Annotated in this window: 374 protein-coding genes, 1 tRNA gene, 3 rRNA genes, 18 pseudogenes and 3 riboswitches (1 of these 399 cut by a window edge); of the genes and pseudogenes, 258 read left to right on the top strand and 138 right to left on the bottom strand. The window is 71.0% G+C overall.

Going from position 1 to position 461,373, the window contains the following annotated elements; translation table 11 throughout:
• A protein-coding gene (locus KQY30_RS26725; protein WP_217309036.1) for a hypothetical protein crosses the window boundary here: on the bottom strand, nt 1-325 show its 5' portion. The gene continues 77 nt to the left of window position 1, outside the view; the window shows 325 of its 402 coding nt (coding positions 1-325); the start codon lies at nt 323-325; the stop codon falls past the left edge of the window.
• 195 nt (nt 326-520) lie between these two features.
• Here KQY30_RS26725 and KQY30_RS26730 point away from each other — a divergent pair, with 195 nt between their 5' ends.
• From KQY30_RS26730 to KQY30_RS26755, 6 genes are all read left to right on the top strand, one after another.
• Nucleotides 521-1,141 (top strand): heme-copper oxidase subunit III, encoded by a 621-nt coding sequence (locus KQY30_RS26730; RefSeq protein WP_046505280.1) that lies wholly within the window; start codon nt 521-523, stop codon nt 1,139-1,141.
• 71 nt (nt 1,142-1,212) lie between these two features.
• Nucleotides 1,213-2,022, top strand: coding sequence for a c-type cytochrome (locus KQY30_RS26735; protein WP_217309037.1), 810 nt, complete (start codon nt 1,213-1,215; stop codon nt 2,020-2,022).
• The gene (locus tag KQY30_RS26740) at nt 2,019-3,065 is read left to right on the top strand and encodes a ubiquinol-cytochrome c reductase iron-sulfur subunit (protein WP_217309038.1); all 1,047 of its coding nucleotides are present in this window, start codon (nt 2,019-2,021) and stop codon (nt 3,063-3,065) included. The genes KQY30_RS26735 and KQY30_RS26740 overlap by 4 nt, the downstream gene beginning before the upstream one ends.
• Nucleotides 3,062-4,732 (top strand): ubiquinol-cytochrome c reductase cytochrome b subunit, encoded by a 1,671-nt coding sequence (locus KQY30_RS26745; protein WP_217309039.1) that lies wholly within the window; start codon nt 3,062-3,064, stop codon nt 4,730-4,732. The genes KQY30_RS26740 and KQY30_RS26745 overlap by 4 nt, the downstream gene beginning before the upstream one ends.
• Before the next feature lie 221 nt (nt 4,733-4,953).
• Complete coding sequence (gene trpD / locus KQY30_RS26750) at nt 4,954-6,024, top strand: anthranilate phosphoribosyltransferase (protein ID WP_217309040.1); 1,071 nt, start codon at nt 4,954-4,956, stop codon at nt 6,022-6,024.
• 223 nt (nt 6,025-6,247) lie between these two features.
• Nucleotides 6,248-6,365: riboswitch (SAM riboswitch) on the top strand.
• Between the two features lie 33 nt (nt 6,366-6,398).
• On the top strand, nt 6,399-7,787 hold the full coding sequence (locus KQY30_RS26755; RefSeq protein WP_217309041.1) for an aminotransferase class V-fold PLP-dependent enzyme: 1,389 nt from the start codon (nt 6,399-6,401) through the stop codon (nt 7,785-7,787).
• Nucleotides 7,788-7,845: 58 nt separating this feature from the next.
• Here KQY30_RS26755 and KQY30_RS26760 read toward each other — a convergent pair whose 3' ends face one another.
• Together KQY30_RS26760 and KQY30_RS26765 are read right to left on the bottom strand one after the other, a co-directional pair.
• Nucleotides 7,846-8,127, bottom strand: a complete 282-nt coding sequence (locus KQY30_RS26760; protein ID WP_046505295.1) for an Lrp/AsnC family transcriptional regulator — start codon at nt 8,125-8,127, stop codon at nt 7,846-7,848.
• Complete coding sequence (locus KQY30_RS26765; protein ID WP_254407336.1) at nt 8,124-8,834, bottom strand: rhomboid family intramembrane serine protease; 711 nt, start codon at nt 8,832-8,834, stop codon at nt 8,124-8,126. The genes KQY30_RS26760 and KQY30_RS26765 overlap by 4 nt, the downstream gene beginning before the upstream one ends.
• Before the next feature lie 185 nt (nt 8,835-9,019).
• On the opposite strand from KQY30_RS26765, the gene KQY30_RS26770 reads away from it, so the two are divergent.
• From KQY30_RS26770 to KQY30_RS26790, 5 genes are all read left to right on the top strand, one after another.
• On the top strand, nt 9,020-9,262 hold the full coding sequence (locus KQY30_RS26770) for a hypothetical protein (RefSeq protein ID WP_217309042.1): 243 nt from the start codon (nt 9,020-9,022) through the stop codon (nt 9,260-9,262).
• Nucleotides 9,263-9,295: 33 nt separating this feature from the next.
• Nucleotides 9,296-10,660, top strand: coding sequence for an NYN domain-containing protein (locus KQY30_RS26775; protein ID WP_217311343.1), 1,365 nt, complete (start codon nt 9,296-9,298; stop codon nt 10,658-10,660).
• A gap of 319 nt (nt 10,661-10,979) precedes the next feature.
• Entirely contained in the window at nt 10,980-12,002 is a 1,023-nt protein-coding gene (locus KQY30_RS26780) for a C40 family peptidase (RefSeq protein WP_217309043.1), read from the top strand.
• 266 nt (nt 12,003-12,268) lie between these two features.
• Entirely contained in the window at nt 12,269-13,306 is a 1,038-nt protein-coding gene (locus KQY30_RS26785) for a C40 family peptidase (protein WP_217309044.1), read from the top strand.
• A 111-nt stretch (nt 13,307-13,417) separates the two neighbouring features.
• On the top strand, nt 13,418-14,668 hold the full coding sequence (locus KQY30_RS26790; RefSeq protein WP_217309045.1) for a hypothetical protein: 1,251 nt from the start codon (nt 13,418-13,420) through the stop codon (nt 14,666-14,668).
• Here KQY30_RS26790 and KQY30_RS26795 read toward each other — a convergent pair.
• Nucleotides 14,625-15,887: a glycosyltransferase family 87 protein gene (locus KQY30_RS26795; protein WP_217309046.1), complete on the bottom strand. Its 1,263-nt coding sequence runs from the start codon at nt 15,885-15,887 to the stop codon at nt 14,625-14,627. The two genes, KQY30_RS26790 and KQY30_RS26795, sit on opposite strands and share 44 nt — an antisense overlap.
• A 170-nt stretch (nt 15,888-16,057) precedes the next feature.
• Here KQY30_RS26795 and KQY30_RS26800 point away from each other — a divergent pair, with 170 nt between their 5' ends.
• Complete coding sequence (locus tag KQY30_RS26800; protein ID WP_217309047.1) at nt 16,058-17,212, top strand: glycosyltransferase family 4 protein; 1,155 nt, start codon at nt 16,058-16,060, stop codon at nt 17,210-17,212.
• A 233-nt stretch (nt 17,213-17,445) separates the two neighbouring features.
• Here KQY30_RS26800 and KQY30_RS26805 read toward each other — a convergent pair whose 3' ends face one another.
• Nucleotides 17,446-19,242: a long-chain fatty acid--CoA ligase gene (locus KQY30_RS26805; protein WP_217309048.1), complete on the bottom strand. Its 1,797-nt coding sequence runs from the start codon at nt 19,240-19,242 to the stop codon at nt 17,446-17,448.
• A gap of 241 nt (nt 19,243-19,483) precedes the next feature.
• Between KQY30_RS26805 and KQY30_RS26810 the strand changes: the two genes are divergently transcribed.
• From KQY30_RS26810 to KQY30_RS26835, 6 genes are all read left to right on the top strand, one after another.
• Entirely contained in the window at nt 19,484-20,251 is a 768-nt protein-coding gene (locus KQY30_RS26810; protein WP_217311344.1) for a metallophosphoesterase, read from the top strand.
• Between the two features lie 56 nt (nt 20,252-20,307).
• Nucleotides 20,308-20,757, top strand: a complete 450-nt coding sequence (locus KQY30_RS26815; RefSeq protein ID WP_046507592.1) for an SRPBCC family protein — start codon at nt 20,308-20,310, stop codon at nt 20,755-20,757.
• Nucleotides 20,758-20,761: 4 nt separating this feature from the next.
• Nucleotides 20,762-21,970 (top strand): ArsA family ATPase, encoded by a 1,209-nt coding sequence (locus tag KQY30_RS26820; RefSeq protein WP_217309049.1) that lies wholly within the window; start codon nt 20,762-20,764, stop codon nt 21,968-21,970.
• A gap of 168 nt (nt 21,971-22,138) precedes the next feature.
• Nucleotides 22,139-22,639, top strand: coding sequence for a DUF5304 domain-containing protein (locus KQY30_RS26825; RefSeq protein WP_217309050.1), 501 nt, complete (start codon nt 22,139-22,141; stop codon nt 22,637-22,639).
• Between the two features lie 65 nt (nt 22,640-22,704).
• Complete coding sequence (locus tag KQY30_RS26830; RefSeq protein WP_217309051.1) at nt 22,705-23,646, top strand: ROK family glucokinase; 942 nt, start codon at nt 22,705-22,707, stop codon at nt 23,644-23,646.
• A 179-nt stretch (nt 23,647-23,825) separates the two neighbouring features.
• Nucleotides 23,826-24,581, top strand: a complete 756-nt coding sequence (locus KQY30_RS26835; protein ID WP_217309052.1) for an endonuclease/exonuclease/phosphatase family protein — start codon at nt 23,826-23,828, stop codon at nt 24,579-24,581.
• Between the two features lie 222 nt (nt 24,582-24,803).
• Here the strand turns inward: KQY30_RS26835 and KQY30_RS26840 are convergent, their stop codons facing one another.
• Nucleotides 24,804-25,421: a hypothetical protein gene (locus tag KQY30_RS26840; RefSeq protein WP_217309053.1), complete on the bottom strand. Its 618-nt coding sequence runs from the start codon at nt 25,419-25,421 to the stop codon at nt 24,804-24,806.
• Nucleotides 25,414-26,196, bottom strand: coding sequence for a carboxylesterase (locus tag KQY30_RS26845; RefSeq protein WP_217309054.1), 783 nt, complete (start codon nt 26,194-26,196; stop codon nt 25,414-25,416). The genes KQY30_RS26840 and KQY30_RS26845 overlap by 8 nt, the downstream gene beginning before the upstream one ends.
• A 192-nt stretch (nt 26,197-26,388) precedes the next feature.
• Between KQY30_RS26845 and KQY30_RS26850 the strand changes: the two genes are divergently transcribed.
• The 4 genes from KQY30_RS26850 (at nt 26,389) to KQY30_RS26865 (ending at nt 30,505) form a co-directional block, all read left to right on the top strand.
• Nucleotides 26,389-27,102: a 1-acyl-sn-glycerol-3-phosphate acyltransferase gene (locus KQY30_RS26850; RefSeq protein WP_217309055.1), complete on the top strand. Its 714-nt coding sequence runs from the start codon at nt 26,389-26,391 to the stop codon at nt 27,100-27,102.
• 161 nt (nt 27,103-27,263) lie between these two features.
• On the top strand, nt 27,264-28,517 hold the full coding sequence (locus KQY30_RS26855) for a MacS family sensor histidine kinase (RefSeq protein ID WP_217309056.1): 1,254 nt from the start codon (nt 27,264-27,266) through the stop codon (nt 28,515-28,517).
• Nucleotides 28,518-28,648: 131 nt separating this feature from the next.
• A complete protein-coding gene (locus KQY30_RS26860) occupies nt 28,649-29,293 on the top strand; it encodes a response regulator transcription factor (RefSeq protein ID WP_217311345.1) in 645 nt (214 codons plus the stop codon).
• A 183-nt stretch (nt 29,294-29,476) separates the two neighbouring features.
• Nucleotides 29,477-30,505 (top strand): 6-phosphofructokinase, encoded by a 1,029-nt coding sequence (locus tag KQY30_RS26865; RefSeq protein WP_046504948.1) that lies wholly within the window; start codon nt 29,477-29,479, stop codon nt 30,503-30,505.
• 143 nt (nt 30,506-30,648) lie between these two features.
• Here the strand turns inward: KQY30_RS26865 and KQY30_RS26870 are convergent, their stop codons facing one another.
• Nucleotides 30,649-32,541 carry an anthranilate synthase family protein gene (locus KQY30_RS26870; protein ID WP_217309057.1) on the bottom strand — a complete coding sequence of 631 codons (1,893 nt, stop codon included), beginning with the start codon at nt 32,539-32,541 and terminating at the stop codon, nt 30,649-30,651.
• 368 nt (nt 32,542-32,909) lie between these two features.
• Here KQY30_RS26870 and KQY30_RS26875 point away from each other — a divergent pair, with 368 nt between their 5' ends.
• Both KQY30_RS26875 and KQY30_RS26880 read left to right on the top strand, forming a co-directional pair.
• Nucleotides 32,910-34,262, top strand: coding sequence for a class II 3-deoxy-7-phosphoheptulonate synthase (locus KQY30_RS26875; protein WP_217309058.1), 1,353 nt, complete (start codon nt 32,910-32,912; stop codon nt 34,260-34,262).
• A 169-nt stretch (nt 34,263-34,431) separates the two neighbouring features.
• Nucleotides 34,432-34,695, top strand: coding sequence for a bacterioferritin-associated ferredoxin (locus KQY30_RS26880; RefSeq protein WP_217309059.1), 264 nt, complete (start codon nt 34,432-34,434; stop codon nt 34,693-34,695).
• Between the two features lie 33 nt (nt 34,696-34,728).
• Here KQY30_RS26880 and bfr read toward each other — a convergent pair whose 3' ends face one another.
• On the bottom strand, nt 34,729-35,208 hold the full coding sequence (gene bfr, locus KQY30_RS26885) for a bacterioferritin (protein ID WP_217309060.1): 480 nt from the start codon (nt 35,206-35,208) through the stop codon (nt 34,729-34,731).
• Nucleotides 35,209-35,331: 123 nt separating this feature from the next.
• On the opposite strand from bfr, the gene KQY30_RS26890 reads away from it, so the two are divergent.
• Entirely contained in the window at nt 35,332-35,964 is a 633-nt protein-coding gene (locus KQY30_RS26890) for a sulfite oxidase-like oxidoreductase (RefSeq protein ID WP_217309061.1), read from the top strand.
• A 59-nt stretch (nt 35,965-36,023) separates the two neighbouring features.
• Here KQY30_RS26890 and KQY30_RS26895 read toward each other — a convergent pair whose 3' ends face one another.
• The 5 genes from KQY30_RS26895 to thiO form a co-directional block, all read right to left on the bottom strand.
• Complete coding sequence (locus KQY30_RS26895) at nt 36,024-36,878, bottom strand: deoxyribonuclease IV (protein WP_217309062.1); 855 nt, start codon at nt 36,876-36,878, stop codon at nt 36,024-36,026.
• A 6-nt stretch (nt 36,879-36,884) separates the two neighbouring features.
• The gene (pknB, locus tag KQY30_RS26900) at nt 36,885-38,780 is read right to left on the bottom strand and encodes a Stk1 family PASTA domain-containing Ser/Thr kinase (RefSeq protein ID WP_217309063.1); all 1,896 of its coding nucleotides are present in this window, start codon (nt 38,778-38,780) and stop codon (nt 36,885-36,887) included.
• Nucleotides 38,781-38,974: 194 nt separating this feature from the next.
• On the bottom strand, nt 38,975-39,772 hold the full coding sequence (locus KQY30_RS26905) for a thiazole synthase (protein ID WP_217309064.1): 798 nt from the start codon (nt 39,770-39,772) through the stop codon (nt 38,975-38,977).
• A 6-nt stretch (nt 39,773-39,778) separates the two neighbouring features.
• Nucleotides 39,779-39,997, bottom strand: a complete 219-nt coding sequence (gene thiS, locus KQY30_RS26910; RefSeq protein WP_217309065.1) for a sulfur carrier protein ThiS — start codon at nt 39,995-39,997, stop codon at nt 39,779-39,781.
• Nucleotides 39,994-41,220, bottom strand: coding sequence for a glycine oxidase ThiO (gene thiO / locus KQY30_RS26915; RefSeq protein WP_217309066.1), 1,227 nt, complete (start codon nt 41,218-41,220; stop codon nt 39,994-39,996). Before thiO ends, thiS begins: the two co-directional genes overlap by 4 nt.
• Nucleotides 41,218-41,331, bottom strand: a riboswitch (TPP riboswitch). It overlaps the preceding gene by 3 nt.
• 260 nt (nt 41,332-41,591) lie before the next feature.
• Here thiO and KQY30_RS26920 point away from each other — a divergent pair.
• The 5 genes and pseudogenes from KQY30_RS26920 (at nt 41,592) to KQY30_RS26940 (ending at nt 46,085) form a co-directional block, all read left to right on the top strand.
• Nucleotides 41,592-42,754 (top strand): annotated as a pseudogene (locus KQY30_RS26920) (NAD(P)/FAD-dependent oxidoreductase).
• Between the two features lie 158 nt (nt 42,755-42,912).
• Complete coding sequence (locus KQY30_RS26925) at nt 42,913-43,278, top strand: Rv2175c family DNA-binding protein (protein ID WP_046504918.1); 366 nt, start codon at nt 42,913-42,915, stop codon at nt 43,276-43,278.
• A gap of 97 nt (nt 43,279-43,375) precedes the next feature.
• Nucleotides 43,376-44,023, top strand: coding sequence for a thiamine phosphate synthase (gene thiE / locus KQY30_RS26930; RefSeq protein ID WP_217309067.1), 648 nt, complete (start codon nt 43,376-43,378; stop codon nt 44,021-44,023).
• 76 nt (nt 44,024-44,099) lie between these two features.
• Nucleotides 44,100-45,017: a methylenetetrahydrofolate reductase [NAD(P)H] gene (gene metF, locus KQY30_RS26935; protein WP_217309068.1), complete on the top strand. Its 918-nt coding sequence runs from the start codon at nt 44,100-44,102 to the stop codon at nt 45,015-45,017.
• 51 nt (nt 45,018-45,068) lie between these two features.
• Nucleotides 45,069-46,085 (top strand): hypothetical protein, encoded by a 1,017-nt coding sequence (locus tag KQY30_RS26940; protein ID WP_217309069.1) that lies wholly within the window; start codon nt 45,069-45,071, stop codon nt 46,083-46,085.
• 98 nt (nt 46,086-46,183) lie between these two features.
• Here the strand turns inward: KQY30_RS26940 and KQY30_RS26945 are convergent, their stop codons facing one another.
• Together KQY30_RS26945 and KQY30_RS26950 are read right to left on the bottom strand one after the other, a co-directional pair.
• Entirely contained in the window at nt 46,184-47,692 is a 1,509-nt protein-coding gene (locus KQY30_RS26945; protein WP_217309070.1) for an NAD(P)/FAD-dependent oxidoreductase, read from the bottom strand.
• Nucleotides 47,693-47,723: 31 nt separating this feature from the next.
• Nucleotides 47,724-48,341: a DUF4126 domain-containing protein gene (locus KQY30_RS26950; protein ID WP_217309071.1), complete on the bottom strand. Its 618-nt coding sequence runs from the start codon at nt 48,339-48,341 to the stop codon at nt 47,724-47,726.
• Nucleotides 48,342-48,904: 563 nt separating this feature from the next.
• Between KQY30_RS26950 and KQY30_RS26955 the strand changes: the two genes are divergently transcribed.
• From KQY30_RS26955 to KQY30_RS26965, 3 genes are all read left to right on the top strand, one after another.
• Nucleotides 48,905-49,444, top strand: a complete 540-nt coding sequence (locus KQY30_RS26955; protein WP_217309072.1) for an SAV_6107 family HEPN domain-containing protein — start codon at nt 48,905-48,907, stop codon at nt 49,442-49,444.
• A gap of 94 nt (nt 49,445-49,538) precedes the next feature.
• Entirely contained in the window at nt 49,539-50,324 is a 786-nt protein-coding gene (locus KQY30_RS26960) for a bifunctional 2-polyprenyl-6-hydroxyphenol methylase/3-demethylubiquinol 3-O-methyltransferase UbiG (RefSeq protein ID WP_217309073.1), read from the top strand.
• 286 nt (nt 50,325-50,610) lie between these two features.
• Nucleotides 50,611-51,006 carry a DUF3040 domain-containing protein gene (locus KQY30_RS26965; protein WP_046506299.1) on the top strand — a complete coding sequence of 132 codons (396 nt, stop codon included), beginning with the start codon at nt 50,611-50,613 and terminating at the stop codon, nt 51,004-51,006.
• A 139-nt stretch (nt 51,007-51,145) separates the two neighbouring features.
• On the opposite strand, the gene KQY30_RS26970 is transcribed toward KQY30_RS26965, so the two are convergent.
• The 4 genes from KQY30_RS26970 to KQY30_RS26985 form a co-directional block, all read right to left on the bottom strand.
• The gene (locus tag KQY30_RS26970; RefSeq protein ID WP_217309074.1) at nt 51,146-53,560 is read right to left on the bottom strand and encodes a DUF3488 and transglutaminase-like domain-containing protein; all 2,415 of its coding nucleotides are present in this window, start codon (nt 53,558-53,560) and stop codon (nt 51,146-51,148) included.
• The gene (locus KQY30_RS26975; RefSeq protein WP_217309075.1) at nt 53,557-54,912 is read right to left on the bottom strand and encodes a DUF58 domain-containing protein; all 1,356 of its coding nucleotides are present in this window, start codon (nt 54,910-54,912) and stop codon (nt 53,557-53,559) included. The genes KQY30_RS26970 and KQY30_RS26975 overlap by 4 nt, the downstream gene beginning before the upstream one ends.
• A complete protein-coding gene (locus tag KQY30_RS26980; RefSeq protein WP_217309076.1) occupies nt 54,912-55,991 on the bottom strand; it encodes a MoxR family ATPase in 1,080 nt (359 codons plus the stop codon). The genes KQY30_RS26975 and KQY30_RS26980 overlap by 1 nt, the downstream gene beginning before the upstream one ends.
• Before the next feature lie 198 nt (nt 55,992-56,189).
• Nucleotides 56,190-56,753, bottom strand: a complete 564-nt coding sequence (locus tag KQY30_RS26985; protein WP_254407337.1) for a carbonic anhydrase — start codon at nt 56,751-56,753, stop codon at nt 56,190-56,192.
• Between the two features lie 473 nt (nt 56,754-57,226).
• Here KQY30_RS26985 and rsmH point away from each other — a divergent pair, with 473 nt between their 5' ends.
• From rsmH to KQY30_RS27065, 16 genes are all read left to right on the top strand, one after another.
• Nucleotides 57,227-58,183 carry a 16S rRNA (cytosine(1402)-N(4))-methyltransferase RsmH gene (gene rsmH, locus KQY30_RS26990; RefSeq protein WP_217309077.1) on the top strand — a complete coding sequence of 319 codons (957 nt, stop codon included), beginning with the start codon at nt 57,227-57,229 and terminating at the stop codon, nt 58,181-58,183.
• Complete coding sequence (locus KQY30_RS26995) at nt 58,180-58,833, top strand: septum formation initiator family protein (RefSeq protein WP_217309078.1); 654 nt, start codon at nt 58,180-58,182, stop codon at nt 58,831-58,833. The genes rsmH and KQY30_RS26995 overlap by 4 nt, the downstream gene beginning before the upstream one ends.
• A gap of 4 nt (nt 58,834-58,837) precedes the next feature.
• A complete protein-coding gene (locus KQY30_RS27000; RefSeq protein ID WP_217309079.1) occupies nt 58,838-60,844 on the top strand; it encodes a penicillin-binding protein 2 in 2,007 nt (668 codons plus the stop codon).
• 119 nt (nt 60,845-60,963) lie between these two features.
• Complete coding sequence (locus KQY30_RS27005; protein ID WP_254407338.1) at nt 60,964-62,625, top strand: UDP-N-acetylmuramoyl-L-alanyl-D-glutamate--2,6-diaminopimelate ligase; 1,662 nt, start codon at nt 60,964-60,966, stop codon at nt 62,623-62,625.
• 4 nt (nt 62,626-62,629) lie between these two features.
• Nucleotides 62,630-64,060 (top strand): UDP-N-acetylmuramoyl-tripeptide--D-alanyl-D-alanine ligase, encoded by a 1,431-nt coding sequence (gene murF, locus KQY30_RS27010; RefSeq protein WP_217309081.1) that lies wholly within the window; start codon nt 62,630-62,632, stop codon nt 64,058-64,060.
• Nucleotides 64,057-65,127, top strand: coding sequence for a phospho-N-acetylmuramoyl-pentapeptide-transferase (gene mraY / locus KQY30_RS27015; protein ID WP_046507973.1), 1,071 nt, complete (start codon nt 64,057-64,059; stop codon nt 65,125-65,127). The genes murF and mraY overlap by 4 nt, the downstream gene beginning before the upstream one ends.
• Nucleotides 65,109-66,533: a UDP-N-acetylmuramoyl-L-alanine--D-glutamate ligase gene (gene murD / locus KQY30_RS27020; protein WP_217311347.1), complete on the top strand. Its 1,425-nt coding sequence runs from the start codon at nt 65,109-65,111 to the stop codon at nt 66,531-66,533. The genes mraY and murD overlap by 19 nt, the downstream gene beginning before the upstream one ends.
• 454 nt (nt 66,534-66,987) lie before the next feature.
• Complete coding sequence (gene ftsW / locus KQY30_RS27025) at nt 66,988-68,286, top strand: putative lipid II flippase FtsW (protein ID WP_254407339.1); 1,299 nt, start codon at nt 66,988-66,990, stop codon at nt 68,284-68,286.
• A gap of 6 nt (nt 68,287-68,292) precedes the next feature.
• Complete coding sequence (gene murG, locus KQY30_RS27030; protein ID WP_217309082.1) at nt 68,293-69,387, top strand: undecaprenyldiphospho-muramoylpentapeptide beta-N-acetylglucosaminyltransferase; 1,095 nt, start codon at nt 68,293-68,295, stop codon at nt 69,385-69,387.
• Between the two features lie 14 nt (nt 69,388-69,401).
• On the top strand, nt 69,402-70,211 hold the full coding sequence (locus KQY30_RS27035; RefSeq protein WP_217309083.1) for a cell division protein FtsQ/DivIB: 810 nt from the start codon (nt 69,402-69,404) through the stop codon (nt 70,209-70,211).
• A 276-nt stretch (nt 70,212-70,487) separates the two neighbouring features.
• Entirely contained in the window at nt 70,488-71,696 is a 1,209-nt protein-coding gene (ftsZ, locus tag KQY30_RS27040; protein ID WP_217309084.1) for a cell division protein FtsZ, read from the top strand.
• Nucleotides 71,693-72,421, top strand: a complete 729-nt coding sequence (gene pgeF, locus KQY30_RS27045; protein ID WP_254407340.1) for a peptidoglycan editing factor PgeF — start codon at nt 71,693-71,695, stop codon at nt 72,419-72,421. The genes ftsZ and pgeF overlap by 4 nt, the downstream gene beginning before the upstream one ends.
• 6 nt (nt 72,422-72,427) lie before the next feature.
• A complete protein-coding gene (locus KQY30_RS27050) occupies nt 72,428-73,147 on the top strand; it encodes a YggS family pyridoxal phosphate-dependent enzyme (protein WP_217309085.1) in 720 nt (239 codons plus the stop codon).
• A gap of 124 nt (nt 73,148-73,271) precedes the next feature.
• Nucleotides 73,272-73,910 (top strand): cell division protein SepF, encoded by a 639-nt coding sequence (locus KQY30_RS27055; protein ID WP_046507965.1) that lies wholly within the window; start codon nt 73,272-73,274, stop codon nt 73,908-73,910.
• Nucleotides 73,911-74,002: 92 nt separating this feature from the next.
• Nucleotides 74,003-74,299, top strand: coding sequence for a YggT family protein (locus KQY30_RS27060; RefSeq protein ID WP_046507963.1), 297 nt, complete (start codon nt 74,003-74,005; stop codon nt 74,297-74,299).
• Nucleotides 74,300-74,348: 49 nt separating this feature from the next.
• Nucleotides 74,349-75,551, top strand: a complete 1,203-nt coding sequence (locus KQY30_RS27065) for a DivIVA domain-containing protein (protein ID WP_217309086.1) — start codon at nt 74,349-74,351, stop codon at nt 75,549-75,551.
• A 714-nt stretch (nt 75,552-76,265) separates the two neighbouring features.
• Here KQY30_RS27065 and ileS read toward each other — a convergent pair.
• Nucleotides 76,266-79,414: pseudogene (gene ileS, locus KQY30_RS27070) on the bottom strand (isoleucine--tRNA ligase).
• Nucleotides 79,415-79,988: 574 nt separating this feature from the next.
• Between ileS and KQY30_RS27075 the strand changes: the two are divergent.
• The 5 genes from KQY30_RS27075 (at nt 79,989) to KQY30_RS27095 (ending at nt 85,120) form a co-directional block, all read left to right on the top strand.
• Complete coding sequence (locus KQY30_RS27075; RefSeq protein WP_217309087.1) at nt 79,989-81,044, top strand: TraR/DksA C4-type zinc finger protein; 1,056 nt, start codon at nt 79,989-79,991, stop codon at nt 81,042-81,044.
• 59 nt (nt 81,045-81,103) lie between these two features.
• Nucleotides 81,104-81,766: a signal peptidase II gene (gene lspA, locus KQY30_RS27080; protein WP_217309088.1), complete on the top strand. Its 663-nt coding sequence runs from the start codon at nt 81,104-81,106 to the stop codon at nt 81,764-81,766.
• Nucleotides 81,767-81,904: 138 nt separating this feature from the next.
• Nucleotides 81,905-82,846, top strand: a complete 942-nt coding sequence (locus KQY30_RS27085) for an RluA family pseudouridine synthase (RefSeq protein ID WP_217309089.1) — start codon at nt 81,905-81,907, stop codon at nt 82,844-82,846.
• The gene (locus KQY30_RS27090) at nt 82,843-83,310 is read left to right on the top strand and encodes a GNAT family N-acetyltransferase (protein WP_217309090.1); all 468 of its coding nucleotides are present in this window, start codon (nt 82,843-82,845) and stop codon (nt 83,308-83,310) included. The genes KQY30_RS27085 and KQY30_RS27090 overlap by 4 nt, the downstream gene beginning before the upstream one ends.
• A gap of 223 nt (nt 83,311-83,533) precedes the next feature.
• A complete protein-coding gene (locus KQY30_RS27095) occupies nt 83,534-85,120 on the top strand; it encodes a Na+/H+ antiporter (protein WP_217309091.1) in 1,587 nt (528 codons plus the stop codon).
• Nucleotides 85,121-85,133: 13 nt separating this feature from the next.
• Here KQY30_RS27095 and KQY30_RS27100 read toward each other — a convergent pair whose 3' ends face one another.
• Entirely contained in the window at nt 85,134-86,273 is a 1,140-nt protein-coding gene (locus tag KQY30_RS27100; RefSeq protein ID WP_217309092.1) for a mechanosensitive ion channel family protein, read from the bottom strand.
• 47 nt (nt 86,274-86,320) lie between these two features.
• Between KQY30_RS27100 and KQY30_RS27105 the strand changes: the two genes are divergently transcribed.
• Complete coding sequence (locus KQY30_RS27105) at nt 86,321-86,890, top strand: dienelactone hydrolase family protein (RefSeq protein ID WP_046496004.1); 570 nt, start codon at nt 86,321-86,323, stop codon at nt 86,888-86,890.
• A gap of 117 nt (nt 86,891-87,007) precedes the next feature.
• On the opposite strand, the gene KQY30_RS27110 is transcribed toward KQY30_RS27105, so the two are convergent.
• From KQY30_RS27110 to KQY30_RS27125, 4 genes are all read right to left on the bottom strand, one after another.
• On the bottom strand, nt 87,008-88,657 hold the full coding sequence (locus KQY30_RS27110) for an alkaline phosphatase (protein ID WP_217309093.1): 1,650 nt from the start codon (nt 88,655-88,657) through the stop codon (nt 87,008-87,010).
• Nucleotides 88,658-88,831: 174 nt separating this feature from the next.
• Nucleotides 88,832-89,647: a DsbA family protein gene (locus tag KQY30_RS27115; protein WP_217309094.1), complete on the bottom strand. Its 816-nt coding sequence runs from the start codon at nt 89,645-89,647 to the stop codon at nt 88,832-88,834.
• Between the two features lie 78 nt (nt 89,648-89,725).
• The gene (locus tag KQY30_RS27120) at nt 89,726-90,415 is read right to left on the bottom strand and encodes a hypothetical protein (RefSeq protein ID WP_217309095.1); all 690 of its coding nucleotides are present in this window, start codon (nt 90,413-90,415) and stop codon (nt 89,726-89,728) included.
• A gap of 140 nt (nt 90,416-90,555) precedes the next feature.
• On the bottom strand, nt 90,556-91,890 hold the full coding sequence (locus KQY30_RS27125; protein WP_217309096.1) for a DUF2252 domain-containing protein: 1,335 nt from the start codon (nt 91,888-91,890) through the stop codon (nt 90,556-90,558).
• Nucleotides 91,891-92,149: 259 nt separating this feature from the next.
• On the opposite strand from KQY30_RS27125, the gene dnaE reads away from it, so the two are divergent.
• On the top strand, nt 92,150-95,689 hold the full coding sequence (gene dnaE, locus KQY30_RS27130) for a DNA polymerase III subunit alpha (RefSeq protein WP_217309097.1): 3,540 nt from the start codon (nt 92,150-92,152) through the stop codon (nt 95,687-95,689).
• A 154-nt stretch (nt 95,690-95,843) separates the two neighbouring features.
• On the opposite strand, the gene KQY30_RS27135 is transcribed toward dnaE, so the two are convergent.
• Nucleotides 95,844-96,032, bottom strand: a complete 189-nt coding sequence (locus KQY30_RS27135) for a hypothetical protein (RefSeq protein ID WP_217309098.1) — start codon at nt 96,030-96,032, stop codon at nt 95,844-95,846.
• 260 nt (nt 96,033-96,292) lie between these two features.
• Between KQY30_RS27135 and KQY30_RS27140 the strand changes: the two genes are divergently transcribed.
• The 4 genes from KQY30_RS27140 to KQY30_RS27155 all read left to right on the top strand — a co-directional run bounded on the left by KQY30_RS27140 (nt 96,293) and on the right by KQY30_RS27155 (nt 100,391).
• Complete coding sequence (locus tag KQY30_RS27140) at nt 96,293-97,660, top strand: NYN domain-containing protein (protein ID WP_217309099.1); 1,368 nt, start codon at nt 96,293-96,295, stop codon at nt 97,658-97,660.
• A gap of 164 nt (nt 97,661-97,824) precedes the next feature.
• A complete protein-coding gene (locus tag KQY30_RS27145; protein ID WP_217309100.1) occupies nt 97,825-98,841 on the top strand; it encodes an ABC transporter ATP-binding protein in 1,017 nt (338 codons plus the stop codon).
• Nucleotides 98,842-98,881: 40 nt separating this feature from the next.
• Nucleotides 98,882-99,718 carry an ABC transporter permease gene (locus tag KQY30_RS27150; protein ID WP_217309101.1) on the top strand — a complete coding sequence of 279 codons (837 nt, stop codon included), beginning with the start codon at nt 98,882-98,884 and terminating at the stop codon, nt 99,716-99,718.
• A 34-nt stretch (nt 99,719-99,752) separates the two neighbouring features.
• Nucleotides 99,753-100,391, top strand: a complete 639-nt coding sequence (locus KQY30_RS27155) for a DUF2567 domain-containing protein (RefSeq protein ID WP_217309102.1) — start codon at nt 99,753-99,755, stop codon at nt 100,389-100,391.
• A 259-nt stretch (nt 100,392-100,650) separates the two neighbouring features.
• Here the strand turns inward: KQY30_RS27155 and ybaK are convergent, their stop codons facing one another.
• The 4 genes from ybaK to KQY30_RS27175 all read right to left on the bottom strand — a co-directional run bounded on the left by ybaK (nt 100,651) and on the right by KQY30_RS27175 (nt 104,928).
• The gene (gene ybaK, locus KQY30_RS27160; RefSeq protein ID WP_217309103.1) at nt 100,651-101,154 is read right to left on the bottom strand and encodes a Cys-tRNA(Pro) deacylase; all 504 of its coding nucleotides are present in this window, start codon (nt 101,152-101,154) and stop codon (nt 100,651-100,653) included.
• Nucleotides 101,155-101,209: 55 nt separating this feature from the next.
• Nucleotides 101,210-101,950, bottom strand: a complete 741-nt coding sequence (locus KQY30_RS27165) for an LON peptidase substrate-binding domain-containing protein (protein WP_217309104.1) — start codon at nt 101,948-101,950, stop codon at nt 101,210-101,212.
• Nucleotides 101,951-101,955: 5 nt separating this feature from the next.
• Nucleotides 101,956-102,984 carry a hypothetical protein gene (locus KQY30_RS27170; RefSeq protein WP_217309105.1) on the bottom strand — a complete coding sequence of 343 codons (1,029 nt, stop codon included), beginning with the start codon at nt 102,982-102,984 and terminating at the stop codon, nt 101,956-101,958.
• Nucleotides 102,985-103,326: 342 nt separating this feature from the next.
• Nucleotides 103,327-104,928: an oxidoreductase gene (locus KQY30_RS27175; RefSeq protein WP_217309106.1), complete on the bottom strand. Its 1,602-nt coding sequence runs from the start codon at nt 104,926-104,928 to the stop codon at nt 103,327-103,329.
• A 209-nt stretch (nt 104,929-105,137) separates the two neighbouring features.
• Here KQY30_RS27175 and hisD point away from each other — a divergent pair, with 209 nt between their 5' ends.
• The 9 genes from hisD (at nt 105,138) to KQY30_RS27220 (ending at nt 112,231) form a co-directional block, all read left to right on the top strand.
• A complete protein-coding gene (gene hisD, locus KQY30_RS27180) occupies nt 105,138-106,469 on the top strand; it encodes a histidinol dehydrogenase (protein WP_217309107.1) in 1,332 nt (443 codons plus the stop codon).
• Entirely contained in the window at nt 106,466-107,605 is a 1,140-nt protein-coding gene (locus KQY30_RS27185; protein ID WP_217309108.1) for a histidinol-phosphate transaminase, read from the top strand. Before hisD ends, KQY30_RS27185 begins: the two co-directional genes overlap by 4 nt.
• Entirely contained in the window at nt 107,602-108,195 is a 594-nt protein-coding gene (gene hisB / locus KQY30_RS27190; protein ID WP_217309109.1) for an imidazoleglycerol-phosphate dehydratase HisB, read from the top strand. Before KQY30_RS27185 ends, hisB begins: the two co-directional genes overlap by 4 nt.
• Nucleotides 108,192-108,359 (top strand): hypothetical protein, encoded by a 168-nt coding sequence (locus KQY30_RS27195; RefSeq protein ID WP_046500898.1) that lies wholly within the window; start codon nt 108,192-108,194, stop codon nt 108,357-108,359. Before hisB ends, KQY30_RS27195 begins: the two co-directional genes overlap by 4 nt.
• On the top strand, nt 108,356-109,000 hold the full coding sequence (gene hisH, locus KQY30_RS27200) for an imidazole glycerol phosphate synthase subunit HisH (RefSeq protein ID WP_217309110.1): 645 nt from the start codon (nt 108,356-108,358) through the stop codon (nt 108,998-109,000). Before KQY30_RS27195 ends, hisH begins: the two co-directional genes overlap by 4 nt.
• Before the next feature lie 18 nt (nt 109,001-109,018).
• Entirely contained in the window at nt 109,019-109,753 is a 735-nt protein-coding gene (gene priA / locus KQY30_RS27205) for a bifunctional 1-(5-phosphoribosyl)-5-((5-phosphoribosylamino)methylideneamino)imidazole-4-carboxamide isomerase/phosphoribosylanthranilate isomerase PriA (RefSeq protein WP_046500909.1), read from the top strand.
• On the top strand, nt 109,750-110,199 hold the full coding sequence (locus KQY30_RS27210) for a RidA family protein (RefSeq protein ID WP_217309111.1): 450 nt from the start codon (nt 109,750-109,752) through the stop codon (nt 110,197-110,199). Before priA ends, KQY30_RS27210 begins: the two co-directional genes overlap by 4 nt.
• Entirely contained in the window at nt 110,196-110,951 is a 756-nt protein-coding gene (hisF, locus tag KQY30_RS27215) for an imidazole glycerol phosphate synthase subunit HisF (RefSeq protein ID WP_217309112.1), read from the top strand. Before KQY30_RS27210 ends, hisF begins: the two co-directional genes overlap by 4 nt.
• 398 nt (nt 110,952-111,349) lie before the next feature.
• Nucleotides 111,350-112,231: an alpha/beta hydrolase gene (locus tag KQY30_RS27220; RefSeq protein ID WP_254407699.1), complete on the top strand. Its 882-nt coding sequence runs from the start codon at nt 111,350-111,352 to the stop codon at nt 112,229-112,231.
• Nucleotides 112,232-112,326: 95 nt separating this feature from the next.
• Here KQY30_RS27220 and KQY30_RS27225 read toward each other — a convergent pair whose 3' ends face one another.
• Nucleotides 112,327-112,959, bottom strand: a complete 633-nt coding sequence (locus KQY30_RS27225; protein ID WP_046500892.1) for a TIGR03085 family metal-binding protein — start codon at nt 112,957-112,959, stop codon at nt 112,327-112,329.
• Between the two features lie 83 nt (nt 112,960-113,042).
• Here KQY30_RS27225 and hisI point away from each other — a divergent pair, with 83 nt between their 5' ends.
• The 11 genes and pseudogenes from hisI (at nt 113,043) to lgt (ending at nt 122,382) form a co-directional block, all read left to right on the top strand.
• Nucleotides 113,043-113,417, top strand: a complete 375-nt coding sequence (gene hisI, locus KQY30_RS27230; RefSeq protein WP_217309114.1) for a phosphoribosyl-AMP cyclohydrolase — start codon at nt 113,043-113,045, stop codon at nt 113,415-113,417.
• A 69-nt stretch (nt 113,418-113,486) separates the two neighbouring features.
• Complete coding sequence (locus tag KQY30_RS27235; RefSeq protein WP_217309115.1) at nt 113,487-114,989, top strand: anthranilate synthase component I; 1,503 nt, start codon at nt 113,487-113,489, stop codon at nt 114,987-114,989.
• Between the two features lie 14 nt (nt 114,990-115,003).
• Nucleotides 115,004-115,672 (top strand): TIGR02234 family membrane protein, encoded by a 669-nt coding sequence (locus KQY30_RS27240; protein ID WP_217309116.1) that lies wholly within the window; start codon nt 115,004-115,006, stop codon nt 115,670-115,672.
• A 179-nt stretch (nt 115,673-115,851) separates the two neighbouring features.
• Nucleotides 115,852-116,085: pseudogene (locus KQY30_RS27245) on the top strand (HGxxPAAW family protein); the annotation flags it as partial.
• Between the two features lie 193 nt (nt 116,086-116,278).
• Nucleotides 116,279-116,740, top strand: coding sequence for a DUF2752 domain-containing protein (locus KQY30_RS27250; protein ID WP_217311350.1), 462 nt, complete (start codon nt 116,279-116,281; stop codon nt 116,738-116,740).
• Nucleotides 116,741-116,867: 127 nt separating this feature from the next.
• A complete protein-coding gene (trpC, locus tag KQY30_RS27255) occupies nt 116,868-117,677 on the top strand; it encodes an indole-3-glycerol phosphate synthase TrpC (protein ID WP_217309117.1) in 810 nt (269 codons plus the stop codon).
• Nucleotides 117,678-117,684: 7 nt separating this feature from the next.
• Nucleotides 117,685-117,861, top strand: coding sequence for a tryptophan biosynthesis modulator TrpM (gene trpM / locus KQY30_RS37490; protein ID WP_367997441.1), 177 nt, complete (start codon nt 117,685-117,687; stop codon nt 117,859-117,861).
• Between the two features lie 475 nt (nt 117,862-118,336).
• Nucleotides 118,337-119,572, top strand: a complete 1,236-nt coding sequence (gene trpB / locus KQY30_RS27260) for a tryptophan synthase subunit beta (protein ID WP_217309118.1) — start codon at nt 118,337-118,339, stop codon at nt 119,570-119,572.
• Nucleotides 119,569-120,381: a tryptophan synthase subunit alpha gene (gene trpA / locus KQY30_RS27265; RefSeq protein WP_217309119.1), complete on the top strand. Its 813-nt coding sequence runs from the start codon at nt 119,569-119,571 to the stop codon at nt 120,379-120,381. Before trpB ends, trpA begins: the two co-directional genes overlap by 4 nt.
• A gap of 76 nt (nt 120,382-120,457) precedes the next feature.
• Nucleotides 120,458-121,327 carry a thioredoxin domain-containing protein gene (locus KQY30_RS27270; RefSeq protein ID WP_217309120.1) on the top strand — a complete coding sequence of 290 codons (870 nt, stop codon included), beginning with the start codon at nt 120,458-120,460 and terminating at the stop codon, nt 121,325-121,327.
• Between the two features lie 125 nt (nt 121,328-121,452).
• Nucleotides 121,453-122,382 (top strand): prolipoprotein diacylglyceryl transferase, encoded by a 930-nt coding sequence (gene lgt / locus KQY30_RS27275; RefSeq protein WP_217309121.1) that lies wholly within the window; start codon nt 121,453-121,455, stop codon nt 122,380-122,382.
• Between the two features lie 99 nt (nt 122,383-122,481).
• Here the strand turns inward: lgt and KQY30_RS27280 are convergent, their stop codons facing one another.
• The 7 genes and pseudogenes from KQY30_RS27280 to KQY30_RS27310 all read right to left on the bottom strand — a co-directional run bounded on the left by KQY30_RS27280 (nt 122,482) and on the right by KQY30_RS27310 (nt 130,670).
• The gene (locus tag KQY30_RS27280) at nt 122,482-123,285 is read right to left on the bottom strand and encodes a CoA ester lyase (RefSeq protein WP_217309122.1); all 804 of its coding nucleotides are present in this window, start codon (nt 123,283-123,285) and stop codon (nt 122,482-122,484) included.
• Nucleotides 123,282-124,508 carry a CaiB/BaiF CoA-transferase family protein gene (locus KQY30_RS27285; RefSeq protein ID WP_217311351.1) on the bottom strand — a complete coding sequence of 409 codons (1,227 nt, stop codon included), beginning with the start codon at nt 124,506-124,508 and terminating at the stop codon, nt 123,282-123,284. The genes KQY30_RS27280 and KQY30_RS27285 overlap by 4 nt, the downstream gene beginning before the upstream one ends.
• 18 nt (nt 124,509-124,526) lie before the next feature.
• Nucleotides 124,527-125,408 (bottom strand): ribokinase, encoded by an 882-nt coding sequence (gene rbsK / locus KQY30_RS27290; protein WP_217309123.1) that lies wholly within the window; start codon nt 125,406-125,408, stop codon nt 124,527-124,529.
• Nucleotides 125,405-126,921 (bottom strand): annotated as a pseudogene (locus KQY30_RS27295) (ADP-ribosylglycohydrolase family protein). The gene rbsK and the pseudogene KQY30_RS27295 overlap by 4 nt, the downstream one beginning before the upstream one ends.
• A 182-nt stretch (nt 126,922-127,103) precedes the next feature.
• Nucleotides 127,104-128,225, bottom strand: a pseudogene (locus KQY30_RS27300) (ADP-ribosylglycohydrolase family protein); the annotation flags it as partial.
• Nucleotides 128,206-129,639 carry an ADP-ribosylglycohydrolase family protein gene (locus KQY30_RS27305; protein WP_254407342.1) on the bottom strand — a complete coding sequence of 478 codons (1,434 nt, stop codon included), beginning with the start codon at nt 129,637-129,639 and terminating at the stop codon, nt 128,206-128,208. The gene KQY30_RS27305 and the pseudogene KQY30_RS27300, both read right to left, overlap by 20 nt.
• Nucleotides 129,636-130,670, bottom strand: a complete 1,035-nt coding sequence (locus KQY30_RS27310) for an ADP-ribosylglycohydrolase family protein (protein WP_254407343.1) — start codon at nt 130,668-130,670, stop codon at nt 129,636-129,638. Before KQY30_RS27310 ends, KQY30_RS27305 begins: the two co-directional genes overlap by 4 nt.
• A gap of 242 nt (nt 130,671-130,912) precedes the next feature.
• Between KQY30_RS27310 and KQY30_RS27315 the strand changes: the two genes are divergently transcribed.
• The 9 genes from KQY30_RS27315 to KQY30_RS27355 all read left to right on the top strand — a co-directional run bounded on the left by KQY30_RS27315 (nt 130,913) and on the right by KQY30_RS27355 (nt 142,817).
• Nucleotides 130,913-131,641: a VIT1/CCC1 transporter family protein gene (locus tag KQY30_RS27315; RefSeq protein WP_217309125.1), complete on the top strand. Its 729-nt coding sequence runs from the start codon at nt 130,913-130,915 to the stop codon at nt 131,639-131,641.
• Between the two features lie 445 nt (nt 131,642-132,086).
• Nucleotides 132,087-136,646, top strand: a complete 4,560-nt coding sequence (gene gltB, locus KQY30_RS27320; RefSeq protein WP_217309126.1) for a glutamate synthase large subunit — start codon at nt 132,087-132,089, stop codon at nt 136,644-136,646.
• Complete coding sequence (locus KQY30_RS27325) at nt 136,639-138,099, top strand: glutamate synthase subunit beta (protein ID WP_217309127.1); 1,461 nt, start codon at nt 136,639-136,641, stop codon at nt 138,097-138,099. The genes gltB and KQY30_RS27325 overlap by 8 nt, the downstream gene beginning before the upstream one ends.
• A gap of 259 nt (nt 138,100-138,358) precedes the next feature.
• Nucleotides 138,359-139,087: a VWA domain-containing protein gene (locus KQY30_RS27330; protein WP_217309128.1), complete on the top strand. Its 729-nt coding sequence runs from the start codon at nt 138,359-138,361 to the stop codon at nt 139,085-139,087.
• A 121-nt stretch (nt 139,088-139,208) separates the two neighbouring features.
• Nucleotides 139,209-139,688, top strand: a complete 480-nt coding sequence (locus KQY30_RS27335; RefSeq protein ID WP_217309129.1) for a pyridoxamine 5'-phosphate oxidase family protein — start codon at nt 139,209-139,211, stop codon at nt 139,686-139,688.
• 164 nt (nt 139,689-139,852) lie between these two features.
• Entirely contained in the window at nt 139,853-140,056 is a 204-nt protein-coding gene (locus tag KQY30_RS27340) for a cold-shock protein (RefSeq protein ID WP_015607926.1), read from the top strand.
• Nucleotides 140,057-140,145: 89 nt separating this feature from the next.
• Nucleotides 140,146-141,690 (top strand): DEAD/DEAH box helicase, encoded by a 1,545-nt coding sequence (locus KQY30_RS27345; protein ID WP_217309130.1) that lies wholly within the window; start codon nt 140,146-140,148, stop codon nt 141,688-141,690.
• 317 nt (nt 141,691-142,007) lie between these two features.
• Nucleotides 142,008-142,400: a ribonuclease domain-containing protein gene (locus KQY30_RS27350; RefSeq protein ID WP_217309131.1), complete on the top strand. Its 393-nt coding sequence runs from the start codon at nt 142,008-142,010 to the stop codon at nt 142,398-142,400.
• Nucleotides 142,401-142,430: 30 nt separating this feature from the next.
• The gene (locus KQY30_RS27355) at nt 142,431-142,817 is read left to right on the top strand and encodes a barstar family protein (RefSeq protein WP_046500970.1); all 387 of its coding nucleotides are present in this window, start codon (nt 142,431-142,433) and stop codon (nt 142,815-142,817) included.
• A 40-nt stretch (nt 142,818-142,857) separates the two neighbouring features.
• Here KQY30_RS27355 and KQY30_RS27360 read toward each other — a convergent pair whose 3' ends face one another.
• The 3 genes and pseudogenes from KQY30_RS27360 to KQY30_RS27365 form a co-directional block, all read right to left on the bottom strand.
• Nucleotides 142,858-143,880 (bottom strand): HEAT repeat domain-containing protein, encoded by a 1,023-nt coding sequence (locus tag KQY30_RS27360; protein ID WP_367997442.1) that lies wholly within the window; start codon nt 143,878-143,880, stop codon nt 142,858-142,860.
• A 76-nt stretch (nt 143,881-143,956) separates the two neighbouring features.
• A pseudogene (locus KQY30_RS37495) lies at nt 143,957-144,358 on the bottom strand (ankyrin repeat domain-containing protein); the annotation flags it as partial.
• Between the two features lie 41 nt (nt 144,359-144,399).
• Nucleotides 144,400-145,305 carry a hypothetical protein gene (locus KQY30_RS27365; RefSeq protein WP_217309132.1) on the bottom strand — a complete coding sequence of 302 codons (906 nt, stop codon included), beginning with the start codon at nt 145,303-145,305 and terminating at the stop codon, nt 144,400-144,402.
• Between the two features lie 345 nt (nt 145,306-145,650).
• Here KQY30_RS27365 and KQY30_RS27370 point away from each other — a divergent pair, with 345 nt between their 5' ends.
• The 4 genes from KQY30_RS27370 to KQY30_RS27385 all read left to right on the top strand — a co-directional run bounded on the left by KQY30_RS27370 (nt 145,651) and on the right by KQY30_RS27385 (nt 151,359).
• Nucleotides 145,651-146,460: a trypsin-like serine protease gene (locus KQY30_RS27370; protein ID WP_217309133.1), complete on the top strand. Its 810-nt coding sequence runs from the start codon at nt 145,651-145,653 to the stop codon at nt 146,458-146,460.
• A 237-nt stretch (nt 146,461-146,697) separates the two neighbouring features.
• On the top strand, nt 146,698-147,093 hold the full coding sequence (locus KQY30_RS27375; RefSeq protein ID WP_217309134.1) for a chorismate mutase: 396 nt from the start codon (nt 146,698-146,700) through the stop codon (nt 147,091-147,093).
• Between the two features lie 120 nt (nt 147,094-147,213).
• On the top strand, nt 147,214-149,733 hold the full coding sequence (pepN, locus tag KQY30_RS27380; RefSeq protein ID WP_217309135.1) for an aminopeptidase N: 2,520 nt from the start codon (nt 147,214-147,216) through the stop codon (nt 149,731-149,733).
• Nucleotides 149,734-149,949: 216 nt separating this feature from the next.
• Nucleotides 149,950-151,359 carry a lysine N(6)-hydroxylase/L-ornithine N(5)-oxygenase family protein gene (locus tag KQY30_RS27385; RefSeq protein ID WP_217309136.1) on the top strand — a complete coding sequence of 470 codons (1,410 nt, stop codon included), beginning with the start codon at nt 149,950-149,952 and terminating at the stop codon, nt 151,357-151,359.
• 10 nt (nt 151,360-151,369) lie between these two features.
• Here the strand turns inward: KQY30_RS27385 and KQY30_RS27390 are convergent, their stop codons facing one another.
• Nucleotides 151,370-153,163, bottom strand: a complete 1,794-nt coding sequence (locus KQY30_RS27390) for a bifunctional UDP-sugar hydrolase/5'-nucleotidase (protein ID WP_217309137.1) — start codon at nt 153,161-153,163, stop codon at nt 151,370-151,372.
• Nucleotides 153,164-153,379: 216 nt separating this feature from the next.
• On the opposite strand from KQY30_RS27390, the gene KQY30_RS27395 reads away from it, so the two are divergent.
• Complete coding sequence (locus tag KQY30_RS27395) at nt 153,380-154,129, top strand: SIMPL domain-containing protein (protein WP_217309138.1); 750 nt, start codon at nt 153,380-153,382, stop codon at nt 154,127-154,129.
• Between the two features lie 151 nt (nt 154,130-154,280).
• Entirely contained in the window at nt 154,281-155,717 is a 1,437-nt protein-coding gene (gene pyk / locus KQY30_RS27400) for a pyruvate kinase (protein WP_217309139.1), read from the top strand.
• A 17-nt stretch (nt 155,718-155,734) separates the two neighbouring features.
• On the opposite strand, the pseudogene KQY30_RS36730 reads toward pyk, so the two are convergent.
• Both KQY30_RS36730 and KQY30_RS27405 read right to left on the bottom strand, forming a co-directional pair.
• Nucleotides 155,735-156,386, bottom strand: a pseudogene (locus tag KQY30_RS36730) (transcriptional regulator); the annotation flags it as partial.
• 109 nt (nt 156,387-156,495) lie between these two features.
• Nucleotides 156,496-156,568: transfer RNA gene (locus KQY30_RS27405), tRNA-Leu, on the bottom strand.
• 99 nt (nt 156,569-156,667) lie between these two features.
• Here KQY30_RS27405 and KQY30_RS27410 point away from each other — a divergent pair.
• Nucleotides 156,668-157,336: an ANTAR domain-containing response regulator gene (locus KQY30_RS27410; protein WP_217309140.1), complete on the top strand. Its 669-nt coding sequence runs from the start codon at nt 156,668-156,670 to the stop codon at nt 157,334-157,336.
• 118 nt (nt 157,337-157,454) lie between these two features.
• Here KQY30_RS27410 and KQY30_RS37500 read toward each other — a convergent pair.
• The 8 genes and pseudogenes from KQY30_RS37500 to KQY30_RS27450 form a co-directional block, all read right to left on the bottom strand.
• A pseudogene (locus tag KQY30_RS37500) lies at nt 157,455-158,172 on the bottom strand (ABC transporter ATP-binding protein).
• On the bottom strand, nt 158,169-159,053 hold the full coding sequence (locus KQY30_RS27420; RefSeq protein ID WP_217311354.1) for an ABC transporter ATP-binding protein: 885 nt from the start codon (nt 159,051-159,053) through the stop codon (nt 158,169-158,171). Before KQY30_RS27420 ends, KQY30_RS37500 begins: the two are co-directional and overlap by 4 nt.
• Nucleotides 159,054-159,058: 5 nt before the next feature.
• Entirely contained in the window at nt 159,059-160,849 is a 1,791-nt protein-coding gene (locus tag KQY30_RS27425; RefSeq protein ID WP_254407345.1) for a branched-chain amino acid ABC transporter permease, read from the bottom strand.
• Between the two features lie 5 nt (nt 160,850-160,854).
• Nucleotides 160,855-161,784, bottom strand: a complete 930-nt coding sequence (locus tag KQY30_RS27430; protein WP_217309142.1) for a branched-chain amino acid ABC transporter permease — start codon at nt 161,782-161,784, stop codon at nt 160,855-160,857.
• 121 nt (nt 161,785-161,905) lie between these two features.
• Complete coding sequence (locus KQY30_RS27435) at nt 161,906-163,144, bottom strand: branched-chain amino acid ABC transporter substrate-binding protein (RefSeq protein ID WP_217309143.1); 1,239 nt, start codon at nt 163,142-163,144, stop codon at nt 161,906-161,908.
• 267 nt (nt 163,145-163,411) lie between these two features.
• Nucleotides 163,412-163,981 (bottom strand): Tat pathway signal sequence domain protein, encoded by a 570-nt coding sequence (locus tag KQY30_RS27440; protein ID WP_217309144.1) that lies wholly within the window; start codon nt 163,979-163,981, stop codon nt 163,412-163,414.
• 291 nt (nt 163,982-164,272) lie between these two features.
• On the bottom strand, nt 164,273-164,749 hold the full coding sequence (locus tag KQY30_RS27445; protein ID WP_217309145.1) for a PaaI family thioesterase: 477 nt from the start codon (nt 164,747-164,749) through the stop codon (nt 164,273-164,275).
• 193 nt (nt 164,750-164,942) lie between these two features.
• Nucleotides 164,943-167,258, bottom strand: a complete 2,316-nt coding sequence (locus KQY30_RS27450) for an FdhF/YdeP family oxidoreductase (RefSeq protein ID WP_217309146.1) — start codon at nt 167,256-167,258, stop codon at nt 164,943-164,945.
• Between the two features lie 155 nt (nt 167,259-167,413).
• Here KQY30_RS27450 and polA point away from each other — a divergent pair, with 155 nt between their 5' ends.
• Nucleotides 167,414-170,122 (top strand): DNA polymerase I, encoded by a 2,709-nt coding sequence (gene polA, locus KQY30_RS27455; RefSeq protein ID WP_217309147.1) that lies wholly within the window; start codon nt 167,414-167,416, stop codon nt 170,120-170,122.
• A gap of 298 nt (nt 170,123-170,420) precedes the next feature.
• Entirely contained in the window at nt 170,421-172,103 is a 1,683-nt protein-coding gene (locus KQY30_RS27460; protein ID WP_217309148.1) for a lytic murein transglycosylase, read from the top strand.
• Between the two features lie 95 nt (nt 172,104-172,198).
• Here KQY30_RS27460 and hrpB read toward each other — a convergent pair whose 3' ends face one another.
• Both hrpB and KQY30_RS27470 read right to left on the bottom strand, forming a co-directional pair.
• Nucleotides 172,199-174,784 carry an ATP-dependent helicase HrpB gene (gene hrpB / locus KQY30_RS27465; protein ID WP_217309149.1) on the bottom strand — a complete coding sequence of 862 codons (2,586 nt, stop codon included), beginning with the start codon at nt 174,782-174,784 and terminating at the stop codon, nt 172,199-172,201.
• 136 nt (nt 174,785-174,920) lie between these two features.
• Nucleotides 174,921-175,814 carry a class I SAM-dependent methyltransferase gene (locus KQY30_RS27470; RefSeq protein ID WP_254407346.1) on the bottom strand — a complete coding sequence of 298 codons (894 nt, stop codon included), beginning with the start codon at nt 175,812-175,814 and terminating at the stop codon, nt 174,921-174,923.
• Nucleotides 175,815-176,165: 351 nt separating this feature from the next.
• On the opposite strand from KQY30_RS27470, the gene rpsA reads away from it, so the two are divergent.
• The gene (gene rpsA, locus KQY30_RS27475; RefSeq protein WP_046504555.1) at nt 176,166-177,671 is read left to right on the top strand and encodes a 30S ribosomal protein S1; all 1,506 of its coding nucleotides are present in this window, start codon (nt 176,166-176,168) and stop codon (nt 177,669-177,671) included.
• Between the two features lie 171 nt (nt 177,672-177,842).
• Here the strand turns inward: rpsA and KQY30_RS27480 are convergent, their stop codons facing one another.
• The gene (locus tag KQY30_RS27480) at nt 177,843-178,817 is read right to left on the bottom strand and encodes a right-handed parallel beta-helix repeat-containing protein (protein ID WP_217309150.1); all 975 of its coding nucleotides are present in this window, start codon (nt 178,815-178,817) and stop codon (nt 177,843-177,845) included.
• A gap of 332 nt (nt 178,818-179,149) precedes the next feature.
• On the opposite strand from KQY30_RS27480, the gene KQY30_RS27485 reads away from it, so the two are divergent.
• The 4 genes from KQY30_RS27485 (at nt 179,150) to KQY30_RS27500 (ending at nt 183,102) form a co-directional block, all read left to right on the top strand.
• Nucleotides 179,150-180,673 (top strand): flavin monoamine oxidase family protein, encoded by a 1,524-nt coding sequence (locus KQY30_RS27485; protein ID WP_217311356.1) that lies wholly within the window; start codon nt 179,150-179,152, stop codon nt 180,671-180,673.
• A gap of 85 nt (nt 180,674-180,758) precedes the next feature.
• Nucleotides 180,759-181,703 carry a PAC2 family protein gene (locus KQY30_RS27490; RefSeq protein WP_046504563.1) on the top strand — a complete coding sequence of 315 codons (945 nt, stop codon included), beginning with the start codon at nt 180,759-180,761 and terminating at the stop codon, nt 181,701-181,703.
• A gap of 290 nt (nt 181,704-181,993) precedes the next feature.
• Nucleotides 181,994-182,599, top strand: a complete 606-nt coding sequence (gene coaE / locus KQY30_RS27495) for a dephospho-CoA kinase (protein ID WP_217309151.1) — start codon at nt 181,994-181,996, stop codon at nt 182,597-182,599.
• A 116-nt stretch (nt 182,600-182,715) separates the two neighbouring features.
• Entirely contained in the window at nt 182,716-183,102 is a 387-nt protein-coding gene (locus KQY30_RS27500; RefSeq protein WP_217309152.1) for a tetratricopeptide repeat protein, read from the top strand.
• A 259-nt stretch (nt 183,103-183,361) separates the two neighbouring features.
• Here KQY30_RS27500 and KQY30_RS27505 read toward each other — a convergent pair.
• Together KQY30_RS27505 and KQY30_RS27510 are read right to left on the bottom strand one after the other, a co-directional pair.
• Nucleotides 183,362-183,613: pseudogene (locus KQY30_RS27505) on the bottom strand (DUF6343 family protein); the annotation flags it as partial.
• A 136-nt stretch (nt 183,614-183,749) separates the two neighbouring features.
• The gene (locus tag KQY30_RS27510) at nt 183,750-184,091 is read right to left on the bottom strand and encodes a hypothetical protein (protein WP_217309153.1); all 342 of its coding nucleotides are present in this window, start codon (nt 184,089-184,091) and stop codon (nt 183,750-183,752) included.
• Between the two features lie 213 nt (nt 184,092-184,304).
• Here KQY30_RS27510 and KQY30_RS36745 point away from each other — a divergent pair, with 213 nt between their 5' ends.
• The 5 genes from KQY30_RS36745 to KQY30_RS27535 all read left to right on the top strand — a co-directional run bounded on the left by KQY30_RS36745 (nt 184,305) and on the right by KQY30_RS27535 (nt 192,522).
• Complete coding sequence (locus KQY30_RS36745) at nt 184,305-185,480, top strand: slipin family protein (RefSeq protein WP_254407347.1); 1,176 nt, start codon at nt 184,305-184,307, stop codon at nt 185,478-185,480.
• Between the two features lie 215 nt (nt 185,481-185,695).
• Entirely contained in the window at nt 185,696-188,590 is a 2,895-nt protein-coding gene (locus KQY30_RS27520) for a DEAD/DEAH box helicase (protein WP_217311357.1), read from the top strand.
• A complete protein-coding gene (locus KQY30_RS27525; RefSeq protein ID WP_217309154.1) occupies nt 188,587-189,915 on the top strand; it encodes an SWIM zinc finger family protein in 1,329 nt (442 codons plus the stop codon). The genes KQY30_RS27520 and KQY30_RS27525 overlap by 4 nt, the downstream gene beginning before the upstream one ends.
• Nucleotides 189,916-189,962: 47 nt before the next feature.
• Entirely contained in the window at nt 189,963-190,391 is a 429-nt protein-coding gene (locus KQY30_RS27530; protein WP_217309155.1) for a hypothetical protein, read from the top strand.
• A 4-nt stretch (nt 190,392-190,395) separates the two neighbouring features.
• Entirely contained in the window at nt 190,396-192,522 is a 2,127-nt protein-coding gene (locus tag KQY30_RS27535; RefSeq protein WP_217309156.1) for a tetratricopeptide repeat protein, read from the top strand.
• Here the strand turns inward: KQY30_RS27535 and KQY30_RS27540 are convergent.
• The gene (locus KQY30_RS27540; RefSeq protein ID WP_254407348.1) at nt 192,517-194,283 is read right to left on the bottom strand and encodes a translation initiation factor 2; all 1,767 of its coding nucleotides are present in this window, start codon (nt 194,281-194,283) and stop codon (nt 192,517-192,519) included. The genes KQY30_RS27535 and KQY30_RS27540 overlap by 6 nt on opposite strands.
• Nucleotides 194,284-194,434: 151 nt before the next feature.
• The gene (locus KQY30_RS27545; protein WP_217309157.1) at nt 194,435-195,583 is read right to left on the bottom strand and encodes a S1 family peptidase; all 1,149 of its coding nucleotides are present in this window, start codon (nt 195,581-195,583) and stop codon (nt 194,435-194,437) included.
• Nucleotides 195,584-195,894: 311 nt separating this feature from the next.
• On the opposite strand from KQY30_RS27545, the gene KQY30_RS27550 reads away from it, so the two are divergent.
• Complete coding sequence (locus tag KQY30_RS27550; RefSeq protein WP_254407703.1) at nt 195,895-197,103, top strand: cytochrome P450; 1,209 nt, start codon at nt 195,895-195,897, stop codon at nt 197,101-197,103.
• Nucleotides 197,104-197,228: 125 nt separating this feature from the next.
• A complete protein-coding gene (locus tag KQY30_RS27555) occupies nt 197,229-197,960 on the top strand; it encodes a hypothetical protein (RefSeq protein WP_217309159.1) in 732 nt (243 codons plus the stop codon).
• 552 nt (nt 197,961-198,512) lie between these two features.
• On the opposite strand, the gene KQY30_RS27560 is transcribed toward KQY30_RS27555, so the two are convergent.
• Complete coding sequence (locus KQY30_RS27560) at nt 198,513-199,724, bottom strand: pyridoxal phosphate-dependent aminotransferase (RefSeq protein ID WP_217309160.1); 1,212 nt, start codon at nt 199,722-199,724, stop codon at nt 198,513-198,515.
• Between the two features lie 98 nt (nt 199,725-199,822).
• On the opposite strand from KQY30_RS27560, the gene KQY30_RS27565 reads away from it, so the two are divergent.
• From KQY30_RS27565 to KQY30_RS27580, 4 genes are all read left to right on the top strand, one after another.
• Nucleotides 199,823-200,479 (top strand): helix-turn-helix domain-containing protein, encoded by a 657-nt coding sequence (locus KQY30_RS27565; RefSeq protein WP_217309161.1) that lies wholly within the window; start codon nt 199,823-199,825, stop codon nt 200,477-200,479.
• 138 nt (nt 200,480-200,617) lie between these two features.
• Entirely contained in the window at nt 200,618-201,142 is a 525-nt protein-coding gene (locus KQY30_RS27570; protein WP_217309162.1) for a PAS domain-containing protein, read from the top strand.
• The gene (locus KQY30_RS27575; protein WP_217309163.1) at nt 201,085-203,202 is read left to right on the top strand and encodes a SpoIIE family protein phosphatase; all 2,118 of its coding nucleotides are present in this window, start codon (nt 201,085-201,087) and stop codon (nt 203,200-203,202) included. Before KQY30_RS27570 ends, KQY30_RS27575 begins: the two co-directional genes overlap by 58 nt.
• A 166-nt stretch (nt 203,203-203,368) precedes the next feature.
• Nucleotides 203,369-204,007, top strand: a complete 639-nt coding sequence (locus tag KQY30_RS27580; RefSeq protein WP_217309164.1) for a uridine kinase — start codon at nt 203,369-203,371, stop codon at nt 204,005-204,007.
• Nucleotides 204,008-204,140: 133 nt separating this feature from the next.
• On the opposite strand, the gene KQY30_RS27585 is transcribed toward KQY30_RS27580, so the two are convergent.
• The 5 genes from KQY30_RS27585 to KQY30_RS27605 form a co-directional block, all read right to left on the bottom strand.
• Entirely contained in the window at nt 204,141-205,070 is a 930-nt protein-coding gene (locus KQY30_RS27585; RefSeq protein WP_254407349.1) for a carbohydrate kinase family protein, read from the bottom strand.
• Nucleotides 205,067-205,987 carry a pseudouridine-5'-phosphate glycosidase gene (locus tag KQY30_RS27590; RefSeq protein ID WP_217309165.1) on the bottom strand — a complete coding sequence of 307 codons (921 nt, stop codon included), beginning with the start codon at nt 205,985-205,987 and terminating at the stop codon, nt 205,067-205,069. The genes KQY30_RS27585 and KQY30_RS27590 overlap by 4 nt, the downstream gene beginning before the upstream one ends.
• A 207-nt stretch (nt 205,988-206,194) precedes the next feature.
• Complete coding sequence (gene fdhA, locus KQY30_RS27595; RefSeq protein WP_217309166.1) at nt 206,195-207,424, bottom strand: formaldehyde dehydrogenase, glutathione-independent; 1,230 nt, start codon at nt 207,422-207,424, stop codon at nt 206,195-206,197.
• Between the two features lie 268 nt (nt 207,425-207,692).
• A complete protein-coding gene (locus KQY30_RS27600) occupies nt 207,693-208,238 on the bottom strand; it encodes a methylated-DNA--[protein]-cysteine S-methyltransferase (protein ID WP_217309167.1) in 546 nt (181 codons plus the stop codon).
• Between the two features lie 81 nt (nt 208,239-208,319).
• Entirely contained in the window at nt 208,320-209,228 is a 909-nt protein-coding gene (locus KQY30_RS27605) for a glycerophosphodiester phosphodiesterase family protein (protein ID WP_254407350.1), read from the bottom strand.
• A gap of 303 nt (nt 209,229-209,531) precedes the next feature.
• On the opposite strand from KQY30_RS27605, the gene KQY30_RS27610 reads away from it, so the two are divergent.
• The 5 genes from KQY30_RS27610 to KQY30_RS27630 all read left to right on the top strand — a co-directional run bounded on the left by KQY30_RS27610 (nt 209,532) and on the right by KQY30_RS27630 (nt 216,888).
• A complete protein-coding gene (locus KQY30_RS27610) occupies nt 209,532-210,437 on the top strand; it encodes an MHYT domain-containing protein (RefSeq protein ID WP_217309168.1) in 906 nt (301 codons plus the stop codon).
• A gap of 72 nt (nt 210,438-210,509) precedes the next feature.
• Complete coding sequence (gene uvrB / locus KQY30_RS27615) at nt 210,510-212,648, top strand: excinuclease ABC subunit UvrB (protein ID WP_217309169.1); 2,139 nt, start codon at nt 210,510-210,512, stop codon at nt 212,646-212,648.
• A 182-nt stretch (nt 212,649-212,830) separates the two neighbouring features.
• Nucleotides 212,831-213,397: a TerD family protein gene (locus KQY30_RS27620; RefSeq protein ID WP_217311361.1), complete on the top strand. Its 567-nt coding sequence runs from the start codon at nt 212,831-212,833 to the stop codon at nt 213,395-213,397.
• A 176-nt stretch (nt 213,398-213,573) separates the two neighbouring features.
• Nucleotides 213,574-215,598, top strand: coding sequence for a TerD family protein (locus KQY30_RS27625; protein WP_217309170.1), 2,025 nt, complete (start codon nt 213,574-213,576; stop codon nt 215,596-215,598).
• A gap of 222 nt (nt 215,599-215,820) precedes the next feature.
• A complete protein-coding gene (locus tag KQY30_RS27630) occupies nt 215,821-216,888 on the top strand; it encodes a TerC family protein (protein ID WP_254407351.1) in 1,068 nt (355 codons plus the stop codon).
• Here the strand turns inward: KQY30_RS27630 and KQY30_RS27635 are convergent.
• From KQY30_RS27635 to KQY30_RS27645, 3 genes are all read right to left on the bottom strand, one after another.
• Nucleotides 216,878-217,933, bottom strand: a complete 1,056-nt coding sequence (locus KQY30_RS27635) for a S66 peptidase family protein (RefSeq protein WP_217309171.1) — start codon at nt 217,931-217,933, stop codon at nt 216,878-216,880. The genes KQY30_RS27630 and KQY30_RS27635 overlap by 11 nt on opposite strands.
• Before the next feature lie 88 nt (nt 217,934-218,021).
• Nucleotides 218,022-218,675, bottom strand: a complete 654-nt coding sequence (locus tag KQY30_RS27640) for an MBL fold metallo-hydrolase (RefSeq protein WP_217309172.1) — start codon at nt 218,673-218,675, stop codon at nt 218,022-218,024.
• Between the two features lie 10 nt (nt 218,676-218,685).
• On the bottom strand, nt 218,686-219,372 hold the full coding sequence (locus tag KQY30_RS27645; protein WP_217309173.1) for a maleylpyruvate isomerase family mycothiol-dependent enzyme: 687 nt from the start codon (nt 219,370-219,372) through the stop codon (nt 218,686-218,688).
• Between the two features lie 228 nt (nt 219,373-219,600).
• Between KQY30_RS27645 and uvrA the strand changes: the two genes are divergently transcribed.
• From uvrA to KQY30_RS27720, 15 genes are all read left to right on the top strand, one after another.
• On the top strand, nt 219,601-222,546 hold the full coding sequence (uvrA, locus tag KQY30_RS27650; protein WP_217309174.1) for an excinuclease ABC subunit UvrA: 2,946 nt from the start codon (nt 219,601-219,603) through the stop codon (nt 222,544-222,546).
• 212 nt (nt 222,547-222,758) lie between these two features.
• Nucleotides 222,759-223,187, top strand: a complete 429-nt coding sequence (locus KQY30_RS27655; RefSeq protein ID WP_046495589.1) for a Rieske (2Fe-2S) protein — start codon at nt 222,759-222,761, stop codon at nt 223,185-223,187.
• A gap of 392 nt (nt 223,188-223,579) precedes the next feature.
• Nucleotides 223,580-225,658, top strand: coding sequence for an excinuclease ABC subunit UvrC (gene uvrC, locus KQY30_RS27660; protein WP_217309175.1), 2,079 nt, complete (start codon nt 223,580-223,582; stop codon nt 225,656-225,658).
• Nucleotides 225,655-226,593 (top strand): RNase adapter RapZ, encoded by a 939-nt coding sequence (gene rapZ, locus KQY30_RS27665; protein ID WP_217309176.1) that lies wholly within the window; start codon nt 225,655-225,657, stop codon nt 226,591-226,593. The genes uvrC and rapZ overlap by 4 nt, the downstream gene beginning before the upstream one ends.
• A gap of 26 nt (nt 226,594-226,619) precedes the next feature.
• Complete coding sequence (gene yvcK, locus KQY30_RS27670; RefSeq protein ID WP_254407704.1) at nt 226,620-227,624, top strand: uridine diphosphate-N-acetylglucosamine-binding protein YvcK; 1,005 nt, start codon at nt 226,620-226,622, stop codon at nt 227,622-227,624.
• A complete protein-coding gene (gene whiA / locus KQY30_RS27675; RefSeq protein WP_046495602.1) occupies nt 227,615-228,604 on the top strand; it encodes a DNA-binding protein WhiA in 990 nt (329 codons plus the stop codon). Before yvcK ends, whiA begins: the two co-directional genes overlap by 10 nt.
• Nucleotides 228,605-228,772: 168 nt before the next feature.
• A complete protein-coding gene (locus KQY30_RS27680) occupies nt 228,773-231,724 on the top strand; it encodes a M14 family metallopeptidase (protein WP_217309178.1) in 2,952 nt (983 codons plus the stop codon).
• 181 nt (nt 231,725-231,905) lie between these two features.
• A complete protein-coding gene (gene gap, locus KQY30_RS27685) occupies nt 231,906-232,910 on the top strand; it encodes a type I glyceraldehyde-3-phosphate dehydrogenase (RefSeq protein ID WP_046495607.1) in 1,005 nt (334 codons plus the stop codon).
• A 149-nt stretch (nt 232,911-233,059) separates the two neighbouring features.
• On the top strand, nt 233,060-234,280 hold the full coding sequence (pgk, locus tag KQY30_RS27690) for a phosphoglycerate kinase (protein WP_217309179.1): 1,221 nt from the start codon (nt 233,060-233,062) through the stop codon (nt 234,278-234,280).
• Nucleotides 234,281-234,287: 7 nt separating this feature from the next.
• Complete coding sequence (gene tpiA, locus KQY30_RS27695; RefSeq protein ID WP_217309180.1) at nt 234,288-235,064, top strand: triose-phosphate isomerase; 777 nt, start codon at nt 234,288-234,290, stop codon at nt 235,062-235,064.
• Between the two features lie 203 nt (nt 235,065-235,267).
• A complete protein-coding gene (gene secG / locus KQY30_RS27700) occupies nt 235,268-235,498 on the top strand; it encodes a preprotein translocase subunit SecG (RefSeq protein WP_046495616.1) in 231 nt (76 codons plus the stop codon).
• Nucleotides 235,499-235,672: 174 nt separating this feature from the next.
• Nucleotides 235,673-236,008 carry an RNA polymerase-binding protein RbpA gene (locus tag KQY30_RS27705; protein WP_003976875.1) on the top strand — a complete coding sequence of 112 codons (336 nt, stop codon included), beginning with the start codon at nt 235,673-235,675 and terminating at the stop codon, nt 236,006-236,008.
• A 197-nt stretch (nt 236,009-236,205) separates the two neighbouring features.
• Nucleotides 236,206-237,858, top strand: a complete 1,653-nt coding sequence (gene pgi / locus KQY30_RS27710; protein ID WP_217311362.1) for a glucose-6-phosphate isomerase — start codon at nt 236,206-236,208, stop codon at nt 237,856-237,858.
• A 4-nt stretch (nt 237,859-237,862) separates the two neighbouring features.
• Nucleotides 237,863-238,363, top strand: a complete 501-nt coding sequence (locus tag KQY30_RS27715) for a PH domain-containing protein (RefSeq protein ID WP_217309181.1) — start codon at nt 237,863-237,865, stop codon at nt 238,361-238,363.
• On the top strand, nt 238,360-240,018 hold the full coding sequence (locus KQY30_RS27720; protein ID WP_217309182.1) for a PH domain-containing protein: 1,659 nt from the start codon (nt 238,360-238,362) through the stop codon (nt 240,016-240,018). Before KQY30_RS27715 ends, KQY30_RS27720 begins: the two co-directional genes overlap by 4 nt.
• Nucleotides 240,019-240,073: 55 nt before the next feature.
• Here the strand turns inward: KQY30_RS27720 and pgl are convergent, their stop codons facing one another.
• The 5 genes from pgl to tkt are packed head-to-tail and all read right to left on the bottom strand — an operon-like array spanning nt 240,074 to nt 246,641.
• Nucleotides 240,074-240,856, bottom strand: a complete 783-nt coding sequence (gene pgl / locus KQY30_RS27725) for a 6-phosphogluconolactonase (protein ID WP_217309183.1) — start codon at nt 240,854-240,856, stop codon at nt 240,074-240,076.
• Nucleotides 240,853-241,878, bottom strand: a complete 1,026-nt coding sequence (gene opcA / locus KQY30_RS27730) for a glucose-6-phosphate dehydrogenase assembly protein OpcA (protein ID WP_217309184.1) — start codon at nt 241,876-241,878, stop codon at nt 240,853-240,855. The genes pgl and opcA overlap by 4 nt, the downstream gene beginning before the upstream one ends.
• Nucleotides 241,875-243,407 carry a glucose-6-phosphate dehydrogenase gene (gene zwf, locus KQY30_RS27735; RefSeq protein WP_217309185.1) on the bottom strand — a complete coding sequence of 511 codons (1,533 nt, stop codon included), beginning with the start codon at nt 243,405-243,407 and terminating at the stop codon, nt 241,875-241,877. The genes opcA and zwf overlap by 4 nt, the downstream gene beginning before the upstream one ends.
• A gap of 5 nt (nt 243,408-243,412) precedes the next feature.
• Complete coding sequence (tal, locus tag KQY30_RS27740) at nt 243,413-244,531, bottom strand: transaldolase (RefSeq protein ID WP_217309186.1); 1,119 nt, start codon at nt 244,529-244,531, stop codon at nt 243,413-243,415.
• A gap of 34 nt (nt 244,532-244,565) precedes the next feature.
• The gene (tkt, locus tag KQY30_RS27745) at nt 244,566-246,641 is read right to left on the bottom strand and encodes a transketolase (protein ID WP_217309187.1); all 2,076 of its coding nucleotides are present in this window, start codon (nt 246,639-246,641) and stop codon (nt 244,566-244,568) included.
• A gap of 340 nt (nt 246,642-246,981) precedes the next feature.
• On the opposite strand from tkt, the gene KQY30_RS27750 reads away from it, so the two are divergent.
• The 3 genes from KQY30_RS27750 to KQY30_RS27760 all read left to right on the top strand — a co-directional run bounded on the left by KQY30_RS27750 (nt 246,982) and on the right by KQY30_RS27760 (nt 249,674).
• Entirely contained in the window at nt 246,982-247,929 is a 948-nt protein-coding gene (locus KQY30_RS27750) for a heme o synthase (protein WP_217309188.1), read from the top strand.
• Between the two features lie 101 nt (nt 247,930-248,030).
• Nucleotides 248,031-248,408: a hypothetical protein gene (locus KQY30_RS27755; RefSeq protein ID WP_217309189.1), complete on the top strand. Its 378-nt coding sequence runs from the start codon at nt 248,031-248,033 to the stop codon at nt 248,406-248,408.
• Between the two features lie 153 nt (nt 248,409-248,561).
• Nucleotides 248,562-249,674 carry an amidohydrolase gene (locus KQY30_RS27760; protein WP_217309190.1) on the top strand — a complete coding sequence of 371 codons (1,113 nt, stop codon included), beginning with the start codon at nt 248,562-248,564 and terminating at the stop codon, nt 249,672-249,674.
• A 115-nt stretch (nt 249,675-249,789) separates the two neighbouring features.
• On the opposite strand, the gene KQY30_RS27765 is transcribed toward KQY30_RS27760, so the two are convergent.
• The 3 genes from KQY30_RS27765 to KQY30_RS27775 form a co-directional block, all read right to left on the bottom strand.
• Nucleotides 249,790-250,764, bottom strand: coding sequence for a heme A synthase (locus KQY30_RS27765; protein ID WP_217309191.1), 975 nt, complete (start codon nt 250,762-250,764; stop codon nt 249,790-249,792).
• 159 nt (nt 250,765-250,923) lie between these two features.
• On the bottom strand, nt 250,924-251,781 hold the full coding sequence (locus KQY30_RS27770) for an ABC transporter permease (RefSeq protein ID WP_217309192.1): 858 nt from the start codon (nt 251,779-251,781) through the stop codon (nt 250,924-250,926).
• On the bottom strand, nt 251,778-252,755 hold the full coding sequence (locus KQY30_RS27775; protein WP_079022947.1) for an ABC transporter ATP-binding protein: 978 nt from the start codon (nt 252,753-252,755) through the stop codon (nt 251,778-251,780). The genes KQY30_RS27770 and KQY30_RS27775 overlap by 4 nt, the downstream gene beginning before the upstream one ends.
• 248 nt (nt 252,756-253,003) lie before the next feature.
• On the opposite strand from KQY30_RS27775, the gene KQY30_RS27780 reads away from it, so the two are divergent.
• The 8 genes and pseudogenes from KQY30_RS27780 to KQY30_RS27815 all read left to right on the top strand — a co-directional run bounded on the left by KQY30_RS27780 (nt 253,004) and on the right by KQY30_RS27815 (nt 259,729).
• Nucleotides 253,004-253,789, top strand: a complete 786-nt coding sequence (locus KQY30_RS27780; protein ID WP_217309193.1) for a metalloregulator ArsR/SmtB family transcription factor — start codon at nt 253,004-253,006, stop codon at nt 253,787-253,789.
• Nucleotides 253,786-255,207 (top strand): Fe-S cluster assembly protein SufB, encoded by a 1,422-nt coding sequence (sufB, locus tag KQY30_RS27785; protein ID WP_046495654.1) that lies wholly within the window; start codon nt 253,786-253,788, stop codon nt 255,205-255,207. The genes KQY30_RS27780 and sufB overlap by 4 nt, the downstream gene beginning before the upstream one ends.
• A 114-nt stretch (nt 255,208-255,321) precedes the next feature.
• Nucleotides 255,322-256,499, top strand: a pseudogene (gene sufD, locus KQY30_RS27790) (Fe-S cluster assembly protein SufD).
• On the top strand, nt 256,499-256,816 hold the full coding sequence (locus tag KQY30_RS27795; protein WP_217309194.1) for a bifunctional 3-phenylpropionate/cinnamic acid dioxygenase ferredoxin subunit: 318 nt from the start codon (nt 256,499-256,501) through the stop codon (nt 256,814-256,816). Before sufD ends, KQY30_RS27795 begins: the two are co-directional and overlap by 1 nt.
• Before the next feature lie 7 nt (nt 256,817-256,823).
• Complete coding sequence (sufC, locus tag KQY30_RS27800; RefSeq protein WP_217309195.1) at nt 256,824-257,588, top strand: Fe-S cluster assembly ATPase SufC; 765 nt, start codon at nt 256,824-256,826, stop codon at nt 257,586-257,588.
• A 53-nt stretch (nt 257,589-257,641) separates the two neighbouring features.
• Nucleotides 257,642-258,877 carry a cysteine desulfurase gene (locus KQY30_RS27805; protein WP_217311363.1) on the top strand — a complete coding sequence of 412 codons (1,236 nt, stop codon included), beginning with the start codon at nt 257,642-257,644 and terminating at the stop codon, nt 258,875-258,877.
• Between the two features lie 52 nt (nt 258,878-258,929).
• Entirely contained in the window at nt 258,930-259,394 is a 465-nt protein-coding gene (gene sufU / locus KQY30_RS27810) for a Fe-S cluster assembly sulfur transfer protein SufU (protein WP_046495664.1), read from the top strand.
• Nucleotides 259,391-259,729, top strand: a complete 339-nt coding sequence (locus tag KQY30_RS27815; protein WP_046495667.1) for a metal-sulfur cluster assembly factor — start codon at nt 259,391-259,393, stop codon at nt 259,727-259,729. The genes sufU and KQY30_RS27815 overlap by 4 nt, the downstream gene beginning before the upstream one ends.
• A 96-nt stretch (nt 259,730-259,825) precedes the next feature.
• Here the strand turns inward: KQY30_RS27815 and KQY30_RS27820 are convergent, their stop codons facing one another.
• On the bottom strand, nt 259,826-261,157 hold the full coding sequence (locus KQY30_RS27820; RefSeq protein WP_254407352.1) for a hypothetical protein: 1,332 nt from the start codon (nt 261,155-261,157) through the stop codon (nt 259,826-259,828).
• A 129-nt stretch (nt 261,158-261,286) separates the two neighbouring features.
• Here KQY30_RS27820 and KQY30_RS27825 point away from each other — a divergent pair, with 129 nt between their 5' ends.
• The 4 genes from KQY30_RS27825 to dapD all read left to right on the top strand — a co-directional run bounded on the left by KQY30_RS27825 (nt 261,287) and on the right by dapD (nt 263,842).
• A complete protein-coding gene (locus KQY30_RS27825) occupies nt 261,287-261,607 on the top strand; it encodes a multidrug efflux SMR transporter (RefSeq protein ID WP_217309196.1) in 321 nt (106 codons plus the stop codon).
• Nucleotides 261,607-262,143 carry a TetR/AcrR family transcriptional regulator gene (locus KQY30_RS27830; RefSeq protein WP_217309197.1) on the top strand — a complete coding sequence of 179 codons (537 nt, stop codon included), beginning with the start codon at nt 261,607-261,609 and terminating at the stop codon, nt 262,141-262,143. Before KQY30_RS27825 ends, KQY30_RS27830 begins: the two co-directional genes overlap by 1 nt.
• A 47-nt stretch (nt 262,144-262,190) precedes the next feature.
• Nucleotides 262,191-262,409, top strand: a complete 219-nt coding sequence (locus tag KQY30_RS27835; protein WP_217309198.1) for a hypothetical protein — start codon at nt 262,191-262,193, stop codon at nt 262,407-262,409.
• Nucleotides 262,410-262,834: 425 nt separating this feature from the next.
• Nucleotides 262,835-263,842: a 2,3,4,5-tetrahydropyridine-2,6-dicarboxylate N-succinyltransferase gene (gene dapD, locus KQY30_RS27840; RefSeq protein ID WP_217309199.1), complete on the top strand. Its 1,008-nt coding sequence runs from the start codon at nt 262,835-262,837 to the stop codon at nt 263,840-263,842.
• Between the two features lie 55 nt (nt 263,843-263,897).
• Here the strand turns inward: dapD and dapA are convergent, their stop codons facing one another.
• Nucleotides 263,898-264,812, bottom strand: a complete 915-nt coding sequence (dapA, locus tag KQY30_RS27845; protein WP_217309200.1) for a 4-hydroxy-tetrahydrodipicolinate synthase — start codon at nt 264,810-264,812, stop codon at nt 263,898-263,900.
• Nucleotides 264,813-264,980: 168 nt separating this feature from the next.
• Here dapA and KQY30_RS37215 point away from each other — a divergent pair, with 168 nt between their 5' ends.
• The 4 genes from KQY30_RS37215 (at nt 264,981) to KQY30_RS27865 (ending at nt 269,247) form a co-directional block, all read left to right on the top strand.
• Complete coding sequence (locus KQY30_RS37215) at nt 264,981-265,631, top strand: DUF4232 domain-containing protein (protein WP_302185343.1); 651 nt, start codon at nt 264,981-264,983, stop codon at nt 265,629-265,631.
• 347 nt (nt 265,632-265,978) lie between these two features.
• A complete protein-coding gene (locus KQY30_RS27855) occupies nt 265,979-266,599 on the top strand; it encodes an SMI1/KNR4 family protein (RefSeq protein ID WP_254407706.1) in 621 nt (206 codons plus the stop codon).
• 170 nt (nt 266,600-266,769) lie between these two features.
• Nucleotides 266,770-267,471, top strand: a complete 702-nt coding sequence (locus KQY30_RS27860; protein ID WP_217309203.1) for an antibiotic biosynthesis monooxygenase — start codon at nt 266,770-266,772, stop codon at nt 267,469-267,471.
• Between the two features lie 279 nt (nt 267,472-267,750).
• A complete protein-coding gene (locus KQY30_RS27865; RefSeq protein ID WP_217309204.1) occupies nt 267,751-269,247 on the top strand; it encodes a hypothetical protein in 1,497 nt (498 codons plus the stop codon).
• Nucleotides 269,248-269,364: 117 nt separating this feature from the next.
• Here KQY30_RS27865 and KQY30_RS27870 read toward each other — a convergent pair whose 3' ends face one another.
• Nucleotides 269,365-270,129, bottom strand: a complete 765-nt coding sequence (locus KQY30_RS27870) for an SDR family NAD(P)-dependent oxidoreductase (protein ID WP_217309205.1) — start codon at nt 270,127-270,129, stop codon at nt 269,365-269,367.
• Between the two features lie 103 nt (nt 270,130-270,232).
• Between KQY30_RS27870 and KQY30_RS27875 the strand changes: the two genes are divergently transcribed.
• Nucleotides 270,233-271,651 carry an alkaline phosphatase PhoX gene (locus KQY30_RS27875; protein WP_217309206.1) on the top strand — a complete coding sequence of 473 codons (1,419 nt, stop codon included), beginning with the start codon at nt 270,233-270,235 and terminating at the stop codon, nt 271,649-271,651.
• Between the two features lie 100 nt (nt 271,652-271,751).
• A complete protein-coding gene (locus tag KQY30_RS27880) occupies nt 271,752-271,979 on the top strand; it encodes a hypothetical protein (protein WP_046495701.1) in 228 nt (75 codons plus the stop codon).
• A gap of 135 nt (nt 271,980-272,114) precedes the next feature.
• Here KQY30_RS27880 and KQY30_RS27885 read toward each other — a convergent pair whose 3' ends face one another.
• Nucleotides 272,115-273,311, bottom strand: coding sequence for a TerD family protein (locus KQY30_RS27885; protein WP_217309207.1), 1,197 nt, complete (start codon nt 273,309-273,311; stop codon nt 272,115-272,117).
• A gap of 115 nt (nt 273,312-273,426) precedes the next feature.
• Nucleotides 273,427-274,236 carry an NAD(P)-dependent oxidoreductase gene (locus KQY30_RS27890; RefSeq protein ID WP_217309208.1) on the bottom strand — a complete coding sequence of 270 codons (810 nt, stop codon included), beginning with the start codon at nt 274,234-274,236 and terminating at the stop codon, nt 273,427-273,429.
• 273 nt (nt 274,237-274,509) lie between these two features.
• Between KQY30_RS27890 and KQY30_RS27895 the strand changes: the two genes are divergently transcribed.
• Together KQY30_RS27895 and KQY30_RS27900 are read left to right on the top strand one after the other, a co-directional pair.
• On the top strand, nt 274,510-275,511 hold the full coding sequence (locus KQY30_RS27895; RefSeq protein WP_217309209.1) for a 5-dehydro-4-deoxyglucarate dehydratase: 1,002 nt from the start codon (nt 274,510-274,512) through the stop codon (nt 275,509-275,511).
• Nucleotides 275,508-276,683: a hypothetical protein gene (locus tag KQY30_RS27900; RefSeq protein WP_217309210.1), complete on the top strand. Its 1,176-nt coding sequence runs from the start codon at nt 275,508-275,510 to the stop codon at nt 276,681-276,683. The genes KQY30_RS27895 and KQY30_RS27900 overlap by 4 nt, the downstream gene beginning before the upstream one ends.
• Nucleotide 276,684: 1 nt before the next feature.
• Here KQY30_RS27900 and KQY30_RS27905 read toward each other — a convergent pair whose 3' ends face one another.
• Nucleotides 276,685-277,908 carry an MFS transporter gene (locus KQY30_RS27905; RefSeq protein WP_217309211.1) on the bottom strand — a complete coding sequence of 408 codons (1,224 nt, stop codon included), beginning with the start codon at nt 277,906-277,908 and terminating at the stop codon, nt 276,685-276,687.
• Between the two features lie 230 nt (nt 277,909-278,138).
• Between KQY30_RS27905 and KQY30_RS27910 the strand changes: the two genes are divergently transcribed.
• The 3 genes from KQY30_RS27910 (at nt 278,139) to KQY30_RS27920 (ending at nt 281,732) form a co-directional block, all read left to right on the top strand.
• A complete protein-coding gene (locus KQY30_RS27910) occupies nt 278,139-279,611 on the top strand; it encodes an NCS2 family permease (RefSeq protein WP_217309212.1) in 1,473 nt (490 codons plus the stop codon).
• Between the two features lie 187 nt (nt 279,612-279,798).
• Complete coding sequence (locus KQY30_RS27915; RefSeq protein ID WP_217309213.1) at nt 279,799-280,119, top strand: hypothetical protein; 321 nt, start codon at nt 279,799-279,801, stop codon at nt 280,117-280,119.
• Complete coding sequence (locus KQY30_RS27920) at nt 280,116-281,732, top strand: amidase (protein WP_217309214.1); 1,617 nt, start codon at nt 280,116-280,118, stop codon at nt 281,730-281,732. The genes KQY30_RS27915 and KQY30_RS27920 overlap by 4 nt, the downstream gene beginning before the upstream one ends.
• 156 nt (nt 281,733-281,888) lie before the next feature.
• Here the strand turns inward: KQY30_RS27920 and KQY30_RS27925 are convergent, their stop codons facing one another.
• From KQY30_RS27925 to KQY30_RS27935, 3 genes are all read right to left on the bottom strand, one after another.
• Entirely contained in the window at nt 281,889-283,337 is a 1,449-nt protein-coding gene (locus KQY30_RS27925; RefSeq protein WP_217309215.1) for a penicillin-binding transpeptidase domain-containing protein, read from the bottom strand.
• A gap of 76 nt (nt 283,338-283,413) precedes the next feature.
• Complete coding sequence (locus tag KQY30_RS27930; RefSeq protein WP_217309216.1) at nt 283,414-283,959, bottom strand: GNAT family N-acetyltransferase; 546 nt, start codon at nt 283,957-283,959, stop codon at nt 283,414-283,416.
• Entirely contained in the window at nt 283,959-284,729 is a 771-nt protein-coding gene (locus KQY30_RS27935; protein ID WP_217309217.1) for an IclR family transcriptional regulator, read from the bottom strand. Before KQY30_RS27935 ends, KQY30_RS27930 begins: the two co-directional genes overlap by 1 nt.
• Nucleotides 284,730-284,876: 147 nt before the next feature.
• On the opposite strand from KQY30_RS27935, the gene KQY30_RS27940 reads away from it, so the two are divergent.
• From KQY30_RS27940 to KQY30_RS27960, 5 genes and pseudogenes are all read left to right on the top strand, one after another.
• A complete protein-coding gene (locus KQY30_RS27940) occupies nt 284,877-286,421 on the top strand; it encodes an aldehyde dehydrogenase (NADP(+)) (protein ID WP_217309218.1) in 1,545 nt (514 codons plus the stop codon).
• Nucleotides 286,422-286,596: 175 nt separating this feature from the next.
• Nucleotides 286,597-287,198 (top strand): annotated as a pseudogene (locus KQY30_RS27945) (DUF1349 domain-containing protein).
• Between the two features lie 250 nt (nt 287,199-287,448).
• The gene (locus tag KQY30_RS37220) at nt 287,449-288,018 is read left to right on the top strand and encodes a CU044_2847 family protein (RefSeq protein WP_217309219.1); all 570 of its coding nucleotides are present in this window, start codon (nt 287,449-287,451) and stop codon (nt 288,016-288,018) included.
• Nucleotides 288,019-288,035: 17 nt separating this feature from the next.
• A complete protein-coding gene (locus KQY30_RS27955; protein WP_217309220.1) occupies nt 288,036-292,880 on the top strand; it encodes a hypothetical protein in 4,845 nt (1,614 codons plus the stop codon).
• A gap of 111 nt (nt 292,881-292,991) precedes the next feature.
• Complete coding sequence (locus KQY30_RS27960) at nt 292,992-294,266, top strand: MFS transporter (RefSeq protein ID WP_217309221.1); 1,275 nt, start codon at nt 292,992-292,994, stop codon at nt 294,264-294,266.
• Between the two features lie 21 nt (nt 294,267-294,287).
• Here the strand turns inward: KQY30_RS27960 and KQY30_RS27965 are convergent, their stop codons facing one another.
• Nucleotides 294,288-295,163 (bottom strand): alpha/beta fold hydrolase, encoded by an 876-nt coding sequence (locus KQY30_RS27965; protein WP_217309222.1) that lies wholly within the window; start codon nt 295,161-295,163, stop codon nt 294,288-294,290.
• An 80-nt stretch (nt 295,164-295,243) separates the two neighbouring features.
• Here KQY30_RS27965 and KQY30_RS27970 point away from each other — a divergent pair, with 80 nt between their 5' ends.
• The 4 genes from KQY30_RS27970 (at nt 295,244) to KQY30_RS27985 (ending at nt 299,047) form a co-directional block, all read left to right on the top strand.
• Nucleotides 295,244-296,068, top strand: a complete 825-nt coding sequence (locus KQY30_RS27970; RefSeq protein ID WP_217309223.1) for a TetR/AcrR family transcriptional regulator C-terminal domain-containing protein — start codon at nt 295,244-295,246, stop codon at nt 296,066-296,068.
• A 94-nt stretch (nt 296,069-296,162) separates the two neighbouring features.
• Nucleotides 296,163-296,903: a DsbA family oxidoreductase gene (locus tag KQY30_RS27975; protein ID WP_217309224.1), complete on the top strand. Its 741-nt coding sequence runs from the start codon at nt 296,163-296,165 to the stop codon at nt 296,901-296,903.
• 69 nt (nt 296,904-296,972) lie between these two features.
• Nucleotides 296,973-298,019: an aminotransferase class V-fold PLP-dependent enzyme gene (locus tag KQY30_RS27980; RefSeq protein WP_217309225.1), complete on the top strand. Its 1,047-nt coding sequence runs from the start codon at nt 296,973-296,975 to the stop codon at nt 298,017-298,019.
• A 107-nt stretch (nt 298,020-298,126) separates the two neighbouring features.
• Entirely contained in the window at nt 298,127-299,047 is a 921-nt protein-coding gene (locus tag KQY30_RS27985; protein ID WP_217311365.1) for an oxidoreductase, read from the top strand.
• A gap of 82 nt (nt 299,048-299,129) precedes the next feature.
• On the opposite strand, the gene KQY30_RS27990 is transcribed toward KQY30_RS27985, so the two are convergent.
• Nucleotides 299,130-299,681 (bottom strand): MarR family winged helix-turn-helix transcriptional regulator, encoded by a 552-nt coding sequence (locus tag KQY30_RS27990; RefSeq protein WP_217311366.1) that lies wholly within the window; start codon nt 299,679-299,681, stop codon nt 299,130-299,132.
• Nucleotides 299,682-299,840: 159 nt separating this feature from the next.
• Here KQY30_RS27990 and KQY30_RS27995 point away from each other — a divergent pair, with 159 nt between their 5' ends.
• On the top strand, nt 299,841-300,905 hold the full coding sequence (locus tag KQY30_RS27995) for an alkene reductase (RefSeq protein WP_217309226.1): 1,065 nt from the start codon (nt 299,841-299,843) through the stop codon (nt 300,903-300,905).
• A gap of 166 nt (nt 300,906-301,071) precedes the next feature.
• On the opposite strand, the gene thpD is transcribed toward KQY30_RS27995, so the two are convergent.
• The 5 genes and pseudogenes from thpD to ectA form a co-directional block, all read right to left on the bottom strand.
• Complete coding sequence (thpD, locus tag KQY30_RS28000; RefSeq protein ID WP_217309227.1) at nt 301,072-301,983, bottom strand: ectoine hydroxylase; 912 nt, start codon at nt 301,981-301,983, stop codon at nt 301,072-301,074.
• A 2-nt stretch (nt 301,984-301,985) separates the two neighbouring features.
• Complete coding sequence (locus KQY30_RS28005; protein WP_046508043.1) at nt 301,986-302,414, bottom strand: ectoine synthase; 429 nt, start codon at nt 302,412-302,414, stop codon at nt 301,986-301,988.
• Nucleotides 302,415-302,484: 70 nt separating this feature from the next.
• Nucleotides 302,485-302,703: pseudogene (locus KQY30_RS37505) on the bottom strand (aminotransferase class III-fold pyridoxal phosphate-dependent enzyme); the annotation flags it as partial.
• A gap of 105 nt (nt 302,704-302,808) precedes the next feature.
• Nucleotides 302,809-304,101 (bottom strand): annotated as a pseudogene (ectB, locus tag KQY30_RS28015) (diaminobutyrate--2-oxoglutarate transaminase); the annotation flags it as partial.
• A gap of 107 nt (nt 304,102-304,208) precedes the next feature.
• Nucleotides 304,209-304,751 (bottom strand): annotated as a pseudogene (gene ectA / locus KQY30_RS28020) (diaminobutyrate acetyltransferase); the annotation flags it as partial.
• 449 nt (nt 304,752-305,200) lie between these two features.
• On the opposite strand from ectA, the gene KQY30_RS28025 reads away from it, so the two are divergent.
• Nucleotides 305,201-306,304 (top strand): amidohydrolase family protein, encoded by a 1,104-nt coding sequence (locus KQY30_RS28025; RefSeq protein ID WP_217309229.1) that lies wholly within the window; start codon nt 305,201-305,203, stop codon nt 306,302-306,304.
• 307 nt (nt 306,305-306,611) lie between these two features.
• On the top strand, nt 306,612-307,580 hold the full coding sequence (locus KQY30_RS28030; RefSeq protein ID WP_217309230.1) for an SCO1860 family LAETG-anchored protein: 969 nt from the start codon (nt 306,612-306,614) through the stop codon (nt 307,578-307,580).
• A 104-nt stretch (nt 307,581-307,684) separates the two neighbouring features.
• On the opposite strand, the gene cobC is transcribed toward KQY30_RS28030, so the two are convergent.
• Entirely contained in the window at nt 307,685-308,755 is a 1,071-nt protein-coding gene (cobC, locus tag KQY30_RS28035; protein ID WP_217309231.1) for an Rv2231c family pyridoxal phosphate-dependent protein CobC, read from the bottom strand.
• Nucleotides 308,756-309,180: 425 nt separating this feature from the next.
• Nucleotides 309,181-309,543: pseudogene (locus KQY30_RS36755) on the bottom strand (cobalamin biosynthesis protein); the annotation flags it as partial.
• A gap of 123 nt (nt 309,544-309,666) precedes the next feature.
• Between KQY30_RS36755 and KQY30_RS28045 the strand changes: the two are divergent.
• Entirely contained in the window at nt 309,667-310,584 is a 918-nt protein-coding gene (locus tag KQY30_RS28045; protein WP_217309233.1) for a ZIP family metal transporter, read from the top strand.
• 65 nt (nt 310,585-310,649) lie between these two features.
• Here KQY30_RS28045 and KQY30_RS28050 read toward each other — a convergent pair whose 3' ends face one another.
• The 7 genes from KQY30_RS28050 to KQY30_RS28080 form a co-directional block, all read right to left on the bottom strand.
• Nucleotides 310,650-312,062: a cobyrinate a,c-diamide synthase gene (locus KQY30_RS28050; protein WP_217309234.1), complete on the bottom strand. Its 1,413-nt coding sequence runs from the start codon at nt 312,060-312,062 to the stop codon at nt 310,650-310,652.
• Nucleotides 312,056-312,655, bottom strand: a complete 600-nt coding sequence (gene cobO / locus KQY30_RS28055) for a cob(I)yrinic acid a,c-diamide adenosyltransferase (RefSeq protein WP_217309235.1) — start codon at nt 312,653-312,655, stop codon at nt 312,056-312,058. The genes KQY30_RS28050 and cobO overlap by 7 nt, the downstream gene beginning before the upstream one ends.
• Nucleotides 312,655-314,946 (bottom strand): magnesium chelatase subunit D family protein, encoded by a 2,292-nt coding sequence (locus tag KQY30_RS28060; protein ID WP_217309236.1) that lies wholly within the window; start codon nt 314,944-314,946, stop codon nt 312,655-312,657. The genes cobO and KQY30_RS28060 overlap by 1 nt, the downstream gene beginning before the upstream one ends.
• A gap of 79 nt (nt 314,947-315,025) precedes the next feature.
• Complete coding sequence (locus KQY30_RS28065; RefSeq protein ID WP_217309237.1) at nt 315,026-316,654, bottom strand: cobyric acid synthase; 1,629 nt, start codon at nt 316,652-316,654, stop codon at nt 315,026-315,028.
• Complete coding sequence (locus tag KQY30_RS28070) at nt 316,651-317,745, bottom strand: cobalamin biosynthesis protein (protein WP_254407355.1); 1,095 nt, start codon at nt 317,743-317,745, stop codon at nt 316,651-316,653. The genes KQY30_RS28065 and KQY30_RS28070 overlap by 4 nt, the downstream gene beginning before the upstream one ends.
• Nucleotides 317,746-317,777: 32 nt before the next feature.
• A riboswitch (cobalamin riboswitch) is annotated at nt 317,778-317,920 on the bottom strand.
• Between the two features lie 120 nt (nt 317,921-318,040).
• On the bottom strand, nt 318,041-318,277 hold the full coding sequence (locus KQY30_RS28075) for a hypothetical protein (protein ID WP_217309238.1): 237 nt from the start codon (nt 318,275-318,277) through the stop codon (nt 318,041-318,043).
• Nucleotides 318,278-318,320: 43 nt separating this feature from the next.
• Nucleotides 318,321-319,550 carry an inorganic phosphate transporter gene (locus KQY30_RS28080; protein WP_217309239.1) on the bottom strand — a complete coding sequence of 410 codons (1,230 nt, stop codon included), beginning with the start codon at nt 319,548-319,550 and terminating at the stop codon, nt 318,321-318,323.
• Between the two features lie 180 nt (nt 319,551-319,730).
• Between KQY30_RS28080 and KQY30_RS28085 the strand changes: the two genes are divergently transcribed.
• The 7 genes from KQY30_RS28085 (at nt 319,731) to KQY30_RS28115 (ending at nt 327,709) form a co-directional block, all read left to right on the top strand.
• On the top strand, nt 319,731-320,393 hold the full coding sequence (locus KQY30_RS28085) for a class II aldolase/adducin family protein (protein WP_217309240.1): 663 nt from the start codon (nt 319,731-319,733) through the stop codon (nt 320,391-320,393).
• A gap of 159 nt (nt 320,394-320,552) precedes the next feature.
• On the top strand, nt 320,553-321,680 hold the full coding sequence (locus KQY30_RS28090) for an alpha/beta hydrolase (RefSeq protein ID WP_217309241.1): 1,128 nt from the start codon (nt 320,553-320,555) through the stop codon (nt 321,678-321,680).
• Nucleotides 321,681-321,902: 222 nt separating this feature from the next.
• Complete coding sequence (locus KQY30_RS28095; protein WP_254407356.1) at nt 321,903-323,207, top strand: hypothetical protein; 1,305 nt, start codon at nt 321,903-321,905, stop codon at nt 323,205-323,207.
• A 331-nt stretch (nt 323,208-323,538) separates the two neighbouring features.
• A complete protein-coding gene (locus KQY30_RS28100; RefSeq protein WP_254407357.1) occupies nt 323,539-324,399 on the top strand; it encodes a hypothetical protein in 861 nt (286 codons plus the stop codon).
• Between the two features lie 97 nt (nt 324,400-324,496).
• Nucleotides 324,497-326,095, top strand: a complete 1,599-nt coding sequence (locus KQY30_RS28105; protein ID WP_217309243.1) for an ABC-F family ATP-binding cassette domain-containing protein — start codon at nt 324,497-324,499, stop codon at nt 326,093-326,095.
• Between the two features lie 458 nt (nt 326,096-326,553).
• Nucleotides 326,554-326,775 carry a helix-turn-helix domain-containing protein gene (locus tag KQY30_RS28110; protein WP_046508694.1) on the top strand — a complete coding sequence of 74 codons (222 nt, stop codon included), beginning with the start codon at nt 326,554-326,556 and terminating at the stop codon, nt 326,773-326,775.
• 130 nt (nt 326,776-326,905) lie between these two features.
• Nucleotides 326,906-327,709, top strand: a complete 804-nt coding sequence (locus KQY30_RS28115; protein WP_217309244.1) for an enoyl-CoA hydratase/isomerase family protein — start codon at nt 326,906-326,908, stop codon at nt 327,707-327,709.
• A gap of 88 nt (nt 327,710-327,797) precedes the next feature.
• On the opposite strand, the gene KQY30_RS28120 is transcribed toward KQY30_RS28115, so the two are convergent.
• The 3 genes from KQY30_RS28120 to KQY30_RS28130 all read right to left on the bottom strand — a co-directional run bounded on the left by KQY30_RS28120 (nt 327,798) and on the right by KQY30_RS28130 (nt 330,674).
• Nucleotides 327,798-328,607, bottom strand: coding sequence for a family 1 encapsulin nanocompartment shell protein (locus KQY30_RS28120; protein ID WP_217309245.1), 810 nt, complete (start codon nt 328,605-328,607; stop codon nt 327,798-327,800).
• Entirely contained in the window at nt 328,588-329,667 is a 1,080-nt protein-coding gene (locus KQY30_RS28125) for a Dyp-type peroxidase (protein WP_217309246.1), read from the bottom strand. The genes KQY30_RS28120 and KQY30_RS28125 overlap by 20 nt, the downstream gene beginning before the upstream one ends.
• Nucleotides 329,668-329,834: 167 nt before the next feature.
• Nucleotides 329,835-330,674 carry a nucleopolyhedrovirus P10 family protein gene (locus KQY30_RS28130; RefSeq protein WP_217309247.1) on the bottom strand — a complete coding sequence of 280 codons (840 nt, stop codon included), beginning with the start codon at nt 330,672-330,674 and terminating at the stop codon, nt 329,835-329,837.
• A gap of 95 nt (nt 330,675-330,769) precedes the next feature.
• On the opposite strand from KQY30_RS28130, the gene KQY30_RS28135 reads away from it, so the two are divergent.
• The 6 genes from KQY30_RS28135 to KQY30_RS28160 all read left to right on the top strand — a co-directional run bounded on the left by KQY30_RS28135 (nt 330,770) and on the right by KQY30_RS28160 (nt 333,921).
• Nucleotides 330,770-331,261: an Asp23/Gls24 family envelope stress response protein gene (locus KQY30_RS28135; RefSeq protein ID WP_046508700.1), complete on the top strand. Its 492-nt coding sequence runs from the start codon at nt 330,770-330,772 to the stop codon at nt 331,259-331,261.
• Between the two features lie 87 nt (nt 331,262-331,348).
• Nucleotides 331,349-331,540, top strand: a complete 192-nt coding sequence (locus KQY30_RS28140; RefSeq protein WP_217309248.1) for a hypothetical protein — start codon at nt 331,349-331,351, stop codon at nt 331,538-331,540.
• Between the two features lie 41 nt (nt 331,541-331,581).
• A complete protein-coding gene (locus tag KQY30_RS28145; RefSeq protein ID WP_217311369.1) occupies nt 331,582-331,950 on the top strand; it encodes an Asp23/Gls24 family envelope stress response protein in 369 nt (122 codons plus the stop codon).
• Complete coding sequence (locus KQY30_RS28150) at nt 331,947-332,666, top strand: DUF6286 domain-containing protein (RefSeq protein WP_254407358.1); 720 nt, start codon at nt 331,947-331,949, stop codon at nt 332,664-332,666. Before KQY30_RS28145 ends, KQY30_RS28150 begins: the two co-directional genes overlap by 4 nt.
• A gap of 4 nt (nt 332,667-332,670) precedes the next feature.
• Nucleotides 332,671-333,249, top strand: a complete 579-nt coding sequence (gene amaP, locus KQY30_RS28155) for an alkaline shock response membrane anchor protein AmaP (RefSeq protein ID WP_217309249.1) — start codon at nt 332,671-332,673, stop codon at nt 333,247-333,249.
• 141 nt (nt 333,250-333,390) lie between these two features.
• On the top strand, nt 333,391-333,921 hold the full coding sequence (locus KQY30_RS28160) for a hypothetical protein (RefSeq protein ID WP_217309250.1): 531 nt from the start codon (nt 333,391-333,393) through the stop codon (nt 333,919-333,921).
• Between the two features lie 304 nt (nt 333,922-334,225).
• On the opposite strand, the gene KQY30_RS28165 is transcribed toward KQY30_RS28160, so the two are convergent.
• The 5 genes and pseudogenes from KQY30_RS28165 to KQY30_RS28185 form a co-directional block, all read right to left on the bottom strand.
• Nucleotides 334,226-334,981 (bottom strand): SDR family oxidoreductase, encoded by a 756-nt coding sequence (locus tag KQY30_RS28165; protein WP_217309251.1) that lies wholly within the window; start codon nt 334,979-334,981, stop codon nt 334,226-334,228.
• A 4-nt stretch (nt 334,982-334,985) separates the two neighbouring features.
• Nucleotides 334,986-336,806: a glycoside hydrolase family 15 protein gene (locus KQY30_RS28170; RefSeq protein ID WP_217309252.1), complete on the bottom strand. Its 1,821-nt coding sequence runs from the start codon at nt 336,804-336,806 to the stop codon at nt 334,986-334,988.
• A gap of 189 nt (nt 336,807-336,995) precedes the next feature.
• Nucleotides 336,996-337,801 (bottom strand): annotated as a pseudogene (locus KQY30_RS28175) (SURF1 family protein).
• Between the two features lie 118 nt (nt 337,802-337,919).
• On the bottom strand, nt 337,920-338,960 hold the full coding sequence (locus KQY30_RS28180) for a DEDDh family exonuclease (protein WP_217309253.1): 1,041 nt from the start codon (nt 338,958-338,960) through the stop codon (nt 337,920-337,922).
• Between the two features lie 117 nt (nt 338,961-339,077).
• On the bottom strand, nt 339,078-342,149 hold the full coding sequence (locus KQY30_RS28185) for an NACHT domain-containing NTPase (protein WP_367997446.1): 3,072 nt from the start codon (nt 342,147-342,149) through the stop codon (nt 339,078-339,080).
• A 127-nt stretch (nt 342,150-342,276) separates the two neighbouring features.
• Here KQY30_RS28185 and KQY30_RS28190 point away from each other — a divergent pair, with 127 nt between their 5' ends.
• Nucleotides 342,277-343,176 carry a sterol desaturase family protein gene (locus KQY30_RS28190; RefSeq protein ID WP_217309255.1) on the top strand — a complete coding sequence of 300 codons (900 nt, stop codon included), beginning with the start codon at nt 342,277-342,279 and terminating at the stop codon, nt 343,174-343,176.
• Nucleotides 343,177-343,197: 21 nt separating this feature from the next.
• Here KQY30_RS28190 and KQY30_RS28195 read toward each other — a convergent pair whose 3' ends face one another.
• The gene (locus tag KQY30_RS28195) at nt 343,198-344,769 is read right to left on the bottom strand and encodes a S8 family serine peptidase (RefSeq protein WP_217309256.1); all 1,572 of its coding nucleotides are present in this window, start codon (nt 344,767-344,769) and stop codon (nt 343,198-343,200) included.
• A 307-nt stretch (nt 344,770-345,076) separates the two neighbouring features.
• Here KQY30_RS28195 and KQY30_RS28200 point away from each other — a divergent pair, with 307 nt between their 5' ends.
• From KQY30_RS28200 to moaA, 3 genes are all read left to right on the top strand, one after another.
• Nucleotides 345,077-345,472, top strand: coding sequence for a DUF485 domain-containing protein (locus KQY30_RS28200; RefSeq protein WP_217309257.1), 396 nt, complete (start codon nt 345,077-345,079; stop codon nt 345,470-345,472).
• Between the two features lie 8 nt (nt 345,473-345,480).
• Complete coding sequence (locus KQY30_RS28205) at nt 345,481-347,121, top strand: cation acetate symporter (protein ID WP_217311371.1); 1,641 nt, start codon at nt 345,481-345,483, stop codon at nt 347,119-347,121.
• A 263-nt stretch (nt 347,122-347,384) separates the two neighbouring features.
• Complete coding sequence (gene moaA / locus KQY30_RS28210) at nt 347,385-348,374, top strand: GTP 3',8-cyclase MoaA (RefSeq protein ID WP_217309258.1); 990 nt, start codon at nt 347,385-347,387, stop codon at nt 348,372-348,374.
• Between the two features lie 20 nt (nt 348,375-348,394).
• Here moaA and KQY30_RS28215 read toward each other — a convergent pair whose 3' ends face one another.
• On the bottom strand, nt 348,395-348,640 hold the full coding sequence (locus KQY30_RS28215) for a hypothetical protein (protein WP_217309259.1): 246 nt from the start codon (nt 348,638-348,640) through the stop codon (nt 348,395-348,397).
• A gap of 209 nt (nt 348,641-348,849) precedes the next feature.
• Entirely contained in the window at nt 348,850-349,218 is a 369-nt protein-coding gene (locus tag KQY30_RS28220) for a DUF3099 domain-containing protein (protein ID WP_217309260.1), read from the bottom strand.
• A gap of 318 nt (nt 349,219-349,536) precedes the next feature.
• On the opposite strand from KQY30_RS28220, the gene KQY30_RS28225 reads away from it, so the two are divergent.
• Complete coding sequence (locus KQY30_RS28225) at nt 349,537-349,827, top strand: GlsB/YeaQ/YmgE family stress response membrane protein (protein WP_217309261.1); 291 nt, start codon at nt 349,537-349,539, stop codon at nt 349,825-349,827.
• Between the two features lie 190 nt (nt 349,828-350,017).
• Here the strand turns inward: KQY30_RS28225 and tyrS are convergent, their stop codons facing one another.
• From tyrS to KQY30_RS28240, 3 genes are all read right to left on the bottom strand, one after another.
• Nucleotides 350,018-351,286, bottom strand: a complete 1,269-nt coding sequence (gene tyrS, locus KQY30_RS28230) for a tyrosine--tRNA ligase (protein ID WP_217309262.1) — start codon at nt 351,284-351,286, stop codon at nt 350,018-350,020.
• A gap of 106 nt (nt 351,287-351,392) precedes the next feature.
• Nucleotides 351,393-352,799 (bottom strand): metallopeptidase TldD-related protein, encoded by a 1,407-nt coding sequence (locus KQY30_RS28235; protein ID WP_217309263.1) that lies wholly within the window; start codon nt 352,797-352,799, stop codon nt 351,393-351,395.
• Entirely contained in the window at nt 352,796-354,319 is a 1,524-nt protein-coding gene (locus KQY30_RS28240; protein ID WP_217309264.1) for a TldD/PmbA family protein, read from the bottom strand. The genes KQY30_RS28235 and KQY30_RS28240 overlap by 4 nt, the downstream gene beginning before the upstream one ends.
• Before the next feature lie 230 nt (nt 354,320-354,549).
• Between KQY30_RS28240 and KQY30_RS28245 the strand changes: the two genes are divergently transcribed.
• The 5 genes from KQY30_RS28245 (at nt 354,550) to KQY30_RS28265 (ending at nt 359,239) form a co-directional block, all read left to right on the top strand.
• Nucleotides 354,550-356,622: a translation factor GTPase family protein gene (locus KQY30_RS28245; RefSeq protein WP_217309265.1), complete on the top strand. Its 2,073-nt coding sequence runs from the start codon at nt 354,550-354,552 to the stop codon at nt 356,620-356,622.
• Between the two features lie 111 nt (nt 356,623-356,733).
• Nucleotides 356,734-356,892, top strand: coding sequence for a hypothetical protein (locus KQY30_RS28250; RefSeq protein WP_217309266.1), 159 nt, complete (start codon nt 356,734-356,736; stop codon nt 356,890-356,892).
• Nucleotides 356,893-357,035: 143 nt separating this feature from the next.
• Complete coding sequence (fabG, locus tag KQY30_RS28255) at nt 357,036-357,755, top strand: 3-oxoacyl-[acyl-carrier-protein] reductase (protein ID WP_046503952.1); 720 nt, start codon at nt 357,036-357,038, stop codon at nt 357,753-357,755.
• A 4-nt stretch (nt 357,756-357,759) separates the two neighbouring features.
• A complete protein-coding gene (gene fabI / locus KQY30_RS28260; RefSeq protein WP_217309267.1) occupies nt 357,760-358,533 on the top strand; it encodes an enoyl-ACP reductase FabI in 774 nt (257 codons plus the stop codon).
• A 217-nt stretch (nt 358,534-358,750) separates the two neighbouring features.
• A complete protein-coding gene (locus KQY30_RS28265) occupies nt 358,751-359,239 on the top strand; it encodes a hypothetical protein (RefSeq protein WP_217309268.1) in 489 nt (162 codons plus the stop codon).
• A gap of 132 nt (nt 359,240-359,371) precedes the next feature.
• Here the strand turns inward: KQY30_RS28265 and KQY30_RS28270 are convergent, their stop codons facing one another.
• Complete coding sequence (locus KQY30_RS28270; RefSeq protein ID WP_217309269.1) at nt 359,372-360,046, bottom strand: FadR/GntR family transcriptional regulator; 675 nt, start codon at nt 360,044-360,046, stop codon at nt 359,372-359,374.
• Between the two features lie 165 nt (nt 360,047-360,211).
• Here KQY30_RS28270 and KQY30_RS28275 point away from each other — a divergent pair, with 165 nt between their 5' ends.
• From KQY30_RS28275 to KQY30_RS28285, 4 genes are all read left to right on the top strand, one after another.
• The gene (locus KQY30_RS28275) at nt 360,212-361,549 is read left to right on the top strand and encodes an MFS transporter (protein ID WP_217311372.1); all 1,338 of its coding nucleotides are present in this window, start codon (nt 360,212-360,214) and stop codon (nt 361,547-361,549) included.
• A 4-nt stretch (nt 361,550-361,553) separates the two neighbouring features.
• Complete coding sequence (locus KQY30_RS36760) at nt 361,554-361,670, top strand: SGM_5486 family transporter-associated protein (RefSeq protein WP_254407359.1); 117 nt, start codon at nt 361,554-361,556, stop codon at nt 361,668-361,670.
• A gap of 195 nt (nt 361,671-361,865) precedes the next feature.
• Nucleotides 361,866-362,072, top strand: coding sequence for a hypothetical protein (locus KQY30_RS28280; protein WP_217309270.1), 207 nt, complete (start codon nt 361,866-361,868; stop codon nt 362,070-362,072).
• Between the two features lie 91 nt (nt 362,073-362,163).
• Nucleotides 362,164-362,682, top strand: a complete 519-nt coding sequence (locus KQY30_RS28285) for a histidine phosphatase family protein (protein ID WP_046507865.1) — start codon at nt 362,164-362,166, stop codon at nt 362,680-362,682.
• A 191-nt stretch (nt 362,683-362,873) separates the two neighbouring features.
• On the opposite strand, the gene serB is transcribed toward KQY30_RS28285, so the two are convergent.
• Nucleotides 362,874-364,091 (bottom strand): phosphoserine phosphatase SerB, encoded by a 1,218-nt coding sequence (gene serB / locus KQY30_RS28290; RefSeq protein WP_046507863.1) that lies wholly within the window; start codon nt 364,089-364,091, stop codon nt 362,874-362,876.
• Nucleotides 364,092-364,235: 144 nt separating this feature from the next.
• Nucleotides 364,236-365,873, bottom strand: coding sequence for a streptophobe family protein (locus tag KQY30_RS28295; protein ID WP_217309271.1), 1,638 nt, complete (start codon nt 365,871-365,873; stop codon nt 364,236-364,238).
• Nucleotides 365,874-366,136: 263 nt separating this feature from the next.
• Between KQY30_RS28295 and KQY30_RS28300 the strand changes: the two are divergent.
• Nucleotides 366,137-368,759: pseudogene (locus KQY30_RS28300) on the top strand (FHA domain-containing protein).
• Between the two features lie 176 nt (nt 368,760-368,935).
• Here the strand turns inward: KQY30_RS28300 and KQY30_RS28305 are convergent.
• From KQY30_RS28305 to KQY30_RS28315, 3 genes are all read right to left on the bottom strand, one after another.
• Nucleotides 368,936-369,535 (bottom strand): transglycosylase SLT domain-containing protein, encoded by a 600-nt coding sequence (locus KQY30_RS28305; protein WP_217309272.1) that lies wholly within the window; start codon nt 369,533-369,535, stop codon nt 368,936-368,938.
• A gap of 274 nt (nt 369,536-369,809) precedes the next feature.
• On the bottom strand, nt 369,810-370,988 hold the full coding sequence (locus KQY30_RS28310; protein WP_217309273.1) for an S-adenosylmethionine:tRNA ribosyltransferase-isomerase: 1,179 nt from the start codon (nt 370,986-370,988) through the stop codon (nt 369,810-369,812).
• Nucleotides 370,985-371,680, bottom strand: a complete 696-nt coding sequence (locus tag KQY30_RS28315) for an SDR family oxidoreductase (protein WP_217309274.1) — start codon at nt 371,678-371,680, stop codon at nt 370,985-370,987. The genes KQY30_RS28310 and KQY30_RS28315 overlap by 4 nt, the downstream gene beginning before the upstream one ends.
• 228 nt (nt 371,681-371,908) lie before the next feature.
• Between KQY30_RS28315 and KQY30_RS28320 the strand changes: the two genes are divergently transcribed.
• From KQY30_RS28320 to KQY30_RS28330, 3 genes are all read left to right on the top strand, one after another.
• Nucleotides 371,909-373,066, top strand: coding sequence for a GAF domain-containing sensor histidine kinase (locus KQY30_RS28320; RefSeq protein ID WP_217309275.1), 1,158 nt, complete (start codon nt 371,909-371,911; stop codon nt 373,064-373,066).
• Between the two features lie 67 nt (nt 373,067-373,133).
• Nucleotides 373,134-373,784: a response regulator transcription factor gene (locus KQY30_RS28325; RefSeq protein WP_302185372.1), complete on the top strand. Its 651-nt coding sequence runs from the start codon at nt 373,134-373,136 to the stop codon at nt 373,782-373,784.
• 155 nt (nt 373,785-373,939) lie between these two features.
• A complete protein-coding gene (locus KQY30_RS28330) occupies nt 373,940-374,188 on the top strand; it encodes a chaplin (protein ID WP_217309276.1) in 249 nt (82 codons plus the stop codon).
• Between the two features lie 90 nt (nt 374,189-374,278).
• On the opposite strand, the gene KQY30_RS28335 is transcribed toward KQY30_RS28330, so the two are convergent.
• Nucleotides 374,279-375,088: a hypothetical protein gene (locus tag KQY30_RS28335; RefSeq protein ID WP_217309277.1), complete on the bottom strand. Its 810-nt coding sequence runs from the start codon at nt 375,086-375,088 to the stop codon at nt 374,279-374,281.
• 127 nt (nt 375,089-375,215) lie between these two features.
• Here KQY30_RS28335 and KQY30_RS28340 point away from each other — a divergent pair, with 127 nt between their 5' ends.
• From KQY30_RS28340 to KQY30_RS28355, 4 genes are all read left to right on the top strand, one after another.
• Nucleotides 375,216-376,007, top strand: coding sequence for an ABC transporter ATP-binding protein (locus tag KQY30_RS28340; RefSeq protein WP_217309278.1), 792 nt, complete (start codon nt 375,216-375,218; stop codon nt 376,005-376,007).
• 50 nt (nt 376,008-376,057) lie between these two features.
• Nucleotides 376,058-376,486: an NfeD family protein gene (locus KQY30_RS28345; protein WP_046501832.1), complete on the top strand. Its 429-nt coding sequence runs from the start codon at nt 376,058-376,060 to the stop codon at nt 376,484-376,486.
• A gap of 90 nt (nt 376,487-376,576) precedes the next feature.
• Complete coding sequence (locus KQY30_RS28350) at nt 376,577-377,512, top strand: SPFH domain-containing protein (RefSeq protein WP_217309280.1); 936 nt, start codon at nt 376,577-376,579, stop codon at nt 377,510-377,512.
• Between the two features lie 61 nt (nt 377,513-377,573).
• Nucleotides 377,574-378,350, top strand: a complete 777-nt coding sequence (locus KQY30_RS28355) for a sulfite exporter TauE/SafE family protein (protein ID WP_217309282.1) — start codon at nt 377,574-377,576, stop codon at nt 378,348-378,350.
• 114 nt (nt 378,351-378,464) lie between these two features.
• Here KQY30_RS28355 and KQY30_RS28360 read toward each other — a convergent pair whose 3' ends face one another.
• The 3 genes from KQY30_RS28360 to KQY30_RS28370 all read right to left on the bottom strand — a co-directional run bounded on the left by KQY30_RS28360 (nt 378,465) and on the right by KQY30_RS28370 (nt 380,524).
• Nucleotides 378,465-378,977 carry an HNH endonuclease gene (locus KQY30_RS28360; protein ID WP_217309283.1) on the bottom strand — a complete coding sequence of 171 codons (513 nt, stop codon included), beginning with the start codon at nt 378,975-378,977 and terminating at the stop codon, nt 378,465-378,467.
• 143 nt (nt 378,978-379,120) lie between these two features.
• Nucleotides 379,121-379,660, bottom strand: coding sequence for a YbhB/YbcL family Raf kinase inhibitor-like protein (locus KQY30_RS28365; protein ID WP_217309284.1), 540 nt, complete (start codon nt 379,658-379,660; stop codon nt 379,121-379,123).
• An 81-nt stretch (nt 379,661-379,741) separates the two neighbouring features.
• A complete protein-coding gene (locus tag KQY30_RS28370) occupies nt 379,742-380,524 on the bottom strand; it encodes a sporulation protein (RefSeq protein WP_217309285.1) in 783 nt (260 codons plus the stop codon).
• 92 nt (nt 380,525-380,616) lie between these two features.
• Between KQY30_RS28370 and KQY30_RS28375 the strand changes: the two genes are divergently transcribed.
• The 5 genes from KQY30_RS28375 (at nt 380,617) to KQY30_RS28395 (ending at nt 388,811) form a co-directional block, all read left to right on the top strand.
• Nucleotides 380,617-381,237 (top strand): DNA-3-methyladenine glycosylase, encoded by a 621-nt coding sequence (locus KQY30_RS28375; RefSeq protein WP_254407360.1) that lies wholly within the window; start codon nt 380,617-380,619, stop codon nt 381,235-381,237.
• A gap of 443 nt (nt 381,238-381,680) precedes the next feature.
• Nucleotides 381,681-383,206: ribosomal RNA gene (locus tag KQY30_RS28380) — 16S ribosomal RNA — on the top strand.
• A gap of 305 nt (nt 383,207-383,511) precedes the next feature.
• A 23S ribosomal RNA gene (locus KQY30_RS28385) occupies nt 383,512-386,629 on the top strand.
• A 133-nt stretch (nt 386,630-386,762) separates the two neighbouring features.
• Nucleotides 386,763-386,878 (top strand): 5S ribosomal RNA (gene rrf, locus KQY30_RS28390).
• The 16S, 23S and 5S rRNA genes sit together here, the layout of an rRNA operon.
• 1,141 nt (nt 386,879-388,019) lie before the next feature.
• Nucleotides 388,020-388,811, top strand: coding sequence for a tetratricopeptide repeat protein (locus tag KQY30_RS28395; protein ID WP_217311373.1), 792 nt, complete (start codon nt 388,020-388,022; stop codon nt 388,809-388,811).
• A gap of 98 nt (nt 388,812-388,909) precedes the next feature.
• Here the strand turns inward: KQY30_RS28395 and KQY30_RS28400 are convergent, their stop codons facing one another.
• Nucleotides 388,910-390,214 (bottom strand): DUF1015 family protein, encoded by a 1,305-nt coding sequence (locus tag KQY30_RS28400; RefSeq protein WP_217309287.1) that lies wholly within the window; start codon nt 390,212-390,214, stop codon nt 388,910-388,912.
• 100 nt (nt 390,215-390,314) lie between these two features.
• On the opposite strand from KQY30_RS28400, the gene KQY30_RS28405 reads away from it, so the two are divergent.
• Together KQY30_RS28405 and KQY30_RS28410 are read left to right on the top strand one after the other, a co-directional pair.
• On the top strand, nt 390,315-391,343 hold the full coding sequence (locus tag KQY30_RS28405) for an HAD hydrolase-like protein (protein ID WP_217309288.1): 1,029 nt from the start codon (nt 390,315-390,317) through the stop codon (nt 391,341-391,343).
• 251 nt (nt 391,344-391,594) lie between these two features.
• On the top strand, nt 391,595-392,476 hold the full coding sequence (locus tag KQY30_RS28410) for an ABC transporter ATP-binding protein (protein ID WP_217309289.1): 882 nt from the start codon (nt 391,595-391,597) through the stop codon (nt 392,474-392,476).
• Here KQY30_RS28410 and KQY30_RS28415 read toward each other — a convergent pair.
• Entirely contained in the window at nt 392,424-392,771 is a 348-nt protein-coding gene (locus tag KQY30_RS28415; RefSeq protein WP_217309291.1) for a sterol-binding protein, read from the bottom strand. The genes KQY30_RS28410 and KQY30_RS28415 overlap by 53 nt on opposite strands.
• 54 nt (nt 392,772-392,825) lie before the next feature.
• Here KQY30_RS28415 and KQY30_RS28420 point away from each other — a divergent pair, with 54 nt between their 5' ends.
• From KQY30_RS28420 to KQY30_RS28440, 5 genes are all read left to right on the top strand, one after another.
• Nucleotides 392,826-393,110: a hypothetical protein gene (locus KQY30_RS28420; RefSeq protein WP_217311374.1), complete on the top strand. Its 285-nt coding sequence runs from the start codon at nt 392,826-392,828 to the stop codon at nt 393,108-393,110.
• 36 nt (nt 393,111-393,146) lie between these two features.
• Entirely contained in the window at nt 393,147-393,962 is an 816-nt protein-coding gene (locus KQY30_RS28425; RefSeq protein ID WP_217309293.1) for a TlyA family RNA methyltransferase, read from the top strand.
• A gap of 17 nt (nt 393,963-393,979) precedes the next feature.
• Nucleotides 393,980-394,969, top strand: coding sequence for an NAD kinase (locus tag KQY30_RS28430; RefSeq protein ID WP_254407361.1), 990 nt, complete (start codon nt 393,980-393,982; stop codon nt 394,967-394,969).
• Between the two features lie 62 nt (nt 394,970-395,031).
• Nucleotides 395,032-396,780 (top strand): DNA repair protein RecN, encoded by a 1,749-nt coding sequence (gene recN, locus KQY30_RS28435; RefSeq protein WP_217309294.1) that lies wholly within the window; start codon nt 395,032-395,034, stop codon nt 396,778-396,780.
• Between the two features lie 368 nt (nt 396,781-397,148).
• Complete coding sequence (locus tag KQY30_RS28440; protein ID WP_254407362.1) at nt 397,149-398,234, top strand: glycosyltransferase family 4 protein; 1,086 nt, start codon at nt 397,149-397,151, stop codon at nt 398,232-398,234.
• 29 nt (nt 398,235-398,263) lie between these two features.
• On the opposite strand, the gene KQY30_RS28445 is transcribed toward KQY30_RS28440, so the two are convergent.
• Nucleotides 398,264-399,892: a PucR family transcriptional regulator gene (locus tag KQY30_RS28445; RefSeq protein WP_217309296.1), complete on the bottom strand. Its 1,629-nt coding sequence runs from the start codon at nt 399,890-399,892 to the stop codon at nt 398,264-398,266.
• 194 nt (nt 399,893-400,086) lie between these two features.
• A complete protein-coding gene (locus KQY30_RS28450; RefSeq protein WP_217311376.1) occupies nt 400,087-401,895 on the bottom strand; it encodes a glycoside hydrolase family 15 protein in 1,809 nt (602 codons plus the stop codon).
• Between the two features lie 439 nt (nt 401,896-402,334).
• Here KQY30_RS28450 and KQY30_RS28455 point away from each other — a divergent pair, with 439 nt between their 5' ends.
• The 14 genes and pseudogenes from KQY30_RS28455 (at nt 402,335) to KQY30_RS28520 (ending at nt 419,314) form a co-directional block, all read left to right on the top strand.
• Nucleotides 402,335-404,029: a CTP synthase gene (locus KQY30_RS28455; RefSeq protein ID WP_217309298.1), complete on the top strand. Its 1,695-nt coding sequence runs from the start codon at nt 402,335-402,337 to the stop codon at nt 404,027-404,029.
• A 144-nt stretch (nt 404,030-404,173) separates the two neighbouring features.
• Complete coding sequence (locus KQY30_RS28460) at nt 404,174-404,800, top strand: NUDIX hydrolase (RefSeq protein ID WP_217309300.1); 627 nt, start codon at nt 404,174-404,176, stop codon at nt 404,798-404,800.
• A gap of 1,035 nt (nt 404,801-405,835) precedes the next feature.
• Entirely contained in the window at nt 405,836-407,902 is a 2,067-nt protein-coding gene (locus KQY30_RS28465; RefSeq protein WP_217311377.1) for an NB-ARC domain-containing protein, read from the top strand.
• Nucleotides 407,903-408,045: 143 nt separating this feature from the next.
• Nucleotides 408,046-409,161 (top strand): alanine dehydrogenase, encoded by a 1,116-nt coding sequence (ald, locus tag KQY30_RS28470; protein WP_217309302.1) that lies wholly within the window; start codon nt 408,046-408,048, stop codon nt 409,159-409,161.
• Nucleotides 409,162-409,542: 381 nt separating this feature from the next.
• On the top strand, nt 409,543-410,664 hold the full coding sequence (locus KQY30_RS28475) for a ParA family protein (protein ID WP_046505419.1): 1,122 nt from the start codon (nt 409,543-409,545) through the stop codon (nt 410,662-410,664).
• Entirely contained in the window at nt 410,661-411,260 is a 600-nt protein-coding gene (locus tag KQY30_RS28480; protein ID WP_217309304.1) for a hypothetical protein, read from the top strand. The genes KQY30_RS28475 and KQY30_RS28480 overlap by 4 nt, the downstream gene beginning before the upstream one ends.
• Nucleotides 411,261-411,309: 49 nt before the next feature.
• The gene (locus tag KQY30_RS28485; protein WP_217309306.1) at nt 411,310-412,611 is read left to right on the top strand and encodes a ScpA family protein; all 1,302 of its coding nucleotides are present in this window, start codon (nt 411,310-411,312) and stop codon (nt 412,609-412,611) included.
• Nucleotides 412,608-413,249: an SMC-Scp complex subunit ScpB gene (gene scpB, locus KQY30_RS28490; protein ID WP_217309307.1), complete on the top strand. Its 642-nt coding sequence runs from the start codon at nt 412,608-412,610 to the stop codon at nt 413,247-413,249. The genes KQY30_RS28485 and scpB overlap by 4 nt, the downstream gene beginning before the upstream one ends.
• Nucleotides 413,249-414,676, top strand: coding sequence for a pseudouridine synthase (locus tag KQY30_RS28495; protein ID WP_217309309.1), 1,428 nt, complete (start codon nt 413,249-413,251; stop codon nt 414,674-414,676). The genes scpB and KQY30_RS28495 overlap by 1 nt, the downstream gene beginning before the upstream one ends.
• 117 nt (nt 414,677-414,793) lie before the next feature.
• The gene (gene pnuC / locus KQY30_RS28500; RefSeq protein WP_217309311.1) at nt 414,794-415,447 is read left to right on the top strand and encodes a nicotinamide riboside transporter PnuC; all 654 of its coding nucleotides are present in this window, start codon (nt 414,794-414,796) and stop codon (nt 415,445-415,447) included.
• Nucleotides 415,444-416,550, top strand: a complete 1,107-nt coding sequence (locus tag KQY30_RS28505) for an AAA family ATPase (RefSeq protein WP_217309313.1) — start codon at nt 415,444-415,446, stop codon at nt 416,548-416,550. The genes pnuC and KQY30_RS28505 overlap by 4 nt, the downstream gene beginning before the upstream one ends.
• 212 nt (nt 416,551-416,762) lie before the next feature.
• Nucleotides 416,763-417,499, top strand: a pseudogene (locus tag KQY30_RS28510) (NUDIX domain-containing protein).
• The gene (locus tag KQY30_RS28515) at nt 417,496-418,518 is read left to right on the top strand and encodes an ADP-ribosylglycohydrolase family protein (RefSeq protein ID WP_217309314.1); all 1,023 of its coding nucleotides are present in this window, start codon (nt 417,496-417,498) and stop codon (nt 418,516-418,518) included. The pseudogene KQY30_RS28510 and the gene KQY30_RS28515 overlap by 4 nt, the downstream one beginning before the upstream one ends.
• A 4-nt stretch (nt 418,519-418,522) precedes the next feature.
• Nucleotides 418,523-419,314, top strand: a complete 792-nt coding sequence (locus KQY30_RS28520) for a nucleotidyltransferase domain-containing protein (protein ID WP_217309315.1) — start codon at nt 418,523-418,525, stop codon at nt 419,312-419,314.
• Here the strand turns inward: KQY30_RS28520 and KQY30_RS28525 are convergent.
• Complete coding sequence (locus tag KQY30_RS28525) at nt 419,234-420,001, bottom strand: nucleotidyltransferase domain-containing protein (RefSeq protein WP_217309316.1); 768 nt, start codon at nt 419,999-420,001, stop codon at nt 419,234-419,236. The genes KQY30_RS28520 and KQY30_RS28525 overlap by 81 nt on opposite strands.
• A gap of 123 nt (nt 420,002-420,124) precedes the next feature.
• Between KQY30_RS28525 and aroH the strand changes: the two genes are divergently transcribed.
• The 5 genes from aroH to der all read left to right on the top strand — a co-directional run bounded on the left by aroH (nt 420,125) and on the right by der (nt 424,759).
• Nucleotides 420,125-420,487 (top strand): chorismate mutase, encoded by a 363-nt coding sequence (aroH, locus tag KQY30_RS28530; protein WP_217309317.1) that lies wholly within the window; start codon nt 420,125-420,127, stop codon nt 420,485-420,487.
• A gap of 79 nt (nt 420,488-420,566) precedes the next feature.
• Entirely contained in the window at nt 420,567-421,652 is a 1,086-nt protein-coding gene (locus tag KQY30_RS28535) for a prephenate dehydrogenase (protein WP_217309318.1), read from the top strand.
• Between the two features lie 131 nt (nt 421,653-421,783).
• Complete coding sequence (cmk, locus tag KQY30_RS28540; RefSeq protein ID WP_217309319.1) at nt 421,784-422,497, top strand: (d)CMP kinase; 714 nt, start codon at nt 421,784-421,786, stop codon at nt 422,495-422,497.
• Nucleotides 422,494-423,171 (top strand): 1-acyl-sn-glycerol-3-phosphate acyltransferase, encoded by a 678-nt coding sequence (locus tag KQY30_RS28545; RefSeq protein WP_217309320.1) that lies wholly within the window; start codon nt 422,494-422,496, stop codon nt 423,169-423,171. Before cmk ends, KQY30_RS28545 begins: the two co-directional genes overlap by 4 nt.
• Before the next feature lie 127 nt (nt 423,172-423,298).
• Entirely contained in the window at nt 423,299-424,759 is a 1,461-nt protein-coding gene (der, locus tag KQY30_RS28550) for a ribosome biogenesis GTPase Der (protein WP_217309321.1), read from the top strand.
• A gap of 127 nt (nt 424,760-424,886) precedes the next feature.
• Here the strand turns inward: der and KQY30_RS28555 are convergent, their stop codons facing one another.
• Nucleotides 424,887-425,315 carry a hypothetical protein gene (locus KQY30_RS28555; protein ID WP_367997447.1) on the bottom strand — a complete coding sequence of 143 codons (429 nt, stop codon included), beginning with the start codon at nt 425,313-425,315 and terminating at the stop codon, nt 424,887-424,889.
• Nucleotides 425,312-426,097, bottom strand: a complete 786-nt coding sequence (locus KQY30_RS28560; RefSeq protein WP_217309322.1) for a hypothetical protein — start codon at nt 426,095-426,097, stop codon at nt 425,312-425,314. The genes KQY30_RS28555 and KQY30_RS28560 overlap by 4 nt, the downstream gene beginning before the upstream one ends.
• A 502-nt stretch (nt 426,098-426,599) precedes the next feature.
• Here KQY30_RS28560 and KQY30_RS28565 point away from each other — a divergent pair.
• Together KQY30_RS28565 and KQY30_RS28570 are read left to right on the top strand one after the other, a co-directional pair.
• On the top strand, nt 426,600-427,442 hold the full coding sequence (locus KQY30_RS28565; protein ID WP_217311379.1) for a hypothetical protein: 843 nt from the start codon (nt 426,600-426,602) through the stop codon (nt 427,440-427,442).
• A 327-nt stretch (nt 427,443-427,769) separates the two neighbouring features.
• Nucleotides 427,770-427,985 (top strand): I78 family peptidase inhibitor, encoded by a 216-nt coding sequence (locus tag KQY30_RS28570; protein WP_046505447.1) that lies wholly within the window; start codon nt 427,770-427,772, stop codon nt 427,983-427,985.
• Nucleotides 427,986-428,183: 198 nt separating this feature from the next.
• On the opposite strand, the gene KQY30_RS28575 is transcribed toward KQY30_RS28570, so the two are convergent.
• A complete protein-coding gene (locus KQY30_RS28575) occupies nt 428,184-429,167 on the bottom strand; it encodes a phosphatase PAP2 family protein (RefSeq protein WP_217309324.1) in 984 nt (327 codons plus the stop codon).
• Between the two features lie 426 nt (nt 429,168-429,593).
• On the opposite strand from KQY30_RS28575, the gene KQY30_RS28580 reads away from it, so the two are divergent.
• Together KQY30_RS28580 and KQY30_RS28585 are read left to right on the top strand one after the other, a co-directional pair.
• Nucleotides 429,594-431,306 carry an MFS transporter gene (locus tag KQY30_RS28580; protein WP_217309326.1) on the top strand — a complete coding sequence of 571 codons (1,713 nt, stop codon included), beginning with the start codon at nt 429,594-429,596 and terminating at the stop codon, nt 431,304-431,306.
• 206 nt (nt 431,307-431,512) lie between these two features.
• Nucleotides 431,513-432,727: an acyl-CoA dehydrogenase family protein gene (locus KQY30_RS28585; RefSeq protein WP_217309327.1), complete on the top strand. Its 1,215-nt coding sequence runs from the start codon at nt 431,513-431,515 to the stop codon at nt 432,725-432,727.
• A 44-nt stretch (nt 432,728-432,771) separates the two neighbouring features.
• Here KQY30_RS28585 and KQY30_RS28590 read toward each other — a convergent pair whose 3' ends face one another.
• Nucleotides 432,772-433,206, bottom strand: a complete 435-nt coding sequence (locus KQY30_RS28590) for a cell division protein SepF (RefSeq protein ID WP_046505457.1) — start codon at nt 433,204-433,206, stop codon at nt 432,772-432,774.
• Nucleotides 433,207-433,484: 278 nt separating this feature from the next.
• On the opposite strand from KQY30_RS28590, the gene KQY30_RS28595 reads away from it, so the two are divergent.
• The 6 genes from KQY30_RS28595 to KQY30_RS28625 all read left to right on the top strand — a co-directional run bounded on the left by KQY30_RS28595 (nt 433,485) and on the right by KQY30_RS28625 (nt 441,970).
• Nucleotides 433,485-434,780: a DUF5685 family protein gene (locus tag KQY30_RS28595; protein ID WP_217309328.1), complete on the top strand. Its 1,296-nt coding sequence runs from the start codon at nt 433,485-433,487 to the stop codon at nt 434,778-434,780.
• 419 nt (nt 434,781-435,199) lie between these two features.
• Nucleotides 435,200-437,440 carry an FAD/NAD(P)-binding domain-containing protein gene (locus KQY30_RS28605; protein WP_254407363.1) on the top strand — a complete coding sequence of 747 codons (2,241 nt, stop codon included), beginning with the start codon at nt 435,200-435,202 and terminating at the stop codon, nt 437,438-437,440.
• 8 nt (nt 437,441-437,448) lie between these two features.
• Complete coding sequence (locus tag KQY30_RS28610) at nt 437,449-438,522, top strand: LLM class flavin-dependent oxidoreductase (RefSeq protein ID WP_217309329.1); 1,074 nt, start codon at nt 437,449-437,451, stop codon at nt 438,520-438,522.
• 203 nt (nt 438,523-438,725) lie between these two features.
• Complete coding sequence (locus KQY30_RS28615) at nt 438,726-440,024, top strand: NtaA/DmoA family FMN-dependent monooxygenase (protein ID WP_217311380.1); 1,299 nt, start codon at nt 438,726-438,728, stop codon at nt 440,022-440,024.
• Between the two features lie 364 nt (nt 440,025-440,388).
• Nucleotides 440,389-441,306 (top strand): S1 family peptidase, encoded by a 918-nt coding sequence (locus KQY30_RS28620; protein WP_217309330.1) that lies wholly within the window; start codon nt 440,389-440,391, stop codon nt 441,304-441,306.
• A 184-nt stretch (nt 441,307-441,490) separates the two neighbouring features.
• On the top strand, nt 441,491-441,970 hold the full coding sequence (locus KQY30_RS28625) for a hypothetical protein (RefSeq protein WP_217309332.1): 480 nt from the start codon (nt 441,491-441,493) through the stop codon (nt 441,968-441,970).
• 56 nt (nt 441,971-442,026) lie between these two features.
• Here KQY30_RS28625 and KQY30_RS28630 read toward each other — a convergent pair whose 3' ends face one another.
• The gene (locus tag KQY30_RS28630) at nt 442,027-442,953 is read right to left on the bottom strand and encodes a DUF4231 domain-containing protein (RefSeq protein WP_217309334.1); all 927 of its coding nucleotides are present in this window, start codon (nt 442,951-442,953) and stop codon (nt 442,027-442,029) included.
• A 230-nt stretch (nt 442,954-443,183) separates the two neighbouring features.
• On the opposite strand from KQY30_RS28630, the gene KQY30_RS28635 reads away from it, so the two are divergent.
• From KQY30_RS28635 to fxsT, 5 genes are all read left to right on the top strand, one after another.
• Nucleotides 443,184-443,348: an FXSXX-COOH protein gene (locus KQY30_RS28635; RefSeq protein ID WP_106409647.1), complete on the top strand. Its 165-nt coding sequence runs from the start codon at nt 443,184-443,186 to the stop codon at nt 443,346-443,348.
• A gap of 73 nt (nt 443,349-443,421) precedes the next feature.
• Nucleotides 443,422-445,665 carry a radical SAM/SPASM protein FxsB, inactivated metallohydrolase extension form gene (gene fxsB / locus KQY30_RS28640; RefSeq protein ID WP_217309336.1) on the top strand — a complete coding sequence of 748 codons (2,244 nt, stop codon included), beginning with the start codon at nt 443,422-443,424 and terminating at the stop codon, nt 445,663-445,665.
• Nucleotides 445,658-446,434 (top strand): aminoglycoside N(3)-acetyltransferase, encoded by a 777-nt coding sequence (locus KQY30_RS28645; protein WP_217309337.1) that lies wholly within the window; start codon nt 445,658-445,660, stop codon nt 446,432-446,434. The genes fxsB and KQY30_RS28645 overlap by 8 nt, the downstream gene beginning before the upstream one ends.
• An 89-nt stretch (nt 446,435-446,523) precedes the next feature.
• Nucleotides 446,524-447,882, top strand: coding sequence for an FxsC protein (fsxC, locus tag KQY30_RS28650; protein ID WP_217309338.1), 1,359 nt, complete (start codon nt 446,524-446,526; stop codon nt 447,880-447,882).
• The gene (fxsT, locus tag KQY30_RS28655; protein ID WP_217309339.1) at nt 447,866-451,798 is read left to right on the top strand and encodes an FxSxx-COOH system tetratricopeptide repeat protein; all 3,933 of its coding nucleotides are present in this window, start codon (nt 447,866-447,868) and stop codon (nt 451,796-451,798) included. The genes fsxC and fxsT overlap by 17 nt, the downstream gene beginning before the upstream one ends.
• 21 nt (nt 451,799-451,819) lie before the next feature.
• Here fxsT and KQY30_RS28660 read toward each other — a convergent pair whose 3' ends face one another.
• Entirely contained in the window at nt 451,820-452,701 is an 882-nt protein-coding gene (locus KQY30_RS28660; RefSeq protein WP_217309340.1) for an alpha/beta fold hydrolase, read from the bottom strand.
• Nucleotides 452,702-453,088: 387 nt separating this feature from the next.
• Here KQY30_RS28660 and KQY30_RS28665 point away from each other — a divergent pair, with 387 nt between their 5' ends.
• From KQY30_RS28665 to KQY30_RS28680, 4 genes are all read left to right on the top strand, one after another.
• Complete coding sequence (locus KQY30_RS28665; RefSeq protein WP_217309341.1) at nt 453,089-454,171, top strand: S1 family peptidase; 1,083 nt, start codon at nt 453,089-453,091, stop codon at nt 454,169-454,171.
• A gap of 221 nt (nt 454,172-454,392) precedes the next feature.
• The gene (locus KQY30_RS28670) at nt 454,393-457,926 is read left to right on the top strand and encodes a DNA polymerase III subunit alpha (RefSeq protein ID WP_217309342.1); all 3,534 of its coding nucleotides are present in this window, start codon (nt 454,393-454,395) and stop codon (nt 457,924-457,926) included.
• Nucleotides 457,923-458,900, top strand: a complete 978-nt coding sequence (locus KQY30_RS28675) for a hypothetical protein (RefSeq protein ID WP_217309343.1) — start codon at nt 457,923-457,925, stop codon at nt 458,898-458,900. Before KQY30_RS28670 ends, KQY30_RS28675 begins: the two co-directional genes overlap by 4 nt.
• A 175-nt stretch (nt 458,901-459,075) precedes the next feature.
• A complete protein-coding gene (locus KQY30_RS28680) occupies nt 459,076-459,975 on the top strand; it encodes a triacylglycerol lipase (RefSeq protein WP_217309344.1) in 900 nt (299 codons plus the stop codon).
• Nucleotides 459,976-460,062: 87 nt separating this feature from the next.
• Here KQY30_RS28680 and KQY30_RS28685 read toward each other — a convergent pair whose 3' ends face one another.
• Nucleotides 460,063-461,172 carry a lytic polysaccharide monooxygenase gene (locus KQY30_RS28685; protein WP_217309346.1) on the bottom strand — a complete coding sequence of 370 codons (1,110 nt, stop codon included), beginning with the start codon at nt 461,170-461,172 and terminating at the stop codon, nt 460,063-460,065.
• Between the last annotated feature and the right edge of the window lie 201 nt (nt 461,173-461,373).

Here is a 461,373-nt window from a genome sequence, read left to right on the forward strand (position 1 = left end):
TCACCGCGGCGTCCGCACGGCTCCAGGTGGCCAGCCAGGCGTCCTGCGGGCGCCCCATGAGCAGCAGCACGGGCGGGCAGTGGAAGATCTCGTCCTTGATCTGCCGGCACACGCCCATACCGCCCGCCGGAACCGTCTCGCCGTCCAGCACACAGACGTCGATTCCGCCCCTGTCGAGCTGTTCGAGCACCGCGGGCAGGGTCGCGCACTCCACGAATTCGACAGGCGGTACATCGGCGGCCGGCCGGCGTCCCGCTGCCAGCCTGACCTGCTCGCGGGTGTTCGCGTCGTCGCTGTAGACCAGCACCGTGGCGGTCGGCTGCATTGTTCCTCCGTGACATCAGTGTCTGCGAGGGCTTCAGGGCTCCATTGCCATGAACCGATGCGCGGATGCTACTCCGTCGGACAGCGACTCAGCACGGGTACGGACAGCCTTCGCCGACCCGTTCGAGCTGGGCACACGTCCACGGACACACCGAACGGCACCCCCGGAGTCAGCGCGGGATAAGCGACCGACATAATGTCGGTCGTGGCGACAGCAACGACAGTAGAAACCGGGCACGCGCACCCGTCGGTCAACCGGCCGAACCTCACCAGCGTCGGAACGATCATTTGGCTGAGTTCCGAGCTGATGTTCTTCGCGGCCCTCTTCGCGATGTACTTCACCCTGCGATCGGTGATGGGCGCGGCGCACTGGAAAGAGATGGCGTCGCACCTGAACATCCCGTTCTCCGCGACGAACACCACGATCCTGGTGCTCTCCTCCCTCACCTGCCAGCTCGGCGTCTTCGCCGCGGAGCGGGGCGATGTGAAGAAGCTCCGCTCCTGGTTCGTGGTCACGTTCGTGATGGGCGCGATCTTCATCGGCGGTCAGGTCTTCGAGTACACCGAGCTTCTGAAGAAGGACGGCCTCTCGCTGTCCTCCGACCCGTACGGCTCGGTGTTCTACCTGACGACGGGCTTCCACGGTCTGCATGTGACGGGAGGTCTCATCGCGTTCCTGCTGGTCCTGGGCAGGACCTACGCGGCCAAGAGGTTCACCCACGAGCAAGCGACCGCCGCCATCGTCGTGTCCTATTACTGGCACTTCGTCGATGTCGTCTGGATCGGCCTTTTCGCCACCATCTACTTGATCAAGTAGCCGGGCACCGCGCCCGGAGCGCACACAATCCAGCAACACCGACGCAGAAGATCCTGACACCGGGGTAATCCGTGAAAAAGCTCTCCGCACGACGACGCCATCCGCTGGCGGCGGTCGTCGTCCTACTCCTCGCGCTGGCGGCCACCGGGGGGCTGTACGCCGCGTTCGCGCCCGCGGGCAAGGCACAGGCTGACGAGACCGCCCAGTCCCTCGCCATCGAGGAGGGCAAGAAGCTCTACACCGTCGGCTGCGCAAGCTGCCACGGAACCGGCGGTCAGGGCAGCAGCGACGGCCCGCCCCTGGTCGGCGTCGGCGCCGCGGCCGTGGACTTCCAGGTCGGCACCGGCCGGATGCCCGCGCAGCAGCCCGGCGCACAGGTACCGAAGAAGAAGGTCATCTACTCGCAGGCGGAGATCGACCAGCTCGCCGCGTATGTCGCCTCCCTCGGTGCCGGACCCGGCATCCCGACCAAGGAGCAGTACAGCCCCGCGGGCGCGGACATCGCCAAGGGCGGCGACCTGTTCCGTACCAACTGCACCCAGTGCCACAACTTCACCGGCGAGGGCGGCGCCCTCACACACGGCAAGACGGCACCGAGTCTTGCGGGCGCGAGTCCGAAGCACATCTACGAGGCCATGCAGACCGGCCCGCAGAACATGCCTTCGTTCCCCGACTCGACGATGCCGGAGCAGCAGAAGAAGGACATCATCGCGTACATCCAGACGGTGAACGGCGAGAAGGCCGAGAGCCCCGGCGGTCTGAAGCTGGGCGGCCTCGGCCCTGTCAGCGAAGGTCTGTTCGGCTGGATCTTCGGTCTGGGTGTCCTGATCGCAGCCGCCGTCTGGGTCGCGGCCCACACCGCTAAGGCCAAGAAGTCATGAGTAGCCAAGAAGAGTTTCCCGAAGAGAACCTGCCGAGCGAGCGGGGCGGCGCGGTGGAGCACGGGCGCGATCCGTTCGCCGACCCCGGTCTGCCGGCCCACCGGCCGCGGATGCAGGACATCGACGAGCGCGCGGCCAAGCGGTCCGAGCGCACGGTCGCCATGCTGTTCACGCTGTCGATGGTGGCGACCGTCGCGTTCATCGCCTCGTTCGTGGCCTTCCCGGTCAGCAAGATCGTCTATGTCTGGCCGCTGGGCCATGTCAGCATCCTGCACCTCGCCCTGGGCCTGACCCTGGGTGTGGCGCTGTTCTGCATCGGCGCCGGCGCCGTCCACTGGGCCCGTACGCTGATGTCGGACGTCGAGACCGCGGACGAGCGGCACCCCATCGAGGCGTCGCCCGAGGTCAAGGCCAAGGTCCTCAAGGACTTCGCGGCCGGTGCCGAGGAGTCGGCCTTCGGCCGCCGCAAGCTGATCCGCAACACGATGTTCGGCGCGATGGCGCTGGTGCCGCTTGCCGGTGTGGTGCTTCTGCGTGATCTGGGCCCGCTGCCCGAGAAGAAGCTCCGCTCCACGCTGTGGGCCAAGGGCAAGCAGCTCATCAACATGAACACCAACCAGCCGCTGCGCCCCGAGGACGTCGTCGTCGGCTCCCTCACCTTCGCCATGCCCGAGGGCCTGGACGAGCACAGCGAGGACTTCCAGAAGCAGATCGCCAAGGCGGCCCTGATGATCGTCAGGATCCAGCCGGACGAGATCAAGGACAAGCGCGAACTCGACTGGTCGCACCAGGGGATCGTGGCGTTCTCGAAGATCTGCACCCATGTCGGCTGCCCGATCAGCCTGTACGAGCAGCAGACGCACCACGTGCTCTGCCCGTGCCACCAGTCCACCTTCGACCTCTCCGACGGCGCCCGCGTCATCTTCGGTCCGGCCGGTCACGCCCTTCCGCAGCTCAGGATCGGTGTGAACGCCGAGGGCAACCTCGAAGCGCTCGGCGACTTCGACGAGCCCGTCGGTCCTGCTTTCTGGGAGCGCGGATGAGTACCAGCACTGCTTCTTCGGACGACAAGAACCGCAGGGCGCCCGCCGGTGAGCGGGTCGCCGACTGGGCGGACGGCCGGCTGGGGATCTACTCCCTGGCCAAGGCCAACATGCGGAAGATCTTCCCGGACCACTGGTCCTTCATGCTCGGTGAGATCTCCCTCTACAGCTTCATCATCATCATCCTCACCGGTGTGTATCTGACGCTGTTCTTCCACCCCTCGATGAACGAGGTGGTGTACCACGGCAGTTACGTACCGCTCCAGGGTGTGCGGATGTCCGAGGCGTACGCCTCGACGGTGGATATCAGCTTCGATGTCCGCGGCGGTCTGCTGATCCGGCAGATCCACCACTGGGCCGCGCTGATCTTCCTCGCGGCCATGCTGGTGCACATGATGCGCGTCTTCTTCACGGGCGCGTTCCGCAAGCCGCGTGAGATCAACTGGCTGTTCGGCTTCCTGCTGTTCGTGCTGGGCATGTTCACCGGGTTCACCGGCTACTCGCTCCCGGACGACCTGCTCTCCGGTACCGGTGTGCGCTTCATGCAGGGCGCGATCCTGTCGGTGCCGGTGGTCGGGACGTATCTCTCGATGTTCCTGTTCGGCGGGGAGTTCCCCGGCGGCGACTTCGTGGCCCGGTTCTACTCGGTCCACATCCTGCTGCTGCCCGGCATCATGCTGGGGCTGGTCGTGGCCCATCTGATCCTGGTCTTCTACCACAAGCACACCCAGTTCGCGGGTCCCGGACGTACGAACACGAACGTCGTGGGCATGCCGCTGCTGCCGGTCTACATGGCCAAGGCCGGAGGCTTCTTCTTCCTGGTCTTCGGTCTGATCGCGATCGTCTCGGCCATCGCCACGATCAACCCGATCTGGGCGCTCGGTCCGTACCGGCCCGACCAGGTGTCCACCGGAGCCCAGCCCGACTGGTACATGGGCTTCTCCGAAGGTCTTATCCGTGTGATGCCGGGGTGGGAGATCAACTTCCTGGGGCACACGCTTGTCCTGGGTGTGTTCATCCCGCTGGTGATCTTCCCGCTGGTGCTGGTCGCGATCGCGGTCTACCCGTTCATCGAGGGCTGGGTCACCCGTGACCCCCGCGAGCACCACATCCTGGACCGGCCACGCAACGCACCGACCCGTACGGCCTTCGGTGTGGCCTGGCTGACCTGGTACTTCATCCTGCTCGTCGGTGGCGGTAACGACCTCTGGGCGACGCACTTCCATCTGTCGATCAACGCGATCACCTGGTTCGTCCGGGTCGCCTTCTTCGTCGGACCGGTCGTCGCCTTCGTCGTCACCAAGCGGATCTGTCTGGGTCTCCAGCGGCGCGACGCCGAGAAGGTGCTGCACGGACGCGAGTCCGGGATCATCAAGCGGCTGCCGCACGGTGAGTTCATCGAGGTGCACACCCCGCTGGACCAGGCCGATCTGCACCGGCTGACCGCGCACGACCAGCACAAGCCGGCCGAGCTCGGCCCGCCGGTCGACGAGAACGGTGTACGGCGCAAGGTCGGCCCTGCCGAGAAGCTCCGGGTGAAGCTCAGCAAGGGCTACTACGGCGAGGGCAGCCAGATCCCCAAGCCGACCGCCGAGGAGTACAACGAGATCGCGGCCGCGCACGGCCACGGGCACGAGGAGATCACCACGGGTCACGGCAACCACTGATCCGGCCGTAGCAGGTCGCCACCACCGAGGGCCCCGGCCCGGTTCCCCCACGAGGGAACCGGCCGGGGCCCTCGGCGTGTGCGCGCCGGCGGGGCGTACGGGGCGTGCCCGGACCCGTCCGTACTCCGGTCACTCGTGCCTGCGGCCGGGGCTCCGCCGATACGCTTACGGCGGGCCCCGTACGGCCCGTACCCATCCCCGGGCACCCACCAGGAGCGAGCATGAGCGCTGTGACCCCCGTCGGAGGCGACACCGTGGCGGACCGCACCTGGCCCGGCGTGCTGAACCCGCTGCTGCGCGGCGAGAACCTGAGCCTCCAGGACACGGCGTGGGCCATGGACCGCATCATGAGCGGCGAGGCGACCGACGCGCAGATCGCCGGGTTCGCGGTGGCGCTGCGGGCGAAGGGCGAGACGGTGGAGGAGGTCTCGGGCCTCGTACGCACCATGTACGCGCACGCCAACACCATCGAGGTGCCCGGCCGTACGGTCGACATCGTCGGTACGGGCGGGGATCTCGCCAAGACCGTCAACATCTCCACGATGGCGGCGATCGTGGTGGCGGGCACGGGTGCCAAGGTCGTCAAGCACGGCAATCGCGCGGCCTCGTCCGCGAGCGGGGCCTCGGACGTCCTGGAGAAGCTCGGCGTCAATCTGGAGCTGACCCCGCAGCGGGTCGTGGAGGTCGCCGAGGAAGCGGGGATCACCTTCTGCTTCGCGGTGAAGTTCCACCCGGCGCTGCGGTACGCGGCCAAGGCCCGCAAGGAACTCGGCGCCCAGACCACCTTCAATGTGCTGGGCCCGCTGACCAATCCGGCGCGGGTCGGGTCGCAGGCGGTGGGCGTCGCGGATCCGCGGATGGCGCCGATCGTGGCGGGGGTGCTCGCCGATCGTGGCAACTCGTCGCTGGTCTTCCGCGGTGACGACGGCTTGGACGAGCTGACCACCACGGCGACGTCCCGGGTGTGGGTGGTACGGGACGGCAAGGTCACCGAGGACTCCTTCGACCCGCGCGATGTGGGCCTGGACCTGGTGCCGATCGAGGCGCTGCGGGGCGCCGACGCCTCGTACAACGCGGATGTGGCGCGCCGGTTGCTGGCGGGCGAGACGGGCCCGGTGCGTGACGCGGTCCTGCTGAACGCGGCGGCGGCGCTGGTGGCGCTGGACCCGACGGACGACGGGCTGGCGGCGCAACTGGGGGCGGGAATGGCGAGGGCGGCGGAAGCGGTGGACTCGGGCGCGGCGCGGCGGACGCTGGAGCGGTGGGTGACGGCGAGCAACGCGGGCGCCTGAGCGGCGGGCGGCGGCCCGTTCGTCCCTCAATCGCCGGACGGGCTGCTGTGTTGTGTCCTCAATCGCCGGACGGGCTTGTTTTGCTGGGCGGTACCAGTTGCGCACCCGGGTGCGGGCAAATCCAGCCCGTCCGGCGATTGAGGACGGGGCCGCTTGCCCGGTGCTTTCCGGATCGCGGACGTCGGCGCGGTCGGCGTGGGCGTTGTGGCATACTCCTCGACCAGGTCATGAGTGACAGCGATTACGGCCCCGGCTCGCTGTCCGGCAACCCTCCGTCCGTGGCGGGGTGCCCCGGGTGAAGACCAGGCCGTGGGCAGCGAGGTCCGCGGCAAGCGCGGACCCTTTGGGGTCCTGGTCCCCAAGGGAGCCGTTTCGTGAGCCCGAACGCCGTCAGCACGACCGCCGCCGCCCCCCTTCCCGTGCTCGGGCGCGATGTCACCGTTCCCCTGGTCACCGGTGGCGAAGTCACCTACGCCGCGCTCGACTACGCGGCCAGCGCCCCCGCGCTCCAGCGGGTCTGGGACGATGTCGCCGCGTACGCCCCGTACTACGGCAGTGTCCACCGCGGCGCGGGGTATCTCTCACAGCTCTCCACCGACCTGTTCGAGAACAGCCGCCGCACCGTCGCGGAGTTCCTCGGCTGCCGCCCCGACGACCAGGTCGTCTTCACCCGCTCGACCACCGACTCGCTGAATCTGCTCGCGGCCGTACTCCCCGCCGGCTGCGAGGTGTTCGTCTTCGAGACCGAGCACCACGCCTCCCTGCTGCCCTGGCGGGACGCCCGCGCCGGGGACGCCAGGATCAGCTATCTCAACGCCCCCCGCACCCCCGGCGAGGCCGTCGCCACCCTGGACCGGGCGCTGGCGCGGCGGGACTCCGAGCGTCCGGCGCTGGTCTGTGTCACCGGCGCCTCCAATGTCACCGGTGAGCTGTGGCCCGTACGGGAACTGGCCGCCGCCGCGCACGCCCATGGCGCCCGGATCGTCCTCGACGCCGCACAGCTCGCCCCGCACCACCGTGTGGACATCGCCGCGCTGGACGTCGACTGGGTCGCCTTCTCGGGACACAAGCTGTACGCGCCGTTCGGCTCCGGGGTCCTCGCGGGCCGCGCCGACTGGCTGCGGGACTCCGAGCCGTATCTCGCGGGCGGCGGCGCCAGCCGTACGGTGGCGCGCAGGGCCGACGGCGGGGTCGACGTCGAGTGGCACACCACGGCCGCCCGGCACGAGGCCGGTTCGCCGAACGTGATCGGGGCGTACGCGATCGCCTCCGCCTGCAAGGCGCTCACGGAGGCGGGCTTCGACACCCTCGTCGCGCGTGAGCAGCGGCTCGTCGACCGGGTGCGCTCGGGTCTCGCCGAGGTGCCCGAGGTCAGGGTGCTCTCGCTGTTCGGGGACGACGCCCCGCGCGTGGGCGTCCTGTCGTTCGTGGTCGAGGGCTGGAACAGCTCGCACTTCGCCGCCGCGCTCTCCGCGGAGTACGGCATCGGCGTACGGGACGGGCTGTTCTGTGCCCACCCGCTGGTGCGGACCCTGCTGGGGACGGATCCGCAGGACCCGGGGGAGTGCGGCGCCCCGGAGGCGGAGCCGGGCGAGCGCTCGCTCAACGCGATCCGGGTCAGCTTCGGTGCCGGGACCCCGGACGAGCATGTGGACCGCTTCGTCCGTGCCGTACGGGAGCTGGTGAGCGACGGGGCGCGCTGGAACTACCGTACGGAGGACGGCCGTTGCGTCCCCGACCGGACCGGCGCGCCGACGGCGTGACCGTACGGGCGCACAAGCCGCACAAGCCCCAGCCGTTGGGCCGGAGCGCCGGACAGGGCTAGGCGTCGAGGCCGATCGCGAACGCCGCTTCCAGGTCGTGCTGCGAGTACGTACGGAACGCCACATGCGTGTCCGTGGCCTCGACGCCCTCGATCTTGCTGATCCGGCCGGGGATCACATCCGCCAGATCGTCGTGCCTGGCCACCCGCACCATGGCGATCAGGTCGTACGTACCGGTGACCGAGAAGACCTCGCTGACGCTGTCCAGCGCGGCGATGGCCTCCGCGATCTCGGGGATCCGGTCCACGCTGGTCTTGATGAGCACGATCGCGGTGATCACGGCTGACGTTCTCCCTCGGTGGCCGCGGTGTGGTCTCCCACTGTATCGGTACGCCAGTACCGCACCCAGGTGTAGAGGAAGCCCTCGCCGAAGCCCACCAGGTGTGTCAGATAGGCGACCCCCGGCCCGGAACCGGCACCCCGTGCCGCCAGCCACTGGAGCGCGAACCAGAAGATCAGCACGATCCAGGCGGGGAAGCGCAGCGGCAGGAAGAACAGGAACGGGAAGAGACTGGTGACCCGGGCCTTCGGGAAGAGGAAGAGGAAGGCGCCGAGCACCCCCGAGATCGCTCCCGAGGCGCCCACCAGGGTCTGGTCCGAGGCCGCGTTGGCAAGTGCGTACGCGAGCAGCGCGAGACAGCCGACGCCGACGTAGAAGAGCAGGAAGTGGATGCGGCCCATCCGCTCCTCGGCCATCGCGCCGAAGACGAACAGGAACAGCATGTTGCCGAGCAGATGCAGCCAGCTACCGTGCACGAAGAGCGCGGTCAGTGGACTGAGCAGGGCCCGTGGCGAGGCGCTGAGCAGTTCGACGGGGACGACACCCCACTGTTCGAAATAGGCGCTCTGGGCGGCGAGCCGCGCTTCTCCCGTTCCGTACACGGGATTGAAGCCCGAGGCCGGGCTGAACAGGAAAGCCAGACAGCAGAGCCCGATCAGTGTGTAGGTCACCACCGGTCCGCCGGCCGTCGTCCGCCACGTATTCACTGACAGAGCATGGCGTACCCGGACCGACCGGTACAGAGCGCCTCGCCGCTCCCTGGGGTGCCCCCGAGGCCGTAGGGTTGCAGGGAGTACATCCGCTGTTCGACGGCGCACCACGGACGACGGCGCGAGGGGCAGCGGGACCGGACGACCGCGACGAACGGAACGATGTGGAAGAGGGCGCACTGATGACGACGGTTCCCCGGCCGACGGCGGCCACCCGGTGGCGCTGCACCCTGTGCGGCAATCTCACGCGCTTCGACGTGACCCGGTCGTCCAGGGCCGTGGAGTACGTCCATCTGGACCTGGCGGGGGAACCGACGGTCGAGGAGCGCGAGGTGGTCAGTGAGACCATCGAGTCGGTGCGGTGCCGGTGGTGCAACGCGGTGGATCAGATCGAACTGGTGGACAGGCCGGGCGCCGGTTCCTGAGGGAGCCGCCCGAAAGGGTATGGGGTGACGGATGTGGAGCAGGGCGCAAGCGGTGCGGAGCCGGCCGGCGCGGCCGGCGGTGACGCCGCGGAGGCCCTCGACCGCCCGCTCCCGGACGGGGTACGGCGCAGGGTCATCGCGCTGGTGTCGGACGCCTTCGGCGGTCTGACCCTCACCGAACTCCCCACGCAGTTGCGGCAGTACGCGCGGTTCACCCCGAACCGGCGGGCGAGGTTCGCGGGCAACGCGATGGCGGCGGCCCTGGAGAGCGATCCGCTGTTCCGGCAGCGGATCGGCGAGCGCATCAGCCAGTCCCAGCCGGAGCTGGCCGGGGCGCTGGAGTCGGGATCGCCGCCCGCCGCCGCGGATCCCGTGGACGTCGCGGCGGCCGCGTATGTGCTCAGGCCCCCCGGATGGGTGAAGTTGGTGGCCGCGGCGGGCGAGGAGGCCCAGCGTGCGGACGCCGAGCGCGCCGACGAGGAGGCCCGGCGCGAGCTGGAGCGGCTGCGCGAGGAACTCGCCGTCGCGCGGGCGTCGACGAAGAGCGAGACCGAGCGGCTGCGTACGGAGCTGGAGGCGGTCCGCAAGGAAGCCGAGGCGCTCCATCGCAAACTGCGCAGCTCCCAGAGCGATGTGAAGCGGGGCGAGGCCGCGCTGCGCCGTATCCAGGCGGAGACCGAGACGGTCAGGGCCGAGGCCGCCGCGCAGGTGTCGGCCGCCGAGAGTGAGACCCGCCGGGTCAAGGCGCGGCTCGCCGAGGCGGAGGCGTCGGTCGAGTCGAGCCGCAGGGCCGCCCGTGAGGGGCGCTCGGCGGAGGACATGCGGCTGCGGCTGCTGCTGGACACCGTGCTGGAGTCGGCGCAGGGGCTGCGGCGCGAGCTGGCGCTGCCGCCCGCCACCGGGCGTCCCGCGGACGCGGTGGACGCGGTGGAGCCGGGCCGTATGTCGCCGAAGGACGTGGCGGCCCGAGCGCTGTCCGAGACCGATCCGGCGCTGCTCGATCAACTGCTGGCGCTGCCGCAGTCACATCTGATCGTGGACGGCTACAACGTCACCAAGACCGGCTATCCGACCATGCCGTTGGAGAAGCAGCGGCTGCGGCTGCTGGGCGGTCTTGCCATGCTCGCGGCACAGTCGGGCGCGGAGACGACCTGTGTCTTCGACGGCGCGGAGCTGGCGGCTCCGGTGCTGCTGGCGCCGCCGCGCGGGGTGCGGGTGCTGTTCTCCAAACCGGGGGTGACCGCGGACGAGTTGATCCGCCAGCTCGTCAGGGCGGAGCCGCCGGGACGGCCGGTGGTGGTGGTCTCCACCGACCGCGAGGTCGCCGACGGAGTGGCGCGGGCGGGGGCCAGGCCGGTCGCGTCCGCCTTGTTGCTGAAGCGGCTTTCGCGCGTCTAGTCAACGTGTGGGGCTTGTGCCCGAATTGGTCATATGTTCATGGGGCGCAGCGTCAAATGTCCATCACTGTCTGTGGACTGTCTGTAAATTATGCGCGTCGTGATGGAGATTTTCCTCGTGAGGATTTGAACTGATCACAAGAAGGTCACTATGGTCAGGCGTCGAACCTTCGCGCGGTTGATCACCCACCCGGGGTGGCAGCGAAGGAACCGCCGATTTCATGCAGTTCAGCCCAGTTGGCAGGGGTGTGGAACGTATGGAGCCGGGGCCTGTGTCCCCGAGGCCCGGTAGGCGGCTGAGGAAGAAGGAGCTCGCCTCCGTGGCGTCCCACCGTCGTCCCAAGCAGCCGAGCCGCGCCCGTGTGACCGTGCTCACCGCGACCGCTGCCGCCGCTGTCGCTCTGACCGCCCAGGCCGCCCAGGCCGCTCCGCAGCCGAGCAAGAGCGACGTCAAGGAGAAGGTCGACAAGCTCTACGAGGACGCGGAGAAGGCCACCGAGAAGTACAACGGGGCCAAGGAGGCGCAGGGCAAGCTCGAAAAGCAGGTCGACGCCCTCCAGGACAAGGTCGCCCGCGGCCAGGACGAGCTGAACGACCTGCGCGACGCCCTCGGTTCGATGGCCAGCGCCCAGTACCGCACCGGAGGCATCGACCCCTCCGTACAGCTCTTCCTCTCCTCCGACCCGGACAGCTACCTGGAGGGGGCGTCCACGCTCGACCAGGTCAGCGCCAAGCAGGCCGACTCGCTCCAGCAGATCCAGGAGAAGCAGCGGTCCCTCGCGCAGCAGCGCAAGGAGGCCCAGGCCAAGGTCCAGGACCTCGCCGAGACCCGCAAGGAGCTCGGCTCGAAGAAGGCCGAGGTCCAGGAGAAGCTCGCCGCCGCGCAGAAGCTCCTCAACACGCTCACCGAGCAGGAGCGCGCCTCGCTCGCCGCCGAGGAATCCCGCTCCAGCCGCGCCACCTCCCGCGCGGACCTGGGCAATTCGGTGCCCGCCTCGGGGTACGCCTCGGCCGCGTTCGCCGCCGCGCAGGGCAAGATCGGCACGCCGTACGTCTACGGCGCCTCCGGCCCCAGCTCCTTCGACTGCTCCGGGCTGACCTCCTGGGCGTACGCGCAGGCCGGGGTCGCCATACCCCGGACCTCCGAGGCCCAGGCCAACGCCGGTACGCGCCTCGGAATGAGTCAGCTCCAGCAGGGCGACCTCGTCATCTTCTACGGCGACCTGCACCACGTCGGCTTCTACGCCGGCAACGGCCAGGTGCTGCACGCGCCGAAGCCGGGTGCGAGCGTCCGGTACGAGTCGATCAACAACATGCCGTTCCAGTTCGGCGTCCGTATCTGAGCCGCCACCGCGTCCGACGCGCCACTGCCCTCGCCGGCGTCCGCGACGCCGCCCGTTCGGGCGAATTCCGGTGCGCTCCGCTGACACCACGCCCCGCCGATGACCTGTGGTCTACGGCGGGGCGCCGCTTTGTGTGCCCGGGGCGGTCGTTGGCCGCTCCGTAGCCGTACGGCTACTCTCTGCTCCCGCGGCTCCGGCCAGTGGTCCGCCCGCCGGGCGGCCGGGGGCCGCGTCAGTGCGTACAGCGGAAGGAAGTGCGGCTTCCTGTGGTGTCCCATCGCCGTCCCTCACAGTCCGGTCCCGGCTCCGCCTCGCGCGGCGGCGCGGCGGTGGCCCTGACCGCCGCCGTGGCCACGGCGGCCGTGGCGCTCGGAGCGGCCCCCGTGGGCGCCGACCCGGGGCAGACGCCCGAGGAGGTACGGGCCACGGTCGACCGGCTCTACGAACAGGCCGAGAAGGCGACCGAGCTGTACAACAGGGCGACCGAACGGGTGGACCGGCTGCGGGCGTTGGTGGACCGGGCCCGGGACAGCGCGGCGCGCGGCCAGGAACAGGTCAACCGGATGCGCGGGGCGCTCGGTTCGGTCGCCGGCGCGCAGTACCGCTCCGGCGGGCTCGATCCGGCGCTCGCCCTGCTGCTCTCCTCCGACCCCGACAGCTATCTCGACAAGGCTTCCTTACTGGAACGGGTCGGCGCCCGCCAGTCCGGTGCCCTGACCGAACTCAAGCGCGCCCAGCGGAGACTGGGACAGGTACGGACGGAAGCCGCCCACGATCTCGTCGAACTGGAGCGCAGTAGGGCCGTCGTCGCCCGGCACAAGCACACCGTCGAGGGCAAACTCGCGCAGGCGCGGCGGCTGTTGAACTCCCTGCCCGCCGCCGACCGGGAGTCCTACGCCCGCGCGTCCCGCTCCGGCCGCGACGGACTGCCCGTGCTCTCCGGCGCGGGAGCGGCCTCGGGGCGTGCCTCCGCGGCGTTCCTCGCGGCGCAGCGGGCCGTGGGCCGGCCGTATGTCTGGGGCGCCAACGGGCCTTCCGGCTTCGACTGTTCGGGCCTGACCCAGTGGTCGTACGCGCAGGCCGGGGTCGGTCTGCCCCGCACCTCCCAGGCGCAGCGGTACGCGGGCCGCCAGGTCTCCCTCTCCGAGGCGCGCCCCGGCGATCTGGTGGCGTACCGCGACGACGCCAGCCATATCGCGATGTACGCGGGCAACGGCCAGGTGATCCACGCCCCGTACCCGGGCGCGGCGGTGCGCTACGACCCGGTGGGCATGATGCCGGTCTCGTCGGTCACCCGGGTGTGACGCGCGCCCGGGCGCGGGCCGGGCGCCCGGGTGTGACGGGCCCCGGGGCTGACGGGCGCCCGGGTGCGACGGGCGTCCGGCCCGCGCCCGGCACCTCGTACCATCGGCGCTGTGGCGGGTCGGGTGGCGTGGGGCGCGGTGGGGCGGTGGGCGGCCGTCGTCCTGCTCGTGGTGTCCGGCTGGGGATGTACGGCGCCGGCCAAGGGGGCCGACCGTGCCGCCCGGGAGACGGCCCGGGAGATCGCCGCCACCCTGGACCGCCGGGCCGCGGCCGTCATGCACCGGGACGAGCGGGCCTATCTCGCGGTCGTCGACCCCTCCGCGACCGCGCTGCGGGCAGCCGCCCGGCGGGAGTTCGGGAATCTCGCCGAGGTGCCGCTCGGGTCCTGGACGTACCGGCTCACCGATGTCGAGCGCTCCGGCGACCGCGCCACCGTCCGCGCCGAACTGCGCCATCGGATCGCGGGCTACGACAGCGCGCCGGTCGCCGAGCCGCGCACGCTGGAGCTGCGGGAGCGCGCGGGGCGGTGGTACGTGACCGCCGACCTGCCGGGCGAGGGGAGCGGCGCCCAGCAGCTCTGGGAGCAGGGCCGGGTACGGGCCGTACGCGGCGCGCACAGCCTCGTCCTCGGGGTCGGCCAGGACGACGCCCGGCTGCGGGCGGTCGCGGACGCCGCCGACGCGGCCGTGCCCGCCGTCGCGGACGCCTGGCCGGACGGCTGGGCCCGCCGGGAGGTGCTGCTCGTCCCGGCCTCGTCCGAGGCCATGGCGAGGCTGCTGGGCGCCTCCACGGACGGCTACCGGGACATCGCAGCGGTCACCACGGGCATCTCCGCCGACGGCAGCGGCACCCCGGGCGCCTCGCCCGCCGACCGGATCGTCGTCAATCCCACGGCGTACGACACCCTCGGCACCTTCGGACAGCATGTCGTCCTCACCCACGAGACCACCCACGTGGCGACCCGGGCCGCCACCTCCGCCGCCACCCCGCTCTGGCTCTCCGAGGGCTTCGCGGACTGGGTCGCCTACCGGGGAACGGACCGTACGGCCGAGCGGATCGCCCCCGAACTCCAGCGCGCCGTACGCGCCGGCGACACCCCTGCCGCCCTGCCCTCCGACGAGGACTTCGCCTTCGGCGCCGGAGCGGACCGGCTGGCCCGGGCGTACGAGAGCGGCTGGCTGGCCTGCGAGCTGATCGCCGGGCGCTGGGGCGAGCGGAAGCTGACCGGCTTCTACCGCGCGGTCGGCGCCCACGCCGGGCGTGACGGCGCGGTCGAGGACGCCCTGCACACGGTCCTTGCCACGACCCCGGAGGACTTCACCGCGCGCTGGCGCGACTACCTTCGGCAGCGGCTGGGCTGACCGCTTCCCCGTCCGCCCGCGCTCCCGGCCGGGGTACGGTCCCGCGCCACAGCCGCCGGCAGGCGATCAGGCTCGCGGCGACCAGCAGCCCGTTCCGTACGAACAGCAGCGTCACGCCCACCGGATCGCCCGCCACCACATGTGAGAACAGCAGCGGGAATTCGAGCAGGGTCACCGCCGTCGCGGCCAGCACCAGCCACGCGGGCAGCGCCATCCGGGAGGAGCGCGGCACCAGACAGACCGCGGCCAGCCCGACCAGCCAGAGCATGTACTGCGGGCTGATCACCCGGCTCGTGGTCGTGAACAGCAGCACCGCCGCGAAGGCCGCCTCGCCGGGGGTGCCGGGACCGTACGCGCGCGCCCGCAGCCGCCAGACGAGCAGCCAGCAGAGAGCGAGCGCGGTCAGCGCCATCGCGGCCGTGCTGACCAGCCCCACATACGGCCCGACGAACTCCACGGAGCCGTAGTTGAGCAGCACCTGGCCGTCCCATCCATGGTGCCGTGCCAACTGGAACACCAGGGCGCCCAGCGACTCGATCTCGGTGCCCCGGTCCCGCTGGAAGGTCAGAAACGCCAGCGCGCCCGGCATCGCCACACAGCAGGCCACCACCAGCGCGGTTCCGGTGACGGCCGCCGAGGTCCAGGCACGGCGGGTGGCACGGCCGTGCGGGGTGCCCATCAGCAGCAGCACCGGCCAGACCTTCAGCAGCGCCCCGAACCCGGCCAGCGCGCCCATCGTGCGCGGTCTGCGCGCCCCCGCGAGCAGCGCGGCGACACCCACCGCCGTCACCATCAGGTCGTAGCGCGCGTACGACGTCGGCCCCAGCAGCGGCACCCCCGCCACCCACAGCCACGCCCCCCGGGGCGACCGGTCCGCACCCCGGGCGGCCCGCAGCAGCAGCGCCAGGACGGCCGCGTCGCAGAGGAAGGACAGCACGAAGAAGGCGGCGGAATAGCCCAGGAACGGCAGGGCGGCGGGGGAGAGGATCGCGAGGGCCGCGGCGGGCGGGTACTGCCAGGTGACATCGTCCAGCGGATACGTGCCGGTCTTCAGCACCTCGTACCAGCCGTGGTAGATCACCGACACATCGCCGGTGACATCGGGCCCCGGCACGGTGAACACCTTGAAGACGGAGAGCAGCAGAACGGCCCTGGTGAGGGACCACACCACAACAAGGGCGGTGACCGGGAGCCGCCGTGTGCCGCGCGTGCCCGCCATGACCACCCCGTCCGGTTGCCGGCTCTTCCGGCCGTCGCTGCCGATGCCCGTTGCCGCTGTTTCATGACGTTTTCTGCCCGATCGTCGGAGTCATGATGCCGGGCGGGGCCGTGGCCGATCCATGAGGCGGGGCCGTTGCGGGCGGGCGGTGGCGAGTACTGTCGGCGGCGATGCACAAGACACTGATCGTGACCAACGACTTTCCGCCGCGGCCCGGGGGCATCCAGGCGTTCCTGCACAACATGGCGCTCCGGCTGGACCCGGAGCGGCTCGTCGTCTACGCGTCGACGTGGAAGCGCGGCCGGGAGGGCGCGGAGGCGACCGCGGCGTTCGACGCCGAGCAGCCGTTCACGGTCGTACGGGACCGTACGACCATGCTCCTGCCGACCCCGCGTGTGACCCGGCGGGCGGCCGGCCTGCTGCGGGAGCACGGCTGCGAGTCCGTCTGGTTCGGCGCGGCGGCGCCACTCGGGCTGATGGCCCCGGCGCTGCGGAAGGCCGGCGCGCGGCGCCTGGTCGCCACGACGCACGGGCACGAGGCGGGCTGGGCGCAGCTTCCCGGTGCGCGGGGGCTGCTGCGGCGGATCGGCGAGTCCACGGACACGCTCACGTATCTCGGCGAGTACACCCGCTCGCGGATCGCGGGCGCGCTCTCCGCCGAGGCGGCCGCGCGGATGACACGGCTGGCGCCCGGTGTCGACGAGAAGACCTTCCACCCGGACTCCGGCGGCGCCGCGGTACGGGAGCGGCTCGGGCTCGCGGACCGGCCCGTCGTGGTCTGTGTCTCCCGGCTGGTGCCGCGCAAGGGGCAGGACACGCTGATCCGCGCGCTGCCGGCGATCCTGACGCGGGTGCCGGACGCGGTGCTGCTGATCGTGGGCGGCGGACCGTACGAGGGGGAGCTGCGCAAACTGGCGGCGGAGACGGGGGTCGCCGGGTCCGTGCGCTTCACGGGCGCGGTCCCGTGGGCCGACCTGCCCGCCCACTTCGGCGCGGGCGACGTCTTCGCGATGCCCTGCCGCACCCGGCGCGGCGGCCTCGACGTGGAGGGCCTGGGCATCGTCTACCTGGAGGCCTCGGCGACGGGCCTCCCGGTCGTCGCGGGCGACTCCGGCGGCGCGCCGGACGCGGTCCTGGACGGCGAGACGGGCTGGGTGGTCCGCGGAGCCCCGCCGGAACTGGCGGCGGAGGAGTCGGCGGACCGGATCGCCACGCTGCTGGAGGACGAGGGTCTGCGCCGGCGGATGGGAGAGCGGGGCCGGACCTGGGTGGAACAGACTTGGCGCTGGGACGACCTGGCCTCGGACCTGAGAAAGCTGCTGTAGGCGGCGCCAAATCAAGCCCGTCCGGCGCTTGAGGACGGAACGGGTGCCTCCGGTGCCGGGCGCGCAAATCCAGCCGGTCCGGCGGCGAATCAAGCCCGTCCGGCGCTTGAGGACAGAAGCGGTGACCCCGGCGCCGGGTGGGCAAAATCAGCCCGTCCGGCGTTTGAGGACACAGCACAGCCAGCCCGTCCGGCGATTGAGGACACGGCCCGGCAGCGCGTCCGCCGCCCGCCTCAGCGCTGGTAAATCGCCTCGATCTCGTCCGCGAAGTCCTTCGCCACCGCGTTCCGCTTCAGCTTCATCGACGGCGTGATGTGCCCCGCGTCCTCCGTGAACTGCGTCGTCAGGATGCGGAACTTCCGTACCGACTCCGCCTTCGACACCGCCGCGTTCCCCTCGTCCACCGCCCGCTGGACCTCCGCCAGCAGTTCCGGGTCCAGCCGGAGCGTGGCCGCCGTGGCGCCCGTCGGCTTGTTGTGGTCCCGCGCCCAGCGCGCCAGGAACTCCTCGTCCAGCGTGATCAGCGCGCCCACGAAGGGCCGGCCGTCGCCGACGACCATGCATTCGGAGATGAGCGCGTGCGCGCGGATACGGTCTTCGATGACCGCCGGGGCGACGTTCTTGCCGCCCGCGGTGACCAGGATCTCCTTCTTGCGGCCCGTGATCGTGAGGTAGCCGTCCTCGTCCAGCGTGCCGATGTCACCGGTGTGGAACCAGCCGTCGGCCAGTGCCTCGGCCGTGGCCGCCTCGTTGTTCCAGTACCCCGTGAAGAGGTGCTCGCCGTGGAGGAGGACCTCGCCGTCGTCGGCGATACGGATCACCGAGCCCGGCAGGGGCTGGCCGACCGTGCCGATCTTCTGCCGGTCCCAGGGGTTGAAGGCGGTCGCCGCGCAGGACTCGGTGAGCCCGTACCCCTCCAGGACCGTGAAGCCGATGCCCCGGAAGAAGTGGCCCAGCCGCTCGCCGAGCGGCGCGCCGCCGGAGATCGCGTACTCCCCGCGCCCGCCGAGCACCGCGCGTAGCTTCCCGTAAACAAGCCGGTCGAAGACCCAGTGCCGGACCCGCAGACCGAGGGACGGACCGCGCGAAGTGGACAGCGCCTTGCTGAACGCGATCGCCGTCCGCGCCGCCCGGTCGAAGATCCGGCCCTTGCCGGCCGCCTGCGCGGTGGCGCGCGCCGAGTTGTAGACCTTCTCGAAGACCCGCGGCACGCCCAGGATCAGCGTCGGCCGGAACGAGGCCAGCTCCTCAGGCAGGTTCTTGATGTCCGGTACGCAGCCGAGCTTGATCGGCGCCATCACCGCCGCCACCTCGACCAGCCGCCCGAAGACATGCGCGGCCGGCAGGAACAGCAGCACCGAGCACTCGCCCGTACGGAACAGCGGCTTCAGCCGCTCCACCGCGTTGCCGCACTCCGCGAAGAAGCTGCGGTGCGTCAGCACACACCCCTTGGGGCGGCCGGTGGTGCCCGAGGTGTAGACGATCGTCGCCGGATCGTCGGCCTTGGCCGTCGCCGCCCGCTCGTCGACCACCGAGTCGGGAACGTCCGCGCCCGCCTCGGTCAGCTCCCGTACACCGTCCCGGTCGATCTCCCAGACGTCCCGCAGATCGGGCAGCGAGTGCCGGACCGAGTCCACCGCCGCGCCGTGTGCGTCGTTCTCCACGATCACCGCGACCGCGCCCGAGTCACCGAGGATCCACTGCACCTGCTCGGCCGAACTCGTCTCGTACACCGGTACGGTGACCGCGCCCGCGCTCCAGATCGCGAAGTCGAGCAGCACCCACTCGAAGCGGGTACGCGACATCAGCGCGACCCGGTCGCCGGGCCGGATGCCCGTGGCGATCAGGCCCTTGGCCACGGCCCGCACCTCGGCCAGGAACTGGATGGCCGTGACATCGGTCCACTCGCCGGCCACCTTGCGGCCGAGGACCGCCACATCGGGGTGCTGAGCGGCATTGCGGCGGATGAGATCCGTCAGATTGCCGTCCGCGGGGACCTCGTACAGGGCCGGAAGGCTGAACTCGCGCAAGACTGCTGCTCCTCATCGGGCGCCGACGCCACGTGGCGAGCACGACTGGACTGCCCGGACGTTACCCACCGGTACTGACTCGCGCATAGGGGGTCCCGGCCAGATGTTCCCTGCGTCACACGTAAAAAGACGGTACTGCGCGCACAGTAGTCCACGCATCTGACACCACGGAAGGAACTGCAGGTCCGGCCCCCTCTATCGGGTGGGGGAAGGCCGTTCTAGGGTGATCGCCATGCCAGGTATGCGAGTCAATGTGATCAGTGATGTGCATGGGAACACCCAGGGTCTGCTGACCGCCGGCGAAGGCGCCGATGCCCTGATCTGCCTCGGTGACCTGGTGCTCTTCCTGGACTACGCGGACCATTCGCGCGGTATCTTCCCTGATCTCTTCGGTGTCGGGAACGCCGACCGGATCGTCGAGCTGCGCACCGCCCGCCGCTTCGACGAGGCCCGTGACCTGGGCAGGAAGCTGTGGGACGGGCTCGCCCTCGACCCCGCGGAGGCCATCGAGGGCGCGGTGCGCCGCCAGTACGCCGAGATGTTCGCCGCCTTCCCCACCCCGACGTACGCCACCTACGGCAATGTCGACATACCGGCACTCTGGCCCGAGTACGCGCGCGAGGGCACCACCGTCCTCGACGGGGAACGGGTCGAACTGGGCGGCCGCGTCTTCGGATTCGTCGGCGGCGGACTGCGCACCCCCATGCGCACCCCGTACGAGATCTCCGACGAGGAGTACGCGGCCAAGGTCGAGGCGCTCGGCGAGGTCGACGTCCTCTGCTCGCACATCCCGCCCGACCTGCCGGAGCTGACGTACGACATCGTCCCCCGCCGGTTCGAACGCGGCAGCCGCGCCCTGCTGGACGCCATCCGGCGCACCAGGCCGCGCTACGCCCTCTTCGGCCATGTCCACCAGCCGCTCGCCCGCCGGATGCGCGTCGGCTCCACGGAGTGTGTGAATGTCGGTCACTTCGCCGCGACGGGACGCCCGTGGGCCCTGGAATGGTGACCCGCGCACTCGCGATAGCCTGCACACCGCGTATCCAGTACCGGAGGAGCACGGCGATGGCGGAACACACCAGTTCGAGCATCACGATCGAGGCGGCACCGGCCGATGTCATGGGCGTGATCGCCGACTTCACCCGCTATCCGGAGTGGACGGGCGAGGTGAAGGAGGCCGAGGTGCTGGCCACCGACGGGCACGGCCGTGCCCAGCAGGTCCGGCTCGTGCTGGACGCCGGAGCCATCAAGGACGACCACACCCTCGCCTACACCTGGACCGGCGGGAACGAGGTGAGCTGGACCCTGGTGAAGTCCCAGATGCTGCGCGCCCTCGACGGCTCGTACCACCTGGCGTCCCTCGGCGGCGGCGCCCGTACCGAAGTCACCTACCGGCTGACCGTCGACGTCAAGATCCCCATGCTCGGCATGATCAAGCGCAAGGCGGAGAAGGTCATCATCGACCGCGCGCTCGCGGGCCTCAAGAAGCGCGTCGAATCCGCCCCCGGAGCCTGATCCGGTGCGTACGGTCCTGGTCACCGGTCCCGGCGGGGCAGGCCGTACGACCATCGCCGCGGCGACCGCCCTGGCCGCCGCCCGGCGCGGCGGGCGCGTCCTGCTGCTCTCCGCCGACCCGCTCGACACCCTGCTCGGCATACCGGTGGGCTCCCGGCCCACCGGCGCGGGCGGCGGCCTGTGGGCCGCCCGTATCGACTCCGGCGAGCACTTCCGTGACGAACTGCTCGCCTTCCAGGAGAAGGCCGCCACCGCCCTCGATCTGCTCGGCGCCCGGCGGCTGGCCGGCGAGGAACTCACCGAACTGCCCGGCAGCGACCGGTTCGCGCTCCTGCACGCGGTACGCGAGGCCGCCGCCGGCGACTGGGACGTCCTGGTCGTCGATCTCCCGCCGCTGCGGGACGCGCTGGCCGTCCTCGCCCTGCCCGAGCAGCTCCGCCGCTATCTGCGCCGGCTGCTGCCCCACGAACGGCAGGCCGCCCGCGCGCTGCGCCCGATGATGGCCCAGCTCGCCGGCGTACCGATGCCCGCGCAGTGGCTGTACGAGACGGCCGCGCGGCGGGACGCGGAACTGGCGGCCGTCCAGGCGGTGATCCAGGACCCGGCGACGACCGTACGGCTGGTCGCGGAGCCGGGGCCGGCCGCGGCGGAGGCCCTGAGGGTCGCGCGCACCGGGCTCGCGCTGTACGGACTGCGGGCCGACGCCCTCGTACCGAACCGGATCCTGCCCGCCGAGGCGGCCGGACCCTGGCTCGCGACACTGGTCGCGCAGCAGCGCAAGTACCTGGACGAGTGGTACGAGGAGTGGGCGCCCGGGGCGGCGCTGTGCCCGGTGGGGCACCTGGGCCGGGACCCGTACGGCCCGGACGACCTCACCCGCCTCGGCACGGGCGCCGCGGCCTTCGAGGGCTTCGCGGATCTGGCAACCGGGCTCGACGGACCGGGCGAGGGCGCCGGTGAGTGGCCCGTCGAGGACCGGCTCGCCGAGGACGGGCTGCTCGTCTGGTGCGTACCCCTGCCAGGAGCGGTCAAGAGCGAGCTGTCCCTGATCCGCCGGGACGACGAACTCCTGCTCACCGTCGGACCGTTCCGCCGAATCGTGCCCTTGCCGTCCGCGCTGCGCCGCTGCACGGTGACGGGCGCGGCCCTGACGGACGGCGTGCTCCGGGCGAGATTCTCCCCGGACCCGGCCCTGTGGCCCCGTACGCCCTGAACGTCCCCCGTACGCCCTGAGCGTCCCCCGGCGAGCAGGTCGTGTTTCCCGCCCGCGTGCGAACGGCGGAGACAGGACCCGCTCGCCGGGTGTTCGGGTACCGTCGAAGGTACGAATCCCTTCCGCTGCCCACGGCGGAAGGCCTCTGCCCCTGACGCAGGAGTCTCCATGAGCGATGCCACCGAGCGCCCCGCCACCGACTCGGACGCCTGGGCCGCGGCATGCGCCGAGGATCTGGAGGCGGAGCGGGCGCGCCGCCGCGCGGAATACGGACCGCCGCCCGTCTCCGCCGCCGAGGAGCTGCGCAAGCTGGTCGACGCGGTCGCCGACAAGGTCTCCTCGCTGCCGGGCCCCCTCTTCGGTGTCGCCGCGCAGGGCGCCGTCCAGCAGTTCATCAGCCAGGCCAAGGCCGTCGTCGAGCCGGTCATCGAGCGGAACCCGGGTGTCTTCGGCCATCTCGCCGCCGCGGGCAACGAACTCCTCGCCGCCTACCGGTCCGCCGTCGAGACCGAGGAGGGCCGCTGGACCCGGGACTCCTCCTCGGCGCCGTCCTCCGGAGCCCCCTCGCCGCTCGGCAAGGACGCCCCCTACGACACGAAGAAGTCCGACGACCCCACGGACCCCAGGGACGAAGGACCTGGTCCGAGCGGCCACATCGACCTGGACTGACTGCCCGGAGCCCGCCCTCGGGTACGGTTGACCACAGCGGGGCTCGACCGAAAACTGAGGGACACATGGGACTCACCATCGGCGTCGACATCGGCGGCACGAAGATCGCGGCCGGCGTGGTCGACGAAGAGGGCACCATCCTGGAGACGCACAAGGTGCCCACGCCGCCGACCGCCGAGGGCATCGTGGACGCGATCTGCGCCGCCGTCTCGGGTGCCGGCCGAGGACATCAGATCGAGGCGGTCGGCATCGGGGCCGCCGGGTACGTCGACGACAAGCGCGCCACCGTCCTGTTCGCGCCCAACATCAACTGGCGCCACGAACCGCTCAAGGACAAGGTCGAGCAGCGGGTCGGGCTGCCGGTCGTCGTGGAGAACGACGCCAACGCGGCGGCCTGGGGCGAGTACCGGTTCGGGGCCGGGCAGGGCCACGACGACGTCATCTGCATCACGCTCGGCACAGGGCTCGGCGGCGGCATCATCATCGGCAACAAGCTGCGCCGCGGACGCTTCGGCGTGGCCGCGGAGTTCGGGCACATCCGGGTGGTGCCGGACGGTCTGCTGTGCGGCTGCGGAAGCCAGGGCTGCTGGGAGCAGTACGCGTCGGGGCGCGCCCTCGTCCGGTACGCCAGGCAGCGCGCCAACGCGACGCCGGAGAACGCGCGGATCCTGCTCGGCCTCGGCACCGGCTCCCCGGACGGCATCGAGGGCCGGCACATCAGCGCCGCCGCCCGTGCCGGTGACCCGGTGGCCATCGACTCCTTCCGGGAGCTGGCGCGTTGGGCGGGCGCCGGGCTCGCCGATCTGGCCTCGCTCTTCGACCCGTCGGCGTTCATCGTCGGCGGCGGTGTCTCGGACGAGGGCGAGCTGGTCCTCGACCCGATCCGCAAGTCCTTCAGGCGCTGGCTGATCGGTGGCGAGTGGCGCCCGCACGCGCAGGTCCTGGCGGCCCAACTGGGCGGCGAGGCGGGCCTGGTGGGCGCCGCGGACCTGGCCCGCCAGGGCTGACCCCGCCGGATCCGCCGCGCGCCGGACGGGGCCGGGTGTGCCGCGTTTCCGGTCGTCGGACGGGCCGACTGCGCTCTGTCCTCAGTCGCCGGACGGGCTCATCAGCCCGTCCGGCGACCGAGGGCGAACCGGCGGCCGGGCGGATCCGGTGAACCGGTGCGGTCACGTATCGTGAGGGGATGGCGATGCCCCCGTTGCCCGACTCCCTTACCGAGCCGGATGGTTCGGCTGTGATCCGGGTGCTCAGTTACAACATCCGCTCCATGCGCGACGACCGCGAGGCGCTGGCCCGGGTCATCCGGGCCTGCGCTCCCGATCTGGTCTTCATCCAGGAAGCGCCCCGGTTCTTCCGCTGGCGCAAACGGGCCGCCTGGCTGGCCGCGCGGACCGATCTCGTCGTCCTCAGCGGCGGCGCCACCGCCTCCGGACCGCTGTTGCTCTGTTCCCTGCGCGCCACCGTCGAGCGGACCGAGGACATCCTGCTGCCGCTCACCCCGGGTCTGCACCGGCGCGGCTTCGCCACCGCGGTGGTACGTATCGGCCGGGCCCGTCTCGGCGTGCTGAGCTGTCATCTCAGCCTGCGGCCCGACGAGCGGTACGCACAGGCCGAGATGCTGCTCGACCGCCTCAAGGCCATGGACGTACCGCACGCGATCGCGGCCGGAGACCTCAACGACCGCCCCGACGGCCGGAGTTTCCGGCTGCTGGCCGGGGAACTCCAGGACTGCTGGGCGGCGAAGCCCTGGGGCGACGAATACACCTCGACCCCGGACCACCCCCACCAGCGCATCGACGCGGTCTTCGCCACCGGGGGTGTGGAGGTCCTGGGCTGCGGGGTGCCCCGGGGGCTGCCAGGAGTCACCGAGGCCGATCTGAGGGCGGCGACGGACCATCTTCCGGTGCTGGCCGCCCTCCGCGTACCGGCATCGTCCTAGGGGGTGTCTCGCCGATCTTGCCGGGCTCGCGGGGCCCGGCACGCACGCTCGCGGCGTTGTCGTCAGTCGCCTACGCTCCGCGTGGGCTCCCTCCTCCGCCTTGCGATCGCACGCACCGGACCCCGCTCACCGATCCGGCCTGATCGACAAGACACCCCCTAGCCCGCCCCGTCCCGCCCCCGCCCTCCCCGTACCCCTGCGACCGCCCCTGATCCCGGCCGCTCAGACGACCGCGCCGCGGCCCGGGTCGTCGTCCTCGTCGTCGCCCTGCTGCATCCGCGCCACCAGCGTGGCGAAGCCGCCCAGGAAGCCGCCCACGCAGATCGTCGTCAGCCACCAGGTCATGTCCCACTGGAGCAGCACGGCGATCAGCATCAGCACCGGTCCGCCGACCACCGCGAGCCAGGCGAACTTGGCCGTCACATCGGCCTCGGGCAGCGGCGGCGGCTCGGGCGGTACGAAATGCCCCTCGTCGCCCTCGTCGAAGTCCTCCTCCCGCGGCTCCTGCACCGAGTAGTCGCGCGGACCCCCGCCGCCGACCCCGGGCGCGAAGACGACCGAGCCGCCCAGCACGGGCTCCCCGTCGTCCGTGCCCTTTATGTCCTCGGCGTCCTTCTCGGGCGCGGCCCCCGGGGGCGGGCCCGCTGACTCCGGCTCGGATCCGGACCCCTGCCCCGAGCTGTTCTTCTCGCTCTCCAGCAGGGCCAGATCGTCCACCGATTTGAACGGCTTCGCGCCCGGCGGATCCGCCGGCTCCTCCCCGTACCCCGCGACGATCGCCGCCCAGGCCGCGTCCTCGTCGATCGGCTGCGGCTCCCGGTCCGCGTCATGCTCAGCCACCGCTGGTGCTCCCCTTCTGGCGGACGACACTCGGAGCGAGGCGGCCGATGAACGCGAGACTCTCCTCGAAAATCCGCTCCGCGTCATGGTCCAACGTCGCTACGTGGTAGCTCTGTTCCAGCAGGACCTCACGAACATCCCGCGACGAGACCCGGCTCAGGATCCTGGCTGAGTCCTCCGGCGGTACGACATGGTCCTGCGGGCTGCGCAGCAGCAACAGCGGCTGGGTCACCTGGGGCAGCGCCCCGTCCACCAGACGGAAGAAATTCCGCACGGAGTACGCCGCGTGCAGCGGCACCCGGTCGTACCCCAGCTCCGTGGCCCCCTCCTTGGCGATGTCGCCCGCGAGCCCCTTGACCGTCGGCACCAAGTGGCGCAGGACCGGCAGGAGATGGGAGGCCGCGCCATGCGTCGCGATCCCGGGGTTGACCACCATGACCCCGCTGACCGAGGGGCCGTGCTTCGCGGCGAGACGCAGCGCCAGCGTCGCGCCCATCGAGAGCCCGCCGACAAAGACCTGGCGGCTGCGCTCCAGCAGCTCCCGCAGCGCCCGGTCCACCTCCGCGTACCAGTCCTGCCAGCCGGTGAGCTGCATGTCCTGCCAGCGGGTGCCATGGCCGGGGAGCAGCGGCAGGGACACGGTGAGCCCGTGCCCGGCGAGATGCTCGGCCCAGGGGCGCAACGACTGCGGGGAACCGGTGAATCCGTGACAGAGAAGGACGCCGACCTCGCCGCCCTCATGGCGGTACGGCTCGGCTCCTGGAAGGACCGGCACCGGGGTCTCCTGTTCGTGAGGTTCGGAAGGTGTACTTCACCGTACGCGACCGGACCGACACCGACCAGATCCGTCCGGCCCCTGTGGAAAACAGCCGGACGGGACCGGGTACGAGCCGGGCAGGAGCGGAAGGGCGGCGCCCGCCCGCCACGCGTTAAGGTCTGTCCGACAGCGCGACAGGAGGCATTCGAGTTGATCTACGGTGCGATGAAGTTCTCCATCGGAGGGTCGCTGAAGCTCGCCTTCAGGCCCTGGGTGGAGGGCCTCGGGAACATTCCTGCCGAGGGTCCCGCGATCCTCGCGAGCAACCATCTCTCCTTCTCCGACTCGTTCTTCCTGCCGGCCGTCCTCGACCGCAAGGTCACCTTCATCGCGAAAGCCGAGTACTTCACCTCGCCCGGTATCAAGGGCCGGCTCACCGCCGCCTTCTTCAAGGGCGTCGGCCAGCTTCCGGTGGACCGCTCGGGCGCGCGCGGCGCGGGCGAGGCCGCGATCCAGAGCGGGATCAAGGTGCTTGAGCGCGGTGAACTCTTCGGTATCTACCCGGAGGGCACCCGCTCGCCCGACGGCCGCCTCTACCGCGGCAAGCCCGGCGGACTGGCGCGGGTGGCGCTCGCGACCGGCGCGCCCGTGATCCCCGTCGCCATGATCGACACCGAGAAGATCCAGCCGCCCGGCCAGGTCGTGCCCAAGCTGATGCGGCCCGGGATAAGGATCGGCAAGCCGCTGGACTTCAGCCGGTACCAGGGCCTGGAGGGCGACCGTTTCATCCTGCGCTCGCTGACCGACGAGGTCATGTACGAGATCATGAAGCTCTCGGGCCAGGAGTACGTGGACATCTACGCGACGGCGGCCAAGCGCCAACTCGCCGAACGGGCAAAGGCGGCGGGCACCGGCGGCGAGTGATCCGCGAGGGGCGGATCCACCAGGGGGAAGGTTCACAGGGGGAGAGGGCCATCGACCGTCGGCACGGGTTCGCGGCGCACTGGAAGCAGGGCTTCGCGGGACCCTGGAAGCGCGGCCTCGTCGCGCGCTGGAGACGCGCCGCGCCGCGCGGGGAACGGCGTATGTCGGTCGAGCAGCCGCTCTGGCGGGCGCTGTCCTTCTACCGGCCCCTCACGATGGTCTACGCGATCCTCATCTTCGTCCTCGACCCCGACCGCTTCGAACGCCCCTGGATCGCCCAGGGATTCCTCGCCTTCCTGGCCGTCTGGACCCTCGCCACGCTCCCGCGGGTCGCGAACGCCGAGAACTGCACCAAGCGCTTCCTGGTCGCCGATCTCACCGTCGCGCTCACCGGCATCCTGCTCACCCCGCTCGCCGACACGGACGCCCAGCAGATCGACGGGCCCACCCTGCCGTCGATATGGACCGCGGGCTCGGTCCTCGCCTTCGCGATCAAGGGCGGCTGGCGCTGGGCCGGCGTCGCGTCCTCGTTCGTCGCCGCGGCCAACCTGGTGGAGCGCGGCCACCCCAGCCGGGACACCCTCCACAATGTGCTGCTCGTCTGGGTCGCCTCCATCGCCATCGGCTATGTCGTCGAGGTCGCCCGCGCCTCCGAACGCACCCTCGCGCGCGCCCTGAAGATCGAGGCCGCGACCCGGGAACGGGAGCGGCTGGCCCGCGACATCCATGACAGCGTGCTCCAGGTGCTGGCCATGGTGCAGCGGCGCGGTACGGCGCTGGGCGGCGAGGCCGCCGAACTGGGCCGGCTGGCCGGCGAGCAGGAGATCGCCCTGCGCACCCTGGTCTCCAGCGGACTCGTCACCGCGGTCCGCGCTCCTGAGGACGCCTCCGAATCCACCTCCGGGGTTACCGCGCCGGGTACGGCCGTACGTACGGAAGGGCGCGACGGCGGGCCGGACGGCGATCAGGGACCGGACGGCGACGAGCAGGGACCGTGCGATCTGCGCTCGCTGCTCGCCCCGTACACCGGACCGAAGGTCACCTTCGCCGAGCCCGGCGCCCCCGTACTGCTGGCACCGGCGGCGGCCAGGGAGCTGACGGCCGCTGTCGGCGCCGCCCTGGACAATGTCCGCAGACACGCGGGCGCCGATGCCCGCGCCTGGATCCTGGTCGAGGACTGGCCGGAGGAAGTGATCGTGACCGTCAGGGACGACGGCCCCGGCATTCCGGACGGACGGCTCGCCCAGGCCGAGGGGGAGGGGCGCCTCGGTGTCGCCCTGTCGATCCGGGGCCGGCTGCGCGAGCTGGGAGGCACGGCCGAGCTGGTCTCGGTGCCGGGCCAGGGCACGGAAGTCGAGCTGAAGGTTCCACGGGCACCGCGGGCACCACAGGTACGGGGGAAGGCGGAACGATGAGCGAGCCGAACGCAGACCGCACGGCAGAGGCAGCGGCCTTGAAACGCATGGAGAGCACCACCAGTACGACCAGCACGGACAGAACGGATAGCACGGGCAGCTCGGACAGCGCTGACGGGCCGATCAGGGTGATGGTCGTCGACGACCACCCCATGTGGCGGGACGCGGTCGCCCGCGATCTGGAAGCGGCCGGTTTCGCGGTCGTCGCCACCGCCGGGGACGGCCCGCAGGCGGTGCGCCGGGCACGGGCGACCACACCCCGGGTGCTTGTCCTCGACCTCAATCTGCCCGGGATGCCGGGCGTCCAGGTCTGCAAGGAACTGGTCGGCTCCACCCCGGGGCTCCGGGTGCTGGTCCTCTCCGCCAGCGGCGAGCACGCCGATGTGCTGGAGGCGGTGAAGTCCGGCGCCACCGGCTATCTGCTCAAGTCGGCCAGTACGGAAGAGCTGACCGACGCCGTGCGCCGCACCGCCGAGGGCGACCCGGTCTTCACCCCCGGCCTCGCGGGCCTGGTGCTCGGCGAGTACCGGAGGCTCGCCTCCGAACCCGTGCCCGCCGCCGCGGACGAGCCCAAGGCGCCCCGGCTGACCGACCGGGAGACCGAGGTCCTGCGGCTGGTCGCCAAGGGACTCTCGTACAAGCAGATCGCGGAGCGCCTGGTCATCTCCCACCGGACGGTGCAGAACCACGTGCAGAACACCCTTGGAAAGCTACAATTGCATAACAGGGTGGAACTGGTCCGTTACGCGATCGAACGCGGCCTCGACGACGCCTGAGACCTCACGACGCCCGAACCGGCCCGGGACACACCGGAACCGGCCGTCCCGGCGGATCCGGTGAAACCACCTCGGTCCGGCCTCTGGTGCAACGTGACGCCTCCCGCGCACCATGCCGAAGTGACCTGAGTCACCCCGCCTGTGGCCCGGGTACCCCACCGACGGCGAAGGGAAGTGCTTTCCATGCGAGTCGGAGTACTGACCGGGGGCGGCGACTGCCCCGGGCTGAACGCGGTCATCCGCGGGATCGTACGCAAGGGCGTCCAGGAGTACGGGTACGAGTTCACCGGGTTCAGGGACGGCTGGCGCGGCCCGCTGGACGACGACACCGTACGGCTCGACATCCCCGCGGTGCGGGGCATCCTGCCACGCGGCGGCACCATCCTCGGCTCCTCCCGCACCAATCCGCTCAAGGCGGAGGACGGGGTCCGCCGGATCCGGGAGACCCTCGCGGCGCACGGGGTCGACGCGCTGATCGTGATCGGCGGCGAGGACACGCTGGGGGTGGCGGCGCGACTGTACGACGAGTTCGGCATCCCGTGCGTCGGCGTGCCGAAGACCATCGACAACGATCTGTCCGCCACGGATTACACCTTCGGGTTCGACACCGCGGTCGGTATCGCCACCGAGGCGATCGACCGGCTGCACACCACCGCCGAATCCCATATGCGCGTGCTGGTCTGCGAGGTGATGGGTCGTCACGCGGGCTGGATAGCGCTCCACTCCGGGCTGGCCGGCGGCGCGAACGTGATATTGATCCCCGAGCGGCGCTTCGATGTCGAGCAGGTGTGCGCCTGGGTGACCTCGCGGTTCAAGGCGTCGTACGCGCCGATCGTGGTCGTCGCGGAGGGCGCGATGCCGAAGGACGGCGATCTGGTCCTGAAGGACGGCACGCTGGACTCGTTCGGGCATGTCCGGCTGTCGGGCGTCGGCGAGTGGCTGGCCAAGGAGATCGAGCGGCGTACGGGCAAGGAGGCCAGGACGACGGTCCTGGGCCATGTCCAGCGCGGCGGCACCCCGAGCGCCTTCGACCGCTGGCTGGCGACCCGCTTCGGCCTGCACGCGATCGACGCGGTGCGGGACGGGGACTTCGGGAAGATGGTGGCGCTGCGGGGGACGGACATCGTCCGGGTGCCGATCGCCGAGGCGACGGCCCAGCTCAAGACGGTGCAGCCGGAACTGTACGAAGAGGTGAGCGTGTTCTTCGGCTAGGCCCTGTCCGGCGCCGGGCCCGCCCGGCTGGCCGGTTCGTCCTCAATCGCCGGACGGGCTTGATACGGCTGGACGGCGCCGTGCTGCGGGGCCGCAGGCCGGAAAATCAGCCCGTCCGGCGATTGAGGACGGCCTCGCGGGGCCTACGCGCGTACCGCGACCCCCGTCAGCAGCGCCGTCACGATCCGCGGGCCGTTCAGGGTCAGCACCGATTCCGGATGGAACTGGACCGAGGCGAAGCCCGGGCCCCGCAGGGCGTGGACCTCCGTGCCGTCGTGGCTGACCTCCACGCCGTCCGCCGCCAGTGCCGCCACGGCGGCCGCGTCGCAGCGGGCCGTGAAGCTGCTGTAGAAGCCCACCGTCTCCTCGTGGCCGAACAGGTCGATCCTGGTCTGGGCGCCCTGGTACGGGACCCGTTTGCGTACGATCTCCAGGCCCAGTTCCGCCGCGATCAGCTCATGGCCGAGGCACACGCCGAGCAGCCCGTGCCGCCGGCGCCCGCTCAGCAGTCCGGCCGTGAGGGAGCGCAGCAGCCGCATCTTCGGGTCGGCCGGGTCCCCGGGGTCGCCGGGGCCGGGGCCCAGGACCACCGGGCCCTCGTGCCCGAGTGCCGTCTCGCGCAGGCCCGGCTCGTCGTACCGCCGTACCGTCACCTCCAGGCCGGCGGACCGCAGCAGATGCGCCAGCATCGCCGTGAACGTGTCCTCGCCGTCCACGACCAGGGCATGCCCGCTGAGAACCGTGGAATCAGCGGAATCAGCGGGATCGGTCCGCATCCGCAGCCAGAACGGCGCCAGGTCCGCCCGCCGCGCGTCCAGCGCCGCCCGTACCCGCGGGTCGTCGGCGAGGCGCGGGCGCTCGGACATGTCGTGCGGCCGGCCGGGCCGTACGCCCAGCGCCGCCAGCACGCCCGCCACCTTGGCGTGTGTCTCGGCCACCTCGCTCTCCGGCCGTGAGTGGCGTACGAGCGTCGCACCCACCGGCACCCGCAGCCCGCCGTCGCGGCCGATGTCCGCGGTACGGATCAGAATGGGCGAGTCGAGCGTCTGCGTGCCGCCCGCGTCCCGCCCGATCAGCGCGAGCGCGCCGCCGTAGTAGCCGCGCCCGCCGGCCTCATGGCGTTCGATGACCCGGCAGGCGTTCTGCACGGGCGAGCCGGTGACCGTCGCGGCGAACATCGTCTCCCTGAGCACCTCGCGCACATCGAGCGAGGACCGCCCCCGCAACTCGTACTCCGTGTGCGCGAGATGGGCCATCTCCTTGAGCCGGGGGCCGATCACCACCCCGCCCCGGTCGCCGACCGTGCACATCATCTTCAGCTCCTCGTCGACGACCATGGACAGCTCGTCGGTCTCCTTGCGGTCGCCCAGGAAGTCCAGCAGCGCTTCCGGGGCCGGCCCGCCGGGCGGATAGCGGAAGGTCCCGCTGATCGGGTTCATGACCACCGTCCCGCCGCTCATCCGGACATGGACCTCGGGGCTCGCCCCGACGAGCGTGCGCTCCCCGGTGTGGACGACGAAGGTCCAGTACGCGCCCCGCTCACCGGCGAGCAGCCGCCGGAACAGGGCGAGGGCGTCGGCCCGGGAGAAGCCGGGGATCCGGCCCTCGAAAGTGCGCCGGATGACGAAGTTGGCCCCTTCGCCCCGGCCGATCTCGTCCTCGATGACCCGCCGTACGGTCTCCCCGTACCGCTCGTCGTCGAGATCGAACGCGCCGTCCTCGACCCGTACCGCATGGGCCGGCAGCCGGTCGAGCACCTCGGCGAGCGGCAGTTCGTACGACTCGTCCGCCACCAGCACGGACAGTGGCGTCCCGTCGTCCCGGACGTCGAAGCCGCGCTCCCTGATCTGCCGGAAGGGCACCAGGGCGAGCGCGGGGGTGTCGCCGGAGGGGAGATCGGCGAGCCGGGCGGCCTCGCGCACCGGGCCGATCAGCAGCTCCACGGTGTCCTGGGCCCGGCCGGGAGTGCGGCGGCGCAGCAGGGCGAAGGGCGGACAGTCGTCGTGGGTGAGGCGGTCGAGCGGATTCTCGGGCATCTGCGGTGTTCCTTCCGGAGAGGGAGAGGAGGAACGGCCGCTTTCTCCCCGGTCCGCCAGGGGCCCGGAAAAGACTGAAGGCCGCCCCTCGGGCGGCCTTCGCGATTCGTGCTGCGCGCTGAATCAGTGGGCCGCCGGACGAGCGGTCCACCACCAGGTCTGATGCGAAAGCGCGAGCATGGCAGGCACCTTAGCGCATGGAACACGGGAGCCCGAACGTATGGGCCTCGCGTATGGGACTTGAACGCACGGGGACGGACGAGTCCGCGCGCACAGGGCGGCTGAGCAGGGCGGGGAGGACAAAGGTTCACGTTCCATACTGTGAGAGCCGCCGGTACCGCGCCGCGCGACCACGTAATCTTGGGCGCGTGACAGTGAGCGCTGAGAACTCCGCGACCTACGAGCCGTCCTGGCGAGACCTGCCCGCAGCCCAGCAGCCGGAGTATCCGGACCGGGACGCCCTGCGTGGGGTCGTGGCGGAGCTGGAGGGCTATCCGCCGCTCGTCTTCGCGGGCGAGTGCGACCAGCTCCGTGCCAGGCTCGGGGCTGTCGCCAAGGGCGAGGCGTTCCTGCTCCAGGGCGGCGACTGCGCCGAGGCGTTCGACGCGGTCTCCGCGGACCAGATCCGTAACAAGCTGAAGACGCTCCTCCAGATGGGCGCGGTCCTCACCTACGCGGCGGCCGTGCCCGTGGTGAAGGTCGGCCGGATCGCCGGGCAGTACTCGAAGCCGCGTTCCAAGAGCACCGAAACCCGCGACGGCGTGACGCTGCCGTCCTACCGGGGCGACTCGGTCAACGGCTTCGACTTCAACGAGAAGGCCCGGATCCCGGACCCCGAGCGGCTGAAGCGGATGTACCACGCGTCCGCCGCGACCCTCAATCTGGTCCGCGCCTTCACCACCGGCGGCTACGCCGATCTGCGCCAGGTGCACGCCTGGAACCAGGACTTCGTGAAGTCGTCCCCCTCGGGCCAGCGGTACGAGCAGCTCGCCCGCGAGATCGACAACGCGCTGAACTTCATGAAGGCGGCTGGCACCGACCCGGCCGAGTTCCGCACGGTCGAGTTCTACTCCTCGCACGAGGCGCTGCTGCTGGACTACGAGTCGGCGCTGACCCGGGTCGACTCCCGTACCGGCGGGCTGTACGACGTATCGGGCCATATGGTGTGGATCGGTGAGCGCACCCGCCAACTGGACGGCGCGCACATCGAGTTCGCGTCGCGGATCAGGAACCCGATCGGGATCAAGCTCGGTCCGTCCACCACGGTCGACGAGGCGCTCACGTACATCGACCGGCTCGACCCCGAGCGCGAGCCCGGCCGGCTGACCTTCGTCGTCCGGATGGGCGCGGACAAGGTCAGGGACAAGCTGCCCGCGCTGGTCGAGAAGGTCACGGCGTCCGGGGCCACGGTGGCGTGGGTCACCGACCCGATGCACGGCAACACCTTCGAGGCGGCCTCGGGCCACAAGACGCGGCGCTTCGACGATGTGCTGGACGAGGTCAAGGGCTTCTTCGAGGTCCACAAGGGCCTGGGCACCCACCCGGGCGGTATCCATGTCGAGCTGACCGGTGACGATGTCACCGAGTGCGTGGGCGGCGGCGACGAGATTTTCGTCGATGATCTGCACCAGCGGTACGAGACGGCCTGCGACCCGCGGCTCAACCGCAGCCAGTCGCTTGACCTGGCGTTCCTGGTCGCCGAGATGTACCGCGACCAGTAGGAGCGGTCGGCCGGAAGCGGCTTTTGCGTGGTGGGGCGCGGATCGATGTGATCCGCGCCCCACCGGCGCTTTCCGGCCTTCTGCCGGCCGGAAATGGAAGGTAAGGTCAGGCTGGCCTCACCAACTGGAGGGGCGGCCCGATCGACCGTTCCGCCGGGAGGTGAACCGCGTGTACGTCTGCTCCTGCTTCGGCATCACCGAGACGGAGGTGAGGGCGCACGCGGATGCGGGGGCGTGCACACCGCGCCGGATCGCGTCGGTCAGCAAGGCCGGCACCGACTGCGGCTCATGCGTGCGCCGTATCCAGTCGATCCTCGGCCGGGGCGCCGGCTGCCCGCGCCGGGAACTGCTGGGCGGGCCCGCCGAGGCCCCCGCGGGCCTGGTGGACGAGGCCCTGGTCGTGCCCGAGACGGTCCTGACCGAGGCCGCCTAGACCGGACGACCGGCGAAGTCCTGGCTTTCCGGCCTAGCTGTCCGGCTGTTCGATGACCTGGGCGATGTACAGCGCCTCGCCCAGCTTTCCGACCAAGTCTAGCTGCGTGTCGAGATAGTCGATGTGGTCCTCCTCGTCCGCGAGGATCGACTCGAAGATCCGCTTGGACGTGTGGTCCGACGCGGCCCGCATCACCGCGATCCCGCGTTTGAGCCGGTCGATCGCCTCCACCTCCACCTCGCGGTCGGCCTGGAACATCTCCGTCACCGTCTGCCCCACCCGCACATGGAAGAGCCGCTGGTAGTTGGGCAGGCCCTCCAGAAAGAGAATCCGGTCGGTCAGCAGCTCCGCGTGCCGCATCTCGTCGAACGACTCGGCCCTGGTGTGGGCGGCGAGCTTCGTCCAGCCGAAGTGCTCCTGCATCTTCGCGTGCAGGAAGTACTGGTTGATCGCGGTCAGCTCGGCCGTGAGCTGCTCGTTGAGGAATTCGATGACCTCGGGGTCGCCCTGCATCGCGGGGACTCCTTCCGGACGAGTGCCAATGGCGAGTGCCAATAAATACATGCTTATCAGCAATTGCCGGAATCGGTCCGACCTGGTCATGACCACCCTCCCCCGTCTGTCACCATGGAGGGCATGGGTCAGCCGGAGAGCCGGGAGTATCGAGAGCCGGATCAGGCCCGGCTGCCACCGGGGCAGCGCCTCCAGCGCGGCTGGCCGGTGACCCACTACGGACCCGTACCGAAGTTCAGACCGGACCGCTGGGAACTCAGGGTCTTCGGCGCCACCGCGGACGGCGACAAGCACTGCTGGAACCACGAGGAGTTCTCGGCGCTGCCGTTCTCCACCGTCGTCGCCGATCTGCACTGTGTGACGAAGTTCAGCATGGTGGGCGCCGAATGGGGCGGGGTCCCGGCCCGTACGATCCTGGACCTGGCACCACCCGGGCCCGCCGTCACGCATGTGATGGTCTGGGCCGAGTACGGCTTCAGTTCGAATCTGCGGCTCGCGGACTTCGCCTCGGACCGTACGATCTTCGCCACCCACAAGGACGGCGAACTGCTCACCGCCGAGCACGGCTTTCCGGTGCGGCTGGTCGTACCGCATCTGTACGCCTGGAAGGGGCCCAAGTGGGTCCGGGGCGTGGAGTACATGACCGCCGACCGCCGGGGCTTCTGGGAGGAGCGCGGCTATCACAATGTCGGCGACCCCTGGGCCGAGCAGCGCTACTCGTACCAGGAACTGCCGGGGGAGGGCCCGGAGCTGTAGGACACGAGCCGTGCCGTGCCGGCTGTAACGTGCTGGCCCTTCGCGGCCGGCCTCCGTGGTCAGCCGTCGCGCAGTTTCTTCAGCAGCCGGATGTCCGCCGCCTGCCCCTCCTTGCCGCCGGGCGTCTCGATCACCAGCGGTACGTTCTCGGTCGCCGGATGCGAGAACAGCTCGCGGAAGGGCTCCTCGCCGATCTGCCCGGCCCCGATGTTCACATGCCGGTCCTTGTGCGCGCCGACCACGTCCTTGGAGTCATTGGCGTGGATCAGCTTGATCCGGCCCTCGCCGACCGTACCCACCAGCAGATCCAGCGTCTGCCGCATCCCGTACGGGCCCGCCAGATCGTGCCCGGCGGCGAACACATGGCAGGTGTCCAGGCATATGCCCAGTTTCGGATGGGAGTCGAGCGCCTCGAAGTACGGGCCGAAGTCCCAGGTCCGCGAGCAGAGCGAGAAACCCTGTCCGGCCGTCGACTCCAGCAGCAGATACGGGTCGTCGTCATGGGTCAGCTCGTCGAGGAGCGGCAGCATCCGCTCCCGTACCTGCGCGAGCGCCACCTCGCGGGTACGGCCGCCGGTCGCCGAGCCCGTGTGCACCACGACGCCCCGCGCACCGATCGCCCGGCCCCTGCGCAGGCTGTGCCGCAGGGACAGCACCGACTGCTCGGCGGTCGCCGGGGTGTGCGAGCCGAAGTTGATCAGATACGGGGCGTGCACATACGCCGAGATCCCGCCGGCCTCGCACTCCGCGCGGAACCGTTCGTCCTGCGCGGGATTCCCGGTGGGCGTCGCCCAGCCACGTGGATTGGCGACGAAGACCTGGACGGTCTCGGCGTCAAGATCGCGCGCGTACGCCAGACCCGTCGTCGCGAGGCCGCCGGCCACGGGGACATGGCCGCCGACAGGGTTGCGCATGGAGTTCTAGAGCCCCTTGGTCGTGATCGTGATGGTGCTGTTCTCGGGCGCCTCGTCACCCGCGTCGACCGACTGCTCGGCCACGGTGTCGTCCAGGAACGGGAAGCCGCGGTCGACCTCGACCACGAAGCCGGCCGCCTCCAGCAGACTCTTGGCCTTGTCGGTCGTCTCGCCGACGACATCCGGTACGGGGATCATCCGAGGGCCCTTCGAGACCGTCAGCGTGACGGTGTCGCCACGGGCGAGCTGTGAGCCCTCCGCGGCGGACTGCCGGGCGACCGAGCCCTCGTCCTCGGGGGAACTCACCCGTACGGCGGCGATCCGGACCCTGAGGCCCGCCTCCTCCAGTTCGGCGGTGGCGTCGTCCACGGACTCCCCGGTGACATCGGGCATGTCGACCGGGCTGCCCTTGCTGACCACGAGGGCGACCCCGGAATCGGGGCGTACGGATGTCCCGGCCTCCGGCGCCGAACTCAGCACGGAGCCCTGGGCGGTCTGTTCGTCGAACTCCCGGCTGACCACCCCGGCGGCCAGTCCGGCCTTGGTCAGCGCGCGCCGCGCCTGGGCGAGCGGCATGCCCGTCAGATCCGGGACGCGGACGGTCTCCGGGCCGCGCGAGACGACGAGGGTCACCGGGCCGTCGCCGCGGATCCGGGCGAGGGGCGCGGGATCGCTGCGCATGACGGTGCCGCGGTCGAAGGTGTCGCTGAAGTCCTTGGTGACCCTGGCTTCGAGCCCGGCGTCGGCGAGCCGCCGCTTGGCCTCCTGCTCGGTCTGGCCGAGGAGCGAGGGGACGCGGGTGAACTGGCCGGAGTTGATGTACCAGACACCGGTCCCGACCCCCAGCACCAGCAGTACGGCGACGACGGCCGCGACGACCCCTCGGCGGGGAGCGCGCCACGACCATGCCCGGCCGGGCCGGTCCGGGCGGCCGGGCGGAGGCATCTCCAGTCGGCTGGTGCGGTGCACGGCGGGGCGCGGGATCACGGCCGTACGGTGGTTCGCCCCGGCCTCTTCCTGGGCCCTGGCCCCGGGCGGCACGGCATCGAGCTGCGCGTCATCGAGCGTGGCGCGGGCCTCGCGGGTCCTGGCGAGCAGGGCGACCGCGTCGTGCGGGCGCAGGTCCGGGTTGCGGGCGGTGGCCGCCGCGACCAGCTCGTCCAGCTCGACGGCGAGCCCGGGAACGGCGGCCGACGGCGCGGGAACGTCCTCGTTCAGATGCCGGTAGAGCACCTGCGCGGGGGTGTCCCCGGCGTGCGGCTTGGCGCCGGTCAGCATCTCGTGGAGGACGACCCCGCAGGCGTACACGTCGACCCGGGGGTCGGAGGTGCCGTACTCGATCTGCTCGGGCGCGAGATACGACACGGTGCCGAGGACGGTGCCGGTCGTGTTGGTGACATCGCCCACGGCCCGTACGAGACCGAAGTCGGCGACCTTGACCCGGCCGTCGTCCCCTATCAGCACGTTCTCCGGCTTCATGTCCCGGTGGACGAACCCGGCGCGGTGCGCGGCCCCGAGCGCGGCGAGCACCGGCTCCAGGATGTCCAGCGCGGCCCGTGGCTGGAGCGCGCCCCGCTCGCGCAGTACGTCACGGAGCGTGCACCCCGCGACGTACTCCATCGCCAGATAGACATACGCCCCCTGCGCGCCCTGGTCGTACACCGCGACCACATTGGGATGCGCCAGCCGCGCCACGGACTTGGCCTCCCGGATGAACCGTTCCACGAACGTCACGTCGGCGGCGAGGGCGGGGTGCATGACCTTGAGCGCGAGCACCCGGTCGAGACGGGTGTCAACGGCCCGGTAGACGGTGGCCATGCCGCCGACGGCGATACGGGCGTCCACGCGGTAACGCCCGTCGAGCACCTGCCCGACGATGGGGTCGTGAAGGGTCGTATCCACCCCTTGAGTCTACGAGTCACGTCTGCGCGGGCGGGCCTGGCGGTGCGAAGAGCACACCCGGCGCCGGGGAACTTTCCAGCCCGTCCGGCGTTTGAGGACGGAACCGGCGACCCCGTGCCGGGGGCGCAAAATAAGCCCGTCCGGCGATTGAGGACGAACCGGCGGCGGACGGACCCGCACGCAAAGCGCACTCGCTACGAGAACGCCGGCCGCTCCGGATCCCACGTCGGCATGCCCTCCGCCGGGGACGACGCGTGGGCGAAGTGGCGGCGGGGGATCCGGCCCGCGCGGTACGCCAGGCGCCCCGCCTCCACCCCGTGCCGCATCGCCTCCGCCATCAGCACCGGCTCCCGCGCCCGCGTCACCGCCGACGCCAGCATCACCGCCGCGCACCCCAGCTCCATCGCCAGCGCCGCGTCCGACGCCGTACCCGCCCCCGCGTCCAGGATCACCGGCACCCCCGCCCGCTCCACGATCAGCTCGAAGTTGTGCGGGTTGCGGATCCCGAGCCCGGAACCGATCGGCGACCCCAGCGGCATGATCGCCGCGCAGCCCACGTCCTCCAGCTTTCTGGCGAGCACGGGATCGTCGTTCGTATAGGGCAGCACCGTGAACCCGTCGTCGACCAGCGTCTCCGCCGCGTCCAGCAGCTCGACCGGATCCGGCAGCAGCGTCCGCTCGTCCGCGACCACCTCCAGCTTGATCCAGTCCGTACCGAGCGCCTCACGCGCCAGCCGCGCCGTGAGCACCGCCTCCCCCGCCGTGAAACACCCCGCCGTGTTGGGCAGGGCGCGGATCCCGAGCGAGCCGAGTACGGACAGGACGGACCCCTGGACCGTGGGATCGAGGCGCCGCATCGCCACGGTGGTGAGTTCGGTGCCGGAGGCGACCAGGCACCGTTCCAGCACGCCGAGGCTCGGCGCCCCGCCCGTCCCCATGATCAGCCGGGATCCCAGCACGGTGGAGCCGATGGTGAACCGGTCGTCCGCCATCCCCGCTCAGCCCCCCTGGACCGCGGTGAGGACTTCCACCCGGTCGCCCTCGCCGAGCACCGTCCCGGCCCAGCGGCCCCGTGGTACCACCGTCTCGTTGACGGCGGCCGCGACACCCGAGGGCGCGGAGGTGAGCGTGGCCACCAGGACGTCGAGCGTGGTGCCCGTGGCGAGGTCGTGCGCCTCGCCGTTCACGGAGACGGACACACGGACGGAGATGCTCATACGGTCAGCTCCCGTGGTACGGAGGTGAGGTCCTGCGGTACGGAGGTGAAGCGGCGCGGGGTGAACGGCCGGGCCAGTTCGGGGAGTTCGCCGGTGGTCAGCGCCTCCGCCAGCACATCGCCGGTGACCGGCGTGAGCAGCACCCCGTTGCGGTAGTGGCCGGTCGCGAGATGCAGTCCCGGCAGCGCGGTCGGCCCCAGCAGCGGCGCGTTGTCCGGTGAGCCGGGGCGCAGCCCGGCGAGGGTCTCGGTGAGCGGCAGCTCGGTGATGCCGGGGACGAGCTCATGCGCGTCGCGCAGCAATTCGTACACCCCGCCCGCGGTCACCGTCGTGTCCCAGCCCTGCTCCTCGCTGGTGGCGCCGATCACCAGCTCGCCGTTCTCACGCGGCACCAGATAGACATGGCTGCCGCGCACCACCGCCCGTACCGACCTGGTCAGGAACGGCGTGTACGCCCGTGGCACGGTCAGCCGCAGCACCTGGCCCTTGACGGGCCGTACCGGCGGCCGGATCTCGTGCGGTACGCCCTCCAGCCGCCCGCTCAGACTGCCGGCGGCCAGCACCACCTGGTCCGCGCCCAGTACGCGCCCGTCGGCCAGTACCGCGCCGGCGGCCCGGTCCCGTACGACCGAGAGCCGTTGGGCCGACGCCCGGTGGAACACCACCCCGGCCCGCTCGCACGCCGTGACCAGCGCCGCGGCCAGCCGGCGGGGATCGATCTGATGGTCGCCGTCCACCCGCAGGCCGCCGCGCACGCCCGGCGCGAGCATCGGTTCGAGGCGCCGGCACTCGCGCCCCGTGAGCCACTCGGAGGCCAGCCCCGAGCGGCGCTGGAGGTCGTGCAGTTCGCGCAGCTCGGCGCGGTCGTCGGTGTCGAGGGCGACGGCGAGCGTGCCGCTGGCGCGGTAGCCGGTCTCCTGGCTGCCGGCCTCCTCCAGCTCGGCCACGAAGTCCGGATAGCGCTCCGCGGAGGCCATGTTGAGCCGGAGCAGGACCTGCTCGCCATGGTGGAGTTCGGTGACGGCGGCGAGCATGCCCGCCGCGACCCGCGCGGCGCCGCCGCCCGGACGGGGGTCGGCGACGGCGGTGCTCAGCCCGCGCTGAGCGGCCCGCCAGGCCGTGACCAGGCCGATGATTCCGCCGCCGACGACCAGGACGTCGGAACCGCTCCCCGTTCCCCGATGAGGCGACTGCGGATGGGATGACGGATGGGGTGACTGCATGGGCGTCCAGCCCCTCCCTTCGCCGGCATGACCCGGATCAGGTTCGTACGGTCGGAGGCCGCTCCAGCCTCCCTCTCAGTCCGGTGCGTCCGGACTCCCGCGAGGTAGTGTCACCGGCCAGACTAACGCGCGGCCCGCCGTGCGGTAAGGCCGCGCCGAGGGCCCGGGGTCCCGTCTGCCACATGGCGTCGTCCGCCCGCAGCACGGGGACCAGGCGGGATGTGGCGGACAGGGCCTGGTTCCGTCCGGGTACGCCCGGCGGTTGACCGGCTGCATATGGTGATCGGGTGAGCGAGCAGCAGAGGCAGCGGGAACTCCCGGCACAGCGGGCGGATCGGGCGCGGCCGGGCGTCGTCATCGTCGGCGCGGGGATGGCGGGGGTGCAGACCGCCGTGGCCCTGCGCGAGAAGGGGTACGAGGGGACGGTCACCCTGATCGGCGCCGAGCGCCACCCGCCGTACGACCGGCCGCCGCTCTCCAAGGCGGTGCTGCTGGGCACGGCGGACAGCCCGGCGTACGACATCGACTTCGCTGCGCTCGCCGTCGAGCTGAGACTCGGGGTTGAGGTGACCGGACTGCGCCCCGCCGCGCGGGAGGTCGACACCGGGGCCGGGCCCGTACCGTACGACCTGCTGGTCATCGCCACCGGCGCCGAGCCGGTCGCCCTGCCGGGCACCGCGGGCATGCCCGGTGTCCATCTGCTGCGCACCCTGGACGACGCCGAGGCGCTGCGGCCCGTTCTGGACCGGGGGCCGGGACCGTGGTCGTCGGCGCGGGGTGGATCGGCGCGGAGTTCACCACGGCGGCCCGCGCGGCCGGGTGTGCCGTGACGGTCGTGGAGGCGGCGGACCGGCCGCTGCCCGGCGCCCTGCCGGCCGAGGTCGCGGCGCCCATGGCGGACTGGTACGCGGAGAGCGGCGCCGAACTGCTCACGGGCGCCCGGGTCGCCGCCGTCGAGCCGGGCACCGTGGTCCTCGCGGACGGCAGGCGGCTCTCGGCCGAGGCCGTGGTGGTGGGCATAGGCGCGCGGCCCACGACCGACTGGCTGTCGGGCTCCGGAATCGCGCTGGGCCCGGACGGGGCGGTCGTCGCCGACGAGCGGCTCGCGACCTCGCTGCCCGGTGTGTACGCGGTCGGCGACTGCGCCTCCTTCCCCTCCGCCCGCTACGGCGAGCGGCTGCTGGTCCACCACTGGGACAACGCGCTCCAGGGGCCGCGTACGGTCGCCGCCCAGGCCGTCGGCGAGAGCGAGCAGATCTACGATCCGGTGCCGTACTTCTGGTCGGAGCAGTTCGGCCGGTTCGTCCAGTACGCGGGGCATCACGCGGCGGCGGACACCCTGGTCTGGCGCGGCGGTCCCGCGGAGGCCGCCTGGTCGGTGGTGTGGCTGCGGGACGGGGTGCTGGTGGCGCTGCTCGCGGTGGGCAGGCCCCGCGATCTGGCGCAGGGGCGCAAGCTGATCGAGGCGGGCACCCGGCTGGACCCGGCGCTCGCCGCCGACCCGTCCGTACCACTGCGGAAGGCGGCGCTCTGAGACGCTGCCGTCCGGGGCCGCGCGGGCCGTCGTGCCGTGGCCCGGGCGGGGCCGGAGCGGTTCGTGCCGTGGGCCCGGCGCGGGGGGCGGTTCGTGCGGGCTGCCCCGGCCGGAGCCGGTTCGTGGCGTCTGTCAGTCCGGGATGGCACGCTTGTCGTGTGACCGAGATTGACGCAAAGATCGATGCTCTCGTCCCCGCCTGGCTCCACCTGCCCGACATCGCGGAAGCGCTCGATGTCGAGGTGACGCGTGTGCGGCAGTTGGTGAAGGAAGGCCAGCTCATCGCCGTACGCCGGGGCGAGAACAAGACGCTCCAGGTGCCTGCCGCCTTCGTCGACGGCAACAAGGTCGTCAAGGGCCTCGCCGGGACCCTGACGCTCCTGAGGGACGACGGCTTCACCGACGAAGAGATGCTCGAATGGCTCTTCACCCCCGACCCGACCCTGCCGGGCACGCCCGCCCAGGCGCTCGGGGAGAATCGCGGCACGGAGGTGAAGCGCCGGGCCCAGGCGCTCGCCGTCTGATCGACCCATCATCACTCGCGGTGTGCGGCGGCGCCCCGGCGGCCGTCCCACGGTCCCGGCGCCTCCGCACACCGCCGACCCGACGGGGGGAATTCCCATGCCCGAGGCCCGCGCGTCGCTCTCCGACGCCCGGCTGTATCTCTGCACGGACGCCCGCAAGAGGCAGGGGGACCTCCCGGAGTTCCTCGACGCCGTGCTGGCGTCCGGCGTGGACATCGTGCAGCTCAGGGACAAGGGCATGGAGGCGGCCGAGGAGCTGGACCACCTCCAGGTCTTCGCAGACGCCTGCCGCCGCCATGGCGTACTGCTCGCCGTCAACGACCGCGCGGATGTGGCGCATGCCATCGGCTCCGACGTGCTGCATCTCGGACAGGGCGATCTGCCCGTCCCCGCCGCCCGCGCGATCCTCGGCGACGCCCCGCTGATCGGCCGCTCCACGCATGCCGAGGCCGAGGCGGACGCCGCCGCCGTCGAGCCCGGTGTGGACTACTTCTGTACGGGACCGTGCTGGCCCACCCCGACCAAGCCGGGCCGCCACGCGCCGGGACTCGGTCTCGTACGGCACACGGCGGCACTGGGCACGGACCGGCCGTGGTTCGCGATCGGCGGTATCGACGCGGGCAATCTCGACCAGGTGCTGGACGCGGGTGCTCGCCGTGTCGTGGTCGTACGGGCCATCACCGAGGCCGACGACCCGGCCGCGGCGACGGCGTCCCTGGCCAAGCGCGTACGGGAGCGGGTCTGACGACAATCAGTTCTCAATCCGGGCAAATGACCCCCGCCCGGTTGGGTGACCGCCGCACCCTCGATAACCTGCCCGTATGGCCTCCGGCACCGCTTCGACCAGATCGGATCACGCACTGACCGTGCGTGATCTGCTCGCGACCGGCAAGACATCGTTCTCTTTCGAGTTCTGGGCGCCCAAGACCGAGAAGGGCGAACGGAATCTCTGGAACGCGTTGCGCCGGGTCGAGGCGGTGGCACCGAGCTTTGTCTCGGTGACCTATGGCGCGGGCGGCTCGACCCGGGACGGCACGGTCAGGGCCACGGAACGGATCGCCTCCGACACCACACTCACCCCGGTCGCGCATCTCACGGCCGTCGGCCAGTCCGTCGCCGAACTGCGCAATATGGTCGGCCAGTACGCCGATGCCGGGATCCGCAACATCCTTGCCGTACGGGGCGATCCGCCCGGTGATCCCATGGGGGAGTGGGTCAAACACCCGCAAGGTGTGCGGTATGCCGCCGAACTGGTCAGGCTCATCAAGGAGTCCGGCGACTTCTGTGTCGGGGTGGCCGCCTTCCCCGAGATGCATCCGCGCTCCTCCGACTGGGACACCGACATCCGGCACTTCGTGGACAAGTGCCACGCCGGAGCCGATTACGCGATCACTCAGATGTTCTTCGAAGCGGACGGATATCTGAGGCTTCGTGACCGGGTCGGTGCCGCTGGTTGCGCGACCCCGATCATTCCGGAGATCATGCCGGTCACCAGCGTGGGAATGCTGGAGCGGCTGCCGAAGCTCAGCACCGCGGCCTTCCCGGCCGGACTGAAAGAGCGGATCCTCTCCGTCAAGGACGATCCCGCCGCTGTACGCTCCATTGGCATCGAGTTCGCAACGGAGTTCTGCGCGCGACTGCTCTCCGAGGGTGTTCCCGGCTTGCACTTCATCACCCTCAACAACTCCACCGCAACGCTCGAAATCTACGAGAATCTCGGACTGCACGAGCAGTCGTGACCGGTCGTACCCGCCCTGTCCCGGGCGGGTGGCCGAAGGAGAGGGGCGGGCATGGGCTGGACGGTCCTCTACATCGCATTCGGCATCGTGGCCCTGTGGCTGCTGGGCGAGGTGCTGCTCCAGTACAAGGCGCGACTGCGATGGCGGCTGCTCGCCTTCTTCGGATTCATGGGCGTGGTCCTCGGTGTCCTGATGCCCTCCGTCTTCGTGATCGCCCTGGGTGCGGTCGCGTTCGCGGTCGGTCAGACCTATGTGACGCTCTCGTTCCGCCGCGGCTTCTCCACCGGCTGGGCGATAGGCGGCAGTCCGGGGGCCAGCCGCCGCCGGAAGGACAACGGCCGGGCGGACGCCGACCGCGACCCGTCCCTGGAAGTCACGGAGCTGGAGTACGAACCGGTGGAGGCGGCCGACGTGCCGGAGCCTCCGGTGCCGGTGGCCGCGGCCATGGACACCACCGCGGTCTACGAGCCGGAGCCGCTGCCCGACGACACCGGGCAGTACGGCGTCTACAACGACTACAACGGGTACGACACCACCGCCCACGATCCGAGCGGCCAGGGCCGGCCTCAGCAGCAGCCCGACCCGAACGGCTGGGGCGGCGGTTACGACGCCTACCCCGGCTATCAGCAGCAGCCGGCCGACCAGGGCGACTACGCGGCACAGGGCGGTTACCCGGCGCACGACGCCTACCAGGGCCAGGACGCCTACCAGCCGGGCCACTCCGGCGAGCACACCTACGCGAGCCAGGACCCCTACGCCGGCCAGGACGCCTACGCGCAGCAGCAGTACGCCGATCCGTACACGGGCCAGCAGCAATACCCCGGCTACTCCGACCCGTATGCCGCCGACCCGGCCAACGGCGGCCAGCAGTACGGCTCGTACGACAGCTTCGGCGGCCAGCAGCAGTACACCGACCCCTACAGCGGCCAGCAGTACGCCGCGGAGACCCCGCCGGGCGGCGTCTGGGTCCCGCAGCAGCGCGAGCCCGGCCAGGCCCCGCCGATGCCGGAGGACCAGCCCCACCAGCCGGGCTACGACCCCAACTACGGCGAGCAGTACCGCTACTGAGGGGCAGTATCGCTACTGACGAGCAGTGCTGCTGACGGTCCATCAGATCTCTTGGCCCTGCACCTGCTTCACACCGCCCCCTCCCCGGCGCACACGCCTCACTGCGAGCCCCGGAAGTCCGGCCCCTCCACGATCAGTCCGGCCACCAGTGCCCCCGACATCCCCGCATGGGCCGGCCCGCCGCCCGGATGCGCCCAGCCGCCCGCCAGATACAGCCCGGACAGCTCTGTGGTGTTCGCGGGGCGCAGCATCCGGCCGCCCGCCCCGGCCAGCGCGGGCGCCGGCACCGAGCCGCCGTCCGCGCCCGTCTCCGCCGCGGTCTCGGCGGGTGTCCGTATCCAGCGCCGTACCAGCCGCTCCGCGATGCCCGGCACGGCGGCCTCCGCCGCGTCCACCAGCGCATCCGCGTACCGCTCGCGCAGCGCCCCGTCCGCCCAGTCGACCGGGCCGTGCGGGGCGACCGTCGCGGTGACCGTGACCGCCTCATGGTCCTCGTCGGGCCGCGTCCCCGGGTCGTCCGGCCGCAGAACCGTGACCGTGGGCCGCTGCGCGGTCCGGCCCGCGAAGACCTCGGCCGCCTCCGCGCTGCCGTCCGGGGAGTGCACCACCGTCCGGTGCACGGCGTCCGCGTCCCGCGCGCCGCGCAGCGCCAGCAGCACGCTGAACCGGCCGGGCATCACGCCGCCGTCCGGCTCCCGGGACCGTATCCCGCCGTCCCCCCACAACTCGCGCTCCACCAGCCGCTCCGGCGCGATGCCCGCCACGACCCGGTCGGCCGCCACGACCGTGCCGTCGGCCAGCTCGATGCCGGTCGCCACGCCGTCCTTCTCGGCGATCCGGGTCACTTCCGCCCCGAAGACGAACTCCACCCGCCGCGCCAGGCACCGTTCGTACACCGCGCGGGCCAACTCCCGCATCCCGCCCCGCACATACCAGCTTCCGAATGTCTGCTCCAGATACGGGAGCAGGGCCGCGCTCGCCGGGGTGTGGCGCGGATCGAGCCCGTACGACAGGGCATAGCCGTCCAGCAGCGCGGCCAGCCGGGGATCGGCCAGCTCCCAGGCGCCGATCTCCGCGACCGTGGCGGCCCGGCGCGCCCCGCGCAGCAGCCTCCGCTGTCGCACCGCCGGATACGGATCGCGCCCGAGCACCTGCCAGTCGTCCCACAGCGGTTCTTCGAGCAGAGGCCGGCGCGAGCGGTCCCAGGCGTCCCTGGCCCGCCCCAGGAACTCCCCCCACCGGGCACCGGCCCCCGCGCCCAGCGCCGCGTCCAGGGCGGAGACCACCCCTGCCCGCGACGCGTTCGGCAGCCGCGCATCCGTACCGTCGGCGAAGACATGCCGGCTCGCCGGATCGACCTGGCCGAGCCGGACGCATCGCTCCAGCGGCTCCTTGCCGGTCTTGACGAACAGATCGCGGTAGACCGCGGGAAGGTGCAGCAGACCGGGGCCGGTGTCGAAGACGAACCCGTCCGCCTCGAACCGGCCCAGCGACCCGCCATACGTCGCCGAGCGTTCGTACACCGCCACCCGGTGTCCCGCGACGGCCAGCCGGGCAGCCGCCGCCATGGCGCCCATCCCGGCGCCGATCACCACAATCCGTGCCATGTCAGGGACCTTAGCCGGGGCCACTGACAATTCAGCCGGGCGGTGCCGGAATCCCGCCTCCGGCCAGGCGTTTCTCCGCCCGGCGCTGTGCCCGGCGGCGCAGGAAACGGCGGATCCTCGCGGCGAGGAAGGCCACGGTCGCGATGCCCAGCACCAGCAGCGTGCCCGCGATCACGGCGGCGGCGACCGGATGGAAGACCGCGAAGGTGATGATCCCGGCCACCCCCAGATCCTCGGCCGTGCTCACGGCGATATTGCTGAACGGCTCGGGGGAGGTGTTCACCGCCATCCTGGTGCCCGCCTTCACAAGATGGCTGAGCAGTGCCGTCGAGCCCCCGACCGCGCCGGCCGCGATCTCCGGCAGTGAGCCGCTCTGGCCGGCCAGCAGCGCGCCGACCACCGCGCCGGAGAGCGGTCTGACGACCGTGTGCACGGCGTCCCAGACGGAGTCGACGTACGGGATCTTGTCCGCGACCGTGTCGCAGAGGAAGAGCACCGCCGCCGCGATCAGCACATCGGTGCGCTGCAACGACTCGGGCACCTCGTCGGTCAGCCCGGTCGCGCCGAAGACCCCGAACAGCAGGACCACCGCGTAGGCGTTGATACCGCTGGCCCAGCCACTGGTGAAGATCAGGGGGAGTACGGACACGGACGCGATCGTATCCAGCGCGGGCCCGGCGCGGTGTGGGCGTGGGCCGGAGTACGGAGGACTGAGTACGCGTACTCAGCAAGGGAGTTGAGTAGCCGCGCGGATGTGGCGTCACCTGCGCGGACGGGAGAGTGGGGAGCACGGAAGGGGCGCGGCGCCGGCACCGCCGACACGGGGCGGCGGAACGGCGCGGCTCCCCCGACGGAACGGGGGCGTACGACGGAGGGCCCGGGACCACGGGGGATCACGGGGATTCGGGCTCTCCGGTTCATGTATCGGGGGCAGGGGGAATCGGGTGCCGACGGGCACCAGCACGTGGCAGGACGGAAGTCCGGTGCGGCTCAACAGGACCGAGCCGCACCGGACTTTTCCGTGCCCTGCCTTCCGCGCTGCCCGCGCGCCGTACCAGCGGTTGTGCGCCGGCGAGTCAGTCCAGTCGGTCCGGAAACTGTTCCGAACTCACGAGCGAAGCAAAATCGCAGGTCAGAGCCGATTGTCAGTGGTGCCCTTCAAGATGGACACATACGGCCACAGCGCCGTCACACGACGACAGGAGGTTCGTCATGGCCAGCTCCTACGCCGGTGCCGCGCGCCGGCCTCGTACAGACGGCCCTGCCCCCTCACTGACCGGACCGCCCACCGATGTCCATCCCGTGCGCCGCCGGGCCTCGGCGCCGCCGGCGGCCCTCGATCTGCTCGCCCAGGCCCGTACAGGACTCGACGAGGCCGCCACGCTGGACACTCCGAACGAGCGCTATGCCACCGCCCATCTCGCGGCTCTGCGGACCGCCGCCGCGGTGCTCGCGGCCCGTGGCCGCCCCGAGACCACCCCGCGCGGGCGCCGCCGGATAAGGAGCGCCTGGGACGTTCTGCCCGAGATCGCCCCCGAGCTGACCGAGTGGAGTGCGCTCTTCGCCTCGGGCGCCCAGCGCAGGGCGCGCGCCGAGGCGGGCATCCGGGGCGCGGCGAGCAGCCGTGACGCCGACGATCTGCTGCGCGACACCGCCCTGTTCCTGCGCCTGGTGGAGCGGCTGCTGGTGCTGGAGCCGATGCTGCCCCGGCCGGGGGCCGAGGGGCCGCGGCAGGGGGGCGCCGCTGGATGAGCCGGGGGGACGGCCGAGGCAATAGGGTGGGCGGAGCCCGCACCGTTCCACGCCCCGCCGCCCGCGGCGGCACCGCGCCGAGGAGTCAACTGCCGTGTCGGACCGTTCCCCTGTCACCGGTGGGGAGACGCCATCGCGCCCCCGCGGCTCCCTCCGAACCGCCGTGGTCTGGGAAGTCCTGAAGGACGCTCTCGAACGCCGGGCCAAGGTGGCGGGGACCGACGTCCTGGACGTGCTCGACACCGGCGGGGGTACGGGCAGCTTCGCGGTGCCCGTCGCCCGTCTGGGGCATCGGGTCACCGTGGTCGACCCCAGCCCGAACGCGCTCTTCGCGCTGGAGCGCCGGGCGGCCGAGGCGGGCGTGGCCGAGCGCGTCCGTGGGGTGCAGGGCGACATCCACGGGCTCTTCGACGTGGTGGAGCGCGGCGGCTTTGACGCGGTCCTGTGCCATGGCGTCCTGGAGTACGTGGACGACCCGGCGCAGGACGTAAGGAACGCGGTGGACGCGCTCCGCCCGGACGGCGCCCTCAGCCTGCTCGCGGCGGGCCTGGGCGGCGCCGTACTGGCCCGGGCGCTCGCCGGGCACTTCAACGAGGCCAGGCAGGCGCTCACCGACCCGGAGGGACGCTGGGGCGAGGGCGACCCGGTGCCCCGGCGCTTCACCGCCGGGCAACTGACGGACCTGGCGGCGGGCGCCGGTCTGCGGATCGGGGCCGTGCACGGCGTACGGGTCTTCGCGGACCTGGTCCCGGGCAGCCTGGTGGACACCGAGCCCGGGGCCCTGGAGGCCCTACTGAAGCTGGAAGCGGCCGCCGCCGAACTGCCCGCCTTCCACGCGGTGGCCACCCAGCTCCATGTCCTCGGCGAGAAGCGGGACTGAGTCCGGCGGGGGCCGCACGGTGATCGCCGGGCTGATCAGCGGCGCAGCCGTACATGGAGTGCGCCACAGGCCCCCCGGTGGGGCGCCGGGCGCCGTATGATCGATGTACACCATCCGGCATGACGGATCGGTGGTTGGGGAATCAACGCCTCAACAACCGAGCCGACATGTCGGCCCAGAATGGCGAAATGGCGTTGAGGGCGGGTTTCACGGGGGCGATTCCCTGCCTATCCTTGAAGGAGCCGCATAGCGGTCGCCCCCCGCGACCGACGACTAGGAGGACTCCGTGCCGCTCTCGGAGCACGAGCAGCGAATGCTCGAGCAAATGGAGCGAGCGCTGTACGCCGAAGATCCCAAGTTCGCGACAGCGCTTGAGGGAAGCGGGCTGCGTACGTACACCCGGCGACGGGTCTACCAGGCAGTGGCAGGCTTCCTGGTGGGTATCGCGCTCCTCATGGCCGGAATGGTCGCCCAGCAGATCTGGATCAGCGTGGTGGGATTCCTCGTCATGCTGGGCTGTGCGGTCCTGGCGGTCACAGGGTGGCGCAAGGCGCCCAAGCCGGGTGAGCAGCCGACATCGGGCACGGCCCCGGCAGCCCAGCGACAACCGAGACAGCGTCGCTCGATGATGAACCGGATCGAGCAGCGGTGGCAGCGCCGCCGTGACGAACAGGGCCAGTGAGTCCCCGCGGTTCCTGGATTTGACCGTACGGCTGAGGGGCGAACGCGCAAGGCGTTCGCCCCTCAGCCGTTCCCGGATCAGTCCTCCCGGATCAGTCCTTCCCGGGGCCAGCCGTTCCCGGGCGCGAGCGGGAGGCGCGTCAGCGGGTGAGGGCCGGTCCCGGGGTGTCCGTACGGGGGCGGCGCCTGCCCCAGCGGGCCGTGACCGCCCTCCAGCGAGCCGAAGCGGCCCAGACCACTCGTACGGACGAGCGCGGCACCAGCAGTGCCCGCAGCCGGGTCCAGCGGCTCACCGGGGCGCGCAGCCCCGCGCGGATCAGCCGGGCGTCCTCGGCCAGCCCCGTACCCGGCCGGGGCTCCCGCGCGTACAGCACCTGCTCCACGGAGCCCGCCACCCGGTGCACCGCCTCGGCCGCCGCGCCGTCCAGCCTGCCCAGCCGTACCAGCCGGGCCGCCGTCCTGCGCGGTGTCTGCGCATCGTCCGGCGGGATACCGAGGTCCCAGGCCGTATCGGTTATCTCCTGCCAGACGGCGAGCGTCCGCGCCCGGGCGTCGGCCTCCGTACGGCCCCGGGAGCCCAGCCGTCTCGCCCGCGCGTCGGTCCGCAACAGCAGGGGCAACAGGGTCAGCGCGATCAGCCCCGCCAGCAGCACCACGGCCCGGCCGATCACCAGCAGGCCGCCCCACAGGCCGCCCGAGTCCGCGGGCGGCGCCGCGGCGCCCGGCGCGATCGTGGCGCACTCGGCCGCAGGCGTCGCCTGTGCCTGGCAGCTCTCGGAGGCGGACGGTGCGACCGACGGCGCGGCCGAGGTGCTGGCCTCGGGGCGGCTCGGGTCGCTCTCGTCGCTGGTGGGGGCGTCCGGGCGGGTGTAGTCGGGGGCGGTGCCCCGGCTCGGGGTCGGCTCGAAGCGGGTCCAGCCGACCCCCTCGAAATACAGCTCCGGCCAGGCGTGCGCGTCACGCAGCCCGACGGACATACTGCCGTCCGACTGCGGGGAGCCCGGGGTGAAGCCCACCGCCACCCGCGCCGGTATGCCCAGCGTGCGGGCCATGGCGGCCATCGTGAACGAGAAGTGGACGCAGAAGCCTTCCCTGTTCTTCAGGAAGCGCGTGATCGCGGTGACACCGGTGCCCGAGTCGACCTGGGTGTCATAGGTGAAGCCGCCGTCCAGCGCGAACCAGTCCTGGAGCCTGACGGCCCTCTCGTAGTCGTTGGCCGCCCCCTCGGTGACCTCCAGGGCGGTCGTTTTGACCACGGCCGGCAGGAAGGACGGGACCTCGGTGTACTCGCGGCGCAGGGCTCCCGGGGCCTCGGGCGCGGAGGCGAGCTGCTCCGCGGTCGGATTCACCATGAGGCTGCTGACCTGGTATTGGGCGCCGCGTGTGGACTGCCCCCGGTCGCCCACCAGCGTCCGGCCCTCCGGTTCGAAGCGCCAGTCGCCGTCGATCTTCACCCTGCTTGCCGGATAGGGCATCGGCAGATAGTTCTGCTGGTACCAGCCCGCGGTCGAGATCGTGGTGGTGATCTCGCGGGTGCTGACCGCCTGGCTGAGGCCCGGCGGGTCGGGCAGCCGGTCCGGTACGTCCTCGACCTTGCGCTGCGAGAATTTCCAGGCCGTCCCGTCGAACCGGTCCAGCGCCATGATCCGCAGATACATGTTCTGGGTGTTGGGCGCGTTGGTCTTGTAGGTCAGGGCCTCGCGGTCCGCGGGCTGGTTGAGATTGTCCTGGAGCGAGACCAGCGGATTCACCGCGGAGATGGTGCCCCCTCCGCCCAGCCCCGAGCCGTTCCCGCTGCCCGCGTTCGCCAGCAGTCCGCCGTCCAGGGTGGGCAGGGCCGCCGGGACCGCCAGGGCGATCCCCAGCGCGACCACCCCGATCCTGCGGCCGGTACGGACCGGGGCGGGTGCACGGCCCGCCGCCTCCAGACCGGCCGCGAACCGGCCCTGCGCGCGCGAGGCACCGCCGAACACCCGGCCCCACTGCGACAGCCGGTCCCGCCCCTCGGCCAGGAGCAGCAGCAGATAGCCGGAGGCCGCGAGCAGGAACCACAGCCAGCCGCCCTCGCCGCCGGAGAGCCCCGCCGCGACCGAGTACAGCGCGAGCAGCGGCAGCCCCGCCGGGGCCGCGCTGCGGAAGGTCACCGCGAGGGCGTCCACCGCCAGCCCGATCACCACGACACCGCCAACCAGCATCAGCCTGATGCCGTCGGTCGCCGGCGCCGGTATCGCGTACCGCCCGACATCCTCGCCACCCTCCGCCAGAAGCCGCCCGAACTCCTGGAAGACCCCCGGGGAGGGCAGGAAGCCGAGCAGCGCCCGGTCCGACGCGAAGACCACCGTGAGCATCAGCAGCGCCGCGGCGGCCTGGAGCGCCACGGTCAGCGTCCGCGCCAGCGGCGCCCGCCTGGCCAGCGCGCCCACCCCGCTCAACAGCGCCACCATGATCGCGGCGTGCAGCAGCCAGGTGGCCGGCCGGACCAGCGGCACCAGCGCGCCCGCCGCCATCAGCGTGGCGGCGAAGGCGCACAGCGCCAGCCTTCCACGACCGCTCATGCCCATCCTCCGGAGAAGCTTGTCGTACCGCCCGGGACGACCGATTCCGAGCGCTGTCGCGCCGCCTGCCGCCACAGCTCGGGCAGTGCCGCGCCCGAGGGCACGACCAGCGCCGTCCAGCCCGCCTCGCGGAGCTGCCGCAGCCGCTCCTCGACCTGGCTGTCGGCCCCGAGGCCGGGCGCCCAGCCCGTACTGTCGAGCACAAAGGCGACGGCTGTACCGCTGCGCTGCCGCATCCGGGCCGCCACCGCGGTCTGTTCCTCGTCGAGATCGCCGAAGAACGCCACCAGCAGCCCCTCGCCGCCGCGCAGGACCTCGTACGCGCCCGAGAGGCCCGTCCCCTCGGAGTGGTCGACGACCGCGAGGGTGTCCATCAGCAGCCCGGCCGATTCGGCCGCGCCCTGGGTCGCCCCGGCATAGCCGTCCGCGCCGTCGCCCGGTACCGAGTCGCCCGTGTCCGTCAACAGCCTTACCGCGAAGCCCTGTTCCAGCAGATGCACCAGCGCGGAGGCCGCGCCCGACACCGCCCACTCGAAGGCCGAGTCGGGCCCCGCCCCTTCATAGGCGATCCGTCTGGTGTCCAGCAGTACGGTGCACCGCGCCCGCTGCGGCTGTTCCTCGCGGCGCACCATCAACTCGCCGTACCGCGCGGTGGAGCGCCAGTGCACCCGGCGCAGATCGTCGCCGTGGCGGTAGCCGCGGGGGATCACATCGTCCTCGCCGGCCAGCGCCTGCGAGCGCTGCCGCCCGTCGCCGTACCCCGAGGACTCGCCCATGAGCCGCACCGGCGGCAGCGGTTCGGTGCGCGGGACGACCGTCAGGGTGTCGAACGCGCTGAACGAGCGCGTCAGTTCGCACATGCCGAAGGGGTCGCTCAGCCGGAGCTGGAGCGGCCCCAGCGGATACCGGCCGCGCAGATCCGAACGCACCCGGTAGGACACCTCGCGCCGGCCGCCCGGCTCCACCCGGTCCAGCACGAACCGGGGCCGCGGGCCCAGCACATACGGCACATGGTCCTGGAGCATCAGCAGCCCGGTGGGCATCCGCGTGACGTTGTCCATCCGGAGCTGCACCCGCGCCTCGGAGCCCGCGGGGACCCGGGAGGGCGACAGCCGACGACTGCCCGCCACCCGGTACCGGGTGTGGTAGAGGACGGCCACACAGATCAGCGGCAGCGCGGCCAGCAGGAACCCGACCCGCAGCAGATCCGACTGGCCCAGGACGAAGGCGCAGACCGCCGCGGCGATACCGGCGGCCAGGAACGACCGGCCGCGTGTGGTCAGTCCGGCCAGAGCGGGCCGCAGTCCGCCCCGGTCCTCGCCGTCCGCCGCGGCCGGCCCCCCGGATGCCATCACAGCCGCCGTACGCCGGCCTGCCGGCCGTAGAGCGGCCCGCCGGGTCCACCGACCCCGCCGCCGGGACCACCGGGCATGCCCGCCACCTGACGGCCCTGGCTGTGCCCGCCGTCCCCGGTCGGCACCGGGGTGCGCTGGAGGATCTCCAGCACGACCTGCTCGGCCGTACGGCGGTTCAACTGGGCCTGGGCCGTGGGCAGCAGCCGGTGCGCCAGCACCGCGACCGCCAGCGCCTGGACATCGTCCGGCAGCGCGTAGTCCCGGCCGCTCAGCGCCGCCGCGGCCTTCGCCGCGCGCAGCAGATGGAGCGTGGCGCGCGGTGAGGCGCCCAGTCTGATGTCCGCGTGGTTGCGCGTCGCGCCCACCAGGTCCACCGCGTACCGCCGTACGGAATCGGCGACATGCACCGTACGCACCGCGTCTATCAGCTTCACGATGTCATGCGCGTGCGCCACCGGCTGGAGGTCGTCCAGCGGGGAGACCCCGCCGTGCACGTCCAGCATCTGCAACTCGGCCTCCGCGCTGGGATAGCCGATCGACACCCGGGCCATGAAACGGTCCCGCTGCGCCTCGGGCAGCGGATACGTGCCTTCCATCTCCACCGGGTTCTGGGTGGCCACCACCATGAAGGGGCTGGGCAGTTCGTAACTCTGCCCGTCGATGGTGACCTGGCGCTCCTCCATGGACTCCAGCAGTGCCGACTGGGTCTTGGGCGAAGCGCGGTTGATCTCGTCGCCGATCACGATCTGGGCGAAGATCGCGCCCGGTTTGAACTCGAAGTCCCGCCGCTGCTGGTCGAAGATGGACACCCCGGTGATGTCCGACGGCAGCAGGTCGGGAGTGAACTGAATACGCCGCACCGAACAGTCGATGGACCGTGCCAGCGCTTTGGCCAGCATCGTCTTGCCCACGCCGGGGACATCTTCGATCAGAAGATGCCCCTCGGCGAGGAGCACGGTCAGCGAAAGCCGTACGACCTCTGGCTTGCCCTCGATCACACCCTCCACCGATGTGCGGACACGCTCCGCTGTGGTGGTCAGATCAGTGAGGCTCGCTCGATCGTCATAGGTCGTCACCCGGCCCTCCTCGGCCCTTTCCACGGGCCGATGCTCATCGGACGGCCCGGCCCACCCCGAAACACGGACACCGTCCGCGGAAAGTTCCGGAACGCTGTCACAGACGCATTCTTGTTGCCGTTACCGCTTCGTGTCACTCGCCTGTGGATAAGTGGGAGGGATTTGTCGGCTTTGCCGTCCAAGTTGTGCCGGTGGCCGTCAGGCGGCCGGGTCGATCTCCCTCAACAGGCCCGTCTTCACGTCGAAGACAAAGCCCCGGATGTCGTCCCTGTGCAGCAGGAAGGGCGATGTCCTGATGCGCTGCATCGACTGCCGTACGTCCTGGTCGACGTCGCGGAACGACTCCACGGCCCAGGAGGGGCGCTGGCCGACCTCCATCTCCAGTTCGTGCCGGAAGTCCTCGGTGAGGCTCTCCAGGCCGCAGCCGGTGTGGTGGATCAGCACCACGCTGCGGGTGCCGAGCGCGCGCTGGCTGATGGTGAGGGAGCGTACGACGTCGTCGGTGACGACGCCGCCGGCGTTGCGGATGGTGTGACAGTCGCCCAGGGAGAGGCCGAGGGCGTCGTGCAGGTCGAGTCGGGCGTCCATGCAGGCGACCACGGCCACGCGCAGGACGGGCCGTGCGTCCATCCCCGGGTCCGTGAAACCGGCGGCGTACAGGTGGTTCGCGTCTACGAGGCGGTCCGTGACCGTCCCGCCGGTACGTGCCGCACCGGCGGGAGCCACGAAGGGCTCGGTGGGCAGGTGTGCGGAAGTCGACATACCTATGACGGTAATGGCCCGGTGCCAGTTCGGCCCGGTGTGAGAATGGACAAAGAACGTCAACTTGGCTTGGTGTGAGCTAACCCACAAGAGTGAGTGTGGCGATGTCGAACGGGTGAATTGTTCCGTTTATGGTCTTGTGGCGAGCGATTCTGGCGACGCGCTGGCCGGTTGATTGACCGGGAACCGCACCTGGCGGTGGACTAAAGTGGCGCGAAGATCCCGGGCACGCCCCGGACACATTCCGAATTCCCCGCGAGTGCGGCGTACGTGCGGCTCGGCCTCCTCCCGCTCGACGGTCGGCCGACGCCCTTCCCGGCGCCGGCGGACCTCCCCTTCTGAGCGGGCGGGGACCCGGCGGTACGTATGGCCGCGCCGGACCTGAGAGGGCGCATGAGCGAGCGCAGCCAGCGAGTCACGGAAGGCCGCGCGCCCGCGGAACGTACCGGCCGCGGCCCCCGGGAGGGGCGGGTATGAACCAGCTCCGGCACGTCCCCGTGATGCTCCAGCGGTGCCTCGACCTGCTGGCCCCCGCCCTCGCGGAGCCCGGCGCGGTCGTCGTGGACTGCACCCTCGGCCTCGGCGGCCACAGCGAGGCCCTGCTCACCGCCTTCCCCGCCGTCCGGCTGATCGCCCTCGACCGCGACCAGGAGGCGCTGCGGCTCTCCGCCGAGCGGCTCGCCCCGTACGCCGACCGCGCCACCCTCGTGCACGCCGTCTACGACGAGCTGCCCGAGGTCCTCGACCGGCTGGGCACCCCCCGAGTCCAAGGCGTCCTCTTCGACCTCGGTGTCTCCTCGATGCAGCTCGACGAGGCGGAGCGCGGCTTCGCGTACGCCCAGGACGCCCCGCTCGACATGCGCATGGACCAGTCGGCCGGAGTCAGCGCCGCCGAGGTCCTCAACACGTATCCGCCCGGCGAACTGGTACGGATCCTGCGCGCGTACGGCGAGGAGAAACAGGCCAGGAGGATCGTCTCCGCGATCGTCAGGGAGCGCGAGAAGGAGCCCTTCACCCGCAGCGCCCGGCTCGTCGAGCTGATCCGCGACGCCCTGCCCCAGGCCGCCAAACGCACCGGCGGCAACCCCGCCAAACGCACCTTCCAGGCCCTGCGCATCGAGGTCAACGGCGAACTGGCCGTCCTGGAAGGGGCGATCCCGGCGGCCGTGGCGAGCCTCGCCGTCGGCGGCCGTATCGCGGTCCTCTCGTACCACTCGCTGGAGGACCGTCTCGTCAAACAGGTCTTCGCGGCCGGCGCCGCGGGCACCGCGCCGCCCGGCCTGCCCGTCGTACCCGAGCAGTACCAGCCCCGGCTCGAACTGCTCACCCGCGGCGCCGAACTGCCCACGGAGGAAGAGGTCGCGGAGAACCGGCGCGCGGCTCCGGCCCGGCTGCGGGGAGCGCGGCGGATCCGGGAGGACGTTCGGTGAGCGGACCGGCCAAGCACCTCCGGGGACGGGCGGCACGGCTCGCCGAACTGATGCCGTCCGGGGCCAGTTCGGCGGCCCGCACCCCCTTCGTCCTGCTGGTCGTCGTGCTCCTCGGCGGCGGACTGATCATCCTGCTGCTGCTGAACTCCTCGCTCAACGAAGGGTCGTTCCGGCTCAGCGAACTCAAGAAGCGCACCACCGACCTCACCGACGAACAGCAGGCGCTCCAGCGGGACGTGGACGCCCATCTGGCGCCGAACGCCCTGGAGCGGCGGGCCCGCGAGCTGGGCATGGTGCCCGGCGGCAGTCCCGCCTTCCTCAATCCCGACGGGACGGTACGGGGAGTGCCCGCCGCGGCGGACAGTCCGGTGCCCGCGCAGCCCTCCGGCCGGCTCTCCGTACCGCCGTACGGGATGGACACGATGGAGGAGACACCGCCGGCCGCTCCGGAACCGGTGCCCGTCCCCTCGTCGCCGGTCCCGGCCGTGCCCCAGGTCCCCTCCCCGGCCGCTCCCGCCCTTCCCGCGCCCTCGGCACCTGCCCCGTCCGGCGGGTCCATGGCAGTGCCGTCCCCGTACGCCCCCGCGGCCCCGCGCGAGGTCTCCGTACAGCTCTCCGGAACACCGGTCCCGACGATCTCCGGCAGGTGACGCAGTGCCCCCCAAGGACCCACCGCCGCCGCGCCGCCGGGTGCCGAAGCCCGCGCGCTCCGGAAGCGGCGGCCCGCAGCGGGCCTCCTCGCGCCCGGCCTCCCGCCCGACGTCCCGTCCGGCCTCCCGCCCCGTCGCCCGCCGCCCGCGCTCCGGGGCCGCCGCGCCGCAGCGGATCCGGCTGGGCAGTCCCCGCCCCCGGCTGCGCCTGGTCAGCCTCGCCCTGACCCTGATCATGCTGGTGTTCGTCGTCCGGCTGCTCCAGGTGCAGGCCGTCGACGCCGGCGCGTACGCCGCCAAGGCGGAGAAGAGCCGCTATCTCAGCCACCGCATCGACGCGGAGCGCGGCGAGATCACCGACCGCTCCGGGATCGCCCTCGCCACCAGCGTCGACGCGTACGACATCACCGCCGACCCGCTGATGTTCACCCCCGACTTCAGCAAGATCCAGGACGCCCCCGAGAAGGCGGCCGCACTGCTCGCCCCCATTCTCGGAGCCGAGACCGGCACGCTCGTCAAGAAGCTCAGGACCCCCAAATCCCGCTACACGGTCCTCGCCCGCCGCCAGACCCCCCAGGTCTGGAACCAGATCAGGGACCTCAAGAGCGTCTTCGCAGAAAAGGCCGGCAAGGAGGAGGCCCCGGGCGGCGGCCAGGCCGTCAGCGTCCTGGCCGGGGTCTTCCAGGAGGCCAGCAGCAAGCGCGTGTACCCGAACGGCGATCTCGCCGCCGGGATACTGGGATACGTCAACGCCGCGGGCCATGGCGCCGGCGGCGTCGAGTCCATGCTCGACAAGGAGCTGGCGGGCGAGGACGGAGAAGTCACCTTCGCCCAGTCCGGCGGCCGCCGCGTCCCCACGGCCAGCTCCCGGGAGAAGCCCGCGGTGCCCGGCTCCGACATCGAGCTGACCATCGACCGGGACATCCAGTGGGCCGCCCAGCAGGCCATCACCGAGCAGGTGCGGGCCTCCAAGGCGGACCGCGGCTATGTGATGGTCCAGGACACCAGGACCGGCGAGGTGCTCGCCATGGCCAACGCCCCCGGCTTTGACCCCAACGACCTCTCCGAGGCCGACACCGCGGCCATGGGCAACGCCGCCCTCCAGGACGTGTACGAGCCCGGCTCCACCAGCAAGGTCATGTCCATGGCCGCCGTACTGGAGGAGAAGGTCGCCACCCCCGGCACCCATGTCGTCGTCCCCAACCGGCTGCACCGCGGCGATCGGCTCTTCAAGGACGACATCGACCACCCGACCTGGTACCTGACACTCAACGGCGTCCTCGCCAAGTCGTCGAACATCGGCTCCATCCTGGCCACCGGCCAGCTCGGCAAGACCCAGGCCGAGGCCAACAAGGTCCTCTACTCGTATCTGACCAAGTTCGGCATCGGCCGCCCCACCGGCCTGGACTACCCCGGCGAGACCCGGGGCATCCTTGCCAAGCCCGAGGACTGGTCCACCTCGCAGCAGTACACGATCCCCTTCGGCCAGGGCCTCTCCCTCAACGCCATGCAGGCCGCCTCGGTCTACTCGACCATCGCCAACGGCGGCGTACGCATCGAGCCCACCCTCGTACGCGGTACGACAGGGCCCGACGGCCGGTTCACCCCGGCCCCCGCGCCCAAGAAGACCCGGGTCGTCAGCGAGGAGACCGCGAAGACCGTCGCGACCATGCTGGAGTCGGTGGTGGGCGACGAGGAGGGTACGGGCACGAAGGCCCGTATCCCCGGCTACCGGGTCGCGGGCAAGACCGGTACGGCCAACCGGGTCGACCCGGAGCTGGGCCGCTACAAGGGCTACACCGCCTCCTTCGCGGGCTTCGCGCCCGCCGACAAACCGCGGATCACGGTCTACTGCGCCATCCAGAACCCGACGAAGGGCAGCTACTTCGGCGGCCAGATCTGCGGACCCATCTACAAAAAGGTCATGGAGTTCGCTCTCAAGACCCTGCAGGTCGAACCGACCGGCAGTAAACCCGCCAGGCTGCCGGTGACCTTCAAACCCGGCGAGTGACCCCAGGGAAAGCGCCAGTGACAACGATCACCCCCGATTCGGGGAACCACCCGGAACGCGCCGCGCAGGAGCCGCTCTCACTTGGCCCGCGGCCCGCGGAGCCGGGTACGCTCACCGCCGTGCCACAAGCTGATCAGTACCGAACCACTCCCGAGGACGCCCCGGCCGGGCGGCCGGGGACGCCCCGCCCGGAACGCGTCCGCCCGACCTCCCTCGCGGAGCTGGCAGCCCGGCTGGGCACCGAGGCGCCGGGGGGCTCCGGGGAAGCGACCGGCATCACCCACGACTCGCGGGCGGTACGCCCCGGAGACGTGTACGCGGCCCTGCCCGGCGCCCGCTTCCACGGCGCCGACTTCGCCGCCCAGGCCGCCGACCTCGGCGCCACCGTCATCCTGACCGACCCGGCGGGCGCCGAGCGGGCCGGAGCCACCGGACTGCCCGTCCTGGTCGTCCCCGACCCCCGCGGCAGCATGGGCGAGCTGGCCGCCGAGATCTACGGCCACCCCGGTCCCGATCTGCTCCAGATCGGTATCACCGGCACCTCGGGCAAGACCACCACCGCGTATCTCGTCGAGGGCGGACTCCGCGGCGCGGGCCACCGTACGGGCCTGATCGGCACGGTGGAGACCCGGATCGGCGACGAGCGCGTCAAGTCGGAGCGTACGACCCCCGAGGCCACCGATCTCCAGGCCCTCTTCGCGGTCATGCGCGAGCGCGGTGTCGACTCGGTCGCCATGGAGGTCTCCAGCCACGCCCTGGTGCTCGGCCGGGTCGACGGCTGTGTCTTCGACGTCGCGGTCTTCAACAACCTCAGCCCGGAGCACATGGAGTTCCACTCCGGCATGGAGGACTACTTCCAGGCGAAGGCGCGCCTGTTCACCCCCGAGCGCAGCCGGACCGGTGTCGTGAACTTCGACGATCCGTACGGCCGCAGGCTCGTGGCCGAGGCGGGCGTGCCCGTCACCACCTTCTCCGCCGAGGGCCACCCCGACGCCGACTGGCGTGCCGAGGACGTCGAGGTCGGCTCGCACGGCTCCACCTTCACCGTGGTCGGCCCGCACGGCGAGCGCGTGCGGGCCGAGGCGCCGCTGCCCGGGCCGTTCAATGTCGCCAACACCCTCGCCGCGATCGTCACCCTGGCCGTCGCCGGGATCGACCCGCGCACCGCCGCCGACGGCATCGCCGCCGTCCCCGGGGTGCCGGGCCGGCTGGAGCGGGTGGACGCGGGCCAGCCGTATCTCGCCGTCGTCGACTACGCGCACAAGACGGACGCCGTCGAATCGGTCCTGCGCTCCCTGCGCAAGGTCACCAAGGGCAAGGTGCACATCGTCCTGGGCTGCGGCGGCGACCGCGACGAGACCAAACGCGGGCCCATGGGCGCCGCCGCCGCCCGGCTCGCCGACACCGCCGTACTGACCTCCGACAACCCCCGCTCCGAGGACCCGCTCGCGATCCTCGCCGCGATGCTCGCGGGCGCCGCCGAGGTGCCCGTGCACGAGCGCGGCGACGTCCTCGTCGACGCCGACCGCGCCTCCGCGATCGCCGCCGCCGTCTCCCGCGCCCGCCCCGACGACACCGTCCTGGTGGCCGGCAAGGGCCATGAGCAGGGCCAGGACATCGCCGGGGTGGTACGGGCCTTCGACGACCGCCAGGTCCTGCGCGAGGCCATCGAGCGCTCCCTGCGCCACGAGCCGGGGAACGAGCCCTGTCCCGGCCCCCACGGCGAGCCGCGCCCTGAGCACCGCCACGAGCACCGCCACAAGAACAACAGTCAGGGATGACCCAGTGATCGCCCTCTCCCTCGCCGAGATCGCCGCCATCGTCGGCGGGCAGCCGCACGACATACCGGATCAGTCCGCCCGGGTCACCGGGCCCGTTGTCATCGACTCCCGCTCGGTCGTACCGGGCGGGCTCTTCGCCGCTTTCGCGGGCGAGCGCGTCGACGGCCACGACTACGCGGAGCGCGCCGTCGCCGCGGGCGCGGTGGCCGTTCTGGCCACCCGCCCCGTCGGGGTGCCCGCCCTCGTCGTCGACGATGTCGTCCAGGCTCTCGGCGCCCTCGCCCGCGCCGTCGTCGAACGCCTCGGCGCCACCGCCGTCGCCCTCACCGGCTCCGCGGGCAAGACCAGCACCAAGGACCTGATCGCCCAGCTCCTCCAGCGGCTCGGACCCACCATCTGGCCCGAAGGGAACCTCAACAACGAGATCGGCCTGCCGCTGACCGCCCTGCGGGCCCTTGAGGACACCCGCTACCTCGTTCTCGAAATGGGCGCGCGCTATGTCGGCGACATCCGCTACCTCACCGGACTCGTCCCGCCCAGGATCGGCCTCGTACTGAACGTGGGCACCGCCCACATCGGCGAGTTCGGCAGCCGGGAGCGGATCGCCGAGGCCAAGGGCGAGATGGTCGAGGCCCTGCCGTCCGCCGCCGAGGGCGGAGTGGCCGTACTGAACGCCGACGACCCGCTCGTCCGCGCCATGAGCACCCGCACCAAGGCCCGCGTCGTGCTGTTCGGAGAGGCGGGCGAAGCAGACGTACGGGCAGAGAACGTCCGCCTCACCCCCACCGGACAGCCCGCTTTCCTGCTTCGGACACCCTCCGGGTGCAGCGACGTGACACTGCGGCTGTACGGTGAGCACCACGTGTCGAACGCGCTCGCCGCGGCCGCCGTCGCCCATGAGTTGGGCATGTCCGTCGATGAGATCGCCGAGGCGCTCTCCGAGGCGGAAACCCTCTCCCGCTGGCGTATGGAGGTCACCGAGCGCGCGGACGGCGTGACGATCGTCAACGACGCCTACAACGCGAATCCCGAATCCATGAGAGCGGCGCTCCGTGCGCTGGTCGCCATGGGCGGTACCTCACGGGCCGCGGGGGGCCGTACGTGGGCGGTGCTCGGCCCGATGGCCGAGCTGGGGGACGACTCGCTCGCCGAGCACGACGCGGTCGGACGGCTCGCCGTCCGGCTCAACGTCAGCAAGCTCGTGGCAGTCGGGGGCAGGGAAGCGTCCTGGCTGCAATTGGGCGCTTACAACGAGGGTTCGTGGGGTGAGGAGTCGGTGCACGTGTCCGACGCGCGGGCGGCGGTCGACCTGTTGCGCAGTGAGCTGCGTCCGGGAGACGTCGTGCTGGTGAAGGCTTCCAGGTCGGCCGGTCTTGAACGGGTCGCCCTGGCACTGCTCGAAAGCGCCAGCGAGGGCGAGGTCGCCGGCCGATGAGGCAGATCCTCTTCGCGGGAGTCATCGGGCTCTTCCTGACCCTGATCGGCACACCGCTGCTGATCAAGCTCCTGGCCCGCAAGGGATACGGGCAGTTCATCCGGGACGACGGCCCGCGCACGCATGGCAGCAAGAAGGGCACGCCCACCATGGGCGGGATCTCCTTCATCATCGCCACCCTGATCGCCTACGCCCTGGCGAAGGTGATCACCGGCGAGGACCCGACCTTCTCGGGCGTGCTGGTCCTCTTCCTGATGGCGGGCATGGGTCTCGTCGGGTTCCTCGACGACTACATCAAGATCGTGAAGCAGCGTTCGCTGGGTCTGCGGGCCAAGGCGAAGATGGCGGGCCAGCTCATCGTCGGTATCGCGTTCGCGGTGCTGTCGCTCCAGTTCGCCGACTACCGCGGCAACACCCCGGCCTCCACCCGGCTGTCGTTCATCATGGACTTCGGCTGGTCGATCGGCCCGGTGCTGTTCGTGGTCTGGGCGCTGTTCATGATTCTCGCGATGTCCAACGGCGTGAACCTGACCGACGGTCTGGACGGTCTCGCCACCGGCGCCTCGGTGATGGTCTTCGGCGCGTACACCTTCATCGGGCTCTGGCAGTTCCAGGAGTCCTGTGCCAACGCGCAGACCCTGACCAATCCCAACGCCTGTTTCGAGGTACGGGATCCGCTCGATCTCGCGGTCGTCGCCTCGGCCCTGATGGGCTCCTGCTTCGGCTTCCTGTGGTGGAACACCTCACCCGCCAAGATCTTCATGGGGGACACCGGCTCGCTCGCGCTGGGCGGCGCGCTCGCGGGTCTCGCGATCTGCTCCCGTACGGAGTTCCTGATCGCCCTGCTCGGCGGCCTGTTCGTGATGATCACCATGTCGGTGGTCATCCAGGTCGGCTCCTTCAAGATGACCGGCAAGCGCGTCTTCCGGATGGCACCCCTCCAGCACCACTTCGAACTCAAGGGGTGGTCCGAAGTCCTTGTCGTGGTGCGTTTCTGGATCATCCAGGGCATGTGTGTGATCGTGGGTCTGGGGCTCTTCTACGCGGGCTGGGCGGCCGAGAAGTGAACTGGCAGGGCAAGCGGGTCACCGTCGCGGGTCTCGGGGTCTCCGGGATCCCGGCGGCCCGGGTGCTGCACGGCCTCGGCGCGGAGGTCACCGTCGTCAACGACGGGGACGACGAACGCAGCCGCGCCCAGGCCGCCGAGCTGGACGGGCTGGGGATCACGGTGCGCCTCGGCGACGGGGCGACCCTCCCCGAGGGCACCGAGCTGATCGTCACCGCCCCCGGCTGGCGGCCGGACAAGCCACTCTTCGCCGCGGCGGCCAGGGCCGGAGTGGACGTCTGGGGCGATGTGGAGCTGGCCTGGCGGCTGCGCGGCCCGGACGCCGCGCCCTGGCTCGCGGTCACCGGCACCAACGGCAAGACCAGCACCGTCAGGATGCTCGCCTCGATCCTGACGGCGGCGGGGCTCCGTACGGCCGCCGTCGGCAATATCGGGGTCTCGCTGCTGGACGCCGTCACCGGCGCGGAGGAGTACGACGTACTCGCCGTCGAACTGTCCAGCTACCAGCTCCACTGGGCACCCAGCCTGCGCGCCCACTCGGCGGCCGTTCTCAATGTCGCCCCCGACCATCTCGACTGGCACGGCTCGATGGAGGCGTACGCCACCGACAAGGGCCGTATCTACGAGGGCAACACCGTCGCCTGTGTCTACAACGCGGCCGACCCGTGCACCGAGGAACTGGTACGGGCGGCCGATGTCGAGGAGGGCTGCCGCGCGATCGGCTTCACCCTCGGTACCCCGGGACCGTCCCAACTCGGCGTCGTGGACGGCATTCTGGTTGACCGGGCCTTTGTCGAGAACCGCCGCGAGCGGGCCCAGGAACTCGCCCAGGTCTCCGATGTGAACCCGCCCGCCCCGCACAACATCGCCAACGCCCTCGCCGCGGCGGCCCTGGCGCGTGCCTTCGGTGTCGCACCCGCCGCCGTACGCGACGGACTGCGCTCCTTCCGCCCCGATCCGCACCGGATCGAACTGGTCGCGGAGGTCGCGGGCATCACGTACGTCGACGACTCCAAGGCCACCAACACCCATGCCGCGGAAGCCTCCCTGGCGGCCTACGACCCGATCGTCTGGATCGCCGGCGGCCTCGCCAAGGGCGCCGTCTTCGACGACCTGGTCACGGCGTCGGCGAAGCGGCTGCGCGGGGTCGTCCTGATCGGCGCCGACCGCGCGCTGATCGGGGAAGCCCTCGCGCGACACGCCCCCGAAGTCCCGGTCGTGGACCTCGACCGGACCGACACTGGGGCGATGTCGGCGGCGGTCCGCGAAGCGGCACGGCTCGCACAGCCGGGGGACACGGTACTGATGGCCCCGGCCTGCGCCTCGATGGACATGTTCGTCAACTACAACAAGCGAGGCGAGGCGTTCGCGGACGCGGTGCACGCACTCGCCGCCGAGCACGCCTGACCGGCCCGGCCCTCGTGCCGGGCCGTCCCTGGGGACCGCGCGACACCGGCGGTGACGCCGCGGGCCCCGACCCCGGCAGCCGCGCCAGGCACGACTGGAGGGGACAGCGACGATGCCGGCCGACGACACCGCGGACCGAAGGCCCGTCCGCCGGAGCTTGACGGGCCTGCGCCGCAGCGGCGGACCCGGGCCGGGCGGACCGTATCCCGCCGTGGGTCCCGAGCCGCCCGGTGGCCCGTACGAGGACGGCACCCGGCACCGTCCGCCCCGGCCCGCAGGACAGCCTCCGGGGCCCCGGCCCTTACACCACCGCTGGGGCTTCGCGGGCGCTCCCGCGCTGCTGGGCCCCACCGCCAGCGGCGGAGCCGCCAGGAGTCCGGGAGCGGCCCGCCCGGGGCCCCTGTCCGGCCTCGGGCGCGGTCTGGCGGCGCGCGGCAGGGTGGCGGGAGCGTCCGTGGGCCGCGCCCCCGCGGCCCGCGGGGGAGCCGGCGGGACCGGTACACCGCGTCCGCCGAGGGGCGGCGGTCCGAGGCATCTGTACGAGCGGGCGCGCCGCGCCTGGGACCGGCCGCTCACCGCGTACTACCTGATCCTGGGCAGCGGGCTGCTGATCACCCTGCTCGGCCTGGTGATGGTGTACTCCGCGTCGATGATTTACGCGCTCCAGCTCTCGCTGCCGTCGACGTACTTCTTCCGCAAGCAGTTCCTCGCGGTCGTCCTCGGCACCGGACTGCTGCTGCTCGCCTCCCGGATGCCGGGAAAACTCCACCGGGCGCTGTCCTATCCGCTGCTGGTCGGCACCGTCTTCCTGATGGTGCTCGTGCAGGTCCCCGGGATAGGGCGGGCCGTCAAGGGCAACCAGAACTGGATCTATCTGGGCGGCCCGTTCCAGCTCCAGCCCAGCGAGTTCGCCAAGCTCGCGCTGATCCTGTGGGGCGCCGACCTGCTCGCCCGCAAACAGGACAAGAGACTGCTGTCCCAGTGGAAGCATCTGCTGGTGCCGCTCGTGCCCGTCGCGTTCATGCTGCTCGGACTGATCATGCTGGGCGGCGACATGGGCACGGCGATCATCCTGACCGCCATCCTCTTCGGTCTGCTCTGGCTCGCGGGCGCTCCCACCAGGCTTTTCGCCGGGGTGTTCGCGATCACGGGGCTGGTCGCCTTCGTACTGATCAAGACCAGCGAGAACCGGCTCTCCCGGTTCGCGTGCATCGGCGCGACCGATCTCGGCCCGGAGGGCGAGTGCTGGCAGGCGGTCCACGGAATCTACGCCCTCGCCTCCGGCGGATGGTTCGGATCCGGCCTCGGCGCGAGTGTGGAAAAATGGGGCCAACTGCCCGAACCGCACACCGACTTCATTTTCGCCATCACTGGGGAGGAACTGGGGCTGGCGGGGACGCTGTCGGTGCTCGCCCTCTTCGCGGCTCTAGGCTATGCGGGTATCCGCGTGGCCGGACGCACGGAGGATCCCTTCGTGAGGTACGCCGCGGGAGGTGTGACCACCTGGATCGCGGCGCAGGCCGTGGTCAACATCGGTGCGGTGCTCGGTCTGCTGCCGATCGCCGGAGTCCCGCTCCCGCTGTTCTCCTACGGAGGGTCGGCCCTGCTGCCGACCATGTTCGCCGTCGGGCTGCTGATCGCGTTCGCGCGAGAGGATCCCGCCGCGAAAGCGGCCCTGGCCATGCGACGGCCCGGGGTCAGATGGAAGACGATGAGACGGCGCGTCAAGAAGCGTCCGTCCGGAGAGCGGTGAATTTCGGTGCATGTCGTACTCGCCGGTGGGGGGACCGCCGGCCACATCGAGCCCGCGCTCGCCCTCGCGGACGCCCTGCGCAGGCAGGACCCCACCGTGGGGATCACGGCCCTCGGCACGGAGCGCGGCCTGGAGACCAGGCTCGTCCCCGAGCGGGGGTACGAGCTGGGGCTCATCCCCGCCGTACCGCTGCCGCGCAAGCCCACCCCGGAGCTGATCACCGTCCCCGGGCGGCTGCGCGGCACCATCAAGGCGGCCGAGCAGATCCTGGAGCGCACCAAGGCCGACTGCGTCGTGGGCTTCGGCGGCTATGTGGCCCTGCCCGGCTATCTCGCGGCCAAACGGCTCGGGGTGCCGATCATCGTCCACGAGGCCAACGCGAGGCCCGGACTGGCCAACAAGATCGGTTCGCGGTACGCGGCAGGGGTGGCCGTCTCCACCCCGGACAGCAAGCTTCGGGGCGCCCGGTACATCGGTATCCCGCTGCGCCGTACCATCGCCGTTCTGGACCGGGCGCGGGCGCGCCCCGAGGCGCGCGCGGCCTTCGGGCTCGACCCCAATTTGCCGACGCTGCTGGTCTCCGGCGGCTCGCAGGGCGCACGTCGGCTCAATGAGGTGATCCAGCAGATCGCCCCCGTGCTTCAGCGCTCCGGTATTCAGATCCTGCACGCGGTCGGTCCCAAGAACGAACTGCCGCGGGTGGACAACATGCCCGGAATGCCGCCCTATATCCCGGTACCGTATGTGGACCGGATGGATCTCGCCTATGCCGCGGCCGACATGATGCTCTGCCGCGCGGGCGCGATGACCGTCGCCGAACTCTCCGCCGTCGGGCTGCCCGCCGCGTATGTCCCGTTGCCGATCGGCAACGGCGAACAGCGGCTCAACGCCCAGCCCGTGGTGAAGGCCGGCGGCGGACTGCTGGTCGACGACGCCGAACTCACGCCGGAGTGGGTGCAGGGCCAGGTCCTCCCGGTGCTCGCCGATCCGCACCGGCTGTACGAGATGTCCCGTGCGGCAGCCGAGTTCGGCCGCAGGGACGCGGATGAGCTGCTGGTCGGCATGGTGTACGAGGCGATCGCCAAGCAACGTCAGGCATAGGGAGGCAGGGGAGCGTGGCCGGACCGACGACCGCCGAGCGCGGCGCACGACCGAGGTCGGAGTCCGGCCGCCCTCCCCAGGGCTCCCGGGCCCGCGGGCTCCGGCTGCCGGGCCGGAGGCTGATGATCGTACTGATTCTGTCGAGTCTGCTGATCGCGGGCTCCACCTGGGCGCTGTACGGCTCGGACTGGCTGCGGGTCGAGCGGGTGAGCACCTCGGGCACCGATGTGCTCACCCGTAAGGAAGTGGTCGCCGCCGCTGCCGTACCGGTCGGATCGCCGCTGATTTCCGTCGACACGGACGCGATCGGGGCCCGGCTCCGGCAGCGGCTGCCCCGTATCGACTCGGTCGAGGTGACCCGTTCATGGCCGCACGGAATCAGTCTGAAAGTGATCGAGCGAAAGCCCGTCCTGCTTATCGAAAAGGGCGCAAAGTTCATCGAAGTGGACGAGGACGGCGTTCGTTTCGCCGAGGTGGAGAAGGCGCCCCGCGGCGTCCCCCGACTCGAACTCGAATTGACGGTGGATCAGGCCGCGGATCAGGCCGGGGCGCCCCAGCGCTTCAGCACCGGCCGGCTGGTGCTCGAAGCGGTACGGGTCAGAAGTGAACTCCCCAGGAAAGTGGCCGCGGACACCGGAGTCATCCGGGTCCGTTCGTACGACTCGATCTCCTTGGAGCTGACCGGCGGCCGTACGGTGATGTGGGGAAGCGGCGAGGACGGAGCGGCCAAGGCGCGTGCGCTCACCGCTCTGATGAAAGCGGCTCCCCGGTCCGGGTACTTCGATGTGAGTGCTCCCACCGCGCCCGCCGTGGCAGGGAGTTGACGGACATATGCGCTGGCCAGCACCCTGGTTGGTCAGCGCTATGGGTGATCACATAGGGTGAAAAGAAAAACGGGAGGTTCGGCGTGTTCGTTGAACGTGCGCCACTTGTCGACTTAGTGTCCTGTTCGGAAGAGTCCAGGAAGCGGACACACTGGTAACCCTGAACTTCAACATCAGGGTTTGGGTCGGCGTTTCGGACCGTCCCATCGGCATCAGTCGTCGCGGCGCCACATCGGCGGAGCGGCGACACGTAACTCGAGGCGAGAGGCCTTCGACGTGGCAGCACCGCAGAACTACCTCGCAGTCATCAAGGTCATCGGTGTCGGCGGCGGTGGTGTCAATGCCATCAACCGAATGATCGAGGTCGGTCTCAAGGGTGTCGAGTTCATCGCGATCAACACGGACGCGCAAGCCCTGTTGATGAGCGACGCCGACGTCAAGCTCGACGTCGGCCGGGAACTCACCCGCGGCCTCGGGGCCGGAGCCAACCCGGCAGTCGGCCGCAAGGCGGCAGAGGACCACCGTGAGGAGATCGAGGAGGTCCTCAAGGGGGCCGACATGGTCTTCGTCACCGCCGGGGAGGGCGGCGGCACCGGTACGGGCGGCGCGCCCGTCGTGGCCAATATCGCCCGCTCCCTGGGCGCCCTCACGATCGGCGTGGTCACCCGCCCGTTCACCTTCGAGGGCCGCCGCCGCGCCAACCAGGCCGAGGACGGCATCGCCGAACTCCGCGAAGAGGTCGACACCCTCATCGTCATCCCGAACGACCGGCTGCTGTCGATCTCGGACCGCCAGGTCAGCGTGCTGGACGCGTTCAAGTCCGCCGACCAGGTCCTGCTCTCGGGTGTCCAGGGCATCACCGACCTCATCACCACTCCCGGTCTGATCAACCTCGACTTCGCCGATGTCAAGTCCGTGATGTCCGAGGCCGGCTCGGCGCTGATGGGTATCGGCTCGGCCCGCGGCGACGACCGCGCGGTGGCCGCCGCCGAGATGGCGATCTCCTCGCCGCTGCTGGAAGCCTCCATCGACGGCGCCCGCGGCGTCCTGCTGTCCATCTCCGGCGGCTCGGACCTCGGTCTCTTCGAGATCAACGAGGCGGCGCAGCTCGTGAGCGAGGCGGCGCACCCCGAGGCCAACATCATCTTCGGCGCGGTCATCGACGACGCCCTGGGCGACGAGGTACGGGTCACCGTCATCGCGGCCGGCTTCGACGGCGGACAGCCCCCGGCCCGGCGCGAGACCGTGCTCGGCGCGGCGGGCAAGCGCGACGAGCAGCCGGTCCCGTCCCGGCAGGACACCGGCAGGTCCGGCGGCGGACTCGGCACCGTACCGCCGCGCGAGGACCGTACCCCCAAGCCGGACCCCTCCCCCGCGGTCAGTGAGAAGCTCTCGCCGATGCACCCGCCGCACGTACCCCCGGCCCGTCCGTACCAGCAGGACAGTCAGGCCGAAGAGCTGGACGTCCCGGACTTCTTGAAGTGATACGGCAGCACGAAACCCTGAGCGGCGCGCACTTCGCCTTCACCGACCGGTGGGGCGGGGTGAGCGCCGCTCCGTATGATCGGCTCAATCTCGGCGGCGCGGTCGGCGACGACCCCGGAGCGGTACGGACCAATCGCGAACTCGCCGCGAAGTCCCTTGCGCTCGACCCCGCGCGGGTCGTCTGGATGAACCAGGTGCACGGCCGCGATGTGGCGGTCGTCGAAGGACCGTGGGGGGACGGGGAGATCCCCGCCGTCGACGCGGTCGTCACCGTACGGCGCGGGCTGGCACTCGCCGTACTCACCGCGGACTGCGTCCCCGTACTGCTGGCCGATCCGGCCGCCGGGATCGTGGCCGCCGCCCACGCGGGCCGCCCCGGCATGATCGCCGGAATCGTACCGGCCGCCGTCGAGGCCATGATCGCGCTGGGCGCGGAACCGGCCAGAATCACCGCTCGTACCGGACCGGCCGTCTGCGGACGCTGTTACGAGGTGCCGGCGGCGATGCGGGACGAGGTCGCCGCCGTCGTACCGGAAGCCTGGTCCGAGACGAGCTGGTCGACCCCGGCCGTCGATGTCACCGCCGGAGTGCACGCGCAGCTCGCGGCCCTGGGGGTAGCGGACCGGCAGCACTGCGGGATCTGCACACTGGAGTCGGACGACCACTACTCGTACCGCCGCGACCGCACGACCGGGCGGCTCGCCGGCTATGTCTGGCTGGACTGAGAGCGCATGAACGACCGCAGGAGCGAACTCGCGGCGAATCTCGCCATGGTGGAGGAACGTATCGTCGCCGCCTGCGCGGCGGCGGGCCGCAAGCGCGAGGAAGTGACCCTGATCGTGGTCACCAAGACCTACCCGGCGAGTGATGTACGACTGCTCCATGAACTCGGCGTACGGCATGTGGCCGAGAACCGTGATCAGGACGCCGCTCCCAAGGCGGCGGCTTGCTCGGATTTGTCGCTTACGTGGCATTTCGTGGGTCAGTTGCAGACGAACAAGGTTCGTTCTGTCGTCAGTTATGCCGATGTCGTACAGTCCGTCGACCGGATCAGACTGGTTTCCGCGCTCTCCGCCGCGGCGGTGCGCGCGGGGCGCGAGCCGGTCTGTCTGATCCAGGTCGCGCTCGACGCGGAGTCGGGCGAGCGGGGTGCGAGAGGGGGTGTGGCGCCCGGCGGAATCGAGGAGTTGGCGACGGCGGTGGCGGAGGCGCCGGGACTGCGGCTCGGCGGTCTGATGACCGTGGCGCCGCTGGCCGGTCCGTACGCGGGCCGTCAACGGGCGGCGTTCGAGCGGCTGCTGGAATTGTCATCCCGCCTGCGCGCGGACCATCCTGCTGCGAACATGGTCTCGGCAGGGATGAGCGCGGACCTCGAGGATGCCGTGAAGGCCGGAGCGACACTTGTTCGCGTCGGTACGGCGGTACTCGGAGTCCGACCCCGGCTCGGGTAACGTCGCGAAGCAAGTCGGACCACAGCAGAAAATATGGTCATTTCCGCCGAAAGGCGGGCAGGCCTAGTGGATCGCGGGCACTTGGTGACGAGGCCGATCCACCACAGAGCGGAGGACTCAGAGCATGGCCGGCGCGATGCGCAAGATGGCGGTCTACCTCGGCCTCGTGGAGGACGATGGGTACGACGGCCGGGGTTTTGACCCCGACGACGATTTCGAACCCGAGCCGGAGCCCGAGCGGGACCACCGGCGCCACCAGCCCGTGCACCAGCAGGAGCGCGAGCGGGAACGGGAGCGCGAGGAGCCGGTACGGGTGATCCCGCCGCCGCCCGCGCAGCGCGACCGGGAGCGCGAACCGGTGTCGCTGGGGGCGGAAAACGGACGTCCGGCACGAATCGCCCCCGTGGCATCCATCACACCTGAACGTCCCAGTCTGGAGAAGAACGCACCGGTGATCATGCCCAAGGTCGTGTCCGAGCGGGAGCCGTACCGCATCACCACACTGCACCCGCGGACCTACAACGAGGCCCGTACCATCGGGGAACACTTCCGCGAGGGCACTCCGGTGATCATGAATCTCACGGAGATGGACGACACCGATGCGAAGCGACTTGTCGACTTTGCCGCGGGACTCGTCTTCGGTCTCCATGGCAGCATTGAGCGGGTGACGCAGAAGGTGTTCCTGCTGTCTCCTGCTAACGTCGATGTCACGGCGGAGGACAAGGCCCGCATCGCAGAGGGCGGGTTCTTCAACCAGAGCTAGGAACAGAGCACCGGGAACGACCCGGTCGAGCGGCGGGAACGGCCCGGCGCACGACCGGACCAGAGTGAGCCAGGGGAGAGGGAAGCAGCGGGATGGGCGTCGCACTACAGGTGGTCTACATCGCGCTGATGTGCTTCCTCATCGTGCTTATTTTCCGGTTGGTCATGGACTACGTCTTCCAGTTCGCCCGCTCATGGCAGCCCGGCAAGGCGATGGTGGTCGTTCTGGAGGCCACCTACACTGTCACCGATCCACCGCTCAAGCTTCTTCGGCGGTTCATCCCGCCGTTGCGTCTCGGGGGCGTGGCACTCGACCTGTCCTTCTTCGTTCTGATGATCATCGTCTACATCCTGATCTCGCTTGTGAGCACTCTTGCGAGGGGAATGTGAACGATACGGTCTTGCCGACTGCCGACGACTACGTAGAGGTGAAGAAGAGATGCCATTGACCCCTGAGGACGTGCGGAACAAGCAGTTCACGACCGTCCGCCTCCGAGAGGGCTACGACGAGGACGAGGTCGATGCCTTTCTCGACGAGGTCGAGGCCGAACTGACCCGCCTGCTCCGCGAGAACGAGGATCTGCGCGCGAAGCTGGCCGCGGCGACGCGTGCCGCCGCGCAGAACCAACAGCAGCAGGGCATGCGCAAGCCTCCGGAACAGCAGGACCGGCCCGGTGCTCCTGTCCCCGCCGCCATATCCGGACCGCCGGTCCAGCAGCAGCCGCCGCAGATGGGTCCGCCCCAGTTGCCCGGTGGCGCACCGCAGCTTCCCGCGGGTCCGAGCGGCCACGGCCACGGTCCTCAGGGTCATGACCCGCGCGCCCAGCAGCACGGCCCCGGCCCGATGCAGGGCGGCCCCATGCAGCAGGGCGGTCCGATGGGTCAGGGTGGTCCGATGGGTCAGGGCGGTCCGATGCAGGGTGGTCCCATGGGCGGACCGCCGATGGGTCAGGGCGGTCCCATGCAGGGTGGCCCCATGGGCGGACCGATGGGCGGTCCCATGGGCGGCCACGGCCCGCAGATGCAGCAGCCCGGCCAGGGGCCCGGCGGCGACAGTGCCGCGCGAGTGCTCTCGCTGGCGCAGCAGACCGCGGACCAGGCGATCGCGGAGGCGCGTTCCGAGGCGAACAAGATCGTCGGTGAGGCGCGCAGCCGGGCCGAGGGTCTGGAGCGCGACGCGCGCGCCAAGGCGGACGCGCTGGAGCGGGACGCGCAGGAGAAGCACCGTGTCGCGATGGGGTCGCTGGAGTCGGCGCGCGCGACGCTGGAGCGCAAGGTCGAGGACCTGCGGGGCTTTGAGCGCGAGTACCGGACGCGGCTGAAGTCGTACCTGGAGAGCCAGCTCCGTCAGCTCGAGACCCAGGCGGACGACTCGCTGGCGCCGCCGCGGACGCCGGCGACGGCTTCGCTGCCGCCGTCCCCCTCGATGGCTCCGGCGGGCGCCGGGGCGATGGGGCACGGTATGGGCGGTGGGCCTTCCATGGGCCACGGTGGTCCGTCGGGCCCGTCGTACGGTGGGCAGCAGCAGATGTCCCCGGCGATGACACAGCCGATGGCGCCGGTGCGGCCGCAGGCGCCGCAGCCGATGCAGCAGGCGCCGTCGCCGATGCGGGGGTTTCTGATCGATGAGGACGACAACTGACGCGAGCGCGCGCGGGTAGCGCGCGGCAGTCGGCAGTCTGAAGGGCCGGGCCCGGGGGTGACCCCCGGGCCCGGCCCTTTGCCGTCACGGCACGACGCGGCCCGGGACGCGGGCGGGGGCTGGGCGCTGGGTGCGGTTGTGCGGGGCCGGGGGCTCTGGGCGGCTGGGGCTGGGTGTGGTTGTGCCGGGGCTGGGTCTGGAGGTGGGGCCGCTGCGCGGGGCTGTCCCCTACCCGCCCCTTCCCGAAACCGGGGGCAAGCCCCCGGACCCCCTTCCCGGCGACCGGGAGCCGATGCGCCAGCTTCGCGGCGCGGGGGTGTGCCGGGTCCGGGGCCCGGGCTGCGCGGGGCATCTCCTGCCCGCGCCTTCCCGGAATCGGGGGGCAGGCCCCCGGGCCTCGGACGGCCGATGCGCCGGCTTCGCGGCGCGGGTGGACATGTGGGGGCGGGGCCCCGAACCTTCAAGCGCGCCGGCTCCGCAGCGGCGGGGGACCGGCCCGGGGATGCGCCAGCTTCGCGGCGGGGGCGGTTGTGCCGAGTTGGGGGCCCAGGCTGCGCGGGACCGTTCCCTGCCCGCCGCTTCCCGAAATCGGGGGCAGGCCTCCGGACCCCCGGCCAGGGATCGATGCGCCAGCTTCGCGGCGGGGTGCGGGCCCGTTTGGGGTTCAGAGGGAGGGGCGGGGTAGGGGGAGAACCCCTTCCCGCCCCTCGGTCGTTAGGACTTGCGGAGGTGGAAGGTCAGGGACAGGGGCGGGTCCGTGAACGCCGGGCCGTAGGTGGGGTCCGGGGGGACTGGGTGAAGGTGGTGGCCAGGACCTCGTCCGCGATCAGTGGGGCGTGTTCCGTCAGTGCCTCCGTCGTCGCGGGCGACGTGCTCGTCCAGCGGACGTCGATCCGGTCCGCCACATCCAGGCCGCTGTTCTTGCGCGCCTCCTGGATCAGGCGGATCGCGTCCCGCGCCAGCCCCGCGAGCCGCAGCTCCGGGGTGATCTCCAGGTCGAGCGCGACCGTCGCGCCCGCGTCGGAGGCCACCGACCAACCCTCCCGGGGCGTCTCCGTGATGATGACCTCCTCCGCGGAGAGGGTCACCAGCTCGCCGTCCACCGTCACCGCCGCCCCGCCCTCGCGCAGCGCGAGCGACAGCTCCGCGGCGTCCGCCTCCGCGACCGCCTTCGCCACCGCCTGGACGCCCTTGCCGAAACGCTTGCCCAGCGCTCGGAAGTTCGCCTTCGCCGTGGTGTCCACCAGCGAGCCGCCCACCTCGGCGAGCGTCGCCAGTGAGGAGACGTTCAGCTCGTCGGTGATCTGGGCCCGCAGCTCGGGGGAGAGCGCCTCGAACCCGGTCGCCGCGATCAGCGCGCGCGACAGCGGCTGCCGGGTCTTCACTCCCGACTCCGCCCGCGTCGCCCGGCCCAGCTCCACCAGCCTCCGTACCAGTGTCATCTGCTGCGAGAGCGCCGGGTCGACCGCCGTGAGGTCGGGCTCCGGCCAGGTCGCGAGATGCACCGACTCGACCGCGTCCGGTGTCACCGGCACCACCATGTCCTGCCAGACCCGCTCCGTGATGAACGGCGTCAGCGGCGCCATCAGCCGCGTGACCGTCTCCACCACGTCGTGCAGCGTGCGCAGCGCCGCCTTGTCGCCCTGCCAGAAGCGGCGGCGCGAGCGGCGGACGTACCAGTTGGACAGGTCGTCCACGAACGCCGAGAGCAGCTTGCCGGTGCGCTGCGTGTCGTACGTCTCCATCGCCTGTGTCGTCCGGTCGACCAGCGTGTGCAGCTCACCGAGGAGCCAGCGGTCCAGCAGCGGCCGGTCGGCCGGCGCCGGGTCGGCCGCGCTGGGCGCCCAGCCGGACGTACGGGCGTACAGGGCCTGGAAGGCCACCGTGTTCCAGTACGTCAGCAGCGTCTTGCGGACGACCTCCTGGATCGTGCCGTGCCCGACGCGCCGCGCCGCCCAGGGGGAGCCGCCGGCCGCCATGAACCAGCGGACCGCGTCCGCGCCGTGCTGGTCCATCAGCGGGATCGGCTGGAGGATGTTGCCCAGGTGCTTGGACATCTTCCGGCCGTCCTCGGCGAGGATGTGGCCGAGGCAGACCACGTTCTCGTACGACGACTTGTCGAACACCAGGGTGCCGACGGCCATCAGCGTGTAGAACCAGCCGCGGGTCTGGTCGATCGCCTCCGAGATGAACTGCGCCGGGTAGCGCTTCTCGAAGAGGTCCTTGTTCTTGTACGGGTAGCCCCACTGCGCGAACGGCATCGAACCCGAGTCGTACCAGGCGTCGATGACCTCCGGGACCCGGACCGCCTCCAGCGAGCAGCCCTCGGCGGGGCAGGTGAAGGTGACCGCGTCGATGAAGGGGCGGTGCGGGTCCAGGGCGGACTGGTCGGTGCCCGTCAGCTCCGTCAGCTCCGCGCGCGAGCCCACACAGGTCAGATGGTTCTCCTCGCAGCGCCAGATGGGCAGCGGGGTGCCCCAGTAGCGGTTGCGGGAGAGGGCCCAGTCGACGTTGTTGTCGAGCCAGTCGCCGTACCGGCCGTGCTTGACGGAGTCCGGGAACCAGTTGGTCTTCTCGTTCTCGTCGAGCAGCCGGTCCTTGACCGCGGTCGTACGGATGTACCAGGACGGCTGCGCGTAGTAGAGGAGCGCGGTGTGGCAGCGCCAGCAGTGCGGGTAGCTGTGCTCGTACGGGACGTGCCGGAACAGCAGCCCGCGCTCGCGCAGGTCCTCGGTCAGCGCTTCGTCCGCCTTCTTGAAGAAGACACCGCCGATCAGCGGGACGTCCTCCTCGAAGGTGCCGTCCGGGCGGACCGGGTTGACGACGGGCAGGCCGTACGCGCGGCTGACCTTGAGGTCGTCCTCGCCGAAGGCCGGGGACTGGTGGACCAGGCCCGTACCGTCCTCCGTGGTGACGTACTCGGCGTTGACGACATAGTGCGCCTCGGTGCCTTCGGGGAAGCCGATCAGCGTGAAGGGACGGTCGTACGTCCAGAACTCCATCTCACGGCCGGTGAAGGACTCGCCGGTGGCCTCCCAGCCCTCGCCCAGCGCCTTCTCCAGCAGCGGCCGGGCCACGACGAGCTTCTCCTCGCCGTCGGTCGCGACGACGTACTCGACCTCGGGGTGCGCGGCCACGGCGGTGTTCGAGACGAGGGTCCACGGTGTGGTCGTCCACACCAGCAGCGACGCCTGGCCCGCGAGCGGTCCCGAGGTGAGCGGGAAGCGGACATAGACCGAGGGGTCGACGACCGTCTCGTACCCCTGCGCCAGCTCGTGGTCGGAGAGACCGGTCTGGTCGCGCGGGCACCAGGGCGCGACGCGGTAGTCCTGGACCAGCAGGCCCTTGCCGAAGATCTCCTTCAGCGACCACCAGACGGAGTCGATGTACTCCGGGTCCATGGTGCGGTACGCGTCGTCCAGGTCGACCCAGTACCCCATGCGGGTCGTCAGCTCGGCGAAGGCGTCGGTGTGCCGGGTCACGGACGCGCGGCACCGGTCGTTGAACGCCGCGATGCCGTACGCCTCGATGTCCTTCTTGCCGTCGAAGCCCAGCTCCTTCTCGACCGCCAGCTCCACGGGCAGGCCGTGGCAGTCCCAGCCGGCCTTGCGGGCGACGTGGTATCCGCGCATGGTGCGGAAGCGCGGGAAGACGTCCTTGAAGACACGGGCCTCGATGTGGTGTGCGCCGGGCATGCCGTTCGCGGTGGGCGGGCCCTCGTAGAACACCCACTCCGGGCGGCCCTCGGACCGTTCCAGGCTCTTGTCGAAGATCTTGCTCTCACGCCAGAAATCGAGCACGGCGTGCTCCAGCGCGGGCAGGTCGACCTGGGCGGGCACCTGGCGGTACTGGGGCGGGGTCACTGGTGTCATGGGGCGCTTCCTCCGGCGGAACTGCGACTTCTCCGTCGGAGGGACGAGAGACTCGCTCCCGCGGTACCACCCTCCTTGGCCCCGGGCGCGCACCGCCCGCGGCCCCCTCATTGGGGTCGCGCTGCCGGTTCTACTCACCCAGGTCGGACATGGACCTGGGCTTTCTTCCGGCGGCTCCGGGGTGATCCTTCACTTCGCGCTCTGCCCCCGGGCTCGCACCGTCCCCGGGTCGCTCATGGCCGCGTACGACGCTACTCGTCCCCATCCACGCCTTTCGCTGGGCCCAGTGTACGGGGCGGTGGCGGGCGGGGCCGACCGGTTTTCGGCAGGAGTGCCGTACGGCCGAACGTATGACCCGAATGGTGATACCGGCCTTTTTACGGTTCGTGGCAGGCCGGCGGCGGATTACCGGGCGGGGAGCTGGGCACAACGGATGCAGGCTCGTCTTGTCATGTCGGGGGAGGGGCCGAACCGGCGGCGTGCCCCGTTGCCGCGGGGCTGGTGTCGATTTATCGTCCCAGCACGATTCGCGAGCAAGATCACAATGTGCGAAGGGGCCGCGGCCATGGTGGCGAAGAAGACCGCCGCGAAGAAGTCGTCCGCGGCGCGACCCACTGCCAAGGGCGCCGCCAGGACCACGGCGAGGAGCGCGGCGCAGTCCTCGGCGGCGAAGAAGGCGCCGGTGAAGCAGACCACCCCGAAGAAGACCTCGATGAACCAGGCCACCACGAACAAGGCCACCACCAAGAGGGCCGCGGCCGCCAAGAAGGCACCGGCCAAGAAGACGGCCGCGAAGAAAGCGCCGGCAAAGAAGGCACCCGCCAAGAAGGCCGCCGCGAAGAAGACACCGGCCGAACCGGCACCGGCGAAGCGGGCGCCGGCCGGGAAAACAGCGGCAAAGAAGGCGTCGGCCGGGAAAGCGGCGGCCACGAAGGAACCGGCCAAGGAAGTGCCGAAGAAGGCACCGGCGAAGAAGGCACCGGTCAGGAAGGCCGCCGCTGAGAAGACGGTCGCGAAGAAGGCAGCGAAAAAGGCGCCCGAGAGCAGGGCACCTGCGAAGAAGGCCGCGTCCGCGGCCGAGGGGGCGGCCAAGGCCGCGGAACAGACGGGAGCCAAAACGGTGGGAGCGAAGAAGACTGCGGGCGGCAGGAGCACAGCGGCCGGCGAGCCCGCCACGGCGGCCGCGACAGCGGTCCCCACGGCGCGCGCCGCCGCGACACGCCCCGAGGAACTGCCCGTACGGCCCGGCGAGGACCCGTGGACCGCGGAGGAGGCCGACGCGGCCCGGGACGAGCTGGAGGGCGAGGTCGCCCGGCTGACCGCCGAGATCACCTCGTCGGAGACCGCGCTGGTCGGGCTGATGCGGGACTCCGGGGACGGCGCCGGGGACGACGACGCGGACACCGGCACCAAGAACATCACGCGCGAGCACGAGATGGCGCTCGCCGCCAACGCCCGCGAGATGCTGGAGCAGACCGAGCGGGCGCTCCAGCGGCTCGACTCCGGTACGTACGGGCTCTGCGAGATCTGCGGCAACCCCATCGGCAAGGCCAGGATGCAGGCGTTCCCGCGCGCCACGCTGTGCGTGGAGGACAAGCAAAGGCAGGAACGTCGAGGCTGAAGGCGTACGGGTGTGCCGTACGCTCGTCCTCAGTCAGGCGTCTAGGTTGAGGGACTCAGGTGGCAGAGGCGGAGCGCGTTATCGGTACACCGGATGGTCCGGATGTTGACGACGAGACCGCGGCTCCCGCGGAGGGGACCGCGGCCCGGCCGTCCGGGTCCGCCGCGGGGCAGGCCGAGTCCGGTGCCGGGCAGGCCGAGCGGGCGGAGCCGGCCGACCAGCCCGGCCGGCCGAAGGGCAGGCGCAGGATCGCCGCGCTCTTCACCGTCGCACTCCTCGCGTATCTGCTGGACCTCGGTACCAAGATGCTCGTGGTGGCCAAGCTGGAGCACCACGAGCCGATCGAGGTCATCGGAGATCTGCTGAAGTTCGAGGCCATCAGGAACCCCGGCGCCGCCTTCGGCGTCGGCGAGGCCTTCACGGTGATCTTCACGATCATCGCGGCCACCGTGATCGTGGTGATCGCCCGGCTGGCGCGCAAGCTCTACAGCCTGCCCTGGGCGATCGCGCTCGGGCTGCTGCTCGGCGGGGCGCTGGGCAATCTCACCGACCGGATCTTCCGCTCGCCCGGGGTCTTCCAGGGCGCGGTCGTGGACTTCATCGCCCCGGCGCACTTCGCGGTCTTCAATCTCGCCGACTCGGCGATCGTCTGCGGCGGCATTCTCATCGTGCTGCTGTCGTTCCGGGGCCTCGATCCCGACGGGACCGTCCACAAGGACTGACCGGGACCGTCCGCCGGCGCTGACCGGGACCGACCGCCCGCATCGGCTGTCCACAGGCGCTGAGCGGGACCGGCCGGCCCCGCCCCGGTTGTCCACAGGCGGGACCGGCCACCGGGCCCGACAGGGCATACTCGACGAGTGAGCTTTCCCGAGATCAGAACGCTGCCCGTACCCGACGGCCTGGAGGGCGAGCGGGTCGACGCCGCCATAGCCCGCATGTTCGGGTTCTCCCGTACGAAGGCCGCGGAGCTGGCCGCCACCGGCAAGGTCCAGGTCGACGGCTCCGTCGTCGGGAAGTCCGAGCGGGTCAACGGCGGCGCCTGGCTCGAAGTGGAGATGCCCCCGGCGGCGGCGCCCCTGGAGATCGTGGCCGAGCCCGTCGAGGGGATGGAGATCGTCCATGACGACGACGACATCGTGGTGATCGTCAAGCCGGTCGGGGTGGCCGCGCACCCGAGCCCCGGCTGGACGGGTACGACGGTCATCGGCGGCCTCGCTGCGGCCGGGTACCGGATCTCGACCTCCGGGGCGGCCGAGCGGCAGGGCATCGTGCACCGGCTCGATGTCGGGACCTCGGGGCTGATGGTCGTGGCCAAGTCGGAGCGCGCGTACACCCTGCTCAAGGGGCAGTTCCGGGACCGGGTCGTCGACAAGCGGTACCACGCGCTGGTGCAGGGGCATCCGGACCCGATGAGCGGGACCATCGACGCTCCGATCGGGCGGCATCCGCAGCACGACTACAAGTGGGCGGTGACCGCGGAGGGCAAGCCGTCGGTCACGCACTACGACCTGATCGAGGCGTTCCGGTCGGCCTCGCTGCTGGACATCAAGCTGGAGACGGGCCGTACGCACCAGATCCGGGTGCACATGTCGGCCCACCGGCACCCCTGCGTGGGCGATCTGACCTATGGGGCCGATCCGACGCTGGCGAAGCGGCTGGGGCTGACCCGCCAGTGGCTGCACGCGGTGCGGCTGGGCTTCGAGCACCCGGCGGACGGGCAGTGGGTCGAGTTCTCCAGTACGTATCCCGAGGATCTGCAGCGGGCGCTGGACCGGGTCAGGGTGGAGAGCAACGGATGACCGGGGGCTTCACGATCCGGGTTGCGAACGGTCCGGCGGACATCGAGGCGTGCTTCGCGGTCCGCAAGGAGGTCTTCGTCGTCGAGCAGCGGGTCGCCGAGGACATCGAGTACGACGGGCGGGACGAGCAGGCGCTCCAGGTGCTGGCCGTCCGCGAGGACGGGACGCCGTTGGGCACCGGGCGGCTGCTGTACGGCCCGGGTGCCGCCGACCGTACCGGCGGGGATCCGGCCGTGGGTTCGCTGGGGCGGCTCGCGGTCACCGCGGCGGCCCGGGGCAGGGGCGTCGGCGCCGCGCTGGTGCGGGCCATCGAGGACGCGGCCCGGGAGCTGGGCCTCGCGGTGGTGGATCTGCACGCGCAGTCGCATGCGCTGGGGTTCTACGAGCGGCTCGGGTACGAGGCGTACGGACCCGAGTTCATGGACGCGGGCATACCGCACCGCTCGATGCGCCGCGCCATTTAGGTCCTGTCCGGCGGAGGGTCTCCGACGGGTCTTCGCGGGCCCGCGACGTCTGGCACGGCGCCGCGGGCCCGCGAAGATCCGCCGGACACGGCCCAGGGGCTGCCGTGGGTCCGGGCCGGCCGGTCCGGGGGCTGCCGGTCCGGTCCTGGTCGCCGACGGCCTTCGTCGAGGCCGCTGTTGAGATTCCTGACCGCCGAGGCTTGTGAGCACAGGAGGGCGCATCGTGGACCAACTGGCCCTGCTGCTCGTGCTGTTGCTCGGCGCGGTGGTCACGGTGCCGCTGGGGGAGCGGCTCCGGCTGCCCGCGCCGGTGCTGATGACCCTGCTGGGGATCGTGCTGGCGCTGCTGCCCTTCGTGCCGAACGTCCAGGTGCCCCCGGACTTCATCCTGCCGCTGCTGCTGCCGCCCCTGCTCTACGCCGCCGTACAGCGCACGTCCTGGCGGCAGTTCGCCGCCAACAAGCGCCCCATCTTCCTGCTCGCGGTCGCGCTGGTCTTCGTCACGACGGCGGCGGTCGCGGCGGTCGCCCACTCCATCGTGCCCGGTCTCCCCATCGCCGCGGCGGTCGCGCTCGGCGCGCTGGTGGCGCCGCCCGACCCGGTCGCGGCGACCGCCGTCGCCGGTTCGCTCGGACTGCCCCGGCGGCTGGTCTCGATCCTGGAGGGCGAGGGCCTCTTCAACGATGTCACCGCGATCGTGCTCTACCACGTGGCGATCGCGGCGGCCGTCAGCGGCACCTTCTCCTGGCCGGGCGCGGCCGGGTCGTTCGTGCTCTCCGCCGTGGTGGCCGTGGCGGTGGGACTCGCGCTGGGCTGGATCTCGAACAAGCTGATGTCGGTGCTCGGGGACGCGACTCTGCAGGTCGGGCTCACCCTCCTGGTGCCGTTCGTGAGCTATGTGCTGGCCGAGGAGCTGCTCGGCTCGGGCGTCCTCGCCGTCCTCACCACCGCGCTGTTCCTCGCCGAGCACACCGCCGACGCGGACGATGTGATGGGGCGGCTCGCCGGCAACTCGTTCTGGCAGATCGTCGATGTCCTGGTGACCGGCGTCGCCTTCGGACTCATCGGGCTGGAGCTCCACAACGCCTTCGGCGCCACCGGGCTCGGGGTGGGCCGGATGCTCGGCTGGGGCGCGGTGGTCGTGGGAGTCGTCGTCGGCGTACGGCTGCTGTGGCTGCTGCCCGCCACCTGGCTGGCCAAGCGGATGCACAAGCTCCGCGACTACGACGAGGACATCCCCGTCGGCTGGCGCGAGACCGTGGTGATGTGGTGGGCCGGGATGCGCGGGGTGGCCTCGGTCGCGCTGGCGCTGGCGATCCCGCTGGAGACCGACGCGGGGCATCCGTTCCCGGGCCGGGACGAGATCATCTTCATCGCCTTCGCGGTCATCGTGACCACCTTGGTGTTCCAGGGGCTGACCCTGCCCTGGCTGGTACGGACGCTCGGCGTACGGGCCGACACGGACGCCGAGCGCGAGCTGGAGCACTCGCTCGCCGTGCGCGCGGCGAAGGCGGCCAGACACCGGCTGAAGGAGATCGAGAACGTCGAGGAGCTGCCCGAGGACATCAGCGAGCGGCTGATGCGGGCGGCGTTCGACATCGGGGTACGGATCAGTCCCGACATCGTCGACGACGAGCGGCGGGAATGGGTCGTGGGCCGGGTGGCCCGGCTCAGGACCATGCAGCGCATCCAGCGCGAGATGATGTCGGCGGCCCGGCACGAGGTCCTCGCGGCCCGCAGCGAACCGGGCACGGATCCCGAGGTCGTCGACCGCGTCCTGCGGCATCTGGACGTCCGCAGCATGCGGTGAGCCGCCGGGGCCCTCAGCCGCGGGCGGGGCGTGGGCGGTCGGGTTCCTCGGCGCGGGCGGCCCCGGTGGTGTCGCCGTCGTCCCGTCCGTCGCGTTCCGTACGGCTCTGCGCCGGGAGGACCGCCGCGGGCGCCGTACCGATCCTCGGCAGCGCGTACGGATGCTGCTCGGCCAGCCAGGCCAGCATCCGCTCCCGTACGTCGCACCGCGCCGTCCACAAGTCGTCGGCGTCCTTGGCCGTGACCACCGCGCGTACCTCCATGGTGCTCGGCGTGGTGTCGGTCACCGCGAGATTCCAGGCGCGGCCGTCCCAGGCGGGGCACTCCAGCAGGATCGCGTGCAGCTTCTCGCGCATCAGCGGCACCGGCGCCGAGTGGTCGAGGTGGAAGAAGACCGTGCCGGTCATCTGGATTCCGCCGCGCGACCAGTTCTCGAACGGCTTGCTGGTGAAGTACGACACGGGCATCGTGATGCGCCGCTCGTCCCAGGTCCGTACCGCGAGGAAGGTGAGCGTGACCTCCTCGACCACGCCCCACTCGCCGTCCACCACCACGGTGTCCCCGATCCGCACCATGTCGCCGAACGCGATCTGGAAGCCCGCGAAGAGATTGCCGAGCGTGGACTGCGCGGCGATTCCCGCGACGATCCCGATGATGCCCGCGGAGGCCAGCATCGAGGTGCCGAGGGCCCGCATGTCGGGGAAGGTGAGCAGGATCGCCGCCACGGCCACCACCGCGACGACCGCGGTCACGATCCGCATGATCAGGGTCACTTGTGTACGGACCCGGCGGACCCGGGCCGGGTCACGGGTGGTGGCGGCGTAACGGTCGTACGCGGACTCGACCACCGCCGAGGCGATCCGTACGACCAGCCACGCGCCGGCGCCGATGAGCACCAGCGACAGCGCCCGGCCGATCCCCGCGTCGTGATCTTCGAGGACCGCCCACCCCGTCTCCCGGAACGAGCCGCGCAGCAGGGCCGTGAGCAGGACCAGCCGCAGCGGCGTCCGGCACTCGCGCAGCAGCCCCCACAGCGGGACCCCGGGGCGGCGCTGGTCGGCGCGGCGCAGCAGCAGGTCGGCCGCCCAGCCGATGGCGAGGGCGAGCAGGACCGCGCCCCCGAGCACGATCAGTGGACGCAGTACGTTCTCCATGGCTCCCTCGCTGGGACGACGGTATGGGCGGCTGGCAGGATGGCCGGATGGACATCATGCTCTTCCATTCCGTCTACGGTCTGCGTCCCGGGGTGCGCGCGGCGGCCGACCGGCTGCGTGCCGAGGGGCATCAGGTGCATCTGCCCGACCTCTTCGAGGGGCAGGTCTTCGAGACCGCGGAGGAGGGCAGGAAGCTGCGGGAGGAGATCGGCCACGAGGAGCTGCTGCGGCGGGCGGTCCTGGCAGCCGCGCCGTACTCCGAGCGCGGTCTGGTGTACGCGGGCTTCTCGCTCGGCGGCTCCATCGCGCAGAATCTGGCGCTGGGCGACACCAAGGCGCGCGGGCTGCTGCTGATGCACGGCACGTCCGACATCGCGGACAACGCCTCGGTCGACGAACTGCCCGTACAGCTCCATGTCGCGGACCCGGACGTGTCCGAGCCGCACGACTGGCTGACGGCGTGGTATCTGCGGATGCGGCGGGCCGGGGCCGATGTGGAGATCTACCGCTACCCGGGGGTGGGGCACCTCTACACGGACCCGGACCTGCCGGACTACGACGAGGCGGCAGCCGAGGAGACCTGGCGGACCGGACTGGCGTTCATCGCGTCGCTCTGAGGCCGGGACACTCCGCGGCCCGTGCCCTGCGGAGCACGGGCCGCGCCGAGGTCCGTCCCGTTCGCCGGGGCCGGTGTCCTGTGCCGCTCCGGCCGCCGCTTCGTTCCGCGGACGTGGTCAACGTACGGGCTGATCCGCCCGTTCCACCCGCTGGGAGCCGGACAGGGTCCGGTACGAGCGGGCCCAGGACGTGGTCGCCTCGGGGTCGGTCCGGTCGGAGATGGTGTAGTAGTCCATCTGCGCCCGCTCGGCGGTGACATCGAGGACGCCGTAGCCGTGGTGGTCCATGTCCACCCACTTCACATGGCGGTTGGCGAGCTTCACGGCCGCCGACGCGACCACGGAGACCGTTCCGGCCGGGACACGCAGGATGTCGTCCAGATTGTCCGAGGTGACCGACGTGACCACGAACTCCGTCGCGGCGGAGGCGGAGAGCGGATAGGTGGCCGCCGTCACCGGTACCTCGTTGGCCCAGGCCATATGGATGTCACCGGTCAGGAAGACCGTGTTCCTGATGCCGCGCTGGGTGAGATGCGAGAGCAGCTCCTTGCGGTCGTGCGTGTAACCGTCCCACTGGTCGACATTGACCGCGAGCCCCTCCTTGGGCAGGCCCAGCAACTCGGCTATCGGGCCCAGCAGATGGGCGGGTACGGAGCCGAAGGCGACCGGCGAGATCATCACCGAGGTGCCGACCAGCTTCCAGGCGGTGTCCGAGCCCGCCAGGCCCGCCTTCAGCCAGTCGAGCTGGGCGCGGCCGGTGATCGTACGCTCCGGGTCGTCCACCGCGCCGCTGCCGACGCTCGTCTGCTGGGAGCGGAAGGAACGCAGGTCCAGCAGGTGCAGATCGGCGAGCGAGCCGAAGCGGAGACGGCGGTAGACCGTGCCCTCGGTGGAGGCGCGGACGGGCATCCACTCGAAGTACGCCTGCCGGGCCGCCGCCGCACGGTCGGCCCAGGAGCCCTCCGTACCCGGCGTGTGGTTCTGCGCGCCGCCCGACCAGGCGTCGTTGGCGAACTCGTGGTCGTCCCAGATGGCGATCATGGGGTGGGTGGCGTGCAGGGCCGCCAGGTCGGCGTCCGACTTGTAACGGCCATGGCGGGTGCGGTAGTCGGCGAGGCTGACGATCTCGTGCTCCGGCTCGTGCCGCCGTACGGTGTACTCCGCCGCGGGGAAGTCGCCGGTCGCGTACTCGTACAGGTAGTCGCCGAGGTGGAGCACCGCGTCCAGGTCGGCGCGGGCGGCGAGATGGCGGTACGCGGAGAAGTGACCGGCCTCCCAGTTGGCGCAGGAGACCACTCCGAAGCGCACGCCCGGCGCGGCGGCGTCGGGCGCGGGGGCGGTGCGCGTACGGCCGACGGGGGACACGGTCCCGCCCGCGGTGAACCGGAAGTAATAGGTGCTCGCCTGGCGAAGACCCCTTACATCGGCCTTGACGGTGTGGTCCGAGGCGGCCCGTGCGACGGTGGCGCCCCGGGCGACGACGGAGGCGAACTGCCGGTCCTCGGCGACCTCCCAGGCCACCTCGGTGTCGGCGCCCCTGCCGGAGCCGGGGACGGCATCGGGGGACGGGGTGACCCGGGTCCAGAGCAGGACGCCGTCCGGGAGCGGGTCCCCGGAGGCGACACCATGGAGGAAGACGGGGGCCTCGGCGGCGGAGGCGGTGCCGCCGAGAACGGCCGGGGCGGCGACAGCGGTGACGGCGGCGGTGGCGGCAGCGGCCTTGACGACCGTGCGGCGACGCGGCGAAGAAGGCGGGAGACTGGTCACGGGCGATGAGATTACTGACCGGTAAGCCGACAGGGCAGGCGAATCGGGAATGTTCGCCTGCCCTTCGGACACCGGCCGCGCACTGGCCACCGCCCGGGGGCCGCCACGCGAGGACAGGCCCGCGCGGGCGCGGCAGCCCTCTCCCGGCGGCCCCGGAACGGCCCGTCAACTCCCTTACGCCGCCAGGGCCTTGGAGAGTGCCGAGGTGAACTCCGCCACCGTCATGGGCGGGTTCTCGCTGCCCTCCGCGGTGAGCTTCCTGCCGTCCATCTTGAGCGTCGGGGTGCCGGTCACACCGCTCTTGTCGAAGACCGCCGACATCTTCATCGCCCAGGCGTCGTACGTACCGTCCGTGACGTCCTTCTGGAACGCCTTGTTGCCCTTGAGCGCGTTCACCGAGTCGGCCACCTGGATCAGATAGCTGTCCTTGGCGAACTTGTCCTGGGTCTCCTCGGGGTGGTATTTCGTCGAGTAGAGCGCGGCCTTGTACTGGAGGAACGCCTCCGGGCTCACATTGAGCGCCGCGCCCAGCGCGGAGAGGGCGTTCTTCGAGCCGGTGCCGTTGTCGCTGTTGTCGATAAAGGTCGCGCCAATGTACTTGATCTTGAACTTGCCGGCGTCGATGTCGTTCTGGACCGTCTCGCCGACCGTCTGCTCGAAGCCCGCGCAGACCGGGCAGCGGGGGTCCTCGTACAGTTCGAGGGTCTTCTTGGCGTCCGCCTTGCCGATGACGACGGTCGTACCGTCCTTGCCCTCGGTGTTCTTCGGGGCGACGACGGTCGTCTCGTCCTTCATGGCCTCCCAGTGCGAGGGCTTGTTCGCCTGGACGACGGCGTAGCCGACACCGCCGGCTATTGCGAGGACCACGACGGCCGAGCCCGCGACGATGAACTGGCGGCGGACCCGGTCCTTCCGCGCCTGCCGCTCGCGCTCCTCGCGCAGCCGCTCGCGGGCCGCCGCCTTGCCTGACTTGCTGTTCCGTGCGCTCATGATGAATCACTCCGTGTGATGACGTGCTTCCGCTGACGCGGAGAGGACGGGGACTGGCTGCCGGGCTGCCCGCTCGGCTCAGACGGAGCCGAGCGGCGCGAGGCGCGGCGGCCCGCGCCGTCCCACGGAGTGCACAAGGAGTTGAGTACGGGAGGGCCGCGGGGGGTCCGCCGGGCGGGCGGGCCGTCGGGCGCCCGTCACGGCCGTTCCCGCCACCGCGGCGGCCGCGATCAGCAGCGGCCGGAACGCGAACGCCGCCACGGCCCGTACCAGACCGGACAGCGCGGACTCGCCGTGCCGCAGCCAGTACGCCGCCAGCAGTCCGATCGACACATGCACGGCCAGCAGCAGCCAGGGCAGGGCCGGGTCCGGAGAGTTCAGCAGGGCGGCCGGGGCGGTCTCCGGGGAGACCACGGAGGGCAGCGGAGCACCGAAGGCCCCGCCGCAGAGGACATCGAAGCCGACCGAGCGGAGCGACCCCGCCACGGGGCCGCCCGCCGGTCCGTAACAGACATGCTGGCCGCTGGTGAAGACGGTGTCGGCGGCCAGTTCGAGTGGGACGAGCAGGGCGGCGATCCGCCAGAAGCCACGCTCGCGGCCCGCCGCGGCGTAGGCGAGCAGGAACACCAGGGCGCTGAGCCCGGCGACCAGGGACAGCGGTACCGGGGCCCGGGACAGCAGCACATGGGAGCCCGCGGACAGCGTCACGACCAGTGCCGTGAACAGTGCTGCCCGCGTCGCCCTCAGCCGCGTCCCGGATATGTCCATCGCCGCAGAGTGTGCCATGCGCCCCTGTAAGCAGTCCCTAAACGAGTCCCCGAACGCTCGCTGAGCTGGGCCTCAGGAGCGGGACGGTCCTCAGGGCCCGACCGGTGGCCGGGTCTGAGGGGCCGACCGGTGGCCGGGCCTCAGGAGGTCAGCCGGCCGTTGCGGAACAGGTCCACGAAGATCTGGTGGTCGGCCCTGGCCCGCGCTCCGTAGCTGTGCGCGAAGTCCACCAGCAGTCGGGCGAAGCCCTCCTCGTCGGCCGCGATCGCCGCGTCGATGGAGCGCTCCGTGGAGAACGGCACCAGCGAATGGCCGCTCTCGTTGTCCGCCGCCGAGTGCATCGTGGCCGTGGCCCTGCCCAGGTCGGCGACGACCGTCGCGATCTCCTCCGGGTCGTCCAGGTCCGACCAGTCCAGATCCACCGCGTACGGCGAGACCTCCGCCACGAGCTGCCCGGCCCCGTCCAGCTCGGTCCAGCCCAGCCACGGGTCGGCATGGGCCTGGAGCGCCCGCTGCGAGATCACCGTGCGGTGGCCCTCGTGCTGGAAGTACTCGCGGACGGCGCGGTCGGTGATGTGCCGGGAGACCGCCGGGGTCTGCGCCTGCTTCATATAGATCACGACATCGTTCTCCAGGGCGTCGCTGTTGCCCTCCAGAAGGATGTTGTACGAGGGGAGGCCCGCGGAGCCGATGCCCACGCCCCGGCGGCCGACCACATCCTTCACGCGGTACGAGTCGGGACGGGCCAGGCTGGACTCGGGAAGGGTCTCCAGATAGCCGTCGAAGGCCGCGAGGATCTTGTACCGGGTGGCGGCGTCCAGCTCGATGGCGCCGCCGCCCGGGGCGAAGCGCCGCTCGTACTCCCGGATCTCGGTCATCGAGTCGAGCAGCCCGAAGCGCGTCCGCGAGCGGGCGGAGCGCAGGGCGCCCAGCAGCGGGCCCTGCGCGGTGTCCAGGTTGAAGGGCGGCACCTCGTCGTCCTTGGCGCCGGTGGCCAGGGCGTGGATCCGTGTGCGGTAGGCGTCCGCGTAGGTCTCCACCAGGCCGGTGATCTGCTCGTCGCTGAGCGCCTTGGTGTAGCCGATCAGCGCGAGGGAGGCGGCGAGGCGCTTGAGGTCCCAGGTGAAGGGGCCGATGTACGCCTCGTCGAAGTCGTTCACATTGAAGATCAGCCGGCCGTTGGCGTCCATGTAGGTGCCGAAGTTCTCGGCGTGCAGGTCGCCGTGGATCCAGACCCGGCCGGTGCGCTCGTCCAGGAACGGCCCGGCGCCGGTGCGCTCCCGCTCCAGGTCGTTGTAGAACAGGCACGCCGTGCCCCGGTAGAAGGCGAACGCGGAGGCCGCCATCTTGCGGAACTTCACCTGAAAGGCCGCCGGATCGGCCGCGAGCAGCTCACCGAACGCGGTGTCGAAAACGGCGAGGATCTCCTCGCCGCGCTGCTCGTCAGCTACCTCGACAGGTCGCGGGACCGACATGGATGTGCCTCCTGGCGCATGGCTCTTGGGGGTGACATGGGGGTGACAATGGGGGGTGGGGCGGAAGGGCGAAACCCGGATCCGGCGGGGCCGGAGCCCCCGCAGGGGCAACGCCCGACGTTACTCGGGAGTGCCCGCCGGTTGTCAGACCCGGGACGTAGACTTCGTCGCTGTCCCCCCAAGGCTGATCGCGGCCGGGGGCCCGGGGATTGCGTCCGGGAAAACACACAGTGTCGTACGTTCGCTGGAGGCCTTCACCGTGACCAAGCCGCCGTTCACGCACCTGCATGTCCACACCCAGTACTCGCTGCTGGACGGTGCCGCGCGGCTGGGGGACATGTTCAAGGCGTGCAACGAGATGGGCATGTCGCACATCGCGATGACCGATCACGGCAATCTGCACGGTGCCTATGACTTCTTCCATCAGGCGAAGAAGGCGAATGTGACGCCGATCATCGGGATCGAGGCGTATGTGGCGCCGGAGTCGCGGCGCAACAAGCGGAAGATCCAGTGGGGGCAGCCGCACCAGAAGCGGGACGACGTGTCGGGTTCCGGCGGCTACACGCACAAGACGATCTGGGCCGCCAGCAAGACCGGGCTGCACAATCTGTTCCGGCTCTCCTCGGACGCGTACGCGGAGGGCTGGCTCCAGAAGTGGCCGCGGATGGACAAGGAGACCATCGCCCAGTGGTCGGAGGGGCTGATCGCCTCCACCGGATGCCCCTCGGGCGAGCTCCAGACCCGGCTGCGGCTCGGACAGTACGACGAGGCGGTGCAGGCGGCCTCCGACTACCAGGACATCTTCGGCAAGGACCGGTATTTCCTGGAGCTGATGGACCACGGCATCGAGATCGAGCGCCGGGTCCGCGACGGGCTGCTGGAGATCGGGAAGAAGCTCGGCATCCCCCCGATCGTCACGAACGACTCGCACTACACCTACGCCGACGAGGCCACCGCGCACGATGCGCTGCTGTGCATCCAGACCGGCAAGAACCTCTCCGACCCCGACCGCTTCCGCTTCGACGGCTCCGGCTACTACCTCAAGTCCACCGACGAGATGTACGCCGTCGACTCCTCCGACGCCTGGCAGGAGGGCTGCGCCAACACCCTTCTGGTCGCTCAGCAGATCGACACCGAGGGCTGGTTCGAGGAGCGGAACCTGATGCCCAAGTTCGATGTGCCGGAGGGCTTCACCGAGGTCACCTGGTTCCGCGAGGAGACCATGCGCGGCATGGCGCGCCGCTATCCGAACGGCATCCCGGACGACCGGCTCAAGCAGGTCGAGTACGAGATGGGCATCATCATCGAGATGGGCTTCCCGGGATACTTCCTGGTGGTGGCCGACTTCATCATGTGGGCGAAGAACAACGGGATCGCGGTGGGCCCCGGCCGGGGCTCCGCGGCCGGCTCGATCGTGGCGTACGCGATGGGGATCACCGACCTCGACCCGATCGAGCACGGGCTGATCTTCGAGCGGTTCCTCAACCCCGAGCGCATCTCGATGCCCGATGTCGACATCGACTTCGACGAGCGTCGGCGCGGTGAGGTCATCCGGTACGTGACCGAGAAATACGGCGCCGACAAGGTCGCCATGATCGGCACGTACGGCAAGATCAAGGCGAAGAACGCCATCAAGGACTCCGCCCGCGTGCTCGGTTACCCGTACGCGATGGGCGACCGGCTCACCAAGGCCATGCCCGCCGATGTGCTGGGCAAGGGCATCGACCTCAACGGCATCACCGACCCCAAGCACCCGCGGTACAGCGAGGCGGGCGAGATCCGGGGGATGTACGAGAACGAGCCGGATGTGAAGAAGGTCATCGACACCGCGAAGGGTGTGGAGGGCCTGGTCCGGCAGATGGGCGTGCACGCCGCCGGGGTCATCATGTCCAGCGAGACCATCACCGACCATGTGCCGGTATGGGTGCGCCACACCGACGGAGTGACCATCACCCAGTGGGACTACCCGAGCTGTGAGTCGCTCGGCCTGCTGAAGATGGACTTCCTGGGCCTGCGGAACCTGACCATCATGGACGACGCCGTCAAGATGGTGAAGGCGAACAAGGGGCTCGATCTGGACCTCCTCGCCCTGCCGCTGGACGACCCCCAGACCTTCGAACTGCTGGGGCGCGGCGACACACTCGGGGTGTTCCAGTTCGACGGCGGACCGATGCGTTCGCTGCTGCGGCTGATGAAGCCCGACAACTTCGAGGACATTTCCGCCGTTTCGGCCCTGTACCGGCCGGGCCCGATGGGCATGAACTCGCATACGAACTACGCGCTGCGCAAGAACGGGCAGCAGGAGATCACCCCGATCCACCCGGAGCTGGAGGAGCCCCTCAAGGAGGTCCTGGGCCTCACCCACGGCCTGATCGTGTATCAGGAGCAGGTGCAGAAGGCCGCCCAGATCATCGCCGGGTACTCCCTGGGCGAGGCCGACATCCTGCGCCGCGTGATGGGCAAGAAGAAGCCCGAGGAGCTGGCGAAGAACTTCGTCCTCTTCCAGGAGGGCGCCAAGAAGAACAACTTCTCGGACGAGGCGATCCAGGCGCTGTGGGACGTGCTGGTCCCGTTCGCCGGATACGCGTTCAACAAGGCGCACTCCTCCGCGTACGGACTGGTCACCTACTGGACCGCGTACCTGAAGGCCAATCACCCGGCCGAGTACATGGCGGCGCTGCTGACCTCGGTCAAGGACGACAAGGACAAGTCGGCGGTCTATCTGAACGAGTGCCGCCGCATGGGCATCAAGGTGCTGCCGCCCAACGTCAACGAGTCGCAGTCGAACTTCGCGGCACAGGGTGACGACGTGATCCTGTTCGGGCTGACGGCCGTGCGGAACGTCGGGCAGAACGTGGTGGACTCGATCATCCGGTGCCGCAAGGCGAAGGGGAAGTACAGCAGCTTCCCCGACTTCCTGGACAAGGTCGAGGCGGTCGTCTGCAACAAGCGCACGGTCGAGTCGCTGATCAAGGCCGGCGCCTTCGACGAGATGGGCCACACCCGCAAGGGGCTGGTCGCGCACCACGAGACGATGATCGACAATGTGGTGCAGGTCAAGCGCAAGGAGGCCGAGGGGCAGTTCGACCTCTTCGGCGGGATGGGCGACGAGGACACCAGCGAGCCGGGGTTCGGGCTCGACGTCGAGTTCTCCGACATCGAGTGGGACAAGTCGTACCTCCTCGCGCAGGAGCGGGAGATGCTCGGGCTGTATGTGTCCGACCACCCGCTCTTCGGTCTCGAACATGTGCTGTCCGACAAGGCGGACGCGGCGATCGCCCAGCTCACCGGTGGTGAGCACGCGGACGGCGCGGTGGTCACGGTCGGCGGGATCATCTCCGGCCTCCAGCGCAAGATGACCAAGCAGGGCAACGCCTGGGCGATCGCGACGGTCGAGGATCTCGCCGGGTCCATCGAGTGCATGTTCTTCCCGGCGACCTATCAGCTTGTCTCGACGCAACTCGTCGAGGACACCGTCGTGTTCGTCAAGGGGCGTCTCGACAAGCGCGAGGACGTCCCGCGGCTGGTCGCGATGGAGCTGGCGGTCCCGGATGTGTCGGCGGTCGGGACCGACGCGCCGGTCACCATCACCATCCCCACGGTGAAGGTCACCCCGCCCATGATCAGCAGGCTCGGTGAGATTCTCACCCACCACCGGGGGAACTCCGAGGTCAGGATCAAGCTCCAGGGCGCGCACAAGACGACGGTGCTGCGGCTCGACCGGCACCGGGTGCAGCCCGATCCGGCGCTGTTCGGGGACCTGAAGGTGCTGCTCGGCCCGACCTGCCTGGCGGGTTAGGTCCGCGGTCTGTCTGGCAGGTCAGGCCGGCGGGCCGGGCCCGCGGTTCCGGGGCTGCTCGGAACGTACTCAGTGCACAGAAGAGGGGCACGCCCGCTGATGGGCGTGCCCCTCGTGCGTCGTGATGTCCGACCGCGACGCCCGGACCGTGACGTCAGTTGTGGCCGAAGCGCTTCTGCCGGCCCTTCTGCGCGACGTCCGTCGGGGAGATGTTCGACAGCCTCTCCTCCGACCTGTCCTCCATGGACGAGGACCCCCTGTCCTCCGTGCCGCGCGGGGACTCGCCGCGGTGCGGCTGCTTGCTGCTTCGGTCCCGATGGTCGCGGTTCTTGTTCTTGGCCATGGTGCTGCCTCCTGCGGGGGATGAGTCGGGACTCCAGGGCCGCGTTCAGAGTCACATAGGCCGGAAAACGCCGCATTTTGGATCATTGCCGTGTGTAGTGGTGCCTTGTCACAGCGGTGGCCGCTGATCCGGCGCCGGTTCGTTCCTGATCCGCCACGCCGATGATCGAGTTCCGGACGTTAAGCCTCTTGCCGTCGGGCAGACTCGAAGCAAACCCGCAGTAACTCCCGAACTCCCGACCCCGAAGTTCCCGAAAGAGGGTGGAACGCGTGGACCGCTGCGTCGTCCTGGTGGACGCCGGCTATCTGCTGGGCGCCGCCGCGAGTCTTCTCGCCGGAGAACCGGCGCGTTCCCGTATCTCCGTCGATCATGCCGCCCTTATTCAGGGCCTGCGTGAGCGCGCCGAGGCCGATACGGAGCGGCCGCTGCTCCGTATCTACTGGTTCGACGGAGCCCCCGACCGGGTCCCGCAGCCGGAGCACCGGAGGCTGCGGGTGATGTCGAGAGTGACGGTACGGCTGGGTGCGCTCACCCGGAGTGACGGGCGCTGGGCGCAGAAGGGCGTCGACGCGGCGATGCACGCGGAGCTGACCGAGCTGGCCAGAAATCGCGCATGCTCCGATGTGGTGCTCGTGACCGGGGACGGGGATCTGCTACCGGGGCTGATGTCGGCCAAGGAGCATGGCGTCGCCGTACACCTCTGGGCGGTGCAGGCCGCGGACGGCGACTACAACCAGTCCGAGGATCTGGTGGCCGAGGCGGACGAGCGGCGGGTGCTGGACCGGTCCTGGATCACCAAGGCCGTACGCGCGAAGGATCTGGCCGGGGTCTGTGCGCCTCCGCCGGCCCCGCGGCCCGAGATCGCGGCGATCCTCTCCGCCCCGCTGCCCGAATCGGCGCTGGCGGCGTCGGCGGAGCGGGCGGCGGAGGCGGAAGCCGAGGCGGAGGCCAGGGCACGGGCGAGCGGGCGGCGCAATGGGGCGTCCGCGACGGCGGGGGCGTCCGGGGCGGGCGTCGACCAGGGGGCCGCGGAGAGTCATACGGAAAGCCATACGGACGGCCATGCCGACGGCCATGCGGCGGGGACCGGTGGGAAGAGCGTACCCACGCCCAAGGATCTGGCGGGGCTGCGCGGGCCCGGGCCCGGGCAGGGGCAGCCGTCCGGCCAGTCCGGGGCCGGGCAGGCGGCGCAGCAGGCAGCGGGTGCGACGCTCCGCTGGTCCTCCGACAAGGGGTGGGTCGAGCGGCCCGGCGGCGGTACCGCGGGTGAGCCGCCGGAGACCGCGTCGCTGCCGACGCTGGCGCAGCTCACCAGCGCGGAGCAGCGCTGGGCGGACCGCGAGGAGGACATCACCACGGTGGGCGGCGACCCGTTCGAGGTCGGGCAGGTCTTCGCGCGCCGCTGGATGGAACGGCTGCCGGACGCGAGCCATGTGCAGAAGCTGTCGGTGATGTACCCGCGGGTGCCGCACCGTATCGACGGGGAACTGCTGCGGTACGCGGCGCGGTTCGGGCTGCTGGCGCACAAGGACGACCAGATCGACGAGCACGACCGGTACGCGATCAGAGCCGGGTTCTGGCGGGAGATCGACGTACGAGCGGCGGCGGACAAGGCGCCGCAGGGGTAGGGGCGTGTCTGCTCCGCCGGGTCCGCCCTGCCGGCCGGTTCGTCCTCAATCGCCGGACGGGCTTGGTTTCGGCCGACCGGCACGGGTCACGCCCCCCGGTGCTGGGTGCTCGTGGATTGCGCTCGGCCGCGCCAAATCGGTGGTGCGCAAAGCCGACCCAGGAAATGGGGTGCGGCGGGGACCACGTATGGTCGTCTTTCGTGAGTACGGTGTGCGTGGTGCGCGATCTGGTGAAGACGTACCCCGCCGCGCGCGGCCGACGGGGCACCCCCGCTACTCCGGCGGTCCGTGCCACCGACGGGATCTCACTCGATGTGCGGCGCGGGGAGATCTTCGGGCTGCTCGGCCCCAACGGCGCCGGCAAGTCCACGCTCGTACGACAGCTCACCGGGCTGATGCGGCCCGATTCCGGCGAGATCGAGGTCCTCGGGCACGATCTGGTGCGCCATCCCGAACGGGCCTCGCGGCTCATCGGTTATCTCGGACAGGAATCCACCGCGCTCGACGAGCTGACCGTCGCGCTCGCCGCCGAGACCACCGGCCGGCTGCGCGGCCTCGCGCTGCGGGCCGCGCGGGCCGAGCGGGATGTGGTGCTGGACGAACTGGGGTTGACCGAGATCGCCGGGCGGCCGCTCAAGAAACTGTCCGGCGGGCAGCGCCGGCTGGCCTGTTTCGCCGCCACGCTGGTGGGCGAGCGAGCCGTACTCGTTCTGGACGAGCCGACCACCGGGATGGACCCCGTCGCGCGGCGCGCGGTGTGGGCCGCGGTGGACCGGCGGCGGGCCGAGCACGGGGCCACCGTGGTGCTCGTCACCCACAATGTGATCGAGGCGGAGACCGTGCTGGACCGGGTCGCCGTGCTGGAGTGCGGCAGGGTCATCGCCTGCGACACCCCGTCCGGGCTGAAGGAACGGGTCGCCGGCGAGGTCCGGGTGGAGCTGGTGTGGCGCGAGCGTGCGCCGCTGGACGTGCCCGAGGTCGCCGCGCTGCGCGGTTCCGCGCAGGAGTCGGGGCGCCGCTGGGTACTGCGGCTCGCCCCGGACGAGGCGCGCGCCGCCGTCGCCGCGGTCACCGGAGGCGCCGCCTTCGCCGCGCTGGACGACTTCACGCTCGCCACGCCGAGCCTGGAGGATGTGTATCTGGCACTCGGCGGACGGACGAAAGGGCTGGTGAAGGCATGAGCGCCGCCCTCGGGTACGGAGCGAACAGGAGCAGCGCCAGGTGAGCATCGTGCCCGCGGAGGCCGTGTCCGGGAGGCCGGGAACAGCGGCGGACACCCCGAACCGACCGGATCCCGTCGAGCCCGCGCCCCTCGCGCCCCGGGCGCGGCTGCTGCCGTCGCTCTCCGCCGTCTACCGCGCGCAGCTCTCCCGGGCACGGGTCGCCCGGATTCCGCTGCTCTTCGTGGCGACCTTCCAGTCCGTCGGGATCATGGTCCTGATGCGGGGCGTCGTCGACGGCGGGGCCGAGGCGCGTGCGGTCGTCGCCGGGTCGAGCGTGCTGGTCGTCGCGTTCGTCGCGCTGAATCTGCTCGCCCAGTACTTCGGGCAGCTCCGGGCGAGCGGCGGCCTCGACCACTACGCCACCCTGCCGGTGCCGCCCGCCGCGGTGGTGCTGGGCGCGGCGGGCGCGTACGCCTCGTTCACCGTGCCCGGCACCGTTCTCACGGCCGTCGCGGGAAGCGTCTTCTTCGAGCTGCCCCTCACCCATCTCTGGGTGCTGGCCGCGGTCATCCCGCTCTCCGGCGCGGCCCTCGCCGGGCTGGGCGCGGTGCTCGGGCTGCTCGCGCCGCGCCATGAGGTGGCCACCCTGCTGGGCCAGCTCGGCATGTCCGCGGCGCTGCTGCTCGGCGTACTGCCGGCGGACCGGCTGCCGGGGGCCCTGGTGTACGCGCGCGATCTGCTGCCGTCCACGTACGGTGTCGAGGCGCTCGCCCGTACCTTCGACGCGCGCCCCGACTGGGGGGCCGTGGGGCTCGACCTCGCGGTGTGCGCCGCCGTCGGTGTGTTCTCGCTGGCCGTGGCGACCCGGGCGTACCGGCGCGCGGCGGTCCGATGAGGCATGACGGGGCCCGGCCTGGCACGATGGCACCGTGACCGCACCTCTGACACCGTCTCACCAGCCGCCGCACGATGATCCCTGGCAGTCACCGTCGGCCGGGGGCCCGTCCTTCGCCGCGGACGGCGGGGAGAAGGGCGCGTCCGACATGAGGACCGAACTGCGCCAGGCGGTGGTGGTGCTGGTCGCGGTCGCGGTGTCGGGGGTGGCGCTGGGGCTGCTGTGGCTGTGGCTGGCGCCGCGCGTGCCGCTCATCTCGGACGCCACGGCGGTCTTCCTCAAGGACACGGAGGGCGAGGAGGCGATCGCGGCGGACGGGGTGTTCCTGCTGCTGGCCCTCGGTTTCGGTGCGGTGAGCGGTGCGGCGGTGTTCCTGTTCCGCAGGCGAGGCGGGATCCCCCTGGTGATCGGGCTGGCGCTCGGCGGGCTGCTGGGGGCGGTGCTGGCGTGGAAGGTGGGGACGTGGCTCGGCCCTACACCGGACGTGGTGGCGCACGCGAAGGCGGCGGGTACGGGGGTGACGTTCGACGCGCCCCTCGAACTCAATGCGAAGGGGGCGTTGCTGGGGTGGCCGGTGGCGGCGCTGGTGGTGCATTTGGCGCTGACGGGGCTGTTCGGGCCGCGGGATCCTGAGCCGGTGCCGGACTGGACGTGGCCGTCGCGGGACGTATGACGGGGCGCGGGGTCCGGGTGCAGGTGTTTTCGCCGGACCCGCCCGGCAGGCCGGTTCGTCCTCAATCGCCGGACGGGCTTGATTTTGTGGCCTGCGGCCGGAGCGGGGCGCAGGGCGGGCCCGTACGGATGGGAGCCCGGCGTCCGGGCTGACGGTTCCGTCCTCAATCGCCGGACGGGCTTGAATTCGCGGCCCGCAGCCCGAGCGCGGTGCAGGGCGGGGCCGTACCGGACGGGCTTGTTCCAGCGGTCGCTTCGGGCTATGTACGGCCGATGGGGGCCACGGTCGCCGACGTCAGTGTCGTCAGGTCCTTCGGGGACAGCTCGACCTCCAGGCCCCGGCGGCCCGCCGAGACGCAGATCGTGGGGTGCGACTCCGCGGACGCGTCCAGGACCGTGCGGAGGCGCTTGCGCTGGCCCAGTGGCGAGATGCCGCCCCGCACGTAGCCCGTCGTACGTTCCGCCGCCGCCGGGTCCGCCATCGCCGCGCGTTTGCCGCCCACCGCGGCGGCCAGCGCCTTGAGGTCGAGGGAGCCGGCGACCGGGACGACCGCCACGGTCAGTTCGCCGTCGACGTCCGCGACCAGGGTCTTGAAGACACGGTCCGGGGAGACGCCCAGCGCCTCGGCGGCCTCCTCGCCGTACGACGGGGACGCGGGGTCGTGCTCGTACGCGTGGAGGGTGTACTCCGTACCCGCCGCGGTCAGCGCGACCGTCGCCGGGGTGCCTCCGGACTGGGACTGCTTCTTGGGCTTCTTCGCCAAGGCGGTGATTCCTCGCGTCGGTCGTCGGTCGTCGGGAAGAGGCGGGCGGGCGGAGTCAGTTGGGGCTGGGCGGGGTGTGCGTCAGTGTCACTGCGGGCAGCGACGGGAGATGGCGCAGCACCGCCGTCTCGGCGCGCAGCAGTTTCAGCTCCTCGCGCAGCCGCGCCGCGATGTCCGGCGCCTCCAGCAGCCGCTGCTTCCCGGGGGTGCCGAGCACAACCGCGGCCGCGACCAGGTACGACACGACCGAGGGCTCGTCCGGGAGTTCGTCGCCGGTGGAGAGGGAACGTTCGCGCGCGCCCGCCAGGCGCTTCTGGTAGCTGCGGAACGCCCGCAGTACCCCCTCGGCCAGCGACTGCGCCCCCTCGCCCGGCTCCTCGGTGAGGTCCTCCACCTCGGCCGTCAGATACGGGCCGCTCGCGTCGACCGAGAGCAGTCTGACCCGGGTGGTCCCGGTCGCCACCACCTCGAAGCTGCCGTCGGGGCGCTCCCGGATCGTCGCCGCGTCCGCGACGCACCCCACCGGGTGGAAGGCGGCGAGGGGTTCGGGGCCAAATCCGGCGGCGGGTCCCCGCTCGGGCACGGCCGTCGGGTCCGGCATCCCCGGTGCGGTCTGCGCGACTTCGTGCCCGTCACGGATGGCGACCACGACAAAGCGGCGCGGCTCGGAGTCGTCCGTCTTGAGCAGCTCGCGCATCATCGCGCGGTAGCGCTCCTCGAAGACGTTCAGCGGCAGGACGAGGCCCGGGAACAGCACCGCGTTCAGCGGGAAGAGCGGGAGGCGTGCGGTGGTCACAACGGTCAAGCGTAATGGCCGCGGGGCGGTCTCCGTCCGGGTCTGTTCCGCAAAGGCATCGCCGAGGCCACCTGGATCCGGACACGGTCGCGCGTTTCCAGGAACCGGCCCAGCGGATCGTCGGTGAAACAGGTCCACGGGAAGGACGTCGCGTACGGTCCGATCAGCCGGAACTGTTCCAGCGCCGCGCTCCAGCGCTCCCGCTCCGCCAGGACGTACGCCAGCAGATTGCGCACCTCGGCCGGCCAGGGATCGCCCGCCGCGTATTCGGCGGAGACCGTGATCGCGAGGTCCGCGGCCCTGTCGATACGGTCCGCCTGTACGGAGGTCAGCTCGCCGCCCAGCAGTTGCGTGAAGGCGGCCCGTACCGGCAGCGCCCGTACCAGGGAGCCCGGAAGCGCGTCGTACGCCGCCTGTTCGGCGAAGTCGAAGCACTCGCGGTGCGAGCCGTACCACTGGGCCGAGAGGTACTGGAGCGCGGCGACATGGCAGCCGTAGTGGTGCGAGGAGCGCCTTATGGCCTGCTCCCACAGCGACTCGAAGGCGGAGTGCGTGGCGTGCGTACCGCGGGCGTGGTCGAGCGCGACGCGCCAGGGCACAGGATCGCGCGGATCGCCGTCGGCCGCGGCGTCGATCAGCGGGCCGGTCTCGCGCAGCCGTTCCGCGCGGGCGGGCGACTCCCAGGCCCTGCGGATGGCGAGTTCGGCCTTGACGAGGAGCGCGTCGGGGTCGCGGGGCGTGGCGCGCAGCCAGGCGGTGAGCCAGGCGTCACGGCCGTGGGCGAAGGCCGCCAGCCGCATCACATAGCGGTCGCGGTTCTCCCACTCGGCGGATTCCCGGGTGGTCGCGAGCAACTTCGCGGCCTGTTCGTACTCGCCGAGCGCGGCGGAGACCAGCGCGGGGCCGAGCCGTTCATCGGGGGCGTCGAGGAGCACCGCGTCGTCCGGCGGCAGCCCGGCGACGAGCTGCGGCGTGTGCCGGACCGTACGCGCGGTGCTGATCAGGGCGCGAAGCAATGACATGGTGCGGACCATTGAAAACCGCAGGTGGCGGACGCGCCAGGGGGCGGCTGTGAAGCTTTCGTATCGGGCCGGAGGGTTGTCCTGCCCGAAGTCAAGGGAAAGTAAAAAAGCCGGTGCCTCTGTGCCGGGGGCGCGTGGGTTGGTGGCGGGCGGTGAAGGGGGGCGTGCAGGGGGCGTGTCCGGGACACTAAAGCGTGATTTGTGGCGCCTGGACGCGTGATGCTCCGTACGCCTAGGGGCGCCGTAAATCATGCCGTCCCGGATGTGCCCCCGAAGCGACCCCCGGCGACAACCCGCACCCGAAAACCGGCCCGCGCCGCAGCGGACCCCGGACCACTGCGGACCCCGGGCCGCCTAACCCCGGCGCAGCAGCCGCGACGCTCCCGTCGCCACCGTTGTCGCCAGGATCCAGCCCAGCAGTACCAGTGCCGCCGCCGCCCACTGCCAGCCGCCCGTCAACAGCCAGTAGCCGTCCTGGCCGAGGTTGATCACCGGGATCAGCAGATCCAGCGCGTAGAGCGCCGGATTCCACTCCGGGTGCTCCGTCGCCTTGATCGACCGCGGCGCGTGCTGCGCGAAACCGATCGTGCCCGCGCCCCACAGCACCGCCATCCACAGCGCCGCCCGGCCCGGCCGGTAGCCGTACGCCACCGTCCAGTCCTGGAGATACCCCCAGAGCTTGGCGGCCAGCGGCAGCGTCTCGCGGCGGCGCCGCTGCTTGGCGAGCAGCACCTCGCGCGCGTCCGCGTCCTCGCCGCTGTTGCGGAGCACCTGCGCCAGCCGCTCGTACGGCTCCGGGGAGTACTCGGGAGTCGCCGCCGCCACCCACTCCAGCCGCCGCAGCAGCGGGAAGTGGCCGAACGGGACGAGGTTCTCGTACACGAAACCGCCCATCGCGAGCCCGCCGGGCCCCGGCCAGCTCGTCGACATGTCGACCAGGGTGACGATCTTCGCGCCGCTCAGGACGACCCTGCCCTCCTCCGGGCGCTCGCACTTGAACCGCAGTTCGGGAGTGACGATCCTGCGCAGCGACAGCTCCTCCGTCGCCGCCAGGAAGAACCGCGCCTGGTCCACATCGACCGCGTCCCCGAACCGCCCGTCGTCGAGCCGTACCCCGCCGCGGCATTCGAACGGCTGGAGCCGGGTGCCGTGCAGCGGGGTGGAGACCCGCCCGATGCCGTGCGGCGGCGTCGTCCCCGGTGCGCCGGTCTCGTCGCTGATCCACGCCCCCGTCATGTACAGCGACCGTTCCACCGTGAGCTGCGGGGCGTTGAGCGCGCGCCGCCCCGCCGGGGCGCGCAGTCTGCTCCCGCGCAGGCTCAGCGACACGCCGATCTTGGCGCCGCGCAGACTGACCTCGCCGTGTGTCTCGATCTGATCGGCCTGGAGGTCCTGCGCGACGGACATCCCGTCGGCGGTGATGGCCCGGCCGAGCCGGTCGGGCCGTACATCGATCTGGCTGATCAGCAGATCCGTACCGATCTGCGCGTCCGTCAGCCGGATACCACGCTCGACCCGGCAGCGCGGCAGATGGAGATCGCCCTCGGTGTGCAGCCGGGCCGCCTCCAGCCGCGGAATCGCGCAGCCCACCATCCGCAGGGTGGTGAAGTGTGATTCGGGCAGCACCACTTCGTTCTCGAAGCGGCAGTGGTTCAGCTCGACGTACGGCGCGATCGTGCCGCCCGCGAGATTCAGCGTCCCGGTGATCTGGACCCCGCGCAGCTTCAGTGCCGCGACCCGGCCGGGCAGCGCGGCCGGTCCGCTGAGCAGCAGCAGCGCGACGACCCGGGCGCGCACACTGCGCTCGGTGCCCCAGGGGCGTGGCGAGAACGGATCGTTGAGCAGCGGATCCGCGGCGCTCAGGTCGTACATGCTGCCGTTGCGGAACGACTGCCACATGCCCAGTTCCGCCGCGCTGAGCCAGTCCGGAGATTCGTCGTCCTGCGGCTCGGTCACTGCCGCCTCCGCTTCCCCTGATCGAATACAGCCTGATCGAATACAGATGGTCACAGATCAATCACAGACAGTCCCTGAATGGTCCGTACAACGGTTGTTCCCGCTCAGTGACGAGCTGAACGCTAGTGGTGCGGTGGGGCTTCCGGGACGTGTATCAGCCAGTGATACGCGCGTCCGGCGGCCTGGTCCGGTCTGCGAGAATTGACCCCGTGATCTCACGAATCGACCTGCGCGGCGACACCCTCCCCGAGGGCGGAGCCCTGCGTGATCTGCTGCCCCGAGCCGAGTTCGACGTGGAAGCCGCCCTGGAGAAGGTGCGGCCCATCTGTGAGGACGTACGCCATCGCGGCACGGCGGCTCTGATCGAGTACGCGGAGCGGTTCGACGGTGTGACGCTGGAGCGGGTACGGGTGCCCGAGCAGGCGCTGGGAGCCGCGCTGGACGCGCTCGATCCGGCGGTACGGGCCGCTCTTGAGGAGTCGATCCGGCGGGCCAGGGCGGTCCACGAGGCACAGCGGCGCGGTACGACCACCACGCAGGTCGTCCCCGGCGGCACGGTCACCGAGCGCTGGGTCCCCGTCGAGCGCGTGGGTCTGTACGCGCCGGGCGGCCGGTCCGTCTACCCGTCCTCCGTGGTCATGAACGCGGTGCCGGCGCAGGTGGCCGGCGTCGAGTCCATCGCGCTGGCCTCGCCGGGCCAGCGCGAGTACGGCGGTCTGCCGCACCCCACGATCCTGGCCGCCTGCGCGCTGCTCGGGATCGACGAGGTGTACGCGGCGGGCGGCGCCACGGCCGTCGCGATGTTCGCGTACGGCACCCCAGGACCTGACGGCTGCGCCCCGGTGAACATGGTCACCGGGCCCGGCAATGTCTGGGTCGCCGCCGCCAAGCGCTACTTCACCGGCCGGATCGGCATCGACGCCGAGGCCGGCCCCACCGAGATCGCGATCCTCGCCGACGGCACCGCCGACCCGGTGCATGTCGCCGCCGACCTGATCAGCCAGGCCGAGCACGACCCGCTGGCCGCCGCCGTCCTCGTCACCGACTCCGTCGAGCTGGCCGACGCGGTGGAGAAGGAGCTGGAGCCGCAGGTCGCCGCGACCAAGCACATCGACGACCGGGTGGTCCCCGCGCTCTCCGGACGGCAGTCCGCCGTCGTGCTGGTCGGCTCCGTCGAGGACGGGCTGCGGGTCGTCAACGCGTACGGCGCCGAGCACCTGGAGATCCAGACCGCGGACGCGGCCGGGGTGGCCGGGCGGGTCCGCAACGCGGGCGCGGTCTTCGTCGGCCCGTACTCCCCGGTCTCGCTCGGCGACTACTGCGCGGGCTCCAACCATGTGCTGCCGACCGGCGGTTGCGCCTGCCACTCCTCGGGGCTCTCCGTCCAGTCCTTCCTGCGCGGCATCCACGTCGTGGACTACAGCGCGGACGCGCTCGCCGAGGTCGCCCACCATGTGGTCACGCTCGCGGAGGCGGAGGATCTGCCGGCGCACGGCGCGGCGGTTAAGGCACGGTTCGATTGGCAGGTGCCCGGTAAGTGAGCGGCTCCGCATCCTCCGGCACCGGCGATCGTTTCGGCATCGACGATCTCCCCGTACGGGACGAGCTGCGCGGCAAGTCCCCGTACGGCGCGCCCCAGCTCGACGTCCCCGTACAGCTCAACACCAACGAGAACCCCTACCCCCTGCCCGAGCCCCTCGTCGAGCGGATCGCCGAGCGCGTCCGCGAGGCCGCCCGCGGGCTCAACCGCTACCCCGACCGGGACGCCGTCGAGCTGCGCACCGAACTGGCCGCGTATCTCACCCGTACCGGAAAGCACCCGCTGACCGCCGCGAACGTCTGGGCCGCCAACGGCTCCAACGAGGTCATCCAGCAGCTCCTCCAGGCCTTCGGCGGCCCCGGCCGTACCGCGATCGGCTTCGAGCCCTCGTACTCGATGCACAGCCTCATCGCGCGCGGCACCGGCACCGGCTGGATCTCCGGGCCGCGCAACGAGGACTTCACCATCGACCTGGCGGCGGCGCGCTCGGCGATCGTGGAGCACCGGCCCGATGTCGTCTTCATCACCTCGCCCAACAACCCCACGGGCACGGCGGTCGACGCCGGAACGGTCCTGGCGCTGTACGAGGCGGCCCAGGCGGGCCGGAGGACGCTGGTCGTGGTGGACGAGGCGTATGTCGAGTTCAGCCACCGCGCCTCGCTGCTGCCGCTGCTGGCGGACCGCCCGTATCTCGTCGTGTCCCGCACGATGTCCAAGGCCTTCGGCGCGGCGGGACTGCGGCTCGGCTATCTCGCGGCGCACCCCGCCGTCGTCGACGCCGTCCAGTTGGTGCGCCTGCCGTACCACCTCTCCGCCGTCACCCAGGCCACCGCGCTCGCCGCGCTGGAGCACACCGATACGCTGCTCGGGTACGTCGAGACACTCAAGGCCGAGCGGGACCGGCTGGTGGGGGAGTTGCGGGCGATCGGATACGAGGTCACCGAATCGGACGCCAACTTCGTCCAGTTCGGCCGCTTCGAGGACTCCCACACGGCCTGGCGGCGCCTCCTCGACCGGGGCGTCCTGGTCCGTGACAACGGCGTACCGGGCCGGCTGCGGGTCACCGCGGGCACCCCGTCCGAGAACGACGCGTTCCTCGACGCGGTACGTGACCTCAAGAAGGAGCAGAGCGCATGAGCCGCATCGGCCGTGTGGAACGCAGTACGAAGGAAACCTCCGTGGTCGTCGAGATCGACCTCGACGGCACGGGCCGGGTGGATGTGGCGACCGGGGTCGGCTTCTACGACCACATGCTCGACCAGCTCGGGCGGCACGGCCTGTTCGACCTCACGGTGAAGACCGAGGGCGATCTGCACATCGACACGCACCACACCATCGAGGACACCGCCCTCGCCCTCGGCGCCGCCTTCCGGCAGGCGCTCGGCGACAAGGTCGGCATCTACCGCTTCGGCAACTGCACGGTCCCGCTGGACGAGTCACTCGCGCAGGTGACCGTGGACCTGTCGGGGCGCCCGTATCTCGTGCACACCGAGCCCGAGAACATGGCGCCGATGATCGGCGCGTACGACACGACGATGACCCGGCACATCCTGGAGTCCTTCGTCGCCCAGGCCCAGATCGCGCTGCATGTGCACGTGCCGTACGGGCGGAACGCGCACCACATCGTGGAGTGCCAGTTCAAGGCGCTGGCGCGGGCCCTGCGGTACGCCGCCGAGCGCGACCCGCGCGCGGCTGGAATTCTCCCCTCGACCAAGGGCGCACTATGACCGGCCTGTCGACACTTCTGATCATCGTGGGTCTGTTTCTGGCCGGGGGTGTCTACTCCTTCTCCAAGCAGAAGATGCCCAAGGGCGTGATCGTGCTGCTCGGGCTGTGCTCCGCGCTCTGTCTGATCGCCGGAGTGCTGCGTATCCAGGGGATCTGGGAATGACCAAGAACGGCAAGAGCGTGGTCGTCTTCGACTACGGGTTCGGCAATGTCCGGTCCGCGGAGCGGGCCCTTGCCCGGGCCGGCGCCGAGGTCGAGATCACCCGCGACTTCGACCGCGCCATGAACGCCGACGGACTGCTCGTCCCCGGGGTCGGCGCCTTCGCCGCCTGTATGAAGGGCCTCACCGCCGCCCGCGGCGACTGGATCATCGGCCGCAGACTCGCCGGCGGCCGTCCCGTCCTGGGTATCTGCGTCGGAATGCAGATCCTCTTCGAGCGCGGTATCGAGCACGGCGTCGAGACCGAGGGCCTCGACGAATGGCCCGGTACCGTCGCGCCGCTGGCCGCGCCGGTCGTTCCGCACATGGGGTGGAACACGGTCGAGGCGCCCGGGGACAGCGAACTGTTCGCCGGGCTCGACGCCGGGGCGCGCTTCTACTTCGTCCACTCGTACGCGGTGCACGACTGGAACCTGGAGGTCACCAACCCCCGGATCCGCGCCCCCAAGGTCACCTGGTCCACCCACGGCGAGCCGTTCGTCGCGGCCGTGGAGAACGGCGCGCTGTGGGCCACCCAGTTCCACCCCGAGAAGTCCGGCGACGCCGGTGCCACGCTGCTGACCAACTGGATCGGAACCCTCTGAATGTCACCCGAGGTTCTTGTGCCGAAGCTCGAACTCCTCCCCGCCGTCGATGTCCGCGACGGCCAGGCCGTACGCCTGGTGCACGGTGAGTCCGGTACGGAGACGTCCTACGGCTCCCCCCTCGAAGCCGCCCTTGCCTGGCAGCGCTCCGGCGCCGAGTGGCTGCACCTCGTCGACCTCGACGCCGCCTTCGGCACCGGCGACAACCGGGAGCTGATCGCCGGGGTCGCCGCCGCCATGGCGGACGCCGGCATCAAGGTCGAGCTCTCCGGCGGCATCCGCGACGACGCCTCCCTGGCCGCCGCCCTCGCCACCGGCTGCACCCGGGTCAACCTCGGCACGGCCGCGCTGGAGACCCCCGAGTGGGTCGCGCGGATCATCGCCGAGCACGGCGACCGGATCGCGGTCGGCCTGGACGTACGGGGCACGACCCTGCGCGGCCGGGGCTGGACCCGGGACGGCGGCGACCTCTACGAGACGCTGGCCCGGCTGGACTCCGAGGGCTGCGCCCGCTATGTCGTCACCGACATCGCCAAGGACGGCACCCTCCAGGGCCCCAATCTGGAGCTGCTGAAGAACGTGTGCGCCGCGACCGACAAGCCGGTCGTCGCCTCCGGCGGAGTCTCCTCGCTGGCCGATCTGCGTGCGATCGCCTCGCTCGTACCCGTGGGCGTCGAGGGCGCGATCGTCGGAAAGGCGCTGTACGCCAAGGCGTTCACCCTGGAAGAGGCACTCGCGGCGGTGGCCGGATGACCGCCGGAGCAGATGCGGCCGACACGGGCGCCGCGGGGACAGGTGCCGCGGGCACGGGCATCAGAAGGGTCTCGTCCGGCGGCCCCTGGGAGGAGGCCTTCGGCTACTCCCGCGCGGTCGAACTCCCCAACGGACTGGTCCTGGTGTCCGGCTGCACGTCGGTGGTCGACGGCAGGATCGCGGAGGGCGGCCCGTACGAGCAGGCGAGGACCGCCTTCGGCGTCGCGATCAAGGCGCTGGGGGAGCTGGGCCTCGGTGCCGAGCATGTCGTGCGTACCCGTATGTACATCACCCATGTCAGGGACGCCGACGAGGTGGGGCGGGCGCACAAGGACCTGTTCGGTGCCGTACGCCCGGCCGCCTCGATGGTCGTCGTCGCCGGGCTGATCGACCCGAGCCTGTTCGTCGAGGCCGAGGTCGAGGCGTACCGGGGAGGTGCGCGGTGACCCTCGCGGTACGGGTCATCCCCTGCCTGGACGTGGACAACGGCCGGGTCGTCAAGGGCGTCAACTTCCAGAACCTGCGGGACGCCGGCGACCCCGTCGAGATGGCCGAACTGTACGACGCGGAGGGTGCCGACGAGCTGACCTTCCTCGACATCACCGCCTCGTCGGGCAACCGCGAGACGACCTATGACGTGGTGCGCCGCACCGCCGAGCAGGTCTTCATCCCGCTCACCGTCGGCGGCGGTGTCCGTACCGCCGAGGATGTCGACAAGCTGCTGCGGGCCGGCGCGGACAAGGTCGGGGTCAACACCGCGGCCATCGCGCGGCCCGAGCTGATCCGGGAGATCGCCGAGCGGTTCGGGCGGCAGGTGCTGGTGCTGTCGGTGGACGCGCGCCGCACACCGTCGGGTTCGTTCGAGGTCACCACGCACGGCGGGCGCCGGGGCACCGGGCTCGACGCGGTCGAATGGGCGCACCGGGCGGCCGAGTTGGGGGCCGGCGAGATCCTGCTCAACTCGATGGACGCGGACGGTACGAAGGACGGCTACGACATCGAGATGATCGCGGCCGTGCGCCGGCATGTGACCGTGCCGGTCATCGCGTCCGGGGGCGCGGGCCGGCTCGGGGACTTCGCGCCGGCGGTCGAGGCGGGCGCGGACGCCGTGCTCGCCGCGTCCGTCTTCCACTTCGGCGATCTGCGGATCCCGGAGGTCAAGAACGCGCTGCGGGAAGCGGGCCATCCGGTGCGCTGAGGCCGGGTGTTGACCCCATACACCGACGCGGGCGCCGACGGGCTCAGGCGGGCGTCGACAGGCCCGCGCGTGTGCTGACGGGCCCGCGTGGGTGCGGACCGGTGCTGATTCCGGCCCGGGGCGGGCGCTGCTCCGGGCCGGTCGGGCCCCGGCCCGGAGCAACACCCCCGCGCGCCGCCCTGTTTGTGAAATCGGGTGGATTCCGGTGAAATCCGGTGAAGGCTGACGGCTTTCGGTGAAGACCGGTGAACTCACTGGTGCTTTTCGGGCGAATGCACCGGGACAGTGGAACCGCCAGCCGTCACGACCTCCTCACCGAGAGGGCCCCCACCGTGCAGCAGCAGCTCGCTCAGCCGCGTACCCCTGCCCGTATCTCCTGTGTCCCTCGTATCTCTCGTATCCGCCGGATCCGTACGCTCAGGGGCTTACTCGCCGCGACCGCCGCGACCGGCGGTCTGCTCGTCGCCTCCCTCCCCGGTACGGCCGGAGCGGCGGCCAATCCGTACGAGCGCGGACCGGCCCCGACCGTCGCCAGTATCGAGGCCCCTCTCGGCCACTACGCCGTCTCGCGGACCACCGTCGCGCGGTCGAGTGTCACCGGCTTCGGCGGCGGTACGGTCTACTACCCGACGTCCACCGCGGACGGCACCTTCGGTGCGGTGGCCATCTCGCCCGGCTTCACCGGCACCCAGTCCAGCATCGCCTGGTACGGGCCGCGGCTCGCGTCGCAGGGCTTTGTCGTCTTCACCATCGACACCGTCACCGTGCTCGACCAGCCGGCCGGCCGGGGCCGTCAACTCCTGGCCGCGCTCGACTATCTGACAGGCAGCGGCTCGCCGGTCGGAAACCGGATCGACCCCTCCCGGCTGGGTGTCATGGGCCACTCCATGGGTGGAGGCGGCTCTCTGGAAGCCGCCAAGAGCCGTACGTCCCTGAAGGCGGCGATCCCGCTCACCGGCTGGAACCTGGACACCACCTGGCCCGAGGTCCGTACACCCACCCTGGTCGTCGGGGCGGACGGCGACACGATCGCGCCGGTCACGCTGCACTCCGAGCCGTTCTACACATCGCTGCCCGCCGCCCTCGACAAGGCGTATCTGGAGCTGAAGGGCGCGGTGCACCGCACGCCGATCACCCCGAACACCACGATCGCGAAATACAGCGTCTCGTGGCTGAAGCGGTTCATCGACGCCGACACCCGCTACGAGCAGTTCCTGTGCCCGCTGCCCGCGCCGGGCCCGACGATCGCCGAGTACCGGGGGAACTGCCCGCACTCCTGAGGCATTTCGCCACAGCCGTACGACAGGACCTGACAGCCGTACGGCAGGCCATGGCACGGCCGTACGGCAGGCCTTCGGCACGACCGTACGGCCGCTCAGATCCCGAGCTTCGCCTCCTGGGCCCGCGCGATCGCGTCCTTGTCGCCGTCCAGCTCCACATCCGCGACGCTCTGCCGCCCGAACACGAACAGCACCAGCTCACCCGGCTCGCCCGTGACCGTCACCACGGGAGTGCCGCGGTGGGCCACCGCCGTCTGGCCGTCCGGGCGGCGCAGCACCAGGCCCACCGGAGACTTGCGGCCCAGCATCCGGCCGCCCTTCTCCACCCGCGACCACAACGTGTCCGCGAAGACCCGGTCCAGTTCGCGCGGCGTCCAGTCGGGCTGCGCCCGGCGGACGTCCTCGGTGTGCACATAGAACTCGATCGCGTTGGCCGCCTCGTCGATCTGCTTGATGCCGTACGGGGAGAGCCGCGGCGGCCCCGTACGGATGAGCTGGATCAGCTCCTCGTACGGCTTCGCGACATATTCGGCCTGGATCCGTTCCATCCGGCTCCTGAGCGCGGGCACCAGGACCCCGCCCGCAGCGTCGGGGCGGCGCTCGCGCACCACCACATGGGCCGCGAGGTCCCGGGCGAGCCAGCCCTCGCAGAGGGTCGGCGCGTCGGGCCCCGCCGCTTCCAACAGATCGGCGAGCAGAAGCCGTTCACGCTTGGCATGGGTCGACATGGCACCCAGCGTACGGCGGCCGGGACCCGTCCGCCCAGTGGACACGGGGCCGGCCGGCGCCGCGGGCGCGGCACAATGAAGACATGAGCAGCACCGGTACCCCCGGCCCGGGCGGCGGACTCGACCCCGCCATCGCGGACCGCCTCAAGCGCACCCCCGACGGACTGCTTCCGGCCATCGCCCAGCAGTACGACACCGGCGAGGTGCTGATGCTCGGCTGGATGGACGACGAGGCCCTGCACCGCACCCTGACCACAGGACGCTGCACGTACTGGTCGCGCAGCCGCGGCGAGTACTGGGTCAAGGGCGACACCTCCGGCCATGTCCAGCACGTCAAGTCCGTCGCGCTGGACTGCGACGCGGACACCGTGCTGGTCCAGGTCGACCAGGTGGGCGCCGCCTGCCACACCGGCGCCCGCACCTGCTTCGACGCCGATGTCCTGCCGCTCGGACGCTGACCGGACCGGCCGTCCCGCCGCTCGAACGGTGACAGGACAGGCCCGTCCCACCGAGTAGGGTCAGCCGCCATGCACCTTGAGACCTTCCGCAAGCTGGCGGTGGACCGCCGCGTCATCCCCGTCAGCCGGCGTCTCCTCGCGGACGGCGACACCCCGGTCGGGCTGTACCGCAAGCTCGCCGCCGAGCGCCCCGGCACCTTCCTGCTGGAGTCCGCGGAGAACGGCCGCTCCTGGTCCCGCTACTCGTTCGTCGGGGTACGGTCCGCCGCCACGCTCACCGAGCGCGACGGCCGTACCCACTGGCTCGGCACCCCGCCCGTCGGCGTCCCCGTCGACGGTGACCCGCTCGCCGCCCTGCGCGCCACCGTGGAGACCCTGCACACCCCGCGCGACCTGTCCGCCGGCATGCCGCCCTTCACCGGGGGCATGGTCGGCTACCTCGGGTACGACATCGTCCGCCGGCTGGAGAAGATCGGCGAGCACGCCCGCGACGACCTGCGGATCCCCGAGCTGACCATGCTGCTCACCTCGGACCTCGCCGTACTGGACCACTGGGACGGCACGGTCCTGCTGATCGCCAACGCGATCAACCACAACGACCTGGACACCGGGGTGGACGAGGCGTACGCGGACGCCGTCGCCCGGCTCGACGCCATGGAGGCCGATCTCGCCGAGCCGGTCCACTCCGCGCCGGCCGCGCTGCCCGCCTCCGAACTGCCCGAGTACACGGCGCTCTGGGGCGGTCCCGACTACCGGGCCGCCGTCGAAGACATCAAGGAGCGGATCAGGGCGGGCGAGGCCTTCCAGGTCGTCCCGTCCCAGCGGTTCGAGACCCCGGTCAGCGCGAGCGCCCTGGACGTCTACCGGGTGCTGCGGGCCACCAACCCGTCGCCGTACATGTATCTGATGCGGCTGCCCCACGCGGACGGCGGGACGTTCGATGTGGTGGGGTCGAGCCCGGAGGCCCTCGTCAAGGTCGAGGACGGACGGGCCATGGTGCATCCGATCGCCGGGACCCGCCCCCGGGGCGCCACCCCGCAGGAGGACCAGGCGCTCGCCGAGGAACTGCTCGCCGACCCCAAGGAGCGCGCCGAGCACCTCATGCTGGTCGACCTCGGCCGCAACGACCTGGGCAGGGTGTGCGCACCCGGCAGCGTCGAGGTGGTGGACTTCATGTCGGTCGAGCGGTACTCCCACGTCATGCACATCGTGTCCACCGTCACCGGCCGGGTCGCGCAGGGCCGTACCGCCTTCGACGTGCTGACCGCCTGCTTCCCCGCGGGCACCCTCTCCGGGGCGCCGAAGCCGCGCGCCATGCAGATCATCGACGAGCTGGAGCCCACCCGGCGCGGGCTGTACGGCGGCTGCGTGGGCTATCTCGACTTCGCCGGGGACTCCGACACGGCCATCGCCATCCGTACCGCCCTGCTCAGGGACGGTACGGCCTATGTCCAGGCGGGGGCGGGCGTGGTGGCCGACTCCGACCCGCTCTCCGAGGACATCGAGTGCCGCAACAAGGCGGCGGCCGTGCTCCGGGCGGTGCATACCGCCAACCGGCTGAACACCGGGTGACACGGTAGGGGATAGTGGGGTACGTGAGTGCCGTACCCGTACCCCAGCCCCGCCCCGCCGCCCAGGCGGGCACCGCGCCAGGCCGCGGCCGACGCGCTCTCGCGGCGGCCCTGCTCCTCGGCGCCGTCGGCGCCGCCGTGGCGCTGATCGCCTCCGGCCAGATATGGGCCGAGGGCACAGCGGCCGTCGGCGGCGGTTCCGTACCGCTCGACGCCGACGGCCGTGATGTGACCGGAGTCCCCGCGGCCCTCGCCGTCGTGGGACTCGCGGCGCTCGTCGCCGTCTTCGCCGTCCGCAGCGCCGGGCGGCTGCTGGTCGCCGCCCTGCTGGCGCTGAGCGGCGCGGGAGCGGCCCTGGCCGCGTTCCTGGGCGCCTCGGACAGCGCGGCCCTGGACGAGCTGGCCGCCAGGACCACCGGCGACACCGCCGCGACGGTGGACGCCCTGAGCCATACCGCCTGGCCCTATGTGACCGCGGCCGGCGGGGTGCTGATCCTGTTCGCGGGGGTGCTGGCGGTGCTGTACGGCAGCCAGTGGCCCGCGATGTCCGGACGGTACGAGCGGCCCGGCGACCCCGGCGCGGGCGGCCCCGGGCGCGGTCCCGGCCGGGCGCCCGCGGTGGACCCGGACCGTCCCGAGGACCTGTGGAAGGCCCTGGACCGGGGCGAGGACCCGACGCGTTAGGCCGCGTCCGGCAGAGGGCGTGGTGCACCGGACGGGATTTGTCCGGCACGGCCTGAGGGTGAGCCACATCGCCCGACCCCCGCCGCCGAACGGGTGGCGCATGCGGGACAATGTCCGTCGAGCGTCGACGCACACTCCGACACACTGCACATCAGGACATCAGGAACGAGGAGCACCTCATGGCGCACAGCGGCGGCCACGGACACACCCCGGCGGCTTGGACCGGTGTCATCATCTCCTTCATCGGCTTCTGCGTCGCGGGGGTCTTCATGGTCGCGGCGAACTCGGCCGGGTTCTGGGCCGGGATCGGCGTCATCGGGCTCGGCGCGCTCGTCGGCCTGGTGATGAAGGCCGCGGGTATGGGCACGCCCAAGGAGTCCGAGGAGCTGGTACGGGCCAGGGCGCTGGCCGCGAGGCCGCAGGCCGCCCAGGCCGTGGCAGGGTCCGGGACCAGCGCCGTGAAGGCCGAGGCGCAGGGCGAGCCCGAGCCCCAGACCCAGACCGCCTGACGGCCGGCCGCTCAGACACCCAGACGTTTCAGACGCAGTCCGGCGGGGCCGGGCTGCGTTTTTCCGTGACAGCGGCGACAATCACCGGGTGGACGCCATGCCAACCCCCGCGCACGACCCGTCCTCCCCGCCGGTCCCGCCCGTGTTCGCACCGGCTCCCGCCCCGCTCGCACGGCGGCTGTTCCCGCCGGTCGCCGTGCTCGGCGGGATCGCCGCGGCGTGGACCTATGTCGGCCTGGTCGACCCGAACGAAACCGGCCACTACCCGGTCTGCCCGCTGCTTCTGCTGACCGGCCTCTACTGCCCCGCCTGCGGCGGTCTGCGCAGCGCCCACGCCGTCGCGCACGGTGACCTGACCGCCGCGCTCGGCGCCAACGCGCTCGCCGTCGTCGGCTACGCGGTCTTCGCGGCGGTGTGGGCGGCCTGGGTCGTACGGGCCGCGAAGGGCCTGCCGGTACGGATCACCCTCGGGCCCCTGTGGTGGTGGGGCCTCGGGGCACTGCTCCTGATCTTCACGGTGGTCAGGAACCTGCCCTTCGGCTCCTCGTTGGCCCCGTGAATTCCCAGGTGGGGCGGGGCGCGGCCAACCGGATGCGGAGCCTTCGGCCAGTTCCGGCTAGCATCGATATGGCTGATCCTGAACCTCTGTCCCGACTACCGATCCACCTGGAAAGGGGGCCGCTCGCGTGAGTGTGCTCGACGAGATCATCGAAGGCGTACGCACCGACCTCGCAGAGCGGCAGGCGCGCGTCTCCCTCGACGAGCTGAAGCGACGCGCGGCCAGGGCACCGGAGGCCAGGGACGGGGTGGCCGCACTGCGCGGCGACTCGGTCCAGGTCATCTGCGAGGTCAAGCGCTCCAGCCCGTCGAAGGGCGCGCTGGCTGCGATCGCCGACCCCGCCGGGCTCGCCGCGGACTACGAGGCGGGCGGCGCGGCCGTCATCTCCGTACTGACCGAGCAGCGGCGCTTCGGCGGCTCGCTGGCCGATCTGGAGGCCGTACGGGCCCGGGTCGACATCCCGGTCCTGCGCAAGGACTTCGTCGTCACCTCGTACCAGCTCTGGGAGGCGCGGGCGTACGGCGCGGACCTGGTGCTGCTGATCGTCGCCGCGCTCGACCAGCCCGCGCTGGTCTCGCTGATCGAGCGGGCCGAGTCGATCGGGCTCACCCCGCTCGTCGAGGCGCACGACGAGGAGGAGGTCGAGCGGGCCGTGGAAGCGGGCGCTCGGATCATCGGCGTCAACGCGCGGGATCTGAAGACCCTGAAAGTGGACCGGGGAACATTTGAGCGGGTCGCCCCCGAGATTCCGGCCGGCATCGTGAAGATCGCCGAGTCCGGGGTGCGCGGGCCGCACGACCTGATCGCGTACGCCAACGCCGGGGCCGACGCCGTTCTGGTCGGCGAGTCCCTGGTGACCGGGCGCGACCCGAAGGCCGCGGTGGCCGACCTCGTCGCGGCGGGCGCCCACCCGGCGCTGCGGCACGGCAGGGACTGATCCCGCCGTGCACGCCGTCGCCGTATCCGTACCGCACACGCCGCACGCGGCGCTGGCGCGCGGCTGCCGCCCGCGCGGGTGCCGCGCGCCGGCCCGGCGGGTGCACGGGCGGCGGGTCCGGTATGTGATCGGCGACGAGCCGGGACAGGTCAACGGCATGCGATGGCGCGGGGCCGCGCTTTAGGCCCTGTCCAGCGGATCTTCGCGGGCCCGGAACGCCTCGCACGGCACCTCGCTGCGTTGTCGGAGTCGTCCGAGTACGTCCAGTACGAGGACGATCCTCCGCCTTGCGATGCACCGCACCAGCCGCCCCGGGCTGATCCACGAAGATCCACCGGACAGGACCTAGGCGTGGCCGGGCCGGAGCGTGGTGACCGTGCGCTGTACGGCGCCGCGCCCAGGGTGCGGTGACCGTGCGTTGCGCGTGCGGTGCTGTGCTCGGGTGCGGTGACCGCGCGTTTGTGCGTGCGGTGCCGCGCCTCCATGGCCGGTTCTGAGACTGCTTTCCGCGCCGCGCCACGCGCGAGCTGCGACGCCTTACGTCCGGAAACCGGTCACCGCGGCCCGTCCCCTCGCGTCCGTCGCCGGATGCGGGGCGTCTCGCCCAGGCGCGACACGGTGCTTTCCCTCCGTCTCCATCGCTCCCGAGGAGTTCTCGCGTGTCCGAGTTCTTTGTTCCCGACCCAGAGGGTCAAGTCCCGAGCGCCGACGGGTACTTCGGTGCCTTCGGCGGCAAGTTCATTCCCGAGGCGCTGGTCGCCGCCGTCGACGAGGTCGCCGTCGAGTACGAGAAGGCCAAGGGCGACCCCGCCTTCGCCGCCGAGCTGAACGGGCTGCTCGTCGACTACACCGGCCGCCCCAGCGCGCTGACCGAGGTGCCGCGGTTCGCCGAGCACGCCGGGGGTGCCCGGATCTTCCTCAAGCGTGAGGACCTCAACCACACCGGATCCCACAAGATCAACAATGTGCTGGGCCAGGCGCTGCTGACCAGGCGCATGGGCAAGACCCGGGTCATCGCCGAGACCGGCGCGGGACAGCACGGCGTCGCGACCGCCACCGCCTGCGCGCTGTTCGGGCTCGACTGCACCATCTACATGGGCGAGATCGACACCCGGCGCCAGGCCCTCAACGTCGCCAGGATGCGGATGCTCGGCGCCGAGGTCGTCCCCGTCTCGTCCGGCAGCAGGACGCTGAAGGACGCCATCAACGAGGCGTTCCGCGACTGGGTCGCCAATGTCGACCACACCCACTATCTGTTCGGCACGGTCGCCGGGCCGCACCCCTTCCCCGCGATGGTGCGCGACTTCCACCGGGTCATCGGGGTGGAGGCCAGACGCCAGCTCCTGGAGCGCGCGGGCCGGCTGCCCGACGCGGCCGTGGCCTGTGTGGGGGGCGGGTCCAACGCGATCGGGCTCTTCCACGCGTTCATCCCCGACACGGGCGTACGGCTGGTGGGCTGCGAGCCCGCCGGGCACGGGATCGACAGCGGCGAGCACGCGGCGACCCTGACCGCGGGCGAGCCCGGCATCCTGCACGGCTCGCGGTCGTACGTACTCCAGGACGAGGAGGGCCAGATCACCGAGCCGTACTCGATCTCGGCCGGCCTCGACTACCCGGGCATCGGCCCGGAGCACGCGTATCTCAAGGACAGCGGCCGCGGCGAGTACCGCGCGGTCACCGACGACGACGCGATGCGCGCGCTGCTGCTGCTGTCGCGCACCGAAGGCATCATCCCGGCGATCGAGAGCGCGCACGCGCTGGCCGGCGCGCTGGAGGTGGGACGGGAGCTGGGCAAGGACGGGCTGATCGTCGTCAACCTCTCCGGGCGCGGCGACAAGGACATGGACACGGCCGCCCGCTACTTCGGGCTGTACGACGGGGAGGGCACCAAGTGAGCGGGAACATCGGGCTGTTGGGCGACACGCTCGCGGCGGCGAAGTCCGAGAACCGGGCCGCGCTGATCGCCTATCTCCCGGCGGGCTTCCCGACCGTGGACGGCGGGATCGAGGCCGTGAAGGCGGTCCTGGACGGCGGCGCCGATGTGGTCGAGGTGGGGCTGCCGCACAGCGACCCCGTCCTCGACGGGCCGGTCATCCAGACCGCCGACGACATCGCGCTGCGGGGCGGGGTGAAGATCGCCGATGTGATGCGCACGGTCCGCGAGGCGTACGAGGCGACCGGCAAGCCCGTTCTGGTGATGACGTACTGGAACCCGATCGACCGGTACGGCATCGAGCGCTTCGCCACCGAGCTGGCCGAGGCGGGCGGCGCCGGCTGCATCCTGCCCGACCTGCCCGTACAGGAGTCCGCGCGCTGGCGCGAGCACGCGGAGAAGCAGGGGCTCGCGACGGTCTTCGTGGTCGCGCCCAGCAGCAAGGACGCCCGGCTGGCCGACATCACCGCGGCGGGCACCGGCTTTGTGTACGCGGCGTCGCTGATGGGGGTCACGGGTACCCGTGAGTCGGTCGGCCGGGAGGCCCGGAACCTGGTGCGGCGCACCCGCGCCACCACCGGCCTGCCGGTGTGTGTCGGGCTCGGCGTGTCCAACGCGGAGCAGGCGGCCGAGGTCGCGGGCTTCGCGGACGGAGTCATCGTCGGCTCGGCGTTCGTGAAGCGGATCCTGGACGCGCCCGACACGGCGGCCGGACTGGCGGCCGTACGAGAGCTGGCGGCCGAGCTGGCCGTGGGCGTTCGCAAGCGCTGACGGGTCGCCTCACCCGTACGGGTGGACCTGGGACCGGGGAGGTGCGGAGGCACCTCCCCGGTTCGTTGCTGTGGGCGTGAGCGAGAAGAACCGTGAGGCAAAGCGGAGCGCGAGAGAGCGGCTCCAGCAGGAACGTGCGGCGGACCGGGTGCGGGAGAAGCGGCGGCGCACCCTCGTCATGTCCGTGGCGGTCGTCGGGGTGCTCGGCGCGGTCGGAGTGATCGGCGTGGTCGCCGCCGAGGTCGGCAAGGACAGGAGCGACAGCGCGGGGCAGCCGGCCAGCGCGCCCTCGGGAGCCGTGGGCAAGGGCGGTCTCGCGATCCCGGTGGGGGCGCCCGACGCGCCGTCCACGCTCACGGTCTGGGAGGACTTCCGCTGCCCGGCGTGCGCCCAGTTCGAGAACGGGTTCCGGGACACGATCCATGAGCTGGAGCGGGCGGGACAGCTCAAGGTCGAGTACCACCTCGCCACGATCATCGACGGCAACATGGGCGGCAGCGGCTCGCTGCGCGCGGCCAACGCGGCCGCGTGCGCCCAGGACGTCGGCAAGTTCTCCCCGTACCACGATGTGCTGTACCGGAACCAGCCGCTGGAGACGGACGACGCCTTCGCGAAGAACAGCCATCTGCTGGATCTCGCGCGCAAGGTCGAGGGGCTGGAGTCGGCGCCCGGGTTCCGCCAGTGCGTGGAGAAGGGCGAGCACGACGACTGGGTGAAGAAGTCCGCGGCGGCGTTCCGCACGGGCGGCTTCTCCGGGACGCCGGCGGTCCTGCTGAACGGTGAGTCGGTGCTGCCGAAGAAGGGCTCGGAGAACCTCACGCCGGACAACCTGAAGAAATGGGTCGAGGAGGCCAACAAGGGCAAGACGTCGGCGGCGCCCTCGGCATCCGCCTCGGCCCCTGCCTCGGCCCCCGTTTCCTCGCCCGTCTCGTCCCCCGCGGTCTGACCCCGTGCCCCTCCCGGCGATGCTTGCCCCGTCGCGCAGACGTTGCCGGTCGCGGCACTAGTTATCCAGAAGTTGCCGGGCGGGTTGCCCCAGATCCCGCCCGGCACTGTACGGTCGGTTCTGCCATGGACTTCGCCTACATTCCCAGCCCGTCGACCGGAGTGCTCCACCTCGGACCACTTCCGCTGCGCGGCTATGCGTTCTGCATCATCATCGGTGTCTTCGTCGCGGTCTGGTACGGCGGCAAGCGCTGGGTCGCCCGGGGCGGCAAGCCCGGCACCGTGGCCGACATCGCCGTCTGGGCGGTGCCCTTCGGCCTGGTCGGCGGGCGGCTCTACCATGTGATCACCGACTACCAGCTCTACTTCAGTGACGGTGAGGACTGGGTCGACGCCTTCAAGATCTGGGAGGGCGGCCTCGGTATCTGGGGCGCGATCGCGCTGGGCGCGGTCGGCGCCTGGATCGGCTGCCGCCGCCGGGGCATCCCGCTTCCCGCGTACGCCGACGCCATCGCGCCCGCCATCGCCATCGCGCAGGCGATAGGGCGCTGGGGCAACTGGTTCAACCAGGAGCTGTACGGGAAGCCGACGGATGTGCCGTGGGCGCTGGAGATCTCCGCAGGCACCAACCGCGAGGCGGGCCTCTACCACCCCACGTTCCTGTACGAATCGCTGTGGTGCATCGGTGTCGCGCTCCTGGTCATCTGGGCCGACCGCCGCTTCAAGCTCGGGCACGGGCGGGCGTTCGCCCTGTACGTCGCGGCGTACTGCGCGGGCCGCGCCTGGATCGAGTACATGCGTGTCGACGAGGCGCACCACTTCCTGGGCCTCCGGCTGAACGTCTGGACGGCGGCCGTCGTCTTCGTGTTCGCGGTCGTCTACTTCGTCGTGTCGTCGCGGGTACGCCCCGGGCGCGAGGAAGTGGTGGAGCCGGAGCGGGGCGCGGTGGCCGCACAGAAGCCGAAGGACGACGAAGCCGAGGCGGATGCGGACGACGCGGCTCCCGAGGGCGCTGTGACCGCCGCCCCTGGCGCCGAGCCGGCCGACAAGACCTGACCGGCGCGAAGCCGACCGGTCGTGTGGCTGACGCCACGCCTGTCCTTACGCCGGACGGGCTGACTGTGATCTGTCCTCAATCGCCGGACGGGCTCACACTCAGCCCGTCCGGCGATTGAGGACAAGGGACAGCGTCCGCCTCGCCGCCGCCACGATCGCCGCGTCGACGAAGCGGCCGTCGGGCAGCGCATGTGCCCCCGCCTCCGCGGCCGCCGCCTCAATGATCTCCTCGGCCTCCGCCACCTCCCTCGGCGTCGGCAGATAGGCCCGCTCGATCACCGCGAGCTGACGCGGATGGATCGCCGCCCGGCCCAGCATCCCCAGCGTCCGGCCGTGGCGGCACGAGGCCGCCAGGCCGTCCATGTCGCGGACATCGGGGAACACCGACTGGACCGGCGGGGCCAGACCCGCCGCGCGAGCCGCGACCACGGCCCGGCTGCGCGACCAGTCGAGCCCGGAGTCGTCCCGTACCCCTAGATCCGCGCGGAGATCCGCCTCGCCCAGAGCGATGCCCCGTACCGCCGGGTGCGCGCAGGCGATGGCGTGGGCGTGCTCCAGTGCGAGCGCCGATTCGAGCAGGGCGTACAGCGCGACATCCGGTGCGCGGGCCGCGATCCGGTGGATGTCGGAGGGGTGCGTGACCTTCGGGAGACGCAGCCCGGTCAGCCCCGGCAGGCCCACCAGCCACGCGAGATCGTGCTCGTCGGTGATCCGTACATGCACCGGGACCGGATGCGGCGAGGACAGGAACTCGGCGACGGCGTCCCGCGCGTACTGCTTGCGGTCGGGAGCCACCGCGTCCTCCAGGTCGACGATCACCACATCCGCACCGCTGGACAGCGCCTTCGTCATCACCTCCGGACGGTCCCCGGGTACGTACAGCCAGGTCAGAGCGATGGTCACAGCGCGCCGTCCGAGCGGAGCGCGGCGATCTCGGCCGGGGACAGACCCAGCTCGGTGAGGACCGCCCCGGTGTCCGCGCCATGCGGGCGGCCCGCCCAGCGGACGGCGCCCGGGGTCTCGGAGAGCCGGAATAGGACGTTCTGCATCCGCAGCGGCCCCAGCTCCGGATCGGGCACCTCGGTGATGGTGTCCAGCGCCCGGTACTGCGGATCGTCCATGATGTCCCGGATGTCGTAGACCGGTGCGACCGCCGCCTCGGCCTTCTCGAACGCGGCCAGCACCTCGGCACGGGTGTGCCGGGCGATCCAGCCTCCGACGGCCTCGTCGAGTACGTCGGCGTGCGTGGCGCGGCCGCTTCCCGTGGCGAACCAGGGCTCGTCGATCAGCTCGGGGCGGCCCACCAGCCGCATCACGCGCTCCGCGACCGACTGCGCGGAGGTGGAGACGGCCAGCCAGGAGCCGTCGGCGGCGCGGTAGGTGTTGCGCGGGGCGTTGTTGCCCGAGCGGTTGCCCGTACGGGGCTGGACCAGGCCGAGCTGGTCGTACCAGAGCGGCTGCGGCCCCAGCACGGTCAGGATCGGCTCGATGATCGCCAGATCGACCACCTGGCCCCGGCCCGTCAGCGCCCGCCCGCTGAGCGCCGTCATCACCGCGTACGCCGTGGCCACCGCGGCGATCGAGTCGGCGAGGCCGAAGGGCGGCAGGGTCGGAGGTCCTTCCGGCTCGCCCGTCATGGCGGCGAAGCCGCTCATCGCCTCGGCGAGGGTGCCGAACCCCGGGCGGTGGGAGTACGGGCCGAACTGGCCGAAGCCCGTCACCCTGGCCAGTACCAGCCGGGGGTTGGCCAGGGAGAGTTCGGGCCAGCCGAGGCCCCATTTCTCCAGGGTCCCGGGCCGGAAGTTCTCGATGATCACATCCGCCCGGCCGGCCAGCCGGAGCAGCAGATCGCGTCCGCCGGGGGTGGAGAGATCGAGGGTGACGGCGCGCTTGTTGCGGCCGAGGAGTTTCCACCACAGGCCCACCCCGTCCTTGGCGGGGCCGTGTCCGCGCGAGGGGTCGGGACGGGTCGGGTGCTCGACCTTGATCACGTCGGCGCCGAAGTCGCCGAGCAGGGTGGCGGCGAGAGGACCCGCGAAGAGGGTCGCGAGGTCGAGCACCCGCAGCCCGGCGAGAGGCGCGGGAGGAGTGGGCGGAGCGGGGGGCACGGAGCCGGGGACCGGCATGGGGGCTGGCGCGGTCATTCAGGCCTCGATCTCGGTGCGGTACGGCATGGAGGTGGACGCCCCGGGGCGCTGCACGCAGAGCGCGGCGGCGGCCGAGGCCCAGCGCATCGCGTCGGGCATCGGACGGCCCTCGCCGAGAGCCACGGCCAGTGCGCCCACGAAGGTGTCCCCGGCGGCGGTGGTGTCCACGGCCTCGACCCTGGGCGCGGGTACGACGAGGGTCCTGCCGCCCTGGGCCGCGTACAGACTGCCCGCGGCCCCGAGGGTGATGACGGCCTCGGGGACCTGCCGCAGCAGGGCCTCGGCCGCGCCATGGGCGTCGGCGATCCCGGTGAGGGTGGCCGCCTCGTGCTCGTTGGGGACCAGCAGATCCACGGCGGCGAGCAGATCGGGCGGCAGCGGCTGGGCGGGCGCCGGGGTGAGGACGGTCCGTACGCCGTGGCGGCGCGCGGCCCCGGCGCCGGCCCGTACGGCGCTCAGCGGAAGTTCGAGCTGGAGCAGCAGGGTGTCCGCGGTGGCGATCACGGTCTCGTCGCCGGGGACGAGATGGGTGACGGTGCCATTGGCGCCGGGCACCACGACGATCGCGTTGCTCCCCTCGTCGTCCACGACGACATGCGCGGTGCCCGAGGGGCCCTCGACGGTGCGCAGCAGGTCCGTGTCGACTCCGGACGCTTCGAGGGTGTGCCGCAGCCGCTCGCCGAACTCGTCCTCGCCGACCGCGCCGATCATCGCCACCTCGCCGCCCGCGCGGGCCGCGGCAACGGCCTGGTTGGCGCCCTTGCCGCCGGGGACCGTACGGAACTCCCGGCCGGTGACGGTCTCGCCGAGCTTCGGGGCGCGCGCGGCGTACGCGACGAGATCCATATTGGTGCTGCCGAGCACCACGATGCCGGTCATGGGCGGAGCGCCTCCCTGTGGGTGAGTTCTGCGAGCGTGTCGAAGCCGATGCCGTCGAAACCGGCGACGGAGGTGGCGAGACGGTTCTTCAGCGGGGCCGTCCACCGCTCGGGCAGCGCGGCCGGATCGCCGGCGAGCAGTCCGGTGACGGAACCGGCGGTCGCGCCGTTCGAATCGGTGTCCCAGCCGCCGGACACGACGCGGCAGATGGAGCCGCCGAAGTCGCCGTCGGCATGGGTGAGCGCGGCGGCGAGCAGTGCGGCGTTGGGGACGGAGTGGACCCAGTGGTAGTGGCCGTAGGCGGCGTGGATCCGGTCGACGACAGCCGCGAAGTCCTCCTGTCCGCGGGCGGATCCGATGCCGAAGCGTACGGCCTCGGCGAGCCGGGATCCCGGTGGTACGACGGACAGCCCGGCCCGCAGACAGGCGTGCACGTCCTCGGGTCCGGTGATGTACGGACCGGCCGCGGCGGCGATCATGCCCGCGACGAACATCGCGCCGTACACCCCGTTCGCGGTGTGGGTCAGCGTCGCCTCCCGGTGCGCCTGCGCTGCGGCGGCCCCGGGGGCACCGGGGTGTGTCCAGCCGTGCGCGTCGGCGCGGATCGCCGCGCCGATCCACTCCCGGAACGGATTGCGGTACCGGGCGGTGTCCGGCGGCTCGATCCCGCAGAGCAGATTGCGGTACGCGACGCGCTCGGCGGTGAACGTACAGCCCGCGGGCAGCTCGTCCAGCCAGACCCGGGCGACGTCCGCGGTGGTGAAGGAGCGGCCGTGGCGACGCAGGAGCAGCAGATTGAGGAGCGGGTAGTCGAGGTCGTCGTCCTCGGGCATGCCGTCGATGTTCTCGGCGAGGGAGGTCGGCGCGGAGCGCCGGTTCCAGGGGTACGCGTCGGCGAGTCCGGGGGCAGGCCCTCGGCGGTGAACCAGGTGCGCAGGGGCCAGTTGCCGGTGGCGCGGGCAAGGGCGCGGATACCGGTGAGGGGCAGCTTCTCGACGGGCTTGCCGAGCAGACAGCCGGCGGCCCGCCCGAGCCAGGCGGCATGGAGCCGGGCGACGGTGAGACGGTCGGCGGCCACCGGACCGCTTCCGGCCGCGCTCGCCGTACCGTACGGCCGGCCCGGCGAGGCGGCCGTACCGTACGGCAGGTCGCGTGCGGCGGGTGTGGCGCCGGCGGTACGGGCCTCGGGAGCGGCGGGTCCGTCGCCGGGCCCGGGGCGGGCGGCCGGCCACGTCGGGCAGAGGGACGTGATCGCCGCCAGCTCCGTCGGCTCGTACTGCTCCTGGGGACAGGGGAGCAGCGCCAGTTCGTCGAGCAGTTCCTCCGCCAGCGCGCGCAGCCGCGGGGGCGCGGGCGTGGGGGAGGCGCCCGTGCGGGGCGGGGCGACGGGGCCGCCCGCCGTGTGCCAGCGGTCGGCGACGGCCTTGGCGTCGCGGCCGTCCTCCTCGGCCTGCCGCAGTTCGTGGCCGACCAGATCCTCCGGCTGCACCCAGGTCAGACGGAGGTCCGTCATCGTGCAGCCGCCGGACGGGTCTCCGTGGGCCGTGCGTCGTGCGCCGTGCGGTGCGCGGTCTCGCCTGCGGTGTTCGGCGAGGCCGCGCTGTTCGGCGCGGTCGGCGTATTCGGTGAAGCCGGGGTGTTCGGCGCGGTCGGCGTGTCCGGCCCGTCGCTCAGCCGGTCGTCCGTCAGACGCCCGAACGCCGACTCGTGCGCCCGGCGCCGCTCCGTGTCCCTGATGAACATCTCGTACGCCACCTCCGTCAGAGCCTGCGCCGGAGCGTGCAGATCGAGGCGGCTCGCGTCGGCCACACGATGCGCCCAGTCCGCGGGGATCGCGGACTCACCGCCCAGCGCCCCGGCGAGCGCGCCGCTCATCGTGGCGATGGAGTCACAGTCCCTGCCGTAGTTGACCGAGCCCAGCACCGTACGGTGATAGTCGCCCCCGCCGATCAGCAACATGCCCAGCGCGATGGGGAGTTCCTCGATGGAGTGCAGCCGCGAGGGCCGGCGGGCGCCCAGCGAGGGGCTGCGGTAGTGGGGGCCGACCGTGTCGAAGGGGGCGACGGCCTCGCGCAGCCCGCGCAGCGCCGACCCGGTGTCACGGTGCCGGGCGGCCACGTCGCACACCGCCTCGATCGCCGCACGCGTACCGTCCTTCGCGAGACGGAGACAGGTCTCGACGACGGTCGTGGGCGTGGCGTCCGGGAGACAGGCGGCGGCGACCGCGGCCGCGAACACCCCGGCGGCCTCCCGTCCGTACGACGACTGGTGCGCGCCCGCGATGTCGATCGCCTCGGCGTACGCGGCGGCCGGATGCGCCGCGTTGACCAGCCCGACCGGCGCCATGTACATCGCCGCGCCACAGTTGACGATGTTCCCGGTGCCTGCCTCGCGCGGGTCGACATGCCCGTAGTGCAGCCGTGTGACCAGCCACTTCTCGGCGAGGAAGAGCCGCTGGAGGAGCAGCGCCTCGCTCTCCAGCTCGGGGATCCAGCGGGGGACGGTCATCAGATCGGGGACGAGATGGTCGGCGATCGCGTACGCGTCCAGATGATCGCGGACCGTTTCGTACACCCGGATCAGCGCGTGGGTCATCAAGGTGTCGTCGGTGACATGGCCGTCGCCCTTGTGGTACGGGGCGATGGGGCGGGCGGTGCGCCAGTTGTCGTTCCAGGGGCCGACGATGCCGGAGACCCGGCCGCCGTGGCGTTCGACGATCTGCTCGGGGGAGTAGCCCTCGACCGGGCCGCCGAGCGCGTCGCCGACGGCCGCGCCGATCAGACAGCCGGTGATCCGGTCAGCGAGCGTGCGCGTCACCGTGCGCGCGGAGGGGGTGCCCGGAGGGCGCGCGGTGGCGGCCGGGGCCGGAGTGGGGGGAGTGCTCAGCGTCGTCATGCCGGAATTGTCCCCCCGGAGCGGTCAGTTCCGTGGCTGCCAGGAGCCCGGCGAGTTCCACCAGATCGGTTCTGGCGAGCCGGGGAAGCGCGCATCCCGCGAGAGTGCGGCAGGCGTCCCGCCAGGTGGCGGGCACCGAGTCGCCGCCACCGAGCGCACCGGTCAGCGCGCCGGCGAGGGCGGGCGCGGAGTCGGCGACCCGGGAGAGACAGGCGGCGGCGGGCACCGCGCCGCTGACCTCGCCCCCGGCGGCGAGGGTCAGGGCGAGGGCGACCGGGACGGTCTCGGCCGCGGCGATGCCGTAGCTGTAGACATGGTCGACGATCTGGTGCTCCAGCAGCGGTACGAGCGCGAAGGCGCCGGCCGGTTCCTGGGCGACGTCGCGGGCCGGCTTGAGGGCGTGCCGGGCGTTGCGGCCGATCTCCGTGGTCGTCGGCAACTGGGCGAGCGCGGCCTCGACCGCGTCCTCCGCGTCCGCGCCGCCCAGCGCGGCGGCGACGGCGGCGGCCATCGCGCGGGCGCCGTGCACGCCGTCCCCGTCCTGGGTGTAGCGGGCGTCGAACTCGGCGAGTTCGGCGGCGGCGGCCGGGCGGCCGGGGTGGACGGAGGCCAGCACGGCGGCCCGTACACAGGCGGCGTCGTCGAAGAAGTGCGGGTTGTCGTGGCCGGTGGCGGGCGGGCGCAGCCCGGTGGCGAGATTGCCGAGGCCGGCCCGTACGGAGATCCGCGCGCGCAGCGGCGGTACGGCGGACTCGACCTCGGGCGCGCGGGCCGCCGCCGCGGCGATCTCGCTGGCCAGGGAGTTCCAGGCCAGATCGACGGCGGCGCGCATCCGGCGGTCGGCGCCGAGCCCGTCGAAGTGGCGCCCGGCGGCGGTGAGGACGGACTCGGCGGTGAAGGCGGCCCATTCGGCGTCGTCGGAGGGGCCGAGCCGGAGCGGCTCGGGGGGCTGGTTGAGCGCGATGGGGACGGGCAGGGTGGTGGTCGCGTTCTGCTCGGCGAAGGTGTCCAGTTCCCGGGTGAGCCGCCGGGTCCACTCGGGCATCCGGGCGGCGCGGTGCCGGGCGGCGGGCCATCCGGCGGCGTCCCCGGCGGCGAGCCCGAGCAGCAGCCCCTCGATCCGGCGCAGCGGATCCCGTCCGGTGCCGTACGGTCCGGTCCCGCCGGTGCCGGTGCCGGTGCCGGTGCCGGTGCCCTTGCCGTTCTGTTCGGTGCTGTGCCCTGCCGGGCCGTGCCGTCCGCCGGTCTCGTCGCGGTTGCCCGGGTACGGCGTCCCCGGGCGGGTGCCGTCCGTACCGGACCGTCCCGGCGGGGCGCCCCCGGTCACCGGTGTCATGACGCCACCTCGTCCTCGTCCGGGGTCAGCAGGTCGGCGATGTCCAGGACGTGGTAGCCGCGCATCGAGGGGAGGCAGCTTCCCCGGGCCGGGCCGATGGACGAGGACCACTCGGCGGGAATCGCCCGCGCCCCCGACACCGCTCCGGCCAGCGCGCCCGCCACCGCCGCCGTGGTGTCCGCGTCACGGCCCATGTTGACCGCGGTCAGGACCGAGGCACGGAAGTCGCCCCGGGCCGCCGCGAACGCGCCGAAGGCCAGGCCCACCGCCTCCGGGGCCAGATCGGTCCAGGGATAGCCGCCGATCACCACGGAGGAGCGCAGCGCCCGCTCCATGGTGAGGGTGTCCGGGTAGCGGCGGCCCGCGGCGACCACGCCCCGGCGCAGGGTGCGGGCCGTCCAGGAGTCCATGGGGACGACGGAGAGTGCCGCGGCGACCACGGAGGCGGGCCCCGCGCCGGTCATCGCGGCGGCGACCCCCGCGGCCACCGCCCGGCCGCCGTAGATCCCCTCGCCGTCGTGGCTGACGGTGCCGTCGACGGCGACCAGCCGGGCCGCCTCCGCGGGACGGCCCGCCGCGAACACCCCGAAGGGCGCCGCGCGCATCGCCAGCCCGTCGCTCCAGGCGTGCCGGTGCTGGGCGGTGATCGGGGCGGCGAGCCCCCGTCTGAGGTTCTCCAGCGTGCCGCGCTCGCTGAAGCCCGCCCCGCGGAACGGGCCCTCGTCGAGGTCCGCGATCCAGTGGTGCCAGGCCTTCTCGACATGGGAGACGGTCAGCGCCGAGCCGTGCCGGGCGAGCAGCAGCCCGGAGAAGATGGCGTACTCCGTGTCGTCCGTGCCCGCCGGCTTGTCGGTCACGAAACCCTCGATACGGCCCCAGCGGCGGCGGATCTCGGAGGGCCGCATGTTCTCCGCGGGGGCGCCGAGCGCGTCACCGACGGCGAGTCCGAGCAGGGCGCCGCGCGCCCGGTCGCGCAGCGTCTCGGCCGCGTCGGGACCGGCGGCGGGGCCGCACGCGGTCGACTCCATCATGTGGCCCTTTCACACGCGCCCGGGTGCGGAATGTGTTCCCGGTGGTCCTGGATCTCTGCCACGCCGGGCGCCCGGGGAGTCCGGGAAACGCCGCTGTCACCCGGCTGGCACGGCCCGCCGTCCCTGTCCCCGGCTCCGTCCCCGATGGCTTGTCATGCCTGGTAAGTACGGCCTTCCTTGCTGGCGGGAGCGCTTTTTCGTGCGTATTTTCGAAGCGTTGAGACAGTGGGAAAGGGAGAACCATGTCGATCATCGACACCGAGGCCGCGCTCCACGTGGCGCACCGCGACAACCACACGCACCGCGATGTCAACGGCGGCTGGCTGCGTCCCGCGGTCTTCGGCGCGATGGACGGGCTGGTCTCCAATCTGGCGCTGATGACCGGGGTCGCGGGCGGCGCGGTCTCCCAGCAGACGATAGTGATCACCGGGCTCGCGGGCCTCGCGGCCGGTGCCTTCTCGATGGCCGCCGGTGAGTACACCTCGGTGGCCTCGCAGCGCGAGCTGGTCCAGGCGGAGCTGGAGGTGGAGCGCGGCGAGCTGCGCAAGCACCCCGCCGACGAGCTGGACGAGCTGGCCGCGCTCTACGAGTCGCGCGGGGTGGAGCCCGAGCTGGCCCGTGAGGTGGCCCGGCAGCTCTCCCGCGATCCCGAGCAGGCGCTGGAGATCCACGCACGCGAGGAGCTGGGGATCGACCCGGACGATCTGCCCTCGCCGGTGGTCGCCGCGGTGTCGTCGTTCGGGTCCTTCGCGCTGGGCGCGCTGCTGCCCGTACTGCCGTATCTGCTGGGCGCGACGGCGCTGTGGCCCGCGGTGGCGCTGGCGCTGAGCGGGCTGTTCGCCTGCGGCGCCCTGGTGGCCCGGGTGACCGCGCGGAGCTGGTGGTACAGCGGGCTGCGGCAGCTTGTGCTCGGCGGGACCGCGGCGGCGCTGACGTACGGTCTCGGAGCCCTGTTCGGCGCGGCGCTCTGACCCGAGGGCGAGCCTTCTCGTACAGCACCCTCCGGTACAGCACCCCGCCCCACGCCCGAACGGGTCCTCCGTATCCCTTCAGGCCTTGCGGTACGGGCATCGAGCCCCCACCCTGTGACGTACATCCCCGGGCGTTCCGGGCACCGGGGTGCGACACTATGCCCGGCGCCACATATGCCGCCGTTACCCGGCGGTTTCGAGTCGTTAATGACCGGGCATGAGCCGAAGGCGCCGCGGGCAACGAAGCCTGCTCCGCCACCCCCGGACGGACGACGATCTGTCCGTCTGCTCCCCACATCCACCGCTACGAGCGGTGTCCACATGCTGGAATAAGCTATCCGTTCCGCGAGAAGCTACCCATCATGTAACCTGCGTGAAATTTCTTGGAGGGCCAGCGTCGTCCCTCGGTAATCGCATATGCCACGAAACGATGACGGGAGAGCCGATGCGTTCCGACGCCTGGTCGCCCATGGACGGTCGCCCCGCCCCTCAGGGCATGTACGACCCCCGTAACGAGCACGACGCCTGTGGCGTCGGGTTCGTGGCCACCCTCACCGGTGTAGCTAGCCACGCGCTGGTCGAGCAGGCGCTGACCGTACTGCGCAATCTGGAGCACCGGGGCGCCACCGGGTCAGAGCCCGACTCCGGCGACGGCGCCGGGATCCTGTTCCAGGTGCCGGACGCCTTTCTGCGCGAGGTCGCCGATTTCGATCTGCCCGAGGCCGGCTCGTACGCCGTGGGCACCGCCTTCCTGCCCGCCGACGACGCCACCGAGGCCGTCTCGCGCATCGAGACGATCGCCGCCGAGGAAGGCCTGACCGTCCTCGGCTGGCGCGAGGTGCCCGTCGCCCCCGGACTGCTCGGTGCCACCGCGCGCGCCACCATGCCGGCCTTCCGTCAGCTCTTCGTCGCGGACGGTACGAGCACGGGCATCGCCCTGGACCGCAAGGCGTTTCTGCTGCGCAAGCGCGCCGAGCGCGAGGCCGGGATCTACTTCCCCTCGCTCTCCGCCCGTACGCTCGTCTACAAGGGCATGCTCACCACCGGCCAGTTGGAGCCGTTCTTCCCCGACCTCTCGGACCGCCGGCTCGCGACCGCCATCGCGCTGGTCCACTCACGGTTCTCCACCAACACCTTTCCGAGCTGGCCGCTGGCCCACCCGTACCGCTTCGTCGCGCACAACGGCGAGATCAACACGGTCATGGGCAACCGCAACTGGATGCGCGCCCGCGAGTCCCAGCTCGCCTCCGAGCTGTTCGGGTCCGACAAGCTGGAGCGGATCTTCCCGGTCTGCACGCCCGACGCCTCCGACTCCGCGACCTTCGACGAAGTCCTCGAACTGCTCCACCTCGGCGGCCGGTCGCTGCCCCACTCCGTGCTGATGATGGTCCCGGAGGCCTGGGAGAACCATGACTCCATGGATCCGGCCCGGCGTGCCTTCTACCAGTTCCACGCCACGATGATGGAGCCCTGGGACGGCCCGGCCTGTGTCACCTTCACCGACGGCACCCAGGTCGGCGCGGTCCTCGACCGCAACGGGCTGCGTCCCGGCCGCTACTGGGTGACCGACGACGGCCTCGTCGTCCTCTCCTCCGAGGTCGGCGTCCTCGACATCGACCCGGCCAAGGTCGTCCGCAAGGGCCGCCTCCAGCCCGGCCGGATGTTCCTCGTCGACACCGCCGAGCACCGCATCATCGAGGACGACGAGATCAAGGCGGCCCTCGCCGCCGAGAAGCCCTACCAGGACTGGCTCGAAGCCGGCGAGATCGAGCTGGAGGACCTGCCCGGGCGCGAGCACATCGTGCACACCCACGCCTCGGTCACCCGCCGCCAGCAGACCTTCGGCTACACCGAGGAGGAGCTGCGCGTCCTGCTCGCGCCGATGGCGCGCGCCGGCGCCGAGCCGATCGGCTCCATGGGCACCGACTCGCCGATCGCCGCGCTCTCCGCCCGGCCCCGGCTGCTCTTCGACTACTTCACCCAGCTCTTCGCGCAGGTCACCAATCCGCCGCTGGACGCCATCCGCGAGGAACTGGTCACCTCGCTGCGCTCCTCGCTCGGCCCGCAGGGCAATCTCCTGGAGCCCACCGCCGCGTCCTGCCGCTCCGTCACCCTGCCCTTTCCGGTGATCGACAACGACGAGCTGGCCAAGCTCGTCCACATCAACGCCGACGGCGACATGCCCGGCATGAAGGCCGCGACGCTCTCCGGTCTCTACCGGGTCGGCGGCGGCGGAGAGGCCCTCGCCGCCCGGATCGAGGAGATCTGCGCCGAGACCGACGCCGCCCTGGAGAGCGGTGCCCGGATCATCGTGCTCTCCGACCGGCACTCCGACGCCGAGCACGCCCCGATCCCCTCGCTGCTGCTCACCGCCGCCGTCCACCACCACCTCATCCGCACCAAGCAGCGCACCCAGGTCGGTCTGCTCGTCGAGGCCGGCGACGTCCGCGAGGTGCACCATGTGGCGCTGCTCATCGGATACGGAGCCGCCGCGGTCAACCCGTACCTCGCCATGGAGTCCGTCGAGGACCTCGTCCGCGCCGGTACGTTCATCGAGGGCCTGCCGCCCGAGCACGCCATCCGGAACCTGATCCACGCCCTGGGCAAGGGCGTCCTCAAGGTCATGTCCAAGATGGGCATCTCGACCGTCGCCTCCTACCGGGGGGCACAGGTCTTCGAAGCCGTCGGCCTCGACCAGTCGTTCGTCGACAAGTACTTCAACGGCACCGCCACCAAGATCGGCGGTGCCGGTCTCGATGTCGTCGCCGAGGAGGTCGCCGCCCGGCACGCCAGGGCGTACCCGGCCTCCGGGATCTCCGCCAGCCACCGCAAGCTGGAGATCGGCGGCGAGTACCAGTGGCGCCGCGAGGGCGAGCCGCACCTCTTTGACCCGGAGACGGTCTTCCGGCTCCAGCACGCCACCCGCGCCCGCCGCTATGACATCTTCAAGAAGTACACCGAACGGGTGAACGAGCAGTCCGAGCGGCTGATGACGCTGCGCGGTCTCTTCGGCTTCGCCACCGACCGCGAGCCGGTCCCGCTCGACGAGGTCGAACCGGTCTCGGAGATCGTCAGGCGCTTCTCCACCGGCGCCATGTCGTACGGCTCCATCTCCCGCGAGGCGCACGAGACCCTCGCCATCGCCATGAACCAGCTCGGAGGCAAGTCCAACACCGGCGAGGGCGGCGAGGACGCCGACCGGCTGTACGACCCGGCGCGCCGCTCCTCCATCAAGCAGGTCGCCTCCGGGCGCTTCGGCGTCACCAGCGAGTACCTCGTCAACGCCGACGACATCCAGATCAAGATGGCGCAGGGCGCCAAGCCCGGCGAGGGCGGTCAGCTCCCCGGGCACAAGGTCTACCCCTGGGTCGCCAGGACCCGGCACTCCACGCCCGGCGTCGGCCTGATCTCCCCGCCCCCGCACCACGACATCTACTCCATCGAGGACCTCGCCCAGCTCATCCACGACCTCAAGAACGCCAACCCGCGCGCCCGCATCCATGTGAAGCTGGTTTCCGAGGTCGGCGTCGGCACGGTCGCCGCCGGGGTCTCCAAGGCACACGCCGACGTGGTGCTGATCTCGGGACACGACGGCGGTACGGGCGCCTCCCCGCTCACCTCCCTCAAGCACGCCGGCGGCCCCTGGGAGCTGGGCCTCGCCGAGACCCAGCAGACCCTGCTGCTCAACGGTCTGCGCGACCGGATCGTCGTCCAGACCGACGGGCAGCTCAAGACCGGCCGCGATGTCGTCATCGCCGCGCTGCTCGGCGCCGAGGAGTTCGGCTTCGCGACCGCGCCCCTCGTCGTCTCCGGCTGCGTCATGATGCGCGTCTGCCACCTCGACACATGCCCGGTCGGCATCGCCACCCAGAACCCGGTGCTGCGCGAGCGGTTCTCCGGCAAGGCCGAGTACGTCGTCAACTTCTTCGAGTTCATCGCCGAGGAGGTCCGCGAGATCCTCGCCGGGCTCGGCTTCCGTACCCTCGAAGAGGCCGTCGGCCACGCCGAACTGCTCGACACCGAGCGGGCCGTGGACCACTGGAAGGCCCAGGGCCTCGACCTCAAGCCGCTCTTCCACGTACCCGACCTGCCCGGGAACGCCGTGCGCCACCGGGCCGTCGAGCAGGACCACGGCCTGGAGAAGGCCCTCGACAACGAGCTGATCAAGCTCGCCGCCGACGCCCTCGCCGCCGACAGCCCCGAGGCCGCCCAGCCGGTACGCGCCCAGACCGGCATCCGGAACATCAACCGGACCGTGGGCACCATGCTCGGCCACCAGGTGACCAGGAAGTTCGGCGGCGCGGGCCTGCCCGACGACACCATCGACATCACCTTCACCGGCTCGGCCGGCCAGTCCTTCGGCGCGTTCCTGCCGCGCGGCGTCACCCTGCGGCTGGAGGGCGACGCCAACGACTACGTCGGCAAGGGCCTCTCCGGCGGCCGGATCGTCGTCCGCCCCGACCGGGGCGCCGACCACCTCGCCGAGTACTCCACCATCGCGGGCAACACCATCGCCTACGGCGCGACCGGCGGCGAACTGTACCTGCGCGGGCGCACCGGCGAGCGCTTCTGCGTCCGCAACTCCGGCGCCACCGTGGTCTCCGAGGGCGTGGGCGACCACGGCTGCGAGTACATGACCGGCGGCCACGCCGTGGTCCTCGGCCCGACCGGGCGCAACTTCGCCGCCGGTATGTCCGGCGGCATCGCGTACGTCGTCGACCTCGCCCCCGACAACGTCAACGCCGGGAACCTCGCCGCCGTGGGCCCGCTCGACGACACCGACAAGCAGTGGCTGCACGACGTGGTGCGCCGCCACCAGGAGGAGACGGGCTCCACCGTCGCCGGGAAGCTGCTGGCCGAGTGGGACACCGCCGTGGACCGCTTCAGCAAGATCATCCCCACTACGTACAAGGCAGTGCTCGCCGCCAAGGACGCCGCCGAGCTGGCCGGTCTCTCGGAGACCGAGACCACCGAGAAGATGATGGAGGCGGCGACCCATGGCTGACCCGAAGGGCTTTCTCACCACCGGCCGCGAGGTCGCGCCCACCCGCCCGGTCGAGGAGCGCGTCAAGGACTGGAACGAGGTGTACGTTCCGGGCTCGCTGCTCCCGATCGTCAGCAAGCAGGCCGGCCGCTGCATGGACTGCGGCATTCCCTTCTGCCACAACGGCTGCCCGCTGGGGAATCTGATCCCCGAGTGGAACGACTACGCGTACCGCGAGGACTGGACGGCGGCGAGCGAGCGCCTGCACGCCACCAACAACTTCCCGGAGTTCACCGGGCGGCTCTGCCCCGCGCCCTGTGAGTCCGCGTGCGTGCTCGCCATCAACCAGCCCGCCGTCACCATCAAGAACGTCGAAGTGTCCGTCATCGACAAGGCCTGGGACAGCGGCGACGTCACCCCGCAGCCGCCGGACCGGCTCTCCGGCAAGACCGTCGCCGTCATCGGCTCGGGACCGGCCGGACTGGCCGCCGCCCAGCAGCTCACCCGCGCCGGCCACACCGTCGCGGTGTACGAGCGGGCCGACCGGATCGGCGGGCTCCTGCGGTACGGCATCCCCGAGTTCAAGATGGAGAAGTCGCACATCAACCGGCGTATCGAGCAGATGCGCGCGGAAGGCACCAAGTTCCGCACCGAGATCGAGATCGGCCGGGACATCGACGCCACGAAGCTGCGCAAGCGGTACGACGCGGTGGTCATCGCCGCCGGCGCCACCGTCTCGCGTGATCTGCCCGTCCCCGGCCGCGAGCTGAACGGCATCCACTTCGCGATGGAGTACCTGCCGCTCGCCAACAAGGTGCGCGAGGGCGATCTGACGGTCTCCCCGATCAGCGCCCAGGGCAAGCACGTCGTGGTCATCGGCGGCGGCGACACCGGCGCGGACTGCGTCGGTACGGCCCACCGCCAGGGCGCCGCCTCCGTCACCCAGCTCGAAATCATGCCGAGGCCCGGCGAGGAGCGCGCCCCGCACCAGCCGTGGCCGACCTTCCCGATGCTCTACAAGGTCACCTCCGCGCACGAGGAGGGCGGCGAGCGGGTCTACTCCGTCTCGACCACCCGCTTCGAGGGCGACGAGCACGGCGATGTGCGGTATCTGCACCTGATCGAGGTGGAGTTCAAGGACGGCAAGCCGGCGCAGAAGCCGGGCACCGAGCGGCGGATCCCGGCGCAGCTCGTCACGCTGGCCATGGGCTTCACCGGCACCGACCAGGCGAACGGTCTGGTCGAGCAGTTCGGCCTGGAGCTGGACGAGCGCGGCAATATCGCGCGGGACGCGGACTTCGCGACCAATGTGCCCGGTGTGTACGTGGCCGGGGACGCGGGGCGCGGACAGTCGCTGATCGTGTGGGCGATCGCCGAGGGCCGCTCGGCGGCGCGCGGCGTGGACCGCTATCTCACCGGGGCGAGCGAACTGCCGGCCCCGATCCGCCCGACCGACCGCGCTCTGACAGTCTGACCCGCGCGGCACACGCACGCGTGGCACGCATAACGGCACACACATAAGAAGCTCCCGTACAACGGCGTACGGGCGGTGTCGGCCCGGGGAGCGTCTCCCGGGCCCTCCGCAAGGCGCGGCGCCTGCCCCCAGTCCCCGACCGGACCGCCGGCAGGCGCCGTGTCCCTCGCCCCCCGGCCCGCCGGTATGGGCGGGACCCGGCGCCCGCATCCTCACGTACCCTCAACAGGTCCGCGCACCGAGACACAGGGGGAGCCTCGTGGGACCGGGACCTGCCATCAGCCTGCGCAAGGTCGAGGAGACCGCACCGGCGCTCGTCGGTCTCTACAAGAGCGCGGCCGTCTCGCTGGAGAAGAACGGGCTCAACGGCCAACGCGCCGCCGTCTATCTGGTTCTCGACCACTCCGGCTCGATGAAGGACTACTACCGGGACGGCAGTGTCCAGGCCCTGGCCGACCGGGTCCTCGGCCTCTGTGCCCATCTCGACGACGACGGCACCGTCCCGCTCGTCCTCTTCTCCACCGACATCGACGCCGAGACGGACATCTCACTGGCCGACCACCACGGCCGAATCGACGCGATCGTCGCCGGGCTCGGGCACATGGGCAGGACCAGCTATCACATTGCGATGGACGCGGTGATTGACCACTATCTGGACAGCGGGTCCACCGAGCCCGCGCTGGTGGTCTTCCAGACCGACGGGGGTCCGACCAGCAAGCCCGCGGCCGAGCGGTATCTGTGCAAGGCCGCGCGGCTGCCGCTGTTCTGGCAGTTCATCGGCTTCGGCGACCCGGCCAGCAGGCAGTTCGACTTCCTCCGCAAGCTCGACGAACTCCCCGTCCCGGCGAAACGGCCCGTCGACAACGCCGGGTTCTTCCACGGGGGCAAGGACCCGCGCAAGGTCGGGGACGCGGAGCTGTACGACCGGCTCGTCGGCGAGTTCCCGCAGTGGCTGCGCCGGGCGCGGGAGCTGGGCATCGTGCGCTGAGGGTCTCGTACGCCCACGGCGGCGGCCCTACCCCCGCCAGGTGACCCCCGTACCGAATTCGTGGTGAATCGCGGGTGATTCCTGACAGAAGATGTCGGGTATCGGCGGTTGGCTTGGGCGTATGACATTCACCTGGCCGGAATTCCGGTCCGCGGAGCCGGACTTCGCCGAGACCGTGCAGCGCCGATTCGAGACGTTCCCCCACCATGTGCTCGCCACCCTCCGGAAGGACGGCTCTCCGCGGCTGTCGGGGCTGGAAGTCACCTTCCGCTTCGGGGAGTTGTGGCTCGGCATGATGCCGAATTCCCGTAAGGCGCTCGATCTGCTGCGCGACCCGCGCTTCGCGCTGCACGCCAATCCGGGCGACGGCAACACCCTGCCCGACGGCGACGTACGGATCGGCGGCCTGGCCGTGGAGGTGACCGACGACGAAACGCTCGGGCGGTTCACCGAGGAGGTCCGGCCGCCGGAGCCGTTCCACCTCTTCCGGGTGGAGCCCACCGAGGTGGTACGGACATGGCTGGAGGACGGGGCACTGGCCGTACGGGTCTGGCACCCCGGCCGCCCGCTGCGCACCCTGCGCCACAGCGTGCTAGGCTGACGTCGTTGCAGTTTTGGTACCCATGAACTTTATGTGCGCCTGACGGGAAATGTTCGTCAGGCGCATTATTGTTTTCGCCGGCTTTCTCCGGATGGGGCTCAACGCGGCGACGAGGAATTCGCGCAGTGCGAATTTCCGGCTCTGCACCTGTTTAGGAGAATGACATGGCTACAGGCACCGTGAAGTGGTTCAACTCGGAAAAGGGCTTCGGCTTCATCGAGCAGGACGGCGGCGGCGCCGACGTCTTCGCCCACTACTCCAACATCGCCACCCAGGGGTTCCGTGAGCTCCAGGAGGGCCAGAAGGTCTCGTTCGACGTCACGCAGGGCCAGAAGGGCCCGCAGGCGGAGAACATCGTCCCGGCCTAATTTCCGGACGCGTACCTCGCAGCCGGGGCCCGCACCACAGGTGCGGGTCCCGGCTCGTGCTGTCCTCAGGCCCAGGAAGGCATTTCCGCATGACTCGATCCGAGCGGTACGACCGTGCCGCCCGCCCCGCCGGCAAGCGCCCGGTGAACTCCCGCGCCAAGGGACCCGCGAAAGGCCCGGCCAAGGCACCCGCCCGGCGCGCCGCCGTCCGTCCGCAGGAATTCACGCTGCCGGAAACCATCACCCCCGCGCTGCCCGCCGTCGAGGCGTTCGACGAGCTGGACATGCCCGCGGGCCTGCTCAAGACCCTCACCGCGCAGGGAGTGACGCAGCCGTTCCCCATCCAGGGCGCGACCCTGCCCAACTCCCTCGCGGGACGCGACATCCTCGGCCGGGGCCGCACCGGCTCCGGCAAGACCCTCGCCTTCGGCCTGGCGCTCCTCGCCCGTACGGCGGGCCGGCGCGCCGAGCCGCGCGCGCCGCTCGCACTGGTGCTGGTGCCCACGCGCGAGCTGGCACAGCAGGTGACCGACGCGCTCACCCCGTACGCCACCGCCGTCAACCTCAAGCTGACCACCGTCGTCGGCGGGCTCTCCATCACCAAGCAGGCGGGCGCGCTGCGGCGCGGCGCCGAGGTGCTGGTGGCGACGCCGGGCCGGCTCAAGGACCTCATCGAGCGCGGCGACTGCCGGCTCGACCGGGTCGCGGTCACCGTGCTCGACGAGGCCGACCAGATGGCCGACATGGGCTTCATGCCGCAGGTCACGGCACTGCTCAAGCAGGTCGAGCCGGGCGGGCAGCGGATGCTGTTCTCGGCGACCCTGGACCGCAATATCGACCGGCTCGTACGGCAGTATCTGACCGACCCGGTGGTCCACTCCGTCGACCCGTCCCAGGGCGCGGTCACCACGATGGAACACCATGTGCTGTACGTCCTCGACGAGACGGACAAGAAGGAGATCACCACCCGGATCGCCGCGCGCGACGGGCGGGTGCTGCTCTTCCTCGACACCAAGCGGTCCGTGGACCGGCTGGTCAAGCGGCTGCTGGCGAGCGGGGTACGGGCCTCGGGGCTGCACGGCGGGCGTTCCCAGCCGCAGCGCAACCGGACGCTCGAACAGTTCAAGACCGGCCTGGTGACCTGTCTTGTCGCGACCAATGTCGCGGCGCGCGGTATCCATGTCGACGATCTCGACCTGGTCGTGAACGTCGACCCGCCCGTCGACCACAAGGACTATCTCCACCGGGGCGGGCGCACCGCCAGGGCGGGGGAGTCCGGCAGCGTGGTGACGCTGGTGCTGCCCGAGCAGCGGCGCGAGATGACCCGGCTGATGTCGGACGCGGGGATCGTGCCCCGGTCGGCGCGGATCACCTCCAAGGACGAGGAACTGGTACGGCTGACGGGCGCGCGGGAACCCTCCGGGGTGCCCGTCACCATCGATGTGCCGCAGCCCGTCGTCCAGGCGAAGCAGCGGACACGGACCTCGCGTCCGGCGCGCTCCGGCGCGGGCAGCGGCGGCGGTGGCGCGGCGCGACTCGGCGGAGCCGGTGGTACGGGTACGAGCCGTGGCGGCCGGGGCCGGCGCGGCCGTCCGGACCGGGGCGCCGACGGGGGCCGGCGCACGGCCGCCTGAGCGCGAGCCTCTCCACGCCGGGGTCCGGCGGCGTCCGAACGCGCCGCCGGACCCCGGTGTTCCGCCCGCCCCCCGGCCCGGTCCCGTCACGCCCCCGGCCCGGCTTCCGCCCGCCCCCCGGCCCGGCTTCCGCCCGCCCCCCGGCCCGGCTTCCGCCCGGCCCCGCTCCTGGCCGAAACCCGGCGCACGCGGTGCGGCGGGCGGGTCGGACGGCCGGTGTACGGGGCGCTACCGGCCCGGTTCGAGCGGTTAACTTCCCGGAAATTCAGCGTGGTTGGCATTGACGTGTACGCGTCTACGCGCGTCATCATGAAGCCATGCGAATTCCCCCACGTATCGCCACCCTCGGTGGCGCCGCCGCTCTCGCGGCCTCGGTCCTCGTCGGCGGAGTCACCGCCACCGCCGCCTCCGCCGCCCCCTCGGCCGTCGGCAGCATCTGCTACTCCCGGCTGCCCTCCCAGGCCCACACCACCCTCCGTCTCATCGACGCCGGCGGGCCCTTCCCGTACCGGCAGGACGGCGGTGTCTTCCAGAACCGCGAAGGCATCCTGCCGAGCCAGTCGAACGGCTACTACCACGAGTACACCGTTGTCACGCCCGGCTCCTCCGACCGCGGCGCGCGCCGCATCGTGACCGGTCAGCGGAACAACGAGGACTACTACACCTCCAACCACTACGCGTCGTTCTCGCTCGTCAACTACGGCTGCTGAGACCGCTGACCGGAAGGTAACCTCCGTCCCATGACGGTGACGTATGTGATCGACGGGGCGGAGGTCACCGACCTCGATCGCTTCTGGCAGGTGATCGGGGCGGCGGTGAACGGACCCGGCGGCTACTTCGGGCGCAATCTCGACGCGCTCGCGGACTGTCTGCACGGGGGGTACGGCACGCCCGACGACGGCGACTTCGTCATCGAGTGGCGCCGGCACGACCTCTCGCGCAGCGCGCTCGGCCAGGAGGAGACCGTGCGTACGCTCCAGCGGCGGCTGGAGCGCGCGCACCCGGACAACAGGCCCGCCATCCAGGCGGAGTTGGACGACGTTCTGGCCGGGCGCGGCCCCACCGTCTTCGACGAGCTGGTACGGCTCATCGAGGAAGAGGCGCCCGGAGTACTGAGACTCGACTGACCGGCACGCCGCTCGTACGGCATGCGACAGGGCCCGGACTTCAGCGGTGGCGCGGCAGTGTCCGCTCCAGGCGCCGCCGCTCCGGGCCCTCCCGCACGTAACGGACCGCGTCCGCCGCCGTCGCGCGGGCGTACCCGTCCGGCGGCTCGTCCGCCAGGATCCGGGCCAGCGCGTCGACCGCACGCGGATCCTGACGTACCGCCAGACCCCTCGCCGCCGCGGCGGCCGTGTCGGCGTCCGGATCGTTCAGCCGCGCCGCCAGCGCCTCACGGATCTCGCGGGTGTCCGCGTCCACATCCGCCAGGGCCGGCACCGCCCGGTCCCTGACCGACGCGTCCGCGTCCCTGCTCAGCAGGATCAGCGCCCACACCGCGTCGCGGTGATCGCCCGGTACGAGCCCGGTCAGGGCCAGCGCGGCCCGCCGCCGCACGCCCGTGTCCGGATGGCCGGTGTGCCGCAGGATCTCCGGCAGCGCCGCCGGATCGGCGTGCTGGCCGAGACCGACCACGACCGCGCGCACCAGCTCCGGCTCCACCGCCCGCCGGGACAGCTCCCGCAGCAGCGGCACCGCGCGGTCCGCGAACGGACTCGCCCCGTCCACCGCCCCCAGCCGCGCCAGCACCTCCGCGCCGAACGCCTGCCGCAGCGGCTCGTCGCTCCGGCACCAGGCCGCAGCCGCCTCGAACGTCTCCTCGTCGCCGCGCAGCCACAGCGCCGACACCGACTCGACCCAGTCGTCCCGCTCGGGATCGCCGCAGCTCAGCGCCCGCTCCGCCAGCTCCTCGAACGGGGTCGCGAGCCCCAGCTCCGCTTCGAGCAGCGTGGCCACGGCCGCGTGCCCGGTCCGCTGCTCCTGGCCCGCCAACGGCACCCCGTCCCGGAGCAGTTCGACGACGACGGTCTCCGAGCCGTCCTCCTTGATCCGCCGCACCACCGTCTCGTACCCCTCGCCGTAGGCGCGCCACAGACCGTCCCGCAGCTCCCGCTCCACATCGAGCCCCATCCAGCGCCGGGCCTCGGCGAGCGCCGCCTCGTGCGCGCCCGCGCCGTACCGCAGCAGCACCCGTACGGTCGGCGGGGGAGCCGTGGCGGGCGGCCAGCAGCAGGGGCGGTTCCCCGGCGGGGCCCGGCAGATCGGGGTCGGCGCCGTACTCCAGCAGTGCCTCCACCGTGTCCGCGAACCCCTGGCGCACCGCCCACACGACCGCCGTCAGATCGAACTCCTCCCGGCTGTCCGGCAGCGCGCCGGCCGCGAGCAGAGACCGTACGACCTCGGTGTGCCCGCCGCAGGCCGCCCCGCACAGCGGCAGGTCCCCGCCCTCCGGGCCGCTCGCCCGGTTCGGGTCGGCGCCCGCCGCGAGCAGCAGCCGTACCGCGCCGGGACGGTCGCTGACCGCCGCGCGGTAGAGGGCCGTCTCGCCGTCCTCGTCGGTGGCCTCGGCGGGCACGCCCGCCCTCAGGAGCCGTACGACGGTGTCGTCCGCACCGCCCCCCACCGCCTCGAACAGGTCCGCGATGCCCGCTGTCGGCTCTTTCGTCATGCTTCGACTCTACGTTCCCCGGCCGCGCGTTCCACGGTCGGTCAGGTGTCGCAGTCCAGCACCGTCCGGCACAGCCCGCAGCGCGCCCGCACCCGGCCGCGGACCGGGACCCGGATGCGCTGGAGGCACGTGGGACAGGGGAACGAGACGCGCAGCCCGTCCGGCTCCCGTTCGAAGCTGTACGGCGAGAGGTCGCCCGGCGGGTCGGGGAGCGCGTCGCCCGGGTGCTCCAGCGCGTACCGGCGGTCCTTGGCGTACCGGTGCCGTCCCGACCAGCCGGCGGTGGTCAGCGGCGGCTGCTGCTCGTCGCGCAGCGCCTGCGCCCGGCCCTTCGTATACGAGGTGTAGCCCTGCGGGCTGGTGAACCAGACCCGGGGGTCCTCGTCGAAGACCATCGCCCTCTTGGCGAGAACGTAGCCGAACTCCTCCGGGGTCAGATAGCCGAGCTTCTGGCTGGAATCGCGGTTCTCGCGGTAGGCGTCGAGCAGCAGCCAGCCCGCGCCCAGATAGGTCGTGGCCGTGTCGGTGAGGATCTCGTTGTCGTGGGTGCCGGGGAAGCTCAGACCCAGCCGGTGCAGCAGGACATGGGTGATCTCGTGGGCGAGGGCGGCGCCGATGTCACGGCGGTGCGTGCGGAAGCGGTTGTTCAGCTCGATGAAGTACTCGGGGCCCGCCGCCAGCTCGACACTCGCCGCCTGGTCCATCTCGCGGAAGCTCACGATCATGCGCGCGTCGGGCAGCCGGAGCTGCTGGACCAGGGCGTGCGCGACCCGCTGGGTGCCGAGGTGGAGATCGTCCAGATCGGAGAAGGCGACATCGGCGGGGGCGACGCTGGGGGCGAAGGCGCGGATGCTCTCCGGCGTGAGCCGCCGGTAGAGCGCGGTGATCGCGGCCCGCGCCGTATCGAGATGCGGATAGCCGTGCACGACCTCGCCGCCGTTCGTCACGTCCGTACCCCCCTCCCCCTGCGAGGACGGTCCACCTCGCGGGTTTCCTCAATGCCGACGCCGTCACCCTCGTCAACCTCGCCGACCGGAATCCACTCTACGGGGCGGTGCGGACCATCCCCTGTCCGATGAGCGGACGCCGACTGGCACATGCCGCCTCGGTGTGGCCGAAAACCGGTTCTTGTGGGGTGGCTGAACGGCCTCCCATAATCCGGATCACGCTTTCTTGTCGGGCCCATGTCAGAGCGACGCAACGCGCGTCGACCGGGACCCGGCGGGTCGGCTGACCCCACGTACGGCCACCGAGCACCACCCCCACATCCAGCCCCCCACGAAAGGCAGGCCATGAGTCTTCTGAGCGTTCTCAAGAGAACCGCCGCCGCCGGCACCGTCATCCTCGCCGCCTTCAGCCTCAGCCCGTCCGCCGCGTCCGCCGCGCCCGCGCCGGTCGCCAAGACCAAGGCCGTCGCGCCCGTCGCCCCGCCCGTCGTCGGCGGCACCCGTGCCGCGCAGGGCGAATTCCCCTTCATGGTCCGGCTCTCGATGGGCTGTGGTGGCGCGCTCTACTCGCCCACCGTCGTCCTCACCGCCGCGCACTGTGTGAGCGGATCCGGCAACAACACCAGCATCACCGCCACCGCCGGTGTCGTCGACCTCAACAGCACCAGCGCCATCAAGGTCCGGTCCACCAAGGTCTACCAGGCCCCCGGCTACAACGGTTACGGCAAGGACTGGGCGCTGATCAAGCTCGCGCAGCCCATCAACCTGCCGACCCTGAAGATCGCCACCACCACGCAGTACAACACCGGCACCTTCACCGTCGCCGGCTGGGGCGCGGCCACCGAGGGCGGCGGCCAGCAGCGCTACCTCCTCAAGGCGACCGTCCCGTTCGTCTCCGACGCGAGCTGCAACGCCTCGTACGGCGGCGACATCATAGCCGCGGAGGAGATCTGCGCCGGCTACGCGCAGGGCGGCGTGGACACCTGCCAGGGTGACTCGGGCGGCCCGATGTTCCGCCGGGACAGCGCCAACGCCTGGATCCAGGTCGGCATCGTGAGCTGGGGCAACGGCTGCGCCCGGCCCAACTACCCCGGTGTCTACACCGAGGTCTCGACCTTCGCCTCCGCCATCGCCTCGGCCGCGTCGACTCTCTGACGCTCTCCGGCCGACGTTCTCCGGCGTGAACCGGTAGGACAGCGGCACTGACCGAAGAGCCAAGGAGGGGCGGGTGCCGGGCGTACGGGCCCGGCGCCCGCCCCTCCGGCGAGGCACCGCCGGAGGGCCCGAAACACCCGTCGGGAGCCCGGGCCCGGACAGGAACCGGACACCGCCGGTCCCGCATCCTGATCACGGACCGGCCGGCCCGGCCCGTCACGTCTAAGCTGCCGGACCATGACCACAGGCGACCCCGGCAACGAGTCCACCGAATCCCCCGAATCCACCGAAGAGTCGGTCGTCGAGGAGTCCGTACGGGCCGAGCTGAACCGTTTGCGCGAGAGCATCGACAACATCGACGCCGCCGTCGTCCACATGCTCGCCGAACGCTTCAAATGCACCCAGCAGGTCGGCCACCTCAAGGCCGAACACCGGCTCCCGCCCGCCGACCCGACCCGGGAGGCCCGCCAGATCGCCCGGCTCCGCCAACTCGCCGAAAGCGCCCGGCTCGATCCCGGCTTCGCGGAGAAACTCCTCACGTTCATCATCGCCGAGGTCATCCGCCACCACGAGACGATCGCCGACGAGACCCGCGAAGGGCACGGCTCGGGCGCCCGCACGAACGGCGCGTAGCACCCGCGCGACGCCCCGTGACCCCGGGAGCACCGCCGCCCCGGAGCGCCCCGCCGCGTGCGCTCAGAGCGGACAGAACCCTGCTGCGCGGCCCGTACCCCATCGGGCAGCATGGCCCCCATGTCCGTACTGACGCGCGACGAAGCGCAGCTCCGAGCCCAGTTCCTCGACGTCCACCGGTACACGATCGCGCTCGATCTGACCACCGGCGAGGACACCTTCGACTCCCGTACCGTCATCCGCTTCACCGCACGGGCCGCCGGAGACACCTTCGTCGAAGTCAAGCCCGCCGCGCTGCGCTCCGTCACCCTCGACGGACGGACACTCGACCCGGCGGCGCTCGACGGCAACCGGATCGCGCTCACCGGACTCGACGCGGGAGAGCACGAACTGCGCATCGAGGCGGACATGCGGTACTCCCGCACCGGTGAGGGCATGCACCGCTTCACCGACCCCACCGACGGCGAGACCTACCTCTACACCCAGCTCTTCATGGAGGACGTCCAGCGCGTCTTCGCCGCCTTCGACCAGCCCGACCTGAAAGCCGTGTTCGAGCTGACGGTCACCGCACCCGAGGCCTGGACGGTGCTGGGCAACGGCATCGCGGAGCCCACGGGCGGAACGAGCGAGCAGGAACGCTCCGGCGCGCGGACCTGGACCATCGCCCCCACCCCGCTCATCTCCACCTACCTCGTCGCGGTCGCCGCCGGCCCCTGGCACTCCGTATGCACCGAACACGCGGGACTGCCCTTCGGCCTGCACTGCCGGCGCTCCCTCGCCCCCCACCTCGACGCCGACGCCACCGAGATCCTCGACATCACCCGCGCCTGCTACGACCGCTACCACGAGAAGTTCAAGGAGCCGTACCCCTTCGACTCCTACGACCAGGCGTTCGTCCCCGAGTTCAACGCCGGCGCCATGGAGAACCCCGGCCTCGTCACCTTCCGCGACGAATTCATCTACCGCTCCGCCGTCACCGACACCGAACGGCAGACCCGCGCCATGGTCGTCGCCCACGAGATGGCCCACATGTGGTTCGGCGACCTCGTCACCCTCACCTGGTGGGACGACATCTGGCTCAACGAGTCCTTCGCCGAGTACATGGGCTACCAGACCCTCACCGAAGCCACCCGCTTCACCGACACCTGGGTCGACTTCGCGATCGGCCGCAAACCCTGGGGATACGAGGCCGACCAGCGCCCCTCCACCCACCCCGTCGCCCCCGACCCGGCCGCCGTCCCCGACACCGCGTCCGCGCTCCTCAACTTCGACGGCATCTCCTACGCCAAGGGCGCCTCCGCGCTGCGCCAACTCGTCGCCTGGCTCGGCGAGAAGGACTTCCTCGCCGGCATCAACATCCACTTCGCCCGGCACAAGTTCGCCAACGCCACCCTCGCCGACTTCATCGACTCCCTCGCCCAGGCCACCGACCGCGACGTGCACGCCTGGGCCGCCCAGTGGCTCCGCACCACCGGCGTCGACACCCTCACCCCCGTCATGGGCGGCGGCGACACCGGCTGGACCCTCGACGTCGTACGCGACGGCAGCCGCCCGCACCGCATCGCCGTCGGAACGTACGACGCCGACACCACAGACCCCGACCGGCTCGTCGCCCGCGGCCCCATCGAACTCGACCTGCCGCTCACCGGGGAACCGCCCGTACGGCCCGGCCGCCGCCCCGCCCTCGTCCTCCTCAACGACGGCGACCTCAGCTACGCCAAGGTCCGCCTCGACGCCGCGTCCTGGAAAACCGCCCTGCGCTCCCTCTCCGGCCTCCCCGACCCGCTCACCCGCGCCGTCATCTGGAACGCCGCCCGCGACATGGTCCGGGACGGCGAACTCGCCCCCGCCGCCTACCTGGACGCCGCCCGCGCACACCTCCCGTACGAAACCGACCTCGCCCTCGTCCAAGGCGTCCTCGCCTTCGCCGCCGGCCAGATCACCGACCGCTACCTGGCCCCCGCCGACCGCCCCGCCGGCCTCGCCGCCCTCACCGAGATCTGCCGCGACCTCATGCGCCGCACCGAGGACGGCAACCACCCCGGACTCCGCCTGACCGCCGTACGCCACCGCATCGACGCCGCCGCCCAGCCCGACACCCTCCAGGACTGGCTCGGCTCCGGCAGCGTCCCCGGCGGACCCGAACTCGACCCCGAACTGCGCTGGCGCATCCTCACCCGCCTCGCCGTCCTCGGCGCGATCGACAACACCACCATCGACGCCGAACTCGACCGCGACCCCAGCGCCACCGGCCAGGAAGGCGCCGCCCACTGCCGCGCCGCCCTGCCCGACCCGGCCGCCAAAGCCGACGCCTGGGCCCGGCTCTTCGGCTCCGACGACCTCTCCAACTACCTGTTCACCGCCACCGCCAAAGGCTTCTGGCAGCCCGAACAGGCAGAACTCGTCGAGGAGTACATCGCCCGCTTCTACCCCGACGCCACCGCCCTCGCCGACCGCCGCGGCCCCGCCATCGCCGAAGCCGCCGGCCGCTACGCCTTCCCCGTCCACGCCGTCGACGAGGAATCGCTCCGCCTCGGCCTGCACCACCTGGCCACCGCGCCCATGATCCCCGCCCTCCACCGCCGCCTCACCGACCAGCTCGACGACCTCCGGCGCGCCCTCAAGGTCCGCCAGGCCTGAGCCGCGCCCGAGCGGGACCTGAGCCCGCCGCCCCGGGACCCGTCCGTACAGCCCGTACATCCCACGGTCGTACGAACGGACCCCGGGGCGGGGCGTTTTCAGCCGTCCTCACCCGACGGCGATACCCACGGGCGCGTCGGGTCGTTGTGCCCGGTGGACACCGCCACCGGACCCCGGGCGACCCGGGGACCCACTCGTGGAAGGCAGCAGCCGCCGATGACCGCGCAGCCCAACGACCTCGACCACCCCCACGACCTCGTGGGCATCGGCATCGGGCCGTTCAACCTCTCCCTCGCCGCGCTCGCCGACGGCGTCCACGGCGGACTCGACACCGTCTTCTACGACCAGAGCCGCGACTTCCGCTGGCACCCCGGGCTGCTCATCGAGGACGCCACCCTCCAAGTCCCGTTCCTCGCCGACCTGGTGACCCTCGCCGACCCCGCCAGCCGCTGGAGCTTCCTCAACTACCTGAAGACCCGCGACCGGCTCTACCCCTTCTACTTCGCCGAGCGCTTCCACATCCAGCGCGCCGAATACGACGCCTACTGCCGCTGGGTCAGCGGACAGCTCCCCGGACTCCACTTCGGCCACCAGGTCGACGCCGTCCGCTGGAACCCCGAACGCGCCCTGTTCGAAGTCGACTTCACCCAGCTCGACCGGGACGGCGAAGTCGAAGCCCTCGGCCGCGCCCACACCCGCCACATCGCCCTCGGCATCGGCACCGAACCGTACATCCCCGAACCGCTCAAACCCCTCGTCGAAGCGCCCGTGGCCCCCGTCATCCACTCCGCCGACTACCTCGCCCACCGCGACCGGCTGCTCGCCGCCGAGCACATCACCGTCATCGGATCCGGACAGTCCGGCGCGGAGATCTTCCTCGACCTGCTGCGCGCACGCCCCACCGGCCGCGAGAAGATCCACTGGCTGTCCCGCACCGAAGCCCTCGCACCCATGGAGTACTCCAAACTCGGCCTGGAGCACTTCACCCCCGACTACACCCGCTACTTCCATGCCCTGCCCGAGCGAGTACGGGACGACCTCCTGCCCCGGCAGTGGCAGCTCCACAAAGGCATCGACGCCGGCACCCTCGCCGCCATCCACGACGAGCTGTACCGGCGCACCCTGCACGGCGGCTGGCCCGACGCCGTCCTCACCCCCGGAATCCGCGTCCGTACCGCAGGACGCGTCGCCACCACCAAGGTCGAACTCCACCTGGAACACACCCAGCAGGCCACCAGGACCCGGGTCATCACCGACGCCGTCGTCCTCGCCACCGGCTACCGCGAACGCCCGCTCGGCCATCTCCTCGCCGGACTCGACCCCTACCTGAACAACGACGACGCGGGACGCCCCCGCATCGACGAACACCACCGCATCGCGCTCGCCCCCGCCGTCACCGGCTCCGTCTACGTACAGAACGCCGAACGGCACACCCACGGCGTCGGCGCGCCCGACCTCGGACTCGCCGCCTGGCGCAGCGCCACCATCCTCAACCACCTCACCGGCACCGAGCCCTACCCGCTGCCCCGGCGCACCGCCTTCACCAGCTTCGGACTGGAGGGGCTGGACCGGACCCGCCGGGCATACACACCGACGGATCTGGTCCCGCTCACCGAAGCCCGCTGAGAAGAACCGGTCAGAAGACCGGCGTGCCGTCCCGCGTCAGCTTCCAGTCCACCGAAGCGAACTGCGCCGGGTCGATCGTGCCCGCCGCCTTCACCCAGGTGATGATCGTGTTACGGACCTCGTCCGAATTCGACCACAACTGCTTCGACGCCGCGACATGCGGGAAGTTGCCGCCACCGCTCGCCCGGTAGTTGTTCACCGCGAAGACGAACTGCGCCGCCGGGTCCAGCGCCTTGCCCTGGAACTGAAGGTTCACGATCCGCGAGCCCGCGGGCTTCGCGATGTCGATCTCATACGTCAGACCCGACACCACGTCATAGTTGTAGTCCGGGGTGCCCTGCGCATTGGTCAGCTTCGACTTGTCCACCGGCACGCCCGCCGGCGTCTGCACGTAGTACCTGGCCGAGAACTCCAGATAATCCCTGATCTGCGCACCCGTCAGCAGGCGTGCCTCCAGGGTGTTCTCGTACACGTACAGCCCCGCCGCGTCCTTGATGGTCACCTGACCCGCCGGGATCACCGCCGAACGCGAGAAGCACGACGCCTGCGACAGCACCGGCAGCGCCGCCCACTCGGTGCCCGCCAGAGCCGCCTTCACCGTCTCCGCCTGGACATGGTTGATCAGATCGATGATCGGCTCGTCCTTCCACGGCGCGTCGACCGTGGTGATCGTCGCCGTCGACGAACCGATGACCTGATTGACGTACTCAACGACCTTGCGGTGCTCATCGATGAGCAGGCCGGCGATCTTCGGGTCCTCCTCCACGGCATTGGAGTTCAGAACCTTCGCGGAGACACTCTCGACCCTCCAGGAACCCCGCTCCTCCACCAGCTCGAAGTCGAACGTCGTCAGCCGCATACCCCAGCGGGACGGCTCCGACAGCACAACCTCCTTGCCGGTCTCCTTGTTGACCACCCGGCGCTCCGCGATCTCCGAGTGCGCGTGACCGACCAGAATCGCGTCGATACCCGGCACCTGCTCGGCCACCAGCGTCGCCGCGTTCTCCACATACGGAAGCTGATCGCCGTACGAGGACGTACCGCTCGTACCCGAGTGCGCCGACACGATGACCACATCCGCGCCCATGGACCGCAGCTTCGGCACCCACTTCGCCGCCTGCTCCTCAAGCCCCGGGAACGTCATCTGACCCTGGACATTCGACTTGTCCCAGATCGCGATACCCGGGTTCGTCAGCCCCAGGATCGCCACCCGCACATCCTGGGCGTGCGTCACACGCAACTTCTTGATCACATAGGGAGGGAAGGCCGGCTGGAGCGTCTTCGCGTCCAGCGCGTTCGCACCCAGCAGCGGGAAGTCGCACTGCTTCTCGAACTTCCGCAGCACCGGAATGCCGTAGTTGAACTCGTGGTTGCCCAGCGCCGCCGCGTCGTACTCCATCGCGTTCATGGCCTGCGCCATCGGATGCACCGGACCGCGCTTCGCGGTGATCGGGTCGACCTTCGCGTAGTAGTACGAGAGCTGGGTGCCCTGAATGGTGTCACCCGCGTCGATCAGCAGCGTGTTCCGGTGGCCCTTCGCCTCACGGATCTGGTTGACCAGCGTGGAGATCTTCGCGAGACCGATGTCGTTGTGGGCGGAGTCGTCGTACTCCTTGTCGGTGAAGTAGTCCCAGTTGAAGACGTTGCCGTGCAGGTCCGTCGTCCCCATCACGGTGAACGAATACCGCTCCGGATCCCGGTCGCGGCTGTCGGCCGCGGCCGGCACTGTCGCCCCTCCCGCCAGGGCGGCACCCGCACCGGCGGCAGCCGTGGTGCCCAGGAACTTCCTACGGTTCAGCGGCATTTCGCTCTCTTCTCCCTCGACTCGGCTCTGTCCGGCCGTATCCGGTGTATCCGGAAAACAACGCGCGTAGATTCTGGCCCGGATGTCCCGTACCGCAACACCCCCGCAAGGTTTCGATCAGATGACCGCCGACTGTCGTACCCGAGTGCGACAGTGGTCGTACGCGCATCGCGCCGCGGCGCACCGTACGCCGCCGGACGAGGGAGTGAGCCGTACATGACCACCGAGCCCACCGACACCCCGGAGACCGCGCCCGTCTCACGGGCCGCCGCACCGCCCTACGGCACCCCCGAAACCCCACGCGTCGCCGTCCGAGGCGAAGCACGGATCGAAGTCGAACCCGAAATCGCCAGAATCGTCGTCACCATCGGCGCCCGCGGCACCGACCGGCGCACCGCCCTCGAAGACCTCACCCGGCGCAACAGCGAAGCCCTCGCCCTCATCAAGTCCTACGGCACCGCCGTCGAAAAACTCGAAACCGGCACCTTCTCCATCAGCCCCGAACTCACCAGGCGCGGCCGGGGCGAACGCGTCCGCGCCTACCACGGCCGAGTCCATCTCACCGCCGAACTCGCCGACTTCACCGCCCTCGGAGAGCTGACCACCCGCCTCGCCGACCTCGACCTCAGCCAGGTCAACGGCCCCTGGTGGGCCCTGCGCCCCGACTCGCCGGCCCACGGCGAAGCCCGCCGCAAAGCCGTACGCGAAGCGGTCCAGCGCGCCCGCGAATACGCCGAAGCCCTCGGCGCCCGGCTCACCGCCCTGGTCGAACTCGCCGACGAAGGCGCCGAGACCCCGGCCGCCTACGGCATGCCGCTCGGCGCCGGCGCCCTCCGCAGCCGCTCCTTCGGATCCGCCGAATCAGCCGACACCGCCCCCGCGCTCGACCTCGAACCACAACGCCAGACCGTCTACGCGCAAGTCAACGCGCGCTTCACCATGACACCGCCCGATCTCACCCGCTGAGCACCACGATTGACTCCGGTGATTCGGGAAAATGCTCATCGGAGCGGCCCCCCGCACAATTCAACACTTGTCAACAAGCCTTCATCCAAAGGTTGTTGAGCAGTCACGCGCGACCAATTCCCTACCGGCGGGTAAGCTCTAGTCTCGATATATGCGCCGAGCGAAGATTGTCTGCACCCTGGGACCCGCCACCGACTCATACGACCAGATCAAAGCGCTGGTAGAGGCCGGAATGGACATCGCGCGCCTCAACCTCAGCCACGGCACCTACGCCGATCACGAAGAGCGCTACCAGCGCGTACGGAAAGCCTCCGACGAAACCGGCCGCAGCGTCGGAATCCTCGCCGACCTTCAAGGCCCGAAGATCCGCCTCGGCCGCTTCCGCGAAGGACCCGTACTCCTTGAACGCGGCGACGAATTCACCATCACCGTCGAACCCCTCGAAGGCGACCGCCACACCTGCGCCACCACCTACGAAGGACTCCCCACCGATGTGACCACCGGCGAACGCATCCTCGTCGACGACGGCAAAGTCACCCTCGAAGTCACCTCCGTCGACGGCCCCCGCGTCCACACCCTCGTCGTCGAAGGAGGCATGGTCTCCGACCACAAAGGCCTCAACCTCCCCGGCGTCGCCGTCTCCATCCCCGCCCTCTCCGGCAAGGACATCGACGACCTCCGCTGGGCCGTACGCACCGGCGTGGACATCGTCGCGCTCTCCTTCGTACGCACCGGAGCCGACATCGACGACGTCCACCGCGTCATGGACGAAGAAGGCCGCCGGACCCCCGTCATCGCCAAAATCGAAAAGCCGCAAGCCGTCGACAAAATCGACGAGATCGTCGCCGCATTCGACGGAATCATGGTCGCCCGAGGCGACCTCGGCGTCGAAATGCCCCTCGAAAACGTTCCGATCGTACAGAAGCGCGCCATCAAACTCGCCAAGCGCAATGCCAAGCCCGTGATCGTCGCCACGCAGATGCTCGACTCGATGATCGACAACTCCCGGCCCACCCGCGCCGAAGCCTCCGACGTCGCCAACGCGGTCATCGACGGCACCGACGCGGTCATGCTTTCCGGCGAGACCAGCGTCGGAAAACACCCCGTCGAAACCGTCAGGACCATGGGCCGCATCGTCGAAGCCGCCGAGGAAGACATCCTCGCGAAAGGGCTCCCGCCCATCACGGAAAGCAGCAAACCCCGCACCCAGGGCGGCGCCGTCGCCCGCGCGGCAGCCGAAATGGGCGACTTCCTCGGCGCGAAATTCCTCGTCGCCTTCACCCAGTCCGGCGACACCGTCCGCCGCCTCTCCCGCTACCGCTCCCCGATCCCCCTCCTGGCCTTCACCCCCGACCCCGCCACCCGCGCCCAGCTCAACCTCACCTGGGGCGTCGAGGCGCTCCTCGGCCCGCACGTCGACTCCACGGACGCGATGGTCGCGCAGGTGGACGAGGAACTCCTCAGGCTCGGCCGCTGCGCGAAGGGCGACACGGTGATCATCACAGCGGGCTCCCCGCCGGGAGTCCCGGGCTCGACGAACCTGGTACGGGTCCACCACATCGGCGAGGACGACAGCCCGAGGCGGTAGGGGGTGGGTGGGGGGCAGTACTTGCCCCCGATGTGCGCGTCCATGAGAGCGACGGACGCGCGCTTGGCGACGGAGATGTTCTTTGCATTCGCCTGCCGCCACGCCACGCCGGGCATCCAGGGTGTCCGTGTACAGCCGCAGGATGTCGGCGGACAGGTTGCTGAAGAAGTACCGCGGGTACTCGTACCGCTTCTTCTCGCCGGCGACGGTCCGGCTGGTCCAGTTGGTCACCCGACAGCCGTCGGAGTGGATGAGTCCGCGCAGCAGCTCCCAGGGGTGTGCGTGCACGATCCGCTGCTGCCAGGATTCGAGGACGATGGGGCGATGGTGCTTCTTGCCCGGTCCGTACCGAGGGAACAGACACGGCCAGTGCCGTCCGTAGCCGGTCACCATGACGCACCCCTGTTTCTGGAGGACGTACACGCGGTCCTCCGGCCGGACGGCGGCGATGGCAGCCCGGCACGAAGCGGAGTCGGCTGGGGTGCCGGGCTCGGGCAGACACCGCGGGCACGGGCGGGCCTGGGCGACCATTCGTGGCAGCGGTTCGACGCGGGATTGCCATGAACGGATCGCCGCGCGCGATATGCCGGTCTGCTTGCTCACGGCGTTGAGGCTGTGGCCTCGGAGAACGAGCGCGACGGCGTGCTTGCGGGTTTCGAGGTCGTACATGGGTACGAGCCTGGCCGGAGACGTATGGCCATAGACCGAATCGATGCCACGTTCACCGGGGCGAGTGAAGATCGCCAAGCGTTGGTGATCCTTGGAATCGAAGGGGGAGTGCCCTGGGTGGGATTCGAACCCACGCTGTCGGTGGTTTGAGCACCGTGTCTCTCCCGCTGGACTACCAGGGCCAGCCTTGACTTCCAAGGTTAGCGGAGACCCGCTGTGTCTCAAACATACAGGAGCTAGGTAGTCTCAGGTACAGCATCCTGTCTGAACGAGGAGCCCCCGTGACCGCCCCCGAGTCGCCCCAGCCCGTCGATGACGACGACAAGTCGCACGTTCCGCCGCTGACGACGCGTGTCGTCATCGCTGAGGACGAGGCGCTGATCCGTCTCGATCTGAAAGAGATGCTGGAGGAAGAGGGGTACGCGGTCGTCGGTGAGGCCGGCGACGGGGAGCGGGCGGTGGAGCTGGCTCGGGAGCATCGGCCGGATCTGGTGATCCTGGATGTGAAGATGCCGGTGCTGGACGGGATCTCCGCGGCCGAGCGCATCGCGAAGGAGTCCATCGCGCCGGTGCTGATGCTGACCGCGTTTTCGCAGCGGGATCTGGTGGAGCGGGCGCGGGATGCCGGGGCCATGGCGTATCTGGTGAAGCCGTTCAGCAAGAGTGATGTGGTGCCGGCGATCGAGATGGCGGTGTCGCGGTTCACGGAGCTGCGGGCGTTGGAGCGCGAGGTCGCGGATCTGACGCAGCGGTTGGAGACGCGGAAGCTGGTGGACCGGGCGAAGTCGATTCTGCAGACGCAGTACGGGTTGTCGGAGCCGGCGGCGTTCCGGTGGATTCAGAAGACGTCGATGGATCGGCGGCTGTCGATGCAGCAGGTGGCGGAGGCGGTCATCGAGGATGCGCGGGAGAAGAAGGCGGCGAAGGGCGACGTGTCCAAGGGGGAGTAGGCCCGTACTCCTGCGGCTCGTACCTTTGCGCGCGCTGTCGTACGGAGGAGGCCCGCACCGGATGTGCCGGTGCGGGCCTCCTCGTATCGCCGTACAGCCGTACGTGCCGCCGTACGGCTCAGTCCTCGCCCAGGTACGCCTTCCGTACCGATTCGTCGTGCAGCAGGTCCTGGCCGCTGCCGGACAGGACGATCTTGCCGACCTCCATGACATGGCCCTGGTCGGCCAGTGAGAGCGCCGCCTGCGCGTTCTGTTCGACGAGCAGAATCGTGGTGCCCTGTGACTTGAGTTCGCTGATGGTGGCCATGATCTTCTGCATCATGATCGGCGAGAGTCCCATGGAGGGCTCGTCCAGCATCAGCAGTTTGGGCCGGGACATCAGCGCGCGGCCCATGGCGAGCATTTGCTGTTCGCCGCCGGAGAGGGTGCCCGCTGCCTGCTTGCGCCGTTCGCCCAGGATGGGGAACAGCTCGTAGGAGCGCTGGATGTCCTGGGCGATTCCGTCGCTGTCTTTGCGGAGGAATGCGCCGAGCTGGAGATTTTCCGCGATGGTGAGCCGGGGGGAAGATCCGGCGTCCTTCGGGGGAGTGCGCGAGGCCGAGTGCGACGATTTTGTGTGCGCCGATTCCGCCGAGCGGTTTTCCGTCGAAGGTGATGCGTCCTCCGGCGGGCTTGAGGAGCCCGGAGAGGGTGCGCAGGGTGGTGGTCTTTCCGGCGCCGTTGGTGCCGATCAGGGTGACGATCTGGCCGGCCTCGACGCTGAAGGAGATGCCTTTGACGGCTTCGATCTTGCCGTAGGCGACCTTGAGGTCCTCGACTTCGAGGAGTGCGGTCACTGGTTTTCTCCTTCTGTGCCGGACGAGCCGCTCGTTCCGGGTGTGCTGTGTGCTTCCGCGTCCTCCACTTCGGCGACTTCGTCGGCGCCGGGGGCGCCTTCGTAGGGGGTGCCGAGGTAGGCGGCGACGACGCGTTCGTCTCCTTGGACGACTTCCGAGGTGCCTTCGACGAGTTTTTCGCCCTGGACGAGGACGGCTACGCGGTCGCACAGGTTGAAGATGAAGCGCATGTCGTGCTCGATGACGAGGACGGCGATGCCTTGGTCGCGGATGGCGAAGACGAGGTCCTGGGTGGTCCTGGTCTCCTGGGGGTTCATTCCCGCGGTGGGTTCGTCGAGGAGCAGCAGTCCGGGTTCGCTGGCGAGGGCGCGGGCGATTTCGAGCTTGCGCTGTTCTCCGTAGGGGAGGTTGCGTGCGAGGTGGTCGCGTTTGGCGGCGAGTCCGGTGAATTCGAGGAGTTCCATGGCGCGTTCTTCGGATTCGCGTTCGGCTTTTTTGAATCCGGGGCCGCGGAGGAGTGCGGACCAGAGGCCTTCTTTGGTGCGGGTGTGGCGGCCGACGAGGACGTTTTCCAGGACGGTCATGTTGGCGAAGAGCCTGATGTTCTGGAAGGTGCGGGCGATGCCGGCCTGGGTGACGAGGTGGGATTTGTGGGGGAGGACGGCGCCTTTGTAGGAGACGGTGCCTTCGGTGGGGATGTAGAGGCCGGTGAGGCAGTTGAAGAAGGTGGTTTTGCCGGCGCCGTTGGGGCCGATGAGTCCGACGATTTCGCCGCTGTTGACGGTGAGTTCGACGTTGCGTACGGCGGTGAGTCCGCCGAATCGCATGGTGACTCCGGCGGCGTGGAGTACGGGTGCGGTGGTGGCGGTGTTGTCGGTCATGGTGTTCACGCCCCCGCCTTGCTGAGGCCGATATCGCCCTTGGGGGTGTCGAGTTGGCCGGTTTCGTGGAATTCGAGCTGCTTCCTGCGGTCGGCGATGAGGCCTTCGGGGCGGAATCGCATGAGCAGGATGAGGGCGATGCCGAAGAGCAGGAGCTGGTAGTCGGACATGAACTGGAGTTTGGCCGGGATGAGGTAGAGGAGTGCGGCGCCGATGAGGGGTCCGCTGACGGTGCCCATGCCGCCGAGGATGACCGCGGCGAGCAGGAACGCCGAGTTGGGCGGTACGGCTTCGACGAATTTGTACTGGGCGGGGGTGACGGTGAAGGTCACGTGTGCCTGTACGGTGCCGGCCATGCCGGCGAGGGTGGCGCCGAGGGCGAAGGCGAGGAGTTTGAGCCGGAAGGCGTTGATGCCCATGGCGCGGGCGGCGGTCTCGTCTTCGCGGATGGCGACCCAGGCGCGGCCGATGCGTGACTGGTCGGAGCGGCGGAACACGGTCACGACGATGATCGTGAAGAGGAGCATCAGCAGGTAGTAGTTGGAGAACCTGCCGAGTTCGACGCCGAGGACGGTGTGGGGCTCTCCGAGGTTGAAGCCGAAGAGTTCCAGGTCGGGGATGTTGGGGATGCCGTTGGGCCCGTTGGTGATGTCGGGTCCTGAGGTGCCGTCCATGTTCTGCATGCCGATGCGGAAGATCTCACCGAACCCGAGGGTGACGATGGCGAGGTAGTCGCCGTGCAGCCGCAGGGTGGGGGCTCCGATGACGACGCCGAAGATGAGCGAGGCGGCGGCGCCGGCGAGTACGGCTGCCCAGAAGGGGAGGGTGATGCCGATGGTGGAGGACGGCGATCCGGACAGGAGTGCGGCGGTGTAGGCGCCGACGCCGAGGAACGCGACGTATCCGAGGTCGAGGAGGCCGGCGAGGCCGACGACGACGTTGAGGCCGAGTGCCACGGTGGCGAAGATCAGGATGTTCGCGCCGATGGTGGCGTAGGCGTCGTTGGACTGGGTGAACGGGAACGCGAAGGCGGCGACGAAGGCCGCGGTCACGGTGATGTTCTTGTGGGTGGCGGTGAGTGCGGAGAGGCGGCGGTTGAGGCCGGCGCGGGCGATGGCGGTGGCGCCGAAGCCGACGAGGAGCAGGAACCCGATGAAGAGTTCGGCGTATTCGGTGTCGATGCCGTAGGTGAAGACGAACAGTCCGAGACCGAAGGAGATCGCGATGATCAGGATCTCGGCCCAGGAGGGCAGCGGGGCGGCCTTCTCCGGGGTGGGTGCTTTGAAGGACTGGACGAACCGTGTCCAGGGGGACGTGTCGTCGCTGTCGGTGGGGATGTCGCTGGGCAGTCCGAGGGCGCCGACGAGGGTGATGAGGGAGGTCACGAGTGCGACCCAGCCGCCGGGTTCGAGGTTGGCGAGTCCGCCGAGTTCGACCGCGATGGCGATGATCGTGTACCAGGTGACGGCGAAGGTGCCGAGGGCGAGGAGCAGCACGGGGCTGTTCTTGCCGCCGGGGGTGAGCCAGCCGAGTCCGCGGAGGCCGCGTCCGGCGAGGGTGAAGAGGAGGGTGAGGAGGGCACCGGTGAGGGTGAGGAGCTGGAGGCCGCCGGGGTAGCCGGTGACGGTGAGGTCGCCGGGGAATTCGGCGGTCCAGGTCCAGGCGAGGAAGGTGCTCGCGAAGGTGAGGACGGCTCCGGCGGCGGTGGTGAGGCCGGCGGCGGCCGAGGGCAGGGGGAGCAGCCCGGGGGTCTGCCGGGGGGTGCCGGTGGCGGTCTGCTGGGTGGTGGTGGTCATGGGTATCACGCCCGATCCGCGACGCGCTGGCCGAGGAGGCCTTGTGGCCTCAGCAGCAGGACGAGAATGAGGAGGACGAAGGCCCATACGTCCTTCCAGGCGCCGCCGCCGAGCTGGGACATGCCCGGGATGTTCTCGATGTAGGCGGTGGCCATGGCTTCGGCGAGGCCGAGGACGAGGCCGCCGATCATCGCACCGTAGATGTTGCCGATGCCGCCGAGTACGGCCGCGGTGAAGGCTTTGAGGCCGGCGATGAAGCCCATCTTGAAGTTGACTTCGCCGTATTTGAGGCCGTGGGCGATGGCGGCGATGGCGGCGAAGGCGGCACCGATGGCGAAGGCCGTGACGATGATGCGGTCGGTGTTGATGCCCATGAGCTTCGCGGTGTCCGGGTCCTGCGAGGTGGCCTGCATGGCGCGCCCGGTGCGGGTCTTGGAGACGAAGAAGCCGAGGCCGATCATGCAGACGGGGGCGGCGATGAGCAGGAACAGGTCGCCGCGGCCGATGGCGAAGGCGCCGAGGTCGAGCCTGCCGCCTTCGAATTCGGGGAAGGGCCTGGACTTGGTGGCGTCCGGGTAGAACGCCCAGATGGCTTGCTGGAGTGCGATGGAGAGGCCGATCGCGGTGATGAGGGGGGCGAGCCTGGGGGCGTTGCGCAGTGGCCGGTAGGCGAAGCGTTCGGCTCCCATGGCGACGAGCACGGAGCAGGCCATCGCCATGAGGATCATGAGGGGGAGCGCGAGGAGCAGGCTGGTGCCGTCCGGTAGCCACAGGTATGCGGTCAGCGCGCCGAAGCCGCCGATCATGAATATCTCGCCGTGGGCGAAGTTGATGAGCTGGACAATGCCATAGACCATCGTGTAACCGATCGCGATGAGTCCGTACAGCGCGCCGAGTAGCAGGCCGTTGGCAAGTTGCTGCGGCAGATCGTTCACCGCGGGGCCTCCGAGTGGGGTGTGGTCAGATACGGCCGCGCGGGGGCGCTGTGGCGCCCCCGCGCGATGTGGGTGTACAGGGTGGGCGTCAGGGCCTGTCCTTCAGACCCTCGCGCCCGGGTCAGCCTCCGAACACGCCGCTCTTGACCGGGACGTGCTTGCCGCCCTTGACCTCGTAGAGGGAGAGCTGCTTGTTGGTGGTGTCGCCGAACTCGTCGAAGCCGACCTTCCCGGAGACTCCGTCGAAGGAGACGGTCTGCATGGCCTCGGTGATCTGCTTGCGGGCGTCGTCGTTCTCGGGGAGCTTGCCGTCGTTCTTCTCGACGACGGCCTTGACGGCCTGGATGATCGCCCAGGCGGAGTCGTAGGAGTAGCCGCCGTACGCCTCGTAGGCGTCCTTGTAGCCGGCCGCCTCGTAGTCCGCTATGAACTTCTTGGCGGTGTCGAGGGTCTCCAGGGGCGCGCCGACCGAGCTGGCCAGGTCGCCTTCGGAGTTCTGCTTGGCGAGCTTGATGTACTCGGCGCTGAAGAGCGCGTCGCCGCCGATGGTCGGGACCTTGGCGCCGGCGTTCTTGATCTGGCTGGACAGCGGGGCGCCGGCCGGGTACTCGCCGCCGTAGTAGACGAAGTCGGGCTTGGCCTGGGCGACCTTGCTGGCGACGGCGGAGAAGTCCTTGTCGTCGGGGTTGATGTGGTCGGTGCCGACGACCTGCCCGCCGAGCTTGGTGAACTCGTCGCTGAAGGTCGCGGCGAGTCCGGCTCCGTAGGTCTTCTTGTCGTCGATGACGTAGACCTTCTTGAGCTTCTTCTCGTTGTACATGTACTGCGCGGCGTACGGGCCCTGGATGGCGTCCGTCGTGGCGGTGCGGAAGTACGTCTTGAAGCTGCGGACCTTCTTGCCGCTCTGCCAGTCCTTGCCCTGGGTCAGCTCGGGGTTGGTGTTGGCGGGCGAGACGAGGACGACGTTGGCGTCGTCGAAGACCTTCTGCATCGACTGGCCGACATCGGAGTTGAGGGGGCCGACGACGCCGATGACGGAGGTGTCGCCGACGAGCTTGGTGGCGTTCTGCTGGCCGGTGGCGGCCTGCGCGACGTCGTCGAGGGCCTCCAGCTTGAAGGTGACGCCCGGGACTTCCTTGTTCTTGTTGGCGGTCTTGATCGCCAGGTCCACCGAGTTCTTGATGCCCTGGCCGAGGGCGGAGAGGTCGCCGGTGAGCGGTGCGTCGAGGCCGATGGTGACGGTGGTCGTGCCGCCGCCGTCACTGCCTCCGGAGCTGTCGTCGCGGGAACCGCAGGCCGACAGAGTGAGGGCCCCTGCGGTAACCGCGGTAGTGATGATCAACAAAGAACGGTGACGCACGATCAGTCCTTTCCCCTGGCGCGGCGGTCCCTGCTGGAACGCCGGGTCGAGCGCTGGAACCGAACTGAAGGGAATCCGGTGGCGCGGTGACTGGCCGTGACTCTAAGCGCGCTGGTGGGACTGGTGCAGAGGTCCGAGCAATGCTGTGACTCTCTTGTTATGACGCGAGTAGTTCGAAGATTGGATGCATGGGGCGGAAAGGGCGGTTTAATACTGTTCGGCAGTCCGGATAGTGAGAACCAGCAGGACGGCGCGGATCCCGTTCGGCTAGGGCGAGTTGTGGGGGCAGGCCCGTTGGAGGGCGGCCGTGAGGTCGTCCGGGTAGCCGGAGCCGAGTATGAAACTCTGCTGTTGTATTGCGCGCTTATTACGCAGTGTTACATCGAGGAAAGGGAGTCCGGCATTCCGCTGGACTTTTCCGCAATCGCGGACATGCACCGTAATGATCGTCTTCTGTGCGGATGAGGTCCGTACGGTGAACGGCGGCTCGGGTTCCGCCGTCAGCGACAGGGCGACCGAGGGCTGGGTGATGTCCTCGACGGTCACGGGTTCGTCCTCCTCGCCGGAGAGCAGGACGGCGAAGCTGAGGGCGCCGTCGCCGTGCGGCGCGGGGGTGGCTCCGCCGTAGCGGAAGTCGATTACCTGCGTGGGCCAGGGCGGTGGGGCCTCGGCGGGCGGCCGGGGCTCGGTGAGGCCGGGGACGCAGAGCGCGGTGACGGCGAGGGCGGCGAGCGCGGCGGTGGTACGTCGGCGGGCGGCCGGGACCGGTGGCGCCGGTGCGAGCGGGGGCCGGAGGAGGGTGTCCGCTCCCGCTTCGACGGGGCCTATGCCGGTCATGTCATGACGCTAGCCGTCAATGCCCGGACCCACAATGGAGCGTAGGCCAGAGCCGCTACGGAAGGTGACGAAGCGGGGTGTTCGCGGCGGGCGGGCGGCTGCCCGGTGCCCGTCTCGGGCGCCCGCGGTGCCCGGATGCCCGCTCCGGGCGTCCGTCCGGCGGTCCGCGGTGCCCGCTTCGGGGTGCGTCGGGCGCGGTACGGGGCGGGGCCGGCGGCGGTGGGGCGTACGGGCAACACCGCGTCCGCCGACGGCCGTTGGCCCCCTCCGTACGGCTCGGGGGCGGCGTGCTCAGCCTTCGGTGCCGGCTGCCGGGGCCACGTCGCGCAGCAGGCAGGTCAGACGGGCCGTGCAGACCCGCTTGTCCTGCTCGTCGGTGATGACGATCTCGTACGTCGTGGTGGTGCGCCCCCGGTGCACGGGGGTCGCGACCCCGGTGACGATGCCGCTGCGGACCCCGCGGTGGTGGGTGCAGTTGAGGTCCACCCCCACGGCGATCTTGGAGCTGCGGCCGTGCAGCATCGCGCCGACCGAGCCGAGGGTCTCGGCGAGGACGGCCGAGGCGCCGCCGTGCAGCAGCCCGTACGGCTGGGTGTTGCCCTCGACGGGCATGGTGCCGACGACGCGCTCGGGGGACGCCTCGACGATCTCCACGCCCATGCGGTTTCCGAGGTGCCCGGCTGAGAAGAGCGCGGGCAGATCGACTCCGAGCGCGGAGTACTCGTCGATGATGTCCTGCGGGAACGTCGTGGTGGAGTGCTCACCCATGGGCCCGGGCTCCGATCGGATCGTCTGCGGTCGTTCGGCGGTGCACCGCACTTCTGTGCGGTGCACCATCCTGCTTATCAGATGACTGAGCGAACGCTTAGACGGGGATCGCACGTCCGGGCGGGCCGGACCGGCGTGCGGGCGCGGGGCCGGGTGTGCGGGACCCGGCCGGGCGCGGCGAGGCAGCCGTCTCTCAGGCCGCCTCTCCGTCCGTGCGTTCGAAGCGCACGATGACGGACTTGCTCGTCGGGGTGTTGCTCGTGTCGGCCGTGGCCCCGAGGGGCACCAGGACGTTCGTCTCCGGGTAGTAGGCGGCCGCACAGCCCCGGGCGGTGGGGTAGTGGACGACCCGGAAGCCGGGGGCGCGCCGCTCCACCCCGTCCTTCCATTCACTGACCAGATCGGTGTACGAGCCGTCGGGGAGCTTCAGTTCGGCCGCGTCCGCCGGGTTGACCAGGACGATCCGCCGGCCGCCCTTGATGCCCCGGTAGCGGTCGTCGAGCCCGTAGATCGTGGTGTTGTACTGGTCGTGCGAGCGCAGGGTCTGGAGCAGCAGCCTGCCCTCGGGGAGCTTCGGGTACTCGACCGGCGCCGCGGTGAAGTTGGCCTTCCCGGTCGCCGTGGGGAAGCGCCGCTCGTCGCGCGGGGCGTGCGGCAGCGCGAAGCCGCCGGGCCGGGCCACGCGCTCGTTGAAGTCCTCGAAGCCGGGGATCACCCGGGCGATCCGGTCCCGGATGTTCGCGTAGTCCTTCTCGAAGTCCTCCCACGGGGTCATGGAGGCCGGGCCGAGCGTGGCACGTGCGAGCCGGGTGACGATGGCCGGCTCGGAGAGGAGATAGGGGCTGGCCGGCGCCAGATTGCCCCGGGAGGCGTGCACCATGCCCATGGAGTCCTCCACGGTCACGATCTGCCGGACGCCCGCCTGGAAGTCCTTGTCGGTACGGCCCAGGGTGGGCAGGATCAGCGCCCGTGTGCCGGTCACCACGTGCGAGCGGTTGAGCTTGGTCGAGACATGCACCGTGAGCCGGGCGCGGCGCATCGCCGCCTCGGTGACATCGGTGTCAGGAGACGCGGCGACGAAGTTCCCGCCCATGGCGAAGAACACCTTGGCCTTGCCGTCGCGCAGCGCCTCGATGGACCGTACGACGTCATAGCCGTGGTGGCGCGGCGAGGTGATGCCGAACTCCTTGTCCAGGGCGTCCAGGAAGGCCGGGTCGGGCCGTTCGAAGATGCCCATGGTGCGGTCGCCCTGCACATTGGAGTGTCCGCGCACCGGGCAGACCCCGGCGCCGGGCCGCCCGATGTTGCCGCGCAGCAGCAGGAAGTTGACGACTTCGCGGATGGTCGGAACGGAGTGCTTGTGCTGGGTCAGGCCCATCGCCCAGCACACGATGGTGCGCCGCGAGGCGAGGACGAGGGCGAGCGCCTCCTCTATCTCGGAGCGTTCCAGTCCGGTGGCGGTCAGGGTCTCGTCCCAGTCGGCGGCTTCGGCGGCGGCCGCGAACTCCTCGTACCCATGGGTGTGTTCGGCGACGAACTCCGCGTCGACCGCGCCGGGCGTGCCCAGGATCAGCTTGTTGAGGAGCCGGAAGAGGGCCTGGTCGCCGCCTATCCTGATGCGGAGGAAGAGGTCGGTGAGGGCGGCGCCCTTGACCATGCCCTGGGGGGTCTGCGGGTTCTTGAACCGCTCCAGGCCGGCCTCGGGCAGCGGATTGACGGAGATGATCTTCGCGCCGGCGGCCTTGGCCTTCTCCAGCGCGGACAGCATCCGGGGGTGGTTGGTGCCCGGGTTCTGCCCGGCCACGATGATCAGGTCGGCCTGGTGCAGGTCCTCCAGGGAGACACTGCCCTTGCCGATGCCTATGGTCTCCACCAGCGCGGAGCCGGACGACTCGTGGCACATGTTGGAGCAGTCCGGCAGATTGTTCGTGCCGTACTCGCGGGCGAGGAGCTGAAGCAGGAACGCCGCTTCGTTGCTGGTGCGGCCCGAGGTGTAGAAGAGGGCCTCGTCGGGGGAGTCGAGGGCGGTCAGCTCCTCGGCGATGAGCGCGAAGGCCTGCTCCCAGCTCACCGGTCTGTAGTGGTCGCCGTCCTCACCGTCTTCGCCGTCCTCGCCGGTGCCCCGCTCCAGGAGCATGGGGTGGGTGAGCCGGCCCTGCTGCCCCAGCCAGTAGCCGCTGCGGCCGGCGAGGCTGGAGACGGAGTGCGCGGCGAAGAACTCGGGGGTGACCCGGCGCAGCGTGGCTTCCTCCGCGACGGCCTTCGCGCCGTTCTCGCAGAACTCGGCGGTGTGCCGGTGATCGCCCTCGGGCCAGGCGCAGCCCGGGCAGTCGAAGCCGTTCTTCTGGTTGACCTTGAGGAGCGTCTGGGCGGTCCTTCGCGCTCCCATCTGCTGGTGTGAGATGAGGAGCGAATGCACGACGGCGGGGATTCCCGCCGCGGCGTGTTTGGGGGCCGTTACCCGCGGCGAGTCCTGTGCCGGATCACCTGCTGGCGGCTTGCTGGCCATCACGCTCTCCTTGTGCCTAAGTGTCGACTGTCTACAGTATTCAATTCTCCCACGCCTCTATGGCAACGTTACGTCCGGCCGGTATCGGGCTCATTGCGGGCCGGGGTTGTCTTGCCGGCGCGGCGTTGTCAGTGCGACGTGGCAGGATCGGGTCTGTGGCCGAGACAGCATCGAAGAAGACCCCAGACAACCGTCCGCGCCTGCTCCTCATGGACGGGCACTCCCTGGCGTACCGGGCGTTCTTCGCGCTGCCCGTGGAGAATTTCACGACCGCGACCGGTCAGCCGACCAATGCCATCTACGGCTTCGCGTCCATGCTGGCGAACACCCTGCGCGACGAGTCGCCCACGCACTTCGCCGTCGCCTTCGACGTCTCGCGCAAGACCTGGCGCTCCGAGGAGTTCCCCGAGTACAAGGCCAACCGCTCGGCGACCCCCGACGAGTTCAGGGGACAGGTCGAGCTGATCGGGGAGCTGCTCGACGCGATGAGCGCGCACCGCTTCGCGGTCGACGGCTTCGAGGCGGACGACGTGATCGCGACGCTCGCCACCCAGGCCGAGGCCGAGGGCTTCGAGGTGCTGATCGTCACCGGTGACCGCGATTCGTTCCAGCTCATCACCGAGCACACCACGGTGCTGTATCCGACCAAGGGCGTCTCCGAGCTGACCCGCTTCACCCCGGAGAAGGTCCAGGAGAAGTACGGCCTGTCGCCCGCGCAGTATCCGGACTTCGCGGCCCTGCGCGGTGATCCGTCCGACAATCTGCCCGGTATCCCGGGGGTCGGTGAGAAGACCGCCGCGAAGTGGATCAACCAGTTCGGCTCGTTCGAGGAACTGGCCGCGCGCGCCGACGAGATCAAGGGCAAGGCCGGGCAGAACTTCCGCGACCATCTGGAGTCGGTGCGGCTCAACCGCCGGCTCACGGAGATGGTGCGCGATGTCGAGCTGCCCAGGACCGCACCGGAGCTGGAGCGCGCGCCGTACGACCGGGCGGCCGTGAAGCGGGTGCTGGACGTGCTGGAGATCCGGAACCCGAGCCTGCGCGAGCGGCTGCTCGCGGTGGATCCGGGCGCCGCCGAGGACGAGGCCCCGGCGCCCGCCGCCGGGGTGGAGCTGGACGGCGCGGTGCTGGGCTCCGGCGAGCTGGCGCCCTGGCTGGCCGAGCACGGCGGGCAGCCGCTCGGCATGGTCACGGTCGACACCTGGGCGCTGGGCGCGGGCAGCGTCGGCGAGGTCGCGCTCGCCGCGGCCGGCGGAGCCGCCGCCTGGTTCGACCCGTCCCAGCTCGACGAGGCCGACGAGCGCGCCTTCGCGGAGTGGCTCGCCGCCCCGGACCGCCCCAAGGTCATGCACAACGCGAAGGGCGCGATGCGGGTCGCCCCCGAGCACGGCTGGCGGGTCGACGGCGTCACCATGGACACCGCGCTCGCCGCCTATCTGGTCAAGCCGGGCCGCCGTTCCTTCGCGCTGGACGCCCTCGCGATCGAATACCTGGGCCGTGAGCTGGCGCCGGCCGCCGCCGACGGACAGCTCGCGTTCGGCACGGACGAGCAGGCCGAGGCCGAGGCGCTGATGACGCAGGCCCGTGCCGTCCTCGACCTGGGCGACGCGTTCGCCGAGCGGCTCGGCGAGGTCGGCGCCACCCGCCTGCTGCACGAGGTGGAGCTGCCCACCTCCGAGCTGCTCGCCCGCATGGAGCGGCACGGCATCGCCGCCGACCGGGCCCATCTCGAAGCCATGGAGCAGCAGTTCGCGGGCGCGGTGCAGCAGGCAGTGAAGGAGGCGCACGCCGCGGTCGGCCACGAGTTCAATCTCGGCTCGCCCAAGCAGCTCCAGGAAGTCCTCTTCGGCGAACTGGGCCTGCCGAAGACCAAGAAGACCAAGACCGGTTATACGACGGACGCCGACGCCCTGGCCTGGCTCGCGGCCCAGACCGAGCACGAGCTGCCCGTGATCATGCTGCGCCACCGCGAGCAGGCGAGGCTCCGGGTCACCGTCGAGGGCCTGGTCAAGATGATCGCCGCGGACGGCCGTATCCACACCACCTTCAACCAGACGGTGGCGGCGACCGGACGCCTCTCCTCCACCGACCCCAACCTCCAGAACATCCCGGTCCGCACGGACGAGGGCCGGGCGATCCGCCGCGGCTTCGTCGTCGGCGAGGGATACGAATCGCTGATGACGGCCGACTACAGCCAGATCGAGCTGCGGGTCATGGCCCATCTCTCCGAGGACGCCGGGCTGATCGAGGCGTTCACCTCCGGCGAGGACCTGCACACCACCGTCGCCTCCCAGGTGTTCGGCGTGGCGAAGTCCGCGGTCGACCCCGAGATGCGCCGCAAGATCAAGGCGATGTCGTACGGACTGGCCTACGGGCTCTCGGCGTTCGGCCTCTCCCAGCAGCTCAGCATCGAGGCGGCCGAGGCACGCGGACTGATGGAGACGTTCTTCGAGCGCTTCGGCGGCGTACGGGACTATCTGCACCGCGCGGTCGTGGAAGCCAGGGCCACCGGCTATACGGAGACGATGCTCGGCCGCCGCCGCTATCTCCCGGACCTCAACAGCGACAACCGCCAGCGCCGCGAGATGGCCGAGCGGATGGCGCTCAACGCCCCCATCCAGGGCACCGCGGCGGACATCGTCAAGGTCGCCATGCTCAAGGTCGACCGCGCGATGACCGAAGCCGCCCTGGAGTCGCGGATGCTGCTCCAGGTCCATGACGAAATCGTCCTGGAGATCGCGCCGGGCGAGCGCGAGCAGGTCGAGGAGCTGCTGCGGCGCGAGATGTCGAGCGCGGTCGAGCTGAGCGCGCCGCTGGATGTCTCGATCGGCGTCGGTACGGACTGGGAGTCGGCCGCGCACTGACCGGCGAAAGCCGCGTAACGGGCAGTACGAGCGGTGCTGGAGGCCCCGGCGCCCCGGACGGAGAGTCCGGGCGCGCCGGGGCCGCGTCTGTTGCGGGGGTGTTACGGCGGGCTGCCTGAACAGGGGATGGCCTCGGCGATTCTTCATACCGGGTCCTGAGGCACTTGAGGGGCCGGGAGGTGGCGAACTGGTGAATACCGGTCACGCCCCGGTGTGCTGGGGCATGGAGTTGACGTAGTGTCGCCTGAGTCCACGCGCGGGGAGCGCGAACAGCCGTCCACCGGGAGGGACCAGACTCATGGCAGCGCTATTCGGCCGCCGACTGCGCAGAGGAGCCACGACGACGGCGGTGGCCGCGGCGGCGATCGCCGCGCTGTCCGCCTCGCAGGCACCCGGCGCGATCCCCACCGACACGGACACCGACACCGGAAGCAACGCCCAGGCGGCCGACGCGACCCCGCCGCCCGGCACCCCGGTCAGCGGCAACTCCCCGTACTACACCGAGCTTCCGCCGCTGACGACGCCCGACGCACCGGGCGCCTCGATCGATCTGCCCGCCATCACAGGACCGGCGGAAGCGGGTATTCCGGCCACCGTGCTCGCCGCGTACCGGCAGGCCGAGCAGGCCCTCAAGGAGAGCAGGCCCGGCTGCAACCTGCCGTGGCAACTCCTCGCCGCCATAGGCAAGGTCGAGTCCGGACAGGCGCGCGGCGGGCGCGTCGACGCCTTCGGTACGACGCTGTCGCCGATCCTCGGCCCGGTCCTCAACGGTGTCGGCTTCGCCAACATCACCGACACGGACGGCGGCGCGTACGACGGGGACACGACCCACGACCGCGCGGTCGGCCCCATGCAGTTCATCCCGTCGACCTGGGCCACCTGGGGCCAGGACGCCAACAACGACGGACGCAAGGACCCGAACAACATCTACGACGCGGCGCTGGCCGCCGGACAGTATCTGTGCGCCGGGAACCGTGATCTCTCGGTCGAGGCCGATCTGCACCAGGCGATCCTCGGCTACAACCACTCGCAGGAGTACCTGAACACGGTCCTGTCCTGGTTCGAGTACTACAAGAACGGGACGCACGCGGTGCCGGACGGCACCGGAGTGCTGCCCGTCGGCCCCGGCCCCGGCAACCCCGGCCCCGGCATGTCGCCGAGCCCCAGCCCCGGCCCGTCCGCTCCCGGCAAGCCCGGCGCCAAGCCGACGAAGCCGGGCACCAGCCCCTCGAAGCCCCCCGTGGTCGGCACCCCGAAGCCGCCCGCGCCGGGCACCGGCGACCCCAGCACGCCCGCCCCCGATCCTGTTGTCGCCCGGATCGAGAAGACGGCCTCCAGCGCGCTGAGCGCCGTGGCCGGCGGTGCGTTCGACCAGCGCCCCGGGGTAAGGGCGGAGGACGCGTCGGGCAAGCCCGTCGCCGGCGTACCCGTACGCTTCGAGATCGTCGGCAGCACCGACGCGAGCTTCTCCGGAGGCGCGTCCGGCGTGACCGTCGAGACCGGCGCGGACGGTACGGCCACCGCGCCGGCCCTCCAGGCGGGCGAGCAGACCGGTGAGTTCACGGTCCGGGCCTCGGTCGCGGTCACGGGTGTCGACGCCGTCGAGTACACCGCCAGCGTCACGGCCCGCCAGGTGGACGCGCTCGCCAGGACCACCGACGGGGCGCTGACGGCCGCGCCCGGCGCGGAGTTCGGCACGGTCGAGGTCAAGGCGACGTCCGGGGGAGTGGCCGTCGGAGGTGTCGCGGTGACCGCCGAGATCACCTCGGCGGACGGTGTCACGCCCGTGGGCGCCCACTTCAAGGACGCGGCGGGCAATCCGCTCCACAGCCTCACCGGCCTCACCACGGACGCCAACGGCGTCCTCCAGCTCCCGGCGCTCTACGCGGACGACACCGCGGGCACGTTCCTGCTCCGCCTCCAGGCCGAGGGCGGCGCGACGCTCACCATCGAACTGAACGTCGTCGCTCCCGCCGTCTGACCCCGGCGCGGGCTCCGCGCCCGGTTCCGCCTGCCGCCCGCCGCCCTCCGTCCGTCCGGACGGAGGGCGGTCCGGTTCCGCTCAACGCCGTCGTTTCAGCGCCGGTTGTTCGTACGGCGCGTCGCCACCGCCGCCGAGGGGTCCTCGGGCCAGGGGTGGCGGGGGTAGCGGCCGCGGAGTTCGGCCCGTACCGCGCGATAGCCGTCCCGCCAGAAGGACGCCAGATCCGCCGTCACCGCGGCGGGCCGCCCCGCGGGAGACAGCAGATGGACCAGGACCGGGACGCCCGCGACCCTCGGGGTCTCGCTCAGCCCGAACAACTCCTGGAGCTTCACGGCCAGTACGGGCTGCGGCCCGCCGTACTCGACCCGTACCCGCGAGCCGCTGGGCACCTCGATCCGCTCCGGCGCCAGTTCGTCCAGCCGTGCCGCGTCGCCGGATGCCCAGGGCAGCAGCCGCCGCAGCGCCTGCCCCGCGTCGATCCGCTCCAGATCGGCGCGGCGGACGGCACGCGACAGCTCCGGCTCCAGCCACTCCCCGGTACGGGACAGCAGCGCGGCGTCCGAGACCTCCGGCCACGGCGCGCCCGCCTCGCGGTGCAGAAACGCCAGCCGGTCGCGCAGCGCCCGCGCGTCCCGGGTCCACCGCAGCAGCCCGAGCCCCTCCCGCTCCAAACCGTCCAGCAGAGCGGTCCGCAGCAGCCCGGGAGCGGGCCGCTTCAGCGGCTGTACGGAGAGGTCCACGGCCCCGAGCCGTTCGACACGCCGGGCCACCACGTCGCCGTCCTCCCAGCGCACCTCCTCGCCCGCCATCCGCAGCCGCCCGGCGGCGGCCCGGGCGGTGTCCTCGTCGATGACGGCGGCGAGCCGCACCCGTGCGGAGGCGGAGTGCGCGGGCCGGTCGGCCACGGCCACCGCCAGCCACCCGGCCCCACGCAGCCCGGACCCTTCGGCCACCTCGGCCCCGGTCCCGGAAACCATCAGAAACGCGGCCCCACCACGCGCCCGCGCGACCCGCTCAGGAAACGCAAGAGCGACCACAAGCCCGGCGACCCCGTCATCGGACACGGCCCCGCGCCGGGCTCCGGACGCGGGCGCGGGCTCGGGCTCGCGGCCGTGACCGGACGTCGGCTCCGGCGTCGGGTCCCCCGGGACCTCGCCCCCCACCGCCGTCGTCAGACGTCGTACCTCCTGGCGCCAGCGCGTCGCGTAGCCGTCTCCGCCCCTGCGGGCCGTGCGCCAGGCCGCCGCCAGGTCGTCCCCGTACTCCCTCGGCGGTTCCTCGCTCAGCAGGGCCACCACCTCGGCCGCCCGGCGTGCGCCCACTTCGGCCGCGCCGTCCAGGAGGGCGCGGGAGAGCCGGGGGTGGAGGCCCAGGCGGGCCATCCGGGTGCCGCGGTCCGTCGCGCGGCCGGAACCGTCGACCGCGCCGATCGCGGTCAGTACGGAGCGCCCGGCGGCCAGCGCGCCCGCCGGGGGCGGGTCCAGCAGCGCCAGGCCCTCCGCCGTGGGGTCGCCCCAGCAGGCCGCCTGGAGCGCGAAGGCCGTCAGATCCGCGACCTTGATCTCGGGGGACGGGAAGCGGACGAGCCGGCTGTCCTCGGCCTCGCTCCAGCAGCGGTAGACCGTCCCCGGGGCCTCGCGCCCCGCCCGCCCGGCCCGCTGCCCGGCGCCCGCCTGGGACACCCGTACGGTCGTCAGCGCGCTCAGCCCGCGCGCGTGGTCGGTACGGGGCTCCCGCGCCAGCCCCGCGTCCACGACGATCCGTACCCCCGGAACGGTCAGGCTGGACTCGGCCACCGCCGTGGCCAGCACGACCCGCCGCCGGACCGCGGAGTCCGCGGAGTCCCGGGAACCGGCCAGGACCGCGTCCTGCACCGCCGCCGGAGCCCGCCCGTGCACCTGGAGCACCTCGGCACCGGTGTCCGTCAACTGCCCCGCCACCCGGCCGATCTCCGCCACCCCCGGCAGGAAACAGAGCACATCGCCCGCCCGCTCGGCCAGCGCCCGCCGTACCACCGACGCCACATGCGCCAGCAGCGCCGGATCGACCCGCATCCCGTGCGGCGGCCGTACCGGCGCGCCCGGCGGCGCCCACACCACCTCCACCGGATACGACACGCCCCGCGCCTCGACCACCGGCGCGTCCCCCAGCAGCCGCGCCCACCCCTCCGCGTCGGTGGTCGCCGAGGCCGCCACCAGCCGCAGTTCGGGCCGGAGCGCGGCCCGTACGTCGAGCAGGAACGCCGCCGCCGTGTCCGCGTCGAGATGCCGCTCATGGCACTCGTCGAGGATCACCACGTCGACCCCGGCCAGCTCCTGGTCCCGCTGCAGCCGCTGGAGCAGCACCCCGGTGGTCACCACCTCCACCACCGTCGCGCGCCCCACCGCACGCTCCCCCCGCACGGTGAAGCCCACGCGCTCCCCGACCCGCTCCCCGAGCAGCCAGGCCATCCGCCGGGCCGCCGCGCGGGCCGCGATCCGCCGGGGCTCGGCGACGACCACCCGCCGTACGGGACGGCCGGTGCCGACCAGCCCGGCCAGCACCAGCGGCACAAGAGTCGTCTTGCCGGTCCCCGGTGGCGCGCAGAGCACCGCGCAGCCGTGCGATTCAAGCGCCCGCTCCAGCGCGGGAACGGCGGTACGGACGGGCAGGCCGGCCAGGATGTCGTCGCGGATCACCCGCTCAGTGTCGTACGAGCACGACACCCGGTCATACGAACGGCTCCCGGCGACGCACCGGAGGCGCGCCCGGCGCCGTATCCCTACCTCCGCCGTACCCGTCCCCGCACTCGAACCCGTGCCTTCAGCTCCGCCTTCAGTCCCGTTCGCAGACGAAGATCGCCGTCCCCGGGATCAGGCTCCCCCGCAGCGGGGACCAGCCGCCCCAGTCCTGCGTGTTCCAGTCCGGCCACTCCGGCTCCACCAGGTCGACCAGCCGGAACCCGCCCGCCACCACGTCCCGTACCCGGTCACCGAGCGTCCGGTGGTGCTCGACATAGACCGCGCGCCCCCGCTCGTCCTGCTCGACATAGGGCGTCCGGTCGAAGTACGAGGCCGACACCGAAAGGCCCTCGGGCCCCGGCTCGTCGGGAAACGCCCAGCGGATCGGATGCGTCACGGAGAAGACCCACCGTCCGCCCGGCCGCAGGACCCGCCGTACCTCCCGGAACACCGTCACCGGATCCGCGACGAAGGGCACCGCGCCATAGGCCGAGCAGGCCAGGTCGAAGGAGCCGTCACGGAAGGGCAGCGCCCCGGCGTCCGCCTCCACCAGCGGAAACGTCAGGGAGCGGCCCTCGCCTATCCGCAGCGCGTGCTGGAGCTGGCGGTGCGACAGATCGAGCGCCACCGGCCGCGCGCCCTGCCCCGCCAGCCAGCGCGAGCACTGCGCCGCACCCGCCCCGATCTCCAGGACGTCCAGGTCCTTCAGCGACTCCGGCGGGCCCAGCAGCTCGGCCTCCACCTCGTCGAGACCCTCGGGGCCCCAGACGAACCGGTCGTCGCCGAGGAAGCTGCCGTGCTCGTTCTGGTACTCGTCGGCGTTCCTGTCCCACCAGCCGCGGTTGGCCCGGCTGCTCTCGGCGGAACCGCTCTCGCGGCGGGTCGCCTCGGGCTCCTGGGAGCCGGGTTCCAGGGGCTCGTATCGCGGAGCCTCCGACTCCCCGTGCTCGGGTTCCCGGGGCGCTTCTCGCTCGTGCTCTTGGATCATCGTGTCCGTCGTCGTAGTGTGCTGGCAGTAGTGGTGAGGGGCGGCCCGGCCGGGCGCGCTGGCCTCATCAAACGCGGGTTGTGCCGGGTATGTGAGGTTCCGCCCCGGGTGTGCGCCTTCGCGCATTGACCGTGCCCGGCTGCCCCCGTATGCTAAAGGTTGCGCTGCGGGCCTGCGCGCCTCAGACGTAGCAGCCGCGCTCGCATCTGTATGAAAGTCTCCTCGGTTGTCGAGGCGCTTTCCCTGCACCGGGGCGGCGCTTCCTTGGCTGTCCGGCTTGTGCAGAGGCGATACGGGTTCCCGGCGTGGCAGTACCTACGACTCAATGTCCGTACCGGAGCCCTTTCCCACATGACGAGCAGCACCGAGACCACCGCCACCACCCCGCAGGTTGCGGTCAACGACATCGGTAACGAGGAAGCCTTCCTCGCCGCGATCGACGAGACGATCAAGTACTTCAACGACGGCGACATCGTCGACGGCGTCATCGTGAAGGTCGACCGGGACGAGGTCCTGCTCGACATCGGTTACAAGACCGAAGGCGTCATCCCCTCCCGCGAGCTTTCCATCAAGCACGACGTCGACCCCAACGAGGTCGTCGCCGTGGGCGATGAGATCGAGGCCCTGGTTCTCCAGAAGGAGGACAAGGAAGGCCGTCTCATCCTGTCCAAGAAGCGCGCGCAGTACGAGCGCGCCTGGGGCACGATCGAGAAGATCAAGGAAGAGGACGGCATCGTCACCGGTACGGTCATCGAGGTGGTCAAGGGTGGTCTCATCCTCGACATCGGCCTCCGTGGCTTCCTGCCGGCCTCCCTCGTCGAGATGCGCCGCGTCCGCGACCTCCAGCCCTACGTGGGCAAGGAGCTCGAGGCCAAGATCATCGAGCTGGACAAGAACCGCAACAATGTGGTCCTGTCCCGCCGTGCCTGGCTGGAGCAGACCCAGAGCGAGGTCCGTCAGACCTTCCTCACGACCCTCCAGAAGGGCCAGGTCCGCTCCGGCGTCGTCTCCTCGATCGTCAACTTCGGTGCGTTCGTGGACCTCGGCGGGGTCGACGGTCTCGTGCACGTCTCCGAGCTGTCCTGGAAGCACATCGACCACCCCTCCGAGGTCGTCGAGGTCGGTCAGGAAGTCACCGTCGAGGTGCTCGACGTGGACATGGACCGCGAGCGTGTCTCCCTCTCGCTCAAGGCGACGCAGGAAGACCCGTGGCAGCAGTTCGCCCGGACCCACCAGATCGGCCAGGTCGTCCCCGGCAAGGTCACCAAGCTCGTTCCGTTCGGCGCGTTCGTCCGTGTCGACGAGGGCATCGAGGGTCTGGTGCACATCTCCGAGCTGGCCGAGCGCCACGTGGAGATCCCCGAGCAGGTCGTCCAGGTCAACGACGAGATCTTCGTCAAGGTCATCGACATCGACCTGGAGCGCCGCCGCATCAGCCTCTCGCTGAAGCAGGCCAACGAGTCCTTCGGCAGCGACCCGGCCTCGGTCGAGTTCGACCCGACGCTCTACGGCATGGCCGCGTCGTACGACGACCAGGGCAACTACATCTACCCCGAGGGCTTCGACCCCGAGACCAACGACTGGCTCGAAGGCTTCGAGAGCCAGCGCGAGGCGTGGGAGGGCCAGTACGCCGAGGCGCAGCAGCGCTTCGAGCAGCACCAAGCCCAGGTCATCAAGTCCCGCGAGGCCGACGAGGCCGCTGCCGCCGAGGGCGCTGCTGCTCCGGCCGGCGGGGGCACCGCCCCGGCCGCCTCGGGTGGTTCGTACTCCTCGGAGTCGGCGGACAACTCCGGTGCGCTGGCGTCGGACGAGGCCCTGGCGGCTCTGCGCGAGAAGCTGGCGGGCGGCCAGAGCTGACGCTCGGGCTCTCGCAGTCGGTAGGTAGCTGTATCTGAACGAACGGAAGGCCCGCTCCCCAATGGGCAAGGGGAGCGGGCCTTCCGCATGCGGGCCTTCCGTATGCCTGGCGCCCCGCCTTGCGCTTCGCAGCGCGGACCGCGGGGGGTGCGGCTCAGGGATGGTGACGGATCAGGGGGTGACGGCGATATTCGTCAGGCCCTTGCCGCCCGTCACGGTGTTGCTGCTGTAGACCGTGGTACGGCAGCTCGAACTGCTGTTGGTGACATTGATCGCGAGCTGGTTGGCGCCCGTCGAACCGCCGAGATCCGACTTGTTGGAACGGAAGACCGTGCCGCAGCCCCAGCCGCTCTGCTGAGTGTGGGTCTCGTAGCCGTTGTTGGTGGTGTTCTTGCCGGTGTTGCCCTCGACAAGGACGTTGTTGCCCTTCACGTCGACCCATGAGTCGTCGTAGTTGGCGCCGGTCAGACCGCCGCCGTCGAAGGTGTTGCCGATGACGCGTGCGCCGGTGGTGCCCTCCTTGATGTCGACATTCTCGCCGCCGACATCGGGACCGATGATGTTGTTGAGGATCTGCGCGTTGTCGCTGCGGTCGGAGAGGGTGTTGGCGGTGCCGACATACACGCCCTCGCCCATGCCCCGGCCGTCGTTGCCGGTGTCGTAGATCCGCGAGTTCCTGAGGATGCCGTCGCTGCTGGACTGGCGGAAGTGCACGCCCTCCATGTCCAGGTTGTGCACGGTCACCGAGTCGATGACGACCCCGTTGGCCGCGTCCGCGACGATGCCCTTCTGGGCGTCGGTGAGGGTGATGCCCTTGACGGTCCAGTACGCGGCGCCGTTGAGGTGGAGCGCGTATCCGCCACCCGTGGTGGTGGTCAGGACCGCGGCCGACGAACCGGTGAGCGTGATGCGCGACCCCGAGGTGCCGGGCGTCGTGGCCTTGAAGTTGCCCTTGTACGTGCCGTTGGCGAGCTGGATCGTGTCGCCGGGGCGTGCCGCGGTGAGCGCCGCCTTCAGCTCCGCGGCCGTGGTCACCTGGATGACCGCCGCGGCTCCGGCGGCGCCGGCCGGCGGGGTGAGCAGAGCCAGTCCGCCGGTGGCGAGCAGCCCGGTCAGAAGGGCCGGGAGGAGTGTTCGGGTGCGCATGGGGGTGCCTTCCCGTAGATGTGGGGGTTTTCGTCGTTCTCATGTGTGAATGCTGGCTGTGTTTCTGAACTCTCGCTGTCCTGTGACCGTAAGGATGCGATCTGAGCATGTCAAGGTCCAGACCAATGCCCGTGTGCGGGGAGGCGGTGAGCGGAGGGCAACGCGTGGGACACACACCCATCTGATGGGCCGTAACAAGCGGTTGCCAGGATCCCGGCACATCTGAAGACCGGAAGGGGTAGCGGGACATGAGTCATGCGCCGAACACCATCACGGGCACCAGCCGCCGCGGCTTTCTGCGTCAGGTGGGCATCTCCGGGGGAGCGGGAGCGATGCTCGCCACCATGGGGGCCCTGGGCCTCGCCCCCACCGCCGAGGCCGCGAGCCGCGAACCCGTCTACCGCGCTCCCCGTCCCGGGGACTTCACACTCACGGGCCGGGGCGCGGCCAGAGTCGTCATCGTCGGCGGCGGCATAGCCGGCCTGGCCACCGCGTACGAACTGGGCAAAGCAGGGTACGACTGTACGGTCCTGGAGGCCCGGGACCGTACGGGCGGGCGCAACTTCACCGTACGCGGCGGGGATTCGAACCTGGATCTGTACGGCAACCGCCAGACCGCGCGGTTCGCGGACGGCCAGTATCTGAACGCGGGGCCGGCCCGGATCGCCCAGTGGATGGTCACCCTGGACTACTGCCGTGAACTGGGCGTTCCCGTCGAGGTGTTCACCAATACCAACTCCAGCGCCTACATCTACAACGAGAAGGCCGGGATGACCGCCCCGGTGCGCTACCGCACCGCCAAGGCCGATGTGTACGGCTATGTCTCCGAACTGCTCGCCAAGGCCACCGGCAAGGGCGCACTGGACGCGGAACTCACCGCGGATGACCAGGAGCGGCTGCTCGAATTCCTCCGGGGCTTCGGCGACATCGGCAGCAAGCTCGCCTACACCGGCAGCGAACGCCGTGGCTACAGCGTCGATCCGGCGGCGGCCGGCACCCCCGGTGTCGAACTCGGCCCGGTACCCTCCGCGTCCGAGGTGTTCGCCAGCGGGGTCGGCCGCTACTTCTCCTTCGAATTCGGCTACGACCAGGCCATGCTGATGTTCCAGCCGGTCGGCGGCATGGACCGGATACCGGCGGCGCTGACCCGGGAGATAGGCGGGCACCGCATCAAGACCGGCGCGGCCGTCGAGAAGATCACCGACAAGGCGCACGGCGTGACCGTCACCTACCGCCAGAACGGCCGCGTCCGCACCATCGACGCCGATTACTGCGTCGCGGCCCTGCCCCCCAACATCCTCGCGAAGACCGCCCACAACCTCGGCCCGGCCGTCCAGACGGCGCTGGAGGCCTGCCGCCCCTCGTCGGCCGGCAAGATCGGTCTCGAATACCGCAGCCGCTGGTGGGAGAGCGACCACCGGATCTACGGCGGTATCACCGAGACCGATCTCGATCTGGCCCATGTGTGGTACCCGTCGTACGGACACCACGGCCGGCGCGGTGTCATCGTCGGCTACTACAACACCGGCGCGTCGGCCGACGCGTACGCCCAGCTTTCACCGCGCGAGCGCGAGGCGCGGGCGGTGGCGCAGGGCGTGAAGATCCACGGCGAGAAGTACCGTACCGAACTGGTGTCCTCCTTCTCCCACCACTGGCGGCAGACCCCGTATCTGGAGGCCGCCTGGCACTCCCTGTCCGGCGGGCCGGACGCACCGGTCTTTGATCCGCTCAACAAGCCGACGGGGCGCGTGTACTTCGCCGGTGACCACCTCTCGTACGCCGATGCCTGGCAGCACGGCGCCTTCACCTCCGCCCGCAAGACGGTCACCGCGCTGCATGAGAGGGTTCTCGCCTGAGGCGCGGGTTTGTCGCATGGGGCGCGGGGAATGCCTGCGCCCCATGACGTGTTCTTCGTTACGAACACGAGGAGGAGCGGTAATCGTGCTTGATCCGCAGGGTTTGTACGAATGGGAGCCCAAGGGCCTGGCCGTCGTCGACATGGCGCTGGCACAGGAGTCGGCGGGCCTGGTCATGCTGTACCACTTCGACGGCTATATCGACGCGGGCGAGACCGGCGACCAGATCGTCGAGAACCTGCTGGAGTCGCTGCCGCACCAGGTGGTGGCCCGATTCGACCACGACAGGCTGGTCGACTACCGCGCCCGGCGCCCGCTGCTGACCTTCCGGCGCGACCGCTGGACGTCCTTCGAGGCGCCGACGCTGGACGTACGGCTCGTGCAGGACGCGACGGGGGCGCCGTTCCTGCTGCTGTCGGGGCCCGAGCCGGATGTGGAGTGGGAGCGCTTCGCCATCGCCGTACGGCAGATAGTGGAGCGTCTCGGCGTACGGCTCTCCGTCAATTTCCACGGCATCCCGATGGGCGTTCCGCACACCCGTCCCGTCGGTATCACCCCGCACGGCAACCGTACCGACCTCATGCCGGGCCATCGCAACGCCTTCGACGAGGCACAGGTCCCCGGCAGCGCCGAGTCGCTCGTCGAGTACCGGCTCATGGAGTCGGATCACGATGTCCTCGGCGTGGCGGCGCACGTTCCGCACTATGTGGCGCGGTCCTCGTACCCCGACGCGGCGCTCACCGCGCTGGAGGCGATCACCGCCGCGACCGGTCTTGTGCTGCCGAGTGTGGCGCACTCCCTGCGTACGGAGGCGCAGCGCACCCAGACCGAGATCGAGCGGCAGCTCGGCGAGGGCGACGAGGAACTGGTCTCGATGGTGCAGGGACTTGAGCACCAGTACGACGCGATCGCGGGCGCGGAGACCCGGGGCAATCTGGTCGCCGAGCCGGCGGAGCTGCCGTCGGCCGACGAGATCGGCCGGGAATTCGAGAGGTTCCTCGCGGAGCGGGAGGGCGACGGCGGAGCGTGACCGCGTGGCCCCGGGGCGGTTCCGGGGCGCGTGGGTGCGATTCCCTGCCGGGCGCTTCCGGCGGGCGGGCTGTACGGTGTCCGGCCCGCCCGGCGGAAGCGCCCGGCCGCTCGATGTCCGGGCGTCCGGTGTCCGGCGCGTTTGATGCCCGGCTGCTCGATGCCCGGGCGCTCGATGCCCGGCCGCTTGACGTCCGGATGCTTGGTGTCCGGGGGATAGGTGTCCGGGTGCTTGATGTGGCCGGGGTCCCGGCCGGGCGGCCCCTTGCGGACAAGCCCTAGGCTGGGCGCATGCTGAGGCTGGGACTGACGGGTGGGATCGGTGCGGGCAAGAGTGAAGTCTCACGCCTGCTGACCGGTTACGGTGCGGTGCTGATCGACTCCGACCGGATCGCGCGCGAAGTGGTGGAGCCGGGGACACCCGGACTGGCGGCGGTGGTCGCCGAGTTCGGGCCGGAGGTGCTCACCGGGGACGGGCGCCTGGACCGGCCGAAGCTCGGCGGGATCGTCTTCGCCGACCAGGACCGGCTGCGGGCGCTGAACGCGATCGTGCATCCGCTGGTCCGCGCGCGTTCGGCCGAGCTGGAGGCGGCGGCCGGGCCCGGCGCGATCGTGGTACACGATGTGCCGCTGCTCGTCGAGAACGGTCTGCAGGGGCTGTACGACCTGGTGGTGGTCGTGGACGCCTCGCCCGGGACCCAGCTCGACCGGCTGGTACGGCAGCGGGGGATGACGGAGTCGGAGGCGCGCGACCGGATGGCCGCGCAGGCGACCCGCGAGGAGCGGCGGGCGGTCGCGGATGTCGTCATCGACAACGACGGCCCGCTGGAACGGCTGGAACCGCAGGTGCGTGAGGTCTGGGAGAGACTGACCGAACGCGCGGCGGCCGGCCGCTGATCAAGGGCGCGTGGCGTGCGGCGGGCGGGCCGAGGGGGCGGCACGGAACGCCGGACGTGAACCGGAGTTGGAAAGCGCCCGGAGTTGAAAGCGCACAGCCAGGGAAGGATGCGACCGTGCCCGAGAGCCCGGAGACCCACATCATCGACTATCGCGCGGCGGAGCATCTGCTGGCCGCGCGGGATCCGCGCGGGGCCGTGAAACTGCTCGACTCGGTCATCGCCGCCCACCCGGAGAACACCGCGGCGCGGCTGCTGCGCGCGCGGGCGTTCTTCGCGGCGGCGCAGTTGCGTCCCGCCGAGCTGGAATTCGAACTGGTCCTGGAGCGCGAGCCGGACAACGCGTTCGCGCACTTCGCGCTGGCCCGGACGTTCCAGCGCTCGGGCCGGCCCGAGCTGGCGAAACGACACTTCCGGCTGGCGGCGGCGCTGGACCCGAAGCCGGAGTATGTGAAGGCCGCGCAGTTCGAATCCGGCGGCCTGGGTGGCGAGGGCGAGGCGTAGCGGGGGCACGCAGCGCGGCAGGGCGGGGCGGCTGATCGTACGGTCGTACGGTCTGCGGGGTGGCGCTACGGGATGGCGTGATCGTACGGACGCCGGCGCTTCGGTGCGTCGGGCGTACTGGCTACGAGTGGTGTGCGCCGTGGCGCGGGCCGCTGCGCGGGCCATCGCTCCAGCCACGGTCGTGCGCCTGGGGCGCGCCGTGACGGGCCCGGTCGCTCTCGTCGTGATGGGCGCCGTCGACCCAGTGCCAGCCGTCGCCCTGGTCGGGCTCGTACGGCGGGATGTTCCGCCCGGGCTGGTAGTGCGGCCCCTGGTGGATATGGCGTATCACCAGCACCAGGTCCGCCATGACGATCAGGAAGAGCACCCCGCACGCTATCGCCCAGCCCGTCCGCCCGGCGAGCGCGAACAGACTGGTCCCGAGGGCGGTCCAGATCAGGCCCCAAACACTCAGCCAGAACCGCATGCGCAGCGGACTGCGCGCGGTGACCGGCTCACTTCCGGTGCGCATGACTCCCGCACCTCCCAACCGGTGGGCAAACCGCCTCCCCTCCAGTGTGTACCCGCGGCGTGTACGTGTGGCCCGGGTCCTGTCCGGACGTACCTGTGTCCGGACGTACCTGACGCCGCGGCTCGTGGAACGACGCTCAGTGGACGACGGTGAAGCTGAGCCAGGGGTGGGAGCCGGGGGCGATCACATCGGACAGAGTGGTCGCCACATAGGTGATCCCGTCGGGGCTGCAGTCCGGTGTGCGGTACAGGACAAGATCGACGAGCGTGTTGTTCGTGAGTTCCACGGCCCCGGGCGACGACAGCCGGTGACAGCCCTTGACCAGGGGGTTCGACACCTGGATCTGGCGATGCCGCTCGGTGTTGTACGAAATGACGCCCATCGCGTTCCGTCCGAGCCCGGAACAGCCCGCGAGGGAGAGCGACAGGAGCGCGGCCCCGAGGGCGATGCCGAGGCGCCGGTGATCGGTCACGGACATGGGCGGTCCTCTGTCTGCGCTGGCTCTCTCCTGGCCAGTGCCGGCCCTCTCCCGCCGATGGCACTGCCCTGCTGACCACACTGCCGGATCCGCGCACCGGCGGCACGAGATACACGGCCGATCGGGGCTACCGGCGGCTACTGGCAAGGCATACCGTGTTATTAGCGGTATTAGTACCTCGCTGTACCTCGCTCCGGCGACAGGGGGCCCGTCATGGTCCAGGAACTCGTCATAGCGGTCATAGCGGCGGCGTGCGCCCTGGGGCTGTACGGCATGGCCGCGGCCCGGGTCGTCAAGCAGTACGAGCGGGGCGTGGTCCTGCGGCTCGGCCAGCTCCGCACGGGTGTCCGAGGGCCCGGATTCACGATGATCGTCCCGTTCGTCGACAGGCTGCACAAGGTCAATATGCAGATCGTGACGATGCCCGTACCGGCGCAGGACGGCATTACGCGGGACAACGTCACCGTGCGCGTGGACGCGGTGATCTACTTCAAGGTCGTCGACGCGGCGGACGCGGTGATCCGTGTCGAGGACTACCGCTTCGCGGTCTCGCAGATGGCGCAGACGTCCCTGCGGTCGATCATCGGGAAGAGTGATCTGGACGATCTGCTGTCCAACCGCGAGAAGCTGAACCAGGGTCTGGAGCTGATGATCGACAGCCCGGCGATCGGCTGGGGCGTACAGATCGACCGGGTCGAGATCAAGGACGTGTCGCTGCCCGAGACCATGAAGCGCTCGATGGCGCGGCAGGCGGAGGCGGACCGTGAGCGGCGGGCCCGGGTGATCAACGCGGACGCGGAGCTTCAGGCGTCGAAGAAGCTGGCCGAGGCGGCGAAACAGATGTCCGAGCAGCCCGCCGCGCTGCAGTTGCGGCTGCTCCAGACCGTGGTGGCGGTGGCCGCCGAGAAGAACTCGACGCTGGTGCTGCCCTTCCCGGTGGAGCTGCTGCGTTTCCTCGAACGCGCCACACCGGCCGAGGCGGCACGGGCGGTGAAGGCGGTCTCGGGCGCGATCGGGGCCGACGCGATCGGGGCCGATGAGGGCGCTGGCGCTGGTGCTGTTACGGGTGCTGCGGCTGCCGGGTCCGGCGCGGGGGCGGGTTCGGGGTCGGCCGCTGTGGCTTCGGCTCCCGTATCGGTTCCGTCCGCTTCGGGAGGAGCGCGGACGGAGGCGGTACGGGAGACGTCGGCGGGCGGTTCCGACCGCTCGGGCGGGTTGGGTGGCTCGGGTGGCTCGGGTGGCTCGGGTGGCTCGGATGGCTCGACCGGTTCCTCCGGCTCTTCCGGCTCTTCCGGTCCTCCCGGCTCTTCCGGTTCTTCGGCTTCGGGCGAGGGGGCCGCGCGGCAGAAGCCCGTGCCGACGCCCAGCCCCGCGTCGGACCCGCTCTGACGCTCCGCACTCCGGCCCGGTGCGTCCCGCCCGTGCCGCCATCGCCCATATCGCCCATATGCTGCCCCGTACACCCCTGAGCTGCGGAAACGCCGCTCAGGGGACCGTTGTCAGACCCCCCGCCTAGACTCGCAGAGGTAATCGGATCGGGCGGGAAGGAGTCGACGGCTGTGGAGCAAATCGCGCATACCTTGGCACAACCGGCCGCACGTGCGATGCCCGCGTCCACGGTCGCCGGGCCGTCCACGGCCGCCGGGCTCGCGGAGACCGCCGGGCTCACGCGCTGCGCGGCCGTTTTTCTGCCCGCCGGACTGCCGCGCGAGGGGCGGGTCGCCTTCTGGGCTCCGGACGGAGAGCCGCCTGCCGCGACGGATGAGCTGACGGTCGTTCGGAGTGATGGTGACGGCGGCGTACGGACGAGTACCGTTCCCGCGGTGCTGCTGCCTGTCGTCGAAGCCGTGCCGCTGCTGGTCCGCGCCAGGCGCGACAAGGCGGCGCATCCCGCGGCCGCCTGCTGGGGTGCCGCCGCGCTCCACGCCCTCCAGCTCGCCGCGCGCGGCAGACTGCTCCCCGGCCTCACCGCGACCGACCACGACGCCTGGCGGGCGGGCCCGCTCGACGCCGATGACATCGCGCAGTTGAGAGCCATCGCCGCGGCCATGCCTCCCGAGGCGCACGCCGTGCCCCTTCCCGGCCCCGGGCCGCTCCAACTGCCGGATCCCGAAGCCCTGGTGAGGGCGTTCCTCGACGCGGTGGCCGACTCGCTGCCGCGTACCCCGGCCGCGGCCTACGCGGCGGGAGCGCCGTTCGCCGCGCGTGCGGCACAGCACCTTCCGGGCGCCAGGACCTGGGCCGCGGAGGCGGCGGCGGGGATGGACGCGGGCGTACGGATCTCGCTGCGGCTCGATCTCTCCGCGTACGAGATGTTCGATCACTCCGGACCAGGTGCGGGCACGGGCGAGGAGGCCGGTGACGGTGGTGTCCGGCGGGCCGGGGCCGCCCTCGTCCAGGTCCACAGCCTGGCCGACCCGACCCTGGTCATCGACGCGGCCGGACTCTGGGCGGGCGCGGGCGACGAGAGCTTCGGCCCACGCGCCCGTATCGACGCGATGCTCGCCCTGCGCCGTGCCGCGCGCGTCTGGACCCCGCTCGCCCGGCTGCTGGAGCTGGACGTGCCCGACGCGCTGTCCCTCTCCGAGGACGAGTTGTACGAGCTGCTCGGCCCGGCGGCCACCCGGCTCGCGGCGGCGGGCGTCGCCGTCCACTGGCCCAGGGAGCTGGCCCGTACGCTCACGGCTGCCGCGGTCGTACGCCAGTCGGCGCCGGGCTCGGCCACGGACGGCACACCGTTCTTTGACAGTGAGGAACTGCTCGCTTTCAACTGGCAGTTGGCGCTCGACGGCGATCCCCTCACCGAGCGGGAGATGGACGAGCTGGCCGAGGCGCACCGCCCGATCGTGCGGCTGCGCGACCAGTGGGTGGTCGTCGATCCGGCGCTCGTCCGCAAGGCACGCAAACGCCAACTGGGTCTGCTGGAGCCGGTCGACGCGCTCGCCGTCGCCCTCACCGGGACGGCGGAGGTGGACGGCGAGACGGTGGAGGCGGTCCCGACGGGCGCCCTGGCGGCTCTGCGCGACCGGCTCACCGGAGAGCACGCCCCCGTCCCGCAGCCGCCGGCCCTCGCCGCCACGCTCCGCGACTACCAGCTCCGCGGGCTCGCCTGGCTGGACCTGATGACCTCGCTCGGCCTCGGCGGCTGTCTCGCGGACGACATGGGCCTGGGCAAGACGGTCACGGTCATCGCGCTCCATCTGCACCGCGCCCGCACCGCCCCCACCCTGGTGGTCTGCCCCGCGTCGCTCCTCGGCAACTGGCAGCGCGAGATCAACCGCTTCGCGCCCGGAGTCCCCGTGCACCGCTTCCATGGCGCCGGGCGCACCCTCGATGAGGTGGCGGGCGGCTTCGTCCTCACCACCTACGGCACGATGCGCGGCAGCGCCGAGACGCTCGCCGGGCACACCTGGGGAATGGTCGTCGCCGACGAGGCGCAGCATGTGAAGAACCCGTTCTCGTCCACCGCCAAGGCGCTCCGTACGATCCCGTCGCCCGCGCGGGTCGCGCTCACCGGCACCCCCGTGGAGAACAACCTCTCCGAGCTGTGGGCGCTGCTCGACTGGACCACGCCCGGTCTGCTCGGCCCGCTCAAGGCCTTCCGCTCCCGCCACGCCCGGATCGTGGAGAACGCCGAGAACGCGAAGAGCGCGGGCGTCAAGGACGTCGAGAACGCCGAGGCGGTGGAGCGTCTGTCCCGGCTGGTACGGCCGTTCCTGCTGCGCAGGAAGAAGTCCGACCCGGGCATCGTGCCCGAGCTGCCGCCCAAGACCGAGAGCGACCACCCCGTGGCCCTCACCCGGGAACAGGCCTCGCTCTACGAGGCGGTCGTGCGGGAGACGATGGCGGCCATCGAGGCGGCGGAGGGCATGGCGCGCCGGGGCCTCGTCATGAAGCTGCTCACCTCGCTCAAGCAGATCTGCAACCACCCCGCGCAGTATCTGAAGGAGGACCCGGTCCGGCTGGCCGGCCGCTCCGGCAAGCTCGCCCTCCTCGACGAGCTGCTGGACACGATTCTCACGGAGGACGGATCGGTTCTGGTCTTTACGCAGTACGTCACGATGGCGCGGCTCCTCTCCGCCCATCTCGCCTTCCGCGCCGTCCCGTCCCAGCTTCTGCACGGCGGTACGCCCGTGGCCGAGCGCGACAGGATGGTGGACCGGTTCCAGTCCGGCGAGATCCCGGTCTTCGTCCTCTCCCTCAAGGCCGCGGGCACCGGTCTCAATCTGACCAGGGCCGGCCATGTCGTCCACTTCGACCGCTGGTGGAACCCGGCGGTGGAGGAGCAGGCGACGGACCGCGCGTACCGCATCGGCCAGACCCAGCCCGTCCAGGTCCACCGGCTGATCGCGGAGGGCACGGTCGAGGACCGGATCGCCGAGATGCTGGCGTCCAAGCGGGCCCTCGCCGACGCGGTTCTCGGCTCGGGCGAGGCGGCCCTGACGGAGCTGACCGACCGTGAGCTGACCGACCTGGTCTCCCTGCGGAGGCTGTCATGACAACCCCCGGCACCCCGTACGCTCCGGGCACCCCGCGCACCTCGCGTGCCCCGGGTGGTTCCCGCGCCGGGCGCGCCGGCCGTACGGCGCGTGCGCCGCGGCACGACGACCACCGCCGTACGTTCCCGGCACTGCCGCCCAGACCCGGCGGGAAGGGCGACTTCGCCCTGACCTGGTGGGGCAACGCCTGGGTGGAGTCCATGGAGGACTCCGCGCTCGACCCGGCGCGCCTCCAGCGCGGCCGTGCCTACGCGGACAGGGGACTCGTCGACGCGATCACCGTCACCCCCGGCCGGGTCATGGCGTATGTGCACGGCTCACGGCCCCGGCCGTACCGCACGGAGATCCGCCTCCGCACACTCGACGAGACGGGCTGGGAGGACCTGCTCGACGCCGCGGCGGCCCGTCCCGACCACATCGCGGCCCTCCTCGACAAGGAGATGCCGCACGCCCTCGCCGCGACGGCCGACCTGCTGCCGTCGGCGGGCGATCTCACCCCGGACTGCTCGTGCCCGGACGACGGTTACCCGTGCAAGCACGCCGCCGCTCTCTGCTACCAGACGGCTCATCTGCTCGACCAGGACCCCTTCGTGCTGTTCCTGATGCGCGGCCGGGGCGAGAGCGAGATCCTCGCCGACCTGACCCGGCGCAACGCCGCACGCTCGGCGGCGGAACGGACCTCGGCACCGCCGCCCATGCCCATGGTCCCGGCCGCCGCCGTCCTCGCTCCCCGGGCGCTCCCGGCACTGCCGCCGCCGTTTCCCGCGCCCGCGCAGCCGGGCCGCCCACCGGTGTATCCACAGGCGCCGGGCGCCCCCGACCCGCTCGCGCTCGACCTGCTCGCCACCGAAGCGGCATCCCGCGCGCACACGCTCCTCACCACCGGTCTCGACCCGGTCGGCGCGCTCACCCCGTGGCAGGACGCGGTACGGCTGGCCGCCGCCCACCCCGGTTCCGGACTCACCGCCTCCACCCGCGCCCTCTACCGCGATCTGGCCGCCGCCCTCGACCGCACCCCCACCGATCTGGCCCGCGCCGTCGCCGCCTGGCGCCAGGGCGGCCTCGCGGGACTCGCCGTACTGGAAGAGCCGTGGGATCCGCCCGCAGGCCCCTTCGACCGGGCGCGCCCCGCCCTGTCCGCCGCGGACTTCCCGCAGTTCCGGCCCTGGCGCAACCAGCTCTCCACGCCCTCGCTCCAGCTCCGCTTCGGCCGTGACGGCCTCTGGTACGGATACGAGTCGGACCGCGACCGCGAGGACTGGTGGCCGCGCGGCACCCCCGACACGGATCCGGTCGGCGCGCTCGCCGCGCTGCTCGGACGGTGACCGCTAGGCTTGTTTCTCCATATCGATCAGCGGTCCAAGGGGGTTCGGTGGAAGCCGAGTTGGTGGCACTGGCGACAGCGGGGGCGACGACGATCGTCCAGCAGATGGCGACGGACGGCTGGACGCGGGCACGCGACCGGGTCGTCGCGTTCTTCTCGGCCCGGGGCGCGACGACCCCGGAATCGGTCGAGGCCGACCTGGAGACGACACGGGCCGAACTGACCACCGCCCAGCACGACGGCGACGAGGAGACAACCCAGGACCTCCACGCCGAATGGCGCACCCGTCTCCGCCGTACCCTCCGCGCCGACCCCGAGGCCGCCGCCGAACTGCGCGCGCTCGTGGACGAGCTGACCCCGCCCGTCCCCACCCAGCAGACCCGCGACGTCTACAACACCTTCAGCGGCGGCACCAATCACGGCCCGGTCATCCAGGCCGGCAACATCGACGGAATCTACAAGGGCAGCCGGGGCTGAGACGATGACCGACGGGGGCAACAGCGTCAGCGGCGGCAGCCAGCGGGACGTGGTCCAGGCAGGCACGATCGGCGAAGTGCACTTCCACGGTGACAGCGCCGCCGGGCCCGCGCCGTCCGGCACCGGACATCAACTCCCGGTGGAAAACCCGGTGTTCGAGAACAGGGACGCCCAGACCGAACAGGTCCTGCGGGAACTCCGTGAGCGTGCGGAAGCCGTCCGGCCCGAACACCCGTCGGTCATCACCGTCAGCGGGATCAGCGGAATCGGCAAGACCGCTCTGGTCGTTCATCTCGCCCACAGGCTCAAGGACCGCTTCCGGGCGATGTATCTGGACCTGGACGAGTGGCGCACGGCAGGCTCCCTCGACCATGAGCCTCTGCTGAAGCATCTGCTCCACTGGCTCGGCGTGCGGGACGGCGGTCCCTCGGCGGAGTACCGCCACTTAGTCGGCCAGTACAGGGAGAAGACCCAGGGCGCCCGTCTCGCGCTCGTGCTCGACCATGTGCGGTCCGCGGACGAGATCAGATCGCTGCTGCCCGTGTCCGCCGAGGCCGTGGTCCTGGTCGCGAGCCAGGAGCGGCTCTCCGGACTGTCACCGCAGGTCGCGCTCGAACTCGCCCTGGAGCCGCTGTCGCAGGAGCACGGCGAAGCGGTCCTCCGGAAGCTCAGCGACGGCAGGCGTCCCGGTGAATCCGCGCAGACGCTGGTCCCGCTCGCGCGGCTCTGCGCGGGCTTCCCGGTGGCCCTGCACGCTGCGGGCGAGCTGCTTGTCACGTATCCCACCCGGCGGATGGAACGGCTCGTCGCGGACCTCACGAAGGACCTCCACGAGAAGGGCCTGACCGTGGTGGAAGCGGTGTGGAACGCCTCGTACGGTTCGCTCGCCGCGCCCGCCGCCCGCCTCTACCGGCTGCTGCCGTACCACCCCGGCTACGACATCACGCTCGAAGCCGCCGCCGCGCTGCTCGGGACGGGGCTCGACGACGCGGAGGACGCGCTCGACGGACTCGTCAACGCCGGACTGCTGGCGATGTCGCCCCGCCCGGGCCGCCGCCGGATGCACAGTCTGCTCCACGCCCATGCCCTGCGCTGTGCGACCCGGCACGGCGACCCGGCCGAGACCGAGGAGGGCGCGCGGCGGCTGCTCGTCTGGTACCGGAGGCAGGCGGAGCGGGCCGACCGGGCGATCCAGACGAAAAGAATGCGCGAGGCCGACACCGTGGCCGGGCTTCCGTACGCCCCCGATGTGGCGTTCGCGGACGCGGTACGGGCCCGGGCCTGGCTCGACGCGGAGCGCATGGCGCTGTACGGACTGGTTGCGGTCGCCCGGGATCTGGGCGAGGACACCCATGCCTGGTCCCTCTGCGAACCGCTCTGGAAGCACTACGAGGACCACCGCAACCACGAGGCCGCGGCCCGGGCGTTCGGGATCGGCCGGGACTGCGCGCAGCGCGACGGGTCGCCCAGGGCCGCGAGAGGCCTGATCCGGATGCGCTGCCAGCTCGCCCAGGCACTCTGGAGCACCGGCCGGGCGGTGGACGCGGACGCGGCGGACGCGGAGACACGGCAGGCGGTGCTCTCAGCGGAGTCGGTCGTCCCCGGGGAGAAACTGCACGCCTCCGCCCTGGAGTTCCGGGGCAAATACCTCGACCGGCGAGGACAGCGGGACGAGGCCGCCGCGTACTTCCGGCGGTCGCGCGACATCCACCGCGTCATCGAGAACCCCTACGGCGTACTGCTTCAGACCTTTCTTCTCGGCCGGACGCTGCGTGCCGCCGGCCGGCTGTCCGAGGCCCGGGCGGAGCTGGAAGAAGCGCGTCGGCAGGCCGAAGAGCAGAGCCATCTCCGGATGATGGGCCGTACGGCCGCCGAGCTGGCGCGTACCCACCGTGAACTGGGCCGGACCGGGCAGGCCATCATCTCGTACGAGGACGCGCTGACCCATGAGCAGGCGCGGGGATCGGCGTACGACCAGATCGACCTTCACGCCGAACTCGCCGTACTGGCAGCGGAGACAGGAGATACGGAGACGGCCGAGCGGCACCGCGCCCGCGCCCGCGAACTGCGCGTTGAGACGGGTGTGGAGTCCTCGGCGTCCTCGGAGTCCTCGGCGTCCGAAGAGTCATAGTTCGGCGTGCGCGTCGGCCTCCGTCGCGTACGCCACCGAGACCCGCACCGGACGGCCGCCCACCAGGCAGTCGAGGGTCGTGGGCAGAGCCGGACCCGGGGTGGCGTCGAGCCAGCCGTGGACGGCGGAGAGGACGGCCGCCGGATCGGGCCGTGCCAGCGGTTCCGCCTGCGACGGGCCGGCCGTGATGCTCACCGCCAGCAGTGCCGAACCGTTGTGGCGCAGTACGCAGCGGCGGTGCGAGAGCACGGCCGCCGCGGTCCGGCAGGCGGGGTAGTGCTCCAGGATGTACGAGGTCCAGCCGGCCACGGTCCACACCGCGTCGGACCACACCGCGTCCGACCGTGCCGAGTCCGGCCATGCGGCGTCGGATCCGTACGGTTCGCGGGCGGTCGCGGCGCGCGCCCGCCGGTGGATGAGGCCGGCGCTCCGCATCTCCTGGGTCGCCGCGAGACCGTCCTCCGCGGTCACATGCCCTCCGTGCGGACCGCTGTTCAGCGGGTGGCGGGCCACGGACACCGTGTTCTCGCACACCTCGACCCGCGCCGCGAACGCGGACGGCCGCTCCTGGCCGATCCTGGGGACCGGCAGTGGCCGGACACCGACCGGGCCGGGGTGCGGTTCGAGTCCGAGAAGCCGGTAGCAGCGGTCGCGCAGGAGTTCCAGCGAGCGGCCCTGTTCGGCGAAGGCGGTGGCGGCGAGGGCACGGGTGTCGCCCGTACGGTGCGTGACGACGGCGGAGTCGAGCTGCGGGGCGAGCGGCTGGTCCATCGTTAATCGGGGTACGCGGGCGAGGAGTTCGGCCATGGGGCTGGCCGGGAGCAGTTCAGTGCCGCCCTCGTAACAGCCGATCAGGGGCAGATCCAGGGCGGCGGGATAGAGCGCGGCGGAACCGTGGTCGGTCAGCGCGCAGTCCGCGGCGGTGAGCAGGGCCGCCCACTCCTCGTACGGCCGCGCCAGCAGCAGCCCGGTGGCCGACGCGGGCGCGAGCCACTGACGCAGGGCGAATTCCCCCAGACGGCTGTGGAGATTGGGGTGCAGAACGAGGGCCACCTGATACGCGTCGTACGGCAGCTCGGCGGTCAGCCGCCGTGGCAGTTCGGGCCGCCGCTCGAACAGCGACTCGGGCCCCCAGGTGGACACCATGACCACCAGCCGCCGCCCGCCCGTGCCCAGCGCGTCCCGGTACCGCTCCCGGCGGGTACGGGACGCCAGCACCCGGTCCAGCGTCGGATCCCCGACGACGGCGGCGCGGTCGGCCATGTCCGCCGACTCTTCGGCGAGCCTGGCCAGTTGGGCGGGGTGCGCGAGGGCATGCAGCGAGGCCAGCGGTGCCCCGCCGCGCAGAAGCTGGCGCGGATGGAGTCCGGAAGCGGAGTCGTCGGCGGAGGAGTGCGGGAGCCGTTTGTTGAATCCGGCGCCGTGCGGCAGCAGTACGAGCGGTCCCGGCAGCTCATGGAGCGGGCCGTTGGGGCTCGCCGCCACCACGAGATCATGTCCGCCGCGCACCGCCTCCGCCCAGGGGACGGTCCGGGCTCCGGCGCCGTCGAGCACGGCGAGCGCGTCCGTACTGAAGTCGGACCCGGGGACAAGGGTGAAGACCGGCCGCACACGGGGGTCCCCGGCGAAGACGGGAAGGGCGTCCAGCAGCCGATTCAGCGCGGTGGCGGATCGTACGGCGTACAGGACGGTCCGCTCGACCCGCTCCGTGAGCCCGCTCTCCCGGACGGGCGAGGGCGCTTGAGGGCGGTGAGACGGCACGGCGAGAGATTACCGGGCCGTCTCACGGCGTCCCCAGGCCTGCCGCGGCAGTGGCGTGACACCGGAGGGCCCCGCACCGCGGCAGGCCAAGGGGGTGTCCTGTCGATCGGGCCGGATCGACAGGACACCCCCTTGGCCATTGGCCCTGAGGTCAGGCCCTGTGGAGGGTCAGGCCGTAGCGGTTCAGGATTTCGTTGACCGGCTGGTACCAGGTCTCGCCGCCGGTGGAGCAGTTGCCCCAGCCGCCCGAGGTGACGCCCTGGGCCTGGTCGCCGCTGATGAACGAGCCGCCCGAGTCACCGCCCTCGGCACAGACGCTCGTTTTGGTCATCTGGTGCACGGCGCCCTGGGCGTAGTTGACGGTCTCGTTCTTGGCCAGCACATTGCCGCAGCGCCAGTGGGTCGTCGAGCCGGAGCGGCAGATCGAGGCGCCGATCGGGGCCTCGTTGGAGCCGCGGACCAACTGGTCGGAGACGCTGCCCCAGCCGAGGACGACCGGGACGGTCCACCAGCCGCTGCCGACATTCACCCAGGCGTAGTCGTTGTCGGGGAAGGACGACCCCTGGAAGTTGCCGATGTACGAGCCGTCCCAGCCGCTCACGCCGGCGCCGGCCTGGCCGCAGTGGCCGGCCGTGACGAAGCCGCCGTAGACGGAGAAGCCGATGGAACAGCGGACGTTGCCCGTGTAGTACGGGTCGCCGCCGACGGTTCCCGCGGCGAAGGTCTGCGGGGCCTTGGCGGTCTCCACGACCGTGACCGGACCGGCCTGCCGGGCGCGGGCGACAAAGGCCGCGACATCGTTGTCGTTCTTCTCCGCGGCGACGACGTTCACCACGACCTTGTTGGCCTTGGGGTCGACATGCCAGCTCGCGACACCGGTCGGCGCGTCGAGCGCGTCGATGGCCGCCTTCGCCGCGTCGAGCTGCCGCGCGCTGTGCTTCACCAGACGTACGGTCGCGCCGGTCGCCCGTACGGCGTCGGCCTTCCCGGCGCTGGTGACGGCGACGGTCAGCGTGCCGCTGTCCGGGTTGAACCAGGAGCCGCCGTACGACGGGCCCGCCGCGCGGCGCGCCTTGCCGTCCACGGCCGTCGCGGTCTTCTCCGCCGCGAGACGCGCCACGGCCTGGCTCTTCGTCAGGCCGAGGTCCTTCTGCATCGCGGTGAGCAGACCGGCGGAGGCCGGCGCTTCGGTGGTCGTCGGGGCGGGGGCGGCGGCCGCGGGAACCAGGCCGGCGGTGGCCCAGGTGCCCAGGACGAGGAGGGCGGACAGGCCGGTGCGTATCACTGTCGTGCGTCTCAAGGGATTGGCCCTTCTGGTTGTTCCAGCATCGTGGGGGTGGAACAGTGGCCGACTGAGAGCGCTCTCAGTCGGCGCCAGCCGGAGCGTATCCGAGGATCATGAGCAGGTCCATGCCAATGAACAACCCGGGCCGCCCCCTGCCCGGTCGGGCTTTCCAACAGTTTGTTTAGGGTGGCGTCATGGCAGTCACGACCTCCGGCGACCCCGTTCCGTCCCACCGGGCGGCCCCCGTACCGGCGCCCAACTCACCCCGGCCGCCCGTCGATCCGACGCGGGACCTGCTCAGCGATCCGTACGCCGTGTACGCGCGGATGCGTGAGACCGGGCCCGTGCAGCGGATCGTCGGGCCCGACGGGCGGCCCGTCTGGATCGTCACGCGGTACGACGACGTACGGCAGGCCCTCGCCGATCCCCGGCTCTCCCTCGACAAGCGCCACTCCCTGCCCGGGAGTTACCGGGGCTTCGCGCTGCCGCCGGCTCTCGACGCCAACCTGCTCAACATGGATCCGCCGGACCACACCCGTATCCGGCGCTTCGTCACCCAGGCGTTCACCGCGCGGCGGACCGAGACCCTGCGCGAGCCCATCCGGCGGACGGCCGACGAACTGCTGGACGCCATCGCCCCCGACAGGCAGGCCGATCTGATCGCCTCGTACGCCGCTCCGCTGCCGATCACCGTGATCTGCGAGCTGCTCGGCGTGCCCACGGGCCATCGGCGGGACTTCAGGGAGTGGACCGACGCCCTGGTGGCGCCCGATCCCGCGCGGCCGGAGGGAATGAAGCAGGCCGTGGGCAGCATGCTCGGCTTCTTCACCGAACTGCTGGCACACAAGCGGGCCGAGCCCGGCGACGATCTGCTCTCCGCGCTGATCGCGGCCCGCGACCGGAGCGCCGACACGGCAGAAGACGTCACCCGAGACGGCACAGGTCCTGCGGACACCGCTGGGCTTGCAGCGGAAGGCCGCCGCGCCACCGAAGACCGGCTCAGCGAGGACGAGTTGATGTCCCTCGCCTTCCTCATCCTCTTCGCCGGATACGAGAACACCGTCCAGCTCATCGGCAACGCCACCCTCGCCCTGCTCCGCCACCCCGACCAGCTCGCGGCGCTCCGCGCGGACCCGGGCAGGACCGCCGCGGCGGTCGAGGAGCTCGTACGGTACGACGGTCCCGCCCTGCTGGCCATCCGCCGCTTCCCGGTCGAGGACCTGGTCATCGGGGGTGTGACCGTACCGGCGGGCGAGACCGTTCTGCTCTCCCTGGCCTCCGCCAACCGCGACCCGCACCGTTTCCCCGACGCCGACCGGCTCGACCTCGACCGCGACACGGCCGGCCATCTCGCCCTCGGCCATGGCATCCACTACTGCCTCGGCGCGCCGCTCGCCCGACTGGAGACCGAGATCGCCCTCACCGCGCTGCTGGAGCGCTTTCCGCGGCTGGCACTCGGCGTACCGTACGACGAACTCCGCTGGCGGGCCTCGACGCGCGCCCGAGGGCTGATGGCACTGCCCGTCCGCTATTGACGGCACGCGTGGAACGGCACGAATGAAACAGCACGCAGGGAACGACACGCATTGACGGCCGGTATTGACGAAGCGGCCGTTTATTCGTTCGATCACCGTTGTCCGGCCCTGCTAGCGTCCCTGACGTGGCGAAACTCAATCAGATCATCGCAGTGGAGAAGGGCGTCAAGTCCAAGGCACACCAGGACCTGACGGCTGCCCATCACGGCCTCCAGAAGCCGGCTCTGCTCGCCGGTATCTCTCGTACGTATCAGCCGAAGGACGAGGAGGGCGAGCAGTTGCCGCCCGAGTCCACCCGGGTCCAGGTCAAGGCCGAGGACATACTGCGCGAGACCGCGAAGACCCTGACGAGGCTGTTCGATGTGACCGCCACCAAGGACTGGGCGAACTGCACGGCGCGCGCCGACATCACCGTCGACGGGCGGGTACTGGTGAGCGAGGCGCCGGTGTCGTATCTGCTGTTCCTGGAGAAGCAGCTCACCGACCTCAACACCTTTGTGCGCAAGCTGCCGGTGCTGGACGCCTCGGAGTCCTGGAGCCAGGACCCGTCGACGGACGCGTGGAAGACCGAGGCGGTACGGACCCTCCGTACGAAGAAGGTCCCGCGCAACCATGTGAAGGCCGAGGCCACCGAGAAGCACCCGGCGCAGGTCGAGGTGTACTACGAGGACATACCGGTCGGTTACTGGACGACGGTGAAATTCAGCGGGGCCCTTCCGGCCCGCCGGGTGAACGAACTGCTCGACCGGGTCGAGAAGCTCCAGGAGGCCGTGAAGTTCGCCCGCGAGGAGGCGAACGGCACCGAGGTCACCGACCGACGCGTGGGCGACGCTGTGTTCGGCTATCTGTTCGGGTAGCCTCAACATCTCCCCGGCCGCCTGTTTGTGCGGCCGGGGTGCGCGAGGAGCGCAGGCTGAAACTGAAGCTTGTCGTGACTGCGCGGTTCCAGTGGAGGTTCGAGTCCTCCCCGCGGCACATCCGTACACACGGGTGGACGGGCCGCGGTAGCCCAACTGGCAGAGGCAGACCGCGATCAATCTCAGACTATTGCTCCAGACTCAGCATTCGCCGCCGATCGCCGGATCGACCGGGCCCAGGCCCCGGACGTCGAAGTGCTGGTTCAAGTCCGGCCCGTGCAGCTCGATGCGCGGTGGTCCAATGGCAGGACGCGACGACATCATGACTGACCTGGGCTCTCAAGTGTGCCGGCGTGCGACATGGGCGGCATCGAAGGGCTCGGGGGCCGGCTACGCCCCCGGGTCCGCTCCTTTCAGCAGTGCCGGGCTTCACCATGCCGGCTTCGCAGCGCCGACTTCACGGTCTCGGCTTCGCAGTGCCAGCTCGGTGGTGCCGGCTTCGTAGTGCCGGGCTTCACAACGCCGGCTTCGTAATGTCGGCCGGGTCTTCCGTCACTGGCGGTATCCGCTCAGGAAGCGGCCTATGCGGCTGATCGCCGCGTCCAGATCATCCGCATACGGCAGGGTCAGGATCCGGAAGTGGTCCGTATGCGGCCAGTTGAAGCCCGTGCCCTGGACGACCTGGATCTTCTCGCGCAGCAGCAGGTCCAGTACGAACCGCTCGTCGTCATGGATCTTGTGCACCTTCGGGTCGAGCCGGGGAAAGGCGTACAGCGCGCCCTTCGGCTTGACGCAGGACACTCCCGGGATCTCATTGAGCTTCTCCCAGGCGCGGTTGCGCTGTTCGTGCAGTCTGCCGCCCGGGGCTGTCAGCTCCTGGATGGACTGACGCCCGCCGAGCGCCGCCTGAATCGCGTACTGCGCCGGCGCGTTGGGGCACAGCCGCATCGACGCGAGCATCGTCAGCCCCTCCAGATAGCTGCGCGCGTGCTGCTTGGGCCCGGTGACTAGGAGCCAGCCGGAACGGAAACCCGCCACCCGGTATGTCTTCGAGAGCCCGCTGAAGGTGAGGACGACCAGATCGGGGGCGAGGGCCGCGGCGGTGTGGTGGACCGCGTCGTCATAGACGATCTGGTCGTAGATCTCGTCCGCGAACACCATGAGCTGATGGCGGCGCGCGAGATCCAGGATCCCTTCGACGATCTCGCGCGGATAGACCGCGCCCGTGGGGTTGTTGGGATTGATGATCACAACGGCCTTGGTACGGTCGGTGATCTTCGCCGCCAGATCGTCGAGGTCGGGATACCAGTCCGCCGACTCGTCACAGAGATAGTGCACGGGACGGCCGCCGGCCAGGGTCGTCACGGCCGTCCAGAGCGGGAAGTCCGGGGCGGGGATGAGGACTTCGTCGCCGTCCTCCAGCAGCGCCTGGACGGCCATCGAGACCAGCTCCGAGACTCCGTTCCCCAGGAAGACGTCTTCGACGCCGACATCGGGCAGGCCAAGGGTCTGATACCGCTGGACGACGGCCCGGCGCGCCGAGAGTATGCCGCGCGAATCCGTGTACCCGTGTGCCCGGGGCAGCATCCGGATCATGTCCTGGAGGATCTCCTCCGGCGCCTCGAACCCGAACAGCGCGGGATTGCCGGTGTTGAGACGCAGGACGCTGTGGCCCGCCTCCTCCAGGGCGTCGGCGTGCTCGATCACCGGGCCGCGGATCTCGTAGCAGACCTCGCTCAGCTTGCTCGACTGCCGGAACTCCATGCGGTGGCCTCCCAGACCTCGTTCCAGACCTTGTTGCGATACTTGGTTTTACCAAGCTCGGGCTTGGAAAGTCCAACAACATGTCTAGACTGCGCCACATGTCACGCCGCCGAAGTTACGACCAGTACTGCGCCACCGCCCGTGCCCTTGACGCCGTGGGCGACCGCTGGACCCTGCTGATCGTCCGTGAACTGCTCGCGGGGCCACGCCGTTACACCGATCTGCACGCCGATCTGCCCGGCGTCAGCACGGATGTGCTCGCGTCCCGGCTCAGGGACATGGAGCGCGACGAACTGGCCACGCGCCGCAGGCTGCCCCCGCCCGCCGCCGCGAATGTGTACGAACTCACCGAGCGCGGGCGGGGGTTGCTGCCCGTCCTGACCGCCCTCGCCGAGTGGGGTGCCCCGGCGCTGGAGGACCGCAGGCCCACCGACGCGGTGCGGGCGCACTGGTTCGCCGTACCGCTGCTGCCGGTGCTGGACGGGCTGCCGGGTCCGGACGGCGTCGCCGGGTACGGACTTGAGGGCGTGGTGGAAATCCGCCTGGACGAGGGCGCGTTCCACATAAGGCTCGGCGAGGGCGATCCGGTGTACGGCGACGGTCCCGCGGAGAGCCCCGACGCCCGGCTCGTCCTCGACGCCGACACCTGCCGCGCGCTGAGCGGAGGCGCGCTGACGGTCGGGGACGGGGTGCGGGACGGCCGTATCGAGGTGTCGGGGGAGGGGGCGCTGGCCAAGGTGCTGCGAGGGGAGTGAGGCGTGCGCGCTCAAACCTCTCCCGTGCCCTCTTTGATGCGTTCTTAATGCAAATAAAGGTAAAAGGCGTATTTGTCACTCGATGCCATACTGAAGGGGTGAGTGTCCACTGATGGCCGGAAGGTGAGATGAGCGGCAATGATTCGACCGGACACCGCGAATGGGAACGGGTCCGTCCGGTCGAATGTCTCCGTTGACGAGGAGTTCACGGCCAGGGCCACCGTCGACTCCCGAGGTGTGGTGACGGGGTGGAACGAGGGCGCCCGCAGGCTGCTCGGATACCGCGCCCCGGAGATCGTGGGACGGTCCGTGGCCGAGCTCCTCGCCGACGCGGAGGTCGCGGAGTCGGCCGCCCGGGCGAGCGCGGAAGCGCAGCGGAACCACCGGAATCCGAGCAGGTGGCACGGTACGGTCACGCTGGTGCACCGGAGCGGCGCCCCCATGGACGTACGGCTCCTGGCGCACCTCGGGGCCCCGGACAACGACCCCCCGCACACGGGGCAGCACGCCCCCTCCGACGGGCGAGCCGCTGCCGGAGAGTCCCCCGCCGGAGAACCGGCTGCCGGGGAGCCCGCCGATGACGCGGATCCCGCTCCCGGTCTGGAATGGCTGCTCGTCTCCCCCTCGCCCGCACCGCGCCCTCCGCCGAGGACGACGAGCTGATCGAGCAGTCCTTCAACCAGTCCCCGTGCAATATGGCCATCTACGACACGCATCTGCGGCTGCGGTGCCTGAGCGACGACATGGAGAAGGTGCTCGGCCTCTCGGAGGGCGATGTCCGCGGGCTCCGGCTGCCCGAGATCGTGCCCGGCCCCGAGACCGAGGACACCGAGCGCGAGATGCGGCTGGCCCTGGAGACCGGGGTGTCGCGGCGGCTCGCCTTCTCCCACCGCATGGTGGGCCATGACCACGAACTCGCCTGGTCGGTCTCCATCTCCCCGATCTGGGACCACGACGGCCAGGTGCGGGGCGTCATCATCGCCACACATGATGTGACCGCACAGCATCTGGCCCGGCAGCGGCTGCTCCTGGTCAACGACGCCACCGTCCGTATCGGCAGCACCCTCGACATCGCCCGCACCGCACAGGAACTCGCCGATGTGTCCGTCCCGGTCTTCGCCGACTTCGTGACGGTCGACCTGCTGCCACCGGTCAGCGAGGGCGGAGAGCCGCCCCCCGGGCCCATGTCCGGCCGGATCGAGCTGCGCAGGGCCGCCTGCCGGTCCATCTACGAAGGCAACCCCGAGGCCGTGTACGCGGTGGGCGACATGGCCGTCTTCTCCGGCTACTCACCTGCGGCCGAGAGCCTCATCACCTCGCGGGCGATCCTGAACCGGGTGACGGACCCCTCCGACCCCTCCGACAACCGGTGGGAGATCCCCGCCCGGGCCGCCTCGGTCCGTGATTTCGGCTTCCACTCGATCATCTCCGTACCACTGCGCGCCCGGGGCACCACGCTCGGTGTCGCGAACTTCGCCCGTCACCGGCGGCCCGACCCGTTCGAACAGGAGGATCTGCTCCTCGCCGAGGACATCACGGCGAGGGCCGCCGTTTGTATCGACAACGCCCGCCGTTTCACCCACGAACGCGAGACGGCGCTGACCCTCCAGCGCAGCCTGCTGCCGAGGAAGCTGCCCGAGAACGCGGCGGCCGAGGTCGCCTTCCGCTATCTCCCCGCCGACACCAGGGCCGGGGTCGGCGGCGACTGGTTCGATGTGATCCCGCTGTCCAGCTCCCGGGTCGCCCTGGTCGTGGGCGATGTCGTCGGCCACGGGCTCCAGGCGTCGGCCACGATGGGGCGGCTGCGGACCGCGGTGCGCACCCTGGCGGATGTCGATCTGCCGCCCGACGAACTGCTCACCCATCTCGACGACCTCGTCAACCATCTCGCCGCCGAAGCGGCGAGCGGGCAGAGCGCGGGCAGCACACCGGAAACCCCCGGCGATGTGGGGGCGACATGCTTGTATGCGATCTACGATCCGGTCTCCCGGCGCTGTTCCCTGGCCCGTGCCGGACACCCCCCGCCCGCGGTCGTCCGTCCCGACGGGTCCGTCGAATTCCTTGAGCTGCCCGCGGGCCCGCCGCTCGGCCTGGGCAATCTGCCCTTCGAATCCGTCGATGTGGAACTGGCGGAGGGCAGCGTGCTCGCCCTCTACACCAACGGTCTGATCGAATCGCGCGAGCGCGGTGTCGACGAGACGTTCGCCATGCTGGCCGAGGCGCTGGCCCAGCCCGCCGCGCCCCTGGCCGACACCTGCACCGCCGTGTTCCGGGCGCTGCTCCCCGATCATCCCGCCGACGACGTGGCCCTGCTCCTCGCCCGTTCCCGCGCGCTCGACGCCAGCCAGGTGGTCACCTGGGACCTGTCCTGCGACCCCGCCGTCGTGGGCCGGGCCCGTGGCGATGTCACGGCGCAGCTCACCGACTGGGGCCTGGAAGAGGCCGTTTTCACCACGGAACTGGTGGTCAGCGAACTGGTCACCAACGCCATCCGGTACGCCCAGGCGCCGATTCAGCTCCGTCTCATCCATGACCGCACCCTGATCTGCGAGGTCTCCGACGGCAGCAACACCGCCCCGCATCTGCGCCGGGCGCGCGTCTTCGACGAGGGAGGGCGCGGTCTGCTGCTGGTGGCACAGCTCACCCAGGGCTGGGGTACGCGCCAGGGGGTCGGCGGAAAGACGATCTGGGCGGAGCAGAGCCTTCCGGTGATGGGCTTCTGACCGCCTCGGAATCTGACGGGGTGTCAGAAGTGCGTCGCAAAGGCCGGACCGGGGTGTGTACGGTTCGGTCGTCCTCGGCTTCTCGCGGGCCGTGCGTATCCGTGGGCCCTGCGTTCCTGTATGCCGTCCGTTCTTTTGTGCCGTGTGCCTGAACGATGATGAACGGGTGCGACTCGAAGCGATCACGTGGGACCGGCTGACCGAAGCCCTCGCCGAACGGCTGCTGGACACCAGCCCCGCCGACGGCGGCCCCTGGCTGCGCGTCGCCATCGACGGGGCGCCGGCCGCCGGGACCGCCGCGCCGGCCGAGGCGCTCGCTGCGGCACTGCGGCTGCGCGGCCGGTCGGTGCTGGTCGTCGGGACGGACGGATTCCTGCGCCCGGCCTCGCTTCGGTACGAGTACGGGCGCGAGGACCCCGAGGCGTACTACAGCGGCTGGTTCGACACCGGCGCGCTCTGGCGGGAGGTCTTCGGGCCCCTGGAACCGGGCGGCAGCGGGCGCGTGCTGCCCGACCTCTGGAATCCGGTGACCGACCGGGCGACCCGCAGCCCGCACCGCGAACTCGCGCTCGGCGGTGTGCTGGTGCTGCACGGCCCGCTGCTGCTGGGGCACTGGTTCCCGTTCGACCTCACCGTCCATCTGCGGCTGTCGCCGGGTGCGCTCCGGCGCCGTACCGACGGGGGCGAACTCTGGACGCTGCCCGCCTTCGAGCGGTACGAGGCGGAGGTGGACCCGGCCGCGGCCGCCGATGTGGTCGTACGGGCCGACGATCCGCGGCACCCGGCCTGGGGCGGACTGGCCTGACCGCGTGCGGTTCGACGTCCGGTCCGACGGGGTCCGGTCCGACGGGGTCCGGTCCGACGGGGTCCGGTCCGACCGGCAGGCCCGGCAAGCCGTGCCACGCCTGCCGGTCGGCCACGGCACCTCTGAAACACGCCTACCCCTCGTACACCGGGCGCCCGCCCACCGTCGCCACCGCTTCGGCGCCCGCCCGGCACCCCGCCGCCGCGGCTTCCACCGGGTCCGCGCCCGCCAGCCGGGCCGCCAGGAACGCGCCGGTGAAGGCATCGCCCGCGCCCGTCGAGTCCACGGCGTGCGCTTGGACCGGCGGTACGCGGGCGCGCACGGCGCCCGCCTCCGCCACCAGCGCGCCGTCCGCGCCCAGCGTCACCACCGCCACCGGTACCCGCCTGCTCAGCTCGGCCGCGGCGTCCGCCGGATCCGTGAGACCGGTGAGGAGCTTGGCCTCGTCGGCGTTGGGGAGCAGGGTCTCGACTCCCGCCACCGCCGCCAGAAAGCGTTCCGCGCCCAGCCCCCTGAGGAAGCCGGCCGAGGCCGGATCCACGCTCACCGGAATCCCCCGCTCCAGCGCCGACCCCATCGCGGTCTCGGCCAGCCGACGGCTCACCTCGGTGAAGAAGAGATAGCCGGAGAGATGCAGCCGGCCCGCCCCGTCGAGCAGCGACGGTGACCAGTCGGCGGGGGACAGGCACAGTGCCGCGCCGCTGTCGGTGAGCAGCGTGCGCTCGGCCGACGCGTCGACCAGGCAGATCACCGTGGCCGTCGGCACCTGCTCGTCGATGACCAGCCGTGCCCGTACCCCCGCCCGGCGCAGCCGCTCCTCGTGCCAGTCATGGGCGTCCGCGCCGACCCGCGCCAGCAGCCGTACGTCCGCGCACCCGGTGCGGGCGGCCCAGCACGCCGCGTTCGCTCCGGCGCCGCCCGCCAGCGTACGGATCTCGGCGGCCGTGTCCGTACCGTGCGCGAGCGCCGTACGGTAACGCGCCACCACATCCGTGACCACGTCCCCGATCACCACCAGGCCCTGGCCGGGCACGCCGCCCCGAGGCAGGGCGCCATGGCTCACCGGGCGGCGGTCCGCGCTACGGCGATGCGCGCCGCGAGCCGTACGTTGCCGCGCACCGCCGCGAGATTGGCCTCCAGCGAGGCGCCTCCGGTCCCGCGCATGAGCTGGTCCAGCAGGAACGGTGTGACAGCCTGGCCGCCGATCCCGCGCTCCCGGCACTCGGTGAGCGCCTCCGCCAGCACCCGGTCGTGCAGCGCGGGATCGAGCTGCTCCGACTCCGGTACGGGATTGGCGACGATCAGCGCCGACTCCGGGCCGCCGATCGTGTCCTGGGCGCGCATCACGGCCGCGACCTCCTCGGGGGTGCGGACCGTCCAGTCGACCGGCTCACCGGAAGAGGCCAGATAGAAACCGGGGAAACGTTCCGTCCCATAGCCCAGGACGGTCACGCCGAGTGTCTCCAGACGCTGGAGCGTCGCCGGCACGTCCAGGATCGACTTGACGCCCGCGCACACGACCGTCATCCGCGTCCTGGCCAGCAGCGCCAGATCGGCCGACTCGTCCTGGGTCTCGGTCCAGCCGCGGTGGACCCCGCCCAGGCCGCCCGTCGCGAAGACCCGGATCCCGGCCCGCGCGGCGAGGAAGGCCGTGGCGGACACGGTCGTCGCGCCGCTCGCGCCCGCCGCGATCGCGGGCGCCAGATCACGGTGCCCCAGTTTCCGTATGGACTCGTCCTGGGCCACCCGCTCCAACTGGTCCTTGACCAGGCCCACATGGGGCCGTCCGTCCAGTACGGCCACGGTCGCGGGCACGGCGCCGCCGGACCGCACCAGCTCTTCCAGCTCCTCCGCGACCGCCAGATTGCGCGGGCGCGGCAGTCCGTGCGCGATGATCGTCGACTCCAGGGCGACCACGGGACGGCCCGCGGCGAGCGCGTCCCGCACTTCGGGGGACGGCTGCGAAGTGGTGTCTGGCATGTCCACATCCATGACACATCCGGGGCGCCCGCAAACGTCGTCGGGGCCCCGCGCACGTCATTCGCCGAACCGCACACTGCGTTCGCCGGACTGCGCACGCCCTTCACCGAACCCCGCCGACATCGCTCGCCGACCGGCGGGGCGCCGGTCGGCGAACAATCGGATCCGCGCGGGACGGTCAGGTCCGGCCGCGAACGGCGCGAACGGTCAGGCCGCCTTCGCCGTGTCCAGCGCGCCGTGCGGATTGAGCACGTACTTCCGGCTCGCTCCCTGGTCGAACTCCGCGTAGCCGCGCGGGGCGTCGTCCAGCGAGATCACCGTGGCGTTGACCGCCTTCGCGATATGCACCTTGTCGTGCAGGATCGCCTCCGACAGGCCCCGGTGGTACTTCATCACCGGGCACTGACCCGTGGTGAACTCATGGCTCTTCGCCCAGCCGAGCCCCAGCCGTACCTTCAGCGTGCCGCTCTTGGCGTCCTGGTCGACACCGCGGGGGTCCTCGGTGACATACAGCCCGGGGATGCCGAGCTTGCCGCCCGCCCTCACGATGTCCATCAGGGAGTTGAGCACGGTTGCCGGAGCCTCGTCGGTGTCCTTGCCGTGGGCGCGCGCTTCAAAGCCGACCGCGTCGACCGCCGCGTCCACCTCGGGCACCCCGAGGATCTGGGCTATGTGGTCCTCCAGCGACCCCAGGGTCAGGTCGACGGTCTCGCAGCCGAAGCTACGGGCCTGGTCCAGCCGCTGGGTGTTGAGGTCGCCGACGATGACGACCCCCGCGCCGAGGAGTTGTGCCGCTGCTGCCGCCGCCAGGCCCACCGGGCCCGCGCCCGCGATGTACACCGAGGAACCGACCTCCGCGCCCGAGCTCACCACACCGTGGTAGCCCGTCGGGAAGATGTCCGAGAGCATCGTCAGGTCGAGGAGCTTCTCCCGTGCCGCGTCCCGGTCGGAGAACCGGAGCAGGTTGAAGTCCGCGTACGGCACCATGACGTACTCCGCCTGCCCGCCGACCCAGCCGCCCATGTCGACATAGCCGTATGCCGCGCCCGGCCGTTCGGGGTTGACGTTCAGACAGATTCCGGTCTTGCGCTCCTTGCAGTTCCGGCAGCGCCCGCAGGCGATGTTGAAGGGGACCGACACTATGTCGCCGACGTCGATGAACTCGACATCGGGCCCCTTCTCGACGACCTCACCGGTGATCTCGTGCCCGAGGATCAGACCTTCGGGCGCCGTCGTACGGCCTCGTACCATGTGCTGGTCGCTGCCGCATATGTTGGTGGCGAGGACCTTGAGTATGACGCCGTGCCTGCACTTCCGGCCGACATTCGCCCGGGGTACTCCCGGCCCTTCCTCAAGTTCCAGCTTGGGATAGTCGGTCGTCCTGACTTCGACCTCACCCGGCTTGATGTATGCGACCGCCTTGTTTCCTCCGGTCATGCTGACTCGCCGTCCCTTCCGGCTCTACGTGTCCAGCGGATGACTCGGCCCGTGCGCGGGTCATGGAGCCGGCTACCGCTCGGGCTGCGGGCCGGACGTACGTGCGCCCCGCGCACATGTCCGCCGGGCTGTACGCGCGGTGGTGCTCCACAAATCAGCCTAAGCCCGGCGGCAGAACCGGACAAGTGGCGGTATAGCGCACCAATCCGGTCATCCTTATGGGTTCCGTGAGCTCGAACGACACCGCCTCCGCGCGTCCGGAACAGGTTCAGAACAGCGGCGCCGGGAGCACCCCCTCCAGGGCCAGCAGCCGCCTCTTCGTCTCCAGACCGCCGCCGAAACCGCCTATCCCGCCGTCGCTCTCCACCACCCGGTGGCACGGCACCACTACCGGCAGTGGATTGGACCCCATCGCGACGCCGACCGCCTGGGCCGCCTCCGGGCGGCCCACCCGCCGGGCCAGCTCCCCGTACCCCACCACCGCGCCGTACGGGACGCCCGTGGCCAGCTCACGCAGCACCTGCCGGTTGAAGCCCCCGGACAGCGACCAGTCCAGCGGCAGCGCGAACTCCCGCAGCTCGCCAGCGAAATACGCCCTCAGCGCGCGTATCGGCCCGGCCAGCAGACCCGACGCCGATTCGGCCGGCTCGGTCCCGAACCGGCTCCTGAGCCGCTCCAGCGCCTTCTCCCGTACCGGCCCCTCGGCATGGAAGACCACACTCACCAGGCCCTGCCCGGTCGCGGCCAGCAGCAGCGGCCCGATGTCGCTGCCCACGACCGTCCACTCCAGCGGCGACTGCCCGTAGTTGTTCATGCCGACCACCGTACGGTCCGCCACTGACAACGGGCCCCGGCCCCGGCCGGCGGGGCCGCTCGCCGGGACCGGGGCGCGGGCTCAGCCCACCGCGTCCCGCACGACGTCCGGGTTGTTGGTGATGATCCCGTCCACGCCGAGGTCCCTGACGCGCACCGCGCCCGCCGCGTTGTTCACCGTCCAGGTACTGACCGTGAGCGGCTTGCCCTGCGGGCCCTTGAGCCGGTGCACCGCGGCCACCCAGCCGGCCGTGAGCGAGGTGTACGACGGGTTGATCTGGTCGGTGAAGGCGGCGTACGCGGGCAGCTCGGCCACGGCCGGGGTGCCGAGGAAGCCCGTCGTGATGTCGGGCCGCCGCTGGTGCACCGCACGGACGCTGTCCGCGCTGAAGCTCTGGATGACCAGCTTGTCCTGGACATGGGCGGTGTCCAGCCAGCCCTCCTGGTCGAGCACCCGCAGGATGTCCTGCTCGATGCCCGGGTACTGCTCGGGCGCCTTGATCTCCAGCAGCAGCTTCTGGCTGTTGGCCTCGACGGCGTCCAGGTACTGCTTCAGCGTCGGCACGCGCTCGCCCGCCCAGCGCGCCCCGAACCAGCTTCCCGCGTCGAGCCGGGCGATCTCGGCGCCGGTGAAGTCCTTGACCCTCCACGGCGCCCTGCCCGGGAAGACCTGCTCCACGTTCGTGGTGCGTCCGAGGGTGTCGTCGTGGATCACGACCAGCGTGCCGTCCTTGGCCCGCTGCACGTCGTTCTCCACCCAGTCGATACCCAGTTCACCGGCCCGCTCGACGGCCGCCAGGGTGTTCTCCGGCGCGTACGCGGAGGCGCCCCGGTGGGCGATGACGAGCGGACCGCCGCTCGCGGCGGCGGAGACGGAAACGGAGACGGCGGTGGCGGCGGCCGGAGCGGCGGACGCCGTGGCGGCGCCCGGCAGCATCAGGGTGACTCCCAGCAGTGCGGTGGCCGTTGTCGTCGAAGTACGCGCGTACACGTGGACTCCTCGCGTCGTGGGGGGACGGTCGGCCCCGAGGATGACAGCCTCCGGCCAACATGGGGCGGGCGGAGGCCGACCACAACATGAAGCGATACGCCATGCGCCTCGATGCGGCCACACCTCGGAGGAGACATACCGCATCGGGCACCCGTCCCGCTCCGTGTCGCCGCATGTCGGCTTCATATCGCCTTCATATCGACAAATCGCCAGGTGCCTGTTTGATTACCGGCGCGGCCGTCCTACTCTCGCCCCGAACCAGCGCTTCCGTATAGGACGCCGAGGGGCGAAGGGCACACCGCTATGCAGGGCACCGTCGAAGGATTCAGCTACGGCCTCGTCACCCCCGTGGCGGCCTTTCTCATGGCCTGTCTCGGGGCCGCGCTCGGCCTGCGCTGCACCGCGAGATCGCTGCGTACCCGGCGCCCCTGGAAGCCCGGCGGCCTGGCGCTCGGCGCGGCCTCGATCGGCTCCGGCATCTGGACGATGCACTTCATCGCCATGCTGGGCTTCGCCGTCACCGAGGTGCCCATCGGCTACGACCGGCTCACGACCTTCGCCAGCCTGGCCGTCGGGATCGTGATGGTCGGCACCGGGATCTTCATCGTGGGATACCGCCGCTCCACACGGATGGCCCTGGTCACCGGCGGTACGGTCACCGGCCTGGGCATCGCCACCATGCACTACCTCGGCATGGACGGCATCCGGCTGCACGGACGCGTCGCGTACGACATCGGGACGGTCGCGCTCTCGGTCCTGATCGCCGTCGCCGCGTCCACGGCCGGGCTCTGGGTGGTCGTCGCACACCGGGGATTTCCGGCCAGTCTGGCCGCCAGTCTGGTGATGGGTGTCGCGTCGACCGGAATGCACTACACCGCGATGGCCGGTGTCGAGGTGCATCTCGACGGGGTCACCTCGGCCCCGGGCGGCGCCCCCGCCGTCGAACTGCTCGTACCGATGCTGATCGGACCCGCGGTCTTCCTGCTGCTCGCGGGGGTGGCGCTGCTCGTCGACCCGCTCATGGTGGCGGGCGGGCGCGACCGGGACGGGGCCGCGGGGCCCGTGGCGGGGCTGTGCGGACGGGTCGGCGTGCCCGCCCAGCGCTCCCGCGCCCGCGCGGCGCGCCGAGAGGAGGACAGCCGCGAGACGGCCGGCCGGACCGCCGCCAGGGCCCCGCGCAGCGGCCCGCAGGACCTCCACGACTGGTGACCGACGGTGCCGGTCCGGTGATCCGGGGCCGCTCACCGCCCGGCTGTCAGTGGTGGGTCGTACGGTGGTTCCATGCGGCCCGTTTCCAGCATCGAACGTACGGTGGCGCCCTTTGAGGTCGTCAGTCCCTACCAGCCCAGCGGCGACCAGCCGACGGCCATCGCCGACCTTGAGCGGCGTGTCCGCGCCGGCGAGAAGGACGTCGTCCTGCTGGGCGCGACCGGCACGGGCAAGTCGGCGACCACCGCCTGGATGATCGAGCGCCTCCAGCGGCCCACGCTGGTGATGGCGCCGAACAAGACGCTCGCCGCCCAGCTCGCGAACGAGTTCCGCGAGCTGCTGCCCAACAACGCCGTCGAGTACTTCGTCTCGTATTACGACTACTACCAGCCCGAGGCGTACGTCCCGCAGTCGGACACCTATATCGAGAAGGACTCCTCCATCAACGAGGAGGTCGAGCGGCTGCGCCACTCCGCGACCAACTCGCTGCTGACCCGCCGCGATGTGATCGTGGTCGCCTCGGTCTCCTGCATCTACGGCCTCGGTACGCCCCAGGAGTACGTGGACCGGATGGTGCCCCTCAAGGTCGGCACCGAGATCGACCGGGACCAGCTCCTGCGCCGTTTCGTCGAGATCCAGTACACGCGCAACGACGTGGCGTTCGCGCGCGGCACCTTCCGGGTCCGGGGCGACACCATCGAGATCTTCCCGGTCTACGAGGAGCTGGCCGTCCGCATCGAGATGTTCGGCGACGAGATCGAGGCCCTCTCGACGCTCCACCCGCTCACCGGCGAGGTCATCAGCGACGACCGCGAGCTGTACATCTTCCCCGCGAGCCATTATGTGGCCGGCCCCGAGCGGATGGAGAAGGCGGTCAACGGCATCGAGCGGGAGCTGGAGGAGCGCCTCGCCGAGCTGGACAAGCAGGGCAAGCTGCTGGAGTCCCAGCGACTGCGCATGCGCACGACGTACGACATCGAGATGATGCGTCAGATCGGCTCCTGCTCCGGCATCGAGAACTACTCGATGCACTTCGACGACCGGTCGCCGGGCACCGCGCCCAACACCCTCCTCGACTACTTCCCCGAGGACTTCCTGCTGGTCATCGACGAGTCGCATGTCACCGTCCCGCAGATCGGCGCGATGTACGAGGGGGACGCGTCCCGCAAGCGGACCCTCGTCGACCACGGCTTCCGGCTGCCCTCCGCGCTCGACAACCGGCCCCTGAAGTGGGAGGAGTTCCAGCAGCGGATCGGCCAGGCCGTCTATCTCTCCGCCACGCCCGGCACCTACGAGATGTCGCGCTCCGACGGCTTCGTGGAGCAGATCATCCGTCCCACCGGCCTGGTCGACCCGGAGGTCGTCGTCAAGCCCACCGAGGGGCAGATCGACGATCTTGTGCACGAGATCCGCGAGCGGACCGCCAAGGACGAGCGGGTCCTGGTGACCACGCTCACCAAGAAGATGGCCGAGGACCTCACCGACTACTTCCTGGAGCTGGGCATCCAGGTGCGGTATCTGCACAGCGACGTCGACACCCTGCGCAGGGTCGAGCTGCTGCGCGAGCTGCGCGCCGGGGAGTACGACGTCCTCGTCGGCATCAACCTGCTCCGTGAGGGCCTCGACCTGCCCGAGGTCTCCCTGGTGGCGATCCTCGACGCCGACAAGGAGGGCTTCCTGCGCTCCGGCACCTCGCTGATCCAGACCATCGGCCGGGCCGCGCGCAATGTCTCGGGCCAGGTCCATATGTACGCGGACAAGATCACCCCGGCCATGGAGAAGGCGATCGACGAGACCAACCGCCGCCGGGAGAAGCAGATCGCGTACAACACCGCCCGCGGCATCGACCCCCAGCCGCTCCGCAAGAAGATCAACGACATCGTCGCGACCATCGCGCGCGAGGAGGTCGACACCGAGGCGCTGCTCGGCACGGGGTACCGCAAGGCCGGCGGCGCCAAGGACGGCAGGGCGCCCAAGGCCGCCGTGCCCACGCTCGGTACGAAGGCCGCGAAGCGGGCCGGGGCGGGCGCCGGGACGGCGGTGCTCAGCGACCGTCCCGCGGCCGAACTGGCCGGAATCATCGAGGAGATGACCGACCGGATGCGGGCGGCCGCGGCCGAGTTGCAGTTCGAGGTCGCCGCGCGGCTCCGCGACGAAGTGAGTGAACTGAAGAAGGAGTTGCGGCAGATGAGGGAAGCGGGGCTGGCCTGACATCCAGGAGAACATGGTGTGTTGCAAGACCGACACAAAAACGGTCCAAGCCTCCTGCACCGCCCGCGTGACTGCGTAGGGTGCTGCGCAACCGCACGGACGGTTGCGGGGGAACCATCGAGAGGGGACAGCGCGTGGTGGACGTATCCAAGGGCAGTGCGCCCGGGGGTCCTGGCGTCAATCTGACCAAGGGACAGGCCATCAGCCTGGAGAAGAAGGGCGGCGGCAGCCTGACCGCGGTGCGTATGGGGCTCGGCTGGCAGGCCGCGCCGCGCCGGGGCCTGTTCGGCTCCCGCACCCGTGAGATCGACCTGGACGCGTCGGCGGTGCTGTTCGCCGACAAGCAGCCGGTCGACGTGGTCTTCTTCCGCCATCTCGTCAGCGACGACGGCTCGGTGAGGCACACCGGCGACAATCTGGTCGGCGGCGCGGGGCAGGGCGGGGACGACGAGTCGATCCTCGTCGACCTCCAGCGGGTGCCGGTCCATATCGACCAGATCGTCTTCACGGTGAACTCCTTCACCGGCCAGACGTTCCAGGAGGTGCAGAACGCCTTCTGCCGCATCGTCGACGAGACCAACGGCCAGGAGCTGGCGCGGTACACGCTCGACGGCGGCGGCCAGTACACCGCGCAGATCATGGCGAAGGTGCACCGTGCGGGCGGGGGCTGGCAGATGACGGCGCTGGGCACTCCGGCCAACGGCCGTACGTTCCAGGACCTGATGCCGTCGATCCTGCCGCATCTGTAGGACGCACCGCACAACACGCGCAGCTCCCGGACGTCGGATCGCCGGGAGCTGCACGGCTGCCGTACGCCGGTACACGCGCACATCCGCAGAGCACCATCCCGACACGACATCCACATCCGTAGCCGGACAACTCCGTAGCCGGACAACGACGTACAACTGACGAGGGGACAGAGGCGATGACGGCCGAGCTGGTCCGGGGGCAGAACCACCCCCTGCCCCACACCCGCCTGGAGATCCGGGTGACGGCCGGCGCACCGGTCATGGCCTGTGCCACGCTCGCCGACGCCCAGGGCACCGTGCGCGGCACCGAGTGGATCGCCCACCCCGGCTCGCCCACCCTCCCGGGCGTGGAGGTGTCACGTCAGGCCGCCGCCGGGCTGCGCTTCCATGTCGACCTGGAGGCCGTGCCCGCGCAGGCGCATCTCGTGCGGGTGCTGCTCGCCCTGCCGGAGGGAGCGGGCGGCCCCGACCGTTTCGGCGCCACTGCGGCCCCCTTCGCCTCCGTCACCTCCACTGATGGCACCGAGATCGCCAGCTTCACCCTGACCGGCCTGGACGCCGAGTCCGCCGTGGTCGCGTTGGAGCTGTACCGCCGCCAGGGCGCCTGGAAGGTCCGCGCCGTCGGCCAGGGGTACGCGGGAGGGCTCGCGGAGCTGTTCGGCGACCACGGCCTGACCCAGGCCCGTGCCTTCGCCGCCGGCATCCAGGAGGCGGTGGCCCGGCACCTCGCCAGCACGGTGCAGATACCGCGGCCCAGTACGCAGGACGGGGTACGGATCAGGTCCGAGGGGCTGCCCTCGTCGGCGGCGCCCGGCCCGGCCACCGCACCGGGCCCGGCCGCCCAGAGCGGCGCCACGGTCCCCCAGCCACTGGCCCCCGCGCCGCAGCCCGCGCCCGACGCCGTACCGCAGCCGGCCGGCACCCCGGGGCCCGGTACGGGCGGAACGCCCGCGGCGGGAGGCTCCGGCGGCACCGGCGGCGCGGTCAACTACACACATCCGGGGCGGCGGACCTCCGCGCCCCCGACGCCGCCCCCGGCCGCTCCGCCCGCCGAGCCCGGCCGCCCGCCCCGCCCGGTCGCGGGCGACGCCACGGGCTGGTCCATGGACGAGCGGCTCTACAACCAGGTCTGGGGCATGTTCGAGGACCTGGCCCGCGCCGTCGCCTCGTACCGCAGCGCCATGGACTTCGCCGAGTCCCGGATGGACCAGGAGCTGGACCGCGTCCTGTCCGACCCCCGCAGCCGGATCGGCGGCGCGGGCGACGCGGCTCGGGAAGCGGCCCGCGCCAAGCACGACCAGCTCGCCGCCCAGGCCCGCGAGGTCCTCGACCGCGATCTCGCCCAGCTCGTCGCCGAGTCCGAGGTCGTCGAGCCCGCCCTGCCCGCCGCGTACGCCCGCTGGGACAACCCCGTCTGGCACGCCTACCGGGTCCCCATGGAGATCCCGATGGCGCTGCGCCTCGGCGATGTCCATCTTCCCGAGCGGGCCGATCTGCGGATCCCGATGCTGGTGCGGCTGCCGCTGGAGCGCGGGCTCTGGGTGGACAGCGGCCGGTCCGGTTCCGAGGCCGCCCTGATGATGGACGAGGCCCAGCTCCGCGGGCTCGCCATGGACACCGCGGTCGCACACGCGGGGCGGCTCCTTGCCGTGTATCCGCCCGGCGAGTTCACGGTCCATGTCATCGACCCGGCCGGTTCCGCGACGCGTTCGCTGGCCCCGCTGACCGCCTCGGGCGCCCTCGCGGCGCCGCCCGCGGCCGGTGCCGCCGGGGTGGCGTCGGTCCTCGGCAAGCTCACCCAGCGGGTGGATCTGGTGCAGATGGCGGTGCGCGGCGGGGCCGCGGAGTCGCTGCCGCCCGGTCTGGACACCGCCGAGCAGCTTCTGATCGTCAATGACTTCCCGCACGGCTTCGACGACCGGGCGGTGACCCAGCTCCGCTATCTCGCCGACGAGGGCCCGGCGGTCGGCGTGCATCTGCTGATGGTCGCGGACCGCGAGGACGCCAGCGCGTACGGGCCGGTGCTGGACCCGCTCTGGCGGTCCCTGCTCCGGATCACCCCGGTGCCCGACGACCATCTGGCCGACCCGTGGGTGGGGCACGCCTGGACGTACGAGCCTCCCGCCGTCCCGCCGGGCAGCCGGGTGCTGTTCCAGGTGCTGGAACAGGTGGCCGCGGCCCGTCGCTCCTGGCGCCGCTGATCAGCACAGTCAACGCCCGTTGACCTTGCTCTTTACCTTTCTTTGGTCTTTCCTGTACTCTCTTTTGGAACGGAGGGGAGTACTCCCATCTCGCGGCGTACCCGTCAATACGGACCGCAATCGGTCCCGGGGCGCCGGCCCGGCAGCGGTGACGCCGTCCGGGTGGAGGAGACCTCCGGCAGCGACGACGCTGATCAGTAGCCGTACGAAGCCGGAGGCACAGTGGACGTATCCCTGACCCTGTGGGCGCTGACCATCCTTGGTCTGTCCGCCCTGATCGCGGTCGACTTCTTCATCGGGCGCAAACCCCATGACGTGTCGGTCAAGGAAGCCGGTATCTGGACGGTCGTCTGGATCGCCCTCGCCGTGCTGTTCGGCCTCGGCCTGATGCTGTTCGGTACGGGGCAGGCGTCCGGCGAGTTCTTCGCGGGCTTCATCACCGAGAAGTCGCTCAGCGTCGACAACCTCTTCGTCTTCGTCCTGATCATGGCGAAGTTCTCGGTGCCCTCGCATCTCCAGCAGCGCGTGCTGCTGATAGGTGTGCTGATCGCCCTGGTCCTGCGCGCGGTCTTCATCGCCGCGGGCGCCGCGATCATCGCCAGCTTCTCGTGGGTCTTCTTCATCTTCGGCGCGTTCCTGATCTACACCGCCTGGAAGCTGATCCAGGAGGCGCGCTCGGGTGAGGAGGAAGAGGAGTTCGAGGAGAACCGTCTGCTGAAGTCCATCGAGAAGCGGTTCGGAGTTGCCGACAAGTACCACGGCACCAAGCTGTTCATCAGGAACAACGGCAAGCGGGTGCTGACCCCGCTGATGGTGGTCATGCTGGCCATCGGCACCACCGATGTGCTGTTCGCGCTGGACTCCATACCCGCGATCTTCGGGCTGACCCAGGACCCGTACATCGTTTTCACCGCCAACGCCTTCGCGCTGATGGGTCTGCGGCAGCTCTACTTCCTCATCGGCGGCCTGCTGAAGAAGCTGGTGCACCTCAGCTACGGTCTGTCGGTGATCCTGGGCTTCATCGGTGTGAAGCTGGTGCTGCACGCGCTGCACGAGACCGGGGTGCATGTCCCCGAGATCTCCATACCGGTCTCGCTCGCGGTCATCTGCGGTGTCCTGATCGTCACCACGATCACCAGCCTGATCGCCTCCAGGAAGCAGGCGGAACGCGAGGCACTGGCCGCCACGGCCGCCACGGACACCGGGACCGGCGCGCAGGGCAACGCCGACACCGACAGCAGCGGCAGCACCGGCGGCACCGACAGCGCGGACAGCACGCTCAGTAGGTGACGCCGATACGCCGCCCGCGTCCGTCCACCCGTACCTGGCCGCCGTAAGGGATCACCAGTTGCGGATCGGTGTGCCCGAAGTCCACATCGAAGACGGCGAGTGTCTCCGGCGCGTACGCCGCGAGTGCGCGCAGGACGGCAGCCCGCTGCTCCCGCGCGTACCGGGCCGCTTCCTCGGGGCTGTTGGGGCGGGCGAACGACCAGGTCTTGGGCCGTCCCATCAGAAGCGCGGGAAAGCGCCGCAGCAGCCCGCGCTCGCCCATGCTGCGCAGGATCCGGAACACCTCGTCGGCGGCCGGCATGTCCTCCGAGGTCTCCAGCACCAGCACACAGCCGTCGTACACGGAGAGATCGCCCCGGATCTCCCGGTCCGCCATCAGCAGCCAGGAGAGAATCTCCAGATTGCCGCCCCAGCTACGGCCCTCCACGACCCGTTCGGGGCCGTGCCAGCTCCAGCCGCCGCCCGGCCGGGTCTCCGGTTCGACCGCCAGGGCCGCCGCGTCCGCCCAGTCGACGTCCCTGTCGCGGAACCGCTCGGCGGGGCGCAGCTCGTACGGCCCCGAGGCGAAGAGCGCGGCCCGCAGCGACTCGGCTGTCAGCGGATCCATTGCCCCCGGCCGGCCCAGCTCGCACATCACGCTCGCGCCGTGGTAGCCGACGATCCCGGTGTTCCACAGATACGCCAGCAGATTGGTGTTGTCGCTGAAGCCGAAGAAGGGCTTGGGGTTGGCCCGGATCAACTCCCGGTCCAGCAGCGGCAGTACGGTGATCTGGTCGTCCCCGCCGATGCTCGCCATCACGGCCTTCACCGTCGGATCCGCGAAGGCCGCGTGGATGTCGTCGGCCCGCTCCCGGGGCGTCGAGTCCGTCTTCCGGGTCGTCGGATACTCGACGGGCACCAGCCCGAAGTCCTTCCGCAGCCGGTCGAGTCCCAGCTCGTACGGAAGGGGAAACTGCCCGGGCAGTCCGGAGGACGGCGAGATCACAGCGATCCGGTCGCCGGGACGGGGCTTGGACGGGTACAGCGGGCGTACGGGACTCGGCATGGACCGAGGGTAGGGACGCCGCCCTGCCGTCTTCGACTGGTTTATCGGCCGGGCGGCGCCGGATGTCACCGGGGTACTGCCGGGTGGGTCACCAGCCGCGGGCGCGCCAGGCCGGGAGGTGCGGGCGTTCGGCGCCGAGGGTGGTGTCGTTTCCGTGGCCCGGGTAGATCCAGGTCTCGTCGGGCAGCGGGCCGAAGATCTTGGCTTCCAGGCCGTCCATCAGGCTGGTGAAGTCCGCCGGCTCCGTCGTCCTGCCGGGGCCGCCGGGGAAGAGGCAGTCACCCGTGAACACGTGCGGGTGGCCGTGCGGGTCGTCGTAGACCAGCGCGATGGAGCCCGGGGTGTGGCCCACCAGGTGCAGTGCGGTCAGCCCGATCTCCCCGACCCGGACGGTGTCCCCGTCCTCGACGAGCACATCGGTCGGTACGGGAATGCCCTCGGCGTCGTACCGGCCCGCGTACGTACGGGCACCGGTGGCCCCCACGACCTCGGCGAGCGCCTGCCAGTGGTCGCCGTGCCGGTGCGTGGTGACCACGGACGCGATGCCGTCGTCGCCGATCAGCGTCAGCAGGGTCGCGGCGTCATTGGCCGCGTCGATCAGAAGCTGCTCGCCGGTCGCCCGGCAGCGCAGCAGATAGGCATTGTTTTCCATCGGCCCGACGGCGACCTTGGAGATCATCAGGGCGGTCAGCTCATGCACATCCGCCGGCCCGCCGACCTTCACCGCTCCGCTGTACGTCATAAGGATCAGCCTATAGCGGAGGCAGTACGGGCAGGGGGCCGCCGGAGAACTCCAGGGAGGCCCCGTCGCGGCGGCCCGCGAGCCAGCCCATCAGGTCCGCGGCGGGACCGGTCACCGGCAGCGGGTCGCCCTCCGCCGCGCCCGTGCGCCAGGTGCGGCCGTCGGACGCCTTGAGGGTCAGCGGCGGGACCGAGGGGGTCCCGGAGAAGCGCTGCGCCAGGAAGTCGATCTCGCGGGCCACGAACTCCTCGGACAGGTCCTCCAGATCGCGGCCGAGACCGAGATCGACATGGTGCAGCTCCACCTCGATCAGCCGCCGGAACGGAATCCGGGCCGCCGCGTCCGTCACACCGTTGCGCAGCTCGACGGTCCGGTTCCAGTCCGCGGGCACGGAAGCGGAATGCAGGAAGCGCGCGGCGGTGTTACGTACATCGGCGAGCTGTACACCGAGGGGGCGGGGCGCGTCCCGCTCGATGTCCGCGTCGCGGGTGGCCGCGTCCACGTACATGGGCCGCCCTTCGAGAACATTGACCAAGGCGTCCGCGTTCCGGGCGAGATGGGCCAGGACATGCCCCCGGCTCCAGCCGGGGAGGCGGGACGGCGCGGCGAGGCCCGCGGGGTCCAGTGCCGCGGCGGCGCCCAGGAGCAGCTCGGTGGCTTCGGTGACGCATGCCAGATCCCGCATGTGGTCGATCATGGCGCAGACGATAGCCCTGCCACTCGATCGGGTGAAGCGGATCCGGCCCGTCCAAAAATCGAATGCGCGTGCTATAGGCTCGGGAGAGGCATCCTGGCATGTAGGCAATTCCGAGTCCGGCGCTTCCGCGCCGGGCGATCCACCTGTTGGCAACCATCGCTCTGGCGACCCCCATAGTCTGGGAAGGGGGCTCCGCCCCTGCTTCTCATAAGAAAGGTGCGGACCGGCGTGGCCGACCGTCTCATCGTCCGTGGCGCGCGCGAGCACAATCTCAAGAACGTGTCGCTCGACCTCCCCCGTGACTCCCTCATCGTCTTCACCGGGCTCTCCGGGTCGGGCAAGTCCTCCCTCGCGTTCGACACGATCTTCGCCGAGGGCCAGCGACGGTACGTGGAGTCGCTCTCCTCGTACGCCCGGCAGTTCCTCGGCCAGATGGACAAGCCGGATGTCGACTTCATCGAAGGGCTCTCCCCGGCCGTCTCCATCGACCAGAAGTCGACCTCGCGCAACCCGCGCTCGACGGTCGGCACGATCACCGAGGTCTACGACTACCTCCGGCTGCTGTTCGCCCGGATCGGCAAGCCGCACTGCCCCCAGTGCGGCCGGCCGATCTCCCGCCAGTCGCCGCAGGCCATCGTGGACCGGGTGCTCGAACTGCCGGAGGGCAGCCGTTTCCAGGTCCTGTCCCCGCTGGTGCGCGAGCGCAAGGGCGAGTTCGTCGATCTCTTCGCCGACCTCCAGACCAAGGGGTACAGCCGGGCCAGGGTCGACGGGCAGACCGTCCAGCTCACCGAGCCGCCCACGCTCAAGAAGCAGGAGAAGCACACCATCGAGGTGGTCGTCGACCGTCTCACGGTGAAGGACAGCGCCAAGCGCCGGCTGACCGACTCGGTCGAGACCGCGCTCGGACTCTCCGGCGGCATGGTCGTGCTCGACTTCGTCGACCTCCCCGAGGACGACCCCGAGCGCGAGCGGATGTACTCGGAGCATCTCTACTGCCCGTACGACGACCTCTCCTTCGAGGAGCTGGAGCCCCGCTCCTTCTCCTTCAACTCGCCCTTCGGCGCCTGCCCCGACTGCACCGGTATCGGTACGCGCATGGAGGTCGACCCGGAGCTGGTCGTCCCGGACGAGGAGCGGTCGCTCGACGAGGGCGCGATCCACCCCTGGTCGCACGGCCACACCAAGGAGTACTTCGGCCGGCTGATCGGCGGCCTCGCCCAGGCCCTCGGGTTCCGTACGGACATCCCCTGGGCCGGACTGCCGCAGCGGGCCAAGAAGGCCCTGCTGTACGGGCACAAGACCCAGGTCGAGGTCCGCTACCGGAACAGGTACGGGCGGGAGCGCGCCTATACGACCCCCGCCTTCGAAGGTGCCGTCTCCTTTGTGAAGCGGCGGCACACCGAGGCCGAGAGCGACTCCAGCAGGGAGCGCTTCGAGGGCTATATGCGCGAGGTGCCCTGCCCGACCTGTGAGGGCACGCGGCTCAAGCCGATCGTGCTCGCGGTCACGGTCATGGACAAGTCCATCGCGGAGGTCTCGGCGCTCTCGATCAGCGACTGCGCGGAGTTCCTCGGCCGGCTCACGCTGAACGCCCGGGACAAGAAGATCGCCGAGCGGGTGCTCAAGGAGGTCAACGAACGGCTGAGGTTCCTGGTCGACGTCGGCCTGGACTATCTCTCGCTCAACCGCGCGGCAGGCACCCTCTCCGGCGGCGAGGCGCAGCGTATCCGGCTCGCGACCCAGATCGGCTCGGGGCTGGTCGGGGTGCTCTATGTGCTGGACGAGCCGTCCATCGGGCTGCACCAGCGGGACAACCACCGGCTCATCGAGACCCTGGTCCGGCTCCGGGACATGGGCAACACCCTGATCGTCGTGGAGCACGACGAGGACACCATCAAGGTGGCCGACTGGGTGGTCGACATCGGCCCCGGCGCGGGCGAGCACGGCGGCAAGGTGGTGCACTCCGGGCCGCTGAAGGGGCTGCTGGCCAACAAGGAGTCGATGACCGGCCAGTATCTGGCCGGCAAGAGGTCCATCCCGACCCCGGTCATCCGCAGGCCGGTCGATCCGGAGCGCAGGCTGACCGTGCACGGAGCGCGGGAGAACAATCTGCGGGACATCGATGTGTCGTTCCCGCTGGGCGTGTTCACGGCGATCACCGGTGTCTCGGGCTCCGGCAAGTCGACACTGGTCAACGACATCCTCTACACCCATCTCGCGCGCGAGCTGAACGGCGCGAAGTCGGTGCCGGGCCGGCACACCCGGGTCGCCGGGGACGACCTGGTGGACAAGGTGGTCCATGTCGACCAGTCGCCCATCGGCCGTACGCCCCGGTCCAACCCGGCCACGTACACCGGGGTGTTCGACCATGTCCGGAAGCTCTTCGCGGAGACGATGGAGGCCAAGGTCCGCGGTTATCTCCCGGGACGGTTCTCCTTCAATGTCAAGGGCGGCCGGTGCGAGAACTGCGCGGGCGACGGCACGATCAAGATCGAGATGAACTTCCTGCCGGACGTCTATGTGCCGTGCGAGGTCTGCCACGGGGCGCGGTACAACAGGGAGACCCTGGAGGTGCACTACAAGGGCAAGTCCATCGCCGAGGTGCTGGACATGCCGATCGAGGAGGCCCTCGACTTCTTCGAGGCCGTCCCGACGATCTCGCGTCACCTGCGGACGCTCAACGAGGTCGGCCTCGGTTATGTACGGCTCGGCCAGTCCGCGCCGACCCTCTCGGGCGGTGAGGCCCAGCGTGTGAAGCTGTCCAGCGAACTCCAGAAGCGCTCCACGGGCCGTACGGTCTATGTCCTGGACGAGCCCACGACCGGTCTGCACTTCGAGGACATCAGCAAGCTGATCACCGTTCTGTCGGGTCTGGTCGAGAAGGGCAACACGGTGATCGTCATCGAGCACAACCTCGATGTGATCAAGACCGCGGACTGGGTGATCGACATGGGACCCGAAGGCGGCAACGGCGGCGGCCTGGTGATCGCGGAAGGCACACCGGAGCAGGTGGCGGGAGTCCCGGCCAGCCACACCGGAAAGTTCCTGCGGGAGATCCTGGACGCGGACCGGATCAGCGACGCGGCACCGCTGAAGAAGACCGCGGCCCGGAAGACGGCGGCGAAGAAGACGGCGGCGAAGAAGACCACCGCGTCCTCGCGCGGCGCCTGACACGGCTGTCGCGTCCGGCCCGGCTGTCCCGGCCCGACCCCGATCCGGCGGCTGTCCCGTCCGGCTGTCGCCTGATCGCTTCGAGGGACAGCCGTACGGCTACCCGCCCCGGGGCGGCGGCCACCCGCCCGGGGGCGGCCCCCGGGCGGGCGCCGAAAGCGGGCGGGTAGTGTCGGGTATGTCTTTGATCCGCCCTGACCTGGGGAGACACCATGACCGGCCCGTCCGCGCCTCGTCGTACCGTACTGAAGGGGGTCGCGCTCGCCGGGGCGGCCGGGGCCGGGCTGGCGGCGTGTTCCACCGAGTCCAAGCTCGGGCATGCCGAGGACCCCACGCCCAGCGAGCCCGTCGGGCTCGGCGCGGCGGACGAGGTGCCGGTCGGCGGGGCCAAGCTCTACCGGGAGCAGCGGCTGGTGGTGAGCCGCCCGGCGCCGGACGAGTACCGGGCGTTCAGCGCGCAGTGCACCCACGCGGGCTGCCTCCTGGAGAAGCTGGAGGGCACGGTCGGTGACTGCCCCTGCCACGGCAGCAAATTCGATGTCACCACCGGCGAGGCGGTCCACGGCCCGGCGACCGTACCCCTTCCGAAGGTCCCGGTCACCATCGAGGGCGGCAAGCTGATCGCCGGCCCCAAGGCCTGAGGCCCGGCCGGCCCCGGGCCCACAGCCGGAAACCCGGACACGCACGGTCGGAAACCCGGACGCGCACAGCCGGGAACCCGGACGCACACCGCCGAACGCCCGGGCACACACCGTCGGAAACCCGAGCACACACGGCCTGAAGTCCCCGGACCCCTGGGCCGTGTCTGGCACATAGCGTCGTCCGCCCGCAGGGCGGGGCGGGCGGCGGCTGGTGCGTGCGATCGCAAGGCGGAGGATCGCCCGCGTACTGGACGTACTCGGGCGACTCCGACAACGCCGCGAGCGTGCGTGCCAGGCGTCGCGCGCCAGACGGGATGTGGCAGACACGGCCCAGGCGCCCGCCGTACCCCGGCGCGGCCACACTGTCCGTCCCCGACAGTAGGGTGGACGGCATGGCCGACCCCTCCAGCTACCGCCCCAAGCCGGGACAGATCCCCGACTCGCCGGGGGTCTACAAATTCCGCGACGATCACCGCCGGGTGATCTACGTCGGGAAGGCGAAAAGCCTGCGCCAGCGGATCGCCAACTACTTCCAGGACCTCGCGAGCCTGCACCCGCGCACTCGCTCCATGGTCACCACGGCGGCCTCCGTCGAGTGGACCGTCGTCTCGACCGAGGTCGAGGCGCTCCAGCTCGAATACTCCTGGATCAAGGAGTTCGACCCCCGCTTCAACGTCAAGTACCGCGACGACAAGAGCTATCCCTCACTCGCCGTCACCCTCAACGAGAAGTACCCCCGCGTCCAGGTCATGCGGGGCGCCAAGAAGAAGGGCGTGCGCTACTTCGGACCGTACGGACACGCCTGGGCCATCCGCGAGACCGTCGACCTGATGCTCCGTGTGTTCCCCGTACGGACCTGCTCCGCGGGCGTGTTCAAGAACGCCGAGCGGACCGGCCGCCCCTGCCTGCTCGGCTATATCGGCAAGTGCTCGGCGCCCTGCGTCGGCCGGGTCACCCCCGAGGAGCACCGCGAACTGGCCGAGGAGTTCTGCGACTTCATGGCCGGCCGCACCGGTACGTACCTCCGCCGCCTGGAGAAGCAGATGGCCGAGGCGGCCGACGACATGGAGTACGAGAAGGCCGCCCGGCTGCGGGACGACATAGGCGCGCTGCGCCGCGCGATGGAGAAGAACGCGGTCGTGCTCGCCGACGCCACCGACGCCGATCTGATCGCGGTCGCCGAGGACGAGCTGGAAGCCGCCGTGCAGATCTTCCATGTCCGCGGCGGACGCGTCCGCGGCCAGCGCGGGTGGGTCACCGACAAGGTCGAGGCCGTCGAGACGGCGGGCCTGGTCGAGCACGCGCTCCAGCAGCTCTACGGCGAGGAGAGCGGCGACTCCGTCCCCAAGGAGGTCCTCGTCCCCGCCCTGCCGGAGGACACCGACGCCGTCACCCAGTGGCTGAGCGATCGCCGGGGCTCCCAGGTCTCCCTGCGGATACCGCAGCGCGGCGACAAGAAGGACCTGATGGAGACGGTCGGGCGCAATGCCCAGCAGGCGCTCGTCCTGCACAAGACCAAGCGCGCCAGCGATCTGACCACCCGCTCCCGGGCTCTGGAGGAGATCGCGGAGGCGCTCGGTCTGGACAGCGCGCCGCTGCGTGTCGAGTGCTTCGACATCTCGCACCTCCAGGGCGACGACGTGGTGGCGTCCATGGTGGTCTTCGAGGACGGCCTCGCGCGCAAGAGCGAGTACCGCCGCTTCCAGATCAAGGGCTTCGAGGGGCAGGACGACGTACGGTCGATGCACGAGGTGATCAGCCGCCGCTTCAAGCGGTATCTCGTGGAGAAGACCCGTACGGGGGAGTGGCCCGAAGAGGAACCCGAGGAGTCCGAGCCGTCCGTGGGCGAGGGTCCGGCTCCCGAGGCAAACGGGTCCCCGGGCGGCCGCGGAAACGGCTCGGCACCCGGCGGCGACACCCACGAGATCCTGTCCCGCACCGACGACGACGGCCGCCCCAAGCGCTTCGCCTATCCGCCCCAGCTCGTCGTGGTCGACGGTGGACAGCCCCAGGTCGCGGCGGCCAAGCGAGCCCTCGACGAGCTGGGCATCGACGATGTCGCCGTCTGCGGTCTCGCCAAGCGCCTCGAAGAGGTCTGGCTGCCCGAGGACGACGATCCGGTGGTCCTGCCCCGCTCCAGCGAGGGCCTCTACCTGCTCCAGCGGGTACGGGACGAGGCGCACCGCTTCGCCATCACCTATCAGCGGACCAAGCGTGCCAAGCGCGTCAGGTCCAGCCCGCTGGACGATGTCCCGGGCCTCGGAGAGTCCCGCAAACAGGCGCTCATCAAGCATTTCGGCTCGGTGAAGCGGCTGCGGGGCGCGACAATCGACCAGATCTGCGAAGTACCGGGCCTGGGCCGCAAGACGGCCGAGTCCATCGTCGTGGCCCTCGCGAACGCGGCCCCGGCGGCACCGGCCGTGAACACGGCAACAGGAGAGATCATGGAAGACAACGGGGGCAGCACATGACCGAGCACGACCGGGACGGAGCGGAGCACGTGAGTACGGGCAGCACGAAGGAGACCGGTGACACCGGCGACGCGGCCATTCCCGAGCTGGTGATCATCTCCGGGATGTCCGGCGCGGGCCGCAGCACCGCGGCCAAGTGCCTGGAGGACCTGGGCTGGTTCGTCGTGGACAACCTGCCGCCCGCGCTGATCCCCACCATGGTGGAGCTGGGCGCGCGCTCGCAGGGCAATGTGGCCCGGATCGCGGTCGTCGTGGACGTGCGCGGCCGGCGGTTCTTCGACAACCTCCGCGAGTCCCTCGCCGACCTCGACGCCAAGGAGGTCACCCGGCGGATCGTCTTCCTGGAGTCGTCCGACGAGGCGCTCGTCCGCCGCTTCGAGTCCGTACGGCGTCCGCACCCGCTCCAGGGCGACGGCCGGATCGTGGACGGCATCGAGGCCGAGCGCGATCTGCTGCGCGAGCTGCGCGGCGACGCCGATCTGGTGATCGACACCTCCAGCCTCAATGTGCACGAGCTGCGCGCCAAGATGGACGCCCAGTTCGCCGGTGACGAGAAGCCGGAGCTGCGGGCCACCGTGATGTCCTTCGGCTACAAGTACGGACTGCCGGTCGACGCCGACCTGGTGGTGGACTGCCGCTTCCTGCCCAATCCGCACTGGGTCCCGGAGCTGCGCCCGTACACCGGACTGAACGAGGAGGTGTCCGCGTATGTTTTCAACCAGCCGGGCGCCAAGGAGTTCCTCGACCGCTACACCGAACTGCTCCAGCTCATCGCCGCCGGATACCGGCGCGAGGGCAAGCGCTATGTGACCGTCGCGGTCGGCTGTACGGGCGGCAAGCACCGCTCCGTCGCCATGTCCGAGAAGGTCGCCGCCCGCCTCGTCTCCGCGGGGATCGAGACCGTCGTCGTCCACCGGGACATGGGGCGCGAGTGACCGCACGCACCTTCCGTACGCGCCGGCTGCGCAGGGGAGCCCCCGCGTTGTCGGCGCGCGGGCGCGGTGCCCAGCCGAAGGTCGTCGCCCTCGGCGGCGGCATGGGCCTGTCCGCCTCCCTGGCGGCGCTGCGCCGCATTACGGGGGATCTCACCGCGGTTGTCACCGTCGCCGACGACGGAGGGTCCAGCGGCCGGCTCAGGGCGGAGCTGGGCGTGCTGCCGCCCGGCGATCTGCGCAAGGCCCTGGCGGCGCTCTGCGGCGACGACGACTGGGGCCAGACCTGGGCCCGGGTGATCCAGCACCGCTTCCAGTCGCAGGGCGACCTCCATGAGCACGCGGTGGGAAATCTGCTGATCGTCGCCCTGTGGGAGCAGCTCGGCGACCATGTGCAGGCGCTCGACCTGGTCGGCAAGCTGCTCGGCGCGCACGGCAGGGTGCTGCCCATGTCCGCCGTACCGCTGGAGCTTCAGGCGCTCGTACGGGGCCACGACCCGGCGTACCCCGACGAGGTGAACACGGTGCGTGGCCAGGCGACGGTCGCGCTCACCCCGGGCGAGGTGCAGTCGGTGCATCTCGTGCCGCACGACCCGCCGGCCGTCCCGGAGGCGGTCGCCGCGGTCCGGGACGCCGACTGGGTGGTGCTCGGCCCGGGCTCCTGGTTCTCCTCGGTGATCCCGCATCTGCTGGTGCCCGAGCTGCTCGAAGCGCTCATGGAGACCAAGGCCCGCCGGGTCCTCTCGCTCAACCTCGCACCGCAGCCCGGTGAAACCGATGGCTTCTCACCGCAGCGTCATTTGGAGGTTTTGGGGCGACACGCCCCTAAACTCGCCCTGGACGTGGTGCTGGCCGACAAGGCCGCCGTGCCCGACCGTGAGTCACTCTCCGACGCCGCCAGCCGGTTCGGTGCCGCGGTCGAGCTGGCGCCGGTGGCAGCGCACGACAGTTCCGCGGTCCATGATCCGGAACTGTTGGCAGCCGCGTACGACCGTATTTTTCGGATGCATGGAAGGATCGGCCCATGGCGATGACGCCAGCGGTGAAGGACGAGATCGCCCGCCTCCCCGTCACCCGGACGTGCTGCAGGAAGGCGGAGGTCTCGGCGATTCTTCGGTTCGCGGGCGGGCTGCACCTGGTGAGCGGCCGCATTGTGATCGAGGCGGAGCTGGACACCAGCATCGCCGCGCGCAGGCTCCGCAAGGACATCCTGGAGATCTTCGGGCACAACTCCGAGCTGGTGGTGATGGCACCCGGCGGGCTGCGCCGCGGCAGCCGTTACGTCGTACGGGTGATCACCGGGGGTGATCAGCTCGCCCGGCAGACCGGTCTGGTCGACGGCCGCGGGCGCCCGATCAGGGGGCTGCCCCCGCAGGTCGTCTCGGGGGCGACCTGTGACGCGGAAGCCGCCTGGCGCGGGGCGTTCCTGGCCCATGGCTCGCTCACCGAGCCGGGCCGCTCCTCCTCGCTGGAGGTGACCTGCCCGGGGCCGGAGGCCGCCCTGGCGCTCGTCGGCGCCGCCCGCAGGCTCCAGATCGCCGCGAAGGCCCGCGAGGTGCGCGGGGTGGACCGGGTGGTCGTACGGGACGGGGACGCGATCGGCGCGCTGCTGACGCGGCTCGGGGCGCACGAGTCGGTGCTCGCCTGGGAGGAGCGCCGGATGCGCCGGGAGGTCCGCGCCACGGCCAACCGCCTCGCCAACTTCGACGACGCGAATCTGCGCCGCTCCGCGCGCGCCGCGGTCGCCGCGGGTGCCCGGGTGCAGCGCGCGCTGGAGATCCTCGGCGAGGAGGTCCCGGAGCATCTCGCCGCCGCGGGCCGGCTGCGGATGGAACACAAGCAGGCCTCCCTGGAGGAGCTGGGCGCGCTCGCCGACCCGCCGCTGACGAAGGACGCGGTCGCGGGCCGGATCAGACGGCTGCTGGCCATGGCCGACAAGCGGGCGCAGGACCTCGGGATCCCGGGTACGGAGTCCAATCTGAGCGAGGAGCTGGCCGACGGTCTCGTCGGCTGATCCACGCCCGCCCTCAGCGGCCTCTCATGGTCAACTGCCCGCCGCCGGCACCGAGTCAGGTGCCGGCGGCGGCATTTCATGGCATCCACACACACCCTTGACATGATCATGAAGCCTGGTCAGCCTGTCGTCAGTTCTCGGACGTGCAGACGACAACAAGAGGGGCACATGAGACGTAGAGCGAGATCGATACTCGCCGCAGGCGCGCTGCTGCTCGCCGGTGTGACGGCGGCGCCCGCCGCCCAGGCGCGGACCGGATCCGGGCCCGCCGCCGGCGCGGACGCGGTGAAGGTCTTCGAGGCCGAGGTCACCCAGGAGCAGATACCCCTGCTTCTCGCGGCCGGCCAGGACGCCCATGAGTTCACCGAGCGGGCGCCTGAGCAGGGGACGGCGAAGGTCGAGCTGTTCCTCACCGACGCCCAGGCGCGCGGCCTGGAGAAGCAGGGCGTCGAGGTGACCGAGCGTACGGTTCCCGAGCGGGCCAGGGCCCGGGCGAGCGCGGCCGGCGACGGGGTGTTCCGTCCGTACAGCGGCGCCGGCGGTATCAAGGCGGAGATCGCCGAGACCGGGCAGGCCAACCCCGGTATCACCAAGGTCGTCTCCATCGGCAAGACCGTCCAGGGCCAGGACATCCTCGCCCTCAAGCTCACCAAGGGCGCGCGCACCACCAAGGACGGCAGCAAGCCGTCCGTGCTCTACATGTCCAACCAGCACGCCCGGGAGTGGATCACTCCCGAGATGACACGCCGTCTGATGCACCACTACATCGACAACTACGGCAAGGACCCGAGGATCACCAGGATCGTCGACTCCACCGAGCTGTGGTTCGTCATCTCCGCCAACCCCGACGGCTACGACTACACCCACAGTTCGGACAGCGCCCGCCTCTGGCGCAAGAACCTGCGTGACGTCAACGGCGACGGCGTCATCACCTCCGGCGACGGTGTCGACCTCAACCGGAACTTCTCCTACAAGTGGGGCTACGACAACGAGGGTTCGTCCCCGGACCCCGCCAACGAGACCTACCGCGGCGCGGGGCCCAACTCCGAGCCCGAGACGCAGGCGATCGACCGCTTCGAGAAGCGGATCGACTTCGACTACGGCATCAACTACCACTCCGCCGCCGAACTGCTCCTCTACGGCGTGGGCTGGCAGGTCGCCACCCCGACCCCCGACGACATCCTCTACAAGGCGCTCGCGGGCACGCCCGAGAACTCCGCGATCCCCGGCTACTACCCGCAGGTCTCCTCCGAGCTGTACACCACCAACGGTGAGGCCGACGGGCACGCGGCGAACGTCAATGGAACGATGATGTTCACCCCGGAGATGACCACCTGCCAGACCGCGTCCGACAGCGATCCCAATGACGCGTGGGTGGCCAGGGACTGCCGCTCCGGATTCAACTTCCCGGACGACGAGAAGCTGATCCAGGCCGAGTTCGCCAAGAACATCCCCTTCGCGCTCGCCGTCGCCGAGACCGCCTCGCACCCGGACCAGCCGTCCTCCTCGGTCGGTCTGACCGCGCCCGACTTCACTCTCGACCCGTTCACCACCTCGTACGCGCGCGGCGCCGACCAGGAGGTCTCCGTCACCGCACGCTCCTCGGTGCGCGACAAGGAGCTGAACTACCGGATCAACGGCGGCCGTACGCAGGACGAGAACCTCAAGGCCTGGAAGGGCGGCGAGACCTACGGCGGCGAGGACAACCTCCACTTCGACCAGTACCGCGCCGAGGTCGAGGACGCGGAGCCCGGCGACACCGTCGAGGTCTGGTTCACCGGACGGACGAAGAGCGGGAAGTCCGTCTCCAGCGAGCACTTCACGTACACCGTGGCCGAACGCCCCCGCGCCGACACGCTCGTGATCGCCGAGGAGGGCGCGCCCGCGCAGCAGACCCGCGCCTACACGGACGCCCTGCGCGCCAACGGGCGTACCGCAGTGGTCTGGGACGTCGCCGCCCAGGGCGCACCGCACCCGCTGGGTGTGCTCAGCCACTTCTCCACGGTGGTCCACTACACCGGCGCCGTGGCCCCCGGCGGACCCACCCAGCTCGCCGTCCGCGACTTCCTGAACGAGGGCGGAAAGCTCGTCGAAGCCGGTGAGCTGGCCGGCGGCAACGCCACGGTCGGACGCGCCGCGACCAATGACTTCAGCCAGTACTACCTGGGCGCGTACGGGCGTACGTCCCTCTCCGGCGCGACCGGGTTCAGCGGCGCCGGAGCGCTCTCCGGAGCCGTCGGCGCGCTCGGCGCGGCCCCCGGCAACCCGCTGAACGCGGCGGGCGGCTACACGGTCACCTCCGACACCCTCGCCCCGGAGACCTTCCCGCAGTTCCGCAGCGCGGCCGGAGGGTCGTACACCGGGATCGCCAACCCGTACGCCCCGTACCAGGGTCAGTGGATGGCCGCGGCCACGCACCAGGACAACGCCTGGCGCCGGCTCACCCGTACCGTCGACCTGACCGGCGTCACCGCGGCCGACAAGCCGGAGCTGCGCCTCGCGCTCAACTGGAACACCGAGCCGGGGTACGACCACGCCGTCCTGGAGGCCCACACCGCGGGGGCCGACAACTGGACGACCCTGCCCGAGGCCGGCGGCGCGACCAGCACCTCCGTCCCCGCCGAGTGCGAGGCCGGGTTCTTCCTCGAAGGCCACCCGTTCCTCGGCCGCTATCTGACCCTCGGCGACGACGGCTGCACCGCGACCGGCACCAGCGGCGCGTGGAACAGCCTCACCGGCACCTCCAACGGCTGGAAGCAGGTCTCCTTCGACCTGAGCGCCTACGCGGGCACCAAGGCCGAGCTGTCGCTGAGCTACATCACCGACCCCGGCAGCGGCGGGCGCGGACTCCTGGCGGACAACGCGCGGCTCGTCGTGGGCGGCGCGGAGCAGGCTCCCGAGGGCTTCGAGACCTCGCTGGGGGCCTGGACCGTGGCGGGCGCGCCGGAGGGCAGCCCGGCGGTGCCGGGCGGCTGGGCGCGTACCCAGGAGCTCTTCAAGTCGTACGCCTCGGTCACCACGCGTGACACCGTGCTGCTCGGGTTCGGTCTGGAGCACATCCAGGACCCGGCGGAGCGCGCGGCGGTGCTCGGCAAGGCGCTGCGGGCCCTGCGCCACTGACCCGTACACGCGTCCGTACAGCGGCCCGTACCCGTACCGACGGGTACGGGCCGCTGCCCGTTCGCAGTGCCTCTCGATGTCACCACGCGGTCCGCGGAGAGGTAGGGTCATAAGCGGTCGGGGACATCCCATACAACTCGCCGGCGTCGAAACCCGGCGTACCTAACGAGGAGATCGGTTCGTGACGATCCGCGTAGGCATCAACGGCTTTGGCCGCATCGGTCGTAACTACTTCCGCGCGCTGCTGGAGCAGGGTGCAGACATCGAGATCGTGGCTGTCAACGACCTGGGTGACACTGCGACCACGGCGCACCTTCTGAAGTACGACACCATCCTGGGACGCCTCAAGGCCGAGGTGACCCACACCGCCGACACGATCACCGTCGACGGCCACACGATCAAGGTGCTCTCCGAGCGCAACCCGGCCGACATCCCCTGGGGCGAGCTGGGCGTCGACATCGTCATCGAGTCGACCGGCATCTTCACCAAGAAGGCGGACGCCGAGAAGCACATCGCCGGTGGCGCCAAGAAGGTCCTCATCTCGGCCCCGGCCAAGGACGAGGACATCACCATCGTGATGGGCGTCAACCAGGACAAGTACGACGCGGCCAGCCACCACGTCATCTCCAACGCCTCCTGCACCACCAACTGTGTGGCGCCGATGGCCAAGGTTCTCCTGGAGAACTTCGGCATCGTCAAGGGCATGATGACCACGGTCCACGCGTACACCAACGACCAGCGCATCCTGGACTTCCCGCACAAGGACCTGCGCCGCGCCCGTGCCGCCGCGGAGAACATCATCCCGACCACCACCGGTGCCGCCAAGGCCACCGCGCTGGTGATCCCGGAGCTGGCGGGCAAGCTCGACGGCATCGCGATGCGCGTCCCGGTCCCGACCGGTTCCGTCACCGACCTGGTCATCGAGCTGGAGCGCGAGGTGACCAAGGACGAGGTCAACACCGCGTTCCAGAAGGCCGCCGAGGGCCAGCTCAAGGGCATCCTGGACTACACCGAGGACCAGATCGTCTCCTCGGACATCGTCAACTGGCCGGCCTCCTGCACCTTTGACTCCTCCCTGACCATGGTCCAGGGCAAGAACGTCAAGGTCATCGGCTGGTACGACAACGAGTGGGGCTACTCCAACCGGCTGGTCGACCTGACCGTCTTCGTCGGCGGGCAGCTCTGATCCAGGGCCGCTGAGCTCGGGTCCGGCAGGTATCTCGATATGAGCGACAGGGCTCGGCCGGCGCACATGGCGCCGTTCGAGCCCTGTCGGCCTGTCCGGACGTCCCAAGGACAGTCCCAAGGTCAGACATCCCAAGGAGTCCAGCAGAGATGAAGACGATCGACGAACTTCTCGCCGAAGGGGTCGGCGGCAAGCGCGTATTCGTCCGCGCCGACCTCAACGTGCCGCTCGACGGCGCCACCATCACCGACGACGGCCGGATCCGGGCCGTCCTGCCGACGGTCGCCCGGCTCGCCGAGGCCGGCGCCCGGGTGATCGTCGCCTCCCACCTGGGCCGCCCCAAGGGCGCCCCGGACCCCGCCTTCTCCCTCGCGCCCGCCGCCGCGCGCCTCGGTGAACTCCTCGGCGGCCCGGCCGGCGACGTGGCGTTCGCGACCGACACGGTCGGCGAGTCCGCCAGGGCCGTGGTCGAGGGCCTCGCCGACGGGCGGGTGGCCGTCATCGAGAACCTCCGCTTCAACCCGGGCGAGACCTCGAAGGACGACGCCGAGCGCGGCGCCTTCGCGGACCAGCTCGCCGAGCTGGCCGATCTCTATGTGGGCGACGGCTTCGGCGCCGTACACCGCAAGCACGCCTCGGTCTTCGACCTGCCGGCCCGGCTGCCGCACGCCGCGGGCGGACTGATCGCCACCGAGGTCGCCGTGCTGAAGAAGCTCACGGACGACGTCCGGCGGCCGTACGCGGTGGTCCTCGGCGGCGCCAAGGTCTCCGACAAGCTCGGGGTCATCGACCACCTCCTGGAGAAGGCCGACCGCATCCTGATCGGCGGCGGCATGCTCTTCACGTTCCTCAAGGCGCAGGGCCACGAGATCGGCTCCTCGCTGGTCCAGGAGGACCAGATCCCGGCCGTCCAGGAGTATCTGAAGCGGGCCGAGGCGCGCGGGGTGGAGTTCGTGCTCCCCGTGGACGTCCTGGTCGCCGCCGAGTTCCCGGACCTGAAGACCAAGGCGCCCGCGCACCCCGAGACGGTGGCCGCGGACGCCATCCCGGCCGGGAAGATGGGCCTGGACATCGGCCCGGAGACCGGCCGGCTCTACGCCTCGAAGCTCCTCGACGCCGGGACCGTCTTCTGGAACGGCCCCATGGGCGTCTTCGAGCACCCCGACTACGCCGAGGGCACCCGGGCCGTCGCCCAGGCGCTCGTCGACTCCCCGGGCTTCTCCGTGGTCGGCGGCGGCGACTCCGCCGCGGCCGTCCGCATCCTGGGCTTCGACGAGAACGCATTCGGCCATATTTCGACCGGCGGCGGCGCGAGCCTCGAATACCTCGAAGGCAAGACGCTTCCCGGCCTCGCCGCACTGGAGGACTGACCCCCGTATGAGCACCCGTACCCCGCTGATGGCGGGCAACTGGAAGATGAACCTCAACCACCTCGAGGCCATCGCCCATGTCCAGAAGCTCGCCTTCGCCCTGACCGACAAGGACTACGACGCCGTCGAGGTCGCCGTACTGGCGCCCTTCACCGATCTGCGGTCCGTACAGACCCTGGTCGACGGCGACAGGCTCAAGATCAAGTACGGCGCCCAGGACATCTCGGCGCACGACTCCGGCGCGTACACCGGTGAGATCTCGGGCCCGATGCTGGCCAAGCTGAAGTGCGTGTATGTGGCCGTGGGCCACTCCGAGCGGCGGCAGTACCACGCCGAGACGGACGAGATCTGCAACGCCAAGGTGAAGGCCGCGTTCAAGCACGGGCTCACCCCGATCCTCTGTGTCGGCGAGGGCCTGGACATCCGCAAGGCCGGTGACCAGGTCTCCTACACGCTCAGCCAGCTCGACGGCGGTCTCAAGGACATCCCGGCAGAGCAGGCCGGGTCCGTGGTGATCGCCTACGAACCGGTGTGGGCCATCGGCACCGGCGAGGTCGCCACCCCCGAGGACGCCCAGGAGGTCTGCGGGGCGATCCGCGGGCGGCTGGCCGAGCTGTACTCGCAGGAGCTGGCCGACCAGGTCCGTATCCAGTACGGCGGCTCGGTGAAGTCCGGGAATGTGGCCGCGATCATGGCGCAGCCGGATGTGGACGGCGCCCTGGTGGGCGGCGCGGCGCTGGACGCCGACGAGTTCGTCAAGATCGTCAGGTTCCGGGACCAGTAGGTCCGGGGCCCGCGAGCACTACGAGTATCAGGTCCGGCGACCGGCAAGTATGCGGTGGCACGGATCCGTCGTACCCTTGCGGGGGCCGGACCCGGACGGTGGAACATCGCCCGGCGGCCCCCGCAGTCCGTCTCAGATCCGGCGGTCCTGACCGTCAGTACCGTCGGATCTGTCCGTCCGAGGAAGTTGGTCCAGCCGTGGTTATGGGGTTCTCGATCGCCCTCATCGTCTTCAGCCTGCTGATGATGCTGCTCGTGCTGATGCACAAGGGGAAGGGCGGCGGCCTCTCCGACATGTTCGGTGGCGGAATGCAGTCGTCCGTCGGTGGCTCCTCGGTCGCCGAGCGTAACCTCGACCGCATCACCGTGGTTGTCGGTCTGCTGTGGTTCGCGTGCATTGTCGTGCTTGGCCTCCTGCTGAAGCTGGACAGCTAAGCACGCGTGCGGTAAGGCGCCGTCGGCGCGCGGCCTATCATGGGGGTCCGCGCCGGGCGGCAGGGGGGTAACTCCCTTCACTGGACGCGCGTTGGGCCTTACGTAGACTGGGGCGCCCGGCAGCGGAGCTGCCTATCGATGCTTTGCGGCACCATCACGCAGGGAGTTACGACCGTGGCAAGTGGCAACGCGATCCGGGGAAGCCGGGTCGGAGCGGGGCCGATGGGTGAGGCCGAGCGTGGCGAGTCCGCGCCCCGCCTGCGCATCTCCTTCTGGTGCTCCAACGGGCACGAGACGCAGCCCAGCTTCGCCAGTGACGCACAGGTTCCGGAGACGTGGGACTGCCCGCGCTGCGGATTCCCGGCCGGTCAGGACCGGGACAATCCACCGGACCCGCCGCGCACCGAGCCGTACAAGACGCACCTCGCCTATGTACGGGAGCGGCGCAGCGACGCGGACGGCGAGGCGATCCTCGCCGAGGCGCTCGCCAAACTGCGCGGCGAGATCTGATCTACTGAGATCTGATCCGCCGAGATCCCATTCTTACGGAGATCTGATCCACTTCATCCGGCCGGACACGCGACAGGTGTTCCGGCCGGATCGCTTCTGCCCGTATTGTCCCGCCTTCGTTACGACTCCGATCACATAGGTTGGACAGGCAGCAGGGCACGCACGCAGGCACGAGAAGAAGTGGACCGATGTCCGAGATGAACGCAGAAGGCCGTACCAGGCTCAACCGGACGCCCGAGTGGGACGCGCTCGGCAAGCACCGCGAACAACTGGGGCAGACGAATCTGCGGGAGCTGTTCGCCGCAGACCCGGCGCGCGGCACCGGCTACACCCTGACCGTGGGCGACCTCCACCTCGACTACTCCAAGCACCTGGTCACCGACGAGACACTGGCGCTGCTCCGCGAGCTGGCCGCGGCGACCGGGGTGGCGGAGCTGCGGGACGCGATGTTCCGCGGCGAGAAGATCAACACCACCGAGAACCGCGCGGTACTGCACACCGCGCTGCGCGCCCCGCGTGACGCCGTCGTCGAGGTGGACGGCGAGAACGTGGTGCCGGCGGTGCACGCCGTACTCGACAGGATGAGCGCGTTCGCCGACCGGATCAGGTCCGGCGAGTGGACCGGGCACACCGGCCGACGCATCAAGAACGTGATCAATGTCGGCATCGGCGGCTCCGACCTCGGTCCCGCGATGGCCTACGAGGTTCTGCGCTCCTTCACCGACCGCGATCTGACGGTCCGTTTCGTCTCCAACGTGGACGGCGCCGATCTGCATGAGGCGGTACGGGACCTGGACCCGGCCGAGACGCTGTTCATCATCGCGTCCAAGACCTTCACCACCATCGAGACCATCACCAACGCCACCTCCGCCCGCGACTGGCTCCTCACCGGTCTCGGCGCCGGACCGGAAGCCGTCGCCAAGCACTTCGTGGCGCTGTCCACCAACGCCGGCAAGGTCGCCGAGTTCGGTATCGACACGGCCAACATGTTCGAGTTCTGGGACTGGGTCGGCGGGCGCTACTCGTACGACTCGGCCATCGGCCTCTCGCTGATGATCGCGATCGGCCCGGCCCGGTTCCGGGAGATGCTCGACGGCTTCCACCTCGTCGACGAGCACTTCCGTACCGCGCCGCCGGAGGCCAACGCGCCTCTGCTGATGGGTTTGCTGGGCGTCTGGTACGGCTCGTTCTTCGACGCCCAGTCGCACGCCGTCCTGCCGTACAGCCACTATCTGTCGAAGTTCACCGCCTATCTCCAGCAGCTCGACATGGAGTCCAACGGCAAGTCCGTGGACCGCGAGGGGCGGCCCGTCGACTGGCAGACGGGACCGGTGGTCTGGGGCACGCCGGGCACCAACGGGCAGCACGCGTACTACCAGTTGATCCACCAGGGCACCAAGGTCATCCCCGCTGACTTCATCGGCTTCGCCCGCCCGGTCGCCGATCTGCTGCCCGGTCTGGTCGCGCAGCACGATCTGCTGATGGCCAACTTCTTCGCGCAGACCCAGGCGCTGGCGTTCGGCAAGACGCCCGAGGAGGTACGGGCCGAGGGCGTGCCCGAGGAGCTGGTGCCGCACAAGACCTTCCGCGGCAACCACCCGACGACCACGATCCTCGCCGACGAACTCACCCCGTCCGTACTGGGCCAGCTCGTCGCGCTGTACGAGCACAAGGTGTTCGTCCAGGGAGCGGTCTGGAACATCGACTCCTTCGACCAGTGGGGCGTCGAGCTGGGCAAGGTCCTGGCCAAGCGCATCGAGCCCGTACTGACCGGGGAGGCGGCCGGGGACGGTCTGGACACCTCGACGGCGGCGCTGGTCGCCACGTACCGCACGCTGCGCGGTCGCTGAGCCGATGGTGACGGGGGAGGGGACGCGGCTGCGGCCGCCGAACAACTCGCTGAACGAGCGCGCCATCGGCTGGTGGCGCGTGCAGTGGCTGACGCTCACCGTGGTGGTGGCGGGGATCCTGGCCGTGCTGGGGGCGCTCATCGCCCCCGCCCGCGCATGGCTGCTGATACCCGCCGCTGTCCTGGCGGCGCTGGGCCTGGCCTGCACGGCGCTGATACCCGTGTGGTGGTTCAGGGTGCACCGCTGGGAGGTGACGGAGGAGGCGGTCTATGTACGGACCGGCTTCTTCTGGCAGGAGTGGCGGATCGCGCCGATGTCGCGGATACAGACCGTGGACACCGTGCGCGGTCCGCTGGAGCAGCTCTTCCGGCTCTCCACGGTGATCGTCACGACCGCGTCGTCCAAGGGCGCGGTGCGTATCGGGGGGCTGGACCACGAGCTGGCGGCGGAGCTGGCGGAGCGGCTGACCCGGATCACCCAGGCCACTCCGGGGGACGCGACATGAGCGACGTCCCGGAGGGCGCGGGCGCCTCGGACGACCCAGCCGTGCCGGACGCCCCAGCGGTCGCCGGTGTGCCAGAGGTTTTCGGTGTCCCAGTGATCCGCGATTCCCCGGATTCCGCAGCGGCTTCGGAAGACGGGTGGCGGCGGCTCGACCGGCGCACCCTGCTGGTCACCGTCGTGGTCATGACAGGGGTCGTCGTGGGCGCGGGCGTACCGACCGGGATCGGGCTCTCGGGCCCCCTCCCGCTCGGCGAGACCTTCGCCTGGCTGCTCGGCGGGGCCGTACTGCTGATCGGCGGCGGCACGGGCGCGGACTATGTCCGCTGGCGCCGCACCCGCTACCGCATGGGCCCCGAGCGCGCCGAGCTGCACACCGGTCTCTTTCTGGTCAAGCGCCGCTCACTGGCCCGCGAGCGGATACGTACGGTCGACCTCACCGCCAATCTGCTGCTCCGGCTGCTCGGTCTGGTGAAGGTCCGGATAGGGACCGGCGAGCAGACCGGCGGCGAATCCACCCTGGAGCTGGACCCGGTCACCAGGGCCGAGGGCGAGCGGCTCCGTACCGAACTGCTCGGCCGCGCTCCGGGGGCGGCCAGGGCGCCCGACGAGGGCATGCTGGCGGTGCTCGATCCCGCGTGGATCCGCTACGCACCGCTCTCCTTCGTGCCGGTGGCCCTCGGCGGCGCCGGGATCGGCGGGCTGTTCCAGGTCGCCGACTGGTTCGGCGTGCAGAACCGGGCGATCCACTGGGCGGGCGACCAGTTCCGGGGCATCTCCCCCGTCTGGGTGGTCGCGCTGATCCTCGGGCTCGCGGTGGCGACGGGTCTCGCGGGGGTTGTCGCGGCCCTCGCGCTGTGGATCGAGATGTGGTGGAACCACCGGCTGGAGCGGGAGCCGGGCGGCACCCTGCGGGTCCGCCGCGGGCTGTTCACCTCCCGCTCGATCTCCATCGAGGAGCGCCGGCTGCGCGGAGTGGAACTGGTCGAGCCGATCGGTGTCCGGCTGGTCGGCGCGGCCCGGGTGGACGCCATCGCCACCGGACTCGCCCAGGACGACGACGCCAAGGAGATGGACCAGAAGACCCTGCTGCCGGCCGCGCCGCGCGCGGTGGCGGACGCGGTGGCGGCCCGGATACTGCGTGAACCGGCGGCTCCGACGAGTTCGGTACGGCTGGTCCCGCACCCCCGGGCGGCGCGGGCGCGCCGACTGCGCTGGGCCCTCTCCTCCGTACTGCTGCCGCTGGCGGTCGTGGCGGCCCTCGGCCTGCTGCTGACGGATGTCCTGGTGGTCATCGCGGCGGCCGGTGCCGTGGTGCTGCTGCCGCTTGCCGTGCTGATGGCGGTCGACGCGTACCGCGGTCTGGGGCACGGCCTCGGCGGCGCCTATCTGGTGGCCCGCTCGGGCACGGTGCGCCGGACGACGGTGGCCCTCCAGCGCGGCGGAGTCATCGGCTGGACGGTCCGTCAGTCGTTCTTCCAGCGCCGCGCGGGTCTGCTGACGCTCACGGCGACAACGGCCGCGGGCGGTGGCGCGTACCACGTGTACGACGCGGCGGAGGGCGAGGGGCTGACCTTCGCGGCGGAGGCGGTCCCGGGCCTGCTGGAGCCGTTCCTGATACGGGAGAGCGCACCGGGAAAGCCCCCGGAGAAGCGCTGAAGGCCCGGCCGCCGCGAGGCGAACCGGGCCTTCATACCGCTTACTTGACGCCCCGTCAGGCCGAGGCCGGCGGATAGAGGTCACGCGGCAGCGCCGAGGCCGCCGCCGCGTCCAGCAGCCACAGCGTGCGGCTGCGGCCGTACGCACCCGCCGCCGGGGCCTGGATCTCCCCGGCACCCGACAGCGCGATCTCCGCCGCCTTCGCCTTGTCCTCGCCCGCCGCGAGCAGCCAGACCTCATGGGCCGCGCGGATCGCGGGCAGTGTGAGCGAGATACGGGTCGGCGGCGGCTTGGGAGCGCCGTGCACGGCGACCACCGTGCGCTCGGTCTCCCGTACCGCCGGCAGCTCGGGGAAGAGCGACGCCACATGGGTGTCGGGGCCGACCCCCAGCATCAGCACGTCGAAGGTCGGCACCGGACCGTGGTCCTCCGGCCGTGACGCGGCCGCGAGTTCCGTGGCGTACGCGGCGGCCGCGGCCTCCACATCACTCCCGTACGGCCCGTCCGAGGCCGGCATCGGATGCACCCGCGAGGGGTCCAGCGGCACCGAACCGAGCAGTGCCTCCCGTGCCTGGGTGTAGTTGCGATCCGCGTCGCCCTCCGGCAGAAAGCGCTCGTCGCCCCACCACAGATCGAGCCGTGACCAGTCCACCGCGTCCCGTGCGGGCGCCGCCGACAGCGCGGCCAGCAGCCCGTTGCCGTTGCGGCCGCCGGTCAGCACCACCGAGGCGGAGCCCCGGGCGGCCTGGGCGTCCACGATCTTGGTGATCAGCCGGGCCGCCGCGGCCTGGGCCATCAGCTCCTTGTCCCGGTGGACGACCAGTTGCGGAGCGCTCACGAGGACGAGGCCTTCCCGGTCGCCTTCTTCGTCGCGGTCGCCGTCGCCGTACCTCCACCGCCATTGGAGGCAGCGGCGGCGGCCGACGCGCCGTTGCTGTCGCCGAGCCGGTGCACGCCGAACCGCAGCGCCGACGCGTAGATGTCGTCCGGGTCCAGCCGGCGCAGCTCCTCCGCGATCAGCTCGGAGGTCTCGCGCCGCTTCAGCGCCACCGCGCGGTCCGGCTGCCCCTCGACCGAGAGGGTCGCCAGCGAGCCGTCCGCCCGGTGCAGATTGATCGGACCGCAGTCGGTCTCCATCCGTACGGCGGTGAGCCCGGGCCCCTTGGAGACGGCGCGCTTCACCGGTACGTTCAGCCGGTTCGCGAGCCACATGGCCAGCAGTTCACAGCTCGGATTGTGCTGCTCGCCCTCCACCTCCACCGAGGTGACCGCGCAGTCCACCTGGTCCAGCGCCGCCGCCAGCATCGAGCGCCACGGCGTGATCCGCGTCCAGGCCAGATCCGTGTCGCCGGGGGTGTACGCCTCGGCGCGCACCGTCAGCTCCTCGGTCGGGTTCTCCGCCGCGTGGGTGTCGGTCACCCGGCGCTGCGCCAGCCTGCCCAGCGCGTCCTTGGCCGGGTTGGCCGGCGCGTTCACCGGCCACCACACCACGACCGGAGCGTCGGGCAGCAGCAGCGGCAGCACCACCGACTGGGCGTGGTCCACGACATCGCCGTACAGCCGCAGGACGATCGTCTCGCCGGTGCCCGCGTCCGCGCCCACCCGGACCTCGGCGTCCAGCCGCGCCTTGGACCGGTCGCGCGCCGAGCGGGAGACCCGCTTGACGACGACCAGCTTGCGCGACGGGTGCTCGCGGGACGCCTCGTCGGCGGCCCTGAGCGCGTCGTACTGGTTCTCCTCGTCGGTGACGATGACCAGCGTGAGCACCATGCCGACGGCGGGGGTGCCGATCGCCCTGCGCCCCTGCACCAGTGCCTTGTTGATCTTGCTGGACTTGGTGTCCGTCAGGTCGATCTTCATGGCCGGCGCCAGCTCCGTCCGTCTCGTGCGAGCATCTCGTCCGCCTCGACCGGACCCCAGGTCCCGGACTCGTACTGCGCGGGCTTGCCGTGCTTCTCCCAGTACTCCTCGATCGGGTCGAGGATCTTCCAGGACAGCTCGACCTCCTCCACGCGCGGGAAGAGGTTCGAGTCGCCGAGCAGCACATCGAGGATGAGCCGCTCGTACGCCTCGGGGCTGGACTCCGTGAAGGACTCGCCGTACGCGAAGTCCATGGAGACGTCACGGACCTCCATCGAGGTGCCGGGCACCTTGGAGCCGAACCGCATCGTCACGCCCTCGTCCGGCTGCACCCGGATGACCAGGGCGTTCTGCCCCAGCTCCTGGGTGGAGGTGTGGTCGAAGGGGGAGTGCGGCGCGCGCTGGAAGACCAGCGCGATCTCGGTGACCCGGCGGCCGAGCCGCTTTCCGGTACGGAGATAGAACGGCACGCCCGCCCAGCGGCGGTTGTCGATCTCCAGCTTCACCGCGGCATAGGTGTCCGTCTTTGACTTGCTGTCGATGCCGTCTTCCTGGAGATAGCCGACGGCCTTCTCGCCGCCCTGCCATCCCGGGGCGTACTGCCCGCGCACGGTGCCCTGGCCGAGGTCCCTGGGCAGCCGGACGGCGCCCAGCACCTTGGTCTTCTCCGCGACCAGCGCGTCCGCGTCGAAGGAGGCCGGCTCCTCCATGGCGGTCAGCGCCAGCAACTGGAGCAGATGGTTCTGGATGACGTCGCGGGCGGCGCCGATGCCGTCGTAGTAGCCGGCCCGGCCGCCGATACCGATGTCCTCGGCCATGGTGATCTGTACGTGGTCGACGTACGACCGGTTCCAGATCGGCTCGAAGAGGGTGTTGGCGAACCGCAGCGCCAGGATGTTCTGGACGGTCTCCTTGCCCAGATAGTGGTCGATCCTGAAGACCTCGTGGGACGGGAAGACCTCGTGGACGACCTTGTTCAGCTCCTTGGCGGAGGCCAGGTCGTGGCCGAACGGCTTCTCGATGACCGCGCGGCGCCAGGAGCCGTCCTTCTGGTCCGCCAGCCCGTGCTTCTTGAGCTGCTGCACGACCTGCGGGAAGAACTTGGGCGGTACGGAGAGGTAGAACGCGAAGTTGCCGCCGGTGCCCTGCGACTTGTCGAGGTCCTCGATCGTCGCCCGCAGGTTCTCGAACGCGTCGTCGTCGCCGAAGTCGCCCTGGACGAAGCGCATCCCCTGGATGAGCTGCTGCCAGACCTCCTCACGGAACGGCGTACGGGCGTGCTGTTTGACGGCGTCGTGCACCTCCTGCGCGAAGTCCTCGTCCTTCCACTCGCGGCGTGCGAAGCCGACGAGCGAGAAGCCCGGCGGAAGCAGCCCGCGGTTGGCCAGGTCGTAGATGGCAGGCATCAGCTTTTTGCGGGACAAATCGCCCGTGACACCGAAGATGACCAGGCCCGACGGCCCCGCGATACGCGGGAGCCGTCGGTCCGCGGCGTCACGGAGCGGGTTCGCTCCGTGGGTTGCGGTCAAGGGGATCAGCCCTCCGAAGGGACGAGGCGCTTCAGCTCCGCCTCGGTCGACTTGAGCAGGTCGTTCCAGGCCACCGCGAACTTCTCGACGCCCTCGTCCTCCAGTACCTGGACGACGTCGTCGTACGAGATGCCCAGCGCGGCCACGGCCGCCAGGTCCGCGCGCGCCTGGTCGTACGTACCGCGCACGGTGTCGCCGGTGATGGCGCCATGGTCGGCGGTGGCGTCGAGCGTGGCCTCCGGCATGGTGTTCACCGTGCCCGGGGCGACCAGGTCGTCGACGTACAGGGTGTCCTTGTACGCCGGGTCCTTCACACCGGTCGAGGCCCAGAGCGGACGCTGCTTGTTGGCCTGCGCCCTGTCCAGCGCCGCCCAGCGGTCGGAGCTGAAGACCTCTTCGTACGCCTCGTACGCCAGCCGCGCGTTGGCCACGGCCGCCTTGCCGCGGGCCGCCTTGGCCTCGGGCGTGCCCAGCGCGTCGAGCCGCTTGTCGATCTCCGTGTCCACCCGGGACACGAAGAAGGACGCCACCGAGTGGATCTTGGAGAGGTCGAGGCCGGCGGCCCTGGCCTTCTCCAGACCCGCGAGATAGGCGTCCATGACCTCGCGGTAGCGCTCCAGCGAGAAGATCAGCGTGACATTGACGCTGATGCCCCGGCCGATGGTCTCGGTGATGGCCGGGAGACCGGCCCTGGTCGCCGGGATCTTGATCAGGGTGTTGGGACGGTCCACCAGCCAGGCGAGCTGCTTGGCCTCGGCGATGGTCGCCACGGTGTTGTGCGCCAGGCGCGGGTCGACCTCGATCGAGACCCGGCCGTCCTGGCCCTGCGTCGAGTCGAAGACCGGACGCAGGATGTCGGCGGCGTCCCGGACGTCCGCCGTGGTGATCATGCGGACGGCCTCCTCGACGGTCACCTTGCGGGCCGCGAGGTCGGCGAGCTGGCTGTCGTAGCCGTGCCCCTGCGAGATCGCCTTCTGGAAGATGGACGGGTTGGTGGTGACGCCCACCACGTGCTGCTGGTCGATCAGTTCGGCGAGATTGCCGGACGTGATACGGGTACGCGACAGGTCGTCGAGCCAGATCGCGACGCCTTCGTCGGAAAGGCGCTTCAGTGCGTCTGTCATGAGAGTTGCATCTCCTACAGTTCGTATACGGGCGTCAGCGCGCTGACGCCGCAAGAGATTCCCGGGCTGCGGCGGCCACCGCGTCCGCGGTGAAGCCGAACTCACGGAAGAGGACCTTGCCGTCCGCCGAAGCGCCGAAGTGCTCCAGCGACACAATGCGGCCGGCGTCACCCACGTACCGGTGCCAGGTCAGTCCGATACCGGCCTCGACCGCCACCCGCGCTGTCACGGAGGGCGGCAGAACGCTGTCCTTGTACGTCTGGTCCTGCTCGTCGAACCACTCGACGGACGGCATGGAGACCACCCGCGCCCGGATACCGTCCGCCTGGAGCTGCTCGCGCGCCGCCACGGCGAGCTGCACCTCGGAACCCGTACCGATCAGTACGACCTCGGGGTCGCCGCCCTCGGCGTCGAAGAGGACATAACCGCCCCTGGCCGCCTCGTCGTTGGCGTCGTACGTCGGCACGCCCTGGCGGGTGAGCGCCAGACCGTGCGGCGCGCCCTTGGAGTGGCGGCGGAGGATCTCGCGCCAGGCGATCGCCGTCTCATTGGCGTCGGCGGGGCGCACGATGTTCAGCCCCGGGATGGCGCGCAGCGCGGAGAGGTGCTCGACCGGCTGGTGCGTCGGGCCGTCCTCGCCGAGCCCGATCGAGTCATGCGTCCAGACATAGGTGACGGGTACCCGCATCAGCGCCGCGAGCCGCACGGCCGGGCGCATGTAGTCGGAGAACACCAGGAAAGTGCCGCCGTAGATACGGGTGTTGCCGTGCAGCGCGATGCCGTTCATCGTCGAGCCCATGGCGTGCTCGCGGATGCCGTAGTGCACCGTGCGGCCGTACGGGTCGGCCCCCGGCAGCGGGTTGCCGGCCGGGAGGAACGAAGAGGTCTTGTCGATGGTGGTGTTGTTGGAGCCCGCCAGGTCGGCGGAGCCGCCCCACAGCTCGGGAATGACCTCGCCGAGCGCCTGGAGTACCTTGCCGGACGCGGCGCGCGTCGCCAGCGACTTGCCGGGCTCGAAGGCGGGGACCTTGTCCTCCCAGCCCTCGGGAAGCTCACCGGCCCTGATCCGGTCGAAGAGCGCCGCGCGCTCCGGCTGCGCGGTGCGCCACGCGGCGAAGGTCTTCTCCCACTCGCCGCGGACCTCACGGCCGCGGTCGAGCGCCTCACGGGTGTGCGCGAGCACCTCGTCCGAGACCTCGAAGGACTTCTCCGGGTCGAAGCCCAGGACCTTCTTGGTCGCCGCGACCTCCGCGTCGCCGAGCGCCGAGCCGTGCGCGGCCTCGGTGTTCTGCGCGTGCGGGGCGGGCCAGGCGATGATCGAGCGGGCCGCGATGAACGAGGGGCGGTCGGTCTCGGCCTGCGCGGCCTTCAGCGCCCGGTACAGACCGGCCGGGTCGAGGTCGCCGTTGGGAAGCTGCTCGACGCGCTGGACGTGCCAGCCGTACGCCTCGTACCGCTTGAGGGTGTCCTCGGAGACCGCGGTCTCCGTGTCGCCCTCGATCGAGATGTGGTTGTCGTCCCAGAGCAGCACCAGATTGCCCAGCTTCTGGTGGCCGGCCAGCGACGACGCCTCGGCCGAGATGCCCTCCTGGAGACAGCCGTCACCGGCGATCACCCAGACGGTGTGGTCGAACGGGGAGGTGCCGGGCGCCGCGTCCGGGTCGTACAGACCGCGCTCGTACCGCGCCGCCATCGCCATGCCGACGCCGTTCGCGACACCCTGGCCGAGCGGTCCCGTGGTGGTCTCGACACCGACGGTGTGGCCGTACTCCGGGTGGCCCGGGGTCTTCGAGCCCCAGGTGCGGAACGACTCCAGGTCCCCCAGCTCCAGGCCGTAACCCGCCAGGTAGAGCTGGATGTAGAGCGTCAGGCTGGAGTGGCCGGCCGAGAGGATGAACCGGTCGCGCCCGGTCCACTGGGCGTCGGCGGGGTCGTGCCGCATGAGTTTCTGGAACAGCACATACGCGGCGGGGGCCAGGCTCATGGCCGTACCGGGATGGCCGTTGCCGACCTTCTGTACGGCATCCATGGCCAGGACGCGAACGGTATCGACCGCCCGGCTGTCCACATCGGTCCACTCGAGGTCTGTGGTGGTCGGCTTGGTGCTCACCCTGAGTCAGGGCTCCTCTCCACATGTCCAGTCCCGGTGTCTGAGGGCGCACCGGCTTCGCTGCCGAGCCTACCCTCGTAGCCCCATCCAACTTTTCCCCTTCGTAACCAGGGTGCGGCGGGCACATGGACTTCGCCTCCCGGCGGGGTACGGGGACGTCCCGGCCCGGCGCGCGGGGATGTCCGGGCCGTGCCGGCGGGGCTGCTTCCCGGGCCCTCCGCACGACCCACCCCCGCGCGGAATCGGTGTCTGGGCAACGTCTAGAGTGGCGTGGTAAGCGCAAGTCTTTACCGGGGCTTCACGTCCGGAGCTTGCTGGGATTTCTCTGTCAGGGGTGTGCGTGACGGCCGTCGAGTCCCGACCCGCTGGGGTCGTCCCGACTCCGAGCCCGGGGGGCCATCGGCCGTTCGGGGCCCGTGTCAAAGCGTTCGTGATGCTGACCAAGCCGCGGATCATCGAGCTGCTGCTCATCACGACCGTTCCGGTGATGTTCCTGGCCGCCGGCACTGTGCCGGATCTGTGGCTGGTCGTCACCACCTGTGTCGGCGGCTATCTCTCGGCCGGCGGCGCCAACGCGCTGAACATGTACATCGACCGTGACATCGACGCGATGATGGACCGTACGTCCCAGCGTCCGCTGGTCACCGGGATGGTGTCACCGCGCGAGGGGCTGGTCTTCGGCCTCACGCTGACCGTCGTCTCGACGCTCTGGTTCGGATTCCTGGTCAACTGGCTGTCCGCGGCGCTGTCGCTCGGTGCGCTCCTTTTCTACGTCGTCGTCTACACGATGATCCTCAAGCGCCGTACCGCGCAGAACATCGTCTGGGGCGGGATCGCCGGCTGCATGCCCGTGCTGATCGGCTGGTCCGCGGTTACCGACTCGGTGTCCTGGGCCGCTGTCATCCTCTTCCTTGTCATCTTCTTCTGGACGCCGCCGCACTACTGGCCGCTGTCGATGAAGGTGAAGGAGGACTACGTACGCGCGGGCGTGCCCATGCTTCCGGTCGTCGCGACGAACCGGGTCGTGGCCCGGCAGATCGTCCTCTACAGCTGGGTGATGGTCGGTGTCTCGCTGCTGCTGACCCCGCTCGGGTACACCGGCTGGTTCTATACGGCGGTGGCGCTGGCGGCGGGCGGCTGGTGGCTCTGGGAGGCGCACGGTCTTCAGTCGCGCGCCCGGGCCGGGGTGACCGGCGGCAAGCTGAAGGAGATGCGGCTGTTCCACTGGTCGATCACCTATGTGTCGCTGCTGTTCGTCGCCGTGGCGGTCGATCCCTTCCTGCGGTAGCGCTCAGGTTCCTCAGGTTCTGTCCGACGGGCGGGGCGCGTGGTCAAGGCCACGCGGCCTGCCCGTCGCCGGTTGATCTACCCGTGGGTAGCATCGAATTCATGTCAGAGACCCAGCAGGTTGACCAGAGCGAGCCCGATCCCGCCGCGAGCGCCGAGAGCGGGGCCGCGTCCCGCCGCGCGACGCGCGACGCACGCCGGGCCGCCCGGCTCGCCAAGCAGATCGGCGCCTTCGCCAAACGGCACGGCGGCGCGGAGGGCCGGCTCGCCTACCTCGGACAGGCGGGCACCCGGATCGTCCTTGTCGGCGAGGACGGCGGCTGGGGCGATCTCGTCGCCCCCACGTACGAGGTCGCGCGCGGCGCCGCCGAGAAGGCCGGACTCACTCTGCACGAGAACTTCGACGGGGAACTCGCGGCCAAGGTCCGCACCGGCCCGTACGAATGGAAGCGGATGGCCGGGATCCAGCTCGGCCACTGATTCCGCCGTCCGACCCCTGAGATGACCGGCGGCGACCGGCGCTCGTACGGCTGACACGGCGGCCGTCACGGGGCCCGGACACGCCGTGGGCGCCACCCGATCGCGGTTCACCCGTTAGTCCGGGTAGGAGTACGGTCCACGACGGGAATCCCGATGATCGAAACTGCGACCCTGGTCGACCAGTACTGCCACGGTGTGCTCCGCGGAGAGCTGGGCCTCGGCACCTTCGAGGCCCAGCTCGGCAGGACGGCGGGGCCGCCCGCCGCGGGCACCACCTTCTTCGACACCCAGACCGGTTTCGCGGTACGCCGCTGGTGTCCGCCCGTACTCGGTCTCGAACCGCACTGCCCGCCGGCCCGCTATCTGGCCCGCCGCCGGGAGCTGGGGGTCCTGGAGGCGGGCCGGCGGCTGCTGCGGTCCACCGGGATCGCCACCTATCTGGTGGACACCGGGCTGCCCGGCGATCTGACCGGGCCCGCCGAGATCGCCTCGGCCGGCGCGGCCGAGGCGCTTGAGATCGTACGGCTCGAACCGCTCGCCGAGCGGGTCGCCGACGGAGCGGACGGGGTCGGCACCTTTCTCTCCGGTCTCGCCGAGTCCGTGCACACCGCCGCCGCCTCGGCCGTCGCCTTCAGCTCGGTCGCCGGGGTACGGCACGGTCTGGCGCTCGCCCCGGAGCCGCCGGGGCCCGGTGAGGTACGGAGTGCCGCGGACCACTGGCTGGCCGGGCGGGTGGCCGGCGCGCCGCTCACCGATCCCGTGCTGCTGCGGCACCTGCTGTGGACGGCCGTCGGCTCCGGGCTGCCGCTGCAACTGCACATGGGCGCCGGTGCCGGACATCCGCGCCCGGGCCGTACGGATCCGCTGCCGCTCACCGGTTTCGCGGCGGCCACCGCGGGACTCGGCACCGATCTGGTCCTGCTGGGGGCCTATCCGTATCACCGGCACGCGGCGCAGCTCACCGGGGCCTTCCCGCATGTGTACGCCGATCTGGGGCCCGCCCTCGCGCATACCGGGGCGCGGGCCACCGCCGTACTCGCGGAGATCCTGGAACTGGCGCCGTTCGGGAAGCTGTTGTTCTCCAGCGGCGCGCGGGGGCTGCCGGAGCTGCATGTGGTGGGGGCGCGGGTGTTCAGGGAGGCGCTGGCGCGGGTCCTGGGCGGCTGGGTGGCCGACGGGTCCTGGGCGCCGGGGGACGCGCAGCGGGTCGCCGGGATGATCGCGGCGGGCAACGCCCGGCGCCTCTACCGGCTGTTGGGCGACTGAAGCGGGTGCCGCGGGGGCCGGGGCACAGCCGTCCGTGGGTCAGCCGTCCGGGCCTCGGCGGTCCGCCTCGGCCGAGTGCGGGCTCAGTCGTCTGTGGCCTCAGCCGTCTGTGGGCTCAGCTCGAAACAGTCGACAGCGGGGACTCCTGCTGCGCGGGGATCCCCGGCTCGGTGTGCGGGCGCTCACGCAGACTCATCGCCAGCCGCAGCACCGCGATCCACACCAGGCACGAGCCCAACATGTGCGCGCCGACCAGGATCTCGGGTACGTCGGTGAAGAACTGCACATAGCCGATGGCGCCTTGGGCGAGCAGGACCAGCAGCAGTTCCCTGGCGCGTGTCCGGGTGTCCGGCGGGGCGTCCACCACCCGCAGCACCAGCCACATCGCCACGGCCAGCGCGCAGACCACCCAGGCGAACACCGCGTGGACGTGGGCGGCGGTGACCCAGTCGAACGGCATCCGCGGCACATCGCTGCTGTCGCCCGCGTGCCGCCCCGAGCCCGTCACGACCGTGCCGGCCCCGATCAGGACCGCCGCCGCGCCGGTCAGCGCCCAGGACAGCTTGCGCACCGGGCGCGGAACGCGCGGCCGGGCCGCGCTGTCGCCCTCGCGGGTGCGCAGCCAGGTCAGGGTGGTGACGGTGAGCAGGGTGGTGGCGAGCAGGAAGTGGCCCGCCACGGTCCAGGGGTTGAGGCCCATCCACACCGTGACGCCGCCGAGCACGGCATTGCCCATCACGATCCAGAACTGGGACCAGGCGAGCCGGGTCAGCCCGCGCCGCCGGGGCTTCGCCGAGCGCACCGCCACGATCGCCCAGCCGACCGCCGCGCACAGCACATAGGTCAGCATCCGGTTGCCGAACTCGATCGCCCCGTGGATTCCCTGCTCCGGGGTGGCGAAGAGGCTGTCGTCCGTGCACTTGGGCCAGGTGTCGCAGCCGAGGCCGGAGCCGGTCAGCCGGACCGCGCCGCCGGTGACGACGATCACCACGCTCATCACGACGGCGGTGAGCGCGGCGCGCTGGACCGTACGGGGTGACGGTGTCCAGCGCTGGGCGATATGGGCGAGGGGGGTCAGCACGGCAACCATCGTAGGCGGGAGCTTGTGCAGGTTTTCACGAGGGGTACGGGACGGGCCCTTCCGGCATCTCCGCGCCGGACGCTCAGCGCTTGGCCCTCAGCGCCCGGCTCTCAACGCCCGGCTCTCAACGCCCGGCCTTCAGCGCCCTGCCCTCAGTGCCCCGGGCGCTCACTCCCAGCGGAAGAACACGGCCGCCGCGCCGAGCCCCAGCGCGGCCCAGCCGGCCAGCACCCCGAGATCGCCCCAGGGCGTTGCCGCGCCCTGCTGGAGGATGTCCCGCAGCCCGTCCGAGAGCGCCGAGATCGGCAGCAGCGCGAGCACCGGGCCGGCCGCGTCCGGGAACCGGTCCAGCGGCACGATCACCCCGCCGCCCACCAGGAGGAGCAGGAAGACCAGATTGGCCGCGGCCAGGGTCGCCTCGGCCCGGAGCGTGCCCGCCATCAGCAGACCGAGCCCGGAGAAGGCCGCGGTCCCCAGCACGAGCAGCAGCAGGACGGCGAGCGCCCCGGACGGGGTGGCCGCCCCCTGCGGCGACCAGCCCAGCAGCAGCGCGATCACCGTCAGCAGCATGATCTGGAGCACTTCGGTGACCAGGACGCAGAGCGTCTTGGCGGTCATCAGCGCCCACCGCGGCAGCGGGGACACCGCGAGCCGCTTGAGCACTCCGTACCGCCGCTCGAAGCCGGTGGCGATGGCCTGTCCGGTGAACGCCGTGGACATCACCGCCAGGGCGAGGACACCGGGCGCGAGGAAGTCCACAGCCTTGTCGGAGCCGCTGCCGGGGCCACCGCCGGTGCCGGTGCCGCTCGTGTCGATGATGTCGACGGTCGAGAACAGCACCAGCAGCAGCGACGGGATGATCACGGTCAGCAGGAGCTGCTCGCCGTTGCGCAGCAGCAGCTTGGTCTCGAACGCCGTCTGCGCCGCGATCATGCGGAGCAGCGGTGCCGCGCCGGGCGCGGGGGCGTACGTACCAGCGCTTCCGACGGCGCCCGTCGCTCTGCTCGTAACGGCGTCGGCGGTCATGAACGCAGCTCCTTGCCGGTCAGTTCGAGGAAGACGTCCTCCAGGGTGTGCCGCTCGACGGAGATCCCGTCCGCCATCACACCGTGCTGCGCGCACCAGGAGGCGACCGTGGCCAGAAGCTGCGGGTCGACCGAGCCGCTGATCCGGTACGCGCCCGGCGACAGCTCCGCCGCGGCGGTGCCGTCCGGCAGCGCCTTGAGCAGCGAGCCGAGGTCGAGCCCGGGGCGCCCGGTGAAGCGCAGGGTGTTCTCGGCGCCGCCCCGGCACAGCTCCTCGGGGCTGCCATGGGCGATCACCCGGCCCGCGTCGATGATCACCACGTCGTCGGCCAGTTCCTCGGCCTCGTCCATGAAGTGCGTGGTCAGTACGGCGGTGACGCCGTCGGCGCGCAGTTCGCGGAGCAGTTCCCAGGTGGAGCGGCGGGCCTGCGGATCGAGCCCGGCCGTCGGCTCGTCCAGGAAGACCAGCTCCGGCCGACCGACCACGGCCAGGGCGAGCGCGAGCCGCTGCTGCTGCCCGCCGGAGAGCCGCCGGTAGGCCGTACGTCCGCAGTCGCCGAGGCCGAGCCGTTCCATCAGCGCGTCCACGTCCAGCGGCCGCGCGTGCAGCCGGGCCATGTGGCGGAGCATCTCCTCGGCACGTGCTCCGGAGTACACACCACCCGACTGGAGCATCACGCCGATGCGCGGGCGGAGCCGGGCGGCGTCGGCGACCGGGTCGAGACCGAGGACTCGTACGGTGCCCGAGTCGGCCCTGCGATAGCCCTCGCAGGTCTCCACGGTGGTGGTCTTGCCCGCTCCGTTGGGGCCGAGCACGGCGGTGACCGTACCGGCGCGCACCACCAGGTCGAGACCATCCACCGCGGCTCTGTCCCCGTACCGCTTGACGAGGCCGTGGACCTCGACCACGGGATCCCGTGTGCCTGCTGCGGGCGCGCGGTCGGGCAGGGAGCCGCCCGGGAAGACGCTGTGCATGCCGGGCAGTCTAGGCAGCGCCCGCCGGACCCCGGCCCGCGGGGCCGAAAGGAACTGTCCGCAGGCCGGAAAAATGCAGTATCCCGAGTCTGTATGCACCCCTCGCCGGCCGAGCCGCGGACCGGAAGAACGGCAGGCCAGTGGGGGTGGCGGGGGTCATTGTTAGGTAACCCTTAGTGATGAAGCGCACCGGAGACCGCTGCGGACCGTGGTTGTCACGGCCGGACGAATTACGCAACAATGGCGTTGTGAAATACGTCGGCGAGGCTCCCCAGGAGGAACTCGCGACCGGTGAGCACCCCACTCGCAACCGCGTCGCGCGCTCCATCCTGGACCACGGCCCCTCCACGGTCTCCGAGCTGGCGGGGCGCCTCGGGCTCACCCAGGCAGCCGTCCGCCGCCATCTCGACGCGCTGGTCGCCGACTCCGTGGTGGAGCCGCGCGAGCAGCGGGTCTACGGATCACGCGGACGCGGCAGGCCGGCCAAGGTGTTCGTCCTGACCGACTGCGGCCGGGACGCCTTCGACCAGTCGTACGACCAGCTCGCCGCGGACGCCCTGCGCTGGATCGCCAGGACCGCGGGCGGCGGGGAGCGCGGCGAGGCGGCCGTCGCGGCCTTCGCCCGCGCCCGGCTCGCCGACCAGTCGGAGAGCTACCGCCGGGCGGTCGAGCAGGCCGAGCCGGCCAGGCGCACGGAGGCCCTGGCCGAGGCGCTGAGCGCCGACGGGTACGCTGCTACGGCGCGTAGCGCGCCGAACCGGCAGGGCGAGCAGCTCTGCCAGCACCACTGCCCGGTCGCCCATGTCGCCGAGCAGTTCCCGCAGCTCTGCGAGGCGGAGACGGAGTCCTTCTCCGAGCTGCTCGGGACCCATGTGCAGCGACTGGCCACCATCGCCCACGGTGACGGCGTCTGCACGACGTTCATCCCCCGCGCCACCGCGACCGCAGAGGCCACCGCGACCGCGGAGACCGCCGCCACCGCAGAGACCACTGATCACGCTTCTGAAAGCACAGCCGGGAGGAACCCCGAATGACGCTCCCCACGGAGACTGCCCACCCCGAGCTGGAGGGTCTGGGTACGTACGAATTCGGCTGGGCCGACTCCGACGCCGCCGGCGCCGCGGCCAAGCGCGGACTCTCCGAGGATGTCGTCCGTGACATCTCGGAGAAGAAGAACGAGCCGGAGTGGATGCTGAAGCTGCGGCTCAAGGGTCTGCGCCTGTTCGACAAGAAGCCCATGCCGAGCTGGGGCTCGGACCTGTCGGGCATCGACTTCGACAACATCAAGTACTTCGTACGGTCCACCGAGAAGCAGGCCGCTTCCTGGGAGGAACTGCCGGAGGACATCAAGAACACGTACGACAAGCTCGGCATCCCGGAGGCGGAGAAGCAGCGCCTCGTCGCGGGTGTCGCCGCGCAGTACGAGTCCGAGGTCGTCTACCACCAGATCCGTGAGGACCTGGAGCAGCAGGGCGTCATCTTCCTGGACACCGACACCGCGCTCAAGGAGCACCCGGAGCTGTTCCAGGAGTACTTCGGCACGGTCATCCCGGTCGGCGACAACAAGTTCGCGTCGCTGAACACAGCCGTGTGGTCGGGCGGATCGTTCATCTACGTGCCGAAGGGCGTGCACGTCGACATCCCGCTCCAGGCCTACTTCCGTATCAACACGGAGAACATGGGCCAGTTCGAGCGGACGCTGATCATCGTCGACGAGGACGCGTACGTCCACTACGTCGAGGGCTGTACGGCCCCGATCTACTCCTCGGACTCGCTGCACAGCGCCGTGGTCGAGATCATCGTCAAGAAGGGCGGCCGCTGCCGCTACACGACCATCCAGAACTGGTCGAACAACGTGTACAACCTGGTCACCAAGCGGGCCGTCGCCTACGAGGGCGCGACCATGGAGTGGGTCGACGGGAACATCGGCTCCAAGGTGACCATGAAGTACCCGGCCGTCTATCTGATGGGCGAGCACGCCAAGGGCGAGACCCTGTCCATCGCCTTCGCGGGCGAGGGGCAGCACCAGGACGCCGGCGCCAAGATGGTCCACATGGCGCCCAACACCTCGTCGAACATCGTCTCCAAGTCGGTGGCGCGCGGTGGCGGGCGTACGTCGTACCGCGGTCTGATCGAGATCGGCGAGGGCGCCGAGGGCTCCAAGTCCAATGTGCTCTGTGACGCGCTGCTCACGGACACCGTCTCGCGCTCCGACACCTACCCGTACGTGGACGTCCGCGAGGACGACGTGTCCATGGGCCACGAGGCGACCGTCTCCAAGGTCTCCGAGGACCAGCTCTTCTATCTGATGAGCCGCGGTCTCTCCGAGTTCGAGGCGATGGCGATGATCGTGCGCGGCTTCGTCGAGCCGATCGCCAAGGAACTGCCCATGGAGTACGCGCTGGAGCTGAACCGGCTGATCGAGCTGCAGATGGAAGGCTCCGTCGGCTGACCACGGCCCCGACGGGCGGAGTCCGGCCCCCGCAACCACGGCCGGAGCTCCGCCCGACCCCAGCAGCGACCGTTTTTCCTTACGCAGAGGCAGAGAGAGAGCACGACGACAGCCATGGCTGAGGCTCAGAACATTCCGGCGGGTTCCACCACCGCCGGTTCGATCGCGGTGGCCGCCGAGTCGACCGTCGCCACGCGCATGAGCGCGCCCCCTCCTACGACGTGGCGGACTTCCCCGTCCCGCACGGACGTGAGGAGGAGTGGCGGTTCACGCCGCTGGAGCGGCTGCGCGGGCTGCACGACGGTACGGCCGTCGCGGCGGACGGCGTCACGGTCGAGGTGACCGCCCCCGACGGCGTCGTCGTCGAGACCGTGGGCCGGGACGACGCGCGGATCGGCCGGGCCGGTACGCCGGTGGACCGGGTCGCCGCCCAGGCGTACTGCTCGTTCGAGAAGGCCTCGGTCGTCTCGGTGCCCAAGGAGACCGTGCTGAGCGAGCCGGTGCGGATCACCGTGCACGGCGAGGGCGGCACCGCCTACGGCCACCAGATCGTCGAGCTGGGCGCCTTCGCCGAGGCCGTCGTCGTCATCGAGCACACCGGTGACGCCGTGCTCGCCGCCAATGTCGACTATCTCCTCGGGGACGGCGCCAAGCTGACCGTCGTCTCCCTCCAGGACTGGGACGAGAAGGCCGTCCATGTCGCCCAGCACAACGCGCTGGTCGGCCGGGACGCCTCCTTCAAGTCCGTCGTGGTCACCTTCGGCGGCGATCTCGTACGGCTCACGCCCCAGGTGCGGTACGCGGCCCCCGGCGGCGACGCCGAGCTGTTCGGCCTGTACTTCACCGACCGCGGCCAGCACCAGGAGCACCGTCTCTTCGTCGACCACAACGCCCCGCACTGCCGGTCCAACGCCGCCTACAAGGGCGCGCTCCAGGGCACCGACGCGCACGCCGTCTGGATCGGTGACGTGCTGATCCGCGCCGCGGCCGAGGGCACCGACACGTACGAGATGAACCGCAACCTGGTCCTCACGGACGGCGCGCGGGTCGACTCGGTGCCGAACCTGGAGATCGAGACCGGAGAGATCGCCGGCGCCGGCCATGCCTCGGCCACCGGCCGCTTCGACGACGAGCAGCTCTTCTATCTGATGGCCCGCGGCATCCCGGAGACCGAGGCCCGCAGGCTGGTGGTCCGCGGCTTCTTCGCCGAGCTGGTCCAGAAGATCGGGCTGCCGGAGCTCGAAGAGCGTCTGATGGCGAAGATCGAGGCGGAACTGGAGGCATCCGTCTGATGGCCTTCGTCCGTGTCTGCACCCTCGGCGAGCTGGAGGAGGACACCCCGAAGCGGGTGGAACTCGACGGCACGCCGGTCTCCGTCGTCCGCACCGGCGGCGAGGTGTTCGCGATCAACGACATCTGCTCGCACGCGAATGTCTCGCTCTCCGAGGGCGAGGTCGAGGACTGCATGATCGAATGCTGGCTGCACGGCTCCAGCTTCGACCTCCGTACCGGCAAGCCGTCCAGTCTGCCCGCGACGCGCCCGGTCCCCGTATACCCCGTAAAGATCGAAGGGGACGATGTGCTCGTCTCCGTCACCCAGGAGTCCTGAGTCACCCATGGCAACGCTTGAAATCCACGACCTGCACGTCTCCGTCGAGGCCGAGACCGGCCCCCGCGAGATCCTCAAGGGTGTCGACCTGACCGTGAAGCAGGGCGAGACGCACGCCATCATGGGCCCCAACGGCTCCGGCAAGTCGACCCTCGCGTACTCCCTCGCGGGCCACCCCAAGTACACGATCACCGGCGGCACCGTCACGCTGGACGGCGAGGACGTCCTCGGGATGACCGTCGACGAGCGCGCCCGCGCCGGGATCTTCCTCGCGATGCAGTACCCCGTCGAGGTCCCCGGTGTCTCCGTCTCCAACTTCCTGCGCACCTCCGCCACCGCCGTACGGGGCGAGGCCCCCAAGCTGCGGACCTGGGTCAAGGAGGTCAAGGAGACCATGGAGCGGCTCCAGATGGACCCGGCCTTCGCCGAGCGCAATCTGAACGAGGGCTTCTCCGGCGGTGAGAAGAAGCGCCACGAGATCCTTCAGCTCGAACTGCTCAAGCCCAGCATCGCGATCCTCGACGAGACGGACTCCGGCCTCGACGTCGACGCGCTGCGCGTTGTCTCCGAGGGCGTCAACCGCGTCCGCGAGACCGGCGCGGTCGGCACGCTGCTGATCACGCACTACACGCGGATTCTCCGCTACATCAAGCCCGACTTCGTCCATGTCTTCGCCCAGGGCCGGATCGCCGAGTCCGGTGGCGCGGAACTGGCCGACAAGCTGGAGGAAGAGGGCTACGAGGCATATGTGAAGGGTGGCGTACCCGCGTGACAGAGCTGCCGGGCCTTCTCACAGCGTCGGACCACCGTGCGCCGGACCACCGCCTGCTGGACGAGGCGATCCGCAAGGATTTCCCCATCCTCGACCGGATGATCCACGACGGCAAGAAGCTCGTGTATCTGGACTCCGCGGCGACCTCGCAGAAGCCGCGCCAGGTGCTCGACGCGCTCAACGAGTACTACGAGCGGCACAACGCGAATGTCCACCGCGGCGTGTACACGATCGCCGAGGAGGCCACGGCGCTGTACGAGGGCGCGCGGGACAAGATCGCCGCCTTCATCAACGCTCCCAGCCGCGACGAGGTGATATTCACCAAGAACGCGTCGGAGTCGCTCAATCTCGTGGCCAACATGCTCGGCTGGGCCGATGAGCCCTACCGGGTCGACCAGGAGACCGAGATCGTCATCACGGAGATGGAGCACCACTCCAACATCGTGCCGTGGCAGCTTCTGTCGCAGCGTACGGGCGCGAAGCTGAAGTGGTTCGGCATCACCGACGACGGCCGGCTCGACCTGTCGAACATCGACGAGATCATCACCGAGAAGACAAAGATCGTCTCCTTTGTGCTGGTCTCCAACATCCTGGGCACCCAGAACCCGGTCGAGACGATCGTCCGCCGGGCCCAGGAGGTCGGCGCGCTGGTCTGTGTCGACGCCTCGCAGGCCGCTCCTCACCAGGTGCTGGACGTCCAGGCGCTCCAGGCCGACTTCGTGGCCTTCACCGGTCACAAGATGGCGGGCCCCACGGGGATCGGGGTGCTCTGGGGCCGCCAGGAGCTGCTGGAGGACCTGCCTCCGTTCCTCGGCGGCGGCGAGATGATCGAGACCGTGTCGATGCACTCGTCGACCTATGCCCCGGCGCCTCACAAGTTCGAGGCGGGTACGCCCCCGATCGCGCAGGCCGTGGGCCTCGGCGCGGCCGTGGACTATCTCACCGCGGTCGGGATGGACCGGATCGCCGAGCATGAGCACGCGATCACCGAGTACGCGGTGAAGCGCCTGCTGGAGGTGCCCGACCTGCGGATCATCGGACCGGCGACGGCCGAGGACCGCGGCGCCACGATCTCCTTCACGCTCGGCGACATCCACCCGCACGATGTGGGCCAGGTCCTCGACGAGCAGGGCATCGCCGTCCGGGTCGGCCACCACTGCGCCCGGCCGGTCTGCCTGCGGTACGGAATTCCCGCGACGACGCGAGCGTCTTTCTATCTGTACTCCACTCCGGCCGAGGTCGACGCCTTGGTCGAAGGCCTGGAGCACGTCCGTAACTTCTTCGGTTGAGGTTGAGAACGTCTTCGATTGAGGGACGAGGCGAGGACTTGAGAGGCTGTCCGTGAAGCTGGATTCGATGTACCAGGACGTCATCCTGGACCACTACAAGCACCCGCACGGGCGCGGTCTCCGGGACGGCGACGCCGAAGTGCACCACGTGAACCCGACCTGCGGTGACGAGATCACGCTGCGTGTGCGGTACGAAGGTTCGCGGATCGCGGATGTCTCGTACGAGGGGCAGGGCTGCTCCATCAGCCAGGCCAGCGCATCCGTACTGAATGACCTGCTGGTCGGCAAGGAGCTGGCCGAGGCGCGGAAGATCCAGGGCACCTTCCTGGAGCTGATGCACTCCAAGGGCCAGTTGGAGCCGGACGACGCGATGGAGGAGGTGCTGGAGGACGCGATCGCGTTCGCCGGTGTCTCCAAGTACCCCGCCCGTGTCAAGTGCGCTCTGCTGAGCTGGATGGCGTGGAAGGACGCGACGGCCCAGGCCCTGGGCGACAGCGCGACGAAGGAGACGGCATGAGCGAGAACGAGACCCTGACGATCAAGCCGGCCTCGGAGGACGAGGTCCGGGAGGCGCTGTACGACGTCGTCGACCCCGAGCTGGGTATCGATGTCGTCAACCTCGGCCTGATCTACGGCATCCACATCGACGAGTCCAACAACGCGACCCTGGACATGACGCTGACGTCGGCGGCCTGTCCGCTGACCGATGTGATCGAGGACCAGGCGAAGGCGGCGACGGACGGCATCGTCAGCGAGCTGAAGATCAACTGGGTCTGGATGCCGCCGTGGGGCCCGGACAAGATCACCGACGACGGCCGCGAACAGCTCCGCGCCCTGGGCTTCAACGTCTGACCACGAACGCCCGATCGCGACACCGCTTCAGAGACCCCCGGCCGACGGCCGGGGGTCTCGGCGTCAGTGGCCGCGCGGTCACGTCGTACGAGCTGGTCAGGCTGGGGGCGTTGCCGCTGCTGAGGCCAGGGTGGGGGCCAGGTTTTCTTTGCGGATGCGCTGGTCCACGTAGAGCAGGGTGAGGACGAGCTGGGGGAAGGTCGTCGAGATGATCTGGCTGATGAACTGGGCGAGTGTCGCCAGGAGCAGATAGCCGGCGACGACGATCAGGACCTCGCCGGCGCCCGGGTCGGTGCCGGTGGTGGTGGGGTCGAGGGCGGCGGGGAACATGCCCAGGCTGCTCACCACCTGCTGGATGACCAGGGCCGCGACGCCGGCCATCACCGAGGCCAGCAGGGAGATGCCGAAGATCCGCCACCAGGCGGCGCGCACCAGTGTGGTCGAGCGGCGCAGGGCCGCGACCGGGCCATGGGATTCGATCACGGCGACCGCGGGGGCCAGGCTGAAGCGGACCCAGAGCCAGATGGCCAGGGGCGCACAGGCCAGCGCGCCCAGGAAGCCGAGGGGGATCAGCCAGGGGGCGGGGGTGTAGTCGCCCCATACGGCGAACGAGGCCACCGCGGCGGCGAAGCCGCCCACGAACAGCACGAGAGGTACGAGAGCGATCAGCCAGCTCAGAGCGGCCGTGCCGAGCACCGCGGGGGCCCGGACCGCCGCCCTGCGCGCCGTCGCGCCGAACGTGGCGGGCCGGCCCAGGACCGCGTTCTGGACTATCGCCGGGCAGACCGCCAGGACCAGGGCGTTGGCGGCCAGCAGCGTCAGCATGCCGAAGACCCAGACACAGCCGAAAGCGATCAGCAGCGGGCGTATGTCCTCCCAGGACGGATCGATGTCGTACGCCGTTGCCATGTCGATGACCCGGTGCAGCCGTTCGCCGACCATCCCGTACGCGACCGCCAGGGCCGCCGCGACCGCGACGAGGGCGGCGCCGTACACCAGGGCGGTCAGGCCGAAGAGCGGCTTGGCGTAACGGCCCATGGTGGCGAAGGCGCCGCCGAGTATGTCGCCGAGACCGAGCGGTGCCAGCGGGATCACGCCGGGCCTGGGCGGCGGGGGAGGGGGCGTCCAGCCGCCCCAGCCGTAGGGGCCACCGCCATAAGGGCCGCCGCCGTAGGGGCCGCCGCCGTAAGGACCGCTCGGACCGCCGCCGTAAGGGCCGTTCCCGTACGGGCCGTTCGGGCCGTTCGGGCCGTTCGGTCCGTTGCCGTACGGACTGCCGCCGTGGGGACCGCTGTTGTACGGGCCGCCGCCCTGGGAGCCGTCGCCCTCGGGGCTGTTCGCCCGCGGGCCGTCCCCTTGCCGACCGCCGCTCCCCTGCGGGTCATTGCCCCGAGGATCGTTTCCGTCCTGTCCCATGCCCTGCGTCACGACTCTCCCCCGTTCTCGCTCGCCCGGATCCGGACGGCATACCGTAACCGCTTCGTGTGGCCGTTCCGAGAGGGCCGGGGGTACGGCCGTTGCGTACGGGCGTACGTATCGTTGTGTACACTCGTACGCATGGGATATGGACTGCTGGCCGCGGCGATCGCGGCGGAGGTGGCCGGGACGACGGCCATGAAGTACAGCGAGGGTTTCAGTCGGCTATGGCCCTCGGTGATCACCGTGGTGGGGTACGTCATAGCCTTCGCTCTGCTCTCACAGACCCTCAAGACCCTCTCCGTGGGCACCGCCTACGCGATATGGTCCGGCGCCGGCACGGCGGCCATCGCCGCCATAGGCATGGTCTTCATGGGCGAGTCCACGAGCGCGCTCAAACTGGCCGGTATCGCCCTGGTGATCGCGGGGGTCCTCGTTCTCAACCTGGGAGGGGCCCACTGATGACCCGTCGGTACGACCCCGAGCGGCGCGGGCGCATCATCGACGCCGCGATCCGGGTGGTCGGGCGGAGCGGGATCGCGGGGCTGAGCCACCGTACGGTCGCGGCGGAGGCCGATGTGCCGCTGGGCTCGACCACGTACCACTTCACCTCGCTCGACGAACTGCTCGTCGCCGCGTTGCGCCAGGTCAACGAGACCTTCGCCGCCTATCTTCGGGAGAGCCGGACCCTCGCGGATCCGGAGTGCGATGTCGCCGCCGAGCTGGCCCGGCTCATGGGGGACTGGCTCGCCGGGGAGCGCACGGGTGTGGAGCTGGAGTACGAGCTGTATCTCGCGGCCCTGCGGCGGCCCGCGCTGCGGCCGGTCGCGGCCGAGTGGTGCGACGGGGTGGCCGAGGCGCTGGCCGGGCGGACCGACCCCGTCACGGTACGGGCGCTGGTCGCGATGATGGACGGGCTCTGCTTGCAGGCGCTGCTCACGGGCACGCCGTACGACGAGGAGTACGCGCGGGAGATGCTGGCGCGGCTGATTCCCTGACCGGCCGGCGCGGTCGGCGGACGCGGGTTCGGCGGTAGGTTGATCGGATGAGCCATTCCTCCCCGGGCCCCGAGATCACCTACGCGGAGTGCCGGCAGTGCGGAACCCTGATCGCGGGGCTGGACGGCCGCTATAGCTGCGGTGTCTGCGGCTGGGTCAACCACCACTCGGAGGGGCACCGGCGGCTGCCGCGCGCGGAGGACGACATCGACCACGCGGCACGCGGCAGGGACGACAACCGGCTGAGCGGAGCGGAGCCGAACTGACCGGCGCCGCTGCCGGAGCCCGCCGGCCGGGCCCGCTGTCCGGGCCCGCTGTCCGGGCCCGCTGCCCGGTGCCGCTGTACGGGGCCGCTCTCCGGGGCTGCTGCCCGGGTTCGCCGACCGGGCCCGCTGCCTGGGGCCCTGTCCGGGTTCACCGACCAGGGCCGCTGCTCGGGGCGCCGTCCGGATTCACCGACCGATGCCGCTGCCCGGCGCCGCTGTCCGGTGCCGCTGTCCGGGTCCACCGGCCGCGCCGCTCTCCGGGGCCGCTGCCTAGGCCCACCGACCGGGCCCGCTGCCCGGTTCCGCTCCGCTCGGTTCGTATCGCTCAAGCACGCTCCGGCGCAGGCCGGCCGCTTCGGGTCCGCCCGCGCCCGGCACCTGAGACCGGTTCGCCCGCGCGCCGCACGAAACGTTAAGTTCGGAGCATGACCGACACCGCTTCTGCCGCATCCGCACGTCCTGCCCGTACCACCGGCGCCGTCGGCGCCGGGCTCGCCACCCTCGCCGGGGACGGCACCGTCCTGGACACCTGGTTCCCCGCTCCCGTGCTCGCCGCGGAGCCCGGACCGGCCGGCACCGAGCGGCTCACCGCCGAGCGCGCCGTGGAGCTGCTCGGCGCGGGCGCGGCCAAGGCCGTCGGGCCCGACGTGCGCCGCGGAGTCGAGGTCGTCGCCGTCCGTACGGTCATCACCTCGCTCGACGACAAGCCGCTGGACGCGCACGACGCGTATCTGCGTCTGCATCTGCTCAGCCACCGTCTGGTCCTGCCGCACGGCCAGAACCTCGACGGCCTCTTCGGGCTGCTCGCCAATGTCGCCTGGACCTCCCTCGGCCCGGTCGCCGTCGACACGCTGGAGACGGTACGGCTCAACGCGCGCGCCGAGGGCCTGCACCTCCAGGTGACCTCGGTCGACAAGTTCCCGCGGATGACCGACTATGTGGCGCCGAAGGGTGTCCGGATCGCCGACGCCGACCGGGTACGCCTCGGCGCGCATCTCGCCGAGGGTACGACCGTGATGCACGAGGGCTTCGTCAACTTCAACGCGGGCACCCTCGGCACCTCCATGGTCGAGGGCAGGATCTCCGCGGGCGTCGTCATCGGCGACGGCTCCGACATCGGCGGCGGCGCCTCCACCATGGGCACGCTCTCCGGCGGCGGCAAGGAGCGCATCGTGATCGGCGAGCGCTGCCTGATCGGCGCGGAGGCGGGCGTCGGGATCGCGCTGGGCGACGAGTGCGTGGTCGAGGCGGGGCTGTATGTCACGGCCGGTACGCGGGTCACCCTGCCGGACGGACAGGTCGTCAAGGCCCGTGAGCTGTCCGGCGCGAGCAACATCCTCTTCCGCCGCAACTCGGTCACCGGCACCGTCGAGGCCCGTCCGAACAACGCGGTCTGGGGCGGCCTCAACGATGTGCTCCACAGCCACAACTGAGCGCTCCGCCCCATCATTCAGGGGGCCATGGTGCCTTTCAGGGGCTCTGGTGCCTTCAACGGCCTGAAGCGGCCAGGAGTTCCCCGTACGCCTTCAGCAGCCCGTCGGCCGTCTCCCGGCCGGCGGGCCGCAGCGGTTCACGGACCGGTCCCGCGGGCAGGCCGAGCGTGCCGAGCAGTGCCTTCGCGGTGACCGTGCCCGGCAGTCCGGCCGCCATCATCGCCGCGACCAGCGGAAGCGTGAGCTGGTTGAGGCGCGTGGACTCGGTGAGCGCCCCCGAGTCGTACGCGTCGAGGACCGCGCGCAATTGACGGGGCGCGGCATTGGCGACCGTACTGACGAATCCGGCGCCGCCGACCGCGTACAGCGGGAGGTTCAGCTCCTCGGAGCCCGCGTAGTACGCCAGTGAGGTGCGGGCGATCACCGTGGAGCTGCCGAGCAGGTCGTACGCGCAGTCCTTCACGGCGACGACGCGCGGGTGCCCGGCGAGACGGAGCATGGTGGCGGGCTCGATACGGACGCCGGTGCGCGCCGGGATGTCGTACAGCATCAGCGGGATCCCGGCGGTGTCCGCGACACGCAGGAAGTGTGCCTCGATGTCCTGCTGGGGCGGGCGGCTGTAGTACGGCGCCACCACCAGGAGGCCGTCGGCGCCCGCCTGTTCGGCCGCGTGTGCCAGGGCGATCGTGTGCCGGGTGCCGGCGCTGCCGACGCCCGCGACGACATGGGCCCGGTCGCCGACCTCCTCCCGGACGGCCCGTACCAGCGCGGTCTTCTCCTCGTCCGTGGTGGTGGGGGACTCGCCGGTGGTCCCGTTCAGGACCAGCCCGTCGCAGCCCTCGGCCACCAGATGCCCGGCGAGCTCGCGGGCGCCGTCCAGATCCAGCTCTCCGGTGGCGGTGAAGGGCGTGACCATCGCGCAGAGGGCGCGGCCGAAGGGGCGTGGCGCGCCGTTACGGGGAGTGCTCATACGGGCAGTGTCCGTCCAGCGGACTGTGAAGGTCTACTTAGTTCTGCTTGGAGTGGGAGTGAAGCAGAGCTGAATGCAGGGGACGGCCGGGCGTCTGGCATGATCGGCGGCGGCGTGCAAATGGCGCCGGACGGGGGAGGTTCGTATGGCCGGTTCGGCTCGTATGGAATGGGTACGCGGTCCGGTCGGCGCGGCGGTGGTCGCGCTGGCGGTGATGGCGGGGGCGGCCGGCTGCGCAGACATCCGCAACGAGATCGACGCCGAGCGGGGCGTGCCCTGCGGGCGCTGTCCTCACCCGCTCCGACCCCTTCGTACAGCGCTTCCTCGGCCCCGGCTCCCGAGGTGGAGGGCGGCCCCGCGCCCTGGGCGGACCAGGGTCCGGGCCCCTGTCTCGCTTCCGGAGTCTCCGTCAGCCACGGTCCTGTGAACGCCTCCCTGGGCGAGCGCGTCGTGGAGATCACGCTGACGAACTGCGGAAACAAGCCATACCGCGTCCACGGCTATCCGGAGATCGGCGCCCTGGACGGGGCGCGCGAACCGCTCGCGCTGAAGGTGGTCCACGGCGGCGCGTACACCGACGCGTCGCGCGTCCGGGCCCCGGGAGAACTGACGCTGGCGCCCGGCGAATCGGCGCTGTCGGTCCTGCACTGGGACAGCCGGATCACCGGCACCGTGACCCCTCCCGAGGGCACCCATGTGGTGGTCGCGGCGACGAAGGGCGCGGAGCGGAGCACGCTGCCCATGCCGCTCGACGTCGGCACGTCGGGCGAACTGGACGTGACGGCCTGGGCCACCGGACCGGCCTCGGAGCCGTCCTGAGTGGTCGGACTCTGCCATTGGCAGTAGTCCGCCGTCCGTCATTCGGCGCTCGTATATCGGCATCGAACAGTGATCGGCCGCCCGTTCGGAATGCGGCAGGATGCTCCCATGATGCGTACTCTGCGCCGACCACTGGCGCGGCTCTTACCGCCGCGGGGCTCTGCCCTCGCGGCCGCGGGCCGCAGGACGGAAAAGGCGTACCCGGGGATCCCGGCTGAGCGGGGCGATCTGCCTCCGGTGGGCGACGGGGCCCACCACCTCAGCGTGCCGGAGGGGGCTTCGGGGTAACAGGGGCCGGACTGTCAGTGGGTGCGGGTCCAATGGAGGACATGGAGGGCATGAAGAGCATGGAGAACGAAAACGTCCACCGGGGCGAATCAGGCGCACCCGATCCGGGCGCGGGCGGCATGAGCACGGGCGACCGGAGTGAACTCGACGTGCTGCGCGCGGCGTTCCCGCCGGAGCACTGCCTGCCGCCGCTGGGGTGGGACGCGGTGCGCGCCTTCGAGCGCGAGCAGGGGGTCGTGCTGCCCGAGCCGTACCGCACGCTGGTCGCCGAGATCTGCGACGGGTGCAGCGAGGGGCCTGCCGATGTGGACGGGCTGATACCCGTGGCGGCGCTGCCCGCCGACTGGGGCTGCGCACAGCAGCAGCGGGTGCTCTCGGAGCCCTTCCCGCTCACCGAGGCCTGGGTCTGGGAGGACGACCCGCGGCCGTACGAGGAGATCGAGCCGCTCATCGACGAGGTCTCCAACCACGGGAGCGTGGTGCTGGGCACGGACGGCTGCGGCATGTACTGGCATCTCGTCGTGACCGGACCGCAGCGGGGGCGGATCTGGAACATCAGCGATGTGGGGGCGGCGCCGTTCGGGGCGGCGTTCGGACATCCCACCGCGGGGGACGGGTTCACCAGTTGGGTGGCGCACTGGGCCACGACCAGGCGGCCGTGGTTCGACGTGGTGGTCTGAGGGGGCCGCGCTCCGGGACGGCGATTTTCAGGACAGCGATGGACAGTCATGGACAGCGATGGACAGCGATGGACAGCGATGAGGGCGGCCGGTTGACCTCAACCGCACTTCACCTTCGAGCATGGTGGTGAGGGCGCACCGCGGGGGTGCGCCATCGAGGAGGGATCACCATGTCCGTGCGGTCCGGCACCCTGCCCGAGATCACCCGTCCCGGAGCGGGCGTCGTCATGGTCAGCCGCTGGCGCCTCGGCACCCCCGAGAGGCAGCGGGCGGCGGTCGAGGCGATCGGCCGTGCCTGGGGGAGCCGGGAGTGGCCGGACACCGGCCTCCTCTCGTACTCCGTCCTGACCGGCAACGACGGGGACACGCTGCTCCACTACTCGCAGTGGAGCGGAGCCGAGGCATACGCGGACTTCGTCCGTTCCGGTCGTGACGAGCGGAACGCGGAGATCGACGCGGCCGTGCCCGGTATCGAGCGCGTCGGGCTGCGCCCGTACGAGCTGTACCGGGTAGACCGCGCCGAGGACGAGAGCCGGGTGCCCGGCTGTGTGGTGATCGTGGAGGTGGAGTTCGAAGGGCCCGACGCCGCGCGGCAGAAGGACTGGGTCGACGCCGTCTTCGCGGCCCTGGCGAGCGACCCGGCCCCGGCCCCCGGCGGCATCTCGGCGCACTTCCATGTCAGCACGGACGGCACCCGGGTCCTCAACTTCGCGCAATGGGAGACCCAGCAGGCGCACATCGACGCGCTGGCGGCGCCGGGGAACGGGATCGGCTCGGCCACCGAGGAGTGGCAGCGGGTGCAGAATTACCCCGGCCTGGCGCTCAGCTCCGTGACGCGGTACACGCCCGCGCTGAGTCTGAGCGCCGGGTGAGGAGCGGCGGCCCGGCCGTATGTGGGGTACGGCCGGACCGCCGCGGTCCCGGGGGCGGTACCGGGCCGGGCGAGGGCCCCTCCGCCCGGTTCTCGGGCAACTCGGGGAAGTGGCGTACACAGGTGGTTCTACGCGCGTAATCTCCTTGCTGGGCAAGCCAGTTGTCAAGGGTGCCCGGCCCGGGACCCCCAGTCGGGTACATGAACCGGGTGGGATGGGTCCAAATGCGTCTACGCTGGGGGCCGCCGTGAATCCGCATGCTGCGAGGAGACCCACCAGATGACCGGAGACCGCCCCACCGTCCCACCGGTACGACTTCCCTCGGACGCGGAACTGGCTCGGGAGGCGCTCTCCGCGCCCCTGCTCGCCCGCGCGGTGCGCCTCGCCCGCTGGGCCGGACCCGGGACGCGTGTGGGGGCGGGGGGCGAACTGGTCGACGAACAGCTCCCCGAGGCGGCGGAGGCGCTCGGCCTGTCCGAGGCGGAGGGCGAGGCGTACGCGAGCGAGGCGTGGCGGGTCGCGGTCGACACGGGTCTGGTGGCGGTCGAGGACGGTGACGACGGCGAGGGCGGCGCGCCGGACGAGGGCGAGGACGACACCACCGCGGCGCGGGTCACCGCCGGCGATCAGCTCGGGCTGATCACCTCCGGATCCCCGCAGGACATCCTCTCGCTCTGGCTGGACGCCCTGGACGTCGTGTTCGCGGACGCGACCGCGCCCGTCCTGGACGATCTGGCGGCGGCGATCGGCGAGGACGGCGAGATCGACTTCGAATCGCTCGACTGGGACCCGGAGTCGGAGGCGGAGTTCCTGGAGGGCGTGCTCGGCAATCTCTATCTGCTCACCGTCGCGGACGGCGGGGGCATCGGGGCCGTGGGCGGCGCGTCCGGTCCCGGGCCGGTGCCGCTGCCGGTGCTCGCCGCGTCGATGATCGTCCCCGACGACATGGGCGAGCCCACCGACGACATCCTGGAGCAGGTCTCCGAGGCGATGATGAGGCTGGACGACCAGTTCCGGCTGCTGGAGCCGGTCGGGCTCGTCTCGTACGTACCGGTCGACGAGGCCCTGATGGAGGAGGACGCGGGGGCGGACGCGTCCCTGCCGGTCGATGACGACGATGTCGCCCGGTACGGGATGGTCCGGCTGACGCCGCTCGGGCTCTACGGGATCAGGTCCCGGATGCTGGAGGCCGGCGTCGACGCGCCCGCGGTCGGCGATCTCGCGGACAAGGACGCGCATGCGCTGCTGGACGGGGTCGCACGGTTCCCCGAGCTGTCCGCGCGCGCGGAGACGGAACAGTGGCTGGCCCGGCGCGCGGCGGTCGACGCGGCGGAGGAACTGCTGGCCGCCGCGCGCGGCACCGACCCCGGCGCGCCGCTGCGCCGCCTCCACTGCCAGCAGGCGCTCTCCCTGGTCGGCGCGGAAGCGGAACCGGCGGTACGGGGCGTGCTCGCCGACGCGGAGCTGGGCGGCCTGGCGCGGGTCTGGCTCGCGGAACTGGGCGCGCGGGACGTGCCCCCGCCGCCGGAGGCGATGATCTTCTGGCTCGCCATCGACACGATTGCCGCGCAGCTCGACGCCGAGGGTGAACCGGAAGAGCTCCAGGAACTGGTCGAGGGGCTCGTGGGCCGCCACAGCGGCTTCTTCGACGCGGCATGGCGGGTGGAGCATCCGGCGACGGCGGAGGTGCTGGAGGCGATGGGGAGGCTGCACCGGGACCGGGCGGTGTCGAAGGACGCGCGGAAGGCGGCGTTCAAGGCGAGGTCGCGCGCTTAGTGGTGGGCGGCTCGCCGGGCCCGCCCGGCGAGCCGGTGCGTCCTCAATCGCCGGACGGGCCGGAATGCGCGGCCCGCGCGCGAGCGGTCACCCCGGCACCCCGAATCCCAGGGCTGCTCACCGCAGGTATGACGCTCCGTTGAGGTCCAGTGTTGTGCCAGCCGCCCATTCCGCTCCCGGCGATGCCAGCCACCGGACCGCCTCCGCCACCTCCTCCGCTGTGGCCACCCGGCCGAACGGGCTCTGGGCGCGGATCGATTCGCCCTCCTGGCCCGTCAGGCGGTGTGCCACGCGTTCCGTCTCGAAGAAGCCCGGGGCCACGGACGCGACGCCGATTCCGTACGGGGCCAGCGAGACCGCCAGGGACTGGGCCAGCGCGTGGACGGCCGCCTTGGTCGCGCCGTACGCCGGGTAGTCGGGTTCGCCGCGGAACGCGCCGCGGGAGCCGATGTTGATGATCCGCCCGCCCGTACCCCGGTCGATCATCGAGCGGGCGGCGCGGTGGCTGAGCAGAGCCGTGGCCAGGACATTGACGGAGAGGTGGCGCTGCCAGGCCTCGGTCCACTCCTCGTACGACGTCGACGGCAGCGGATGCGGCTCGTTCACCGCCGCGTTGTTGACCAGGATGTCTATCCCGCCGAGCGCCTCGGCCGCCTCGTCCACGACGCGGGCCGCCTCCGCCGGGACGGACAGATCACCACCGATCAGCGTATGACCCGTACCGGACAGCGAGTCCAGCGTGGCGCGGGCCTCGTCGGCGCGGGTGGCGTAGTGGACGGCGACCCGGTCGCCGTTCGCGGCGAAGACCCTCGCGACCGCGCGGCCAAGACCGCGCGACGCGCCGCTGACGAGGACACGGCGGCCGGTGGTTGGCAGGTTCATGGAAGCTGGCCTCTCGATGTCGGCCGGTGTTCAACCGGCGTTTGTCCGTGGACGGAAGCGTCTGGAGCGTATCCCTCCGTCTTGTGCCCTCCAGGAGATCGCGATGTCGCTGACCCGCAGGGAATTCACCGGAAGCACCGCACTCACCGGGGCGGGTTTCGCCCTGACCGGCGCCGCGGGCGCGCTCGCCACCGCGCCCGGCGCGCTCGCCGCGGAAGACGCCCCCGAGATCGCCGGCCGCCCGGAGCAGGAGCCCGGGTACGGACCGCTGCGTCCCGACCCGCAGGGCATGCTCGCGCTGCCCGCCGGCTTCTCGTACCGGATCATCACGCACAGCGGTGTCACCAAGCTGGAGACCGGCGAGGACACCCCCTCCAACCACGACGGCACCGCCACCTTCGAGGGTCCCCGCGGCGTCACCCTGCTCGTCAACAACCATGAGCTGGACGGCCCGAGGGACGAGGTCGAGTACCCGGTGCCGCTCACCGAGGGTCTCGTCTACGACCCCGCCGCGCCCGGCGGCTGCACCATCGTCGAGACGCACCGCGACGGCCGCACCGCCGAGTGGGTCGGCATCTCCGGTACGGCCAACAACTGCGCCGGCGGGCGCACCCCCTGGGGCACCTGGCTCACCTGCGAGGAGAACTCCGACCGCGCGGGCCAGAACGGGATGACCAAGGACCACGGCTATGTCTTCGAGGTCGACCCGTACGACCGCCGGGCCAACCAGAACCCCAAGCCCATCAAGGCGTTCGGCCGTTACGACCACGAAGCCGTCGTCATCGATCCCCGTACCGGCTACGCGTATCTGACCGAGGACGCCGACGAGCCCAACGGCCTCTTCTACCGCTGGGTCCCGCCGCACGGCTTCAAGCACGGCCGCGGCCAGCTCCGCCGGCTCGCCGACGACGCGGGTGTCCTCCAGGCGCCGCGCTGCTTCGACGCGGGCGGCCGCTTCGTCGACGACCTGTCGCGCGCCACCAAGATCGGCGTCGTGTACGGCGTGGACTGGGTGGACGTACCGGACCGGGACGCCAGGACGGTCGACGTACGCCAGCAGTTCGAGGCCGAGGACGTCACCCGGGCCAGGAAGCTGGAGGGCATGTGGTGGGCGGACGGCGGCGCGTACATCGTCTCCTCGTACGCCCGTGACGAGAGCCCCGGCAGGCCGCACGACGGGCAGGTGTGGTTCTACCACCCCCGGCGCCGCACCCTGACGCTCAAGGTGCTGCTGGGCGTCAACGCCGAGCCCGACAAGGACGGCGCCTTCGACGGCCCGGACAACATCACCGTCTCGCCGTACGGCGGTCTGGTCATCGCGGAGGACGGCGAAGGGGTCCAGCACCTCTTCGGCGCGACCGAGCGCGGTCGTACGTACCCCATCGCGCGCAACGACCTGAACGACAGCGAGTTCACGGGTGTCGTGTTCTCGCCCGACGGCCGCACCCTGTTCGCCAATATCCAGGAGCCGGGCATCATGCTCGCCATCACCGGCCCCTGGCGTCGCACGCCCCGGCACTGACGCCGGGCCCTTTCCGACGGGTCCCGGAACGAGTGATCCGGCGGCCCGTCGGCCGCCGGGCATGGCGCGTCGGGGCTTATTGGGCGCATACTCCAAGGTAATGACAAAGTCAGCCGGATCCCGGCGCCACCTGCCGTCCAGTCCCTTCAACCGCCAGGCCCCGGCCTCTCCCCCGCCCGAGCAGTTCGATGTGGGAGACCGTGTCTCACACGATCAGTTCGGCCTGGGCAGAGTCATCGGAGTCGAGGGCGACCACGCCGTGCTCATCGATTTCTCGGGGCGACAGGGGCGGATCCTCAGCCCCTTCGCCAAGCTGACCAAGCTCTGAGCCGCACCCCGAACGCCGTACCCCCTCGGCGCCGCGGGTCCTGACGGGACCCCGCGGCGCCGAGGAGGGACCGGGCCACCCCGCCTCGACCGGGCTCCCGGCCCCGGACTGCCCGGCCCTGCCCCGGCCGCGCGGTCAGAGGATCTTCGCGGCGGGCTTCACCATGCCGCGGACCGTGCGGGACTTCACGAACTCCCCGAGGCCGGTCATCTCCCACTCGCCCGAGAACTGCTTGATCAGCTTCGCCATCATCACCCCGGTCTGCGGCTCGGCGCTCGTCAGGTCGAAGCGGACCAGCTCCTCGTCGGTGGCCGCGTCGATCAGCCGGCAGTACGCCTTGGCGACCTCGGTGAACTTCTGGCCCGAGAAGGAATTGACCGTGAACACCAGGCCCGTGGCATCGGCGGGCAGCCGGCCCAGGTCCACGACGATCACTTCGTCGTCGCCCGCGCCCTCGCCGGTCAGATTGTCGCCGGAGTGCTTGATGGCGCCATTGAGAATGGTCAGCTTGCCGAAGTAGCAACTGTCCAGATGGTTACGGTTCGGGCCATAGGCGATCACCGACGCGTCCAGGTCGATGTCCTTGCCGCGGTACGCGGGCTCCCAGCCGAGGCCCATCTTGACCTGGCTGAGCAGCGGGCGGCCGCCCTTGACCAGCGACACCGTCTGGTTCTTCTGGAGGCTGACCCGGCCCTTGTCCAGGTTGATCTTCCCGCTGCCGGGCGCGGGCGCGGGAGCCGCCGCCGGAGCGGCGGCGGGGACCGGCGGCGCGGTGGCCGGAACGGGCGGTACGGGCGCGGCGGCCGGGGCCGCTGCCGGAACCGGCGCGGGCTCCTCCACCGAGACCCCGAAGTCGGTGGCGATCCCGGCCAGTCCGTTGGCGTACCCCTGGCCGACGGCGCGGGCCTTCCACGCTCCGTTCCGCAGATAGATCTCCACGACCACGAGGGCGGTCTCGGTGCCCAGCCGGGGCGGGGTGAACGTGGCCAGCGCGGCGCCCGAGGCGGCGTCGCGGATGGTGGCGGTGGGCTCGATGCCCTGGAAGCTCTGCCCCGCGGCGTCCGGGCTCGCGGTGACGACGATCTTCTCGATGCCGGGCGGGACGGCGGCGGTGTCGACGACGATCGCGTCGGGCGCGGAGCCGCCGCCCGCGCGGTGGGTCACACCGGGGCCGGTCGGCTGGTTGTAGAAGATGAAGTCGTCGTCCGAGCGCACCTTGCCGTCGGCGGTGAGCAGCAGGCCCGATACGTCGAGCCGCACGGGCGCGGCGACGTCCACCGCCACATGGGTGGTGGGCAGGGGGATGTTCGAGCCGGGCGTCATAGCTGTCATGCCCGTCGTAACGAACGATCCCGCTTTGCCGTTCCCTTACCTTCGGCCATTCGCGTCGCCCCCGCCCACGGGAGCGGGCACAAACAGGGCCGGACCCGGGTGCGGCGGACGCGGCTCAGTGCGGCCAGCGCGGCGGATTCGTCGTGAACTGACCGCCCAGACACGCGTGGTCCGGATTGTCCGGGTCGAGCGGTCCCTGCTCGGCGATGAGCTTCTCCGCGTACCGCTCCGAGTCGTCGAGCGGCTCGTACCCCAGCGCCCGCGCGCTCGTCAGGTCCCACCACAGCCGGGTGTTGGCGGAGGAGCCGTACACGACGGTGTGGCCGACGCCCTCGGCGGTGAGTGCGGCGTGGAAGAGCCGGGCGCAGTCCTCGGGGCTCAGCCAGACGGAGAGCATGCGGACGGTGCTGGGCTCGGCGAAGCAGGAACCGATCCGTACGGAGACGGTCTCCAGGCCGTGCAGGTCCCAGTAGAGCTGGGCGAGATCCTCGCCGAAGCACTTGGACAGCCCGTAGTAGGTGTCGGGGCGGCGCGGGGTGTCGACCGGGATCAGCGGGTCGTCGCCCCGGGGGCGCGGGGTGAAGCCCACGGCGTGGTTGCTGGAGGCGAAGACCGTACGGCGCACACCCTCCGCGCGGGCCGCCTCGTACAGGTTGTACGTCCCCTGGATGTTGGCGCGCAGGATCTTGTCGAAGGTCGACTCCAGGGAGATGCCCGCGAGATGGATGATCGCGTCGACGCCCCGTACGGCCTCCCGCAGCGCCTCCGTGTCCGCGAGATCGGCGGTGACGGCGTCCGGCTCGCCCTCGACGGGGTTGGCGTCGAAGAGCCGCAGCTCGTAGCCGTACGCGGGCAGCAGGCCCCGCATCAGGGTGCCGAGGCCGCCGGCGGCGCCGGTGAGCAGAACGGTACGGGGAGCGGGCATGGGGGAATCTCCTCGGCGGGCGTGGATCCATGGACCGGCGGGCTCGGATTGGCTCAGATCCGTAGACATAATTCACATGCGTGGACACGCTAAGGAGTGGGGGGCGACAGCGTCAAGTGTGGCGCGGAGGCCGTGAATCCGTCCCTGAGTTGCGGTTTCTCGTCTTGACCGGCGGCGCGCGGCTGCCCTAGCGTGGCGTTGTTCAGGGATATGGACATCGATCAGAATTGTGCACGGGCGGTCAGCGCTCGCTGCATGGCCAAGGGAGCGCTCGTGACCTCAGCCCCGCTTGCCGCACGCCTCACCCGCGTGGCCGGGCCGCTGTTCTTCCCCGTCACCGCGTACGGGCCCGACGGCGCCCTCGACCTCGGCGCCTTCCGCGCGCATGTCGGAGCGGGGGTCGAGGCGGGCGCCGCCGCGGTCTTCGCGTGCTGCGGCACCGGTGAGTTCCACGCCCTCACCCCGGAGGAGTTCCGCGCCTGCGTCGCCGCGGCCGTCGAGGAGACGGCGGGCCGGGTGCCGGTCGTGGCGGCGACCGGGTACGGCACGGCGCTCGCGGTTGAGTACGCGCGGATCGCCGAGGAGGCGGGCGCCGACGGGCTGCTCGCCATGCCCCCCTATCTGGTCGTCGCCGACCAGGAGGGGCTGGTGCGCCACTACACCGCGCTGGCCGCGGCCACCTCCCTCGACACCATCGTCTACCAGCGCGACAACGCCGTCTTCACGCCCGCGACCATCGTCGAACTCGCCGGCGTGGAGCGGATCATCGGCCTCAAGGACGGGTACGGCGACCTCGATCTGACGCAGCGCATCGTCAGCGCCGTACGGAGCGAGCGGCCCGGCCGGGAGTTCCTCTTCTTCAACGGGCTGCCCACCGCCGAACTCACCGGCCTCGCCTACCGCGGGATCGGGATCACCCTCTACTCCTCGGCGGTCTTCGCCTTCGCCCCCGACATCGCGCTCGCCTTCCACCGCGCGCTGACCAGCGGGGACGACAAGACGGTCAACCGGCTGCTGGACGGCTTCTACGTACCGCTGGTCGAACTGCGCAACCAGGGGCGCGGATACGCCGTGTCGCTGGTCAAGGCGGGGGTACGGCTCGGGGGGCTGGACGTCGGAGAGGTACGGCCGCCGCTCAGCGAGCCCCACCCCGACCATGTCAAGGCACTCGCGGTCCTGATCGAACGCGGGCGGGCGCTGCTTCCCGAAGGCGCCGGGCTTCCCGGGCTTCCCGGCGGCGGCGCGGCTGGCCGGGACGCGGAGGCGGGCCGGTGAGGGCCTCCGCCTTTCTCTATCCCTGGGACGTGGTGGGCGACCCGGACGCGCCCGCCAGGATCGCCGGGCTCGGCGTCCAGCAGGTCACCCTCGCCTCCGCCTACCACTCCACCCGCGCCCTGACCCCCCGTCACCCGCGCCATCGCATCGTCACCGCCGAGCACGCCGCCGTCCTCTACCCGCCGGACGCCGGCCGCTGGGCGGGCCATGAGCTGCGCCCGTACCCGGCGGGCGACTGGGCGCCCGGCGACGCCCACGGGCAGGCCGCCGCCGCGCTGGCCGACGCCGGACTCGACGTCCACACCTGGGTGATCCTCGCGCACAGCTCCCGCCTCGGCGCCGAGCGCCCCGACACCTCCGTGGTCAACGCCTACGGCGACCGCTACCCCTGGGCGCCCTGTATCGCACGGCCCGCCGTCGCCGCGTATCTGGCGGAACTGGCGGCGGAGGCCGCCGTACGCCCCGGCGCGCGCGGCACCGAACTGGAGTCCTGCGGCTGGTACGGGCTCGCGCATCTGCACGCCCACGACAAGATCGCGGGCGTCGGCCTCGGCGAGGCGGCGCAGTATCTGATGTCGCTCTGCTTCTGCCCGGTCTGCCGACAGGGGTACGAGGGGCTCGGCGCGGACCCGGACGAACTGGTCGCCGCCGTACGGCGCGCGCTGGAACCCGGCTGGGCCACCGGATCCGCGGAGGCCGGACGGCCCGCCGTCGAGAAGCTGCTCGGCGCGGATCTCGCCGCCGTCACCTTCGACTGGCGCGGCGGAACGGCCCGGGCGCTCCAGGAAGCGGCGGTCGCGGCGGTACGGGCGGAAGCCGCGCCCGGCTTCCAGGTACTGCTGCACGCCGACCCGGTGCCGTACCACACCGGTGCCAATGCCGGTGTGGATCCGGCACACATACTGGGGGTCGCGGACGGGGTCGTCCTGCCCTGCTCCGGCGGCGCGGCCGAAGCGATGCTGGCCCCCTTCGCACCGCACCGCACCGGCTCGTCCGTACTGGCCGCCAACTTCAATGTCGTCGGCGGCATGGGCGGCAGCCCGGCGACACTCGCCGAGGACGCCGCGCGCGCCGCCGAACTGGGCGCGACCGAACTGCGGCTGTACCACGCGGGACTGGCCTCCGACACCGACCTGACGGCGGTGGCGGCGGCGCTCTCGCGGCTGGGGTGAGTCATACGGTCGAGTCATTGCCGGTGGCCGGGCGCGCGCCCCGGACCAGCGCGAGCGCGGTGAGCAGTCCCGCCGCCCCGGCCGCCGGCATGAGTACCGCGAGGTCGACGAAGGCGATCAAACCCGCGCCCAGCCCCAGCGCCACCGCGTTCGGCACATAGATCAGGGTGTTGGCGGTGGCGGCGGTCCGGCCGAGGACCCGATCGGGGATCTCGCGCTGCACCGCCGTCAGCGCGGCGATCAGCACACAGGGCAGCCCCAGCCCCACCCCCGCGGCGCTCGCCAGCGCCACCGTGTCGTACGGCAGCGCCCGCGCCGCGACCGACAGCGCGAACAGCGCGATCCCCGCCGCCGCGAACACCCGCTCGGGCAGCCGCCGCAGCAGCGGTCCCGCGAGCAGGCCGATCACCACGGACCCTGCGCCCTGCACCGCGTACAGCGGCCCGACAAAGGCGGGGGAGTGGCCCGGGATCCGGTCGGCGACCGCGTACACCGCCGCGCCGTTGATCCCGGCGACCAGCATCGTCACCCCGGCGGCGAGCACGAGCGGGCGTACGGCGGGGGCCGCCCGGAGCCGCCGGAAACCCTCTACGGTGCCCGCGAGCCGTGCGGAAGACCGAGGGGCAGGGGGCTCCTCCCGTACCCGCATCAGCGCGAACAGCCCGGCGGCCAGCACGAAGGTCGCCGCGTCCAGCAGCACCACGGGACCGCCGCCGAACCGGGCGTACAGTCCCGCGCCCGCGAGCGGCGCGAGCAGCTTCATGCCCTCGTTGGCCGTCATCCGCAGCCCGTTGAAGCTCCCCAGCAGCCGCTTGTCGACCGACGCGGCGACCAGCGCCGTCTCCGCCGCGTCCTGGACGACCCCGCTCGCGCCGTATACGAACAGCACACAGAAGAGGATCCAGACACGGTCCGCCGAGTCGACCGCGAGCAGGAGGGGCAGCAGGGCCGCCATACCGAGGTTGCAGCCGATCAGCAGCGGCCTTCTGCGCACCCGGTCGGCGACCGTCCCCAGCAGCGGACCCACCAGCGTCGGCGCCCACATCGCGAAGACGGTCAGCGCGGCCAGACTGTCCGAACCGGTCAGCGACTTGGCCCAGACACCGGCGGCCAGCCACATCGCGGACGTACCAAAACCGGACACCACCACCGCGGACAGATACAGCCCGGCGGTACGGTCCCGCAGCACGCCTCCGGCTCGTACGCCTCCGGTCCTCGCACCCATGTCCCCCGTGTCCTCCCGCTCCGTCACCCGCCGCCGGTACGGGCGTCAGAGTGGCGGCTGAGGACCGGGGGACCGCATCGGGCAATCGCCCTACTTCAGCGCGCGAGGAGCCTCAGACAAGGCCGCGGCGGGCCGGGAAGGCGTCTCATTAACACGGCGAAAACCTGAACTGTCCCTGACAGGGGCACAATCCCTCTACCCCCCGCGACCGTCCCGGCAAGAGGAGCCCCATGTCAGACCGGACAGTGGACCGCACCCCGCAGTCGCCACAGCCCGAGCGAACGCCCGGCCCCGCCCGACGTGATGCCGTCGACCGCTACTTCAGGATCAGCGAGCGCGGTTCGACGTACGGGCGCGAGATCCGCGGCGGCTTCGCCACCTTCTTCACCATGGCCTACATCCTCGTGCTCAACCCGATCATCCTGGGTGGCGCCGAGGACAAGTTCGGTGCCCAGCTCTCCGGGCCGCAGCTCGTCACCGCCACCGCGCTGGTGGCCGCCGTGATGACCGCGGTCATGGGCCTCGGCGGCAATCTGCCGCTCGCCGTCGCCGCCGGCCTCGGACTCAACGCCGTGGTCGCCTTCCAGCTCGCGCCCCTGATGAGCTGGCCCGACGCGATGGGACTGATCGTCCTCGAAGGCCTGCTGATCTGCGCGCTGGTGGTGACCGGGCTGCGCGAGGCCGTCATGCACGCCATCCCGCGGGAACTCAAGCAGGCCATCAGCGTGGGCATCGGCCTCTTCATCGCCTTCATCGGCTTCGTCGACGCGGGCTTCGTCACCCGGATCCCCGGCGACACCGGCTCCGTACCGGTGCAGCTCGGCGCCTCGGGACAGCTCACCGGCTGGCCGGTCCTGGTCTTCTGTCTCGGAGTCCTGCTGACCGTCGCCCTGGTGGCGCGCAAGGTGCGGGGCGCGATCCTCATCGGCATCGTCGTCACGACGGCCGTGGCGGTCGTCATCAACGAGATCGCGGACATCGCGCCCGCCGCCTGGGGACTCACCGCGCCGGCCGTGCCCGGTGACCTGGTCGCCGCACCCGACTTCGGGCTCGTCGGCTCCTTCAGCCTCTTCGGGGCGTTCGAGCAGGTCGGGGTGGTCACGCTCGTCCTGCTGGTCTTCACGCTCATGCTGAGCGACTTCTTCGACACCATGGGCACCGTGGTCGGGGTCTCCAGCGAGGCCGGACTCCTCGACGAGCAGGGCAAGGTGCCCAACCTCGGCCGGATCCTGCTGATCGACGGCGCGGCGGCGGTGGCGGGCGGCGCCGCCTCGGCTTCCTCCAGCACCTCGTACATCGAGTCGGCGGCGGGCGTCGGCGAGGGCGCCCGTACCGGTTTCGCGTCCCTGGTCACCGGCGCGCTCTTCGGGCTCTCCCTCTTCCTCGCCCCGCTCGCCCTGGTGGTCCCGGCGCAGGCGGCGGCTCCGGCGCTGGTCGTGGTGGGCTTCCTGCTGATGACGCAGGTACGGCACATCGACTGGGAGAAGTACGAGATAGCGATCCCGGCCTTCCTGACGATCGCCGTGATGCCGTTCACGTACTCCATCACCAATGGCATCGGCGCCGGCTTCCTCTCCTACGTCCTGATCAAGGCGGTGCTGGGCAAGGCGCGTGAGGTGCACTGGCTGCTGTGGGGGACGGCGGCGCTGTTCGCGGTCTACTTCGCGATCGATCCGGTCGAGCAGTTGCTCAATGTGACGTAGTGCCAGGTCGCGGCGGTACGAGCGGGAGTACGGGACGGGGCGCGGGGCGAGCGTACGGGGCGGCGTACGCGGGCGGCGGGGTGCGTTCGATGTAACACCCGTGAAGCAAGTGCTCAACGGGGCAGTCATCGACGGCTGATGGAGTCACGCCGCACCCCCCGCACGGCATGCACTTCCGGAGGTTCTTTTGAGCCAGCCTCAGCCACCCACCCAGGAGCAGTTGGACGCGTACATACGGACCAGACTCGCCCTGGCCGGCGTCGATCTCGATCTGCTGCCCACGCAGCCGGACCCCGCGACCGGCGTCCCCACCCGTGACCAGGCCCTGCGCTCCCTGCGGTCCTTCGTCACCGCGGGACCGGTCGCCATCGCGGGCTGGACGCCCCCGGTGACCGGCACCCCGGCCCCCGCTTACGCCCAGCAGGCCTCGCCGCCGCTGATCTATCCGTCCATCACCGAAGCCTGGACGGGACGGACCGGCGACACCGGGAAGGGGGCCGGACGATGAGCCGCGCACTCAACCGCCGTACGTTCCTGGCCAGTTCGGCGGCCGTGACGGGAGCCGTCGTCAGCGGAACCGCCTTCGCGGCCCCCGCCGCCGCGCAAGCCGCCACCGCCCCGGCAGCCTTCACCGGGTCCACCGGCCCGTCCGGGCGCAAGCCGTACCTCCCCGACATCGACGTCCGGGACGCGGCGCGCCGCGACCCCACCGAGGCGACCCTCGCCGAGGCCGCCGTCCTGATGAGCCGCCGCCGGCTGACCTCCGTCACGCTCGTCGAGGCGTATCTCGACCGGATCGCCGCCTTCGACTCCACCTACCAGGCGTACGCCGAGGTCACGGACGAGAGCGCGCTCGCCGCCGCCCGCAAGGCCGACCGGAGCGGCGGACGGGGCGGAGTCCTCAGTGGTGTTCCGCTGTGCATCAAGGACAACTACTTCACGCGCGGGGTGCCGACGCGCTGCAACTCGTACATCTTCGAGGACTTCGTCCCCGACTACGACGCCACCGCGGTCGCCCGGCTCGTCTCCGCGGGCGGCATCGTCCTGGGCAAGGGCCAGATGGGCCCGCTCGCCACCACCCGTGCGACCACCCCCAACGGGACGGTCACCACCGTCAACGCCTGGACCCCGGAGAACCCGTCCACCGATCCCGGCGGCTCCTCCACCGGTCCGGCCACCGCCGTCGCCGGGCGGCTGGCGTCGTCCTCCATCGGCACCCAGACCGGCGGTTCCATCGTCCAGCCCTCCAACCGGCAGAACCTCACCGGACTGAAGCCCACCATGGGCCGGGTCTCCGCCCATGGCGTGATCCCGCTCTCGTACACCCGCGACCACCCGGGACCGCTGGCGCGCGACGCCATGGACGCGGCACTGATGCTCGCGGTGATGGCGGGCCCCGACCCGCAGGACCCACGCACCCTCGGCCTTCCCGAACTGCCGGATCTCGTACGGGCCGCGACCCCGGTGGTCTCGCGGGGCAGAGTGAAGCTGCGCAGGGCCACCAGGATCGGGGTGCCGGCCGACTTCCTCGGCTCGGCGACCGAGGTGCGGACGGCCTTCCTCGACAAGCTCGACTCCATCTCCGGGGTGACGCTCGTCGACATCACCTATCCGGCCGACTGGGGGCTGCTCACCGGTACGTTCAATGACGCCCGGCTGTCCGAGCGGACCGAGCCGTTCCGGTACTGGCTGCGCGAGGACCCGGCGAAGTTCGGGGTGTCCCTGCTGAGCTGGCTCCAGGGACTGATGCTCTCCGGCGACGAGTGGATCACCGCGCAGCGCGCCAAGAACCATCTGCTGCGCGAGGTCCTCGACGGGGTCATGGACCGCTGCGACGTGCTGCTCCAGACCGGTCCCGTACCGTTCGACATCCTCGGACTGCCCGAGATCGCCTTCCCCGTGGGCTTCACCGCGGGGATTCCGGCCGGTGTGATCCTCGGCGGCCAGCCGTACGAGGAGGACCGGCTGCTGGAGGTCGCCGCCGCCTACCAGGCGGTGACGGACTGGCACACCCGGCGCCCGGCGGACCCGGCGTCCGCTCCGGCGGGCCGGACCGCGCAGCGGATGGCGGTCGCCAGGCCGCGGATCACGGCCGAGGAGGCGGCGGCGCAGAGCGCGTGAGCGGTCCCGCGAGGCTCCCCGGAACTCCCGCGAGAGCCTCCGGTGATCCCGTGGGATCCCCCGGCCGCGGCCTGTCGGTCGCGGCCGGGGGCGTTCCGTCCGCCGGGGGACCCACGGGAAACCCGCCGGGGCCCTACGAGACGACGCAAGAGAAGGTCACTTCAGCGCCGCCGTCATCATCTTCTGTGCGACCGGTGCGGCCAGGCCGTTGCCGCTGACCTCCGAGCGCGCCGCTCCCGAGTCCTCCACGACCACCGCGACCGCGACCTCCTTGCCGGTGGCGGCGTCCTTCGCGTACGAGGTGAACCAGGCGTACGGCGTACGGCTGTTGTCCACGCCGTGCTGGGCCGTACCCGTCTTGCCGCCGACCTCGGCGCCGTCCACCCGGGCGTTCGTCCCCGTACCGTCCTCGACGACCGTCACCATCGCGCTGCGCAGTTGCTCGGCGGTGGACGAGGAGACGATGCGGGTGGTGTCGCCGTCCGGGTAGGAGCGCAGGGTGTCGCCGCTCGCGTTCACCACCTTCGACACCATGTGCGGCGCGGCCAGCATCCCGTCGTTCGCGAGGGCCGCCGAGACCATGGCCATCTGGAGCGGGGTCGCGGTCACATCGAACTGCCCGATCCCGCTGAGCGCCGTCTGCGCGCGGTCCATCCCGGACGGATAGACGCTCTCCGAGGCCCGTACCGGCACGTCCTGGCTGGTGTCGTCGAAGCCGAACCGTTCCGCCATCGCGCGCACCTTCTCCTGCCCGAGGTCGTCGGCCATCTTTCCGAACACCGTGTTGCAGGAGTAGGCGAGGGCGGTGCGGATGGAGGCGTTCTCGCAGGGCGCCGAGCTGTTCTCGTTGCGGAGCAGGGTGGTCGTGGTGGGCAGGGTGTACGGGTCCGGGCTGTCGGTCGGCTCGTCGACCGAGCTGTACAGACCGTCCTCCAGCGCCGCCGCCGCGACCACCAGCTTGAAGGTCGAGCCGGGCGGCAGCGGCTGCCGCAGCGCACGGTTGACCATGGGCTTGGCCGGGTCCCCGGTCAGCTCCCGCCAGGCGTCGCCGTCCGTCGTATCGCTGATCCTCGTCGGATCGTACGAGGGCGTGCTGACCACCGCGAGCACGCGCCCGGTCACGGGATCGATCGCGACGGCCGCGCCCTGCTTGCCGCCCAGCGCGCGGTAACCGGCCTCCTGTACGGCGGGGTCGATCGTCGTCAGGACATCGCCGGGCGCGGTCTGCTTGCCCAGGAGCGCGTCGACCGGGTTCTTGAGCCGGCTGTCGGTCCCGTCGAGCACATCGGAGAAGATGCCCTCGATCTGGGTGGAGCCGTACGCCTGCGAGCTGTAGCCGGTGACGGGCGCGTACAGGGCGCCGTCGGTGTAGGTGCGCTCGTACGCGAGATCGCTGCCCGTGGTCTTCCGGGAGCCCGTGACGGGCGCCCCGGCCACGACGATGTCGCCCAGCGGCTGCGCGTACTGGGCGATGAGGTTCCGCCGGTTGTGCTTGTCGTCGGCGAGGGCCTTGGCCTCGTACGCCTGCACCCAGGTCGCCCGTACCAGCAGGGCGAGCACGAGCAGCAGACAGGTGACCGCTGTGCGTCTGATCGTCTTGTTCATCCCGTTGTTCATCGCGTACGAGGGACGAGCGGGCCGGGAGCGGTCGTTCCCGTCGGCCGGGCTTCTCAGAAACTCTTCAGGATCGCTCGGGGCTCCCGGGAGCGCCCGGAGTCCCGGACGCGCCGGGGGCCCGCAGGGTCAGCAGCACCTCGTCGGTGTCCTCGCCGCGCCCCGCCGCGTAGTCCCGGTCGTAGCCGCTGACCACGAACCCGCACTTCGCCAGCACGCGCAGCGAGCCCGCGTTGTCGGCGGCGGCGCGGGCCCCCAGCGGCCGTTCCGGTACGAGGGCGAGCAGCGCGCGCAGCGCGGCGGTCGCGATACCGCGGCCCCAGTGGGCGCGGTCGATCCAGTACGTCACCTCCCGCTCCCCGGGCGGCCCGTAGACCGCGGCGTGCCCGGCCACCTCGCCGTCGGCGAGGACCGTACGGTTGACGGTCTCGGCCGAGGCCAGGATCCGCGCCCAGTGGGCGTCGAAACGGGCCCGGTCGGCGGGGTCCTCGGCGGTGAAGGCGGCCATCCGCAGCGCCTCGGGGTCCTGTCCCATCACGAAGAAGAGCGGCAGATCGCTCTCCCGCACCTCGCGCAGCCCCACCTCCGGGGGCTTGTGGCCCGGCGTGTCCATCAGAGCCTGCGGGTCGCGAGCGTCAGGCGGTCGCGGGCGTCGAACAGGGCGTCCTTGATCATCTGCTCATGGCCCGGGGTCAGCCGCGCCACCGGCACCGAGCAACTGATCGCGTCGCGCGCCGGGGTCCGGTACGGGATCGCGACACCGAAGCAGCGCAGCCCGAGGGTGTTCTCCTCGCGGTCCACCGCGTACCCCTGCTCGCGTACGGTGTGCAGCTCCTCGATCAGCTTCTCGCGGTCGGTGATGGTGTGCTCGGTCAGCGCCGGCATGGTCTCCGGCAGCATCTTGCGCACCTGCTCGTCGCTGTGGGTCGCCAGCAGCGCCTTGCCCAGCGAGGTCGAGTGCGCGGGCAGCCGGCGGCCGACCCGGGTGAAGGGCCGCAGATAGTGCTGCGACTGGCGGGTGGCGAGATAGACGACATTGGTGCCGTCGAGCCGCGCGAGGTGGATGGTCTCGGTGGTGTCGTCGGAGAGCCGGTCCAGGGTGGGGCGGGCCGCCGCCACCACCTCGTCGCCGTCGATGTACGAGGTGCCGACGAGCAGGGCCCGTACCCCGATCCCGTACCGTGTGCCCGTCGCGTCGGTCTCCACCCAGCCCAGCTCGACCAGGGTCCGCAGCAGCATGTACAGGCTGGACTTGGGGTAGCCGACCGCCTCCTGGACGGCGGCGAGGGAGTGCATGCCGGGGCGCCCCGCGAAGTATTCGAGCAGTTCCACCGTCCGTACGGCGGACTTGACCTGTGCTCCACCGGTCTCCGAAACCGTCATGGTCCCTCGCCCCTTTTCGCCTTCCGGACCGCTCTTGACCACGCGGAACGCGCGGAAATAGAGTCCCTACAGATTCACCATCAAGAACTTTGTTCAGAATACCGAACAAGGTCCGATGGGTGGCAGTCGGCAGGGAAGGAAGCCACGGTGGCAGCAGCACCAGTCTGGAGTGTCGACCCCCGAACGGGGAAGCCACGTGAGCAGGTCGCGCACGAGGCCACGGCCGAGGAGGTCGACCGCGCGGTGCGCGGGGCGTACGCAGTCAGGGACGCGCTCGCCGACCGTACCGTCCGCGCCGCCCTGCTCCGTACCGCGGCGGATCTGCTGCACGCGTCCCGTGAGCACGTCATCGAGGCCGCGGACGCCGAGACCGCTCTCGGTCCGGTCCGGCTCACCGGTGAACTCGCCCGTACGGCAGCCCAGTTGAGGGCCTTCGCGGAGGTCGTCGAGGAAGGCGCCTTCCTCGACATCCGGATCGACCACGCCGACGCGGACCGCACTCCGCCCTGGCCCGATCTGCGCCGCTGGAAGGTGCCGCTGGGGGTGGTCGCGGTCTACTCCGCGAGCAACTTCCCGCTCGCCTTCTCCGTACCCGGCGGGGACACCGCGAGCGCGCTGGCTGCGGGCTGCCCGGTCGTCGTCAAGGCCCATCCGGACCACCCCGGTACCTCCGAGCTGTGCGCCTCCGTGCTGCGCAGGGCGGCGGCCCAGGTGGGGCTGCCCGAGGACGTGCTCTCGCTGGTGCACGGATTCGAGGCGGGCGTCGAGCTGGTGCGGCACCCGCTGGTCGCGGCGGCCGGTTTCACCGGTTCCGTACGCGGCGGGCGCGCGCTCTTCGACGCGGCGGCGGCCCGGCCCGTGCCCATCCCCTTCCACGGAGAGCTGGGCTCCCTCAACCCGGTGGTGATCACCGAGGCGGCGGCGGCCGAGCGCGCCGAGCAGATCGGTGCCGGTCTCGCCGGCTCGATGACCCTGGGGGAGGGGCAGTTCTGCACCAAGCCCGGCTTCGTCCTGGCGCCCGCCGGAGCGGCCGGGGACCGGCTGGTCGCCTCCCTCACGGCAGCCGTCAGCGAGACCGAGCCCGGGGTGATGCTGGACCACCGGATGCGGGACGCCTTTGTCGCGGGCGTACGGGAACGGGCCGAACTGCCGGACGTGGACGCCCCGATCACCCCCGGCGCGGGCGGCGAGCACACCGTCAGCGCGGGCTTCCTGACCCTGCCCGCCGAAGCCCTCGCCAAGGACGGGCCGCACGATCTGCTCCTGGAGGAGTGCTTCGGTCCGGTGACCGTGGTCGCGCGGTACGCCTCGACCGACGAGATCAGCGCCGTACTGGCCCGGCTGCCCGGCAATCTCACGGCCACGCTCCAGATCGCGGAGGCGGAGGCCGAGGGGACGGTGCCCGGGACCGCCGAACTGCTGGCGGAGCTGACCCCGCTGGCCGGGCGGGTCCTGGTCAACGGCTGGCCGACCGGTGTCGCCGTCGCGCCCGCGCAGCACCACGGCGGGCCGTACCCGGCGACCACGTCGACGTCCACCTCGGTCGGCGCGACGGCCATCGAACGCTGGCTGCGGCCGGTCACGTACCAGTCCACCCCGGAGGGGCTGCTTCCGCCGGAGCTGAGGGACGCGAATCCGCTGGGGCTGCCGCGACGGGTGGACGGGCGGCCGGAGAATCCGGCGCATGACTGAGGGGGCGGCGGGGGGTTCCGGGGGAGAAGGGAGCGCGGGCGGTTCCGCGACGGGGCTGTCGGCTCCGGTGCAACTGTCCGCTCCGGTGGAGCTGCCTGACCTGGTGGAGCCGCCCGCTGCGGTGGAGCTGCCTGCTCCGGTGGAGCTGCCCGACCTGGTGGAGCTGCCTGCTCCGGTGGAGCTGCCTGAACTGCCGTTTCCGCTGCGGGCGTTCGGTCCCGAGGGCGCGTGGGCGTATGAGGACGGCGCGCTCACCGGTCGGGCGGGCGCCCGCCAGGACCGTTTCGTACCCCCGTCGTCGGAGTCCCTGGAACCGGCCTCCGACGCGCCCGGCTTCTCGGCGTACCGGAGGGCGACTTCCAGCTTCTCGCCCGGGTGACGGTCGGCTTCGCCGCCGCCTTCGACGCGGGCGTGCTCTGCCTGGAGGTCGCCGAGCCGCAGTGGGCCAAACTCTGTCTGGAGCTGTCCCCCGAGCGCCCCACCATCTGCACGGTCGTCACCCGCGGCCACTCCGACGACGCCAACTCCTTCCAGGTGGCGGGCGACAGGTACTGGCTGCGGATCAGCCGTACGGGCAGGTCGTTCGCCTTCCGCGCCTCCCCGGACGGCGAGAACTGGACATTCGTCCGCGTGTTCACGTTGGGTACGGCGGCGGAGGCCGTGTCGGCGCGGGTCGGCTTTCTGGCGCAGTCGCCGAGGGGCGAGGGGTGTGCGGTGACGTTCGACGGGATCGCCTTCAGGCCGGAGGGACTTGAGGATCTGAGGGACGGAAGCTGAGGCGACGGGCGGGAGTTGGCGGCGCCCATCGGTTCCGGGGGTCGTCCCGCCGGTTCCGCGGGGCGTCCGGTCGGTTCCGGGGATGGTCCGGTACTGCCCGCCGTCGGCCGGGACTTCGGTCTGCCGGGCCATGACCGGGCGGGCACCGGACACCGGAAAAAGACACTATGTCCGGCGGCCTCGGGGCGCATGAGGGTGCGGGGGACGGGTATGAGTCCCGCCCAGGCGTACTCGTCCGAGGGGGGCGTTCATGGGGGACCTGGTGCGCATGCCGCTGGAAGGCGGCGGCTCCGTGCTCTTCGAGGCGGCGGCTTCGTCCGCGGCCCAGGGTCCGGTGAAGGTCGCGCGGCCCGCCGACGTGGTGCGTGATCTGCCGCGCTCGCTGCTGGCATCGCTCGCGCCGGTCCGGGAGACGGCCCGGTCGGTCCTCGACCAGTTGCGGCAGGCCGGTCCGGACGAGGTGGAGATCGAGTTCGGGGTGGACCTCTCCGCCGAGGCCGGGGCGGTCATCACCAAGACGCAGGGAGCGTTCCATCTGAAGGTCCGCGTCCTGTGGAGCGCGGGGTCGGACCTGGGCGCGGGCCCGGCTCCGGTGGCAGGCGGTGGTACGGAACGGGGCGTGGGGTCGGGCTTGGTGGCAGGCGGTGGTGCGGATCCGGGCGCGGGTGCGGATCCGGGTGTGGGTACGGGCCCGGGTGTGGGCCTTGGCTCCGATCCCGGCGCCGCTGCGGATCCGGGTGTCGGTCGTGGTCCGGATCCGGGGCCCGATCCTCGCCCGGGTGCGGCCGGCGGGCCCGGCCCGGTCGGCGGCAGCGGCTGAGGCCGGGAGAAACGGCTGTGACCCGGGCAGGGGACGCGGCGGGGCTCCCGGCCGCGACCGCGCGGATCCTCGGCACGGACGGGACGGTCGCGGGGAGCGGATTCCTGGTGGCGCCGGATCTGCTCCTCACCTGCGCGCATGTGATCGCCGCCGCCGGCGGCGGGCCGGACGGCGAGGTCGACGTGTCCTTCCCGCATCTGCCGGGGGCGCCCTCGCTTCCCGGGCGTGTCGAGGCCGCGTCCTGGCGGGACGCCGACACGCAGGACGTGGCGGCCGTCCGGCTGGCGGACGCGCCCACCGGTGCGCGGGTCCTGGAACTCGGCACCGCCGGGGGCACACAGGGCCACGCCGTGGTGTCGTTCGGGTTCCCCGCGGGCGGCCGTGACGGCGGTCATCCCGTGACGGCGGTGGCGGGCCGGCTCTTCCCGGCCGAACGGGCCGGAGTGCTGCTCCAGTTGTCCGGGGCGAACGGCGTGATGCCGGGTTTCAGCGGCGCTGCCGTCGTCGACGAGGTCACTGGTCTGGTCATCGGCATGCTGACGGAGATCACGGCACCGGACGAGCATCTGCGGGGCACCGACCTCGCCTTCGCGACCCCGACCTCCGTCCTGCGGGAGGCCGTACCCGGTCTGGCCGAGCAGGACCCGTGCCCGTACCGGGGCCTGGAGGCGTTCACCGCGGCCGACGCCGGCCTCTTCCACGGCCGCGGGGGTGTCGTGGAGCGTCTCCTCGGCGTGCTGCGGCGCCGCCGCCGCTTGCTGCTGCTGGGGCCCTCGGGCTCGGGCAAGTCCTCGCTGGCGCTGGCCGGGGTGGTGGCCCGGACGGCCGACGAGGGATGGCTGCCCGTCGTCGCCCGCCCCGGCCGCGATCTGGTGGCCGAGCTGGAGGCCGCCGGCCTGCCCGGAGTCGCCTCCGGGGGTATCGTGCCGGCGGTCCGGCGCCGGCTCGCCGAGGAGCCCGGGTACGACCGGGTCCTGCTCGTCGTCGACCAGTTCGAGGAGATCTTCGCGCGGCAGGACGATCCGCGGCGGCGCTCGGGGGAAGGCGACGGCACGGGGTCCGTGGACATCGGCGACGCGGGCGACGACCGTACGCCCACGCCTGACGGAGCCGCAGCCGACAGCGGGACGGCCGACAGCGGGGCGGCTGACGGCGAGGCGGCCGACGGCCGGGCCGCCGCTCCTGACGGTGCGGCAGTCGCAGACACCGGCAGCGCGAAGTCCGGCCGTGATGCCGTCCCTCGCGGCGCCGATGACAGCCGTACGACGACCCCCGGTGGTGCGGAGGGCAGCGGTACGCCCGCTTCCGTCGGCATGGGAGGCGACAGTACGGCGGACTCCGGCGGCGCGGACTCCTCGTACATCAGCAGCGCCGAGGCCGGGAGCGGGCCCGCTCCCCCTGGAGCCGGGGACGGACGTACGGGCGCCACCGCCGGTGGAGCCGACGGCGACGGCAGTGGCAGCGGAGATCGCAGCGGCAGCGGCAGTGGCCCCGACGCCTACGCCGCCCGCGTCCTCACGTACCTGCGCGAGGCCGTCGAGGCCCCCGAACTCGTGCGCGTGGTCGTGGTGATGCGTGACGACTTCTATCCCCGGCTGGCCGCGCGGGCACCCGAGCTGCTGGAGGTCATGCAGCCGGGCATGGTGCAGGTGCCCCCCACCCTCACCCCGGACGAGCTGCACACCATCATCACCCTGCCGGACGGGACCGTACGGGTACGCCTGGAGCGCGGGCTCGCCGACCGGATCGTCGCCGACCTGCCCCGGGCCGAGGCCACGGGGGACGCGGAGGCCGGCGCCGGAATCCCGGCGGAGGCGGCCGGCGGTGTCCCTGCCACCGTGCTGCCCCTGGTGGAGTTCACCCTCACCCTGCTGTGGCGCCGACGCGTGGACGGGCGCCTGACCCACGACGCGTACGACCGGATCGGCGGTGTGACCGGCTCCCTCGGCACCTGGTGCGACACCGCGGTCGCCGGTATCCCCGAGGAACACCGGGACATGGCCTGGCGGCTGCTCACGGCGCTGGTCCAGCCCGGGGACGAGGGGCACGGAGTCGCACCGGCCCGCCGCCAACTGACCGTGGCCGACCTCAAGGACCGGACGCTGGGCGAGCCGGACACGGACCCGGCGACCGCCGCGGCGCACGACCGGGCCTTCCATGAGGTCCTCGGAGTTCTGACCGGCCACCACATCGTGGTCACCCGCGACCCCGGGCGGCCCACCGCCGAACTCATCCACGACGCGCTGATCCGGGACTGGGCGGACCTGCGGGACGCGGTCCGCGCCGACCGGGACTTCCAGAACTGGCTGGACCGGACGGCCCGGCGCCAGCAGGGCTGGCAGGCCACCCGCCACCTCGGGGACCTGCTGACCGGTACGGACCTCGAAGCGGGCCTGTCGTGGTCCGGGCACCGGGGCATGCCCGCCGAGGTGGTCGCGTACCTGGAGGCGAGCCGCGCCCACGCCCAGGCCCTGGCCCGGCGCGGCCGGCGCGTCACCACCGTACTGGTCTGCCTGCTGGCCCTGGCCCTGGTGGCCGCCGGGATCGCCCTGTGGCAGCGGGAGAGCGCCCTGGCGTCCCAGCGGCTGTCCGAGTCGCGCGAACTGGCCGGATCCTCCACCCTGCTGCACGAACTCAACGGCGACCTCTCCGCCCTGCTCGCCATCCAGGCGTTCCGGACGTCGCCCACCATGGAGGCGAGCCAGAGCCTGTACACGGCGGCCGACCTGCCGATGCGGTTCCGGCTGACGGGACACGACCGCGGGGTGCGGGCCGCCGCCCTCAGCCCGGACGGGGCGCTCGCCGCCACCGGAGACCCGGCCGGGACCGTACGGATCTGGAACACCGCCGACGGCCGGACGCAGAAGCGGCTGCGCCTGGGCGGCGCGGTGAGCGGGCTGGCCTTCGCACCGGACGGCAGGACACTGCTCACCGCCGACACCTATGGCTGGGTGGCGCTCTGGGACGCCTCGACGGGCAAGCGGCGGCGCTCCGTCACCCCCGCGCCGCCGCCCTCCGACGGCGGTGTCGCGGACGATGGGATCGCAGACGGTGGTGTCGCGGATGGCGGTGGCGTGGACGGCGGGTCCGTGGACGGCGGTGTCGCGGACGGCGGGAGCACCACGGTCGGCGAGGTCGTGTTCAGCGCGGACGGCAGTCGCTTCGCCCTGTCCGGCCCCGACGGCGGGACCCGTGTGTTCGACACCGCGCGCGGCACGCTCCTGCGCACCCTGGACCGCGGGCCCGCGGCCAGTGACTCCGGTCTCGCGCTCAGCGAGGAAGGCGGGTTCGCGCTCTACCCCAACAGCCTCTCCCTCAGCCGGGACGGGCAGGTCCTCGCGGCCGCCCTCGACGACGGCACGGTGTGCGTCTGGCGGGTGTCCGACGGGGCCGAACTGACGCGGCTCGCCGACGCCGACGCCGTGGACACGGTGGCGCTGAGTCCCGACGGAAGGCTGTTCGTGACGGGCAGTCCGAACGGTCCTCTGCAACTGCGCGACGCACACGGCGGGCGGATCGTGCGCGACCTGCGGAGCCATCAGGACGAAGTGGGGGCTGCCGCCTTCAGCCCCGACGGGCGACTGCTGGCCACCGGCGACAACTCCGGACTGCTGCACGTGTGGGAGGTGGCGACCGGCCGGGTCGTGCACACGCTGTGGGGCCACGACGCCTGGATCAGCGCCATCGCCTTCGACGCCGACGGCTCGCAGTTGCTGACCGGGGATCAGTTAGGTCTCTTCTTCCGGGGCGATCTGGCCCATGTGGCGATCGACGACCTGGCGGGCCTGGCGAGGCTGTGGCAGCTCACACCGCCGGAACCCGTCCGGATACGCACCGGCGGCCAGGTCTCCGCGATCGCGCTGCGGCCCGGCGGCCATGAGACGGCCGTCGGCGAGTTCTCCGGCACCGTACGGATCTGGCGTACGGACGTGCCGGGCGGGGGCCGGCCGCGCACTCTCGTCCCGCGCGGTCCCGAGGTCAAGTGGCTGGCCTGGAGCCCGGACGGCTCCGTCCTGGCGGTCAGTACTTCCGCGGGGGTGGCGCTGTACCCCGCGGACGCGGACGCGCCCTCCGTCCGTCCGGTCCGCCCCCAGGGGCGGGTGCGCCCGGTCTTCCCCGTCGTCTTCAGCCCCGACTCCAGGACAGTCGCCGCCGTGGACTCCGGGGCGGGTGTACGCCTGTGGGACACCCGCACCGGACAGGTGCGGTTCAGTTATGCCGGTACAACAGCCGAGATGCCCTTGGCGTTCAGCGCCGACGGCAGGCTGCTCCTGCTGGGTGGCGAGCGGTCGGAGCTGAGGGACACAGTGACCGGCCGGGTCCACCGCCGGCTCGACGACACCGCCATCAGCGGGGCGTTCAGCCCGGACGGACGGACCGTGGCAACCAGCGGTGAGGACAGCATCAGCCTCTGGGACGCCGACTCGGGACGGCTGCTGCGGCGGCTGGACTACGACCAGGGCACATTGGAGATGGCGTTCTCCCCCGACGGGGGCGCGCTGGCCGTCGTCGGCTCGGGCGGCATCGGGCTGTGGGACACGGCCACGGGTCTCCTCCTCAAGACGTACCGCTTCAGCGCGAGTCCCGGCTCCGCCACCCTGCTGCGGAACGGCGCCGTGGCGGCGGCCGACGGTCCCGACGGAGTGGTGGAGATACGCGACTATCTGCTGGCCGGGCCGCAGGAGGTCATCGCCGGCCTGTGCCGGAAGGTGGGCCGGGACCTCACACCCGAGGAATGGGAGGGCTTCGCGCCCGCGCAGCAGCCGCGGCAGGTGTGCCCCTTCCCGCAGCCCGACCTGGCACCGGACCCGCGCGTCAGCCAACTGCTGGACAACATGGACAAACAGTTCGGCGACAGCTAGAGGGTGTCTCGCCGATCTTGCCGGGCACGCGGGGCCCGGCACGCACGCTCGCGGTACCGGGGCACCTGAGCCCCGGCGAGAACCACAGGACACGCCCTAAGGTGGCTCGCTGTGACAGCAGCCTCCGCGGCCCCGCCGCTCCTCCGTGACCGGCGGTTTCTCCTTCTTGTCTCCGCGCGCACCATCTCGGTGCTGGGCAATGGATTCGCCCGTGTGGCGCTGGCGTTCGCGGTGCTCGCGCTGCCCGGCGCGGGGCCCGGGAAGCTGTCGTTGGTGCTCGCCTGTCAGGCGCTGCCGCAACTCCTGTTCGTACTCGTCGGCGGTGTGATCGCCGACCGGATGTCCCGCTCCCGGCTGATGGTGCTCTCCGACGTGGTCGGCGCGGCGGCGTACGGGGGACTGGCCGCGATGGTGCTCACCGGCCACGCGCCCCTGTGGGCCATGTGCGTACTGGCGGTGCTGGCGGGGACGGCCACGGCGCTCTTCCTGCCGGCCATGGAGGGCGTCGTACCGCTCATCGTGCCCAAGAGCCTGCTCCAGCGGGCGAACGGGATGCTGCGGGTCGGCACGAACAGCGCGATGCTGCTCGGTCTCGCGCTGTCGGGAGTGACCGTCGCGCTGGTCGGAGCGGGCTGGGCGCTGGCCCTGAACGCCGGTTCCTTCGCGCTCAGCGCCCTGCTCGTCAACGGCCTGCGGCTCACCACCTCGCCCCGCGCCGTCTCGTCCGGCTGGGCGGATCTGCGGGACGGCTGGTACGAGTTCTCCTCGCGGCAGTGGCTGTGGGCGGTGGTCGCCCAGTACGCGGTCGTCGTCGCCGCGCTCCAGGCCACGGTCGGGGTCCTGGGCCCGCTGATGGCGGACGACCGGCTGGGCGGGGCGCGGGCCTGGTCGCTGATCGTCGCGGCGCAGGCGCTGGGGATGATCGCGGGCGCGGGAATCGCGAGCCGTGTGCGGGTACGGCGGCCGATCCTGGTCGCGGTACTGGCGACGTTTCCGGCCGCGGTCCCGATGATCCTGCTCGCCGGGGAGGCACCGGTCTGGCTGATCGCGGTGGCCATGTTCTGCTCGGGCATCGCCAACGACATCTTCGGGGTGCTGTGGTCCACGACCCTTCAGCACGAGGTCCCGGAGGAGGCGCTGTCCCGGGTCAGCTCGTACGACCTCTTCGGATCGCTGGCCTTCGCCCCGCTGGGGCTGCTGGTCGCGGGGCCGATCGCCGCGGAGACCGGCACGGGCCCGGCCCTGGCGGGTTGCGCGGCCCTGGTGGTCCTGGCCACGGCCGCGACCCTGCTCGCCCCACGGGTCCGCTCGCTCCGCTCCCCGGAGTACTCCACGACACTCCCGGCGCCCCCTGTTCCCGGACCCCGCCCGCCGGTGAGCAAGTGACGGAACACGGGCGGGTCGTGGCTACGAATCCAGCCGCGAGGCCAACCAGGGCTTCAGCACGGGCAGTACGTTCGCGGGCTGCATGGCCTGCGTATGGTCGAGCCCGTCCAGAACCCGCACATCCCATCCGGCGGTTTCCAGTTCGCTGCGCCCGCTGATGACCGCGTCCGCGATGCGTACGGTCATACCGCCCCAGCTCTCGCCGTACGGGATCTCGTCCGCCGACCCGGCGAAACACAGGCGGGGGCAGGTGATCCGCGGCTGTGCGGCCCGGTCGTCGAAGCTCTGGAGCGCCTCGTAGAGCGTGACGAATTGCCGGGTCTGAGGCTCCGTCATCGACACCTCCACGGCCGACCAGTCGTAGTCCTCCACGGAGTCGCCAGGTGACTGCTCGGAGTACGGGGGTGTGCTCCGGGCCGGGTCCGACGTCCGGTGAGCGGCCATCTCATGCGTGGCCATGGTGACCCGGAGCATCTCGGCGTACGGGCCACCGATGGACGGAAAGCCGCCCATGACGAGCGCCGAGAGACGATCGGTACGGATCGCGAGCTGGAGCCCGCTCAGGGCCAGCCATGAGTAGCCGTAGTACGCGAAACGGCCGGCGCCCGCGGCGTCGGCGACCGCCAGCAGATCGGCGGCGACATTGCCGGGGGTCAGCGTGTCCGGCTTGGGCGTCTCCATGACATGGCCCTCGTAGTCGAACGCGACCACGCGGAACCTGTCGCTCAGGCCCTCGATCAGGGACCGGCCCAGCGCCGGGTCCACGCCCCATCGCCGCAGCTCATCGGCCTTCGCGCCGGTGGCCGGTCGCGGGTCGACCGGGAGCAGCAGGGTTGGTCCCGTGCCATGGATCTCCAGTTCGATGTGGCTTCCGTCGTGCAGTTCCGCTTCGGTCATCGCTCTCTCCGGGATGGTTTCCGTAGGCTGTAAGGAGATCGGGCGAGTTCACAATACCGTACGGCGTAAGGAATTAATTCGTGAGCATCATCGCAGGTCAGGGAGATGTAGCCGTATCCATGGCCCTGCTGTGGGCCGAACCGGGAGAGCGGGGCCGACGGACGGCTCCCGGCCCCAAGCCGGCGCTGAGCGTCGACGCCATCGTGGAAGCGGCGATCGCGGTGGCCGACGCGGACACCATGGCGGGGCTGTCGATGCGCACGGTGGCCGAGCGGCTGGGGCGCTCCTCCATGGCCCTCTACACCTATGTCCCCGGCAAGGCGGAACTCCTCGACCTGATGTACGACCGCGTCCACGCCGAGCTGTCCACCGGTCACCACCCGGGCGAAGGCTGGCGGACGGCGGTGGAGTCCTGGGCCGGGGATCTCAGAGCCTTCTATCTGCGGCACCCCTGGGTACTCCAGGTCTCCTACGCCCGCCCGGTCCTGGGCCCGCACGAGCAGGCCGTCCTGGAAGCGCTGGCGGCCATGCTGTACGAAACGGCCCTGCCGGCCAGGATCCTGCGGGCCGTCGTCAGCTCCCTGTTCCACTTCGTACGGGGCTCCGCCCAGACAACCGCCGAGTCCCGCCAGGCGGCATCGGTCACGGGCGTGTCCGACCACGACTGGTGGACCGCCCGCTCAGCCCTCCTCAATGAGGTCGCCCCGGACTTCGCGGACCGTTTCCCCCTGTCGGTACGCCTGGCCAGGGAAAGCGCCGTCCCGCCCGAGGGCGAGCCCGCCCCGTCCTGGGACCACCAGATCGACGACACCTTCACGGTCGGTCTGAAGGTCCTCCTGGACGGAGTGGAGGCAAGCGCGGACGGAGTGGAAGCGCGCACGGCCACCGCCCGTGAAGGCGGATGAGTCTCCCGCCCGGCTTCCGGGCCGGGGGTGAGGCAGGTGGAGGGGGCCTCCGTATGATGGGGGGCCGGTGTGCCGGAACGGAGGGAGCGGGACTGTGCGGGTGGAGATCTGGGGGGACATTGCGTGTCCCTGGTGTTATATCGGGAAGGCCCGGTTCGAGAAGGGGCTGGCGTCTTTCGCCCATCGGGACGAGGTCGAGGTGGTGTACCGCTCGTTCGAGCTGGATCCCGGGCGGGCCAAGGGGGACACCGGGCTGGTGACGGATCTGCTCGCGAAGAAGTTCGGGCGGACCCGTGAGGAGGCGCTCGCGATGGAGGAGCACGTGGCCTCCAACGCCCGGTCCGAGGGGCTCGGTTATGTGATCGAGGGGCGGGACTACGGCAGCACCTTCGACATCCACCGGCTGCTCCATCTCGCCAAGGCCCGCGGCCGCCACGACGAGCTGCTCGACCTCGCCTACCGCGCGAACTTCGCCGAGGAGCGTTCCGTCTTCGACGACGAGACCCTGATCTCCCTGGCGGTCGACGCCGGCCTGGAGGAGGCCGAGGCCCGTGCGGTCCTCGCCGACCCCGACGCGTACGCCGCGGATGTACGGGCCGACGAGCGCGAGGCCGCCGCGCTGGGGGCGAGCGGGGTGCCGTTCTTCGTACTCGACCGGCGGTACGGGGTGTCCGGCGGGCAGCCGGCCGAGCTGTTCACCCAGGCGCTGGAGCAGGCATGGGAGAGCCGCGTGCTCACACCGCTCGCGCCCGCCGTCCGTAACGAGTCGGAGAGCGGCGCGGTCTGCGACACCGACGGTTCCTGCGAGATTCCGCAGGCCGGAGCCCATTCATAAGCATTGCTTGGATACGCCCATCAGAATTGCGCAATTGACTACGAGGTGGCCGGGTTCCAGGGTGGGTTCATGGACACCCTGGGAGGCGCCGAGTTCGCGCCGGAGATCACTTATCTCAACACCGCGAACTGCGGTCTGCTGCCCCGGAGGACCATCGCCGCCGTACGGGCGCTGGCCGAGCTGAACGGGACCGGGCGGGGGCAGGGCTCGGGGAGCTTCGAGACCGTCGACGCCGCCCGTGCCTCCTTCGCCCGGCTCACCGGAGTGCCCGCCGAGCGGGTCGCCGTGGGCAGCGCGGTCGCGGTCCATGTCGGGCTGGTGTCGGCCTCGCTGCCGACCGGCGCCGAAGTCCTCTTCCCCGAGGGGGACTTCAGCTCGGTGATCAACCCCTTCGCCGTCCGCGGCGACCTCAAGCTGCGGTACGCGCCGCTGGAGGACCTCGCGGAGGCGGTACGGCCGGGCACCGCGCTAGTCGCGTTCTCCTCGGTGCAGTCGGCGGACGGCAGGACCGCCGATCTGGCCGCGGTACGGGCTGCCGCCGCCGCGCACGGCGCCCGTACGCTCGTCGACACCACGCAGTCGGCCGGCTGGCTGGCGGTCGATCCGGGGGCGTACGACTACACCGTCACCGGCGGCTTCAAGTTCCTGGTCTGCCCGCGCGGTACGTCCTTCCTCACTGTGCGCGAGGAGGTCCAGGACTCGCTCGTACCGCTGCACGCGGGCTGGATCTCGGGCGGGGACATCTGGGCCAGTACATACGGTCCGGTCGAGCGACTGGCCGACTCCGCACGCCGCTTCGACGAGCCGGTGTCCTTCCTCTCGTACCACGGCGCCGCCGAGTCGCTCGCGCTGATGGAGGAGATCGGAACGGACGCGGTCCACGCGCACAACACCGCCCTCGCCGCCCGTTTCCGCGAAGGCCTGACCGCCCTCGGACACGAACCGGTCCCCGGCAACTCGCCGATCGTCTCCGTACCGGGCCTGACACACCGCCACCCCGACCTGGAACGCGCGGAGGTGGCCGTCTCACTCCGCGCGGGCTATCTGCGAGCCGCGTTCCACCTGTACAACACCACGGCGGACGTGGACCGGGCACTGGATGTGCTGGCGGGCTAGTCAGGGCATAGGGCAACGCCCGCTACCGGGCGCGGATCCCGGTGGAACGGGCCATCAACACGTTGAAGCAGTTCACAGCGGTCGATCGAATGGAGCTGATGGAAGAGATGACGCCGCGCACGGTCTCCGCGACAGCCGCCGGCACATGGCTGCTCGGTGACCGCACGGTCAACCGCGTCGGATTCGGCGCCATGCGCCTGACCGGCAGCGCCGCCTTCCACCAGGGCACCCCCAGCGACCGCGGCCGGGCGATCGACGTACTGCGCCGCGCGGTCGAACTCGGTGTCAACCACATCGACACCGCGGCCTTCTACTTCTCCCGGCTGCGCTCCGCCAACGAACTGATCAACTCGGCGCTGGCACCGTATCCGGATGATCTCGTCATCGCCACGAAGGTCGGCCCGGCCAGGGACACCGACGGCGAATGGGCCACCCCGGCACGGCCCGTCCAACTGCGCGGCCAGGTCGAGGAGAATCTGCGTCAGCTCGGCCGCGACCACCTCGACCTGGTCAACCTGCGCCTCATGGGCCAGGAATCCATCAGCGAACATTTCGGGGCTCTCGCCGAGCTGCGCGACGCCGGGCTCATCCGTCACCTCGGTATCTCCGGCGCCCGCCCGGAACACCTGGCCCAGGCCCAGGAGATCGCACCGGTGGTGTGCGTCCAGAACCGCTATGGCATCGACACGCCCGGCGGGGACGAGATGCTCCGGGCATGCGCGGCACACGGCATCGCGTTCGTACCCTTCTTCGCCATCGCGGGGCACGGACGCGAGGCCGGAGCCGTCCGGGACGAACACGACCAGATCGACACCGTGGCCCGCGCACATGGCGTCTCCGCCGCCCAGGTCCGTCTGGCCTGGACCCTGCGGCAAGGCGCCCACGTACTGGCCATCCCCGGCACGGGCAACCCGCAACACCTCGTCGACAACGTCGCGGCCGGCGCACTGCGCCTCACAGCCGAAGAACTCCGGCTACTCGATTCGACTGTCCGGTCCCGCACCCCGCACGGAGCCGGACAGGCTTGATCCCCTCGGCCGGCATCGGGCGGCGAGGATCAGCCCGGTCGGCGATTGAGGGCGCGGCGGCCCGGGCCCGTGGGCGACATCGCTACGTGCCGTCCCGGAGGAGGCGTCCCTCCGTCCGGCGTTCCGGGCAGGCCTCCGTCTCCTTGCACAGGTTTTCCTCGACCTTGGCGAGCAGCCGCGCCAGTTCCGTGCGCTCCGTGTCGTCCAGGCCCGCGAGCGTGTGGTCCTCCAGGTCCGTCCAGGCGTCCCCGACCTCCCAGCGCAGTGCGCAGCTCTCCCGGGTCGCCTCGACCAGTACCGCGCGGCGGTCCTCGGGGTCGGCCGAGCGCTTCACATAGCCCGCGTGGTCCAGGCGCTGGAGCATCTTGGTGACGGTGGAGGGGTCGAGGTCCATCGACTTGATCAGCTCGGACTGGCGGACCGGACCGGCGGTCCAGAGGCGCATCATCAGGAGTTCCTGGCCCGGGTACAGGCCCGTGCGCCGCAGCAGCTTGCCCGCCGCGATGCGGTGCAGCCGGGCGACGCGGGACAGGGCGTGGCTGATCTGCCCGCCGCACGCGGCGCCGGACACGTCGCTCGTACAGGCAGGGTCGTCCGTACGGTCGTCCGCGCCGTCCGACGTACGGTCCGGCATGCGGGCCGAGGTCACGAGGTCAGCTCCTGCGTCATGGGAACGAGTTTAGCTTGGCCGGCCAAGGAATGAGCTAGAGTCGTCCACTGTTGAATGCTTGGCCGACCACATATCCGGTCGGTCACGCCCGTTGTGCCGTCATTTACCGCTCTGGGAGCCCCCATGACCACCGCGTTCGACCCGATCGACCTCTCGGGCACGCAGCTCGCCAACCGCATCGCCATGGCCCCGATGACCCGCAGTCGTGCGTTCGGCCCGGGCCACTCGGCCACCGATTCGATGGTGACGTACTACGCACAGCGCGCCTCGGCCGGTCTGATCATCACCGAGGGGACCCAGCCGTCGGTGGTGGGCCAGGGATACCCGGACACCCCGGGGCTGCACAGCGCCGAGCAGGTCGCGGCCTGGCGCAAGGTCACCGACGCCGTCCACGCCAAGGGCGGTGTCATCTTCGCCCAGCTCATGCACGCCGGCCGGATCGGTCACCCGGACCTGCTGCCCGACGGTCTGGTGCCGGTGAGCGCCTCCGCCGTCGCCGCGCAGGGGCAGGTCTACATGCACGACGGCCCGAAGGACTTCGTCACCCCGCACGAGCTGACCTCCGACGAAGTACGCCAGACCGTCGCGGACTTCGCCTCGGCGGCCCGCAACGCGATAGACGCCGGCTTCGACGGTGTCGAGCTGCACGGCGCCAACGGCTATCTGATCCACCAGTTCCTGGCGCCCGGCTCCAACCTGCGCACCGACGAGTGGGGCGGCTCCGAGGAGGGCCGTATCCGCTTCGCGGTCGAGGTGACCCGCGCGGTGGCCGACGAGATCGGCGCCTCGCGCACGGCGATCCGCATCTCGCCCGGAAACACGTACAACAGCATCGTGGAGCCCGAGCCGGACGCCGCCTACACGGCGCTGGTGAAGGAGCTCGAACCCCTCGGGCTCGCGTATCTGCACCTGATCGAGAACAACCGCGAGCTGACGACCGCCCTGCGCAAGCTGTTCTCGGGGACGCTCGTCCTCAACGTCGCGACCGAGGGCTTCACCACCGCCGACGAGCTGAAGCTGATCGAGGACGGTACGGCCGACCTGATCTCCTTCGGCGCGCTCTTCCTCGCCAACCCGGACCTGCCGGCGCGGCTGAAGGCCGGCGGCCCGTACAACACCCCTGAGATGGCGTCCTTCTTCGGGGGCACCGACAAGGGGTACATCGACTACCCGTCCCTGGAGGGCTGACACAACGCCTCGGGTGGGCCGGGCAGTCGAGGCCCGGCCCACCCAAGGGCGTCTCCAGCGCGCCGCCGTATCAGCGAACCGCCGCACTGGCGAGCCGCTGCATCGGCGAACCGCCTCATCGGCGAACCGCCTCATCGGCGAACCGCCTCATCGGCGAACCGCCGTATCAGCGCACCGGTGTGAAGTCCCGTGCCCCGATGAACTCCGGCCGCGGCGAAGGCGCCGCGAACGGCTCCACCGCCGCGTTCTCCACGCTGTTGAACACGATGAAGACATTGCTGCGCGGGTACGGCGTGATGTTGTCGCCCGAACCGTGCATGCAGTTGCAGTCGAACCAGGTCGCCGAACCGGCCCTGCCCGTGAAGAGCCTGATCCCGTGCCGGTCCGCCATCCGCGTCAGCGCCCCGTGCGACGGCGTGCCTGCGTCCTGCATTTTGAGCGACCGCTTGTAGTTGTCGCGCGGAGTCTCGCCCGCGCAGCCCAGGAACGACTGATGCGAGCCGGGCATGATCATCAGCCCGCCGTTGGTGTCGTAGTTCTCGGTCAGCGCGATCGAGACCGACACGGTCCGCATACGCGGCAGACCGTCCTCCGCGTGCCAGGTCTCGAAGTCCGAGTGCCAGTAGAAGCCCGACGCGCCGAAGCCCGGCTTCACATTGATCCGCGACTGGTGGACATAGACCTCCGAGCCCAGGATCTGGCGTGCCCTGCCCGCCACCCGCTCGTCGCGCACGAGCCCGGCGAAGATCTCGCTGATGCGGTGGACCTCGAAGACCGACCGTACGTCCTGGGACTTGGGCTCGATGATCGAGCGCTCGTCGGCCCGGAGCCCCGGGTCGGAGATCAGCCGGTCCAGTTCGGCGCGGTAGAGCGCCACCTCGTCCGGGCCGATCAGCTCGTCCACGGTGAGGAAGCCGTCCCGCTCCAAGCCGCGCAGATCCGCCGGGGAGACGGGGCCCGCGTCGCCGGGCGCGGACCAGACGACGGGGTCCTGGCGCGGGGTGGTCACCTCGCGGGGGCCACGGGTCGGGTAGAGGTCGGTCCGTTCGGTTTCCGTTCGTACGGGGGTCGTGGTCATCGTCAGACCTCCTCCGAGGGCTCTGCCGGGTGCGCGGCCGGCTCGGTCAGCAGCGGGTAGACGCCGTTCTCGTCGTGGTCCTCGCGCCCGGTCACGGGCGGGTTGAAGACACAGACACAGCGGAAGTCGGTCTTGGGACGGAGGGTGTGGCGCTCGTGCCCGTCCAGCAGATACATCGTGCCGGGCCGGATCCAGTGCGTCTCACCGGTCTCGTCGTTGGTGAGTTCGGCCTCGCCCGCCACACAGAGCACGGCCTCGATGTGATGGGCGTACCACATCGAAGTCTCCGTGCCCGCGTACAGCACGGTCTCGTGGAGGGAGAAGCCGACGTTCTCCTTGGCGAGCACGATGCGCTTGCTCTCCCAGGTGCCCGAGGCCGACTTCACATGGCGGTCGGTGTTCTCGATGTCCTTGAACGATCGGACGATCACGGTCTGTCGCTGCCTTTCTGTGCGTGTATCTGTGCGCGTACGTGGGGTGTGGCCCGGCGGGTACGGCATGTCAGGCGGTCTCCAGGACCGCGCGGGACAGCGTGCGCAGGCCCTCGTCCAGCTCTTCGGGAGTGATGGTGAGCGGCGGCAGCAGCTTCACCACCTCGCCGACCGGGCCCGACGTCTCCAGCAGCAGCCCCAGCTCGAACGCCCGGGCGCAGACGGCGGACGCCCGGTCCTTGTCGGCGAACTCCAGGCCCCACACCAGGCCCCGGCCCCGGAATTCGGCGCCCGTACCCGGGTCCGTGCCGCTGTTCGTACGGCCGGCACCGCTCGTACCGCTGCCGTTGCCCGTACCGCTTCCGCGGCTCGTACGGCTGCCGTTGCCCGTACGGCCTCCGCGGCCCGTGCCGTTTCCGCCGCCGGCGCTCTCGGCGCAGATCGACGCCAGCGCGCGCTCCACCTGCTCACCCCGCGCGATGGTCTGCTTCTCCATCTGCCCGTCCGCCCAGTACGTGGTGAGCGCGGCGGCGGCGGTGACGAAGGCCGGGTTGTGGCCCCGGAAGGTGCCGTTGTGCTCGCCCGGCTCCCAGATGTCCAGCTCGGGGCGGAACAGGCAGAGCGACATGGGCAGCCCGTACCCGCTGATCGACTTCGACAGCGTGACGATGTCCGGTGTGATGCCCGCCTCCTCGAACGAGAAGAAGGCACCGGTACGGCCGCACCCCATCTGGATGTCGTCGACGATCAGCAGCATGTCCTGGCGCCGGCAGAGATCGGCCAGCGCCCGCAGCCACTCGGGGCGCGCGACATTGACGCCGCCTTCGCCCTGGATGGTCTCGACGATCACCGCGGCGGGCTTGTTCAGGCCGGAGCCCTGGTCCTCCAGCAGCCGTTCGAACCACAGGAAGTCCTCGGTCTGCCCGTCCAGATAGTTGTCGAACGGCATCGGGGTGCCATGGACCAGCGGTATGCCGGCCCCGGCGCGCTTGAACGCGTTGCCGGTGACGGCGAGCGAGCCCAGTGACATGCCGTGGAAGGCGTTGGTGAAGGAGACGATCGACTCGCGGCCCTTCACCTTGCGGGCCAGCTTGAGGGCGGACTCGACCGCGTTGGTGCCGGTCGGCCCCGGGAACATAACCTTGTACGGCAGGTCGCGCGGCCGGAGCACCACATGCTGGAAGGACTCCAGGAAGGCGCGTTTCGCGGTCGTCGCCATGTCGAGGCCGTGGGTGATGCCGTCACGCTCGATGTAGTCGATCAGCGCGCGTTTCAGCACCGGGTTGTTGTGGCCGTAGTTGAGTGCTCCGGCGCCGGCGAAGAAGTCGAGGTAGCTGTGGCCGTCCTCGTCGGTGAGGCGGCTGCCCTGCGCCCGGTCGAACACGGCGGGCCAGCCGCGGCAGTAGCTGCGCACCTCGGACTCAAGAGTCTCGAAGACGCTCAGTGCGGGCGGGGTGATGGTCACAGGAATCTCCTGCCGATGGGGGTGACCGATGGAGGTGGGGGGAGGGACGGGCGGGGGCGTGCCGGTGCGCACTCGACCCGGGTGCCGGCTCGTACCCGTACGGCTCGGGCTCTCGTTCCCGTACGGTTCGGGCCCACGGCTCCGACGTGCGGCGTTCGTGCGACGGCTGACTGGCGCGGAGCTCTCGCGTACGGCTGAGGGGCGGCTCGGCCGGCTCGGCATGGTCCGGTGGTGGCCCGGTGTGCTCAGGGCGTGGGCCGGGAGTGCCCAGTGGGCCGGGGCCGGGAGGCCCGCGCGGGACCGAGCCGCGCGGGCCCGGGGAGCGGGGAGAGCGGACCGATCCGGTACAGCACCTCCGGCTGGTGCGCCCCGTCACCGTCCCCGTCCGGGAACATCCCTCCGTCGAAGAGGACCTCGCGCTCCAGCACCGCGCCATGGCGCGCGGCGAACGCGGTGAACAGCCGGTCCGAGGCCGCGTTGTCCGGGGTCACGGTCGTCTCGATCGCCGATACTCCGAGCCTCCGCACCACCCGGGCGGTCAGCGCGTCGAGCAGGGTGCCGGCCAGCCCGCGCCCCCGCCGTTCCCGGTCGACGGCCACCTGCCAGACGACCAGTGCGGCGGGGCGCTCGGGACGTATGTATCCCGTGACGAAGGCGATCGGTACTCCTCCGGCGCCACGGGCGACGACGGATGTGGCGGCGAAGTCGCGGCACCACAGCAGGTAGCTGTACGAGGAGTTGAGGTCCAGGACCTCGGAGTCACGGGCGATACGCCAGATCGCGGCTCCGTCCTCCACTCGTGGGGCGTCGATCGTCAGGGATGGGGGGAATTCGCTTCGGGCGCCTGCAAAGTCTGCTTGTGCGGCGGTCATAGGTATTGAATTTACCCAGCGAAAACAAAAGATGCATCTTGAGCAGGGGTTGGGCAAGCAGCGGACTTGTGTTATCGCGCGTACGCGGCTGCCCCTGCGTATCCGGGTAGAGCTGGGTAGAATGTGCGCAGATTTCCGGGCGATACGGTGCCGATTCGGTGCCACCTGTGGGGTCGGTCACATCTCCGTAACGCCTGTGAAATCGCGGTGTTTAGGGTCGGGGAAAGCGGGCAGGCGAATGGGGGAAGCTGCCCGTGATAAATAACCCGCGCTCTTTTGTGATTTTCGGTGTGTGCGTATTCGATATTCAAGCGCGGAGCAAGGCCGGAGCAAGAGCAGGACAAGAGCAGGAATTTATGTCGCCCGCGATTTCCGGGCCGCCGGTCCCGGCCGGTGGAAGGGGCCCACGGCCTCTTCCGGTGCCGCCCGGGCCTCGTACAGTGCTGCCCATGAGCGATCACACGGTGCTGCGGGTGAAGGGGCGGGTGCTCGTCGGACCCGAGGAGGTCAGGGACGAGCTGTGGGTGGTGGGCGGCAGGATCACCTACGAACGCCCGTCCGGCGCGGCCGCCCGCGATGTCCGTACGGTCCAGGGCTGGGCGCTGCCCGGTCTCGTGGACGCCCACTGCCATGTCGGTCTGGACCACCACGGTGCCGTCGACGCCACGACCAGCGAGAAGCAGGCGCTCGGCGACCGGGACGCGGGCGCCCTGCTGCTGCGGGACGCGGGATCGCCCGCGGACACCCGGTGGATCGACGACCGCGAGGATCTGCCGAAGATCATCAGGGCGGGCCGCCATATCGCCCGTACCCGCCGTTACATCCGTGATTTCGCCCATGAGGTCGAGCCCGAGGACCTGGTCTCGTATGTCGCCCGGGAGGCCGGGCGCGGTGACGGCTGGGTCAAGCTCGTCGGCGACTGGATCGACCGCGACGCGGGCGATCTGACCGCCTGCTGGCCGCGCCGCGAGGTCGAGGAGGCCATCGCGGAGGCGCACCGGCTCGGCGCCCGGGTCACCGCGCACTGCTTCGCGGAGGTCGCGCTGCGCGATCTCGTCGAGGCGGGGATCGACTGTGTCGAGCACGCGACCGGACTCACGGAGGACCTCATTCCGCTCTTCGCGGAGCACGGTGTCGCGATCGTCCCGACCCTGGTGAACATCGCGACGTTCCCGCGGCTCGCGGCGGGCGGCGCGAGCAAGTTCCCGCGCTGGTCGGCGCATATGAACCGGCTGTACGAGCGCCGCTACGACACCGTGCGCGCGGCGTACGACGCGGGCATCCCGGTCTTCGCCGGTACGGACGCGGGCGGCGGGCTCGCCCATGGACTGGTGGGCGCCGAGGTGGCCGAGCTGGCGAAGGCCGGTATCCCGCCCGTGGACGCGATTTCGGCGGCGGCCTGGGGCGCGCGGCGCTGGCTGGGCCGGCCGGTGCTCGACGAGGGCGCCCCGGCGGATCTCGTGGTGTACGACGAGGATCCGCGGGCGGACGTACGAGTGCTGACCGCGCCGCGCCGGGTCGTGCTGAACGGGCGCGTGATTGACGGAGCGTGACGCGGGGGCGGCCGGTGTCGTTGAAGTGCCTTATGCGCGCTCGTCGGCCGCCCTTTGCGCGCGCTTCGGTGAGGGGCCGGCGTACGCCCCCTGACCTCGTCCGACCGTGTTGCCGGTGGGGCATTGAAGAACGCATGTGCCACAAGAATCGAATATGGGCCCGGAAACCCCACTTTGGAGTGAACTCACCCCAGGTGTCTGCCAGTTCACTCTTCGTGCGTAAAGATTCCGGTGTCTCGGTCGCCACCGCCGCGTGTCCCCGTTCGGCGGGCCGGCGACGCCAAGTCTCTTGTGGGGGTTCCACATCGTGAACAGCAATACCTTCCGCATGCCCGTACGCCGGTGCGCCGGTGTCATGGCCGCCGCCGCGCTGGCGGCCGGGCCCGCGCTCCTCGCCGTACCCGCGCAGGCCACCGAGGGTCCGGGCAGCGGTACGGGCGGCGCGGGCAGCACCGGCGAAGGGCGGGCGAGCGCGGTCGTACTGAAGACCGGCCTCGATGTGTCCCTGCTCAACAAGACCGTCCGGGTGCCGCTCAGGGCCGCGCTCAACGAGGTGCAGGCGCCCGCCAGTTCGGAGAAGACCGCGCTGACCGTCACGCTGGACGGCGTCGACGGCGGCCGGCCGGTGAGCGTGCTCCGCGCCGATACGGCGACCGCGAAGGCGACGGCCGACGCGGGCAGGGCGGAGGGCTACACCAACCTCGCCCATGCGAAGGTCCATGTCCCCGGGCTGCCGCTGCTCTCACTGATCGAGATCCAGGAGGTCACCTCCAAGGCGGTCTGCGAAGCGGGGAAGCGGCCGGTCGCCGAGTCGAATCTGCTGGGCCCGGTGACGGTCCTCGGCAAGCGGCTCACGCTCTCGACGGCCGGTACGACCCGTGTCGAGGTGCCGGGCGTGGGCGAGGTGACGCTCGAACTGTCCAGGACGAGCACCACATCCCGTACGGCCGCGGCCGCCGCGCTCGAACTCAGCGTGTCTCTGAACCCGCTCAAGCTGAATGTCGCGGAGGTCGAGGGTACGGTCACGCTCGCCGGAGCCACCTGTGAGTCACCGGCGGCACCGGCGGCGCCGGAACGGCCGGTCGACCGGGCCGTTCAGCCGGAGCAGCCCGAACAGCCGGATCTGAAGCCGCAGTCCGCGGCGGAGCCGGCCAGGCCGAACCTCGCCGAAACGGGCGGCAACTCCATGACGCCCTGGCTGGCGGGCGGTGCGGCCCTGCTGGTGACGGCCGGCGGCGCGACCCTGGCCCTGACGAGGAGCCGCGCGAGGCGCTGACCCGGTCGGTTCTCAGGCGCCGGACGGGCTGAGCAGTACAGCAGTCCGTCCGGCGCCGGGGGACCTCCTCAGCAGCCCTCTCGGCAGCTCAGCGGCTCGGCAACTCAGCAGCCCACCGCCGTCAGCGACTGGTCCAGGGCCTGGAGGAAGCGGTTCGTCGTGGTGCGGTCGCGGACCGCCAGACGCAGCCAGTCCGTGTCGAGCCCCGGGAACGTGTCGCCCCGGCGGGTCGCGAATCCCAGGGTGCGCAGCCGCGCCCGTACCGCGTCCGCCCGGGTCATATGGGCGAGTACGAACGGCCCCCGCGCCGCCTCCACGGTCCGTATCTCCTCGAACTCCGCCAGCCCGGCCAGCAGATGGGCGCGCTCCACCGCCGTCCGGCACGCCGCACGCTCCGCCTCCGCGAGCGCGTCGGGCGACATGCACGCCTCCGCCGCGGCCAGCGCCGGTGTCGAGACCGGCCAGAGCGGCTGGGCCCGCCCCAGCGCGGCCACCGTCTCCGGTTCGGCCAGGACATAGCCGATCCGCAGCCCCGCGAGCCCCCAGGTCTTGGTGAGGCTGCGCAGGACCACCAGGCCCGGCACATCCGTACGCCCCGCCAGCGCCTCCGGCTCGCCCGGCACCGCGTCCATGAACGCCTCGTCCACCACCAGCGTCCGGCCGGGACGGGCGAGCTTGGCTATCGCGTCGGCCGGGTGGAGCACGGAGGTCGGGTTCGTCGGATTCCCGATCATGACCAGATCCGCGTCCTCCGGAACCGCCCCCGGATCGAGTACGAAACCGTCCGCCACACCCAGCAGCACCCGTCGTACCGAGTGCCCCGCGTCCCGCAGCGCCGACTCCGGCTCGGTGAACTGCGGATGGACGATCACCGGCCGCTTCACCGGCAGGGCGCGGGCCAGCAGCACGAACGCCTCCGCCGCGCCCGCCGTCAGCAGCACCCGCTCCACCGGCAGTCCGTGCCGCGCCGCGACCGCCGCCCGCGCCGCCCGCCCGTCGGGGTACGCGGCGAGCCCGCAGAGCGAGTCGGCGATACGGGCGCGCAGCCACTCCGGGGGAGTGCCCGTACGCACATTGACCGCGAGATCTATCAGCCCCTCCGCACCGTCCCGCATCTCGACATCGCCGTGATGGCGCAGATCATGGAGATCACCGCGCGTAGACATGGCGGCCATTCGGGTGATCGCCGGACATGGATATGCCCATGCCGGACACGGAAATGGACGCGCGGGCCCGGCAGGGCCGGTGCGGGCGCGGCCCCCGCGTGTGGGGCGCGACGCTCTCGATGGGCTGGTCGACGCGGGTCACCGGGCTCCCTTCCGAATGCCACCGGGGTACCGGGGCGTCATGGCACGGCGCGTGGTCGCGCGTGCCCGCTGTTCTTTACCGTCAACGGTTTTCGTCGGTCAACTGTTCACCGATGGCAGCTTGTCGCCACTGTCGGCCGGACGCTCTCATCAACCGGCCGCATTCGTCCACTGTTCTCTCTCGTCGACCGGCCGTTGTCATCGGCCGTTCTCTGTCGTCGGCCGTTCTCTGTCGTCGACACCGACATCATCTCCGCTCCCGGCGGTTCCACTCCGCACCGGCCCCTGTACGCCACCGCACAGGTGACCGCTGCCGGTCGGCCCTCGGGACGCGACGTCCGTTTCGGTACGAGGAGTACGCCCCCGCCCGCGAGCGCGGCGGCCTCCGCGACCGACGCCGTCCCCACCGCCGCCAGCGGCGCGCTCGACGGATGGGGTACGGGGATGTCCGCCAGCAGAGCGGCCGCGTACCCCCGTACCGGCAGGCCCAGTTGTCCGGCGGCCCCGGCGATCGCGGGGGCATCGGCCTTGGTGTCGACGGTTGCCAGCTCCACGACCGAGCCCGGCGCGAGCCCGGCGTCCCGCAGGGTCTCCTCGATCAGCCCGAGCACTTCCCCGACGGAAGCGGCCCGGCTCGCACCGACCCCCACCACCAGATCCCGGTCTGCGGGAGGCGCGAGTCCGGGCGCGGGCACGCGTACCGGAAGCGCCCCGGGTCGCGGCGACGGCGCGGGTCGCGGATGTGCGGAAGGGCCGTCCGATCGGCTATGCAGGGGCGCATGGCCGTGTTCGTCGCGCTCGGCGCGTTCCTCATGACGCTGTTCGGCGGCTGGACGGCGCAGCGCGTCACCGACCGCCGCCATCTCGTACTGGGCCTGGCCGGGGGCCTGATGCTCGGCGTCGTCGGACTGGATCTGCTGCCGGAGGCGATGCGTGCCGCGGGGCAGGAGTTCCTCGGTGTGCCGCGGGCGCTGCTGCTCTTCGTGGGCGGCTTTCTCGTAGCCCATCTGGTGGAACGTTTGCTCGCGGTTCGTCAGGCCTCCCACGGCGCCGCCCCGCAGCGGAGCGCCGCGCACGAGGGGCCTGTACCCGAGGCGGTCCCGCCCGGGGCCGTTCCGTACCCCGCGGTCCGTCGCGAAGGCCCCGGCGCGGCCCGCAGCACTGTTCCCGGCGCCGCGCCCCGTAGCGGCGCCGCGCCCCGTAGCGGCGCCGTGGACCGGAGCACCGCCCGTGGCACCATCGGCGGCCCCGCTGTCCGCGTGCCCCAGATCGGGCTCACCGCCGCGGCGGCCATGGTGGGCCACAGCCTGATGGACGGGATCGCCCTCGGCGCCGCCTTCCAGGTCGGCGGCGGCATGGGCGCGGCGGTCGCCCTCGCCGTCACCGCGCATGACTTCGCCGACGGCTTCAACACGTACACGCTCACCAGCCTGTACGGGAACGACCGCCGCAGAGCGGTCCTGATGCTCGTCGCGGACGCGGTCGCGCCGGTCCTCGGCGCCGCCTCCACCCTGCTGTTCCACCTGCCCGAGGAGGTGCTCGCCGGCTATCTCGGGTTCTTCGGCGGGGCCCTGCTCTATCTCGCCGCGGCCGAGATCCTGCCCGAGGCGCACCACGAGCATCCCGCCCGCTCCACCCTGCTCTGCACGGTCCTGGGCGTGGCCTTCATCTGGCTGGTGGTCGGAATCGCCGGCTGACGCGACCGGGCTCGGTGACAAGGCAGCGCTCGCGTGCGGGTCAGTGCCGGCCGGCAAGCCAGGGCTCATACCGCGCACCGCGCCATGAATTCCGCGCACCGCGCCACGAACCGGTGTGCCATCTCCGGCGCCGCCGCCCAGTGCGTATGCAGATAGCTCGCGTGCACACCCCGCTGTACGAATCCCTCCACCCGGCGGTCCGGGTGCACCACGCCCCAGGCCGGAGCGTCCCCGGCGCCCGGTTCCAGCACCGTACGGTGGAACTCGTGCCCCCGCACCCGGGTCCCCGCCCGCGCCAGCGCGCTGTCACCGACCGCCACCGCCTCCCGGTAGCCCAGCGTCAGCCGCTCCGACATCCGCGCGTCGGCGGCCAGCACCCCGCACATCGGCTTCCCGTCCAGCGACCGCGCCAGATAGAGCAGCCCGGCGCACTCGGCCGCCACGGGCGCTCCGGCGTGCGCCAGCTCCGCCACCGCCTTCCGCAGCGGCTCATTGGCCGACAGCTCAGGCGCGTACACCTCGGGAAAGCCGCCACCGATCACCAGCCCCCGGGTTCCGGCCGGGAGCCGCTCGTCCCGCAGCGGGTCGAACGGTACGACGTCCGCGCCCGCGGCCGTCAGCAACTCGGTGTGTTCCGCGTACGAGAAGGTGAACGCGGGCCCGCCGGCCACCGCGATCACCGGCCGCCCGTGCCCCGCGGGAACGGCCGGCGCGCCCGCCGGCTCCCACGCCGTCGTGTCCAGCGCGGGTGCGCTGCGCGCCAGGGCCAGCAGCGCCTCCAGATCGCATCCGGCCCGTACCCGCGCGGCCAGTTCGCGCGTCGACGCGACCGCCTCCGCGTGCCGCTCGGCGACCGGCACCAGACCGAGGTGACGCGAGGGCGTCCCCACCTGACCGGTACGCCGCAGCACGCCCATCACCGGCACGCCCGACTCGTCCAGCGCGTCGCGCAGCAGCCGCTCGTGCCGGTCACTGGCGACCTTGTTGAGGATCACCCCGCCGATCCGTACCTCCGGGTCCCAGGAGGCGAAGCCGTGCACCAGCGCGGCCACGGAGCGGGACTGCGACGAGGCGTCCACCACCAGCACCACCGGGGCCCGCAGCAGCTTCGACACCTGGGCGGTGGAGGCCAGTTCGCCCTGCCCGGACGCGCCGTCGTACAGCCCCATCACGCCCTCGACGACCGCCAGGTCGCAGCCCGCCGCGCCATGCGCGAACAGCGGCCCGATCAGCCCGGGACCGCACATGTACGCGTCGAGATTCCGGCCGGGGCGTGCCCGCCCGCCCGAGGAGACCGCCCGGCCGCCGGAGGAGACCGCCAGCGCGTGATAGCCCGGATCGATGTAGTCGGGCCCCACCTTGTGCGGTGACACGGCCAGACCGCGCTCCGAGAACGCCGCCATCAGCCCCGTCGCGACGGTGGTCTTGCCGCTGCCGGACGAGGGCGCGGCGACGACCAGGCGCGGGACGGTCACCACTCGATGCCCCGCTGGCCCTTCTGGCCCGTGTCCATCGGGTGCTTGACCTTGGTCATCTCGGTGACGAGATCCGCGAAGTCGACCAGTTTCCCAGGGGCGTTGCGCCCGGTGATCACCACGTGCTGGGTCCCGGGACGGTCCCGCAGCACCTCGATCACCTCGTCGGTGTCCACCCAGCCCCAGTGCAGCGGATAGGCGAACTCGTCCAGGACGTACAGCTTGTGGGTCTCGGCGGCCAGATCACGCTTGACCTGCTCCCAGCCCTCGCGTGCCGCCTCCTCGTTGGAGAGCTGGCTGTCGCGCTGCACCCAGGACCAGCCCTCGCCCATCTTGTGCCAGACGACGGGGCCGCCCTCGCCGCTCGCGCCCAGCACCGTCAGCGCCCGCTCCTCGCCGACCTTCCACTTCGCGGACTTGACGAACTGGAAGACCCCGACCGGCCATCCCTGGTTCCAGGCGCGCAGCGCGAGCCCGAAGGCCGCCGTCGACTTGCCCTTTCCCGGGCCGGTGTGGACGAACACGAGCGGCCGGTTGCGGCGCTGGCGGGTGGTGAGACCGTCGTCCGGAACGGTTTCCGGCTGTCCCTTCGGCATTACGCGGCCCTCCTGGTGCGTCCGTTGCCTGCTGCTGATGTGCCTGCTGATGTGCCCGCTGTGCCTGCGGTGCCTGCTGCTGTGTCGGCCTGTTGTACGTCCCGCTGTACGGTCCGGCGTACGTCCCGCTGTGCGCCGCCGCGCTGCGCATCGCCGCGCATGTCCCGCTGCACGTCCCTGACCAGGCCGGCGATGCTGTCGGCCCGCAGCTCGTCGAGGGTGATGGCCGCGCCGCCGAGCGCGGTGGCCAGCGAACCGGCCAGGCCGAGCCGTACCGGCCCCGATTCGCAGTCCACGACCACCGAGGCCGTCCCTTCCGCCGCGTGCAGCCGGGCCGCGCGCTCCGCCAGCGCCACCGGACCCGGGCCGCCCGTCGCCCGTCCGTCCGTCACCACCAGCAGCAGCGGCCGGCGCGCGGGATCCCGCATCCGCTCCACGCGCAGCACGTCATGCGCCTTGAGCAGCCCGGCGGCCAGCGGGGTGCGCCCGCCCGTCGGCAGCGACTCCAGCCGGGCCGCCGCCGCGTCCACCGACGAGGTCGGCGGCAGCGCCACCTCGGCCTCCTTCCCCCGGAAGGTGACCAGACCGACCTTGTCGCGCCGCTGGTAGGCGTCCAGCAGCAGCGAGAGCACCGCGCCCTTCACAGCGCTCATCCGCCGCCTGGCCGCCATCGACCCGGACGCGTCGACCACGAACAGCACGAGATTGCCCTCGCGCCCCTCGCGGGCCGCCTGCCGCAGATCGTCGCGGCGGACCACCAGACCGGGGCCGCTGCGCCCGCGCGCCCGCTGGTGCGGGGCCGCCGCCCGTACGGTCGCGGAGAGGTGCAGGCTGGTCAGGGCGCCCCTGGGGGTACGTGCTCCGGTCGTCCTGCCGTGTTCGGTACGGGCCCGGGAGCGGCGCCCGGCGGCGCCCTCGCCCAGACCCGGGACGCTCAGCGCCTTCGTACGGAACGGCTCGGCGGCCCGTACGGCGGACTGCTCACGCGCACCGGCTCCCGCGCCCTGCGACCGGCCCTGCTGCTCGGCCTCGACGGGCGTGTCGCCCTGCTCCGGCGCGGACTCCCGCGGTGTGTCGGCCCCTTCGGATCCCTGGGGTCCCTCGGGCTCCGGCCGCGGCGGAATCCCGCCGCCGCCCGACCCGTCAGGGCCGCCGTTTCCGGGGCCGTTGCCCGGATCGTCGTCCCCGCCGTCCCCGTCGCCGCCGTCCTCCGGCTTGCCGTCCCCTTCTGCCTTGTGTTCCGCCTTGTGTTCCGACTCTTGTTCCGCCTTGTGGTCCTCTTCCTCGAACTGGCCGAGCGTGTCGTCGAGCTTGTCCTCGTCGAGACCCGGCGCGTCGAAGGGGTTGCGCCGCCGCCGGTGCGGCAGCGCCAGCAGCGCGGCCCGCCGTACGTCCTCGGCGTGTACGTCCGTACGCCCCGCCCACGCGGCCAGCGCCGCGGCCGTCCGCGCCATCACGATGTCCGCCCGCATCCCGTCCACCTCGAAGGCGGCACAGGTCGCGGCTATCCGCAGCAGCGCGGTGTCCCCGAGCCGCACCTCCGGCAGCAGGGCACGCGCCGCCACGATCCGCTCCCGCAGCGCGGTCTCCTCCTCGGCCCAGCGCGCGGCGAACGCGGCCGGATCGTCGTCGTACGCGAGCCGCCGCCGTACGACCTCCACCCGCTGCTCCGGCTCCCGCGAGGCCGCGACCTCCACGGTGAGCCCGAACCGGTCGAGCAACTGCGGCCGCAGCTCGCCCTCTTCGGGATTCATCGTCCCGACGAGCAGAAAACGCGCGGCATGCCGTACGGAGACGCCCTCGCGCTCGACATACGAGGCACCCATGGCGGCGGCGTCCAGCAGAACGTCGATCAGATGATCGTGCAGAAGGTTGACCTCATCGACATACAGCACGCCCCGGTGCGCGTCCGCGAGCAGCCCCGGCTCAAAGGCCTTCACGCCCTCCGCGAGCGCCCGCTCGATGTCCAGCGCCCCGACGAGCCGGTCCTCGGACGCGCCGACGGGCAGCTCGACCATCCTGGCGGGCCGCGACACGCCCGGCCCGCTCCCGTGCGGCCCGTCCGGACAGCCCGGGTCGGGCGCGGCGGGATCGCAACTGAACCGGCATCCGGGCACCACCGCCAGCTCCGGCAGCAGCGCGGAAAGGGCCCGTACGGCCGTGGACTTCGCCGTGCCCTTCTCGCCGCGTACGAGCACACCGCCGACGGCGGGACTGACCGCGTTCAGCACCAGCGCGAGCCGCAGATCGTCCATTCCCACGACGGCGGTGAACGGATAAGGGGTGTTCATATGCTGATCGCTCCTTCGAGTGCGACGATGCCGGTCACGAGCGCGGCTGTGCCGGTGGGCGGCGCCGGTACGGGGGCGATCATGGGGCGCCCGGGGGAATGAAGGGCAGCCCGGCCGGCGCCCCCTCCTCGATCAGCCGCAGCAGCGCGTCCGTGTCCGCGTGCTCCTCGATGAGGTCACCGAGAAGGTCGAGCTGTTCCTCGCGCAGCGCGCCGAAGCTGGTGCCGGGAGCGGGGACGAAACGCCGGCCCGCCGCCCGCGCCACCTCCGTCAGGAAGCGCCGCCGGAACGCGTCGCTCTCCAGCGCCCCGTGCCAGTGCGTGCCCTGGACCGGCCCCATCCGGCAGCCGTCCAGGGCCCGCCCCTCCGCGTCGCGGACAAAGGCGTCGCCTCCCCGTACGTCAGCGACGCCGTGATGGATCTCGTACCCCTCCACCGCCTCACCGAGGGCGATCCCGGACGGTCTGGCCAGGGTCTTCGCGGGCTCGAACCGCACCCGTACGGGCAGCAGTCCCAGCCCCGCGACGGCGCCCGCCCGTGACTCCACCTCGTCGTCGATGTGCTCGCCGAGGATCTGGTAGCCGCCGCAGATCCCCAGCACGGGGCGCCCCTCGGCGGCCCGCCGCGCCAGGGCGTCGGCGAGCCCGCGCTCCCGCAGCCAGGCCAGCGCCCGCACGGTGCCGCGGGTGCCGGGCACCACCACGAGGTCCGCGTCCACCAGCTCCTCGGGCCGGTCGACGAACCGCACCACGACCCCTGGTTCCGCCGCCAGCGCGTCCACATCGGTGAAGTTGGACATCAGCGGCACGGCGCAGACCGCGACCCGGAGCACCTCCTCGCCGTGCGGGGGCGCCGCCGGTGCCCCGCGCACGGCGGCACCGTTCCGGGACACCCGCAGCCCGTCCTCCTCGTCGATACCGAGGCCGTGCCGCCAGGGGAGCACCCCCAGCGTGGTGCGTCCGGTCAGCCCGCGGAGCATCTCGAGGCCCGGTTCCAGCAGCGACACATCACCCCGGAACTTGTTCACCAGATACCCCGCGACCAGCGCCTGGTCCTCGGGGCTCAGCAGCGCGGTCGTACCGAAGAAGGAGGCGAAGACCCCGCCCCGGTCGATGTCGCCGACCACCATCACGGGCAGCCGCGCGGCCCGTGCGATGCCCATGTTCACGATGTCCGTACGGCGCAGATTGATCTCGGCGGGGCTGCCCGCGCCCTCGCAGATCACCGCGTCATGCGTGGCGCGCAGCTCCTCCAGGCACTCCAGGACGGTCCCGAGCAGGGCTTCTTGACGCCCGCCGCGCAGGGCCCTTCCCGACGGCGCTTCGCCATCCGCCCTGTCTGTGTCAATCCCGTTTGTCCCGTCCGTTCCGACTGTGCCGAAGAAGCCCTTGGCGCTCAGCTCGCCCACCGGCCGCCCCATCAGCACCACTTGACTGCTGCGGTCTCCACCGGGCTTGAGCAGCACGGGATTCATCAGCGCGGTCGGCTCCACCCGGGCCGCCTGCGCCTGCATCGCCTGCGCCCGCCCGATTTCCGCGCCCTCGCGCGTCACGAACGAATTGAGCGACATGTTCTGCCCCTTGAAGGGCGCGACCTTCACCCCTCGGCGTACCAGCCACCGGCAGATCCCCGCCGTGACGACGCTCTTGCCCGCGTCGGAGGTGGTCCCGGCCACCAGCAGCCCACCGCCGCGCCCGCCCCGGCTCATCCACGCCCCCATCGGTCCGTCGAGTTGATGGCCGTACGGTCCGCCGCGCCGTGTGCGGAAGCGGAGGCCGAAGCTGAGGCCGAGGCCGAGGCCGTACGGCGTATCGCCCCGTACGCGAACCGGCCCGCGACACAGGCCGCGAGGGCCAGCCCGCTCACCCGGCGCGACAGCCGTACCGCCCGCTCGATGTCGGTCGTCCTCACCGGCCGCCCGTCGCCGTTCAGTACGGGCCGGTGCTCCACCCGCCCGCCGTACGCCAGCGTCCCGCTGAGCCGTACGCCCAGTGCGCCGGCGAACGACGCCTCCACCGGGCCCGCGTTGGGGCTCGGATGCTTCCGAGCGTCCCGCCACACCGCCCGCAGTGCCCCGCGCGGATCGTCACCGGCCAGGACGGCCAGCGCGGCGGTCAGCCGGGCCCCGGGCCAGCCGGCCAGATCGTCGAGCCGGGCCGACGCCCACCCGAACCGGCCATACACGGCCGACTTGTGACCCACCATCGCGTCCAGGGTGTTCACGGCGCGGAACCCCACGAGCCCCGGCACCCCCGCGACCGCGCCCCACAGCAGCGCGCCCACGACGGCGTCCGAGGTGTTCTCGGCGACGGACTCCACGACGGCGCGGGCCAGCTCAGGACCGCTCAGGCTCTGCGGATCGCGCCCGCACAGGTGCGGCAGCCGCTCCCTCGCCAGCTCGATGTCCCCGGCGTCGAGCGCCGCGCCGATGGCACGCGCCTCCCGGCCCAGGGATGTACCTCCGACCACGGACCAGGTGGCCACGGCGGTCAGCGCGACGGACGCGGTACGGCCTGCCCTCGCGCCGCCCGTGCCTTCAGCGGCCCGGGCGGCGAGCAGAGCGAGGCCGACGGCGCCTCCGGCGCACACCAGCGTGTGCAGCGCGCCCCAGCCACGGTGGTTGTGCCACAGCACCCGCTCGACCGCCCCCGCCGCCCGGCCGAACGCGGCCACCGGATGACCCCGGCGCGGATCGGCGAACAGCCGGTCGCCCAGCAGGCCGGCGGTGGCGCCGTACGCGAAGACCCGCTCGGCGGCCGAACCGCCACCGCGCATGGCGGACGAACCGCTGCCAGGCATGGCGACTTGTCCTCACTCAGGGTCCGCGCCCCGGCTCGACGTGGTGCGGCGGCGAGAGTTCCTGGCTCCTGGGACAGGGCTCCCAGTGACAGTGGCGGGACCGCGCCGGATTCGCACCGGCTTCCTCTTCTGCCGTCGTAAATGGCCCCGGAAGTCCACCACGCTGCGCAAACACCCGTCAACTCATCCTTGACCTGCGACGGGACAGTGTGCGAAGCCCCACACTGGCCGCGGTCCGGCGGGGAACGCACCCGGAGCAGACGCCGAGCCGACCCCGAGCGGACCGGACGACGGTTCAGGCCACGATCAGCCGGATCCCGTACGCCACAGCGGCCACACAGAGCGCGAAGCAGGCATACGCGCCCGCCCGCGCCAGACCCGCCGTACCCGCCCCGCCGTGCCCGGCGGTGGCGGTGGCGGACTCGTGCTTGGCCAGTCCGACCACGCCCAGGGTGAACAGCCCCACGAGCCCGACGGTCGCCGCCAGACTGACCCCGAAGACGGAGCCGAGCGCCGCCCAGTCGATCTTCATGCCCATCCCTCTTTTTCTTTTCTTTCCCGCGCCGTGGCGCTGCTCAGACCCGGGCGGTGCGCGCCGGTTCGCCCGTGCCGCCCGGAGGCGCCGGGATGGTGGTCGACAGATCCCCCGTGGCCGCGGGGGAGGGGGTGACGGCGGGGGCGGTCCTGCCACCCGGCTCACCGGTCGCGGTCTCGTTGACATTGGTGTGGTCGACCGGGCGTCGGCGTGCGGCGAGCCAGATCGCGCCGGAGAGCACGACCAGCAGTGCGGCGACGACCGAGACACCCCAACTGCCCTGCCTCGTCAGGAACTCCGCGCCTGCGGCCACCAGTCCGGCGGCGGGCAGCGTCAGCCCCCAGGCGGCGAACATCCGGCCCGCGGTGGACCAGCGGACCGTACCGCCCCGGCGCCCGAGCCCCGCGCCCATCACCGCGCCCGAGCAGGACTGCGTGGTGGAGAGCGAGAAGCCCAGATGGGAGGAGGCCAGGATGACGGTCGCGGCACTGGTCTGGGCGGCGAAACCCTGCTGCGGCCGGAGATCGGTGAGGCCGGTGCCCATGGTGCGGATGATGCGCCAGCCCCCGAGGTACGTACCGAGCGCGATCGCCGTACCGGCCGAGACGATCACCCACAGCGGCGGATTGGCACCGGGTGCGAGAACACCGCCGGTGACCAGCGCCAGCGTGATGACCCCCATGGTCTTCTGCGCGTCGTTGGTGCCATGGGCGAGGGAGACCAGTCCGGCCGAGGCGATCTGCCCGGCGCGAAAGCCCTTGGCGGTGGCCCGGTCGTCGGTGCGGCGGCCGATCCGGTACGTCAGCCTCGTCGCGAGCAGGGCCGCCAGACCCGCGACGACGGGCGCGGCCAGCGCGGGAATCAGCACCTTGGTGACGACGACACCGCCATTGACCCCGGAGGTGCCGACCGACATCAGGGTCGCGCCGATCAGTCCGCCGAACAGCGCGTGCGACGAACTCGACGGCAGTCCGAGCAGCCAGGTGAGCAGGTTCCAGAGGATGGCGCCGACCAGCGCCGCGAAGATCACCTCGGTCCTGATGCCGTTCTCGTTGATGAGCCCGCCGGAGATCGTTTTGGCGACCTCCACGGAAAGGAACGCGCCGACCAGATTCAGCACGGCCGACATGGCCACCGCGGTCCGGGGTTTCAGCGCGCCCGTCGAGATGGTCGTCGCCATCGCGTTGGCGGTGTCATGGAAACCGTTGGTGAAATCGAACACGAGCGCTGTCACGATCACGATCCCGAGCAGCAGTGTGATGTGTTCCATGTACCGAATACCCAGGCAATCGTGTGAGGTCGGTGGCCTCGGTGAACGTAGGGAGTCAGAGTGAACGGGAGGTGAACTCCGGGCGCCTTTGTGGTGTCCCGGATCGGCGTCGCGCGCCTCCGTTCGAGTGACCCGGAGCGCGGTGCGCGCCCGGCCCGGCGCTGCTGGCAGGATCGCCGTATGACCGATCAGCAGACACAGGACGCGATCGCGCGCGCATGGCGGGATCTGGTGGACACCGCCCGCAGAACGGCCGCGGAGGGACTGGTCGTTGGCACCTCGGGCAATGTGTCCGTACGGGTCGGGGAACTGATTCTGGTCACACCCAGCGGAGTCCCGTACGAGCGGCTCGGCCCGGAGGACGCCGTCGGGGTCGATACGGACGGCCGCCAGGTCCTCGGCGAGTTCACCCCGACGAGTGAGCTGCCACTGCACCTCGCGGTGTACCGCAGCACCTCCGCGCAGGCCGTGGTGCACACCCACGCGGTGCACGCGACCGCCGTCTCCACGCTCGTGTCCGAACTGCCGCTGATCCACTACATGTCGGCGGCGCTCGGCGGACCGGTCCGCGTCGCTCCGTACGCCCTGTACGGCACGGACGAGCTGGCCGCAGGGATGCTCGACGCGCTGCGCGGGCGCAGCGCCTGTCTGCTCCAGAACCACGGCACGGTCACCTACGGCGCCACCCTCGCCCAGGCCTACGACCGCACCGCCCAGCTCGAATGGATGGCCCGCCTCTGGCTCACCGCCAGCTCGGTGCCCGGCCGCACGCCCTCCCTGCTGTCCGAGGACCAGCTCGGCGAGGTGGGCGAGAAACTGAAGGGCTACGGCCAGAAGCCCTGAGCCGAACCCGGGGGAGCCCGGCCCGAACCCCGAGGCGCCCGGCCCGAACCCTCTGGAGTACGGGCGCGCTCCCCGCCCGCGCCGCCCCGTCCCCGTACCCCCGCACCCCGACGGACGCGCCCGGTGGCCGGGGCGGGCGGCGGTGACGACACTGGGACCGTGCGCCCGGCTACAGCGACGGCAGCGGCCGTCTCCACCGTGATCGGCGTCGGCGCGGCCGCGGTCGCGGCCGGCCGGCTCGCCGGTGACGCCGCGCTCAAGGCCTCGCCCGGGCGGCCCCTGCCCGGCGACCCGCGCCTGACCGTGCACGCCACGGCCGCCGGGCAGATCACCCTCACCCGCTGTCTCGCCTCCCTGCGCCCCGGTGTGTACGGCATCGAGAGCCGGGGCCTGCACGCCGTCGTCGGACCGGTCCTGGAGGGCGTCCCGCACGCCGCGGACACCGTCGTACGGAGACTGGAGCGCGTCGGCCACGGCATCCTCGTCCCCGGCTCGCGCGTCCGGATGACCCCGCAGGTCCACACCGGCGACCCCACCACCGCCCTGGGCCTCGACTTCCGCGACGAGCGGATCCCTGGCGAACTGGGCTTCCTGCCCGCCTGGTTCGTCCCCGGAGCACGCGACACCTGGCTGATCACCGTGCACGGTCTGGGCACCACCCGCGAGCACCCGCTGAATGTGATGGAGCTGCTGGCCGGGCTCCAGGTCCCCGTCCTCGACATCACCTACCGCGGCGACCCCGGCGCCCCCCGCTCCCCGGACGGCCTCGGGCATCTCGGCGACTCCGAGTGGCGCGACCTCGACGCGGCGATCCGCTACGCCGTCCGCTACGGCGCGGAGCGGCTCATCCTGTACGGCTGGTCCACCGGAGCCGCGATGGCCCTGCACGCCGCCGCCAACTCCGCGCACAGCGAGCGCGTCTCCGGGCTCGTGCTCGACTCGCCCGTACTGGACTGGGAGGCCACCCTGCGGGCCCTGGCCACCGCCCGCCGCACCCCCAACCCGCTGCTGCCCCTCGCCGTCAGAGCCGCGCAGGGCAGGACCGGACTCCACGGCGACCGGCTGCTCCAGGCCGCCGACCCCCGCCAGCTCCATGTCCCGACGCTGATCATCCACGGCCCCGACGACACCCTCGCCTCCTGGGACCCCTCCCGTGAACTCGCCGCCCTGCGCCCGGGACTGATCGGTCTGCACGCCGTGGCGCACGCTCCGCACGCGGCGATGTGGAATGCGGATCCGACCGGCTACGAGGAGGCCCTCCGCCGCTTCCTCGTACCCCTCATGTAGCCGCCCAACAGGCCTCTTGCGTCCCTTCCGTACCCACCCGGGACACCCGCGCGGGACGCCCCCGCCCCGATCCGGTACCGACAGGACAGGTTCCGTTTGGGCTTTCGGGCGGTCACCGGGAAGACTGCCCCTGTGACGTCCCGAAAGCCTGATGAGCAATTGGCGCGCAACTCCAGACTCCGACTCGTCCGCCCCCGGCCGTTGACCACGGCACGACGGGCCGTGACCGACGGACGCAGCCGTCCGGCGCCCAGGCCGCCCGAGGGCACTCCGCCCGCGGCGGAGCTGGCCCGCCAGGCGAGGGAGGTCCTCGCCGACGCGGTACGGATCGCCCGCTGGGCGGCCGTCGACCGCGGCCCGGGCACCGGACCCTTCGACGCGGCCGCCCAGGAACGGGCCGCGGACGCGCTGGAGCTGACCCCGGACCAGGTGCGCACGGGATGGGACCGCGCCCGGCTGGCCGGACTCGTCGAGCTGCACGGCGGCACCGTACGGCCCGGCTGGCGCCTCCAGGCCTGGGACCGCGACGACAGCGCCGTCCAGCGCGGCTGGGTGGCCCTCCTCGACGCCTGGTCGCTCGTCCACCCGGCCCCGGACGACGTCGCCGCCGCCACGGTCGCCGAGGTCGTCGAAGCCGTCCCCCAGGTGCTCTCCCTGCTCCAGCTCTCGAACGGGCCCGTGCTCGTGCCGGCCCTGCTCGACCTGCTGCGGCAGCGCGTCGCGGAACTCCACGAGGAGCGCTGCGAGGTCCCCTACGGGCCGCAGCCCGACCCCGCCGAGCCCGCCCCAGGACCCCCTGACGAGCTCCTCCTCCCCCCGCTCCTCGACTGGGCCCTCGAAGGCCTGGCCGCCGTCGGCGCACTGACCCTGGGAGAGGGGCAGGCGACCCTCACTCCGCTCGGCAACTGGGCGGTCTGGGTCAAGCTGGAGCAGATCTGCGTCGCCGCCCAGAGCCCCGCGGGCAATATCGAACAGTCCGCCCAGCACATGCTGCGCGGCTGCGCCCGGCTCACCCCCGGACCCGCCCGCGCCGAATACCGCGCCTGGCTCGCCGCACGTACCGTCGGCAGCGCCGTCACGGAACTCCTCACCGTCGCCCGCGGCGAGGACGCGCTGCTGCGCGGGCTGGCCTTCGAGGCGCTGCGCGTCGTCGGCGCGCCCGCCGAGGCCGGCGTACGGGCCGCGGCTGAGGAGTCCTCGCTGCGCCCCTATGCCCTGCTCTGGCTGGCGGAGTACGAGGGCGCCGACCCCGAGGACGCCGCCGACGTGCTCACCCGCGAGGAGTCGACCTGGCTCTGGGTGGACACCGCGGCGGCCGTCGCCGACCACGGCGAGAGCGATCTGCTGGTCCGTCACCTGGACTCGGCCGTGCAGGGCAATGTGCCCGCCCTGCTGGACGAGGTACGGGCCGTCGGGCACCCTCGCACCGTCCAGGTCCTCGTCGCCCTGGCCGCCGCGCATCCGGACCCGGCTCTTGCCAAGGCCGTGCGCCGGGCGGCCTTCCAGGTGCACACCGGAGGCTCCTGACCCGTCGCCCGCGCGGCGGCCGGAGCCCGGCCCGCGGCCCGCGCGACGGGGTAATGTCCGCGCCCCGTCCACGGGCCCGGCTGTGACGTGGATCTCAGTTCTCACCATGGATCCGAGTCTGGCACCCACCACCGACAATTAGGCCGAATGGGGGATGTGCCGGGCAGGGCCCGCCGTGTCGCGGCCGGTCCTTGCCCGGTCCTGGCCGCACCTGGCTACGCTCGCGCTGATCGAGACCGCTGGTACCGCCGGTGCCGAAAGCACCGCCGGTACCGGAAGAGCGGTCGGGCACCGGCGACGAACCGAAGAGCGAACAGGGACCGGGGGAACAGTGACCGTTCCGTCCACGACCACGGCGCCGACCGTCCTGCCGCCCGCCCCGCACACCCGGCTCCCCGCCGAAGCCCCGGACGCCCCACAGGCCGTCACACCCCCAGCCCGGCGTCGCCGCGGCCCCCGGCGCGGCGTCCGGCTCGCGCTCGCCGTCGTCCCCGCCCTGCTGGCCCTGCCCCTGGTGACCGCGGCCCACCAGTCCCGCCAGGCCCCCTTCGGCGACCGCCTCACCTCACGCCCCGCCGCGGCCCCCGCACCGCCCTCCGGCCAGGACCCCGTCCTGCGCGCCGTGGGCCCCCGCGTCGAAGCCCACGACCGCCGCTCCGGCGCCCTGCGCTGGGTCCACGAGCGCTCCGGCCGCCGCCCCCTCGCCGTCGCCGCCGCGCCCGGCCACGCCTTCGCCCTCTGGAACGACGGCCTCGTCACCGACACCGAGAGCGCCACCGGCCGGGCCGTCCGCTGGCACCGCGCCCTCCCCGGCCTCGCCGACTGGCTGGCCGCCGCCCCCGGCCGCGGCACCGGAGTGCTCCAGCTCCTCGACCCCGAAGCCCGGATGCTCGCCGTCGTCGCCCCCGAGCGCATCACCGCGTACCGCACCGAGGACGGCGATCTGCGCTGGGTGCTGCCCGCCGCCCGCGGCTGCGCCTTCGACCCCGGGCGTCATGTCCGTACGGGCGGGGCCCTGCTCATCGCCCAGCCGTGTGCCGGGAACGCCGCGTGGACCGCGGAACTCAAGGCCGTCGACGGACTCGGCAGGATCGTGCCCGGACGTACCCCCCTCGGCAACGATCTCCCGGGCCACCGCCCGCCGGAGCTGCCCGAAGCCGGGCAGCGGAAAGCAGTTGCGCAGCACGGTTAGACTGGCCCGCATGGCATTTCTCCTTGTGCATTAGCCGGCGTCGAAGAATCCCTCCGCCTGCTCTCTTCCGCCGTCCACACCGCCCTGGAGTCTTTCCGTGATCACCGCAACCGGCGTAGAGCTGCGCGCCGGCGCCCGAGTCCTCATCGAATCCGCCTCGTTCCGTGTCGCCAAGGGAGACCGCATCGGTCTCGTCGGCCGCAACGGAGCGGGCAAGACCACCCTCACCAAGTGCCTCGCGGGCGAAGGCATGCCCGCCGCCGGCACCATCACCCGCTCCGGGGAAGTCGGCTATCTGCCGCAGGACCCGCGCACCGGAGACCTCGACGTCCTCGCCCGCGACCGCATCCTCTCCGCGCGTGAACTCGACTCCGTACTAAGGAAGATGCGCGAGAACGAGGACCGGATGGCGAACGGCAAGGGCGCCACCCGCGAGAAGGCGATGAAGAAGTACGAGCGGCTGGAGACGGAGTTCCTCACCAAGGGCGGATACGCCGCCGAGGCCGAGGCCGCCACCATCGCCGCCGCGCTCGGCCTGCCCGACCGGGTCCTCGGCCAGCCCCTCCACACCCTCTCCGGCGGTCAGCGCCGCCGGGTCGAGCTGGCGCGGATCCTCTTCTCGGACGCCGACACCCTGCTCCTCGACGAGCCGACCAACCACCTCGACGCGGACTCCATCATCTGGCTGCGCGACTACCTCAAGACTTACCGGGGTGGCTTCATCGTGATCTCCCACGATGTCGAGCTGGTCGAGACCGTCGTCAACAAGGTCTTCTATCTGGACGCCAACCGCTCCCAGATCGATGTGTACAACATGGGCTGGAAGCTGTACCAGCAGCAGCGCGAGGCCGACGAGAAGCGCCGCAAGCGCGAGCGCGCCAACGCGGAGAAGAAGGCCGCCGCCCTCAACTCCCAGGCCGACAAGATGCGCGCCAAGGCCACCAAGACCGTCGCCGCGCAGAACATGGCCCGCAGGGCCGAGCGGCTGCTCTCGGGACTGGAGGAGGTGCGCCAGTCCGACAAGGTCGCCAAGCTGCGCTTCCCCGAACCCGCGCCCTGCGGCAAGACCCCGCTGACCGCCGAGGGCCTGTCGAAGTCGTACGGCTCGCTGGAGATCTTCACCGATGTGGATCTCGCCATCGACAAGGGCTCCCGGGTCGTCATCCTGGGCCTCAACGGCGCCGGCAAGACCACCCTGCTCCGGCTGCTGGCCGGCGTCGAGAAGCCGGACACCGGACGGGTCACCCCGGGCCACGGCCTCAAGCTCGGCTACTACGCCCAGGAGCACGAGACGCTCGACCCCGAGCGCTCGGTCCTGGAGAACATGCGCTCCTCCGCGCCCGATCTCGATCTGGTCGAGGTCCGCAAGACACTCGGTTCCTTCCTCTTCTCCGGCGACGACGTCGACAAGCCCGCCGGGGTGCTCTCCGGCGGCGAGAAGACCCGGCTCGCGCTGGCCACCCTGGTCGTCTCCTCCGCCAATGTGCTGCTGCTCGACGAGCCGACGAACAACCTGGACCCGGCCAGCCGCGAGGAGATCCTCGGCGCGCTGCGCACCTACAAGGGCGCGGTCATCCTCGTCACCCACGACGAGGGCGCGGTCCACGCGCTGGAGCCGGAGCGGATCATCCTGCTGCCCGACGGCGTCGAGGACCTCTGGGGCGCCGACTACGCGGATCTGGTCGCCCTGGCGTGACCGTACGGGCCCGCGCGTGAACGTATCCGCACGGTGTTGCGCGGCCCCGGCCCCGGCCGTGCGGTGATCCGACCGTATGGAGACCTGGCCGTACGGTGATCCATCTGGCGATCCGGACCGTGCTCCGGACCGTGATCGACTGCGTATGGATCATTCGGCTCAGCGGTGATCCATCATCTGTGTGAGGACGTCTCGTACTCCCGGCGTGCCGCGCGACGAAGAGTGCTCTCTGTCACATCATCTGCCCCGCCTCTTGGCGCACGCCCCTGACCTGGCACTTCGACCCGTATGCGGGGCACCGGTAGGTACGGGCAGGACCGGAACCGGGGATTCCGGTCCTGCGGGAAGCTTGAACTCTGCCAAAGCTTGTCGTACGGACCTTGCCGAATGGGTGGCCAGGAGGCCCGTAAGGGGTGATCATGAGAAGTCCAGAGCGCACTTCCCATGAGGAGGCACGGGTGGCCGAGACTCTGAAGAAGGGCAGCCGGGTGACCGGCGCCGCGCGTGACAAGCTCGCGGCAGACCTGAAGAAGAAGTACGACAACGGTGCGAGCATCCGGGCGCTGGCCGAGGAAACGGGCCGCTCCTATGGATTCGTTCACCGGATGCTCAGTGAGTCCGGAGTCACGCTGCGGGGACGCGGCGGAGCGACGAGAGGCAAGAAGGCCACGTCGGCCTGACGCGCCGGGTGCGCTCCTCCCGGCCACCGGTTCGGACGGTGGCCACCCGGGTCGATCACATGGTCGCCCAGGTGGTTACTGTGCAGTCACTCAGCTCCCTGTGCTGACTGTCCGAACCGGAGGCGCCTGTATGACTTCGCTCGAACCACATCACGGACCAGTGCTCGACAAGGACGGCGTACGGCTCACCGTCGAGGACGCGGTTGCCACGGTGACCCTGACCGTTCCGGACAAGCGCAACGCCCAGTCTCCCGCTCTGTGGCGGGCGTTGACACAGGCCGGCCGGTCACTGCCGGGCAGCGTGCGGGTCGTGGTGGTGCGCGGTGAGGGCAAGTCCTTCTCCGCGGGCCTCGACCGGCAGGCGTTCACGCCCGAGGGGTTCGACGGGGAGCCGTCCTTCCTGGAGCTGGCCCGGGGGTCCGACGCCGATCTCGACGCGGCCATCGCCTCGTACCAGGAGGGCTTCGTCTGGCTGCGCCGCAATGACATCGTGTCGATCGCGGCCGTCCAGGGACATGCGATCGGCGCCGGTTTCCAGCTCGCCCTCGCGTGCGATCTCCGGGTCGTCGCGTCGGACGTGCAGTTCGCCATGCGCGAGACGAGTCTTGGTCTGGTTCCCGATCTCACCGGCACCCATCCGCTGGTGAGGCTCGTCGGCTATGCCCGTGCGCTGGAGATCTGCGCCACGGGCCGCTTCGTGCACGCCGAGGAGGCGGAACGTACCGGGCTGGCCAATCTCGTGGTGCCCGTCGACGAACTCGACGCCACCGTCCAGGATCTGGCGGGGGCGCTGCTGGCCGCGCCCAGGGACGCCGTGATCGAGACCAAGGCGCTGCTCCGGGGCGCCATGGGCCGCTCCTTCGACGAGCAGCGTACGGCCGAGCGCGCGTCGCAGGCCCGGCGGCTGCGTGACCTGGCGGGCCTCACGGACTGATCGATACGGCCCGGAAGGCGGCGGATACAGCCCGCATCCGGTATGGATCGAAAGCGGACCGGTTCGGCCCGAAAAGCGCGGCTCCTGCTCACAGTTGCGGTGTCGCGGTGAGTGCCACCGCGGCCTCGCTCGTGTACATCAGGAAGGTCAGCGTCTCCTGGAAGTAGAGCCGTACGCTCGTGTCGTCGTGGGAGAGATAGCCGATCGACACGTCCTGGCCGATCCGCAGTTCGAAATCGCCGCCCCGTGTGGACAGCAGGAACGCTCCGTCGATGGCGGGCGCCCAGATGATCTCGCCGTCCAGCACCCGGTCGATGTGCTTGTGTACCGGATAGCCGTGGTCGGAGGTCTCGTTCACGGCGGTGTACGCGTCGGCGCTCAGGGCCAGGGTGTACGGGCCGCCCACGCCCGCCAGCCGCAGGGTCGACACCGCCTGGCTGATCGCGTCTGGATAGTCCCGTACCTCGGCCGGCAGGGTCAGCTCCGGATGGGAGGTGCTCTGCCGGATGCCCGCGATGCCCGCCGCCGCGTACCCCTCGAAGACAGCCCGGTCCTCGGCGAACGCGATCTTCAGGGCGGCGTCCTTCACCGGCTGCCAGTCCGCGTCCTTCGCGCCGCGCTCGACATCGTCCACCTCCGCGCGGTCCACCGTGAACGGCACCCGCAGCTCGACGACCGGCCGTGATACGCGCGTATGCGCGATGACCCCGTCGGCCGGCGGGTCGACGGCCCGGAGCCGGCCGGTGCCGACCGCCGCCATCCCGGAGCCGGCCGGCTCGGGTACGTCGACGATCCGGCGGGCGGCGACATGGCGCTTGAAGGTGCGCCGCGCCTCCTCCTCCAGATCCGCCCAGGCGGCGTCGGAGACGGGCGCGAGTTCACGGTGCAGGTTCTTCATCGGGGGTGCTCCTCTTCAGGTCGCCGATCCCGAGCGAGCCGTCGGTGACCGGGCCGTCAGCGACGCGTACCGCTTCCCGGACCGCCTCGTCGGCCTCCGCGGCCTCCGTGCCGGGCGGGTCCGGCGGATCGTCGAGGAAGTCGGCGCTGGGCGCGAAGAACAGCGTCCCGGTCACGGCCGTGGAGAAGTCCAGGATCCGGTCGTGGGTGGCCGGCGGACTGCCGAGGAACATGTTCTCCAGCATCTTCTCGGTGACGTCGGGGGTACGGGCGTAACCGATGAAGTACGTGCCGAACTCGCCCTTCCCCACGCTGCCGAACGGCATGTTGTCGCGGAGGATCTGCCGTTCGGTGCCGTCCGGGTCGGTGATCGTGTTCAGCGCGACATGTGAATCGGCCGGTTTGTCCTCGTCGGCCAGCTCGATGTCGGCGAGTTTCGTACGGCCGATCACCAGCTCCTGCGCCTCGACCGGCAGGGCGTTCCACGCGTCCAGATCGTGCGTGTACTTCTGCACGATCACATAGCTTCCGCCGGCGAACGCGGCGTCCTCGTCGCCGATCAGCACCGAGGCCCGCGCCACCGGGCCGACCGGGTTCTCGGTCCCGTCGACAAAACCCAGCAGGTCGCGGACGTCGAAGTACTTGAAGCCATGCGTCTCGTCGCGGACCGTGACCACGCCGCGCAGCCGGTCCATGATCGCCGCGGCGAGGCTGAAGCAGAGGTCCAGCCGCGCGGCCCGGACATGGAAGAGCAGATCACCGGGGGTGGCGACCGCGCGGTGGCCGGTCGCTCCGACGAGTTCGCGGAAGGGGTGCAGCCCTGCCGGGCGCGGCCCGCCGAACAGCCGGTCCCAGACCTCGGAGCCAAAACCGGTGACACAGCTCAACTGGCCTTCCGGAACCCGGAAACCGACCGCGCGCTGGAGTCCGGCCAGATCGGGGAGGAGTTCCCGTACGACCGGTTCGCCGCCCGGGTCGACCGTCACCACCAGGAAGATCGCCGCGCCGGTCAGCGGGCTCAGCACCGGCTGCGGGATCACCTCCGGGGCGGGACGGGCCATCGGCTTCGTACCTCCTCGCGCGGAAGCATGGACGAGCATGGGCGGAAGCATGGCTGTACGGCGTATGCGCAGGACCCCCGGCCTGGCCTGCACCATTGTCCTTCGGGGTACGCGTCCCCGCATCCGCTGGCCTGGCCGTACGGTGCGGTCCGTACGGGCCGGGTTCCTCAGGGCGTGACGTCCACCGCCGTGACCAGCACCGCCACCGACGGCCCGCCCGGTGCGGACGCGGCGACCTCCTTCCGTACCGCCCGGGCCACCTCCAGCGGATGGTGCCCCGCCGCCGTCGCCACCTCGACCAGGACATGCCCGGGCAGGCCGGCCGCCCGGCCGCTCAGCGTCCTGGTGAGACGGGCGACGCCGGGCACCGCGGCTGCCGTGTCGAGGACTCCGGGGGCATCGCCGGAAGCGGCCGCGGGCGACTCCACGGGTTCAGCCGTACGCTCCGGTGCCTGCGGTGCCTGCGGTGCCTGCGGTGCCTGCGGTGCCTCCGGTGCCTGCGGTGCCTGCGGTGCCTGCGGTGCCTGCGGTGCCTGCGCTGTCTCTGGTGCCTGCGGTGCCTGCGGTGCCTGCGGTGGCTTCGGTGGCGAGTCCAGCAGGGCCGTCACCCGCAGGTCGATCTCCGCCACCCGCAGCCCCAGCCCCTCCACCGCGCACGCGGCCAGCGTCGCGCGCAGCCGGCCGGCCACGGCGGGCAGCGGCTCGTCCGCCATGTCCGTGAACGCCTCGCCGAACTCCGCCTCGATCCGCAGCTCGCCCGGTGGCAGCGCGCTGGGCGGCGGCGGTACGGCCGGCCGCTCCGCCGCGGCCGGGTCGGCCAGCGACAGCCGTACCGTACCGAGCACCGTGCCCGGCAGCCCGGCCGCGGCCCGCCGGAGCTCGGCCACCGCCGCCCGTTCCGCCAGCCACGCGCCGTCCTCGGCGCCGCCCAGCGGAAGCAGTCTGCCCAGGCCGAGCAGCCGCCGTACCGCGGTCTGCCAGCCCTCCGAACCGCGCACAGTCGTCATTCCTCCAGCCTGCCGCATCCACGGCGCGGTACGGGGAAAGCGGGCCTAGTCTGAGGAACGGAGTCCCACCACCGCCCCGGAAGGGATGAATGGCGATGTCAGACACCACCCCTCGCAACCAGTCGGCGCCCTCCGCCAAGGAACTGCCGGGCGAGGACGGGCGGAAGCCGTCCGTCACCAAGCGCGGTGGAGGCGCTCCGGCGACCCGTGGCCGTACCACCATCGCCGATGGCGTGGTGGAGAAGATCGCCGGGCTCGCGGCCCGTGACGTGCTGGGTGTGCATGCCCTGGGCAGCGGTATCTCCCGTACGTTCGGCGCGGTACGGGAGCGGGTCCCCGGCACCACCAGGTCCGTCAGCCGGGGCGTGAAGGCCGAGGTCGGCGAAGTGCAGACGGCACTCGACCTGGAGGTCGTCGTCGACTACGGGGTCTCGATCACCGAAGTGGCCGCCGCCGTGCGGGAGAACGTCATCTCGGCGGTCGAGCGGATGACGAGCCTCGAGGTCGTCGAGGTCAATATCGCGGTCAGCGACGTCAAGCTGCCCGACGAGGAAGATGACGAGGATCAGGACACGCGGCTCCAGTAGGCCGCTGCTTCCGGCCGGCCGCCATGGCGGTGTCGCCGTGGCGGCGCGGGAGCCGGAAACGGCACGGAGCGGGAAGGGGAGCGCACGATGAGCATGGCGGTGGTCGGCCTGCTGGCCGGCATGGCGCTCGGATTCGCCGGATACTTCGGTGGCTTCGGGGCCTTTGTGCTGGTGGCCGCGTTGGGCGCGATCGGTTTTGTGGTCGGGCGGATCGTCGACGGCGATCTGGAACCCGGCGACTTCTTCCGCAGCCGTGACCGCGACGACCGGCGGCGGTGACGTGGGTGGCCGGTGACGTGATCGGCGGTACGGCCGACGGCATGGCGGGTGACCGGCTTCCGGCCGGTGAACGGGTCGTGGCCGGTGAGCGGGGGGCGACCACGATCGCCGACCGGGTGGTCGCCAAGATCGCCGCGCAGGCGGCGCGGGAGGCGCTTCCCACGGGTGTGCCGGAAGGGGGCGCCCCGCCGCATGCCACGGTCACGGTGCAGCGCGGGATCGCGTACGTACGGGTCGGGGTCGAGCTGGACTATCCGTCCGACATCGGGGAACAGTGCGGTGCGGTACGGGCCCGGGTCGCGCAGCGGGTGCGGGCGCTGGCGGGGATGGACGTACCGGAGGTGGTGGTGCGGGTGGACCGGCTGCACTCGGTCCAGGCGCGGCTGACGGCGTTGGGGAGGGTGCGATGAGCGATACGGGGAAGGGGCCGGGGGCCGAGGGGGCGCCCGGCCGGGAGCCGGTGAGCGGTTCTCCGGGCGGGCCGGAGCGGGGCGGCGGGCGGGGCGGTCCGCTGGTGCTGGACCAGTCGGACTCCGCGACCCGGTACGAGCCCCGGCCGACGCTCTCCCCCGAGGAGGACCACAAGGGCCGCCGCTTCTGGTCCGCGCGCCGTATCCCCGCGGCGCTGACCGCCCTGGTCGTGCTGGGGGCCGGCGGGTTGGTGCTGTACGACGTCGCGGCGGTACGGGCGGGCCGGCCCGCGATGTACTGGCGCCGTCGGCTCGCCGACGAGCTGGCCGGGCGGTCGCTCGACAGCACCTGGGTCCTGGTCGCCGCGTGCGTCGCGATGGCGCTCGGGCTGTGGCTGATCGTGCTCGCCCTCACCCCGGGGCTGCGCCGGGTGCTGCCGATGCGCCGGGGCATCACGGACGTACGGGCCGGGATCGACCGGGACGCCGCCGCGCTGGCGCTGCGCGACCGGGCCATGGAGGTCTCCGGGGTGCAGTCCGCGCGGGTACGGGTGGGCCGCTCCCGGGTGACGGCGCGCGCCCTCTCCCACTTCCGCGAACTCGACGCGGTACGGGCCGACCTGGACGAGGTGCTGGCCAACGGCATCGGCGAACTGGGCCTGGCGAGGCCGCCGGTGCTGACGGTACGGGTGCGCAGGCCGGTGAAGAAGGGGTGACGGGATGATCCGGGTGGTGAACCGCGTACTGCTGGCACTGATCGGCCTGGCGCTGCTGTGCGCGGGGGGCGGGGTGCTGGCGCGGGGGCTGGGGTGGGCGGTGCCGGCCTGGTGGCCGTACAACAGTCCGCACGATGTCCTGCTGAGCGACGCGAACCGCGCGCGGTACCGGAGTGACCCCTGGTTCTGGCCGATCGTCATCGGGGGCCTGGCGGTGCTGGTGGTTCTGGCGGTGTGGTGGCTGCTGGCCCAACTGCGGCGGGCGCGGCTGGCGGAGGTGCTGGTCGACAGCGGCGACGGGCAGGGCGCGCTGTTGCGGGGGCGCGCGATGGAGAGCGTCCTGGCGGACGAGGCGGAGTCCCTGGACGGCGTGGCACGCGCCAATGTCCGCCTGACGGGGCGCCGTTCGGCGCCGTCGGCGCGGATCCGGCTGCTGCTGGAGCCGCATGCGTCGCCGTCGGAGTCGCTGAACCGTCTGGCGACGGAGACGCTGACGCGTGCGAAGGAGTCGTCGGGGCTGTCGTCGTTCCCGGCGGAGGTCCGCCTGCGCGCGGCCCGCCACACCCCAGAACGAGTCACCTGACCCGTCCCCGCCGCTGCGTGTGCTTTCCCCCGCCCCGGCGCACTGCCGGGCGTCGGCCGCGGCGCGGCGCTTTCCCGGAACGCGGGGCCTTGCCGGCCCGGGATACACTGCTCCGCCCCGCCCCGACCGGAGGTCATCTCAGTGGTTCCCGCACGGGTACTTGCCGGTGCCCCGTTGGCTTTGGTGATTCTCGCCCTGTCCGGCTGCTCTTTCCCCTGGGGCTGCACCGACACGACGGCGGAGCGCGGTGAGGCCGGTGTCAGGGTGCAGGTCGAGGACACGTCGGGGCAGCTTCTCGGCGTCACCGCCGAGATTGTTGAGTGGCGCCTTCAGCCCCACCCGCAGGTGCCCTCCGAAGGGGACCGGGTCCACTTCCGCTACCGCTTCGACGGCGCCGATGACATATCCGGCCCTGGAGTGGACGCCTGCGCGGTCGATCAGGAGCGCGTGGCGTTGGGGTGTCAGACGGTTTATTCGTCCGGGGCGCGGCCCGGGCCCGACGGTGCCGTCACGGGCGACGAGTGGCTCGCCGTTGAGCACCCTGAGCAGGTTGCCGGAGTGCTGTTGATCCCCAATGACCAGTCCTACGACCGACGAACCTGCGAGGTGGACATCAAGGACGGTGGCGGGACGCATCCTCCGAAGCCAGCCGGCGTGGGGGACCAGCTATAAGGAGTCAAGGCGGCTGAGCACGAGGCATGGGTCTGCCCCGGACTCGCGCCCGGCACAGCGACGAGCGGTTGACCCGGGCCGGGCCAGGTCCGGCGCCGGGTATGCCGCCGGTCAGCGTGTGTAAGCAGCCGACGCCGCAACCCGCTCCGCCCGTGCGGTGTGCCGGTCCGGCGGACCGGGCGCTGCCCCGTACCCCCCGGTTCGGGATGGGGCGGGGCGGGGAGATGCCCCGCGCAGCGGCATACGGGGCATACCCGGCAGGGGCGGAGCGGCACCCGGGGCGCAGGCCCCGGGATGGGGCGGGTCAGAAGCCGTGACGGGCGCCGCCGTCCACCGGAAGCATGATGCCCGTCAGATACGACGCCGCCGGCGACAGCAGAAACGCCGCAGTTTTCCCGAACTCCTCCGCCCGCCCGTACCGCCGCATCGGTATGCGCGCGCTCGCCGCCGCCCGCGCCCCCTCCTCATCCCCCGACAACGCGTCCAGTTCACGCACACGATCCGTGTCGATGCGGTACGGCAGCAGCCCCAGCACCCTGATCCCGCGCGGACCCAGCTCGTACGCCAGGGACTTCGCGAAGCCCGCCAGCCCCGGCCGCAGGCCGTTCGAGATCGTCAGGCCCGGGATCGTCTCGTGGACCGAGGCCGACAGGACGAAGCCGATGACACCCCCGTCGCCCAGCTCCGCCGCCGCCTCGCGCGCCAGCCGTACCGCCCCGAGGAAGACCGACTCGAACGAATCCCTCCACTGCTCGTCCGTATTGCCCGTGGGCGACCCCGGCGGCGGGCCCCCGACACTGATGAGGATGCCGTCGAAGCCCCCGAACTCCCGCCGCGCCGTCGCGATCAGATGCCCCGCCAGCTCCGGGTCCGCGTTGTCCCCGGCCACCCCGTACGCGTCGGGGCCCATCGCCGCCGCGGCCTTCGCTACACGCTGCTCGTCACGCCCGGAGACGACGACCTTCGCGCCGTCCGCCACCAGTGCCTCCGCGCTCGCGCGGCCCAGCCCCCGCGACGCACCCGTTATGACATAGACACGGTCTTTCAGCCCAAGCTCCATGGGCCTATCCTGCCGTGCACTCCCCGGCCAGCGTCAGGGCGGTCGTCACAAGTCCGATATGGCTGAACGCCTGGGGAAAGTTGCCGAGATGGCGACGCGTCACCGGGTCGTACTCCTCGGAGAGCAGCCCCACGTCGTTCCGCAGCGCGAGCAGCCGCTCGAACAGTTCCCTGGCCTCCTTCGTACGCCCCGTCATATGCAGCGCGTCGGCCAGCCAGAACGAACAGGCCAGGAACGCCCCTTCCTCGCCCGGCAGCCCGTCCACCTCCACGAGCCCGTCCGCACCCCCGAGTTCATCCGCGTCGGCCGCGCCGCTGTACCGGCGCAGCAGACCGCCGTGCCCCAGCTCCGCCCGTACCGCGTCGACCGTACCGATCACCCGCGGATCGTCCGGCGGCAGAAACCCCACCCGTGGAATGAGCAGCGTCGCCGCGTCCAGCTCGGCGGAACCGTACGACTGCGTAAAGGTGTTCCGCACCGGGTCGTACCCCCGCTCGCACACTTCCCGGTGCACCTCGTCCCGCATCGCCCGCCACCGGTCCGGGTCCCCGATGAGCCGTGCGTCTCTCTCCAGGGTCTTCGCGGCCCGGTCCGCGGCGACCCACGCCATCACTTTGGAGTGCACGAAGTGCCGGCGCCCTCCCCGTACCTCCCACAGCCCCTCGTCCGGCTCACGCCACTTCGACTCCAGGAAGTCCAGCAACGTCATCTCCAGCCGCCAGGCGTGCAGTTTCGGCGGAATACCGGCCCCCCGCACGACATGGAGCGAGTCGATGACCTCCCCGTACACATCGAGCTGGAGCTGGTCGACCGCGCTGTTGCCGGTACGCACCGGAGCTGAGCGCTCGTATCCGCTCAGCCAGGGCAGCTCGCACTCCGGCAGCCGCCGTTCGCCCGCCAGTCCGTACATGATCTGGAGGTCGGCCGGATCGCCTGCGACCGCGCGCAGCAGCCAGTCCCGCCAGGCCGCCGCCTCCTCCAGATAACCGGCCGACAGCAGCGCGCCCAGCGTCAGGGTCGAGTCGCGCAGCCAGCAGTAGCGGTAGTCCCAGTTGCGCACACCGCCCAGGTGCTCCGGCAGGGAGGTGGTGGCCGCGGCGACGATGCCGCCCGTCGGAGCGTACGTCAGCGCCTTGAGCGTGATGAGGGAGCGCATGACGGCGGCACGGTACGGACCTCCGTACCGGCAGCGCGCCGCCCACTCCGCCCAGTCGTCCAGGCACTGCGCCAGCGATTCGAACGGGTCGACGCGCGGCGGGCGCTCCTCGTGCGAGGGGTGCCAGGTGAGCACGAACGCGACCCGCTCACCCGTGGCGACGGTGAACGACGAGCGGGTGCTGAACTGCTGCCCCCAGGTCCTGACCGCCGGCTCGCTGCGCAGCCATACGGAGTCGGGGCCCGCGACCGCCAGCCGATGGCCCTCCGCGCGCCGCATCCAGGGGACGACGGAACCGAAGTCGAAGCGCAGCCGCACGGTGGCGCTCATCTCGACCGAGCCGCTGACGCCCTCGATGATCCGCACGATGTCGGGGGCGAGATCGCGCTGCGGCATGAAGTCGATGACCTTCACCGTGCCGGTGCCGGTCTCCCACACGGATTCAAGGACCAGCGTCTCGCCGAGATAGCCACGCCGGGTGCAGTCCCCGGCGCCCGTGGGGGCGATCCGCCAGTGGCCGTTCTCCTCGCTGCCGAGCAGCGCGGCGAAGCAGGCGGCCGAGTCGAAGCGGGGGAGGCACAGCCAGTCGATGGAACCGTTCCTGCCGACCAGGGCGGCGGTCTGGAGATCGCCGATGAGCGCGTAGTCCTCGATGCGTAGCGTGGTCACGCCAGGGCTGTTCCCGAAGCGCCGGAGCGCTAAGCAGGGCGGCGGGGCGAGGGCACGGGGCGCGGGGACACGGGTGGTGACGGGCGGTGATCGTCGGGCGAGCCGATGGTCCGACGGTCGTACTGTCGTGCGATCGGGTCGCCCTACGGTCGGTCTGCCGTACGGTCGGGCTGTCCGGCCGTACGACCATCAGGCGGTCGCGGGCGCGCGCTCCGGCTCGGACCCGGCCTCGGACGTTTCCCGCCCCGCCGCCGCGGCCCGGTCGCGCTTCTCACGCCGTACGAGAATCACCCAGCCGAGGGGTACCGCGGCGGCGAACAGCCACCACTGAACGGCGTACGCCATGTGCGGTCCGATCGAGCTGTCGTCCGGCGTGGGGATCTGCTCGGGGGACCCGCCGGCCGGTACGGGAGCGGTCAGCTCGACATAGCCGCCCAGGACCGTACGGCCCAGGGCCTTCTGCTGCCGCTCGCTGTTGATCAGCATCACCTGGCGCGGCGGCAGGTCCTGTACGTCCCTGATCCCGGTGACCGCCGACGTCTCGTCGGCCTTCAGCCGGCCGGTGACGGTGACCTCGCCCTTGGGCGCGGCCGGAATGTCGGGGAACGCGTGCTGGTCGCCGGGGAGGGGATCCATCCGCGGTTGACGATGACGGCCCGCCCGTCGCTCATGATCAGCGGGGTGAGGACGTGATAGCCGACCTGGTCGTCGGCGGAGGTCCTGCGGCGTACGACGACCTCGTGCGCGGTGTCGAACCGGCCGGTGGCGGTGACCGTACGCCAGTAGTCCGCGCGCGGGACGGTGTGCCCGGGGGAGGTCAGCTCGGTGACCGGTACGGGCTTCGCCTTGAGGTTGTCCGCGATCAGGGAGTTCTGGGCGACCCGGTGCTCGTGCCGGTGAAGCTGCCAGAAGCCCAGCTCGATCATCGCGGGGATGAGGGCGAGCGCGAGCAGGGTGAGGATCACCCACTGCCGGGACAACAGGAAGCGGTACACGCCATCGACCGTACCCGGCGGCCGGTGGCCGCCGGACGGCGGGTCGGTTGTGGACGATCCGGACAGGGCAGAGAGCGGGGCGGCGGGCACGGAAGGGATGCGCGTGGGTCGCGGCCGGTCACCCGTCCGTGGGCGCGGGTACGGACGCGGGTACGGACCCCGGCGCGGCGGCCGGCGCGGGCACCGGGCCACGCGCCGGGGCCACGTCCCGCAGCAACTGCGTGAAGGCCGCCTCGTCCATCACCGGCGTACCGAACGACGCCGCCTTGACCGTCTTGGACGTCGAGGAGTCCGGGTCATTGGTCACCAGCAGGCTCGTCAGCCGCGACACACTCGTCGCCACATGCAGCCCCGCCTCGATCGCCCGGTCCTCCAGCAGCTCCCGGTCGACCGAGGTGTCGCCCGAGAACGCCACCCGCATCCCCTGCACCAGCGTCCCGCCCGGCTCGTACCGCCCGGGGTTCGGATACGGACAGGCGGGCCGCTTGCGCGAGGGTCGCCAGCTCGTCGGCCGGTACGCCGGCTGATGGCCGACGCGCGGCCGCGCCGGGGCGTCCGACCACTCGGTGAGCGGCCGGCACTCCAGCAGCGGCAGCCGTACGCCGTCCCGCGCGGCGGTGTGCAGGCTCGGCCGGAACGCCTCGGCCAGCACGCGCGCGTCGTCGAGCGCGTGGTGCGCCCGCCGCTGTACGACACCGAAGTGCGCGGCGAGCGTCTCCAGTTTGTGATTGGGCAGGGGCAGGCCCAGCTCCTTGGAGAGCGCGATGGTGCACAGCCGCTGCCGGGTGGGCGCGGCCCGGCCCGCGCGCGCGTACTCCCGGGCGATCATCGACCAGTCGAAGATGGCGTTGTGCGCCACGAGCACCCGCCCGTCGAGCCGCTCGGCCAGCTCCCCGGCCACGTCGCGGAAGAGCGGTGCCTCGGCCAGCACCTCGCTGGTGAGCCCGTGGATCCACACGGGCCCCGGGTCGCGCTCCGGGTTGACCAGCGTGTACCAGTGGTCCTCGACCTCGCCCCGCGCGTCCAGACGATAGACGGCAGCGGACACTATCCGGTCGTCGCGCGCGAGTCCGGTGGTCTCCACGTCGACGACCGCGTACCCCTGGGGGTAGGCGGCCGGCCATGTCGCTGAGGTCGTCAGGTCGTCGAGCATGGTCACAGAGAATACGTCCCGCCACCGACAAACCTGACGCCCGGTCGGCCCGTCGCACCGGAACCCGCCACCCCGTCAAGCCCGTTGGGGAGCTGGTGAACCGACCTGCCGAGGGCCCTGACCTCACCGGATGATCCGACCGGGCGGGAAGAGATCTTCTCCGGTGACAGGGGTGTCGTTGTTCGTGAGTGTGATGGTCAGGTTCTCAAGGTCGGCGAGCGGACTCAGATCGAGCGGAGGTCCTGTCTGCGCACATGAAGAAAGATCGAGAGAGATGAGGGCGGGCAGATCACGGAGTGGGCCAAGCCCATGCGGAATTTCGCACTCCCATAAAAAGAGTGTCTCCAGACTGGCGAGATGGCCGATATGTCTGAGGTCGAGCTGGTGTTGGTGCTGGAGGTGCAGGAACTCCAGTCCCATCAGGGAGGAATGCTCGCTGAGCTGACGGATCTGAGCGGTGCCGGACAGAGCAAGGAACCGGAGCCTGGGCCAGCGTTCTATGCCTTCGAGGTTCACATAGCTCGCTTGGCGATAGAGGGAAAGATGAGTGAGCTGAGGCCCCATCGGCAGCTCGCCCACACTCTCGACGAGCAGAGGGTAGGAGAACGTGATGTGCCGGAGGTCCGGCATGTCACGCAGCGACTCCAACGAGATCTCGTGGTGCACGTCGTACAGAAAGATGTCCGTGGTCCCGAGACCGGTCAGTGCGGTCAGGTCTCGTACCGCGGAGTTGCGTCCGAGGGTGAACTCCGGAAGGTGCGAAAGGGATGCGAGGGCGGACAGATCGGTGAGCGCGTCATTGTTGATGAGAAAGATGCCCTCTGGGTTCTCCAGCGTGAGCAGGGGCGTGAGATCCGTGTGATTTCCACTGACCTCCACTCGACGAGCTTTGGGGATATATCGCAATGCCCGAAGCTGTTCCGGAGTCCGTACGCGGAGGAAGGTTCTTCTCCAGTCCTGCGCGGACAGAACGGCCTCGGCATACGCCTCGCTCTTGAACGAGCCCCATGCGAGGGATATCTGGCGTGCAACCATTGGTCGCGCGTCCTCGCGGAAGCGCGACACCACTTCGAAAGCAGCGTCCCCCTTGACGAGCGCCGCTGTTCGCACCACCGCCGCCGCAGTGTGCTCTTCCAGCTCCGCCGGGCCCGGCAGCAATTCGAGTACCAATTCGCCCGCCTTCGCCAACTCCTCCGCCTCCTGGAGACTCCGCGGCGGGATCAGTTCCCCCGTCCGCGCCTCCACCTCCGCCCGTACCCCCGGATCCAGCTCCGGCGCGTGTTCCAGGCACGCCGCCGCCACCAGGACCAGCCGGTGCCGCAGCCTCGGCGCGCGGTCGGCACGGCGCAGCAACTGCCGTAGCAGCCGTGCCCGTTCGTCCGGCCGTGCGTGGCCCACCGCCATCCGCACCACGTCGTCCCACTGGTCGTCATGCGCGTTCTTGACCAGCACACCGAAGTCGCGGCTCTCGACCGCCGCCTTCGCGCCCAGGTAGTCCTGGAAGGTCCGGTGGACGAAGTCGACGGCCCCCGGCATTGGTTCGCGCAGCAGGCCGCTGCGGATCAGCAGATGGGCGAAGACCTGTTCCGCGTCGCCCTCCACCTGAGGCATGGCGGCGAGCCACTCGCCGACCATCTCCACGGCTTCCTCGCGCGCCGCTTCCACCTGCCCGTTGCGGATCAGCCAGTACGCCAGCCGTTGCAGTAACGCCGTTTGCTCGTCCCGGGTCAGATTCACGCCCTCGACGCCCAGGATCTCGCGCTCGGTGTCCCGGCGTACGAGCAGCATCTCCAGGGCCGCGTCGTACAACTCCTTCCTGGCCCGGGGCAGTTGCATACGGCGGTCCCGGTTCAGGGCGCACAGCAGGGCACACATCAGCGGGTTCGTCGCCAGCCGTCCGAGGTCCCGGCGGGTCATCACCGCCTGGAGGAGGGACATCTCGTACGTGTCGAGCTGCGCCTGTTCGGCGTCGGAGGCGCATTCCAGCCGTGCCGCACGATGCCAGTGACCCACGAACGACTTGATGTCGTCGCGCTCCATCGGCAGCAGCGAATGCGGAACGAAACCCTGCCCCGACAGCCAGTCCTCCGGCACCGCCGACGGCCGGGTCGTCACCACGTACCGGGCCCGGGGAAACGCGGCCACCAGGGACTTCAGCCAGGCTTCGGTGCGGGCCCGCAGCCGCGTCGGAACCTCGTCCACGCCGTCGACGAGGACCAGCGCCCGCCCCTCCGTGAGGAGGTCCTCCGCCCACCCGGCCGGCGCGGTCAGCGGCACGCCCGAGGCCCGCAGGAAGTCCTCCGGCATCGGCAGTGACTCCGATGCCGTGAACGCGCGCAGACGCAGGACGAAGGGCACGCAGCGGTTCCAGTCGGCGAGTTCGGGATGGAAGGTCCGCCGGGCCGCGTTCAGTGCCAGCCACTGCACCAGCGTGCTCTTGCCCGAGCCGGCCGGGCCGCGCAGCAGCAGTCGGTCCGTGGTCGTCAGCGCCTGTTCGGCGGTGACGGTCGTCGGGCCCGTGCGCGGTAGCCCGAGCCCCCTGCGCTCGCCGCTCACCGACAGACTGATGTACGCGGTGTCCAGCGGCCAGTCCCGCTTCGACCGGCCCAGCGTCAGCCCGAACAGCTCCAGCCGCCCATGGGTATGGGCCACATACTCGCCGTACCGCTGCTCGAAGGCGAGCGCCGCCGCGTCCGGCCGCGGGCCCACCCGCTCCCGTACGTCCTCGATCAGCTCATGCGTCCGGCTCGTCGCCCTGGTCTGCTCGACCGCCGCGCGCGCGGCGAACGAGGGGTGCGATGTGAGCTGTTCGACCACATGCGCGCAGCACAGGCCGAGCAGCTCCTCGTACAGGCCATCGGCGGGGCCCGGACACGGTGCCCGTAACTCCGCCGCGAGCCGCGCCGGATCCAGGTCCAGGGCGAACAGCCGCTCGGGCGTCAGCTCGCCCGCCGCCGCGAAGGAGGACCGTACGGCGTCGAGGGCCGCCAGGCGCTCGTTCTCCGGCAGTCGCGCGTACGACTCCTTCAGCCTGCCCGCGAGCACCTTCGCCAGCCGGTCCGGCGACGCGGGTTTCGGCAGCGGGCGTACGGGAGAGGCCACGAGGCCCGCGCCGGGCTTCGGCAGCAGTACCGACTTGGCGACCGCGCCCATGACCGTACCCGCGAGACGCGCCGCCACAACTTCCAGGCTCACTGAGACCGTTCCTCCCCCGACGACAGCTCGTCGGCAACACGGTCTGACAGGATCCCACGGCACCGCTCGCATACTTGTCGGTAACGACATCTGGCCGGGCGCCCGCGGCCGCCTCTACCGTGCTCGCATGCCGTCGAACCTGCCCGATGTCGTGCTGTGGTCGATACCCGCGTTCGTGCTGCTCACCGTGGTGGAGATGGTGAGTTGCCGGTTCCGTCCCGATGAGGACGCCGAGGGGTACGCGGTCAAGGACAGCGTCACCAGTGTCACCATGGGGCTCGGCAGTCTGGTCTTCGATCTGTTGTGGAAGCTGCCGATCGTCGCGGTCTACACGGCGGTTTACGCGCTGACCCCGCTGCGGGTGCCGGTGGTGTGGTGGACCGTTCCACTGATGCTGCTCGCGCAGGACTTCTTCTACTACTGGTCGCACCGCGGGCACCATGTCGTGCGGATCCTGTGGGCCTGTCATGTGGTGCACCACTCCAGCCGCAAGTTCAATCTGACGACGGCGCTGCGGCAGCCCTGGACCTCGCTGACGGTGTGGCCGTTCTACGTGCCGCTCATCGCGTGCGGGGTGCATCCGGCGGCGCTCGCGTTCTGTTCGTCCGCGAACCTCGTCTATCAGTTCTGGGTGCACACCGAGCGGATCGACAGGCTGCCGCGGGCGTTCGAGTACGTACTGAACACGCCGTCCCACCACCGGGTGCACCACGCGTCCCAAGGCGGCTATCTGGACCGGAACTTCGGCGGGATCCTGATTGTCTGGGACCGGCTGTTCGGATCGTTCGTGGCCGAGACCGAGCGGCCCGTCTACGGGCTCACCAAGAACATCGCGACGTACAACCCGCTGCGGGTCGCCACCCATGAGTACGCGGCCATCGCCCGCGACGTACGGGCCGCGCGCGGCTGGCGCGAGCGGGTCGGGCATGTGGTGCGCGGGCCCGGCTGGCAGCCCGTACGAGCCGTGTCCGCGCCGCTCGCGGCGGAAACGGACGCGGGCCGCCCCGGAGGACGGCCCGCGCTGTGATGTGACGGTGGTGCGCCGTGCCTACTTGCGCACCGCGTCCAGGGCGTCGACCAGACCGGCCCCGTAGAAGCTGTTGTAGTGCTTGCCGCCCTCGCAGACGGCGTCGACGGTGCCGTCACCGTCGATGTCGTACGGCGTCGTGCAGGGCACGTCGTCCGCCTGCGTGGTCAGCAGCGCCTTGATGAGCGCCGGCGAGGCGTGCGGGTGCGTCGACTTGAGGAGCGCGGCGACACCCGCGACATGCGGGGAGGCCATCGACGTACCGGCCATGTAACCCCAGTTGCCGCCGGGCAGCGGGCCGAGGATCAGACCGCTGGTGGCCGGCGGGGCCGGGGTCTGGTAACGGGTCGAGTCGCCGCCCGGGGCCGCGATGTCGATGACACCGTAACCGTGGTTGGAGAACGAGGACTTCAGGCCCTTGGCGCCGGTGGAGGCGACGGTGACCACACCCGGCAACTGGGTCGGGATGTCGAAGCACTCGGACGGGTCGATGACCCGCTCGCCCGGGGTGGAGTCGTTCGGGCTGACCGGGTCGGTGATCGAGTCGGCCGCGAGGTCGTAGTTCTCGTTGCCCGCCGCGGCCACATTGACCGTGCCCTTGCTCTCGGCGTACCGCGTGGCGCGGGTGATCGCCTCGACGAGGGCCTTCTGGTCCGGGTCGTTCTTGCAGTTGAAGTACCACGGGTCGGTGTAGTAGCTGTTGTTCGTCACATCGACGCCGTGCTCGGCGGCCCAGACGAAGCCGCAGACGACGGCCTCGGTGTAGAAGAAGCCGGCCGTCGTGGAGACCTTGATGCCGGACACCTTCACACCCGGCGCGACACCGGTGACGCCCACGCCGTTCTTGGCGGCGGCGATCTCACCGGCGACATGGGTGCCGTGCGGGCTCTCCTCGGCGCTCGGACGCCAGGCGCCGTCCGTCGTGTCGGGCTTGCCGCCCACGCAGTTGACCGACGCGCGGCGGTCGAAGTTCGGCGCGATGTCCGGGTGCGTGTCATCGACTCCGGTGTCAATGACAGCGACCGTGACGTCCCTGCTGCCCAGAGTCTTCTCGTGCGCCTTGTCCGCCTTGATGGCGGGCAGGTCCCACTGCAACGGCTCCAGCGGGTCCTGTGCGAGGGGCGCCCCGCCCTTGGCCGTCCGCGCCGCGTTCGCCTTCTTCGCGGAGTCGGCCGCGAGCGCGACCTCCTCGGCGGTCAGGGCACGGGGCGTACCGACGTCCGTGGTGGACTGCGCGGGCAGCGGTGCGGTGCGGGTGGCACCGGCCGAGTCCACGCCCCTCGCCTTGCGTATCGCCTGGGCGAAGTCCGGGTTCTGCGAGGTGACGACGATGACACCTATCTGGTCATAGCTGGTGACCACAGTGCCGCCGGCCCGGTCGATCGCCTTCTCGACCGACTTGACGGTGGAGTGTCCACCACGGGTGTTGACGACGTACGACAGCTTCGGGCCGTCCGTGGCGACCGCGTCGGAACCGCCGCCGGCCGGTACGGCCGTGGCCGTGGTGGCAGGCAGGAAACCGAGCGAGACGGTGAGCGCCAGACCTACGGGCAGCGCGAGTACGCGCTGCCGTCTGGATCCCAGATGAGCCATGGGTTCTCCACATCATCCGTGAGACCGCCCCCGCGCAGGCTTGCGCGTAGACGGGTACATGACGAGCGAAGTTATCGCTGATCATTGGTGCTGTTCAATCACTTCTGAATCATTTCCAGAACAAAAAGACCGGTGTTGAACCGCTTCGCCCTGCCTCCCGTGCCGTTGTCAGGGGGACGAGTGACAATCCGCCCCCCGAGAGGTCCCCATGGCCCACCCGACAGCCGACTCGACCGCCGGTCCGACAGCCGGCCCGACGGCCGCCCCGACTGCCGACCCGACCGCACCCGCGTCACGAGGAGATTCCGTGGCTACCGATGCACCGCCGCCCGAGGGCGGTACGGACACCAGCCCAGCCCCGACCACACCGGACAGGACCACGACGGCCCAGCCCACGACGGCCCAGTTCGTCGAGGTGCAGGAGAGCGAGGAGTTCGGCGAACTGCGCCGTACGTACCGCTCCTTCGCCTTCCCGCTGACCATCGCCTTCATCGCCTGGTACCTGCTGTACGTCCTGCTGTCCAACTACGCGGGCGGCTTCATGGGCACCAAGCTCTTCGGCAACATCAATGTCGCGCTGGTCCTCGGCCTGGCGCAGTTCGCCACCACGTTCCTCATCGCCTGGTACTACGCCCGGCACGCCTCTCGCAAGCTCGACCCGAAGGCGGATGCCATCAAGTCCCGTATGGAGGCGGACGCGTGAGCCACTCGATCCAGCTCCTCAGCCAGCCGGCCCCGCTCCAGCTCGCCGCCGCCTCGGACGCCAGCGAGCACCGGCCCCTGATCATCACCCTCTTCGCGCTCTTCGTCGCCGCGACCCTGGTCATCACCGTCTGGGCCGGCCGGCAGACCAAGAACGCGTCCGACTTCTACGCGGGCGGACGGCAGTTCTCCGGTTTCCAGAACGGACTCGCGGTCTCCGGCGACTACATGTCCGCCGCCTCCTTCCTCGGTATCGCCGGCGCCATCGCCCTCTTCGGCTACGACGGCTTCCTCTACTCCATCGGCTTCCTGGTCGCCTGGCTCGTGGCGCTGCTGCTCGTCGCCGAACCGCTGCGCAACTCCGGCCGTTACACGATGGGTGACGTCCTCGCGTACCGGATGCGCCAGCGGCCCGTCCGTACCGCGGCCGGCACCTCGACCATCGTCGTCTCGATCTTCTATCTGCTGGCGCAGATGGCCGGTGCGGGCGTGCTCGTCTCGCTGCTGCTCGGTATCACCAGCGACGCCGGGAAGATCGCCATCGTGGCGCTGGTCGGTCTGCTGATGATCGTGTACGTCACCATCGGCGGTATGAAGGGCACCACCTGGGTGCAGATGGTCAAGGCCGTCCTGCTGATCGCGGGCACTCTGCTCATCACCTTCCTGATCCTGCTGAAGTTCGACTTCAACCTCTCGGACCTGCTGGGCACGGCGGCGAGCAACAGCGGGAAGGGAGCCGCGTTCCTGGAGCCCGGCCTCAAGTACGGTGCCACCGCCACCTCGAAGCTGGACTTCATCTCCCTCGGCATCGCGCTGGTCCTCGGTACGGCGGGACTGCCGCACATCCTGATCCGCTTCTACACCGTGCCCACCGCCAAGGCCGCCCGCAAGTCGGTGATCTGGGCCATCGGCATCATCGGAGCGTTCTATCTGATGACGATCGTGCTCGGCTTCGGCGCCGCCGCGCTGCTCAAGCAGGACGACATCATCGCCTCCAACAAGGCGGGCAACACGGCCGCTCCACTGGCCGCACTGGAGATCGGCGGCGGCGCCGACTCGACCGGGGGAGCGATCCTGCTGGCCGTGATCTCGGCGGTCGCGTTCGCCACCATCCTGGCGGTGGTCGCCGGACTGACGCTGGCGTCCTCGTCGTCGTTCGCGCACGACATCTACGCCAATGTCATCCGGAAGGGTCAGGCGAGCGAGAAGGAGGAGGTCCGCGCGGCCCGTTGGGCGACCGTCGCCATCGGTGTGGTCTCGATCGCGCTCGGCGCGCTCGCCCGCGATCTGAATGTGGCCGGTCTGGTCGCGCTCGCCTTCGCGGTGGCCGCCTCGGCCAATCTGCCGACCATCCTCTACAGCCTGTTCTGGAAGCGTTTCACCACGCAGGGAGCCCTCTGGTCGATCTACGGAGGCCTGTCCTCGTCCGTGCTGCTGGTGCTGTTCTCACCGGTCGTCTCGGGCAAGGCCACCTCGATGTTCCCCGATGTGGACTTCCACTTCTTCCCGCTGGAGAACCCGGGGCTGATCTCGATCCCGCTGGGCTTCCTGCTCGGCTGGCTGGGCACCGTACTGTCCAAGGAGGAGCCGGACCGGGGGAAGTACGCGGAGCTGGAGGTCAAGTCGCTCACCGGCACCGCGGCCCACTGAGCTTCCTGGCCGTACGGGAGCTTCCTGACCGTACGGGGAGTTCATGACCGTACGGGGAGTGTCTGACCGTACGGACGGGTCAAGCGCCCCTTCCTGAGCGCCCTTTCGCGGCCGCGTCGTAGAGCCTTGCGACGCGGCCGAGCCGTTCCCGGGTGTTCCCCCGCCGTTCTCGGCCGTTCTCTGCCGTAAATGTCCCTCTGGCGTTGTCAGTGGCCTGCCGTAGTCTCGACAGTGTCGGATCCGATCACAGGGAGGGGCCCGCAGTGCTCATCGACACTTACGGCCGCGTGGCCACTGACCTGCGTGTCTCGCTCACCGACCGATGCAATCTGCGGTGTACGTACTGTATGCCCGAGGAAGGGCTGCAATGGCTGGGCAAGTCGGATCTGCTCAGTGATGACGAGATCGTCCGTCTCGTCCATGTCGCCGTCACCCGGCTGGGTGTCGACGAAGTCCGCTTCACCGGCGGGGAGCCGCTGATCAGACCCGGTCTCGTCGGGATCGTCGAGCGGTGCGCCGCGCTGGAGCCGCGGCCCCGGCTGTCGCTCACCACCAATGGCCTCGGGCTCGAGCGCACCGCCGCCGCGCTGAAGGCCGCGGGCCTGGACCGGGTGAATGTCTCGCTCGACACCCTGCGGCCGGAGGTCTTCAGGGCCCTCACCCGCCGTGACCGGCACGGGGACGTGATCGACGGACTGCGCGCGGCCCGGGACGTCGGACTGACACCTGTGAAGATCAATTCGGTTCTGATGCCGGGCCTCAACGACGACGAAGCCCCCGAACTGCTCGCATGGGCCATCGAGCAGGGGTACGAGCTGCGCTTCATCGAGCAGATGCCCCTCGACGCCCAGCACGGGTGGAAGCGCGACGGCATGATCACGGCCCGTGAGATCCTGGACTCGCTGCGTACGCGCTTCGTGCTGATCCCCGAGGGCGAGGGGGTCCGCGGCTCGGCGCCCGCGGAGCGCTGGATCGTGGACGGCGGGCCGCACCGTGTCGGCGTGATCGCCTCCGTCACCCGCCCGTTCTGCCGCGCCTGCGACCGCACCCGGCTGACCGCCGACGGACAGGTGCGCACCTGTCTGTTCGCCCGGGAGGAGACGGATCTGAGGGGCGCGCTGCGCTCCGGCGCGCCCGATGACGAGATCGCCACGATCTGGAGGCTGGCGATGTGGGGAAAGAAGGCCGGTTCAGGTCTGGACGATCCGGCCTTCCTCCAGCCCGACCGCCCGATGTCGGCGATCGGCGGCTGAGCCGGCGACCGGGGGTCGAGTCAGTGATCCGGCGCCGACCGGCGCTGCCACTCGGCGAGTTCGACCACGTCCTTGAGGAAGCCGCGCATACCGAGGAACGAGGAGAGATGCTCACGGTGCTCGTCGCACGCCAGCCAGGTCTTACGGCGCTCCGGCGTATGGAGCTTGGGGTTGTTCCAGGCGAGGACCCAGACGGCGCGCGCACGGCAGCCCTTCGCGGAGCAGACCGGGGCTTCGCTGGAATCGGAATCGGCGGGGGAGTTCACCCGACCACACTAGGACACATCCGGATCGGGTAACCGGTGACCGGAAATGGCGACGCCGAGCAGCCACGGGGGGAGCTGCCCGGCGTCGGTCCGTCGCTCCGACGGGGGATGCGGAGCGCCTACAAAGTATGTCACGGGCAATGGGGTGCCGTGCACCGGAACTTCACGATTGATCTGAGCTTTTCTTGAGCTTTGCGGACCGCTTGAGATCAATTCTCATGCGTTTCGGCGGCCGTCGCCTCTGCTCCGGATTCCGTTACAACAGGTCCGGAAGGCCGTACGGGCGGCGCGATCACCGGCCGCGGCGGAGCGGTCACCAGCGTCTTGGGCAGTGAAGGGGCGTTCTCCCGGCCCGCGTTGGCGATCACGACAGCCACATAGGGCAGCAGTGTGCCCACCACGAGCGTCACAATGGCCACCGGCCGTTCCACATTCCACAGGGCCACGGTGGCGATCACCGCGAGTGTCCGAATGGACATCGAGATCACATAGCGGCGCTGCCGGCCGCGCACATCCTCGGCGAGACCCTGCCGGGCTCCCGTGATCCGGAAGACCTCGGTACCGCTCCGCTTCCGCATCACGTTCCACCATCCGATTCTGTGCCGGACTCTCCCGAGGCTTCTCCCGGCCGGACCCGGGCCGCATCTGAACCAGGCGGCCCCTGGACCGGACCGGCACCACGGTACGCCGGGGCCGCCGCGACCACGAGAGCGGGTCACTCCCCATCCTGTCCCCGTCCCGTCCGCATCCTGTCCGATGGTCCGTGCCGGGTCTCGCCAGGCCTTGTCGGCGGGCCGCGGTGCCGGGCCACGTACGGAGCCGTCCGACATGCGCCGTATGGGCGACCGGCACAGACTGAGCGCACATGCGCGAGTGCGCCGCACCGGGAGGCGACGATGAACTGGTTGTGGGCGATCATTGTGGGGCTGGTGCTCGGGCTGATCGCCAGGGCGGTCATCCCCGGCAGACAGCGCATCCCCCTCTGGCTGACAGCCCTCTGCGGCATCCTCGGCGGCATGCTCGGCAACGGGGCGGCCGGCTGGCTGGGCGTCGCCGAGACCAGGGGCATCGACTGGACCCGCCATGTCCTCCAGCTCGTCGGCGCGATCCTGGTGGTCCTTGTGTGCGAGCGGCTCTGGAACACGCTCCGGGGCAGACGGGCCAGCGGCCCCCGACAGCGCATGTGAAGCCGGGGCCGGGGGACACCCGGGACCGGGGCGGCGGGAGACCGGGCCGGGCGGGGGAGAGGGGCCGGGGCGGGGCCGGGCGAGACCGGGCGGAACGGCCGCGGCCGGGCACACGCTGTTTCACCTCGCGTGTGCCCGGCCGCCGGTCCCGGGCTCGGTCGGCTGCCGGTCCGGGCAGCCGACGATACGGTCAGCCCGCCGCGACCTCGATCGCGGCCAGGTTCTTCTTGCCCCGCCGCAGCACCAGCCAGCGGCCGTGCAGCAGCTCCGCCCGGTCCGGTACGGAGTCCGCGTCACCGACCTTCGCGTTGTTCACGTACGCCCCGCCCTCCTTGACCGTACGGCGGGCCGCCGACTTGCTCGGCACGAGACCGGCCTCGGCGAACAGGTCCGTCACCGGCCCCAGCTCGGCGACCTTCGCGCGCGGCACCTCGGAGAGCGCCGCGCTCAGCGTCGCCTCGTCCAGCTCCGCCAGCTCCCCCTGGCCGAACAGCGCCCGGGACGCCGCGACGACCGCCGCACACTGGTCCGCGCCGTGGACGAGCGTCGTCAGCTCCTCCGCCAGCGCCCGCTGGGCCGCGCGGGCCTGCGGGCGCTCCGCGGTGATCTGCTCCAGCTCCTCCAGCTCCGAACGGCTCTTGAAGCTGAGGATGCGGCTGTACGAGGAGATGTCACGGTCGTCGACATTCAGCCAGAACTGGTAGAACGCGTACGGCGTGGTCATCTCCGGGTCCAGCCAGACCGCCCCGCCCTCCGTCTTGCCGAACTTGGTGCCGTCCGCCTTGGTCATCAGCGGCGTGGCCAGCGCATGCACCGTGGCCCCCGGCTCCAGGCGGTGGATCAGGTCGAGACCGGCGGTGAGATTGCCCCACTGGTCGCTGCCGCCCTGCTGGAGGACACAGCCGTACCGCCGGTACAGCTCCAGGAAGTCCATGCTCTGGAGGAGCTGGTAGCTGAACTCGGTGTAGCTGATGCCCTCGTCCGACTCCAGCCTGCGGGCGATGGAGTCCTTGGTCAGCATCTTGTTCACCCGGAAGTGCTTGCCGATGTCCCGGAGGAACTCGATCGCGGACATGCCCGCGGTCCAGTCCAGGTTGTTGACCATGGTCGCGGCGTTCGGGCCCTCGAACGAGAGGTACGGTTCGATCTGGGCCCGCAGCCGCCGCACCCAGCCCGCGACCGTCTCCGGGTCGTTCAGTGTCCGCTCGGCGGTGGGCCGGGGGTCGCCGATCTGGCCGGTGGCCCCGCCCACCAGCGCCAGCGGCCGGTGCCCGGCCTGCTGGAGCCTGCGTACGGTCAGCACCTGCACGAGATGCCCCACATGCAGACTGGGCGCGGTGGGATCGAAGCCGCAATAGAACGTGACGGGACCGTCCGCGAGCGCCTTGCGCAAAGCGTCCTCGTCAGTGGACTGGGCGAACAGCCCGCGCCACTTCAGCTCGTCGACGATGTCCGTCACGGTCGTGTCTCTCCTCGGATGATTCTCGGTGGTCATACGGTCCTGGGCGGCCATATGGCTGACCACCAGTCTATGGGCGCCGTCCAGGCGTTATCGGGCCCAGTCGTCATACTCCCCGGCTGACCGAGCTCATATTGAAATCGGGAACGCGCAGCGCGGGCATCGCGGCCCGGGTGAACCAGTCGCCCCACTCGCGCGGCAGCGTCTTCTCCGTACGTCCGGCCTCGGCGGCCCGCGACAGCAGATCGACCGGGGACTCGTTGAACCGGAAGTTGTTCACCTCGCCCACGACCTCGCCGTTCTCGACGAGATAGACACCGTCCCTGGTCAGTCCCGTGAGCAGCAGCGTCGCCGGATCGACCTCGCGGATGTACCAGAGGCAGGTCAGCAGCAGCCCGCGCGCGGTCGCCGCGACCATCTCCTCCAGCGACCGGTTGCCGCCGGCCTCCAGCATCAGATTGCCGGTGCCAGGCGCGACCGGCAGGCCGGTCAGGGCGGCGGTGTGACGGGTGGTGATCAGATGCGCCAGCTCGCCGTCCCGTACCCAGTCGGTCGCCCCCAGCGGCAGACCGTTGTCGAAGACGGAGGCGTCGTCGCCGGAGGCGTGCGCGATCACGAAGGGCGCGGACTCCAGACCCGGCTCGTTCGGATCGCTGCGGAGCGTGAGCGGCAGCTCGGACAGCTTCTCGCCGAGACGGGTGCCGCCGCCGGGGCGGGAGAAGACCGTACGGCCCTCGGACGCGTCCCGGGCGGTGGAGGACCAGAGCTGGTAGATCAGCAGATCGGCGACGGCGGTCGACGGCAGCAGCGTCTCGTACCGCCCCGCGGGCAGATCGATCTTCCGCTTGGCCCAGGCCAGCCGCTGCGCAAGCTCGGCGTCCAGGACCGCCGGGTCCACATCCTTGAAATCACGGGTGGAGCGGCCCGCCCAGGCGGAGCGGGTACGGTCGGGCGACTTGGCGTTCAGCTCCAGCGTGCCGTTGGGCTGGTCGTGGCGCAGCCGTACCCCGGTGGACGTACCGAGATACGTCGAGGTCAGCTCGTGGTTGGCGAAGCCGTACAGCTCACGGCCGCCGGCGCGGGCACGGGCGAAGGACTCGCCGAGCGCCGGGGCGAAGTCCGCGAAGACGGCGGAGGTCGTCTCGGCGGGCGCGTCCGTGAAGTCCCCCGACGCCGGTCCCGCCTGGTCGGTGCCGACCAGCGGCTGGGCGTCCTCGGCGGGCCCCGCCCCGCGCGCGGCTGCCTCGGCGGCCCGGACCAGCGGCTCCAGATCGTCGGCGGTGACGGCGGCGCGCGACACCACACCGGACGCGGTGCCCTGGGCGCCGTCGACGGTCGCGACGACGGTGAGGGTCCTGCCGCGGGTGACCCCGTTGGTGGTGAGTGCGTTGCCCGCCCAGCGCAGATTGGCGGAGGACTGCTCGTCGGCGATGACCACGCAGCCGTCCGCGGTGGACAGTTCGAGAGCGCGCTCGACGATCTCGTGCGGCTTGCTGATACGGCTGGTGCTCATCGTCCCGCCTCCTGCGTGGTGTTGAGGATGTTGACGCCGCGGAACAGGGCGGACGGGCAGCCGTGGGAGACCGCCGCCACCTGGCCCGGCTGGGCCTTGCCGCAGTTGAAGGCGCCGCCGAGGACATAGGTCTGCGGTCCGCCGACCGCCTCCATCGAGCCCCAGAAGTCCGTCGTCGTCGCCTGGTACGCGACATCGCGGAGCTGGCCCGCGAGCTGTCCGTTCTCGATACGGAAGAACCGCTGCCCGGTGAACTGGAAGTTGTAGCGCTGCATGTCGATCGACCACGACCGGTCGCCGACCACATAGATCCCGCGCTCCACCCCGCCGATCAGATCCTCCGTGCTCAGCCCGCCGGGATCCGCTTGCAGCGACACGTTCGCCATGCGCTGGACCGGCACATGGCCCGGCGAGTCCGCGTACGCGCAGCCGTTGGAGCGGCCGAGCCCGGTCAGCTTCGCGATCCGCCGGTCGAGCTGATAGCCGACGAGCGTGCCGTCCTTCACCAGGTCCCACGACTGCGCCTGGACGCCCTCGTCGTCGTACCCGATCGTGGCCAGGCCGTGCTCCGCGGTCCTGTCGCCCGTCACATTCATCACCGAGGAGCCGTACGCCAGCTTCCCGAGCTGGTCGAACGTCGCGAACGACGTCCCCGCGTACGCCGCCTCGTACCCCAGCGCCCGGTCCAGCTCGGTGGCGTGGCCGATCGACTCATGGATGGTCAGCCACAGGTTGGACGGATCGACCACCAGGTCGTACGTCCCCGCCTCGACGCTCGGCGCCCGCATCTTCTCGGCGAGCAGCCCGGGGATCCGCTCCAGCTCGGCGTCCCAGTCCCAGCCCGTGCCGGTCAGATACTCCCAGCCCCGGCCGGCCGGCGGCGCGATCGTACGCATCGAGTCGAACTCGCCGCTCTCACCGTCCACCGCGACGGCCGTGAGCTGCGGATGCAGCCTCACCCGCTGCTGCGTGGTGACCGTACCGGCCGTGTCCGCATAGAACTTGTTCTCATGGACGGTCAGCAGCGACGCGTCCACATGCGCGACGCCCTCCGCGCGCAGCAGCCGCCCGCTCCAGTCGGCCAGCAGCCCGCTCTTCTCCTCGTCGGGCACCTCGAACGGATCGATCTCGTACGACGACACCCAGGTCTTCTCCGCGTGCACCGGCTCCTCCGCCAGCTCGACACGCTCGTCGGAACCGGCGGCCGAGATCACCTTCGCGGAGAGCTTCGCCATCGCCACGGCCTGCCCCGCGACCCGCGCCGCCGCGTCCATCGACAGATCGACCCCGGACGCGAAGCCCCAGGCGCCGCCGTGCACCACCCGGACCGCGTACCCCAGATCCGTGGTGTCCGACGACCCGGCGGGCTTCCCGTCCCGCAGCCGCCACGACGCCCCGCGCACCCGCTCGAACCGGAAGTCCGCGTGCTCGGCGCCGAGCGCCCGCGCCCGCGCGAGCGCCGCATCGGCGAGCGCCCGCAGCGGCAGTGCCAGGAATGACTGATCTACCTCATGGGGCACGTCGGCCTCCCCTTCTCACATCTGTGGGTCATGCACCTGTGGGTCATGTGTCCGCAGTGAATCATGCGGGCGCGGGGCCCCGCCGTGCCTGTGGACAAACCGGTTGCACCCCGTGCCACCGTCTGTTGTACTCCCGGGCAGTACCGGATGGATCAAGGAGATCGTCATGCGCGGAACGTCTGTGTCCACTCAGCGGGAAATTGCCACCTACGCAGAGGACCTGACGCTTCGTGCGAACACTGAACCTTGGAATCCTGGCGCATGTCGACGCCGGTAAGACCAGCCTGACCGAGCGGCTTCTGCACACCGCCGGTGTCATCGACGAGATCGGCAGCGTCGATGACGGCAGTACCCAGACCGATTCGCTGACACTGGAACGCCAGCGCGGTATCACGATCAAATCGGCCGTCGTGTCGTTCGTCGTGGACGGCGTCACGGTCAATCTGATCGATACGCCGGGACACCCGGACTTCATCGCCGAGGTGGAGCGCGTCCTGAACGTGCTGGACGGCGCGGTGCTGGTGATTTCCGCCGTCGAGGGAGTGCAGGCGCAGACCCGCGTCCTGATGCGGACACTGCGACGGCTGCGCATTCCCACCCTCATTTTCGTGAACAAGATCGACCGCAGGGGCGCGCACGACGAACGTGTGCTCCGGGCGGTGTCCGAGCGGCTGAGCCCGGCGATCGTCCCGATGGGAGCGGCGCACGGTCTCGGTGCGCGCGACGCCGGGTTCACCCCGTACGGCGAGGCCGACAGCGCCTTCACCGCCGGACTCGCGGAGGTGCTCGCGGACCACGACGACGCCCTGATGGCCGCGTATCTGGACGACGCGACTCCGCTTCCGTACCGCAGGCTCCGGGACGGACTCGCCGCGCAGACCGGGCGGGCGCTGGTGCATCCGGTGTACTTCGGCTCGGCCATCACCGGCGCGGGCGTGGACGCGCTGATCACCGGTGTCACCAAACTGCTGCCCGCGAGTGAACGCGATACGGAAGGCCCCGTCTCCGGCACGGTCTTCAAGATCGAGCGCGGTACGGCGGGCGAGAAGATCGCGTACGTCCGTATGGTCTCGGGGACGGTACGGACCCGGGACAAGCTGCTCTTCGGCAGGGACGGCGCGGACAGCGTGGGCGGCGCGGTAAGCGTGTGCGGCGAGGGGAAGGTCACCGCGATCAGCGTCTTCGACCAGGGCGCGGTGGTCTCGCGCGGCTCGGTCGAGGCGGGGCGGATCGGTCTGTTGCGCGGCCTCGGCGACATCAGGATCGGCGACACGATCGGTGCCGCCATGGCGGCCGTCGACGCGGCGGACCGGGCCGGCGCGTCATCGGCCCAGGTCCCCTCCGGGCAGTGGCATTTCGCCCCGCCCACACTGGAGACGGTGGTCGTCCCCCGCAGTCCCGCCGACAAGGGTGCGTTGCATGAGGCGCTCGCCCAACTCGTCGAACAGGACCCGCTGATCAATCTCCGTCAGGATGCGATCCGCCAGGAAATCTCCGTATCTCTTTACGGAGAAGTACAGAAAGAGGTCATCCAGGCGACCCTGGCGAACGATTTCGGCGTTGACGTCACCTTCCGCGAGACCACGACCATCTGTGTGGAGCGGCCGGCCGGTCCGGGCGAGGCCGTTGAAATCATGGGCAAGGACCCCAATCCGTTTCTCGCGACCATTGGGCTGCGCGTCGAGCCCGCGCCCCATGGCAGCGGGGTGGAATTCCGGCGGGAGATCGAACTCGGCTCGCTGCCCCTCGCGTTCCTCAAGGCCATCGAGGAGACCGTCAAGCAGACACTGCTTCAGGGCATCCATGGATGGCAGGTCATCGACTGCGCGGTCACCCTGACGCGCTCCGGCTACGCGCCGCGGCAGAGCCATGCCCACGCCGTTTTCGACAAGAGCATGTCGAGCACCGGCGGGGACTTCCGCAATCTGACACCCCTGGTCCTGATGGCTGCGCTCAAACAGGCCGGCACCGTGGTGTACGAGCCGATGCACCGCTTCCGGCTGGAGCTGCCGGCGGATGTGTACGGCTCGGCCCTGCCCGTCCTGGCGAAGCTGCGCGCCGTACCGCGGACACCGTCGACGCACGGTTCCTCGTACCTCCTGGAGGGCGAGATCCCGGCGGCGCAGGTGCATGAACTGGAGCAGCGGCTGCCGACGCTGACGCGCGGCGAGGGCGTGCTGGAGTCGGCCTTCGACCACTACGAGCAGGTCACAGGCCCGCTCCCGTCCCGCCCACGCACGGACCACGACCCCCTCAACCGGAAGGAGTACCTCCTGCGAGTTGTACGCCGCGTCGCCGGATGATCAAAACGCGGTGTTCCCGCGCCCCACCACGCGGTCCGTCTCCTGCTTCCCCGCCCGGTTTGCCTTGGCGACGTGCGGTTTCGCCGATTGTCACACCCCGGGGGTACTGTCGTGTGTCACACGGAGTTGGCACTGCTGGGCATCGCGTCCCGGGCCCTTCCCGGGACCGTGCCGGTGTCGGACCTCGGGCTGGGGCGCGACGCCACCGTGGGCGATCTGCTGCTGGAACTGTCACACCGTTCCGTGGCCGCGCCGCTTGCTCTGGGGTGAGGGTGGGGGTCGCTGGGATGGCGGATTTTCTGTAGGGATCCGACAGGGAGCGTCGTGGCGTGCTGTCGGGGCTCGATTCTGCGGGGGCGGGGCGGGACCGATAGGTTTTCGATGTACCAGACCGCCAAGGAAAGGCTGATCCGTTGAGCCGCTCGGTTCTCGTCACCGGAGGAAACCGGGGCATCGGCCTCGCCATCGCCCGCGCCTTCGCCGAAAACGGCGACAAGGTCGCCATCACCCACCGCTCCGGCGAGCCGCCGGAGGCCCTGATGGAGCTGGGCTGCCTGGCGGTCCGCTGCGACATCACCGACGCAGAGCAGGTGGAGCAGGCCTACAAGGAGATCGAGGAGAAGCACGGTCCCGTGGAGGTGCTGGTGGCCAACGCCGGTGTCACCAAGGACCAGTTGCTGATGCGGATGTCCGAGGAGGACTTCACCTCCGTCCTTGAGACCAACCTCACCGGCACCTTCAGGGTCGTCAAGCGCGCCAACCGCGCCATGCTCCGCGCCAAGAAGGGCCGGGTCGTCCTGATCTCCTCGGTGGTCGGGCTGCTCGGTTCGGCGGGGCAGGCGAACTACGCCGCGTCCAAGGCCGGTCTGGTCGGCTTCGCCCGCTCCCTCGCCCGCGAGCTGGGCTCCCGGAACATCACCTTCAATGTCGTGGCGCCCGGCTTCGTCGACACCGACATGACCAAGGTCCTCACCGACGAGCAGCGCGCGGGCATCGTGGCGCAGGTGCCGCTCGGCCGGTACGCGCAGCCGGAGGAGATCGCCGCGACCGTGCGGTTCCTCGCCTCCGACGACGCCTCGTACATCACTGGAGCCGTCATTCCCGTTGACGGCGGATTGGGCATGGGTCACTGATCACATGAGCGGAATCCTCGCCGGCAAGCGCATTCTTGTCACGGGTGTCCTCACCGAGGGCTCCATCGCCTTCCACGCCGCCAAGGTGGCGCAGGAGGAGGGCGCCGAGGTCATTCTCACCGGCTTCGGCCGGCTCACCCTTGTCGAGCGCATCGCCAAGCGGCTGCCCAAGCCCGCCCCGGTCATCGAGCTGGACGTCACCAAGCAGGAGCACCTGGACGGGCTCGCCGACCGGGTCCGCGACCTCCAGGGCGAGGCCGGTGCCGGACTCGACGGCGTCGTGCACTCGATCGCCTTCGGACCGCAGGGCGTCTTCAAGTTCCTGGAGGGAAGCTGGGAGGACGTCTCGACCGCGGTGCATGTCTCGGCGTACTCCCTGAAGTCGCTCACCATGGCCTGTCTGCCGCTGATGGAGCGCGGCGGCTCGGTGGTCGGCCTCACCTTCGACGCGCAGGTCGCCTGGCCCAAGTACGACTGGATGGGCGTCGCCAAGGCGGCGCTGGAGTCCACCAACCGCTATCTCGCCCGTGACCTGGGCGCGCGGAACATCCGCTGCAACCTGGTCTCGGCCGGTCCGCTCAAGTCCATGGCGGCCAAGTCGATCCCCGGCTTCGAGGAGCTGGCGGATGTGTGGAACCACCGCGCGCCGATCGGCTGGGACCTGTCCGACCCGGAGCCGGCGGGCCGCGGCATCGTCGGACTGCTGTCGGACTTCTTCCCGAAGACGACCGGCGAGATCGTGCATGTCGACGGCGGCGTGCACATGATGGGCGCCTGACCGGCCGATACTCAGCCGGCCCGGATGCGGCTTGCCCTTAAGCAGCTTGTACGTATCCGGAAGCCGCACATACCGGAAGCCGCGTGACCGTCACCGCGACGGGCGCGCGGCTTCCGTGCGTGACGGACCGTGTCCGTTCGATTCGAGAACAGCGGCGACTGGCCGCACACTGAGCAGACAGACCGGGGCATTCCGGTCCGGCGAGGAGGTGTGCGCGATGCGTTGGCCGCACCGCCATTTCGCCCGCCGTGCTGCCCGTCGTACGGTCCCGCCCGCCCTGGCCCTGCTGATCGCGGCCGGGCTCGTCGTCTGCGCGGAGACACGGGGCGGCCATGTGCCCGCCGAGGCCGAGGTGTACGCGCAACCGGGCGGGGGCGCGGAGCGCGAAGGGCCGGAGTACGAGAAGCACCGGGCGCAGAAGAAGCACGGGGGCGTGGAGAGCCGGGGTGCGGAACGCGGCCGTACCAGCCGGTTCGGTGCCACCTGCCGTACGAACACCAAGGGCTCCCGCGCCATCGCGTCCTGTCACAACCCGTATCCCGAGACCGACCGGGTCAGGCTGCATGTCGAGTGCGAGCGCTGGTGGGACATCGACACGGACAGTGCCCCGGTGGAGATCGCCCCGGCCGGGTACACGGAGTTCGTCGAATGGTGCTGGAAGGAGATCCGCGAGGTGTGGATCACCCATGAGCGCCTGGCGTCCTGAGGCGTCCCGCCGCTGATGAGCGACCCGCGACAGACGACCGAGCGAATCCGCCGCTGACCCAGCGCACCGGCTGCCGCGCAGGTGAACCGGCCGCTGTGTGAGCGAATCCGCTGCTGTGCGAGCGGCCTGCGCTCAGACCCGTTCTCCCAGGCAGTGGAGGGTGTAACTGGCCGCCTCGGTGCCCGCAGTCTCCGTGTCGCCCGCCCGGATCGCGGCCACCAGACGCGCGTGGTCCATATGGTTCTCCGGGCGCAGCTCCTGGCCCATGTCGTCGCGCAGCCAGTCGCGCAGAAGATGGTTGAGGTCCGCGTACAGGGCCGTCAGTACGTCATTGTGCGAGGCCGAGACGACCGCCATATGGAGGGTCGAGTCGGCCGCGACAAAGCGTTCCAGGTCGCGGGCGGCCCACGCCTCCTCGCGCCGGGCGAGCAGGGTCTCCAGTTGCCGCAGATCCCGTTCCGTACGGCGCTCGGCGGCCATTCTGGCGGCCGAGGACTCCAGGGTGGAGCGCACCTCGGCGATGTCGCGCCGGTCGGCGCCGGCGAAGCGACGGTGCATGACCCCGGCCAGTTCGCTGGTCGCGATGACATACGTTCCCGAGCCCTGCCGGATGTCCAGGAGCCCGTTGTGGGCGAGCGCGCGAACCGCCTCGCGGACGGTGTTGCGGGCCACGCCCAACTGCTCCACGAGTTCGGGCTCGGTGGGGATACGCGAACCCACCGGCCATTCGCCCGAGGTGATCTGGCTCCGCAGCTCGGTGATCACCTGGTCGGAGAGCGCGGAACGCCGGGGAGAGGTGAGCGCCATGGTGCTCCCAATCGTGTGGAAGGGGCGGAAAGGGGGAGTACGGGCCGTGAAGGGAGGGACGGGTCGACTGGACGATCAATCATCCTATGATTCTATGATGGCGCCATGCCTGATGAGCCGCACCCGCAGATACCGACGCGCACGCAGACCCAGACCCAGACCCAGATGCAGACACAGGCGCAAACGAAGGCCCTGAAGCCGTCCGGCGCATCGGCGCCCGCGTCCGTATCCGCATCCACATCCGTGTCAGCGCCTTCATACGGCAATTCTCCCGCACCGTCCGCGGCGGTCTGGCTCACCCGGCTCCTCGTCCTCGGGGTCGTCCTGGCCGCGATCAATCTCCGTCCCGCCATCACCAGCCTCGGCGCGCTGCTCGAAGAGGTACGGGACGGGCTGGGCATGAGCGGCAGCGTCGCCGGTGTCCTCACCTCCGTACCGCCCTTCTGTTTCGCGGTCTTCGGCTTCACCGCGCCGCGGCTGGCCCGGCGGTACGGTCCTGGCGCCATCGTCGGCGCCGGCATGGCCGCCATCACCGCGGGACTGCTGATCCGGCCGTTCGCGGGCGGTACGGCCGGCTTCCTCGCGGCCAGCGCGCTCGCGCTGATGGGGATCGCGGTCAGCAATGTGCTGATGCCGGTGATCGTCAAGCGGTACTTTCCCGACCGGGTCGGCACGATGACCGGGCTGTACTCGATGGCCCTGGCACTCGGCACCGCCTTTGCCGCCGCGGCGACCGTGCCCATGACCGAGGCGCTGGGCGGCAGTTGGCGGCTGGGGCTCGCGCTCTGGGCGGTGCCGGCGGTGGTGGCCGTACTGCCGTGGCTCGGGCTGGTACGGGACCGGGGCGCGGGGATGCCGGGGGCCGCGGCGGGCGGGGCTTCCGCCGATGGGCGGGGCGGGGCGGTTCCGGGGCTCCGGCTCGGGCGCAGCCGTACGGCCTGGGCGCTCGCCTGCTTCTTCGGCCTCCAGGCCACCGGCGCGTACATCACCATGGGCTGGATGCCGCAGGTCTTCCGGGACGCGGGGGTCCCGGCGAGTACGGCGGGGCTGCTGCTCGCGGTGACCATGGTGATGGGGGTGCCGCTGGCCTTTGTGATCCCGCGCATGGCGGCACGGATGAAGAACCAGGGGCCGATGGTCGTCGGCCTCGGTCTCTGCGGACTGACCGCGTTCGCGGGGCTGTACTTCGCGCCGGCCGAGGGGTCCTGGGTGTGGGCGGCGCTGCTGGGCGTCTCGAACTGCTCCTTCCCGCTCGCCCTCACCATGATCGGTATGCGGTCGAGGTCGGGGGCGGGGGTCGTACGGCTCTCCGCGTTCGCCCAGAGCACCGGGTATCTGATCTCGATCCCGGGTCCGCTGCTGGTGGGGGTGCTGTACCAGCACACGGGCGGCTGGGAACTGCCGATCGCGCTGATGGCGGGGTTCCTGCTGCCGCAGATGGCGGCAGGGGTGATCGCGGGGCGGGACCGGACGATCGAGGAGGAGGCTGGGGTGGGAGACTGAGGTCATGCCAGTCCTTGACCCGAATCCCCAGAACGGCCAGCGGACGCTGCTGATCGTGTTCGGCACGATCATCGGCATCCTGGTGATCATCGGCATCATCGCGTCGATCGCGTCGCCGTGACGCGGTGAACGCCTTTCGGCACCCGGCACTCGGCACCACACCAGAGCCACCGCCCCACCCCGGTAGGGGGGGCTAGCACCAGGGTCCCCTAGGGGGCCAGGGTCAGGGTTGAGTGGGTGGGTCGCCGGATGTGAGCGAGGGCGATCGATCCGTAGGTTCTGAGGTAACAGAAACCGCAGACCCACGGAGGCGGCCATGCCGGTCCCTACGCACCCCCGGTCCCATCCCCGTGTCCCCTCCGAGCGGATCGAGATACGGCTGCCGTGGTGGTCCGTCGCGTTGCCGGCTCTCGCCTTCGCCCTGTTGCTGCTGATGTCCGGCTCCGGACAGGCGCGGGCCGCCGCGGGTGATCCCGGGGTCGGGCGCCTTCTGGAGCAGATCCATCTGACCCTGGTGGGGTGACGGCGAGCAGTCGCCAGCACCGTTCACCCGTGCCGGGGCAGCCCGTCAACACCCTCTGCCCACTGGAGCATTTCATGCGAAGCTGGGATGCATGAGCGTCGATACACCTCGCAGGATCGTCCTCCTCCGGCACGCAAAGGCGGACTGGCCCGACGTACCCGATCATGAGCGGCCCCTCGCCGACCGGGGCCGGGCGGATGCTTCCGTCGCCGGGCGCAGGATCGCCGGCAGCGGGCTCGTCGCCGATCTGGCTCTCTGCTCGACCGCCGCCAGGACCCGGGAGACCTGGAAGCTCGCGGTGCACGAGCTGCCGGTGCGGCCTCGGACCGTCTACGAGGACCGGCTCTACGACGCCACCCTCGGCGATCTCTTCGCCCTGGTCAACGAGACGTCCGACGATGTGAACGATCTGATCCTGATCGGGCACAACCCCGGTATGCACGCGCTCGCGGACGCTCTGTCCGGCGAGGCCGAGGGCGACACCATCGGCAGGATGACCCGGAGCGGATTTCCCGCCGCCTCCCTGGCCGTGATCGCGTTCAACGGAAGCTGGAAGTCGGTGGAGCACGGCGTGGGCAGGCTCGTCGACTTCTGGACCCCGCGCGGCTGACCCCCGTACGGCTACGACCGCGCCCGGTACGACGGCCGCTCCGTACGCCGCTCCCGTACGGCCGCTCCCGTGCGGCCGGGCCGCACATGCGACCCGCACAACCGCCCCGTACAGCGGTCCGTACGGCAGAGGACCCCGGCGCGGACTTGCCGCCGGGGCCCTGGTTCGGGAAAAGAATGAAGTAGCGGTGGTCAGTCGTCGCAGTCCGCGGCCTCGACCTCTTCGCGCGTGATGCCCAGCAGATACAGCACGGTGTCCAGGAACGGCACGTTCACCGCCGTATGGGCCGCCTTGCGGACCACCGGCTTCGCGTTGAACGCGACCCCCAGCCCCGCCGCGTTCAGCATGTCCAGATCGTTGGCGCCGTCGCCGATCGCCACGGTCTGCGCCAGCGGCACCCCCGCCTCGGCGGCGAACCGGCGCAGCAGCCTGGCCTTGCCCGCGCGGTCCACGATCTCGCCCACCACCCGCCCGGTGAGCCTGCCGTCGACGATCTCCAGGGTGTTGGCGGAGGCGAAGTCCAGCCCGAGCTGCTCCTGAAGGGCATCGGTGACCTGGGTGAATCCCCCGGAGACCACCCCGACTTGGTAACCGAGGCGCTTGAGTGTACGGACCAGGGTGCGGGCACCGGGAGTGAGCCGGATCTCGGCCCGTACCTTCTCCACCACCGACGCGTCCAGACCGGCGAGCAGCGCCACCCGCGCGTGCAGGGACTGCTCGAAGTCCAGCTCCCCGAGCATGGCCCGGGAGGTCACCTCGGCGACCTCGGCCTCACAGCCCGCGTGGGCCGCGAAGAGTTCGATGACCTCGTCCTGGATCAGGGTCGAGTCCACATCCATGACCACCAGCCGCTGCGCCCGGCGGTGCAGTCCGGCCGAGACGACCGCGACATCCACCCCGATCTCCGCGCCCTCGGTGGCCAGCGCGGTGCGCAGCGGTTCGGTCTCCACCCCGGACACCGCGAACTCCACGGCGGTGACCGGGTATTTCGCCAGCCGGAAGATCCGGTCGATATTGCCGCCGGCCGTGGTGATACAGGCCGCTATGGCCGAGGTCGACTCCGCGGTCAGTGGGTTGCCCAGCACGGTGACATGCGAACGGCCGCTGCCGCGCGGCCGGTTGTCGCCCGTACCGGAGATGATCTCGGCCTGGAGCTTGAGCGATTCGGCCCAGGTGTGGACGGTCGCGCGGAGTTCGCCCTCGGCGGCACCCTTGCCGGCCGGTGCGGTGATCAGCGCGCAGAGGACGATACGGCCACGGGTCACGACCTGCTCGATGTCGATCACATCGACGGAGTAGGCGGCGAGGGTGTCGAAGAGGCCGGCGGTGATCCCGGGACGGTCCTTCCCGAAGATCTTGACGAGCAGAGTGGGGACGTCGGCGGTCCGAGGGGGCTGCGATGCGCTCATGGTGGTTCCACCGTATCGGGCAGGGCGTGGGGCTCGACCGGCCGTCCGAGTTCCGGACAGGGGTGCCAGCGGTTCCAGTCTCGGTCAGCGATCGCCCCTCGGCGACCCCGGGAAACGCGGCCCGGCCCGATCGACAAGACACCCCTAGTCCCCCGGAAGGTTCCCATCCCGTGCGGCGCCCCCGTCCTTCGGGATGCGCAGATACGGGTTCGTATCGGGGTTGGGCGGCCGGTACGGCGTTGACGGTGTATACGGTCCTGGTGGCGCGGTCGGCTCCGTACGTGCTTCCGCCGGCTCCGTACGCGTTTGTACGGTGAGGCCGTCCGCGTCCACGGTGAGGCCGTCCGTACCCGTGAAGCCCACCGAGCCCGGGCCCGTATCCGCCGAAGGGCCGACCGCGGCCGTCCCCTTCCCCGCCGCGTACGCGAGCAGTGCCCCCGCCGCCCCCGCCCCCGCGCCCCAGACCGCGCCGAGCAGCAGTGCCGTACCGGCCCGGCCGTGCAGTTCGAGGCCCGCCTCGAACGCGTCGATCCCGAGCATCGACACCGAAGCCCGCGCGGAGACCTCCGTGAGCCACACCAGGAGCGGCAGGGTGAGCGCCGTGATCACCCCCAGCCGCAGAGCGCACCTCCCGGCGAACGCGGCAGCGCCCCGACGGGCCGCGTCCGGATCGGCTCGTACGGTACGGACCGCCGCCAGCACCCCCGCGCAGAGCATCATCACCGCGACGGCCACCACCAGCAGCCAGATCCGTCCGTCCAGCTCGGCGAGCCCGCCGACCGTCAGCGGCTCACCGCCCGAGGGCCGCAGCACCTTGTCGAGCGGGTCGGGCAGCATCGTGGCCGGCGGCCCCGACGCGCTGCCGTCCCAGGGAACGAACAGCCCGAGCGGAATCCCCAGCCACACCCCGTTCGGTGCCGCGAGCAGCGCCCCGCCCGCGATCCGCCGGGGATGGTCGTCGCCGACCGCCGCGTACCCGGCGGCCGCGAGCCCCGCGAGCACCGCCACCAGCACCACCGTGACCAGCGCGGAAGCCGCCGGCTGTACGATCCGGCGCGCCCGGTCCCAGCCGTGCGGCAGCGGCGTACGGCCGGAGACCAGCAGGGCGACGGCCAGTACACCGAGCACCCACACCAGTGCGCCCGTCAGCGATTCGGCGGTGTCCACCCGGAACCCCACGGCCGCCTGCGCGTCGACCAGATCCCCGACCCGGTCGGGCAACAGCCCTCCGATGCCCGGGACATCACCCAGCTCTCCGAGGCCCGGCACCTCGATCCCGCCGATCCCGGAGCCGTCACCGCCCAGACCGGGCATCTGTCCGAGCCCCAGTCCGCCGCCGTCGACGGTGATGACATCGCGCCCCGCCCACGCCAGCCCGCCGACCAGGCCGACGAACAGCGCGGCCACCGTCCCGGCCCGTACGGCGAGTTCGGTGACGGACACATACGGGCCCGCACGCCGCAGCGACCGCAAGAAGAAGAACGAGAGGATCAGCGCCCCCGTGAGCCCCACGCCCAGTGGCGCGAAGTCGACCGCGGTCCGCGCCTCCACGCCGTCCAGACCGTACGCGGACACATCGCCGGAAGGCGTGACCGAACCACCCGCCCCCAGCACCACCACCGCCGCGGTCATCGGCCCCAACGAGCCCGCCGCGTCCGCCTCCAGAAGGTGCAGCCCGAGGGCCGCGACACCCGCCATCCCCATCAGTGCCCAGCTCACGGCGGCGAGCGAGGCCACCAGCACATCCATCCAGCGGACACCGCCGCTGCCCCGCGCGTTCATCAGGATCCCCCGCCCCCCGATGGGTATGTCCGTCTTCTGGCTGTTCCTCGTATTCGCGCATGATCCGTGGGCACTCATACGCGGTTACCACTCTCCGGGTACCTTTCTCCCGCGTCAACGGTCCTTTCCCCGCACGCTGTTACGCGCTTGTGGCAGGCGTTCACGAGGCCCGGCTTTCAAAGACCGGAGCGGGCCTGAAATAGTTCCCCACGATGTTCGCCATCCCTAGACTCCCTGCGACGGGGGCAATCGGGGGACAACAAGTGGGGCATGGAGTGCCGGAACTCGTACTGGAATTGAACGGAAGGACCTGGACGCTCGATCCCTCCAGGTCATACACCCTGGGCCGCGATCCGCAGGGCGACCTCGTGATCGACGACGCCAGGGTCTCGTGGCGCCACGCCACCCTGAGCTGGAACGGCCGGGGCTGGGTCATCGAGGACCACGGCAGCACCAACGGCACCTATGTGCAAGGCCGGCGCATTCAGCAGTCGGACATCGGTCCCGGCTCGGCGGTCCATCTCGGAAACGCCACCGACGGACCCCGGCTGAGCCTCAGCGGCGGAGCGGCGGGCGCGGGCGCGTACAGCGGGCAGGCGGCCGCCCAGGCCCAGGGCGCCCAGCAGGGCTGGCAGCAGCCGGCCCCCGCGCAGCAGCAGCCCGTACCCCAGCAGCACATACCCGGCCAGCAGGTCCCTGGCCAGCAGGTCCCCGCGCAGCAACAGGGCTGGCAGCAGCAGCCGCCCCAGCAGCACGGCCAAGTGCCGCACCAGCAGGGCCCGCACCAGGGCGGCGGCCCCGCCGCCTTCCCGCAGCAGTCCCCGTCCCCGTCCCCGGTTTCCGACGGTGCCGCGGGGGCCCCGCCGGTGTACGGGGACCGCAGCCCGACCACCTTCCACCAGGTCGCCCTCGGCCGGGTGATGCGCATCGGCCGCGCGCTGGAGAACGAACTCGTCGTCGCGGACCTCCAGGTCTCGCGCCTGCACGCCGAGTTCACCGCGACCCCCGACGGCCGCTTCGAGATCCGTGATCTCGGTTCCCACAACGGCACCTATGTCAACGGCCAGCCGATCGCCAAGTCCGGCACCGTGCTCATCGGCCCCAACGACATCGTCGGCGTCGGCCACTCGACGTTCCGGCTGGTCGGCGACCGGCTCGAAGAGTTCGTCGACACCGGTGAGGTCTCCTTCTCCGCCCGCCATCTCACGGTGACGGTCGACGGCGGCAAGCAGATCCTCAAGGACGTCTCCTTCGGCGTCCCCGAGAAGTCGCTGATCGCCGTGATCGGCCCGTCCGGCTCCGGCAAGTCGACACTGCTCAAGGCGCTCACCGGCTACCGCCCGGCCGACCAGGGCGATGTCCTCTACGACAACCGGAATCTGTACAAGCAGTTCGCCGAGCTGCGCCAGCGCATCGGTCTGGTCCCGCAGGACGACATCCTGCACAAGGAGCTGACCGTCAGAAAGGCGCTCAAGTACGCGGCCAAGCTCCGCTTCCCCGGCGACACCGCCGAGGCCGAGCGCGAGGCCCGTATCGACGAGGTAGCTGCGCGAGCTGAAGCTCGACATCCACAAGAGCAAGAAGATCACCTCGCTCTCCGGCGGCCAGCGCAAGCGGGTCTCCGTCGCCCTGGAGCTGCTCACCAAGCCGTCGCTGATCTTCCTGGACGAGCCGACCTCCGGTCTGGACCCGGGCATGGACCGCGATGTCATGCAGCTACTGCGCGGCCTCGCCGACGACGGCCGTACGGTGCTCGTCGTCACCCACTCCGTGGCCGAACTGGCGCTCTGCGACAAGCTGCTGGTGATGGCCCCCGGCGGTTCCGTGGCGTACTTCGGCCCGCCCGAGGAGGCTCTCAACTTCTTCGGCTACACCACCTGGGCCGATGTCTTCTCCGCCTTCGAGAACTACCGCGACTACGACTGGGCGGGCCGCTGGCGTGGCTCGCAGCACTACCAGATGTACGCCGCGGACATCGACGCCGTCGCCGCGCAGTCCGTACACATGCCGCCGCCGCAGCAGATGCGCCCGCCGAAGCCGCAGAGCTGGGGCGCCCAGTTGCTGACACTGATCCGCCGCTATGCCGCGGTGATCGCGTCCGACAAGGGCTTCATGGCGCTGATGGTGATCCTGCCGGCCGTGCTCGGCGTGGTCAGCGTCGTCATTCCGGCGAAGTTCGGCCTCGGCCCGCCGGAGGCGCCGTCCAGGTTCAACGGCGACGCGGGCACCATCATGCTGATTCTCGCGGTCGGCATGTGCTTCTCGGGCGCGGCCAACTCCGTACGAGAACTGATCAAGGAACGGGTGATCTACGAACGGGAGCGGGCCACCGGCCTGTCACGTTCCGCCTATCTGATGTCCAAGGTGATCACGCTCGGAGTGATCACGGCCATCCAGGGCGTCATCATCTGCGGTATCGGCTTCGCCACGCGGGCGTTGCCCGAAGAGGGCCTGATCATGCCGCCCGCCGTGGAGATCTGCCTGGTCGTGATCGCCCTGGGCTTCACCTCGATGATGTTCGGCCTGGTCATCTCGTCGCTGGTGAAGACCGCCGAGAAGACGATGCCGCTGCTGGTCATGTTCGCGATCGTCCAGGTCGTCTTCACCGGCATCCTCTTCCAGGTGTACGACTCGCCGGGGCTGGAGCAGTTCGCCTGGCTGATGCCGTCCCGCTGGGCCATCGCGGGCGCCGGCGCGACCCTCGATCTCGCGCATCTGATGCCGCCGTGGGACCAGGACAACCCCACCAATCTGGACCCGCTGTGGGAACACTCGGCGAGCCAGTGGGGCATGAACATCGGGATCCTGCTCTTCATCGGTGTGGTCTGCGGGTTCGCGGTGTCGCGGCTGCTGCGCCGTCATGAGCCCGAGGTCATGCGCAAGTAGGCCCCACGCACACGTCACACCGCACACCGCACACCGCACACCGCACACCTCAAACACTGTGCGGCGCACACCTCACACTGAACACTGAACGCACGGAGGGCGGCACCCTGTTGGGGGTGCCGCCCTTTGGCGTTGGTGCACAGACATGGCGTCCGCGCGCGTCGGTACAGGCCCGGTCAGTAGGCGCTGTTGACGTTGTCCATCGAGCCGTACCTGTCCGCCGCGTAGTTGGCGGCGGCCACGATGTTGGCGACCGGGTCGTAGATGTTGTTCGGCGTGCCCTTGACGTGGTACGCCTTGAAGGTCGGCGGTATGACCTGGAGCAGGCCCTTGGACGGGATGCCGTTCTTGGCGTTGATGTCCCAGAGGTTGATCGCCCACGGGTTGCCGCTCGACTCCCGCATGATGTTGCGGTGCAGCCCCTCGTACGAGCCGGGGATGCCGTTCTTCTTCATGATCGACAGCGCCTCGCGGATCCAGCCGTCCAGGTTGTCCGGGTAGGTCGCCTTGTCCGCGGCCTTGGTGCCCGCCGCCTTGATGGCGGTGATCTGCTGCTTGGCCGTGCTCGCCTTCACGGTCGTGGCCTGCGCGCTCACCTTGGCCGCCGCCGCGGCCACCGGTCCGGAGGAGGCGTTCACGGGAGCGGCGGAGGCGTCGGTCGGGACCAGCGAGAACGTGAGGGCCGCGACTCCGGCGGCCGCCACGCCTGCGAGCGTTGCCTTGCGGGTCGTGGTCGTGTCCAGGTTACGGAGATCAGCGATGCGTGACGAGAACATGGAAGACGTACCTCTTCGGATTGCGGGGAGTCGCGAAGGCCGGTTGGCCAGCCAGCTCGGCGGCGACGGACGCAATTCTTAGCGGCAGCAAAATGCCCTGGCAAAGGTGTGACGTACGACCCTGAGTAGTGGCGCAGGGCACTTGCCGGGCGGCAAGATGCCCGTTTATGCCACTCTCACACCCCTTTGTCTGTCGACTAGTGGACTTCGTAAGTGATCCACGTCCTATGCGAGGGCTCACACTCGGGATAGATCAACATGACCCGAAGTTGCTTCAGCAATGCGAAGGGTGAGCACTTTCCGGCGGCAGCAGAAGGTGGACGTCCCCGAACTCGTGCCACAGGTAGCGCTGCTCCAGCGCCTCCTCGTATCCGCGGGTCAGCGCCTCACGGCCGGCGATCGCCGCCAGCATCAGCAGATGCGAGGCCTCCGGTTCATGCAGCCCGGTGAGCAGCCCGTCCACGGCGCGCACCCCGCGCCGGGGCGTGATCACCAGATCCGTCCACCCGGAGGCGGCCCGCACCACTCCGTCGGGTCCGGTCGCCGACTCCAGGGCCCGTACCGCCGTCGTACCGACCGCGACGATCCGCCCGCCCACAGCCGCGCCTGTCGCCCCGTCCCCTTCCCCGTCCGTTCCCCCGCCTGTTCCTCCACCTGTTCCCTCACCCGTTCCTCCGGCCGGCCTCGCCGCCCTGACGGCGTTCACCAGCCGCGCCGTCGTCCCCGGCACCTCGAAGCGCTCCGGGTACGGCGGCTCGTGCGCCTCCGCCGAGGCCACCCCCGTATGCAGCGTCAGCGGCGCGAACAGCACTCCCCGGCTCACCAGCTCCGCGATCAGCGCCGCCGTGAAGGGACGCCCCGCGCTCGGCATCTCCGCGGAGCCCGAGCCGTCGGGGGAGGGGAGCGCGAAGACCGTCTGGTACGCGGACAGCGGCTGGTCGCGCTCCGTGTACCCGTACCGGATCGGCCGCCCGTACCGGCGCAGCAGCCCGGGCACATCGGCGTACGAGACGCGTGCCCACCAGAGCCGCACCCCCTCCGGGTCCAGTGGCTCCTCCAGTACGAGGTGCTCGCCGCCCGGCAGCCGTACGACCGCCCCGGGCGGGCCGCCCGGCCGGGGCACCGTCGTACCGGCGCCCGCTTCGGAGGCCGCCGCACGCAGTTCGCGCAGCTCGACCGCCCACCGGCCGTCCTCACCCCGCGTCGAGAAGTGCACCACCACGCGCTGCCCGCCCAGCCGCCCACTGACCGCCGCGGGCAGGGTCATCGACGTATTGACCACCAGCACATCCCCGGCCCGGAGCTGCCCCGGCAGCTCACGGAACGTGTGATGCGTCACCTCCGTACCGCGCGAGACCAGCAGCCGCACATCGTCCCTGCCCGAACCGCGCTGCTCCGCCGGGACCCGCGCCGACAGCTCCTCCGGCACCCGCAGCGCCGCCGGGACGCTCACTTCGGGTCCAGCAGACCGGGTGCCGCGTAGCGGCCGCTCGCCGGCCGTCGCTCCAGCAGCCGCAGAAAACCGGGCACCACCGACTCCGGATCCGGGCGCGGGTCCGGATCGTCCGGCACAGCCGCCGCGTACAGATCTGTCGCCATGTCCCCCGGGTCGACCGTCCACACCCGCAGCTCCGGCTCCTCGACGGCGAGTACGGCGGCGAGCTGGTCCAGCGCCGCCTTCGACGCCCCGTACCCGCCCCAGGTCTCGTACGCCTCCGCCGCCGCGTCAGAACTGACCGCGATCACCGCGCCCGCCGCAGCCGCGCGCAGCAGCGGCAGCGCCTCCTGCACCAGGCCCAGCGCCGCCACCACATTGGTCTCCAGCGCCGCCCGCAGTCCGTCGAGGGGCAGCGCGTCCAGCCGTACGAGCGGCTCCGCGCCCAGCGCGCTGGCATTGCTCACCAGCAGTTCGAGCGCGCCCAGCTCCGCGGCGGCGGCCACCAGCTCCTTACGGTGCCCGGGATCGGTGACATCCCCCGCGAGCGCCACCACCCGGGTCCCGTACGCCCGCGCCTCCCCGGCCGCCCCCTCCAGTACCCGTACGGATCTCGCGTCCAGCACCAGATCCCAGCCGCTCCGCGCCAGCGCCACGGCCAGTGCGCGCCCCAGCCCCTTCGAAGCCCCCGTGATGATCGCCGTCGGCATGGCAGCCGCTCCTCCCGTGTCGCCGACGCGCCTCGTCGCCCGCCGGTGCCGCCCACGGTAGGAACGGCACCGTCCCGGCCGCCTCGGACGCGGGCCCGGTCCGGTCAGGGCACTTCGGCCTAAGGCCGGAGCGGGAGGACGGGGCGGCGGGACCTAGGTCGTCGGCCCCGGTCGGAGGCCGTCCCGGGGCCGATACGGGCCGTAACGCCCGCCGGTACGGTTGAAACCATGAGCCACCGACCCCGCTCCGGACTCGCCGCCGTGAGCACGGCGCTCCTCGCGATGAGCAGGCATCTGGAGGTACGCGACGTCCTCAAGACGATCGTCGCCTCGGCCCGTGAACTGCTCGACGCCGAGTACGCGGCGCTCGGCGTCCCGGACGACCACGGCGGCTTCGCCCAGTTCGTGGTGGACGGTGTCAGCGACGAGCAGTGGAAGGCCATCGGCCCGCTGCCCCGCCAGCACGGCATCCTCGCGGCGATGCTCCACGAGGAGAAGGCCGAGCGCCTCGCCGATGTGCGGAAGGACCCGCGTTTCGAGGGCTGGCCCTCCGCGCACCCCACCATGTCCGACTTCCTCGGGCTGCCCGTCAGGGACGGCGAGGAGACGATCGCCGCGCTCTTCCTCGCCAACAAGCGCTGCCCAGAGCCGCCGTCCTCCCGTACCGAAGGCTGTGGATTCACCGAGGAGGACGAGGAACTCCTCGCGATCCTCGCCCAGCACGCCGCCATCGCCCTGACCAACGCCAGGCTGTACGAGCGCAGCCGTGAACTCACCATCGCCGAGGAGCGCTCGCGCCTCGCCCATGAACTCCACGACGCCGTCAGCCAGAAGCTCTTCTCGCTCCGGCTGACCGCCCAGGCCGCGGCCGCCCTGGTGGACCGCGACCCGGCCCGCGCCAAGGGCGAGCTCCAGCAGGTCGCCGCGCTCGCCGCCGAGGCCGCCGACGAACTGCGCGCCGCCGTGGTCGAGCTGCGCCCGGCCGCCCTCGACGAGGACGGCCTGGTCAACACCCTCCGTACCCATGTCCAGGTGCTCGACCGCGCCCACTCGGCCAAGGTGACCTTCGACACCTCGGGCATACGGGCCCTGCCCGCCGCCCAGGAAGAGGCACTGCTGCGGGTCGCCCAGGAGGCCCTGCACAACGCGCTGCGGCACTCCGGCGCCGACCGGGTCGAGGTCGCCCTCGCCCGCCGCGGGCAGGGCGCGGTCCTCAGCGTCACCGACGACGGCAAGGGCTTCGAGCCGCGTGCGGTCCGCAGGGCGGGACGCCATCTCGGGCTGGTCTCGATGCGCGCCAGGGCGAGCGGCGCCGGCGGCAGACTCAGGGTGGAATCGGCGCCCGGACGGGGCACCACGATCGAGATGGAGGTGCCCGGTGGCTGACGAGCACAGGAACGGTGTCCGGCATGCGGCGGGCGGCACGCAGGCGGCGGGAGAGACGGCCGGACGAGTGGCGGGCCGCGCGCAGGCCATTCGCGTCCTGCTGGTCGACGACCACCAGGTGGTCCGCCGGGGCCTGCGTACGTTCCTGGAGATCCAGGACGACATCGAGGTCGTGGGCGAGGCATCCGACGGTGGTGAAGGGGTCGCCCGCGCCGAGGAACTGCGCCCCGATGTCGTACTGATGGACATCAAGATGCCCGGCATGGACGGCATCGAGGCGCTGCGCAAGCTCCGTGAGCTCGGCAATCCGGCCAGGGTGCTGATCGTCACCAGCTTCACCGAGCAGCGTACGGTCGTCCCCGCCCTGCGCGCCGGGGCCTGTGGCTATGTCTACAAGGACATCGATCCCGAGGCGCTGGCCGGTGCGATCCGCTCGGTCCACGCGGGCCATGTACTGCTCCAGCCCGAGGTCGCGGGCGCGCTGCTGGCGCAGGACGACCCGGGCACCGGCCAGGGCAGGGGCACGTCACTCACCGACCGGGAGCGCGAGGTGCTCGGCCTGATCGCGGACGGCCGCTCCAACCGGGAGATCGCCCGGGCGCTGGTGCTCTCCGAGAAGACTGTCAAGACCCACGTTTCGAACATCCTGATGAAGCTGGACCTCTCGGACCGTACGCAGGCGGCGCTCTGGGCCGTCCGACATGGGGCAGCGGGCTGACCGGGCCGAACCGGAATGTTGTCCTCCGATCTGAGATTCATACCGTCGTGTGTATGTCACCCACACGGCGCATCCTGATCGCCGCGCGGGCGTTCTTCATGGCGTAACCACGGCGTACTGCCGCGGTCATTGATCACGCGATTAAGGAACATTCCATGAAGGTTGCCAAGAAGGCCGCTCTGGTTCTCGTCACCGCCGGCCTCGCGGCGGGTGCCTCCGCCGGCGCCGCGTTCGCCACGGACGGCGGCGCCCACGCCGGCGGCGCGGCCACGCACTCCCCGGGTGTCGGCTCCGGCAACACGGTCCAGATCCCGGTCCACATCCCGGTGAACGCGACCGGCAACACCATCAATGTGATCGGCCTGCTGAACCCGGCGTTCGGCAACGCCTCGGTCAACCACTGATCCCAGGCGAGTGAGCCGAAGGGGCGCGGTCGGTCGTCGGTATCGACACGCTCGGCATCGACACGCAGCGCCCCGGAGGCGAGCCGAGCCTCAGAAATCATCCGGGCGCGGCAGGGACTCCTGTCTCTGCCGCTCCTCCACGTACGCGTTGTACGAAGCGACCTGCGCCCGCCGGGCCACCCGCTCGACCGGGCGCAGGGCCGCCCCCCGCGCCGCCATCTCCGCCGCGCTCACCGCACCGCCGTGCCCGTGCTCGTACGCCAGCGACACCAGCAGCCCGATCCGCTGCGCCAGCTCCAGCACCCGCATCGCCCGAGGCGGATACCCGGGCGCCAGCACCTCCCGGCCCCGCTCCGCCCGCGCCCGGTACGCGCTCAGCGCCGCCTCCGCCATGGGCCCCGAGGCCGCCACATCCAGCCGTGACAGCACCTCCGTCGCCTCCCGCAGCGCCTCCGCCAGCTCCCGCTCCGCCTCCCCGAGCGAGGGAACGTCCGCCGGGGGAGCCTCCCGTACCGGCAGACAGTGCCAGAGCACCTCGACATGGCGGTCCCCGTCCGGGCCCACCGCCGTCACCTCGGGCACCAGACCGTACGGAGCACCCGTGGCGATCACCGCCTCCTCGGCCTCCAGCGCCCGGGCGTTGAACTCAGGCGGCCCGCTCAGCCCCAGCGGATGCCCGGGCGCGGGCAGCGCGACCCGGTACCCGGTCACGCCGAGCGCCCGCAGCCGCCCCAGCGCCAGCGTCAGCCCGACCGGACCGGTCTCGCCCGGCAGCCCCTCCACCCGGTGCAGGGCGTCGTCGCCGACCATGGCGGCCACCGCGTCGTCCGGCGATACAAACCCGGCCAGAAGGGCGTTTCCCCAAGCGGCCAGCAGTCCTGAGCGTGGTTGCGAAAGCATGGCCCCAGCCTAGGGAACGGACCTCGGGCCCGGACCACTCGACCGGTGGCGTAGATTTTCCTGGGAGCTGCGCCTACAGGCGCAACCCCGGAACCTCAAGACGATTGCATGAGGAGACAACGCGCTCATGAGCGATGTACTGGAGCTGGTGGACGTATCCGTGGTCCGCGACGGACGCGCTCTGGTGGACGATGTCTCCTGGTCGGTCAAGGAGGGGGAGCGCTGGGTGATCCTCGGCCCCAACGGCGCCGGCAAGACCACCCTGCTCAGTCTCTCCTCCAGCTATCTCTTCCCGACCGCCGGCTCGGTGACGATCCTCGGCGACCGGCTCGGCAAGGTCGACGTCTTCGAGCTGCGCCCCCGTATCGGTATCGCCGGTGTCGCCATGGCCGAGAAGCTCCCCAAGCGCCAGACCGTCCTGCAGACCGTCCTCACCGCCGCGTACGGCATGACCGCCACCTGGCGCGAGGACTACGACGACGTCGACGAGCAGCGCGCCCGCGCCTTCCTCGACCGGCTCGGCATGACCGAGTACCTCGACCGCAGGTTCGGCACCCTCTCCGAGGGCGAGCGCAAGCGCACCCTGATCGCCCGCGCGATGATGACCGACCCCGAACTGCTCCTCCTCGACGAGCCCGCGGCCGGCCTCGACCTCGGCGGGCGCGAGGACCTGGTACGGAGACTGGGCCGCCTGGCCCGTGACCCGTACGCCCCCTCCATGATCATGGTCACCCACCATGTCGAGGAAATCGCACCGGGCTTCACACATGTCCTCATGATCCGCCAGGGCAAGGTCCTCGCCGCGGGCCCCATGGAGACCGAACTCACCTCCCGCAACCTCTCCCTCTGCTTCGGCCTCCCGCTCGTCGTCGAGCGCGTCGGCGACCGCTGGACCGCCCAGGGACTGCCGCTCGGCTGACCGGATATCACCCCTGTCCCCACAGGGATCGCCGGACCTACCATGACCACGTGGATATCGAACCGTGGGTGTGGTGGCTGATCGGCGCTGTCGGTCTGGGTATTCCGCTGGTTCTGACGGCGATGCCCGAATTCGGAATGTTCTCCGCCGGAGCGGTCTCTGCCGCAGTCACCGCGGCGCTCGGCGGCGGTGTGGTGGCCCAAGTCCTCGTGTTCGTCGTGGTGTCCGTCGCGCTCACCGCGGTGGTACGGCGTTTCGCCGCCCGGCAACGAGGCTCGAACCCCGGCGCCGCCACCGGAATCGACGCGCTGAGAGGCCGTCAGGCGATCGTCCTCGAACGGGTCGACGGCCGTGGTGGCCGTATCAAGCTGGCCGGTGAGATCTGGTCGGCACGCACCCTCGACGCGGACATGGCCTTCGAACCCGGCCAGCAGGTCGATGTCGTCGAAATCGACGGTGCCACAGCCGTGGTGATGTGAGCCAACCCCGGGGAACCCTCCCCACAGAGGCACTTGGTCTGAGAAACTCGATCATCAGAACATCCGGCGGCGAAGGGCCCGAGATACGCGATGCCATCAATCATCATCGTCCTGGTCATCCTGGTGGTGCTTGTATTCATCGCCCTGGTCAGAACGATCCAGGTCATCCCGCAGGCAAGCGCCGCCATCGTGGAGCGGTTCGGCCGCTACACCCGAACCCTCAACGCGGGACTGAACATCGTGGTCCCGTTCATCGACTCGATCCGCAACCGCATCGACCTCCGCGAACAGGTCGTCCCCTTCCCGCCCCAGCCGGTGATCACCCAGGACAACCTGGTCGTCAACATCGACACCGTCATCTACTACCAGGTGACCGACGCCCGCGCCGCGACCTATGAAGTCGCCAGCTACATCCAGGCGATCGAGCAGCTCACCGTCACCACGCTCCGCAACATCATCGGCGGCATGGACCTGGAGCGCACCCTCACCTCCCGCGAGGAGATCAACGCGGCCCTGCGCGGCGTCCTCGACGAAGCCACCGGCAAGTGGGGCATCCGCGTCAACCGTGTCGAGCTGAAGGCCATCGAACCGCCGACCTCCATCCAGGACTCGATGGAGAAGCAGATGCGCGCCGACCGCGACAAGCGCGCCGCGATCCTCACCGCCGAAGGCATCCGCCAGTCCCAGATCCTCACCGCCGAGGGCGAGAAGCAGTCCGCGATCCTCCGCGCCGAAGGTGAGGCCAAGGCCGCCGCCCTGCGCGCCGAGGGCGAGGCGCAGGCCATCCGTACGGTCTTCGAGTCGATCCACGCGGGCGACCCCGACCAGAAGCTCCTCTCGTACCAGTACCTCCAGATGCTCCCCAAGATCGCCGAAGGGGACGCCAACAAGCTCTGGATCGTGCCCAGCGAGATCGGCGACGCCCTCAAGGGGCTCAGCGGAGCCTTCGGCAACCTCGGCGGCGGCGTACCGGGCTTTGACACCGGAAACGGCAAGGAGCGCAGGCAGGACCCCCCGCTGGACTGACCCGCCATCCCCTTCGTGCATGATCGGTGCATCCGGCACCGATCACCGAAGGGCAACGCACGTGACCAACTGGGAGATGCTCGCCGTATTCATGGCGGGCATCAGTGCCGGCACCATCAACACCATCGTCGGTTCCGGCACCCTCATCACCTTCCCCGTCCTGCTGGCGACCGGCCTCCCACCGGTCACCGCGACGGTCTCCAACGCCCTCGGGCTGATACCCGGATCGATCAGCGGAGCCATCGGCTACCGCGCCGAACTCACCGGCCAGCGCCGCCGCGTCCTGCGCCTCAGCGCCGCCGCCCTGATCGGCGGCCTCACCGGCGCCACCCTGCTGCTCCTCCTGCCGTCCACGGCCTTCGAGACGGTTGTGCCCGTCCTGGTCACCCTCGCCCTCGTCCTGGTGATCCTCCAGCCCCGCCTCACCAGAGCCGTCCAGGCCCGGCGGGCACGCAAAGGCACCACCACGGGCCCCCAGGGCGGCCCGCTCCTCTTCACCGGACTGCTCTTCGCCAGCGTCTACGGCGGCTACTTCACCGCCGCCCAGGGGATCATCTACCTCTCCCTGATGGGCATGCTGCTCGACGACAGCCTGCAACGCCTCAATGCCGTCAAGAACATCCTCGCCGCCGTCGTCAACAGCGTCGCCGCGCTCTACTTCCTCTTCGTCGCGCACTTCGACTGGACGGCGGTCCTGCTCATCGCCGTCGGCTCCGCGATCGGCGGCCAGCTCGGCGCCAGAGTCGGCCGCCGCCTGCCACCCGTCGCGCTGCGCACGCTGATCGTGGTGGTCGGCATGATCGCGATCGTGCAGCTCCTGCTGCGCCGGTACGGCTGACACACCGGCCGGCCCGGACCGTACGCACAACAGCCCGCCCCCGGGAACTTCCGTACCGGGGACGGGCTCTCGTCGTACACGTTCACATTCACGTTCCGTGGCACACCCGCGGTGTTACGCGGCGGACCGCACACCTATCAGCCACTGCGGCAGCTCCGAACGCTCACCCGCCCGGAGCGACAGCAGCATCGCGTCCGCCGGAGACGGTACGAACGGCTCGTGCAGCAGCGGCATCCCCGCCTGCTCCGGTGTACGGTCCGCCTTCCGGTGGTTGTCCTCGGCGCACGAAGCGACCGTATTCAGCCAGCTATCGGTGCCGCCCCGCGACCTCGGCACCACATGGTCCACCGTCGTCGCACGCCTGCCGCAGTACGCGCAACGATGCTGGTCCCGCACCAGAACACCCCGCCTCGACCACGGAGCCTGTCTTCGAAAGGGCACCCGCACATAACGGCAGAGCCTGATCACCCGGGGCACCGGAAGCTCCACGGCGGCCGCACGGACACGGAGACCGGGATGGGCCTGCTCGACAACGGCCTTGTCCTGGAGCACCAGCACCACCGCACGGTTCAGCGTCACCGTCGACAGCGGCTCGAAGCTCGCGTTCAGTACCAGCGTGTCCCGCATCCCGCCCACCTCCCGTGTGCCGGCCCGCCGCCTGGCGGGCGTGGGATCAACTCTCGCCGGGCACGCCGAGGGGGACAACACAATAAAAAGTGCCCTGCCCAGATCTCTCCAAGACCAGGGCAGGGCAAACAAAAGGAAAACGGTCAGCTCTCGGCAGGCGTCGAATACTCGCCAATGAGCTGCGCACGGGCCAGCGCGTGGAACCGCAGATTGAATCCGACGAACGCCGGTGAGGCATCGCTGTCGGGACCCAGCTTCTCCTGGTCCACCGCGTACACCGTGAACACATAACGGTGCGCGGGATCCCCGGCCGGCGGCGCCGCACCCCCGAACTCCTTCGACCCGTAGTCGCTCCGCGCGTGTACGGCGCCCTCGGGCAGCCCCTCGAACGAACCGCTGCCCGCGCCCGCCGGCAGCTCGGTGACCGACACCGGGATGTCGAACAGCACCCAGTGCCAGAACCCGCTGCCGGTCGGCGCGTCGGGATCGAAGCACGTCACGGCGAAGCTCTTGGTCTCCGCCGGAAAACCCTCCCACCGAAGATGCGGAGAGATGTTCCCGGCCGCGTACACCTGCGCGTCCTTCAGCACCGCCCCGGGCGCGACGTCGTCGCTCACCACCGTGAACGACGGCACCTGCGGATGGAAGTCATGAGGGAGCGGAGCCCTCTTTCCCTCGGTCAACGTCAGAACCTCCGAATCGGCTGTCCGACCGGCACGATCGCCGGCCGGTCCACCCTGCGACGCCGAGCCTAGAACCCGTACCTAGAACCAGTTACGACGGCCACCGACCTCGGCGAGCCACTGGTTGAGGTACGCGGCCCAGTCGGTGGTGTGGAAGTCATGGAGCCCCACCTGGAAGGAGCGGAACGAGTCGCTGCCCTCGGTGAACAGACCCGGCTTCTTGTCCATCTCCAGGATCACGTCCATCTCACGGTCGTCCGCGACGAAGGTCAGCTCGACCTGGTTGAGCCCGCGGTACTGCTGCGGCGCGAAGAACTCGATCTCCTGGTAGAACGGCAGCCGCTGGCGCGTCCCGCGGATGTGCCCGCGCTCCATGTCCGCCGCCTTGAAGCGGAACCCGAGCTGGATGAACGCGTCGAGGATCGCCTGCTGCGCCGGCAGCGGGTGGACATTGATCGGGTCGAGATCGCCGGAGTCGATCGCCTGCGCGATCGCCAGTTCCGTGGTCACACCGATGTTCATGCCGCGGAGCTGCTGGCCGTCGATGGTGGTGACCGGCGTCTCCCACGGGATCTCGAGCCCGAACTGCACCACGTGCACCGCCCCGGCCTGCACCTCGAAGGCGCCGCCGATCTGCTGCTTGGTGAACTCGACGTTCTGCTTCAGCTCCTGGTCGTTCCCCTCGACCTCGACCCGCGCCTGCAGGCCGACGGAGAGCCCTTGGATCCGCTGGCTGACGGAGCCGCCCTCGATCCGCACCTCGCCCTGCACCACTCCGCCGGGCACGACGTTCGACTCGGTCAGCTCCGTCTCCACGGACGCACCACCGGCGCCGAGGCTCGCGAGCAGCTTCTTGAAGCCCATGTTCACTCCTTCTAGGTCCTGACCCCTACATACGCGCTCCGACCGTAGCCGGTTCCCCGGTACGCTCATACGCCATGGAGAGCCCCGACCGCATGCCCCTTTCCCGGGACTTCTTCGACCGCCCGGTCCTCGAGGTCGCGCCCGACCTCCTGGGCAGAACGCTGGTACGGGGTACGGACGACGGCCCGATCGAGCTCCGGCTGACCGAGGTCGAGGCCTACGCGGGCGAGATCGACCCGGGCTCCCATGCCTTCCGCGGCCGCACGGCCCGTAACGGAGTGATGTTCGGCCCGCCCGGTCACGCGTATGTCTACTTCACCTACGGGATGTGGCACTGCCTCAACGTGGTGTGCGGCCCCGAGGGCATGGCGAGCGGAGTCCTGCTCAGAGCGGGAGAGATCCGTGTGGGCGCGGAGCTGGCACATAAACGTCGATTCTCGGCCCGACACCACAGGGAACTGGCCAAAGGCCCGGCCCGCCTGGCCACCGCCCTCGATGTCGACCGCGCCCTCAACGGTACGGACATGTGCGCCGGCCCCGATGCGCCACTGGCCCTGCTGGCCGGCACCCCCGTACCGGCTGACCAGGTCCGCAGTGGCCCCCGCACGGGAGTGGGCGGCGACGGCGCGGCGCACCCGTGGCGGTTCTGGGTCGCCGGAGACCCCTCGGTGAGCCCTTATCGGGCCCATGCGCCCCGACGCCGACGAACTTGACTCGTACCGTTCATCCGCCTAACGTTGCCCGAGCCGCTTGACACGGGACCTGCTGCTCAGCAGCTTCCGAAGCGGCCACCCACTACTGATGATCAAAACCCGACGGGTGCGATTTCGGCATGCCGAAATTCGAATCCAAATAGCTCGATTATGAGCTGGGCGGGGATTCGGCTAAAGTAGGGGTCAGCCGAGAGGCCGAAGGGAAAAGCCCGGAGGAAAGCCCGGAAGGGTGAGTACAAAGGAAGCGTCCGTTCCTTGAGAACTCAACAGCGTGCCAAAAGTCAACGCCAGATATGTTGATACCCCGACCAGCGGGAACGGTTCTTGTTCCGGCAGGTTGAGGTTCCTTTGAAGAAGAAACACAGCGAGGACGCTGTGGACCACTGGTCCTATTCCGGCTGGTGGTTCCGCTCTCGTGTGTGATACCGGATATCCGGTGCACATTCACGGAGAGTTTGATCCTGGCTCAGGACGAACGCTGGCGGCGTGCTTAACACATGCAAGTCGAACGATGAAGCCTTTCGGGGTGGATTAGTGGCGAACGGGTGAGTAACACGTGGGCAATCTGCCCTTCACTCTGGGACAAGCCCTGGAAACGGGGTCTAATACCGGATAACACTCTTCCCTGCATGGGGGAGGGTTGAAAGCTCCGGCGGTGGAGGATGAGCCCGCGGCCTATCAGCTTGTTGGTGGGGTGATGGCCTACCAAGGCGACGACGGGTAGCCGGCCTGAGAGGGCGACCGGCCACACTGGGACTGAGACACGGCCCAGACTCCTACGGGAGGCAGCAGTGGGGAATATTGCACAATGGGCGGAAGCCTGATGCAGCGACGCCGCGTGAGGGATGACGGCCTTCGGGTTGTAAACCTCTTTCAGCAGGGAAGAAGCGTGAGTGACGGTACCTGCAGAAGAAGCGCCGGCTAACTACGTGCCAGCAGCCGCGGTAATACGTAGGGCGCAAGCGTTGTCCGGAATTATTGGGCGTAAAGAGCTCGTAGGCGGCTTGTCGCGTCGGATGTGAAAGCCCGGGGCTCAACCCCGGGTCTGCATTCGATACGGGCAGGCTGGAGTGTGGTAGGGGAGATCGGAATTCCTGGTGTAGCGGTGAAATGCGCAGATATCAGGAGGAACACCGGTGGCGAAGGCGGATCTCTGGGCCATTACTGACGCTGAGGAGCGAAAGCGTGGGGAGCGAACAGGATTAGATACCCTGGTAGTCCACGCCGTAAACGTTGGGAACTAGGTGTTGGCGACATTCCACGTCGTCGGTGCCGCAGCTAACGCATTAAGTTCCCCGCCTGGGGAGTACGGCCGCAAGGCTAAAACTCAAAGGAATTGACGGGGGCCCGCACAAGCAGCGGAGCATGTGGCTTAATTCGACGCAACGCGAAGAACCTTACCAAGGCTTGACATACACCGGTAACTGGCAGAGATGTCAGCCCCCTTGTGGTCGGTGTACAGGTGGTGCATGGCTGTCGTCAGCTCGTGTCGTGAGATGTTGGGTTAAGTCCCGCAACGAGCGCAACCCTTGTTCTGTGTTGCCAGCATGCCTTTCGGGGTGATGGGGACTCACAGGAGACTGCCGGGGTCAACTCGGAGGAAGGTGGGGACGACGTCAAGTCATCATGCCCCTTATGTCTTGGGCTGCACACGTGCTACAATGGCCGGTACAATGAGCTGCGATGCCGTGAGGCGGAGCGAATCTCAAAAAGCCGGTCTCAGTTCGGATTGGGGTCTGCAACTCGACCCCATGAAGTCGGAGTTGCTAGTAATCGCAGATCAGCAGTGCTGCGGTGAATACGTTCCCGGGCCTTGTACACACCGCCCGTCACGTCACGAAAGTCGGTAACACCCGAAGCCGGTGGCCCAACCCCTTGTGGGAGGGAGCTGTCGAAGGTGGGACTGGCGATTGGGACGAAGTCGTAACAAGGTAGCCGTACCGGAAGGTGCGGCTGGATCACCTCCTTTCTAAGGAGCATCTAGACCCTTCACGGGGTCCAGAGCCACTACGTCGGCAAGTGTCCGGCGGTGGTCAGCTCATGGGTGGAACGTTGACTATTCGGCACGGTTCGTGAAGGTCACTAGTACTGCTTCGGCGTGGAACGTGGACTGGATAGGGACCGGGTCGGGCGCGCTGTTGGGTGTCTGAGGGTACGGGTGAGTGTGTTGCCTGTTTCTTCAGTGCCGGTCCCAGTGAACTCCACGCGCATGGTGTGGGGGTGGTGGGTGGCTGGTCGTTGTTTGAGAACTGCACAGTGGACGCGAGCATCTGTGGCCAAGTTTTTAAGGGCGCACGGTGGATGCCTTGGTACCAGGAACCGATGAAGGACGTGGGAGGCCGCGATAGGCCCCGGGGAGCTGTCAACCGAGCTGTGATCCGGGGGTGTCCGAATGGGGAAACCCGGCAGTCGTCATGGGCTGTCACCTGCTGCTGAACACATAGGCAGTGTGGAGGGAACGAGGGGAAGTGAAACATCTCAGTACCCTCAGGAAGAGAAAACAACAGTGATTCCGGGAGTAGTGGCGAGCGAAACCGGATGAGGCCAAACCGTATGTGTGTGATACCCGGCAGGGGTTGCGCATGCGGGGTTGTGGGATCGCACTTCAATAGTCTGCCGGCTGTTGGGCGAGTGAGAAACCGTATGGGTAGGCGAAGGGCATGCGAAAGGCCCGGCGTAGAGGGTAAGACCCCCGTAGCTGAAATCTGTACGGCTCGCTTGTGTGATTCCCAAGTAGCACGGGGCCCGAGAAATCTCGTGTGAATCTGGCGGGACCACCCGCTAAGCCTAAATATTCCCTGGTGACCGATAGCGGATAGTACCGTGAGGGAATGGTGAAAAGTACCGCGGGAGCGGAGTGAAATAGTACCTGAAACCGTGTGCCTACAAGCCGTGGGAGCGTCGCACAGGCTTTGCCTGTGTCGTGACTGCGTGCCTTTTGAAGAATGAGCCTGCGAGTTTGCGGTGTGTTGCGAGGTTAACCCGTGTGGGGGAGCCGTAGCGAAAGCGAGTCCGAATAGGGCGTTTTAGTAGCGCGCTCAAGACCCGAAGCGGAGTGATCTAGCCATGGGCAGGTTGAAGCGGCTGTAAGAGGTCGTGGAGGACCGAACCCACCAGGGTTGAAAACCTGGGGGATGACCTGTGGTTAGGGGTGAAAGGCCAATCAAACTCCGTGATAGCTGGTTCTCCCCGAAATGCATTTAGGTGCAGCGTCGTGTGTTTCTTGCCGGAGGTAGAGCACTGGATAGGCGATGGGCCCTACCGGGTTACTGACCTTAGCCAAACTCCGAATGCCGGTAAGTGAGAGCGCGGCAGTGAGACTGTGGGGGATAAGCTCCATGGTCGAGAGGGAAACAGCCCAGAGCATCGACTAAGGCCCCTAAGCGTATGCTAAGTGGGAAAGGATGTGGAGTCGCAGAGACAACCAGGAGGTTGGCTTAGAAGCAGCCATCCTTGAAAGAGTGCGTAATAGCTCACTGGTCAAGTGATTCCGCGCCGACAATGTAGCGGGGCTCAAGCATACCGCCGAAGTCGTGTCATTCACACAATAGCTCTAACGGGTGTGTGGATGGGTAGGGGAGCGTCGTGTGCCGGGTGAAGCCGCCGCGTAAGCGAGTGGTGGATGGTTCACGAGTGAGAATGCAGGCATGAGTAGCGATTCACACGTGGGAAACGTGTGCGCCGATTGACTAAGGGTTCCTGGGTCAAGCTGATCTGCCCAGGGTAAGTCGGGACCTAAGGCGAGGCCGACAGGCGTAGTCGATGGACAACCGGTTGATATTCCGGTACCCGCTTTGAAACGCCCAGTATCGAATCAGACGATGCTTAGACCGTGAAGCCGCCCTGGAGCCTTCGGGTGAAGGGGAGTGGTGGAGCCGTCGGACCAGATCTGTAGTAGGTAAGTGATGGGGTGACGCAGGAAGGTAGTCCAGCCCGGGCGGTGGTTGTCCCGGGGTAAGGGTGTAGGGCGTTGTGCAGGTAAATCCGTGCAACATAAGTCTGAGACCTGATGCCGAGCCGATTGTGGTGAAGTGGATGATCCTATGCTGTCGAGAAAAGCCTCTAGCGAGTTTCATGGCGGCCCGTACCCTAAACCGACTCAGGTGGTCTGGTAGAGAATACCGAGGCGTTCGGGTGAACTATGGTTAAGGAACTCGGCAAAATGCCCCCGTAACTTCGGGAGAAGGGGGGCCACACCAGGTCAAGGCACTTGCTGCCGGTAGCTTGGGGTGGCCGCAGAGACCAGCGAGAAGCGACTGTTTACTAAAAACACAGGTCCGTGCGAAGCCGTAAGGCGATGTATACGGACTGACGCCTGCCCGGTGCTGGAACGTTAAGGGGACCGGTTAGCTCCATTTCGGTGGGGCGAAGCTGAGAACTTAAGCGCCAGTAAACGGCGGTGGTAACTATAACCATCCTAAGGTAGCGAAATTCCTTGTCGGGTAAGTTCCGACCTGCACGAATGGCGTAACGACTTCTCGACTGTCTCAACCATAGGCCCGGTGAAATTGCATTACGAGTAAAGATGCTCGTTTCGCGCAGCAGGACGGAAAGACCCCGGGACCTTTACTATAGTTTGATATTGGTGTTCGGTTCGGCTTGTGTAGGATAGGTGGGAGACTGTGAAGCGGCCACGCCAGTGGTTGTGGAGTCGTTGTTGAAATACCACTCTGGTCGTGCTGGATGTCTAACCTGGGTCCGTGATCCGGATCAGGGACAGTGTCTGATGGGTAGTTTAACTGGGGCGGTTGCCTCCTAAAGGGTAACGGAGGCGCCCAAAGGTTCCCTCAGCCTGGTTGGTAATCAGGTGTTGAGTGTAAGTGCACAAGGGAGCTTGACTGTGAGACCGACGGGTCGAGCAGGGACGAAAGTCGGGACTAGTGATCCGGCGGTGGCTTGTGGAAGCGCCGTCGCTCAACGGATAAAAGGTACCCCGGGGATAACAGGCTGATCTTCCCCAAGAGTCCATATCGACGGGATGGTTTGGCACCTCGATGTCGGCTCGTCGCATCCTGGGGCTGGAGTCGGTCCCAAGGGTTGGGCTGTTCGCCCATTAAAGCGGTACGCGAGCTGGGTTTAGAACGTCGTGAGACAGTTCGGTCCCTATCCGCTGTGCGCGTAGGAGTCTTGAGAAGGGCTGTCCCTAGTACGAGAGGACCGGGACGGACGAACCTCTGGTGTGCCAGTTGTTCTGCCAAGGGCATGGCTGGTTGGCTACGTTCGGGAGGGATAACCGCTGAAAGCATCTAAGCGGGAAGCCTGCTTCGAGATGAGGACTCCCACCCCCTGGAGGGGGTAAGGCTCCCAGTAGACGACTGGGTTGATAGGCCGGATATGGAAGCCAGGTGACTGGTGGAGTTGACCGGTACTAATAGGCCGAGGGCTTGTCCTCAGTTGCTCGCGTCCACTGTGTGGTTCCCGGGTTGCGAACAGTCGCACCGGTTGAACCAGTATGTACTCAATTGAAGAGTGTGCTTGTTCGCTAAGTGCCGATATCCCGCTTCTGCGGGGTGGCCCGATAGGGTTTCGGTGGTCATAGCGTGAGGGAAACGCCCGGTTACATTCCGAACCCGGAAGCTAAGCCTTACAGCGCCGATGGTACTGCAGGGGGACCCTGTGGGAGAGTAGGACACCGCCGAACAATCTTTCAAGGACCCATGGTCCAGCGTTCATGCTGGACCATGGGTCCTTTTTGTTTTTCTGAGAGAATGACTGCGGTACCCGAAGACAGGAGCCCAACCGATGTCCCCCAATTCCTCCGACGACCGTCCCGAGCGCGATCAGCGCCGTCGGGACAGCGGTGACCGGGGCGGCTTCCGCGGAGGCCGTGACGATCGCGATCGCGGTCCGCGGCGCGACGATCGGGACCGGCGCGATGATCGGGACCGTGGTGGTTTCCGTCGTGATGACAGCAACCGTCGCAGTGACAGCCGTCGTGATGACAATCGGGGCGGCGGATATCGCGGTGGCCGCGACGACCGGCCCAGCGGGCCGCGTCGCTCCGACGACCGTGGTGGGCGTCCGGCCTTCGGCGCCAATTCCGCGCCCGGCGGCAGTGGTTACGCCCGTCGTGATGACCGGGGCGGACGGCCTGCCGGTGCCGGCAGCGGTGGCGGATACGGGCGGCGTGACGACCGTACCGGCGGCCCTCGTCGTGACGACCGGCCGAGCGGTCCCCGCCGCGATGACAGGCGCGACGACCGGCCCGCCTTCCGCCGTGACGACCGCCCCGTCGGGCACCGTCGTGATGACCGGCCGAGCGGGCCGCGTCGTGACGACCGCCCCAGTGGACCGCGCAGGGACGACCGGCGCGATGACCGCAGGGACGATCGCCGTGACGACCGTGGCGGGCGGCCCGGTTTCGGCTCGGGGAGCGGGGGTTACGGCCGCCGCGATGACCGTCCTGTCGGCCACCGTCGCGACGACCGGCCGAGTGGACCCCGTAGGGACGACAGGCGCGACGACCGGCGTGATGACCGGCGTGATGACAGGCGCGACGACCGGCCCCCCTTCCGCCGCGACGACCGCGGCGACAGCCGGGGAGCGGCTACGTCCGCCGGGACGACCGCCCCAGTGGTCCCCGCCGGGACGACAGCCGTGGAGGCGGCGGCAGGCCCAGCGGTGGCAGGCCCACCGGCGGTGGCGGCTACGGCCGACGTGACGACCGTGATCGCGGTGGGTACCGCGGACGCGACGACCAGCGCCGTGGTGGTGGGTACGAGCGCCGGGACGACCGGGGCCGTGACCGCGATCGGGACCGTGACCGGGAGCCGATCAAGCGGCTGCCCATCCCGGAGGATGTGACCGGCGAGGAGATCGACGCGAGCGTCCGGCAGGAACTGATGAGCCTGCCCAAGACACTTGCCGAGGACGTCGCGAAGAACCTCGTGATGGTCGCCAAGCTGATCGACGACGATCCCGAGCAGGCCTACGCGTACTCCCGTATCGCCCTGCGGCTCGCCTCCAGGGTCGCCGCCGTACGCGAGGCGGCCGGCTTCGCCGCGTACGCCACCCAGAAGTACGCCGAGGCGCTGGCCGAGTTCAGGGCCGCGCGGCGGATGACCGGGGGCGTCGATCTGTGGCCCGTCATGGCGGACTGCGAGCGCGGTCTCGGCCGTCCGGAGCGGGCGATGGCGATGGCCGGCGAGCCCGAGGTGCAGAAGCTCGACAAGGCGGGCCAGGTCGAGATGCGGCTCGTCGCGGCCGGCGCGCGCCGGGACATGGGGCAGCTCGACGCCGCCATCGTGACGCTCCAGAGCCCCGAGCTGGCGTCGAACTCCGTACAGCCGTGGACCGCGCGGCTGCGCTACGCCTACGCCGACGCTCTGCTGTCGGCGGGACGCGAGGACGAGGCCCGCGAATGGTTCGCCAAGACGGTCGAGGCGGACAAGGACGGCGCTACGGACGCCTCGGACCGGCTCGCGGAGCTGGACGGGGTCGAGTTCGTCGACGCGTTGGTCGATGACGACGAAGACGACGACCTGGACAGCAGCAGCAGCGGCGACGACGTGATTGGCGACGCCGACGAGGACGCCGATGACTACGAAGACGGCGAACGCGACGCCAGGGACTGAGCGTTGAGCTGACGCCCGTACGTCCCGTACAACCGCACGTCCGTACATCTGACGCTCCGTGGGCGGTATCCCGGCCGGGATACCGCCCACAGACATGCTCAGTCCAGCGTGAGGCTGCGCAGCACCAGTCCCGTCGCCGGCTTGGGGCCGAAGGAGGTGGACTTGCGCGGCATCATGACGCCCTGGCGGGCCAGTTCGCGTACGACCTCCTCGCGCACCGGGTGCAGCAGGACCGCCGTACCGCCGTCGCGTTCCGCCTTGTCGACGGCCGCCGCCGTGTCATGGATGTACGCGATGTGCTCGGGCGCGTCCGGGATCCGCCAGACGTGGTCCAGGAGCGTGCTGTGCAGGACCGTCGCGTCCAGCGCCCGCCAGGCCGCGGGCCGGTCCGCCGGGACCGTACGTGCCAGCAGCCCGGGGTCGGGGCGGTCGACGAGATGGAAGCGGCCGTCCCCGGCCAGCACGAACGCGTTGCCCGAGGCGGCGGCCCCGGCCAGGGCGTCCAGTGCCTCGGGGAGCGGGCCCTCGATCGTACGGACACGGAAGGAGCCCGCGAGGGCCTCGACCGCGCGGCCGACGGGCAGCCGGTGCAGCAGCCGGTGGATGGAGCGCACCTGGAGGGGATGGCGGGCCGTGTCGACCAGCAGGACCAGCCCGTACCCCCACGGGCCGTGGTCCGTGTGCTCGTCGCGCAGGCGCAGATACGTCGCCCAGCGGTGGTGGCCGTCGGCGATCAGGGCCTGGTGGTGGCCCAGGTCCTCGGTGATCTCAGCGAGGTCGCCGGGGTCCGTGACCGACCACAGCCGGTGGCCGAAGCCGTCCTCCGTGGTGGTGGCGAGGAGCGGGGGCCTGCGGACGGTGCGCTCGATGACGCCCGACGTACCGGCGCCCTCCGGCGCGTCCGCCGCGCCGCCCGCCTCGCCTCCGCTGCGGTAGGTCAGCAGCAGCGGCTCCAGATTGGCCTCGGTCGCCCGCATCAGGGCCGCGCGGTCCTCCACCACATCCGGCATGACGTCCTCGTGGGGCAGCACGATGCCGTCGGAGGGGGCGGACAGCGCCAGCGCCCCGATCACCCCTCTCTGCAGCAGCTCGCCCCTGCGCTGCTCGTACACGTACAGCGCGGGCTTCGCGTCGGGTGCGAGGACGCCCTCGGCGAGCCAGCGGCCCAGTGTGCGCGCGGCCTGACGGTGGCGCTCGACGGGGGTGGCGGCCTGCGGCAGGATCAGCCGGACGATGTTGTGCGGATCGGCCGATTCCAGGTGGTGCAGGCCGTCCGGCCTGACGACCACGTCGTACGGCGGCGAGGTCACCGCGGCGAGGCTGCCGACCCGTTCGGGGACATAGCGGAGCCCACGGAACGGAATCAGTCGCAGCCCCTTGTCCCCGGGACCTGTTGTGTTCATCAGGGCATCGTATGTGGGCCGTGGGGGATGAGCGATGATCGGGGGAGAAGCCATCGGAGCCACCGGGGTACCGGCGGCACGAGCGAGGGACGGACGGCGGATGAGCGAGCGGGGCAGGACCAGGCCGAGCGGGAGCGCGACCGCGCTGTACGAGGCGTACGACACGGCTCTGCTCGATCTCGACGGCGTGGTGTACGCCGGGGGCGAGGCCATCGCGCACGCGGCCGAGTCGCTCCGTACGGCCAGGGACGGCGGGATGCATCTCGCGTACGTCACCAACAACGCGCTGCGTACGCCCGAGACCGTGGCGGCACATCTCACGGAACTCGGCGCGCCGGCCGCTCCCGCCGATGTGATCACCTCGGCGCAGGCGGTGTCCCGGCTGATTGCCGAGCAGCTTCCCGCGGGGTCCAGGGTGCTGGTGATCGGCGGGGAGGGGCTGCGGGTCGCGCTGCGCGAGCGGGGTCTCGTGCCGGTCGAGTCGGCCGATGACGATCCGGCGGCGGTCGCGCAGGGGTACGGGGGGCCTGAGCTGCCCTGGGGGCGGTTTGCCGAAGCGTGCTACGCGATCAACCGGGGCCTGCCGTGGTTCGCGTCCAATACGGATCTGACGATTCCGAGCGCGCGGGGGATCGCGCCGGGCAATGGCGCGGCGGTCGAGGTCGTACGGATCGCCACGGGCGCGGAGCCGCAGGTCGCGGGCAAGCCGCTGCCGCCGATGCACCGGGAGACGATTCTGCGGACGGGGGCGCGGCGGGCGCTGGTGGTCGGGGACCGGCTGGACACGGACATCGAGGGGGCGTTCAACGGGGATGTGGACTCGCTGCTCGTCCTGACCGGGGTGACGGACGCGGCGCTGCTTCTGGCGGCGGTGCCGAGGCACCGGCCCACCTATGTGGACGCGGATCTGCGGGGGTTGCTGACCGGGCAGCCCGAAGTGGCCGTGACCGGCGACGGGTTCGGGTGCGGTGGCTGGACCGCTTCGGCCGGCGGGCAGACGCTGGTGCTGGAGGGGGAGGGCTCGGCGCTGGACGGGCTGCGCGCGCTGTGCGCGGCGGCGTGGACGGAGGCGGGCGAGGGGGCGAGCGCGCTGGACGCGGGCAAGGCGCTGGCGAAGCTGGGGCTGTAGAGCTGGAGAACTGTACGGCTGTGAACTGTACGGCTGTTGAACGTGGCGCCGGGGCTGTCGGTGCGTACGTGCGGGCTTGCCCCTGCGGCGCACCGCTCAGCGAGCGGGTTACGAGGGTAGGCTAACCTAACTTCTTGCTATGGGTCGTGCGCGAGGCCGTAGCCGTGTACGAGCCGCACCTGATGAGGCCGTATACGAACGGGAACAGGGCACGGACGAAACCCGCGGGCACCACGAGCAGGAGTACGACCATGCAGCGCCTCACCGCGGAATCGGTGACCCTCGGCTACGACCAGCGGGTCATCGCCCGCGATCTGTCGGTCGAGATCCCCGACCATTCGTTCACGGTGATCGTCGGCCCCAACGCCTGCGGCAAGTCGACATTGCTGCGCGCGCTCTCCCGGATGCTCAAGCCGTCCCAGGGGCGCGTCCTGCTCGACGGTACGGTCATCCACGCGATGCCCGCCAAGAAGGTCGCCAGGACCCTCGGGCTGCTGCCGCAGTCGTCGGTCGCGCCCGACGGCATCACCGTCGCCGATCTGGTGGCCCGCGGCCGCTATCCGCACCAGGGGCTGCTGCGCCAGTGGTCGCCGGAGGACGAGCGGATCGTCGAGGAATCGATGGCGGCGACCGGTGTCGCCGAACTGGCTGATCGCCATGTCGACGAATTGTCCGGCGGCCAGCGCCAGCGCGTCTGGATCGCGATGGCCCTCGCCCAGCAGACCCCGCTCCTGCTGCTCGACGAACCCACCACCTTCCTCGACATCCAGCACCAGATCGATGTGCTCGACCTCTGCGCCGAACTGCACGAGACCGGCGGTCGTACGCTCGTCGCCGTACTGCACGACCTCAACCACGCCGCCCGCTACGCCACCCATCTGATCGCGATGCGCGACGGGGCGGTCGTGGCGGAGGGGCCGCCGTCGGAGGTCGTCACGGCGGAGCGGGTCGAGGAGGTGTTCGGGCTGCGGTGCCAGGTCATCGACGACCCGGAGACCGGTACGCCGCTGGTGGTGCCTGCCGGGCGGCGGACCCGGCGGAGCACGCGTCCGCCGCGTCCCGCCGCGTCGTCCGTGTCTCTCAGAGCAGCGCCCGCAGGCGCACCAGATCGCGGAAGCCCGCGTCCAGCCTGACCCGGCCCGCTCCCCAGGCCCGGGCGAAACTCAGCTCGCCGTCGACCAGCGCCACCAGATCGTCGCCCGCCATGGCCAGCCCGATCTGCGCCTTCTCCGACGGCGGGCCCGGCATCGCCTCCGTCACCTCGATCCTGCCGTCCACGAGCCGCCCGGTGAACGTGACGTCCAGATCGGTGATGTGGCAGGTCAGTGAACGGTCGAAGCCCGCCGCGGTACGGACCTTCCCGTCCGCCTGCGCCAGATTGTCAGAGAGCTTCTCGAGTGCGCTGCGGCACTCCTCCTTCGTCGCCATCGCGATCGACGGTACCGCAGGCCTTCGCGGTAGCGTCTGGGCATGAGCGACTCGATGGCGGGATCGGCCGCCGTACCGGACGGGCACGGGCCGGGCGCCGCGGGACCGTCCGCGCCGGACCCGGCGGCGCCGCGCCCGCTCGGCGTGGGCGTCGTCCCGACCGGCAACGCCGAGGTGGACGAGCGGCTGGCCCGGCTCGCGGACGCCGACCACCTCCCGGCGGACGGCCATGTCGAGGTGTACGAGGATGTGCACCGGGGGCTGCGCGACGCGCTGACCGCGCTCGACGCCCGCCCGGCGGCCCCGGGCCCGCCGGGCGGTCCGCAGGGGCCCCGGTGACCTCTCTCGCGTACGACCACAGGAGCTGAACCGAACGTGGCAGGACTGGCACGCCGCCGTCTCGATGCCGAGCTGGTACGCCGTAAGCTCGCGCGCTCGCGCGAGCACGCGAGCCAGCTCATCGCCGCGGGCCGGGTGACCGTCGGCGGCACCACCGCGACAAAGCCCGCCACCCAGGTCGAGACGAGCGCCGCCGTCGTCGTCACCGCGGACGACACCGAACCCGACTACGTCTCGCGCGGCGGGCACAAACTCGCGGGCGCGCTGGCCGCCTTCGTACCCCTCGGCCTGGAGGTCCGCGGCCGGCGGGCCCTCGACGCGGGCGCGTCCACCGGCGGCTTCACGGATGTGCTGCTGCGCGCGGACGCGGGCCATGTCGTCGCCGTGGACGTCGGCTACGGGCAACTCGCCTGGTCGCTGCGGGGCGATGAACGCGTCACCGTCAAGGACCGTACGAACGTACGCGAGTTGACGCTCGACGCGATCGGAGGGGAGCCCGTGGATCTGGTGGTCGGGGATCTGTCGTTCATCCCGCTGGGGCTGGTGCTGCCCGCGCTGGTGCGCTGCTCCGTGCCCGGCGCGGACCTGGTCCTGATGGTGAAGCCGCAGTTCGAGGTGGGCAAGGAACGGCTGGGCAGCGGAGGTGTCGTACGCAGCCCGGAGCTGCGGGCCGAGGCGGTACGGGCGGTGGCGCGCCGCGCCGGTGAACTCGGCCTCGGGGTACGGGGCGTCACCGCCAGTCCGCTGCCTGGTCCTTCCGGGAATGTCGAGTACTTTCTGTGGCTCCGAGCCGGAGCGCCCGAGCTGGACCCGGCGGATGTCGACCGTGCAGTGGCGGAGGGACCCCGTTGACCACGCGTACTACTCAGATGAGCCAGCCCGCGCAGAGCCCCCGGCCCGCCGGGGCCGTCCGGAGCAGGAGTGTCCCGGCCGCCGAGACCGCCCCCGACGTACGGGCGGCCAACGCGGACCGGACCGTGTTCCTGCTCGCCCACACCGGCAGGCCCGCGGCGGTCCGCAGCGCCGAACTGGTCGTGAACGGACTGGTGCGCAACGGTCTCGGCGTACGGGTCCTGGCCACGGAGGCGGCCGATCTGCCGCTCCCGCCGGCCGTCGAGACCGTCCCCGAGACCGCCCCCGACGTGCTCGACGGCTGCGAACTGCTCATCGTGCTCGGCGGCGACGGGACGCTGCTGCGCGGCGCCGCCTTCGCGCGGGCCTCCGGCGTGCCCATGCTCGGGGTCAACCTGGGCAGGGTCGGCTTCCTCGCCGAGGCGGAGCGCGACGATCTGGACAAGGTCGTCAACCGCGTGGTCACCCGCGCGTATGAGGTCGAGGAGCGGATGACGATCGATGTCGTCGTGCACAGCAACGGCGATGTCGTCCACCGGGACTGGGCGCTCAACGAGGCGGCCGTGCAGAAGGTCTCGCCCGAGCGGATGCTCGAAGTGGTCCTGGAGATCGACGGACGGCCGGTCACCGCCTTCGGCTGCGACGGGATCGTGTGCGCCACCCCCACCGGGTCGACGGCGTACGCCTTCTCGGCGGGCGGGCCGGTCGTCTGGCCGGAGGTCGAGGCGCTGCTGATGGTGCCGATCAGCGCCCATGCCCTGTTCGCGAAGCCGCTGGTCACCTCGCCGACCACGGTGCTCGCGGTGGAGGTGCAGGCGCACACGCCGAACGGGGTGCTGTGGTGCGACGGGCGCAGAACCGTCGAACTGCCCCGGGGAGCGCGCGTCGAGGTACGGCGCGGAGCCGTGCCCGTACGGCTGGCGCGGCTGCACCACGCGTCGTTCGCGGACCGGCTGGTGGCCAAGTTCGCACTGCCGGTGTCGGGCTGGCGCGGGGCGCCCCACTGAGCACGGGCGGGGGAACCTCGGGTGGGGGCCGTCGCGCGGCGGTGCCCGGACCTCGTATGGTCATGACCGTGTTGGAGGAGATGCGGATACGGTCGCTCGGGGTCATCGACGACGCGGTCGTCGAGCTGTCGCCAGGCTTCACCGCGGTGACCGGTGAGACAGGCGCGGGCAAGACCATGGTCGTCACCAGTCTGGGACTGCTGCTCGGCGGCCGGGCCGATCCGGCGCTGGTACGGATCGGCGCGAAGTCGGCGGTCGTCGAGGGCCGGCTCACCATGGCCGCGGGCGCGCCCGCGGCCGTACGGGCCGAGGAGGCCGGGGCCGAGCTGGAGGACGGGACGCTGCTGATCAGCAGGACGGTCTCCGCCGAGGGACGCTCGCGCGCGCACCTGGGCGGGCGTTCGGTGCCGGTGGGCGTGCTGGCGGAGCTGGCGGACGATCTGGTCGCGGTGCACGGCCAGACCGACCAGCAGGGGCTGCTGCGGCCCGCGCGGCAGCGCAAGGCCCTCGACCGGTACGCGGGCGACGCGGTCGCCGCGCCCCACACCGCGTACACCGTGGCGTACCGGCGGCTGCGGGCCGTCGCCGCGGAGCTGGAGGAGCTGACCACGCGGGCCCGTGAGCGCGCGCAGGAGGCCGATCTGCTGCGTTTCGGGCTGAACGAGGTCGCGGCCGTCGAGCCGCGGGCGGGCGAGGACATCGAGCTGGCCGCCGAGGCGGAGCGGCTCGGGCACGCGGAGGCGCTGGCGTCCGCGGCGGCCCTGGCGCACGGCGCGCTGGCGGGCAATCCCGAGGACCCGGAGGGCGTCGACGCGACGACGCTGGTCGCGGGCGCGGGACGGGCGCTGGAGGCCGTACGGTCCCACGACCCGGCGCTCGCCGGACTCGCCGACCGGATGGGCGAGATCTCCATCCTGCTGGCGGACGTGGCGGGCGAACTGGCCGGTTACGCGGACAATCTGGACGCCGATCCGCGGCGGCTGGCCGCGGTGGAGGAGCGGCGGGCCGCGCTCAACGCGCTGATCCGCAAGTACGGCGCGGACATCGCGGCGGTGCTGGCCTGGGCGGAGGAGAGCGCGGCACGGCTCATGGAGCTGGAGAGCGACGACGACCGGATCGCGGAGCTGACGGCCGAGCGGGACGCGCTGCGCGCCGAACTGTCCGGCCTCGCCCAGGCGTTGACCGACGCCCGGACCGAGGCCGCGGCGCGCTTCGCCGACGCGGTCACGGCCGAGCTGGCGTCGCTGGCGATGCCGCACGCGCGCGTCTCGTTCGACATCCGCCAGACCGAGGCCGCGGACGAACTGTCCGGCGTCGAGGTGGGCGGGCGCTCCGTGGTGTACGGGCCGCACGGCGCCGACGAGGTCGAACTTCTCCTCGCCCCCCACCCGGGAGCCCAGTCCCGGCCGATCGGCAAGGGCGCGTCGGGCGGTGAGCTGTCGCGGGTGATGCTCGCGGTGGAGGTGGTCTTCGCGGGGTCCGATCCCGTACCGACGTATCTCTTCGACGAGGTCGACGCGGGCGTCGGCGGCAAGGCGGCGGTCGAGGTCGGCCGCCGGCTCGCGAAGCTCGCGACGTCCGCGCAGGTGGTGGTCGTGACGCACCTTCCCCAGGTCGCGGCGTTCGCCGACCGCCAGCTCCTGGTGAAGAAGACGAACGACGGCTCGGTGACGCGGTCGGGGGTGACGGTGCTGGAGGGGGAGGACCGGGTACGGGAGCTGTCGCGGATGCTGGCGGGCCAGGAGGACTCGGAAACGGCGCGAGCGCACGCGGAAGAACTACTCGCTTCCGCGAGGACGCCTCCCGGCTAGGGGACCGTGGACACGGGGCGTCGGGCGGTGGTGGGTGCCGGGCTTCGTGCCGGGGCGCATATCCAGCCCGTCCGGCGTTTGAGGACGGAACGGTCAGCCCTGGTGCGGGGCGTGTTCGCGGCGGCCGGGCTGCGGTGCCGTGTCCTCAAGCGCCGGACGGGCTCGATTTCGCGCCCCCGGCCCCTTCCCGTGTCCTCAAGCGCCGGACGCTTGTTTTTGCTGGGTGGGGACGGGTTCACCCGTGTGGGTGGTCCGCGGGGGGATTCGGCCCGGTGAGGGGCGGAAGTGGGGGGCCGTGGTGACGGAACGGGTGTGCGGGCTGGCATTCTTGACGGCGTCCCCGTTTCCGATTCAGGAGCCTTGACCACGTGACACAAATGCGTACGGTCCAGGTACTCGGCGGAGGCAGCGCGGGCAGCAGCGCGCACGTCCGGTCGTTGGCGGCGGGCCTGGTCGCCCGGGGCGTGCGCGTCACCGTATGCGCCCCCGTGGACGTCGACCGCGCCTATGACTTCGGCGGCTCCGGGGCGCACCATGTCGCCGTACCCCGGCGTGGAGACCCCGCCTCCGTCGCGACCCTGCGCGCCGCGTGCGCCGGCGCGGACGTCGTGCACGCCCACGGGCTGAACGCGGCCGTACGGGCCGCGATCGCGCTCGGCGGGCAGCGGATACCGCTGGTGGTCACCTGGCACACCCGCGCGCAGGTGGAGGGACCGCGCGCCCATCTCGTACGCCTCCTGGAACGCAGGGCCGTGAAGGCGGCGGCCGTTGTGCTCGGCACCTCGTCCGAACTGGTCGACCGCGCGCGCAGCAGGGGTGCCCGCGACGCCCGCCTCGCGCCGGTCGCGCTGCCCGCGCCGTCCCAGCACCCCGGCGGCCCCGAGAGCAAGGCCCGTGCCGAACTGGGCGCGGTCGAACGCCCGTTGCTGATGGCCGTCGGCAGCCTCACACCGGAACAGGGGTACGACATACTGCTGGACGCGGCCGCCACCTGGCGCGCCCTCGACCCCGCCCCGCTGCTCGCCATCGCCGGCGAGGGCCGGGAGCGCGGGCGGCTCCAGCGCCGTATCGACGCGGAAGGCCTGCCCGTACGGCTCATCGGCCGGCGCGACGACATCGCCGAACTCCTCGCCGCCGCGGACATCGCGCTGCTGCCCAGCCGCTGGGAGGCCCGCTCGGTCCTCGCACAGGAGGCGCTGCGGCTCGGCGTACCGCTGGTGGCCACGGCCGTCGGCGGGGTCCCCGAACTGGTCGGCGACGCGGCGGAACTCGTACCGTACGGAAACGCCGCGGCCCTCTCGGACGCGGTGGTACGGCTCCTCGGCGACCCGGACCGCAGGGAGTGGCTCACCACGGCCGGCCGGGCGCAGGCGGAGACCTGGCCGACGGAGGACGAGACGATCGCGCAGGTGCTGTGCGTGTACGACGAACTGGCCCAGGCACCCCGCCGCTGAGGCCCCGCCCGGCCACGTGTCCCAGGTGTCTACCGCGCGTGCCGCCTCGCCCGCAGCGCCAGGCTCAGTGTGAGGACCGTCTCCGGGTCGTCCAGATCCATGCCCAGCAGATCGGCGATGCGGGACAGCCGGTTGTACAGCGTCTGGCGGTTCAGATGGAGTTCGCGCGCCGTCTCCGCCTTGCGGCCCGCGTGCGCCAGATAGGCCTCCAGGGTGGGGAGCAGTACAGGCCGGGAGACGCGGTCGTGGTCGCGGAGGGGACCGATCGCGCGGTGCACGAAGGCCGCCAGGTCCGGGTGCTCGCGCAGCCGCCACAGCAGCAGGTCGATGTCGAGGCGGCGGGCGTCGTACCAGGGGCGTTCCGGCAGGCCCCGCGCCGCCGTCGCGGTCTCCGCCGCATGCCGCAGCCCCGCGCTCGCCGCCGCCCAGCCGCCCGCGGCCCCGACGACCACCACGGGCGGGCGCGCGCCGGCGCGTTCGATCCCTGCCCGCTCCACGCCGGAGCGCAGTGCCGTCGCGACCCGGTCGGCCACCGCCGTACGTACGGCCTCGGAGTTCAGTCCGACCAGCAGCGGAACCCGGCCCTCCACCGGCCGTACCCCCAGCAGCACCGGCACCCCCACCGACGCCAGCTCCTCCAGCACCGCACGGGCCAGCGGTGCCCAGTAGTCGGGCGGCAGCGGTTCGGGGCCCAGCTTCATCACCACCGGCAGCAGCGGCCCCTCGCCCGGTCCGAAGCCCAGCACCCTCGCCTGCGCGGGCGCGTCCTCGGCGCGGATCCGGCCTTCCGCCAGATCGGTCAGGAAATCACCGCGGCCCCGGGCCGCCAGCTCCTCCTCCTGCCGGGCCTGCATCAGGACGACCGCCAGCATGCCCGCCGCGCGCTCGGCCGCCATCCGGTGCACCGGCAGCGGCGGAGCCGACACGGCAAGCAGCACCAGCCGGGCCCGTACGGCACCCGTGCCAGGGCCGCCGCCCGGCACCTCCACCAGCACCGCCCCGGCCGGCGGCCCGGCCTCGCGAGCCTCCCGCCGGCCGCGCAGCCCCGCCCAGATCTGGAGCGGATCGGCGGCGGCCGGGCCCGAGCCGGGCGCCGCCGCGTACAGCAGCCGCCCCTCGGCCGTCTCCAGGAAGACCGGGTTGCCCGCGAAGTCCGCGAGGATCCGGAGCACCCGCTCCGCCCCGCCGCCGTCCAGCAGCGCCCGTGTGCACGCGCGGTGCACCTCCTCGGCCTGCCGCAGCAGCGCGTAGTGGCCGTTCACGATCTCCGTGTGCACCTCTTCGGTCACCGAGACGAAGGGCACCTCGCGGTGGAGCTGTACGAGCGGCAGCCCGGCGGCCCGGGCCGTCTCCACGATCGCCGCCGGCAGCCGGCCGAACCGCGGCCCCAGCTCCACCACCAGCGCCGCGATCCCCCGGTCGGCGAGCGTCCGGACGAAGGCGCGCTGGTCGGCGGGGCGGGTGCCCAGACCGAGCCCGGTGGTGAGAAGCAGTTCGCCGCCCTTGAGGAGCGACGCGATGTTCGGGACCTCGCCCGCGTGCACCCAGCGCACCGTACGGTCCAGCTCGTCCGCGCAGGCCACGACCTCGGGGAGACCACCGCGCAGCCCGGGCAGTTCGAGTGCCCGCCGTACGGTGATACCGCCCTGACTGTCCATGAAGCCGGAGGCTACCCGCGGTCACGCCGCACAAGGAACACTCGCTCCCGGCACAAGAAGCACTCGCTCCCGGCCCAGGGAACGCCCGTCCCGGGACCGCCGGCAGGCCCCGTACACCCGCTCCCGAGAGCGGAGCCGGGGCGAGGGCACACCGCCCTCGCCCCGGCCCGTACACCCGGATCCGCGACCCGTTGTCAGCCTCCGTACGCGCCCGACGCCGTCAGCCGCAGCGCCGTGTCGATCAGCGGCACATGGCTGAACGCCTGCGGGAAGTTCCCGACCTGGCGCTGGAGCTTCGGGTCCCACTCCTCCGCCAGCAGCCCCAGATCGTTCCGCAGCGCCAGCAGCTTCTCGAAGAGCTTGCGCGCCTCCTCGACCCGCCCGATCATCGCCAGATCGTCGGCCAGCCAGAACGAACAGGCGAGGAAGGCGCCCTCGTCGCCCGACAGACCGTCCACGCCCGTTTCCTCGCCCGAGGTCGGGTACCGCATGACGAACCCGTCCTCGGTGGACAGCTCGCGCTGGATCGCCTCGATCGTGCCGATGACCCGCTTGTCGTCCGGCGGCAGGAAGCCCATCTGCGGGATGAGGAGCAGCGAGGCGTCCAGTTCCTTGGAGCCGTACGACTGCGTGAAGGTGTTCCGCTCCTTGTCGTAACCCTTCTCGCAGACATCGCGGTGGATGTCGTCCCGCATCTCGCGCCACCGCTCCAGCGGCCCGTCGGCGTCGCCCGACTCGATCAGCTTGATCGTGCGGTCCACCGCGACCCAGGCCATCACCTTGGAGTGCACGAAGTGTCTGCGCGGCCCGCGGACCTCCCAGATGCCCTCGTCCGGCTGGTCCCAGTGCTTCTCCAGATACCGGATCAGCTTGAGCTGGAGCACCGAGGCGTAGTCGTTGCGGGCCAGGCCCGTCATGTGCGCGAGATGCAGCGCCTCAGTGACCTCGCCGTACACGTCGAGCTGGAGCTGGTGCGCCGCGCCGTTGCCGACCCGGACCGGGCCGGAGCGCTCATAGCCCGGCAGCCAGTCCAGCTCCGCCTCGCCCAGCTCCCGTTCGCCCGCGATCCCGTACATGATCTGGAGGTTCTCCGGGTCGCCGGCCACGGCGCGCAGCAGCCATTCGCGCCAGGCGCGGGCCTCCTCGCGGTAGCCGGTGCGCAGCAGCGAGGAGAGGGTGATCGCGGCGTCGCGCAGCCAGGTGTAGCGGTAGTCCCAGTTCCGTACGCCGCCGATCTCCTCCGGCAGCGAGGTCGTCGGCGCGGCGACGATCCCGCCCGTCGGGGCGTACGTCAGGGCCTTGAGCGTGATCAGCGAGCGGATCACGGCCTCGCGGTAGGGGCCGTGGTACGTGCAGTGCTCGACCCACTCGCGCCAGAAGTCGGAGGTCGCCTCCAGCGAGCCCTCCGGGTCCGGCAGCGCCGGCGGCTGCCGGTGCGAGGGCTGCCAACTGATCGTGAAGGCGATCCGGTCGCCCGGCGCCACGGTGAAGTCGGAGTAGGTGGTGAGGTCCTTGCCGTAGGTCTCGGCGGAGGTGTCCAGCCAGACCGAGTCGGGCCCGGCGACCGCGACCGTACGGTTGTCCACCTTGTGCACCCACGGCACCACGCGGCCGTAGCTGAACCGCATCCGCAGTGCCGAGCGCATCGGCACCCGGCCGCTGATGCCCTCCACGATCCTGATCACCTGCGGGGCACCGTCGCGCGGCGGCATGAAGTCCGTCACGCGCACCGTGCCGCGCGGGGTGTCCCACTCGGATTCGAGGATGAGGGAGTCCCCGCGGTAGCGGCGCCTGGTCGCCCGCGGCGGTGCGGAGCCCGCCGGGTGCGCGGGGCCCAGCCGCCAGAAACCGTGCTCATCGGTGCCGAGCAGCGCCGCGAACACGGCGTGGGAGTCGAAGCGGGGAAGGCACAGCCAGTCGACTGTGCCGTCCCGGCAGACCAGGGCAGCGGTCTGCATGTCTCCGATGAGTGCGTAATCCTCGATGCGCCCGGCCACGTGCATCTCCAGTCGAACGGCCACGTCCGCCCCGCGGGGCGCGTACTTCGGTGTACTTCGGTCAAGGGTCGTTGACGAGCTCATCTTCCGGGAAATCGGGCGGGGTGTGCCGATGCCGGCCGGACTCGGCAGCGAACGTCCGAGCAGGATACGACGCACCTGGGAGTTCTGTGCCACGGTCCCGGCAACATCGGTTCGATGAACATCGTGGCCAAGGGTGAGTCCCGGGACAAAGGGTGACACGTGAGAACAGGTGTGGGAGGCGGTGCGAGGCGCGGCCGGGACCGGCCTCGGTGCGTCGCTGATACCCTGGTAGCCCGTGGACCGGTGGACTCCCTGCGACGCGAAAGGGGCACCGACCCCGCAGCGACGGAAGTCCCTCCCCTCTCCGGCAGGGACACCGGTACGCACCCCAGACCGCGACCACGGGAGCCCCCTCTTGGCCATGCCGCACCGATCCTCGACTTCCCCGACGACCAAGCACATCTTCGTCACCGGGGGTGTGGCGTCCTCCCTCGGCAAGGGCCTGACCGCCTCCAGCCTGGGTGCGCTGCTCAAGGCGCGCGGTCTGCGGGTGACCATGCAGAAGCTCGACCCGTATCTGAACGTCGACCCCGGCACGATGAACCCGTTCCAGCACGGTGAGGTGTTCGTCACCAACGACGGCGCCGAGACCGATCTGGACATCGGCCACTACGAGCGCTTCCTCGATGTGGACCTCGACGGTTCCGCCAATGTCACCACCGGCCAGATCTACTCCCAGGTGATCGCCAAGGAGCGGCGCGGCGAGTATCTGGGCGACACGGTCCAGGTCATTCCGCACATCACCAACGAGATCAAGCACCGGATCCGGCGGATGGCGACCGACGACGTCGATGTCGTCATCACGGAGGTCGGCGGCACGGTCGGCGACATCGAGTCGCTGCCGTTCCTGGAGACGGTCCGCCAGGTACGGCACGAGGTCGGCCGGGACAACGTTTTCGTGGTGCACATCTCGCTGCTGCCCTACATCGGCCCCTCCGGCGAGCTGAAGACCAAGCCGACCCAGCACTCGGTCGCGGCCCTGCGCAACATCGGTATCCAGCCGGACGCCATCGTGCTCCGGGCCGACCGCGACGTACCGCTGCCGATCAAGCGCAAGATCTCCCTGATGTGCGATGTCGACGAGGCCGCGGTGGTGGCCTGTGTGGACGCCAAGTCGATCTACGACATCCCCAAGGTGCTGCACACCGAGGGCCTGGACGCCTATGTCGTACGCAAGCTGGACCTGCCGTTCCGCGATGTCGACTGGACCGTCTGGGACGACCTGCTGGACCGGGTCCACAACCCCGACCACGAGGTCACGGTCGCGCTGGTCGGCAAGTACATCGACCTGCCCGACGCCTATCTGTCGGTGACCGAGGCGCTGCGCGCGGGCGGGTTCGCCAACAAGGCGCGGGTCAAGGTCAAATGGGTCACCTCGGACGACTGCAAGACCCCGGCGGGCGCGGCGAGACAGCTCGCGGACGCGGACGGCATCCTGATCCCCGGCGGCTTCGGCGAGCGCGGGGTGACCGGAAAAGTTGGCGCGATCCAGTACGCGCGCGAGCACAAGGTCCCGCTGCTGGGGCTGTGCCTGGGCCTCCAGTGCATCGTGATCGAGGCCGCGCGCCATGTCGCGGGGATCCCCGACGCGAACTCCACCGAGTTCGACTCCGGCACCGCCCACCCGGTGATCTCCACCATGGAGGAGCAGCTCGCCTATGTGGAGGGCGCGGGGGACCTGGGCGGCACGATGCGGCTCGGCCTCTACCCGGCGAAGCTCGCCGAGGGCTCGATCGTGCGTGAGGTCTACGGCGACCAGCCGTATGTGGAGGAGCGCCACCGGCACCGCTACGAGGTGAACAACGCCTACCGCGCGGAGCTGGAGAAGAAAGCCGGCCTGATCTTCTCGGGTACCTCTCCCGACAACAAGCTGGTCGAGTACGTCGAGTACCCGCGCACCACGCACCCGTATCTGGTCGCCACCCAGGCGCACCCCGAGCTGCGCTCCCGGCCGACCCGGCCGCACCCGCTCTTCACCGGTCTGGTGAAGGCCGCGGTGGCACGCCGTCAGGACGCGGAGACCGGGGCGACGGGGCGCGTGGCCGCCAAGGCGTAGGTGCTGTCGTAGGTGCTGTCCGGCCGGTCCGGGCGGCAGGGATCCAGGCGATACGGTGGGACCCGGGGGCGACGGGCGTGCGGGTCGTACGGCTTCTCGGCCCCGGATTTCCGCGTGTGCGCCGCTGTGTGGGAGGACGCTTTCATGACCATCAAGGACGCCCCCGAGGAGTGGCGGGTCACCGCGACCAGGACGCCCTTCCGCGGCAACAAGACCAGTGTCCGCACGGACGACGTGGTCATGCCGGACGGCACGGTCGTCTCACGGGACTACCAGGTCCACCCGGGGTCCGTGGCGATCCTCGCGCTGGACGACGCGGGCCGGGTGCTCGTGCTGCGCCAGTACCGCCACCCGGTCCGCCAGAAGCTCTGGGAGATCCCGGCCGGGCTCCTCGACGTACCCGGCGAGAACCCGCTGCACGCGGCGCAGCGGGAGCTGTACGAGGAGGCACACGTCAAGGCCGAGGACTGGCGGGTGCTGACGGACCTCTACACGACGCCGGGCGGCTGTGACGAGGCGGTACGGATCTTCCTCGCCCGCGATCTGTCCGAGGCGGACGGGGAGCGCTTCGAGGTCTCCGACGAGGAGGCGGACATGGAGCTGGCGCGGGTGGAGCTGGGGGAGCTGACCCGGGGGGTGCTCGCGGGCGAGCTGCACAACAACTGCCTGGTGGTGGGGGTGCTGGCGCTCGGCGCGGCGCTGGCGGGCGACGGTGTCGAGGCGCTGCGGCCGGCGGACGCGCCATGGCCGGCACGGCCGTTCGAGTCCTGAGTTCCCTCTGAGTCCTGGGGACCCTCTTCCGCGGGGCTGCCGACTTGTGCGGGATTGTCGATCTGTTGATCTTCCGATCTGTCGATATGACTGATCCGATTGAGGGATTGGCTGATCGGTTGGCCGCGCTCCACCGGGTCCGTCGCAGAGAGTGAACTACGCTCGGACCGCCCGTGCGGAGACCCGTCGGGCTCGGCTCGTGCGCAGGCGGACGGAGCGTGGCCCGTGACGGATCAGGCGGTGGATGTGGACGGCTCCGGCCGTACGGGCGCCACGGGAAAGAACGGCGGCCCGGCGGGCGCCACCGCCTCCGCCGCTGCTCAGCCGGACACCGCTCCGGCGAACGAATCGGACGCTCCGGCGGCCAAGCGCCGAGGCCGCTTCAGGCCGGGCGGGGCGAAGCCGCCGAAGGGCGGTTCCAAGACGAAGACGAAAGGGACGGCCCGGGTGAAGCCCCCGGAGACTTCCGAGACTTCCGAGGAAGCGACGACCGGCGAGCCCGGCCCGCCCGCCCCCGCCAAACGCCGCCGCCTTCCGCTCCTGCGCCGCCGGGCATCCGGGCCGGGCGGCGCGCCTGCCGAGGGGCCGCCCGCGGAGTCCGATACGGCCGAGACCGCGGACGCCCGTACGGCCGAGGCGCCGGCCCAGGCGGAGGCCCGTACCGCCGGGGCCGAGCCGGAAGAGCCCGCTGCCGGCTCCGGCCGTGCCGACGGCGAGGCCGGGAGCGGTGATGCTCGTACCGGCGATACCGGGACCGCAACAGGGGCAGTCACGGCCGGAGCCCGGGAGCCCGAGTCCGGTTCCGGGCGTACCGGTGGGCGCGAAGTCGGTGAGTCCGTGGCCGGTCCTGGTCGTACCGGTGGGGCCGAAGCCGATGAGTCCGAGGCCGGATCTGGGCGTAGTGGCGGGCGCGAAGTCGGTGAGTCCGTGGCCGGTCCTGGGCGTATCGGTGGGCGCGAACTCGGCGAGTCCGTAGCCGGTGCCGGGCGCGGCGGTGGGCGCGAAGACCGGAAGTCCGGGACCGGCGATGCCCGTATCAGTGGTACCGGTACCGGACCAGCCCCGGTCGGCGGCTCTCCGGTCCGCGGCGCCGGGGCCCGGGAGTTCGCCGGGCGGGAGCGGGAGCTCAAGGCCCTGCGCGCGGACATCGAGCGGGCCGGGCTCAACACCATCTCCGGGCGCAAGGAGCCCCGTGCGCGGGTGCTGCTCATCGCCGGGCGGCCCGGAGCCGGGCGTACCGCGCTGGCCGAGGAGCTGGCCGCGCGGGTGCGCGACCGCTATCCCGACGGGCTCGTACGGACCGGGCTGACCGAACCCGGCGGTGACCCCGTACCGACCGAGCGCACGGCACGCGAGATCCTCGGCGCGTTCGGGGTCCCCACCCCGCCCGGCGCCGGGGAGGACGAGCTGTCCGAGATGGTGCGGGAGACCTTGGGCACCCGGCGGGTGCTGCTGCTGCTCGACGACGCCGTCGACGCCGAGCAGGTCGACCCGCTCGTACCCGACAACCCCGACTGCCTGGTCGTCGCCGTGTCGAGGGGCCCACTCACCGGAATCCCCGATGTCCGCCCGTGCACCCTCGGCGGGATGGACGCCAAGGCCGCCGTCGAACTGCTGGTGCGGTTCACCGGCGCCGTCCGGATCACCGTCGATCCGCAGGCCGCCGAGTCCCTCGCCGAGGAGTGCGGCGGCCAGCCCGCCGCGCTCGTCCTGGTCGGCGGCTGGCTCGCCGCCCGCCCCACCGCCTCCGTCGCCGACGCGACCAAACGGCTGCGCGCCCTTCCGCACGACCCCGAGCGGCCCGCCGGCGACCGGCCGCTCGCCCGTGCCTTCCAGCTCGTGTACGAGTCGCTGCCGGGCCCCTCCGCCCGGATCCTGCGGCTGCTGGCGCTGGCCCCGGCCGGGTTCGTGGACTCGCACACCGCCTCCGCGCTGGCCGGCTGCTCGGTGTCGGCCGCCAGGAGCATGCTCGGCGACTTCACCGCGCTGGGGCTGCTGCGCCGGCCCGGCGGCCCGGCGGCGGGCGGGCCGGCCCCGGACGACCAGTATCTGGTGCCCGGCTGTCTCGTACCGCTGTTGCGCGACCTGCTGGAGACCAAGGACAGGGACGCCGAGGTGCAGCTCGCGCGGGCGCGGATGCTGGAGCGGACCGTACGGCTGCTCCAGTCCTGCCGGGCCATCACCGAGCCCGACGGCTCACCGGCCCGCAAGCGGCTGGCCGGGCTGCCCCGCTCGCTGCGCTTCCCGACCGCCGCCGCCGCGGACGAGTGGCTGACCTGCCGGCAGCCCGCCCTGCTGGCCGCCGCCCGGCTCGCGGTCGGCGACGGCGAGCTGGACACCCTGGCCCGCCGGCTGGTCGCCGCGCTGGTCAGGGCGCTGGCCGCGCACCGCGGCACTGAGGCCGCCGCGCCCGAGCTGTACGGGCTCCACCAACTCGTCCTCGATATCGCGGAGCGGCGCGAGCTGCACCGCGAGCAGGCCGCCGCGCTGCTGAACATCGGCGATCTGGACGCGCAGACCGGCCGTACCCATGACGCGCTCGCCCGCTACCGGGCCGCGCTGGACGCCGGGCGCGCCGCGAACGATCTGTACGCGACGGGCCGCGCGATGGAATCCGTAGGCGGTGCGCACCAGGATCTCCAGGACTGGCAGCGGGCCGCCGACTGGTACGGCAGGGCCCTCGCCCAGCGCCTCAGCAGGGGCGAACGCGCCGACGCGGCCCGGCTGTACGGCCGGATCGGCACCGCTCACACATACGCGGGCCACTACGGCGAGGCGCTCCGCAACTGGCGGTCCGCCGTTGCCCTCTACCGCCGGCTGCGCGATCTCCCGGGCCAGGCACGGGCGTTGAGCGAAGTGGCCCGGGTCCAGGAGTACGCGGGCCGGCCGCACGAATCCCTGCGTACCTGTCAGGAGGCCGTCGAGTGGGCGCGGCTGGCCGGGGACGACCGGCTCCAGGCCGCGCTCCGGCTCCGCGCGGCGGACACGCTGGACCGGCTCGGCGACCCGACCGCCGCCAGACTGAACCGGTCCGCGGCCGAACGGTTGCTGGAATCGGAAGGAAACACCTACGAAATCCGTAGTGCTCCGGCTGGCCAATAAGACTTTGCAAGGCTAGACAGGGGGAAATCCTTCATTAGACTGGCTCTGCCGCAAAGAGGCGGTGTGTACCGGTGCGCTGTCCCGCGCTCCGGTCCCTGTGGCATTGCGCCCGCAGTGCCCTGAGCCGAGGACCGTGATCTGCCGTGTTGGTCGGTATCCCCCGAGAGGTCAAGAACAACGAGTTCCGGGTGGCCATCACCCCCGCCGGTGTGCACGAGCTGGTGCGCCACGGCCATGAGGTCGTCATCGAGCGGAACGCCGGCGTCGGCTCCTCGATCACGGACGACGAGTTCACCGCGGCCGGTGCCCGGATCCTGGCCACGGCCGACGAGGTCTGGGCCGCCGCGGAACTGCTGCTGAAGGTCAAGGAGCCGATCGCCGAGGAGTACCACCGGCTCCGCAAGGGCCAGACGCTCTTCACCTATCTCCACCTGGCCGCGTCCCGCGCCTGCACCGACGCCCTGCTGGACTCGGGCATCACGGCCATTGCGTACGAGACGGTCGAGACCGCGGGCCGCGCGCTGCCGCTGCTGGCCCCGATGTCCGAGGTCGCGGGGCGGCTGGCCCCGCAGGTCGGCGCGTACCACCTGATGCGCTCGGCCGGCGGGCGCGGTGTCCTGCCGGGCGGTGTGCCCGGTACGGCGGCCGGCCGGGCCGTGGTCATCGGCGGCGGGGTCTCCGGCTGGAACGCCACCCAGATCGCCGTCGGCATGGGCTTCCATGTGACCCTGCTCGACCGCGACATCAACAAGCTGCGCGAGGCCGACCGGATCTTCGGCACCGCCGTGCAGACCATCGTCTCCAACACCTTCGAACTGGAGCGGGCGGTCGCCGACGCCGACCTCGTCATCGGGGCGGTCCTCATCCCCGGGGCGAAGGCGCCCAAGCTCGTCAGCAATGAGCTGGTCGCCACCATGAAGCCCGGAAGTGTACTTGTCGACATTGCGATTGATCAGGGCGGCTGCTTCGAGGACTCACGGCCGACGACCCACGCCGAGCCGACTTTTCCGGTCCATGGCTCGGTGTTCTACTGCGTCGCCAATATGCCCGGCGCCGTGCCCCACACCTCCACGTACGCGCTGACCAACGCCACACTCCCGTACATCGTGGAGCTGGCCGACCACGGCTGGTGCGAGGCGCTGCGCCGGGACCCGGCCCTCGCCAAGGGGCTCAACACCCACGAGGGCCAGGTGGTTTACCGTGAGGTGGCCGAGGCGCATGGACTGGATCACGCCGAATTGAGCGCGCTTCTGGGCTGATGCGTCAACTTGTGACGTCAACATCGCGCCACCGGCCGGACCTTGATCAGCGAGGTCCGGCCGGACGTGTGCGCGGACGCCTCCGAACGACTGGTCAACTCGCCTCGAACGTAACCTTTTCCCCGATTCGCGGAGCCGTGGACGGTGTGGGCCATGCCTTGATGAGAGGCTTGTGCGCCCTTGACAGCGGGATGTTCCGTTGCCGACACATCGGGCCGGGTCCGGCGGATTGTGTTGCTGCGGACCGGTGACACGCCATAGAGTCGCCAACCGTCGGCATGGTGCCACGCTGACCTATCGATAAGTTTCCTGGTCCCGTCCAAGGAGGTAAGACGACTTGTGAATGAGTCGACATTTACTCCCGGGGGTGGTCAACCAGGAATGCCGGTGAGGGGCCACGGCCCGTCGTCCGGGTTCGAGGCTGTCGGCTCCGTAGCTGTCCGCACCTTCGCCACCCACCAGCACATGACGACAGCCCACCAGATGATGGACGGCCAACACGTGAACGCCATGGCCGGCAACGAGGGTGGCCGAGAGTCCACTCCATTCGCCGACTACGACGAGGTGCCCGAGGGGCACTTCTACGACCCAGACGCCGAGTACGAGCCGGACCCCGAGTACGCGGCCACTCTCGCCCCCGACGCCGCACGCCAGCGCCGCGAGCGGATCGGCCCGACCGGTCGTCCCCTGCCGTACTTCCCTATCCCGGGCCCGCTCACCGACCACGGCCCCGCGAAGATCATCGCGATGTGCAACCAGAAGGGCGGCGTCGGCAAGACGACGTCGACCATCAATCTGGGTGCCGCGCTCGCGGAGTACGGCCGGCGTGTGCTGCTCGTCGACTTCGACCCGCAGGGAGCCCTGTCGGTCGGTCTCGGTGTGAACCCGATGGAGCTGGACCTCACCGTCTACAACCTGCTCATGGAGCGGGGCATGGCGGCCGACGAGGTGCTTCTGAAGACCGCCGTGCCCAATATGGACCTGCTGCCCAGCAATATCGACCTCTCCGCCGCCGAGGTGCAGCTCGTCAGCGAGGTCGCGCGCGAGTCCACGCTCCAGCGGGCGCTGAAGCCGCTGATGCAGGACTACGACTACATCGTGATCGACTGCCAGCCCTCGCTCGGTCTGCTGACCGTGAACGCGCTGACGGCCGCGCACAAGGTGATCGTGCCGCTGGAGTGCGAGTTCTTCGCGCTGCGCGGGGTGGCGCTGCTGACCGAGACGATCGAGAAGGTCCAGGAGCGGCTCAACCCCGAACTGGAGCTGGACGGCATCCTCGCCACCATGTACGACTCCCGCACGGTGCACAGCCGTGAGGTCCTCGCGCGGGTCGTCGAGGCCTTCGACGACCACGTGTACCACACGGTGATCGGGCGGACCGTGCGCTTCCCGGAGACCACGGTCGCCGGTGAGCCCATCACCACGTACGCCTCGAACTCCGTCGGCGCCGCCGCGTATCGCCAGCTCGCCAGGGAGGTGCTCGCCCGGTGTCACGCCGAGTGAGTCTGCCCGGGGCCGACGAACTGTTCCGTACGACCGGGGGGACGGCGCTCCAGTCCTCCTCGCCCGCGGACCGGCGCCGTAACGCCAACGGCGAGCCGCGGGTGCCGCCGCCGGCCGGGGAGAGCGACCCGGCGGGCGAGGCGGGGGCGCAGGGCCAGGCGGCTTCGGCCCCGGCCGCGCCCGTGACCCAGCCCGCTCCGCCGGACGAGCACACCGCCGCCGAGACGGACTCCGCGGAGGCGCCCCGCAGCCGTACCGCGGGGGCCGAGCAGGCGGCCTCCGCGATGAAGGGGCGCCGGGCGGCGCAGGAGGCCGGTGCCCCCGGCGCCGTGCCCGCCGCCGGGCAGCAGCGCCGCCGGGGGCGGGGCGCCAACCGCCGCCCCAGCGGGCGCGAACGGCACGACGAGAAAATCACGGTCTATGTCTCGGCCGAGGAACTGATGGATCTGGAGCACGCGCGGCTGGTGCTGCGCGGCGAGCACGGCCTCGCCGTGGACCGCGGGCGGATCGTCCGCGAGGCGGTCGCGGTGGTCCTCGCGGACCTCGAATCACGCGGGGACGCGAGCATCCTCGTACGGCGCCTGCGCGGGCGCTGAGGGTAGCCTGCGCGGGCAGCCCCTACGCCCGCCGCCCACAGGACCCTCGATGCCGCCGCCTTCCCCGCCCGCCCGCCGCCCGCTGGGCCGTGGCCCCGGCGTGCCGCCTCCCGCACCGGCGGCGCGTGCCGTGGAGATCGCCGAGCCCGTCGAGTCCGCTGAGGCTGCTGACGCTGCTGAGTCCGCGCTTGTGCCGGAGGCCGTGCCCGAGCCGGAGGCCGTGGCGGTCGCCGCACCTGCTGAGCCCACCTCCGAGCCTGAGCCCGATCCCGCGCCTGCACCTGCGCCTGCGCCTGCTTCTGTGCAGCCGGAGCCGGAGCCGGAGCCGGAGCCGGAGCCCGAGTCCGAGCCGGTCGATGCGCGGCCGCCGGACCGTACCGAGGATTCCGCGCCTTCGGCCGAGGAGGACGCCGCCGGGGACGAGGGCGACGACGGGCGGTTCACCGTACGGCTCGCGAACTTCGAGGGGCCCTTCGACCTGCTCCTCCAGCTCATCTCGAAGCACAAGATGGATGTGACCGAGGTCGCGCTGTCGCGGGTGACCGACGAGTTCATGGCGCACATCCGGGCCATGGGCCCCGACTGGGACCTCGACCAGACCACCGAGTTCCTCGTCGTCGCCGCGACCCTGCTCGATCTGAAGGCCGCCCGGCTGCTGCCCTCCGCCGAGGTGGAGGACGAGGCGGATCTGGCACTGCTGGAGGCGCGGGACCTGCTCTTCGCACGGCTCCTCCAGTACCGCGCGTACAAACAGGTCGCCGAGATCTTCAGCGGGCGGCTGGAGACGGAGGCGCGGCGCTATCCCCGTACCGTCGGACTGGAGCCCCACCACGCCGCACTGCTTCCCGAGGTGGTGATCCGCGTCGGGCCCGAGGGTTTCGCGGCGCTCGCCGTGAAGGCGATGCAGCCCAGGCCCAGGCCGCAGGTGTACGTCGATCACATCCACGCGCCGCTCGTGTCCGTACGGGAACAGGCGGGGATCGTCGTCGCGCTGCTGCGGGAGCGCGGCGAGGCCAGCTTCCGGGCGCTCGTCGAGGACGCCGCCGATGTGCTCACCGTCGTGGCGCGCTTCCTGGCGCTGCTGGAGCTGTACCGGGAGCGGGCCGTCTCCCTGGACCAGGAGGAGGCGCTCGGGCCGCTCCTGGTCCGCTGGACGGGCGGGGACGGTGACGGGATGCCCGCGGTGACGGACGAGTTCGACCAGGCGCCCGGCGAGAACGACGAGAACGACGAGAGCCGCGCGGGCGGTCGGGCCGAACGGCCCGAACGCGCCGAGCAGAACGAACGGAATGAGCAGGGCGAGCAGGGCGAGCGGGACGAGCAGGGCGACGAGAGCGAGGAGAAGGTATGAGCGAGCAGCGGACCGGCGTCGCCACGACGGTCGCGGAGCTGGAACTCAAGCCCGCCCTGGAGGCGGTCCTCATGGTCGTCGACGAGCCCGCCACCGAGGAGCATCTCGCCAAGGTCCTCGACCGCCCCCGCCGGGCCGTCGCGGACGCGCTGCGGGAACTGGCCGACGAGTACACCGTTCAGCGCCGGGGCTTCGAGCTGCGGCTGATAGCGGGCGGCTGGCGGTTCTACACCCGGCCCGAGTACGCGGAGGCCGTCGAGGGTTTCGTACTGGACGGCCAGCAGGCCCGGCTCACCCAGGCCGCGCTGGAGACCCTGGCGGTCGTCGCGTACCGCCAGCCGGTGAGCCGCTCGCGGGTGTCCGCGGTACGAGGAGTGAACTGCGACGGCGTCATGCGCACCCTGCTCCAGCGGGGGCTGGTCGAGGAGGCGGGCGCGGAACCCGAAACAGGTGCGATCCTGTACAGGACGACGAACTACTTTTTGGAGCGGATGGGCCTGCGGGGCCTGGACGAGCTTCCGGAGCTCGCGCCCTTCCTCCCCGAGGCGGACGCGATCGAGGCCGAGAGCCAGGAAAGTGTTCCGTCGTTCGACCCGGACGCACCGGATACCGACGCAGACGACAAGACGGAACTTTGATGCGAAGCAGTGGCAGGAACAGCGGAAGCGGCAGCAGGAGCGGCGGAGGCGGCAGCGGCGGTGGCAACCGGGACGGCCGGAGCGACCGGACGGGACGGGACGGCCGGGGCGAGCGGGACACCTGGGTGAGCCGGGACGAGAGGGACGACAGGCGCGGGCGGGACGACCGGGGTTCACGTGACGACCGGTCCGGCCGGGACGACCGGCGCGGCAGGGACGAGCGGGCCGGCCGGGACGACCGCGGCTCCCGTGATGCCCGGGGTTCCCGTGATGACCGCGCGAGCAGGGACGGCCGGGGCTTCCGGGACGAGCGCGGCGGCCGGGGCGAGCGTGGCGCCGGCGCCGGCCGGGACGGGAGGGACGGCCGGGACAGCCGCGACAGTCAGCCGAAGCGGCCTTCGCGCCCCCGTCCCGAGGAACGCCGTTACGACGTCGGCCGCACGGGCACGACCGGCGGCTCCGGCGCGTCCGGCGCTCCCCTCGGCGCGCGCCGCTCCGCCGGCTCCGGCGGCGCCCGTGGCGCGGCGGCCCGCGGCGGGGCCAAGGGCGGCCCCAGGCCCCCGCAGAGCGCCGGCCGCGGCGGCCCGCGCCGGGGAGCCGCAGCCCGCCCCCGCGAGCTGGACGCCAAGATCGAGCAGCGCAACCGCGACCGGTACGCGGAGCGGCCCTCCGTCAAGACGCCCAAGACCTTCCCCGGCGCCGAGCAGGAGGGCGAGCGCCTCCAGAAGGTCCTGGCCCGCGCCGGTATGGGCTCGCGCCGCGCCTGCGAGGAGCTGATCGAGCAGTCGCGTGTCGAGGTCAACGGCAAGATCGTGGTCGAGCAGGGCATGCGGGTCGATCCGGAGAAGGACGAGATCAAGGTCGACGGGCTGACCGTGGCGACCCAGTCGTATCTCTTCTTCGCGCTGAACAAGCCCGCCGGGGTCGTCTCCACCATGGAGGACCCGGACGGCCGCCAGTCCCTCGGCGACTACGTCACCAACCGGGAGACCCGGCTCTTCCATGTCGGCAGGCTCGACACCGAGACCGAGGGCATCATCCTGCTCACCAACCACGGCGAGCTGGCCCACCGTCTCACCCACCCCAAGTACGGCGTCAAGAAGATCTATCTCGCCGCGATCCAGGGCCCGTTGCCGCGTGATCTCGGCAAGCGGCTGAAGGACGGCATCCAGTTGGAGGACGGCTACGCCAAGGCCGACCACTTCCGGGTCGTCGAGAACACCGGCAAGAACTATCTGGTGGAGGTCACGCTCCACGAGGGCCGCAAGCACATCGTCCGGCGGATGCTGGCCGAGGCCGGGTTCCCGGTCGACCGGCTCGTACGGACGTCTTTCGGCCCGATTCCGCTGGGCGACCAGAAGTCGGGCTGGCTGCGCCGGCTGACCAACACCGAGGTCGGCATGCTGATGAAGGAAGTCGGGCTGTGACCGCCGGCTGACCGAAATCTCTGAGAAAGAGCCCGTGGCCCTCAGGCCGCGGGCTCTTTCCCTTGTGGGGCACGCCCGTTCGCCTTTATAGTCAGGGTGACCATTAAGGAGGCGGGTGTGAGTCTCGCGGACATCCTCGATGCCTTGCAGCGTCCGTTGCTGACGGTCCTGGACACCCCGGTGAGCTGGACCGAGGTGCTCGGTTTCGGCAGCGGCGCGCTCTGTGTCTGGCTCGTGGCCCGCCAGCACCTCGCCAACTGGCCGATCGGTATTGCCAACAACCTCTTCTTCATCCTGCTGTTCACCCAGGCGGGCCTGTACGCCGACGCCGGCCTGCAGGTCGTCTTCATCACCCTCGCCGTGTACGGCTGGTGGACCTGGACCCACGGGGGTGGCCCAGGCTCGTCCCTGCCGGTGCGGCGCACGAGCCGCACCGAATGGATCCGGCTGCTCGCGGCGGGGGTGGTGGGGACACTCGCACTGACGCTGCTCCTCGGCCGCGCCACCGACTCGACCGTGCCCTTCTGGGACGCCCTGACCACCGCGCTGTCCCTGATGGCGACATACGGTCAGTGCCGCAAGCGGCTGGAGTCATGGTGGCTGTGGATCGCGGCCGACCTCGTCTACATCCCGCTCTACGCGCACAAGGACCTGTACCTGACCTCGCTGCTGTACATCGGCTTCCTGGCGCTGTGTGTGGCCGGGCTGCGCAACTGGTCCCGTGACCTCGCCGGTGAGCCGCCCAGGCCGGTGGAGGCGACCGCCGTATGAGCGCGCCCGCCGACGGCCACGGAGGGAGCGCCTTCGAACACGGCCTGGTGCTCGGCAAGTTCTATCCGCCGCACGCCGGCCACCACCATCTCGTACGTACCGCACGGGACCGCTGCGCCCGGCTGACCGTCCTGGTCTGCGCCTCCTCGGTGGAGTCCGTGCCGCTCGCCGACCGGGTCCGCTGGATGCGGGAGGTCCATCCGGATGTACGGGTGGTGGGCGCGGTCGACGACATTCCGGTGGACCTGCACGACTCCGGTGTCTGGGACGCGCACATGGCCGTCTTCCGGGGCGCGGTGCCCGAGCGGGTGGACGCGGTCTTCACCTCGGAACCGTACGGCCAGGAACTGGCGCGGCGGTTCGGCGCCGAGTCCGTGTGCGTGGACCCGGACCGTACGCTCTTCCCGGTCTCCGGCACCGCCGTGCGCAAGGACCCGGTCGGCTGCTGGGACTTCCTCGCGCCGCCGGTACGAGCGGCCCTCACGCGCCGGGTCGTGGTGCTCGGCGCCGAGTCCACCGGCACCACCACCCTGGCGCTCGCGCTGGCCGGCCACTACCGGCGGCGCGGCGGGGTCTGGGCGCGGACCCAGTACGTACCGGAGTACGGGCGGGAGTTCAGCGAGCAGAAGCTGACCGCGCTGCGGGCCGGGCGGCCGTCGGCGCGGTGGGAGGACGTCGAGTTCGCCGCGGAGGACTTCCCGCTGATCGCGGAGCGGCAGAACGCCCGGGAGGACGCGGCGGCGCGGGCCGGCTCGCCGGTGCTCTTCTGCGACACGGACTCCTTCGCCACGACGGTCTGGCGGGAACGGTATCTGGGCGGGCGCGATCCGGTGATCGAGGAGATCGCGGCGCTGAACACGCACCATCTGTGGCTGCTCACGGATGACGAGGGCGTCCCCTTCGAGGATGACGGCCTGCGCGCGGACGAGGAGCTGCGCCCGTGGATGACGGCCCGTTTCGGTGCGGAACTGGCGCGTACGGGGCGGGAGTTCACGCTGGTGAGCGGGACGCGCGAGCACCGGCTGGCGACGGCGGTCGCCGCGGTGGACGCGCTGCTCGGGCGGGGCTGGCACTTCGCGCCGCCCCTTCCGGAGCGCCGGTGAACGGGCGCGGGGCGCGAGGCGCCAAGGCGCGCGGGGCGGCGGCGCGCGGGGTGCGTGGCGCGGGAGAGCCGGCCGCCCGGAAGGCGGGCGTTCCCGAGGGCTCGGCCACTCGGCGCGGGCGCGGCCCGGAGGACCGGGCCGCCCGGGACGGGCGTGCGCCCGAAGGGCCCGGCGGCCCCGCCGTCCGGAACGGGAACCCCGCCGCACGGGAAGTGCGCGTGCCCGACGACTACGACCCCTCCGCCTTCGTGCCGTTCGCCGTCACCGTCGATCTCGCCGTCTTCACCGTGCGCGAAGGCCGGCTGCACGTACTGCTCGTTGAACGGGGACAGGAACCCTACCTCGGGGCGTGGGCGCTGCCCGGGGGGTTCGTACTGCCCCACGAGTCCGCCGGGCAGGCCGCCCGGCGCGAACTCGCCGAGGAGACCGGTCTGTCGGAGCGCACCGCGGGCGCGCTCCATCTGGAGCAGCTACGGACGTACAGCGACCCGGACCGCGACCCCAGGATGCGGGTCGTCTCCGTCGCGTACACCGCGCTCGTACCCGACCTGCCGGAGCCGCGCGGCGGCGGGGACGCCGCCAGCGCGCGGTGGGTGGAGTACGGCACCGGCGGCCCGCTCGCCTTTGACCACGAGCACATCCTCGCCGACGCGTACGACCGCGTCGGCGCCAAGCTCGAATACACCTGTCTCGCCACCGCGTTCTGCCCGCGCGAGTTCACGCTCGGCGAGCTGCGGCAGGTGTACGAGACCGTCTGGGGCGTGGCGCTGGACCGCCCCAACTTCCGGCGCAAGGTGCTCACCACGCCCGGGTTCGTCCAGGCGCTGGAGGGTCCGCCGCGCCGGACCGGTGGCCGGGGAAACCGGCCGCGCTGTACCGCGCGGGCACCGCCACCACGCTCCACCCACCGCTTCTGCGACCGGATCGACCGGAAGGACGGACGACGTGATCATCGCGAGGACCATCACCAAAGAGGCCGCGACGGGCACCCTGATCGGGCTCGCGCTCGGCGACGCCCTGGGCTTCCCGACCGAGTTCAACGACGTACCGTCGATCCTCGCCAAGTGCGGGCCGTGGCGCGAGATGGCGCTGCCGAAGCCGGCGGTCGTCACCGACGACACCCAGATGACGCTCGCGTTCGCGCGGGGCATCCGGGCGGCGATGGACCGCGGCGTGCTGGGTCCTTACCGGCTGGAGCGGCCGGTACGGGAGGAGTTCGTCGCCTGGTACCACTCGCCGGACAACAACCGCGCGCCGGGCCGTACGTGCATGACGGCGTGCCGGCTCCTGGACAGCGACCGGCCCTGGCAGCGGGCCAGCCAGATCGGCTCCAAGGGCTGCGGCGCGAACATGCGGGTCGCGCCGATCGGGCTTGTACCGGGGCTGAGCGACGAACAGCGGGCGGGCGCGGCCCAGTTGCAGGCCGCGCTCACCCACGGCCATCCGACGGCGCTGGCCGCCTCGGACCTGACGGCCCGTGCGGTGTGGCTGCTGGCGCAGGGCGGCGAACCGCTGGGCCTTGTGGGGCAGTTGCGTTCGTACGCGTACGAGAACCGGGAGCGCTACTACGAGCGCTGGCTCGGCGACCTCTGGACCCTCTCGCACGACCCGACGCCCGAGGCCTTCATGGCACGCGGCTGGGACGAGTGCCTGGCGGCCCTGGAACGCGTCCAGCACGCCCTCCGCACCCCGTCCCCCGAGACCGACCCCTGCCTCGCGACCGGCGACGGCTGGACGGCCGAGGAAGCCCTCGCCACCGGCCTGCTCTGCTTCCTGCTGTTCCCCGACGCCCCGGTCACCGCCCTCCGCCGCGCCGCCTGCACCCGCGGCGACTCCGACTCCATCGCCACCCTCACCGGCGCCTTCGCCGGCGCCCACCTGGGCGCGGGCGCCTGGCCCAAGGAATGGTCCGAACGCATCGAATACCGCAGCGACCTGCTGTCCCTGGGAGCACTCTGGGACGCTTGACGCCATGAGTACGGACACGACACCCGCCCGGCCCAGCCTCCACACGGCCGGCCTGCCGGCCACGGACCTCACCCAGGTTCTCGCGGAGGAGCCCCATCCGCTGCTGTTCGCCACCGTCTCCGGGGCGCACCTGTACGGATTCCCGAGCCGGGACTCCGACGTGGACCTGCGAGGTGTCCATCTGCTCCCGGTCACCGCGCTGATAGGTCTCGACGAGGCACCCGGAACCCGGTCGTGGACGGGACACCGGGACGGTGTGGAGATGGACCTCGTCACCCACGATCTCCGTACCTTCGTCCGGCTGATGCTGCGTCGCAACGGCTATGTGCTGGAGCAGCTCCTCTCCCCGCTGGTCGTGCACACCACTGACACGCACCAGGAACTGGTGGCGCTCGCCCCCGGTGTGCTGACCCGCCACCACGCCCACCACTACCGGGGCTTCGCCAACACCCAGTGGCGGCTGTTCGAGAAGACCGGCGAACTCAAGCCTCTGCTGTACACCTTCCGCGCCCTGCTCACCGGCATCCATCTCATGCGCAGCGGTGAGATACAGGCGCATCTGCCCACCCTGCTGGGCGAGGTGACGGCGCCGGGCTATCTGCCCGAGCTGATCGCGGCGAAGGCCGAGGCCGAGCACGGGTCGGCCGGCGGGCCCGGGCGGGAGCGGCTGGTGGCGGATGTGGAGGCGTTGAAGGTGGTGCTGGAGGAGGCTCGGTCAGGTACGGGGCTGGCTGACGTGCCCGTTGCGTACGGCGCTCTGCGTGAGCTGGTCGTCCGCGTTCGGCTGGTGGGCTGAGGCGCGGCGGGTGCGGATCAGGAAGGCTTCTATGCGGGCGTGGTCCGGTTCGGGCGGCAGGGGGGAGTGCGAGGCCGCCTTGTCCGCCTCCGTGGCCAGGCGGGCCATCCTGCGTTCCACCTCGGACCAGGGGACCTCACCCCGCTTGACGGCGAGCAGGTCCTCCCGTGCCTCGCCCACGTCGATGGTGAGTGTGCCCGTGCGGAGCAGGTCCCGGCAGCTCGCCAGCAGGCGCAGCAGATGCATGGCGTGCTTCCAGCGCGGGGCGCCGTGTTGGCGGATGTCCGCCTCCAGCTTTCCGCGCTGGCCCACGGCGTAGCGTACGAACGTACGGTGCGCCTCGCGGGACAGGAACGCGTCGCGCAGCGACAGCAGTTCACGGCCCGTGTCGTCGATCCGCTCGACCAGTGGGGAGTGCAGACACTCCAGGACATTGGGATTGGCGCGCAGCGCGAGCGAGCAGAAGCGCTCCAGCTCCCACGAGAACTGCTCCGGAGCCGGACCCTCCACATGCGTCGGCGGCTTCTCGAACCGCCAGTACAGCGGCGCCGGGGCCGCGAACACGCCACGCCGGTCGGTGTCGCTGTCCTCCGTCGCGAGTCCGAAGGCGCGCGAGCCCATCACACAGGAGTACACGGTGTGGTCGCGCACCAGGTCGAGGTCATGGACAGGTGTTTCGAGGGTCATGCGCGAGAGCGTACGGGGGAGGCAGCGGAGGCCGCCGGGACCAAGGGTGTTTACGCTGGCCGGGAGCACCGCGGGGGTTGTGGGTGCGGTGAGTGGTGCGTACGGACGGATCGGGAGAGCGGCGTGGCGGTACGAGCGGTTCGCGGGGCCGTGCAGTTGGACCGGGACGAGCGCGGGCACATGGACGAGCAGGTCAAGCGGCTGCTCACGACGATCCTTGAGCGCAACGGGCTGACCGCGGACGATCTGATCAGTATCTGGTTCACCGCCACGCCCGATCTGCACAGCGACTTCCCGGCCGCCGCCGCGCGCGGCCTCGGGATCGTCGACGTACCCCTCCTGTGTGCCCAGGAACTGGACATCGAGGGCGCCCTGCCGCGCGTGGTCCGTATCCTCGCCCATATCGAGTCGGACCTTCCCCGGTCGGAGATCGCGCACGTCTATCTCGGCGCCGCCGCCGCCCTCCGCAAGGACATCGCCCAGTGAGCCCGGAACCGCCAAGCCCGGCACGCCCAGTGAACCCGTCAAGCCCAGTGAACCCCGTGAGAGTCGTGAGAGCCGCCCCGTGAGAACCGCCCTCGTCATAGGAACGGGCCTGATCGGCACCTCGGCCGCGCTGGCCCTGGCCGGCCGGGGCGTCACCGTCCATCTCAGCGACCACGACCCGTCCCGGGCCCGTACCGCCGCCGCGCTCGGCGCCGGTACGGACGAGGCGCCCGACGGCCCCGTCGACCTCGCCGTCGTCGCCGTACCGCCCACCCATGTCGCGACGACCCTGGCCACGGCCATGCGGCACGGCGCGGCACGCGGCTATCTCGACGTGGCCAGTGTCAAGGGCGGCCCCCGCCGGGAGCTGGCGGCGCTCGGCCTCGCCATGTCCTCGTACATCGGTACGCACCCCATGGCCGGCAAGGAGCGCTCGGGCCCGCTGGCCGCCACCGCCGATCTCTTCGACGGGCGGCCCTGGGTGCTGACCCCGACCCGGGACACCGACACCGAGGTGCTCAATCTGGCCCTGGAACTGGTCGCGCTCTGCCGCGCCGTACCCGTGGTCATGGACGCGGACGCGCACGACCGGGCGGTTGCGCTCGTCTCGCACACCCCCCAGCTCGTCTCGTCGATGGTCGCCGCCCGGCTGGAGGAGGCCGACGAGACGGCCGTACGCCTCTGTGGCCAGGGCATCCGCGATGTCACCCGGATCGCCGCCTCCGACCCGGCGATGTGGGTCGAGATCCTCTCCGCGAACCCCGGCCCCGTCGCCGATGTGCTGGCCGGGATCGCCGCCGACCTCGGCGAGACGGTCGAGGCGCTGCGCGCGCTCCAGTCCTCCGACGAGGAGAAACGGCGCGGCGGCGCGGCCGGGATCGAGGACGTCCTGAAGCGCGGCAACGCGGGCAGGACGCGGATGCCCGGCAAGCACGGCGCGGCTCCGGCGGCGTACGAGGTCGTGGCGGTGCTCGTCAGCGACCGGCCGGGCGAGCTGGCCCGGATCTTCGCCGACGCCGGGCACGCGGGCGTCAACGTCGAGGACGTCCGTATCGAACACGCCACCGGGCAGCAGGCCGGTCTGGTGCAGCTCATGGTGGAGCCGTCGGCGGCGCCGGTGCTCTCGGCGGCGCTGCGGGAACGCGGTTGGTCGATCCGGCAGTGACCCGGCGGTGACCGGGCGCCCGCGTCCCGCCGAACGGGTGCAAGTGCGGTACTGAACACTCGGTAACCTTGTGCGGGGGCGTTGTGCGTCCCCGCACATCCACCCCGAGAACCAGGAAGGTGTCCGCCCCCGTGGAAATTGGCGCAACCCCCGCCCGGACCGCCCCGGCCGCCGTGATCGTCGCCATCGACGGGCCCTCCGGCACGGGCAAGTCGAGCACCTCCAAGGCCGTGGCCGCCCGGCTCGGGCTGAGCTATCTGGACACCGGCGCCCAGTACCGCGCGATGACCTGGTGGATGATCAGCAACGGTGTCGATGTGACGGACGCGGTGGCCGTCGCGACCGCCGCCGGCAAGCCGGTCCTGATCTCGGGCACGGACCCGGACCGCCCCACCATCACCGTCGACGGCACGGACGCCGCGGGCCCGATCCGTACCCAGGACGTCACCGCCCGGGTCAGCGCGGTCAGCGCGGTGCCGGAGGTACGGGCCGTCGTCACCGACCTGCAGCGCTCCATCGCGGCTGCCGCGCCGAACGGCATCGTGGTCGAGGGCCGCGACATCGGTACGACCGTGCTGCCCGACGCCGATGTGAAGATCTTCCTCACCGCCTCCCCGGAGGCCCGCGCCGCCCGGCGCAGCGGCGAGCTGACCGGCAAGGAGGCGGCCGATGTCGCCACCACCAAGGACGCCCTGATCAAGCGGGACGCGGCCGACTCCAGCCGTAAGACGTCCCCGCTCGCCAAGGCCGCCGACGCGGTCGAGATCGACACCACGGACCTCACCCTCCAGCAGGTCGTCGAGCGGGTCGTGAGCCTGGTCGAGGAGAAGCGGGCAGCCGTATGAGAGCGGTGTCCGCCCAGGCGGGGTCGGCCCAGCGAGCGGTGTCCGCCCAGGGCGCGGAGGTCGGCCGGCGCCTCGGCATCGGGCTGATGAACGGGCTCTGGAAGCCGAGAGTGCTGGGCGCCTGGCGCGTGCCCGCCAGCGGCCCGGTGATACTGGCCGTCAACCACTCGCACAACATCGACGGCCCGATGGTGATGGGTGTCTCGCCCCGCCCGGTGCACTTCCTGGTCAAGAAGGAAGCGTTCATCGGCCCGCTCGACCCGTTCCTGCGGTCGATCGGACAGGTGAAGGTGGACCGGGCCGCGGCCGACCGCACAGCGATCGGCGCCGCCCTCGGGGTGCTGAACGCCGGCGGGGTGCTGGGCATCTTCCCCGAGGGCACCAGGGGTGAGGGCGACTTCGCCTCACTGCGCGCCGGGCTGGCGTACTTCGCCGTACGGTCGGGAGCGCCGATCGTGCCGGTCGCGGTCCTCGGCAGTACGGAGAGCCGGGGCCGGCTGATACCGGCGCTGCCCGCGCTGCGCAGCCGGGTGGACGTCGTCTTCGGCGACGCCTTCGAGGCCGGCGACGGCAGCGGCCGGCGCACCCGCAAGGCGCTGGACGACGCCACCGTAAGGATCCAGGAGCGGCTGACCGCGCACCTGGGGCATGCCAGGCGCCTCACCGGGCGTTAGCCGATCAGCTCGCCGACGCTCTCACGGCCGCCAGGACGCCGGGGCCGGAACGTGCGCGAGACTTGGCACTTGAGTAGTGCGCCGCATCGAGCGGCGCACCGACCACGATGAACGAGGTACGGACTTCATGAACGACCAGATCGACTCCGCCGACGAGCACGGAGAGCTCGGCGACGCCGAATACACGGACTTCATGGAGCTTGCCGCGCTGGAGGGCTTCGAGGCCGACGAGGTCGAGGGGGCGATCGACGAGGCCGGCCATGGCCCGCTGCCCGTACTCGCCGTCGTCGGCCGGCCCAATGTCGGCAAATCGACCCTTGTCAACCGGATCATCGGCCGCCGTGAGGCGGTCGTCGAGGACAAGCCGGGCGTCACCCGCGACCGGGTCACCTACGAGGCCGAATGGGCGGGCCGCCGCTTCAAGGTCGTCGACACCGGCGGCTGGGAGCAGGACGTCCTCGGTATCGACGCCTCCGTCGCCGCCCAGGCCGAGTACGCGATCGAGGCCGCCGACGCGGTGGTCTTCGTGGTGGACTCCACGGTCGGCGCGACCGACACCGACGAGGCCGTGGTCAGGCTGCTGCGCAAGGCGGGCAAGCCCGTCGTGCTCTGCGCCAACAAGGTCGACGGGCCGAGCGGGGAGCCGGACGCGACGGCGCTCTGGTCGCTCGGGCTCGGCGAGCCCCACCCGGTCTCCTCGCTGCACGGCCGCGGTACGGGCGACATGCTCGACGCGGTCCTCGAAGCCCTGCCCGACGCCCCGGCGCAGACCTTCGGCACGGTGGTCGGCGGCCCCCGCCGTATCGCGCTCATCGGACGCCCGAATGTCGGCAAATCGTCCCTGCTGAACAAGGTCGCGGGCGAGGAGCGGGTCGTCGTCAACGAGGTCGCCGGCACCACCCGCGACCCGGTCGACGAACTGATCGAACTGGGCGGCACGGTCTGGAAGTTCATCGACACGGCCGGCATCCGCCGCCGGGTCCACCTCCAGGAGGGCGCGGACTACTACGCCTCGCTGCGCACCGCCGCCGCCGTCGAGAAGGCCGAGGTCGCCGTCGTCCTGATCGACACCAGCGAGTCGATCAGCGTCCAGGACCAGCGGATCATCACCATGGCCGTGGAGGCGGGCCGCGCGCTGGTCGTCGCGTACAACAAGTGGGACACCCTCGACGAGGAGCGCCGCTACTACCTGGAACGCGAGATCGAGACCGAGCTGGCGCAGATCTCCTGGGCGCCCCGGGTCAATGTCTCGGCGCGCACCGGCCGCCATATGGAGAAGCTGGTCCCCGCGATCGAGACGGCCCTCGCGGGCTGGGAGACCCGGGTGCCGACCGGGCGGCTCAACGCCTTCCTCGGCGAGCTGGTGGCCGCGCATCCGCACCCCATCCGGGGCGGCAAGCAGCCGCGCATCCTGTTCGGTACGCAGGCGGGCACCAAGCCGCCGCGCTTCGTGCTCTTCGCCTCGGGCTTCATCGAGCACGGCTACCGGCGGTTCGTGGAGCGCAGGCTCCGCGAGGAGTTCGGCTTCGAGGGCACGCCGATCCACATCTCCGTACGGGTACGGGAGAAGCGCGGCCGCAAGAAGTAGCCGCGGGGTACGAGTACGGACCGGGGTACAAGGACGGGACGTACGAGTACGAGGGCGGCGGAAACGGTACGGAAACGGCGGGGCCCGGCGCGGAGGATTCCGCACCGGGCCGCACCGCTTCCGGCGGTCAGACGCCTCGGCGGGGCCCCGGGGGGAGGGCGGCCGGGGTGTGGCGTCCGGTGGGCTGCCGGGGGTCGCGCTGCCAGGAGCCCGGATAGGGCGTGTGCCCGTATCCCCCGTGAGCGGCATGCAGCCCGGTGCCGAAGGCTGTGAACCCGAGATTCTCCTCATTGCTGCGGTCGCCGGGCAGCGCCCTGAAGGACCTGCGGAACTCGGAGTACAGCGCGTCGTAGATCGGCGTCAGGGAGAACCCGTCCACCACGTCCTGCGCGGGGCGCATGGAGGGGATGTGGCTCTGGTACTGCGAACGCGAGGGGTCGTATGAGTGCACATACGTGCCAACGACCCTTTCGTCCGTCGGATGCGGGCTGTCCTGGGAATTCGCCGAGCGCGACCGGAGCAGCAGCCGGAGAGTGGTGTTCGAGGGCTCGGTCATGTGCCGGCCAAAGGCATCGCGGCGGCGACGAGCCGCCCGTTGGCCGCCGCCTTCTCCAGGGCGTCCCGCAGCAGGTCCTCACGGGGCTGCTGGCCGATCGAGCCGACCGGCGCGGCGAACACCAGGACGGTGTGGGACTTGTTGGCCGAGGCGCGCCACCCCTCGGTGACCTGGAGCGGCTGATGGGCCTGCCACCAGGCGACCGGGCTGCCGCCGCCGGTGCCGGGCTGGAGCACGGCGTGGAGCTGGCCCATGGCGAGCAGCACCGACCAGCCGGGCAGCATGCCGGGCACCCGGTTCAGATCGGAGACCGGTACGAAACCCTGCTCGATCAGGAGTGTGAGGAACTCGTCGGTGGTGCCCTGCGAGCCGGGCCGCGCGATCGGGGCGGTCGGCTCCACCACCAGGGCGGGGTGCAGATCGCCCTCGATCAGCACCAGACCGCTGGTCACGCCGAGGACGGCCTGTCCCGGCCCCGCTCCGGGGTCCGTGACCGACTGCGGCTCGCCGCCGGTGATGGACCGGACCGCGCCCTGGAGCTGCTCCTCGGCGACCTGCACGACCTGGGAGGGGATGCAGGTGGCGTGCGCGAAGGCGAGTACGGCGGTCTCCTCGCCGACGAACAGCACCGTGCTGGTCCGCTCCTGCTCGGAGTCGCCGGGGGTGCGGCAGGAGGTGCAGTCGTAGCTTCCCGGGGAGTTCTCGCCGGCGAGCAGCCGGTCGGCTTCTTCGTCGCCGATCTCGGCGCGTACGTCTTCGCTGACGTCGAGCATGCGCGGCACGGGTGGCTCCTCGAACTCGGTGCGTGGGGCCGGGCTGTTCCCGGCTCGTAAAGAAGACAACGGACGAGCCGTGGCCCGGGTCACGCGCGGATGCGCACGGAATCGAACCATCCGTCGCATGACCTCGGCGGTCGCAAGGAACGCGTCATTCCATGTCAACGCGCCTCGAAGGGACGGCAGTTGCCCCTTGCCGCCGCGCCGCAGGTCAGTACATTCACAGGTCGACAAATCGGGAAATCAGCGAATCAAAGGGGTGGCTGAAAGTCGTTGCTGCTTTCGTGGTCCGGGCGGCGCCCCGGCCGTTCGGGGGCGATGCCGTGCGGATCCGCACCAGGTCGGCACCATCTGGCTGATTTCTGCGTCTATCCGGTGGGCCGGGGAAAACGCCACGGGACCGGACGGAAGGGGACAGGACCGCGTGACCAGATCGAACAGGGCCGGCGGAGGCCGTGGGCGACGGGCCTCACCCAGGGGGTACGCGGCCGACCGTGTCGCCGACTGCATCGCGGACTCCGCGGGCGGGATCACCTTCGACATCACGGGCGAGGCCCGGCCGGACGCGGTGCTGGTGCTGCGCCGCCGTGCCGTCCGCGCCGGGGCCGCCGGGGCCGGTTCCGGTTCCGGTGCTCGCGGTGCCGGTGCCGGTGCCGGTACGGACGACGAGGTACGGCTGCCGCTCACCGGGGCGGGGGAGTCCCTGCTGCGCGCCGTCCTGCCCAGCACGGTCGAGCTGGCCGAGGGCCACTGGGACATCTTCACCGGCGCCCGCGGCGAGCTGCCCGTACGGCCCGGGATCCGCGATGTGCGGGCACTCGTCGGCCGGACCCCCGGAGCGGGCCGGGTCACGGCGAGGATCCCGTACCCCACCCCGGACGGCCGGCTCGCCGTACGTTCCTGGGTCCGCGCCCCGCACGCCGAGGCCGGGACGGTCCGCTGCGAGCCGGGCGCGACGACCGTCGAGGGCGTGCTGTACGGCGCCGAGCTGGGCGAGGGCGCCGAGGCGGAGGCCCGGCTGCGCGGCACCGGCCGCGGCCACCGGGTCGCCGTGACCGGGTGCGGCGGCGCGTTCGCCTTCACGCTGCCGTACGGTCCGCTGGCCGCGCCGCCGGTCGAGGAGCGGCAGTGGTGGGACCTGTGGCTGCTGCCGGCGCGGAACGCCGCCGCGGTACGGGTCTCGCGCATCCTCGACGACATCTGGGACAAGCGGTTCGCGCTGGTCCACCCGGCGCATCTGTCCCACCCGGACCGCGGCGCGTACGGCTGGCTGGCCGTGCCCTGCTACACCGGTGACAACGACTTCTCCGTACGACTGGATCCCGCGCCCCTGTCGGCCACCGCGCCCTGACCCGGCCGCTGTTCGGCCATGGCGGAACGTGTTGCCCGGCGGGGGATTGTGCGGGGAAAACGTGAATTCTTCCGGCTCCGGCAATTGCCGCCGGGCGGCCGGGCGCGGTCCGCCGTGGCGAATTCAAGAAGGCCGAATTCATCTGTTCGCCGGAGGCCTGGAATTGTGTGCGAGCGGAGAGTGAACTGCCCGTAAGAGTGAAGTTCTTGGCGTTCGGCTGATGGTGTGATCCTGTGACACAAGTGTGACCGCTGAGGGACAGGAAGCCTCCCGTGCCGGTATCCGTCCCGCTTCCTTCACCGCCCCCGGACGCCTACCGTAAGTGTTATGGCACCGATACCGACTCCGTCCCTCCAGCCCGACGACGCGCCCGAGCCCTATGTGGGACTCGATGCCGAGAAGGCCGAACGGCGGGCGCGCGGGCGCGGCTGGACCACGGTCAGACGTCTGCCGCCGGGCTCGATCATCACCATGGAGTTCGTGGTGGGCCGGCTCAACTTCGAGGTCGACGACGGCAGGGTCATCCGCTGCTGGGTCGGCTGACCCCGTATCCGCCCGCCCCGGCCTCCGTACCGAGCCCTGCTGCCCTTCTGAGCTGCGGGTACGCCCCGCACAGGGCGAAGGCCCCGGCGGTCCGCCGGGGCCTTCGCCCTGTATTCGCCTGTCTTTCCGTCCATCCGTCCGTCTTCCGCGGGCCCACGGATGCGGGGAGGGTCTGTGCGTACCGTCCCCGACGTCCGTTCAGCCGCCCGTCACCGGCCGTGAGTTCGGCGGGCGGCGGCTGCCGGCCGGAGCCGTCGGAGTCCGCTCCGCGCGCACGGCGTGCGGCCGGGACTGGGTGAGCTGCGCGGTGTTCCGTACGGTGCCGACACGGCTGCTGTGACCTGCCCCGACGGACTCGCGCGGGGGCTCCTCGCCCTCCGCCGCAGCCCCCTGCGGAACCGGGGCGGGCCGGGGCCCTCCGGCGGCGACCGGGGTGGTGGGGATCCGCCTGCGGCCGTTCAGCCAGCGGTCACGCACCGCGAGGATCGCCGGCTCCGCGTGGCCGATCAGCGGCTCGAACCAGGGCATCCCCAGCAGGATCAGCAGCCCGGCCGCCCAGCCCAGCAGCACATCGCTCAGCCAGTGCGTACCGAGATAGACGGTTGTCGCGCCGACCCCCAGCGCCACCACGGCCGACAGGACCGACAGATAGCGCCTGGCCCGGGGCGTGGTGGCCAGATAGGCCAGGATTCCCCAGGTCACCACGGCGTTGGCGGTGTGTCCGGAAGGAAATATATCGCCGCCCGCGAACAGCTCCGCGGAGCCGATCTGCGTCGCGTAGTGCGGGCCGAGCCGCCCGAGACCGAGCTTGACCGCGCCTACGGTCACATTGAGCAGCAGGAGCGCGGTGCCCAGCGCCAGCAGCGGACGCAGGGTGTGCTGGCGCCAGGAGCGCCAGCCCAGCCAGGCCGCGATCATCACGGCCGTGGGGCCGCGCTGGCCGAGCACCACGAAGTAGTCGAGGAAGGCATGCAAGTCCGGCCATTGCTGATAGGGCCGGAACAGCATCACTTTCCAGTCCAGGGTCACCAGCCAGGAGGTGGCGAGCACGGCGACGACGATGGCGAGATAGAACGCCAATGTCCCGCCGAAGAGAGCCGTGCGGGTACGGCTCATCCGCGGGATCTCTATCTTCGGCGGCTCCGGCTCCCGGTCCAGGCGGGCAAAGATGTCGGTACGCACACAAAGGACGTTACAGCGAGTGAGTGAGTGAACAGGTCCATCACGTCTCTTCGTGATGACGATGTGATGTGGAGTGACACTCGGGCGGCCCTTTATTCGCGGTGGTTCCGGAAATCCAAGTGACCTTCGGCCCTATTCATCGACACGCCCTTACGGGAAGTGTCTTTGTTCACAACAGAAATAGTTCACCCGGACGTCGCGTGGAATTTCCCTGCTGCTCGTGCGCGCCCCGGGTCCATGATCCTGGCCAGGACGCCATGGCGTACGCCACACTGCCTGGTCGGAGCGGTGAGAGGTCCACCACGCGGCACGTGCGCTCATGTCGCGTACGCTGACGGCTCACTCGCCCGTCGATGCCGGGCCGCCCCGAGGGACCGGTGTCCCCGTCGGACCGCCGAGCGCGAGGACGCATTGGGAGGTGCTCAGATGTCCGGGACCACCATGGCCGGAGCACGGTCGCGCGCCGCGGCCGGTGCCAACCGGTGGGTCGTCCTGTTCGTCCTGTGCGTGAGCCTGCTGCTGGTGGCGCTCGACGCGACGGTGCTGCATGTCGCCGTGCCCGCCGTCACCGGGGACCTCAGGCCCAGCGGGGTCGAGCTGCTCTGGATCGTGGACGCGTATCCGCTGGTCTGCGCCTCGCTGCTGATCCTGTTCGGCACCCTCGGCGACCGTGTCGGGCGAAGGCGGGTGCTGCTGATCGGCTACGGGCTCTTCGGGGCGGCGTCGGCCGTCGCGGCCTTCGCCGGCTCGCCCACGGTGCTGATCGGGGCGCGTGCCCTGCTCGGGGTCGGCGGGGCGATGATCATGCCCGCGACCCTCTCGATCCTGCGCGCGGTCTTTCCCGACCGGCGCGAGCGGGCCGTCGCCATCGGGGTGTGGACCGCCGTCGCGGCCGTCGGAGCCGCCGTCGGCCCGGTCCTCGGCGGATTCCTCGTCGAGCACTTCTGGTGGGGCTCCGTCTTCCTGATCAATATCCCGCTGCTGGTCGTGCTGCTGCCGGTCGGCCGGATCCTGCTGCCCGAGTCCAAGGGCAGCGGTGACGGTCCCTGGGACGTGCTGGGGGCGCTGATGGCCGCGGCCGGGGTGCTCGGGGTGGTCTTCGGGGTGAAGCGTTTCGGCGCCGGGGAGGGGCCGCTGAGCCCCGCGACGCTCGGCCCGCTCTGTCTCGGCGCGGCCCTGCTGGTCCTGTTCGTACGACGGCAGCGCCGCCGGACACATCCGCTGATCGACATGCGGATGTTCTCCAGGCCCACCTTCTCCACCTCCGTCGGCTGCATCGTCCTCGCCATGCTGGCCCTGGTCGGCCTCGAGCTGATCGCGGTCCAGTACCTCCAGCTCGTCCTGGCCCTCAGCCCGCTGGAGACCGGACTCCGGCTGCTGCCGCTCACCTTCGCCGCCATGGCCGCGGGCATCACCGGATCGGCCACCCTGCGCCGGCTCGGGCCGCGCCGGATGGTGTCCTGGGGCTTTGTGCTCACCGCCGTCGCCGTGCTGCTGCTGGTCCTGATGGGCCAGCACGACCGGCCGGGCCTGCTGACCGCCGGCTTCGTACTGCTCGGCTTCGGGCTCCAGACCACGCTCTTCGGGGCGTACGAGTCGATGCTCAGCGAGGCCCCGGCCGACCAGGCGGGCGGGGCGGCGGCCATAGGCGAGACCTCATACCAGCTCGGCGCGGGCATGGGGATCGCCCTGCTCGGCAGTGTGATGAACGCGGCATACGCCCCGGCGGTGTCCTCGGTGAAGGGCGTGCCCCCGGCGGCGGGCTCCGCCGCGGCGGACTCGCTCGGCGAGGCGTACCAGGTGGCGGCACGGCTCGGCGGGCCCGCCGGGGACACCCTGCGGAACGCCGCGCGCCACTCGTTCGTGCACGGGCTGCATGTGACGCTGCTGGTCAGCGCGGCACTGCTGCTGCTCGGCGCGCTGGCCGCGCTGCGGCTGCCGAGGGCCATGGAGTGCGCGGCGCCCGGCGAGGAGCAGGCTGCCGGTGAGCAGGCCTTCGAGCCACCGCGACAGCCGAGGCCGACGCCGGAGCCGCAGCTCCACAAGCCCCCGGAGCAGCGCCGCCCCCAGCCCCGCAGAGCACCGGAGCCCCACTCCACCGCGGAGGCGCCCCTTCCCGCAGGCCGTGGACGGGCCTAGAGATTGCGCGGCCTCCGGCCGCGGCTTGTCCTCAATCGCCGGACGGGCTGGATTTGTCGCCGGAGGACGGGCTCGGCTTGTCGCCGGGGGACGGGCCGGGTTTGTCGTCGGACGGGACGGTTTGTCCTGGCCGGGGGCGAGGGACAACCTCGCGCGCTGCTAGTTTGTGGCGGTCCGAGTCCTCGTGAGCCGCCGGAGGTCGCCCCATGTCCGCACCGTCCGCCGCGAAGCTCCCGCCCTTCGACCCGAGCGACCCCCTCGGCCTCGACGATCTGCTCGCCCCCGAGGACCTGGCGATCCGTGACACCGTCCGCGCCTGGGCCGCCGACCGGGTCCTGCCGCACATCGCCGAGTGGTACGAGCGCGGCGAGGTCCCCGTACTGCGCGAGCTGGCCAGGGAACTCGGCGCGCTCGGCGCCCTCGGCATGTCCCTGACGGGTTACGGCTGCGCGGGCGCCACCGCCGTCCAGTACGGCCTGGCCTGCCTGGAGCTGGAGGCCGCCGACTCCGGGATCCGCTCCCTCGTCTCCGTACAGGGCTCGCTCGCCATGTACGCGATCCACCGCTACGGCTCCGAGGAGCAGAAGCAGCGCTGGCTGCCGGGGATGGCGGCCGGCGAGACCATCGGCTGCTTCGGCCTCACCGAACCCGACCATGGCTCCGACCCGGCCGGCATGCGGACGTACGCGAAGCGCGACGGCGCCGACTGGGTTCTCAGCGGCCGCAAGATGTGGATCACCAATGGCTCGCTGGCGGGCGTCGCGGTCGTCTGGGCGCGCACCGACGATGCCGACGGCGGGAGCGGCGGCATCCGTGGATTCCTCGTCCCGGCCGGCACCCCCGGCTTCACCACCCCCGACATCAAGCACAAGTGGTCGCTGCGCGCCTCGGTCACCAGCGAGCTGGTCCTCGACGACGTACGCCTTCCCGCCGATGCCGTACTTCCCGGGGTCGTCGGACTGCGCGGGCCGCTGAGCTGTCTGAGCCATGCCCGGTACGGGATCGTCTGGGGCTCCATGGGCGCCGCACGTGCGAGCTTCGAAGCCGCGCTCCAGTACGCCACTTCACGCGAGCAGTTCGGGCGGCCGATCGGCGGCTTCCAGCTCACCCAGGCCAAGCTCGCCGACATGGCGGTCGAACTGCACAAGGGAATCCTGCTCGCCCACCATCTCGGGCGGCGGATGGACGCCGGCCGGCTCCGGGCCGAGCAGGTCAGCTTCGGCAAGCTCAACAATGTGCGGGAGGCGATCGAGATCTGCCGGACCGCGCGGACCGTGCTCGGCGCCAACGGGATCTCGCTGGAGTATCCCGTGATGCGCCACGCGACCAATCTGGAATCGGTGCTCACCTATGAGGGCACCGTCGAGATGCATCAGCTCGTCCTGGGCAAGGCGCTCACCGGTCTTGACGCCTTCCGGTGATCCGGGTGCGGCACACTGCCGCGTTGATCCGGTGAGCGCCCTGCTCAGCTCTGGTTGAAGAAGCCGTCCTGCGGCCGTCCCGCCGCGTCCCCGGTGACGATCTCGGTGTCGGCGGGGCTCAGCAGGAAGACCCGGGTGGCCACCCGGTCGATGGAGCCGCGCAGTCCGAAGATCAGCCCGGCGGCGAAGTCCACCACGCGCTTGGCGTCGGCGGCCTCCATGGCGGTGAGGTTCATGATGACGGGGACACCGGAGCGGAACAGCTCGCCGATGCTCCGGGCGTCCCGGAAGCTCTCCGGGGAGACGGTGGCGATTCTGCGGTCCCGCTCCTGAGCGGTCTCGGAGGCGACCCGCACCCGCGGATCGGTCGTCCAGGTCTCGCCGGTCTCAGCACTCCCGGCGTACTCGTCGTCGTAGTAACGCTCGTCGTTGTCCTCAACGAGGCCCAGCCAGGCACTCGCCTTGCGCACCGATCCCATGGACGCCTCCTTTCACCGCGGTCACATCTCGTTCCCTGCCCCTATGGTCGTCCATGATGCGGATTCAGCGCCAAGGGGATAGTCGGCGCGCAGGCGATTCGTGACGGTACTGGTGCAGAAGATGTGGCGGTTCGTCAAGGTTGTTCCAGCGTAGGGCACCTGACGGGGTGCAAAATATGAACTTCCCTCCAGAAGGGTGACACTACGGACGTACGGGTGAACGGCCCGGCCGGTACGATGCCTCGCGCACCACTCAGCGACTTTTCGGGGGGACCGTCGTGTTCGGAATCGTCAGGCCTTGCGGCCACCGTCTCGGTGACGGGCTGAAGACCGAGTGGATGGCCCATCTCTGTGGGCTCTGCCTGGCACTTCGCTCCGACCACGGACAGCTCTCCCGGGTCGTCACCAACTACGACGGGCTGATCGTCTCGGTTCTGACGGAGGCTCAGACTGAACGGACCGCCGGGCAGCGGCGGACGGCCGGGCCCTGCCCGCTGCGCGGGATGCGGACCGCGCCGGTCGCGCGCGGCGAGGGAGCGCGGCTGGCCGCCGCGGTCTCGCTGGTGCTGGCCTCGGCGAAGGTACGGGACCACGTGGCCGACCGGGACGGGCTGTTGAAGCGCAGGCCGCTGGCCGCCGCCGCGCGCAGGGTCGCGACCGGCTGGGACCGGGCGGGCGCCCGGACCGGCGCGGAACTGGGTTTTGATACGGCGGTGCTCGTCGACGCGGTCGACCGGCAGCCGGAGATCGAGGCGCTGGCCGGTCCCGGTACGCCGCTGCTCGCCGTGACGGAACCGACCGAGACGGCGACCGCGGCGGCCTTCGCGCACACCGCCGTACTGGCCGGACGGCCCGGAAACAGGGAGCCGCTGGCCGAGGCGGGCCGGCTCTTCGGACGGCTCGCGCATCTTCTGGACGCCGTGGAGGACCAGGAAACTGACGCTGCGTCAGGCGCGTGGAACCCGCTCACCGCCACCGGCACCTCGCGGGCCGAGGCCCGGCGGCTCGCCGACGACGCGGTGCACGGGATCAGGCTCGCGCTGCGGGACGCGGAGTTCACCGACGGCCGTCTCGCCCATGTGCTGCTGGCGCACGAACTGCGAATATCCGTCGACCGCGCCTTCGGTACGGCGGCCTGCGGGCACGCCGCGCACAACAGCCAGGGCGGGCAGGGTGGTCTGCCGCCGCAGGGCAATCCGTACGCCGGTCAGGGCCCCGGACCGTACGGCTCGAACAATCCGTACGGCGGCGGGAACCCGTTCGGCGGCGGACAGCCGGGCATGCCGGGCACGCCAAGCGGACCCGGTGGCCCCGGCGGGCTGCCCGGCCCCGGGTTCGAGCCCCCGAAGCCCGGCAGGCGCGGCTTCTGGGCCGGCTGCGCGGTCTTCGCCGGGCTGTGCTGCACCTGCAAACTCTGCTGTGCCGAGGAGTACGAGGGTCCGTGGTCGCGCAAGAAGCGAGAGGGACTCTGCCGGGACTGTGACTGCGACTGCTGTAGCAATTGCAATTGTGACGGCTGCGACTGCTGTGGTTGTGACGGCTGTGGTTGTGATGGCTGTGGATGCGACTGCTGACCGCCATGGGGGTACGGGCGGCCGGTACCGGGGCGAGGGGAGTGGAGCGTGACGCTCTGCGTGTGAAGGCACGCGGGCAACGGCGCGTGCGCGCCGGAACTGCGGGAAGCCGTGCAGGGTGTCAGCTCAACAGGAAGAGGACCACACTCGACCGAAGTCGATGTGGGAGCGTGTGACCAGCCACTGCTGCGAATGCATACATCAAGTGGAACAGGCATCCGTTTCCGCGTCAACCAAATGAGACGCCCGGCTCACAGTGCGGACGAGCTTGACAGCAGGCCGTACACACCGCTTAGCCTCGGTGGGAAGCGGATCGTGCTGAGGGGCTCGGTCCGCCGCTGAGGGCCCGGTCACCCGGGTCCGCCCGCTGTGCTGTGAAGGCACTCCCGTGTTCGATCACGTATCCACGGAGCCTTCGCATGCCTGTGTCACCTGTCTCGTCAGGTACCGCCCGCACTCCGGCCGTCACCCGCACCCTGGTGGTGATCGGCGCGGGTCCGCGCGGTACGGGCTTTCTGGAACGGCTCGCCGCCAACGCGCCGGATCTGTACGACGGACTGCCGCTGGACATCCATCTCGTGGACCCGTACCCGCCGGGCGGCGGGCGGATCTGGCGCCGTGATCAGTCGCCGCTGCTGTGGATGAACTCCATGGCCGAGGACGTCACCATGTACACCGACGAATCGGTCGCGCTGGCGGGGCCGGTACGGGAGGGGCCGGCGCTGCACGAGTGGGCGCGGGACGTCAGGGAGGGCAGGGCACGGCTCACCGCGGAATCCGAACAGGCCGGGACGGAACGGGGCGAGACGGAACGGAGCGGGACCGGACACACACAGTCCGCGCACGCCGGATCCGCGCACGCCGGACGCGGGCAGGACGGGCCCGAGGACGGGTCCGCGCACGCCGGGCCTGGGCTGCGCGGCGCCGTCACCGGGCTGACCGGGCAGACCTTCCCCAGCCGCCAGGTGCAGAGCGCCTATCTGAGCTGGGTGTACGAACAGACCGTCGCCGCCCTGCCCTCCGGCATCACCCTCCACCAGCACCGCACCCACGCCCTGCGTGTCACGGGACCGCGCGGCGGACGCCAGCGCGTCTGGCTGGAGGGCCGCACAGAACCGCTGCTCGCCGATCTCGTCATCCTCACCCTCGGGCATCTCGACGGCGAACCCGACGCGGAACAGCGGGAGTTGACCGCCTTCGCGGAACGCCACGGACTGATCCATCTGCCGCCCGACTTCACCGCCGACAGCGATCTCTCCGCCCTGCCCGCCGCCGAACCCGTGATCGTCCGCGGCTTCGGACTCGCCTTCGTCGATCTGATGGTGCTGCTCACCGAGGGCCGCGGCGGACGCTACTCGGGGGACACGGGTGAGCACGGCGCCGAGGAGCACGGCGAGGAGCTGACGTACCACCCCTCCGGGCGGGAGCCGCTCCTGTACGTCGGGTCGCGGCGCGGTGTCCCGTACCACTCCAAGATCGGTTACGGTCTGGACGGCGAACGCCCGCCGCTGCCGCGCTTTCTGGGGCCCGAGCAGATCGACGAACTGGCTGTCAGACCGGGGCCGTTGGACTACCGGCGCGACATCCGGCCGCTGGTCGACAAGGAACTGGGCTTCGCCCACTACCACCGGCTCTTCACCGCCCACCCCGAGCGCACCCGGGTCGGCTGGACCGACTTCGAGGAGAAGTACGCGGCGGCCGACCCCGGCAGCCCGGAGCTGGACGCGCTGGTCGCCACCGCCGTACCGGACCCCGCCGACCGGCTCGACCTGGACGCCCTCGACCGGCCGCTGGACGGGGTGCGCTTCCCCTCGTACGACGCCCTCCAGGACGCGCTGCGCGACTACATACACGCCGATCTCACCCGTCGGCACGATCCGTCCCACAGTGCGGACCTCGCCGTCTTCTACGGACTGCTCTCGATCTACGGGCAGCTCATGCGCCTCGGCGATCTCGGGGACATGGACGGCCCCTGGCACGGCTTCTTCAGCTATCTCGCCTCCGGCCCGCCGGGACCCCGGCTGCGCCAGTTGCTCGCGCTCTCCCGCGCCGGGGTCGTCCGCTTCCTCGGCCCGGACATGACCGTCGAGGCCGACGAGCGGCAGGGCGTCTTCCGGGCCGGCAGCCCCGGAGTGCCCGGGCAGTACGTCGAGGCGCGCGCCCTGGTCGAGGCCCGGCTCCCCGACCCCTCGCCCGAGCGCACCCGCAGCCCGCTGCTGCGCGCGCTGTACGAGGAGGGGGCCGCCACCACCTCGGGGGCCGGCCTGGTCAGGGTCGACCCCGACGACGGACGGCTGCTGGAGCGCGACGGCCGCCCGCATCCAAGGCGCTTCGCGCTCGGCCCGTACACCACCGCCCGGTCGAGCGGGGCCTTCACCCGGCCCAGGACCGGCGGGCCCGCGTTCCGGCAGAACGACGCGACCGCGCGGGCCGCGCTCACGCTGCTCGCCGAGCTGCCGCTCCGTACCGCCCCCTCGCACGCTCTCGGCGGCACTTTGGACGCCAGCCCCTCGCACGCTTCCGACAGCGCCCCGGACACCGGCCCCTCGCACGCCTCCGACGGCACTCCGGACACCGGCCCCGGCTCGCCGGACGGTCCGCGTCCCGTGCCCTCGACCGCCGGACCGGCCGGGAACGGCCCGTCCGAAGCCGAAAGGTAGGGCTCGTCATGTCCGCCACGCGATCCCTGCATCTCGCCGCCGAGATCGGCGGCCCGCCGCACTACGACGCCGAGTGGTACGTCGATCTCGCCCGGCTCGCCGAGCGCGGCGCCCTCGACTTCATCACCCTCCAGGACTCCTTCGGGCGCCCCGGCCCCGACGCGCTCGCCGTACTCTCCCGGGTCGCGCCCGCCACCGAACGGATCGGCCTGGTGCCGGCCGTCACCACCACCCACACCGAGCCGTTCCATGTCTCCACGGCCCTGGCGACCCTGGACTGGGTCAGCCGCGGCCGGGCCGGCTGGCTCGTCGGGGTGTCCGCCACCCCGGCCGAGGCGCGGCTCTTCGGCCGCCGCCGGGCCGCGCCCGCCGCCGCGCTGTGGAAGGAGGCGGGCGAGGTGGCCGAGGTGAGCGCCCGGCTCTGGGACAGTTGGGAGGACGACGCCGAGATACGCGATGTGTCGACAGGGCGCTTCATCGACCGCGACAAGCTGCATCATGTCGACTTCCAGGGAACCGGGTTCAGTGTCCGGGGGCCGTCCATCGTGCCGAGGCCGCCCCAGGGCCGTCCGGTCGTCGTCGCCGACGGCACCGCGGACCCCGCCGCCGAGACCGCGGTACGCCATGCCGATGTGGTGCTGATCGGGGCCGGCCGGCCCGAGGAGGCGACGGCCCTGCGCGAGCGGCTCCTGGCGCGTGCCGCCGCCCACGGCCGTGACCCGGGCACCCTGCGCGTGCTGGCCGCGCTCACCGTCCATCTCGGCGACGGCGAACGGCCGTTGGACCCGGGCCTGGAGAGCGCCCCGCACACCACCGCGGGCGACGGCGGACCGCACTACCGCGGCGGCCCGGCCGGTCTCGCGGAACTCATCGCCGGCTGGCACGGCGCCGGAGCGGTGGACGGCTTCCACCTCACGCCCGCAGAACCGCGCCGCGATCTCGAACGGCTGGTGAACGGCACCGTGGCGCTGCTCCAGCACCGCAGCCTGTTCCGCACCTTCCATCCGGGCGGCACGCTCCGTGAACACCTCGGTCTCGCGCGCCCGGCCAACCCGTACGCGTCCGCCGGGGGAGCCCGATGAGCACAGACCCGACCGAAGCCGCCCGTACGGCCGCCGGACGCGCTGCCCGTACCGCTGGGAGCACCGCCGGGCGCGCTGCTCGTACTGCCGGAAACGCGACCCGTACCGCCGCCGGACGCGCCGCCCGTACCGCGGCCGGGAGAGCCGAGGGCACCGGCACCGTCCGCACCGGCACCGTCCGCACGGGCGCCGACCGCAAGCGGATCCATCTCGCCGCCCACTTCCCGGGGGTCAACAGCACCACCGTCTGGGCCGACCCCCGCTCCACGTCGCAGATCGCCTTCTCGTCCTTCGAGCATCTCGCACGGACCGCCGAGCGCGGCAAGTTCGACTTCTTCTTCCTCGCCGAAGGGCTGCGGCTGCGCGAACACAAGGGCCTGATCCACGATCTGGACGTGGTCGGCCGCCCCGAGTCGCTCACCGTGCTGAGCGCGCTGGCCGCCGTCACCGGCCGGCTCGGCCTCGCCGCCACCGTGAACGCCACCTTCAACGAGCCGTACGAACTGGCCCGCAGGCTCGCCACCCTCGACCATCTCAGCGGGGGCCGGGCCGCCTGGAACGTGGTGACCTCGTCCGACGCTTTCACCGGGGAGAACTTCCGGCGCGGCGGCTATCTCGACCGCGCCGACCGCTACACCAGGGCCGCCGAGTTCGTCGCCACCGCCCGTGAGCTGTGGGACTCCTGGACGGATCCGGGGCCCGGCTCCCCGTACGGCACGCCCCGGCCCTTCGCCCACTCGGGGCCGCAGTTCGAGATCGAGGGGGAGTTCACCGTCCCGCGCTCCCCGCAGGGGCATCCCGTGGTGATCCAGGCGGGCGACTCCGAGGAGGGCAGGGAGTTCGCCGCGTCCGCCGCCGACATCGTCTTCAGCCGGCACGGGACGCTGGAGGCGGGCCGCGCCTTCTACACCGACATCAAGGCCAGACTGGCGGCGTACGGCAGGAAACCGGCCGACCTCAAGATCATGCCTGGCGTCACCTTCGTCCTCGGCGACAGCGACGCGGAGGCGCAGGAGCGGGCCGCCGGGATCCGCAGACAGCAGGTCTCCCCGCAGAACGCGATCCTCGCGCTGGAGCAGGTCTGGGGGCGTGACCTCTCGGCGTACGACCCGGACGGACCCCTGCCCGCGATCGACCCCGACCCGGACTCCGGGCTGGTCCAGGGCCGGGTCAGGGTCGCGGACCCACTGGCGGTCGCGGCCAAGTGGCGGGCGCTGTCCGAGGCGAAGGGGCTCTCGATCCGGCAGACCGTCATCGAGACCACCGCGCGGCAGTCCTTCATCGGCACCCCGGAGACCGTGGCGGCGACGCTCGACACGTTCGTCCAGACGGACGCGGCGGACGGTTTCATCCTCATACCGCATCTCACACCGGGCGGACTCGACGACTTCGTCGACCAGGTCGTACCACTGCTCCAGGAGCGCGGGGTCTTCCGTACGGAGTACGAGGGCGGCACGCTGCGGTCGCATCTGGGCCTTCCGGAACCGGTACGGACAGGCTGACCGGCACCGCGGGCCGACCCCGCCTCCGTAGACACCCCCTAGGGGGTGTCTCGCCGATCTTGCCGGGCTCGCGGGGCCCGGCACGCACGCTCGCGGCGTTGTCGTCAGTCGCCTACGCTCCGCGTGGCCTCCCTCCTCCGCCTTGCGATCGCACGCACCGGACCCCGCTCACCGATCCGGCCTGATCGACAAGACACCCCCTAGGCCAAAAGCCGCTCTTGCGTGGGGAGTTGGGGCCGCTGATACTCCCGAGCAGCGCCGGCCGGGGCGCGGGCCGTCTCGTTCGTAGGGACGGCCGCCCCGGTCGCGCCTCACGGGCCCGTACCCGATGGAGGGCCCCCGATTCCCTCGGGAGGGACGCCAAGTGAGGATCAAGCGCACCATCCGCCGCGCGGGCGGGCTCAGACGCACTCGTACGCTCGCCGTCGTCACCGGACTGCTCGCCGCCGTGGCGCTCGCGATCCCCGCCGCGAGCGCGCACACCGACGGCGGGACCGGCGCCGACCGGTCCGCCGCTGTCCGGTCCGCCGCCGTCGGGGACGCGGTGCTGGCCGCCGGGGTGGCGGGCACCGCCTGGCACGCGGACCCCGCGACCGGCGAGGTCGTCGTCACCGCGGACCGTACCGTCTCCGCCGGGGAGATCGCCGCGATCGAGCGGGCCGCAGGCCCGCACGCGGGCGCGCTGCGCTTCGAGCGCACGGCCGGCACCCTCGCCCCGCACCTCTCCGGCGGCGACGCCATCTACTCCGGGGGCGCGCGCTGCGCGGCCGGGTTCAATGTCGTCAGCGGCAGCACGTACTACTTCGTGACGGCGGGACACTGCACGAGCGGTGCCTCGACCTGGTACGCGAACGCCTCGGGGACCACACTCCTCGGCACCACCGCCGGAACCACCTTCCCCAGCCGTGACTTCGGCCTCGTGCGCTACACCAATCCCTCGGTGCCCGTCCCCGGTACGGTCGGTACGGTCGACATCACCGGCGCGGGCAATGCCACGGTCGGGATGTCCGTCACCTTCCGCGGGCCGGTGGCCGGTGTCCGTACCGGTGTGGTGATCAGCCTCAACAACACCGTCAACTACGGTGGCGGGCAGACCGTTTCGGGGCTGATCCGCACCAACATCTGCACCTATCCCGGCGAGAGCGGCGCGCCGCTCTACTCGGGGGGCATCGCCATCGGTGTGCTCTCGGGCGGATCGGGGAGCTGCTCCGGCGGCAGCGGCACGTCGTACTTCCAGCCGATCGTTCCGGCCCTGAGCGCGTACGGGGTGACCGTGTACTGAGTACTGATGTGCTGACGGGCGCTTGTTCCGGTGTCCGTACGCGCCGGCACATCCCCGCGCCGCGCCCTCGCGCGCCGGGCGGACCGCCGCACTGTGACCTCAATCGCCGGACCGGCTGATTTTCCGGGCCGCTCTGAGACACTGTCGGAGTGGTCGGCCGCAGAAGGACCGGGGGCTGTGGGCAGTGAAACGTATCGGAGTGACCGGTCACCGGAACATCCCCGCCGAGGCCTACACCCATATCCGGACCGCCATCCAGTCCGTACTGCACGGCCAGAAGGGCTCGTTGGAAGCGCTCTCCAGTCTGGCCGCGGGCGCGGACCAGCTCTTCGCGGTGCTCGCCCTCGACCGCGGCGCCCGGCTCACCGTCGTCATTCCCAGCGGTGACTACGAGGACGGCTTCGACGACCCGGCCGAACTCGCCGGCTTCCGGCGGCTCAGGGACCGCGCGGCGGCGGAGGTCCGGATGGCCTTCCCGCACTCGACCGACGAGGCCTACTACGCGGCGGGCACCTATATCGCGGACCACTGCGACCGGCTGCTGGCGGTGTGGGACGGCCTCCCGGCCCGTGGCCTCGGCGGCACGGGGGACATCGTGCGCTACGCGCGCGAGCGCGGGAAGCCGGTGACGGTGATCTGGTGCGAGGGCGTCGAACGCGCCTGACCCGCCCGGCGCGCGCGACAGCCCCGTGGCGGCCGGGCCCGTACCGGCCGAGGCCCTCAACTGCGGTGCCGCACCAGCCAGTCGGTGTGCTGGGGCGAGACGATCCGCTCGGTCTCGTACACTGCGCTCGACCACTGGTCCTCGGTCACCATCGTCTCCATCGCGGTGTGCATCGCCGCCAGATCCTCTTCCACCAGCGAGTGCGCTGAGATGAGGGGCTGGTGCCGGCGGATCTCGCTCCATGCCAGACAGGCCGCCGCCGACGCCGACAACACCCCCAGCACGGACGACGATTCGGTGACCGAGAAGGTCCGCAGTGCGGCCAGGACCAGCGCCAGCAGGGTCAGTACGGAGATGGTGACCGACCAGAGCGTGGTGGCTCGGCGCGAGACCACCGTTCTGCGGTGGTACCAGTTGCGCTGCTCGATCAGCCGGTCCCTGACATAGGTCTCCTTGCGGATGGTGTACGGCTTCTCGCGCAGCAGCCGCATGGGACCCGTGATCAGCTCTCCCACCGGTCCCATCACCCCCATGACACCGCGTCGGCCGCCCGTGTCGTCGCGCGGGTCCTCCCAGCCGACCTTCTTCAGCTCCTGGAGTCCCGCCTCCATCCGCTCCGTGAACAGTCCCGCCGGGTCGGCGGCACCGGAGTCGAAGGGTGCGCCATGGACGGCGTACCGCCAGGACAGCGACTTGATGAACTCCGCGGCGGAGCGGTTGAGTTGCCAATGCGACTTTGCTCGCTGGCCCGCGGAGCGGAAGGTGAGCAGAAGCACACCCGCGTACGCCAACGCGCTGAGTGCGCCGATGAGTTGGAACGAGCCCCCCAGCGACCCCCGCCAGGGCAGCGCCGCCAGGGCCGCGCCCACGACGAGCAGCAGCAACTGGAGGCGGGTCGCCCTGATGGCCTCCCGCTGCCGCGCGATGGCGATGGCGTCCGCGTGATGGAAGAGAACCGGCAGATCAGCGTTTCGGAAGACCATGCTGTGCAGTGGTCCGCGTAACTCGGCCATGCGCGCCCCCGTCTGCTGTTTTGTTGTCACCCAGTAGGCGGAACGGTGTGTTCCGCACCGCCCCGTGAATTCCTCGCAACGCTTTCGTCTCGGCCCCACGCGCCGATTTGCCGCTCGGGCTCACGAGAGTAAAGTCGAGCCGCTGACACTGCAACGGTGCGGTGTCTCCTCTTCGGACCACATCACCAAGGACGGCCGTCGTGACCTACCAGACCTCTGTCACCTTCGCCACTGCGAAGAAGAACCGGACCCCCCTCGCAGAGATCGATGTACGCGACGCCGGTGTCGCCAAGAAGCTCGGACGCGTACTGCCCATGCCCACCGACCGTACCGCGCGCGTTTCGAGCTTCAATTCTGCCCTCTAGACCGGGGCAATACCGGGGTAATGACGCTTCAACAACGTTCTGGACCACCCCGACTACGTTCTAGACTGGGGTAATGACAGGACCCCTGGTCCCCTTTCGTGAGATCGTTCTGAAGGTCCACAGCAGGTGTGATCTTGCCTGTGACCACTGTTATATCTACGAGCACGCCGATCAGAGCTGGCGCACCCGCCCCAGGACAATCTCTGACGAGGCGATCTCATGGACGGCTCTGCGACTGGCGGAGCACGCCAAGGCTCATGCTCTGCCCTCCGTGTCAGTGATCCTGCACGGAGGGGAGCCGCTGCTGGCGGGGCCGGCGCGGTTACGGCGCGTCTGCGAGGAGCTGACCAGGGCTCTCGACGGAGTCGCCGCACTCGATCTGCGGATCCATACGAACGGCCTCCAGCTCGGCCCCCGCTATCTCGACCTCTTCGAGGAGTTCGGGGTACGGGTGGGAATCTCGCTCGACGGCGACCGGGCCGCCAATGACCGCCACCGCCGCTTCGCGGACGGCCGCAGCAGCCACTCCCAGGTCCTCAAGGCCGTCGCCCTGCTGCGCCAGGACCGCTACCGCCCGCTCGACCTCGGACTGCTCTGCACCGTCGACGCGGCCAACGACCCCGTGGCGGTGTACGACGCGCTGGCCGCCCTCGACCCGCCGCGCATCGACTTCCTGCTGCCGCACGCCACCTGGGACGAGCCGCCGCCGCGCCCCGGCGGATCGCCCACCGCGTACGCCGACTGGCTGCTCACCGTCTTCGCCCGCTGGGACGCCCAGGGCCGGCCGATGCCCGTACGGCTCTTCGAGTCGGTGCTCTCCACCCTGAGCGGCGGCCCCAGCCTCACCGAGTCGCTGGGCCTCGCCCCCACCGATCTGGTCGTGGTGGAGACCGATGGCACGCTGGAGCAGGTCGACTCCCTCAAGAGCGCCTACGAGGGCGCGGCGGCCACCGGCTTCGACGTCTTCTCGCACTCCTTCGACGAGGTCGCCGCGCACCCCGGGGTACGGACCCGGCAGCTCGGGCTCGCGGGGGTGAGCGAGACCTGCCGGGAGTGCCCGGTCGTACGGTCCTGCGGCGGCGGTCTCTATACGCACCGCTACCGCTCGGCACCGGCGGAACAGGCGGAGCCGGGCACCGGAGCCCCGGGCGGCTTCGACAACACCTCCGTCTACTGCGCCGATCTGGAGGCCCTGATCCGCGGGATCGAGTCCCGTACGACCGCCGCCTCGGTCTCGCCCGCCCTCGCCGACACCGGTGAACTGATGGTCGCCCAGGAGGAGCTGACCCGTTCGCTGCTGGCCGGGCTGCACGCCGAACTCGGCGGCAGGGGCGGCGCGGAATGGCAGGAGGCCTGGGAGCTGGCGGGCGCGGTCGAGCAGCACTCCGACGGGCTCGACGAGGTGCTGGCCCACCCCTACACCCGTACCTGGCTGATCGACGCCATGGCCGCCCTGCGCGAGGAGCGGCCCGGCGCGCTCGCCATCGCGCTCCGGCTCAGGCCGTATGTGGCCGCGGCGGTCGTCCGGGGCCGTCTGGACCTGCCCGTACGGGTCGGCCTCACCGACGGCGTACTCCATCTGCCGACCCTCGGCACCCTCCGGACGGGCGCCTCCGGCGAGGCCGAAGTGCGCGCTGTGGAACAGGGCTTCCTGGTCCGCACCCCCACCGCCGAGCTGCTCGTCGGACACCCCGGCGAGACCACCCCGTACTGGCGCCCCGTCCGGCACCTCCGCCGCGACGGAGCGCCCGTCCTCGCGCTGGACGATCTCGACCCGTACCGCGACTGCTTCGGCACCCCCGTCCACCCCGGGCTCGGGGAGGAGGAGGCGGCCGGCTGGAGCGACCGGCTTGCGGCGGCCTGGCGCCTGCTCGGGGACACCGTGCCCGAGCAGACCGCCGAGGCCGAGAGCACACTGTCCACCCTGACGCCCCTGCTCACCGCGGAGACTCCGGCCCGCCTGCCCGGCCATCACGGCCACGGCGCGCTGGGCGTCCCCCTGGAGGGCGGCGCCGAAGAGCTGGCGCCCGCGCTGCTGCGCGGTCTCCGCCGGGCCCGGCTGCGGGCGCTGACCGAGGTCACCGACCTCTACGCGCTGGACGGCGAATGGCTCAGGCCCGCGCCCTGGCAGGAGGAGCCGGTGCCGCTGTCGGCGCTGCTGGTGGGCGCGTACGAAAGGGTGGGGCTCGCCGCGTACGATCCCCGCCATCGCGACCACGCCCGCCGCGCCCTGGACATGCTTCAGGACGCGGCCGAACTCACCGTCGGCGGGAAGAGCCTGCTGGCCGTACTCAGGGAAGAGGCCGACCGTGGCTGAGACGACGAACGCCGGCCTGCTCGCCGGTGAGCTGGCGGAGCTGGGAGTGACGGAGGGGACGACCCTGCTCGTCCACGCGTCCCTGCACGGCACGGGGCTGGACGCCGACACCCTCCGTACGGCCCTGCTGACCGCGCTCGGCACGGAGGGCACCCTGGTCGTGCCCGCCTTCACCGAGGAGAACTCCGACACCTCCGCGGCCCACTACGCGCAGATCCAGGGCATGACCCGCAGGCAGGCCGCGGCCTTCCGGGCGCGGATGCCCGCCTTCGACCCGCTGACCACGCCCTGCACGGCGATGGGCCGGCTGGCCGAGTCCGTACGCACCGCTCCCGGGGCCGTCCGCAGCGCGCACCCGCAGTCCTCCTTCGCCGCGATCGGCCGGCGGGCCGCGGAACTGCTCGCCTTCCACCCCCTGCACAGCCATCTCGGGGAGGACTCACCGCTCGGCGCGCTCGTCCGCGCGGAGGCACGGGTGCTGATGGTGAATGTGGGGTTCGAGGCCTGTACGGCATTCCATCTCGCCGAATACCGAACGGGCGCGGCCATGCGTTCCTATCACTGTGTGGTGAAAGGGCCGGACAACGGGGCGCGCTGGGTGGAATATGAGGACGTCAACCTTGACGACAGCGATTTCGAGGCGATCGGCGCGTCATTCCCGTGGGGGCTGGAACGTAAGGGACAGCTCGGCGGAACAGCCGCGAGGTCGTTCTCGATCACGGACGCGGTCGACCACGCCGAGTCGTGGATGACTGAAAAGCGGCACTGATTGACCGAACGGCATGGGGAGGAAGCGGGCTCGTTTCCGGAAGGATTGGTTCGCTCATCTCCGTGACCTTCCGGGTTTCGCGGATGTGAGTGCTCACACAGGACGGGGGTCGTGTGCAAGCGTCATCGCAGCAGCGAGCGGCTGACCATCGGCCGTATTTCTTTCTCAGTTACGCCCATACGCCGAGGGACGGTGCGGGGGGACCGGATCCGGACATGTGGGTCGAGCGGCTCTTCCGGGATCTGTGCGCCCATGTGATGGCCATGACGGATCTGCCGGCCGGGGCACAGGCGGGGTTCATCGACCGGGAGATGCGTTCGGGGGAGGGCTGGTCGGAGCGGCTGGCCGAAGTGCTGGCCACCTGCCGGGTGTTCGTGCCGCTGTTCTCGCCGCGCTACTTCGCCAGCGAGATGTGCGGCAAGGAGTGGTTCGCCTTCGCCCAGCGGGTCATCTACGAACAGGCCAAGAGCAATCGCACGGCGGAGGCGATCGTGCCGGCGCTGTGGGTGCCGGTGCCGCCCCGGCAACTGCCGGGCCCCGCCGAGCGATTGCAGTTCAATCACCGTGACTTCGGGGACCGCTATGTCACCGACGGACTCTACGGTCTGATCAAACTCCGGATATTCGCGGAGGAGTACGAACGGGCCGTCTACGAACTCGCCAAACGCATCGTCAGTGTCGCGGACACCGCAGCCGTCAGTCCGGGCCGCCCGGTCGACTACCGGAACGTGCCCAGCGCTTTCGGCACGAGCGGCGGACCGCGCCCGATGCAGGTCACCGTGGCCGCGCCCACCCGTCACGATCTTCCGACGGGCAGAACTCCGCACTACTACGGCGGCATGGCGCAGGACTGGAATCCGTATCACCCCGATTCCGTACGGCCGCTGGCCTATGTGGCCCGGGATCTGGTGCGCTCCCTCAACTACCAGGCCGACATCATCTCGTTCGACGAGGTGCCCGTACCGCAGGACGGCGGCAAACAGTCGCCCACCCGGCCGGAGATCCTGCTGGTCGACCGGTGGGCGCTGCGCGACGAGGAACAGCGCGAGCGGCTCGCCGCCTTCGACGCCGAACACCGGCCCTGGGTGAGCGTCGTCGTGCCGTGGAACCGCGACGACCAGCAGAGCAGGGCCGCCGAGGCCGAGCTGAGCGGCGAGCTGGAGCGGACCATGCCCAAGAAGATGGGCCAGGGCCGGGCCGCCTGCCGGGCCGCCGCCAAGGGCGTCCCCAGCATGGAGGCCTTCGGCCAGATCCTGCCGCAGGTGGTCGAGGCCGCGGCCCAGCAGTATCTGAGACACGCGGCGGTCTATCCGCCCGCAGGCGGCAGCCACACCGAACGGCCGCGGCTGCGCGGCCCGATGGCCGCCGAGTACGCCACGACGCACTACATACCCGAGACGCACGACCTGGCGCCCGATGCGGAGGACACGGATGACCGAACGTCGTGACGGACGCATCGTCACCTTCTACTCGTACAAAGGCGGTACGGGCCGCACCATGGCCCTGGCCAACACGGCATGGATCCTCGCCGCCAACGGACGGCGGGTCCTCGCCGTCGACTGGGACCTGGAGGCACCCGGTCTGCACCGGTTCTTCCACCCCTTCCTCGACCCCTCCACCCTCGGCGCGACCACCGGTGTCATCGATCTGATCACCGAGTACGCCTGGGCCGCGACCAGCCCGGTGGACCGCCCCGACGACTGGCACCGTGACTACGCGCGTATCCAGCCGCACGCCGTCTCGCTCTCCCCGGAGAGTCTGGGCTGGGAGTTCCCCGGGGGCGGCACGCTCGACTTCGTCTCCGCGGGCCGGCAGAACCGCGAGTACTCCGCGACCGTCTCCACCTTCGACTGGGACAACTTCTACGACCGGCTCGGCGGCGGTCACTTCTTCGACGCCCTGCGCGACGACATGAAGGCGAACTACGACTACGTCCTCATCGACAGCAGGACCGGGCTGAGCGACATCGCCGACATCTGCACCGTCCATCTCCCCGATGTCCTCGTCGACTGCTTCACCCTCAGCGACCAGTCGATCGACGGCGCCGCCGCGGTGGCCCGCCAGATCGACGAGCGGTACGGCGGGCGCGGCATCCGGATCTTCCCCGTACCGATGCGGATCGACGAGGGGGAGAAGGAGAAGGCCGACGCCGGGCGCGCGCTGGCCCGGTTCAAGTTCGACCGGTTCCCCGGCGGGCTCAGCGGGGAGGCACTCACCGCCTACTGGGGCGCGGTGGAGATTCCGTACCGCCCCTACTACGCGTACGAGGAGACCCTCGCGACCTTCGGCGACGAGGCCGGGCTCAGCAACTCGCTGCTCTCCGCCTTCGAGCGGCTGACCACCTATGTCACCGACGGCGCCATCACCTCGATGCCCGCGGTCGCCGAGGAGACCCGGCTGCGGGTCAGGGACGCCTTCACCCGCCGCAGGCCCGCGCAGCCCGCCGATCTCTTCCTCAGCTATGTGGCGGAGAACCGGATGTGGGCCGACTGGACCGAGTCGGTGCTCACCCGGGCCGGCTTCCGGGTCGTCCCCCGCGATGTCTCGGCCGGTCCCTCGGCCGCCGAGGACTCGGTCGTCGAGAACGCGGGCCGTACGGTCGTGCTGCTCTCCAGCGCCTATCTCAAGTCCGCGCGGGCCGTGGAGGTGTGGTCGCGCGCCGCGTCCGAGGACCCGGGCGGGGCGCGGCGCAGGCTGGTGCCGCTGCGGGTCGGCGATGTGCGGCTCACCACCCCGTACATCGACCGCAACCCCGTCGACCTCTTCCGGCTGGACGAGACGCACGCCACCACCGCGCTGCTGCGCGCGCTGGAGCGTCCCGGACCGCTCACCGACGCGGTCGCGCCCGGCCCGCGCTTCCCCGGCACCGTGCCCAAGATCTGGAACGCGCCGGCCCGCAACCCCGGCTTCACCGGGCGCTCCCTCGTTCTGGAGCGGATGCGCGACCAGCTCGGCGGCGGAATGGCGGTGGTGCTGCCGCAGCCGCAGACCCTGTACGGACTCGGCGGGATCGGCAAGACCCAGGTGGCGCTGGAGTACGTGCACCGCTTCATGGCCGACTACGACCTGGTGTGGTGGATCTCGGCCGAGCAGACCGCCGATGTGGTGGCGGGCCTCGCCGAACTGGCCGTACGGCTCGGGGCCCAGGGCGGCGACGACATGGCCGCCGCCTCCCAGGAGGCCGTCGATCTGCTGCGGCGCGGGGTGCCCTCGTCGCGCTGGCTGCTGGTCTTCGACAACGCCGACGACCCCGAGCAGCTCCAGCGGTTCTTCCCGCCGGGCGGCCCCGGGCATGTCCTGGTCACCTCGCGCAACCAGAGCTGGTCGCAGTACGGCGACGCGCTGCCCGTCGACGTCTTTCTGCGCGAGGAGTCCGTCGAGCACCTCCAGCGGCGGGCGCCCGGGCTCTCCGCCCAGGACGCCGACAAGGTGGCCACGGCCGTCGGTGATCTGCCGCTCGCCGTCGAGCAGGCGGCGGCCTGGATCGCGGAGACCGCGACCCCCGTCGCCGAATATCTGGACCAGCTCGCCCAGCAGGCCCCCAGCGTGCTGGCGCTCAACCAGCCGGTGGGCTATCCGGAACCGGTCGCCGCGACCTGGAACATCTCCATCGAGCGGCTCAAGGACCGCTCGCCCGCGGCCGTACGGCTGCTCCAGCTCTGCGCCTTCTTCGCCCCCGAGCCGATCTCCGCGAACCTCCTCTACAGCAAGGAGATGATCGAGGCGCTCAAGCCGTACGACGTCTCGCTCCAGGAGACCCTTGTCCTCGGCCGGGTCATCCGGGAGATCGGCCGGTTCGCGCTGGCCAAGGTGGACCAGGTCGGCAACAGCATCCAGGTGCACCGGCTGGTCCAGGCGATCATCAGGGCGCAGCTCAGCGAGGAGGAGCAGCGCGACGCCCGGCACGCGGTCCACCGGATCCTCGCGGGCGCCAGGCCCGACGGCGACGAGCCGATCGACAACCCTGCCACCTGGGACCGGTTCGCCACCATCTGGCCGCATCTCGCCACCTCCGAGGCCAGCCTCTGCAAGCGGCCGGAGACCCGCCGGCTGATGATCGACCGGGTGCGCTACCTCTGGAAGCGCGGCGATCTGCTGGCGGCCTCCGAGGTCGCCAACGAACTGCGCGAAAGCTGGCGCGAGATGCTCGGCAACGACGATCCGCAGTATCTGTATCTGCGCTTCCACCTCTCCAACATCTTCCGCTCGCAGGGCCGTTACGTGGAGGCGCGCGAGCTGGACGAGGAGACCCTGGCCCGGCAGCGCACGGTCCTGGGGCCGACCCATCCGCACACGTACATGACCACCAGCGGACTCGCCATGGACCTGGGCACGCTCGGCGAGTACGCCAAGGCGCTGGACCTGGCGAAGGAGGCGCACGAGGGATTCAGCGGGATCTTCCACGACTCCCATCCCAGGACTCTGGCCGCCGCCAACAACCGGGCGCTGAACCTGCGGATGGTCGGGCGGTACGCGCAGGCGCGCGAGATGGACCAGGACGTCTTCGACCGGCGCACCGAGGTGCACGGCCCGGAGCATCCGTACACCCTCTCCTCCGCCACCAGCCTGGCGCGCGATCTGCGTGAGATCGGGCGGTACGAGGACTCGGTCGCGCTGCTCAGCCGGACGTACGCCCTCTACAAGGAGCAGCTCGGCCGGGCCTTCCCCGGCACCCTGGCCGCCGCCAAGAGCCTCGCCGTGTCGCTGCGCAGGGCCGACCGGCTGGAGGACGCGCGGCGGCTGACCACGGCCACCCGCAACCGCTACCGGGCCAAGTACGGCTCCGAGTCCAACCCGGACTCGCTGGCCTGTGATCTGAACCTGGCGGCCGACCACTTCGCGGCGGGCGAGCCGGTGGCGGCCAGGGATCTGGCACAGGAGGTCGTCGACCAGTATCTGCGGGTGCCGGGCGAGCGGCATCCGTACACCCTCGCCGCGATCAACAACCTCGGTGTCTACCACTGGGGATGCGGTGCCCCGGAGCTGGCGGAGCAGTTGCTCCAGGGCGCTCTGCGGACCATGCGGGAGGTGCTGGGGGACGACCATCCGTACACGCTGTTCTGCACGGTCGGCCTCGCCAACGCCATGGCGGACCTGGGCGAGCTGGACGAGGCGCTGGTCACCGAGCGCAGCGCGGTGGCGGGGCTGCGGGTGACGCTGGGCGCGCACCACCCCGAGACGCTCGCGGTCGCCTCCAACATGTGTGTGACGCTGGGGGCGCTGGGGCGCAAGGACGAGGCGGTGCTGCTGCGCCTGGAGACCGTCGAGGAGCTGACCAGGCTGCTCGGCGAGGAGCACACGCTGACCCGGTACGCGCGGGACGACCGCAGGGTGTACCGGGACCTGGAGCCGCTGGCGGTGTGAGTGCGGCTCCAGCTCCGGCTCTCATCCGGCTGCCGGTTCGTCCTCCAGCAGCCAGGTGAGGATACGGGGGAGTGCGTGCAGGGCGTCGAAGTGCGCGGCGGTCGGTTCCAGGACGACCGTCGCGCCCGGGATGCGCTCCCCCAGCCAGCGCGAGTGGCCGACCGGCGAGAAGACGTCCTTCTCGCCGTGCCACAGCAGCACCGGGCCCTTGATGGCGGCCGGGTCGAACCCCCACGGGCCGCAGAACGCGAGGGCGTCGTCGATCCAGCCGTACGCCGAACCCCGCAGCGCCTCCTGGTAGTTGCGCAGCAGCATCGTTCTGACCCCGGCGTCCGAGACCACCATGCGGTCGGAGTCCGTCAGCTCCCCGCGCAGCTCGTCCAGCAGCCGCACCGGGTCCCTTCTGATGGCGTCCGCGCGCGGGATGAGCCGCGCGGCCATACCGTCCGGATCCCTGGAAGCGGTCGTGTACTCCAGCACGTTGAAGGCGGTCATGCCCTCGAACCAGTCGAGCCCGGCCGCGTCCCGCGGGGCGAGGGTGACCAGCGCCGCGGTCCTGGTCACCCGGTCGGGCATCAGCGCGGCGCAGGCCAGGGCGTGCGGGGCGCCGCCCGAGCGGCCCGCGACGGCGAACCGCTCCAGCCCGAGGGCGTCGGCGATCGTCGCCACGTCCTGGGCCACATCGGCCACACTGCGCCCCTCCAGCCGGTCCGAACCCCCGTATCCCGGGCGGTCGTAGGCGATGAGCTGCATCCCCCGCTGGTACAGGACCATGCCGCGCGGGGCGGGACCCAGCCTGCTGCCCGGTGTGCCATGCAGCAGGAATACCGGTCTGCCGCGCGGATCCCCCAGACGCTCCACCATCAGATGCCGCCCGTCCGCCGCGCGCACCCGACGTCGCAACCTCCGCTCCTTTCGTCGTAGGTGTCCCCGCGAGAGGTGCGTGCCCTCTGCGCGAGAAGCCCGGTCCCTGCCGATTGTCCCGGTCCGGGGCCGATTGCATAAGGCCATTCCTGTATAAGGCCGATCCATGGCCCCCGGGGGTCGGATTCAGGACAGGACTAGTCCTCACCCGCTGATGACAAGGGAGTTGCAGTGGGTGTTCGCGAATGGAACGGGCGCACTTTGACCTCGGGTCACCGACGGACCCGTGCCCGGGCGGACCCGCCATTCGCCCGGCCTGAAACCGGCCTTGTGTGCCCTCGGCCGGTCTCGGAATAGTGGGCGGCTCATCCTCCGTGCCGTGGCACCCCACTTGCCCCTGGCACGGTCCCCCACAGGAGGCCGACATTGAAACACCGGCGTATATCCAGGAAGCGCGCGACGATGGCGGGCGGTGCCGCGGTGGCGCTGGCTGTCGCGGCGGTGACCTTCCAGACTGCGAACGCCAGTGAGGAAACACCCACGTTCACGGTCAAGTCCCTGACGGCCGTCGCGGCCGGAAATCTCGCTTCCACCCTCGTCGAGGACCTGGGCGGCGACGCGGCCGGTTCGTACTACGACGCCACGTCCCGCGCCCTGGTGATGAATGTCGTCGACGAGCGGGCGGCGGAGACCGTGCGTCAGGCCGGCGGCAGGGCCAGACTGGTCCAGAACTCGCTGGCCGAGCTGAAGAGCGCCCGGCAGACCCTCGCGGACCGGGCGGCCGTCCCCGGCACGTCCTGGGCGCTCGACCCGGTGACCAACAAGGTGGTCGTCACGGCCGACCGGACGGTCACGGGCGGGGCCTGGGACCAGCTCAGCGGAGTGGTGGAAGGGCTCGGCGGCAAGGCCGAACTCCGGAAGACGGCAGGGGAGTTCAAACCCTTCGTCGCCGGCGGCGACGCCATCACGGGCAGCGGCGGGCGCTGCTCGCTCGGCTTCAACGTGGTCAAGGACGGCGCGCCGTACTTCCTGACCGCCGGGCACTGCACCGAGGCCATCCAGACCTGGTCCGACGCGCAGGGCAACGAGATCGGGACCAACGAGGGGTCCAGCTTCCCGGGCGACGACTATGGCCTTGTCAGGTACACCGCCGATGTCGCGCACCCGAGCGAGGTCAATCTGTACAACGGCTCCAGCCAGCCGATCACGCAGGCGGCCGAGGCGACGGTCGGCCAGCAGGTGACCCGCAGCGGCTCCACCACCCAGGTGCACGACGGACAGGTCACCGGGCTCGACGCCACCGTGAACTACGGCAACGGCGACATCGTCGACGGGCTCATCCAGACCTCGGTCTGCGCGGAGCCGGGCGACAGCGGCGGCTCGCTCTTCGCGGGCGACACCGCGCTCGGGCTGACCTCGGGCGGGAGCGGCGACTGCTCCTCGGGCGGGGTGACCTTCTTCCAGCCGGTGACGGAGGCGCTCACCGTATTCGGCGCACAGATCGGCTGACCTCCCGGTCGCCCGCGCGGCTGGGCCGGCCGGCTGCGGCGGGCCCAGTCGGCTTGCGCCGCCGGACGGGCCGGCCGCGGCAGGGCCCGCGAGAACCGGAAGGGCCCGGACCACCGAGAGAGGTCCGGGCCCTTCCTCTCGTTCATCCTCTCGCACGAACGTTCGAAACTTGGTCTATGGTGGGGACGGGGAGGTGAGAAGCGGATGATCCAGGAGGTGCGATGCCCGGGTTCACGCATCTGCACACCGTCTCCGGGTTCTCCCTGCGGTACGGGGCCTCCCACCCGGAACGGCTGGCCGAGCGCGCTGCCGAGCGGGGCATGGACGCCCTTGCCCTGACCGACCGCGACACCCTCGCGGGCGCGGTCCGCTTCGCCGAGGCCTGCGAGGCCGCGGGGATACGGCCGCTCTTCGGGGCGGAGCTGGCGGTGGGCGAGGCGCCAGGCGCGCGGGCGCGGGAACAGAGCCCCACCGAGCGCCGGCGCACCCCCGTGCGCGGCGGCGCCTTCATCGACGAGTCCGCGCCCCGCGCGGTCTTCCTCGCCCGCAACGGCGCGGCCGGCTGGGCCCAGCTCTGCCGGCTCGTCTCCACCGCGCACGCCGCCGGGGACGCCGGTCCGCTGCTGCCCTGGCAGGACAACCACGGCGCGGATCTCACCGCGCTGCTCGGACCCGGCTCCGAGACCGGCCGGGCCCTCGCGGCCGGCCGTCCCGACCGGGCCGCCCGGCTGCTGGCGCCCTGGCGCGAGATCTACGGCGACGCGCTCCGGCTCGAAGTCGTGTACCACGGGCGTACGGGCACGGGCCCCGGCTCGCTGCGGCATGCCGCCCGTACCCTCGGTTTCGCCGCCGAGCAGGGCGTACGCCCGGTGCTCAGCAACGCCGTACGGTACGCCGACCCGGGTCAGGGCCCGGTCGCCGATGTCCTCGACTCGGCCCGCCGACTGGTCCCCATCGACCCGCGCAGAGGCCTGGACAGCGGGGAGCGCTGGCTCAAGGACGCGGGCGCGATGGCCCGTACCGCGGAGCTGGTCGCCGAGGCCGCCGGCTTCGGGCCTACCACCGCGCAGCGGCTGTTGGTGCTGACCGAGGAGACCGCCGCGGACTGTCTGGTCGATCCCGAGGACGATCTGGGCCTGGGCACGGTGCACTTCCCCGAGCCCCGGCTGGTCGGCGCGGAACACCGTACCGTCGGACGGGTCCTGCGCTCGCGGTGCGTCGCCGGGATGGTGCGGCGCGGCTACGACCGGCGTCCCGACCACCGGACGTACTGGAGCAGGATGGACGCGGAGCTGCGCACGATCGAGGAGCTGGGCTTCGCCCCGTACTTCCTCACCGTGGCGCAGGTCGTCGACGATGTACGGGGAATGGGCGTCCGGGTCGCCGCGCGCGGCTCGGGCGCGGGGTCGCTGGTCAACCATCTGCTGGGGATCGCGCATGCCGATCCGGTCGAGCACGGCCTTCTGATGGAACGTTTCCTCTCCACGCGGCGCCCGTCCGGACTGCCCGATATCGACATCGACGTCGAGTCGGCCCGGCGGCTGGAGGTCTACCGGGGGATCCTCGACCGCTTCGGCCCCGAGCGGGTCGCGGCCGTCGCCATGCCCGAGACCTACCGGGTGCGCCATGCCGTACGGGACGTGGGCGCGGCCCTGTCCATGGACCCGGCCGAGATCGACCGGATCGCCAAGTCCTTCCCGCACATCCGCGCCCGGGACGCCCGCGCGGCGATGGACGAGCTGCCCGAGCTGCGGGAACTGGCGCGGGAGCAGCAGCGGGAAGGTGCGAAGTACGGGCGGCTCTGGGATCTGGTGGAGGCGCTGGACGCGCTGCCGCGCGGGATCGCCATGCACCCGTGCGGGGTGCTGCTCTCGGACGCCTCCCTGCTGCGCCGTACCCCGGTGGTGCCGACCAGTGGCGAGCACTTCCCGATGTCCCAGTTCGACAAGGACGATGTGGAGAAGCTGGGGCTGCTCAAGCTCGATGTGCTGGGCGTACGGATGCAGTCGGCGATGGCGCACGCGGTCGCGGAGATCGAACGGGCCACCGGGGAGCGGGTGGACATCGACGATCCGCGGCAGGTCCCCGAGGGCGATCCGGCAACCTACCGGCTCATCCGCTCCGCCGAGACCCTGGGCTGCTTCCAGATCGAGTCGCCGGGCCAGCGCGATCTGGTCGGCAGGCTCCAGCCCGCCACCTTCCACGATCTGGTGGTCGACATCTCGCTCTTCCGGCCCGGCCCGGTGGCGGCCGACATGGTGCGCCCGTTCATCGAGGCCAGACACGGCCGGGCGCCCGTCCGTCATCCGCACCCGGATCTGGAGGAACCGCTGCGCGAGACCTACGGGGTGGTCGTCTTCCATGAGCAGATCATCCGGATGGTGGACATCATGACCGGCTGCGGCCGGGAGGAGGCGGACAAGGTACGGCGCGGGCTCTCCGACCCCGAGTCCCAGGGCCGGATCCGGATCTGGTTCGAGCAGGAGACCCGGCGCAGGGGATACACCCCCGAAGTCACCGCGCGCACCTGGGAGATCGTCGAGGCCTTCGGCTCGTACGGCTTCTGCAAGGCACACGCCGTGGCCTTCGCCGTACCGACCTATCAGTCGGCCTGGCTCAAGGCGCACCATCCGGCCGCCTTCTACGCCGGGCTGCTCACCCATGACCCGGGGATGTACCCCAAGCGGCTGCTGCTCGCGGACGCGCGGCGGCGCGGGGTGCCGGTGCTGCCGCTGGATGTGAACCGGTCGTCGGCCACTCACCGGATCGAACTGGTGTACGATGACGGGACGTTGAAGGACGGGGCGTTCAAGGACGGGGTGTTGAAGGACGGGGAGCCCGGGGGCGGGAAATGGGGGCTCCGGCTGGCGCTCTCCGATGTCCATGGCATCAGCGAGGCGGAGACGGCCAGGATCGAGGCGGGACAGCCCTACTCCTCGCTGCTGGACTTCTGGCAGCGGGCCAGGCCGTCCCGGCCCGTCGCGGAACGGCTCGCGCAGGTGGGCGCGCTGGACCGGTTCGGCGCCAACCGGCGCGATCTGCTGCTGCATCTCGCCGAACTGCACGGAGCGCAGCGGAGATCCGGCACCTACGGCGATCAGCTTCCGCTCGGCGGAGGGCGGCGGACCGCCGGCGCGGGGCTGCCCGACCTGGACGGAACGGAACGCCTCAGCGCCGAGCTGGGCGTCCTCGGCATGGATGTCTCCCGCCATCTGATGGAGGACCACTACGCGTTCCTGAAGGAGCTGGGGGCGGTGTCGGCCAAGCGGCTGCGGGACGTACCGCACGGCAGAACCGTCCTGGTCGCGGGCGCCAAGGCGGCGACCCAGACCCCGCCGGTACGCTCCGGCCAGCGGGTCATCTTCACCACCCTGGACGACGGTACGGGCCTGGTCGACCTGGCCTTCTTCGGCGACAGCCAGGAGGCGTGCGCGCACACCGTCTTCCACTCCTGGCTGCTGCTGGTACGGGGAGTGGTGCAGCGGCGCGGCCCGCGCAGCCTGAGCGTGGTGGGCGCGGCGGCCTGGGACCTGGCGGAACTGGTTGAACTGCGGAGGGAGGGGGGCCTGGACGCGGTCGCCGCCGCGCTGGACGCGCCGCGGCCGGACCGGGACACCGCCCCGGCCGACTCGGGTCGGCGCATTCAACTGCCCACGGGCTACGCGATGAACCCCTGGGCCGACCTCAAGCCGCCCGGCGAGGGCCTGCCCACCGGACGGAAGCTCTGGCACTCCAGCCCGGGGAGCGCGGGATGATCCTCTGCGTACGGCTCCGGCGCGGGCGCACGCTTTCGGCCGAGCCGGATCTGGCGGGGCTGCTCGGGCTGATCGAGGACATCAGCCCAGTCGCCCAGGCCCTGCCACCGGACACCGCGCTCGTCGATGTGCGGGGCGCGGAACGGTACTTCGGGCAGGACGCCACCGGGATCGCCACCCTGCTGCGGGTACGGGCACTCGCGCATCTCGGGGCCGGGTGCGCGATCGGGGTGGCCGCCACCCCGATGCTGGCGCGGATGGCCGCGCGCGACGCGGAGCCGGGGACGACGCTGGTGGTGGCCGACGACAAGCGCGCGGTCGAACGGTTCCTGGGCCCCAGACCGGTCACCGACCTGCCCGGGACCGGCGCCGCGACGGCCCGCGCGCTCCGCTCGTACGGCATCACCACCATCGGCGGGGCCGCCGCCGTACCGCTGTCGACGCTCCAGCGGGTCGCCGGGGTGCGCGCCGGGCGCGAACTGTACGAGAAGGCGCACGGCGTGGACCGTACAAGGGTCGCCCCGAACGCCGCCGCACGCTCCCTCACCGCCGAACGGACCTTTCCCCGCGACGAGCTGGACCGGACACTGCACCGGCGCGCGCTGCTCTCGATCACCGAGGAGCTGGGCGCCCGGCTGCGCGACACGGCCCAGGTGTGCCGCTCCCTGACCCTCACCGTCCGGTACGCGGACCACTCCGCCACCACCCGCACCCGCACCCTCCCCGAACCGACCGCCCACTCCCCGTCCCTCACCGCCACCGTCTACCGGACGCACGAGTCGCTCGGTCTGCAACGGGCCCGGGTGCGGGCCCTCTCCGTACGGGCGGAGGCCCTGCTCCCCTCCGGACACGCCACCCGCCAGCTCTCGTTGGACCCGGTGGACGACCGGGCCCGGCGGATCGAGGCGGTCACGGATCTGGCCCGCGCGAAGTTCGGTCCGGGGGTGATCGTGCCGGGTCCGCTGGCCGCGTAGCGGAACGCCCGTACCCTGCGGGCCCACGGGGAGCACCGCGCATTTTTTACTGACGCGTAACTTCCCTTTTTCGGCCTACTCGTGCGTAACTTTTGGCAGTGCCACCATCTTTGTGGTCCGGGCCACAGGGCTGACAGACATCGCCATTTCCCTTGAGCCGCAAGGAGATCGCACGATGCTGCCCTGGAAACGCGCGCTCGGATCTCTGGGCGCGCTGCTGCTGGCCACCACGCTTCTGGTCGCCCCGGCCGCCGCTGCCGACACCCCCGCTCCCGCCCCCACATCCGCTTCCACATCCGCGTTCGCCGCTGCTTCGAGCCGTGGGTGGAACGACTACTCCTGCAAGCCTTCCGCCGCCCATCCCCGGCCGGTCGTCCTTGTCCACGGGACCTTCGCGAACTCCATCGACAACTGGCTCGGGCTCGCCCCGTATCTGGTGGACCGGGGCTACTGCGTCTTCTCGCTCGACCACGGGCAGCTCCCCGGCGTACCGCTGTTCTACGGGCTGGGCCCCATCGACGCCTCGGCCGGGCAACTCGCCGCCTATGTCGACAAGGTGCTCGCGGCCACCGGCGCCGCGGAGGTCGATATCGTCGGGCACTCGCAGGGCGGCATGATGCCGCGTCACTATCTGAAGTTCCTCGGGGGCGCGGCGAAGGTGAACGCGCTGGTCGGCATCGCCCCCAGCAATCACGGCACCACCCTGCTCGGGCTGACCGGGCTGCTGCGGTACTTCCCCGGTATCGAGGACCTGCTGACCGAGAAGACGCCCGCGCTCGCCGACCAGGTGGCCGGGTCGCCCTTTCTCACCCGGCTCAACGCGGGCGGGGACACGGTGCCGGGGGTGCGCTACACCGTGATCGCCACGCGGTACGACGAGGTGGTCACCCCGTACCGGACACAGTTCCTGTCCGGTCCCGATGTGCGCAATGTGCTGCTCCAGGACCTGTGCCCGGTGGACTTCTCCGAGCACGCGGCGATCGGGCTGATCGACCGGGTCGCCTTCCACGAGGTGGCCAACGCGCTCGACCCGGCGCGGGCGACACCGACCACCTGCGCGTCGGTGTTCGACTGACGGGGGGTCTTCCGCTCCCGGGGGTGGGTGTGCCCGGGAGCGGAAGACGCTTTGAGCCCGCGGGGGGCGGAGGCCAGGGGCCCGAGGTCAGCGGCCGTGCCTGGCGGACGGTACGGCCCTGCGCCTGGCCGAGGCGAACAGGACCGCGGCGCCGATGGCGAGGGTCGCCGTACCGCCGATCGCGAGATACGGGGTGACTCCGGAGCCGCCGGTCTCGGCGAGGTTCTGCTGCCCTTCGGCGGACTGAGCGGCGGACTGGACGTCCGCGGGCTGCCCACCGCCGGACTGTGCCGCCGGAGCACCGGCCGACGCGGCGGCGGGCTGCGCCTCGGGAGTGCCGGTGGCGGTGTCGTCGCCATAGCTGTCGGTGTCGGTGTTGTCAGCGGCGCCAGGGGTGGCGGCGCTGTCGGTGGTGTCGGTGGCTTCGGTGTGTTCGCCGGTGTCACCGTGACCGTTGTGTTCGACCGTGGACTTGCCCGCGCCCGCCGCGATCTCCTGGTCGGTGGGCGCCGAGGCCGTCGGGGCGGGGACCGCCGGAGCGCCGCCGCCCGCACCGCCGTTGTCCGCCCCGAACACCACGTCCGAGCAGGTGTAGAACGCCTCGGGACTGTCCGAGCGCTGCCAGATCGAGTAGATGAGATGGCGGCCCGACTTGTTCGGCACGATCCCGCCGAAGACGTACGCGCCGTTCTCCAGCTTCGGGTCCGTGACCTTGAGGAAGGGCTTCGGCTCCAGATCCGACCACCTCAGCGGCTTGGCCGGGTCGTAGCCGTTCTTGGTGAGATACAGCTCGAAGGAACCCTTGTGCGGAGCGGTGGCCTTGTAGCGGAAGGTCCTGTTGCCCGCGGTCATCGGGGACGAGGGCCAGTCGCCGCGCGCCAGATCGAGCCCCTTGTACTTGTCCCGGCCCGCGCTGCACAGCTTTCCGTCCGGGATCAACTGCTTGTGGTTCCCGGCCGCGTTGGGGATGTTGACCTCGTTCCAGTCGTACAGCGCCTGCGTACCGCCCGCCGCGACCGCCGCCTTGCACGCCGCCGACCGCGGGCTCTCCGGCCCCTCGGCATAACAGGCGGCCACCCGGCTGACCGGATCCGTCAGCGATCCGTGAGCGGCGGCCGGTGTGGCGGTGAGCCCGGCCGACGCGAGCGGAACGAGACCGAGGGCGACGATCCCGGCGGCCGTACGGCGAGCGGTCATGAGCAGGTTCTCCTTAGGAGCGGCACGGGCGGAATCCGCCGGGGCGGCGGACGACCTCCCCGTCGAACGCCGCCCCGGCGATCAGCAAGCTAGCCGCTCGGAACCCCGGAATCCGCTGCTCGGACGGGGTACGGGCAATCCTTATGGCGCCGTTAAGGCAAGCCTAAGAGTCGGCTCAGGAAGGCACCTGAGGGCGCCTGG

Origin of the sequence: Streptomyces sp. GMY02, assembly GCF_019056675.1 — a bacterium.
Lineage (GTDB): Bacteria > Actinomycetota > Actinomycetes > Streptomycetales > Streptomycetaceae > Streptomyces > Streptomyces odonnellii.

Excerpts from the sequence above, each read along its gene's own strand:
- KQY30_RS26730 (WP_046505280.1), top strand. The coding sequence starts at position 521 with ATGTCGGTCGTGGCGACAGCAACGACAGTAGAAACCGGGCACGCGCAC.
- KQY30_RS26740 (WP_217309038.1), top strand. The coding sequence starts at position 2,019 with ATGAGTAGCCAAGAAGAGTTTCCCGAAGAGAACCTGCCGAGCGAGCGG.
- KQY30_RS26745 (WP_217309039.1), top strand. The coding sequence starts at position 3,062 with ATGAGTACCAGCACTGCTTCTTCGGACGACAAGAACCGCAGGGCGCCC.
- trpD (WP_217309040.1), top strand. The coding sequence starts at position 4,954 with ATGAGCGCTGTGACCCCCGTCGGAGGCGACACCGTGGCGGACCGCACC.
- KQY30_RS26770 (WP_217309042.1), top strand. The coding sequence starts at position 9,020 with ATGACGACGGTTCCCCGGCCGACGGCGGCCACCCGGTGGCGCTGCACC.
- KQY30_RS26795 (WP_217309046.1), bottom strand. The coding sequence starts at position 15,887 with ATGGCGGGCACGCGCGGCACACGGCGGCTCCCGGTCACCGCCCTTGTT.
- KQY30_RS26800 (WP_217309047.1), top strand. The coding sequence starts at position 16,058 with ATGCACAAGACACTGATCGTGACCAACGACTTTCCGCCGCGGCCCGGG.
- KQY30_RS26810 (WP_217311344.1), top strand. The coding sequence starts at position 19,484 with ATGCGAGTCAATGTGATCAGTGATGTGCATGGGAACACCCAGGGTCTG.
- KQY30_RS26815 (WP_046507592.1), top strand. The coding sequence starts at position 20,308 with ATGGCGGAACACACCAGTTCGAGCATCACGATCGAGGCGGCACCGGCC.
- KQY30_RS26825 (WP_217309050.1), top strand. The coding sequence starts at position 22,139 with ATGAGCGATGCCACCGAGCGCCCCGCCACCGACTCGGACGCCTGGGCC.
- KQY30_RS26830 (WP_217309051.1), top strand. The coding sequence starts at position 22,705 with ATGGGACTCACCATCGGCGTCGACATCGGCGGCACGAAGATCGCGGCC.
- KQY30_RS26835 (WP_217309052.1), top strand. The coding sequence starts at position 23,826 with ATGGCGATGCCCCCGTTGCCCGACTCCCTTACCGAGCCGGATGGTTCG.
- KQY30_RS26855 (WP_217309056.1), top strand. The coding sequence starts at position 27,264 with ATGTCGGTCGAGCAGCCGCTCTGGCGGGCGCTGTCCTTCTACCGGCCC.
- KQY30_RS26860 (WP_217311345.1), top strand. The coding sequence starts at position 28,649 with ATGGTCGTCGACGACCACCCCATGTGGCGGGACGCGGTCGCCCGCGAT.
- KQY30_RS26865 (WP_046504948.1), top strand. The coding sequence starts at position 29,477 with ATGCGAGTCGGAGTACTGACCGGGGGCGGCGACTGCCCCGGGCTGAAC.
- KQY30_RS26870 (WP_217309057.1), bottom strand. The coding sequence starts at position 32,541 with ATGCCCGAGAATCCGCTCGACCGCCTCACCCACGACGACTGTCCGCCC.
- bfr (WP_217309060.1), bottom strand. The coding sequence starts at position 35,208 with ATGCAGGGCGACCCCGAGGTCATCGAATTCCTCAACGAGCAGCTCACG.
- KQY30_RS26890 (WP_217309061.1), top strand. The coding sequence starts at position 35,332 with ATGGGTCAGCCGGAGAGCCGGGAGTATCGAGAGCCGGATCAGGCCCGG.
- KQY30_RS26895 (WP_217309062.1), bottom strand. The coding sequence starts at position 36,878 with ATGCGCAACCCTGTCGGCGGCCATGTCCCCGTGGCCGGCGGCCTCGCG.
- KQY30_RS26905 (WP_217309064.1), bottom strand. The coding sequence starts at position 39,772 with ATGGCGGACGACCGGTTCACCATCGGCTCCACCGTGCTGGGATCCCGG.
- thiS (WP_217309065.1), bottom strand. The coding sequence starts at position 39,997 with ATGAGCATCTCCGTCCGTGTGTCCGTCTCCGTGAACGGCGAGGCGCAC.
- thiO (WP_217309066.1), bottom strand. The coding sequence starts at position 41,220 with ATGCAGTCACCCCATCCGTCATCCCATCCGCAGTCGCCTCATCGGGGA.
- thiE (WP_217309067.1), top strand. The coding sequence starts at position 43,376 with ATGCCCGAGGCCCGCGCGTCGCTCTCCGACGCCCGGCTGTATCTCTGC.
- metF (WP_217309068.1), top strand. The coding sequence starts at position 44,100 with ATGGCCTCCGGCACCGCTTCGACCAGATCGGATCACGCACTGACCGTG.
- KQY30_RS26940 (WP_217309069.1), top strand. The coding sequence starts at position 45,069 with ATGGGCTGGACGGTCCTCTACATCGCATTCGGCATCGTGGCCCTGTGG.
- KQY30_RS26945 (WP_217309070.1), bottom strand. The coding sequence starts at position 47,692 with ATGGCACGGATTGTGGTGATCGGCGCCGGGATGGGCGCCATGGCGGCG.
- KQY30_RS26955 (WP_217309072.1), top strand. The coding sequence starts at position 48,905 with ATGGCCAGCTCCTACGCCGGTGCCGCGCGCCGGCCTCGTACAGACGGC.
- KQY30_RS26970 (WP_217309074.1), bottom strand. The coding sequence starts at position 53,560 with ATGAGCGGTCGTGGAAGGCTGGCGCTGTGCGCCTTCGCCGCCACGCTG.
- KQY30_RS26975 (WP_217309075.1), bottom strand. The coding sequence starts at position 54,912 with ATGGCATCCGGGGGGCCGGCCGCGGCGGACGGCGAGGACCGGGGCGGA.
- KQY30_RS26985 (WP_254407337.1), bottom strand. The coding sequence starts at position 56,753 with ATGTCGACTTCCGCACACCTGCCCACCGAGCCCTTCGTGGCTCCCGCC.
- rsmH (WP_217309077.1), top strand. The coding sequence starts at position 57,227 with ATGAACCAGCTCCGGCACGTCCCCGTGATGCTCCAGCGGTGCCTCGAC.
- mraY (WP_046507973.1), top strand. The coding sequence starts at position 64,057 with ATGAGGCAGATCCTCTTCGCGGGAGTCATCGGGCTCTTCCTGACCCTG.
- KQY30_RS27050 (WP_217309085.1), top strand. The coding sequence starts at position 72,428 with ATGAACGACCGCAGGAGCGAACTCGCGGCGAATCTCGCCATGGTGGAG.
- KQY30_RS27055 (WP_046507965.1), top strand. The coding sequence starts at position 73,272 with ATGGCCGGCGCGATGCGCAAGATGGCGGTCTACCTCGGCCTCGTGGAG.
- KQY30_RS27060 (WP_046507963.1), top strand. The coding sequence starts at position 74,003 with ATGGGCGTCGCACTACAGGTGGTCTACATCGCGCTGATGTGCTTCCTC.
- KQY30_RS27065 (WP_217309086.1), top strand. The coding sequence starts at position 74,349 with ATGCCATTGACCCCTGAGGACGTGCGGAACAAGCAGTTCACGACCGTC.
- KQY30_RS27075 (WP_217309087.1), top strand. The coding sequence starts at position 79,989 with ATGGTGGCGAAGAAGACCGCCGCGAAGAAGTCGTCCGCGGCGCGACCC.
- KQY30_RS27090 (WP_217309090.1), top strand. The coding sequence starts at position 82,843 with ATGACCGGGGGCTTCACGATCCGGGTTGCGAACGGTCCGGCGGACATC.
- KQY30_RS27100 (WP_217309092.1), bottom strand. The coding sequence starts at position 86,273 with ATGGAGAACGTACTGCGTCCACTGATCGTGCTCGGGGGCGCGGTCCTG.
- KQY30_RS27105 (WP_046496004.1), top strand. The coding sequence starts at position 86,321 with ATGGACATCATGCTCTTCCATTCCGTCTACGGTCTGCGTCCCGGGGTG.
- KQY30_RS27115 (WP_217309094.1), bottom strand. The coding sequence starts at position 89,647 with ATGAGCGCACGGAACAGCAAGTCAGGCAAGGCGGCGGCCCGCGAGCGG.
- KQY30_RS27120 (WP_217309095.1), bottom strand. The coding sequence starts at position 90,415 with ATGGACATATCCGGGACGCGGCTGAGGGCGACGCGGGCAGCACTGTTC.
- KQY30_RS27125 (WP_217309096.1), bottom strand. The coding sequence starts at position 91,890 with ATGTCGGTCCCGCGACCTGTCGAGGTAGCTGACGAGCAGCGCGGCGAG.
- KQY30_RS27135 (WP_217309098.1), bottom strand. The coding sequence starts at position 96,032 with ATGGCCAAGAACAAGAACCGCGACCATCGGGACCGAAGCAGCAAGCAG.
- KQY30_RS27145 (WP_217309100.1), top strand. The coding sequence starts at position 97,825 with ATGGGGTGCGGCGGGGACCACGTATGGTCGTCTTTCGTGAGTACGGTG.
- KQY30_RS27170 (WP_217309105.1), bottom strand. The coding sequence starts at position 102,984 with ATGGTCCGCACCATGTCATTGCTTCGCGCCCTGATCAGCACCGCGCGT.
- hisB (WP_217309109.1), top strand. The coding sequence starts at position 107,602 with ATGAGCCGCATCGGCCGTGTGGAACGCAGTACGAAGGAAACCTCCGTG.
- KQY30_RS27195 (WP_046500898.1), top strand. The coding sequence starts at position 108,192 with ATGACCGGCCTGTCGACACTTCTGATCATCGTGGGTCTGTTTCTGGCC.
- hisH (WP_217309110.1), top strand. The coding sequence starts at position 108,356 with ATGACCAAGAACGGCAAGAGCGTGGTCGTCTTCGACTACGGGTTCGGC.
- KQY30_RS27210 (WP_217309111.1), top strand. The coding sequence starts at position 109,750 with ATGACCGCCGGAGCAGATGCGGCCGACACGGGCGCCGCGGGGACAGGT.
- KQY30_RS27225 (WP_046500892.1), bottom strand. The coding sequence starts at position 112,959 with ATGTCGACCCATGCCAAGCGTGAACGGCTTCTGCTCGCCGATCTGTTG.
- hisI (WP_217309114.1), top strand. The coding sequence starts at position 113,043 with ATGAGCAGCACCGGTACCCCCGGCCCGGGCGGCGGACTCGACCCCGCC.
- KQY30_RS27235 (WP_217309115.1), top strand. The coding sequence starts at position 113,487 with ATGCACCTTGAGACCTTCCGCAAGCTGGCGGTGGACCGCCGCGTCATC.
- KQY30_RS27250 (WP_217311350.1), top strand. The coding sequence starts at position 116,279 with ATGCCAACCCCCGCGCACGACCCGTCCTCCCCGCCGGTCCCGCCCGTG.
- lgt (WP_217309121.1), top strand. The coding sequence starts at position 121,453 with ATGGACTTCGCCTACATTCCCAGCCCGTCGACCGGAGTGCTCCACCTC.
- KQY30_RS27285 (WP_217311351.1), bottom strand. The coding sequence starts at position 124,508 with ATGCCGGTCCCCGGCTCCGTGCCCCCCGCTCCGCCCACTCCTCCCGCG.
- rbsK (WP_217309123.1), bottom strand. The coding sequence starts at position 125,408 with ATGACCGGCATCGTGGTGCTCGGCAGCACCAATATGGATCTCGTCGCG.
- KQY30_RS27305 (WP_254407342.1), bottom strand. The coding sequence starts at position 129,639 with ATGACACCGGTGACCGGGGGCGCCCCGCCGGGACGGTCCGGTACGGAC.
- KQY30_RS27310 (WP_254407343.1), bottom strand. The coding sequence starts at position 130,670 with ATGATGGAGTCGACCGCGTGCGGCCCCGCCGCCGGTCCCGACGCGGCC.
- KQY30_RS27315 (WP_217309125.1), top strand. The coding sequence starts at position 130,913 with ATGTCGATCATCGACACCGAGGCCGCGCTCCACGTGGCGCACCGCGAC.
- gltB (WP_217309126.1), top strand. The coding sequence starts at position 132,087 with ATGCGTTCCGACGCCTGGTCGCCCATGGACGGTCGCCCCGCCCCTCAG.
- KQY30_RS27325 (WP_217309127.1), top strand. The coding sequence starts at position 136,639 with ATGGCTGACCCGAAGGGCTTTCTCACCACCGGCCGCGAGGTCGCGCCC.
- KQY30_RS27335 (WP_217309129.1), top strand. The coding sequence starts at position 139,209 with ATGACATTCACCTGGCCGGAATTCCGGTCCGCGGAGCCGGACTTCGCC.
- KQY30_RS27340 (WP_015607926.1), top strand. The coding sequence starts at position 139,853 with ATGGCTACAGGCACCGTGAAGTGGTTCAACTCGGAAAAGGGCTTCGGC.
- KQY30_RS27345 (WP_217309130.1), top strand. The coding sequence starts at position 140,146 with ATGACTCGATCCGAGCGGTACGACCGTGCCGCCCGCCCCGCCGGCAAG.
- KQY30_RS27350 (WP_217309131.1), top strand. The coding sequence starts at position 142,008 with ATGCGAATTCCCCCACGTATCGCCACCCTCGGTGGCGCCGCCGCTCTC.
- KQY30_RS27355 (WP_046500970.1), top strand. The coding sequence starts at position 142,431 with ATGACGGTGACGTATGTGATCGACGGGGCGGAGGTCACCGACCTCGAT.
- KQY30_RS27370 (WP_217309133.1), top strand. The coding sequence starts at position 145,651 with ATGAGTCTTCTGAGCGTTCTCAAGAGAACCGCCGCCGCCGGCACCGTC.
- KQY30_RS27375 (WP_217309134.1), top strand. The coding sequence starts at position 146,698 with ATGACCACAGGCGACCCCGGCAACGAGTCCACCGAATCCCCCGAATCC.
- pepN (WP_217309135.1), top strand. The coding sequence starts at position 147,214 with ATGTCCGTACTGACGCGCGACGAAGCGCAGCTCCGAGCCCAGTTCCTC.
- KQY30_RS27385 (WP_217309136.1), top strand. The coding sequence starts at position 149,950 with ATGACCGCGCAGCCCAACGACCTCGACCACCCCCACGACCTCGTGGGC.
- KQY30_RS27390 (WP_217309137.1), bottom strand. The coding sequence starts at position 153,163 with ATGCCGCTGAACCGTAGGAAGTTCCTGGGCACCACGGCTGCCGCCGGT.
- KQY30_RS27395 (WP_217309138.1), top strand. The coding sequence starts at position 153,380 with ATGACCACCGAGCCCACCGACACCCCGGAGACCGCGCCCGTCTCACGG.
- pyk (WP_217309139.1), top strand. The coding sequence starts at position 154,281 with ATGCGCCGAGCGAAGATTGTCTGCACCCTGGGACCCGCCACCGACTCA.
- KQY30_RS27420 (WP_217311354.1), bottom strand. The coding sequence starts at position 159,053 with ATGACCGACAACACCGCCACCACCGCACCCGTACTCCACGCCGCCGGA.
- KQY30_RS27425 (WP_254407345.1), bottom strand. The coding sequence starts at position 160,849 with ATGACCACCACCACCCAGCAGACCGCCACCGGCACCCCCCGGCAGACC.
- KQY30_RS27440 (WP_217309144.1), bottom strand. The coding sequence starts at position 163,981 with ATGACCGGCATAGGCCCCGTCGAAGCGGGAGCGGACACCCTCCTCCGG.
- KQY30_RS27445 (WP_217309145.1), bottom strand. The coding sequence starts at position 164,749 with ATGGGTGAGCACTCCACCACGACGTTCCCGCAGGACATCATCGACGAG.
- KQY30_RS27450 (WP_217309146.1), bottom strand. The coding sequence starts at position 167,258 with ATGGCCAGCAAGCCGCCAGCAGGTGATCCGGCACAGGACTCGCCGCGG.
- KQY30_RS27460 (WP_217309148.1), top strand. The coding sequence starts at position 170,421 with ATGGCAGCGCTATTCGGCCGCCGACTGCGCAGAGGAGCCACGACGACG.
- KQY30_RS27470 (WP_254407346.1), bottom strand. The coding sequence starts at position 175,814 with ATGATCCAAGAGCACGAGCGAGAAGCGCCCCGGGAACCCGAGCACGGG.
- rpsA (WP_046504555.1), top strand. The coding sequence starts at position 176,166 with ATGACGAGCAGCACCGAGACCACCGCCACCACCCCGCAGGTTGCGGTC.
- KQY30_RS27480 (WP_217309150.1), bottom strand. The coding sequence starts at position 178,817 with ATGCGCACCCGAACACTCCTCCCGGCCCTTCTGACCGGGCTGCTCGCC.
- KQY30_RS27485 (WP_217311356.1), top strand. The coding sequence starts at position 179,150 with ATGCTCGCCACCATGGGGGCCCTGGGCCTCGCCCCCACCGCCGAGGCC.
- coaE (WP_217309151.1), top strand. The coding sequence starts at position 181,994 with ATGCTGAGGCTGGGACTGACGGGTGGGATCGGTGCGGGCAAGAGTGAA.
- KQY30_RS27510 (WP_217309153.1), bottom strand. The coding sequence starts at position 184,091 with ATGTCCGTGACCGATCACCGGCGCCTCGGCATCGCCCTCGGGGCCGCG.
- KQY30_RS36745 (WP_254407347.1), top strand. The coding sequence starts at position 184,305 with ATGGTCCAGGAACTCGTCATAGCGGTCATAGCGGCGGCGTGCGCCCTG.
- KQY30_RS27520 (WP_217311357.1), top strand. The coding sequence starts at position 185,696 with ATGCCCGCGTCCACGGTCGCCGGGCCGTCCACGGCCGCCGGGCTCGCG.
- KQY30_RS27525 (WP_217309154.1), top strand. The coding sequence starts at position 188,587 with ATGACAACCCCCGGCACCCCGTACGCTCCGGGCACCCCGCGCACCTCG.
- KQY30_RS27535 (WP_217309156.1), top strand. The coding sequence starts at position 190,396 with ATGACCGACGGGGGCAACAGCGTCAGCGGCGGCAGCCAGCGGGACGTG.
- KQY30_RS27550 (WP_254407703.1), top strand. The coding sequence starts at position 195,895 with ATGCGTGAGACCGGGCCCGTGCAGCGGATCGTCGGGCCCGACGGGCGG.
- KQY30_RS27560 (WP_217309160.1), bottom strand. The coding sequence starts at position 199,724 with ATGGAGTTCCGGCAGTCGAGCAAGCTGAGCGAGGTCTGCTACGAGATC.
- KQY30_RS27565 (WP_217309161.1), top strand. The coding sequence starts at position 199,823 with ATGTCACGCCGCCGAAGTTACGACCAGTACTGCGCCACCGCCCGTGCC.
- KQY30_RS27570 (WP_217309162.1), top strand. The coding sequence starts at position 200,618 with ATGATTCGACCGGACACCGCGAATGGGAACGGGTCCGTCCGGTCGAAT.
- KQY30_RS27575 (WP_217309163.1), top strand. The coding sequence starts at position 201,085 with ATGGCTGCTCGTCTCCCCCTCGCCCGCACCGCGCCCTCCGCCGAGGAC.
- KQY30_RS27590 (WP_217309165.1), bottom strand. The coding sequence starts at position 205,987 with ATGCCAGACACCACTTCGCAGCCGTCCCCCGAAGTGCGGGACGCGCTC.
- fdhA (WP_217309166.1), bottom strand. The coding sequence starts at position 207,424 with ATGACCGGAGGAAACAAGGCGGTCGCATACATCAAGCCGGGTGAGGTC.
- KQY30_RS27600 (WP_217309167.1), bottom strand. The coding sequence starts at position 208,238 with ATGAACAACTACGGGCAGTCGCCGCTGGAGTGGACGGTCGTGGGCAGC.
- KQY30_RS27610 (WP_217309168.1), top strand. The coding sequence starts at position 209,532 with ATGCAGGGCACCGTCGAAGGATTCAGCTACGGCCTCGTCACCCCCGTG.
- uvrB (WP_217309169.1), top strand. The coding sequence starts at position 210,510 with ATGCGGCCCGTTTCCAGCATCGAACGTACGGTGGCGCCCTTTGAGGTC.
- KQY30_RS27625 (WP_217309170.1), top strand. The coding sequence starts at position 213,574 with ATGACGGCCGAGCTGGTCCGGGGGCAGAACCACCCCCTGCCCCACACC.
- KQY30_RS27635 (WP_217309171.1), bottom strand. The coding sequence starts at position 217,933 with ATGCCGAGTCCCGTACGCCCGCTGTACCCGTCCAAGCCCCGTCCCGGC.
- KQY30_RS27640 (WP_217309172.1), bottom strand. The coding sequence starts at position 218,675 with ATGACGTACAGCGGAGCGGTGAAGGTCGGCGGGCCGGCGGATGTGCAT.
- KQY30_RS27645 (WP_217309173.1), bottom strand. The coding sequence starts at position 219,372 with ATGATCGACCACATGCGGGATCTGGCATGCGTCACCGAAGCCACCGAG.
- KQY30_RS27655 (WP_046495589.1), top strand. The coding sequence starts at position 222,759 with ATGACCGGCCCGTCCGCGCCTCGTCGTACCGTACTGAAGGGGGTCGCG.
- uvrC (WP_217309175.1), top strand. The coding sequence starts at position 223,580 with ATGGCCGACCCCTCCAGCTACCGCCCCAAGCCGGGACAGATCCCCGAC.
- rapZ (WP_217309176.1), top strand. The coding sequence starts at position 225,655 with ATGACCGAGCACGACCGGGACGGAGCGGAGCACGTGAGTACGGGCAGC.
- whiA (WP_046495602.1), top strand. The coding sequence starts at position 227,615 with ATGGCGATGACGCCAGCGGTGAAGGACGAGATCGCCCGCCTCCCCGTC.
- KQY30_RS27680 (WP_217309178.1), top strand. The coding sequence starts at position 228,773 with ATGAGACGTAGAGCGAGATCGATACTCGCCGCAGGCGCGCTGCTGCTC.
- pgk (WP_217309179.1), top strand. The coding sequence starts at position 233,060 with ATGAAGACGATCGACGAACTTCTCGCCGAAGGGGTCGGCGGCAAGCGC.
- tpiA (WP_217309180.1), top strand. The coding sequence starts at position 234,288 with ATGAGCACCCGTACCCCGCTGATGGCGGGCAACTGGAAGATGAACCTC.
- secG (WP_046495616.1), top strand. The coding sequence starts at position 235,268 with ATGGGGTTCTCGATCGCCCTCATCGTCTTCAGCCTGCTGATGATGCTG.
- pgi (WP_217311362.1), top strand. The coding sequence starts at position 236,206 with ATGAACGCAGAAGGCCGTACCAGGCTCAACCGGACGCCCGAGTGGGAC.
- KQY30_RS27715 (WP_217309181.1), top strand. The coding sequence starts at position 237,863 with ATGGTGACGGGGGAGGGGACGCGGCTGCGGCCGCCGAACAACTCGCTG.
- KQY30_RS27720 (WP_217309182.1), top strand. The coding sequence starts at position 238,360 with ATGAGCGACGTCCCGGAGGGCGCGGGCGCCTCGGACGACCCAGCCGTG.
- opcA (WP_217309184.1), bottom strand. The coding sequence starts at position 241,878 with ATGAAGATCGACCTGACGGACACCAAGTCCAGCAAGATCAACAAGGCA.
- tal (WP_217309186.1), bottom strand. The coding sequence starts at position 244,531 with ATGACAGACGCACTGAAGCGCCTTTCCGACGAAGGCGTCGCGATCTGG.
- KQY30_RS27755 (WP_217309189.1), top strand. The coding sequence starts at position 248,031 with ATGTCAGAGACCCAGCAGGTTGACCAGAGCGAGCCCGATCCCGCCGCG.
- KQY30_RS27760 (WP_217309190.1), top strand. The coding sequence starts at position 248,562 with ATGATCGAAACTGCGACCCTGGTCGACCAGTACTGCCACGGTGTGCTC.
- KQY30_RS27765 (WP_217309191.1), bottom strand. The coding sequence starts at position 250,764 with ATGGTTGCCGTGCTGACCCCCCTCGCCCATATCGCCCAGCGCTGGACA.
- KQY30_RS27770 (WP_217309192.1), bottom strand. The coding sequence starts at position 251,781 with ATGACCGCCGACGCCGTTACGAGCAGAGCGACGGGCGCCGTCGGAAGC.
- KQY30_RS27775 (WP_079022947.1), bottom strand. The coding sequence starts at position 252,755 with ATGCACAGCGTCTTCCCGGGCGGCTCCCTGCCCGACCGCGCGCCCGCA.
- sufB (WP_046495654.1), top strand. The coding sequence starts at position 253,786 with ATGACGCTCCCCACGGAGACTGCCCACCCCGAGCTGGAGGGTCTGGGT.
- KQY30_RS27795 (WP_217309194.1), top strand. The coding sequence starts at position 256,499 with ATGGCCTTCGTCCGTGTCTGCACCCTCGGCGAGCTGGAGGAGGACACC.
- sufC (WP_217309195.1), top strand. The coding sequence starts at position 256,824 with ATGGCAACGCTTGAAATCCACGACCTGCACGTCTCCGTCGAGGCCGAG.
- KQY30_RS27815 (WP_046495667.1), top strand. The coding sequence starts at position 259,391 with ATGAGCGAGAACGAGACCCTGACGATCAAGCCGGCCTCGGAGGACGAG.
- KQY30_RS27825 (WP_217309196.1), top strand. The coding sequence starts at position 261,287 with ATGGGATATGGACTGCTGGCCGCGGCGATCGCGGCGGAGGTGGCCGGG.
- KQY30_RS27830 (WP_217309197.1), top strand. The coding sequence starts at position 261,607 with ATGACCCGTCGGTACGACCCCGAGCGGCGCGGGCGCATCATCGACGCC.
- KQY30_RS27835 (WP_217309198.1), top strand. The coding sequence starts at position 262,191 with ATGAGCCATTCCTCCCCGGGCCCCGAGATCACCTACGCGGAGTGCCGG.
- dapD (WP_217309199.1), top strand. The coding sequence starts at position 262,835 with ATGACCGACACCGCTTCTGCCGCATCCGCACGTCCTGCCCGTACCACC.
- dapA (WP_217309200.1), bottom strand. The coding sequence starts at position 264,812 with ATGAGCACTCCCCGTAACGGCGCGCCACGCCCCTTCGGCCGCGCCCTC.
- KQY30_RS37215 (WP_302185343.1), top strand. The coding sequence starts at position 264,981 with ATGGGTACGCGGTCCGGTCGGCGCGGCGGTGGTCGCGCTGGCGGTGAT.
- KQY30_RS27855 (WP_254407706.1), top strand. The coding sequence starts at position 265,979 with ATGGAGAACGAAAACGTCCACCGGGGCGAATCAGGCGCACCCGATCCG.
- KQY30_RS27860 (WP_217309203.1), top strand. The coding sequence starts at position 266,770 with ATGTCCGTGCGGTCCGGCACCCTGCCCGAGATCACCCGTCCCGGAGCG.
- KQY30_RS27865 (WP_217309204.1), top strand. The coding sequence starts at position 267,751 with ATGACCGGAGACCGCCCCACCGTCCCACCGGTACGACTTCCCTCGGAC.
- KQY30_RS27870 (WP_217309205.1), bottom strand. The coding sequence starts at position 270,129 with ATGAACCTGCCAACCACCGGCCGCCGTGTCCTCGTCAGCGGCGCGTCG.
- KQY30_RS27875 (WP_217309206.1), top strand. The coding sequence starts at position 270,233 with ATGTCGCTGACCCGCAGGGAATTCACCGGAAGCACCGCACTCACCGGG.
- KQY30_RS27880 (WP_046495701.1), top strand. The coding sequence starts at position 271,752 with ATGACAAAGTCAGCCGGATCCCGGCGCCACCTGCCGTCCAGTCCCTTC.
- KQY30_RS27885 (WP_217309207.1), bottom strand. The coding sequence starts at position 273,311 with ATGACAGCTATGACGCCCGGCTCGAACATCCCCCTGCCCACCACCCAT.
- KQY30_RS27890 (WP_217309208.1), bottom strand. The coding sequence starts at position 274,236 with ATGCCCGCTCCCCGTACCGTTCTGCTCACCGGCGCCGCCGGCGGCCTC.
- KQY30_RS27905 (WP_217309211.1), bottom strand. The coding sequence starts at position 277,908 with ATGGGTGCGAGGACCGGAGGCGTACGAGCCGGAGGCGTGCTGCGGGAC.
- KQY30_RS27910 (WP_217309212.1), top strand. The coding sequence starts at position 278,139 with ATGTCAGACCGGACAGTGGACCGCACCCCGCAGTCGCCACAGCCCGAG.
- KQY30_RS27920 (WP_217309214.1), top strand. The coding sequence starts at position 280,116 with ATGAGCCGCGCACTCAACCGCCGTACGTTCCTGGCCAGTTCGGCGGCC.
- KQY30_RS27925 (WP_217309215.1), bottom strand. The coding sequence starts at position 283,337 with ATGAACAAGACGATCAGACGCACAGCGGTCACCTGTCTGCTGCTCGTG.
- KQY30_RS27930 (WP_217309216.1), bottom strand. The coding sequence starts at position 283,959 with ATGGACACGCCGGGCCACAAGCCCCCGGAGGTGGGGCTGCGCGAGGTG.
- KQY30_RS27935 (WP_217309217.1), bottom strand. The coding sequence starts at position 284,729 with ATGACGGTTTCGGAGACCGGTGGAGCACAGGTCAAGTCCGCCGTACGG.
- KQY30_RS37220 (WP_217309219.1), top strand. The coding sequence starts at position 287,449 with ATGGGGGACCTGGTGCGCATGCCGCTGGAAGGCGGCGGCTCCGTGCTC.
- KQY30_RS27965 (WP_217309222.1), bottom strand. The coding sequence starts at position 295,163 with ATGACCGAAGCGGAACTGCACGACGGAAGCCACATCGAACTGGAGATC.
- KQY30_RS27980 (WP_217309225.1), top strand. The coding sequence starts at position 296,973 with ATGGACACCCTGGGAGGCGCCGAGTTCGCGCCGGAGATCACTTATCTC.
- KQY30_RS27985 (WP_217311365.1), top strand. The coding sequence starts at position 298,127 with ATGACGCCGCGCACGGTCTCCGCGACAGCCGCCGGCACATGGCTGCTC.
- KQY30_RS27990 (WP_217311366.1), bottom strand. The coding sequence starts at position 299,681 with ATGCCGGACCGTACGTCGGACGGCGCGGACGACCGTACGGACGACCCT.
- KQY30_RS27995 (WP_217309226.1), top strand. The coding sequence starts at position 299,841 with ATGACCACCGCGTTCGACCCGATCGACCTCTCGGGCACGCAGCTCGCC.
- thpD (WP_217309227.1), bottom strand. The coding sequence starts at position 301,983 with ATGACCACGACCCCCGTACGAACGGAAACCGAACGGACCGACCTCTAC.
- KQY30_RS28025 (WP_217309229.1), top strand. The coding sequence starts at position 305,201 with ATGAGCGATCACACGGTGCTGCGGGTGAAGGGGCGGGTGCTCGTCGGA.
- cobC (WP_217309231.1), bottom strand. The coding sequence starts at position 308,755 with ATGGCCGCCATGTCTACGCGCGGTGATCTCCATGATCTGCGCCATCAC.
- KQY30_RS28045 (WP_217309233.1), top strand. The coding sequence starts at position 309,667 with ATGGCCGTGTTCGTCGCGCTCGGCGCGTTCCTCATGACGCTGTTCGGC.
- cobO (WP_217309235.1), bottom strand. The coding sequence starts at position 312,655 with ATGCCGAAGGGACAGCCGGAAACCGTTCCGGACGACGGTCTCACCACC.
- KQY30_RS28060 (WP_217309236.1), bottom strand. The coding sequence starts at position 314,946 with ATGAACACCCCTTATCCGTTCACCGCCGTCGTGGGAATGGACGATCTG.
- KQY30_RS28065 (WP_217309237.1), bottom strand. The coding sequence starts at position 316,654 with ATGAGCCGGGGCGGGCGCGGCGGTGGGCTGCTGGTGGCCGGGACCACC.
- KQY30_RS28070 (WP_254407355.1), bottom strand. The coding sequence starts at position 317,745 with ATGCCTGGCAGCGGTTCGTCCGCCATGCGCGGTGGCGGTTCGGCCGCC.
- KQY30_RS28075 (WP_217309238.1), bottom strand. The coding sequence starts at position 318,277 with ATGAAGATCGACTGGGCGGCGCTCGGCTCCGTCTTCGGGGTCAGTCTG.
- KQY30_RS28080 (WP_217309239.1), bottom strand. The coding sequence starts at position 319,550 with ATGGAACACATCACACTGCTGCTCGGGATCGTGATCGTGACAGCGCTC.
- KQY30_RS28085 (WP_217309240.1), top strand. The coding sequence starts at position 319,731 with ATGACCGATCAGCAGACACAGGACGCGATCGCGCGCGCATGGCGGGAT.
- KQY30_RS28115 (WP_217309244.1), top strand. The coding sequence starts at position 326,906 with ATGACTTCGCTCGAACCACATCACGGACCAGTGCTCGACAAGGACGGC.
- KQY30_RS28120 (WP_217309245.1), bottom strand. The coding sequence starts at position 328,607 with ATGAAGAACCTGCACCGTGAACTCGCGCCCGTCTCCGACGCCGCCTGG.
- KQY30_RS28125 (WP_217309246.1), bottom strand. The coding sequence starts at position 329,667 with ATGGCCCGTCCCGCCCCGGAGGTGATCCCGCAGCCGGTGCTGAGCCCG.
- KQY30_RS28130 (WP_217309247.1), bottom strand. The coding sequence starts at position 330,674 with ATGACGACTGTGCGCGGTTCGGAGGGCTGGCAGACCGCGGTACGGCGG.
- KQY30_RS28135 (WP_046508700.1), top strand. The coding sequence starts at position 330,770 with ATGTCAGACACCACCCCTCGCAACCAGTCGGCGCCCTCCGCCAAGGAA.
- KQY30_RS28140 (WP_217309248.1), top strand. The coding sequence starts at position 331,349 with ATGAGCATGGCGGTGGTCGGCCTGCTGGCCGGCATGGCGCTCGGATTC.
- KQY30_RS28145 (WP_217311369.1), top strand. The coding sequence starts at position 331,582 with ATGGCGGGTGACCGGCTTCCGGCCGGTGAACGGGTCGTGGCCGGTGAG.
- KQY30_RS28150 (WP_254407358.1), top strand. The coding sequence starts at position 331,947 with ATGAGCGATACGGGGAAGGGGCCGGGGGCCGAGGGGGCGCCCGGCCGG.
- amaP (WP_217309249.1), top strand. The coding sequence starts at position 332,671 with ATGATCCGGGTGGTGAACCGCGTACTGCTGGCACTGATCGGCCTGGCG.
- KQY30_RS28165 (WP_217309251.1), bottom strand. The coding sequence starts at position 334,981 with ATGGAGCTTGGGCTGAAAGACCGTGTCTATGTCATAACGGGTGCGTCG.
- KQY30_RS28190 (WP_217309255.1), top strand. The coding sequence starts at position 342,277 with ATGCCGTCGAACCTGCCCGATGTCGTGCTGTGGTCGATACCCGCGTTC.
- KQY30_RS28195 (WP_217309256.1), bottom strand. The coding sequence starts at position 344,769 with ATGGCTCATCTGGGATCCAGACGGCAGCGCGTACTCGCGCTGCCCGTA.
- KQY30_RS28220 (WP_217309260.1), bottom strand. The coding sequence starts at position 349,218 with ATGCGGAAGCGGAGCGGTACCGAGGTCTTCCGGATCACGGGAGCCCGG.
- KQY30_RS28225 (WP_217309261.1), top strand. The coding sequence starts at position 349,537 with ATGAACTGGTTGTGGGCGATCATTGTGGGGCTGGTGCTCGGGCTGATC.
- KQY30_RS28235 (WP_217309263.1), bottom strand. The coding sequence starts at position 352,799 with ATGAGCACCAGCCGTATCAGCAAGCCGCACGAGATCGTCGAGCGCGCT.
- fabI (WP_217309267.1), top strand. The coding sequence starts at position 357,760 with ATGAGCGGAATCCTCGCCGGCAAGCGCATTCTTGTCACGGGTGTCCTC.
- KQY30_RS28265 (WP_217309268.1), top strand. The coding sequence starts at position 358,751 with ATGCGTTGGCCGCACCGCCATTTCGCCCGCCGTGCTGCCCGTCGTACG.
- KQY30_RS28270 (WP_217309269.1), bottom strand. The coding sequence starts at position 360,046 with ATGGCGCTCACCTCTCCCCGGCGTTCCGCGCTCTCCGACCAGGTGATC.
- KQY30_RS28275 (WP_217311372.1), top strand. The coding sequence starts at position 360,212 with ATGCAGACACAGGCGCAAACGAAGGCCCTGAAGCCGTCCGGCGCATCG.
- KQY30_RS36760 (WP_254407359.1), top strand. The coding sequence starts at position 361,554 with ATGCCAGTCCTTGACCCGAATCCCCAGAACGGCCAGCGGACGCTGCTG.
- KQY30_RS28280 (WP_217309270.1), top strand. The coding sequence starts at position 361,866 with ATGCCGGTCCCTACGCACCCCCGGTCCCATCCCCGTGTCCCCTCCGAG.
- KQY30_RS28285 (WP_046507865.1), top strand. The coding sequence starts at position 362,164 with ATGAGCGTCGATACACCTCGCAGGATCGTCCTCCTCCGGCACGCAAAG.
- serB (WP_046507863.1), bottom strand. The coding sequence starts at position 364,091 with ATGAGCGCATCGCAGCCCCCTCGGACCGCCGACGTCCCCACTCTGCTC.
- KQY30_RS28295 (WP_217309271.1), bottom strand. The coding sequence starts at position 365,873 with ATGAACGCGCGGGGCAGCGGCGGTGTCCGCTGGATGGATGTGCTGGTG.
- KQY30_RS28305 (WP_217309272.1), bottom strand. The coding sequence starts at position 369,535 with ATGTTCTCGTCACGCATCGCTGATCTCCGTAACCTGGACACGACCACG.
- KQY30_RS28315 (WP_217309274.1), bottom strand. The coding sequence starts at position 371,680 with ATGCCGACGGCGATCATCACGGGGGCTTCGAAGGGGCTGGGGCGCGCA.
- KQY30_RS28320 (WP_217309275.1), top strand. The coding sequence starts at position 371,909 with ATGAGCCACCGACCCCGCTCCGGACTCGCCGCCGTGAGCACGGCGCTC.
- KQY30_RS28330 (WP_217309276.1), top strand. The coding sequence starts at position 373,940 with ATGAAGGTTGCCAAGAAGGCCGCTCTGGTTCTCGTCACCGCCGGCCTC.
- KQY30_RS28335 (WP_217309277.1), bottom strand. The coding sequence starts at position 375,088 with ATGCTTTCGCAACCACGCTCAGGACTGCTGGCCGCTTGGGGAAACGCC.
- KQY30_RS28340 (WP_217309278.1), top strand. The coding sequence starts at position 375,216 with ATGAGCGATGTACTGGAGCTGGTGGACGTATCCGTGGTCCGCGACGGA.
- KQY30_RS28350 (WP_217309280.1), top strand. The coding sequence starts at position 376,577 with ATGCCATCAATCATCATCGTCCTGGTCATCCTGGTGGTGCTTGTATTC.
- KQY30_RS28360 (WP_217309283.1), bottom strand. The coding sequence starts at position 378,977 with ATGCGGGACACGCTGGTACTGAACGCGAGCTTCGAGCCGCTGTCGACG.
- KQY30_RS28370 (WP_217309285.1), bottom strand. The coding sequence starts at position 380,524 with ATGGGCTTCAAGAAGCTGCTCGCGAGCCTCGGCGCCGGTGGTGCGTCC.
- KQY30_RS28375 (WP_254407360.1), top strand. The coding sequence starts at position 380,617 with ATGCCCCTTTCCCGGGACTTCTTCGACCGCCCGGTCCTCGAGGTCGCG.
- KQY30_RS28400 (WP_217309287.1), bottom strand. The coding sequence starts at position 390,214 with ATGAACACAACAGGTCCCGGGGACAAGGGGCTGCGACTGATTCCGTTC.
- KQY30_RS28405 (WP_217309288.1), top strand. The coding sequence starts at position 390,315 with ATGAGCGAGCGGGGCAGGACCAGGCCGAGCGGGAGCGCGACCGCGCTG.
- KQY30_RS28410 (WP_217309289.1), top strand. The coding sequence starts at position 391,595 with ATGCAGCGCCTCACCGCGGAATCGGTGACCCTCGGCTACGACCAGCGG.
- KQY30_RS28415 (WP_217309291.1), bottom strand. The coding sequence starts at position 392,771 with ATGGCGACGAAGGAGGAGTGCCGCAGCGCACTCGAGAAGCTCTCTGAC.
- KQY30_RS28420 (WP_217311374.1), top strand. The coding sequence starts at position 392,826 with ATGGCGGGATCGGCCGCCGTACCGGACGGGCACGGGCCGGGCGCCGCG.
- KQY30_RS28430 (WP_254407361.1), top strand. The coding sequence starts at position 393,980 with ATGAGCCAGCCCGCGCAGAGCCCCCGGCCCGCCGGGGCCGTCCGGAGC.
- recN (WP_217309294.1), top strand. The coding sequence starts at position 395,032 with ATGACCGTGTTGGAGGAGATGCGGATACGGTCGCTCGGGGTCATCGAC.
- KQY30_RS28445 (WP_217309296.1), bottom strand. The coding sequence starts at position 399,892 with ATGGACAGTCAGGGCGGTATCACCGTACGGCGGGCACTCGAACTGCCC.
- KQY30_RS28450 (WP_217311376.1), bottom strand. The coding sequence starts at position 401,895 with ATGCACGTGGCCGGGCGCATCGAGGATTACGCACTCATCGGAGACATG.
- KQY30_RS28455 (WP_217309298.1), top strand. The coding sequence starts at position 402,335 with ATGCCGCACCGATCCTCGACTTCCCCGACGACCAAGCACATCTTCGTC.
- KQY30_RS28460 (WP_217309300.1), top strand. The coding sequence starts at position 404,174 with ATGACCATCAAGGACGCCCCCGAGGAGTGGCGGGTCACCGCGACCAGG.
- KQY30_RS28475 (WP_046505419.1), top strand. The coding sequence starts at position 409,543 with ATGCCGGTGAGGGGCCACGGCCCGTCGTCCGGGTTCGAGGCTGTCGGC.
- KQY30_RS28485 (WP_217309306.1), top strand. The coding sequence starts at position 411,310 with ATGCCGCCGCCTTCCCCGCCCGCCCGCCGCCCGCTGGGCCGTGGCCCC.
- scpB (WP_217309307.1), top strand. The coding sequence starts at position 412,608 with ATGAGCGAGCAGCGGACCGGCGTCGCCACGACGGTCGCGGAGCTGGAA.
- KQY30_RS28495 (WP_217309309.1), top strand. The coding sequence starts at position 413,249 with ATGCGAAGCAGTGGCAGGAACAGCGGAAGCGGCAGCAGGAGCGGCGGA.
- KQY30_RS28505 (WP_217309313.1), top strand. The coding sequence starts at position 415,444 with ATGAGCGCGCCCGCCGACGGCCACGGAGGGAGCGCCTTCGAACACGGC.
- KQY30_RS28520 (WP_217309315.1), top strand. The coding sequence starts at position 418,523 with ATGAGTACGGACACGACACCCGCCCGGCCCAGCCTCCACACGGCCGGC.
- KQY30_RS28525 (WP_217309316.1), bottom strand. The coding sequence starts at position 420,001 with ATGACCCTCGAAACACCTGTCCATGACCTCGACCTGGTGCGCGACCAC.
- KQY30_RS28545 (WP_217309320.1), top strand. The coding sequence starts at position 422,494 with ATGAGAGCGGTGTCCGCCCAGGCGGGGTCGGCCCAGCGAGCGGTGTCC.
- der (WP_217309321.1), top strand. The coding sequence starts at position 423,299 with ATGAACGACCAGATCGACTCCGCCGACGAGCACGGAGAGCTCGGCGAC.
- KQY30_RS28555 (WP_367997447.1), bottom strand. The coding sequence starts at position 425,315 with ATGACCGAGCCCTCGAACACCACTCTCCGGCTGCTGCTCCGGTCGCGC.
- KQY30_RS28570 (WP_046505447.1), top strand. The coding sequence starts at position 427,770 with ATGGCACCGATACCGACTCCGTCCCTCCAGCCCGACGACGCGCCCGAG.
- KQY30_RS28580 (WP_217309326.1), top strand. The coding sequence starts at position 429,594 with ATGTCCGGGACCACCATGGCCGGAGCACGGTCGCGCGCCGCGGCCGGT.
- KQY30_RS28585 (WP_217309327.1), top strand. The coding sequence starts at position 431,513 with ATGTCCGCACCGTCCGCCGCGAAGCTCCCGCCCTTCGACCCGAGCGAC.
- KQY30_RS28590 (WP_046505457.1), bottom strand. The coding sequence starts at position 433,206 with ATGGGATCGGTGCGCAAGGCGAGTGCCTGGCTGGGCCTCGTTGAGGAC.
- KQY30_RS28605 (WP_254407363.1), top strand. The coding sequence starts at position 435,200 with ATGCCTGTGTCACCTGTCTCGTCAGGTACCGCCCGCACTCCGGCCGTC.
- KQY30_RS28610 (WP_217309329.1), top strand. The coding sequence starts at position 437,449 with ATGTCCGCCACGCGATCCCTGCATCTCGCCGCCGAGATCGGCGGCCCG.
- KQY30_RS28630 (WP_217309334.1), bottom strand. The coding sequence starts at position 442,953 with ATGGTCTTCCGAAACGCTGATCTGCCGGTTCTCTTCCATCACGCGGAC.
- fxsB (WP_217309336.1), top strand. The coding sequence starts at position 443,422 with ATGACAGGACCCCTGGTCCCCTTTCGTGAGATCGTTCTGAAGGTCCAC.
- fxsT (WP_217309339.1), top strand. The coding sequence starts at position 447,866 with ATGACCGAACGTCGTGACGGACGCATCGTCACCTTCTACTCGTACAAA.
- KQY30_RS28670 (WP_217309342.1), top strand. The coding sequence starts at position 454,393 with ATGCCCGGGTTCACGCATCTGCACACCGTCTCCGGGTTCTCCCTGCGG.
- KQY30_RS28675 (WP_217309343.1), top strand. The coding sequence starts at position 457,923 with ATGATCCTCTGCGTACGGCTCCGGCGCGGGCGCACGCTTTCGGCCGAG.
- KQY30_RS28680 (WP_217309344.1), top strand. The coding sequence starts at position 459,076 with ATGCTGCCCTGGAAACGCGCGCTCGGATCTCTGGGCGCGCTGCTGCTG.
- KQY30_RS28685 (WP_217309346.1), bottom strand. The coding sequence starts at position 461,172 with ATGACCGCTCGCCGTACGGCCGCCGGGATCGTCGCCCTCGGTCTCGTT.